The organism is Tunturiibacter empetritectus (genome assembly GCF_013410875.1).
Lineage (GTDB): Bacteria > Acidobacteriota > Terriglobia > Terriglobales > Acidobacteriaceae > Edaphobacter > Edaphobacter empetritectus.
In genome coordinates this window covers 1,207,463-1,668,835 of the sequence record NZ_JACCCU010000001.1, presented here as the reverse complement: position 1 = coordinate 1,668,835, position 461,373 = coordinate 1,207,463, and the positions used below count along the sequence as shown (strand labels likewise).

The window sequence follows — 461,373 nt, the reverse complement described above, 5'->3', positions numbered from 1 at the left end:
CAGCAAACCCTCACCCAGCACAGTCTTCGCCCTCTGCATCACAATGCCGCGGTGATGCTTGCCCGCATCCTTGAGAAGAAGATCCTCCACAAGTTCAGGGTGATTCAACTGGTAGATATGTCGCCCAAAGACGGTGTAATGAACCAGGTCGCCATAACGCCGGGCAGACTCCGTCATAGACTCCACCGCCGTCTGTCGAAACATGCGGCCAGAGACAAGCCGTGGAAGAAAAGAAGGACCAGCAGGATATCTCTTCGAGCGTCCTGGATGAACATCGAGTTTAGCTGCGGACATTCGGGCCTCTGTTTGATTCTAGCCCGCAGGAAAACCAGGGATCTCTCAGGGATCGTTGAAAGGTGAGGCTGGCAGGAAGGTCTTCGCAAACATGTGCGGCGGACTGCAACAACCGATCTGCTCTTTCTGTGTCGTCAATCTTCACTCTTCTTCACAATCCGAATACACCTGCTCCAGGCATCCCATCGCTGTATTAGGGGTTCGCGCACGTTGTCGATCTCTACTCTCAGGCGATCTTCAACCATTTAGAGGAGCCAAGCAATGTCAACGACACGTTTCGAAACGACGATCAACGCATTGAAACAGGGAGCTAAATCCCTCACGGTCGACAAAGCCACAAGCAACATCGAAGGCTGGGAAGAATATCTCTCCAAGCATGAGCACGCAGGCGTGAAGAAAGTCGTTAAGGATCTCGGCCAATTGAAGAAACTCCTGCATGACCCGAACCTCGACGGCACAGCCATCAAAAACCTGCTACACACGTTAGGCAAGGAGACCATATCGGTTGCCGGCGACCAGGACACCGCAACCGCGACTCACATCAAACAACTCGGGGAAGCTCTGGCAACGGCTAGCTGATTGCAAAATCAACACCCATACAGAAAGGAGCCAAACAGTCGCACTGACGCCAAAAAGTCGGTGGCTTGAAAGGCATAGCGTCACATTCCTTTTAGGATCGAGCCAACAATGCCACCGACTACCCCACCCTCAGCAGCCTGCTGCGCGCGCTCCTTCGGCAGGTACTCCTGAATCTGATGGGCAAGCCGCGAGATAGGCAGCGTCTGCAACCACACCCGACCGGGACCTGTCAGCGCCGCAAGAAACACACCATCGCCACCAAAGATCATGTTCTTGATGCCAGGAACGCGCTGAATCTGAAACGCAACGGTAGACTGAAACGCGCCCACATGGCCCGGATGAACCCGCAGTGTCTCACCGGGAGCAAGATCCTTGATCACAAGTTCCCCAGACAGCTCAAGCCACGCAATCCCCTGCCCGCTGATCTTCTGCAATAAAAATCCATCTCCACCGAAGATCCCAGCACCAAGCGACTGCTGGAAGCCAACCCCCAGCTCGATGGCTGCGGTAGCGCAGAGAAAGCCATGCCGATGAACCATGTACTCATGCCCCGGCCCAACCTCCACAGGCACGATGTGTCCTGGCACTCGCGTCGCAAACGCAACCTCGCCAGGGCCGCCAATCGCGCGATACTCCGTCATAAACAACGATCCGCCTCCGGCCACTCTCGCAATAGCACCGAAGAAGCCGCCGCCGCCCGCATGCTGAGTGTGGGTTGTCATCTGGACCGAAGCAGTCATCCACGAGAGTTCTCCCGCCTCCGAGATGACCGCATCATTCGGGCCGAGAGCAAACTCAAGAACAGGCATAGTGGTACCGAGAATGCGGCTTTGCATAAGGTCTCCTGATACCGCGACGCAACAAGTATACGTGGGCGGCAAACTTCTCTTATCTACAGGAGGGCCATCACTGATCGTAGCTGCAAGAAAGAGGTAAACCCGTAAGGAACTGACCGTTCCAACCGGGACCCCGCAAACAGATCATCGCTTGCAGGGTGGCCAAGCGCAGTGGGCCCGACCGGTAAAACAGTTGCAGTGCATGACAAATGCGTTCAACGAAGGCCGACATAAACTTCAATCTGGGCCTTCTCCGGATCGGCCGAACGCTGATCGTAAATCTCGTAGTCCGCTCGGAAGGATCGCGTCCCCCCTAGCTCCCCGGGCGACATCGACCAGATCCGATGCCACGTCTCAGGAACAACCTTCGTCACCGGTCCTCTGTTCGACGTAACCACAGCATAGCGGCCATCAGGAACGTGTTTCGCGACGAAGTTCTTAGGTATGTTCTGGATCGAAGAGACAGGCAAACCCAGAAGGTACGTGTACTGGCCCTTATGGTCCGACTCATAGTCGGTATATACCGCAATCAGATCGATGCCAAGCTTGTTCGGAATCTTCGCAGCAAGATTATCGCGCAACAGCCTATGCCAGATCTCCCCGATCTTTCCGTTGCCGTTCTTCTCAGCCGCATTATCTGTGCGAGCCGCTACGCCTACCACGTAGAACCCGGCGTGTTGCTGGATATTCATCGCATCCTCTCTGTCTTTTCGCAGGTGCGATTATAAGGCGTCGTCACTCGCATGAGCGATCCTCAAAGCTCTAGCGAAGCCTGCAATGGACACAGGCCTGCACCACAGCCCGCTCGGTGCAACCAGAGCGAGCCGAGTGGAAAGTGAGGTTTTATCTAGCGTAGAGCAATACTCGTGGCACCTAACCAACGTCGCTCCAGTCGAGAATCACCTTCCCCGAGTTCCCCGACCGCATCGCCGCAAAGCCGTCCTCATAGTCACGCCAGTTCATCCGGTGCGTAATCACGCCCGAGATATCCAGCCCGCTCTCAAGCATCACGGTCATCTTGTACCAGGTCTCGTACATCTCCCGTCCGTAGATGCCGCGAATCGTAAGCTGATTGAACACCACCTGATTCCAATTAATCGAAATATCCTCCGAAGGAATCCCTAGCATCGCAATCTTCGCGCCGTGGCTCATATTCGCGAGCATATCCCGAAACGCATTCGGATTCCCCGACATCTCAAGCCCCACATCGAAGCCCTCCTGCATATGCAGCTTCTGCTGAATCTCCTTCAGCGGAGTCGCCCGAGGATCAACCGCCAGCGTCACCCCCACCTTCTCCGCTAGAGCCCTGCGGTACTCATTCGGATCCGAGATCACCACGTGCCGAGCACCCGCATGTCGAGCCACAGCCGCAGCCATAATCCCGATCGGCCCAGCCCCCGTAACCAGCACATCCTCGCCCAGCACGGGAAACGCCAGCGCAGTATGCACCGCATTGCCCAGCGGATCGAAGATCGCCGCAATCTCATGCGGCACCCCTGCACTGTGAATCCAGATATTCGACATCGGCAGCACAACGTACTCCGCAAACGCCCCGTTGCGATTCACCCCAACGCCCAGCGTGAACGCGCAAAGATGGCGCCGCCCCGCAAGGCAGTTACGGCAGCGCCCGCAAACCACATGCCCCTCGCCGCTCACCAGCTGCCCAATCGGAATATCGTTTACATTCGACCCAACCGCCACCACCTCGCCGACAAACTCATGTCCAATCGTCAGCCCCTGCTTGATCGTCGAGCGAGCCCACGCGTCCCACTCATAGATGTGAAGGTCGGTCCCGCAGATGCCGGTAGCCAGAACACGAATCTTAACGTCATTGATGCCCATCTCTGGCTCAGGAACATCTTCGAGCCACAGGCCGCGCTCTTCGCGGCTCTTCACTAATGCCTTCACTGGGGGAACCTTTCCTGTTGCGTCTAGCAGCTGAACTACGGCTCGACAACCTCAACCCGCAGTCACCATTCTAGTCTGCACCGCAGCACCGCAAGCAGCTCTACAATCACACCACAGGCTATAAGATAAACAGACGTGATAATTTCACAAGACTCACAGCGGAACGCCGCTCCATCTGATCAGACTCTAGCGAGACCCATGCTCTTTCCCACCGATGACCTTCGCATCACCTGGACCAAAGTCGTCCTCCCGCCCGTCGCCCTCGAAGAAGAGCTCCCCATCACCGAAGCCGCCTCCGCGACCGTCTACAAAGCCCGCACCGAGATCATCAAAATCCTCCACGGCGAAGACCATCGTCTCCTCGTAGTCGTCGGCCCCTGCTCCATCCACGACACCGACGCCGCCCGCGAGTACGCCGAGCTACTCAAATCCGCCATCGCCGAGCACTCCCGCGACCTCTGCATCATCATGCGCGTCTACTTCGAGAAGCCCCGCACCACCCTCGGCTGGAAGGGCCTCATCAACGACCCCTACCTCGACGAGTCCTTCAAGATCAACGACGGCCTCCGCAAAGCCCGCCACCTCCTCCTCGACCTCGCCGAGATGGGCGTCCCCGCCGGCACCGAGTTCCTCGACATGATCTCCCCGCAGTACGTCTCCTCCCTCGTAAGCTGGGGAGCCATCGGCGCCCGCACCACCGAAAGTCAGGTCCACCGCGAGCTCGTCTCCGGCCTCTCCTGCCCCGTCGGTTTCAAAAACGGCACCTCCGGCAACGTGCAGATCGCCATTGAAGCCATCCTCTCCGCCAATCAGGCTCACAACTTCCTCGGCCACACCAAGCACGGCCAGACCGCCATCTTCGTCACCAAAGGCAACCAGGACTGCCACATCATCCTGCGCGGCGGCCGCAACACCACCAACTACGACGCCACCGCCGTAGAAGACACCTGCAAGCAGATGGAAAAAGCCGGCATCCGCCCTCAGGTCATGATCGACTGCAGCCACGCCAACAGCCACAAAGACCACACCCAGCAATCCGCCGTAGCCCGCAACGTAGCCGCCCAGATTACCGCCGCAACTCCAGCGAACGACACCCGCATCATGGGCGTCATGCTCGAAAGCAACCTCGTCGCTGGCGCGCAAAAGCTAGTCCCCGGTAAACCCCTCGTCTACGGCCAATCCATCACCGACGCCTGCATCGACTGGCCCGAAACCAAAGCCGCCCTAGCCGAATTAGCCGCCGCCGTCCGCGCCGCCCGCAGCTAGCGCACTCTTCCAACCAATACAAAGGCGTCGAATTTAGAAAGTCGTCATCCTGAGCGGAGCGAAGGATCCCCGTATTTTTACTCATGGCTCCATCCGTTCCACCCGTCGCAACATGACGACACACCCAAACTGCGCACAATTGGGTATATCCTCATCTAGAAATCATGCACATCCACTCTTCGCTCCTAGCCTTCGCAACCCTGACCGTCGTCACCGTCTCCCTCTCCGCGCAACAGCCCGCTGCGCCAAAGCATGAGGACACCGAAGTCTACGAGCCGGTCCCCCCGATCGTCACACCCGGAGCCACCGACTCCGCGCCACCCTCCGACGCCATCGTCCTCTTCGACGGCAAAAACCTCGACCAGTGGGTCTCCACCAAAGACAAATCCCCCGCTCAATGGACCGTAGCCGACGGCATCCTCACCGTCAGCAAAGCCCCAGGCTCCGGCAACATCGAAACCAAACACAGCTTCAAAAACTACCAGCTCCACATCGAGTGGCGAATCCCCACAAACATCACCGGCACCGACCAGGCCCGCGGCAACAGCGGCGTCTTCCTCGCCTCCACCGGCACCGGCGACGCCGGCTACGAGCTCCAGATCCTCGACTCCTACAACAACAAAACCTACGTCAACGGCCAGGCCGGCAGCATCTATAAGCAGGCCATCCCACTCGCCAACCCCAACCGCAAACCCGGCGAGTGGCAGACCTACAACGTCATCTGGACCGCACCCACCTTCAACGAAGACGGCACCCTTAAAACCCCCGCCTACGCCACCGTCTTCTTCAACGGCATCCTCGTCCAAAATCACTTCGAGCTAAAAGGCGAGACCCGCTACATCGGCCAGCCCTTCTACAAAAAGTACGACACCGCCCCAATCAAGCTGCAAGCCCACGGCGACCACAGCGAACCCATCAGCTTCCGCAACATATGGGTCCGCGAACTCAAGTAGCGCAACTCTGAATCAGCCTTCCATCACAAAATTAGGCGGCCTGTTGCTGTCATCCTGCCCCTGAGCGAAGCCGATGGGGGAAGGATCCCTCCGAACTCCGTATTAGCTGGCGCACTAAGCCTCTGCTGTCATCCTGAGCACAGCGAAGGATCCCGACGAACTCCGTCCTGCCCAAACCGCCCGTCCCTTTCCACCCAACCTCTTCACGCCGTTGTCTGTTCTTTATCGCCCCATTGCAAGCTACTGCAATTTTGTGACCGTTTAGATCACATATTATCCAGTTCGCGGATTGAACTGCGAACACAGCGCAAACGTCTTCTCCAAATGTTCAATAAACACCCGCACTTTGGTCGACATCCTGCGACTCGCAGGCCTCACCGCAAGGATCGGCACCATTCGCTCAAAGGGCCTCATCAGACGTAGAACTGTACCTTCTCTCAGCTCTGCGGCGAAGAGCCACGCTGGGGCCTGCGCAATCCCCAGATGTTCTAGGACACCCATCCTCATCTGCTCAATATCGCTGGTGCGAAACACTCCAGTCGGAATAACTCGCTTAACGTCTTTTCCCGATCCGAACTTCCAAGGCTGCACCGCCCCTCGCTCCATAAAAACAACCGATCGGAATCGGCTAAGCTCGTCCGGCGAACCAGGAGCTCCATACCGCGACAGATACTGCGGAGTAGCCACCAGAATAATCATCGTCTGCGCGAACCTGCGCCCAACCAGACTCGAGTCCGGCAGATCGCCCGAGTGAATCGCCAGATCGAACCCATCCTCGATGATCGTCGTCGGACTCTCCGACGCAGCCATCTCGATCGCAATATCAGGGTAGGCAGCGAAAAATGCAGACAGCTTTGACACCATGTGCAGCCGGGCGAACGTAGGAGCAACGGTCACGCGAATCAGCCCCTTCGGGGCCGTCTGTCCTCGACCGATGCGTGAAGTCGCGCTCTCAAAGTCATCAAGAATCCGTGAAGCAGACTCATAGAAATCATGACCCGCCTCCGTCAGCACAATCGAGCGGGACGTCCGATGAATCAGTTCAGTTCCCAGTTCATCTTCCAGCGCAGAGATCTGTTTGCTGATAGCAGGCTGGCCAACTCCACGTTCTTTCGCGACAGCGGAGAAACTCCCTTTCTCTATCAGCCGGACGAACACCTGCATCGCATCCAATTTATCCACGCCAACTCTCCGCTCTACAAAATGGATTGTATTTCCTCAAGCAGCAGCGCATATACCTCTTTCTGCGCGGCGATCAGCAACCCTAATGAGGGGGCTGTCTCACTCTCCGATGCTTACCTCACGTTCTGGATCTATTCCTCAATGGAATGGCTGTTATTCCTGAAAATGGCAAATCCAATCGCGACGACACCACATCAGATAGGAGCTTCACACCTTCGAAGACCATGACGGTCGGCCGACTCATGAATCATTCACAGGAACATTAAAGGAGAATCATGTCTAACCTCACGAAAAAAGTAGCACTCGTTACGGGCGGCTCCCGCGGTATCGGCGCAGCGATCGCCAAACGTCTCGCCTCCGACGGCGCCAGCGTCGCCATCACCTACGCCAAAGACGCAACCTCGGCCTCTGCCGTAGTCAAAGCGATTGAAGCCGAGGGCGGAAAAGCCCTCGCCATTCAAGCCGACGCCGCCGACCCCCAGGCAGTCAAAGCCGCGGTCGAAAAGACCGTCGCAACCTTCGGCGGACTCGACATTCTCGTAAACAACGCCGGCACCGCCATCCCCAAGCCATTCGAAGAGACCCCCTTGGACGAGATCGACCAGGTCATCAACATCAACATCCGCGGTGTACTGGCCGCAACCCAGGCCGCTCTCAAGCACTTGAAGACTGGCGGTCGCATCATCATGATCGGCTCCTGCGTCGGCGAGCGGGTCGTCGCTCCCGGTCTCGTCGCATACTCCGCCACCAAGGGCGCCGTCAAGATGTTCACGCAGGGGCTGGCCAGAGAAATTGGTGGCCGCGGCATCACCGTCAACAACGTCCAGCCAGGCCCAATCGACACCGATCTGAATCCCGCCTCCGGCGACTGGGCTGTTCCTCAAAAGGCTGCCACATCGCTCGGCCGCTACGGCACGGTCGATGAGGTTGCAGCTCTGGTCTCATTCGTCGCCAGTCCAGAAGCCTCCTACATCACAGGAACCAATCTCACAGTAGATGGCGGAACCAACGCCTGAGCCAACCTGCACTCGGCACAAAAAAGTGTCACCTTTGCAAACACAATTGAGAGCCGGCCCAAGGATGAGTCGGCTCTCAACCTGTGGCATACATCGAGTCGCCGCAACCCGTGCACTCACAAACGAGGAGAAAGAATGATCACGCTTCACAATAAAACCGCGCTCGTTACCGGAGCCTCCCGAGGAATCGGCCGCGCTACAGCCCTGGCTCTCGCCGAAGCCGGAGCCCACGTTCTGGTTCACTACGGCCGCTCCGCGCAGGAGGCCCAATCTCTCGTCGCCGCCATTCAATCCAAAGGCGGACGCGCAGACGCAATCTCCGTAGATCTCGCAACCCCGAACGGCGCTGCCCTGCTTGCCGAAAAGGTCCGCTCCATCGTCGGCGATCGACTCGACATCCTCGTATCCAACGCAGGAGTCAGCAAGTCTGCCCGCATCGCCGATCACACCGTAGAAGACTTCGACAATCTTTTCGCCACCAACGTCCGAAGCCCCTTCTTCCTCGTGCAGCAACTCCTGCCCATTCTCGGCGAAGGCTCCAACATCATCATGATCACCTCCGTCGTAGCCCACGCTGTCATCGGTAAACCCGGCATCGAGAACCCTTCCGTCCTCGCCTACGCCTCCACCAAAGGTGCACTCGAAACTCTCGTCAGGAACTGGGCCGCCATCCTCGGACCAAACGGTATCCGCGTCAACGCCGTCGCACCAGGCGTCATCGACACCGACATGTCGAACTTCACCAAAACCGAAGCCGGACGCGAAACCGCTTTAGAAATGCAAGCTCTCAAGCGACTCGGCAAGCCCGAAGACGTCGCCGACGTAGTCGCCTTTCTCGCCTCCGATAAAGCGCGCTGGATCACCGGAGCCAGCATCCCGGTCGACGGTGGCTCGAAGCTCTAATCCCATAGAGGCCAAGCCCTCTGCTAGCATTAACTCTTGGCCTCTATGACGAATAGCATCAGCACCTCCGACTCCCCCATCCGCGTCCGCATCGCTCCCTCCCCCACAGGCGACCCTCACGTAGGCACCGCTTACATCGGCCTCATTAACTACCTCTACGCCCGCCAGCGCGACGGAAAATTCGTCCTCCGCATCGAAGACACCGACCGCACCCGCTTCGTCGCCACCTCCGAGCAGGAGATCTTCAACTCCCTCCGCTGGCTCGGCCTCACCTGGGACGAAGGCCCCGACCTCGGTGGCCCCTACGGCCCCTATCGCCAGTCCGAGCGCACCGAAATCTACCGCGAGCATGTCGAACTCCTCCTCGCCAACGGCACCGCCTACCGCGCCTTTGAGACCCCCGAAGAACTGGAGTCTCTCAGACAGCGCCAGATCGCCGCCAAACTCCCCCCTCGCTACGACGGAGGCCACCGCGAACTCTCGCAGTTACAAATAGACGCCTACCTCGCCGAAGGACGCCCCTTTGTCGTCCGCATGAAGGTCCCCGCCGGCCAGACCACATTTCGTGACGAGCTGCGCGGCGACATCACCTTCGACCACTCCAACGTCGACGACCAGGTCCTCATGAAGTCCGACGGCTTCCCCACCTATCACCTCGCCAACGTCGTCGACGACCACCTCATGCGCATCACCGACGTCATCCGCGCCGAAGAGTGGATCTCCTCCACCCCCAAGCACGTCCTCCTCTATAAAGCCTTAGGCTGGCAGATCCCCCGCTTCTGGCACATGCCTCTCCTGCGCAATCTGGACAAGTCCAAAATCTCCAAACGCAAAAATCCTGTCTCCCTCATCTACTTCCGCCAGGCCGGCATCCTCCCCGAAGCCATGATCAACTTCCTAGGTCTCATGGGCGGCGGCATGCCCGCACCCAGCGCAGACGCAGCCACGCCAGCACCATCCCCACAAACCAAAGCCACCACCAAACCAAGCGAGACCGACATCTTCACCCTTCCCGACATGGTCGCCCGCTTCGACGTCAAAAATATCCGCCTCGGCGGCCCCGTCTTCGACCTCACCAAACTAAAGTGGCTCAACGGCGAATACCTCCGCGCCCTCACCCCTGAAGCCTTCTACAAGGCCCTACGCGAAACCATCCTCAGCGACGCCTACCTGCAACAAATAGCCCCACTCATCCAGACCCGCATCGAAACCCTCGGCGAGTTTGGCAACCTCACCCACTTCCTCTTCGCCGACGACATCATGCCCACCGCAGAAGTCTTCGTCCCAAAAAAGCGCACGCCCGAAGAGACCCTCACCTTCGCCGCCGAGCAACTCACCGTCCTTGAAGCTACCGACTGGACCCACGAAGCCCTTGAGCCCGCCCTCAAGCAACTAGGCGAAGCCCAGCAGTGGTCGGTCAAAGAAAACTTCATGCTCCTCCGCGCCATCCTCACCGGCAGCACCATGTCTCCACCGCTGCTCGAGAGCATGATCGTCTTCGGCAAATCCCGCACCCTCGACCGCGTCCGCCGCTTCCTCGAAACCCAGAAGAAACTCGCAAACACAAAAAAATAGAGACGCCCTCGAGCAACGTAGCAGCGGCATGGAGTCTGGCATGCTTTTTTGTTTGTCATTCCCGAAGGGAATCTGAGGTTGCCATCTCCCTATCAACCGCAAATCCGCACTAAGCCCCAAACTGCCGCAGGTGATGGTCCAGGTGCTTGTACATCCAAGCCGACCACTCCTGCGGCGTCAATCTCCCGAAGAAGCTATGCGGATGTGTAGTGCAACCCGCCTGTCCGGCCGCAGCAAAGCGGTCGATCAGCCCGCACAACCGCTCCCGTTCCGTCTCCAGATCCCGTTCCTCCTCCACTACCAGCCCCGGCACCGTAGGCGAGTTCTTGCGCATCGGCTCCCCATCTCGAAACGCCATCGGCTTTATCACCGGCCCCAAAATCCTCCCAATCAACATCCGCGGCGGGCGCCGATCTCCTAACGCCAACTCCATCCCCCTCGCACAATGCTCCACCGCCTGCGCTGCATTCATCCTGCCCCACTGCGCCGCGCTATCCGGTCGCAACTGCGCCATCCGCCCCTTCACCTCGTCCACTGCCGACGCTTCAAAGAGATTTTTCATGCGGAAAGTTTACCCCAGAAAAACCTCACCCCGTCTAGTCCCAAACCAACTCTCGAAGCCTTCGCCGCCGACCATCTCACGATCGAGCCACGTTACCGCCGAACTCTTTCCCCAAAGAAATTTATAGAGTTCCCGCAACCTCCTCTGCTAGTCTCTTGTCTGGTCTCACCCCAACGCGTTCAGGCCCAAGAAAAGAGTGTCAGCTCCATATGAAGCACCTTCGTCGAGTACTCCTGCCACTCCTTACCGTGGCCCTGCTGGTTTCCTCTCTGCCCTCGTTCTCCCAAACCCCAGCCTCCCAAACCTCTTTCGCGCAAACGCCGGAACCCCGAATCAAAGGCGCCATCACCGGCTCATCCCGCGCAGTCCTTGCAAACTCACGCACCCCAAGAGTGCGCGACGCTGAGGACCGCGGCGCCGTCGCCTCCAACACCCCCATCCCAGGCATCACTCTGGTCTTCAAACGCTCGCCCACGCAGGAAGCCAACCTGCAAGAGCTTCTCGCCGCCCAGCAGAACACGGCCTCACCGCTCTACCACCAGTGGCTCACCCCGGAGACCTTCGCCACCCGCTTCGGCGTCGCAGCGGAGGACATTGCAGCCACTCAAAGCTGGCTCACCTCACGCGGCTTTCACATCGACAGCGTATCCCGCAGCCGCGACCGCATCACCTTCTCCGGCACCGCCGCGCAAGTCCAGGCAGCCTTCAGCACCGAGCTCCACCACTACCGCACCACTGAAGGCGAGCAACACTTCGCCCCCGCCGCCGATCTCACCCTCCCCGCCGAACTCGTCCCCGTCACCGCAGCCGTACTCCACCTCTCCGACTTCCGCCCCAAACCAAACGTAAAAATCCGCCCCCATCCGGACTACACCGCCGCCCCAACTCAGATTCACTATCTCGGCCCGCAGGACATCACGGTGATGTACGACCTAAACCCTCTCTACCAAATATCCTCCGGTACAGGTCAGGGGTTAGCTGTCGTTGGCCAGTCCTATGTGAATCTCTCCGAAGGAGTCAGCTATTTTCGGGGCAACCTCGCCCCGGGAACGGTCAACATCAGTACGGTTCTGGTTCCAAACTCCGGTGTCGAAGCCACCTCACCCGGCGATGAAGGGGAATCGGAGATCGATCTCGAGTACTCCTCCGGCATAGCAACAAATGCGAACATATTTCTTGTCTATGTCGGTAGCAACCAGAACTTCGACGTCTTCGATGCGCTTTCCTTCGCCATCACAGAAAACATCGCTCCAGTGGTAAGCATCAGCTACGGCATCTGTGAACAGCTTCTAAGCGCAAGTGAACTCAGTCAGAACAATGCGTTGTTCGAAGAGGCGGCATCGCAGGGCCAGACTCTGGTGGCTTCCTCAGGAGATAGCGGCTCGACTGCTTGTGCCTCGTTTCCCTCTTCGGAGGCCACCACGGCACAGCAGCAAGCTCTGGCAGTCAGCTTTCCGGCAAGCAGCCCCTACGTCACAGCAGTGGGCGGCACTCAAATGGCGCCCGGCACCTTTACTTCTGGGGCGAACTCCTATTGGGATGGCGCCACCAGCTCTGATGTCATCAGTTCGTTGCTGTCCTACGTTCCAGAGGTGGCTTGGAACGAAGACTCCGCCTCGAATGGCATTGCTGCAGGCGGAGGAGGCGCCAGCACAGTGTTTCCCCGGCCCACATGGCAGAGCGCCTTTCCTGGCATCCCCGCAGGCTCCTTCCGTCTCCTCCCCGACATTGCGCTTCAGTCCTCCATCGATAATCCGGGCTTTCTCTTTTGCACCACTGACCCCTCCCTCGCCGATCTGCAGGGTCTGACTAACAGTTGCGCTAACGGACTTCTAGGGAGCAACAACAAATACACTGTCGCCGGAGGAACCAGCTTTGCCGCTCCCATCTTCGCAGGCTACATCGCCCTTCTGAACGGAGCCAAAAACGCCACCGGGCAAGGCAACGTCAACACCATGCTGTACACCCTGGCCAGCACACCAACCACATATGCGACCGCTTTTCACGACATCACCTCCGGCACCAACGCATGCCTGCCCGTGGCCGCTGTCTGTTCCACACCTGGCCAGTCGAACTACGCTGCCGCCACAGGTTATGACCAGGCGACAGGCCTTGGCAGCATCGATTTCAATGCGTTGACGAAGGTCTGGCCCGCCAGCAGCGCAGCCAATCTCCTCCCCACAGTCGTGAACCTCACCGTATCGCCGACAGCAGCTGCCGTGGCCGAACCCGTATCGATCCAGATAGGCATCGGCCCCCTGTACGCACAGACCGCAATCAACGTGCCCACCGGCAGCGTCTCAGTGTCGGTCGATGGCGTCGTGGCTCAGGCCTCTTTGGCTCTCTCAGCCAATTCAACCGCCACTTACAGCCTTATCGCACCGTCAACTCCTGGCTATCACCTGATAGTCGTCACCTACTCAGGCGACGCGACCCACTCCACCTCCACCTCCACCTATTCCTTGCTGGCAGGAAGCGTAACCGCCACCGGCAGCTTCAGCGTGTCAGCCGCCAATCTCACCGTTGCAAACGGCAGCCAGGGAAGCATCCCAATCAGCGCAACGCCCGCTGCGGGCTACAGTGGCCGGGTCGCCTGGTCTCTCGCTGCCTCCACGACGAATGGCACAGCGGAAGTGTGTTACACCATCCGTCCATCAACCACCAGCAACCTGAACGCGGCAACGCTCACCATCTTCGTAGGTTCGGCATGCAACTCCCCATCCCCCGCAGTGCGCTCGAACCTTCGCCCCATCCACCCTGGCGTTGCCGCGAAGCGGGAAGCTCCATACCCCTGGCGCAAGACGCAGATCGCGCTCTACGCCGGGCTGATACTCTGCGGCTTTCTCGCACGACACCGGCGTAAGATCCCCCTGTCGCTGCTTCTAGCTCTGGCATCTCTCACCTGCATCGCCACCACCCTCACCGGCTGCGGCGGAGGCAGCGGCGGAAACAACCCCGGCACGCCACCTGCAGTATCGTCCAACGCAACCACCTACACCCTCACCCTCACAGGAAAAGACTCCGTCAACACGTCCATCACCGCCTCCACCACCTTCACCCTCACGGTGAACTAAAGCAGTTCCACAGTTGGTGAGACCCTTTCGCTTTTTTGTTTGTCATTCCCGAAAGGAATCTGCGTTTGTTGTTACTGGCGCTATCACCCATCTCAGCAAACCGCAGAAATGGCCTACATGCAAATCGCCGACCACCTGAAGTCCCTCGAAGAACGGCTCCTCGACCCAAACATCCGCCGCGACTCGAACGCCGTCGCCTCCCAACTGACCGACGACTTCGTCGAGTTCGGCAGCTCAGGCCGAGTCTTCGACAAAGCCACCATCCTCGAAGACCTGAAAGCCGAACCTCCCCACCCAGCCTCCCTCCTCTCCGACTTCAAAACCCGGGAACTAGCCCCCAACGTCGTCCTCGCCACCTACAAAGCCACCCGCCGCAATGCCGCCGGAGAACTCATCGGCCAATCCTGGCGCAGCTCCATCTGGACCCTCATCAACGGCCAATGGCAGATTACCTTCCACCAAGGAACTCCAATTCCAGCCGCACCCATGCCCACCACCCCAAATCCACCTGCACCCCAAAAATAAATCTCAAAACCGTGGCGTATTTTTCGGGCCCCAAAAACTACGCGGCGAAACACCACGCTCTCACCACCAGCCACCACATTCTTAACCACAAAAAACCACCACCAAACACCACGTTTTTTCCAAACACCCCTCAAAAACACCAGCAAAACAACAAAAAAACGGCTCTCACCAGGGTCATATTTTTTCCTAAATTAAACCATCAACCCGCCTTGAACATCTGCTTGATCCCCCGCAGCGCCTGCCGCGTCCGCTCCTCATTTTCAATCAGCGAAAACCGCACATGCCCATCCCCATGCTCGCCAAAACCCACCCCAGGGCTCACCGCGACCTTCGCCTCCAGCAGCAGCTTCTTCGAAAACTCAATAGATCCAAGCCCTTTGTACTGCTCCGGAATCTTAGCCCAAGCAAACATGGTCGCCTTCGGCAACTCCACCGGCCATCCCAGCTTATTCAGCCCCGGCACTAGAACATCCCGCCGTTCCCTGTAAATATCGCGAATCTCCGCTACACACTCCTGCGGCCCATCCAGCGCACAGATCGCCGCCACCTGAATCGGCGTAAACGTCCCATAGTCGAAGTAGCTCTTGATGCGCCCCAAGGCCGCGACCAGCTTGGAGTTTCCCACCATGAAGCCTACTCGCCACCCAGGCATATTGTAACTTTTTGAGAGCGTAAAGAACTCAACCGCAATCTCCTTAGCCCCAGGCACTTCTAAAATACTTGGCGCACGATATCCATCAAACACAATGTCCGCATAGGCCAGATCGTGAATGATATAAATCCCCAACTCCCTGCACAGCGCCACGATCCGCTCAAAGAACGAAAGCTCCACACATTGCGCCGTAGGGTTCGAGGGAAAGTTCAGAATCAGCAGCTTCGGCCGCGGCTCCATGCGTGGCAGATCATGCTCCAACTCCTCCAGCAGCGCCTCCGCAGTACCGCCCCGCATAGGAATGCTCTGCACCTTCGAGCCCGCAATCACCGGCCCAAAGATATGAATAGGATAGCTGGGATTCGGCACAGCGACGGTATCTTCGTCATCCAGCACCGCCAGGCAAAGGTGCGCGATCCCCTCCTTCGAGCCGATCGTAACGATCGCTTCGGTCTCCGGATCCAGATCCACATCGTAGCGCCGCTTGTACCAGTTACAAATCGCCCGACGCAGTCGAGGAACGCCACGCGACAACGAGTACCGGTGCGTAGCCGTCCGTTGCGCCGCTTCAATCAGCTTGTCTACAATATGTTTCGGCGTCGCGCCATCGGGATTCCCCATCCCGAAATCAATAATGTCCTCACCACGCTTGCGCGCCGCAGCCTTCAGCTCACTTGTGATGTTGAAGACATACGCCGGCAGCCGTGTCAGCCTTCGAAATTCTTCCATTCCCGTCCGCCCGCTCCTGTCTGTCCTGTTCTTCCATGATGCCACCACTACATCAGAAAAACCTCCAGACGTATCGAGCCTACCAACAGAAGTTTTCCCGATCGCTCCACAACGAGCTACTACCACTGGTTACTTCGCCGTGAAGATCACCTGAACCGGCAGACTCTTCGGCGGATAGCACGCCGCATGATCGCACGCCTGGTACCGCAACGTTGCATCCACCGTATGCGTCCCCGCCTCCGCCACCACCGGCAACTTCACAGTAAACGCACCCGTATAAACATCCAGCTTCTCCGTCGGGTCGAAGCTAAAGCTGTACGAAGTACCAACCGGGTACTCAACCGCCTCAGTCTTCACTCCAGCCGCCGGCTGCAGTTCAATCCTGGTCGGAATCAACAGCTCCGACTTCGGCGTATGCGAATTTACGTGATAGCCATCCAGCACGCGAAAGTGCAGCTCCAGCACGCTGCGCTTCCCTGCCGCAACACTCTGCGGCTCCGCCCCATACACAACATACGACTTCGGCTTTACAACAGGAGCATCAAGATTCCCGACCTGCTGCGCCGTCAACACAACCGGCAACCCAATCAGCAATCCCGCGAAGGACCTCATCAATCCCATCACTGTCCACCCGCCGCCGTCGCTTCCGAAGCAACGATCTTCTTGATGTGCGCCTCGATCTCATCCTTGCTGCCAAGTCCAGCCGTCTCTTCGACGATCACGCCATTTTTATCGACATAAAACGACATCGGCAGGTAGTCCATCCCATCCGGTCCGCCATAAGCCTTCTGAATCTTCCCATCGGTCAGCAAAATGGGATAGGTCACGCCAGTCTTCTGTGCCACCTTAGCGATCGCGTCTTTACCAGCATCAACATCGTCAGCAAGTCCGAGGATCTCAAAGCCCTGCGCCGCATACTGTTTGCGAAACTCTTCAAACCACGGCATCTCCACCTTGCAGGGCCCACACCAAGTCGCCCAGAAGTTCACCAGCACCGGCCGGCCCTTATAATCGCTCAGCGAAACCTTCTTGCCATCCAAAGTCGCAAGCGTAAACGCAGGTGCAACCTTGCCGCGCATCTGCATCGCCTCCGCTTCAGGAGACTGCGAATCCTGCGCCGCCGATCCCGCCTTCTCCGGCACAAGAACCACGTGGTTTTCCTGAGCCTGTTGCATCGCAAGCCTTCGCTCGCGCAGATTGTGCCACCCTGCCCACAACAGCAGCGCAATCCCAACCACCATCACACCAAAGACCAATCCGCTCCGCTTCACGTGAAAAATCCTTTCGGCATAAACCTTCGCGCCACACTAGCCCTTTTAGTTTAGACGCAAAGCCCCCATAAACGATGCAACGACAGCATCCTCCAGAAGTTGCTGCTCCCCCGGCAAGACCGTGCTGAAGCCCACACCGCCGCGCCCCGCGCATCGCTCTGCTAGCATCGACATGGTTCAGCCATTATGTCCAGCAAAGCCACCACCGCATCCGACACACCGCGTCCCTCCGAGTTCGTCCGCATCGAGGCAGCCGCTCTCAACGAGCTCGCCCTCCGCCTCGACACCACGATGCTCGCCCCGTTCACCCAGGCCATCGATCGTCTCCTTCAAGCCGCTACGAATCAGAGCCGCGTCACCCTCAGCGGCATTGGCAAGAGCGGCATCATCGCCCGCAAGATCGCCGCCACTTTTCGCTCCACAGGCACGCCGGCGCACTTCCTCCACGCTGCCGAAGCGATTCACGGCGACCTCGGCATGCTCGCGCCCGGCGACATCGTGATAGCCCTCTCCTATAGCGGCGAAACCGAAGAGTTGCTCCGCCTCCTCCCCACCCTCAAACGCCTCAACGCCACACTGATCGCCATCAGCGGCTGCGCCAGCTCTACCCTCGCCCAAGCCAGTAACATCTTTCTCGACTCCCGCGTCTCCACCGAAGCCTGCACCCTCAACCTCGCACCCACCGCCTCCACCACCGTTATGCTCGCTCTTGGCGACGCCCTCGCCCTCGAAGTAAGCCGCCTCCGTAAGTGGACACCGGAAGACTTCGCCGACCTCCACCCCGGCGGCCGCCTCGGCAGACGCCTTGCCCGCGTCCGCGAGCTGATGCACACCGGCGATGCGCTCCCTCAGGTCGGCGAAGCTACACCCATGCCGCAGGTCATCTACGAGATGTCGCGAAAGAAACTCGGCATGACCACCGTGCTCAAAGATGGCCACCTTGCCGGCATGATCTCCGACGGCGACCTCCGCAGGCTCCTCGAGCGCGACGGCTCCCACGCCCTCGAACACACCGCAGCCGAGATCATGAACTCACAGCCTCACACCATCGCAGAGAACACCCTGGCCTCCTCAGCCCTGGCCATCATGGAGGAAAAGAAGATCACCTCACTCATCGTCGTAGCTTCAGGCGGCCGGGTAGAAGGTGTCGTCCACCTCCACGACCTGTGGACCTTGCAACTCACCTGATCCCGAAGCCGCTTTCCTAATCGACATAGCTCAACTCTTCAGCCGATGTCTTGCTGATAATTCGATTGTAGGAAGAAGTAACGATGCTGTAGCACTCGCAAGCTTTTTTGATCAGCGCCGGGCGATCCAGAATGTTGATCTTTCCCCGGCTGTAGCCAATAACTCCGGCCCGCTGCAGATCTCCTGCCGCCACCGTCACCGTCGACCGCTGCACCCCCAGCATCCGCGCCAGAAACTCCTGGGTCAGGTTCAAAGACTCCGACTCCATCCGGTCAGCGGATGTCAGCAGCCATCGCGCCAGCCTCGCATCCACCTCATGCATCCGGTTGCACAACACTGACTGAGCAGTCTGCACAAGCTGCAGGTAGGCAAACGAATGGACCAGCCGTCGTAACATTCCACCCTTCAAAAACTGATCGCGCACGATAGAAGAACGGATTCGCAGCCCCTCGCCTTGTCCCTGCATCAACACCGAATGCGACATCTGCGGTTGATCCAACAGCGCCGGCAAACCGGAGAACCCCTCACGCCCGATCACTCCAACCTCCACCGATTCGCCCTTCTCCGTTATCGCATCCGTCGAGATCAAGCCACTATTCAAAAAATAAATAAACTCGATAGCCTCATTAGGCTCCGAGAGACGCGTCTCCAGAGGCAGCTCGATAGGCACAAGAAATCTCACCAACGCCTCATACTCGGCATCCGGCAATTGGGCCAATATGAGATTTCTTGGTCGCGGAAGTATCTCAGGCATCGTGTGGTTCTTTCGCACCTCTAGCGTCCTTTGCACGAGAGTCACCCTCTCTAGCCGCAAAGACGAGTTGCCCACGAATTGCAGGGCGGGTAGATGCGATTACTTGGACTGTACGCTTTATCAACTTCGAAAGTCTGTCACATGAACGACATAGCGGTCACAATCCAGACCTAACCCCATTCCATGCCCCATCAACCCAAACAAACCTCGTCCAGAAATAAATCTCAAACAACCCGGTTAGAATGAAGGCTCATCCTAAAACGCCCACCCGAGCCTCGGCGCGATGGGCCGGAAAGCGCCTTTTTTGACAATGCATCGCTGGTCGCAACTCTTCATCCCCACCCTCCGCGAAGCACCCGCAGACGCCGAAGTCGCCAGCCACAAACTCCTCCTACGCGCAGGCTACATCCGCCAGCTAGGCGCTGGCATCTACAGCTACCTCTTCCTCGGAAACCGCTCCGTCAATAAGATCGTCGCCATCGTGCGCGAGGAGATGGACCGCATCGGCCAGGAGTTCTTTCTCCCCGCTCTTAACCCGAAAGAGTTATGGGAGTCCAGCGGCCGCTGGTCCGGCATGGGCGAAAACATGTTCCGCCTCAAAGACCGCAAGGGTGCCGAGCTCTGCCTTGCCATGACCCACGAAGAGGTCATGACCTCCATCGCTCGCAACGAGCTCCGCAGCTACAAGCAGCTCCCCCAGATCTGGTACCAGATCCAGACTAAATTCCGCGATGAACCCCGCCCCAAATCCGGGCTTCTTCGCGTCCGCCAGTTCCTTATGAAGGACGCCTACTCCTTCGACATTGATGAGGCCGGCCTCGACGTCTCCTACAACAAGCACGACGTAGCCTACCGCCGCATCTTTACCCGCTGCGGTCTGCAGTTCGTCGCCGTCGACGCAGACTCCGGGGCCATGGGCGGCTCTGCCTCGCAGGAGTTCATGGTTTATACCGACGCCGGCGAAGACCTCATCGCCAGCAGCCCATCCGGCTACGCCGCCAATATCGAAAAAGCCACCTCGCAGCTGGCCCCCGTCGAAAGCCTCGCCCCCACTGGCGACGGACTCCCCGAGCTCGTCCACACCCCCGGCCAGCGCACCATCGACGAGGTCGGCGCCTTCCTCAACCTCGCGCCAGTCCACCAGATCAAAACCATGGCCTATATGGTCGAACTACCCGAAGCCGACCACGCCAAACTCGGCAAACTCCGCCCTGTCGTAGTCTTCCTCCGCGGCGACCACTCCCTCAACGAAGCCAAGCTCCTCGCCATCGCCGGCGGCGAGCTCAGGCCCATGGTCGCCGAAGAGATCGAAGCCACCTTCAGGGCCCCCGCAGGCTACCTCGGCCCCATCGGCCTCGAAGCCGCGCCACATCCCAAAAAACCCGGCACCCTTATCATCCTCGATAAGGCGCTCGAAGGCCGCACCAACCTCGTCGCCGGAGCCAACAAGGAGGAGTATCACCTCCGCAACGTCACCCCCACTCGCGACTTCAAGCCCACCCTCGTCGCCGACGTCCGCAACATCGTCGAAGGCGAGCTCGACCCCATCGGCGGCCAGCCCATGCGCCTCGGCAAAGCCGTCGAAGTCGGCCACATCTTCAAACTAGGCGATAAGTACACCAAAAGCATGGGAGCCTCCGTCCTCAACCGTGACGGCAAAGAGGTCACTCCGATCATGGGCTGCTACGGCATCGGCATCGAACGCATCCTCACCGCCGCGATTGAAAACTCAGCCGCAGCCAACCAGGGCACGGCCTACGCCCTTCACCCTGCCATCGCCCCCTTCCAGGTCGTCGTCACCATCACCAATATCGGCGACGAGGCCCTTCTCGCTGCGGGAGAAAAGATCGCGGCAGACCTCGAAGCCGCAGGCGTAGACGTTCTCCTCGACGACCGCGACGAACGCGCAGGAGTCAAGTTCAAAGACGCCGATCTCGTCGGTATCCCGTATCGAATCAATATCGGTCGCGGAGTCGCCGAGGGCAAGGTAGAATTTGTCGACCGCCTGCGAAGCGTCACCGAAGACGTCGCCCTCAACGAAGTCACCACGAAGGTATCCGGCCAGATAACCTCCACGCTGAACAACTCGCTCTCCCCAGCTGGCCTCTAACCGTCCAACGAATGAGCCTCTTGCCAGTCAAACTCAAATACGGCAGCAACGTCCGAAACAAACTGAAAGCCTCCGGTCTGGAGTCGCACATTCTGCGTGTGGCTCTCATCGCTCTGCTCGCCATCCTGGTCGTCGGCTGCAGTGTCTTCGCCTACTTCTATTACCACTACCAGCGCGTCGTCGACGACCGCATCGCCTCCGGCCCCATCTTCGCCAGCGTCTCGCAGATCTACGCCGCGCCACGCGAGGTTCGTGCCGGACAGAAGCTCTCCGCCGCCGCCATCGCCGCAGACCTGCGCCAGGCAGGCTACAACGCCAACTCCCAGCTTGGCACCTACCAGCTCAACGCAGACAACATCTTCATCAAACCCGGCCCCGAAAGCTACCACAACACCGACGGCGCCACCATCAACACCAGTGGCGGCATCGTGCAAAGCATCACCGCTGAAAACGGTGTCACCCTCAGCGCCTACGAGCTCGAGCCCCAGCTCATCACCGCCCTCTCCGAAGACAAGAACCGCACCAAGCGCCGCCTCGTCTCTTACGACGAGATCCCTCCCCGCATGGTCCAGGCCGTCACCGCCATTGAGGACCGCGACTTCTTCAATCACGGCGGCATCAACTACCTCCGCATCGCCAAGTGCGCCTTCTCCGACCTCGTCACCCATCACCGCACCTGCGGCGGCTCTACGCTAACCCAGCAGCTTGCAAAAAACCTCTTCCTGTCGCCCGAGAAGCGCATCAAGCGCAAGATGATCGAGATCCTCATCACCTTCCAGCTCGAAGCCCGCTTCAATAAAAAGCAGATCTTCGAGATGTACGCTAACGAGATCAACCTCGGCCAGCGAGGCAGCTACGCCATCAACGGATTCGGCGAGGCCGCCCAGACCTTCTTCGGCAAAAATCTCCAGCAGCTCGACCTTGCGGAGTGCGCTCTCCTCGCCGGCACCATCCAGTCGCCCACTCGCCTCAATCCCTACCGTCATCCCGAGCGCGCCATGGCGCGGCGCAACGTTGTCCTGGACTCCATGGTAGAAACCGGTGCCATCACCGCCAGCCAGGCACAAGCTGCAAAGGCCGACCCCTTACGCCTCGCACCCCCCAACATTGACGCCAGCGAAGCCCCGTACTTCGTCGACCTCGTCCACGACCAGCTCGTCAAACACATCGGCGACCAGGACATCGCTCACCAGAGCCTCCGAATCTACACCTCGCTCGACCCCGAACTTCAGCGCGCCGCCTCCGAGGCCATCGAGATCGGAATGAAGAACGTCGACGAGCTTGTCCGCAAACGGCATAAGACTTCCAAAGACGAGGATTCCGGTCCCATCACCTATCCCCAGGTCTCGCTCGTAGCGATCAACCCGCACACAGGGCAGATCCTTGCCCTCGTCGGCGGTCGCAACTACGGCGCCTCCCAGCTCAATCACGCCGTCTCCCAGCGCCCAACCGGGTCCATCTTCAAACCCTTCGTCTACGCCGCGGCCTACAACAGCTCCCTCAACGGTCTCTCGCTCAGCAGCGGCGAAGAAGGAGCAGGAAGCGGAGTCTTCACCGCGCTCACCCAACTCAACGACGAAGAGACCACCTTCACCTACGACAACGGCCGCCAGACCTACACGCCAAAGAATAAGATCAGCGGTTATAAAGGCGACGTGACCGCAGCCTACGCCCTCGCTCACTCACTCAACGCGGCTACAGTTCAGCTGGGCCAGATGGTAGGTTTCGACAATGTCGCCGCACTCGCCCGGTCTGCCGGAATTACCAACGCGCGCGGCACTCCGTCGGTAGCCATCGGCACCTACAACGCCACACCTATCGACATGGCCGGGGCCTACACGGTCTTCGCTAACAACGGCGTCCACCTCACCCCCTGGATGCTCGCCTCCGTCCGCAACGCGAATGGAGACGTCGTCTCCGACTTCTCACCCGAAGCCAAGCAGGTCATGGACCCTCGCGCCGCCTACCTCACTCAATCTCTCCTCGAAGGAGTGATGAACTACGGCACCGCCGCCGCCGTCCGAGGCCACGGCTTCACCGCCCCCGCCGCTGGCAAGACCGGCACCAGCCACGACGCGTGGTTCGCAGGCTATACCTCCAACCTGATCTGCATCATCTGGGTCGGCAACGACGACTACACCGACATCAAGCTGGAGGGCGCGCACGCCGCCGAACCCATCTGGACCGAGTTCATGAAGCGCGCCATCCTCCTGCCTCAGTACTCTGACGTCAAAGCCTTCATCCCGCCCGTAGGCATCACGACAGCTCGCATCGACAAGACATCCAACCTCCTCGCCGACCCCAGCTGCCCTGGCAACATCCTCTATGCTGCCTTCCTCGACGGCACCGCACCGGTCAACACCTGCAGTCAGATGAGCGAGAGTCCGCAGAACTTCATCCAGAAGATGCTGGGCCTGGGCGGCAAATCCACTCCTGACACCACGATGCCACCCAGCCCCGCGCCCATCGTCCGCGTCAACCCGAACACACCACCCGACGGCAACGCCCCCGACACCACCCAGCAGCCAGCCCAGCCCAAGAAGAAAAACTTCCTTCAGAAGATCTTCGGCGGCGGCAAAGACAAAGACAAACAGCAACAGCAGCCCACTCCACCACAATAGAGGTCAGTTTGAGTTGGGAATGCGACACGTCAAAACAGAAGATAAGGCATGGGCAGCGTCACAGATAAGAAAGATTAGTCAGCGCAACCGCCCTCGCTGGATTGTCTTGGGATTACTCTTTGCCGGTGGAGCTATCTATATTGATTTTTTTCTAGAGGCGGGGAAACGTGCAGCTGGACAAGAAATTCTCTGGTCCATCTGCACGCTTGGCTCCTTATTAATTGCGATCCGGAAGTTTCTAAACTATCCGCGGCTCCTGCTCCCAATCGTACTCACTCTGATCGCTCATGGGCTCATCATTGTGTTAGCAGGGCGCCTTTTACCTCTAGACAATTCGCTGACCCTGCTCTTCTTCTGGCTGCCGGAACTCTTACTACTCTTTTTAGTCTTAGCCGTCTTTGCCAGACTTCTAGATCCGAACGGCGCACGACCTGATCCGGAGGAACTTTAACATCCGATCTTCCCGCGTCGCACCGCGACTGCCCGCCCCACCGGAGCAGCCGTCTCCCCCATCCCAACCCAGGGCTGGCACTCCGGACACCAATACGTAGACCGAGCCTGCACCCCCTGCTTCCGCATCATCACCGCCGCCCCACACCGCCGGCACTCCTGCCCCTGCCGTCCATACACCCAAAGTCTCTCCTCGCGATTCGACGAATGCGTCGTCCGCCGATTCCCCGAGTAAGTCACAATACCATCCCCCGCCCCGTCCACCACATTCGCTTTCATATACCTCTGCGATACCTCCACCATCACCTCCATCTCTCGCTGCGTAATCGTCCTCATTGCGCGAAACGGATTCACCCCCGCCGCAAACGCCACCTCGCTCTTGTAAACATTCCCAAGCCCAGCCAGCACGCGCTGATTCAGCAGCACCACAGCAATCTCCGCCTCAGGATTTTCTACCGCATAAGCACCCAGCCGAGCCATCCCACCCTCCACGGTAAACTCATCCGACAAAATATCCGGCCCCAGCTTCGGCACCTGGCTACTCCGCTCCAGCGACCGCGCCGTATGGAACTCCGCAACGGGAATGTTGAACCCAACAGCCTCCCACCCCACATCAACCGGGTGCCCCATCCTTTGCGGCTTCATCGCAAAGGGTGGGGTATCGTTTGCGGAAACAAACGACCGCTCTTCCTCCATCTCAGATTGCATCGAAGAAGAAGATTCAGGCCCCACCCGAATCACCACCCGCATCCTATCCCTTCCCATCCACCACTTTTCTCCGGTGCGATACAGATGCCAGCTTCCGCTCATCAACATATGCGTCACAAGAATCAAATCACCCGAGAAAAAAATCAGGCACCACTTCCCGCGTGACTCTACCTTCTCGACGGTCCTGCCTATCAGTGGAGCATCATCGTTCACTCGAGCCAGCTTGGCCAACCCAGTGTCGAACCCAGTCACCACCTTGCCCCCAATCGCCCTCTGCAGCGCTCGAGCAGCGCGATAAATCGTATCCCCTTCAGGCATTCGCTCTCACCTCACCGCGAGCGCCCGGCAGCGGCGGCAATCCCCTGCGCACATTGAACCCCATAGCCCCCGCCGCAAATCCCGCATCGAGCAAAAACTTTGCCATCCAATGCTCCGCCACTGCCACTCCATTGACACTCGCAATCAACATCCCACCCCTGCCCTGTGCATCCTCCTGGGCCTGCACCCGCGACACCAGAAACTCCGCCAAACTCCGCGCAACCTGCGATCTCTGCGGCTCTTCCTCCGGCAGAAACACCTGCAAATTAGGATTCCCCCGCCGCAGATAAGTCACAAGCGCCCCATCGCAAAGAATCACACGAGCCCCAACGCTCCGCGTCAAGGAAGACCCCTCCTCCGGTGCGGCAGGCCACCGCATCAAGGCTCCATAGGGATTCGCCGGATCAGTCGCCGCCAGCTGCAGCATCTCCGTCTTGTCCGCCTGGTTCGCAGACCGCAACGACCGCAGCAGGTCCACCGCAGCCGGCAGCGCAAACTGCGTCGCCCCCAGATCCGCCGCAAAGTACCCTCGCCGAATCTTTCCGCTCTCCTCCAGCGCCTTCATCACGTCGTAGATCGCCGAAAACCCACCCGGCAGATTCTCCGCATGCGCTGTCTCACGAAACACCACCCCATACCGCGTCAGCAACTGTTGCGCAATCGCATGACTCCACTCAGTCGCCGATCTCTCCATCGCAAACGCCGCCGCATTCAACCCCCACCGCCCCTGCGCCGTCGGCGGAGTCGTCCTCCTCGACCGAAATCCAATCTGTTGATGCACCCTCCGAGCCGGCTTCCCAGATCTACCAGCCCCACTCGCCGCCGACCTCTCGCAGTAAGCACGCAGCGCGGCGAAGCCATCATTAGTAAGCATCCCTCGCCACACCAAACTCCAAAGCGCCTCCAACGTCTCCCCCGGATACCCGCCCCCGACCCCATCATGCAGATCCTGAAAGAACGAAGCCCCATGCCCTTTCAAATACTCCACAATCTCCGTCTCTTTACTCACTGCAATCGCCGCAGCAGGAATCACCTTCCCATCCTGATCCCGCATCACTCGCTCCGCCGGCAGCGTCGGGGCAATAGGCCAAAGAGCAGACAGCTTCTCCGCCAGATAAAGCCCAATCCGCCCATCTCTCTCCCCAATCGGATCGAACCCCACCCAAATTACCTCACCCGCCGCAATCAAAGTATCCAAATCCGAGCTCTTATACCCCACCAACCGCGCAGGCAGAATCTCCGTCTCTAGAATCGAAGCCGGCAACGGCGCCCCCTGCAGATTCTCAATCACATCCAGCAGAGCATCCAACCCCCGCCGAGGCTGTACCACACCCTGCCACCGCGTAAACAACCGCGCCAGCGTCCTCTGCTCCACCGGCTCGACCTCCTTCCGCAACCGCGCCAGCGACCTGCGCCGAATCGAACGCAGCACCTCGTTGTCGCACCACTCCCGATGAATCCCCCCCGGCCGAAACCCACCCTCCACTACCTTCCCACTCTGAATCAGCCGCTGCAGCACCGCCTCCACGCTCTCCACCGGCAGATCAAATCGCCCGGCAGCCTCAGGCGTCGTAAAGGGGCCATGCGTCCGCGCAAACCTCCTCATCAGATCCAGCAGCGCATCCGGCATCTCCTCAAGAAACGCGCCCGGCAGCCCCGGCGGCAGTGGCACTCCCAGTGCATCCCGATACCGCGCCGCATCTTCCACCGCAATCACCCGCTTCTCTCCTGCGACCTGCACCTCCAGCACCCGCCGGGCCCGCATCAGCTTGCCAACCGATTCTGCAACCTCATCCGTTACACATCGAAGTCGCAGCTCCTCCCGCGTCAAGTCCCCAAGCCGCAACAACAGATCATGCACCCCATCCATGTTCCGCGCGCGGTACCCCTCAACCAAACACTGCAGTTGCTCCTCCGTCTCCTCAATCGCATTGATATCGAGCAGCTCCCGAAGATCCGCATCCCCCATCAACTCCCGAAGCTGATCCTGATCGATCGAAAGCGCCTGCGCCCGCCTCTCTGCCAGCGGAGCATCTCCGTCGTAGATATAGTTCGCCACATAACTAAACAGCAGCGCCGAAGCAAACGGCGAAGGCGTCCGCGAGTCTACCGTATGCACCCGCAAACTTCTGTTCTGCACCCCGCGCAGCGTCTCCATCAGAGCAGGCATATCAAACACATCCCGCAGACACTCGCGATAAGCCTCAAGCACAATCGGAAAAGAAGCAAAACGGCTAGCCACACTCAACAGGTCATAAGCCCTCTTCCTCTGCTGCCACAGCGGAGTCCGCCCATCCGCCCTTCTTCTCGGTAGCAACAAAGCCCGCGCCGCGCTTTCGCGAAACTTCGCCGCAAACAACGCCGTCGATCCCAGCTGCCGCAGCACTAACTCCGCTGCCTCCTCAGCCTCCAACAAAATCGGTTCAATCGCAGGAGCTTCTTCGGTCTCAGGAAAGCGCAGCACAAAGCCATCCTCCGACCACATCGTCTCCACCTCCTGCCCGTTCCCCGCACGCAGCTTCGCTGTGACCGCCATCGCCCACGGCGCATGAACCCTGCTCCCAAATGGCGTCAGCACACAAACCCGCCAATCCCCCAGTTCATCCCTCACCCGTTCAATCACAATATTTTGGTCATCAGGAACAACAACGGTAGCCAACTCCTGATCCGCCAGATACCGCAACACATTCTCCGCCGCCCCCGGCTCCAGGTCATGCTCCGTCGTCAGCCGCGCCATCGCCACGCTTCGCGGAGCATCGCGCAACTCCCTCACCAGCGCCCCAATCCTCCGCCCAAACTCCAGCGGCCGCCCCGCCTGGTCTCCATGCCAGAACGGCATCTTCCCCGCCTCACCAGGAGCAGGCGTCACCAGCACCCGGTCATGCGTGATCTCATCGATCCGCCAAGTCGAAGCCCCAAGGATAAACGTATCTCCCGTCCGGCTCTCGAAGACCATCTCCTCGTCCAGCTCCCCCACCCGCACAGGCTTCGAGCGTTGCCCCGCCAGAAACACCCCATACGTCCCGCGATCAGGAATCGTCCCGCCATTCAAAATCGCAATTCGCTTCACCCCGGCACGCGGCGTAATCCAGTTCCTCGTCCTGTCCCACGTAATCCTCGGCCGCAGCTCGGCAAACTCATCCGACGGATACCGTCCCGCCAGCATATCCAGCACGCCTTCAAACACACTCTGGCTCAGTCCTGCAAATGGGGCTGCCCCGCGCACCAGCGCAAACAGAGCAGCATAACTAATCCCTGGACTCTCCTCTTCCTCCGTCTTATGCTTCGTCCGTCTCTCCGCATCGGCCGCACCTAAAGGTGGATGAGCAATCACCGCCACCATCTGCTGTGCCAGCACATCCAGAGGGTTCCGCAGAAACCGCGTCGACTCCACATGCCCCTCATGCATCGCCCGCGTCACCGCCGCGCACGCAATCAAATCCGCCCGGTACTTCGGAAAGATAATCCCATTGGACGGTGCCCCCACCTGGTGCCCCGCTCTTCCAATCCGCTGCATCCCACTAGCCACAGAAGGCGGAGCCTCAATCTGAATCACCAGATCGATCGCCCCCATATCGATCCCCAATTCAAGCGACGAAGTCGCCACCAGCGCCTTGATCTTTCCCGCCTTCAGCAGCTCCTCAATCTCCGTCCTCTGCGTCGCGGCTAACGACCCATGATGTGCCCGCGCAATCTGATCTCCCGCAAGCTCATTCAACGCCCCAGCCAGCCGCTCCGCCACCCTTCGCGCATTCACAAAGATCAGCGTAGACGTCCGCCCCTGAATAATCTCCAGCAATCGCGGATGGATCGACTGCCAGATCGAAGTTCTTTTCGGCCCCTGCGAAGCCGGCCCACTGGGCTGCTCCTGAATCTCCCCCAGCCGGGCCATATCCTCCACCGGAACCTCAACCTTCAGCTCCAGCACCTTCCGAGCCCCGGCGTTCACCACCGTCACTGGCCGATACAGTGGAGCATCCGCGCCAACGTCGGGCCTCACCCCATCGTCACTGGCCGTACTCATCAACACATGACTCACATCAAGCGCCGACTCAACCCCGCTCAACTCACCAGCCGCTTCGCTGACCCGCTGACTCGCTGACTCGCTGACCTGCTGTCCCGCTGACTCGCCGACTCGCTGCCCAACCGCCTCCGCGCCGCCAAGAAATCGCGCCACCTCCTCAAGCGGTCGCTGCGTGGCGGACAGCCCAATCCGCTGTAGCCTCCTCCCCGTCAACGCCTCCAGCCGCTCCAGCGACAGCGCCATATGCGCTCCGCGCTTGCTCGGTACCAGCGCATGAATCTCATCTACAATCACCGTCTCCACCGACCGCAGCGACTCCCCCGCTTCCGAAGTCAACAGCAGATAAAGGCTCTCCGGCGTAGTAATCAAAATGTCGCCAGGATGCTTGCGAAACCGCGCGCGCTCCTTTTGCGACGTATCCCCCGTGCGCACGCTGATCTCGGGCATCCGCAACGCAACACCCTCGCGCTTCGCCATGTTGGCAATCCCAACCAGCGGAGATCGGAGATTGCGCTCCACATCCGCCGCCAGTGCCTTAAGCGGCGAAAGATAAACCACCCTGCATCCACGCTCAGCCTCAGGAGCCGTCCGCATCATCAACCTGTCGAGACACCACAAAAACGCCGTCAGCGTCTTGCCCGTGCCCGTCGGCGCAAGGATCAACGTCGACTCACCACGAGCGATCGCTGGCCAGCCCTCCACCTGTGGAGCCGTCGGCGCCTCAAACACAGCCCGAAACCACTTCGCAGTAATCGGATGAAACAGCCCAAGCGCCTCCTCACCGCCGAGCTTCTTAGGCAGCAATGGCTCTATCTTTCCCGGCACCAACTTCTTCGAGTTAGAAGGCTTCTTAATCTTCGGCGGCATAGTCAAAGTGTGCTCTCAGCAGCATAATGCCGCACACACTTTGATGCGCGCCAAGGCTCTCAGGTCCAGTCCAAGGCTCTCAGGTCCATGACCCGCCATCTTCCTCTCAACTCGCGCTAACCGGACCATAAAAATAGCAGTCTGCCCCAAACTCCACCTCAAAAAGATTCGTAGAATCCTCCGCCTGCTCCGCATTCCCCAGCACCAGATACCCTCCAGAAGAAAGCTTCCGATGAATCTCCCTGAAGAGCGTCCTTCGGTCCTGCTGAGAAAAATAAAGCAGTACATTTCTCAACAACACCAAATCGAATGTTGGCAGCAAAGGCAACGGAGCGCACAAATTGGCGTAATGAAACTCGCACATCGACCGAATCTGGGGACTAACCTCCCACTCCTCACCATGTCGAGTCATATACTTCAGCAGCATTCGCGCCGGTAACCCGCGGTTGACCTCCAGCCGCCGATACCGCCCCTTCTGCGCATAATCGACCACGTGACGCGAGATGTCGGTGCCGATGATCTTCACATCCCAGCTCGCAATCTCCGGAAAGTGCTCCGCAATCATCATCGCCAGACTGTAAGCCTCCTGCCCGGTCGAACTCGCCGCACTCCAGATCCGCAGCCGCCGCTGCTCTGCTCGACGTTCCATAAGCCGCGGAATCAGAATCTGCCGCAGCATCTCAAACGGCCTCATGTCGCGAAAGAAGCTCGTCTCGTTGATCGTCATCGCCTCGGCGACCGCGCGATGTAGATGAGCCGGTCGCCCGGCCTTCAACATATTCACAAAATCCTGAAGGCTCTCCGCACCAGACAATCGCGCGATCGGTGTCAGCCTTGTGTCGAACAAAGCATTGCGCGAGGCATCGATCAGATTCGCCGATTGCTCCAGCACAAGCTCACGAAGATAAGCGTAGTCCGTATCAGAGCAGGCCATCGTTGATCTCCCGTCGCGGCGCCATCGCCGAGATTGCAAGGCGTGCCGTCTCCATCTTCGTCAGTCTTCCCGCGTTGACCCTCTGATTCAGCGCACCCGCAATCTCCCCCAGCGGAAGCGTTGCGCTTGCAATTCCAGCCTCAGTCACCTTGGCCGGCATGCCCCATACCGCAGAGCTCGCCTCGTCCTGCGCCAGCACCACTCCCCCGCGTTCATGAACAGCCCGCGCCCCATCCAGACCATCCGCACCCATGCCCGTCATCACCAACGCCAGAGCAGACGCGCCATACATGCGTGCCGCAGAAAAAAACAGGTAGTCCACCGCCGGCCTGCAGTGATTCAACGGCTCCCGCTGATGCAGCCGAACCCTGCTGCTCCGCCCCGCCAACCCCGCATCCTGTCTGTCCATCAACCCGTTCCCTTGCCCTACCTCCATATGCGCATCCCCCGGAGCCAGCCAGATCGTGCCCGGTCGAATCATCGCGTTCTCATAGGCCTCTTTCACCCGCAGCGAACAGCACTTATCCAATCGCTCCGCCAGCGCCCCAGTAAACAGCTTCGGCATATGCTGAACGATCAACACCGGAACAGGAAAATCTGCGGGCAATCGCGGCAACAACTGCTCCAGTGCCGATGGCCCACCGGTAGACAATCCGATCACCACCAGCTCAATCGGAGCGGACGACTTCGGCAACGTCGTACCAGCCGGAGCCCTGCCCGCGTTGCTCGAGCCATCCTGCGTGACCACGCTCTCCTGCTTCCGCTTCGCTCCTCTGGCTAGCGCAGCAATCCGCGGCAGCAGCTGCTGCGAAAGCGAAAGCATCGCCGAAGCAAAATCCCGCTGCTCCGCCGGCTTAGTCACATAGTCTGCAGCGCCACATGCCAGCGCCTCCAACGTCGACCTTGCCCCCCGCTCCGTATGCGCACTGCACATGATCACCGGCAGCCCCGGACTCTCCACCTGCAAGCGGCGCAAAACCTCCAGCCCATTCAGCCTCGGCATCTCAAGATCCAGCACTAAAACATCCGGCGACAGCCGGCCCACCGACTCCAGGCAATCCACTCCATCCAACGCAACGCCGCACAACTCCATCCGCGGCAGTTCGCTCGACCGATCCTCCGCGTGACTCTGAAACAGCTTCCACATCACCCCGCGCATCACCGCCGAGTCGTCCGCTGCAAGAATGCGGAGCGGCCGCTCCTCCATGGATCCCATATCTGCTGTCCTCAGACTTTCTCTCTCGCCCACAACGTCAAGCTGCGATGACGCCAAGCAGAAGCATCTTCTCCCGAAGGCTCTCCGGAGTAAACGGCTTCATCAGAAACTCATCTGCGCCATTGTCCAGCGCCGTCGTGATAAACGAGTGATCGGCCTCGGTCGTCACCATCATCACCTTCATCTCTGGCCCAAGCTTAGCCTCGCGCAACTTCTTCACGCACTCCAGCCCGTTCATCACCGGCATGTTCACATCCAGCAGCATCAGGTCGAACGACTCCTCCGCCCGAAGCACCGCCAGCGCGTCGCTCCCATCCTTCGCCTCTTCACACACCACATCCATCCGGCCCAGCAGGTGCCGCAAATACTCCCGGATAAAGCTCGAATCATCAACGATCAGGGCTCGCATCTATGCCTCCATTCGAACTGCTCTTGAACAATCCCACCTCCGACAGGCGCGACGGCGACAGCTTCCGCGGATCCAGCTGCACCATCAAGCCCGCGTCCATCTTGTAGGCTCCATCGAACAACCATTTGCCCCTCGCCTCCAAGGTGCAGGGATTGTCTTCTAACGCGCGGCGGCTCACCGTCACCACTCCGCCCACCGCATCCACCACCAGCCCAAACCGTTCCGCAGCCTCATCCTCCGCCATCACCAGCACGCAGCATCTGCCGGAGTGAGCCTTCATCCCCAACAGGGCCCGAAGATTCACCGTTGTCAGCACCTCGCCGCGATAAGGCACGACACCCGCGATGAACGCCGGCGACATCGGCACCCGTTGCAGATCCCGCTCCCCAAGCACCTCGTGTATCTTCCTGGTGTCGATGCCGAACATCTCACTTCCCGCATACAACGAACAAAGCGAGACCGCATCGCTCTCATCCTGAATCTCGTCGACCATCTCCCGACCGGCTATCTTCACGCAACCTCCTGCCAGGCAGCCTTCGCCTTCACGCCAAACTCACGATGAACCTGCGTCAGCTTCTCCTTCACCAGCGCAAGCTCCATCCCCATCTCATGGCTCGCCTCACCCTGATCGATCAACGTTCCCGTCGAAACATCCAGAACCTGCCGCACTACCATTCCTCCACGCTGTGCTCCTCCCACGTTGGCATCGCCGCAGATCAGCACCGTCACCATCACCTCTTCGCCCACCCGCCGCCTAGACTCCAACTCCATCAGCACACTTCCTTCATCCCGCAGCGGCAGCAGTTCACCGCGATACTGCAGCAACGGCCGCCCCCCCGCATACTCAATCTGTCCCAGCGGCACACTCTCAATCCGCTCCACCACATCCAGCGGCAACGCCGTTCGCTCTCTCACCCGATCCTCAAAGATTAGGAACGAAATCCCCGCATCCTCCAGCACCGCAGCCTCTCCAGCGCCGATTCCAGCGACCTCCTCTTCCATCGGCTTCACTCCAGCCCGTGCCGCAGTCGCACCGATATCCAGAATCAAGGCCAGCGTGCCATTACCCAGCACCGTAGCGCCCGAGAACAAACCAATCTCCCGCAGCACCGGCGACAGCGGCTTCACCACAATCTCCTCCGGCGACATCAGGTCATCGACCACCAGACCGTACCTGCAGCCCTCCGCCTCAAGCACCGCCAAGTAGTGTCCCTTCGACTGATCAGGATTATCCGCCTCCAAACCCAGCAACCGATCCAGCCACACCATCGGCAGCAGACGCTCCCGCAAACGGTACAGCTCCGATGAACCAATCCTCTGCACCACCTGCGAAAACTCCCGCTCCGGAATATCCACCAGTTCCACCAGCGTGCTCTGCGGCAGCGCAAATGACTGTCCCCCACTCTTCACCACCAGCGAAGGAACAATTGCCAGCGTCAGCGGCACCCGAAGACGCAACGTAGTCCCTATGCCCCTGCGAGACTCGACCTCAACACTTCCGCCAACCTTCTCCACATTGGCCCGCACTACATCCATGCCGACGCCGCGCCCGGAGACCGTAGTCACCGCAGCCGCCGTAGAAAATCCCGGTAGAAAAATAAGTTGCAACGCCTCCCGCTCCGACATCCCCGCAGCATCTTCCGCCGTTACCAGATTGCGTTCAATCGCCTTCTGCAACACCCGTTCAATCGGAATCCCGGCGCCGTCATCTTCAATCTCGATCACCACCGATCCGCTCTGGTGGAACGCCTTCAACCGCAGACAACCCTCAGCCGACTTCCCTGCCAACACACGGTTCGTAGGCGACTCAATCCCATGATCGACCGCATTCCGCACTGCATGAGTCAGCGGATCTTTAATCGCCTCCAGCAGACTCTTATCCAGCCCCGTCTCCTGCCCACTAAACTCAACCCGCACCTCGCGTCCGCACGTCCGCGCAAGATCCCGCACCATCCGCGGAAACTTCCCAAACAGATTTCCCACCGGCTGCATCCGAGCCTGCATCACCGTCTCGCGCAGATCCGCCGTAACACTATCCAGACGTCGCGCCAGCTCAGGAAAGTTCGCCGCCTCCATGCCGCTCTGCAGCATTTGGTTGCGCGTCAACACCAACTCGCCCACCAGGTTCATCATGCGGTTCAGCACATCCACATCGATGCGCAGCGTCTTATCCGCGCTCGCCTTCTCCGTCACCATAACCGGCTGCAACGCAGGCGGTTGCAAAGTCGAAAACGCACCGCTGTTCGAAGCGACCGGCGCAGCCCCCTCACTCTTCGCCGTCTCCACCAACGCAATCTGCGGAGCTTCAATCTCCGGCAGCTCCGCAGGCAGCTGCCCATTCAACATCGCCAGTTCCGCAATCAGCTCGCCGTCCTCATCGCCGGCCCGCGTCCCTTCACTCCCAGTCTCCTCGATCAGCACCAGGATCGAGCGCAGTCCGTCCATCAGTCTCAGCAACCCACTGATCAGATCCGAGCTGACCTCCAGCTTGCCGTCCCGCAGCGACCCCAGCAGATGCTCTCCAGCATGCGCCAGCTTCTCCAGCCGATCGAATCCCAGAAATCCCGTCGTCCCCTTGATCGTATGAACGGCGCGGAAGATCTCCCCCAGCAATCCACTATCGTCAGGCCGCATCTCCAGTTCGGTCAGGCACCGCTCCATCCGGTCCAGACCCTCCTGGCTCTCCGCAATAAATTCTTTGGTTAGCTCGTCCACACAACCTATATCGGGCGTTGAACGGTAACCATGAGGCGCCAGCCACTTGCTATCGGCCCCCCGCACCCGATAGCCTCACTCACATCATGTCCTCCGAACTCTCCGCCGCCTCACCCAGCGCCCTCACGCCAGCACAAATCGCCGCCCTCCAGCAGCAAGCCGCCGCCGTCGCGCACCACGCCTACGCACCCTACAGCAACTTCCGCGTCGGCGCCGCCCTCCTCCTCACCGACGGTACCATCGTAACCGGCTGCAACGTCGAAAACGCCTCCTACCGCCTCACCACCTGCGCCGAGCAGACCGCCATCACCTCCGCCGTCGCCCTCCGAGGCCCCGGCATCCGCATCCGCGCCATCGCCGTCGCCAACCTCAACGACACCGCGAGTCAGCCCTGCGGAGCCTGCCGCCAGACCATCCACGAGTTCAGCACCCCCGACACCGTCATCTACTTCCCCGCCGCAGGCGGCTCCATCGCCCAGGCCACCATCGCCGAGCTCCTACCCGCCGCCTTCGTCCTCTAAAAGCTGATCCCAAAATGACCCAGACCATCCATCCCATCGACATCGTCCTCCACAAGCGCGACGGCCGCGCCCTCAGCGACGCAGAGATCCAGGCCTTCATCCACGCCCTCGTTCAACGCACGCCACAAAAACAACTCGTCACCGACGCCCAGATCGCCGCCTTCCTCATGGCCGTCTTCCACCACGGCCTCAACCCACAAGAGCTCGCCACCCTCACCACCGCCATGCGCTACTCCGGGGAGACCTTCGACGCCGCCCCCCTCCACAGCTTCACCATCGACAAGCACTCCACCGGCGGCGTCGGCGACAAGACCTCCCTCCTCATCGCCCCCATCCTCGCTGCCGCAGGCCTAACCTCGCCCAACGCCAACGGTATCCCTGGCATCTGCGTGCCCATGATCTCCGGCCGCAGCCTCGGCCACACCGGTGGCACCCTCGACAAGCTCGAAACCATCCCCGGCTTCAACACCCAGCTCACCCTCGACCAACTCCTCCTCACGCTCGAAAAGTGCGGCGCAGCCCTCGTCGGACAAACCCCGCATCTCGTCCCCGCCGACCGTATCCTCTACGCCCTCCGCGACCACACCGGCACCGTCGAATCTCCCTACCTCATCTGCGCCAGCATCATGAGCAAAAAACTAGCCGAAGACCTCAACGCCCTCGTCCTCGACGTCAAAACCGGCAGCGGCGCCTTCATGCCCACCTACGACCAGTCCAAGCTCCTCGCCGAACTCATGGTCCAGACCGGCGAAGCCTCCGGCACTCGCACCGTCGCCCTCCTCACCAATCACGACGAACCCCTCGGCCGCTTCTCCGGCAACTGGATCGAAGTCTGGGAGTGCGTCGACATCCTGCGCGCCACACGCATCGAGGATCGTCACCCCCTCTCCGCCGACCTCATCCAGCTCTCGAACCTCCTCGCCGGCTGGATGCTTCATCTCGCAGGTAAAGCCCCCACTCCCGAAGCAGGAGCTAAGCTCTCCGACGAGATCCTTCTCAGCGGCGCAGCCTTCAAAGCATGGATCAGAGTCATAGCCACCCAATGCGGCGACGTCTCCCTCTTCCACGACCCCGCCGCCCACCACCTCTACACCGCCTCGCGCACCCTCACCGCCACCCACTCCGGATACCTCGCCTCCATGGACTGCAAACAAGTAGGCTGGGCCGTTCAGCGTCTCGGTGCAGGCCGAGCCAAACCCGGCGATCCCGTCAGCGCCCATGCCGGCATCGAGATGCATGCCAAACTTGGCGACCCGATCAAAGCCGGTCAACCTCTAGTCACACTCTTCAGCGAAGACCTCTCGCTCCTCGACGAACCCGAGAGCATGCTCCGCGACACCCTCCACATCGCCCCCAACCCACCCCAACTCCAGCCGCTCCTCCGCGAAGTCATCACGAAGAGCACCTGACTCCCAGCCCCCAAAAAAGTGGACCCGGAGATTTTCATCGCCGGGTCCTACTCACGCAAAGCACAAACTATTTGAGAGCAATCAGAACATCGCTATTGACGCGTACGGACGCTTCTTCCTGCGCCTGAGTCTTGGCCCGCTTCTCCTGCTTCGAAGTCGTCAGGTGGCAGCTCATTGATCCATTCGCTGTGCGAATCTCACTCAGGAAGTACTGGTTCCCGTAGTGATGAAAGACCAGCTTGTTGTCTGCTGAGGAACTGTAATCAGGAACCGTGATCGCCATCAAGGCAACACCCTTCTGACGGTCCGCAATAGTCAGCATCCGCGGCGAGTTGCTGTCGTTACCGATCGTGTAGTTCCCGGCGGGCAGCGTGCGGCCATTCACCGTGAAGTTGAAAGGAACACTTGCCGTGACCTTATGATCCTGGGCCATGGCGCTACCAGCGGTGGCGATACCGGCGGCGACGAAGAGTGCGATTGCAGTAAGGTTTTTCATGACGATCTCCTTTGTGAGATTTCTCTCTCAGGTCCCGATTGGTCTCTGGATTTCGTTCTCTCCGGAGCTTGTTGTTACGCCCGAATAGAATGCAACCGCATGGCCAAACCGCGCCAAACTCCGGACAATCCGCAGCTCACTTTTATTTGCAACAAGATGGGATCGCAAACCCGGCCCGCAAGCCGGCAACGCTCGCCCAACAATCACTCTTCTGGTATCCGAACGGTTCCCCGCGGTATCCAATCGGCTCCCGCGCCCCGAATCGTGTCCCGGCTCGTGCCCAGAATCGCGGTCACCCGGCCGATTCAGCTACACTCTCCTTCAACGGAGGCCCGATGAAACCGTGGCTCCTTGCCATCTCCGGCTCGCTGACCGGAACCGTTCGTGAGCTGAGCGACAGCCCCATCTCGGTTGGCCGACTCGAAGTAAACCAGCTATGCCTCGCCGACCCGGCGGTCTCTCGAAAACACTGCGCCATCCAACCTGTCGAATGGCCGAACAGCCTGAGCCAAAACAGTCAGGGCCAAAATAGCCAATATGAGCTCGTCGACCTCGACAGCAGATGCGGCACCTTCGTCAATGGAATGCCCGTCCTGCGCCGATCCCTGGACCACGGCGACACCATCCGCATCGGCAGCGCCAGCTTCCTCTATCTCACACACGAAGACGAACCCGCTACTCCCAAAAGACGCGCAACCGACTTCTCTTCAAGCCCATCGCCCGAAACAAAAAAAGTCGCGCCTCCCGCAGGGCTCCCGCAATTGGGAGTTGGAGTCGGACGCATGGCTCGCGACCTCACTGCGCTCTTCGGAATCAGCAGCGTTATCAATTCCATCCGCGACGCTCAACTCCTCCAGCGCGAACTGCTACAACTCATATTTGAAGTCGTACCTGCAGACGAAGGAGCCGTAGTTTTGCTTACCGACTTCGAAGAAGAATCGCTTGAAATCTGCAGCTGGAACCGCCTTACCGGTGCGACCTCAAATCTGGAAATAAAAAAAGACATCGTTCATCGCGCATTCTGGGAGCGTACAGCCGTCCAGACCGACGCAAACCCAGACGAAGGTGAAACCCAGAGCATCCTCTGCCTGCCGCTGGTCGCCATAGAACGAACCATCGGCGTCCTCTATCTCACCTCTCTCCCGCCAGCCCCGCCCTTCGCCGAAGACCACCTCTACTTCCTTGACTCTGCCTCCAGAATCGCAGCCGTAACCCTCGAAAACATCCTCGCCCTCGATTCCCTGCGCTCAGAAAACTCAAAGCTGAAGCGGCAGCTCAACACCGCCACCAACCTCGTCGGCGAAAGCCGCCAGATCCGCCAGGTCAGCGACTTCATCTCCCGCGTCGCACAAAGCGACTCCACCGTCCTCATCCGCGGCGAGAGCGGCACCGGCAAAGAGGTCATCGCACGCTCCATTCACCAGAGCAGTCCAAGAAGCGAACTCCCCTTCATCGCCATCAACTGCGCCGCCATCCCCGAGACCCTGCTCGAAAGCGAGCTCTTTGGCCACGAGAAGGGCGCCTACACCGGAGCACTCGGCATGCGCAAGGGCAAACTCGAATCCGCCGAAGACGGAACCCTCTTCCTCGACGAGATCGGCGAACTCGCTCCTCCCATGCAGGCCAAGCTTCTCCGCGTCCTCCAGCAAAGAGAGTTCGAGCGAGTCGGCGGAACCCACGCCGTCCCCTTCAAAGCCCGTGTCCTCGCTGCAACCAACAAGGATCTCGAGCTGGCCATCAAGTCCAAAGAGTTTCGCCAGGACCTCTACTACCGTCTCAACGTAGTCTCCGTCTCCGTCCCCCCGCTGCGCGAACACAGCGAAGACATCCCCCTGCTCGCCCTCTACTTCGCCTCAAAGTACGCACAGAAAAACAAGCGCCCCTTCAAAGGCATCTCCTCCGAAGCACGCTCCCTGCTGCTCGGCTACAGCTGGCCCGGCAACGTCCGCGAGCTCGAGAACGCCATCGAGCACGCCATCGTCCTCGGCCTCACCGAAGAGATCCTCGCCGAAGACCTTCCCACCATCATCCTCGAGCAGCAGTCCGCAAAACTCGCAGGAGCCAAGTACCACGACGTGCTGAACGAATCAAAAAAAGAGATGATCCTCAACGCCCTTCAAGACGCCAAAGGAAGCTACCCTGAAGCCGCACGCACCCTCGGCATCCATCCCAAGTACCTCCACCGCCTCGCACGAAACTTCAATCTGAAATCCGATCCTCCCTAACTCCGCTGGAGATTATGCGGGCGAAGCCCGATACCAAACTAAGAGGCCCGATTGAGTCTTTGCTGTCATCCTGACCCTGAGCTTGTCGAAGGGGAAGGATCCCGAAGAACTCCGCCCTGCCCCAACCGCTCGCCCTTTTCAAACCACACGCCGTTGTCTGTTCTCTACCGCTCACCCAGCCATCGAACCACCCGGAAAAAGGAGATCCCTCGAGGCACTTCGTCTCCGGTACACTCAACCAAAGTATTCAAACTGCGTTCATCTCAGCAGCAGGAGCGAAGCCTTTGTCCCGATTCACCGGTCTGCTCGGCCTCATCACCTTCCTCGGCCTCGCCTACGCCTTCTCCACCAACCGCCGCGCCATCCGCTGGCGCACCGTGGCCTGGGGACTCGGCCTGCAGATCCTCTTCGCCTTCCTCGTCATCAAATGGAACGCCGGCCAGGCCATCCTCCGCAACATCTCGAACGTCATCACCTCCCTCCTCGCCCACTCCGTCGACGGCTCCTCCCTCGTCTTCGGTCCTCTCGGCATACCCGGCCGCCCCTTCGCCGTCCTCGCCTTCGCCGTCCTCCCCACCATCATCTTCGTCAGCGCCTTCTTCGCCATCATGTACCACGTCGGCCTCATGCAGTACATCATCCGCGTCGTCGCATGGATCATGCAGCGCACGATGGGTACCTCCGGCGCCGAGTCCACCAACGTCGCCGCCAGCATCTTCATGGGACAGACCGAAGCCCCCCTCACAATCCGTCCCTTCCTCGCCGGCGCCACCCGCTCCGAACTCATGGTCATCATGACCTCCGGCATGGCCCACGTCTCCGGCGGCATCATGGCCGCTTACATCAGCTTCGGCATCAACGCGCAGGATCTCCTCTCTGCCGTCATCATGACCGCCCCCGGCACCATCCTCGTCGCCAAGATGCTCGTCCCCGAGACCGAAGTCCCCGCCACCATCGGCACCGTCCACATGCCGCCCAACGAGGAGCACAAAAACGAAAACTTCATCGCCGCCGTAGCCCGCGGCACCATCGACGGCGGCCGCCTCGCCTTCAACGTCGCCATCATGCTCATCAGCTTCGTCGCACTCGTCGGCCTCTTCAACGCCATCATGCTGGGCATCTCTAACTTCCTCTGGGGCCACGGCCACATCCCCTTCCCCCACTCCCTCAACGCCATCCTCGGCGTCATCGGAGCACCCGTCGCCTGGCTCATCGGCGTCCCCTGGCACGACGCCCACACCATCGGCAACCTCCTCGGCACCCGCACCATGATCAACGAGTTCGTCGCCTTCACCCAGCTCGGCGCCATCAAATCCACCCTCGCCCCGCGCACCTTCTCCATCGCCACCTTCGCCCTCTGCGGCTTCGCAAACGTAGGCTCTATTGGCATGCAGATCGGAGGCATCGGCGCACTCGTCCCCAACCGCCGCAACGACCTCGCCCAGCTAGGCCTCCGCGCCATGCTCGCCGGAACCATGGCCAACCTCATGTCCGCCAGCATCGTCTCCATGCTTATCAAATAAACTTCGGACCAACCACCCTTTGCACTAAAATTCTCCGCAATCCTGCTTCTCTCCCAACGGATCGCGTTACGAAGAGAATGCAGTAACTGCGCGTCACAACGGGAGAGACAGGAGAGCTCAGCACGATGGCATTCCTCAGAAGCAGTAAAAACACTGCCGAGTACAAACAACAAGTTCAAACCGAAGAAATAAAGACCACTGGGCTGCTCAACCTGGTCGTCGTCCTCGCTGTGGTCTCCGTCGCCTACACGGACTGGATCGTCGTAGCCAACATCTCCCTCGGCTATCTTTACGTCCTTCCCATCGCCCTCAGCGCCTTCATCAACCCTCTTCCCATCACCATCGGACTCGCGGTCCTGGGTTCCATATTGCAAGAGCTCTACGGCCCCATCGGCGACAACACTCACGTCAGAATCGTCCGCTTCATCATTAGCCTTGCCGGCTTTCTCATTGTTGGGTTTCTTGTCAGCCTTATCGCAAAACAACGCGGCCGCCTTGCCGCCGAGGTGCGACGCCAACGCGACGAATACGAAGACGATCTCCTCCTCGCCGCACAAGTCCAGCGCCAGGTGCTATCCAAAGCTCCTATCGTTCCAGGGCTCGAGCTCGCTGCCTTCATGCAGACCGCCCGGCTCCTCGGTGGCGACTATTACGACTTCTTCCAGATCTCCGACGAAATAGTCGATGTCGTCATAGCAGACGTCTCCGGCAAAGGGGCCGCCGCCTCTCTGCTCATGCCCTCTCTCGCCGTTGCCCTGCGTCTTCGTGCGCACGAGCTAAGCGGCCCAGCCGCGATCCTCAAAGATCTCGACGAGTGCCTCAAACAAATCACCCGTCCCGCTACCTTCGTCACCATGTTCTACGCCCGGTTCAATACGAAACTCCGCATACTGGAGTACGCCAGCGGAGGCCACAACCCACCTCTGCTCCTGCGAACCAGCAACTCCCAATCCATGCTTCTCGAGGAAGCCGGCCCCATCATGGGCATCTTGCCTGACACCCAGTTCTCGAACACGATCATCACCCTCGAGCCCGGCGACATCCTCGTCTTCTACACCGACGGCGTCACCGAGCAGGAGAACGAAAGCGAAGAAGAGTTCTCGTTCGAGCGTCTTACAAAACTCATCCTGGACAAAAGTTCAGAGCCAGCCACCACCCTGGTAACCGACATCGCCGACGCCGTCTCCGCCTTCGCCGGCCCCAAAGAGCAAACCGACGACCTGACTCTGGTCATCGCCAAACTCCTCTAGGCCTGACCGCCCTCCTCACGAAGTACCGCTCTCTGTGCAATTGGTTTCATTCCCGGCATCGCTGTCAGCTCTTTCTCGAAACAAAGAATTCATCGACGCTGCGGAGGCTTCGCGATAGACTTTGACGACCGAAGCTATCTAGCACTACCGGCAGTTAATCGGCAACGACAAGTTTGGTTGGAGGGCGGAGCTTGGGCTGCGTCGCTAACCCGCCTCACCTTAAAGGACTTGATGCAAGAATTGACGACTTCCGGCTCCTCTGTAGGACGCCTGCACCATCTGGACGCCTTGAGAGGATTAGCCGCGACTGTGGTGGTCTTCAATCATGTCCGCGTAATCATGACGTGGGCTACTCTTCCATTTATCTTCGGTCCTCTCTTCGCTGGCGGGAAGTGCGTTGTGCTCTTCTTTGTCCTGAGTGGCTATGTCCTTTCGCTTCCTTTTTGGGTTGGAAAGCAGCTGCCGTATGGACGATATCTGACCCGCCGTCTATGCCGGATTTATCTGCCATATCTCGGCGTAGCTCTGTTGGCAGCGTACTTCGCCTCAAAGTTTGGCGGAGCCAAACTCCCTCTGACACAGACGTACTACGATACCTGGCATGAACCGATCACACGAAAACTCGTTCTGCATCAACTTGTGTTTGGCAGTGGTGGAGTAACTCCGCAGCCACTTAGCATGGGTTTTTGGTCTCTAAAATTTGAATTGGCCATTTCGTTCTTCTTTCCTTTACTGTGCTGGGCCTTACGTGGCCCAACACTGATCGGCTTAGCGGCTGCACTTGCTCTGGGCTTCGAAGGAGCACGGCTCCCCGGTGACTTTGGTGGGCTTGTGATGTACACAGGAGCCTTCATGATAGGCGCCCTGGCCGCGAAGGAGAGAGAACGGATCTACTTGTGGTTTCGTGGAATCGGCACACCCATGCGCTATCTGCTGCTTGGCCTGGTGGTCGTAGGATTTTATGCGGGCGAAAGTAAGAACTTCATCAACGTTCTGGCAGCCTGTGGCGTCATTGTTATCGCGGATTGCAGCCGCGTTCGCGGTTGGCTCTCCCGGTTTTTCTTCGTCTACCTTGGCAAGATCTCCTACAGCCTCTACCTGCTGCATGGAACGGCCCTGTTTCTCTGTTTCACTCTGCTCTACACCAAAGTTCCTTCGGCCATCGTGATCTCCGCATATCTTGTCAGCGCATTCACAGCGGCGCACTTCTACGCCAAATATGTAGAGGAAGGCTCGATTGCGCTTGGCCGAAGGCTAACTCGTGGTAAGCAGAGGAAGCTGAAGCCTGAAGATCTCACCCAACCAGCCGCAGATAATCCGGTTCATCCGCAATCGTCCGATACCGAAACTGCCGCACAATCTTAGGCCCCTTCAAAAAGAAGAGCCCTTGCATCTGATGGCCGTCTTCTTTGATCGCCCCGATCCCATGCTTGAAGATCGCACCCTTCAACCACCCAATCCACACCGAAGGTTGCAACAACGTCAGCGCCGGATGCATCCTCGGCAGCGCAAACACAGGCAGTTGATAAACCACCGCCTCCGGATCGCTCACCCGCTCCACATCCCCCAGACCGTAATACTCGAAGAACGGCTTCGCACGCTCCGGCGTCCCCAGATGCACAAACACCGGTCTCACCCCGCGCCGCGCCAACTCACCACGAAGATCTGCAACATCACTGATCGCCTGACGACAAAAAGAGCACCCAAAGTGTCGCAAAAAAACCAGCAACATAGGCGAAGCCTCCGCCAGCGCCAGCAGGCTCGCGCCCGACTCCGCATGAATCGAAGCCAGCACCCCCGCCACCTCGTCCGCAGAGCTCATACCCCTCCAACCATCAGCCTTGCCCGATCATTCCTTCGTTGGATCGAACGTTCATGCTGAAACTTCGCTCTTCTCATCGTCTCCAGAACACTACACCCAAGGCCCCGCCTCCCGCTTTCCTGTCAAGCAGTCTGAGTCCTAACACGAAAGAGTTAGCAGAGTCCCCCACAACTTCGAATAACGTTGGTCCTGTTCGCATACGTACTTCTCTCTCTGTGCAACTAACCTCTGAACTTCATGACTCGTAAACCTCTACCGCGCCTCACTCTCCTGTTGACTCTGCTTACCGTGGGCTGCGCGCAGCAGGTAGTGGCACCGCCTCCCCCTCCGCCGCCCCCACCAGTAGTGATATTGAAAGTCACAGCCGCCAAGAAGATCTTTCTTTCTAATGGAGGTGTTGACCACGGGTTCAACCAATTCATACCTGGAGGACCGAACGTCACCTACGATGAGCTGTATGCGTCCCTCAAGCAGTGGGGCTACTTCCAGTTAGTCGACTCTCCGAGCCAGGCCGATCTTATCTTTGACATCAGCTCAAGCACCATCGTCCATGAATCCATAATAAAACCCGGTGGGAACGTGAACATAGCCAGTGACACGACGGAGGCCTATATCCCGACCTTCACGCTGTCCATCTACTCCGCTTCGAAGAATGATCAGTTTTATTATTCGATCGTCATGCCTGCCAACCTCGGAAGCAACAAAGCAAAGACCGCGATTGCCTTCACGCAATCCATCGGTGTACTGACCGACAAGGTCAAGGCTCTGGTAGCCGTTCCTGCACCACCGCAAAATCCTTAGCGTCATCCTCCCGCCACCGTCTCTCACCACGTACCCGCCTCTCTCGACTAGTGTTTTTCCTGTCAAGCCCCCTGCACACCCAAAAAACAAAATAAATCCGCCCTCACCTCCACAAAACCACCGTCAATCCAGCCTTTCCGCACTCTCAACACGCAAAAAATAAATCCCCAAACCGTGGCGCATTTACCCACTCCAACTCGGTAGACTTATAACAGGTATGAATTTTTGCCGAAACCGGATCGAGCCAGCTTTGTGCAGTAGCCTCTAAGTCCTTTGACTGGACGAATTTAGCCGTAACCCTTTTGTTATGACGATTTTGCAGGGAGAGATAGCCAGCAAGTCTATGATTCTGAATAAGTTACACGCCGGTAATGAGGGGGGGTACCCCCCCTCGGAACTATAACCAGGAGTTGCAAGGACTGCAATGAGCGAGACCAGCCAGACGACCGACCTCTACACCAGGGCCCAGGCCGCCGCCGCCTGCATCCGCAGCAAGACCCCGCTCCAGCCCGCCATCGGCATCATCCTCGGCTCCGGTATCGGCAACTTCGCCACCCACGTCAAGTCCGCCACGCGCATCCCCTACGCCGACATCCCTCACTTCCCCCAATCCACCGTCCAGGGCCACTCCGGCCACCTCGTCCTCGGCCTGATCGCAGGCGTCCCCGTAGCCGTCATGCAGGGCCGCGTCCACGCCTACGAGGGCTACAGCATGGAGCAGGTCACCTTCCCCACCCGCGTCCTCGGCCTCCTCGGATGTAAAACTCTCATCGTCACCAACGCCGCCGGAGGCATCCGCACCACCCTCGCCCAGGGCTCCATCGTCGCCATCTCCGACCACATCAACCTCACCGGAACCAACGCCGCCCTCGGCCCCAACGAACCCCGCTTCACCGTCCTCGAAACCCCAGCCCAGCGCTTCTTCGATATGTCCACTGCCTACTCGCTCCGCCTCCGCACCCTCGCCATCGAAGAGGCTGCCCGCCAGGAGTTCCTCCTCACCGAAGGCGTCTACCTCGCTGTCCTCGGCCCCAGCTTCGAGACCCCCGCCGAGATCCGCGCCTTCCGCACCCTGGGAGCCGACCTCGTCGGCATGTCCACCGTCCACGAGGTCATCGTCGCCCGCCACATGGGCATCGAAGTCCTCGGTCTCTCCCTCGTCACCAACATGGCCGCCGGAGTCCCCGCCTATGGACGCGAGACCGCTGACACCATCGACCACGAGGACGTCATGGAGACAGGCAAGCGCGTAGAAAGACAGTTCACCAACCTCCTCAACGCCCTAATCCCCCAGATCGCCGTCGAATAGTGAGTAGCAGATAGGACTAGGAAACGCATGATCAAGTTCTATTTTGAAAGGGCGGGACTTTAGTCCCGCCACAAAATCGAACCGAGCAATGCGACTTTAGTCGCTGAGGGAATGCTATGTACTTAATCAGAGCTTGCCTTAGTCGTAATGACATCTGGTCCCGTCATTGCATAAGAGAGTTCTGTTAGGAACCAGATGCGAGTCGAACGGAAAAGCTTGTCATACTGAGCGCAGCGAAGAACCCCCGCATTCGCCTTTGTTCTTGCTGTTGCACGTTTGGTTTCACTAACTAACTCTCAACCGCCTAAAGCGCTCCTACCAACTCGGAGTCGTGCTCCCACACACTCACCCCAACCTTCAGCCCCTCATACATCTCCGCCACCACCCCCTGCGCCGCCTCTGACAGCACAAACCGGTCCGCCCGCTCGACAATCTCCTCCCCAAACCTGATCTTCGCCCGCAGCCCCCTCAACCCAAGAAACCGGAACATGTGCGGCGTAAACTTCATGTCCCCCCACCAGCACACATCCTCACCCACCGTCGCGCTTCCATTCACTACATGAGAATCAAGCGAATACCGCAGCGCCGAAACCCGCAGCGCAACCCCACCATTCAACACCGAGTGAAACAGCCCCCGCCGAAACGGCAGTACCTCTGCACCATCGGTCGTCGTCCCCTCCGGAAAGAACAGCACCGGCAAGCCGCTCCGATAAGCCTCCGCCATCGCCCGATTCACACCCGGATACGTCTTCGGCCCACCGCCCCGCTCCACATACACCGTCCCCGCCTGCGCCGTCAGCCAGCCCAGCAGCGGCCATCCACGCACCTCCGTCTTCGCCACCATCACGAACGGCTGCACCGAACTGTACAGCAAAATATCCAGGTAACTCAGGTGATTCGACACCACCGCCCCGCCCGACGGCACCGTCCCCTCCACCATGCACTCGAACCCCAGCACCCTCACAATCCGCCGGCACCACCCATGAATCCAGACCGCACCCTCAGCCCCCACCCTCGGGTGCCGGATCCAGCAATCCACCACCGCCGCCGCCAACAGTCCCACAAACAAGACGCCACGCAGCACCGAACGCAAAAATCGCCACACAGCGACCGCCACCCTCACCTCAGCACCCCTCAAGAAATCTCTTCGCCACCCTCGGATGCAGCGTCTGCAGATCCAACAGCGTCAGAAAATCGATCGTCTTGAAGTCTCGATCGATCGCCGGCTCACTGCAGATCTTCGCACCAATCGTCAGGTAAGCCCGCAGCAGCTTCGGAGCGCGAACCTCCGTCATCTCAACCTTCGCAGCCGGCAATCGAAACGAAGCGGCAGCAACCGTCAACAGTGAAGGCTCCACCATGCAGCCGCGCAGCGACTCATACACAGCATGGCCCATCTCCGCATCCTGCGACGTCAGCGAGCAGCACCCCATCATGTACCGCCCACCATTCACCAGCGCATACCGCGCAATCCCCCTCCACAGCAGATGCAGCACCTCCGACGACCGATGCTCCCGGTGGATGCACGCCCGGCCCAGCTCCACAATCTGTGCCCGCATCGCCTCATAAGGCTTGAAGCAGAACTCCTGTTCGCTGTAGTACCCAAAGTACTTTCCCGCCACATCCCCCATCTGCATCCGGTATGTCCCGACAATCGCGCCCGTGCTGCGCTCCTGCACAATCATGTGGTCGCACACATCATCAAAGTGATCTTTGTCGTACCCATCGGCATAGGCCGACTCCAACCCTTCATTCATCTCCAGGTTGAACACCAGAAAGCGCAGCCTGTACGCCGCGGCCCGCTCCCCCTCACTCAACGCCAGCCGCACTACATAATCTCCTGCCTCCAGTCGAATATCCTTCTTCGACGGCAGCTCCGGAGACACAGCCTTATTCGGAAGAAGTGCGATAGACCCAGACTCAGTGACTGTAAGCATCGACTCTCCTTGCAAGCCAGGATTGTGGTGCGTTCGATGTCAGTCTGCGTCCTCTTCTGTTACAGAATGTTCACGTCAAATGAACATTCGTTGAATCAAAAATGGTGCATCTCCCCCGCCACCTGCTCCCCTTCCCCAAAGGTGTTAGTTCTCAACGCAGCCACCGCCGCCCTGGCCTCCACAGCCGCCTGCTTCCGGTGCAGCGCATCGCTCGAAAACTCCATCGGCCTTTCTGCGAACCGCACCTTCGCGCTCACCCCATGCAGCCCAAGAAAGGTGAAGACATGCCCCAGCATATTCCGGTCGCCCCAGTAGCAGACGTCATCCGCAACGCTCACACCCGGTCCGTTGTCTTCCCCAAGTTCATAGCGAAGACAAGCTGCAGTAACCGGAGCACCACCATCAATCGCCTGCGCCAGCAGCCCGCTATGAAACTTCAACAGTCCGCTTCCATTGCTCGTCGTCCCCTCAGGAAAGAACACCACCGGCAATCCCGCGTCCACCGCCGCCTGCATCCCCGCCCGCGCTCTCATGGCCGACCCGCCATGCCCGCGCTCCACATAAACCGTTCCCGACATCGTCGTCATCCACCCCACCACCGGCCATTTTTTAATCTCCGCCTTCGACACAAACACGCAAGGGTGCACCGCCGCAAACACCACAATGTCCAGATAGCTCAAGTGATTCGAGATCACCGCCCCGCGCTCAGGAAAACTCCCCGCAACACTGATCTCAATCCCCAGCCCCCGCATCGCACTCGCACAAAAGCGATGCAGCCAAGCAGCCCGCGCCTTTCGTGTCGACGGCCGCGTCAGCGCCAACTCCGCACCGAACCTCACGAACATCCCCACCATCCAAACACTCCGCCAGGCAGCCCGAAAAAAGTTCACCAGATCCAATCCTCACTCGCATTGAAGCTGCACTTGTTGAACGAAGCCTCATCGCGCAGTCTATCCTGTCAGCAGTGCAGCCAAGCGAATCCAATCTCAAAGTCAACCGCGAAGTCCCCGAACCCGTCCATCACAATTGGCTCTATCGCCGCGTCGCCCTTCCCGTCCTCGCGCTTCTTCGTATGGGAGCATCGCCGGAAAAACTAGCCTGGAGCCTCGCCGTAGGCCTCCTCATCGGCATCAACCCCATCCTCGGCAGCACCACCGTCCTTTGCCTCGCTGTAGCTTTCGTCCTGCGCCTCAACATCGCCGCCTCCCAGCTGGGCAACCACGTCGTCTATCCGCTCGAAATCGTCCTCGTCATCCCGTTCATCCGTCTCGCCAGCCGCGTCTTCCACACCGCCCCCATGCCCCTCTCGGCAAACGAGCTGCTTCACGCCGCACGCGAGCATCCCCTCGCCCTCTCCCGTCAGCTCTGGTTATGGGAGTGGCACGCCTTCATCCTCTGGGCTATCTTCGCCGCAATCGCAATCCCAATCATCGCGCTCGCGCTCACCCCACTCCTGCGAAGACTCCTCAAGCGCGTCGAGCACCACCAGTACCCCCTGCTCTCAACCGCGACGAACTCAGAAGAGTAACTCGTCTAGTCCGCATACTTCGATAGCGGCAACGGCTCAGCGCTCTTCACCCACGCGGAATAGATCATGTCCCGCAACTCCGTAGCGCCAGCCGCCAGCCTCTCCTCAGCAAATGCCTTCCCCTCAGGCGTTCCCGCGCCAGCAAACGCACCAGCCTTCTCCAGCTGATACGTCTTCTCCACCAGTGAGTTCGTATGCCGCAGATAGGCCATGTAGTCGGTAAACACATCCCCCAGCACCACCGGCTTCTCCGCGATCAACGGAGCAACCTCTCCCGGCTTCACATTGGCAGACACAAAAATAGACTCGAACATCGCATGAATCTTGTGCTCGGTCGTATACCCATTCGGATTCGGCCCCGTCCACCCGTTGTACTGAATCGTCGTATGCAGCGGCTGCGACCCATCCGCGACATAGTGCCCCAGCCATCCCGCCAGAAACACAATCTCGCACTCCGAAGGTTTTGTATCTTTGTGGTCTTCCTTCAGCTTCCGATAATCCCGCATAGCGCTCTTCAACCGCTCCCACACTTCAGCGGTCACATAAGGCTGCAGCCCAACCTTCTCCGGCGTCAGCGCCAGATCCAGATGCGACTTCTGCGCAAACTCAAGCGCACGCACATAGTCATACCGTTTCCGCGGCAGCTCCCCAATCAGGTCGGCCCACTCCAGATCGATATAGTGCTCCGGAAAACCCGCCGCATTCAGCTCCGGCTCCAGCGGCGACTTCCACCGGTCCGGCTCCGGCCCATAGTATTCCAGCGCATCCAGCGCCTGCTTCGATCGTAAAAACTCCGGCACATCCGATGGCAGCGCAGCCCCTGCCAATCGGTTGATCATCATGTGCCCCTCCCTGCCCCACGCCAAACTCTGCTGAACCGTCATCACCGGCAGCAAAGCCATCGCAGCCGCAATCCTCACTAAACCCATACCTCTCATCATGCAAAAAGTATACGTGTCTCGCATCAACCAAAAGTAACCCGACGAGCAACGCGAGGCCCACAGCACTCACATCACCAAAACAAGGTATACAAGTCACGAAGTGACCGCCCCGCGCGGAGCGGGCCCAGCCGGCAGGCCACATCTTTTAAACTAAAAAATTAAACCGTAACCAAAGCCCCCATCACCGCCACACTCCCAAACACCCGCCGATACCGAGCAATCTCCTCTACCGGCCCAGTAGACTTCCGCGCATTATCCGACAGCTTCACCGCCGGCCGCCCCCCCACCGTCATCAGCTTGCACACCAGGCTGATCGGCTCCAGCGCAGTCTCGCCCCGCGGATGGCATCCACGGAAATCATTCGTCAGCAACGTCCCCCAGCCAGCGCTAAACCGTATCCGTCCATGAAAGTACTCATGCAGCCGTAGAATATCCTCCACATCCAACCCATCGGACGCGATCAGCCGTTTCTTCTTCGCATCCCTGCCCCGCTCCGTCAGCCAAGCAACATACTCATCCCCAGCAACAAAAGGGTCCTTACTATCGCACCGCTGCCCCGTCCAGTCCGCCACCCAATCCGGAGCTCCAGCCAAGAACTGCGTCGTCCCAAACGTATCCGGCAACATGATCAGCAACTCGCCACCATAGCTCTTCTGCCAAAGCTCCAACACGCGATACTGCGACGCGTGCAACTCCTCATCATCGTTCGCCAACGCCGCCATCGCCATCGGCAGCTCATGCGCGTTGGTCCCCATCGCCTCCAGGTCATGCTTGTAAGCAAGAAAAGTATTTGACGTACCCGACAGACTCGGCCCCAGCGCCATCCGCATCACCTCAACCACATACTCCTGCCACAAAAAACTATGCCGGCGCCGCGTCCCAAACTCCGAGATCCTTATCTCCGGCACCTCCCGCAGCCGTTCCATCTTCTCCCAGAGCTTCGTCTTCGCCTGCGCATACAAAACATCCAGCTCCAGCTCGCTCAGCGTACTCAACGCCGCCCGAGTCTTCATCTCACTCACCAGCGCCAGCCCATAGACCTCCCACATCGTCACCTCGGTCCACAGCCCCTCAAACCGCACCACAATCTGCCCATCGTGCTCCGTCACCGTGTAATCCGACAGCCGAAAGTCCCTCTCCAGCCACTCCAGAAACGCCGGCTCAAAGATCGACCGCGTCCCATAGAACGTATTGCCCGCCAGCCAGATAATCTCCGACCGCCGAAACCGCAGCCCGCGCACATGCTCCATCTGGTCCACCAGCATAGCTATCGGAATATGCTCCGACAGCCGCACCGACACCGTCCTGTTTGTAACCTCCGAAGTCACATGGATCTTCGGAAAGTTCTTCCAGATAAACTGCAGCATCAGCAGCTTGTAGAAGTCCGTATCCAGCAGCGACCGCACAATCGGGTCCAGCTTCCAGTTATGGTTATGGGCCCGCTCCGCAAAGTTAACATTCATCCCAACAGTCTCGTCTCCAATTCACTTCAAAGCAACTCCCTCCCCTTGGCCCATCCGTTGAGTCCAAGTGGCCCTGTACATCGAATCGGCAAAGGGTTGATGATGATCACGTAACTCCAGCAATCGCCCAGCCGCAGCGGAAAAACGGCACACCTTCGCAAAGGGAGCAACCACGTGAAGCCCGAACCCCAGGCAACCTCCTCCGCCCGCATCTTCGCCGAACAGGCCGAGCGCGAGTGTCCAGAGTGCCCCTACCTGCGCATCTTCAAATCCACCGTCTACGTCCGCAACCACGACAAAAGCCTCAAGTTCTACGTCGACCAGCTCGGCTTCAGCATCGTTGCAGACGCCCACTTCGACTTCGACGGCCGCTGGGTCGCCGTCGCTCCTCCCGACGGCTCCGCAGTCCTAGCCCTCATGGCGCCCAGGCCCGGCACAGAGAACTACAAACTCATCGGTCGCAACACCCAGATTGGCTTCATCTCCGAGGACATCGACACCACCTACGAACTTTGGCGCAACCGCGGCGTTCGCTTCCATCACCCGCCCCAGCAGACCATCTTCGGCGCCACCGTAGCCGGCTTTTACGACATCGACGGCAACTCCTTCGAACTCCTCGCCTCCAGCCAGATCAGCCGCGAGATCGAGCGCCAGCGCAACAACGCCATCGAGAAGATCGAGGCCGAGCGCCGCGCCGCGCAGGAGTTTGAGATCGCCCGCCAGGTCCAGGCCCGCCTCTTCCCCCAGACCCTTCCCCCGCTCGAAACCCTAGACTACGCCGGCGTCTGCATCCAGGCCCGTCACGTCGGCGGCGACTACTACGACTTCCTCTCCCTCGGCCACGGCCGCCTCGGTCTCGTCATCGGCGACATCGCCGGAAAAGGCATCGCCGGCGCTCTCCTCATGGCCAACCTGCAGGCCAATCTCCGCAGCCAGTTCACCCTCGCCCGCGATGAGCCCCACACCTTCCTCCAATCCGTCAACCGCCTCTTCTACCAGAACACCACCGACAGCGCCTACGCCACCGTCTTCTTCGCCGACTATGACGACACCGCCCGTCTCCTTCGCTACGCCAACTGCGGCCACCTCTGCGCCATCATCCTCCGCCACAACGGTGACGTCGAGCGTCTCCACTCCACCGCAACCGTCCTCGGTCTCTTCGAAGAGTGGCACTCCCCCATCGTCGAATGCCAGCTCGCCCCAGGAGACATCTTCACCCTCTACACCGACGGCGTTACCGAATCCTTCAACGACTCCGAAGAGGAGTTCGGCGAAGACCGCCTCATCGCCGCTCTCGGCCGGCACTCCAAACTCGCGCCCCAGGCCCTCCTCTCTGCCATCATCGACGAGATCAAGACCTTCAGCACCCACGAGCAACACGACGACATCACCCTCATCGTCGCAAAGTGCACCTCTTCAAAACTCTCCTTCGCGCCGAACACAACTGGAGCTAGGCCGATCTAGCCGGAACGACTCGAAGTCTCCCGGCAATCAACGCGATCGTCCCGCCCATGACATCTGTCACCTCACTTCAGTGACGTGAGCCACTAACAACTAGGCAACGAACCCGGCACACTGAAATCGTTCGAAGGAGCTCAGCCATGACCACATCCCGCACAACCTGCCGCCTCGTCATCCTCATGCTGATCCTGGCTGGCATCCTATTGTTGAAAAAGCCAGTCTTTGGCCAGGCCATCACCGCAGCGCCCACCCGCTTCTCCGTCGTCATCGAAGGCGTCGCCCCCGGCAAAGGCCCCGACGTCCTCCTCATCCCCGGCCTCGCCAGCTCCCGCGACGTCTACGCCGCCGAAGCAAAACTTCTCACCGCAACCTATCGCCTTCACCTTATACAGATCGCAGGCTTCGCTGGCGAACTCTCCGGCCCCAACGCAAACGGTCCTATCCTTACCCCCGTGGTCGAGCAGCTCCACCAGTACATCCTCATCAACCACCTCCAGCCAATCCCAGTCATCGGCCACTCCATGGGCGGCCTCTTAGCCCTCATGCTCGCCCAGGCCCATCCCGAAGACGTCAGCAAGCTCCTCATCGTTGACACCCTCCCCTTCTACGGACTCGTCTTCGATCCAGCCGCCACCGTAGAAAGCGTCGCACCCCAGGCCAAGGCTGCCCACGACCAGTTCGTCGCCATGCCCAACGACCAGTTCGCCGCATCCAGCCCCCTCTATACCAACCGGCTCGTCAAAGATCCCGAAGGCCAGCGCCTGGTCTCAGCCTCCTCCATCGCCTCCGACCGCACCGTCTTCGCCAACGCCATGCTCGAAGACCTCGGCACCGACCTCCGTCCTCAGCTAGCCACAATCAAAACTCCGATGACGCTTCTCTATCCCTATGAAACCGCGGAAGGCCCAGCCAACCAGGTCACCGCTCTCTACACCACCGCCTACGCCGCCAAGCCCAACCTGAAGATCCTCCGCATCGATGACTCCCGCCACTTCATCATGTACGACCAACCCGCCGCCTTCGACAAAGCCGTCCAGACCTTCCTCAAGCCCTGAAGAAGTCCCGCGCCGACCAAAGGGAGGACCCAGGCAGCCGACCCACCAAGACCGGTATACGCGTCACGAAGTGACCGCCCCACGCGCAGTGGGCCCGTCCGGCAGGACACAAGCCCCTCGTATGAAATTCACATGAAATCCCGCACTGTTACTAGCCAAAATTGATATCCTGTAGGAGCCATGCCTACAAAAAAAGAACTTCTAGCCCGCCCCATTCAGCATCTCGACCTCAAGCAGCACAACGTCGTTCCCCTGGTCGACGCGATGTCCCAGATGGCCTACTCCGCGCGTGACACCGCCCGCGCCGCCAACATCTACGACATGATGCTCCGCGACAGCGACTGCGGCGTCATCCTCTGCCTCGCCGGCTCCCTCATATCCGCCGGCCTTCAAAAGATATTTGTCGACCTCATCCGCAACAACATGGTCGATGCCATCGTCTCCACTGGCGCCAACATCGTCGATCAGGACTTCTTCGAGGCCCTCGGCTTCAACCACTACGTCGCCGGCGACGAGTACAAGTACGGTGCAGGCGATGCCGAGCTCCGCGAACTCATGATCGACCGCATCTACGACACCTTCATCGACGAAGAAGAGCTTCGCCAGTGCGACGAGATCACCCACCAGATCACCAACTCCCTCGAGCCCAGGCCGCACAGCTCCCGCGAGTTCATCCGCGAGATGGGCGCCTACCTCAGCAAAAACGGCAAGACCCCGCAAGCTGGCGGCCGCGACTCCATCGTCCTCGCCGCCTACGAGAAGAACGTCCCCATCTTCTGTCCCGCCTTCTCCGACTGCTCCGCAGGCTTCGGTCTCGTCGCACATCAGCACGCCCGTCAGGGCAAGCCTATGGTTTCCATCGACTCTGCAAAAGACTTCTACGAGATCACCCAACTGAAGATCGCCAACCCCACCACCGGCCTCCTCATGGTCGGCGGCGGCGTCCCCAAGAACTTCGCCCAGGACATCGTCGTAGCCGCCGACATCCTCGGTGTCGAAGCCTCCATGCACAAGTACGCCATCCAGATCACCGTAGCCGACGCCCGCGACGGCGCCCTCTCCGGCTCCACCCTCAAAGAAGCCTCCAGCTGGGGCAAAGTCGACCTCACCTACGAGCAGATGGTCTTCTCCGAAGCCACACTCGCTCTACCCTTGATTACCGGTTATGCCTTCCACAAGAACGCCCAGGCGTCCCGAAAAGGGAAAAAATGGACCACCATTCTTGACCAGGTTCCCGTAACCGCATAAACCCTATAAAACCCCATAAAGGCCGCCTTTTCCCGCGAAAAGACGGCCTTTTTTATGCCAATCTTCGGCTTAAGTGCTTTGCCTCCAATGTTGTCATCTCTGATAACCCACTGAGGTGTTATTCCCACTGCAACTATTTTTCTGGCATCCTCACCCTTAATTCAGAATATCTCCGCAGAACGCATCGGGTTCGGGAGGAGTATCTACCGGGATCTAATCCAAGCTGCGTTTTAACACGTACGTGCTATAAAGCTTCCAACGGTTACCGAATACAGTTACCAACTAGTGGCATTAGAGTTACCATAGGTCACCGGCAAAAATGCATATCTTTCCTCTACTTGGCTACCTCTCGCTCCTCACCACCTCCGCAGTCTTGCTCGTCGCTTTCCTGCGCGTCCAACGCACCAACCGCGACCTCACCGACCAACTGACGCAAGCTCGAGAGCAGCAGCACCAGCACACCCTTCAACTCACCCACCGCTCCGAGCTCGACACCCTCAAAGACGAGTTCATCTCCACCGTCTCGCATGAGCTCCGCACCCCACTCACCAGCATCCGCGGCGCCCTCGGCCTGCTCTCCTCCGGCATCATCGGCGACGTAGACGCCAAAGCCCTCAACCTCCTCCGCATCGCCGTCACCAACACCGACCGCCTCATCCGCCTCATCAACGACATCCTCGATCTCGAGCGCATGGAATCCGGCCGCGCTCCCCTGCAAATTCGCCGCTGCTCCCTGCGCGATCTCGCCCAGCAGGCCATCGACACCATGACACCCATGGCCGACGCCAACACCGTTCATCTCGCGCTCGAACCTTCCACCGTAGCCCAGGCCGCCTATCCCGAAGCCCTCTTCTTCGACGGCGACGCCGACCGCATCCTCCAAGTCCTCACCAATCTCCTCTCGAACGCAATCAAGTTCTCACCCGCAGCCTCCACAGTGCGCATCCACACCGAAGCCGCCTCCGACTCCATCCTCCTCAAGGTCGTCGACGAAGGCCGCGGCATCCCCTCCGACAAGCTCGACAGCATCTTCGACCGCTTCCAGCAGATCGAACCCTCCGACGCCCGCCAGAAGGGGGGCACCGGCCTCGGCCTCGCCATCTGCCGCAGCATCGTCCAGCAACACAGCGGCTCCATCTGGGCGCAACGCAACCTCGGCCCCGGCACCACGCTCTACATGATGCTGCCCCGCACCACCCGCGCCACCGACGTCGCCGTCCCCGCTCAGCTCCCCCCACGCGGCGAGGGCGCCATCCTGGTCTGCGACGACGACGCCGGCATCCGCACCGTAGTCGCCGAGCACCTCACCCGCCAGGGCTACACCGTCGTCGAAGCCAGCTCCGGCGAACAGGCCCTTATCCTCGCCGCCGAGCACCACGTCGAAGCCATCCTTCTCGATCTCTACATGCCCGGCCTCAGCGGATGGGAGACCCTACAGCGTCTCCGCAACAACCCCATCACCGCCAACATCCCTGTCGTCGTGCTCAGCGTTCTCTCCTCTACCCTCCGTCCCCAACTCACCGGCGACGCACAGGGCTGGGTCCAGAAACCCTTCAACGAAAATCTCCTCTTCGCCGAGCTAGGCCGCGTTCTGCACCAGGGCGAAGGCCCCGCCTACGTCCTCCTCGTCGAAGACGACGAAGACCTCGCCAGCGTCCTCACCGCCAGCTTCCAGGATGCAGCCGTCCACGTCGATCACGCCGCCACCCGCCAGCAGGCCATCCGCCAGTGCATCACGCGCCCGCCCGACCTCCTCATCCTCGACCTCACCCTCCCCGACGGCGACGGCTTCTCCCTCGTCGAGTGGCTCCGCCAGCAACCCACCCTGCGCACCATGCCGCTGGTCGTCTACTCCGGCCGCGAGATGTCCGAAGGAGAGATGGCCAAGCTCCGCCTCGGTCCCACCGAGTTCCTCACCAAGGCCAAAGTCCAGCCCCAGGAGGTCGAAGAGCTGGTCCTCTCCATGGTCCACCGCCTCCGCACCAAGTTCGCCGACCTCGCCACCGCAGGCCCCGCCGCCTAGCAACTAACACCCACACGCGAAGCCACGTAGACAACTCCACGAACTCTTGTCGCATGAGAGAATAGACTCGCTCATGCGACGCATTCTCATAATCGACGACGAAGATGACATTCGCGAGGTAGCCGCGCTGTCCCTCGAAGCAACCGCAGGCTGGCAGATCCTCACCGCAAGCTCTGGTGCCGAAGGCATCGACATCGCCTCTGCCGAACAGCCCGACGCCATCCTCATGGACGTCATGATGCCCGGCGTCGACGGCCCCACCACCTTCGCCAGAATGCAACAGACTCCAGCCATCGCCCACATCCCCGTGCTCCTGCTCACCGCCAAGGTCCAAGGTGTAGACCAGCGACGCTTTGCCGGACTAGGCCTTGCCGGAATCCTCTTCAAACCCTTCGATCCCCTCACCCTTGCCGATCAGATCTCCACGGCTCTCGGCTGGGCAAACTAACACTCTGTCGCTAAAGAAGCACTGCAAACTGCCCCGTCACGCCGCATGGAGCATTTTGTTGTCATCTGCACGGAGCATTTTGCCATTCGCACACAAGCTTTGCTGTCATCCTGAGCGCAGCGAAGGATCCCGACGAATCCTGACCCTGCCCTAACCGCTTGTCCCTTTCAAACCACATTACCTACGTATCAAGGCATGACATCCAGGCCATGACATTCGTTCCACCTATCCGCCAATCCGCAGTAAACTACCCGCATGCTTTGGCAGCCAACTGGGTTCGATCTTCCACCGGCACGCCGAGCTAAGCCACTTCACTATGAAGAAAGCTGATCAGATCGACAACGTCCTCGCCAGTCTCTGGAAGAAAAACCTTCCAACCCTGCGCGAACGTCTCGACCTGCTCGACCGCACTGCCTCCCTCGCAGCCTCCGGCACCCTCCCCGAAGAACCCCGTCTCGAGGCCTACAGCATCGCCCACAAGCTCACCGGCTCTCTCGGCATGTTCGGCTATCAGCAAGGCACCGACATCGCCCGCCAGATCGAGCACATCCTGAAAGCCCCCACCCCCGCCCAGCTCACCACCCTCCCCGCACTGGCAAAAGACCTCCGCACCTCTCTCTCCGAAGGCCTGTAATGGCCGGCACAAGATCTTTCTTCGCGACCAGCGGGAGCGCCACCCGAAGGGGGTACACAAGTCACGAAGTGACCGCCCTCCGCGCAGGAGGCCCGTCCGGCAGGACACATCAGTTACAAGCCAGTGCCATCCACATCCCAGTAGCCGTCCCACTCGCACCCGTCACCGTAAAGTCCACAAAGTTCCCCGCCGCCACTGTCACATTGCCCTCCTGAATACACGACGCACCCGGAGCAACCGTACAAACCAGCGAAGTATTCGCCATACTCCCCGGCGTCCCCTGTCGCAGAATCACATTCACCGTGTTTATCGTCTCACGCGAAAACACACTCAACTGCGTCGCCGTACATCCCGCCGGAACCCAGGTCAAAACAGCGTCGGTCTCCGTCGAAGCGTCCACGGCACTATTCACCGAATGAAACAGCAGATTGAACGACACCGAGTGATACACCGAAGCAAACGGTATCCCACTCGTCCCCGCCCCGCCCCCCCCGCCCGTCCCATTCGCCCCCGCCGCGCCCTGCGGAATCGTGAAGTTCAACACCGCAGCACTTCCACTCCCGACATTGGTCACGCTCGCCTGCGTCCCCGCAGCACCCGTCGTCACCGTCCCCACGCTCACAGAAGCCGCAGCCCCAGCCGGTCCTGTGGCTCCCGCGCTTCCATTCTGCGCCAGCACAGCCCACACCGCCGGCGAAATATCTGGCTCCGAACCAACCGACCCGGTCGTCGCCAGATAAGTCGAACCCCCATAACTGACCACATCATTCGCGTGATAAGAAACCGCAGAACTCCACGGCCCGCGAAACGTCACGCCTACCGCCCCCGCCGGCCCAGCAGGACCGGCCACTCCCGGTGGACCCTGCACTCCCGTCTGACCCTGCGCCCCCGCTGGCCCAGTCGAACCCGCTGGCCCTGCGACACCCGCCGGTCCAGCAACTCCCTCTGCTGCCAGCACCGCCCACTGCGAAGGACTCAGCGAAGGGGTATTCCCAACATTCCCCGCCACCAGCGAAACATAAGTCGATCCATTGAAGCTCACAGCATCATGCAGCGCATAGTTCGTCGATGAGGCATAATTCCCCGTATAGTTTGCCACCGGAGGCCCCTGCGGCCCCGTAGCGCCCGTAGCCCCCTGAGTCCCTGCCGCTCCAGCAAACCCAGCCGGACCCTGCAATCCCTGCGGACCCGCCGGACCCTGCGCCCCGGTAGCTCCCGTAGCCCCAGTAGCGAACACCGACCACTGCGCCGGACTCAAGCTCGGAGTACTTCCAATATTCCCCGCCACCAGCGAGACATAAGCTGACCCGCCAAACAGCACCCCATCCCCCAGCCCATAGTTCACCGCAGACGAGTACGTCCCTCGAAACGCCATCCCCACCGGCCCCGCAGGCCCCTGCGGACCCATCGGCCCACTCAGCCCCTGCGCCCCTGTAACTCCCGTCAAACCCTGCGCCCCAGCCTGCCCCACAATCCCCTGCAGACCCTGTGGACCCGAAGGTCCATTCGGCCCCACCGAACCCGGCAATCCCTGCGCCCCCGCAATCCCCTGCGAACCCTGCGCTCCCGTAGGCCCCGCCGGTCCCTGCGCCGTCAACACTCCCCATTGCCCTGGACTCGCACTCGGCGCATTCCCGTGATTCCCATTCAGCAGCGAAGCATAGCTCGCTCCCTGCCACAGCACCACATCTCCCAGCGCATAGTTCGTCGTCGAAACATAAGCGCCCTGATAAACCAACCCCGGCAGCCCCGGAGCACCCGCCCCTCCCGTAGCCCCCGTAGGCCCAGCAGCCCCGGCCGGTCCAGTTGGTCCGGTCAACCCCTGCAACCCCGGCGCCCCCGCAGGACCCGCTGGCCCCTGAATCCCCACCGCCCCCAGCGCCAGCACACCCCACTGCCCCGGACTCATCCCCGGAGTATTTCCACGGTTCGCCGCAATCAGTGAAACATAGCTCGACCCCTGATAGGTCACCACAGCATTCAGCACGTAACTCGTAGTCGCGGCATAGGTCCCCACGTAAGCCAGCCCAGCCGTTCCCCCACCACCGGAACCAGTCCCCGCCTGCGCCAGCACCGCCCACTGCGCCGTAAGCCCCGGCGTATTACCCTTGTTCCCCCCGGTCAACGAAATAAAACTCGACCCCGAGTAAGTCACCACATCATCGAGCGCATAGGTCGAACCCGCAGCATACGCCCCCTGAAAGCTCAGCCCCGGCGAACCAACTGGCCCAGCCTGTCCAGTAGCTCCCGTAGCTCCCGTCGGTCCCGCAGGCCCGGCCGGCCCCGTTGCCCCGGTCGCCCCCGTCGCTCCACCCGAGGCCAGCGCTACATCGAGCACCGCGGCATGCCCCGTCAGGTCGTTCTCTTTGCTGTCGAACTGCACCACCGCCGTCCCCGCCGTCAGAGCCACCCCATTATTGGTCGTCGGAGCACTCACCCATCCCTGCACCAGCCCCGTCACATCCACCACCACATAAACCCCGGCCTGCCCCACCGGCACCGTCTTCACCGCACTCCCCAGCAACGGCAGCGTCGCATACGTCACGCTGTACTCCCCCCAGCTCCCGTTCACCGGCTGCACGCTCACCGAACCCGTCGTATCCATCCGATTGCAATAAAGCCGCAGCGTCGCCCGCGACACCTGAGAAGCTGTAGTCCCCGCCGGCAGCATCGAAAGATCAAACTGCAGCAGCGCCGTATATCCGCCGCCCACATTCAGATTCGAGATTGTCCCGCTATTCACCGCTGGCCGCGCACTGTTCACATGGGCGTCCGCCACCAGCGTCGCCTCCACCGCAGACGCCGGCAGAGCCGCCGCCCACAACCCCGCAACCCCTAGCCCGTGTAGCAGAATCCGTCGTACCTGACCCATCCAACCCCTCATGGACAGGCCCCGCGACGCACCCTTGCGCCAAACCAGACCAGCCATCGTTTCCACGATCAATACTCAACAGCGCACGTCGAAGCCGGCTAGAAAGCGGCCCAGCAGCGTTACAAAACAAACAACCCGGATCATTCCCGTTTTAGGCTAAGACCACCCAAAACACAAGCACCTTCAACTGCGACTTCCGTGTCAATCCCGGCTCTCCCCCGCAAACCCGCGCCATACATCTTCCACACACCCGCATCCCATATAGTGTCAATGGGTCAGATAGAGCCAAAGGGTCAAAGCAAAGGTCACAACAATCAACCAGCACACCAAGAAGGACAAGACGGTATGAGCAATCCAACTCAGACTCCCAACCAGCCCGGCCAGCTTCCCCTCCCGGCCAACCTGGTCAATCTCTCCCGCCTCATCACCGCCTACTACACCCTTCATCCCGACCCCGCCATCCCCGTCCAGCGCGTAGCCTTCGGGACCTCCGGCCACCGCGGCAGCGCCTTCAAAACCGCCTTCAACGAAGACCACATCGCCGCCATCACCCAGGCCATCGTCGACTATCGCCACAGTCCTGAGAACGCCCAAAAAGCCACCGGCCCCCTCTTCCTGGCGCAGGACACCCACGCCCTCTCCGAACCCGCCTTCGCCACCGCCCTCGAGGTCCTCGCCGCCAACAACATCGACGTCATGGTCGACACCGACCTCGCCTACACCCCCACCCCCGCTCTCTCCCACGCCGTCCTCACCTACAACGCGAAGCACAAAGATCATCAATCTGACGGCATCGTCATCACCCCCTCCCACAACCCACCAGAGGACGGCGGCTTCAAGTACAACCCACCCAACGGCGGCCCCGCCGACACCACCGCCACCAAGTGGATCGAGAACCGTGCCAACGACATCATCGCTGCAGGCCTCACCGCCGTAAAAAAAATCCCCTACACCCAGGCCCTCAACGCCCCCACCACCCACCGCCACGACTACATCACCTCCTACGTCGACGATCTCGCCAACGTCATCGACTTCGAAGTCCTCGCCGGCACCACCCTCAAGCTGGCCGTCGACCCGCTAGGAGGAGCCGGCGTCCACTACTGGCCCCGCATCGCCGATAAGTATCACCTGCCGTTACAAATCCTCAACCCCAACGTTGACGCCACCTTCCGCTTCATGACCACCGACTGGGACGGCCGTATCCGCATGGACTGCTCCTCCCCCTACGCGATGGCCAGCATGATCGCCAACAAGCAAAAGTACGACGTAGCCTTCGCCGCCGACACCGACCACGACCGCCACGGCATCGTCACCCGCACCACCGGCCTCCTCAATCCCAACCACTACCTTGCTGTGTGTATTCAATACCTCTTCACCCACCGTCCTCAGTGGTCCGCGCAGGTCGGCATCGGCAAGACCCTCGTCTCCTCCAGCATCATCGACCGCGTAGCCAAAGGCCTCAACCGCCCGATGCTCGAAGTTCCTGTAGGCTTCAAGTGGTTTGTAGACGGCCTCATCGACGGCACCCTCGGCTTCGTCGGCGAAGAGTCCGCCGGCTCTACCTTCCTCCGCCGTAATGGCCAGGTCTGGACCACCGACAAGGACGGCCTCATCCCCGGCCTCCTCGCCGCCGAGATGACCGCCCGCACCGGCAAAGACCCCGGCCAGCTCTACATCGAACTAACGGAAAGATACGGCAACCCCGTCTACGAGCGCATCGACGCCGCAGCCACCAAAGAACAAAAAGCCAAACTAGCCAAACTGTCGCCGCAACAAGTCACCGCAAAACAGCTGGCTGGCGAGCCCATCACCGCCATCCTCACTGAAGCTCCCGGCAACCACGCCGCAATAGGCGGACTCAAGGTGACGACTGAGAATGGTTGGTTCGCCGCACGCCCCTCCGGCACCGAAGACGTCTACAAGATCTACGCCGAATCCTTCAAAGGCCTCGACCACCTCAAACAAATACAAACCGAAGCTCAGGCCCTGGTCACCGCCGCCATCTCCTAAGTCGTTGTAGACCAACTAATCCGCGCAATAGAGCAACAAGCTGTAAAAAACAGTTGTTTATAAGACTCAAAGAGGTACGAAATCCAGCTTGTCCTTCGTCTAACCTCTGCTATAAAAAGAGCTGAGTAGACGGCTCACGGTGAAACATATGATATGAAACTGCGTCCATTCATACTCAAGCGTTAAAAACTGGAAGCGCAGTCTACACCCAGAAAATAGCGTACGAAGCAATGTTGAAGATTTTCTGGGAGACACAATTTGGTAGTTTTATCCGTTGACTCAGCAGCCTACGAAACCGCACCGGCTACTCTCGACCGCTCCAGCAACAATGTAAGAAATAGAGTCATCCCCCTCACGGCTCTCGCCTCAGCCACCTTCCTGCTCCACGGCTATCATCCCTACTCGCAGGATGGAGCCATCTACGTCGCAGGACTCGAGCGAACCATCAACCCCTCGCTCTTTCAAGCCGACGCTATATTCGTCGACGGCCACAGCAGGCTCTCCCTCTTCTCCCATCTCCTGGCCTGGATCTCCATCCACGCCCACCTTCCCTTCAATATCCTTTTGTTGTTCCTCTACAGCCTCTCCATCTTTGCCTTCCTCTTCGCCTCTCATCTCCTTGCCATGCGGCTCTTCCGTTCGGAGTACGCCCGATGGAGTGGCACCCTCCTCGCCGCCGTCTGCCTCACCATGCCCGCCGCAGCCACGTCTTTGCTGGTGGCAGATCCCTATCTCACCGCCCGCTCGCTCTCCACCCCGCTCACTCTGCTCGCCATCGTCGCCTGCCTCGATCGCTCCTGGACCCGCATGGCCGTCTTCACCCTTCTCGCCTGTGCACTTCATCCGCTCATGGGCATCTACCTGGTCGGCTTCCTCTGCACGCTGATGCTGCTCAACCAACGTCGTGCACTCGCCGCCACAGCTCTCTGCGGAGCCGCCTTCCTCCTCTGCGGCCTCATCGCCTGGATCACCTGGCACGACCCCATCTCCCCCTACTACCGCGAAGCCGCGCTCAGCCGTAGCTACTACTTCCTCTCCCGCTGGCAAGACGAGGAGATCCTCGGCCTCATCGCCCCGCTTCTCCTCATGGCCTTCGTCGCCATAAAGTCCGGCCTCCGCTCCAACACCGGCAAGCTCTGTCTGGCCTGCGTCTTCACCGGAGCCACAAGCTGCCTGGCCTCCCTCTGCTTCGTCCACCCCAGCCACCCCGGCCTGCTCATGCGCCTTCAGGTGCTGCGAAGCTTTCACACCATTTACGTCCTCGGCCTCGTCATGCTCGGCGGCTTCATCGGCCGGCACATCCTCCGGCGAAGGGTCCTGCCAGGAATCGCCGTTCTCATCATTGCCATCGCAGGAATGGCCTATGGCGATAACCAGTCCTATCCCGTCTCCTCGCACATCGAATGGCCCTGGGAGCGTCCATCCAGCCCCGAGGAGCAAGCCTTACTCTGGGTCCGCACCCACACGCCCCCGCAGGCCCTCTTCGCCTCCGACTCCACTACAACCCATAGCTCCGACGACGAACCCGGATTCCGCGCCATGGCGGAACGAAGCACCCTCAACGACAGCAAAGACGAGGGAGTCTCCTCTCTCTTTCCTGCACTGGCTGCCGTATGGGGTCCCTATCGCGACGCGCAACTAGGTCTGAATCACCTCACCGACGTCGAAAGGACGGAGCGGCTGCGCCCCTACGGAGTCACCTGGCTCCTCCTCTCCCCCCAGGCAGCTACCGCCTTCTCCTGCCCCTACCGCAACTCCGCCGTAGCCGTATGCCAACTCAACACGGTACCCGCAACCCTCGCAAAAAAATAATAGACCCGCTTCTCGGTTTGCCGGTGCACTCTTTTGCTGCACAACCCATATCGTCTTTTTAATCAAAAAGTCGAACTGAGCTTCGCGATCCAGGTCCGCTTAGGACTACTATTATGGCCTGCTTCGGAGGGCAGACCCTATGGCATTGGATATGGAAAAACTCAATGCATTTGTTGGGCGCTTTGTCGGCGATCTCGGAGCAACAGCACACGCAGGCATGGTGGTTATCGGGGAAAAACTCGGTCTCTACAAGGCACTCTCCAGTCAGCCGATGACCTCCGCCGAGCTTTCGGCCAAGACCTCAACCGATGAGCGTTATGTCCGTGAATGGCTCGCCTCGCAAGCCGCCGGCGGATACGTCACCTACGACGAGAAGGCAGGCAAGTTCAGCCTGTCTGAGGAACAGGCCTTCACCCTGGCGAACGAAGACAGCCCGGCCTATCTCCCCGGTGCCTTTGAACTTGCACTCGGCTCTCTTGCAGCGGTTCCACGAATCACCGAGTCGTTTCGCACAGGTGCCGGAATGGGTTGGCATGAGCACGACGAGGGTGTCTTTCACGGATGTGAAAAATTCTTCCGGCCTGGCTACGCAGCCAATCTCGTGAGCTCCTGGATTCCTTCGCTCGACGGCATCCAGCAAAAGCTCGAATCAGGGGCTCGGGTCGCCGACGTGGGCTGCGGAAAAGGTGCCTCCTCAATTTTGATGGCGCAGGCATTTCCTAACTCCCACTTCTTCGGATTCGATTATCACGACCAATCCATTGCTGGAGCTCGCGACTCTGCGAAGCGGCAAGGACTCGCTGACCGTCTTACGTTCGAAGTCGCCAAAGCCAAAGAGTACCCTGGAACGGACTACGACTTCGTCACGGTCTTCGACTCTCTGCACGACATGGGTGATCCCGTCGGAGCCGCAACCCATGTCCTGCAGTCTCTCCGCAGCGACGGCACCTGGATGATCGTTGAACCCTTCGCCAATGATGATTTAAAGGACAATCTAAATCCTGTAGGCCGGGTCTACTACTCGTTCTCAACCCTCTTGTGTACGCCTTGTTCCCGATCGCAGGAGGTCGGACTTTGCCTTGGCGCGCAATCCGGAGAAGCCCGCATCCGCGACGTCGTAACCAAAGCAGGCTTCCGTCGATTCCGGCGAGCTGCGGAGACCCCCTTCAACATAGTCTATGAAGCTCGTCCCTGATCGAAGTACCTGATTGACAATCAAAAAGTTTTGCACAACTTGCTAACCTCGCAGCCTCAAAAACCCAGCCACTTCTTGCGAACTCAATGCGTCTAACCTCGCATGTAAGTGAGAAGGAGTTTAACGAATGCAGATTCAGATCAGCAGCGATAAAAACATCTCCATGCATAAAAAACTCTCCAACCTGATCGATTCCGACCTTCATCGGATCCTCAACCGATTCAAAGACGAAATCACCCGCGTTGAAGTCCACCTCAGCGACGAAAACGGAGACAAGTCAGGAGCTCAAGACAAGCGCTGCCGCCTGGAAGTCCGTCCTAAACGCCATCAGTCGCTGGCCGTCACCAACGACTCCTCCGACATTCCCACCGCCGTCACCGGTGCCGCCGCCAAGATGCAACGGCTTCTGGTCAGCACCTTCGGCCGCATCGAAGACAAAAACCGCGGCCTCACCACCAGAACCAGCGGCGAGGGCCAGAACCTCGTCCTGAAACCAGAAGCCATCTAAAACCTCCCAAGGGGGGAGTCATCCCCCCAACGGGACCAGCGACACCAACAAATGTGCTGTCGCATTACTCTGCCGTCACCTGCTCCCGACGTCCAAACCTTCCCCCCTCAAACAAAAGTCTTCACCTCGACAGAAGCTGTACACAGTCTCATCGTTGCGGGTGCCCCATCCTTTCGCAGTCTCATCGCGATAGGGTGGGGTATTCGCGCAAAAGCGCGAACCGCAGTTCGTCTTCGCCTGCCTGTTCTCCCCAATCCAAAAAGCCGCATCATCTCGACCAAAGCTGTTCACACTCTCACCGCGAACAACGCAGCGGAAAGCCCCCGCATCTCGCCGTCAGCCCAACCCGTTGTGGGTGCCCCATCCTTTCGCAGTCTCATCGCGATAGGGTGGGGTATTCGCGCGAAAGCGCGAACCGCAGTTCGTCTTCGCCTGCACCTGTTCTCTCCAATCCAAAAAACTCCGTCATTTCGACCAAAGCTGTTCACACTCTCACCGCGAACAACGCAGCGGAAAGCCCCGCATCTCGCCGTTAGCCCTTCTCAAAAACCCAACCCGTTGCCGCCCAGCATTACGCAGAAAAACCGTCCCCAAAAAACTTGTCAACCCCCCAAACCGCAGATCCCCCTTCACCACAAAGCTTTACGCGTGGCGCATTAGTTTCCATCCACAAGCTAAAATAGAAGCAGGAACAAAATCGCCACCGGCACACGCTCGGCATTTTTATGGAAGGCTGGAGCAAACTATTTAACCAAAAAACGAGGAATCTCCCCTAACCCGCTCATTCCAGATATTTTGCGCACAACCAATTTAGGATCAATATTTTACAGACACCACCCCACTGTAACCCATTGATTAGAAGCACGTTCCGTCCAAGATACCCCGTGGGGAGAGGGGTGTACCCGGACAAACCAGAACCCGTGGTACTCTTTCCGCCGAAGAGGCTCAAACCCCCATGGCCGTCACCCGCCGCACCTTCTGCTCCCAAGCCGCGACCCTCCTCCTCTCCCCGCATCTCCTCCACACCCAAACCCAGACCCAGACCCAACCCACCGCCCGCCCCGACGTAGCCGCTATCGACCACGACCGCATCCTCGCCCAGGCCAACCGCTACCTCACGCAGCCTCCTGTGCCCCTCACCACCCTTTCCTGCCCCCGTAGCCCCGGCACCCCCCACGACTTCTACTCCGAACCCGAAGATTTCTTCCCCGACCCCGCCAACCCCACCGCACCGTGGACGCAACAGACCCAACACACGAACCCGAGCCCAGACCTCAATCCCGACGCCTTCACCGCCCACCGCGACGCCCTGCTTAACCTCAGCCTCACCGTCCCCGCCCTCACCGCCGCCTACCTCCTCACCACCGACCTCCGCTACGCCCAGCAAGCCGCCGCCCACCTCCGCGCCTGGTTCCTCACCCCCGCAACCAGCATGACCCCCACCCTCCAATACGCCCAAACCATCCCCCCCGCAAAAAATGGTCGCCTCGAAGGAGTCGTCGAGGCAGTCCACCTCGCAGAAGTAGTCCAATCGCTCCCCTTCCTACTCAACTCCGAAGCCCTAACCTCCGAAGAACTAGCCGGGCTGACCAGATGGTTCACCGCCTACTTAGACTGGCTCAACACCTCACGCACAGCCGGCCTCGCCCGCGACAACAAGAGCCATCACGGAACCTCATGGCTCCTCCAGGCCTCCGCCATCGCCCGCCTCACCGAGCCAGCCGACGATCGACCACTCACCACACTCCGCCACCAGTTCAGAACCTCCACCCTCCGCGCCCAGATCGTCTCCGACGGCACCTTCCCCCACGAACTCACCACCCCCAACCCCTACCGCAACACCCTCTTCAACCTCGACATGCTCGCCGCCATCTGCCTCCTCCTCTCCACCCGCTTCGAGAGCGCCTGGGAGTACGAGCTGCAGGACGGCCCCGGCATGCACACCGTCATCGCCCGCCTCTACCCCTACCTCCTCAACCGCGGCACCTGGCCCTACCGAGCCGACGCTACCTACTTCACCTCGCTCCCCCTCCGATCCCCAGGCCTCCTCTTCGCCGCCCGAGCCTACGACCGCCCCGAGTACGCCGCCCTCTGGAAGACCCTTCCCCCCGACCCACCCAACGCCGAACTCCAGCGCACCTTCCCCATCCGCCAGCCCCTCCTCTGGACCACCCGCCCAAAGCCTTGGCTCCCCTCTGGCACCCACGCAAAAAACTAAATCGGGTGCCTCGAACGAAACGCCTTCACAATCTCGAGGTATCTCCGCGCAATATCGGTGATCGCCTCAGGTCGCCCGTCCACAATCATCTTCTTGTCCACCAGATCCGAGCCAACTCCAAGCGCAAACGCACCCGCCTCCAGGAACTCCGCCGCCGTCCCCAACATCACGCCGCCAGTAGGAATCATCTCGATATGCGGCAACGGCCCCTTAAGAGAAGTAAGGTACTTCGGCCCACCCATCGCACTCGCCGGAAACACCTTCACCACATCCGCCCCAGCCTGCCACGCCGTTACAATCTCCGTCGGAGTCAGCGCACCCGGCAGCACCGTAACCGAATACCGATGACACATCTCGATCGTCGCCACATTCAGCGCCGGACTCACCACAAACTGAGCCCCCTCGAGGATGCACATCCGAGCCGTCTCCGCATCCAGCACCGTCCCCGCCCCAATCAGGATCTCCGGCCGTTGCTCTGCCAGCCGACGCATCACCTCAATCGCCCCCGGCACCGTCATCGTCACCTCAAGCACGGTCACCCCACCCGCCGCAATCGCATCCGCCAGCGCCAGCGCCTGCTCCACCGAATCCGCCCGCAAAACCGGCACCAGTCCAATCTCCCGCAACTCCCGCAATACCGCAGTCTTCTCCATTGCTCTCCCTAATCTCAACTCTACCGCTGCACTCCAGCCGACCCACCCGCCATAACCCGCTCCACCTCACTCAGCGTCGCCATCGAACTATCCCCCGGCGTCGTCATCGCTAACGCCCCATGCGCCACGCCGCAATCAAGCGCCCACTGCAAGCCCTTCGCCTCCATCAACCCATAGATCAAACCTGCCGCAAATGAATCCCCACCACCCACACGGTCCAGCACCTCAAGATCATCGAATCGAATACTTTCGCAGACCCTTCCCCCCGCATACCCAAACGCCCCCCAGTCGTTTCTGTTCGCCGTCTTCGGCCTCCGCGTCGTCGTAGCAATCACCTTGATATTCCCGAACTCCTGGCACACCCGCGTGGCCATCTCCCCATAGCTCTCGTAACTATGCCATGGCGCACCATGCGAAGCGTCACACAAGACCGCCGCCAAATCCCCCACATGCCCAAACATCACATCCACAAAGGGAGCTAGCATCCGATTCACATCGCTCGCTCCCTGCCGCCCACCGGCACTCTTCCACAGTGACGGCCGATAGTTACAGTCATATGACACAACCACCCCGTGCCGCTGCGCCGCCACCATCGCCTCTCGAGCCACCGCAGGCGCCTCCGCCGACAGCGCACACATCACCCCACCCGTATGAAACCAGCGCACTCCCTCTCCGGCAAAAATCCCATCCCAATCGACCTGCCCCGGCTTCATCTGTGAGATCGGCGTATGCCCCCGATCCATCATCCCCATAGCGCCGCGCAATCCAAATCCACGCTCCAGAAAGTAGATTCCGTTGCGCGCCTCCCGCCCTATTCCGTCATACTCGACCCACTGCAGATGCGACAGATCAACACCGCCCTCCCGCATCAGATCTTCGAGCAATCGACCCACCGGATTATCCGCGAGCACCGTAACAACTGATGTTCGTCTCCCGAAACACCGGCGCAGCCCGCGCGCCACGTTGTACTCGCCACCGCCCTCCCACACGCGGAAGTGCCGCGCTCCCGCAATCCGCTCTTCGCCAGGATCAAACCGCAGCATCACCTCACCGAGACTCACCAGGTCCCACCTGCAAGCGTCCGCCGCATGAATCGTCAACCCAGCCGAAGCATCGCTCATCTCAAGTCCGCAATCGATACAGGGTCCATATCGTCGTAAGCTTGATTCTCGCCACCCATCCCCCAACAAAAAGCATAGTTCTTCGTCCCAACTCCAGCGTGGATCGACCAGCCCGGCGATACCACTACCTCCTTATCCGCCACTACGAGGTGACTCGTAGCATCGGGCGGTCCCATCAAATGCAGTACACGGTGCGCAGGATCCACATCGAAGTAAAAATAAACCTCACTCCGTCTCATATGTGTATGCGGAGGCATAGTATTCCAGTTACTTCCGGACTCCAGCAAAGTAAATCCCATCACTAACTGGCAGCTCTTAATTCCATCCTTATAGATAGCTTTATAAATAGTCCGCTTGTTACAAGTCTCGGCAGCTCCTAACTGCAATCCCTGCAAATCAGCAAACTTCACCATCAAAGTCGGATACTCCGCATGAGCTGGATAACTCAAGAGATAAAAGTAAGCGGGATCATTCGCGCTCTCACTCGAAAAAGTAACTGCCTTACTTCCACGACCTACATAGAGACAGTCCAGCTTACCCATCTCAAAGCTCTTTCCATCTACCACCACCGAACCAGCCCCACCTACATTTAAAACCCCAAGCTCACGCCTCTCCAGAAAATACTCCGAGCGCAACTCCGGCTCAGTCTCAAGTGTCAGCTCCTCGCTAACAGGAACCGCCGAGCCAATCACCGTTCGATCGAGGTCCACATAGGCAAATTCGATCTCCCCCACTTCAAACATCCCCTCCAGCAGAAAGGTCTCCCGCAACTCCTCGGTGTTCATCAGCCCGTAGCGCACCGCATCTGCCATCTGACAAAGCCGCATTCCCTATCTCCGATCCAGTCCAGTATAAGAGCCCCCGCGCTATCAGCATCCGCGGGCCGACCTGGCTATTTCGCAGCGACGCTTCCTTTAACCGCCGGCTTCTCCACTTTGATGACAAAGATCGTGATCGTCTGCCCCGGCCCTTCAATCGCCTGGTGCGGCGTCCCCGCCGTAATGTGAAGAATATCTCCCTTATGCAGTACATGAGCTGTAGCACCCTCCAGGTGCGACCCACGCGTCTCCCCATTCTCGCCTTCCTTTGCATCGACCACTGTGCCACCCGTTAGTTCTGTCCCTTCTCCGTCCACCACAATCAGAAAGTCGGAGTAGTAGGCATGCACCTCGGCCCCACCGCTCTTCGCCCTCGCAGTAATCATCGTGTAGTGGGCCGGATACTTCTCGAGCGTCACACCGGAGCTCCCGTTCGCACTCGCCTTCGCCTTCTCAAGCTGCTCGGCGCCGCGAGTCGCAACATCACTCGGCGTCAGCAGATCCACTAACCCAACCTGTGCCTGCGTAACCGCTCCAGGCGTCGTTGCCTGCGACCACCCCGCCGATACCATCAATATCCCGACCCCCAAAACAGCCGTCAGCCTCGTCAACCACCGCATATAGTTGTCTCCTCAAACAATACCCAACCATACGGACCCCCCGCTTTGTCGTCAACCTCTCATTCCGTTTGCTCCTCAACTCTGATCCCAGTACATTGGCCTAGATGCCCACCAAGCCCTTCAACATCCTCGAAAGCTTCCGCCTCGACAACAAAGTAGCGCTCGTCACCGGTTCCGCCAGCGGCCTAGGCGCAGCCATTGCCATCGCTCTCTCGCAAGCAGGAGCCACGGTAGCCTGCCACGGCAACCGCCGCGCCGCCACAGAGACCGCCGCAGCTATCGGCGAAAACGCCGCAGCCTTTCGCGCCGATCTCGCCTCCACCAATGGCGCCGAAGATCTATTCACCCAGGTCAAAGAAAGATTCGGCCGCGTCGACATCCTCATCAACAACGCAGGAACCATCCTCCGCGCCGCCGCCGAAGAGGTCACCCTCGAAGACTGGCAACAGGTCCTTCAGGTCAACCTCACCAGCGTCTTCCAACTCTCCCAACTCGCCGCCCGCGATATGATCCCACGCGGCGGCCTCGAAACAAACTGCGGAAAAATCGTCAACATCGCCTCCCTGCTCAGCTTTCAGGGCGGCATCCGCGTCCCCGCCTACGCCGCCAGCAAAGGCGGCGTAGCCCAACTCACCAAGGCCCTCGCCAACGAGTGGGCTCCCAAAGGCATCCAGGTCAACGCCATCGCACCCGGCTACTTCGCCACCACCAACACCGAAGCCCTTCAGTCCGACGAAACCCGCAACCGCCAGATCCTCGACCGCATCCCCGCCGCGCGCTGGGGCCAACCCGAAGACCTCGCAGGCGCTGCACTCTACCTCAGCTCTCCCGCCAGCAACTACGTCACCGGGACCGTCCTCACCGTCGACGGCGGCTGGATGGGCAGATAAAAGAGGGGCAGATAGAAGATGGGAGATAGAATCTGCTCCCACTTTAGCCTGAACAAGCATCCAAGAAGCCAAGGAGTACATCATGCCGCAGAGCCCGCACGACCGCGCCGCCGAGTATCACAACAAAGCCGCCCACGCCCATCAGGCCGCAGCCACAGCGCACGGCAAAGGCGATCACCTCACCGCCCACGAGCTCTCCAAGCAAGCCCACGAACACTCCACAAAAGCCTTCGAGCACTCGAAACAGGCAAGCGAACACGCCGCATCCAGCAAGAACTAACCGCCTGAGGCATTCACCGAATCCACGAATAACCTCTGATCGAAATGGACAAGCAACCTCTGGTTAGATAGGTTCGACAAGCATTAAACTGAACCCATGCTTCGAGTCCCCTTCGACCAACTCCACGCGGCCCTCCTCCGCGCCATGCATCAACTCGGACTAACCGAAGCCCGCGCCACCCTCTGCGCCCGCCTCTTCGCAGAAACCACCCGCGACGGCATTTACACCCACGGCCTCAATCGATTCCCTCGCTTCGTTGAAACCATTCGCAACGGCAGCATCGACGTCTACGCAGAGCCCACCAAATCCGCCGGCATCGGAGCCATCGAGCGATGGGACGGCCATAGCGGCATCGGCAATCTCAACGCCCACGCCTCCATGCAACGAGCCATCACCCTCGCCCAACAACACGGCACAGGCGCAGTCGCTCTCGCCAACACCAACCACTGGATGCGCGGCGGAACCTACGGCTGGCAGGCCGCCGAGCAAGGCCTCTTCGCCCTCTGCTGGACCAACACCCTCGCCAACCTCCCTCCCTGGGGAGCCACCACACCCGCCCTCGGCAACAACCCCCTCGTCATCGCCGTCCCCCACCCCGGCGGCCACGTCGTACTGGACATGGCAATGTCGCAGTTCTCCTACGGCACGCTCGCCGCCTACAGCAAACGAGGGGAACCTCTCCCCGTCGAGGGCGGCTTCGACACCGCAGGTAATCTCACTCGCGATCCAGCAGCCATCGAGTCCTCCCAGCGCGCCCTACCCGTCGGCTACTGGAAGGGCTCAGGACTCTCCCTCGTCCTCGACATGCTCGCCGCGATGCTCTCCGGCGGCCTCGCAACCCACCAGATTCCCAGCGATCCGCTTCGCGAGTCCGGCCTCTCCCAGGTCTTCCTCGCCATTAGCCCAACCGCCATCGCCGATCCCGACGAACTCACCCGCATCGCCGAAGGCATCCTCGACTCTCTCCATCAAGCAACGCCAGCCGATCCCAGCAACCCGATCCGCTACCCAGGCGAACAGACCCTGCAGCTTCGAGAAGAGAACATGCGCCTCGGCGTCCCCGTCGACCCCGAAATCTGGCAGCAGCTAACCCTCTCCACAACCCAATGACCGCAAACCGCAAGAGCCAATCCCCCGCCCACGAACTATCCAACACCTGATAGCTTTACTGCATCCATTAAGTGCAGCCATAACTTCTATGTGACTCGTCCTTTCTCTTTTGCAGTCTCACTTTAGGAGCGATTTGAAAGACCCTGTGAAAGCTGAGAGTCCATGGCGCGATCGAATCAGCGCCCTGAAAAACATGCCCGCCGTCCTGCGTATCCTCTGGGAGTCAGGCCGCGCCGTCGTCACATGGGGGCTCTTCCTTCGACTGATCGTCGCCACCCTTCCCTTCGGTATCGCGAAGATCGCCGCATACATTCTGAATGACATCGCAGAGGTCATTCGCGGCCACGCCCTTGCCCCCAACTTCTGGAAGCTCGTCATCGCCGAGGTCATCCTCAACGTCGCCCTTGGCCTCATCACCCGAGCCATCGACTACTCCGACTCCCTCCTCGCCAATCGCTATACCCAGTACGTTAGCGTACGCGTCATGGAGCAGGCCGCGCGTCTCGACCTCACCACCTATGAAGATCCCGTCTTCTACGACCGCCTCGAACGCGCCCGCGTGCAGGCCACCGACCGCCTCGCCATGATCCAGCAGCTAGGCCGTCTGGTCACGCAGATCATCACCACCCTCTCGTTCTCTGCCGCTCTCGCGCTCGCCTCCCCCTGGCTGGTCCTCCTCCTCGCACTTGGCGTCCTCCCCTCCTTCCTCGGCGAGACCCACTATGCCTTCCTCGGCTACGCAAAAAACTTCCGCCAGACCCCCGCCAAGCGTCAGATGGACTACCTCCGGCAGGTCGCCGGAAGCCGCGAAGGCGCGAAAGAAGTAAAGCTCTTCGGCTTGAACAAATTCTTCACCGATAGATTTCAAACACTCGCCAATCAGATCTATCTCGAAGACGTCACTCTCTCCAGATCGAAACTCATCGTCGGCGGTCTGCTCGGCGTCATCGGCACGCTCGGCTACTACGGAGCCTACGTCTACGTCATCTGGCGCACCCTGCACGGCGCCTACAACATCGGCCAGTTCGGATTTCTCACCACTGCCATCCAGCAAGCCAGCTCCAACCTCCAGCAGGTCTTCTCCACCGCCTCCGGCATCGCCGACCAGGCCCTCTTCCTCACCGACCTCATCGCCTTCTTCGACATGAAGCCAACCGTTATCTCCAACCCCGACGGGCATCCCGCCCCTGCAAAGATCCAACGCGGCTTCGAGTTCCGCAACGTCTCCTTCACCTATCCCGGCACCAACCGGACCGTCCTTAAAGACTTCAACCTCACCCTCTCGCCCGGAGAGAGAATCGCGCTCATTGGAGAAAACGGCCAGGGCAAGACCACCGTCGTCAAACTCATCACCCGACTCTACGATCCCACCGAGGGGCAGATCTTGCTCGACGGCATCGACCTCCGCGAGTACAACCTCGAAGACCTCCACCGTCACATCGGCGTCATCTTTCAGGACTTCATGCGCTTCGAGATGACCGCGCGCGAAAACATCGCCGTAGGCCGCATCGATCAGCCCTCTCAGGACAGCGACATCGAGCTCGCCGCCCACAAGAGCCTCGCCGACACCGTCGTCACCAAGCTCGCCGACGGGTACGATCAGATGCTCGGCCGCCGCTTCGAAGGTGGCGTAGAACTCTCCGGCGGGGAGTGGCAGAAGATAGCCCTCGCCCGCGCCTATCTCCGCGACGCCCAGCTCCTCATCCTCGACGAGCCCACCGCAGCTCTCGATGCACGCAGCGAACTCGAGGTCTTCGAGCGCTTCGCCGAGCTGACCCTTGGAAAGATGGCCCTGCTCATCTCCCACCGCTTCTCCACCGTACGCATGGCCGACCGCATCGTCGTCCTCTCCGGCGGACGTCTCCTCGAAGAAGGCAATCACCAACAACTCATAGAAAAAAATGGGCTCTATGCGAGCATGTTCGAGATGCAAGCCGCAAGCTACAGGTAAACTCACCCTCGCATCTCACCCAGTCAGCACCGGCAGAGGAGTCGGTATCAGCAGATAATCGCAGTCAGCACCCGTCGCGGCGGGAGAATGGATAGAGAAAAGCTACATGGCACCATCTTCACAGAATCCTGTCACCGCAGAACACGCTCTGCCGCTCACTGCACCGGAGATGCCGACTGCGGGCCTCCCCGAAAAACCCTCCGTCTCTGACGATGAGCTTAGAGCGCGTGCCGATGCCATGAGCCGCCAGTGGGAGATGGTACCGGCCAGCGCAAAATCCGACGGGCTCTCAAAACGCCTCGCCAGCCTCAAACAGCGTCTCTCCGAAGTCCTTCGCACCTGCAAGAAAACCGCCTCCATCCACGAGCTCACCCCAGAGCTCGAACTCCTCGAAAGCACCCGCATGCTCGAGTCCGCGCTCATCGCAGGAGACAACACCGCCGAAACCTTCGCATCTCTCCCTCACGTCCGCGTAGACAAAGACAGCGATCTGCCGCGAGCCATCAATCTTACCGAGGGGTACCTCGTCGCAGCCCGCGGCATCTGGTCCGACGAATCTCTCACCGTCTACGTCCAGCAGGCCCAGCAACGCGACGCGCTTCTGCTCGAAGAGATCACAGTCCTCCCGCAAGCCCTCAAGCTCGCGCAGCTCGAATACATCCTTGACCGTGCCGAAGAAGCCTTCGCCGCCGGCCCCCTCCCGCCCATCGAGCAGTCGCCCTTCTCCGCAATCCTCCACAGCATGCGCCGCCTCAACCAGTTCGAGTGGCGCAACGTCCTCGAGCCTCTCATCGCCTTCGACTCCGTCCTGCGCGAAGACCCCGCAGCCGTCTTCGCTCGCATGGAGGACGAAACCCGCCACAACTACCACATGCGCGTAGCAGAGCTAGCCCACTACGCCGACGCCAGCGAGGTCCAAACCGCCCAGATCGCCCTCAACCTCGCACGCAACGCCGCTACAACCTCTGACCCCGATCCCCGCCTCGCTCTGCGCATCCGCCACATCGGTTACTACCTCTTCGCCGAAGGTCTCCCCGAACTTCACCGCCGCATCGGATACCACCCTCCCCCCATCGAACGAATCCGCGCCTTCCTCCGCCGCTTCAACGAAGACTTCTACATCCTGGGCATCTTCACGCTGTCCTGTCTCCTCATCGTCGCCATCATCGCCCCCCTGGTTCCGCATCACGCCTTCTGGCCGGTCATGGTAGCGCTCCTGCTCGCGCTTCTTCCCGCAACCCAGGGCGGCGTCGACCTCATTAACAATACCGTCACCGCGCTCATGCACGCAGAGTCTCTCCCTAAGATCGATCTCTCCAAGAGCGTCCCCAGCGACGCCATCACCCTCGTCGTCGTCCCCACACTCCTGCTCAACGAGATCCAGGTTCGCGAGCTCTTCGACGAACTCGAAGCCCGCTACCTCTCCAACCAGGACCCAAACATCCACTTCGGCCTCCTCACCGATCTGCCCGACACCAAGGCCCGTCCCTTGGACGAAGACTCCAATCTCCTCGCCAAACTCGCAGCAGACTGCGTCGATCATCTCAACGCAAAATACCCTCGCACCAAGGGCGGAGCCTTCTTCCTCTTCCACCGCTACCGTGTCTTCAACTCCCGCCAGGGCGTCTGGATGGGATGGGAGCGCAAACGCGGCAAGCTCCTCGACCTCAACAAATTTCTCCTCAACGAGGAGGACAGCTTCCCTCTGAAAGCCGGGCCGCTCGAAATCCTGCAACACGTCCGGTACGTCATCACCCTCGACTCCGACACCCAACTCCCTCGCGGCACCGCGGCCCGCATGGTCGGCACCATGGCCCACCCGCTCAACCAAGCCATCGTCAACCCCCGACTCCGCATCGTCACTCAAGGCTACGGCATCCTCCAGCCACGCGTCGGAGTCAGCGTCTCCTCCGCCTCGCGCTCCCGCCTCGCCTCTCTCTACTCCGGCGAAACCGGCTTCGACATCTACACCCGCGCCGTATCCGACGTCTATCAGGATCTCTTCGGCGAAGGCATCTTCGCCGGCAAAGGCATCTACGAGGTTGCCATCCTCCACGAGGTCCTCGACCGCCGCTTCCCCCGCAACGCTCTCCTCTCGCACGACCTCATCGAAGGCTCTTACGCCCGCGCCGGTCTCGTCACCGACATCGAGATCATCGACGACTATCCCTCCCACTACTCCGCCCACACCCGCCGCAAGCATCGCTGGGTCCGCGGCGACTGGCAGATCGCCCGCTGGCTCTTCGCTCTCGTCCCCGACGAATCTGGCAAGTCCGTCCCCAACCCCATCAACACCGTCTCCCGCTGGAAGATCTTCGACAACCTCCGCCGCAGCCTCGTCGAACCCGTCACCTTCCTCCTCTTTCTCCTTGGCTGGTTTGTCCTCCCCGGCGGCGCACTCTACTGGACCATAGCCGGCTTGGTCCTTCTCCTCCTCCCAGTCCTTGTGCAACTTGGCTTCAACCTCGGCCGAGCTCTGCTCAAACTCAGCTTCGTCGGCGCACGCGAGGGGGTCCTCACCTTCGCCACCTCCTTCGGCTTCACCATGCTGAACCTCACCTTCCTCCCGCACCACATGTTCCTTGCCATCGACGCCATCGTCCGCTCTCTAAGCCGGACCTTGGTCTCCGGCAAACACATGCTCGAGTGGGAGACAGCCGCCCAGGCAGAATCCGGCAAGTCCCGAACCCCCCTCGACATCTACCTTCAGCTCTCCCCCGTCGCGGCCGTACTCATAGCCCTCGCCCTCGCCTTTCACAACATCTGGTCCCTCGTAGCCGCCTCTCCAGTCCTTCTTCTATGGGCCATCGCACCTCTGGTAGCCATCTGGCTCAACTCCCCGCCCCGCCGCGAAGAAGGCCCCCTCACCGCCGACGACACCAACTTCCTGCAGCAACAGGCGCTCTATATCTGGCGCTACTTTCACGACTTCGGCGACGAGAAAAATCACTGGCTCATCCCCGACAACGTCGAAGAGCAGAACACCCTCCAGATCAAAAAACTCTCCCCCACCAACCTCGGCATGCTCTTCAACGCCCGTCAGGCCGCGTACGAGTTCGGCTTCCTCACTCTGCCCGAGTTCGCCCAGGCCACGCTCGGAACCCTCACCACCTACGACCGCCTCGAAAAGCAACGCGGCCACATCTACAACTGGTACGACATCGAAACCCTCCGTCCCATCCTGCCCCACATCGTCTCTGCAGTCGACAGCGGCAATCTTGCCGCCTCCCTCTACACCCTGCGCACCGGTGCACTCGATCTCCTCAAGCGCCCCATCCTCGCGCCAGAAACCTTCGCCGGCCTGAAACAAATGCAGCAGCCACCCGTCAAGACCACCATCACTCTAGCGCCGGCCGAACCCCCGGCAACCGCGATCCGGTCGCACCTCCGCTCCATCGCGCAACAAGCTAAAGCCGCGCAACAATCCAAGCCCGCAAGCGACGCCCCGCCCAGTCAAGACAACAAGCAATGGTCGGCCAATGAAATCTCAAGCCGTCTCGCGGCGTTATCTCTCTTCGCCGAGCAGTACACTCCCTGGCTCCTTCCCCGCTTCGAATCTCTCTTCGTCCCACCTCAACTCTACGGCTCCGAACACAAATCGATTCCAACCCTCCTCGACGCAGCCGAATATGTAACAGAATTGGAATCAAAACTCTCCGGTGCCTCACGCGACCTGCCAACCGACTCCCCCCTCGCCACCGCCGCCGCCGAGCTGTTAGCCCTCCTCCCAGCCACCCGGCAACGCCTCGCCCAACTCAAATCCGACATCACCTCCATCGCCAGCGAAGCAGAGCGCCACGCCGACGCCATGGAGTACGGCTTCCTCCTCGTCGAAGCCCGTCAGCTCCTCTCCATCGGCTACGACGGCAACACGCACGAGCTCTACTCCTCCTGCTACGACCTCCTCGCCTCCGAGGCCCGCATCGCCTCCTTCATCGCCGTAGCCAAAGGCGACATCCCCCAGCAATCATGGTTTCGCCTCGACCGCTCCCACGTCCTGGTCAACGGACGCGCCGCTCTCCTCTCCTGGACCGGAACCATGTTCGAGTACCTAATGCCGTCCCTCTGGATGCGCACCTTTCCCGACACCCTCATCGCGCGCTCACTCGAGTCGGCCGTTCGCATCCAAAAGGATCACGTCCGCAACATCCCCTGGGGAATCTCCGAGTCAGGCTTCTCTAAAAAAGATCCTCAAGGCCGCTACAGCTACCAAGCCTGGGGTATTCCCAAACTCGCACTGAAGTACGGAGCCGAAGATGGCCCCGTCATCTCGCCCTACTCCAGCTTCCTCGCCCTCCCTCTTCTTCGCAAAGACTCCATCGCAAATCTTCGCCGCATGGCAGCGTTGGATTGGATGGGAGACTACGGCTTCTACGAAGCAGCCGACTACACGGAAGGCCATCAACCTCAACTCGTGCGCTCCTGGATGGCCCACCACCAGGGCATGTGCCTCCTCGCCGTGACCAACCTCCTCAAGAACAACATCGTGCAGGACTGGTTCCACGGCACCCCTCGCGTCCGCGCAGCAGAACTCCTCCTCCACGAAAAAGCCCTCAGCAAAGAGACCCTCAAAGATCTCGAGAAGCTCTCCAAGTTGCAGGCAGCCGAATAACAAACCATACTGCAAAAAAAAGATGAGCAGTGGATTCAATCCCACTGCCCATCTTTCTCTGCTCCTTGCTGTTGTTAGAAGTGGAAGCCAAGCTCCGCCGTCAAAGCCCGCGGCGTCACATAGTGCGTCCCGCTAAACGTCGAAAGGAAGTTGTAGAGTGCATACTTGTTCGTGATATTCACGCCCGTCAGACGCAGGCTCCACTTGTTCTTATCGCCATTGAACAGATTATCCTGGCCAATCGAAGCATCGAACAAGCTCCGCTCAGCGATACGCGGAGGATGCTTATCGTCATTCTCCGTCCCCGGCGCAGGAATCGACACCAGCTTCGAAGTAAGCTCCGAAGCCAGGCACTGATTGCCCGGAATGCCAACATACGGAGTCGCCTTCACTCCATTGCACGTAAGCCCAGCCTGAAACTGCTGATCCGGAGTCAATCCACTCAGATCGATTCCCGGCTGCCCATTGATCGTAATCGACGGCCCTCCATTTGCCGGATTGCACAAGCTGTTCGGATCGGTAACGTTGTAACAAGGCACCGATCCCGCCGTCAGTCCGCTGTCGAACCGCCAGTTGAATCCAACCCAGGGACTGCGCTTGCCGGGTATCTGATACTGCAGATGCGTCGTCTGGTTGTAACGCTCGTCGTGGTCGATGCGGAAAGGAAAGCCGCCGTTGCCTACCGTTGCGCCTGCGCCCGCGGTCTGCGGTGGGAAAAAGCGCGCTGCAACCGAAGACATCACGACAAACGCAGACAAGTTATGAAAGTTGGGTACGTCCGCCCGCAGTGCAAAACCCGGAATCTTGGAGTTATGCCAGTCGATCGGAAACGTAATGGGAGTATTGCCCAGCACGCTGAAGTCGAAAGCGTTGTGCGTGTACTTCCAGATGTAATCCCCGCTGATCACAAGGTTCTTGCCAAACGCCTGCTGTAGTCCGGCATGGAACTCATTACGAAAGCCGGGCTGTAGATTGCCTGAAACTCCAGGAGTGCAAAGCAGCAGCGGAGAAAGAACCGCATTCAAACATCCCTGGCTCGACAACACTAGGTTCTCGTTGAACGGCGTCTCCAGCGTTCTCGCGTAAGAAAGACGCAGCACCGTATTCGTCTGCTTCACGGTGTAGGCAAGCCCCACACGAGGCTCGGCCTGACGTGCAATCGTCAACCCGTTATACAAATCGCCCCGGATACCCAAGTTGAACAGCCAATTGCCCGCCTTGATCTGATCCTCAACATACAGGGCCAACTCCTTCACATCGGTGTGGCCAATAAAGTTGAACTGGCCGCCCCCACGAGTCACATCGTAAGGCAACAAAACCGGATTGAAGCTGCCGCCAATTGAAGGATCGTTCGACACCAACCCCGCCCCAGCACATTGCGATGGATCCGTGAACCCTGGCTGGGACACCCCATTGCCATCGACGCACGGCGAATTGAAGGCCGAGTTGACAATGCCCAGCCTGTCACTCTCCCGCAGAAACGTATGCGAGTAGTTCGCCCCGATCTTAATGTTATTGATCCCCTTTACATACGAAAGATCGGTATGAACTCCCGCATTGGTAAGCGAACGCGTTTGAGCAATGCTCTGGTTCTGTATTGGCCCAAGATCAGCCAGCGGATTTCCGCTCGGATAATAGTCATACTGATCCTTGCGAATATACGGGCCAAAATTAAAGACCGAGTTCGCTCCAATCGTCCGCGTGTAGGTTGGCGCAATATCAAAAGTCCCGATCTTCGAACGCTGGTCGGTATTTCCCACGTTCGCGAAGACAGGATTCGCGCCAGCTCCTCCGCTGATCACGTTCTGCACATTCAGATTGTCGAAGGCATTCGGCGTCTGAAACCACGAACGGCTGTAGTTCAGATTCAGGTGAATTGAATCGGTCTCCGTAAGCTGACGGTCGATCCGGTCGAACACATTCATCTCATTCCCTTTGGCGTGAAAGACGGTGAACTCCGGAGGATCGAGAAAGCGGCCAGTATTCAGACCATCGACCTCGATAAAGTTCCCCCACTTCTCCCCGCCATAGCTCAGATCGATCCCGCCAGTCGCCGACCCGAAGCTTCCATACGAGGTCGTCACACTTCCGGTCGGCTTCTTCACTCCAAGCCCCGACCGCGTAGTCACCTGGATCACAAGACTTGTCTTACCGCCAAACTCTGCCGGCGGCGCACCCGAGATCACTTCAATCGACTGAATCGAGTTCGAAGGAATCTGGTTCGAAAAAACCTTGCTCTGCTGATCCGTAATCGGCTGGCCATCAATCGAGAACGAATTCGAAGCGTGGTCGCCCAACCCATGAAACAGACCATTCGAATCTGCCGCGACACCCGGCGACGACAGAGTCACCAGCGAACTGAGCGAAGACGACTGGCTCTCCAGCGGCAGCTTATCGAACAATCCGCGATCCACATCGGTATGGAACGTCGAATCGCTCTCCACTAGATCGCTCCCCGTCACATTCACAACCGTCGAAGTCGCCCCGATAGTCAGACTGGTCTTCACCACGATTGGCACAAACGACCTGACCTGAACATCCTGAGTCGAAGACGCAAACCCCGTCAACGAAACCACAACGTGATAAGGGTTCAGCGGCAGGTTCGTGAACTGATAGTGCCCCGAACTATCCGTCGTAGTAACGCGGCTATACCCGCTTACCGGGTTCTCGATCGACACCGTCGCGCCCGGCACAATGGCACCCGTCGCGTCCGTTACAGTACCAACCACCGTGCCGGCATTTCCAGCAGACTGCGACCATAAAGCCGTACTACTGAAAACAAAGAAAACTACAAATAATGCGAAGATGACGCGTCGTTTCGACGTGTGCATACACAACCCCCTGAGTTTAAACCTGGTCTTTGACGTCGTTTCTAAGCGAGAACGAAGTCAACAGGCGGAGGTCGGGTATAGAGTGCAAACGTGAAAAAAGTCTTCGTCCGCGTCGACGGATCGAAGACCTCTACTGCTGATACGACGGAGGCAACCACCAGCGCCACCGGCGGTTGAGCAACCTCTACCGCGACGTGGGCCGTAACGCAGAGTGCGCAGTCCGCATGCGAGATGTCGCCAACCGGGTGGGAGTGAACAGCCTGAATCGTCCCGGTCGCCAGAACCAGCAACACACAAAGCAGCGCGAAGAAGACTCTCCACGAACCCTGCGCATTCGGTTTTGGCCTCAGGCTGAACACAATAAATCTAATATAGCGCAGTATCTCAGCCACAAAAGCGCCGCAGAACCGAGCCTGAATCAACCCAAACCCCTCGGCTCCCCGCAGCACATTGAAAACTAAGGGCAATCCCTCATCTCACTACTGCGAATTTATTCTTGATAATCTTTTCAGACCAGCTGAACTTCCACCTTCTTCGCCTCGCGATCCAGCAGCGTAATCCGAAAGCTACGAATCTGCCCCGCGCGAACCGGCTCAGCCTTCGCCTCAGCCGCACTCGGCCCATTCTTCCATCGCGACGCCAGCATCGACCCCAACGACGAAAGATCCACCGCCCCCGGCTTCGCCTCTTCCTTCACCGCAGCCTCCGCCACCAGCCGCGCCCGCGCGCGAATCCCCTCGCCCAACTCCACCGTCCCCTGCTCGCCCGCAACCTCAATCAACCGACCCGTCACCACATCCCCCTGCGCATGCTCCGCGATGTACTCATCCAGCCCCGTCGGCACCAGTTGCTTCATGCTCAGCTTGATCTGCCGCTTCTCCCGATCGAAATCAAGCACCTTCGCCTTCACCACCTGCCCCACACGCAGCACATCCTGCGGCCGCTCCGCCCGCTTCTCCGCGCTGATCTCGCTGACATGGATCATCCCCTCAACACCCTCCGTCAACTGCACAAACGCGCCGAACTTCGTAAAGCTCACCACCGGCCCCTCCACCTGCGAGCCCACCGCAAACTTCTCCGCCGCATCCACCCAGGGATCACCCAGCGTTTGCTTCAGCCCTAGCGACATCCGCCTCTCCGGCACACTCACGCCGAGAATCATCACCTCCACCACATCTCCCGGCTTCACCAGGTCACCCGGCTTCCTCACCTTCTTCACCCACGACATCTCCGAGACGTGCACCATCCCCTCAACGCCTGGCTCCAACTCCACAAACGCACCAAAGTCCGTCACCCGCGTCACCGCCCCCCGCACCCGCTCGCCCGCCACATACTTTCCCGCCACCGCGTCCCAGGGATGCGCCATCAACTGCTTCATCCCCAGCGCGATCCTCTTCCCCGCCGCCTCCACCTTCAACACCTTCGCCTCAACCTGCTGCCCCACCGTCAACACATCCGCCGGCTTCTCCACCCGAGCCCACGCAATGTCGCTGATATGCAGCAGCCCATCCACTCCACCGATATCAACAAACGCGCCATAGTCCGTCAAACTGCGCACCGTGCCCGAAACCACATCGCCCTCATTGATCTCCCCAAACCGCCGCTCCTTGGTCGAACGATCTTCCTCCTCCGCCACCGCCCGCCGATCGACAACCAGATCCTCCTCCGCCACATCCAGCTTGATGATCCGGCAGCGAATCTCCTGCCCCACCAGCTTCTCCATCTCCGCCGCATCGCGCGCCCCACTGCGCGACCCCGGCATAAACGCTCTCACGCCCACATCCACCGTCAGGCCGCCCTTCACCACGCCCGTCACCGTTCCCGCAATCACCGTCTTCTCCGCAAACGCCTGCTCCAGCGCGCTCCAATCCTTCGGCTGCTCCACCCGCATCCGCGACAGCTCGTAGTACCCCTCTTCGTTGCGCCCCTTCACCGAAACCAGCAGCTTGCCGCCCGGCTCCACCGTCTCTCCCGCACTCTCAAACAGAGACAGCGGCAACACACCCTCCGTCTTGTATCCAATATCCACAAACACCGAATCAGCCGACACCGCAACCACCGTTCCCGCTATCTGCTTGCCACCCTCACCCGAGCGGCGCGAGTGCGTCTGTTCATACTCCGACAGAATCGCGTCGAAAGATTCGATAGACTCAACGGCTTCAATAGGTTCAACGGACGGATCGAACTTCGGAGTGCTCTGGGGAGTGTTCTGGTTTGACATGAAAAACTGAGGCCTCATTCCTACTGATTTTGGCTAGAATATCACCGCGCTGGTCCTCGCCTTCGCCAGTCGCAAACCCTCGAAGGAAGGTCTAAGGAAGTCTGATGAAGTTGTCATCTTGAAAGTTCGAAAAACAGCTTTTGCTTCTAGGTAAGCCAAGGCTTTAGCCTCGGCAATCAGACCCGCCAACGACGCGGGGTTTAGCCCCTGGGTTTGCTTTCGTAGCATCCGCCTCTCAGGCTTTTATCTTCAGGCGCTATGATGAGGGAGCCATGAGGAATCCTTCTTTGTTTTTCAGCAGACCTCGTACAGTGCTTCTCTTGCTGCCTGCCATCCTGAACCTCTGTTTCGCACCGTCGTCTCCTGCCCAGACTGCAGATCCGGCACCCGCCGTGCAGGGTCAAGAGAAGGGTAAAACTTTCTCCTACCGAGGCTACCGTTTCGATATCCAGGAGATCGAGGCTATCCCGGAGAAGCCGGCGCTGTTGGCCGCTATCCAGCAACAGACCGACCTGGTTGAGTCGACCCCGCTGACCGAACCGACCAAGCAGTTTCTTCGCGGCTTCACCGTGCACGTCTCCGTAGGAGAAGGCGAGCACGGCGGTGGAGGCCACTTCGGCCAGAAAGGTGTCTTCGTCTCGCTGCGTCCGCAACAGGATAACCGCCCCATCCTGCTGCACGAGTTCATGCACGCCTTTCAGAATGACCGCCTGCCCAAGGGCCGCCAGAATCCAGATGTTCTGAGGTTCTACGAGCGGGCGAAGACCGCGGACCTCTGGCCTCCTCAGGCCTACATGCTCAAAAATGTCGGTGAGTTCTTCGCCATGACTGCAAGTACCTATCTCTGCGGCCATGCCGACCGTCCTCCGTTCAATCGCGCCAACATCGAACAAAAGCAGCCGCGCTACGCAGAGTGGCTTGCAAGCAACGTCCGCTGAAGCCGTGGCACCGGCACCTGTTTCCGTCAGACACTCTGTCCTCACGCCCTCTCTCACGAACAGAACTCTCCTGCGAGCCTTTCTACTCACCGCAGTAGCTTTCTTCGCAGCGCATCCCGCGCGATGCAGCCTCACACTCGATGACTCCATCCTCATCGCCCCCTCACAACTCAGCAACGGCTCACCCTTCCTCATCACCGTCTCCCTGCCGAACCCGGCCCTCTCCGTCACCGGCAACTGGCAGTCTCACCAGATCTCCTTCTTCCCAAACTCCGATCGCCACACCTGGTACGCACTAGCCGGTGTCGATGTAGAACTCACCCCCGGCAACTACCCACTCACCATCGAGGCAGACCTCAAAGATAAAACCCATCAGACCCTGCACCAGCAACTCACCATCGAGACCGCACCCTACCTGCAGGTTCCCCTCACCGTCCCCGACAAGTTCGTTCAACCCGACCCCAAATCACTCCGCCAGATCGCCGCCGACAAGATCGTCAAAGACAAAGCCTTCGCCACCTCAGCCGCGAAGCCGCTATGGACCGGCAACTTCCTCCCACCCCTCCGCCTCGCGCCCCAGTCCGACTCCTTCGGCAATCAGCGCCTCTTCAACGGCAAGGTCGCCAGCGTCCACCGCGGCCTCGACTATCACGCCAAACTCCACACCCCCGTAGCCGCCATCAACTCCGGCCGCGTCGTTCTCGCACGTCCTCTCTACTTTGAAGGAGGCTGCGTCATCATCGACCATGGCCTCGGCCTCATGAGCGTCTACATGCATCTCTCAAAGATTGAAGTTTCCGCAGGCCGCCGCGTCCGCCGAGGCCAGATCATCGCCCTCAGCGGCGCCTCCGGACGCGCCACCGGCCCCCACCTTCACCTGGGCGTCCGTTGGCAAGGCAGCTATCTCGACCCCGCCAAACTCTACGAAATCCAGTTGCCCACCACTACGCCGCTCAGGGCACGCTAGCAGCTCAATGTCTGAAATGCCGGTAATTCCGCGAGGAACCGGCAGCCTAGCCCGTGAATCGCCCCCGCTATGCGGCCGCGCAGCACCGGGCTGCCTTGCAGGCTACGGGACAAGCTTCAAAGTAATCTCTCGGAGGATTGTCTTTGTCGTTTCTGATCCACACTGCGTGAGCTCACGATCTGTGCAAGTGCGAACTCTAAGTACGACAGGGTTGTGTATCGCCGCTGATACTATCCGGCCATCACGGGTGTCCACAACGAGTCTCACGTCAAAGGTCTCCGTGCCGGTCTCTGCGCTGAATCCTTCACTCTCTCTGGAGACCTGGACGAAGTTGTTCGGCTTAGCCGACGTTGGCGCTTGCATCCACTTCCCAGGTTGCTGAACGTGAAGTTCAGGGGGAGGTACGTGCTGGATAAGCAAAGTCTTAGTATGCCCGGCTGCGTCTGAGGATTCCACGGAAAGGGAAAAATCAACCACGTCTTGGCCGAGTAGGACACGCTGTCCGTCGGCCCAGGAATTGGGAGTGGTGCGCGAAACATAGGCCGTCTGTCCGGGCCGCGCCAGCTTCGCTCTGATGGCTAATAGAAGATCGCTATAGAAGGTCAGGGTATCGGTGATGGGCCCAATCAGGAGCGGTTGAACGTTCGCAAGGTTCGGCACCTTCAGGTATGTAGCGGCGTCATCCAGAGAAATGGTTTGCCGCATCGCCAGGCTTGCAGGTGTGAGCGTCTGCTGCGTATTCGAGGTGAGGTCCGACCAACCGATCTCCTCATAGAAGCGACCGTTTGTATCGCGCTTCACGCTGTCGGCGGCTCGAATGGTGTACTTCCAGCCATCGTTGTCACCCGTCATCAAATAATGGGAAACCATTCCATCTGCGTAGTGGCGCTGAAGGCCTCCAGCGTCTGGCGAAACCTGCTGGGCGGGAACCATAGTTGTTGCTGGAATTGACGCGGCAAAAATCATCAGCAGTACAAAGCTCAACGCGGTGTCCCTCAAACTTTACGAAATGTTATCAAGTGGAAAGGTAGCGCGAAACGCTCTTTCCGTCCTCAATCTCCTGACAAACGCAAGGCGAGCCGCAGGAAAACCTCGCTAGAAAAAGGCAAAATAACCTGTCAAGCCCCTAAACTACCCAAACCATTCATTCGGAAAGACATACGTGTGGCGTACAAGTTAGCCCCGGCGCGCTATACTAGAAATAGAGCAAAGAAAACCCCAGCCAAAAGCTGGGTTTTTCACTTTAAGCCGCATAACCCGTTTGTTTGCACGTATCTGGACGCAACCCTTTTGGAATGACATATTTACAGGTCTATATCAGCCGTAAAACCATGATAATAAGGAATTTACGCGCGGGCAATAGGGGGGGTACCCCCCATCTAGGGCAGCCGCTCAGCCGGACTCCTAACTTCTTCCAGATCAGTACCGAACAGACGCCGTAGTGGTCTTTGGATCGCTCGCAGTAACGCCCTGGCAGCCAGCAGAGCCGCTACCAGCAGGACCACCGCGATCGAAGCAGCAATCAACGGGTGATGCGTCGCAAACCACGTCAGCCCCACCGCCGCTACATCCTCGGTCGAGCTCAACGCGATATTCGATACCGGCTCCGGACTAGGCGTCACCGCAGCCCGCAGAGCCGTCTTCGATCCATGCGCCGCCAGCGCGACCGCAGCTCCAATCGCCGTAGCCAGCACCTGCATCTGCGGAGACAACTGCGAACTCGCGTGATACGCCACCAGCGCAGCGATAGGAATTCGCACCACCGTATGCAACGCGTTCCAGATCATATCGAAAGCAGGAATCTTGTCCGCCACAAACTCGATCGCGAACATAATCCCGCACACCACCAGCACCCAGGTGTGCCCCAGCGAGTCCAGACCAGGAGGCAGCGCCACCCAGTGCGTACGCGCAAGAATCCCAAGCGTCAGCACGGTGGCATAGATATTCAGGCCAGCCGCAAAGCTGGCAGCAATCACAAGCGCCGTAATATTGGCTGGGCTGAAGCTCATTTGGCTGAAAGTGTACAGCCTCGCGAATGCGGCTGTTCACTTTTATTCAGTCATCGACGAGCAATCAGTATCATTTGCCCGACGAGCATTCCGAATCGTTCGCCCGCTACTCTATCGGCGAACAGCCCGTTTGATCTGCGCATACTGCAGCAAGATGAAGCTGTCCGTCATCCCGGCGATGTAATCCGCCACCACGCGAGCCAGACCCTGGTTCTCCACCGACTCGAAGTGGTTCACCGGCAGCTCCTCCGGATCGTTGATCCAGTAGTCGAACAGCGCCGTCACCACCTCTTCCGCCTTGTCGTGCTCATGCTCGAGCTCCGGGCAGGTATAAAGTGCGTCATAGAGATACCGCTTCTCCTGCAGACGCTCCGCCTCCACCTTCGGCGAAAACAGCGCCAGCCGGCTCGGATGTCTCCGCACATCGGCCAGCGACTCAGCACCGATGGCCATCGTGTTCCGCGCCGTATTTTCAATCAGGTCGTCGGTCAGAACGTTCTGCATCAACTGCAGCGCCTCGTTGAACAGAAACTTCTCATCGACCCCGGCATGTTCGCGTTCCACTGTCTTGTAGCAACGCGCAACAATCTCCACATGCTCACAAATATGGCTCACCTCAAGCAGACCGGACTCGACCCCATCGTCAAGATCCGCCGTAAGATAGGCGATCTCGTCGGCGAGATCGATCAGCTGCGCCTCCAGCGGCGGTCGCTGATCCAGCAGCAGGCCGGTCAGATCCGGATGCTTCTCGATACTGTAGTCCCGCGAGTGCTTGATGATCCCCTCGCGAACTCCCAGCGTAAGGTTCAGCCCGCGATGCGCCGCGTAGCGCTGCTCGAAGTGGTCGACGATGCGCAGAGCGTGGATGTTGTGATCAAAGCCGCGTCCATGCCTCTTCAGGCACTGATCCAGCGCCCGCTCCCCGGCGTGCCCAAACGGCGGATGTCCAATGTCATGAACCAGCGCCAGCGTCTCGGCCAGATCCTCCTGCAGACCAAGCGCCGCAGCCGCCGCCCGCGCAATCTGCGCCACCTCGATGGTGTGGGTCAACCGGCTGCGAAAGTGGTCCGAGGCGCGGCTGGTAAAGACCTGCGTCTTCCCCGCCAGGCGCCGGAAGGCGCGGGCCTGCACAATCCGCTCCCGGTCCCGCTGAAACGGAGTCCGGGAAGGCCGAAACGGTGCCGGGTACACACGCGTCAGCAGCAGATCGCCCGGATCGGCGACGACCGCGCAACTGTGAAGATCGATTGCCATAGTCAGCTCTAGTGTAAACGGCAGAGGCTCCTCAAAATTACTCGAGGAGCCTCAAACCCTTACCGCTGTGTGACGATCTTGCTATTTGACCAAGACGTTTCCGACCTTCGCCAGCTTCACCCGCGCGTTCTCAAGCTTGTGCTGAACCTTCGCAACATCCGCAGGATCGGCATCCGCTGACAGCGAACGAGCATACTCGGTCATCGAGCGCTCCCACTGCGCCACCGCCATCTTCAGGTTCCCGGTCTTCTCATAGACCTCGCCAAGATGATCGTGAACCGTGGGATCGGTGTTGATCCGCTCGTTCGCCTTGCGCAGATTTTCTTCTGCCAGAGCATATTGACCGGATTTGTAGTAAGCCCAACCGAGAGAATCCAAGAACGCGCCATTCTGAGGATCGAGCTCAACCGCCTTGCGGATCAGCGTCAGCGCCTCCGGAAGTCGAACGCCGCGATCAGCCAGCATGTAACCAAGATAGTTGAGAACGGTCGCGTTCTGCGGATCAATCGCAAGCGCCTTGCGAAACTCCGCTTCGGCCAGATCGTACTGTTTCTGCCGGTCATAAAGCGCGCCGCGCAGAAACGCCACGTAGAGCCTCTCGTCAGGCTTTGTAGCGAGCGCGTCAGAGCTCGTAAGCTCTGCAGAAGCCTCCTGATAGCGCTTCAGCCGAGTGTAAATCTGCGCCAAAGCCAGATGAGAGTCACGCTCGTCCGGAGTTCCCTTCGTCGCCGCCAACTGCGCATTCGCCAGCGCAATCCCCTGATCGACTGCGCCTGTATCGGCGAGCTGACCAGCATACATCAGCTGAATCCCATGATCGTTCGGCATCAGCTTCGCGATCTCAGCGGCAGTCGCAGTAGCTTCCTTCCACTGATGAGCATCGCGATAGGCATCGATCTGGCCTTGATAGCCACTCTTGACGTAGTCACCGCCAAGCGACGCCATCTGCTTGTAAGCAGCAACTGCATCTGCAGTCTTGTTCTCCTCGCGATAGATGATCGCGAGCCGATCCAGGAAGATCGAGCGATTGGCCTTCTCTCCATCGGTGTACTTTCCATCCGGATGAGCAGAGTCAGCCACCAGCTTGGTCAACACACCAATCGCATCGTCGTAACGACCCAGCGAGTCGTAGATAAGAGCCTCATTGTAAGTAAGCTCCAGCGATTCAGGAGCCAGCGGCTTCGCCTTATCCAGCGTCTTCAGCGCTTCGTCGTAATGCCCTTGTCTCCGCTCAATCTCGGAGATATGGATCTGAGACTGAGCATCTTGCGGCTCAGCCGCAACAATGCCATTCAATACCTTCAGCGCCTCATCCAGTTGACCATCGCCAAGCAAGGCATTGGCAAGACCGCGCTCTGTATCCAGGTTATCGGGCTCAGCATCCAGAGCCCGATGATAAGCAGCGATCGCGTCCCTATTCCTCTTCAGTTGCTCGTAGCTCGCACCTAACGCGAACTCGACGCGCGGCGATCGATCGTCGACCGGAATGGCGCTGAGAACCTCGGCCGCGCGCTTCGGATCTCCCTGTTCGCTGTAGAGCCGCGCCATATTGAGCGCGACCTCCTCCGAATTGGCGTCTATCCCCTGAGCGGCCTTGAACTGAGCCTCTGCCTTCCCCGAGTCGTGATTCAGTCCATACAGCTGGCCCAGTAAAAGATGCGTCTCCACGTCATTCGGCTTCAGTTGTGCAAGCTTTTCGTACTCTGTAATCGCGAGTTGAAGCATCTGTCCGGACTGAGAGCTTTGCATGTCTCCAAGCGAACGCAGATAGACCTTTCCCAGCAAGGTATGGGCTTCAATATCATCAGGGTTCTTGGTCACCTGGTCCTGCGCAGCCGTCACTGCCTCACGAATGCGGCCGATCTTGAAGTAAAGGTCGGCCAGACCATCCTGCAGAAGGCGCGAGTTCGGGTCGGCATCCAAAGCCAGCTTGTATTGCTCCACCGCCTGGGTTGCATAGTCCGACCGCCCCGCGTTCACCGCCATATCTTCGTAAAGCCGCGCCAACCCATAGTGGTAGTACGAAGACGCGCGATCAGGTTGAACCGAAGCTGCTACCAAACCCTTCGCAGCGCCTGGAGCCTGAGCAATCATCGTGTGTGCAACAAAAAAAAGCGCCGCAGCGGGAATCAGCCGGAGATGGCGAAGAGAAGAGGCACGTAAAAGAAGTGTCATGTTGTAGTTTCCTGTGCCGACGGAATGGAAGTCGATGCTATGCTCCTGGACACTGGTTAGACGATGGCGCCTGCGGATTGGATGCAGGTGGCCCAGACCAGCCGTTTGCGCAGCATGGCCGTGATTATATCCGTCATTGGCGCAAATCCGGAAGATTATCCGTGCCGGAAGTGCCTGACGCCTGTAAATGCCATCGCCACGCCCAGCCGGTCCGCAGCCTCGATCACCTCGGCATCCCGCACCGACCCCCCAGGCTGAATCACCGCTGTAGCACCAGCTTGCGCTACAACTTCCAGGCCATCCGCGAAGGGGAAAAATGCGTCGGAGGCTGCAACAATGCCCTTTAGCGGCAGTACGGCTTTCATTGCGCCGAAGCGTGCCGCATCCACCCGGCTCATCTGGCCCGCCCCGATGCCTACCGTCTGGCCATGTCCCCCGCTGAAACGAGCGTAGACGATCGCGTTCGATTTGACGTGTTTGCATACTCCCCAGGCAAAGAGCAGAGCACGCAGCTCCTCCGCAGTGGGCGTTCGTTTGGACACGATCTGGAGCTCCCCCTCGCTGATCCGCAACCGGTCGGCATCCTGCACCAGCATCCCACCTGAAACCTGCTTCAAGACGCGTGGAATATCGACAGGCGAAATCTCGAGGAGCCTGAGATTCTTTTTCGTCCCAAAACGTTCCAGCGCCTCACTGGTGAACGAGGGCGCGACGATAGCCTCGACGAATAGCTTCGCAATCTCCTCAGCCGCTGCGGCATCCACCTCGCGGTTGATCCCAATCACTCCGCCAAAGGCCGACACCGGATCGGCCTCGAGTGCTCGCCGATAGGCCTCGGCGACCGTGGCTCCGGTCGAAGCACCACAAGGGTTGGTGTGTTTGATGATGACCACAGCCGGCTCATCGAACTCGCTTACCAACTCCCAGCAGGCGTCCAGATCCACAATGTTGTTGTAGCTGAGTTCCTTCCCCTGAAGCTGCCTGGCGTTCGCCACACCCTTTTCGCTGCCGTCTGTATAGAGCGCAGCCTTCTGGTGCGGATTCTCTCCATAGCGAAGCGATTTGAGAAGCGGATCATTGACCCGAACAGTTGAAGGCAACTGCTCCTGCAAAAAAATAGCCTTCCCGCTCGGAGTTTCGATGTTCTCCAGCGCCGTCGCTATACCTGCATCGTATGCTGCGGTGACCGCAAAGGCCGTCTTGGCGAGCCTCCAGCGTGTCGCGTGACTCAGACCGCCCGAGTTCGCCGCCATCTCATCCGCCAATCGAGAGTAGTCCGCAACAGAGGTCACAATCGCGACGTCCGCAAAGTTTTTCGCCGCCGACCGAACCATCGAAGGTCCACCGATATCGATATTTTCGATCACGTCCGCGAAAGCAACACCCGGACGATTCGCCGTGTTCCCGAATGCGTACAAGTTCACCACCACCATATCGATCGGTTCTATCTGGTGCTCAGCAACCGAAGCCATATGTTCCGCGTTATCACGAATATGCAGGATTCCGCCATGCACCTTCGGGTGAAGAGTCTTCACACGGCCATCGAGCATCTCGGGAAATCCGGTCAGGTCGCTAATATCGCGCACAGGGAGACCGGCCTCTCGCAGCGCGCGGGCGGTCCCCCCTGTTGAAACTAGGTCCACGCCGAACGATGCAAGAACTCGAGCAAAATCAACAAGTCCTGTCTTGTCGGTTACAGAGAGTAGAGCGCGGCGGATCTGCCGAAGATCGGTCGGAGCAGTTGAGGAAGCAACGTCGTGTTCAATCATCACCTGACTATTCTAAAGCCAGCAAGCGACAACACTTCGTCACAACAGAGCCGAACCAGTCAGCGAGCTTACGTGCGGAACCTGGTGCGTGACACACCAGCGCTTCAACCCATTCGCAACATTCTCGACGGCGCGCGGATCGGCGTAGCTTGCCGTCCCAACCTGCACGGCAGTCGCCCCCGCCATCATGAACTCCACCGCGTCCTCGGCCCGAACAACCCCTCCCATGCCAACGATAGGGATCGTCACATTCCTCGAAACCTCATGCACCATCCGCACTGCAATGGGCTTGATCGCGGGGCCGGAGAGTCCTCCGGTAATGTTGGCGATACGAGGCCGGCGCGTCTCCACATCAATCGCCAAAGAGACGAAGGTGTTGACCAGTGAGACCGCGTCAGCGCCACCGTCCGCTGCAACGCGCGCCATCAATCCAATATCAGTAACATTAGGTGAAAGCTTAACCATCAGAGGCCTGCGAGCCGCCGCCTTGCATCGGGCCACCAACTCCCAAAGCTGCGGCGGATCGGTCCCGAAGACCATTCCCCCATGGCTGGTATTGGGGCAACTCGCATTCAGCTCATACATCGCTACACCGGGGGCATCGTTCAAAGCTTGAATCACCTCGACGCAATCCTCAATGGTGAACCCGAAGACGTTCGCGATAATGACCGTGCCAGTGATCTTCCTCAGTTTGGGAAGTTTTTCGGCGATAAAAGCGCGAACCCCCATGTTCTGCAGCCCAATCGCATTCATCATCCCGGCGGCGGTCTCTATGATTCTCGGAGCCGGGTTGCCAGCCATCGGCTCGCGCGAGAGCCCTTTCGTGACGAACCCTCCGATGCGATCCAGAGAAACAATATCTTCAAACTCGATCCCATAACCGAACGTTCCGCTTGCCGCAATCACCGGCGAGCTAAACTCAACACCGGCGACGGTCACCCGCATGTCCGGACCTTTGGCTCGTGCAGTCGCGCTCACTGTCCCGATTCCATTCCCATACCTAACTAGTGTAGCGGTAACTTATTGCTCGCCATCGATCCAAAGAAATGGAGGTATCGGTGATATCGCAAGTTTGCATGGCGGGAAGACGCTAAAATGTGAGGTGATGATTGACCTTGCATTTGTGCGGGCTAATTTGGCCCTAGTAGAAGAAAAGTTGCGTAACCGGGAGATAGATCCCGCAATTGCACTCCGTAACTTTGTTGAAATCGACCGCGAGCGCCGCGAGGCTATCACTCGAGTGGAGACGCTGAAGGCCCAGCGAAACAAGCTAACGGAAGAGATTGCGAAGCTCAGACGTGAAGGCGCAGATACGACCGCACAGACCGAACAGACTCGCACCCTGAAGTCTGAAGCGGAGTCGCTCGAGTCCGCCGCAGCGGCCTCCGACGAGCGTTTGAAAGAGATACTGCAGGCCCTACCCAACTTATCCCAGGATGGCGTTCCCATTGGGCGATCCGCCGACGACAACCGACAAGAGAAGGTCTGGGGCGAGAAAACAACCTTCGATTTTATGGCGAAACCTCACTGGGATCTAGGCGAAACGCTAGGCATTCTCGACTTTGGCCGCGCTGCCAAAATCTCAGGCTCCCGTTTTGTTGTCCAATTCGGCCAGGGAGCCCGGCTTGAACGCGCCCTCGCCAACTTTATGATCGACCTTCATACAGGCGAGCACGGCTATACAGAAGTCCTGCCACCGTACATGGTCAACTCTAAGTCGCTCTTTGGCACGGGCCAACTGCCCAAGTTTGACGAAGATCTCTTCCATTGCGACGACAAAGGTACCTACCAGCCCGGGGTTTACCAGGAGAACGATCATTGGCTCATTCCCACCGCTGAGGTCCCGGTCACGAACCTATTTCGCGAAGAGACGCTCGACGAATCGCAGCTTCCAATATCTTTCTGCGCCTATACCCCTTGTTTCCGCTCCGAAGCAGGCTCCTACGGCAAAGATGTTCGTGGCATGATCCGCCAGCATCAGTTCCAGAAGGTCGAGTTGGTGAAGTTCGTACGTCCAGAAGACTCCAACTCCGAGCACGAACGACTCACACGCCATGCTGAGACAGTGCTTGAGCGCCTCGGCCTCCCTTACCGGCGAATGCTGCTCTGCACAGGCGATATGGGCTTTTCTGCTGCTAAGACCTATGACCTCGAGGTGTGGTTGCCCGGCCAGCAACTCTATCGCGAGATATCCTCGTGCTCGAACTTCGAGACCTTCCAAGCCCGCAGGGCGAATATTCGCTACCGCCCGGCCAAAGCAAAGAAGAGCGAGTTCCTTCATACCCTCAACGGCAGCGGACTCGCTGTAGGACGCACCTACCTTGCGATTCTGGAGAACTATCAGCAATCGGACGGCACCGTAAGAGTCCCGGACGTGTTGATACCCTATATGAACGGCGATACGGTGATCGGCAAGCAGCAAGGCTGGAGCTAAGACATGTTCAAACTGATTCGTAACTACATCTTCTGGGCCTACGAACGGGGTAGCTTTCACTATGACGTCATGGTGACTGCCATTCTCGTCTTCATGTTTGTCTCACCCCACTTGATCGACTTCAAAGACAAACCTGTTGAGACCGTCGCTCTCCACGCCAGCGAGGTGCTGGTGCGGGAAGCTGGAACCGCCGGCGGGAGCAGCCGCTTTATCTATCAGGTTCGAGCTGAGGATATGGGCGGCGCCAGTACGGACGCCGAGCGCCAGGCCGCCATTTTACGGTTGATCGAACCGATCTCAGGCGAGGTGTCGATCCAGCGGTACGAACCCGTTCGCGACGTACAGGGCAAGATCATCGCCTACAACGCGTGGGTTCTCCGTTAGCTTCTGGCGCAGAAAGCATCCAACTTTCGGGAGTACCTGACTTATGACCACATTTCGTCGTACTGTTGCATCACTTATCCTGTCATCCGTTGTTTCCGTCATCGCTCCAGCTTCTGCGGTTGCGCAGCCGAAGCCTGGACATCTGGATGAAGTTCTTCGGCAGATGGATGCGGCGAGCTTGAGGTTTCAGTCGGCCGAAGCCACTTTTCAGTGGGACCTTTACGAGAAGGTTGTGCAGCAGACGACGACACAGAAGGGCACCATTTATTTCAAGAAAGACGGGGCTAAGACCGTGATGGGGGCGAAGGTCACCTCTCCCTCCATCAAGATTCTGGAGTATCGGAACGGAGTTTTGACTCTGTTTGACCCTGGCACGGATCATGAGACGGTCATCACTCCTAAGGGCAACCAGGCTCAGATGGAGAGCTTTCTGACGCTTGGGTTTGGCGGTAGCGGCAGAGAGATGGCCAAGGCTTGGACGATCTCGGATCTGGGTGATGAAGTGGTGAGTGGGGTGCAAACGGCGAAGCTGGATCTTGTGCCAAAGGACCCCGCTGTCCGCAACAACTGCACGCATATGACGATCTGGGTAGACCCTGTCCGTGGCATTACTGTGAAACAGAGCTTCTACATGCCGTCGGAGGACTATCGAACGGCTGTCTACTCCGACATCAAGTACAACCAGAGCGTCGATACCAAGCCTTATCAGATCAAGACGGACAGCAAGACAACAACTGATTCCCATTGAGCTGTTACTGAAGCTTTCGTCCGAGGGATCAGGCTTGTCGGTCGGTTGGGCTATGTTCTGTCTAGCTTAGGCGTCGAGTAAAAACTGGCCGTCGCGCATGATCTGCTCTTCACCCTGGGCGTCGCCTAGCCAGATGCTGAATTCGAGGCCGACTACGTCGATGTGCGTGGAAGACTTCCAGGGCGCTCCGGTGTGGGCGCCGTAGGGGTCTCCGAAGGCGATGTGGATGCCGGGGAACTTTTCATCCTGAAGGATGTTGCCGATGACGCGGTCGACTCCGATGTTGGTGCCGATGGCGAACTCCCCTACGCGGTCGGAGTTTTCGTCGGTGTGGGTGTATGCCCAGAAATCGCGCTCGAGGGCTTTGTTTTCGCTTGAAACGCGGGTGATGCGGTTGCCTTCGATGTTGATGGTGAGGGGATGGGCGCGGAGGATGCCGTAGCGGGCGCAGAGGAAGTCGCCTACGACGCCATCGACGACGAAGACGCCATTGACTTCGCCGGGCGCGGTGAAGCACTCGCCACCGGGGAGGTTGCCCCACTTCTCGGTGCTGATGATGCCGGAGGTCTTAAACCAGCGATAGTCGGGGTTGAGCTGGGCGTGGATGTCGGTGCCGGCCGGGGTGGTGGCGCGAACGTAGGTGGCGGCGCGGACCTTGTCGAGGACTGCCTGCGAGAGGCGGTCGATAGCGAGGAAGTCGGCGCGCATCCCCTGGGTCATGATCTCGGGGGTGATATTGACCATGTGGGCATGGCGCATGCGGCGGCGATTGACGACGTCGGTCATCTGCATGCGGCTATGAAGCTCGTTGGGCTGGACTTCGACGGCGAAGATGCTGACCTGCGAGGACTCCATGTCTTCGAGGATGGCTGAGGGGAGATCGATGAGAGGACGTGGGGCGAGGGCTTCGAGGACGAAGGCGTTCCAGGTGCAGCCGATCTGGTCCAGCTCCGCGACGAGCGAGGCGGCGATGGTGAGGCAGCGCTCATCCGTGATAAGAGTGACCTTCTCGTTGGGCTGGATGCGGAGGCAGGTGGTGACGGCGTTGCGAGCACCTGGGGTGAACTCAGGGGGGAAGGCGGTGGTGCGGAGGTCTGGTGCTGCCTGCGTTGCTTGATCAACCATGGGTTGGGCCTTCCGAATAAAACTTCTTTCTAAGATAGCTTGTTGTTACTGCTGAGTTACAGGAGAAAAAGGAGTTTAAAGGGGTACCTCCCCCCTCCCCCCGGGGGGTATCTTGGGCGTAAAGTCTTTTAATTCTTTGGCTTAGAGACGACCTGCACCTGCAAAATATTGCAGCCAAAGGAGTTACGCGCAAAATATTTATTATCAACGAGATAGCAATATCACCCCTTGTGCTTGTCTCTCTTTGTGTCCGCCTGTATCAAGTATAGCTATTTGAGGTTATCTAATGTGCCACGCGAAGCTCCTTATCTGGCGCGGGGATTTGCGTTTAAGGGGCTTGACAGGATTCTTGGAGCGCCGAACGAACCTCAATCGGCTTTACTGTCGAGCATACGCAAGATCAGCTTTTGAAACCGGGGGTCCGACCGCAGCGGCTCCCACTTCGGCTCCGACAGGAGCGAGATCATGAAGGTCGAGCGCGCCTCGAACGCTTTATCCAGCCAGGCGAAGGCTTCCTCGCGGTCGTTCATCGACGCATAGATGATCGCCACAAAGTATGGGTCGATAAAACTATGCTTGCCTCGCTCTGCCAGCTCCTGCACGACTGCCAGCGCATCGTGCCGTCTGCCGGAGCTTCCCAGGGCATAGCCCCGTTCGGCCGTCAGCAACGGCGGTTCGAACCCATTCTTTTGCTTGAATGTCGTCAATACAGTGATTGCCTCGGCGTAGTTATGCTGTGCCACCAGCGTCTTGCCGATTCCCCAGTAGGGCACGGGCGAGCGAGGGTCCGCAGCAAGCGCCTGCCGGTAGTGCCGCAGCGCGGCGCTGTAGTCGCCCCGGTAGTAGTTGACGCAACCCAGCTCCGCGATCAGCGATGCCGAACCTGGATCGTAGGTCAACATGCGGGATAACAGCTCTTCGGCCGCCCGGGGCTTTCCTGCGCCCTCGATCAGGTGCGCGGTGCAGGAGAGCGTGCTCATCGCGGCCTCCTCGGCTCCTGCCGCGGTCATCTCCGCCTCTGCCGCTGCGGGCTTCCAGTCATACACCAGGTGAATGAGGCCAAGGCTTCCGTGAGCCTCTCCCAGCGAGGGATTGATCTTCAGCGCTCGCTCCGCGTAGAGCCGCGCCTGCGGAATATGGTCCCGAGGAGCCTCAAAGTAGAGCCCCAGCAACAGATGTTCGCCTGCTATCGCGGACCACGCGAGGTCGAACTGCGGGTCCAGCGATACGGCGCGCTCAAAGTGCGACAGTGCCTGGTGCAGGTCCCCCGGCTCTCCGCTGCGTGCCAGAGAGTCCCCTTGTAAAAACTCTTGATAAGCCTGCGGATTTACCGTCACGCTTCGCAGACTACGCCCTGGATCCAACGCCGAGCTTTCCACATGCAGCTTTGCGATCAGGTCGCGCTGCAGCTCCGCCTGCGCCGAGCGCAGGTCTTGATTCTCGACGATGTACTCGCGGTCGAGCAGCACAGTCCCATCGGCTACATCGCTTAGCTCGGCGACGAGCGAGAGGTGGTCCGTGGTGCGGCGCAGTTCGCCCGTCATGACGGCTCCGACCTTGAGCGCCCTGCCTGCTTCGAGCGCCTTACCCGCTTCCAGAGGGTTCGCGGTTGACTGTCGGTAACGAAAGGCCGCTGTGCGGGCGATCAGCTTCAGCGAAGGAATCTGCGAGAGCTGCCGGATGAGATCGTCGGTAAGGCCATCGCACAGGTAGTCCAGTTTGGGGTCTCCAGTGCGGTTGACGATCGGCAAGATGGCGAGCGACAAGGTTGCCGGCTTGATCGCGCCCTGCGGCTTGCGTCCGCGCGAGGCACGTACGCCCATGGCTACCCCGGCCAGCACCAGGAGGAATCCACAGGCGGCGATCCAGGGCCTTCGCCGGGGCCCGACTTCCCTGGCGGCCATTATCGCTTCAGGCGTCGGCGCGCGAGGATCTTCCTGACCTTGGTTCGCTGAGGCGGACTGGCCGGCAGCAACGGGTTGCCCGGGCAGCGCCGGACTGGACGTCTGCCGAGTGCGCAGGACCGCTGTGTAGCCGCCCTTTGGCACCTCGATGATGAGGGTCTCGTCTCGACCCTCGTCGTCGTAGTATTCGCGGAGCCTGGCTCGGAGACGGCTGGCCTCCACTCGCACGGTGGCATCGATCGAGGGGTCGTAGCTTGCATCGCGATCGAAGACATCCATTGCGATGGTGAACTCCTTGACGGTGACGGGCGGCTGCGACAGGGCGGCGTCCATCAGGTAGCGCAAGAATCGCCGGCTCCGCTCCGCCCTGGTAAACACGCGTGAGGATAAAACGCGCTCCAAGGCCAGCCTGGCTTCCGTATGGTCGACCGTCGCGTTGAACGCCAGCATCCAGAACCCCTGCAACCACCACAATCCATTGCGCGAGCACGTAAGTTACGAGAAGGAACTTCAGTGTAGCGCGGTTCGCGGAGCAGAGTCGACAAAGTTCGCGGCCAACGCCGTCAAGGAGATTCCATTGAAACACTCTGTTCTTATCCAGACCCACTTCGTTGCTGCCTTCGCGGCGGTCGCTCTCCTCTCTCCCGCAGTCCAGGCCCAGCTTCCGGTCGATGCCTCCAAGGCGACAGCCTGGGTGTCCGGTCTTGAAGGGCCGCGTGGTCTCGCCTTCGGTCCTGACGGCGAGCTCTACATTGCCGAGGCGGGCACCGGCGGTTCCAACTCGACTGTCGGTGTCTGCGCGCAGCCCGCTGCCCCCATCGGTCCTTACAAAGGTGGAACCACGGCCCGTATCTCCAAGGTCGATTCGCATGGGACTCGCTCGACGCTGGCGACCGGACTTCCTTCCGCACTCGACGGCACCGGTGCGGTAGAGGGTGTCGCCGATGTCGCCTTCCTCGACGGCAAACTGTATGCTGTGCTCGCGGGCGGCGGCTGCGCCCATGCCAATCCGGACCTGCCCAATGGCATCGTCAAGGTGGACTATCGAAGCGGCAAATGGAGTTATGTAACCGACCTCACGGCCTTCTATCAGGAGCATCCGGCGGCTTACGTTGCCAGCGACTTCGACACCGCAGGCGTGCCTTATGCCATGATCGCGCATAACGACAAGCTCTTTGTCGTCGAGGCCAACCACGGCGTGATCACGGCCACGACACCGGAGGGCGCTACCCATCAGGTACTCGACACCTCCCTGGCCTACGGACACGTTGTGCCCACCTCGATTGCCAGCAACGGCTTCAACCTTTATGTCGGCAGCCTCGGCGTCTTTCCCATCTCACCTACCGCTGCAAGCATCGTTACGCTCTCCAAGGAGCTGTTCTTCATCGACACGACGCCCGGCCTGGAGACCAAGCCGTCAGAGCTTGGCAAGTTCCGCATCGCGAACTCGCGCGCCGGCTTCACGACCATTGTCAGCCTGAAGTTCGGCCATGATGGGCTGCTCTACGCGCTTGAACTGTCCGATGCGCCAGGAGGTCCCGCTCCCGGCAACGGCAAGGTCGTTAGACTGGATGCCGACGGCAAGATCGTCGACGTGGTCACCGGCCTCAACGTACCTACCGGCATGGCGTTCGGTCCCGATCACGACCTGTACATCTCCAACTGGGGGGCAGGCGGGCCGGGTGCGATTCTTCGCATTAGGATCCCGTAGATAACGTTTAGAAGGCTACGTGCAGGCCCGGTGTCCGGAGCGATCGGACTCCGGGCTTTTCGTCTATTGGACTGAAGCGTCAGAGGCCTGCGCGGGTTTCGGCGGCCATGTAGTCGACGACGGCGCGGAGGCTGCCGGTTTCGCGGAAGACTTTGAGTTGGCGGTCGGCGCCGGTGCCCTGGGCGAGCATGGTGTGGATGTAGGAGATCTCGCGGCGGCTGCCTAGCTCGTCGACGACGTCGTCGATGAAGGCGAGGTACTCGAGGATGAGGTCGCGGACGGGAACCTCGGTCTGTTTGCCGAAGTCGATCATCTTGCCATCGATGCCGTAGCGGACGGCGCGGAACTTGTTCTCCATGAGGAGAGCGCGGGCGTACTGACGATAATCGACGTTGCGGGAGTGGAGGTGCCAGAGCTTGCAGGCAGTGGCCTGGATGAGCGCGGCGATGGCGATGGACTCCTGGGCGCGGAGGGGGATGTCGCAGATGCGGACCTCAACGGTGTCGAAGAAGGGGTGAGGGCGAACGTCCCACCAGATTTTTTTGGCGTTGTCGATGGAGTTGGTCTTGATTAGGAGGTTGACGTAGCTCTCGAACTCGGAGTAGCTGGCGAAAGCGTCGGGGAGGTTGGTGCGGGGGAAGTTTTCGAAGACTTTGGCGCGGTAGCTCTTGTAGCCAGTCTCCATGCCGAGCCAGAAGGGTGAGTTGGTGGAGAGCGCGAGGATGTGTGGAAGGAAGTAGCGAAGCGAGTTCATTATGCGAATGGCGGCTTCGCGGTCTTCAATGCCGACGTGAACATGGAGGCCGAAGATGAGGTTGGCTCGGGCTACGAGCTGGAGGTCTTCGACGACCTGGGCGTAGCGGGGATCGGGGTAGATCTCCTGAACGCGCCAGTCGGCGAAAGGGTGGGTGGCTCCGGCGATGAGGAGGAGGTTGTGCTCTTCAGCTAGGGCGATCATGTTGCGGCGGAGGTCGAAGAGATCCTCCTGGGCGACCTGGATGTTGCTGCAGATGCGGGTGCCGACCTCGATGACGGATTGGTGCATCTCGGCCTTGACGCGCTCTTCGAGGCGGAGCTTGCCCTTGGCGAGCATCTCGGTGGCGATGTGCGAGCGCAGGTCGCGGGTCTCGGGGTCTACTGTCTGGTACTCCTCTTCGATGCCTAGCGTGAAGGATGGCCGCATATGCTCTCCGTCTTTGGGGTGAACCAGAAGCGTACCACTTGAGGGTGTCCTGCCGGACGGGCCTCCTGCGCGGAGGGCGGGCGTTCACACGCCTTTCTAAAGCTTCGCGTGGTCCTCCCGTTGGTCGGAATCATCTCCCTCTCGCGACCGACGGGAGCGCCAACCGAAGGGGTATACAAGTCACGAAGTGACCGCCCTCTGCGCAAGAGGCCCGTCCGGCAGGACAGTTTCTTAGATTTTTTCTTTCTTTGCTGCACTCTTGCCGGCAGGTTTTTTCGCAATCGTTTTTTTCTCTACAGATTTTTCTTTCGGATTCAGCATTGCGGCCCAGCGAAGTTCGGGTTTGGTTGGCTTCTGTGCTTTTTTTACTGCGAGCTTTGCTACTTTGTCGACGATCCACTCAAAGCTCTCCTTGCCTACGGAGTGGAGGTCGGCGTCGGGGGCAGGGTTCATGAAGTCGATGGCGTAGGGGATGCCGTCTTCTACGGCAAACTCTACCGTGTTGAGGTCGTAGCCGAGGGCTTTGCACAAGGTGAGGGCGTCTTTTTCGACGCGCTTGAGGAGCTTGTCGTCATAGCAAGGTGGGTCCAGAACGTAGCGATGCTCGTGGGGGCGGCGCGGGTCGTAGGGCATGATGCGTACGTCGGTTTGTCCCACGACGTAGCAGCGGAAGTACTCCTTGAAGTTGACCGCGGCCTGGAGGGTCATGCAGAGGTCGCGTGTTTGGTCGTAGGCGTGGAAGAACTCGTCGCGGTTGTGGACGTGGAAGACGTCTCGCCAGCCGCCGCCGTCGTGGGGTTTGAGGAAGGCGGGAAAGCCTACGTAGTCGAAGATGCCGTCCCAGTCGAGGGGAAACTGCAGGTTGCGGAGGGAGCGCTCGTTGATCTGCGGCGGGAATTTCTTGTGGGGGAGGAGGACGGTCTTCGGGACGGCTACGCCTAGTTTTGAGGCGAGGGCGTAGTTGAAGAACTTGTCGTCGGCGGACCACCAGAAGGGGTTGTTGATGATCTGGGTGCCGCTGAGAGCCGCGTTTTTGAGGAATGCGCGGTAGAAGGGCATGTCGTGCGAGATGCGGTCGATGATGACGGCGTAGCCTGAGGGTGCGGCCATTTGAACGCCGCCTACGCAGACGAACTCGGCCTGAATGCCTTCGATCTCCATCGCATTGATGTGATCGACTAAAGCGCCGGGAAAGGTATTTTCCATTCCGAACAGAACACCGATTTTTTTCACTGAATCCTCCTTGCGGGTTGTGGTATTTCGACAGCGTGTGTGTCCTGCCGGACGGGCTCCCTGCGCGGGAAGCGGTCACTTCGTGACTTGTATACCCGGTCTTGGTTTGGTTAGAGGCATAGGTCCTCCCGTTGATCGGGGCCAAGGTTTGGCTTTAGAGATAAGTTTGCAGCATTCTCTGCCACCAGGGCCAGTCGTGGCCTGTGTTGTCGCCCCATACATCGAGACGGACAGGGATGTTTTTATTGCGAAAGATCTGCGTCATGCGTTCGTTATCGTTCCAGCACTGGTCGTGGACGCCGGTGGCGAGGACGTAGGTATTACGGCGGTAACGGTCGAGATACCAGGAGTCGCCGATGTTGGGGAGATAGTGCATGGGGATGTTGAAGTAGCAGTCGTCGTCGTAGTAGCCGCGAAGAAAGTTGGAGGGGTCAAAGGCTCCGCTCATGGAGAGCATGCCGGTGAAGATGTCGGGGTGGCGGAGGGCGATGTTCATGGCGTGATAGCCGCCGAAGCTGGTGCCGATGGCGCCGATGCCGGAGTACTGATTGAGCTGGCGGATGAGGGGAACGACCTCGTTGATGATGTAATTGCCGTACTGCACCTGGCGGGCGATACGCCAGCGGGGCGGGACGTCGCGGTTGTACCAGCTTTCGCCATCGACCGAGTCGACGCAATAGAGCTGAAGATGGCCGTGCTCGAGCTTGTCCTGAAGGGTGCTGACCATCTGGCGATCTTCAAACTCATAGAAGCGGCCTTGGGAGGTGGGGAAGACGACGGCGGGATAGCCTGCGTGTCCGAAGACGAGCAGCTCCATATCGCGCCCGAGGGAGGGTGAGAACCATTTGTGGTATTCGCGTTTCATCGGGCTCCCTCTGCTAGAGTATTTCTCCTGTCACTGTAAGCTGGACAAATCCTGCGAGTGCCGTTTTTATTGAGTAAAAACGGCGTCCAGGTGTGAGGCTTCGGTGTACACCCACAGGAGAAATACTTTAGTCTTATGCAATCGTAGTTTATTTGGAGCAGCTTCTTTCGCATTGAAACAATCATCACCATCTCATTCCATTCCTGCGCTTAAGCCTCTTGAGGACGAGACAGCGTCCGGTAGCTTGCCCGAAGAGGCGATTACAGAGCATACCCCGAACGAACTGGATTCTAATCCGAGATACAGCGTCAGCGAGTTTCATTCGGAGATTCTCCCGGACGACCGGGTTATTTCGGTCTATCTGCCGCCACAGTATCTGGAGGAGAAGAAGCGGCGCTTCCCTGTCTTCTATTTGAACGATGGGCAGAATCTGTTCGACGGGAGAACGTCGTATCTTGCAGGGCGAACGTGGAGAGCGCATACGACGGCAGACGAGCTGACCCTGAACGATGAGATTGAGCCGATCATCCTGGTTGGTGTGGCGAATACGGGCCTTCGGCGGATGGCAGAGTACACGCCAACACGAGACTTCAAGATCGGTGGGGGCGAGGGGCGGAGTTACGGGCGGTTGCTGGTTGAGGAGTTGAAGCCGCTGATTGATGGCTCCTACCGGACTTTGACTGATGCCAAGAACACCGGATTGGGAGGGTCGTCGCTGGGCGGATTGATCTCGCTGTATCTAGGTTTTATGTATCCGGAGGTGTTCGGCAAGCTGGCGGTGATGTCGCCTTCGCTGTGGTGGGATCAGCGGAGCATCTTTAATGTGGTCGATCAGACACGGCCGAGGCCCGTGCTAAGCATCTGGCTGGACATCGGCACGGCAGAGGGGGTGCGACATGTGCGGGATACGGACCATTTGGAAAGGCAGTTGATCAAGCGGGGTTGGCAGACGGGAAAAGACCTTCTTTATGAGAAGGTTGATGGGGCGGTTCACGATGAAAACTCGTGGGCGGAGCGGTTTGGCGCCGTGTTGCGGTTTCTTTTTCCTCGGGAGTGAGGGAGTTTGCGGCTCTTGGCGCTTCTTCGTTGCGAAAAGAGGCATTTTCGGCCATACTTAGATGTTGGGTAATGTATCTCAGGTCCCTGTCCGATAGATCGGCAGCGTGGCTATGTCACCCAAACCAAAAATGTTCTGAAAGGCATTGCCCGTGTTGATGATTCGTTTGGCGCGCGTTGGAGCGCGTAAGCAGCCACATTACCGCATCGTTGTTATTGAGAAGGACCGCGCCCGCAACGGCCGTTCGGTCGAAGTAGTGGGAACGTACAATCCGCGCACCAACCCTGCAACAGTTGATTTGAAGCGCGACCGCATCGACTACTGGACTGGGAATGGAGCACAGTTGTCGGAGCGTGTGGGGAAGCTGATGGCTCAGAAGCCGGCAGAGACAGCAGTCGCGGTTGCCTAGGAGTTACTAGTCGATGCTATCTTTGGGCATGAAGTAATGGTTCCCAAAGATAGCTGACACAATAGGTTCTCTGAAGCATCTCCTGGCACCGTTTCACGTAGACTCCTTGGTATTGCACAGTCGAAATGCAGTGGCCTTGCAAAGCAGAAGGCCCGGGGTTTATAACCCTGGACTTGCTGCGACCGGTGTCTCGCTCGTTGTAGCACCTCCTGGAAGATCTCGCAGTAGACGAGACAAAGGGAAAGGGCTTGAGCGTTGCACCGTGACTCCCAGACCCAGAAGGTGTGTGATGAACCAGGCAACCCAGTTTCCTGCAGGGGACAACCCTGTAAAGAACATGACAGACCTTGTAGCAGAGATAGCCCGTGCCTTGGTAGACGACCAGGACAGCGTCTCGGTTGAGGCTATAGAAGACGGCGAATGTACAGCGATTCGTTTGCGGGTTGCTGCCAGCGACGTTGGTAAGGTGATCGGAAAGCAAGGCCGTACGGCGCGTTCCATGCGTACAATTCTCAGCGCAGCCAGCATGAAGCTGAAGCACCGCTTTTCGCTAGATATCGTGGAAGAGGACCACCCCACTGCACCGTAACGTTCCGAGTAGCTCGCAGGATCCGGGCTCTCGTATCTGCCCGGATTCTGTTCTATGACGAAAGCCACTCCATCTTGGATTGTGTTGGCACATCTGCTTCGGCCGCAGGGTCGCAAGGGTGAGGTGCTGGCAGAGCTGTTTACCGACTTCCCCGAGCGCTTCGAAGAGCAGACGAGAGTCTTTCTTGCTGCCTCGGGCTTTGCAGGAGAGGAGTCAGAAGCGCGAGCTGCGGAGGTGGTGGCGTTCTGGCTGCCGGTGGGTAAGAACGAGGGACGCATCGTGCTGCAGTTTGCGGGCATCGACACGATTTCGGATGCTGAGGCGGTCGCGGGGTTGGATGTGATCGTCCCGCGAGAGGAACGGCGTCCGTTGGATGACGATTCGGTTTACATCAGTGAATTGATCGGTTGCACAGTGTATGACGGAGCGATTGCGGTGGGTGTCGTTGAAGATGTTCAGTTTGCCACGACCGCGGATGGGGCGCGCAGGCTTGCCGACGCTGCGCCTCTGCTGGAGATCACTTCGCTTGCCGGGGATGAGATTCTTATCCCGTTTGTGAAGGCGTTTTTAGTGGCGGTGGATACAGAGGCGAAGCGCATCGAGATGAAGCTGCCTGACGGTTTGATTGAGGTCAATCGAAGCCCGGGCGATAAGAGCTAGAAGTGATAGGCCACTCCTAACGAGAGGATCGGGTAGATGGGGACTTTCTTCAGGTCTTCGTTTATTTTTTTAATCTCCTGCGTGAGACTGGCCTGGGCTTCGGAGTTACTGGCGAAGCTGGTACACCCGTCGTTAGTGCAGGCGGTTCCGGTGAGATTGACATTGATGGTGGCCGCGCCGGTGTAGGCTGCCCCGAACTCCAGGGGGACGGAGAGGCGGCGGCTGGTGCGAGGAAGAATGTTGCCGAAGCCCACGAGAAGCAGAGGGGATAGATTGCGTGGGTACGCAAGCGACATGTTGCCATGGACTGGATCGACTACGCTGTGGACGAAGTCCGGATCGCCAAGGGAGAAGTTCTGCCCCGCTGGCACTCTCGCAGTGGATGAGACGGTGTTTTTGGAGTAGAGAATGCCGGGACTAATGTGGAAGCTGTGCCCAAAGGGGAACCAGTCGAGGGTGCTCTGTGAAGACCGGAAGTGAAGATTTGCGTCGTAGTTGACGCCGTCGATGCCGAAGGGATAGGCAAAGGCCAGGAAGTTGATGCCGGAACGGAGATTGAAACTGCGAAAGAGCGGTGTCGCAAGTTCTGCGCTGGCTCCTAACGTATTCGCCTTGATGCCAAAGGCCACTGTGCGAAACGGTCTTTGGGACGGCAGTTTTTTTGCTATCGGCATTGCCGGGGCGACGCGGATGACTCCTTCGGCGCTGGAGGATTCGGCGGCTGGCTTATGCAATTCTTCGGTCGATAGGCTCGCTGCCGGGAGTGCCAGCGCGAGTTGCGAGGGTGCAACAAGATTCGCGGGCGCCTGCTGCTGTGCTGTCATTGTGATGCTGAGAGATGCCGACAGGAACACTGGAAGAATAGCGAGTTTCGGATGAAGCATCGGGACGCTCTTTCGGCTCGCCACAATGACCTAAGGACCGAAGTCGAGGCGCAGGTCATCCTAGTGAGATCCTGGAATGAGATTAGTCGCGAGTTTCACAACTTCCGAGTGATATGGTGCAATCTGGAGTCAAGAAACGAGCGGCTGTAACGCACTTATCGTCTATGCGCTTTGACATCATTACGATCTTTCCCGATTTCTTTGCCGGACCCTTCGACTACGGGATTCTGAAGCGTGCACGCACGACGGGTTTGGTGGAGATTGCGACGTATGATCTGCGCAGCTTCACGCACGATCGCCATCGGACAGTGGACGACCGGCCGTTTGGCGGAGGTGAGGGGATGGTGCTGAAGGCGCAACCGATCTATGACGCGGTGCAGTCGCTGCACATCTCTCCGAAGGCGGGGCGGGACACGAGCAGAGAGACGGTTATTCTGCTGTCGGCACAGGGGCAGCCGTTCAGCCAATCGCTGGCGCAGGAGCTTTCGACGACGGAGCGAGTGGTCATTCTGTGCGGGAGATATGAGGGCGTGGATGAGCGCGTGAACCAACTGCTCTGCGACCGGGAGATTTCGATTGGCGATTATGTTTTGTCGGGCGGAGAGCTGGCGGCTGCTGTGATCGTCGATGCTGTGGTTAGGCTGCTGCCGGGGGCTTTGGGGAATCCTGACTCATCGCGATTCGAGAGCTTCGGCGCTGATGAGGTTGCGAACCTTCCTGACTCGGCGGATGGGCCTCCGCGGTCCACTTATGGGTCGGGTGGGTTGCTGGATTATCCACACTACACTCGACCAGCGGACTTTATGGGCCTGATGATTCCGGAGGCTCTGTCGGGAGGCAATCATGAGGTGATCCGGCAGTGGCGGAGGCGGATGGCGTTGAAGAAGACGTTGGAGAATCGTCCGGACTTGTTGGAGAGGATCGAGATCTCGGATGAGGACCGGGAGATTCTGGCGGAGCTTCGGGGATTTGATTGAGGATATGGCCTGCCGGCCGGGCCCACTGCGCGTGGCCACCCCACGAACGAAGACCTGTTCGCGGGGACCCCGGTTCGGGCGGTCACTTCGTGACTTGTGTACCTTGTTCGTATGGAGTGGAGCGCGACGGTCCTCCCTTCGGTCGGAGGGGGATGATTCCAGAGGCGTTTTGCGACGATTTCGTGTACACTAAAGGTCGAGTCCAACATAGGAAAGTTGTGTCATGTCCATTCATCCGATTATGCAGAAGCTGGCCGCGAAGTTCGAGCGGACCGATTTACCCGCGTTCGCCCCTGGCGACACAGTTCGAGTTCAAGTAAAGATTCGTGAAGGCGAAAAAGAGCGTCTACAGGCGTTTGAGGGCATGGTAATCGCCTGCCGTAAGGGCGCGCAGGGATCCTTTACCGTTCGCAAGATGAGCTTCGGTCAAGGCGTCGAGCGCATCTTCCCGTACAACTCCAAGGTCGTCGACAAGGTGGAGAAGGTTCGCTCCTACGAGGTTCGCCGCTCGAAGCTGTTCTACCTGCGCGGTCTGCGCGGTAAGGCTGCTCGTCTGCGCGAGGTTGAGCGCGCGGCCAAGTAACGATTCGGTTCCCTGTTTTCCACTGAGCTTTCACTGAGCCACGACTTCGGTCGTGGCTTCGCTTTGCGCGGTGGTTATACACTCGAACCTGAAGAGCATGGCCTCGATTCCCTCCACTCGCACTCTCCGAAAGGTGACGGCTGCCACCGCCAAACAGCGCATGCTGAAGCAGCTGGTGTGCAGCGATGCACCGGAACAGGCTCTGCGGTATTACGGCTTTCAGCGCATCGCCGGTGTCGATGAGGTGGGGCGTGGGGCGCTGTTTGGCCCGGTGGTGGCCGCGGCGGTGATTTTGCCGGAGTGCCTCGACGAGTTGGCAAATGCAGGGCTGAAGGACTCCAAACAGATGACACGGGAGGAGCGCGAGTCGCTTGATCAGCAGATACGCGAGATGGCTCTTGCGGTTTGCGTGGCGGAGGTCGATGCGGAGACGATCGACCGGGTGAATATCTACCAGGCGACGCGGATGGCAATGCTGGCGGCGGTTCAGGGACTGATGATGGCTCCGGATCATCTACTGATCGATGCGATGCGACTCGATCATCCTTGCCAACAAACGAAGCTTATCTATGGCGATGCGCTGAGCCTTTCGATTGCTGCGGCTTCAGTGATCGCGAAGGTGCATCGTGACGCGTTGATGCGTGAACTGGACGCGGTGCATCCAGGATATGGGCTGGCTTCGCACAAGGGATATGGGACGCCGGAGCATCGGCGGGCGTTGGCTGAGATTGGCCCTTGCGCTTTACACAGGAGGAGCTTCGCGCCGGTGCGAGGGGTCGATCCTGATGCGGAGCTGGAGGAAGCGGTATCGACCGAACTTCTTTTTGAGGACGCTGATCTGGATGCGGGGCTGGAGGGTGAGTGGGCTTGAAGTTGATGTGCGTAACGGCGCATCCAGACGATGAGTGCTATGCCTTTGGTGGGGCGCTGGCGTTAGCGGCGGATCGAGGAGTTGAGACGTACGTGGTCTGCCTGACGGATGGGCAAGCGGCTACAAACCGAGGCAACGCCTCGGACGGAGAGGCGCTGGGGAGTATGCGGCAGGAGGAGTTTCGCGCCTCTGGTGAGGTGCTGGGCGTTACGCATTGCGAGCTTATGGACTACATGGATGCGCAGTTGGAGTTTGTAGATCTGTCACAGGCCTCCGAAGAGCTGGTGGTGAGGATGCGAAGATTCAAGCCGGACGTTGTGATTACCTTTGGCGGAGACGGCGGACAGAATACTCACCCTGATCATATGATCACTTCGATGGTGACGACCGCGGCGTTTCACTGGTCGGGACAGCCGAACCGATATCCGGGGGCGGGAGATCTGCACAAAGCGCAACGGCTGTATTATGTGACGTCAAACTTTGTGATGCGTGACCGGCAACTAGCGATGATGATGCCTTGGAGTGTGGCCCTGGATATCCGGGCTGTGCGCGAGCGAAAGAACGAGGCATTTCGAAGACACGTGTCGCAGGCACCGTTGATGGAAAAGACGAAGGAGATCTTCGCCCGATATGGAGCTGAGGAGTTCTATGCACTTGCGGCTACCACTAAGCCTCAGATCTGCAAATTGCAAACGGATCTCTTCGAAGGTCTGAGCTAGTTCGGTCTCTGCACATTCGAAGACTCCAGCAGCCACGCTGTTGCAGTTCGATGGACAGTTGGGGTTAGCGTTATTTTTCTGTGTGTTCTAGCGAGGTTGTGATGAGTGAGACCGATGTTGAACGTGCGATGGACCCTATCGCGTTATTCGGCTTGTGGATGAGTGATGCAGAGGCTGCCGAGTTGAACGATGCGAATGCGGTAGCGTTGGCTACGGCTACACGAGAGGGGGTGCCCAGTGTGCGGATGGTGCTGATGAAGCGGGTGGATGAGCGGGGGTTCTGTTTCTATACGAATGCGGGGAGTCAGAAGGGTTCGGAGTTGGCAGAGAATCCGCGGGCGGCGATGTGCTTTCACTGGAAGTCGCTGCGACGGCAGGTGAGAATCTCGGGATCGGTGGCCGAGCTGCCGAGTGAGGATGCGGATGCGTACTTTCATAGCCGGTCGCGGCTAAGCCAGCTTGGTGCGGCGGCTTCCGAACAAAGTCGCGTGCTGGCTTCGCGGGAGGCGCTGGTGGAGCGGGTGAAGGAGTTGGAGCAGGAGTTTCCGGGGGAGATTCCGCGACCGGATTACTGGCGAGGGTACGTGTTGCGGCCGGAGCGGATTGAGTTCTGGAAGGACGGAGAGGGGCGGCTGCACGACCGATTTCTGTTTACGCTAAGTGGGGAGGGGTGGCAAAAGGAGCGACTGTTTCCTTAGATCGATGATGACAGATCAGATCCAGAGTTTTGGAAGAGCGCCTGAAGAACCGGTTAGCGGATCGGAGTGGGGAAAGCGGACCTTGCGCATGCTTGCGAGTGTTTCAGGGCTGGGGGCGGTGCGGCAGATGTCCCAGTGCTCGTTCTCTGGGTAGGCGCCGATCACAAGGAAGTCGTCGGACGCCGAGATGCGGCAATGGCCGGTACCGGTGGGCAGAACGAGGACGTCGCCGGAGTGTACCGAGAGTGGTTCGCCGCCTTCTCCGCCAAGGACGAGGTCGGCGTGACCAACTGCAAAGCCAAGGACCTCGTGTGCGGTGGAGTGGTAGTGGTGGAAGGGATAGACGCCGTTGCGCCACTGTGGCGGCCATCCGTTGGTGGTGAAGATACGTTCCATGGCAGAGGCAAGGTCTCCTGTTGATGGGAGAGCGTTGCGATAGAGCAGAACGGGCCATGGACTGTTCGGCATCCAGCCGTTGGGCTTGAGATGAAGCTGTTCGGGCGTTGCAGTCTGCGGACTTTCGTTTGCAGACGCTGAATTTTTCGTGGTGGCCAGGCTGGCTACGAAACCCGTCGCGAATTGTCTGCGGTCGATTGGCGTCATGCTCAATGAGATGGCCTAGCGGTTAGCGGAGTTGGAACTCGGGGCTGCCCATGACGAGGGCGGTCAGCAGGTTGAGGGTGTCGGTGGAGTTGGCCGTTGGAATTTCGCCGATCTGTTTGTGGATGAGCTGGTTGGTTTGGCTGGAGACGGCGTTGCCGATGAGAGTGTCCTCAAGGACGTGGAGGGCTATGTCATGGCCGGCTGTATCTGGTGGAGGCTGGTTCGCGGTGCTGTTGTGGATGTCGGCGGTGAGGAGGGCTTCGGAGAACCTGGCTCGGTTGGAGCGCTCTGTGGCGGAGATCTCAGGGGCGGACGAACTGGCAGGTTGGGACATAAGACCGAGTGCGAGGACGTGGGCTGAGTCGAACTTCTGGTTTGCGAACTTGTTGCCGGTGAGAGCGTAGGCGAAGTTGAGGCGGTCGACGAGAGCGGTGGAGTTCATCCACAGGTCGGCGGTGATGTAGTAGCCGGTGGGGGGAAGCGCGTAGTAGAGGGGCATGCCCATCGTCTTGAGGGTGTTGATCAGCGCGCCGGGGTTTACCGGGTCGGTGGCGGTGGTGCGGAAGGCGGAGGCGACGAACTCCATCGGAGTCTTGACCTTGTTGCGGAAGTACTTCTTCGAGTTGAACTCGGGAGATTGGACGAGGGTGCGGAGGATGGCTTTGATGTCGCCGTCGGTGGCGAGGTAGGTGGCGGCCATGCGGTCGACGAGGGCGGGTGGTGGGTCGTCGGCGACGAAGCGCTGGGCCAATTTGTAACTGACGAAGTGCGCGGTGTGCGGATCACCTGCAAGGATGGTGAGAGCTTCGATTCCCTCTTTCATGCCGGCTTGCGTCGCCGCTTGAGATGCATTTGGGAAGACGGGCTCTGAGGAGATGGTGCGGCGCAGCCACTGTTTGGGGCCCGGTTCGTGTTTTTTGTAGTCGTATTGGAAGGGGCCACCCTGGTTGGGGCGATCGACGGTCCAGCCGGTGAGGATGGCGGAGAGTGCGGTGACATCGGCCTGGGTGTAGCCGCCGTTGACTCCGACAGTGTGAAGCTCCATAACTTCCCTGCCGTAGTTCTCGTTGAGGCCGTGGTTGCCCCTCTTCGAGTTGGGGTTGGCGGGGTTGATGCCGTTGGCCAGGGAGTCGGGGCCGATGGAGAGCCAGTTGTCGAGGTAGATCATCATCGCCGGGGTTTGCGCGGTGGCGAGGAGGAGATCGCGGAACTTGCCGAGGGCGTGTTTGCGGATGGCATCGCGCTCGTAGCTGGTGGTGTACCAGGCGTCGGAGTCTTTGCCGATGAAGATGTTGAAGTGGTTGAACCAGAAGTCGGACATGACCTCCTGCAGCTGGCGTTCGCTGAGGATGGCTCGGAGGATCTTGGCCTGGGCGAGTTCGTCGATGATGTAGTGGGGCGCGCCGATGTTGGCGGCCATGCCGTTGAAGATCTCGCGCTCGCGGGGGTTGAAGTCGGCCAGAAGAAGATTTTTCTGGTCTCCAGCTAAGTATGTAGTGAAGGCGATGCGTTCGGGGATGGGGAGTTTGATGAGCGCGGCCATCCGCTGATTTTTGGGGAGGGCGAAGAGTTCTCCGGCGACGCGGGAGGCGGTTTCCTGGTCGGTTTTCTTTTGGGCGGCGGCTTCGGCGTCGGTGGGGGGTGTGACGAGTTTGCCGTCGGCGCTGGTCTTTTTGCTGTCGATGTCTTTGTTGAGCTTATAGACCTGGACCTGGTACATGGCGAGGAGGAGGGGGTCGGTGGGGTAGGGGCGCTTGCCTTCTGCTGTCTGGGCGATGGTGAAGTGGTCGGGAAAGAGCTGGAGGGCCTGGTCGGGCTGGAGGCTGAGTGTGGTGTAGTCGGCGAGGCGGCGGTCGAGGGCGGCGTCGGGGATCGAGGCAGGGTTGAGTTGTTGCTCCAACCACTTTTCGGGGGTGAGGGCGATTACTTTTTCGAGGTCGCCGGGGCGGGGGCCGAAGGTGAAGCGGCTGAGGAGCTGCTGGGCTCGTTCCTGCTGGGTGAGGGGGACGAGTAGGGTGGGTTTGGCTGGCTTGGACTTTGCGGGTTTGGGCGTGGATTTGGGTTGGGGGTGCGCTGGTGCGGCGACGGCTAGAGCAAGGAGAACTAGTAAGAACCTTCGCATAGACGCCTCTGGCTGCTTAGACCTTACTTCAAGGTTCAAAGTTGCGTTGAGCCTTGGGAGGAGACGGTACCCCCTCCCCCCTCGGGGTATTTTGGGCGTAAATGCTTTCTATTCTTTGGTTTGCGGGTAGCTATTGACTGCAAACTATTGTAGACATAGGAGTTACGCACAAAATACTTTTTATCAATGAGTTAGAGGTTGTCTTGTTCCTTCCTGTCTCTTTTTGTGCCCCTATATCAAGTATAGCTACTGGAGTGTAACTAATAGGCCACGCGAATCTGCAGGACTGGCGCGGGGATTTGCGGTTTTGGGGCTTGACAGGTTTTGATTGGGATTTGGAAATCGGGACAAGAGAACAAGCAGCGGTTGGAGTGTTTGGGGCGAAGGTTCGAACTATAGGGGTGGGTGGAAGGTGTCGGGATCTTCCCCGTTCGACTTCGCTCAGGGTCAGGATGACGGCAAAAAAAACTACGAATCTTTTCCGTTCGACTTCGCCCAGGGTCAGGTGACGACGAAGAACAAATAATGGCACCTTACGAATGCCACAAAGCCGACAACGATCGACGAGCTTGATCGTGCTGCGGCTGGACGGTATGGTGGGCGCATGAGTGTGATTCGCGTGGCGACGGGTGAGGATGCGGGGCCGATCGCCCATGTGCATGTGGCGAGTTGGCAGACGACATACGCGGGGATTGTGCCGGAGGCTTACCTTGCTGGTTTGAAGGAGACGGAGCGTGAGGCCTCGTGGCGAGAGTGGCTGACGCTCGATGTAGACGTGTTTGTTGCGGAGTTGGAAGGGGAGGTGGTCGGGTTCGTCAGCGGAGGGGCGATACGGGAGCCTGTGGAGGGGTTCGATGCGGAGCTGTTTGCGATCTATCTGCTGCGGGAGGCGCAGCGGCGTGGGATTGGGATGGCTTTTTTGAGGAGGCTGTCTGAGGCGTTGAAGGAGAGAGGGTTTGCGAGCATGGTGGCCTGGGTGCTTGAGGATAATTCTTCTGGTGAATTCTATTCGCGGTCGGGTGGTGTGCGGGTGGCTTCGAAGGAGATGGAAGTGGGTGGGGTGATGTTGCCTGTGGTGGCTTATGGGTGGAGTGATCTTGGGATGATAGGGGTGGATGTTGCTCATGGGTCAGTTTGAACTCCTGGGAAACCAAAGTTTCCCATAAGAGCGTTTATCAGGACTGATCTATCCTGCGCTTCCATTTAACTATCGAGGCTCATCTTTTGAGGCAAGGGAAAAGGTTTCACGAGGATGGCTCGTCGAACCAATGATTGTCGCTGTTACGACCATGGCAACTGCTAATCCGACCCCAAATTCTGTGGTGATGTACTTTGCCCAACCGACAGGTGCCGTCAGCGGATCAAATAGGCCCTGAATAAAATTGTTGTGGGTGGCGTGCAGAAGAACACAAGGCCATAGGCTGCCCGAGCGCACTCTGAGGTAGCACATGATGTAGGCCAGCGCGACGACCATTACCGTGAAGCAGCAGAGGGCAAAAATAATGTTCGTGCCCGGGTTGAAGTCCGTCCAGACGATCTCCGGAACGTGCCATACTGCCCAGATCGAGCCTGAGATCAGACAGGCTCCGTGGAAGCCGAACCGCTGCTGAAGCCTGGGAAACAGAAACCCGCGCCATCCTAGTTCCTCGCCCAGCGCCCACCCCGCTTCGAAGATGACTGAGACGGTGAACAAGAGCGGCAGAGCCACGCCTAACGTCTCCAAAGCGGGCCAGCGTCCCAATCCATAGGGAGCTATCATCCCGGCTTCGAAGCTCTTGAGGGAGAATGAGCCGCGGATGACGAACCAGGTGAGCAGGTACACCGGCGTGGCATAGAGCAGCGGCAGAACATACGCAAGCTTTAGAAAGCGTCGTGCCGGCCAACTCCATCCCAAGGTTCCAAGCGGGATGCGGAGCAGCAGGCAGGTGCACAGCGCCGCGAACCCCGGACACCACACGATGAACTGGGCAAGTGCTTCGGATAGGTGATGGCTGTGAACATCAAGGACATAGGTGCACCCGCTAAAAACGGCGAGCAAAAATAGGAAAGTCGATAAGGGCCGCTGTTCAGAGACTCTCATAAGTACTCTCCTTTCCCGGCTGTCCTTCGTGCTCCCCGTGCCTGCATGAGCGAGACCTTCCAATATTTCGATGGGGTTTGCGACATCGTGCTGGCCAATGAAGTAGTGAGCCCGTCGAGCCGCAGACACGCTCGTTTTGAAACCTAGCTTATCTCGACCTCGCTATTTCGGGAAGGTAGTCCTGACAAGTCGGTTTATCGGCATCTTCAGCTATTCACTGCAAACTGACCCCCACCGCGCGTGTTTGATGGTGGTCTTTTTGTGGTGAGTTTGTGGTGGGATGATGGTGGCTTGTGGTGCCCCCGCAACAACAACAACGACGACCGCAGATTCTATTCCGCACCCTGAGCGTAGTCGAACGGAAGAGGCTTGGAGAGGACGGCATATCCAGGGGCTGAAGCCCCGCGGCTGGCCAGTTCGATAGAGACCAAGGCTAAAGCCTTGGGGTACCTAGAAGCGACGTCGACGGCAACATCGGTTCCTCCACTACGCTATGGAATGACAAACAAAAGAACAAGCAACCGCAACGACAAAAGCAAATACGGGGATTCTTCGCTGCGCTCAGAATGACGACCTAGAACTACATTTGCAAAAGGCGACGGCGATTCTGAGCTAGACGGAGGTGGGGCGGGTGGGGATGGGAGTGGTTTTTTTGAGGCGCTTCATTGCTGTGTAGGCTACTCGGGCGAGGAGCAGGATGAAGAGGACTGCGGTGACCTTCCAGGGGGCGTTGTTGCCTTTTTTGACGAGCCACCAGAAGTGGACGACTCCGGCGATGGCTGCGAGGTAGACGAGGCGGTGGAGACGCTGCCAGTTTTTGCCGCCCATGGCTCGCATGATGAAGGCGGGTGAGGTGCAGGCGAGGGCGAAGAGGAGGAGCCAGGCGAAGAGACCTACCTGGATGAAGCGGCGCTTGAGGACGTCTTCGACCATGCCGGGCCAGATGAGCTTCCACTGGGTGACCAACGCGCTGGGATGGCCGGCGTGGAGGCCAGCGAGGGCGGTGGTGATGTCGTATCCGGAGAAGAGAAAGATGTAGGTGGCGAGATGAAGAGTTGCGTAGAAGAAGGCGTAGAGGCCGATGAGGCGGCGGAAGCGGATGAGGAAGCCGAGGCTGGTGGCGAGGCGGCGGATAGGCGTAATGGCGAGGGAGGCGAAGAGGGTGTAGAGGGTCAAGTCGCCGGTGTAGTGGGTGATGTAGTTGACGGGGTCGGCGTTGAGGGCGAGGGCGCCTGAGGTGTAGAAGTGCCAGAGCCAAGCGAGGGGGGCGAGGCAGAGGAGGTGGGTCAGGACTTTGAGAAAGATGATGGCGCGCTTGGACATTGGGCTGGGGTTAGTTTAGCTCGGCGTTCGATGGAACGTTTTTTGGAGGAGTTGAGTTACAGGGCTTGTTACGCTGTAAGTCATGAAGTTAATCGTTGCTAACAGCGAGATCTAAAGGAGTGAAGATGGGATTCTTCGCGGGAGTTTTTCTGTTCGTTGTAGTCGTCGGGCTGGTGGATCGCCGCCTTCCCTGGCCGTCCCCGAGAGAGCAGGAGGTTGACAGATGATTGCTGGCCACTTTGGTTTTGCAGCAATGGTTAAATCTCGTGAGAGATCTACGCCTCTCTGGGGTTTGATGCTGGCGACGGTGTGGCTTGACGTCGTCTTCGTTCCGCTCTTCCTTGCTCATCGGGAGACGGTGCAGCCGATCCATGCGGGGTACGGCGGCTTGATTATTCATGCGGACTACACGCACTCGATTGTCGGCATGTTGGCGTTGTCCGCTGCATTGGGGGCGTTGTTCCTGCCGAAGATGGGCAGGAGAGTCGCACTGGTCATCGCGCTTGTGAGCGCGTCTCACTGGGTGCTTGATCTGGTTGTCCATCGAGCTGACATGCCTGTGCTCCCCGGAAACTTCGGCAACCTTCCGGACTTCGGCTTCGGACTTTGGAATCATCCGCAAGCGGCGGCATGCGTGGAGTTCATTCTCGTTGCCGCGGGCGCGATCATGTACTGGCTCGCAGCGAGGGAGGTGTCGGCCAGAGCGGGCAGAGATGGAAGATTAGCGTCGCTTTCAGCGGCACTGATCGCGGCATTCGGACTACTTGTGTTGTTCCTGGATTACACGGCTTAGAGGCCGGGAGAAGCGATAACACAGAATTGGGGCAAGGCCTTAAACGCTGAGCCCTCCGAGCACTTGTGATTAGAGGCTCGGAGGGCTGATCGAGAGAACGGGGCCGGAAGAGGTTGAAGCAAGTAGTGCAGCGTCTTAAGTACGATTTAGAGAGGCCAATGGATTTTTACTTGAGCTAAATTTCGACGTTGATGGATTGCTCGTTGCGGACGAGGACAACCGCAGATCCCCTGTGGGGATGACAGAAGAGAGGCAACTGCCAAAGATGCGGGTGAGTTTTTAGTAGAACTTTTTTAGGTCCATGCCGGCGTAGAGGCTGGCTACCTGGTCGCCGTAGCCGTTGAACATCTGCGTGGGGATGTTGCGGGGGAGGAGGCTGGTATCGAGGCGGCGCTCGTGGGCCTGAGACCAGCGGGCGTTGTCGTAGTTTGGATTGACATTGGAGTAGAAGCCGTACTCGCGGCCGTCGGCTACGTTCCAGGTAGTCGCAGGCTCTTTGTCGGTGAAGTGGAAGCGGACGATGGCCTTGGCGGACTTGTAACCGTACTTCCAGGGGACGATGACGCGGACGGGAGCGCCGTTCTGGTTGGGCAGGACCTGGCCGTAGCAGCCGAAGGTGAGCAGGGTGAGGGGGTTCATGGCCTCGTCCATGCGGAGGCCTTCGCGGTAGGGCCAGTCGTAGCCGGAGGGCTCGTCGGGCATGACTTTTTTGTCGTTGTAGGAGAAGAACTGCACGTACTTGGCGCTGGGGAGGGGCTGGCAGAAGTTGATGAACTCGGAGAGGGAGTAGCCGTCCCAGGGGATGATCATGGACCAGGCTTCGACGCAGCGGAAGCGGTAGACGCGGGACTCGAGCGGACGGTAGTGGAGGAGGTCGTCGATGTTGATGGTCTGGGGCTTTTTAACCATGCCGGTGATCTGGATGGGCCAGGGGCGGGTTTGCAGGCGGTAGGCTTCGTGGGAGGGGTCGGACTTGTCGGTGCCGTACTCGTAAAAATTGTTGTAGGTGGAGGCTTTGGCGAAGGGGGTTTGCGGGTCGTCGAGGGTGTACTTGCTGGGGATGGCTTTGAGTGGCTCGCCAGCTGCGTGGACGGTTGTTGGGGGGTTGATGAGGCTTGGGAGGGTGCGGGCAGCGAGGGCTGCGGCGCCGAGAGTGGCGGCGGAGGCGAGGAAGCGGCGGCGGGTCTGCTGGTGCTGCTCGAAGACGTGCTGGGGGGTGATCTCGGAGGAGCGGATGGTGGCTTCGAGGCTGGGCGATTTGCGGAGCAACATTGCGTTGGTTCCCTCTTGTTACAGGTTACTGCTATAGGTAGGACTCGGCTTGGGGCTGGTGGTTACAGTTGCTGTTACCTGTACGGGTGGGGTTGGGCGGTGGATGGTGGGTTTCTGGCGTGATTTGGGGCGGGTGGGTGTGAGAGATTAGAAAGTAATGACTTCTAAACGGGTTGTCGCGGGTCTGGCTGCGGTTTCGGTGATGGGGCTAGTGGTGGCGGGCGGGGTTTTGAGCTGCCAGGAGCTGCGGGATGCGGCGCGGCTGGATAGGGCGAATTTGGCCTCGGAGCAGGTACGGTCGGCGATTGGGGTGCAGAAGATTGCGGCCAATGAGGGATCGGCTGCGCTGTGGCAGAGTTTGGTGAAGCTGCGGACGCGGGCGAGCCTGATGATGATTGTGGCGCATCCGGATGATGAGGATGGCGGGATGCTGACGTATGAGGCGCGAGGGCAGGGCGCGCATGTGGCGATGCTGACGCTGACTCGGGGGGAGGGTGGGCAGAATCTGATGTCGGCGGATTTTGATGATGCGCTGGGGTTGGTGCGGACACAGGAACTGCTGGCGGCTGGGCGATATATGGGGATCGACCAGATGTGGGGGACGCAGGTGGACTTCGGATTCTCGAAGACGAAGGAGGAGGCGTTCGAGAACTGGGGGCACGATCGCGTGTTGTATGACGCGGTGCGGGCGGTGAGGCTGTATCGGCCGCTGGTGGTGACGGCGGTGTTTATTGGTGGGATCACGGATGGGCATGGGCAGCACCAGGTGTCGGGCGAGATGGCGCAGGAGGTGTTCGATGCGGCGGGTGATCCGAAGGTGTTTCCGGATCAGATTGCGGCGGGGTTGATGCCGTGGAGTCCGCTGAAGGTTTATGGGAGGGTGCCGTTTTTTTCGGTGACGTCGAAGGGGATGTATGACTATGCGACGGGAAAGTATGCTCCGGCGCGGTTCTATAACTACGTGACGAAGGAGTGGACGACAGAGTCTCCGAAGGCGAATGTGACGGTGCCGGAGGGAGACTATAGCCCGGTGCTGGGGATGACGTACTTGCAGTTTGCGCGGATGGGGCTGGGCCTGCAGAAGACGCAGAATGGCGGGATGGGTGTGCCGGCGGCGGGGAGGTTCGATGTGGGGTATCACCGGTATGGGGCACGGCTGCTTGATGGCGCGCAGCCTCGTGAGGAGGAGAAGGGATTTTTTGATGGGGTGGATGTAACGCTTGCGGGGATGAGTGCGCTGGCTCCCGGTGAGAGTAGTTTTTTGAAGCAGGATCTGGCTAAGATTGATGGCCTGGTGGGGCAGGCGGTTGGGGTTTATAAGATTGCTGCGCCGGAGAAGACTGCTCCGTTTTTGCGGGATGGGTTGAAGGCGACCGATGAGTTGATTGCGAAGGTGGAGAGCAGCGGACTGACTGATCGTGAGAAGTACGATCTGCTGCATGAGCTGCGGGTGAAGCGGATGCAGTTCAACGATGCGATTGTGCAGGCGCTTGGGATTAGTCTGCGGGCGCAGGTTGCGGGGAAGGCGGAGACGGGTCCGTTTGCGCGGTTCAGCGATGGCGCGGAGACGTTTGTGACGGCGGTGCCGGGGCAGAGCTTTGCGGTGAAGACGCTGGTGGTGAATGGAAGCAAGGTGCCGGTAGCGGTGAAGGGTGCGGGGCTGGAGTCGAGCGCGGGGGCTACTTATGAAGGCTCTGGTGCGAAGGCTGGTGCGGGGGAAAAGACGATTGTTGGCGGTGAGGCTTACGAGGATTTGTTTCAGGTGAAGCTGCCAGAGGATGCGAAGGTGACGCGGCCTCCGTTCACTCGTCCGGGGATTGAACAGGCTTACTACGATGTGGCGGATCCGGCGATGCGGAATGCTTCGCTTCCCTTGCCTGCTCTGACGGCGTGGGTGACGGTGGACTACGACGGCGTGGACGTGAAGCTGGGACAGGAGGTGCAGACGCTGCATCGGGTGACGGGGTTGGGCACGGTGTATGAGCCGCTGGTGGTGGCTCCGGCGATCTCGGTTGCGGTGTCGCCTTCGGCGGGTGTGGTGCCGCTGACGGAGAAGACGCTGATGGTGACGGCGCGAGTGAAGAGCAATGTGAAGGGTGTGGCGACGGGGACGGTGAAGCTGGAGTTGCCGAAGGGATGGACGGCAACGCCGGAGACTGCGGAGTTTTCGCTGGGGAAGGATGGGGATTCGGTGGATGTGCCGTTTGTAGTGACTCCGGGGAAGATGGCGGAGACGGCTTATACGATGACTGCGGTTGCGAGTTATGCGGGGAAAGAGTATCGCGAGGGGTACAAGACGGTTGGGTATGCGGGTTTGTTGCCGGCGAATCTTTATCGTCCGGCGACGTATCGGGCGCGTGGAGCGGATGTGAAGATCGCTCCGGGATTGAAGGTTGGATATCTGCCGGGGACAGGGGATGAGGTGCAGGCGTCGCTGGAGAATCTGGGTGTGCATGCGACGACGCTGACGATGGGCGATGTTGCCGGTGGGAGGTTGAGTGGGTACGACGTGGTGGTGCTGGGGGTGAGGGCTTATGCGGCGCATCCTGGGCTGGCGGCGGCGAATGGGCAACTGTTGCAGTATGCGAAGAACGGCGGCGTGGTGATTGTGCAGTACAACCTGGGGAACTTTGACTATGGTCCGTACTCGTTTTCACTGGGTGACGCGGAGAAGGTGGTGGATGAGAGGGCGGCGGTGCGGTTGCTGGTGCCGGAGAGTCCTGTCTTGAGCTGGCCGAACAGGATTACGGAGCGGGACTTCGATGGATGGGTGGAGGAGCGTGGGCACGGATTTATGGAGACGTGGGACTCGCAGTATGTCGCTCCGCTGGAGACGCATGATCCGGATCAGGATCCGCAGAAGGGTGGGCTGCTGGTGGCAAAGACGGGCAAGGGTGCTTATGTGTATGTGGCGCTTGCGTTGTATCGTGAGCTGCCGGAGGGCGTGCCGGGAGCTTACCGGTTGTTTGCGAATCTGTTGAGTTTGGGGAAGGATAAGGCGAAGTGAGCGTTTGGGTGGAGATCTCGAACAATCCGCTTTTTTTGCGGAATAGAGGGTAATGGCAACAGCAGAAACCAAGACAACCGCAGATCCCCTTCGGGGATGACAACAAGAAAGACAAATGCAAAATGCTTTGGCATCTGCGTAGATGCGTCAACTCGGGTGCGGCGAGACAGAAGCGGGCCGGTTGAGAGACACTGGACGACATGATGACTGGGGAGAGAGAAAGCCAACTGTTTGAGGCTGCGGATCTGCTGCTGGATGCGCGCAGAACGGGCGTGCCGATCGAGGATCTGCCGAAGGCTTTGCAGCCGAAGGATATGACTGAGGCTTATGCGCTGCAGGATCGCATTGCAGAGGCGTATGGGGCGATTGGCGGGTGGAAGATCGGGGCTCCTAGTGCGGAGGCCGAACCGTTGTTTGCGCCGATGCCTGCGGCGTGGATGGCGCGAGATGGCGCGGTGGTTGGCGAGGTGCGGAGGTATCGGGGACTGGAGTCGGAGATTGCTTTTTTGATTCGCGAGGATCTGCCGCCGAGGGCAACGCCGTACTCCCGCGAGGAGGTGGTGGCTGCGATTGCGAGCTGCCATCCGGCGATCGAGGTGATTGAGAGTGGGCTTCGCGATCCGTTGAAGGCGGCGCGGATGTCCATGCTGGGCGACCTGCAGATGCATGGCGGGTTTGTGTATGGGCCAGCGGTGGCTGCCTGGAAGAAGATCGACTTCAAGGCCGAGCATGTGGTGATCGCAGTAGATGGAGCGGTGAGGGTGGAGCGGACGGGATCGAATACTTCGGGGGACTTGATGCGTCTGCTGCCCTGGCTGGCGAACGAGGGCGCTGCGAGGACTGGTGGGTTGAAGGCCGGACAGTGGGTGACGACGGGAAGTTGGACTGGGGTGACTTCGGGCGATCCGGGTTCTGTTGCGGATGTGAAGTTTTCATCCGCGGGCGAGGTTCATCTGCGGTTTGAACCACTGCGTGGCGTGTAATCGCTTCGCGGGGTGCTCCCGCTGGTCGCAAGCTGAAGCTCGTGCCGACCAGCGGGAGGACCTAGAAAGTTGATCCCGACGAGACCGGTATACGCGTCACGAAGTGACCGCCGCCCGCGCAGGGCGCCCGTCCGGCATGACCTGACTCAACTTCATGACGAGGCATTTGGCGGCGCCGCCAGCTTTGAGGAACTCGGTGAGCGTGACTTCGATAACGTCGAAGCCGCGAGATTCGAGTTGGTGGCGGAGATCGCTGCTGATGTTGTTCAGGATGATGGTGCGATCGACGTTGATGGCGTTGCAGGCGAAGCAGACGGCATCGGACTCGGCAACGATGATTCTTTTTTCTAATGGGTAGAAGGCTTCGATCTTGTCGAGAGAGGCTTGGTCGAAGGCTTCGGGAAAGTACATGACATAGCCGCCTTCGAGGGGAGCAAAGCAGGTGTCGAGGTGGTAGAAGCGTGGGTCAGTGAGGTGGAGAGAGGTGACCTCGATGCCCCAGATCTTGCGGAGCGCTTGATGGCTGGAGGGGACGGTGCGGGGGCCGTAGCCTACGAAGAGACGGGTGCCGTCGGTGGAGAAGAGGGCGTCGCCTTCGCCTTCGAAGGGCGTGGCGCGGGGGGTATCGATGACTTTGTAGCCGGCGAGCTCGAACCAGCGGCGGAAGTGAGGCTCTTCGCCCTGGCGCTCGGGATGGAAGAAGCTGCTGATGGCTACGGTGCCGTTGCGCTCGAGGCCGGCGTTGGCGGTGAAGACCATGTCGGGTGAGCCGGGCTGGGGTTCGACGAGCTGGACGTTGGCGATGGTGCTGACGGCTTCGTAGAGGCGCTGCCACTGCTCGGCTGCGCGGGTGCGCGAAGAGGCGTGGACGTTGCCGGCCATCCAGGGGTTGATGACGTAGTTGACGTCGTAGAGCTTGGGGGGGCACATCAGAAAGGTCGCGGCGGTGGAAGGGATCGTGGCCAGGATGGATGGGGTGGTGATCTCGATTGGCTGCGTGCTCATGTTGTAAGCATGGATGAGCGCGAAAGGCGCGTCAATGCTAATGATTATGCATTTGTAACGGATATTTATACATAAAAAGATTTGTCCTGCCGGACGGGCCCACTGCGCGTGGAGCGACCACTTCGTGGTGGGTATATCCCTTCGGGTGGTCCTCCCGTTGGTCGGAGGAGATGTTGATTCCGACCAACGGGAGGAGTAATGCTGTCTGGTTCGCCATGACCGGTATACGCGTCACGAAGTGACCGCTCCACGCGCAGTGGGCCCGTCCGGCAGGACTTGGCTTTAGAGGTTGCCGCGCAGTTCCTGTTCTCTCTCGATAGCTTCAAAGAGGGCTTTGAAGTTGCCCTTACCGAAGCTTCGGCTGCCCTTGCGCTGGATGATCTCGTAGAAGACGGTGGGTCGGTCTTCTACCGGCTTGGTGAAGATCTGGAGCATGTAGCCCTCGTTGTCGCGGTCGACGAGGATGCCTAGTTTTTCGAGATCTTCGATGGGCTCGTCGATCTTGCCGATGCGGGTTTGCAGCTCGGTGTAGTAGGAGTGGGGGACGGTGAGGAAGTCGACGCCCTGCTGCTTCATGGCGGCGACAGTGGCGAGAATGTCGTTGGTGGCGAGGGCCATGTGCTGGACGCCGGGGCCCTGGTAGAAGTCGAGGTACTCCTCGATCTGGGACTTGCGGCGGCCTTCGGCGGGCTCGTTGATGGGGAACTTGACGTAGCCGTTGCCGTTGGCCATGACCTTGGACATGAGGGCCGAGTATTCGGTGGAGATGTCGTTGTCGTCGAAATGCTGGTAGAGACCGAAGCCCATGACGTCGCGGTAGAAGTCGACCCACTGGTTCATGGAGTTCCAACCGACGTTGCCGACGATGTGGTCGATGTGGAGGAGGCCGACAGGGCGGGCGATGGGGTCGTTGGCGACAGCGTGGTAGCCGGGGAGGAAGGGACCGGTGTAGTGGGTGCGTTCGACGAAGGTGTGGATGGTGTCGCCGTAGGCGGCGATGCTGGCGGTGGTGACGGTGCCGTTGGTGTCGTTCGCGGGGGTGGGGGCCTGGATGCTGCGGGCTCCGCGGCTGGTGGTCTCGAGCCAGGACTGGTGGGCGTCGTCGACCCAGAGGGCGATGGAGTGGACGCCGTCGCCATGCTTGTCGACGTGACGGGCGATGTCGGAGTCGGTACGAAGGGCGGTGGTGAGGACGAAGCGGACCTTGCCCTGCTGGAGAACGTAGCTGGCGCGGTCGCGCTGACCGGTCTCGGGACCGGCGTAGGCGACGAGGGACATGCCGAAGGCTGCGCGGTAGAAGTAGGCGGCCTGGCGGGCGTTGCCGACGTAAAACTCCACGTGGTCGGTGCCTTTGAGGGGGAGGAAGTCGGGGGTGGACTCGGTTGTTGCCTGGGGCTGAGTTTGGGCGTGTGTTGCCATGAGAAGGTCTCCGGTTCGGCGAGCGTTTTGGCCCGCGGTGCAGGATGAGGATAGTTCAAGCGGGAGGGGGTTGGCTAGGGCGGTCAGACTGCGGTGCGGGCGGGGAGGATGGTGGCGCGGCACTCGCCGAGGCCGATGCGGGGATGGCCAAGGGATGTACAGGAGCCCCGGAGGATGATCTCGTCGCCGTCTTCGAGGAAGGTGCGGGTTTCGCCCGTGGGGAGGAGGAGGGGTTTGGCTCCGTTGCGCGTGAGTTCGAGGAGGCAGCCGGCGGAGGTTTCGGCCGGACCGGAGATGGTGCCAGTGGCGAGGATGTCGCCGACCTGGAGATTGCAGCCGTTGCTGGTGTGGTGGGCAATGAGCTGCGCTGGGGTCCAGTAGAGATCTCGTGGGTTGGATTCGCTGAGGACAAAGGGCTGGAGTTTATTGGCTTTCATTCTTTTGGTCAGGATTGAAACTTCAAGTAGTGCATTCAAATTTCCGCGCTTTTGGTCTATGGCGGAGTGGAGGTAGGGGAGGGGTTTTGGGTCGGTGGCGGGACGGGGGGCGGCGGGGACGCGGAAGGGTTCAAGCGCGGCCATGGGCGTGACCCAGGGGGAGATGGTAGTGGCGAAGTTTTTTGCGAGGAAGGGGCCGAGGGGCTGGTACTCCCAGGACTGGATGTCGCGGGCGGACCAGTCGTTGAGGAGACTGAGGCCGAAGAGGTGGTCGGCTGCGGCGGAGATGGGAACGGGATGGCCTTGAGTGCTGGGCTGTCCGATGTAAAGCGCCAGTTCGAGTTCGTAGTCTAATTTGCTGGTGGGAAGGAAGTTAGGTTGGAGCTCTTCGGCGGACGGGCGGGTTTGGCCGGTGGGCCGGACGATAGGTTCGCCGCTGATCAGGATGGAGGAGGCTCGGCCGTGGTAGCCGATGGGGATGTGCTTGTAGTTGGGGAGGAGGGGCTGGTCGGGACGGAAGAGCTGGCCGACGCGGGTAGCGTGGTGGATGGAGGCATAGAAGTCGGTGTAGTTGGGGATGTGGACTGGTTTTTGGAAGGTTGTTCCGGCGATAGAGTGGAGGGCGGCTTCGGCTTTTTCTTTGCGGTCGGGTTTTGCGTCGGCGTGGAGGAGCGTGGTGAGGGTTTTGCGGAGGAGAGCCCAGGATTGAGAGCCCTGTGACATGAGGAGGTTGAGGGTGGGGGACTGGCAGGCTTCGGTGAGGTTGGGGGGGAGGAGGTCGGAGGTGGCGCAGGCGTGGAGGTCGAGGAGGTGAGTGCCTATGGCGACGCAGAGATGTTGCTGGTCTTCTATCGAAAAGGCGCCGTAGGGGAGATGGGTGAGGGGGAAGTCGGTGGTGGGGTGGTTGGCGTCGGGGAGCCAGCTTTTGTGAGCTGCGATGCTTTGTTTTGCCATGGTGCATGATAGCTCGTGTCCTGCCGGACGGGCCCACTTCGCATGGGGCGGTCACTTCGTGACGCGTCTACCGCTTCGCTTGGTGCTCCCGTTGGTCGCTCTCAAGGGCTGTGCGACCAACGGGAAGATTCACAGTGATCTAGTGGCTGGGTTGTGCTGGCAGTTCCCTGCCTGGGGCTGCGGTTTTCTTGCCTGAAAACTTGCCGAGGAAGGTCTTCAGGATGACGTAGAGGACCGGGATGAAGAAGAGGTTGAGGATGGTGGAGAGGATCATGCCGCCGACGATAGCTGTACCGACGGAGTGACGGCCATAGGCTCCGGCGCCGGAGGCGAAGTAGAGCGGAAGGACGCCGAGGATGAAGGCGATGGAGGTCATCAGGATGGGGCGGAGGCGAAGCTCTGCGGCCTCGATGGCGGCGTCGACGATCGAGCGGCCCTGCGCCAGGAGTTGCTCGGCGAACTCTACGATGAGAATCGAGTTTTTGGCTGAGAGCCCGATGAGCATGACGAGACCGATCTGGACGTAGACGTCGTCGACCAGGCCGCGGAGAGAGACGAGCGAGAGCGCGCCGAGGATGGCCATGGGGACGGCGAGAAGGATGATGAACGGCAGGGCGAAGGACTCGTACTGGGCCGAGAGGGTGAGGTAGACGACCAGCAGGCCAAGGCCAAAGATGATGATGGCCTTGCCGGCGGACTCGACTTCTTCGAGGGCAAGGCCGGTCCAGGAGTAGCTCATGCCCTGGAGCTTGTTTTTCTGGAAGAGCTTGACCATGGCGTCGTTGCCTTGACCGGAGCTGGTTCCGGGGGCGGGCGAGCCGTCGATCTCAGCGGAGCGGAAGAGGTTGTAGTGGTTTATGACCTGTGGGCCCGAGATCTGGGTGACGGTGGCCAGGTTGTCGAGCGGGATCATCTGGTTGGTGTTGGAGCGAACGTAGTACTGGCGGAGATCCTGCGCGTTGCGGCGGAACTGCTCGTCGGCCTGGACGTAGACGCGGTAGGAGCGGTTATTGAAGTTGAAGTCGTTGATGTAGCTGGAGCCCATGAAGGTGCCGAGGGCGGCGGTGATCTGGGCAAAGGGGACGCCGATGGTCTCGGCCTTCTGGCGGTCGATGACTACCTGAAGCTGGGGGTCGTTCGAGGTGAACTGGGTGTTCATGGCGATGAGACCGGAGCCGGGGGCACTCCCCTGCGCAACGAGGGTGTGGGCGACGCGTGAGATGTCGTCGAAGGTGTTGCGACCGCCGTCCTGCAGGATGAACTGGAATCCACCGACGGTGCCGAGACCTGCGACGGCGGGAGGCTCTGCTGCGAAGGCTATACCGCCGGGGACGCCGAAGAGCTTGGGTCCTACGTCGAGGACAATGTTGTGGGCGGTAAACTTGGGTCCCATCTTGGTGCGGTCGTTGATGGGCTTAAGCGGTGCGAAGATGAGGCCGGAGTTTGGCGAGCTGCCGCCAGCGAGCGAGAAACCCATGACGGAGAAGGTGCCGAAGACGCCGTCGTTCTTGCGTACGAGATCAGCTACGCGGTCGGCGAACTCGCCGGTATAGCTGAGCGAGGCTCCCGGGGGCGTTTGCACGATGATGAGGAAGTAGGACTGATCTTCCTGCGGAATGAAGGCAGTGGGAACGTAGTTGTACATGAACGCCGTGGCCGCGAGGGCGCCAACGAAGAACAGAAGCATGACGTAGCGAATGCGGACGACGAAGGTGACGACCTTCGCGTAGGTGCGGATGACCCACTGGATGACGGCTTCGATGGGGTTGAGGAGAAGACCCATGATGCCGGTCTTTTTTTGTTCTGGACGCAGGAGGATGGCGGCGAGGGCCGGCGAGAGGGTGAGGGCGTTGAAGGCTGAGATCGCGATGGAGAAGGCGATGGTGAGCGAGAACTGTTTATAGAGAATGCCGGTGGTGCCGGGAAAGAAGCTGACCGGGATGAAGACAGAGATGAGGACGAGCGAGGTGGCGATGACGGCGCTGGTGACCTCGGCCATGGCGATGCTGGTGGCCTTGTGGGGATCGGATGAGGTCTGGGCCATGCCGGATCCGGTCTTCTCCTGGCCGAGAGTGTCGGGAGCGTAGGGGTCAGGTTCGCTGAGCTCGTGACGCTCGGGTATGACGGAGTGGCCGGAGAGGTGGCGCTGCACGTTTTCGATGACGACGATGGCGTCGTCGACGACCAGGCCTGTAGCGAGAGTGATGCCGAAGAGGGTGAGGGAGTTGATGCTGAAGCCGAAGACCTTAATGAAGGCGAAGGTGCCGATGAGCGAGACCGGGATGGTGACGGCGGGGATGATGGTGGCACGCCAGTCCTGCAGGAAGAGGAAGATGACGATGATGACGATGACGATCGCTTCGCCGATGGTGGTGACGACCTCGTTGACCGACTCGCCGATAACCAGTGTAGTGTCGACTGCGATGATGCCTTTCATGCCGGGGGGGAAGTTTTTCTGGAGCTCTGCGAGGACAGCGCGGCACTTCTTGTCGACGTCGAGGGCGTTGGCATTGGAGAGCTGCTGGACGCCGACGCCGATGGCATCTCCGCCGGAGTATTTGAGGGCTGTGCTGTAGGTTTCGGCGCCTAGCTCCGCGCGGCCGATATCTTTGAACAGGACAACGCCGCCGGCAGTGGGATTGTTTTTGATGACGATGTTTTCGAACTGTTTCGGGTCGTCAAAGCGACCGATGACTCGAACCGCCATCTGGAAGTCCTGCTTGGGATCGGCAGGAGGCTGCCCGAGTTGTCCGGCGGGGACTTCTACGTTCTGCCCTGCGAGGGCATTGGTGACATCGAGTGCGGTGAGACCGCGGGCGGCGAGCCGGTTGGGATCAAGCCAGAGGCGCATGGCGTACTTGCGCTCGCCGAAGATAATGACGGCACCGACGCCGGGGACGCGCTTGAGCGCATCCGAGACGTAGACATCGAGGTAGTTGGAGATGAAGGCCGGGGAGAGCGAGTGGTCGGGCGAGATGAAGCCGGCGGCGAAGATGAAGTTCGAGCTTGCCTTGGTGATGCTGATGCCGGTGTTGTTGACGACGGCGGGGAGGCGCCCTTGCACGGTAGCGACGCGGTTCTGCACGTCGACGGCGGCGATGTCAAGGTTGTAGCCGGTGTTGAAGGTGACGGTGATGGCGGAGGTGCCGTCGTTCGAGCTGGTGGAGCTTATGTAACGCATGCCCTCGACGCCGTTGATGGCCTGCTCGAGGATGATGGTGACGGCGGACTCGACGTCCTTGGAGTTAGCGCCGATGTAGTTGCTGGTGACGACAACCTGGGGCGGCGCGAGGTCCGGATAGAGCGAGATGGGCAGGCTCGGAATGCAGACCGCGCCCGCGAGCACGATGAGGAGCGCACAGACCGTGGCGAAGATTGGACGGCGAATGAAAAAATCTACAAACAAGGCTGACCTCTAACCGGAGCGGCTGGCCCCGGGGTGATGCGTGAACTGTGCGGAGCCCTGGATGGGACTCCGCAGACAGAGGGGAAGCAGTTGCTTAGCCGAGCGGCTTGACCGGCGCACCTTCCTGCAGAAATTGCAGGCCGGAGGTGATTACTTTTTCTCCGGTCTTGAGACCACCAAGAACGGGATAGGTGTTGCCGACGGTTTCGCCGACGGTGACGGGGACCTGATGGGCGATGTATCCGTCGCCTTTAGGCGTTGCGACGTAGACGAAGGTCTGGCCGCCGACGAGACTGACGGCGAGGACCGGGACTGTGGGTGCAGGTGCGGTGCTCCAGATGATGCGGGCCTTGACCAACTGCTGGTTGCGAAGGATGTCCGCGGTGCGCGGGACACTTGCCTTGGCGAGGATGCTTTGCAGGCCGTTGTCGACCTGAGGAGAGATGAAGTCGACCTTCGTCTTGACGAGGACGTTGCCTGCTGTGTCGAGGATCTCTACCGGCAGTCCGTTACGAATGCTGCCGGCGCGCTCGGTGGGGATGTAGATGTACGCCTCGAGGTCGGCGTTCTCATCGACCGTGGTGAGCACGGTGGTAGGGGAGACGTAATCGCCGAGGTGAACGGGGATGTCGCCGACGATGCCGTTGAAGGGGGCGCGGATGTCGTAGTAGGCGAGTTGCTGCTTCTGGGTGTCGGTGAGCGCCTGGTTGGACTCGAAGTCGGCCTTGGAGTTTTCATAGGCCTGATTGGCCTGATCGTAGGCATCGCGCGAGACGACTCCCGCCTCGAAGAGCTTGCGCTGCCGCTCAACTTCGATCTTGTTGTAGTCGTAGAGGGCCTTCTTCTGCGCCTGAGTTCCCTGCTGCGACTGGACGGCGGCCATCTGCTTGAGAGGATCGACGCGCATGAGCACCTGACCAGCCTTCACGGCCTGTCCGGACTTGACGAAGATCTTGACCAGGTTGCCGTCAACCTGCGGCTGCATGGTGGAGGAGCGGCGGCTCTTGATGGTGGCGACGTAGGTGTCGGCGGTAGGCACAGGCGACAACGATACGGGAGCTACCTTAACGGGCATGGCCTGGGGAGGCGGCTGGGGCGGCGGGGCGGACTTGCAACCTGCGACCAGGCATGCGGCCGCACAGACAAGCACTGGGAGGACGCGAGGGGTATTCAAAATCAAGGGCACAGAACTTCTCCTTCACAAGCGACGACTTCGAAGACAAGCCACCAAACGAGTTGCAATAAGCGGTGGGCAGGAAGAATTACGACGCAAGATTCTGCGGATCAACGTCTTACTGGTTACGACTCAGGATTTCCATTTTAGATGACAGCATTCCCGAGAAGGGTTCGGAATATGCACCGAAAGAGTTTTTGAGCAGCCCAATCTGCTCCTGAGGAGGGTGTCAGGCGTCCAAACTGCTCTTTTCCGCAAAGGAAAAGGGGTTGAAGCTTTGATGACGATCGAACGCATCGGCGTGTTCGGCTCGTTTGAGCCAGTTTATGACAAGATACGTGATCGGGGTAGCGAGGATCTCGTATCCGACCTTGAGGGCATATCCGGTAAGAATTATGTTGACGAGGATGCGGGCGGGATAGATTCCGCCGAAGGTGAGGGTGATGACGAGAACGGTGTCGACCGCCTGGCCGACGATGGTGGAGCCGATGGTGCGGGTCCAGAGTTTGCGTCCGTTGGTGAAGAGTTTAAGTCGCGCCATGGTGTAGGAGTTGGCGAACTCGCCGGCCCAGAAGGCGATGAGGCTGGCGGCCAGAATGCGCGGGATGAAGCCGAAGACGGTGGAGAAGGCCTGCTGGTTATGCCAGCCTGGGGCGGAGGGGAGCGCGATGACGATGGCTCCGATGAAGTAGAGGAGGGCGGTGCCGAAGAAGCCCAGCCAGATGGCTCGGCGGGAGGCGGCAAAGCCGTAGACCTCGGTGAAGACGTCCCCAAAGATATAGGTGATGGGAAAGAGGAGAACGGCTCCACTGACGGCGAAGGGGCCAATGGACCAGCGACCGATCGCGACTGGCCCGAGGAGACAGACCTTTTGGGCGATAAGGTTCGAGACGAGCAGGATGACCACGAAGGCGGTGGTGAGGGCGTCAAGATATTTGAAGCTGCGGGGAGTCGATGGCGCGGCACTCGGTTGGATCGTGTGGAGTTGCGTGGGCATCGTTACCAGTATGCCGTGTGGGAGTAAGGCGCGCCAGTTTTTGACAGAGCATGGGCTGCTTGTTAGCGTTAGAGGTGGTGAGGGTGCTGGGTACGCCTTCTGCCTGGTCAAGTCCCCGTCGTCTAGCCCGGCCCAGGACACCGCCCTTTCACGGCGATAACATGGGTTCGAATCCCATCGGGGACACCAAACAAAAGTCAGGCTTTTCGGCGTTATACCTTGATCGACAGCCTGTCGCCAATCCTCAAGCTGCGGGTGATAGGCTTCACTTAGTCACCATAGAGTCACTGGGAAATTCCCGTCGTTTCCGGACTTCACCTGGGCCCGTACGCGGTGAAGACGTAGTCTTTTGCCTTCACTGCCGTGTGGCACGCGAACCCGCACTTGGCGTCGTTCCCCTGCGGCGGCTTGTCACCTAAGTTGCCCAGCCTGAATTTGCCGGACGCGGGCTCATACTCGAAGACGCCGTAACCCCATCCGCCGCTGTCCGCGAATCTCTTGCTGTCCTTCACCATTAAGTCAACGTCATGCTGGGTGCCTGGCACCGTCGGTGCACCGGGTTGTCCGGCATCCACTTTCGCATTCCAATGGACCTTCGCCATCTTGGCACCATCCGGAAAAGGCTTGCCGTTACCGGGAATTCTTGCCTTATAGGCGTTGATCATCACGGGATTGCCGAGGATTGCAGCGACCGCACCTCCGTTGTGGCTGATGGCGATCACCGGCCAGCTTTCGTATCCTCTGAACTCAGAGAACGCGAGGCCATTCGGTATTTTGAGGGTGTACTTGTCCTGCGCGGAGACGACGGCTTGTGTCTGTGACGGGACTGGCGTGGTGGCGGGGGCAGTGTCGGGGCGGGGAAGTTTATGGATGAAACGTGCAAGCTTCCAGGTGTCGTTATCGGAGATGCTCGACTTCCAGGCAGGCATGCCAGTGAGGCGAACTCCGTTCTGTATGATCCAGAACAGTTCAGCGTCGTTCCAGTGCTGCACGTGGGCTGAACTCAGGTCCATAGCAGGCGGGGTCATGTTGCGGCCGAGGTTCGCGTCTCCGCGGGCATCTGCACCGTGGCATTGGGCGCAAGACCCAAGAAACACCTCCTGGCCCTGACTGACGACCTCGTCCGTCTCAGGCAGCGGGTTGTTCCTCTTGCCTGCCGCCAATGGGATGGTGACGTCTTTCGCCGCATTGGCCAGGCTCGTCTCCCCCTGGGAAGGAGTTTTGCCGGCTGCACAACCTTGAAGTAAGGCCCCCAGCATTGCACTGATCACGCCAAGCACCAGCTTGTGTTTTAGCGTTGCGTTGCGATCGCCTCTGCGACGCCTATCAATCGACAACTGGCCGACAGGTTCTCTCATGAGTTCAGGCATGGTGAATGCTCCTTCACAAAGAAAGTTTTCTAGGCCCGATCCCGCGTTTGCCACTTCTTGAAGCTTCTGATGTTTCTGGAACCAGAACGGTGGCGGTCTATTTTTACTCAGGCTCTCCTATCTTGGGAATCTTTGGAAGACGACCCTTCACCTAATACCTGGACTGTTCCCCAAAGTCGTTGGGTTGGCGGATGCGTCCCTGGGTTCAGTTTTGGAGCAGATGTGGGCGCTGGGGTCGCTCATGGAAGGAGGTGGAGTTGTTGTCCCCCAAGTGGAGGGAGCGGAACCCATCGTAAGGGTCAGCGTTGCACCGTCCTTGATTTGGCCGTGGCGGAACCAGGCGTTGGGGAGATCGACTCCGTTGAGGGTTGCCGATTGGATGTAGCGGTTGAGGCCGTTGGGGTCGAGTTTCCTGGCGATGACGCGGAGCTTTTTGCCGTTGGCGAGTGCGAGCGAGGCGTCGGGGATGCTGGGAGTGCTGATGAGGTAGACGTCCTGACCGGCGACAGGAAAGAGGCCGAGGGTAGAGAAGATGAGCCAGCTGGACATGGCGCCGGAGTCGTCGTTGCCGGGGATGCCTGCGCGGGTGTCGGTGAAGGCTTTTTCAAGGAGGAGATGGACGATGTCGGCGGTCTTGTCGGGGCGGAGCGCGTAGTTATAGAGAACGGGGATGAGGAAGCCGGGCTCGTTGGTCACGTCGAAGTGGCGACGGAGGAAGATGTTGTCGAGGCGGTGGACGAAGGTCTCGTTTCCGCCGGCCATCTCGATGAGTCGGCGCATGTCCTGCGGGGCGTAGATGGAGTAGGTCCAGATGTCACCCTCATAGAAAAAATCGGGCCACGTGCCGCGGACGACGAGGTAGGGGTCGGCCCAGGTACCGTCGGGGTTGCGAGGACGGAGGAAGCCGTGGAAGCCTTCGGCTGTCATGTCCTTGTCCCAGAGGTGCTCGAAGTTGTGGGTGCGGCTGGCGTAGAGGGCAGCCTCTTTTTGGTGGCCGAGGCCGCAGGCGACTTCGGAGATGGCGAAGTCGTCGTAGCTGTACTCGGCGATGCGGGAGCCGGAGCGCTCGTCGGCGAGGGTGATGTAGCCCTTTTCGTTGTAGTCCTTGAGGCCGCCGCGACCTTCTTTCTGGGCGTTGGCCGGTGGGACTTCGGCGTCGTGAACCATGGCGGCGAAGGCGGTTTCGTAGTCGATGTTTTTGAGACCTTTTACGTAGGCGTCGGCAACTACTACATTGGCATTGGAGCCGCCTTGGGTGCGACCGTTGTCGTTGCCGCTGCGGGCGTCGGGCATGTAGCCGGTGTGACGGTAGATGTCGATGAGGGAGCGGATGATGTCGCGCTGTCGGTCGGGGGAGATGAGGGTGAGGAGAGGGCTGGAGCTGCGGTAGGTGTCCCAGATGGCGTAGAAGTCGTCGTAGTAGGGCTCGGTGGATCGCCAGTCGGGGTTTTCACCGGTACGGTCGGTGGGCATCAGCATGATGTGATACATCGCGGTGTAGAGCTGGCGACGCTGGGAGTCGGTCTCGCCGGTGAGGCTGAGCTTGGCTAGCTCGGTGTTCCACAATGCTGTCGCGGCGGAGTGGACGGCGGCGAAGTTCCAGGTGGGGATCTCTTGTTCGACGTTTTGTTTTGCCTGGTCGGCGCTGATGAAGGAGATGCCGACTTTTGCCTGGATGATTTGGTTGGCGTGGGTGGTGAAGTCGAAGGTGGCACCGATGGGGATGTCAGTGGAGACGGTCGCGTCTTTGGCGGAGCTGAAGGTTGTGCCGGTCGGAGTTCCTGTCCATGTTTGTGTGGCGGTGGCTGGGGTGTCGAGGACCATGTAGTAGTAGACCTTGTACTCACCGCCCTTGTTCCAGCCGCCGGTGAAGCGGGCAACGCCTTGCGCTTCGTGATTGCTGGTCAGGTGGATCTCGGCGCCGAGGAAGCGCTGAGACTCGGAGCCGGGGCCGAGGTCGAGTGCGTGGGCTACGTTGATGGTGAGATGAGACTGCTCTGATGCAGGGAAGGTGTAGCGATGGAAGCCGACGCGGCGACTGCTGGTGAGCTCGGCTTTGATCTTGTAACGCGAGAGGTTTGCGGAGTAGAAGCCGACCTGATTGACCTCGTCGGTTCGGGGGGACTTGATGTCGTTAAGGTCGAGGGGGCCGGTAACGGGAGCGACGAGGATATTGCCGTATTTGCCCTGCGCGCCGCTGAGGTGAAGGTGCGAGAAGCCGAGGATGACGCCATTGCTCGAGTAGCCGAAACCGGAGCGGCGGCCGTCGAAGGTCTCCATGTCGGGACCGAGTTTGACGAGGCCGTAGGGGATGGCAGAGCCGACGAAGGTGTTGCCGCCCCAGTCGACGCCGATGAAGGGGTCTACGTTGCGGGTGTAGTCGGGTGTAGTTTTTTGCGCGGTGAGTGGGACTGCAAGCAGGAGTGCGGTAAGAAAGAAGTGAATCGAACGCCAGAGGATGGAGTGCACTGCTGCTTGCAGAAAGATCGGTCCCTTGAATGTCTCAACTGCATGTGAAGACTTGTGATGCGAGTGGGACCTGTTCGCGGGCCCCACTCGTGTCCTGCTTGATGGTAGGGCGTTTAGAAGGAGTAGCGAAGGCTGGCCTGCATTGCTCGTTGACCGGTCTTGCTGGTGACTTTGCCGAAGGTAGCGTCGGTGTAGGTTGAGTCCGGTGCAGCCCAGTTGGGATGGTTGGGGAAGTTGAAGGCGTCGAAGCGGAAGGAGAGTGCTTGACCTTCAAAGGTGGCGAAGCGCTTTTGCAGACTTGCGTTGAAGCTTGCCTGACCGGGACCGTAGATCAGGTTGCGGTTGTGCTGCGGGGTGAATGTTCCGGCAGCCGGAAGCGAAAAGGCGCTGGCGTTGAACCACGAGTTATTGTCTTTGCCGACGGAGAATTTTCCGTTGCCGCGAAGCGAGGCGCCGGGAGCGATCTGAAGGAACTGTCCCTGAAAGCCTGGGCCAACGCCGGCGATGTCCTGACTGGTTGCGACGTTGAGTGGCGTGCCGGTCTGGAACTGATAGGCCTGCGAGAGCTGCCAGCCGCCGAGAGCTTCGTTGGCGATACGGCTGCTGCTCCGGAAGGGGATATGGTAGACGGAGTTGAGGACGAGGACCTGACGCAGATCATAGTCCGCCGTGCCGCAGAGTCCTTTCGGATCGTCTGCGTTGGGCAGGATGTTTTTCTGGAATGAGCCGCAGTCGCGCGAGTGAGCGTAGGTGTACGCGACTCCAAAGCCCAGGCTGTGACTGAAGCGATGATTTACGTCGATCTGAAGGCCCTGGTAGAAGGCCGTGTCGCCTTGGTAGACCTCGGTGATGGCGGCGTAACCGAGGTATGGACGATGGGCGTTGACACCACTGGTGCCGAAGGCCTGTGCGGTTCCGATGGGCGCCTGGTTCACGTCGGATTCAAACTGCTGATGTAAAGAGTGGCGTCCTACGTAGGAGACGTCGGCTACTGTATCAAAGCCGAGGTCGCGCTCGACGGATACGCTCCAGATGTAGGCCTCAGGCTGTGGGGATTGCTGATTGATATCGCCGGAGAGAGTGGGGAAAGAGCCGGTGCCGATTGCGGTGCCAGCGGGGTTGTCGACGCTGCCGCCTGTGATCGAAACCACCTGCTGCAACGGTGCGAAGCCGCCGAGAAATACGTTGTCGGAGGTGCCCTGACGGCTGGTGTAGCGGCCAAAGCCAGTGCGAAGAACCGTCTTGTTGTTAAGCGAATACGCCACGCCGACGCGGGGCTGGAAGAGGAACTTCTGCACGTGGACGTACCCGCGCGGAAGGTTGTGGAAGAGGTTGTTGTACTGTCCAGTCACGGCGATGGGGACGTGAGCGTTTGCGCTGGCGGGAAAGCCATTGCCAAAGAGAACGGTTCCGTCGAGCGGGTCGCCGCTGCCAGCTATCGGATTACCCGTTGTTGGGTTCACCTTTACCGCAGTAGCAGAGTTGTAGAAGGCAGGGTCAAAGGTTCCGGCGTTGTTCCAGATGCTGTAGAAGGGGTGAATGCTGGTATATCGCAGGCCAAACTCGAGGTGCAGTTTCGGCGTAGCTTTCCAGGAGTCCTGTGCGAAGAACTCGAACATATTGGCGCGGCTGGGAGTTTCGTTGCGTGGACCGATCTCGGAGTAGGTGTTGAAGATGCCGATGGCCGCGTCGGCGAGATCGTAGCCCGTGCCGTTGGTGTTCGAGCTGGAGAAGTCGAACTTGCCGTTCTGGTTGTTGGTCTGTCCGGGAGTGGAGTTGGCGAAGGCGATCTGGTCGTCATCGTTTTCGCCGGCCCGCTCAAAGAGGACGCCGCCACGCAGGGTGTGGTTGCTGATGATGCGTGTGACGGTATCGGCGAAGTCGAAGATCTCGCCCTGAGAGTGAGAGGGGTAGGTGCTGCCATCGAGTGTGGTAATGCCAGTCGTATCAAATGCAATGGTGGGAATCTTGTTTGGGAGATCTTTGCCTGAAGGAAAGAGGTATGGATAGTTGATGCCATATGCGGTGCGGTTGTAGGTGCCTGTCGACGTGTCGATGCTGAGGCGAGCGACATCGTGGCTGGCGGTGAAGAGAAATTCATTGGTGGTGCTGGGACCAAAGGTGTGCACATAGTCGAGCGAGCCGGTCTGGTTGGGACGGCTGTAGATGCGGGGAACGATGTCGTAGTTCGAGGTAGCGAAGGGGTTCACCTCGTGATAGTAGAAGTGAATGAGGCGGAAGCGGATGTAGTCTTTCTCGGTTGGGAGGATGTCGAGATTGCCGCTGTCGATCTGTTGCTGGATGGGATAGTGCGCTGTCTCAAGCAGATTAGCTGCACCTATTTTAAAGCCTGGCGTCGGCGCAGGGAAGGCATTGAGAAGACCTACGCCATTCGGGCTGAGACGATCTTTGGGTATGACGTTGCCGGGAAAACAGCCGGGGCCGCCTGCCTTCGGGTCGCATGGAAGGCCGGATGTAGGGTCCTTGATGTGCTGCGCGACGGAGCTGAAGTCGCCGTTTCGGAAGGCTGCGTTGGGGACGGTATCGGTTTCCGTGGAGAGTGACGGATTACGTACGAAGGCCTCGGAGTAGAGGAAGAAGACCTTACCCTTGGGCAAAACATGCGGGATGTAGAGAGGGCCGTCCAGGACAAAGCCGAACTGGTTGTAGGTGAAGGGCGCGACCTTGTTTGTTTTGAGGGCTTCGGGGTAGTTAGGGTTTGAGTTGTTGGCATTGGCGTTGCGAACCCACGTGTTGGCGTTGAGAACAGGGTTCTGAAAGTACTCGTAGGCGCTGCCGTGGAAGTGATCGGTGCCGCTCTTGGTGATAATGCGAATCTGGCCGCCAATGGATCGGCCGTACTCTGCAGGGTAGTTGGTTGAGAGGACCTGGACCTCTTCGACGGCGTCGAGGTCCGGTGTGCCGACGGAGTCGCCACTGGCGCGGATGCGGACGGCGACGGCGCCGTCGTAGGTGAGAAGATTGTCGCGCTCGCGAGCTCCGTTGATGTTGATGGCACCAAGGCCGGTGCTGAAGTTTGAGGAGGAGACGGTGCTGGTGATACTAGTGATGCCGGCCTTGGTGAGTGCGAGATAGATTGGGTTGCGGCCGTTGAGTGGAAGATTGTCGGCCTGGCTGCTGGTGATGACGCGGCCGAGGGTGGAGCTGTCGGCCTGCAAAGTAGTTTCGTTCGCGGTGATTTCGATCGACTCGTTATCTTTACCGACGACGAGGGAGACGTTGACCGTTGCAGGGATCGCTGGGTCGAGGTTGTTGTTCGTTCTGGTGACGGTGTCAAAGCCCGGCGACACCACCTTGACGGTGTATTTGCCCGGTGCAAGGCCAGCGATGGTGTAGAAGCCGGATTTGTTGCTGATGGTCTGGTGTTCGGCGCCGGTCTGCTCGCTGATTACGGTGATTGCTGCTGCACCGACGGCTGCGCCGGAGGGATCGGTGATGACGCCGGCGATCGAGGAGTTGTCGGACTGCGCGAGCAGGGTCGCAGAGCTGATGGCAGCGATACCGATGAGCAGTGCAATAAACAGCAGACGGCAGAGACGGGGGAGATCGACTGCGAACCTCGTCAACATTGAAGGTGTTGATTCGTTAGGAGCGGATGATGCAGGTTGCGTTACTGGCACACGTGCCTCCTGGCGAGAACGTAAGAGTCTGTTGAATTGGAGCGTTAGAAAGCAGCCTTCCAGAGGGCGCGGGATGGTGAAAGGCGAATAGTCTGCTAAATTCAGCGTCTTATTTCATTGAAGGCTCAAGCAGCGAGTCGACGCATCCGGGTGGCGCGGTGATTGGATTGCACCGAGCGGCCAGGCCATGTGGGAGGCCTACGAAGAATCCAGTCCAACGCGAGGGCTCGGAGGATGGGTAGTCTGTGCTTAACATCTGTGCGCCGCTGGAGAGAGCGATGTCGGCTCGGGTGTGGTCGTTGGTGCGGGCGGCTTCCGTGCCGTCGTCGGTGCGGGTGCGGATGAGATATCCCTGGCGGGCCAGGACGTCGATCTCGGCCTTCGTCCCATCATTTTCTTCGGTGAAGGCTGCATCCGATGAACCAGGTGCGGCATTGGTGAATATGAGGCGGCCACGAAGGCAGGCATGTCCCTGTGTGTAGACCGGGCCGACGTTGCGTTGGTCCATGAGAAAGATAACCTTGCCGCGAGAGTTTGAGAGCGTTGGCCAGCCACCGGTCTTCTTGCTGGAAGCGGAGGAAGCAGGGATGGTGGATTGAATGGCTTCTAGCAGTGTGTCGTAGCTGCCACGAACCTGGTCTGGTGTGATCATCTCGTTGGAGGAGAAGACGGAAAGGATTTCGGCATCGAGCGCGTCGAAGGTCTCGGCGGTGAACGGCTCCGGCGTGTGGCCTTGCGGTGTGGATCCTTCACGGCCCTGCTTGGTTTCGACCAGAATGAAGATGGGTAGATGCTGCGGATGCTGTTGCGACCAGCCGCGAATTGTCGTGAGGCAGGCGATGAAGGTGCGACAGGAGCTGCGCTGGTCGACATCCATGACGTGCATCACTTTGAAGCCGGGCTTGTCCATCTCGTGTTGCGGATCGAAGTCGGGATCGGCTGGAAGTCCCGCTTCTGCAACTTTGCCGACGATGGCTGGATGCGAGTAGCGGCCACCCTTCGAGTCGGCGTAGATGTCAATCTCAAGCTGACGCACGCCGCCTGTCAATTGATCGGCCAGGGGAGCATGAGCATAGTCGAGCGCGCGCATCGCCTTCGGGTTCTGCTGCTCGATGAGCTTGCGTTCGCTGGGGGCGATGCCAGAGTGATAGCTGTTATGACTGCCAATCACCTGAATCTGATTGATACGCAGCGTTCGATCCTGGTCGGCAACGGTACTTTGCTGTGCGAGGACGCTCAGTGGAAGCATGATCATGAGTGGAAGTGCCGCTCGAAAGTTCGTCATCTTGTCTTACATCCTTCTGAGATGGTCGGAGAGGAGGGTGGCCGATGATACGAAATCGGAGATAGCATGTGGACTGGCCGCCGCTCCACGATGGAGTTCCTTGTTGAGACTTGATCCTCCTCTTCCTCCGAGTTCTTCGTCAGGGGGATCCACGGGGTAAAGGGCGGAGTACACGTGGAGGTGGTAACTCTCATCTTTCAGAAAACAAATTGCTTACAAGAAGGCGCTCGATGATAATTTGATGTGGTCGTAATCTTTGATATCTCATATATTTTAGGGATTCATAAAGGAGTAACAAAAAGCTAGTCCTGTCGATGTCTACTAGTGGCAGTGGAAGATACTACTTTGATAAGCACGGGGCAGCGGTCCGACGAAGCGGAACGTCTGTCAGGAACAGCGGTTGCGGAACATCTTGTGCGGCTTGAAGAGGATCCGCGCTGGGGCGTCGCGAGGCGAGTCGCCGCAAGCAAAGGATTCGCCAAATCCAAGTTTTTGATCAGCTTCATCCTCTATATCTGCGAGAAGCACCTGCTCGATCAGACCGGCGAGATCACCGAGCAGTTGATCGGCGAACATGTCTTTCGACGTCCACAGGGATACAACCCTGGCGAAGACAATATTGTGCGCAACTATGCGCGTCTGCTGCGGCAAAGACTCGATGAGTATTTCAACAGCGAAGGCATCGATGAAACGATCCGAATCGCTGTTCCGCGGGGCGGCTACGTGCCGATTTTTGTTGAAAAAGATAAAGCCGTCGGGGAGAGCAGACCGCAATCTGCGCAGGTGGAATTGATCGGAGTCGTCAGTGGCGGCGCGTCGCAACAACAACCGGAAGAGATAGTTGATCGGGCGGTGAATCACCCAGTGCTGCTAGGTCGACAAGTCTGGGGTCTCAGAGCCTTATGCGCTGCGCTGTTTATGGCACTTGTTTTTGTAGTAGCGCGTGACATCCCTATTAGATCGCCGCAACAGAGTGTTTCGGACCGGTTCTGGAGCGTGTTCTTCTCGTCGACACGGGACACACTGCTGGTACCGGCCGACAGCGGGCTGGTGATCTACCAGGATCTGACCAATAGAAGGATCCCCCTGGCAGAGTACGCAGCCGGAGAGTATCAGAAGCATACGTCCACCACCTCCGGTATAGATTCAGCGATGGTGAACGAACTGGGTGGACGGCGCTATACCAGTGTCGTGGATCTGGATGTCGTCTCAGCTATCTCTCAGCTTCCAGCAGTAGTGAAGAATCGGTTCAAAGTGCGATATGCGCGCGAGGTGACGCTGGATGATCTGAAACAGTCCAACGTCATTCTGCTAGGGTCCTTCGATTCCAATCCCTGGGTGGATCTCTTTCAAAGAGACCTGAACTTTCAGTTCGAACATCAGCCAAAGGTCAACGACGTCGTCATTCACAATCTTCACCCTCTGCCGGGGGAGAGGGAGTATTACGAGACGAACCAGAGCGACGCCGCACGCAGCACGTTTGGTCTGATTGTCGTTACTCCGAATCTGGATGGCACAGGCCACGTTCTTCTGATTGAGGGAATCAACATGGCTGGCACAGAGGCTGCAGCAGACTATCTTTTCAGCGATGCTTCGGCACCGCTGTTGAGCAAGATCTTCGATTCGAAGGGCAATATACTGCCGTTTGAAGTTCTGCTGGAGACCAGTAACATTGGTGCTAACGCTCCACGTCCACGAATCATCTCCCAGCGGATTCTTCAGAGATAAACCTTGTTGCCCATAACAGCCGCGGGTAGCGTGTCGATCCAAGTTACGGTCGATCCAAGTATCTCGGGGCGATGGGTGAGTACTCTGTGCAGGTCGTCAACCCTGCTCCGGGAGGATCAAGCAACGTTGGGCAGATATAGCCTCTTGCCGTTGAGATCGATATCTTTCCAGCGAAGTCCGAGAAGTTTCCCGTCGCATCCCGTGAAAGCCGCTAAGGCTATATGTAAGGGATTTTCGTCGCTTGAGACGCACGAAATCGAAACGTGCGAAGTATCGAGCCTAATACGCTTTACCATAGACTTTTGGGGGGAGAGGTGCAATGAAAGTCGGTCTTCTAGCAGTCTTCTTGTTGTGGTCTCAAGTAACCGCTTTTGCGGCCACTCATACAGTTTTCGTCGTGGACAAGGTTGTCCAAGGCGGTAAAGGAACGTTCTACGGGGTCAAAACGAAGGCTCTAGACGGCGACTATCATTCATCACCTGCAGTCATCACAGATTTCATTGAGAGATGCCCCGCCGTGTCCTTCACGCAGTCTAGACCTAAAGCCGACTACATCTTGGACACAGAGCCGGGTTCGTCAACAATCACCGACCAACAAGGGACCGTTCTCTACACTTCGTCAGCAAAGAATTTGAAGAACATGGCGAAAGACGTATGCGCCTTTGTGTCTACTCACTAAACCGTTGTGTCTTCTTTCCAGTCAAATAGCAGCAGTTGTTCGCTGCAAGTGTTCACATCATTTCTCAGAGAGCACGCAGACTCGCTTGACGAAGGGTCTCGGCAGCGGATTCGGGTGTGATGTCCCGCTGCGGAGAGCCTAGGAGTTCGTAGCCAACCATGAACTTTCGGATGGTGGCCGACCTGAGCAGAGGTGGGTAAAAGTGGGCGTGAAACTGCCACTCTGGATGTTCCTCCCCGTCGCATGGAGCAGGATGCAGACCCATGGAGTAGGGGAAAGGGGTGTCAAAGACCTGATCGTAGGTTGCGGTGACTGCGTGTAGGATGGCCGCGAAGTCTGATCGCTCCGTGTCGGTGAATGCCTGCAGGGTGCTGACGTGGCGGCGCGGCAGGATCATCACTTCGAAAGGCCACACGGCCCAGAACGGAACGACTGCGAGGAAGCTCTCGTTCTGTGAGACGATACGCTCGCCCAGCGACTCTTCCAGTTTCTGATACTCGCATAAGAGAACAGCATTGTTTTTTGTGAGGTATTCGCGCTGGCCGGCAAGCTCTGAAACTACTTCATCGGGGATCGAACGGCTGGCCCACAGCTGTCCGTGCGGATGCGGATTGCTGGCCCCCATCATGGCTCCGCGGTTTTCAAAGATCTGCACGTAGTTCACGTCGTCGCGTGTGCCGAGCTCTGCGTACTGCTCGCTCCATACGTCGACGACGGCGCGAATTTCAGGTACTGACATCTTGGCCAGCGTGAGGTCGTGGCGCGGGGAGAAGCAGATGACACGGCATACTCCGCTCTCGCCTTCTGCGAGCAGCAGGCCTTTGCTGCCTTCATCGCTCGAGAACTGCGGGGTGTCCGGCTTCAACGCGGCGAAGTCGTTTTCGAAGACGTAGGTGCTGATGTATTTGTCGGTTCGCACTCCGCCTGCGCGTACGTTTCCCGGACAGAGATAGCAGGTTGGATCGTAGGTCAGTGCGACCTCTGTGGTCTTCGTCTCGGTTTGCCCTTGCCAGGGACGCTGCGTGCGATGGGGAGAGACTAGAACCCACTCGCGTTTGAGGGGATTGAATCGCCGGTGAGGGTTTTGCTGCGCTAGAGGAATCACTGGACACCGCCGGTTGCTGCCATGGCGAGCGCTCCGTCGGACGGCGCACTGATGAAACATTCTGCGGTGATTCCGGTCTTTGCGGCGTACTCGCGCTTCAAGGTTGCGACGAATTGCTCCGCGACCTCTGCGCGAATCATATTCACGGTGCATCCCCCAAATCCGCCGCCGGTGATGCGAGCGCCGAAACACCCTGGCTGCCGGGTGGCGATCTCAACCAGTGCATCGACCTCTTCGCAGCTTGCGGCAAAGTCGTCGCGCATGCTCCTGTGAGCCTCAACCATTATGCTTCCGAACTGCTTCATATCGTCGTGCAACAGCGCCTCCCGAGCATCCAATACGCGTTGATTTTCTGTGATGATGTGTTTGCATCGCGCGAAGCTGGCGGCGGACATCTTGCTTTTGCAGGCTTCGAGATCACTTAGTGTCGCATCTCGAAGCAGCTTTATGTGTCGCTCGTGTTGCAGGACGGCCTGGCCAGACTCGACCTCGTCGCGACGGTCTCCATATTCTCCGGTGGCCACGGCATGTTTCACCATGGAGTTACAGATGACTACACGTACCTGGTCGGGCAAGGGAAGAAGCTCGAAGGTGAGGGAACGGGTGTCGAGCAGCATCGCTCGATGGGCTACGGCACCGGCCACGACGAACTGATCCATAATGCCGCTCTTTGCGCCAACGTACTCGTTTTCGGCTCGGCGGCAGAGGGTTGCGAGTTTGTCGAGGGGAAGGGTTGCGCCGGCGTGCGCTAAAAGCGCCAGCGCTGTCGCTACTTCGACGGAGGCAGAAGAGCTTAGTCCAGCTCCCAGAGGGACATCGCCTGCAAGAGTCATCTTGAAGCCACTGACCGCGATTTCCTGCTGCTGGAGAGACCAAAGAACGCCTGCGGGATAGTCAGACCAATGCCCTCTCGGGGCACACTCCAGTGAGGCAACTTCAAAGGAGACTTCTTCGTCGTAGTTTGCCGAGTAGAAGACGGCACGTTGGTCGTTCGTCCGACTGAGGATGGCGACGGTTCGAAAGTCTATCGCCATGGGCATGACTAGACCGCCCGTGTAGTCGGTGTGCTCGCCGATCAGATTGACTCGAGCCGGAGCGGCGAAGAGCTTGCCCTCAAGACCAAATCGCTGCTGATGGAGCTGCAGCAGTTGTTCGTTGTCCACCCTCATTCGCAGAACCCGCATTTCTGAAGTTGCTACAAGATCATGTCATAACCGTATACGTAAACGGAAGCCATTTGGTTACTCTTCGCGAAGGACTTCCAACGGTTTTCTGCCCAGGATGCGGTGGCTTGCTACCCAGCCGGTGGCGACGGTGAGCGCGGCAGTTCCGAGGAGCGCGCCGAAGGTCCAGAACCATTGGAAGTGGTACGCGACGGTGAGTTTTGTGAGCAGCACCCTGGCGATGATGTTTGCGAAGAGGATGCCTACCGCGCCGGCGACCAGCCCCAGGACCGCGAACTCGATGGAAAATACCGTGGCGATGCGTGCTCGCGTGGCTCCCAGGGTTTTGAGGACGACGACCTCGCGAATGCGGCGATAGCGGGTTCCGGCGATCGAACTGGCGAGAATGACGATGCCGGCGAAGATGGAGAACGCTGCGAGAAACTGGATGACGTACGTGATCTGGAGGACTACGGCTCGCACGGTTTCGAGGGCCTGGGCTACGTTGATGACCGTGACGGTGGGGTAGGAGTTGTAGAGTGCGCGCTGCAGTTCGCCGACGCGATTTGGGTCGGCGTGTACGCCGCCATACCAGATGACCGGCAGCCCAGCGAGGGCCGGTTGCGGAAGAATAAACTCGGCTCGCGAATAGGCGTGCTGGCCGTCTGATTTGGTGAGCGCTACAACTGTGGCGACGAACTGGGTGTCTTGTGCGGCGAAGGTGATGTGCGAGCCGACATGAACGCCCAGCCTGTCCGCTTGACGTTTTTCTACGGCGACGACTGGGCGCTTCTCGTCTGCGGACCACCAGCTCCCCTCCACCGTCTTGGTTCCGGGAGGCGAGGCTGCAGACCAGGTGAGGTTGATCGACCGCAGCATTCGCTTGGGGAAGTTCTTCAGCTTCGCTTCGTTTGCGGGGACACCGTCGATGTCGACGATGCGCGATGAGACGACGGGGAGGAGCTCCGGGGATGCGGTGACGCTGGGCTGTGTCTTTAGCAGCGTGCGAATTCCGTTGATCTCTTCGTTGGTGATATCGATGAGGAAGACGTTGGGAAGGTTGGGCGCGGCGGATACGTGAAGTTCCGAGACAACGGCTTGCTGGACGAGATAGACCGTCATGATCTGCATCACACCAAGCCCGAGAGCAGCCAGCAACGCGGCAGAGGGATTGCCTGGACGATAGAGATTTGCCAGTCCGTGACGAAGTGAGGACGGCAGATGAAGACGGGTCTTGGTGAGGAAGAAGCGGAGTCCAGCGAGGACGGCTACGGAGGCGAGTAACAGCACCGCGAGGACGGCTACCAGGCCAAAGGAAAAGACCTCGCCTACTACGAGTGAATCGCTCAGTGTGGTTGCGATGGCGGCTAGTCCGGCGAGAATGAGCACCGCTGCGGCGACCTGGGCTAGATTTTTGGTGATTTTACGCCAAGCTGCAGTAACGAACGGGTCGTCGTTATCTTCCACTGCCCGGCGAAGAATCAGGATGGGACGGACTCCGCGGATATCGAGCAATGGAGGCAGGGTGAAGAGAAGAGTCGTAAGCAGGCCGGCTGCGAGCCCCGTGATGACGGTGCGTAGCTGGAGATGAAGCTCAGTATCGACGTGGATGAGCCTGGCCAGCAGATGGGGAAAGCTGAGCTGTACAGCGACGCCCAAAGCTACACCCAACAAGCCTCCGGCGAGACCCAGCAGGAGCGTCTGCAAAAGATAGATCTTGATGATCTGGCCTGAGCGTGCGCCCAGGGACTTCATGATTGCGATGGTGTCGAGACGCTGCTGCAGGTGCGCCCGCATGGCCATAGCGACGCCAATGGCACCAAGGACAAGGGCCACGAGGCTCATCAGCGACAGAAGACTTGTGGCACGGTCAAGACCCTGCGTGAGCGCCGGGTTGGTCTCGCGGTAGTCGATAATTTGTGCCTCTGGAAGGAGCTTTTCCAGGCGGACTTTCAAGTCAGCGACAGCCTTGTCGGATATTGGTGCGCCGTTGCTGGGCGGAGGGACCTTGAAGAGATATCGCTGTCCGGCGTGGCTTCCGGGTGCGAGGAGTCCGCTTGCGTCCAGGCCCTCCCGCGAGATGAGCACGCGCGGACCGGCTGCGAAGTTGCCTGAGAGACGATCCGGCTCATTGACGACAACCGAGCCGATGCGAAAGAGCTGGGTGCCGATCTTGAGTTGATCTCCTATTTTGACGTTCAATCGAACGAGGAGGTCGTCGGCAACGGCAACGGTGTTTGCGTCGAGTACGGTCTTCAGTTGGGCGGAGGGGGCGAGTTCGACTTGTCCGTAGAATGGGTACTTTGCGGGATCGACCGACTTGAGCGAGACCAGTAGCGGGTCGAGTGTCTTCGCGGAGGACGCCATCGAAAGCAGCTCGGTGACGGGGGTGATCTCGACGCCGGTTGCTGCGATCTCGTCCAAGGCCTTCTGCTGGTCGGGCGTTGGCTGTTGGAACATCCTCGCGGACAGGTCGGCGGCCATGATGCTGCGGGCTCGATTGAGCAGGGTGCTGCGGAAGGAGGAGGAGAAGCCGCGTACTCCGGTGAGCGCGGCGACGCCGATGGCGACGGAGAGAATGACGAAGAAGAACTTTCCGCGGGAGGAGTGCATCTCGCGGGCGGCGATCTTTGCGGCGGAGCGATAGGAGAGGGTCGCCATCAGCCCTCGGTCAGGGCGGCTTCACGGGAGGTCTCGGCCGGGGTGGGATTGATCTCATCGGCGATGATCAGGCCATCGCGCAGAGTGATGCGGCGGTTCGCGTAGCTGGCAAGCACTGGATCGTGCGTCACGAGGACGAGGGTGGTGCCTTCGGTACGATTCAGATTGAGCAGAAGTTCGAGCACGTGAGCGCCGTTGGTGGTGTCGAGATTTCCGGTGGGCTCGTCGGCGAGGACGATGGGCGGGCGGAGGATGAAGGCACGGGCGAGAGCTACCCGCTGCTGCTCACCACCAGAGAGCTGGACGGGATAGTGGTCCATGCGGTCGCCAAGGCCGACGCTCGAGAGCAGGTCACGCGCGCGGGTGAGGCCACTTTCTTTGGTGTCGTCGTTAAGCTCGTGCGGCAGGAGGACGTTTTCGAGTGCAGTCAGCGTTGGAATCAGTTGATACGACTGGAAGACGAATCCGATGGTCTTTCCGCGAACCTGCGCGAGCTTGTCCTCCGGGAGATAGCTGATGGCGGTGCCGTTCAGGTGGACGTTGCCGGCGCTGGGGGTATCGAGACCGGCCAGAAGGCCGAGAAGTGTGGACTTTCCACTGCCGCTCGAACCCATGATAGCGGCGAACTGCCCGCGTGGAATGGTGAAGTCAAGTCCTTTGAGAATGTCTACGGTACGAGGACCATTGCGGATCGACTTGCGAAGACCTTCGACGGCGATCATGGGAGTGGATGATGTCAACTTCGGTGACTCTCCTTCTTCGGCAACGGTTTTGTTACTTTGTAGAGATGTGGAGAACAATGTAAAGATGCGGAGAACAGTATCTGTAGCTATTTTAGCGGTCTTGTCTCTCTTGGTAGCGGTGCTCTTGCCGAGTGGCTGCCGCGCCGACAAGACAGCGAAACCGTCCGAGGTGGCCGATTCGAGTCAGCCGATTGCCGAGAGCGCGGCTCCGGATGCGGCTTCCCTGCCCTCCCCGGTGGCCACGAGCGATAAGCGGCCGGTCATCGTCTGCTTCGGCGACAGCCTTACTGCTGGATACGGAACTGACCTCGGGCAGAGCTATCCTGACTATCTTCAGACGGATCTGAATACTGAAGGATATAACTACCGCGTCGTCAACGAGGGCATCAGCGGCAATACGACCAAGGACGGCGTGGATCGTCTCGACACGGTGCTTGCGCTAAAGCCGGTAGTGGTAGTGGTGGAGTTTGGCGGGAACGATGGGTTGCGCGGCCTTCGCATTGAAGACTCACGCACAAACCTGGATAAGATTGTTGCCACCCTGAAGGCCAGTGGCACGAAGGTCGTTCTCGCTGGAATTACTCTGCCGCCTGACTATGGCCCTGACTACATCAAGCAGTTCAACGACACGTACGCGATGCTCGCAGCAAAGCACCATGTGCCGATACTGCCCTTTGTGCTGAAGGGCGTCTTCGGCGTCGACGGAATGATGCAGGCTGATAGGACCCATGCGACGAGCGCGGGGAATCAGATCGTGGCAAAGAATATGCTCCCTCTGGTGAAGCCTCTGCTGAAAAAATAAAGGCTAGCCAAGGACGACGATGGGTTGCATGAGCGTGCCGGCGATACGGCGGGCGACTGCGAGCAAGTCTGTGGGAGTGGTGAATACCTTGATTAGTGCGGCCTGCGAAAAATCAGGCAGATTGACCTGCATTCCGTTTCGCAGGCGGCCGGCGAGTTGATCGTCCACTGTGACCGAGGGCATCTCGGGGAGCAGCGTTCGCGGGTGCGGCAGGAGCGCCTCAAGTTCGGCGGCCGAGGCTGTTTTGAGTTGGTCGATGGTGATTGCATGTTCGAGAGAGAATGCTCCGGCACGCGTTCTGCGCAGGCTGGAGAGATGCGCTCCACAGTTCGCCAACTGGCCAAGCTCGTGGGCTACGGAACGGACGTACCCGCCGGCGGAGACAGACATGACAAACGATGCGGTGTCGCCTACTAGAGAGGTGAGTTCAAAGTTGTGAATCGTAATGCGGGCCGGCTTGACCGCGACCTCCACACCGGCTCTGGCCAGCTTGTGGGCGGCGACGCCGTTGATCTTCTTCGCGGAAAAGATGGGGGGAACCTGATCTAACTCTCCGTGAAATCTTTGACTCAGTGCTTGTAGTTCCTCGAGCGTCTGACGCAGTGGGAGTGGCTCAGCCGCCGGCATTCCGTCTGCATCGAAGCTGTCGGTTGCGAAGCCGAAGCGGATGTGGCCCGTGTAGTGCTTGTCGGCCTGCCCGAAGAACTGCGCCAGACGCGTGTACTTGCCGAGAAGCAACGGCAGGACGCCAGTGGCCATGGGATCCAGCGTGCCCAGGTGGCCGATAGACTTTTCGCCGGTAGCTCGGCGTACGATGGCCACCACGTCATGCGAGGTAACGCCGGACGGTTTATCGAGTACAAGGAGACCATTCATGCAGTCTCCAGTTTAGCCGTTAGAGACCACTTCCCTGCCGCCGAACGAGAGAAAGGAACTCGTTTCGCGTCTGAAGCTGCGTTTTGAAGACGCCGAGCATAGCTGAGGTGACGGTGGAGGAGTGTTGCTTTTCGACTCCACGCATCATCATGCAGAGATGTTGCGCCTCGAGAATTACGGCTACGCCCTGCGGGTGGATTGCATCGGTGATGGCTTCGCCTATCTGACGGGTCAGCCGCTCCTGAACCTGCAGCCTTCGGGCGAAGACATCGACCAGGCGCGGAATCTTGCTAAGCCCGATGACCTTCCCATTGGGGACGTACGCGATGTGCGCCTTGCCGAAGAAGGGGAGAAGGTGATGCTCACACTGCGAGAAGAACTCGATGTCTTTTACGATGACCATCTCGTCATAGTCGACATCGAAGAGGGCCTCGTGGAGAACTTCCATGACGTTCATGGTGTAGCCACGTGTGAGAAACTCCATGGACTTTTCCATGCGTTCGGGAGTGCGCAGCAGGCCATCCCGCGTGGGATCTTCTCCGATGCGGAGGAGCAGTTCGCGATAGAGATCCTGGGTTGAAACGGTGTCGAGCAATGGTGGTTCAATTGTGGCCAGGGTGCGTGCCATAGGACGGGCCTCTCTTAGATCGTGCCTAGCGTTGGTGTCGCGTCGCCGGCGTAGTCGAACGAGTTGTTACTAGTCTCCTCAACGTGAACCCGCTCCAGATGGGCGGCGGGAAAGCGTTGAAAGATGCGATAGATCTCGATACTTAGATTCTCCGTGGTGGAGACGATATTCGCAAAGCAATTCATGGTGTTCAGGTTCATGTGATCGAATCGGGCGAGAAGATTTGTTTGCGCAAAGGCGTCAAGGTCCGCGAGATTGCAGACCATCCCGGTGGACGGATCGACCTGGCCGCTCATGGTTACCTGCACGGTGTAGTTGTGGCCGTGGCCGTGGGGATTGTTGCACTTCCCGAAGACGGCGCGATTCTTCGCAGCGTCGTACGTCTCAGTGTGGAGGCGATGCGACGCGCTGAAGTGGTAGCGACGATTGAGATGTGCCTTCATGGCTCTCCATAGTAGTCCGCGAAGAGGTCGGGCATCTCGTAGACGCGGACGCGGTGCAGCTTTGCGTGGGGAATCTTGTTGTCGAGACGCTGCCAGATCGCGATAGCAATGTTCTCAGTCGTGGGGATGGTGGTTTTGAACTCTGGGACTTCGAGGTTGAGGTGGCGGTGGTCGTATACACTGACGACCTCGCGCTCGAGGATGTCCTTCAACTCTTTTAAATCGACGACGAAGCCTGAGGTGGCGTCTACCGAGCCTGCGACTGTGACCTCGAGCGTGTAATTGTGACCGTGGCCGTTGCGATTGGCGCATTTGCCGAAGACGCGCTGATTCTCTTCAGGCGACCACGCTTCGTTCCAATAGAAGTGGGCGGAGGAGAACTCGGCTTTGCGGGTGAGAAAGATCATCGTTATTCCTGTGGTTAGACGTGTTTATGAGATGGCCGGATGCAAACCATGGTAACTAGGGGGCGGTATTGTAGTTACGTCCCTTCCAGAAGACGTTTTTCTTGAAGCGGTGACGGTTGACGCTGCGCAGAAGCAGGTAGATGAAGAATGGAACTCCAAGGATGGAGATTGCTATGTCGAGCGCTGGAAAGTTGGAGCGCGCAACACGGGAGTAAAAGCGCCATAGAGTCCTGACCCAGATGAGAAGGATAACGTTTCTCTGCCAGGGCTGCAGCCAGTACAGGCCAAACGCTGCAACGGGCAGGCCGAAGGAGAGAAGGACATCGAGGATGCGCCAGAGAGCCAGGGCGACGGGCTTTGGGAAGAGGAGGGCGAGGTTCTTCGTCCAGCCTTCGATCATCTCAGCGGTGTTCCAGTACATTCGCGTGGCGAGTGCCTCGGGCGCGTAGCGGAAGCGGATGGTGTGGGAGCCGCGTTTGATGTTTTCGGCGAGCGCTACGTCTTCGAGAATGCTCTTGCCGACGGCACGATGTCCGCCGACGGAGAAGTATGACTCACGTTCGACGAGAAGAAACTGACCATTAGCAGCGGCGAGGCGGCTGGCTGGATCGTTGACCTTCTTTGACGGATAGACAGAGGCTAGTTCCGAGAAGACCAGCGGCATGACGGCATGCTGCCAGAAGCCGGTGACGATCTGGCGTGGCGAGTAGGAGAGCATGACAGCGTGGTGGCGGTCCATCTCTCGGAGGGAGCGGGAGATATCGTTAGTCTCGTGGAGGGTATCGGCGTCGGTGAAGAGAAGGTATCGGCCACGCGCGGCCTGTGCGCCGGTCCAGCAGGCATTTGTCTTGCCGGTAAATCCTCCGTTGGTGCTGAGGTCTAATGGTGGGGCGTCGAGGACGAGGAAACCTGCATGGGTGACGGCAGCTTCGGCGGCGATGTTGCGCGTGTTGTCGGTTGAGTCATCGTTGACGACGATCAACTCCCACTGCTGGCCGAGGAGGAAGCCGGGCTCAGATTGGCTCAAAATAGAAGCGAGACAGGCTGGCAGCGAGCGTTGCTCGTTGCGGGCGGGAATGATAACCGAGAGTTCGAGGTCGGGTGCTTCGGTAGAATTCGGATGCTGTGCGGGGTCGGTGTCGGTCACGACTTCGTATTATAGGAAGTGGAGTGACTTGTGCGTAGATTGTTGATGAGTGCGGTGCTGGGATCGCTGCTGGCTGCGGGGTGCGACCGGGGCAGCCATCCCGGGAATATCGATAAGCCCGCGCCGCAGTTTGTGATGGGAGACGGCACCCGGACGGTCGATTTGAGCAGGCTGCGCGGGCGGGTAGTGGTGCTGAACCTGTGGGCGACCTGGTGCGCGCCCTGCATCGAGGAGCTGCCCAGCCTGCTGGCGCTGGAAAAGCAGATGCCGGAGCTGGCGATCGTCGCGGTGAGTATGGATCAGGATCCGGATGTGTATAAGCGGTTTCTGGTGGACCATCACGTCGACTTGCTGACCGTTCGAGATGAGGATCAGAAGGTCAACGCGCTGTATGGAACGGTGCAGATTCCTGAGACCTACATCATCGATAAGCAGGGCGTGTTGCGACGGAAGTTCATCGGCGCGCAGGTGTGGACCAGTCCCGAAATCACCAGCTATCTTTCGAAGATGTGACTCTGGCGGCTCGCTGGTAGTATCAGTTTATGACACAGCTTGATGTTCTTTACCGCTATGGAGTTCCGCCGACCGAAGCCTCCGTCGTGGCGATGGCCAAGATGCGCGAGGTGTACGGTGTTCGCCATATGGCGCTGGACGAGGCAAAGAAGACGGTGCGAGTGGAATACGATGCGACCCGTCTGACCGAACCGGTGATCCATCAACTGCTGCGACGTGCCGGATTGGATATCGTCGAGACGGTGCCGATGTTCACAGTACCCCCACCACCAGAGCCGGCAGCTGCGAGCTAGTTGCCCGCATACGATTTCTCCGGTATTTTTAGGATGCTCTTGTAGTTTACTTCCCTGTTTTGCGCGCCCGTAGCTCAGCTGGATAGAGCATTTGGCTTCGAACCAAAGGGTCGGGAGTTCGAATCTCTCCGGGCGCACCACACCTGTCAACCATCTTAGTTTAGGCTTTACGGCGATTTCAACAGAATCGCAACTGCACGTTGCAAGCCGTATCAAGCACTCGATCCACCTGCGATTCAGTTATCAACCGTTGATAACCCAAAACAATACTTAGCTCGTAATCCCCCATTCATAGTTCTTTGATCGGAGGTTAACCACTCCCCTTGTAACTTAGGGCTATGCGAAAAAAAAGATTTTCTGCTGCACCCAGCCTTGTGGCGGCCATACTGTTTTTCTTCCTCTGCTCCCATCTGCAAGCCCAGTACGAGAACGGCAGCCTCGTCGGAACCATCCATGACTCCAGCGGCGCCACCGTCTCCGGCGTGTCAGTAACCATCACCAACGATGCCACTGGAATCGTTGCCAAGGCGACCTCGAGCGCCTCCGGCGACTACGAAGTTCCCTCTCTGCGCGTCGGCGTCTACACCATCTCCGCCAACTCTCCCGGCTTCTCGGATGCAGTCGCAAAGAACATTACGATCTCCGTCGGCGTTCGCGAACGCATCGACCTCTCCCTGCAGGTCGGCTCCACCCAGACCACGGTTGAAGTCTCGGACGTCGCACTTCAAATCGAGACCGAGACCAGCCAACGCGGCCAGACGATCACCCAGTATCAAAGCGCCGCTTTTCCGCTGGTCAGTCGCAACTACTCTGACCTCCTCGGCCTGGTCACCGGCTCCCGCCAGGCACCCACAGCCGCCACCACCAGCTCCATCAGCTCGCTCGTCCGCGCCGGTGCCTACAACATCAACGGCCAGCGCAGCATGTTCAACAACTTCCTCCTCGACGGCATGGACAACAACGCCTACGGCGAGAGCAATCAGGGCTTTGACAACCAGATCATCGCCATCCCGCCAGACTCCGTCGCCCAGTTCCAGATCGTGACCAATAACGAGAGCGCAGAGTACGGCCGCTCCTCCGGCGCCACTATTAACGTCGCCTCCGCCAGCGGAACCAACCGTTTCCACGCCACCATCTACGAGTTCATCCGCAACACCGACCTCAACGCCGCCGGCTACTTCAAGCCCACCCTCACCGGCAGCAGCGGAAACGTCGTCCCCTTTCAGAAACCAACCTTCAACCGAAACCAGTTCGGCGTCAACTTCGGCGGTCCCATCCTCAAGGACAAGCTCTTCTACTTCGTCGACTACGAAGGCTTCCGCCAGGTCCTCAAGCCGCTCAGTGTCAATACCGTCCCCACCACTAACGAACTCAACGGCAAGCTTGTCGTAGCCGTGCAAAATCCTCTCACCGGCCAGGTCTATCCGGCCGGCACTGCCATCCCAGCCTCCGCTATCAACCCAGTGTCGCAGCAGATCATCAACTACTTCAAGCAGATCCCGACGCAAGGCACCGGCCTCGCCTCCACCGGCCTCGCACAGGACAACTTCGCACGCCTCGTCCCCTTCACCGATAACTCCGACAAGGGCGACCTTCGCCTCGACTACCAGCAGAACTCCAACAGCTCCTGGTTCCTCCGTGTCAGCGACCGCAAGGAGACCGGCGTCAACTCTCCCGTCTTCCCGCTGCCCCTCGACGGCCAGACCAACGGCACCATCCGCGTCCTCGACCAGCAGGTAGCTCTTGGCTACACCCACCTCCTCGGAGCCAACAAGGTCATCGACGCGCGCCTCGGGCTCTCCCGCACCAAGGCCGGCAAGTACTCGCTCTCGATCGGCGACAACGCCATCTCCATCCCCGGCCTGCCCTCCGATCCCACCGTCGCCGGCGGCCTGCCCTCCACCAGCATCAACGGCGGCTTCACCTCCTTCGGCCGTCAAAGCACCAACCCCCAGTGGCAGAACCCGGCCCTGATCGATCCCAAAGTCAACTTCACCTGGATCAAAGGCCACCACTCCCTCAAGTTCGGCTACGAGTACGAGCACATCTGGATGGCCGTCAACGACAACAATCCCCTCTACGGCTCTTTCAGCTACTCCGGCGGCTACAGCCTCTGCCCTAGCACCACCGTCGCCGGCGTCAAGGTACCGACCAACCCGAACGGCCAATCCTGCCCCGACATCAAAGGCGCCGTCGCCGACAACTACTGGGCCGACTTCCTCTTTGGCACCACCAACAACTACTCTCTCGCCAATCTCTTCGTCGCCCATCTTCGCCAGACCCTGCACAGCGTCTACGCGCAGGACGACTGGAAGGTCGATCCCAAGCTGACCCTCAACCTCGGCCTCCGTTGGGAGTACGGCTCGCCCTACTCCGAGCAGCACAACTACATCTCCAACTTTGATCCCATCACCCAGACCGTCCTCACCATCAGCCCTGGCGCGGTCGCCGGCAACGGCATCACCCCGGTCTCTCCAGGCGGAGTCTACGGCAGCACCCTCGTCAACCCCGACCTGAACGACTTTGCGCCCCGTCTCGGCTTTGCCTACGCAGCTACTCCGCGCACCTCCATCCGCGGCGGCTACGGCACCAGCTACGTCCACTACACTCGCGCGGGCTCGGGCGACATCCTCGCCATCAACGCCCCGCAGGCCCAGTTTGTCTCAGTCACCCAGAAGACACCCAGCACCACCAACCATTGCCCGGTAGGCGGAGCCTCTGCAAGCTGCTACGTCACCGCCGACCAGGGCTTTCCCAACGGTATTGCCACCACCTTCAACAAAGCCACCGACAACATCACCTGGGTTCCCAAGAACACCCGCGACAGCTATGTCCAAAGCTACTTTCTCAGCGTGCAGCAAGAGCTCGCCAAGAACACGCTCCTCGACATCGCCTACGTCGGCAACCACGGCAGCAAGCTCCAGGGCTTCCTCAATGGCAACCAACTCAACCCCGCAGTCCGCACTCCCACCGGGGCCTTCACTCGCCCCTTCGCCAACTGGCCCAGCGACATCACCACAGCCCTGAACGAGTTCTACTCCCACTACGACGCGCTCCAGGTTCGTTATGAGCAGCGCTTTGTATCCGGCCTTACGCTCCTCAACTCCTTCACCTGGTCGCACTCACTCGACAATGCCAGTGCCTCCCTCGAGGGCAACAGCCCCTCGCCGCAGGACGCCAACAACATCAACGCCGACTACGGCCAGTCCGACTACAACCTGCCCATCAGCAACGTCACCAGCCTCGTCTACGACCTGCCTGTAGGCCGTGGCCGGCACTTTCTCAACACCGCCAACGCCGTCACCGACACTCTCCTCGGCGGGTGGCAGATCAGCGCCATCAACACCATGCAGGCCGGCACCGTCTTCAACGTTGGCTACTCCCCCAACTCCGCAAATGCCGTCTCTCCTCAGATTCCCGCAACCTACCGCGGAGCCAATGAGTATCGCCCCAACATTGTCGCTGGGCAGAAAGCTATTAAGAAAACCAAGCTGAGCAGCGGCTACCTCCAATACATCAATCTCGCCGCATTCACCCTGCCGGAGACAAAGGACGGAAGCGGAAATCTCGTCAGCCCCTTCGGCAATGCCTCACGCAACCCGGGCCGCTCGCCGGCCTTTTACCAGACTGACGTCGCCCTCAACAAGACCTTCAGCACTCCGCTTGAGAGCCTGCGCGTGCAGTTCCGTGCAGAGTCTTACAACCTTTTCAATCACACCAACTTCTACATCCCCGGCAGCGGCCTCACCGGCACGCTGAGCACGGCAGCCACAAGCACCGCACCGGCGAGCCTCAACAACCCAACCGGAGGCGGCCAGATCACCAGCACCTTCGAGCCGCGCATCTTTCAGTTCGGCTTGAAGATTCTCTACTAGCTACACGCTACCAACACAAAGCCCTGCGCCAACCAGCGCAGGGCTTTTTTGTTGTCCTTTCGGATCAAGCAAGATGCGTTGTTCTGCTCGCGGGCACGAGTAAGTCCTCGATACGCACCGGGAGATCGCGCACACGAATACCCGTCGCGTGATAGACAGCATTGGTAATTGCGGAGGCGATCCCAGCCAGTCCAATCTCTCCGACACCTCGCGCGCCCAGTGCGTTGAGCTGATAGTCCGGATAGTCGAGGAAGGTGACGTCGATCTCCGGCGTGTCCGCGTTCACGGCGACGACATAGTCGGCCAGGTTGTTGTTGATCGGAGCACCCGACCGCGCGTCATACATCGTCTCTTCGAACATGGCCATACCAACACCCATCACCACCGCTCCTTCGATCTGGTTGCGGGCAGGCCGCGGATTCAGGATGCGTCCCGCGTCGATCACCGTGACAACCCGGCTGACGCGGAGGCGCGCTGTCTCGGGCTGCCAGGTCACCTCGGCAAATTGCGCACCGTAGGAGTGAAACGAGACTTTGGGCTTTGCTCCAAAGGTTCCGTCAGACTTGCCTGTACCAGAGACTGAGTTGACTTTGGCGATCCTCAGAATCTCCGCCATCGGTACTGCGCCTTGTTGCTGTCCCTTCAGGCGAACGGTTCCGTCGACGAGTTCGAGCTCTTCCTGCTTCTTGCCCTTGAAGGGCGATCCGTCAGACTTGATCGCAGCAAGCAACAGCGTTTTGCCTGCGTTCTGCGACGCCGCAAGCACTGCGGGTGTCATGGACGCCGTAACCCATGAACCGCCCGAGATTGGTCCTGGTGGAAGCGAGGAGTCGCCGAGTACGACATCGATTCGATTGACTGGAATGCCTGTCTCGTGACTGACCACCTGGGCCATGACGGTATAGGTTCCTCCGCCGATGTCCTGGGTGCCGCAGGCGACGCGCGCTGATCCGTCCTGGAGGAGTTCGACCGTCGCCTCGGTTTCGATTCGCGCCGCCAGCCACGAGCACGCGGCCATGCCCCAGCCCAGCGTCAGGCCGTCACGCTTCATCGATCCGATCTCTGGAGTGCGTTTCGCCCAGCCAAACTTCTCCGACCCGACCGTCAGACACTCCTTCATGTGACGGGAAGAGAATGGAATATTCAGGCTCTCGTCCAGCGCCGGCTCGTTTTTCAAACGCAGCTGAACAGGGTCCATCTTCAACGCGATCGCCAGCTCATCCATCGCCGATTCCAACGCAAACAGTCCCGGCACTGCGCCTGGCCCGCGCATCGCTGTTGGGTTGCCGACGTTACGGCGAACCAGGCCTCCGGTCACAAGCAGGTTCGGCGTGCTGTAGAGGAACGGCGTAATCTCGCCGCAACCTTCGTCGTAGTCATCGAGCATCGATGTGTGGTTGACGTAGTCCTGTTGCACTGCGGTCAACTTGCCATCAGCGTCGGCAGCAAGCTGGATTCGCTGGTCGACTGCGGGCCTGTGACCGACGGTCTGAAACATCATCTGTCGACTTACCACCAGCTTTACCGGACGCCCGAGATTGCGTGCACACGCCGCTGCGAGTAATCCATGGGGCCACGGCCACAACTTGCCGCCGAATCCCGATCCCAGGAATCGCGTAATCACCTGCACCTGCTCCGTAGGAACGCCCAGCATCTGCGCCATCACATCGCGATGATTAACAACCGCCTGCGAGGTCTCATACAGCGTATATTTCTTGCCGTCGAAGACCGCAACTGAGGCATGCAGCTCAATTGGGTTGTGGGTCTCGACCGGAATCTTGTAGACCGCATCCACCTTCACCTTCGCCGCTGTCAATGCCGCAGCCGTATCTCCGCGCTTGCTCTTCTCGTCAGGCTTGTCGGTCGTCAGCGGAGTGCCCAACAGCTTCTCGCCGATATCCGGCTTCTCTTTGTTGCAGGTCGCCTTCACACTTTCGGCCGCGGCTCGTGCCTGTTCGACGGTCTGGGCTACGACGACTGCAACATACTGCCCGTAGTAACGAATCGTATCGTCCTCAAACGGGGGGCGCTTCTCGTCGACGATGAGCGTGAACCCGGTTGACGGCGGCACACGATAGAGCTTCCCGATGTTCTCGCGATGGTAGACGGCAACGACGCCGGGCATCTTCTCCGCTCCGGCCGTGTCCATGTGTGCGATCGTTCCGTTTGAGATCGTTGCGCAGACCGGCCATGCGTAGAGCAGGCCCGGGAAATGATGGTCTGAAGCATACATCGCAGAGCCACTTACTTTGAGCGGGCCATCAATCCGAGGCGTCGCGACGCCAATCACCTTCGACTCCGTTACCTGATCCATCGTCGTCTCCTTAGGCGCTTTGGCTCGCTTGTCCCATCGCGTGTGTCAGGCAGCGTTTCGCCAGCTCTACTTTGAATCCGTTCTGGCTCTGAGGCTTTGCACCGTGAAGCGCAACCTCTGCTGCGGTCCGGAAGTTGGCAGAGTTTGCAGCCCTTCCAAGAAGCGCTCTCTCGGCTTCCGTTGAGCGCCACGGCTTTGTTCCAACCCCACCCATCGCGACGCGAATGAATTCGATCTTGCCGCCTGCATCCTGCTTCATAACAATCGCTGCGGAGGCCAGCGCGAACTCGTAGGAGGCACGATCGCGCAGCTTCAAGTACACGCTCTTCGCGCCAGACGGCATCTTCGGCAATGTGACATGCGTGACCAGATCGCCCGGCTCCAACACAGTCTCCCGCTGCGGGGTGGATCCGGGAACGACGTAGAACTCTGCAATCGGCACGGTCCGCTGGCCCTTCACGCCTTCGATATGAACCACAGCATCGAGCACCATCAGCGCGACGTTCTGGTCGGAGGGATTGGTCGCAATGCAGTGTTCACTCGTCCCCAGAATCGCCAGCATGCGGTTGTAGCCACCGATTGCGGAGCAGCCAGAGCCCGGCTCGCGCTTGTTGCATCCAGTCGCCGTATCCCTGTAGTAGACGCAGCGTGTCTTCTGGAGCAGGTTGCCTCCTGTCGTCGCCATGTTGCGCAACTGCGGCGAGGCACCAGCCAGCAGTGCCTGCGACAGAACCGCATACTGCTCCTTCACGGTCGCATCCTGGGCCACGTCCGCGTTCCGTGCGAGAGCGCCGATCTTCAGTGCGCCGTCGGCAGTCTTTTCGATCCGGTCAAGAGGCAGACCGTTGATGTCCACCAAACGGGTAGGCCGCTCGACGTTCAGCTTCATGTAGTCGATCAGGTTGGTGCCGCCTGCGATGAATCGCACCTCTGCGCCATTCTGCGCGGTGGAGGATTTCGCCTGAGCCTTCACTGCCTCCGGGACCGTCTGGGCCGTCACCAGTTCGAAGAGTTCCATCGCCGATCTCCTCCTATGCCATTCGTCGAACTGCCTGGACGGCTGCAACGATGTTGGGGTACGCTCCGCAGCGGCAGATGTTGCCGCTCATCGCCTCCTTCACATCACTATCCCCTGTGCCCCACGGTTCTTTCACCATAGCGACAGCAGACATGATCTGTCCTGAAGTGCAATATCCGCACTGAAAACCGTCGTGCTCCACAAACGCCTCCTGCATGGGGTGCAGGTGGCCGGGTTGACCGAGGCCTTCGATGGTGGTGATCTCAACGTTTTGCTGCATGCCCGCGAAGGTAAGGCAGCTGTTCACGCGCCGGCCATTGATATGCACAGTACACGCGCCACATTGCCCGTGGTCGCAACCTTTTTTGGTGCCGGTCAGATGCAGCGTCTCGCGTAGGGTGTCCAGCAGCGTCGCACGCGGATCGATCTGTACCGAATACGACTGGCCGTTCACCTTAAGAGTGACCGGCATAGTTCCGGGTATCGCCTGTGTTTGAGGAGCTGTTCGCTCCTGCGTCTCCGCTATCGCAGTGGAGACGGCCAGCGGAGTGACTGCTGTCGCCGCCGTAGCAACCCCGGCTGCTCCCATGTGGGACAGAAAGGATCTGCGGCTCAGCTTGCCTAAAGAAGACGCCGGTTCTTTTGCGTCTTTCTCTTTCGCGTCTCTCTCATCAACGGCCAAGTTCCACCTCCGGACACGGCACTGTTTGAACGTACGAAATTATTTCACAGGGGCAGTTTCTCAGTTGCCGGAGACCTTTGTCGATATTCGCCTCGGGACTACGCCCAGTTTGCCCCATAGAGCGAAATCCTATATCTTTAAATGGTTGCAACCCCACGCAATGTGCGCCCGTAGCTCAGTTGGATAGAGCATTTGGCTACGAACCAAAGGGTCGGAGGTTCGAATCCTTCCGGGCGCACCATACAAACTCAAATCCAGAGAATACCTTGCAAAAACCATAGATTCCTCTGTGGAAAGCCTCCTTGTGCCTACTCGAACCGCTGGTTACGTCTGTATTCGTCGCGGACGAGCACCAGGATCAGTCCGAAGATAACGCCGAGCGTGTCGATCATGATGTCGGACCGCTCCAATGCATTCTTGTAGATAACGTGCTCCAGAAACTCCAGAAGATATCCGAAGGACACGACCACCGCGGCCAAGGCAAATCGAGACCACAGCGAGGTTACGCTGCTGACCAGCAGAACAGTTACGGCAAGAAAGGCCAGCACATGCCCCAGGCGGTGGTAGTGTCCGGTGGTGTGCAACAGAAGCTTGTCCTGGTTGGGCAGGAAGGACAACACGGCAAGCAACACCATCGAGACGCAGCCCAGAATAATGACTGCAGAGCGGCGTTTACGTTCTTCCAACATATGCTGATGGTCTCATTCCTTTAGCCTTTGCGAAATACGATGCAGCATAACTCTGCGAGCCTCGACGAATCCCATTCGAAGATAGAGCTGGATTGCGCGATCATTCGTGGCGCTGACATGGAGCCAGGAGACCAAGCCGTCGCGGCGATGTTTTCTCCCCAGATGCCAGATCAGATTTTCGGCATATCCTTTGCCACGGTGGTCGGGATGCGTGCAGACTCCACTGATTTCAGAATAGCTCTTCAGAGGCCCGTCGAGTTTGAGGCGCTCGCCCCCCATGGCGACAAGCTGGCCATCAGACCGCACCCCGAAGTACGAGCCCATCTCGCAGGTTTTGCTGCGAAAGAAGCCCGGAAATGCGAGGTCGGTGAGGGCTACCATCTCCAGTGCCTCCCGGCATGAGAGCTGGGCGATCTCGACCGTCGCGGCAGGCGGCTCGATCTCCGCCGGAAGAACCATCTGGAGACACTCGAGCGTCTGCTCAAAGACCAGCTGCGGCGGATGAGGGTAGCTTTCGCCCACGATCCAGACCGACTCACCAGGCGCCAGGAGAGAGTGAAGCTGCAAGAGTGCCGTCTCGGTGGGGGCAGCGACGGCCGCAAAGGGCACTACCGCAGCAGGATAGCGGCAGGCCTCCCCAGCTGAAATCGCAAACTGGCGGTGCCTGGTGTGGAGAGCGGTCCACACTGGGTTGGCGAAGAGATCCTCGGGCAGATCGAACATTTCTACAGGATACGGTGTCTCCACGTTAGGCCGTATCTCTCAGAGCGGCGCCGAGTTCCGCGATCTTTCCCTGCGATCTTTGCCCGCGATTGTTACCGGTCAAAAAAAATCGCGGCTGATAATCGAGCGTCCTTGATTGACGACCAATTTAGTCCTCATTACACTAGATACTGGCGGCGAGGGTTGATCCAGCCTCATGGAGATTGGGCTCGGGCTGGCTGCCGTCGGCTATCCGGAGTGCCGCCAGGGAAGAAGAAAGACGTTATGTTGCAGGCATTTATCATCACGCTCCGCGAGGGGGTCGAAGCATCGCTGATTGTCGGCATTGTCTTCGCCTACCTGTCCAAGATCGGCAGGCCCGAGCTGAAGCGAACAGTCTTCTGGGCCCTAGGTTCCGCCATCGCTGCAAGCGTCGCGGGCGCAGTCGTGATCGCCCGCAGCCAGTTCAATACGGACATCTTCGAAGGCTGGGTGATGCTGGGCGCCGCCGTCTTCGTAATTAGCATGATCTGGTTTATGCACAAGACCGCCCGCACCATGAAGGGATCGATCGAGGAGAAGATCTCCCAGTACACCGGCCCGGCGGGAGTGTCGAAGGCGGGGCTGTTCTTCTTCGTCTTTCTGCTGGTCCTGCGCGAGGGCGTCGAGACGGTGTTGATTCTGTCCGCTGTCACCCTGAACTCGACCGAGCTGCTCAGCTTTACCGGAACGCTGCTGGGGATCGCAGTTGCGATCGTCTTCGGCGTTCTGTTCATTCGGGGCAGCGTGAAGATCAACCTGCAGCGATTCTTCCGCGTCACCACCGTCATTCTGTACTTCGTGGCCTTCCAGCTGATCGTCAGTGGGCTGCATGAGCTCAGCGAGAATGGGGTGCTTCCGTCGAGTCCCACGGAGATGCGTCTGATCGGCCCCATCGTCCGCAACGATCTCTTCTTCTTCGTCACGATGCTGGCGCTCGCCGGATTGATGATGCTGTTGGAGTACAAGCGCCGCGCACCCGCCGTGCTAAACGCGAGCGCGACCCCTGCCGACAAGCGGCGTGCTGAGTGGACCCAGCGGCGCGAAAAGATGTGGATGACCGCCGTCATTGCAACCAGCTTCGTCTTCATCTTTCTCTCCACAGCCGAGTTCATCTATGCGAAGAGCTCTACCGCCCTCTCCCCCACTGCCGCGGTGACGCTGGTCGGTTCGCAGGTGACGCTGCCTACGGCGGATGTCAACGACGACAAGTTGCATCGCTACGGCGTGCACCTGGACGACGGCAAGGGCGGCAACGTAGAGATCAGGTTTCTGCTCTTCAAAAAGCCAGACGGGAATATCGTCTCGGTTGCCGACGCCTGTCAGATCTGCGGGCCGGTTGGCTTCTACATCGGCGATCAGGGGATCACCTGCAAGATGTGCGCTTCGCCTTTGAATGCGAACTCGATGGGGATGAAGGGCGGCTGCAATCCCATCCCGCTGAAGTCGACCGTGGGTGGTGGGCAGTTGGTGATTGAGGCGGCGGACCTCCGCGAACTGGCTCCGGTCTTTGAACGATGAAAGATCGAACGATGAGGGATCGCTAGATGTTCTTTCGCCTCCTCATGGAGAGCTTTCGCAGGCAGCGCCGCCGCAAGATGCTGGCGGGTGTGGCGATTCTGCTTGGGACGACGGCCGTGACGGCGATGCTTGCACTCGCAACGACGATTGGCGATCGAATCCATAAAGAGCTTGCAGTCTATGGAGCCAATATTGTTGTTTATCCGAAGGCCGATCTGCTTGATGTGAAGGTGGGCGGGGTGGATCTGAAGCCTGCTTCTGGCGGCGCTTACCTGAAGGAGAGCGATCTGGCGAAGCTCAAGACCATCTTCTGGGCGAACAACATCACTGGCGTCTCGCCGGAGTTGCCTGCGCAGATGGCGATTGCGCGAAAGGACGGAGATCCGCTCATTGCCGTAAATGCAGTCGGTTATTGGTTCGATCATGACTTCAACACATTGAAGACGGGAGCGCCGACACTGCATCCGTGGTGGCATCTCGAAGGATCATGGCCTGCGCCACAGAACAGTCCGGGTAGCAGGGGTGTAGTGGTTGGGGCGAATCTTGCGAAGAAGCTTGGCCTCAAGGTCGGCGACACCTTTGTCATGCAGGGTGCGCAGGCTGCGCCCTCTTCGCGACTGTCTGCAGATGTTACCGGCATCGTCACAACGGGCGGCGAAGATGACAATGGCATCCTGCTTACGCTCCACGACGCGCAAGCCTACGCCGGCGCAAACGATGCCGTCCGTCGTGTTGAGGTAAGCGCCCGTACGAAGCCGGAGGATGCGTTTGCGCGGGTCGATCCTGATTCCCTGCCGCCGAAGCAGCGAGAGATCTGGTACTGCCGTCCCTATGCGAACTCAATTGCCTATCAGATTCGTGAAGCGATTCCTGGAGCGCAGGCGGAGCAGGTGCGGCGCGTGGAACAAAGCGAAGGCAATGTGCTGAAGCGAATCTCGGGGCTGATGTGGCTGATCAGCGCGGCAGCACTGCTGGCTGCGGGGTTTGCAGTAAGCGCCGCAATGGCGACTGCGATTCTTGAACGCCAAGGAGAGATTGGCTTGATGCGTTCGCTGGGTGCAAGCAAAGGTGCCATTGCCCTGCTCTTCTATGCAGAGGCCGGACTGCTCGCGCTGATCGCGGGAACTATTGGCTATCTGCTCGGTTCGGGGCTTGCTGCGTGGCTCGGCGCGAGGATCTTTGCCGGAGACGGCGGTGCGGCGGAGGCGGTGTTGATTCCGGTGTTGCTGCCGGTTGTCGTCGCGCTGGCGCTGGTGGTTGCGATTGCGGGAAGCACGCCGTCGATCCGGACGGCTCTGCGTATGGAGCCTTCGGCGATCCTGAGGGCCGATGCCTGATGGTGAAGCTGAGCCTCTTTGGCATGTTGCGACGGTCGCTGGTGCATCGCAGGGCGCGAAGTCTCTCGGCACTGGTGGCGATGACGGTGTCGGCTGGCGTGGCGACAGCGCTTCTGACGCTCTACGCGGATCTCGACGCCAAGCTGCATAAGGAGTTTCGCAGCTTCGGCGCGAACATTGTCCTCTCTGCTCCCGCTTCTTCGCCTCTGCGCACCGACGCTCTGGCCCGCGTGCAGGAGGCGGCGGGGCCTGATGCGTTGGCCGTGGAGTTTGCCTATGCCGTCGCGACGACCGATACGGGGACACCGTTGGTCGTGGCCGGAACAGACTTTGCTGCAGTCAGGCGGCTGGACTCGTGGTGGCAGGTGCAGACGTGGCCCGACGCTACGGCTTCGGACGTCGCGTTGCTTGGCCAGAGGGCGGCGCAGTTTGTTGGGAATGAACACGCGGTTGCCCTTACCTTCGCAGGACACGCCATCACGCTGAATGGTGCAGGACGGATCAAGACAGGTGGCGACGAAGATAGCCGCATTTATATGCCGCTACCCGCCTTCAGTGCGTGGACCGGAGTTGGGCCAAGCGTGATTGAGCTTCAGGTTCCGGGAGGGGCAGCGAAGGTCGAGGCAGCCATAGCGCGTCTGCAGCAGGACTTCCCCGAGATGCAGGTCCAACCCGTACGGCAGCTGGTCGAGGGAGAGTCGAAGATCGTCGATCGCACCCACGCGCTGATGTATGGAGCGGTGCTGCTGATTGCGCTGACTGTGGCGGTGAGTGTGTTAGCGACGCTGTCGGCGAGTGTGCTCGAGCGGCGGAGGGACTTTGCGTTGATGAAGGCGCTGGGCGGATCGCAGATGCAGTTGATGGGAATGTTCTTGCTGGAGGCGTTGGTGCTGGCACTGGCGGGTGTTGCGGTGGGCTTCATCGTCGGATCTGCAGCAGCATGGGCCATCAGCGAAGGGAACTTCCATACTGCGACACTGCCGCGGCCTTCGGTGCTGCCACTGGTGCTGCTGCTGAATGTGGTGATCGCCGCGATGGCGGCACTGTTCCCTGCCCGGGTGATGCGTGGTCTGCAGCCAGCTGCGCTGCTGAAGGGGGAGTGAGAAGATATGAGCGTGAGCGAAGCGAAGGTAGTGGCGAAGATACAGACCGGGCCGCTGGCTGATCCAACCGGAAGCACGCGGGATGACTGCGCTGTGATTGCGCTGCATCACGTGACCCGTGAGTATGTGGGACATGCAGGCGTGGTGCGTGCGTTGGCTGATGCGAGTTTCTCCATCGTCGCCGGGGAGTGGGTTGCGATCACCGGTCCTTCCGGTTCGGGCAAGAGTACGCTGGTCAATCTCATCGGCTGCCTCGACCGGCCGACGGCGGGTGAGTTGAAGATCGACAACGTCGATACCGCGTCGATGAGTGCCACGGAGCTTGATCGATTTCGCGCAGACAAGATCGGATTTATCTTTCAGCAGTTTCATCTGATTCCTTACTTGTCAGCACTTGAAAACGTAATGCTGGCGCAGTACTTTCATTCGATGACAGATGAGGCGGAGGCGCGGGCGGCGTTGGTGCGCGTTGGGTTGGGCGACCGGGTCTCGCATCTGCCCAGTGAGCTGTCAGGCGGCGAGCAGCAGCGGGTCTGTATCGCGCGGGCGTTGATCAACAATCCGCCCATCCTACTGGCGGATGAACCGACTGGAAATCTCGACGCGGCCAATCAGAAGATCGTGGCGGAGTTGCTGCAGGATCTGCATAGGAACGGCCATACGATCGTGATGGTGACGCATGATCCGGAGATGGCTGGGCTGGCGCAGAGGAGGATCGCGCTGAGCCATGGACAGGTCTTCTGCCATCCTGTCAGTGGGCCGATGGTCACTTTGCGGCGCTCGACGGACCGTTTGTAGCTGGATTTTTATTTTTGTGGTGAATGCGCGTTTTGCTGGGGGTTTTGGCGAAAAGGCGTGTTTTGGTGTGGTGTTTTTGTGGTGGGATTATGGTGAATTGCGTGGCTGATGTGGTGTTTTAGCAGTCACTTTTTGGGCTCTGAAAAATACGCCAACTTTTTCAACTTTATTTTTGGGCTCGCTTGCTGCCGCTTCGCGGATGTCCTGCCGGACGGGCCCACTTCGCTTGCCACCCCACGAACGAAGACCTGTTCGCGGGGACCCCGATTCGGGCGGTCACTTCGTGACTTGCATACCGGTCCTGGTAGGGCTAACTGCTTCGGTCCTCGCGTTGCTCGGAGGAGAGACCTTGTGCCGACCATCGGGAGACCCACCCGAAGGGGTATACCGCACGAAGTGCTAGCGCTCGCCCCATTTTAGTTTTGAGCGGAGGACACTGAAGAGGCCGTTCGGACTGTGGCGCAGGAGGCGGACCGCAGCCTCCGAACGCTGGCAGTGGACCAGGTCGCCTAGCTTGAGCTGGACTGCTTCCTGGCCGTCAACGGTGAGGTAGATCTCGTTGGGAACGCCGACGACCTCGACGCTGACGGTGGAGTCGCCCGGAACGACGATGGGGCGAATGGTGAGCAGGTGGGGACAGATAGGGGTGACCAGCATGGCGTTGACGCTGGGCATGACAATAGGCCCGTCGGCAGCGAGGTTGTAGGCGGTCGAGCCGGTGGGCGTGGAGACGATGATGCCGTCGGCACGAAAGGTGGCTACGGCCTGGCTGTCGATCTCGACGGAGAAGTCACCCATGCGGGCGATGGTTCCTTTGGCGACTACTACGTCGTTGAGGGCATCCCACTGCTTGACGATCTGGCCGTCGCGGATGATCTCAGCTCGCATCATACTGCGGATCTCGATCTCGGCACAGTTGTCGCACCAGGCTTCGAGGGTGGTGTAGAGCTCGGAGAGGGGGATCTCGGTGAGGAAGCCGAGGGAGCCGAGGTTGACGCTGAGGATGGGGGTGGTGGTGCGGGCGAAGGCCCGGGCTGCGGCGAGGAGGGTGCCGTCGCCACCGAGGACGATGACCAGATTTGGCTTGTGGTTGGGGAGGTCTACGCGAGCGATGGGGTTGGCGCCCGAGACGTAGGCGGCGCTGTCGGGGTCGAGAAGGTAGTGGTAGTGGCGCGCTTCGAGCCACGCGATGAGATCGCGGAGGATTCCGGCGAGTTCCGGCTTCTGGGGCTTGGAGATAATGGCGGCCTGGAGCATGGATCTTTAGTGTAACTGTATGGCAGCAATGCGTTGAGCCCCAACTGCGCAAAGACGTTCAGGTTGCGTCGATGGGCCATGAGACGTAACCTCTACCTCTGACGGTAGCCTGCTGGTACCGGTGGTAGCGGGAGGGGGCAGGTCCTCTCTCTGCGCTGAACTTCTGCTCTCGGGCCTGCTGCCCGGGATGTCCTTTCGATCTGGCGTGCAACATCGATTTTGGCGCTTGCATCTTAACCTAGATACGGTACGGACGAGGTGATGGCATGGGGAAACCGGCACGGTTGGTCCTGATTGCGGTAGGCGCTATTTTGGCGTTGATCGTCCTTGCGGCTGTTTGTGTGCCGCTGTTCCTCAACACGGATAGCTTCAAGGCAAAGATTGAATCGACGCTGACCAAGTCGCTGGGGCGGCAGGTGACGATCGGCAAGGTGAATCTATCGGTGCTGTCGGGCAGCCTGGTGGCGGAGAATGCGGTGGTTGCGGACGATCCGCGGTTCAGCACGCAGCCGTTTATTCAGGCGGATAAGGTGAAGATTGGGGTGGAGATCTTTCCTCTGATCCTGAGCAAGCAGGTGATTATTCGCGGGTTTTCGATGCAGTCGCCGAAGATCCAACTGCTGCGGGCAGCCAACGGGACCTGGAATTACTCCACGATTGGGACGGGCGGCCAGCAGGCGCAGAGTGAGGAGACCAAGCAGGCGTTTCCGAACCTGACAGTGGGCGAGGTGAACGTCGAAGACGGCAGGATTACCGTGGGTGCCGGACCGGGGACGACTGGCGCGGCGAGTGCGCCAAATCGGGTTTATGAAAATGTGAACTTGAATGTGAAGGATTTTTCGTTTGCGAAGGCGTTTCCGTTTGAGGCGTCGGCGAATCTGCCTGCGGGCGGATCGGTTACGCTGAAGGGCTCGGCGGGGCCTTTCAACCAGCAGGATGCTTCGGCCACACCTTTCTCAGGAAACCTTGAAGTGAAACACCTGGATCCGCTGGCAGCGGGGTTTGTGGATGCGTCGGATGGGGTCACGGGCACGATTGACAACATCGTGCTGGATGCGGCGTGGAGCGGAACGCAGATGCACATCACTAAGCTTCTGGTGGATACGCCCAAGCTGACGCTGGTACAGAGCAATGGGCCGAAGCAGCCAAAGCCTAAAGACCCAAATGCGGAGGGGGCGTCGATGCTCGACAACCTGTCCGTGGACGATGCGCAGGTGAAGAATGGCACGATTACGCTGGCGACGGCAGGCAAGACGGGCTCCGCCGTATATAGCCAGGTGAACGCGCAGGTAACGAATCTTTCGCCGAAGAGCGCTTCGCCGTTCAACCTGAGCGGGCAACTGCCGAATGGCGGGGGCGTGAGTGCGAACGGAACGGTTGGACCGTTCAATCAGGCGAACAATGCGAGCACTCCGCTGAACGGGCAGGTGACGCTGAAGCATGTTGAGATTGGGACGGCAGGAGTGCTGCCGCCGGATGCGGGGATCAGCGGCGTGGCCGATCTGCAGGCGAAGATTCAGTCGAACGGGCAGACGTTGAATGCGCAGGGAGCCGCGACCGTTGTGGGGATCAAGCTGGCGAAGGATGGTGTGCCGTCGCCGAAGCCGGTGCAGCTGCAGTTCACGCTGACGCAGAACGAGCAGGCGATGAACGGCGTGGTGCAGCAGGCGGTGGTGACGATTGGCAGCGCGGTAATCAATCTGTCGGGGACGTACCAGACCAGCGGACCTTCGACGGCGCTCAACTTGAAGGTGGTTGGAAATGCGGTTTCGATCAATGAGCTGGAGGCGTTTTTGCCTTCGGTTGGAGTGCATCTGCCGTCGGGCTCGCGGCTGCAGGGAGGGACGCTGACGACGGCGCTGGCGGTGACGGGGACTTCGGCTGCTCCGGTGATCAGCGGGCCGGTGAGGATTAACGACACGCAACTAGCGGGGTTTAATCTGGGATCGAAGCTGGGGGCGCTGTCGTCGCTTACAGGCGGCAGGATTGGCTCTTCTACGGGATCGGGGACGACGATTCGCTCTTTGAGTATGAATGTGCGCGAAGAGGGCGGAAATATCCGGACGGATAATATTGCGCTGGATGTGGCTGGAGTGGGGACGGCGACTGGTGCTGGGAGTGTGAGTGCCGGTGGAGCGCTGAACTATAACGTCGTGCTGAAGCTGACGGGCTTGATGGGTGGCGGAGGTGGGACGCAGCAGGCGAGCTCTGGCGGAGGCGCGGCGGCTGGGCTGGCTGGGGCGCTGGGCGGGTTTATTCCGGGCGGCGGCGCTGGTGGTGCTGCGCTGGGCGGGCTTACGGGAGGATTGCTTAAGGCAGGGATTCCTGTGGCGATCGGCGGGACGACGAGCAATCCTACGTTCAGCCCGAATGTTGCGGGGCTGGCTGGGGCGGTAGGGGCTAATGCGGCAAAGGGTCTGCTGGGCGGTCAGGGGGTACAGAAGAATGGAAAGACTCCCCCCAATCCTCTTGGCAATGCGCTGGGTGGTCTGTTTGGGAAGCATTAGTTGAGGAAAGGTTGATGCCCCTGACGACTCTCGAGAAAGCGTGCGTGGAGGAGGTACTCGTGGTTTCCCTCCATGCCGAGGATGGGAGAGTCGATGAGGTCGATGGCGGTGCCGTGCTGCTCGATGACGCAGTCGCGGACGCGTTCGATGGCGGCTTGACGGGCGTCGGGGTCTCGGACGATGCCTCCTTTGCCGATGTTGGCGCGGCCGGCTTCGAACTGCGGTTTGATGAGGATGATGGCGGTGCCTTGCCAGGGCTGGTCGGGCGTGCTGAGAGCTGCGAGGACCGCGGGCAAGACAAGAGTGGCGGAGATGAAGGAGACATCCATGGCAAGGAAGGCTGGGGTGGGGGTGTGGGGGGCGAGGAGCTCGCCGGGTGTGAGGAGGCGGGCGTTGGTGCGCTCGCGGAGGGTGACGCGTGCGTCGTCGCGAAGCTTGTGGGCGATCTGGCCGTAGCCGGTGTCGACAGCAAGTACGGAGGCTGCGCCGGACTGGAGCATGCAGTCGGTGAATCCGCCGGTGGAGGCGCCGATGTCGACGCAGGGAAGATTGGTGAGGTTGATGTACCAGTGGGCGAGGGCATGCTCGAGCTTGAGGCCGCCGCGGCTGACGTACTTGAGATCGGAGCCGAGGAGACGGATGACGGCGTTGGAGGAGATGGAGGTGCCTGGTTTGTCGATACGCTGCTCGTCGACGAGGACGCGGCCGGCGAGGATGAGAGCCTGGGCGCGCTCGCGGGAGGCGGCGTGGCCTTGATCGACGAGCAGCTTGTCGATGCGAGACTTTGGGGACTTATTGCGCTGAGGAGGTGTGGGGTCGCTCATCTCTTCGGGTCTATCGGGTCGGGTCTGTCGGGGGAGTTCTATGAGGCGAGGTTTGGGATGGGGTGTAGATCATGGTGAACAAGAGGAGCTGCATTTCTTTATGAGAATGAAATTGCATATTCGATACGGACGACGAGGAAGTCTGCCACGGGCTGAATTTTCGGGTAAAGTAGCTCTGGTGTGTACTGAATGAACTAACTTATCTGAGGTTACATGGGGTTGCCTGAGGGAACCTAAATACTTGGCTTTTTTTGCAATCTGCAATTGTAGTGGGTGCGTTTTATGTATAGAGAAACGGGACTCGTAAACTCACCACCGCCCTCGGGGCAGGACGATGCTGTTCTGCTTGGTCTTGTGCAGAGGGGGGACGAGTACGCCATGGCGGCGCTGTTCGACCGCTATTCGAAGGTTGTGTACTCGGTGGCCCTTCGGGTCCTCCGCGACCCGGCTGCGGCGGAGGACGTGCTCCAGGAAATCTTTATGCAGATCTGGCGTAACCCTGATGGCTTTGTAGCAACTCGCGGTAGTCTTGGCGGCTGGCTCGCTGTGGTTTCGAGAAATCGATCGATCGATTCCCTGCGTCGGAAGCGTCCGATGGAATCGGTCGACGATATGTCGCTGGCTTCGAACTACAATCTTGCGAACGAAGCGGAACGAAATAGTTTGATGGAAAAGGCACGGGGCGTGATCAAGCTGCTGCCGGTGGAGCAGCGTAAGACTTTGGAGATGGCGTTTTTTGATGGACTGACGCACTCCGAGATCGCCGAGATGACGGGCGATCCACTTGGGACAGTCAAGACAAGAATTCGCAGCGCGCTTACTTCGCTGAGAAAGGCGTTCCCAGCATGAGCGAGCCACGGCGTATTACATCAGAAGATCTGGCGTTGTTTGCCATGCAGCTGCTTCCTGCGGAAGAGATGGCAGAGATTGCCGCATACGTGGAACGGTCTGAGGAAGCGCGGCGCGAGTTGGCGGAGATACAGGGCGATCTTGCGGTGTACGCCCATACGGTAGAGATGCAATCGCCGTCCGCAGAGGCTCGCGAGCGGCTAATGAAACAGGTTGGACGGGAGAAGAAGGCGATTCCGATCGATCGGCCTGTTGAGACCGCGGCCGCTGCTGCTACTGCCAGCGCGAGTGCGAGCGTGGCTGCGACTGATGAATTTGGAAGTGCGGCGGGGAGTCTTTACTCGACGGAGGAAGAGCCACCGAAGCCCGGGTTCGGCGGCAGGGTTCTGCCGTGGGTCGGCTGGGCGGCGGCTGCGGGTCTGGCTGTGGCGGCAGGCTCTCTGTACAAAGAGCGAGAGACGCTTCGCGGCGCTGTGACGGAGCAGAGCAGCAGAATCGATCATTTGACCGCAGATGCTGCGGCGGCGCGACAGGTTCTGGATGCGATGACCGACAGCTCGGCGGTAAGGGTGACCTTGAATGTGAAGGGTGCGCCACCGCCTGTTCCACAAGGCAGGGCGACTTATGTTGCGAGCAAGGGGACGCTGATCTTTCTAGCTACGAACCTTGAACCACTGCAGCCTTCAAAGACGTATGAGCTTTGGCTGATTCCAGCCGGCGCAGGACAGAATCCAATTCCGGCGGGTACGTTCCGTCCGGATGCACGCGGCAATGCCAGTGTGATTATGCCGACTCTGCCGAAGGGCGTCGAGGCGAAGGCGTTCGGAGTGACGGTAGAGGAGGAAGGTGGAGCTGCGGCGCCGACTCTGCCGATCATCCTGGTTGGGGCTGCTGTGGGAGAGTAGTCCTAGGTATCAGATCGCATGAAGTGAAAAGGCCATCCTTTGAGGGATGGCCCTTCTTTTTTATTTAACCCTTATCTCCGAGTCGAGCCACGGGGAATTTGCATTCTGCAGCGATCAGGTTGCCTAGTGTGGTCTAGGGTTGGGTGACGCGAACCGCTACGCCTCCGCCCTGCAAGGGGACGGTGGTGTCGATGGCGTCCGTATCGGTGCGGATGACGGTCATGAAGTTCGAGTCTGGCGATACCACATAGACCTTGCCGGTGGGTGTGCCGCTGGTAACAGCAATGTAGTTCGGATGGCCGTTTTTGAATGGTGTTGCTGCATCGACGTTGATGCTGAGAGGAAGTGGGATGGTTGCGATGACCGTGTTGGTGTTGAGGTTGATTACCGAGAGAGTGCAACCGGTGGTGGTGGCCGTGATGGGCGCGCCTGGTGCCGCGCATGCGAGATCCTTATTGCCGCTGTTGATGACGTAGGCGCGGCTGTCGGTAGTGTCCTGCAGGACGCCGACCATGACCGGGTTCACGCCGACTGGAACGGTTGCGACGACAGTGCCAAAGCCGATGGCGTCGACGGGATTGTTGAGGTCGCAGTTGGGGTTGCCGACCTGGGCGGTCGCCGAGCAGAGGGGGATGCTGATGATGCTGAGTGAGCCCGGGTTGACGCCATCGCCCGCGTTGACGACAACCACCTCATTACGAACCGGCGCGAAGTCTGCCCAGAGCGGCGAGGTGCCGACGGTGATAGGGTTGGTGGCCCCGACGGGAACGGTGTCGAGTGCGTTGGTCTGGGCGTTGATGACCGAGACAGTGCCGTCGCCCTGATTGAGAACGAAGGCGCGCTTGGCGTCGGCAGTCATAACACCGTAGACGGGATTGACGCCTACTGGAATCGGTGTTGGGTCGAGGGTATTGCTGGCTACTTCGATGGTGCTGGCCAAGCCGGGAGCGCCTGGGGGAAGGCTCGCGCTGAGAGCGTAGACGCGTGGGGCGCTGGCGATGCCGACAGTATAGACCGGCGTGTAGGCCGGAGGGATGGCGAGTTGCTGCCGGAGCGCGAGGGGAGCGCCGGTGAACTGCGAGATGTTTCCCTGTCCGGGAGTGTCTGTCGGGTCTGTAACGTAGGTGTTGACGCCTTCCGGAAGGATGGCCACCGGGTTAGCACCGGGGAGCAACGTGGTCTGGAGGATCTGACTGGTAAGCAGGCTGGTGTCGATACTGAAGCTGGTGAAGGTGTGGTCGCTGTTGAGCGTGTATCCGGTGTTGGCGGTTGAGGTGGTAGTGGTGCCGCCGTTGAGGATGAGGTAGTAGGGGTTGACTCCTACGTTAGCGGTGATGAGGATGGTGTCGCCCGAGAAGTCGACGAAGGTCAGCAGACCTGGCTGGGGAACGGCCGGGGCACCCGTGATTGGATTAGCTGGCGTGCCGGTGCTGGAGATGGCTACGGCGAACTTTTGCGGCTGAGCGGCGGGGCCGACAGGATTGATGGCACTGACGACGGGGCGGTAGTTGTTGCCGCATCCGGTGACTGAGGCCATAACGGCGGCGACCGCTGCGAAGCTGAGTGCAGCGCGGAGTGCCTGAGTTGCAGACCTGACTGGGCGCCGGTGTGGCCGCGACTGGGTGATTCCTTTTGCTTCGATACTTGCTAAGTGCAAAACTGCTCCCGCGTTGGTGCTGGTGTTGGCTATGCTCAAGGTTCGATTGTAAATCACGGAGAGGCATGAGGCTGGAATGGGCGAGGAAATACAAGGTTCTGCGAAAGATGCGCACTGGGCAAAGGCGATTCCGCGGGCCCGCGACCGGATGCAGTCGAGGTGGCTGGTCGGGGTGGTGGTGCCTGCAATGGTGCTGGAGGCGGTGGGGAGTTGTGTTGGTTTGGTGTTGTCGGGGCCAGCGGGGTTGCTCCGCTTCCCCGTTGTGTTCAGTGTGGCGTTTGCGGGTTTGGTGTGGACGATGCGTTCGGCGACGCTGCCTGCGGCGGGCGTGGGACTGCTGGTGTGCCTGATTCTATCGATGAGGGGTTCGGGTGGTTTTTTTGCGAGGCCTGCGCTGTGTGCTTTGATTGCGCTGTTTGTGCTCACCTTCGTTGCGACTCGATTTGGCAGGCGCAGGAAAGAGGCACGCGGTCTGGCGGAGGCTCGGAGCGGAAGGCGCGCTTCGCAGGTGGTGGCGAACCTTGGAGTAGCGGCGTTGTGCGCGGCGGTGGGGTGGTATGGAGGGTGCCTTGCGGCGCTGGCGGAGGCTACGGCGGATACGGTGTCGTCTGAGATTGGGCAGGCGCTGGGTGGGCCGACGTGGTTGATCACGAAGTTTAGACGGGTGCCTGCGGGAAGAGATGGAGGAGTGAGTTTTGCGGGGAGTTTAGGTGGGGTGATTGGTGCGGGCGTGGTGGTGATGGCGGGATCGCTTGGGTTTGCGAGTTGGAGAGAGGGTGCCATAGTGTTCGGCGCTGCTTGCGCTGGCCTGGTGTTTGATAGTGTGCTGGGAGCGACAGTGGAGGAGCGCGGGTGGCTGGGGAATGATCTGGTTAATTTCTGTTCGACACTGTTTGCGGTGGCGACATGGGCTGTTTGGAAGATGGTCTTTGGGTAAGGAAGAACAACACAAAAGCGAAATACGGGGATCCTTCACTACGTTCAGGATGACGACTTCAAGAGGCGACGAAAGGGTGAGGGAGTTTTGACGGATGTCGATTGCTTCGGTCGAGATGACGGAGTGAGTGAGCTAGGAACAAAGGCAACAGCAGATCCCCTTCAGGGATGACAATAAAAAGACCAAGAGCAAACTAGACGTCGGGTTTGCCTTCGAGCCAGCTGTGCAGGAAGGCTACGTTGATGTTGAGGCGGAGGGCGGTGTAGCTGATGATCTCGTGGACGTAGCGCATGAAGAGGTCGTAGTTACTGATGTGGCCGAGTGAGGGGCGGGGCGAGGTGTAGACGTCGAGGCCGGCGTCCTGACAGAGCTGGCGGATGCGGAAGAGGTGGGTGCCGTCGGAGACGACGACGATGTGGTGGAGATTGTTCTCGTGGGCGATGGCGGCGAGGCGATGGACCTGCTGCTCGGTGTCGATGGACTGGGTTTCGGCGATGATGTTGGCAAAGGGGATGCCGTTGGCGAGGAGGTAGTCGCGGCCTACTCCGCCTTCGGTGTTGCCGGAGTCCTTGTCGGTGCCACCGCCGAGGGTGATGACGAGCGGGGCGATCTGTTTGCGGTAGAGCTCTACGGCATGGTCGAGGCGGGCGTGGAGGACGGGCGAGGGATGGCCAAGGTACTCGGCCGCACCGAAGACGGCGATGGCGTCGGCGGGTTGGGCGTTGTCCTGGCTGGCGACGGCGTCGATCTGCACGTAGACCCAGATGCACCACGCTGTGGCGATGATGAGAACCAGCGCGAGGAGGCGGCGAAGGAGGCCCCTGCTGGTGCTTCGGCTGCGCAGATTGGATTGAGGCGCGATCATGTTTGTCCAGAGAGCGTGCAAAGGCTCAAGGCTGTGCCAGATGGTTCAACTTTTGCATCGAGTTAGTCTACAGGGTTGAACCTGCGAGGCTCGACGCAAAAGTTGTAGAGAGTTTGGGATGAGGACAAATTGTCAGTGCTGGAGGGCGAGGGCGATCTCGTGGGTAGGGATGGCCCCTTCGCGGAGGATCATCCAGGAGTTGCCTCCTCCGGAGAGATCGACGATGGTGGTGGCGGTGGTGCGGGCAGTGGGGCCGCCGTCGACGATGAGCGGGATCTTGTCGCCGAGTTGCTCGCGGACTCCGATGGCGTAGGCGCACTCGGGGTGGCCGGCGAGGTTGGCGGAGGTGGCGGTGATGGGCAGGCCCAGGCGGGTGACGACGGCGCGGGGGATGGCGGCTTCGGGGACGCGGAGGGCGAGGTTGCCGGTGTTGGCGGTGACGCGGAGGGGGAGCTTGGAGCCGGCTTTGACGACGATGGTGAGTGGGCCGGGCCAGAACTTTTCGGCTAGGCGGTCGAAGGCGGAGTCGAGCTGACGGGCTAGCTCATAGGCCTGGGCTACCTCGGCGATGAGGAGCGAGAGAGGCTTGTGGCGGGCGCGGGCTTTGAGATCGTATATGCGGTCGACGGCCTGGAGGTTGACGGGATCGACGGCGAGGCCGTAGAAGGTGTCGGTTGGGAGGGCGACGACGTTGCCGTTGTTGAGGCTGGCGACGACGTAATCGATGAGCGCTGGTTCTGGCTCGTCGGGATGGATACGGAGTGTTTCGGCCGTCAAATCTTGCTCCTGTGCCGGTTAGTCCGTCCGCTGGGGCCGGTTGTTGCTGGTGATGCCGCAGACTCGCACCTTAGCATACCGCCTCTGTAGGCTCAAGGACAGCGGAGTGGCGGAGGCGATGGACGGCGTAAGATTTGGGGAGATGCAGACTTCAGAGCTGGTGGTTTCGAGCAGAGCGAATGCGCGGGTGAAGCAGCTGCGGGCGGCGTTTCAGGGCCATGCGCGGTTGAGTGGCGGGATGGTCGCGATTGAGGGAGATCATCTGCTGGAAGAGGCTTGGCGGAGCGGGATGGTGCTGAAGACGGTGTTTGTGAGTGAGCGGCGGACGGTGCCGGGGATTGTGCCGCGTGGGGTGGAGGTGGTGCGGCTGACGGAGGAGGTGTTCGGGAGTGTGGTGGAGACGCAGTCGCCGCAGGGGGTGGCGGCTTTGATGGTGCCTCCGGTGAGGGTTTTGGCGGATTTGTTCGAGGGCGCGGGGGCGGCTTTGATCTTGATTGCTGCGGGAGTGCAGGATCCGGGGAATCTGGGGACGCTGGTGCGGTCGGCGGAGGCGTTTGGCGCTAACGGAGTGCTGACGACGCCGGGGACTGTGAGTGCTTGGAATCAGAAGGCGCTAAGGGCCAGTGTGGGGAGTTTGTTTCGTGTGCCGGTGGTTGGGGTTACTGCGAGTGAGGTTGCGGAGTTGGAGGGGCGTGGGGTTCGATTGATTGCTGCTGTGGGGGCGGAGGATTCTGGTGTGGTTGCGGCGCGGGAGATGGATTTTACTGCGGTTTGCGCGGTGATGATTGGGAATGAAGGGAGTGGGTTGGCGGCGGAGTGGATGGAGATGTGTGATGCGCGCGTGACGATTCCCTGCCCTGGGCCGGTGGAGAGCTTGAATGCGGCAGTGGCTGGGAGTCTGTTGTTGTATGAGGCGAGTCGGCAGCGAGCGGTGTCAAAGGTATCCGGGTCATGAATCACAGCAGGAGTGAGTGCAGGACCAGGGTGATGCGAGCTTCTACTATCCCACCCATCGCGATGAGACTGCGATGGATGGGGCACCCGAGCATTTGTGACGCATTGAGGAGAGCAACGACAACGACGAGGATGAAATCTGGGGTGGGCAAATGAGTTTGTTTGATGCTAGTCCGATGACCGCTCCGGCTGGGCGTGGGCGGCAGGCGCCGCTGGCGGAGAGGATGCGGCCGCGGACGCTTGCGGAGTATGTCGGACAGGATCATCTGCTGGAGCCGGGGAAGCCGTTGCGGTTGGCGATTGAAAGCGACGACCCTACGTCGATGATTTTTTGGGGCCCTCCGGGGACTGGGAAGACTACGCTGGCGAAGATTATTGCGCAGATGACGCAGGCTAGTTTTATCGAGTTTTCCGCGGTGATGAGTGGGATCAAAGAGATTAAGAATGTGATGGTGGAGGCGGAGAAGGCGGCGAGCTTCGGGTCGCGAACGATTCTGTTTGTGGATGAGATTCACCGGTTCAATAAGGCGCAGCAGGATGCGTTTCTGCCTTATGTGGAGCGGGGGACGATTCGGCTGATCGGGGCTACGACGGAGAATCCTTCGTTTGAGATTAATGCCGCGCTGCTGTCGCGATGCAGGGTCTATACGCTGGTGGCGTTGACTGAAGAGCAGGTGGTGGGGCTGCTGCAGCGGGCGCTGACGGATGTTGAGCACGGGCTTGGAGCGAGTGGCGTTGAGGCGGACGAGGAGGCATTGGCTACGATTGCTTCTTATTCGAGTGGGGATGCTCGGAATGCTCTGAATGCACTGGATGTGGCGGGGAAGCTGGCTGTCTCTCTAGAACCGGGAGGGCGTGGGGAGAAGCTGATTACAAAGGCGCTGGCTGCGGAGGCTCTGCAGCGGCGCGTGTTGCTGTATGACAAGAAGGGCGAGCAGCACTACGACATTATCTCGGCGCTGCATAAGAGTGTGAGGAACTCGGACCCGGATGCGGCGATGTATTGGTTGGGACGGATGCTGGAGGCGGGGGAAGACCCGATGTACTGCGCACGGCGGATTGTGCGGATGGCGGTGGAGGATATTGGACTGGCGGCTCCGGAGGCTTTGAATCTTTGCCTCAGCGCGCGGGATGCGATGCACTTTCTGGGGCATCCGGAGGGTGAGCTGGCGTTGGCGCAGGCGGTGGTTTATCTGGCTCTCGCGCCGAAGTCGAATGCGGTTTATACAGCTTATGGTGCAGTGAAGGCGGATATTGAAGCGACGGCTGCGGAGCCGGTGCCGCTGCATCTGCGAAATGCTCCGACGAAGCTGATGAAGTCGCTCGACTATGGCAAGGACTATCAGTACGCGCATGATGTAGAGGGTCGCGTGGCGGATATGGAGTGTCTGCCGGCGGGGTTGGCGGGACGGCGCTACTATCATCCGACAAATGAAGGGCGAGAGAAGCTGTTGGCGCAGCGGATGGAGGAGATTTCACGGATCGTTTCACAGAACAGGGGACGAAAGTGGGAGCCGTAACGTGATAAGTTAGCTCGGTTCGCGGATTACTCACTCTCTTGAGGTGCTCGCTTGGAATCGTATCCTCCGCTTATTCCGTATCTGGTTGTTCGCGACGCCGCGGCTGCGATCGAGTTTTACAACACTGCCCTGGGGGCGATGGAGATCGTGCGGCATCAGATGCCGGAGTCGACCAAAATTACCCATGCTCATCTTGTGATCAGTGATGGAAGCATCGTGCTTTCGAATGATTTCCCCGAGATGAGGGGAGGCAAGGCGTCGACGCCAGAGGCGCTGGGCGGCTCCCCGGTGACGATTCATCTGCAGATGGCCGATGTGGACAGCTTCTGGGAGCGGGCGGTTGCGGGAGGCGTAACTGTAACGATGCCGCTGGCCGATCAGTTCTGGGGGGACCGCTACGGACAGTTCGAAGACCCGTTCGGACATAAGTGGTCGGTGGGGCAGACGAAGGTCTCGTTGAGCGAAGAGCAGCTGAAAGAGGCCGCGAGGGTGTGGTTCAAAATCTAGAGCAGTGTTCTTGAAGGTGAAGAGTTATACGAAGCGCCCTAACGCCGGGCGGGCGCCACGGGGCCTTCGGCAGGACCTTCGTGGAGTATTGGACGCTTCGCGTGAGATGCAACAGCTTTACAGCAATTGGGAATCCGCTCTAGCGGCTTACGTCCTTTTCGAGGGCGGTGAGGACGATGTCTTTGGTGAGGAGCTCGGGGAGGACGTCAGCGGAGGAGTTCTTCATCGCGGGATAGATGACGTAGGTGGGGACGCCGCTGCGGTTGACCGAGGCGAGCTGTTTGGTGATCTCGGGGTCGTACTGGGTCCAGTCGGCTTTGAGGAGAGTGACTTTGTTCTTGTTGAACTCGTGCTGGACTTCGGCGGATTTGAGGACGACGCGCTCGTTGACCTGGCAGCTGAGGCACCAGGCGGCGGTGAAGTCGATGAAGACGGGATGCCCGGCGGCGCGGGCCTGATCGAGGGCTTGTTGCGAGTAAGGGGCCCAGACTAGCGTGGTGTCCTTCGGTTGATAGAGAGGGATGGCAAGGCCTAGGGCGGCGATCAGGAGTGCTGCGATGGCGCTCTTCCAGCTTGCGGGCCACTTGCCGAGAGCCCAACCTGCGATGGCCAGGGCGAGGAAGCACCAGAGAAGACGGGCGACGTGATCGACACCCTGACTGTTGCCGCTGTGGAGGTTGCCATAGACCCAGGCGAGCCAGATGGCGGTGCCGAAGAGCGGGACGGCGGTGAGCTGCTTGAGTATCTCCATCCATGCGCCGGGACGAGGGAGGATGCGGGTCCAGGCGGGTTGGAAGCTGAGGAGGAGATAGGGTGTGGCGAGGCCGAGGCCAAGGGCGGTGAAGACGGCGAAGGTGACTCCGGCGGGTTGGGCGAGGGCAAAGCCGATGGCTGCTCCCATGAGCGGCGCGGTGCAGGGCGTGGCGACGATGGTGGCGAGGACTCCGGTGAAGAAGCTGCCGGTGTAGCCCTGCTTCTGCGCGAGGCCACCGCCTACGCTGGTGAGGGAGAGGCCGAGGTCGAACTGTCCGGCAAGCGAGAGGGCGAAGAAGAAGAGGCCTGCGGCGAGGACGGCGATGAAGGTTGGGGATTGTAGCTGGAAGCCCCATCCCGCCTGGGTGCCGGTGGCTCGGAGGATGAGGAGTGCGGCGACGATGATCCAGAAGGAGACCAGGATGCCGAGGGTATAGACGATGCCGTGGCTGCGGAGGCGGCTGCGCTCTTCGCCGGAGGACTGCACGAGGGCGAGGCCCTTGAGGAAGAGGACCGGGAAGACACAGGGCATCAGGTTGAGGATGATGCCGCCTACGAAGGCGAGGCCGATGGCGCTGAGCGTGGTGACGCTGCTGGTGGCCGGTGCTCCGGGGAGTTTGCTGCCGGGTGCAGCAGCTACTTCGCCTGGGGTGACGGGGGCGGTGATCTCATAGGCTTCGGTGTCGGAGAGCTTGACGACGCCGTGGAGTTGAGCGGGAAGGGTTTTGAGGTCTTCGGAGCGGCGGACTCGGAGGCGAACACCGTCTGAGGTGGGCTCTATCTGCTGTGGGGCCGCGTTGGCGATCTGGTCCTGATCGAAGGGGTAGAACTCGGCGTTGGTCTCGCGGCCGCCGGTGACGAGGTTCAGGACGAAGTCGGTTTTGCCGCCGGTGATGGTGAGCTTGGCGTCGGCTGGGAGTGGCTTGGGGATGAGACCGAGGGCTTCGCCTACTGCGCCGACGGGCTGGACCGCGGCGGAGCTTGTGAGATCTCCGGGGACGACGTTGAGGTTGAGGCCGAGGTGAGCTTTGCCGGGGATGCAGACCTCGCGGCAGACCAGCCAATTGACCTTGGCGTCGAGATGGATTGGGCCCGGCTTGAGGGTGCTTGTGGCGGTGAGCTGGACGGGGAAGGCTACCTCGTCTTCGTAGCCGAAGTCCATGAGCGGACCGAGCGGGAGGCGGCTGGGGATGGGAAAGAGCATGGGGCCGGCGGTGATGCCTTCGGGGAGGGTCCAGGTAATCTTGGGTGGTTCGCCGGAGTCGCCGGCGTTGATCCAGTAGACGTGCCAGTGCTCTTCGAGGGTGAGGACGAGGCCGACCTGGAGAATGCCGCCGGGGGCGATGCTCGGGGAGAGAGAGACGAGTTCGGCGGTGAGATGCTGGGCTTTGACAGGGCCGGGGCCGCCGTCACCGACGACCTGAAGCTGGGCGTGCGCGGGCTTGAAAAGCAAGGAGGCGCAGACGAAGAGCAGGAAGGCGGAGAGTTTGCGTACGTTATTCATTCACTTCCAATTGTAGGGGTTCGGCTGTGGGGTGTTGTCATCTGGGTGTCAGGTAGCGGTGTTCGACCATGATGCAGCGGTCCATGACGACGTGGATTCCTGCAGCTTCGGCGCGGCTGGAGGCTTCAAGGTTGACTATTCCCTGCTGGACCCAGAGGTTGGGGAGGTTGAGCCGGATCATATCGTCGACGATGGCGGGTATGAACTTTGGGAGGCGGAAGACGTTGACGATGCCGGGCTTGATGGGGAGATCGGAGAGTGAGGCGTAGGATCTTTCGCCGAGGACTTCGGGGATGGAGGGGTTGATGGGGTAGAGCCTGTAGCCGTGTTGCTGCATGTAGGCGGAGACATAGTGGCTAGGCTTGGAAGGGTCTTCCGAGAGGCCGATGACCGCGATGGTGCGTGGGTTCTCTTTGGTGGTGGCGCCTAACATGCTGCGGATGATCTCTGGCTCGTTCATCTTGTTTTGGGGCCTCGCAGTCAGAGTCTATTTGGGCCATGCGCCTAACAGACGGCGGATGACAAGCAGTTCGCCGAGGTGGTAGGCGTTGTGGTCGGCGACGAGGAGAGCCTCGCGGAGTAGATTCTGGCCATCGCCCCAGCGGAAGGGCTTGTAGAGATCGGAGCTGGGATTTTCGATCAGTGAGTTGAAGTGTTCGGCGTCGGAGCGAATTGCGGAGATGCACTGGTCCCACGAGTTGCTCGAGGGTGGCTGCGGGGACTTGGGCCAGTACTCGTCTGGCCATTTGAGGCCATGGTAGCCGCCGGTGGGGGGCGCGGAGAAGTTGAGTATGTCGCGCTGTGTGATGCGGAGATGATCGAGGATCTGCCAGGCGGAGTAGGGCAGGTTGGATGGGAGAGTGCCGCGAAGATCGGCTGGAAAGTCGTTTATGACTTCGTCGAAGGTGGCGTGGGCCTGCCCGCCGTGGAGAAGGGCGATCAAGTGTTTGCGCAATGGTGCCTGTTCGTCTGGTGTCTTCTTCTTGTCGTTGGTCTTAGCTGTGATCGGTTTGGATATGCTCACTGAGTTTGCCTCCGATGTCCCATCTTGTTGGATGCGACCGAGGCACCAGAGTTACATCGGTTTGCGGGCAATTACGACGGTGAGAGGCGGGAAGGTGGTGATCAGGCTACCGCGTGTCTTTTCTACGATGAGCCCGGCGGCGGCTAATTCTCTGGCGTATTCGCTGGTGAGTTTGTAGTCGGAGAGGAGTGCGATGCCGCCAGGTTTGAGGACGCGGACGATCTGGTGAAGTGCCTGAAGGCGGGTTGGCTGGTCGTAGATGTTGTGGATGCAGAGGTTGGAGACGATGACGTCAAAGGTGGCGTCGGGGAAGGACATTGTTTGTGCGGGCTGGCTGAGGAGGGTGCAGTATTTTGAGATGCCTTCAAGGTCGAGGTTGCGCTGGGTGGCCGCGGAGGAGTTGCCGCCCATGTCGACGTTGGACCAGACGTCGATGCCGGTGGCGTGGCCGGTTCCTGAGAGTGCGGCGATGCGTTTGGCTGCTCCTGCGAGGAGAAGGCCGCGTCCGCAGCCTACGTCGAGGACATTTTCGTCGCCACGCCATTGGTGGAGACTGAGCATGAAATCGCTATGGCGAAACTTTCCAACCTTGACGTAAAGGAGGAAGAGAAAACCTTCTGCAAGAAGAAAGCCTGCAGGCCAGTAGAAGCTGCGGGCATTCAGTTCGACCGGACCGAGGTGAAGGATGTGCGGCGAGAAGATCGCGAAGAGCAGGCAGGCGGTGCCGATGAGAAAGAAGTTGCGCATGACGGCGGGTGCGTCTACGCCGTAGTCGGGCTTCGTTGGCAGCGAGGTGGACAAGGGCTTCTCCAAAGCGACGTCTTCTCAATGCAAGACATCAGCTTGAATGAGTATCCCTTGTCCTCAGCTTGTGCAGTAATGCTGCTTGTCATACCCGAGGATGACAGATGTCATGCCACGTCGTCGTCTTCGGCTTCGGCGGGGAAGTTGCCCTCGCGGCGCATGCGGAGGTAGCCGCGGATGAATGGTTCGAGGTCGCCGTCGAGGACCTTGTCGACGTCGCCTACTTCGACTCGGGTGCGTAGGTCCTTGGCCATGCGATAGGGCTGGAGGACGTAACTGCGTATCTGGGAGCCGAACTTGATGTCGAGCTTGGAGTCTTCGAGCTTGCGTGCTGTGGCCTTCTTCTTGTCTAGCTCGTACTCGTAGAGCTTGGAGCGCATCATCTTCATGGCGCGCTCTTTGTTCTTGTGCTGGGAGCGCTCGTTCTGGCATCCGGTGACGAGGCCGGTGGGGATGTGGGTGATGCGGACAGCGGAGTCGGTGGTGTTGACGTGCTGGCCGCCTTTGCCGCCGGAGCGGTAGGTGTCGATGCGGAGGTCTTCGGTCTTGATGTCGATGACGATGGTGTCGTCGATCTCGGGCGAGACGAAGACGCTGGCGAAGCTGGTGTGGCGGCGCTTGGCGGAGTCGAAGGGTGAGATGCGGACCAGGCGGTGGACTCCGGTTTCGCCGCTGAGGAGGCCGAAGGCGAAGTCGCCGGTGATGGTGAAGGTGGCGGATTTGATGCCGGCCTCGTCGCCGTCCTGAATCTCGTTGATCTCGACCTTGAAGCTTTGGCGCTCGCCCCAGCGGATGTACATGCGCATGAGCATCTCGGCCCAGTCCTGAGACTCTGTACCGCCGGCACCTGGGTGGACGGTGACGATAGCGTTGAGGGGATCTGTCTCCTCCGAGAGCATGGTTTTGGATTCGAGTTTTTCGGCGAAGTCGAGCAGAGCGGGGATCTCGCGGGCGAGGTCGGGCTCGGTGTTTTCGCCTTCGCGGGCTAGGTCGAAGTAGGCTTCGATGTCGTCGGAGCGGCGGGCCAGTTCGGCGTCGTCGGCGAGTAGAGTTTCAAGGCGTTTGCGCTCGCGCATGAGGGGCTGAGAACGCGAGGCGTCGGCCCAGACGGTGGGGTCGGCTATCTTCTCTTCACTGATGGAGAGTTCGCGGCGGAGTCGGGCCGAGTCAAAGATACTCCCGCAGAGCGCGCACTTTGTCACGGACCGGGGAGTAAGAGTATTCGAAGTCAGAGAGCATAAGATTTGATTTTAGTTCATCGAAGGATTTTTATTCTGGCCCCGGCGAGTCTGAACCAAATGTTGTGACAGTTTGACACGGAGTTTTTTGGCTCGACTGGCGCGATGTCATCTGGCGGCCTGGTTTTCAAGGGTTTGCTTAGGCATTAGGTTGATGATAGTTTCTGCAACTAAGTCTGCCCACTGTCTGTATTGGCTTTCGCCGGGATGGAAGCCATCTGCCGCCATCTCCTTTGGATTGGAGGCCCATTGAAGCGAGACATATGCGATATTGCGCTGAGGGGCGATCCATTGTCGAAGGTGTACGTCCAGCAAATGCGCACATCTCCCCAGGTACCAACGAAGTGGTTGAGGAGCAGCAGGGGTAAGGTGCAGCGGAGGCAGACCATTGATCACCGCGAACTGTGCTCCAGTCCGACGTAAAAGTTCGTGGATCAGGATTTCATAGTCCTCAACGAACTGACGCGAAGTCCTCTGCGAAGTGACGTCGTTGACCCCGAGTGCCGTCACGATTACATCGGCTGGCAAAAGCTCCTGCTCTCTCACAAACTCGAAAGCCTGGCTGGTATTGAGACCCGACTTGGCGATGAGCTGCCATCGAACAGACCGGCCGAGTTCCTTTGCAAGAATGGCGGCAATTTGAAAAGCCAGGGCAGCCTTCTGATTTTGAACACCGACTCCAGCCATCGTCGAGTCCCCTACAAAGAGCAGCTTCAACTCCGACTGATTGCCTTCAGCCAAGATGACACCAGTCCGTTCGCCTGCCGCTTCAGCCAGACGACGAGCCGTTCGGCGCATTGTTCGACCCTGGGCTAAGAGAAGGGGGCCAAGAACGATCTTGTAGATCCACATTCTTCTCACGCGAATTATTAGAGCAGTCTGTGCATTGATGTCGAAGACGAACGACCATAAACGAAGGCAAAATGTGGGGATCCTTCGACTGCGTGTCTCACAAAGTGCTGTGAGACACTCCGCGCAGGATGACGGGTTTCTTGGGCGGTCTTTTTATCTACTTGAATACATTTACTGCTTTGCAATACGACTGCGGAGGCTGAAGGCGAGGCCAAGTGTGGTGAGGAGGGCGCAGGCGTAGGCGAAGAAGTCTCCGTGGGAGGCGTAAAAGGTGAGGTCTTGCTCGTAGCCGAAGTGGACGCGCAGGCTGGAGCGCAAGTGACGCGGGAGAGCGGCGGTGACGTGGCCGTAAGGGTTAATGGCTGCGGTGACGCCGGTGTTGGTGGAGCGGAGGATCCAGCGATGGTTTTCGATGGCGCGCATGCGGACCATGTTGAGGTGTTGCCATGCGGCGCTGGTGTCGCCGTACCAGCCGTCGTCGGAGATATTGACTAGAACCTCTGCGCCATTTTTGACAAACTGACGGATCTCGTCGCCGAAGATGGACTCGTAACAGACAAAGGTGCCGTAGTTATGCCCGCGGAAGGAGAAGACGGTGCGGTTGGAGCCGCGATCCATGTCGCCGGCGCCCGCGGTGAGTTTGCTGGCGAAGAAGAAAAAGCTCTTGAAGGGAATGTACTCTCCCCAGGGGACGAGATGGATCTTGTCGTAACGGGCCGGGGAGCTGCCATCGGGAGTGAAGATGGCTGCGGAGTCATATTTGAAGTACGGGCGGTCGCTATGGGTATCGGGATTTGGAACGATGCCGATGCTGCCGATGATCAACAGCGCCTGGCTGGAGGCGGCGAGTTCGTTCATGCGCTGGTGGAAGTTGGGGTCAGTCGTGAAGAAGCCTGAAGGCGCTTCGGGCCAGACGATGAGGTCGGTTGGTATCGGCACAGTCGCACTGGAATCGGTCCCTTCGTCCAACGCGTGCTGACGGAGGAGGAAGACAGTCTGCGTGCCTGGAAGTTCGGGGATTCCGAGGAGGAACTTTGTGGAGGGGCGGCGGCTGAGATAGGAGAAGGAGTCGAGGAGCTGCTGGCTGGTGGGTTGCGGGCCGGTGTTGGCAGCTCCTACTTCGAGATTTTCCTGCACGAGTGTTGCGGTTGCGGACGTGGGCGATGGCTTCGGGTTTGCAATGAGGCGCAGGCCAAGGATGTAGACGACGGCGATGATGACGCCTGCAACGGTGAGCGCGGGGCGAGTGTAGCGTCGCTCGCGGAGGCGGATGCGAACCAGCCAGAGGGCGTTGACCGCGGCGATGACGAAGGAGAGGCCGTAGGCTCCGGTGATGGGAGCGAGGCGGGTAAGCATGGGGTTGTCGACCTGGGCGATGCCGAGAAGATCCCACGGGAGACCGGTGATACGGGCGCGGGCGAGTTCTACGGCTACCCAGACGACGGGGACGAAGAGCAGGGTGGTCTGACGGCTGAACCGAGTTCGGAGTGCGGCGAGGAGGGCTGCGAAGAGAGCGTGATAGAGGCCGAGGTAGAGACAGAAGAGGATGAGAATGCCGGCGGAGATGGGCTTGGCGAGGCCGCCGTAGAGATACATCGTCTGGTAGATCCAGTAGCAGTTGCCCATGTACCAGAGAAAGCCGCAGAGGTAACCGAGGGCTGCGCCCTGACGGATGGTAAGTGGGTTGTTGTTCTTGTCGTTAGCAAGAATCGCCCAAATGAGAGGAAGAAGTGCGACCCAGCAGAAGGTGGTTCGCCAGAGAGGCACGGGCCCCGCGATGGGAAAGGGTAAAACCTGGAGGATGCCGGATAACACGGCCATGGCCCAGAGTCGCGGGGGGATAAGTCGCATGCGTTTGCAGTCTAACATTGAGCCGACAATTTCCAGTTAGTTTGCGCCATGTGAGAGATACAATGGTGATGCATGGATTTTGTCATTCATCTCGTTGCGAAGATTGTTGTCCCGCTGTTTTTTATTGGGATGGCGGGTTCGGCGGTGGTGATTGTGGTGAGTTTTGCAGAAGATTTGAAGGAGTTGCTGGGGGATGAAGAATAGCTGTCAGCGGCGGAAGCAGGATCACAGTCTGCTCTTGCCGGTGGGTGTTGGCAGTGTTTCACTGCAGGTGGGGAGTGACCGTCGCATATGCTGAAGCTATTCGGTGTCGATGGTTGTTCGTGGTGTCAAACAGCAAATCATAATGGGATCTAAACAGACGATTACTAAGCCGCAATCGAACCGCGTCCGCCTGGTCGTGGCGTCGTCGGTGATGCTCACCTTTATTTCGTTCTGGCGAGCTGCGGCGATTGTGCTGAACGACCTGGGATCATCGGCATTTTACGCGGGCGGCATCGCGGAGGAGGCAGTGGGCAAGGCTGCGCCGTGGTTCATTCTGGGCGTGATGCTGTTCAGCTTTGCAGTGCGTGCGGTGTATGTCGAGAGCTGCAGCATGTTCACGCGCGGCGGCGTGTACCGAATTGTGAAGGAGGCGCTGGGCGGAACGTTTGCGAAGCTGAGCGTGTCGGCGCTGATGTTCGACTACATTCTGACTGGGCCGATCTCAGGTGTTTCAGCGGGGCAATATATTGTCGGGTTGCTGAATGAGGTGTTGCGGCTTTGCGCGGCGCACCATTGGGCTGTCAAGCTGGTGCTGCATCCCAGCGGCTCGGCTCGGCAGTTGCCGGTGGATGGAACTTCCGCCGCGATTGCGGGGCTTATCACCATCTACTTCTGGTGGCAAAACACGAAGGGGATTGAGGAGTCGAGCGACAAGGCTCTGAAGGTGATGAAGATCACGACTGTGATGGTTGTGATTCTGCTTACGTGGGGAATTTTTTCGGCGATTCATGTTGGGGCACATCTTCCGCCGTGGCCTACGCCGGACAATCTTCACTTCAGCAAGGATGCTCTGGGATTTTTGAAGCACACAGGATTCATGCGGTCGTTGGGCCTGTTCGGTGTGCTGATGGCGTTTGGACACTCGGTGCTGGCGATGAGCGGTGAAGAATCATTAGCTCAGGTAAACCGCGAGATCGAGCATCCGAAGTTGAAGAATTTGAAGCGCGCCGCGATTGTTATTGCGATCTACAGCTTCATCTTCACGGGTATCGGCACGCTGCTGGCGGTGATGCTGATTCCGGATACGGTGCGGGTGCCGGTCTATCGAGATAACCTGATCGCTGGAATGGCGATGTTCATGGTGGGGCCGCTGGCGGTTCGAATCGGCTTCCGCGTCTTTGTGGTGATCGTGGGATTCCTGATTCTTGGCGGGGCAGTCAATACGGCGATCGTGGGTTCGACCGGCGTACTGATGCGAGTGGCTGAGGATGGGGTGCTGTCGGACTGGTTTCGTAAGCCGCAGAGAAAATATGGGACCAGTTATCGCATTGTGAACCTGGTTGCAGGGCTGCAGGTGTTCACGATTCTTGTAACTCGGGGCAACGTGATCATGCTGGGCGAGGCATATGCGTTTGGCGTGATCTGGAGCTTTACCTTCAATGCGCTCGCAATGCTGGTGTTGCGGTGGAAGTACAAGGGCGAACGTGGCTGGAAGGTTCCCCTGAATATTCGAATCGGGAAGACAGAGATTCCTTTGGGGCTCCTTTCTGTCTTCCTGGTGTTGCTTACTACGGCAATTGTCAATTTATTTACAAAGTCGGTAGCTACGGTAAGTGGAATTATCTTTGCGGCTGCATTCTTTGTAATTTTTTCTCTGTCGGAGAGAGATAACAAACGTCGTCACGATCTAACCACGATGCAGATGAAGGAACATTTTCAGCTGGAGCATCAGGATAATGTGGGACGTGAGGCGTTGGAGATTCGTCCAGGCGCAGTCGTGGTGACGATGCGCGACTCCGCTGCACCGTTTGCGCTGAAGTGGGCTTTGACGCATACCAATACGGACGATCAGGATCTGGTGGTGCTGGCTGCTCGAATGATGGGCGCGGGCGGACCGGAGTATGTAGATGCGTCGGAACAGTTATTCAGCGAACATGAGCAGATGCTATTTACCAAGGCGGTGTCTGTCGCTGAGAGCTTTGGGAAACATATTTCTTTGCTGGTAGTTCCTGCCGGAGATATTTTTTCGGCGCTGGTACAGACGGCTAACTCGCTGGATGCAGCGGCGGTGGTCTCTGGCCTATCGACCAAGCTTACTGCCGAGGAGCAGGCTTATCACGTTGGCCAGGCGTGGGAGGCGCTGCCTGAGCCGAAGCGGCAATTTACTTTTTATGTGATCAAACCGGATGGTGAGTCCCTGAGCTTCCACATCGGACCACATGCCCCTACGATTGAGCCGCACGAAGTACAGCTTGTGCATCGTCTGTGGCTCAATATTCGACGCGCGCCGGATATGCAGGACCTTCACCACAGTGACATACTCGCCTATGCTCTGACCCGCATGGCGACTGAGTTTGCGCGAGATAAACAAGGAACGCTGAAGGATCTGCAAAGGTGCATTGATGAGTCTCATCATCGTCGCGGGCTGGGGGGCTCGCGGCATGAGGAACTCGATGAAGCTGGACCTGGATATGCGATCCGCGCTCCAAAAACAGCACCTATAGCAGAAGAAGATAATGTCACTATTGTTAAATCAAAGTAGCGGACGAGTTACTTCTTGTTTGCATTGAGTTAGTTACTTCTGTATCGTCATGGGGTGGCAATAAAATTGGTTGACGCAGATAATTTCGAGTAACTCGACCTAGATGACGCCACCGGAGGTAACACGTGGAAGTTAGCCGCATTATTGCCGAGATAGATGCCCAGATCGTAAAGCTCCAGCAAGCTCGCGCGCTGCTGGCTGGGACGACGGCAACGAAAAAGCGCACAGGGCCGGGCCGTCCGAAAGGGAGTAAGAACGCAGCTGCTTCAACAGCAGCAGCGGCCCCTCGCAAACGCAAGTTGAGCCCCGAGGGTCGCAAACGAATCGCCGACGCGATGAAGAAACGCTGGGCGGAGCGTCGGAAGCAGAGTGCTAAGGGCTAGATCTCTGAAGATTTCAACTATGAAAGCGAAGGCGCCTCCAGTTGGGGCGCCTTCCGCTTTTCTCGGGACACTTTTTTCTATACGGCTTAGGGATGAATAACACCCTCGGGATCAGCCGATGGCTTAGCGCGTGATGATGACCTCGCGCAGACTGTCTTTGGCGAGGAAGAATCGGAAGTTACTAAATGCACTAAACAGGTTTTCGATCTTGCGATTGTTGAATATGTTGAGCAGAGGATAGTTTCCTGCGCGCTGCATCTCGACTACGTCGTTATCGGTCAGATGATAGCGACAAAAGAAGGTCTCCGGGCTGCTTGTCTGATGAAAGAAGGCGAGCATGAGTCCGCCGGGCTGTAGAACTTTGTGGATGCGGGCCAGCACAGGCGCTATCAAAGGTTCGGGTAGATAGTCCGCTGTGTCCCAAAAGATGACGACGTCGAAGACGCGACCGGAAAAATTGAGATTGCTCTCGAGAAATCGATCGACATCAAACCTGGGTTCCTGGCCGTCTTCGCCGGGAGTGAGCCACTCCGGCTTTGATGCCTCATCTACGACGCTCGCCATATATATGCTGTGACCCAGGCTGGTGATGTAGTTAATGTTGGTGGACGAGGTAGGACCGATGTCGAGAATGCGCAGAGATTCCTGCGACTGCAGGTGCTTCAATAACTCTTTCCACCCGCTGGAGTGACGCGGGATGCGGCCGGTGTCTCCACCTCGTTGAGTGCTTGTGCTTTCGCTACCGCCGAAAAGGCTGCGCATGAGCCCGCTTCCCTTTCTGGTTCTATGCCTGTGGTTGAGTGAAGAGAGGAGCGCCGGACTCGACTGGAGCGGCGTGCGTTGCGGCAGGAGTGGCGGACTTGGACTTTCCTTCGGAGTTGGATTTGAGCTCGACGCTTCCCTTCAGGATCGCGCTTTCTTCGATGCTGAGCCGGCCGGCCAGGATGTCTCCATTGACGATCGCCGACTGACGGAGGTCGACGCGCCCCGTCGCTTGAACGTTGCCGGTAAGATGACCGAAGACGGTGACGTCGCGGACGCTGATATCGGCCCGTACGCGCGCGTTGGGTCCGATGGTCAAAGCGCTCTCTTTGAGAGTGATGGTTCCTTCGATGTCTCCGTCGATGTAAAGGTCTTCCTCGCCGGAGAGTTCTCCTCGAATGACGACCGACTTACCGATGACGGTGGAACCCTCTGCTGGTTTCATAAGCGTTTTGTTCTCCTTGAGGTCGTGCCTGCTGCACATGCACCTTGCCCGAACTATACCCAAGCTCATGCCGCGAGGCAAACGCGAGAATACTTTGTCCCGCTCTGTGAGTCATAAGAAGGAACCATAGAATGGAGAGATGAGAGGTGTGGATTGGTAAGAGGTTCCGGGGATGGATGCGAGGCCGCTTCAGTCAGCAAGTCCCGATTCATAGCTATTTCCGGGCGGATGAGGGCACGGAAGCGGATTTTGCCTGGGTGTCTTCTCTTCCTGACGGCTGTGGCGGGAGGAACTGCAGGCGCACAGAACGCCACTACTACGAAAGATGTAGGCGAGGCAGCACTGCAGTCGATCCCGCCTCGCTCGTGGGTCGTCGACGCGGCCAAAAATGAGTTGGAGGCGCTGCATCACACCGACTCCTACCTGCGCTATCGCACGCACACGGTGAGCGAGAAGGGGGACGTGGTTCGCGACGTGGTGGAGAGTAGAGACGGGACAGTGGCGCGCCTGATCATGAGGGACGGAAAACCGTTAACGGAAGAGCAGGATCAAGGCGAACGGCAAAGACTGAACGACATGATGGCGTCACCTTCGACATACCTTCGACATGTGCGGAATAGCGAGTCGGATCGGAAGATGGCAGATAAGTTAGTGCCTCTGATGCCGGATGCGATGATCTACACCTACACGCCGGGGCAGCCGCAGTCCGGGAAAAACGGCGGGCCTCCGGAGGTCGTGCTCGACTACAAGCCTGACCCGAAGTTCAATCCGCCAAATACGGAGGCTGGGGCGTTAACGGGGCTTGAGGGAAGAGTCTGGATCGATGCAAAGTCGCATACTCTGGTTCGCATGGAAGGGACGATCTCGCGTGGAGTGAACTTCGGCTGGGGAATGCTCGCTCACATCTATCCTGGGGGCAAACTGGTGCTTGATCAGACCAGTGTCGGGGAAAACAGATGGATCTTCACTTACTTTTCGATGAAGCTGAGCGTGCGAGCGCTGATGTTGAAGACGGTCAACGTGAATACTGAGTCAACGGGCAGCGACTTCCAGAAGCTTGGGCCGATGAGCTACCAAGATGCTATCCGGATGATGCTAGCTACGCCACTGCCGGAGCGGTAGACGATAGATCAGGCGATGACGCGAGCCTTGGCATGGAGGGTCTGCCGGCGCACGGTGAGAGACTCGATGCGGTCGCGCTGCACTTCGAATCCTCTGCCGATAGTCGTGGGCACGGTGATCTCTCCGCGTTCACTGACGGTGACCTGCGGCTCAATGATGTCCTCGGTCCAGTAGCGGCTGGAGGCGGAGACGTCGCCGGGCAGCGAGAAGTTAGGCAGAGAGGAGAGGGCGATGTTGTGGGATCGGCCGATGCCGGTTTCGAGCATGCCGCCGCACCAGACCGGAATGGCGCGCTCTTCTGCAACGTTGTGGATGGCGATGGCCTCGCTGAAGCCGCCGACGCGGCCGACTTTGATGTTGATGATGCGACAGGACTCCATGGCGATGGCAGCGAGAGCGTCGCGGCGATTGCGGATGGATTCGTCGAGGCAGATTGAGGTCAAGAGGCGCTTCTGCAGCATGGCGTGGAAGTAGAAGTCGTCGTACCAGAGAGGCTGCTCGATCATGAGCAGATTGAATCGGTCCCATTCGACGAGGTCTTCAAGGTCTTTCATGCGATAGACGGAGTTGGCGTCGCAACTGAGAGTGATATCGGGCCAGCGGTTGCGGACCGCTTCGAAGATGCTGACATCCCAGCCTGGCTTGCACTTTAGCTTGATGCGCTGATAGCCTGCCGCGAGTTCAGTGGCGATCTTATCCATCAGGTGCGCGGGCGAGGGCTGGATGCCGATCGAGACTCCACAGGAAATAACGTCACGGGTTCCACCGAGGAGTTTCGCCAGCGGGACGCGTTTGACCTGCGATTCGAGGTCCCAGACGGCGTTTTCGAGGGCGGCTTTGGCCATGCGGTGGCCGCGGACCTGGTGGAAGATAGCTGGGCAGCTTCCGCCGCACTCCACATCGGCCTCGAGCAGACGGGGACCGAGCTCGGACTCAATGAGGAGCCAGGCGGTGTCGATGGTCTCGTCGCTGAAGAAGGGGTGCTCGCCGGCGACACATTCGCCCCACGCGGTGAGGCCTTCGGATTCGATCTCGACGAGGAGAATGCGACGGCTGGTGGTAAGACCGAAGCTGGTCTCGAAGGGGTGCGCTAACGGCAGGTTGATTTCGCGGAGATGAATGGCGTCGATGTTGAGCATTTGCAGTCCTGTCTTTCCGAGTTGCGGATCGCAGCGGGTCTGGTGGCGTGGCTCAACGAGATTGTACTGCGATCGAGGGGCGGATAGGTCAGACCTCCGAGGAGTTCTTCCAGGGACCCATGAGGAAGGTACCGTTGCCCTGGGTGTCGCGTTCGTACCCAACGACGGCCAATCCGCGCTGAAACGCCGATTCGAGGGCGGTGCGGTTGTTGCCCTGCAGGGCTCTGGCGAGGCTTCGTTGCTGAGCGTCCTGCTTCCATTGGTAGATGGTGTGGGGAACGGTGATGCGTTCGAGGATCTCCTGGGGCTGCGGCTCGCCACGGAGCAGATCGGCGACATGGCTGGAGCGCAGCCACCACTCTGCATAGAGCCTGTCGGTGGGCAAGCCACCCTGCAAAGGGGAGGAGGAGGGTCCATAGAAGTCTGCTTGATAGCGGCGCACGATGGCGCCGAGCCGGTTGATGTTCAGATGCGAGTTTCTGATCTCGAGAGGATCGAAGGTCCACTCCATGAGGTCAAAGCCGCGGGTGATGGCGTCGTCGCGCTGGGCGAGCTTGAGGCGGCGGCCGATGCCGAGGTTTTGGTACTGCTGGAGGACTGCGAGCATGTAGGAGTGGAGGTAAGATTTGCCCTCGCGATAGCCAGGGAGAGACATGGCGAAACCTATGAGGCTCTGGCCGTCGAAGGCACCAAGGACCTGGCCGCCGATGCGGTGTGCAACGATGAAGACGCGCCGAGGGACGATGTCGTTGTCGCTGTAACTCCAGACCTCGCGCTGGAGGTCGACGCAGCGCTCAAGGTGTTCGAGACTGGTGAGGGACTGGATGGAGATGGCTGTCTGAGGGCTGGCGTTCATGACCTTGTGGGCTCGGTGGCGGCGTTCTTCGCCTGGTTCCATAGTATTTCGAGCTGATCGGGGCTGGAGGCGGCCAGGGCGGCGCTATTGCCTGCGGCGGACTCCATCGCGGCGAAGCGTCGGCGAAATTTTGCGTTTGTAGCGCGTAGAGCAGATTCGGGGTCGACCTTGAGGTGTCGGGCGAGGTTGACGGCGGTGAAGAGAATGTCGCCTAACTCCGCTTCGATCGCTGTTGCTGAGCTGGCGGTCGAGGTGGGATTCAGCTCGGCCTTGAGCTCGCCGATCTCTTCGTGCAGCTTGTCGAAGAGGCCTTCGGAGTTGGGCCAGTCAAATCCTACTTTTGCTGCGCGGGAGCCGAGTTTGCCCGCTTCCATCAAGGCGGGCATGGAGCGAGGGATCTCGTCGAGCATGGAGGTCTGGGTGGATGCGGGCGCCTTCTTTTCGGTCTGCTTGATCTGCTCCCAGTTGCGCAGGACAGCGTTGGAGTCAGTGGCTTCAGCGTCGCCGAAGATGTGGGGATGACGGCGAATCAACTTGGCGTTTAGATTTTCCGCTACATCCTGGATGGTGAAGTAGCCAGCCTCTGAGGCCATCTGGGCGTAGAAGAGAACCTGGAGGAGGAGATCGCCGAGCTCGTCCTTTAGATCGGGCCACGCGCGGCGCTCGATGGCATCGAAGACCTCGTAGGTCTCCTCGAGGGTGTGACGCTTGATAGAGTCGAAGGTCTGCTCGCGGTCCCACGGGCAGCCGTTCGGAGCGCGCAGACGGGCCATGATCGCAATGGCTTCAGCAATCGGATCTTTGGCAGAGACGACATCTTGCGAGAGATTCTTAGGGATGAGATCAGGCATATCTTTCATATCTTCTACCTTCAACTTTACCCGATCATTTCTATCTATGACTTAGTGCTGACATGGGCTTCCGTACTTGAAGTTAATGCATTATGCTTTGCAGCATATGGTGCCGGAGACAGACACGAACGCGAAACCAAAGACCCGCAGAAGCCGCTGGGTGCTGTTGCTTGTCTTGCCTTATATTGGGCTGTGTTTTCCGATAGTTTACGCGCGTTCAACGCCTGAACTTTGGGGATTTCCGTTTTTCTACTGGTATCAGTTTGCCTGGGTCATCCTGGCGTCCGGGTTGTTGGCGATCGTCTATCGCAAGCTCAAGACATAGGCTTCTACATTGCGGCCTTCCAGGCGCAATTTGCTACGTCGGCACGATGTTAAAAACAAACGCGCCGACAATCATGTTGGCGCGTTTTAGTGATTTTGTTTGTCGACTTCGAGTTGAAAAAGCTGCTTACATCTGACCATTCGGTTTGGTGGAAGAAGCGGTGCTCGGCTGGTCGCTGTTCATGTTAGTCATCAGCTTGATGTCGACTCGGCGATTCTTCGCGCGGCCGGCTGCTGTGCTGTCGCTGGCGACCTGCTGGTCTTTGCCGATGCCGATCAGGTAGAACTTATGCGGCGGGATGTTGTACTTCGACGCCAGGTAGTTGACGACCGCGTCGGCGCGATGCTGGCTGAGCTGATAGTTGTAGGCCGCGTCGCCAACTGAGTCCGTTCCGCCGGTGACTTCAAGGATGTAGCCGCGAGTGTTGGTGAGGTTCGCCGCCAAGTCGTCGAGCTGCTTCTTATCAGATGCAGTGAGAACATACTTGTCGAAGGCGAAGGTTACGCCAACATCCGAGACCTGCTTATAGTTGTCCAGGTTGGCTACGACGCCGCTCAGGCTGTCGACCCGGTTGTAAGCTTCCTTCGCGGACTGATTGGCTGCATCGGCGGACTGGCCGGCAGCCAGGGCATGTTGGTCGGCCGTGTTCGCCGCGGATTGTGCACCGGCGATTCCGGTCTTGGCCCGCTCGTCGGTGTCGACGATATTGCGGTGGTCGGCGGCAGTCTTGGTATCCAGATCATTTGTTTGCTGGATGATGGGAGCGGTCTGGGAGCGAACGTAATTTTTCGTCGAGCAGCCGACCGTGAAGGTGAGGGCAAGAGCACTGGCAAATACGGCGGTGCAGGCAGATTTGATCTTCATGTCTTTGTTGTTATTGGATCTCATTCTTTCCACTCTCCTGGTAGTAAGTGCTGCAATAGACCTGCCACAGCAGTTGATAAGATGCAATCAGAGTGCCAAAAATATGCATGGCAGTAGACCATTTCTTTTCAACTAGTTATTAGGATTAACTAACACGCCTGATGAAAGCGCTAGCTGGGAAGCGGGAACTTTTGATCGGCTGTCGCGTCAAATCTACTGAGCAAAGATATGCACACTGCAGGCTCCGTAAGGCTGCGTCTACACTGAGATGCGGGCTCCGATATACGCGATGGATCTTCACCAGAAAATTCGAACTCTCCCCACCCAGCCAGGCTGCTATCTCTATAAAAATGCTGAGGGCGAGGTGATCTACGTCGGCAAGGCGAAGAACCTTCGTGCACGGGTGCGCTCGTATTTTCTGGAGGCGTCGCAGGCGAATGCCAAGACCGGCACCCTGATGCGCGAGGCCATCGATGTGGAGTACATCACGGTCGCCAACGAGCACGAGGCCCTTGCGCTGGAGAACAACCTCATCAAGCAGAAGAAGCCACGCTTCAACATTCTGCTGCGCGATGACAAGACCTACCCCTACATCAAGCTGACGATGAATGACCGCTACCCGAAGGTCTTCGTGACGCGCCGGTTGCGCAAGGACGGCGGGGCCTACTACGGTCCTTACTTTCCGGGGAACCTGGCCTATCGACTGGTGGATCTGATCCATCGCAGCTTTCTGATTCCAAGCTGCAAGGTTGACCTGTCGCGATATCATCCGCGGGCTTGCCTGCAGTACTACATCAAGCGCTGCCTGGGTCCTTGCCTGGAGGGACTAACCACACCGGACGCTTACCGCGAGACCATACGCGATGTGCAGCTCTTTCTGGAGGGGAGGCCGAACGAGCTTGAGCAGTCGCTGACGAAGCGGATGGAGGCGGCAGCAGAGGCGCAGCAGTTTGAGATGGCTGCGCGTCTGCGAGATCAGATCGTTACGGTTCATCAGATGCAGGACAAACAGCGCATGGCGAGCGCGGACAATGAGGACGCCGACGTCTTCGGCTATCACTTTGAGAACGAGATGCTCGCGGTCAACCTGTTCCACATGCGAAGCGGCAAGATTGTGGACCGGCGCGATTTCTTCTGGGAGGATCTGCCGGACTCTCTGCTGGATGCGGCGACGGAGGCGGTCTCCGAGGTGGACGAGTTGGAGGCACTGCCTCGCATGGAGCCTGACCCCGCAGCGCCAGCGCCGGAGATCGGCGAGGGTATCGCCATTGTGCAACATGCAGCGGTGTCGGAGATGGGAGGCGCATTCAGTCCGGGGGTGTTTTTCTCTGCGCTTCTGAAACAGCTTTATCTCGATCAGAGTTATGTGCCGCGATCGGTTCTCGTGCCGGTTGAGTTTCCTGACCGAGCGCTGCTGGCAGAGGCCCTGACTGAGAGAACTGGAAAGCGAATCGAGATTCTTGCTCCACAGCGCGGTGAAAAACGATCCCTTGTCGACCTTGTCTGTCAGAATGCGAAACAGTCTTATGATCAGCGGTTCCGCGTGCTGCAGCCTGCGATGAAGGCTATCCAGGAGGCGTTGCAGGATGCGCTTACGCTCGAGGAGCTGCCACGTCGAATCGAGTGCTTCGACATCTCGCATATTCAAGGTGCTGAGACGGTGGCCTCCATGGTGGTGTGGGAGGATGGCGCGATGAAAAAGTCCGACTACAGGAAGTTTCAAGTGAAGACGGTTACAGGCGTCGACGATTTCGCGAGCATGCGTGAGGTAATTCAACGTCGCTACAAGCGACTGCAGGAAGATAAGAAGCCCTTCCCTTCCCTGATCCTGATCGATGGAGGACTAGGGCAGTTGCATGCGGCGTATTCGGCGCTTGAGGAGATCGGCGTCACGCTGCAGCCCTTGGCTTCGATCGCGAAGAAGGAAGAGATCATCTATGTGTATGGGCAGGAGAATGAGCCGGTGGTGCTGGACCGGCGGTCTCCGGTGTTGCACCTGATGCAGAAGATTCGCGACGAGAGCCATCGGTTCGCTGTGACCTATCATCGCAAGCGGCGCCAGATGCGCGACCGCGACAGTGAGTTGCTGTCGATACCGGGCGTTGGGCCGAGAACCCGGCAACGATTGATCGAACACTTTGGCAGCGTGCGCGGGATTAAGCAGGCTGGAACTGATGCGCTCACTGCGGTGGTGAATGCTGCAACGGCCGAGCGAATTCGCAGTTACTTCGCGGCTGAGGCGTCTGGCGATGCGGTGCTGCCGGTGTTGAACGAGGCTTCCTGAGATTACTCGGCGCTGTCTGCCGGCGGAACGGCACCACCGAATTTAAAGGTGTTGCAGGCTGCGATGGTTCCCTGCTGGAATCCGCGTCTGAACCAGCCGACGCGTTGTGCTGACGATCCGTGGGTGAAGCTTTCGGGGCTGACTGTTCCTCGCTCCAGGCGTTGTATATGGTCGTCGCCGACTGCGGCCGCTGCCTGCAGACCAGCTGTGATATCCGAGTCGTGAACTATGTTCCGCTGCGCTGTACTGTGCGCCCATACGCCCGCGAAACAGTCTGCCTGGAGTTCAAGATCGACCGAAAGGCGGTTTCTCTCCGACGGATTTTGACCTGAGAGCTGGCGAACTTTGCCTTCGATCCCGAGGAGATCCTGTACGTGGTGTCCTAGCTCGTGAGCGATGACGTAAGCCTGGGCGAAGTCCGCATTGCTGCCGCCGAGACGTCTCAGCTCATCCCAAAAACTGAGGTCGATGTAGACCTTCTCATCCGCCGGACAGTAGAACGGTCCGCTCTGCGACTGAGCCGTGCCACAGCCTGAGTACGTTCGACCGCGAAAGAGTACGAGCGTGGAGCGCTGGTAGTTTTTGCCGGTCTGTGTGGGTAGAAGCTTTGTCCAAGTGTTCTGCACATCGTCCAGGGTCCAGGAGACGAGTTGTGCCGCCCTCTTCTCCTGAGGCGATTCAGAAGTTATCGGGCGGTTGCCGGCGGAAGGCACGCTCTGTTGCGTGGAGGACGGTGATGTGCTGTGGCCGGAGAGATAGCTGCCGATATAGTTGCGGCCCGTGACCAGGCTGACGACCAGCAGGATCAAAAAACCAACGATACCGATCCCACCGCCGCCAAAGCCTCCGCCACCGCCGCCGGAAGAACCACGTCTGTCTTCAATGTCGCCACTGAGTCCGCCGCCAGGTGTCCAATCCATAGTTCGCTCCAGTTGGTGCGTCTCCATCTTATAAGTAAGATCTTTTCTTTCGTGGCACTCGAGTGAGGTTTTCTCACCAATTTACTTGCGGTCGTGCGGCGGAGGTGTGCTACTCTCCGGGAACCGATGCCAAACAGCAAGTCCGAACTGCCCCGCGTCCTGAACGCATCCCACGCGACCTCCATTGTCGTGGGCATCATTATCGGGAGCGGCATCTTTCTAGTGCCGCGAGAGATGATGGCTGCGGTGGGCTCGTCCGGCATGGTCTATGTGGTTTGGATCGTGGGTGGTTTGCTCTCGCTCTTCGGCGCAATGACCTATGCGGAGATCGCTGCCGCCAGACCGAAGTATGGCGGCGAATACGCTTTTCTTCGCGAGGCCTATGGAGATCTGACCGGCTTCCTTTATATGTGGACGCAGATTACGGTGGCCAAACCTGCATCCCTGGCTACCATCGCCGCGGGGCTTGCGCGTGTACTGGGGACCTTCGCAGTCTTCAGCTTTTTTGCCCGCCCGGCATTCTTTCATCTCTTTTGGGGACAGATCTTCGCGATCACGGTGACGTGGCTCATCGCCATTCTCAACATTATTGGGACAAGAAGATCTGCCAACGTGCAGCTTCTGCTCACGTGGCTCAAGGGCCTGCTGATTCTAGTGATTGCGGGATTTTGTTTTGGCGCAGCAGGCCAGCATGGTTCGTGGCACAACTTCAGCACAGACTTTACGGGAGCGCGGGGAGGCTTTACCGGCTTCATGATTGCGCTGGTCGCGGCGCTGTGGGCCTATGACGGATGGAGCGACGTCGTCACCATGGCGGGCGAGGTGCAGAAGCCGCAGCGCAGCATGCCGCTAGCCCTGGTTGGAGGGGTTGCCATTGTTGGCGTGCTCTACATGCTGACCAATGCGGCGATTCAATATGTGTTGCCTGCAGCGGCAATCGCTACCGCGGATCGGCCTGCAGCCGATGCAATGCGTCTGGTTACTGGACCGTGGGGAGCGACGCTGGTGTCGATCGGTATGGCCGTCAGTATCTGCGCGACCTTTGTAGGGTCGTCGCTCTCGGGTGCGCGTGTGCCGTTCGCAGCGGCTCGCGATGGATTGTTCTTCAAACAAATGGCGCATGTGAACTCGCGATTTCAAACGCCGTCGACAGCGTTGATCCTTCAGGCCATCCTGAGTTCTCTGCTGCTGCTGGCCATCGGAAAGTTTCAGGCGCTTTTTTCGCTGGCCATCTTCGGCGAGTGGCTCTTCTACATGTTGACCGCTAGCACGATCTTTGTGTTTCGCAGTCGCGACTCAAGCACGCCCCGGCCGTATAGCATCTGGGGATACCCTGCGTTGCCGGCACTGTTCATTCTTGCGGCGGCAGTGCTGCTGGTGTTTTCGTTTGCTGATCAGCCGCGGAACTCTCTCATCGGAACCGGCATCATTCTGCTGGGAGTTCCGCTGCACTATCTGCTGCAACGAGAGCGAAGCGCCTAGCTGCGATTCTGGATGACGCGCTCGTAGAGGCGAAGGTATTCGCTGGCAGGCTTATCCCAGGAAAAATCCTGCGCCATGCCTCGCTGCATCATCTGGGCCCACTCCTGCTTGTTACGGAAGGTATCAAGGGCACGCTTGAGCGCGTCGAAGAAGGCCCCCGCACTGTAGCCCCAGAATTTGAAACCATTGCCGCCACCGTTTGGCTGTTCGTCGATGGTGTCGTCGAGGCCACCCGTAGCGCGGACGACGGGAATCGTACCGTACTTGAGGCTGTAGAGCTGGTTTAGACCGCCGGGCTCGTAGCGGGACGGCATCAGAAAGATGTCCGCGCCTGCTTCGATCTTGTGCGCCATGACGTTATCGAACTTTACCTTCACGCGCACCTTAGCGGGATGGCGCTCGGCCATCTCCACTAACAGCCGTTCGTAGTACTCTTCGCCGCTCCCAAGAATGACCAGCACCATGTCTTCCTGCGCCAGACGATCCATGATCTCGACGATAAAGTCGGAGCCTTTCTGGGTCGCGAAACGGGTGACCACCCCGATCACAGCGGTGTCGTCACTGACATTCTCGAGTCCGTAAGCGTGAAGCAGATCGCGGCGGCACTCTTTCTTGCCGGCGAGGTTTTCGGCCGTGTAATGCGCTGCAATGTTGGGGTCGGTCGCGGGATTCCACTCCTCGGTGTCGATGCCGTTCGTAATTCCGAGCAGGTCTCCGCTCCGTTGGCGAAAGACCCCTTCGAGCCCGTTGCCGAACTCGCTGGTCTGGAGTTCTTCGGCATACTTGCGGCTGACCGTTGTGATGGCATCCGCATACACCACGCCGCCTTTCAGGAAATCAATCTTCTCGTAGTGTTCGAGCTTGTCGACCGTGTACAGGTCCCAGGGGAGCAGCAACTTTTCGATAGTCTGCGAAGGAAACCAGCCCTGCGATCCCGCGTTGTGAATCGTCAACACGGCTGGGACGTTTCGCAGCACAGGATCGAAGTAATAGATGGAGCGCAACATGACCGGGAGCATCGCCGCCTCCCAGTCATGAACGTGGAAGACATCAGGAATACCGAGGATCTTTGAGGCTTCGATCACGCTGCGGCAGAGCAGGCCGAAGCGCTCTGCGTTGTCGGGGTAATCTCCGGACGGCGTACCGTAGAAGTTTTCGCGGTCGAATAGTTCGGCACAATCGAGGAAGTAGGTCTGGACTCCGCTCTTGACTCCCCCATCGAGAACACGCACGAAGCGGTTATAGCCGGGAAAAGGAATTGTGACGCTGGGCAGCACAACCGTAGGGTTCGGGACAGCCTTCGCGACCTGGCGATAGTAGGGCAGAAAGACGCTAACGCGATGGCCGAGTTGAGCCAATGCGCGTGGGAGTGCGCTGACCACATCTGCCATCCCACCCGACTTGGCCCAGGGGGAGCACTCCGATGCTGCGAAAACAATATGCATACCTTCGTCCTTTATCTTTCCAACCAAACCGTTAGTCTATAGAAGAGCGAGACCGCACACATTGGATGCAGATGAAACGTAAGCCGAAGCTGGGGCAGAATTTTCTGGTCGATGACTCCGCCCGACATGCCATCGTCGATGCCCTTGGTGATCTTAGCAAGCGCACTGTCATCGAGATTGGCCCGGGACATGGGGCGATTACCGATATACTGGCTGCTCGTTGCCACAAGTTGATAGCACTGGAGCTTGACCGGAGCCTGGCGGCGGAGTTGACCTTCCGCTTTCGCGATCATGCGCAGGTACAGATTCTCGAGTGCGATGTTCTGAAGACGAACCTGCGAACGCTGGTGCCGGAAGGCGAGACGGCAGACGTGATCGGCAATCTCCCGTACTACATCACGTCGGATATTCTGCTGCAACTCTTCGCGGCTGGCAGCGCCGGTATAGTCGCCCGAGCTGTTCTGATGATGCAGCGGGAGGTGGCGGACCGCGTTTCGGCGGCGCCCGGAGTTCGTGACTATGGCTTACTCTCGGCAACGGCACAGGTGAACGCGCAGGTCGACAACCTCTTTACGCTGCCGCCATCCGCTTTTTCGCCGCCGCCTGACGTCTACTCCACGGTTTTGCGGCTGCACTTTGCGCCGAGGTTTGCTGAGCTTGGAGTGGACCCTGACGGGTTCAATATCTTCTTGAAGCAGAGCTTTGCGCAGAAGCGTAAGACGCTGCAGAACAATCTTCGTGCCGCTGGCTACTCGGCCGAAGAGTTCTCTGCAGCGTGGCCTGCCAGCGTTCCCACGCAAGCACGCGCCGAATCACTCGCACTCGAATCGATGGCAGAGCTTTATCGTTCTTTGTCGCATGTCGTTGCCGATCGCGACTGAGGAGATTGTTCCCGATACCTGCGGTATTGCAGGATCCTAACGACTGTCCGCTGCAACCTGCTCCAGCATCTTTGCCGCGCGCAATCGAACGCGCTGAATCACTGCTGTGTCGTCTGCGATTGTGGTCAGCGTCGGCAAGATCGTTCCCAGTTCGAGCGCACGTCCTTCCTTCACTTCGTCCGCAAAGGAGTTCATCTCGGCATCGAGGCCGAGGCGATCGTAGCGGTGCAAAAATTCAAGCTTACGGCCTTCATCCAGTGTCGAAGAGACTCCGAGGAAGATGTCGGTCAGCGTACCTACAGTTTTGTTCTCTGAGTAGTTGTAGACACACGATCCCGACCCATCGGAGCCGGCGTAGGTAAGCGTCTTTGTGCCTGAGTCGGCTATGTTCTTCGCCTTGGAGGCGCATTCGACGTTGAAGTGATTCAGGATTCGCGCAGCCTTGAAGACCTTTGCGACGACGTCTGGAGTCAGGTTGATCGGTCGCTCGACATGCTGCGCCGCCTGGCCCCGCATCGAGGTCTGCGTTGCTGGGATCTCTGCCTGATCTGCCTGGTAGGTGCCGGTTCCGTTCTCGTGAATCCGCAGAGTAAAACGCGGAACCGGAAGCCCTGTGCGGTTGAACTGAAAACTGACCTCAGCAGATGGGATGGGAGAGGCCGCCGTCGCAGATTCAGCCGTTTGAGCAGCGGCCACAAAGTAGGGGCCTAGAAAAAGCGCCGCGCCAAGCATTATGCTCCCTCTCGCTTTCATCGGCGCGCGCCCTGGAGCTCGAGTGTCTGGGCGGTATGGATGTGGCAGATCGCAATGGCCAGCGCGTCGGCAGCATCTGCAGAGTCGAAGGCGTTTTCGTTGTCGAGCAAACGCCTCACCATGAACTGCACCTGCTCCTTGGCGGCCAGCCCGTAACCAACCACGGAGCTTTTTATCGAGAGTGGAGCATATTCGGCGATGGGCATTCCGCAGGTCGCGGCGGCCAGCATCGCCACGCCACGCACCTGACCAAGCTTCAGCGCAGACTTTGCATTCGCCGAGAAGAAAACCTCCTCGATGGCGACGATCTCCGGGTGGTGCAGAGTCATCAAGGCGGTCAACTCAGCGTAGACCTGAGCGAGCCTCTGTGGCGTCTTCTCTTTTTTATTGAGCCGGATCGTACCGGCCGCCAGGTGAATGAGCCGAGGCATGCGGGCGTCGCAATCCACCTCCACCACCCCGTAGCCGGTGAACTCCGTTCCGCAGTCGATGCCGAAGACTCGCATGGGCGAAGTTTACTGCATCCGGCCAGCTCTTCCTATGACCAGTCATGCACCTGACGAATTTCTAGATTAATCCGATACCGTTCTTGGCTGAGTGGTCTTTTGATTGAGCCGCCAATAAATAGCTCGACAGATGGTCTCCGAAACAAAAACCTCGAATGCAGCACCAATCAAGTCGAAAAAGAAATCAGCCACGGCCACTACCTCGAGATCCCTTCCAGAGGGGAGCTGGCCGTGGCGTAGAGTTTGCGCTGCATTCTTCCTGCAAGATAGGCCTGCCGCCCTGCCAGCACGGCGTGTTGCATCGCTTCGGCCATCAGCAAGGGGTCCTTCGCCGCAGCTATCGCGGTGTTCATCAGCACGGCATCGAAGCCCAGCTCCATCGCAACCGCAGCATCGGAGGCTGTACCAACGCCTGCATCCACAATCAGCGGGACTTCCGTGATCAGCTCGCGCAGAATGCGCAGGTTGGCCGTATTTTGCAGCCCGAGCCCGCTGCCGATGGGTGCGCCGAGAGGCATGACCGCCGCCGCGCCAGCGTCAATCAGTCGCTTGGCAAAGACGATATCGTCGGACGTATATGGCAGCACGGTGAAGCCTTCTTTGACGAGCACGCGGGTTGCTTCGAGCGTCGCCTGCACATCGGGATAGAGCGTCTGCTGATCTCCGATCACCTCAATCTTGACCCAGTCCGACAACCCCACCTCGCGCCCAAGTCGGGCTGCGCGGATCGCCTCGTCCGCGGTGTAGCACCCAGCCGTATTAGGCAGCAAAAAATAACGCCTTGGATCGATGAAGTCCAGCAAAGACTCGCTCGTGCGATCGAGGTTCACCCGGCGGACCGCGACCGTCACCATCTCCGCTCCCGAAGCTTCGATGGCGGCCTGAGTCTCGGCGCCATCTTTGTACTTCCCTGTTCCGACGATCAGTCGTGATTGAAAGGCTCGTCCTGCGATCACCAGAGGTTTCATAGTTATTATCCTATCGGAATGATCCCGGCAAAACGCAGACGGCTCGCACTCTGAAGAGAGCAGCGAGCCGTCTGGCGGTGAACTGTTGAGATTGACCTGAGGCGTCCATACTCGGACTTGGCCTCGGCGTGGACTTTTCTACTACAAAGACCGCCAGGACTAGAGCTATGGACGCTCTAAGCCTCAGTCACCTCACGTTGCGTTGAACTACATGTACTGTCAATTTTCATAGGCTGGACCATCCTCCTTTCCCGTGTAAGTGCAGACTACTCCCGAGCTCAGGTTGCACGCAAGTGAGTTGCAAATGCGCTGTGATAGTACATCTGTAGAGGGTGCAATCTGCATCAGAGGTTTAGTCGCAATCCTTGATTCGTCTCGGAGATTTCGTTGCGGATTATCGACTAATGGTTCTAAAGATGAAAGGCTCACTATGAAAGCAGCAACTATTGTTGGAATTCTCCTCATTGTCCTTGGAATTATCGGATACGCTACCGGCGGTCTCTCCTTTACCCACGAGAAGAAAGTTGTCGACGCGGGACCGGTTCAAATCTCGCATAAGACTCAGGACACGCTTCCACTGTCTCCTATCCTGAGCACCGTAGCTCTCCTGGCGGGAATCGGCCTGGTCGTTGTCGGGGCGAAATCGCGCTGAGCCAGCTTTATAAGCGAGTAAGCACCAGGCTCAATTCTTGAACACAACCAAGCCAGCTGCTATTTGAGATAGGCGCGCACAAGATCAATCAAGTCTTCCCCTAGCTCAGGAGTCAGAGGAGCATGTCCGTCGCGTAACAGATGCAGTCGGATATGGTCTTCGAGCACCTCAGCCATCAGCCCGTTAATTCCGCCACGCGCCGCTGCGAGCAGCATCAGCACCTCCGCGCACTCGTGATCGTCTAATGCCAGAGTGCGTTCCACGCGGTCTATCTGGCCTCGAATCTTCTTGACCCGGTTGAGCAATTTGATCTGGGCTGATTTGGTATGCGACATTTCTCTTCTCCAATGTACCCTACCGGGGTATACTATGTTAGGCCGATTCAGTATGGGGCCATCTCTCAATCAGAGGCCGCTCAACCTTTCGAAAGGGTTCAACCCGCCTGGCAAATTTGCACTCTATTCACTTTCAGGCCTGAAGATAACAGTTCCATGACAGGAAAACTCAACCGGACTTGCCTGCTTGCGGGCGCATGCATTTGGCTATCAGCCTCCACGTTCCTGGCGGCCCAGACACAGCTCGCCACAGAGACGACCGCGGCACCCCAGATCGATGCTCCTGCTCCGGTCACTCCTGCTCCGGTCACTCCTGTTCCAGACACTAGTGAAACCGACTCGCCCACCATGTTTCCACACTGGGAGCACTCGCGATTCTTCATCGGCGGCCAGGCCAACATCATCTTTCAGGCGCATGGGCCGTTCCATTCGCCCTACGAGGGCGTCAACAGCCTGCTGTCCCGAGGGGAATATAAGACGTCGTTGCTCGGCACGCTTTTTCTGGGTGCGCGAGTCATCACTGATCCGAAGTTCGCGCTGGACGCCCTCTTCGACCTCGAATCTGCGGGTGGCCGGGGCGACAGCGAGGCGCTGGGACTAGCGGGCTTCACGAATCTCGATGTGGTGCGCAATCCGAACCTCGGTTCGACGCCGTACATGGCTCGCGTGCAACTCCACCAGACGATCGGCTTCACCAGCAAGCTCGTCGAAAATGCTCAATCACAGTTTTACCCTGGCACGGAGCTGCCGGAGCGCCGGCTGGAGTTTCACGTGGGCAAGATGAGCCTGCCCGACTTTCTCGATATTAACAGCATCGGCAGCGACAGCCACCTTCAGTTCATGAACTGGACGGTCGACAACAACGGCGCGTGGGACTACGCAGCCGACACGCGCGGCTACACCTACGGCATCGTCAGCGAGTACGACGACAAGGCCTGGTCCGTGCGGTATGCCCTTGCGTTGATGCCGACCGTAGCCAACGGGATCGATCTGGACTGGGCTCTCCGTCGTGCCAGCGGACAGAACTGGGAGTTTGAGTTCCGCAAGCCGCTCCTTGGCCGTCTGCTACCGCCTGAGCGCAAAGGCACCATTCGCATCCTGAGCTACGTTAATCACGCTCACATGGGCTTATATCGCGACGCTAATAAGGCTTTTCTTGCCGGCGAAGGCACGCGGCCAGTCATCCAGAATGTTGAGAAGTTCAGCGCGGTGAAGTACGGCTTCGCCTTGAACTTCGAACAGGAACTCACCAGAGACATACGGATGTTTGGCCGCTTCGGATGGAATGAGGGCCAGCATGAGTCCTTCGCTTATACCGAAGTGGATCAGACGGTGGAGTTTGGTGGCGACTACTCTGGCCGCAGGTGGTCTCGTCCGAGCGACAAGCTGGGCTTAGTTTTCGTCACGAACGCCATCAAGAAAGATCATCAGGATTATCTGAAGCTGGGCGGTCTGGGGTTTTTGCTGGGCGACGGCAAGCTGAACTACGCACGCGAGGACATCCTCGAGAGCTACTATAACCTGCACACCTGGCGGGGAATCTACTATGCGCTCGATCTTCAATTCATCGAACATCCCGGCTACAACCAGGATCGAGGGCCGGTGCTGGTCGAATCGGTCCGCATGCACGTAGACTTCTAGGTATCACTCCTACCTATACTTTTCTGCTGCAACGTCTTTGAAGGAAGTAACTTAGGTCCGGATTTCCGCCTCCTAGCTATCCTGTAAGCGCGGCCTTGAAACCGTATACTCTTCCTGTGCCCGGCATCATGATCTTCTTAGCATTTGTACTTGGACTTCTCTTCGGCAGCTTCCTCAACGTCTGTATCTCGCGACTCCCGCAGCGTGAGTCGGTCGTCCATCCACGCTCTCGGTGCCCTAAGTGCGGAGTGCCCATTCGCTGGTACGACAATGTTCCACTTATAAGTTGGATAGTTCTTCGTCGCCGTTGCCGGGACTGCAAACAGGCGATCTCGTGGCGCTATCCGTTGGTAGAGGTTGCAGTAGGAGTGTGGTTTTGGATGAGTGTCGGCAGATTTCTATCCGAATACAGTCGAATACACGACTTCGGGCACGATTTCTCTTCAGCAGACCTTCAGCGCAGCATTGCCAGCTTCGGCATCGCGGTTCTCGGCTTTCTTCTCATCGGCCTCATGGTCATGGATTGGCAGACCATGATCTTGCCTGACTCCTTCACGCTCGGTGGCATCGCCATCGCTCTCTTCCTCGTTTGTACGCAGGCCCTCTTCCTCGGCCCAAACGAAGACCAGGTGGTCCTCAGCAATCATCACATTCAACTGACTAGTCCTGGCGGAGTAACCGACCACGGCAATCTCTTTTTTACCGGTCCCGAGAGCCTGATCTTCGGTCGCATCGCGGCTGTCTGCGGAGCAGCACTCCTGCTTTTACTCATTCGCTGGCTCTATAAAGCCATCCGACACCGCGACGGCATGGGCCTTGGCGACGTGAAGCTGCTCGCCATGATCGCGGCCTTCGTTGGCTTCTGGCCAGCGATCCTCTCCCTCTTCCTCGGAACATTAGCGGCAGCGGTCTATGGAGTCATCCTTCTGGCGCGCGGCAGGGCAGGAGCTACCTTCAGACTCGCCTTCGGAAGCTTTCTTTCGATCGGTGGACTAATCAGCGCACTTTTCGGTAATCGTCTGATCAACATGTACATAGCTCTCCTTCGATAGCCGCACATCGTCGTGACAATCACTTGACACTTGCCAGCCGCAATCTTAGAGTCGAAGATGGCCATGCACAGTTACCCCTACATCTGGAACTACCTTCCACTCGTGCTTCAGGTCCTGGCCGCCCTCGGACTCGCTTTGGGCATGGTGGGCGCCTCTTTTTTCATCGGAAAACACAAAAACTCGCGCACCAAGGCCGGAGCCTACGAGTGCGGCATGGAGCCGGTGGGCGACGCTCGTGGCCGCTTCACCGTCCGCTTCTACATGGTCGCTATGCTCTTCATCCTGTTCGATGTTGAAGCGGTCTTCATGCTTCCCTGGGCTGTAATCTTCCGTCGCCTGCCAGCGATTACCGGCTCGCGCATGTTCGGCTTCTACGAGATGCTCGTCTATCTCGGCTTCGTCGCAGTAGGCCTTTTCTATGTTTGGAAGAAGGGCATCCTGGACTGGGCGAATGATAAGGGAGACCTCTAATGTACGATCCAGCCTCTGCCATCAAGGGCAAACAGGCCGTCTTCGAGGCGCATCCTGAAAACGCCGCCGTGAAAGCTCTGGCCGACCTTGCGACTGACGCCAAGTTCGACCGCGCCGAGCTCACCATCACCGTGGCTCGTGAGAGCATCGTCTCCGCGGCGAAAGCCGTCCAGCAGGCGGGTTACAACTTCCTCGAGGATGTCACCGCAGTAGACTGGTACCCCTCTGAACCGCGCTTCCAAATCTCTTACAGTATTCTTTCGCACAAGCTGAAGGAGCGTCTTCGCATCTCCGTTCGCCTCGATGGAGACGCCGCCGCGCTCGACAGCATCACGCCGGTGTGGCCCTCTGCCAACTTCTACGAGCGCGAGGTCTTCGATCTCTTTGGAGTTCACTTTGGCGGCCATCCCAACCTTCGCCGAATCATGATGCCGGAAGACTGGAAAGGGCATCCCTTACGCAAGGACTACCCCGTGGAGGGCTATCGCTAAATGACTCCCCCTGTTGAAGAACTTACCGGAGTGGCGGCTATCGATCCGGGCATTGACGATCTCATCGCCAACTCCGCACGAAACCGACAGAATCCGCCGTCCAAAGATCAGACCATGATCATCAACATGGGTCCGCAGCATCCTTCGACCCACGGTGTTCTGCGCCTCGTCATCGAGGTCGACGGCGAGACCATCGTCGGGCTGGCTCCGGACATCGGCTATCTTCACACTGGCATCGAGAAGACCTGCGAGGCCAAGTTCTACCAGCAGGTCGTCCCCATGACCGACCGCATCGACTATCTCTGTCCCATGACCAACAACCTCGCCTACTGCCTTGCAGTAGAGAAGTTGCTGGGGCTCGAGATTCCCGAGCGCGCACAGTATCTCCGCGTCCTCTTCAACGAGCTCACCCGCATTCAGTCGCACCTGGTCTGGCTCGGCACTCATGCCATGGACATCGGCGCGCTTACCGTCTTCCTTTACTGCTTCCGAGAGCGCGAAGACTTGCTGCGCATCTTCGAAGCGGTCGCTGGCCAGCGCATGATGACGAGTTACGTCCGCGTCGGCGGCCTTAGCCTCGAACCTCCACGGGATATCTACGAAAAGATCCGCACCTTCCTCAAGAACTTCCCTGCGCACGTTGAGGAGTACGAGGGCCTGCTGCAGACCAACCCCATCTGGATGAATCGCCTGAAGGGCGTGGGCTACCTCTCAGCCGCAGACGCGATTGCGCTGGGCGTCACCGGCCCCCCGCTGCGTGCCTCTGGTGTCGACTTCGACGTTCGTCGTGATATGCCTTACTCCGGCTACGAGAAGTTCCAGTTCAACGTGCCGGTCTCTGATGTCGGCGACGTCTGGGCGCGCTACATCGTTCGCATGCAGGAGTTTCGCGAGTCGGTCAAGATCTGTCTGCAGGCGCTCGATGGCCTTCCTGAAGGACACATTGTCGCGGATGCGCCGAAGATCATCCTCCCGAATCGCGAGCAGATGAAGACTCAGATGGAGTCCCTCATCCATCACTTCAAGATTGTCACCGAAGGCTTTGGTGTTCCGGCAGGTGAGGCGACCAGCTCTGTCGAAGCTCCGCACGGCATGATGAACTACTACGTTGTCTCCGATGGCACCGCCAAACCCTACCGCGTCCACATGCGCAATCCGGGATTCGCAACCCTGCAAGCACTCGAAACCATGTGCAAAGGCCGCCTCCTCGCCGATGTCGTCGCCGTCATCGGATCGATCGATATCGTTCTCGGCGAGATCGACCGCTAACCTCTGATGCTCGAAGCACGCCTCAGAGCTGAACTTTGGACCTCGTGGGCCTCGCTGCTTCGCTCTTACGCGGCCGTCCATGGAATGAACAGCAAGCACCATGCAGTAGTTGAAGTGGGAGCAGAAGAGATTACACTTCGTGTGGCCAGTCGCTGGCTTCGCTTTACGCACGAGACGATGGAATCAAGTGATGGTAGCCGCTCTACCTTCGCCATGCAGGAAGATGGAACGGTCAAACTGAACAGTATCACCGAAGAGATGGACCTTGCCGCCGAGAGGCTGGCGCGGGAGATGATGCAGAGTGAGTGAAATAGCCAATACGATCTTTTCGCCAGAGACGGCCGCACGCTTCGACCATCTCGTCACTATCTACCCGCTCAAGCGGTCGGCGCTTGTGCCGATGCTGCTCTACGCACAGGATGAGATCGGTTATATCTCTGACGCCGTCGTCGCTGAGATCGCCCAGCGCATCGACCTTCTGGAGTTGGACGTACGCAACGTTCTTTCGTACTACTCCATGCTGCGCACCAAGCCCGCGGGTAAGTACAACGTGCAGGTCTGCACCAATATCTCCTGCATGCTGCGCGGTGGGTACGAGATCCTTGACCACTGCAAACACAAGCTGGGTATCGGCCACAAAGGCACAACACCGGACGGCGTCTTTTCGCTCGAAGAGGTTGAGTGCATCGGCGCCTGCTGCTGGGCGCCTGCTATCCAGATCAACTACGACTTCCACGACGATCTCACCACAGAAAAGGTGGACGTTCTGTTTCAGATGTATCGCGACGGGCTGAGTTCCGACGCGACGGGAAAGGACGTGAAGTAGATGCCATCACTCGTCTCGCACCCCGATGAGGTAAAAGTAGTCTCCCGCCGCTTCGGCCTGGGCGCCACCGATATCGACAAGTATGTCGAGCTCGATGGCTATAAAGCCGTTCAGCAAGCCATCGCTAAAGGACCTGAGTGGATCATCACTGAGATGAAGGCCAGTGGCCTGCGCGGCCGTGGAGGCGCTGGTTTCCCGACCGGCATGAAGTGGTCCTTCGTCCCAAAGCAATCTGAAAAGCCGAAGTATGTGCTGGTAAACGGTGACGAATCCGAACCGGGGACCTGTAAGGACCACGTCCTCTTCCTGCATGATCCTCACGCAGTCATTGAAGGCACGATGATCGCAGGCCTCGCCATCGGCTCCAAGCTCGGCTTCATCTATCTTCGTGGCGAGTATCGCTACCTGCTCAAGATTGTCGAGAAGGCCGTCGCCGACGCTTACGCAAAGGGCTTCCTGGGCAAAAACATCTTCGGCACCGGCGTTGACTTCGACATCATCACCCAGACCGGAGCGGGAGCGTACGAGGTCGGCGAAGAGTCCGCCCTGATGGAGTCGCTCGAAGGCAAACGCGGAGTGCCTCGCATCAAGCCTCCCTTCCCTGCCGTCGTTGGACTCTATGGCGGTCCCACCGTCATCAACAACGCCGAGACCATCGCCAACGCGCCGCACATCCTGCTGATGGGCGGCGAGGCCTATGCCAAGCTCGGAAGCGAACGCAACGGCGGCACACGCCTCTTCGGCATCAGTGGGCACGTCGAACGCCCCGGCGTTTACGAGCTTCCCATGGGCTATAACCTCAAGCGAGCGATCTATGAGGTTGCCGGTGGTATCAAGGATGGCAAGAAGCTGAAAGCTGTCGTCCCCGGCGGTTCAAGTTGTCCGGTGATGACCGCGGACGAGATCGATGTAGGCCTTGACTTCGACCAGATGGGCAAGGCCGGCACCATGCTCGGCTCAGGTGGCATCGTGGTGCTCGATGAGACGGTCTCTATTGTTGAATTCGCGCTTCGCACCATCGCGTTCTACCAGCATGAGTCCTGCGGCTGGTGCATCCCCTGCCGCGAGGGTACGGACTGGATCAAGAAGACTCTAACCCGCGTCTACAACGGCGGCGGCAATAAAAAAGATGTCGACAACGTTCAATATCTCGCCGAGAACATGCTGGGACGCACCTTCTGCCCACTGGGCGACGCAGCGGCCATGCCCACCATCGCCTTCGTCAAAAAATTCCGCAAAGAGTTTGAAGACTACATTGAAGGTCATAAGGCCGGAACCCCCATCATCACCGTAGAACAGCTGGTCGGAGCGCATTAAGCCATGGCAGACGTAACCCTTACCGTAGACGGTAAAAAAATCACCGCACCCGCAGGCACGCTTCTGCTCGAAGCCTGTAAGTCCGCCGGTATTGAGATCCCCGCCTTCTGCTACTATCCCGGTCTATCGCTGCAGGCGGCTTGCCGGATGTGCGTCGTGCGCATCGAGAAGATGCCCAAGCTTCAGACCGCCTGCACTACGCCCGTCGCCGAGGGCATGGTCGTGACCAGCGAGTCTCCCGAGATCGCCCAGGCTCGCAAGGCTACGCTACAGCTTCTCCTTGGCAACCATCCGCTCGACTGTCCGGTCTGTGACGCTGGCGGCGAGTGCGAGTTGCAGGACATGACCTTCAAGTATGGTGCCGCCGACAGCTTCTACGCCGAACCCAAGGACCATCGCGAAGAACAGAAGTGGTCCCCCGTCGTCTACTTCGATCGTCCGCGCTGCATCCTTTGTTATCGCTGCGTGCGCATGTGCGGCGAAGGCATGGACGTCTTTGCTCTCGGCATTCAAAACCGGGGCAGCTCTTCAGTCATCGCCCCAAATGTCCCCGCGCAGATGTCTCCCGACGATCTCGCCCACGTGGACTGCGAGCAGTGCGGCATGTGCATCGACGCCTGCCCGGTCGGCGCGCTGACCTCCGGCACCTATCGCTACAAGACGCGGCCCTGGGAGATGAATCACGTCTCGACCATCTGCACGCACTGCGGCGATGGATGCAAGACCACCCTCGGCGTTCGCAGCACCACGGACGGCTCCGAGATCGTCCGCGGCGACAACCGCGACAAATCCGGCATCAACGTCGACTTCCTCTGCAACAAGGGCCGCTACGCCTTCGACTTTGCCAACAATGAAGACCGCATCACCCAGCCGCTTGTTCGCCAGCCCAACGGCGAGATGAAGCCCGTCAGCTGGGAGGTTGCACTCGACCACGTCGGCAAGAGGCTCCGCGAACTTCGCGACACGCGCGGCGGCAAGAGCATTGGCGTCATCGGCTCCAATCGCACCACCAACGAAGAGGCCTACCTGCTACAGAAGTTCGCTCGCACCGTGCTGGGCACCAACAACATCGATCACCATCGCACCGCGGACTACGTAGCCTTTGCCCGCGCCCTAGCAGGAACCACAGATCGTACCGCCAGCCTGAAGGACACGCTGACCGCGCCGGCCATCATGATCCTCGGCGGCGACCCCACCATCCAGGCACCCGCCACCGCGTGGAATATCCGCACCAACGTCCGCAACAACCGCGCCCGGCTCTACATCGCCAACTCTGCCGAGATCAAGCTTCGCCGCCAGGCCAAGGCCTTCGCGCACATTGCACCCTTCAGCTACGGCGCACTGGCCAGCTTCATCGCCGGAGACGACAGTGCCGTTGATGCCCTCACCCACTCCGGCGCAGACGCATCCTCCTTTCACGAATTCCGCAAGGCCATCCGCGCCGAGGAGAGCCTCCTCGTCCTTCTCGGATCGGAGTTCCGCGACGCAGATCTGCAGCGCCTCCTCGCTTTCGGCAAGACGCTGCCGAACCGCAAGTTCGCCCTCATCTCCGACTACGTCAACTCACGCGGCGCAGCAGACATGGGCCTGCTCCCCGACCTGCTTCCCGGCTACACTCCACTCGCAGGCAACACCACCTTCGCCGAGTACAACACTCCTACCACTCCAGGTCTCGATCTGCTCGAGATGTTCGAAGCCGCTGGACGTGGCGAACTCTCAGCGCTCTACGTCGTCGGAACGAACCCAGTCTCCCGATACAGCGTCGATCCCGCATCCCTCAAGGACACCTTCGTGGTGGTGCAGGATATGTTCCTCACCGAGACCGCAGCCGTGGCCGATGTCATTCTTCCGGCCTCGAACCTCTACGAGAAGTCCGGCTCCGTGACCAACAGCTACGGCGACCTTCAGCTCGTAAACAAGGCTGGCGATCGTGCCGGAGTCCGCAGCGACTTCGAGTTGATCGTCCGGATCGCCGACAAGATGGGCGCGAACATGAAGGTTCTGGTTCCCTTCGGCAAAGGCACGCGGGCCGATATGGGCCAGTCCCGCGGCGCACAGTCCGGCGAGGCCGACCGCCATGCAGTGTGGCTTTCAGCGAACAACATGGAGCCGAAGCTCAGCCCCTTCGATCCCTTCGCAATTCTCGACGAGATACAGCGCCTCGTCCCCGGATACAACCTGCTACGCCTTCAGCTGCTCAGTGGCAACGACCAGCATCTGCAGCCAGCTGTAACCGTAACCGACCTCGTTCAAATAAGCAAACGCCGCGACCTCGTCCTTCCGGCGAACGATACACTATTTACCTCGGGCACCCTGGGACGCTACTCCGCCATGCTCTCCGACCTGCAGCATAACGAGAGCCTTCGTCCTCCAACCGGCCTCACCCAGATTCAGACTGCAGCCGACTAAGTAGACTCAACCGCAGACTCGAAACAACCACAGGAGCCCAACCCACCGCCGTGAGCCACCTCAGCCCATTTCAGACATTTCTGCTGCTCAGCATCCTCAAGGTTGCGGTGGTCACCGTCCTCACGCTGATGGCGGTCGCTTATACCGTTCTGCTGGAGAGAAAGTTCCTGGGCCGCATCCAGAATCGCTGGGGACCCTCCCGCGTCGGACCCTTCGGCCTGATGCAGCCGATGGCTGATGGCATCAAGCTCTTCCTCAAAGAGGACCTCCTGCCTATCGCGGCAGAACGGCCCCTCTTCATCGCCGCGCCGATCATCGCGCTGACCTGTGCACTGATCTCCATCGCGGTTGTCCCCTTCGGCGGTATGCAAACGGTTAAGGGCGTCGAGATGTTCAACATCGCCGACCTCAACATCGGGCTGCTCGTCATCCTGGGCATCACCTCCATCGGGGTCTACGGGATCGCACTCTCGGGGTGGTCCTCGAACAATAAGTTCTCCCTCCTCGGCAGCCTTCGTGCGACCTCGCAGATGATCAGCTACGAGTTGGCTCTCGGTCTGTCTCTTGTCGGCGTCGTTCTCCGTGCGCAGTCGCTCAGTCTGCGCGATATCGTCAACAGCCAGGGCGCACACGGCCTGCTTAGCTGGAACGTCTTTGGCGGCTTCCAGTTCGTTGGCTTCTTCATCTACATCATGGCCGCCTATGCTGAGACCAATCGCGCGCCCTTCGACCTTCCCGAAGCCGAGTCCGAGCTCGTCGCCGGCTATCACACCGAGTACAGCTCCATGAAGTTCGCCATGTTCTTCATGGCCGAGTACGCGAACATGATCACCGTAAGCTGCGTCGCTAGCTTGCTCTTCTTTGGCGGAGCCTCCAGCCCTCTCGGCCATCTGCTCCCAGCGGACTTTGGCGGCCCCATCCTCTCCGCCATCTTCCCAATCCTCTGGTTCGTAGGCAAGGTTCTAGGCTTCCTTCTGCTCTTTATCTGGGTACGTGGCACGCTGCCGCGCTTCCGTTACGACCAGCTCATGAGCTTCGGCTGGAAGTTTCTCCTGCCGCTTGCCATGGCCAACATCATCGTCACAAGTTTAGTCATTGCCTTACGGAGTTAGCTCCACGGAATAAGCAACAAGGTGTTTTACAATCAGCAGATAGCCCAGTTCTTCAAAATCGGCCTCTGCCCTGTTTTAAGCGTCTCAAGCGATTCACAAAGGACCTGACGGAAACATCATGCAACTGGCACTCTTTCTCATCTTTGGTGGGCTGGCCGTAGCAGGGGCGCTTAACCTCCTCCTGCAGCGCCATCCCATCAACAGCGCACTCTCGCTGGTCGTCGTCATGATGTCGCTGGCGGTCCTCTACTGGTCGCTGGGGGCCGAGTTCCTCGCCGCCTCCCAGGTCATCGTCTACTCGGGCGCCATCATGGTCTTCTTCGTCTTCGTCATCATGCTCCTGAACGCAGGCGAAGAGGAGCGAACCACTGGCAGCCGAGCCGCGTACCTCGTCGGCTTCCCCGGTGCCGCTGCCATCTTCTGTCTGCTCAGCTTCGTCTTCCTTTCAGAGCGCAAGGCTCTCGGCTACACCAACATCGGCGGCTATCTCAACCACGTCACCAGCAACATCTCCGAGATCAGCACCATCCTCTTCACCAAGCTGCTTCTGCCCTTCGAAGTCACCTCGATCCTCATCCTGGTAGCCATCCTCGGAGCCGTTGTGCTCGCGCGAAAGGAGCAATAGATGCTTCCACAAGTGCCCATCGCCGCCTACCTCATCCTCGCTGCTGTACTGTTCTCCACCGGCGTCGCGGCCTTCCTCATCAAACGCAACCTCATCACCATCTTCATGTCGATTGAGCTCATGCTCAACGCCGTCAACCTCACCTTCGTCGCCTTCGCGCATATGTGGCACCAGGTCTCCGGCCAAATCTTCGTCTTCTTCGTGATGGTGGTCGCCGCAGCCGAGGCCGCCGTCGGCCTTGCCATCATCATCGCCATCTTCCGCACGCGTGAAACGCTGAACGTCGACCAGATCGACCTGATGAAATCGTGACCTCTATGCCCTCTGCCTCCATGATCTCCGACTACCTCTGGCTGATCCCGCTCGTCCCCTTTGCCGGCTTTCTGATCAACGGCACAGTGGGCCGCAAGTTTCCCCGTCCTCTGATCTCCGCCGTCGCTCTGCTCTGCACTGCTATTCCAGCCGCGATCGTTGCGTGGCTCTGGATCGTCATGAAGGCCGAAGGTGCGCCCGAAGTCCTCCGCGTCGTCAGCCAGCCGTGGATCGCAATCACCGGCCTCCAGATCGACTTCGCCCTTACCGTCGATCACCTCACCCTCATCATGCTCGGCGTCGTCACCGGCGTCGGCTTCCTCATTCACGTTTATTCGGTCGGCTATATGGCGCATGAAGAGGGATACTGGCGTTTCTTCGCCTACCTGAACCTCTTCATGTTCTTCATGCTCGTCCTCGTCCTCGCTGAGAGCTTCCTCCTGCTCTTCGTCGGTTGGGAGGGAGTAGGTCTCGCCTCCTACCTACTCATCGGCTTCTACTTCACCAAGGACTCCGCCGCCAACGCCGGGAAAAAAGCATTCATCGTCAACCGCATCGGCGACTTCGGCTTCCTCCTCGCGATGTTCCTCCTCGTTCGCGAGTTCGGCTCCCTCGACTTCTCGCACATCTTTCAGGCGATCAGCGTCAACCCCGGCTGGAACGGCGGCATTCTCACCGCGATCGCCCTTCTGCTTGTCCTCGGTGCGGCGGGCAAATCCGCGCAGATCCCGCTGTACGTCTGGCTCCCCGACGCGATGGAAGGTCCCACCCCCGTCTCCGCGCTCATCCATGCGGCGACGATGGTCACCGCCGGCATCTACATGGTCGCGCGCTGCCATGTGCTCTTCGACCGCAGCCCCTACGCGCTCGGCGTCGTTGCTATCATCGGCGCGGCTACGGCCATCTTTGCCGCCTGCATCGGCATGGTACAGCACGATATCAAACGCGTCCTCGCCTACTCCACCGTCTCTCAGCTCGGCTATATGTTCCTGGCCTGCGGAGTCGGAGCCTACACGGCAGGCATCTTCCATCTGCTCACCCACGCCTTCTTCAAGGCGCTGCTCTTCCTCTCTGCCGGCTCGGTCATCCACGCGCTCTCCGGCGAGCAGGACATGCGCAAGATGGGCGGTCTCCGCAAGCGCATCCCGGTCACCTTCTGGACGATGACGATGGGCGTCTTCGCCATCTCCGGCATCCCGCCACTGGCCGGTTTCTTCTCCAAGGACGAGATCCTCTACCAGGCCTTCGTCTCGAACAATCCTCTAGGCAAACTGCTATGGCTAGTCGGCCTCATCACAGCGGGAATGACCTCCTTCTATATGTTCCGCCTCTGGTTCAAGACCTTCTTTGGTCCTGAACACCTTGAGGAGCGTACGGATCTCCACGATCACGGAGCAGCCGTCCACACTCACTCCGGCAGCCACGCCGTTATGGTCGTCGACCCAGAAGACAACCATACGCACGGCGTCCACGAGTCCCCCGCGATCATGACCGTTCCGCTCGCTATCCTCGCGCTGCTGTCGATTATTGGCGGGTGGGTAGGCGTTCCCGCAGCTATGGGCGGCCATAACGAGATCGAACACTTCCTGGATCCCGTCTTCAGCACAGGTGCCGCCGTCGAAGCAGCATCCACCAGCCACGGTTCCGAGCTGGGCCTCGCCGTAGTCTCCGTCCTCGTCGCACTCGCAGGCCTCGGCATCGCCTACCTCTTCTACTACAAGAAGCCCGGCACAGCCGCAGCCCTCGCAGCAAAGATGCCAGCCCTCTACAACCTCGTCGACCACAAGTTCTACATCGACGAGATCTATGGCGCCCTCATCGTCTCTCCGCTGCTTATGTTCAGCCGTCTCTTCCTCGGCGGCATCATCGATGGCGGCATCGTCAACGGCTCGGGCGCCGCCGCTGGCGCAACTACGCGAGGCTTCAGCTCTCTCGTCCGCCGCGTTCAATCTGGAAACATCCGCTCGTACGCCGGCTGGCTCGCACTCGGGGCCGCCGCCGTTCTACTCGTCATGATCTTCGGCCGCTCCATCTGGATGCACTAAGCAAGCTCGTTCTACCAGTACCCTGCTCTTGCACCACCCAAAGGAAACGATGAATATCGACCACACCATCCTGACCGTACTCATCTTCGTCCCGCTCGCGGGCGCGGTCCTGCTGGCTTTACTGCCCGATAAGGGCAGGCTAATGCAATGGGGTGCGCTCGCCGTCACCCTCATCACCTTTATCTGCACCCTGCATCTGCCCGCACACTACGACTACTCCGCCGTCGCAGGCAGCTTCCAGTTCGAACAGAACCACGAGTGGATCACCTCGCCCGCCATCCGCTATCACCTCGGTGTCGACGGCCTGTCCATGTGGCTCGTCGTTCTCACTGGCTTTCTCGCCCCCCTCGGCGTCCTCGTCTCCTGGAACACCATCGGTGACCGCAAGAAGCTCTTCTACACCCTCTTCCTTCTGCAACAGGTCGCGATGATCGGCATCTTCGTCTCGCTCGACCTCTTCCTCTACTACGCCTTCTGGGAGCTTTCGCTGGTTCCCATGACATTGCTCATCGCCACCTTCGGTCGCAGCGCCAACCGCCGCCGCGCCGCCATCAAATACTTCCTTTACACCTTCATACCCTCGGCGATTCTGCTGGTCGGCATGCTCTGGGTCTACGCCCGCACCGGCACCTTCCAGCTCCCCGAGCTCGCCCAGCTTGCTGCCGCCCACAATATCTCCAGCAATAACGCGGCGCTCTGGCTGGCCTCGCTCGCCTTCCTCGTAGCCTTCGCAGTCAAAGTGCCGGTCTTTCCGCTCCACGGCTGGCTCTCAGACGCAATCGCCGAAGCCCCCACCGCCGCCGTGATGGTGTTGGTTGGCAAACTCGGCCTCTACTCCATCCTGCGCTTCTCCTTCAGCATCTTCCCCGAGCAGTCCCGCCAGATCGCCCCCCTCATGATCGCCCTCGGAGCCATCGGCATCGTCTACGGGTCACTCATCGCTCTCGTTCAAAAAGATCTCAAGCAACTGGCCGCATATGGCGCACTCGGACACGTCAGCGTCGTCGTCCTCGGCATCTTCACCTTCACCATCGCGGGCATCGACGGAGGCATCTACGCCACCCTCAACGAGGGCATCGGCGCCGGCGCCTTCTTCATCCTCCTCGGCATCCTCTACGAGCGCTACGGCACCTACGACATGCGCGACTACGGCGGTCTCGCCGCCAAGCTCCCCTGGATGGTGACCCTCTTCGTCATCACAACCCTATCGGTGATCGGCTTGCCGATGCTTAACGGCTTCGTAGGCGAGTTCCTCGTCCTCACCGGCGGCATACAGTCCGCCGTCTCCCATCACACGCGCTGGACGGTGCTCGCCACCACCGGCGTCATCCTCACCGCCTCCTACATGCTCTGGATGATTCAGCGCGTCTTCTACGGCGACCTGAACGAGAACACAGCCGACGTGCCAGTCCCTGACGTCACCGCCCGCGAGCACCTCGCACTCTGGCCTCTTATCGCCGTGATGTTGTTCATGGGCATTGCGTCCCCCTACTGGCTGCGCGCCATCGACACCGCAGGAACCTACCTCGCGCAGGAACCGCAGCCAGTCGAGCCCGCAGCCTCCGTCAGCAACATCGTCCCACAGACACCGACATCCGCCGCCCAGGAGGCCACGAAGTAATGTCCCCTAACGTCCTGGCCCTCCTTCCCGAGCTCATCCTCACCCTCGTCGGTGTCGTTGTCATGCTCGCGGAGCCATGCCTGAAGCCAGGCTCCAGCCGCAAGCCTCTCGGCTGGCTGGCAATCGCGGGCACCGTCGCCGCTCTCGCAGCAAGCTGGTATCAGATTCAGTTCGGCACCGTCCACGCCTTCTCCGGTACCATTCAGGTCGACGCCTTTTCTGTGCTCTTCCACTTCGTCATCGGCTCCGTTGTCCTGGTCACCCTGCTAGGCTCACTCGATTTCTTCGAAGGCAATGCCAGCCACGCGGGCGAGTACTTTGCCCTCACGCTCTTCGGCGCAGTCGGCATGATGCTGATGACCTGCTCGGTCGAACTCCTCATGATCTTCGTTGGCCTGGAGATCTCCTCCATCTCCACCTACATCATGTGCGGCTTCCGCAAGGGCCAAGCCACGGGCACCGAGTCTTCCATCAAGTACTTCCTGCTCGGCTCCTTCGCCACGGCCTTCTTCCTCTACGGCGTAGCCCTCGCGTTCGGAGCCACGGGCTCGACCAACATCTACGCTATCGCCCACGGCCTCGAGACCACTACAACTCCTGCCCTCGCCTTTACCGCCCTCGCGCTCATCGTTATCGGTCTCGGCTTTAAAGTCTCCGCCGCGCCCTTCCATGTCTGGACCCCTGATGTCTATCAGGGCGCACCAGCGCCGGTCGTTGGCCTCATGTCGACCGCTCCCAAAGCCGCTGCCTTCGCCGTCCTGCTGCGCATCACCTTCACCGGCTTCCCCACCTATCAACATCGCTGGGCCATCCTGATGTGGATTCTCGCCGCCCTGTCGATGACCATCGGCAACTTGGGCGCCCTGATGCAGCGCGACGTCAAGCGCATGCTCGCTTACTCCAGCATCGCCCACGCCGGCTACCTCCTCGTCGCCTTTACTGCTTTTCCCTACGACGGTATCGCCGCAGCCTGCTTTTACACAGCGACCTACGCCGCGATGAACGTCGGTGCCTTCGCGGTCGTCACGCAGATCTCCGGCTACGACGAGTGCGCTCGCAGCATCGACGACTTTACCGGCCTCGGCCAGAAGCGTCCCTACCTCGCCGCTCTGCTCAGCTTCTTCCTGCTTTCGCTCATCGGAATCCCCTTCACCGGCGGCTTCTTCGGCAAGTTCTACGTCTTCTCGGCGGCGATTCACGGCGGCAATGTGTGGCTGGCGGTCATCGGCCTGCTCAACAGTGGCGTCGCCTGCTTCTACTACCTGCGTCTACTGGCTGCGATCTACACGCGCCCCGGCAGCGAAAGTACCCGCCTCAACCAGCTTCGCCGCATCAGTGTTCCTGCGGCGATTGGGATTGGTCTTGCTGCTGTGGCGACGGGCGCTCTCGGCATTCTCCCCAGCGGTGCGGTCTCCTTTGCGGAGTACGCCAGCCACTCGACTCTCATCGAACAGGGCCGACAGGAGTGTGCCGCCTCTCCCGATAGCTGCCACCTCCAGCTGCAGTTCGACGAGAAGTAACTGCGTCCTGCCGGACGGGCCTCCTGCGCTCAGTCACCCCACAAACGAAGGCCTGTTTATGGGGACCCCGATTCAGCGGCCACCTCGTGGCGTGTATACCGGTTTTGCAAACACATAAATCTAGTTCCTCCCGCTGGTCGGCATGAATTTCTTCCGACCAACGGGAGGACCACACTTATCGCATCACCCAAAACAAGGTACACAAGTCACGAAGTGACCGCCCCGCGCGCAGCGGGCCCGTCCGGCAGGACATCTATCTTCTAACCAAAAGAAAGCCCCCGCATATAGCGGAGGCTTTCTTTTCCCACACTTCCCAAAGCTTACTGGACCTTGAGAAAGATGATGACAAACGTGAACAGCGCGAGCGACTCAATAAACGCCAGACCAAGAATCAGGAAGATAAAGATTCCAGGACGAGCGCCCGGGTTACGTGCCAGCGCCTCGGTTGCCGAAGCGGTCGCCTTACCCTGACCCAGACCGCAAAGCCCAGCAGCCAGCGCCATGCCCAGACCAGCAGCCAGAGGAACCCACTGGGCTCCGGGGCTTGCAGCGGCAGCGCCCTGCGCAAAAGCCGGCGTTGCAAACAGCAGCGCGGCCAACGACATAAACAGATATTGCAGCTTCTTCATCGTGTTGCTCCTGCCTCCGTGGATACGCCGCCAGTGGGTGGTTGATGCTCACCGTGCTGGCACCCTCACGCTATGCGGCGTTGTTGCACACTGCGAGAGGAGGCCCCAACGCAGCGAAACTTGAAGTCTCTAATGATCGTGTGCTGTTGCCAGCGAGAGATAAATCGCCGCCAGCAGAAAGAACACATAAGCCTGCACCACAGCCACGCCAAGGTGCAGCCCCAGGAAGATCAGCGGAATCCCAACCGGAACCAGCGAGAAGAATGCAATCGTCACCAGGTCTCCCGCAAACATATTCGCGTAGAGACGAACCGTCAGCGAGAGAACGCGAGCGAGGTGCGAGATGATCTCAATCGGCAGCAGCAGCGGGTACAACCACCACACCGGGCCCAGAAACTGCTTAATGTAAGCCCAGCCGTTCTCGCGAATCCCGTGATAGTGGTAGTAGATGAACGTCACCAGCGCGAAGCCTAGCGGCACCACGGCATAAGCCGTAGGAGACTTCAGCCCGGGAATGATGCCCATCAGGTTGGCCAGCAAAATAAACAGCCCCAGGGATGTCAGGTAGCTCGTGAAACGCTCCGACCCGTGGCCGATGATCTGCTCGCCCTGCTCCGAGACAAACTCATGGGTCATCTCCGCCAGATGCTGCGCTGCGGCTGGCTTCTCAACGCTCAGCGTCATCCGCACCAGGATGAAGTACGCGATCAGCACGAGAAACACAAGCAGCTCCATCGCAAACGAATCCGTAATCGGATAGGCCGGGTACTTCGGATGCACATGCAGCGTCTGCAGCAGCGAGGTCGTAAACACACCGAAGTGCTGATTCAAAAATTGAGTGAAGAGTGTCTGTGTTGGCATATAAATAAACTTCTTTTCAGTCTGATCCGCGAACGCCCGGCCTAAACCGTCCACGCCTTCATTAGCCTCAAACCCTCGATCGTCAGTGCAAACACACCCAGAGCGAGGCCAGCGGCAAGCGCGTAGACCGAACCATTCAGAATCTTAAGGCTAACATAAAGCAGCACTACGGTCAGCCCCAGCCGCAGGAAGAAACCGAACAAAATCAGTCCCATCGGCTTCGCTTTTCCTCCGCCATCCATCCGAACCATCACCGCCGTCATCAACCGCAGCCACTCAAACAGACCCGACCCCGAGATCAGCGCCCCCACCAGCAGCAAAACCGCGGACTGCCAGCCCATCTTCCACCACACCAGCGGCGCTGCAACCACGGTAATGACCACCAGCAACCGCAACGCGCTCAAGATCGTCCGTTTGAAGTCCGCGTCGCTGAAGCTCTCCATCGTCTTCACAAGATCATCCTCACCTGCGCTCTTATCCACGCTTGATATACCGCGACGCCGTCCGAAAGATCTGGACGAATCCCGCCGCTGCCCCAAGCAGTATCCCGACAACCGTGATCCAGCCTTGATGAAAGTGCCGATCCAGCCAGCTCCCCACTAACCACCCGATGACGCACCCAGCCGGCAGAGCAATCGCCAACTGAATCATCGATTCAGCCTTCACCAACTCACCGAGCGCACCTTTGCCGCCTCCACTCGCGCCGTTACCGCCGTTCCCTGCTCCATCATCCGCCATAGCAGGACTATTACACCACGCATACAGCGTCCGATGGGATCTCATCTTCGATTTCCGTCCTCCGAAAGGATCCATCTCCTCAACCCTCGGTACGTCGTAGAATTTTTCGATGAGCACCGACTCCGATTGCGTTATCGACCTCTATGAAAGGCACGCCGCAGCCTGGGCTAACGAGCGGCTGCGCGAGAATAACTTTTGCGAACGCGGGTGGTTGAATCGCTTTTGCGCGCTGATTCCAACGGGCGGATCGGTCTTGGACATCGGCTGCGGAGCCGGTGCTCCAATCGCAAAACATCTTAGCGAAAGCGGCTACGCCGTGACCGGCATTGACTCCTCGGCCACGATGATCGCCATGTTTCAAGCGCGTTTGCCCAGTCAGCAGGCGCTTCTTTCAGATATGCGCACATTGTGTCTTGAGCAACGTTTTGACGGCATCCTCGCCTGGGATAGCTTCTTTCACTTGAATCATGAGAACCAGAGGCGGATGTTTTCGATATTCAAAGCGCACGCCGCCCCGCACGCCGCGCTGATGTTCACGAGCGGAAGTTCGTATGGTGAGGCGATTGGGCAGCTTCATGGTGAGCCGTTGTATCATGCGAGTCTTGACTCGGCCGAGTACATCAGGTTGCTCAGCGAGCACGGCTTCGCGGTCGTCGCCACTGTATCAGAGGATCAAACTTGCGGCGGCCGCGCCGTTTGGCTCGCCCAACTGCAATAGGACGCTTTACACCTTTAAGCAAGAATTCAAAGTGAGACGCTCCCCACTCGCTTCACACACTCTCATATACTGGGGTGTCAGCAACATCCAGCCAAAGGAATCCCTGTGTACGAGTCGGAGTTCGAAAAAAATCTCTATCAGCAGCGCCGCGACAAGCTCCAGCAGATTGCCGCCCTCGGTCAGCTCGAAGGCCTCAGCCACGCCGAGGCGACCTACCCCAATCACTACGCCGCCAGCCACACCATCCCCGAGATCCGCGCCGCCTACGACCCCCTCGCCGCCGAGCAGCTCGACGCCGACCCCATCCTCGTCAGCATCGCCGGCCGCATCATGGCCATCCGCGTTCAGGGCAAGGCTGGCTTCGCGCAGCTCCAGCAAGGCGGCCAGCGCTTCCAGATCTACGTCCGCAAAGACGACGTTGGTGAAAACACCTTCGCTCTCTACAAGCTCCTCGACCTCGGCGACCACATCGGCGTCCGCGGCCATCTCTTCCGCACCCGCACCGGCGAGCTCACCATCCACGTTGGCGGCTTCGACAACCTGCCCGCGCTAACCTTCCTCACCAAGGCCATGCTGTCTTTGCCAGATAAGTATCACGGCCTCGAAGACACCGAGCTTCGCTACCGCCAGCGCTACGTCGACCTCTTCATGAACACCGGCGCCACCAAGCCCGCCACCTCAGGCGAAGCACCAGCCGAGCCGGCCGAACCCGAAACGCCCAACGTCCGCGAGGTCTTCGTCAAGCGCGCCGCCATCCTCCGCGCCATCCGCAAGTTCTTCGACCGCCGCGGCTACCTCGAAGTCGAAACCCCCATGATGCATCAGGTAGCCGGAGGCGCAGCCGCCCAGCCCTTTACCACCCATCACAATGCGCTCGACCTCGACCTCTTCCTTCGCATCGCGCCCGAGCTCTACCTCAAGCGCCTCGTCGTAGGCGGCCTCGATCGCGTCTACGAGATCAACCGCAACTTCCGCAACGAAGGCATCAGCACCCGCCACAACCCCGAGTTCACCATGCTCGAGTTCTACCAAGCCTACGCGAACTATCACGATCTGATGACCCTCAGCGAAGAACTTGTAATCTGCGTCGCCAAAGAGGTCAACGGCTCGACCATCACCCACTTCAACGGACACGAGATCGATCTCAGCAAATGGACCAAGCTCTCCATGCGCGAGGCCATCATCAAGTGGTGGCCGCCGAACGCACCAATTCAACCAACCGTAGAAGATTTTTCTTCTGAGGAAAAATTCAGAGCGCTCATCGACGAAGGAGAAAAGTTCGCCGACCCGGAGAAGTCGTCCTTCGATCGCGCCCTCAATCGCCTCGGCGCAGACTGCCACTTCGTTCGCGAGTTCGTCCTCGACAAGGGCGCACCCTACGGCAAAGCCATCTCCGATCTCTTCGAGCTGAGAGCCGAAGCCCTGCGAGGCGGCGAGATGGGCATCGAAGAACCACTCATCCAGCCCACCATCATCTACGACTTCCCCCTGGCCGTAAGCCCCCTCTCGAAGATCAAACCCGACGAGCCCGGCTGGGTCGAGCGTTTCGAGTTCTACATCGGAGGCTTCGAGGTCGGCAACGCCTTCTCCGAGCTCAACGACCCCGACGACCAGCGCACCCGCTTCGAGCAGCAGATGGCCGAAAAGGCACGTGGCGACAACGAAGCCCACCAGATGGACGAGGATTACGTTCGCGCCCTCGGCTACGGCCTGCCCCCGACAGCAGGCGAAGGCATCGGCATCGACCGCCTCACCATGCTCCTCACCAACTCCAAATCCATCCGCGACGTCATCCTCTTTCCCCTCCTGCGCCCCCATGTCAAACAGTCCGACGCAGCCGAAGCCAAACACGGCGCGTCAGCCGAATAAACCATAGTCAGCCGAATAGAACACAGCCGCTCGAATAGCGCACACGCGGCGACGCCAGCCCCGTCGCCGCGCCCCAAACGCGTTATCCTTATCCTGTGGCCACCTCCGCGACAACCGATCACGTCCTCGCGCCCGCGAAGTCCCATTCGCTGCTCGCCGACTACGCCACTCTCTTCAAACTCCGCGTCTCAACCATGGTCATCATCACCGCCGGAGCAGGCTTCTATCTGGGCAGCCTCCGCAGCGGCATCAGCCCCTTCCACGCCGGTCTCCTCCAGGCTCTCGCAGGAATCGCCGTCGTAACCTGCGGCAGCAGCGCGCTCAACCAGGCCCTCGAACGCAAAACCGACTCGCTTATGCGCCGCACCGCCTCACGCCCCATGGCAGCCGGTAGAATCTCGCTCACGCACGGCCTCATCCTTGGTTTCGCGGCCATCTTCCTCGGCTCGCTCTACCTCGCCTACACCACCAACCTGCTCACCGGAACCCTCACACTCCTCACCGCGATCGGCTACGTCGCCATCTACACCCCGCTCAAGCGCGTCACCACCATCAACACCTTCATCGGCGCATTCCCCGGCGCACTGCCCCCCCTCATCGGCTGGACCGCCGCACGCGGCATCATCGAGTGGCCCGGCGTAGCTCTCTTCGCCATCCTCTTCGTCTGGCAGTTCCCCCACTTCATGGCCATCGGCTGGATGTACCGCGACGACTACGCCCGCGCCGGCATCCGCCTCACACCCAACCTGCCAAATACCCAGTACGCCGCACAGAGCACAGTCATTCAGGCCCTCTTCTACGCGGTCCTTATGATCCCAGCCAGCCTGTGGCCCGCAGCGCTACACACCACCGGCTACTTCTACGCAGTCGCAGCGACGATCCTGGGTACAGGCTACCTCTGGTACACCATTCGCTTCGCGCGCATCCTCCGCAATCCCGACTCCGACTCCTCGCGCCTCGTAGCCCGCGATCTCCTCCGCGCCTCAGTGATTTATCTCCCGCTACTTTTAGCCGCCATGATGCTAGACGCCAAAGGACGTCTTCTCTTCTAATGCCCGCGCAAACTGCTCTGCCCAACAAAAATCCCGGCGCAAACCTGCGCACTCCGCCAAGCATCATCGCGACTATCATCGTCGTCAGCGCCGCGGCCAGCGCACTCATCTGCTACCTCGTCTACTTCCATGCGCCGCTTGATATCACCGGCAATCATCTTCGCTCGCTCCCGCTACTCAATGCGATCCTCAACGCCCTCTGCACCATCGCGCTTATCATTGGCTTCGGCTATATCAGAGCTCGCCGCGTTACCCAACACCGCGCGGCCATGTTCACGGCGTTCTTCTTCTCCACCATCTTTCTCGTCTCCTACCTGACCAACTTCACCCTCCATGGCGAAACTCACTTCAACCGCCTCAGCCCATGGTGGCCCTTCTACTGGAAGCTCCTCGCCTCCCACATCTTCCTCTCGGTCGTCGCCCTGCCGATGATCCTGATCACATTCTTCCTTTCGCTCACCGGCCGCTTCCCGGCGCACAAAAAACTTGCACGCTACACCTTCCCCATCTGGCTCTACGTCTCCGTCACCGGAGTCATCGTATACGCCATGCAAGCCTTGATTCACTAAGGAAGATCCACTCACGCAGATTCACAACAAAGCAACATCAAACCACCGCACGAAGCACCGTCCCTATGCAACCAGACACCCGCAAGCTCCTCCGTACCGGCCTCCTCATCTTCGGGACTGGAGTCATCGCAGCAGCACTCATCTTCACCAGCTTCGGAGGCATCTCCCGCCATCAGGGTCCGCACACCAACCTCGGCTGGCTGTCCCTGATGCTCGCAATGGGCTGCCTCCCCACCGGTTTTCTCACGCTTCTTTTGGCAGCTATCAAACTCCTCGGCGACCGCCACCGCTGACCCTCCACACATAAAAAAGCCCCGATCGCCATGATCAGAGCTTTCTCATCAAACCGAAACGCAGAAGCAGCTACTTTCCCAGTGTCGGAGGATTCGAGCTGCTACCCACCGCCGGCCCGGTCGCTCCCGTGCTCACGCCATCGAGCGAAGCCTGGTACGAAATGATCGTCTTCAGCGTCTCGTACGGAATCCCAGCCAGCGGCAATAGGTGCCCATTCACCGCAAGCATCGGCGTCTGCTCAACACCCACATCCTGCGCCAGCTTGATCGAGGCATTCACCTGCTCCTTGGTTGCCGGAGTCGCCGCGCACGCATCGATCGCTGCCGGATCTAGTCCAGCCTTGGTCACAGCATCCTTCAGCGTCTGATTCCCAGTCTCGTCCGTCAAAGCAGCCTGGGTATCAAACACCGCAGCCGAGTAGACAAAGAACGCGTCGTTCTTCTGCTTCTGCACGCAGTACCCATACGCCGCCGCCTTGAACGCAAAGGGGTGCAGATCCACCAGAGGAAAGCTCTGATACACCACACGGGCGTTCGGGAAGTCCTTCACCAGCTGATCCATCGTGGACTGCGCGTCTTTGCAATGCGGACACTGCAGATCGGAAAACTCTACCAGAAGAAGGTCCTTGCTCGTCGCGCCCCGCGTCGCACCATCTGCCCGAGCCTGTAGCGTCTTGCGCAGATCGGCAAACGGCGTCGCGCCAAACGGCACTACCGCATCGCCCGCAACCGCATGCTTTCCATCCGGCGTCACAAAAAACGCCGTCGGCTGCACCTTCGCATTCGGAGTCTTGTCCGACACAAACACAATCACCTTGGTCACATTCGGCGCCGAGGTGGTCTGAATCGCCTCCACCCGCCAGATGCGGTTCGAATCATATCCCCACAGCGACTTCAGAAACGCATTGACGGTATCCACCGTAGGCGTAGACGCCGTGAAGTACTTCTGATTCACCGGAGGAAATGGATCCGCCTTGGTATCCTGCCCCAGGCTCTGCAGCTTCAGGGGAGCGTCCGACTTCTGCCCCGCAGGGGCCGTCTGCGCTCCCGCACCCGCTGCCGTCTGCGCCGCCGCCACTGCCGTAGCACTCAGAGCCACCACTCCCGCCAACATCCAATTCGAAATCTTCCTGTTTAAAATCTTCAAAGACACCATCCTTCGCCGTCGCTATCCGCGCAGCTCCTCTATTACACCTGAACCTTGACCGCAATGGGAAACCGGCGCCCCATTCCGAACGACTTTCTCGTAACTTTCAACACCGGAGCCGCCTGCTGCCGCTTGTATTCGCTCTTCTCCACCAGCTGCAGCACCGACCTCACCAAAGCCACATCCAATCCCTGCTCCTCGGCGATCTGTTCCGCCGAGCAATACCGCTCCACATAAGCCTCGAGGATCGGGTCCAAAACCTCATACGGCGGCAGCGAGTCGGTATCCCGCTGCTCCGGCCGTAGCTCCGCTGAAGGTGGTTTCGAGATCGTCTCCCACGGAATGATCTCCTTCACGCGATTCACATACCGGCTCAACGCATACACCCGCATCTTCATCACATCACCAATCACGGCCAGCGCACCCACCATATCGCCATACAGCGTGCAGTACCCGGTCGACATCTCGCTCTTATTCCCAGTCGTCAACACCAGCGCGCTAAACTTGTTCGACAGCGCCATCAGCAGCGTCCCACGAATGCGCGGCTGCAGGTTCTCCTCTGCAAGCCCAAACGGCGTCCCTGCAAACAGCGGCTGCAACACATGTTGAAACTGCGCGAACACATCATGGATCGGCAGCAGTTCAAACCTCACCCCCAGGTTCTTCGCTAGCTTCCGCGCATCCTCAATCGAGCCCAGCGACGAGTACTCCGTCGGCATTCCCACACCAATTACGTTTTCCTTGCCAAGAGCCTCCACTGCAATCGCCGCCACCAGCGCCGAATCAATACCCCCGCTCAACCCCACCAGCACCTTGATGAACCCGCACTTCCTCACGTAGTCCCGCGTCCCCAGCACCAGCGCACTCCACATCGCAGCGACCTCGTCCACCTGAGTAGCTGCCGCGATCGCCTCGCCATCCCGTGTGTCGAAGACCACCAGATCCTCAGCAAACGAAGCAGCCCGCGCCACGACATGACCATCCGGCCGGATCACCAGCGACGAACCATCAAACACCAGGCTGTCGTTCCCGCCCACCTGGTTCGTCATCGCCACAAACGCATGATGCCGCCGTGCCAGCGCAGCCAGCATATTCTGTCGGATCTGCGGCTTTCCCTGCCAATAGGGCGAAGCCGAGATATTCAAGATCACCCGCTGCTGTCCCGCCAGCTCCGTCGACTGCGACTCCCACCGCCCCATCAGCCTCTCCACTGGATCGACCGGATACATCTGCCGGGGCCAGAATCCCTTGTCGTTCCAGGCGTCCTCGCAGATCGTAATCGCAAGCGGCTCCCCGCCGACACAGACCAGCGCCTGCTCCGTCGCCGGCTCAAAGTATCTCTGCTCGTCGAAGACGTCATAGAACGGCAGCAGCATCTTCTGCTGCACAAAGCTCACCCTGCCCCCGTCCATCAGCGCCGCGACATTTCGCACCTGCTTGCCCACGCTGGCCTTCGAAGCCAGTACCGTGCCGCACAGAATCGCCGGCCGACCCGCAACCGCGGTCCAGCCTGCAAGCTCCGCAACCACCTGCTCTGCCCTCGCAACGAAGGACGCCTTCTCCAGAAAATCCGCCGGCGGATACCCGCACACCGCAAGCTCGGGAAACACTACAAGGCCCACGCCCAACTCCTCGGCACGAGACGCATATTCAAGAATCTTCTTCGCATTCCCGGCGAAGTCACCCACCGTCGGGTTGATCTGGGCAAGCGCTATCTTCACCCTTCAAGTCTACCGCTTAGGAGCCTGTCCCGCTCAACACCACACCCACTGTGCGCGCCAGAATCCGAAGATCCATAATCAGACTCCAGTTCTCCACGTACGCCGTATCCAGCGAGATATAGCTGTCGAACGAGGGATCCTGCCGCGCCTCCACCTGCCACAGCCCTGTAATGCCCGGCAGCACGTCCAGCCGCCGCAGATGCGCCAGATCGTACTGCTCCACCTCAGCCGCCATCGGAGGACGTGGCCCCACCAGGCTCATATCGCCCTTCAACACGTTATAAAACTGCGGCAGCTCATCCAGCGAATACTTCCGCAGTACCTTGCCTACCTTCGTAATCCGAGGGTCCTTCTTGATCTTGAACAGCACGCTATCCCGTTCATTCATGTGTTCCAGATCCGCCTTCAACTTATCCGCGTTCTGCACCATTGTCCGGAACTTGTAGCACGAGAACGCGCGGCCTTTTCGCCCGATCCGCTGAGCCTTATAAAAGATCGGCCCCGGAGAATCCAGCCGAATCGCAGCGGCAATCGCCAGCATCACCGGCGCAGTCAAAGCCAACCCAATCACGGAAACCGTCGTGTCGAGCACCCGCTTCAGCAAAAATCCGCCGATCGGAAAGTCTCTGCGATGCAGCGGAATCGTCGGGAACTGACCGACATATTCAACCCTCGCATTCCACGCCAGCCCGTCGTACATATCCGGAACCACGCGAACGTCGATGCCGGCAATCCGAGCCTCCTCCACCATGCGGATCACCATCTTCTCCTCTGCCGGCACCGAGAAGAAGATCTCGTCCACAAACAACGATCGCGCCAGCGACAGGCAGTTCCTCGCATCGCCGATCACATCTGCATTGCCGGACTCCGCCTCGCGCTCCGTCAATGCAACAAAGCCCTTGAATCGAAATCCGAGATGCTGCAGCGTGTCGATATGGTTCCTCAGCGCATGCCCCACACGCCCCGCCCCCACAATCAAAACATTCCGCGTCTCGATACCGGCGCGGAATCGCCGATAGACCATCCTCCGCCACAACGCGCGCCGCAGGCACAGCAGCACCGTCGTAAACACCACCATCAACCCAACCACGATTCGCGAGATCGCCTCGCCGCTCGACAGATAAAGCGTCCCGCACAGAAGCAAGCCCGAGGTCAGCGATGCCTGAATCGTCATCCTCTGCTCATGCAATCCGCTATGGTGCTGAATCGTCCCGTACAGCCCATAAGACCGCGTAAAGAAGATCAGGCAGATTCCATACCAGCCAATGTAAAAAAACAGAAGATTCGGGGAGGACTTGATCAGATGCGGGAGCACATGCAGCGTAGGCACATTCGCGGGCGTCTCAACACGGAACCTTAAAGCTGCAACCGCCGCAATCACCACGGTCAGCAGGTCCAGCGAGGCCCACACCGTACTCGTGATCGACGGCCTGCGGAAGACCCCGTCGGCCCTTGACGCGCGCCTTCCATTCCCCGTGTATTTTCTCTCTGAAACGATGACCTGCTGCAGATAATCCGGTGTCGCCATAGCGAACGCCTTTCAACTCAAATAATCCCAGGGCCTTGTAGTCGATAGGATGCCCAAATTGAAGCTCATGGGTATCGTCGATAAAAAAAGACGCAAAATAAGACAGTGCTGCGGGTCATTGATAATTTTGGATGCTATCTGGAGCATACGTCTCAGACCGGGGCTTGGCAACTGATACTGCAACAGTTTGCACGACACATCTAACATCTTCGTGGGAGGCGCTTTACCGAAGCCGCGCCCTGCCTCACGCCCGCAACCCTAGACCGGAGTTACCAACTCATCCAGCGCCAGAAACTCCTGAAGTATCGGGTCCTGGCTGCGTTCCATCTCTTCCATCGTTCCAAAGAAAATCGCTTTGCCTGCGCTCAAAAACACCACTCGGTCCGCCAGTTTCTTAGCCAGCCGCATGTCGTGCGTTACCACAATGCTCGTCAGATGCAGTTGTTGTTTCAGCCGTTCGATTAAATCTCCAAGAAGATGTGCCATCAGCGGGTCCACCATCGTTGTTGGCTCGTCATACAGCACAGCCTCCGGCTGCGATGCCAGCGCCCGCGCAATCGCGATAGACCGCTTCATCCCCGTCGACAGGTCGGACGGCAGCAGACCCTCCATCCCCGCAACCCCCACCATCTCCAGCAACCCCTTCACTACCTGCAGAATCTGGTCCTCGGCCATCTCCCCGCGCTCCCGCATCGGAAACGCGACGTTCTCTCCCACCGTAATCGAGTCGAACAGCGCTCCGTTCTGGAAGACCATCGTCACCTTCCGGCGGATCTCTTGTAACTCCTTCTCCTGAAAGCCGCAGATATTCTCCCCTGCAACCTTGATCATCCCCTTATCCGGCTTCAAAAAACCCAGCAGCATCTGCAGCGACACCGACTTGCCCACGCCGCTTCGACCCAGGATGCACAGCGTCTCCCCCGGCAGCACATAGAAACTCACATCTTCCAACACCACAAACTCGCCGAACGACTTATACACATGCTCAAACGAGATGTAGGGCGCAGGCTTGTTCTTGATATCCGGCAAAGCCTCGGCAGCCGCCTCATTCTGCTCCGCCGCCTGCTGAATGAAATCACCCACCTCAGCCGACACGTCCTCCGACACGCTCTCAATCAGCGGAGTATCCGCGGTCACCTCGTGCGGCCGTTCCTCGATCATGTCATCCGGCTCTGCCATCTAAGCGACTCCTACCCACCAAAAAATCAAGACACAAATCTAGCCTAACCCATCGCCCGCTTCGTATCCCGCTATGTATCCAGTGCATCGACATGCCGCTCCGCCTCAGCAAACTCCTCCGGCGTATTCAAATTCGCAAACCACAGATGCTTCGCCGACTGCTGCGCCTCGGTCGTTGCCATCCAGCCTTCTTGGCGTGGACCGTACAAGTTTGGCGTTGCTTGAAATGTCGATTCATCGTTCCATGGCAAATTGCGGAATGTCCTTCCGAGCACGCCCCCCTGCTTCGCCGCCAGTTCCCTGGCCGCCCGCTCCAATACCGGATACAACTTGAACTCCCCCCGCTCTACAGCACTCGCCACAAAGGGGGCGACGTCCCGGTGAACCATCGCCAGTGTAGGCTGCGGAACACCATCCACTGTAAACATTGCCAGCCTCGCTCCCCTCTTTTCCTCCGTCATCGTTCTGCGAACCCACTGACTCAAAAACGCCGTCGGAAGAAACGGCATATCCACCGGCAGAAACAGGCTCCAATCGAAAGTGGAATGCATAAGCGCCGCCTCCAGCCCTCCAAGAGGTCCACAACCTGGATGCAGATCAGCCACAATCGGCGCGAACTCCGCGAGTTCCGGGTTTCCGCTCAGTATGCGAACATCCATGCACACCCGCCGCAGCTTCTTCACCGCATGGCGCACCAGCGGCTTCCCCGCCAGCTCCAGCAATGCCTTGTCCCGCCCCATGCGCAAACTCTTTCCACCCGCCAGCACATAGCCGCCGACCTCTTTCGGGACCGAGCACGCCATCAGGCACCCACGCCACTCAGAAACCGCACAATCGACTCGATCCCCCGATGAAAGTTCGCCAGATGAAACTTCTCGTTCGGCGCATGAAGATTGTCATCCGGCAATCCAAAACCCATCATCACCGTCGGCACCTTCAGCTCCCGCACAAAGTCCCCCACAATTGGAATCGACCCGCCCCCACGCACAAACACCGTTTCCTTACCGAACACCTCGCGCATCGCCTCGGTCGCGACCCTCACGTAAGAGTTATCCGTGCTCACCACGATCGGATCGCCCGCATGAATCAACCGCACCTCCAGCGCAACTCCCTTCGGCGCGATCGACTCCACATAGGCCTTGTACTTCGCGAAGCTCTCCGCCGGCGTCATATCCGGCACCAGCCGCATGCTCACCTTCGCCACGGCCTTCGCTGGAATCACAGTCTTCGCGCCTACTCCAACAAACCCACCCGGCATCCCATGCACATCGAGCGTTGGCCTCGCCCACGTCCGCTCCTGCACACTCAACCCAGGCTCGCCCGTCAACACACTCGACCCAACCTCTGTCGTGCGATAGTGCTCTTCATCAAACGGCAGCGCCTTCCAAGCCTTCAACTCATCCGGAGTCGGCTTCTGCACCGCGTCATAAAATCCCGGAATCAAAATCTTTCCGTTCTCATCCTTCAGCTTCGCAATCACCTGCGCCAGCGCCACAAAAGAATTAGGAGCCGCCCCGCCATACATCCCCGAGTGCAGATCCGTCTTCGCCCCGCGCGCCTCAATCTCCGTATAAATCATCCCGCGTAGACCAACGCACAGCGTCGGCAACTCCGGCGCAAACATCTCCGTATCGCTCACCAGCGCTACATCCGCCTTCAGCTGATCGCCGTGCTCCCGCACAAACGCAGCAATCCCCTCACCGCCAACCTCCTCCTCTCCCTCAACAATCACCCGCACATTCACCGGCAGTTTCCCGCCACCCGCAGCCATCAGCGACTCCAGCGCCTTCACATGCATCCACATCTGCCCCTTGTCATCCACGGCCCCGCGAGCATAGATGTTCCCATCCCTCTCCGTCGGCTCGAACGGCGGCGTCTTCCACTCCTCCAACGGCTCTGCCGGCTGAACATCATAGTGCCCATAACAAAGCACCGTAGGCCTGGCCTTCCCATCCGCAATCGGAGCAGCATGCAACCAATCCGCATACACCAGCGGATGTCCCTTCCGCTCCGCCGTCGTCGTCTCAATCAGACGAACGTTCTCCATCCCAATCCTCTTCAGCTCCGCCGCAACAAACTCCGCAGCCCGCCGCACATCCCCCGCATGCTCAGGATCCGTAGACACCGAAGGAATCCGCAGCAGAGCCTTCAGCTCCTCGACAAAACGCCCCTTGTTCTCCCGCCCGAATTCAACCGCCGTCATCATCTTCGTCGTCACCGATTCACTCCTGGAACAGTCTCACGCCGGCAAAGTCTCTTCCCGGCAAAACACAAGTATATGTCCGCTCTGCGCGGCCCAATCATTCCCCTTGCATCTGGTCCATCCCAGAGCGTAATTAATGCGGGCTAAGAGGAAACAAAATGACCACCTCCCTCAAAGACGGCACCATGATCGACAAGCTGGCGCAGTTTGACCTACCCAAGGAGATCGCCGACTCCGAGCAGAAGAAGCCCTGGCAATCCGGCCACTACGCCAAAACCCTCTTCAAGAAACATGACCTCCGCGTCGTCCTCATCGTCATGGAAAACGCAGCGCGGATGAAGGAGCATCATGCAGACGGAACCCTCTCCGTCCAGGTCCTTAAGGGTCAGATACGCTTCACCGTTCACGGCAAGCCCCACGACCTCAAGACAGGAGACCTCATCACTCTCAGCGCCTCCATCCGCCACGAAGTAGAAGCCCTTCAGGACTCCGCCTTCCTCCTCACACTCTCCTGGCCCAGCAATCAGGATCTGCTGGCAATGAAGCACCGCGGCTACGGCACCTGACCACCTGTCCCGAACTTATCCCCACACAGAAAATTCTTATCTTCCTCGCAAAGCGGCGCGCTTCGGCGAACAATAAGCAGATGAGCGCCCAACCCACCGGTCAAACCTGGAACACCGAAGCCTATGCCGCCAACGGCCGATTCGTAGCCAACCTCGCCTCCAACGTCGTCGCTCTCCTCGCTCCCCAGCCCGGCGAACGCATCCTCGATCTTGGCTGTGGCGACGGCGCCCTCACCGAACAACTCGCCGCTACCGGCGCCATCCTCACCGGCGTCGACGCCTCACCCGCCATGCTCTCCGCAGCCCGTCAACGCAGCCTCCACAGCGCAGCAAAATTTGACGTCGAGCAACACGACGCCACAGCACTCCCCTATAACAACCAGTTCGACGCCGTCTTCTCCAACGCCGCCCTTCACTGGATCCCCGGCATCTCCGGCCACCAGGCCACGCTCGCCGGCGTTCATCGCGCCCTCCGCAGCACCAATCCACAAGCCCGCTTCGTCGCCGAGATGGGCGGCTACGGCAACGTCGCTGCCATCCGCACCGCACTCCAGGCCACCCTCGCGCCCTTTCACATCGACGCCGAAGCCACCGCCGCAAGCTTCTTCCCCTCGCCCGCGCTCTATCGCCATCTCCTCGAATCCGCCGGCTTCACCGTCCAATCCATCGAACTCATCCCTCGCCCCACACCGCTTCCAACAGGCATGGAGTCCTGGCTCAACACCTTCCGCAATGGTGTCCTCGACCGGCTCAATCCACACGATCGCGCAGCCGCAGTCGCCAACACTATTGCCCTGCTCGAGCCCATCCTCCGCGACACCGACGGCAACTGGATCGCCGACTACGTTCGCCTTCGCTTCCACGCCACCCTCCGCTAAGCCCCATACATTCCCCGGCAAAAGCGCGCATCTTACATCATCTCCCCAACACTTCCCGTGGGGAGAATCAGATAAAGTCGATGAATCATCTCCGTAAGACGAAACATCCTATTTTTGCGTCTAACGAATCAATAAAACAATTAGCCTATGAAAATAAAATCAAGCCTCCCCCTCAGCGCCACCAATTTGTTCCTGTCACTGTATCTTTTCTGTGGCAGCACGCATGCACAAGATAAGCCAGCAACGTTTACCCAGGTCAGCGCCGAAACCTCTTCCTCGTCCTCGCTCGACAACTCCGATCTACCCAACGCGCCCCAGGCCCCTATCTCAGGCCCGGTGGCAGAGCAGGAAGGCGTTCAAACCAAACGCATCCTCGGCATCTTCCCAAACTTCCGCGCCGTCAGCGCCAACACCCATCTCCCGCCGCAAACTGTCCTGGAAAAGTTCAAAACTGCCTCGCAGGACAGCTTTGACTACTCCTCCATCTTTCTGCCGGCCGCCGTCGCCGGCATCAATCAGGCGACAAACAGCACTCCGGAATTTCGCCAGGGAGCCGCCGGCTACGGACGCTACTACTGGCATGCCTTCGCCGATCAGGCCGTGGAAAACTACACCGTCGAGGCCATCTTCCCCGTCATCACCCGGGAAGACAACCGCTATTACACTCTGGGACACGGCGGCTTCATGAAGCGCGCTGGCTACTCTCTAAGCCGCGTCGTAATCACGCGCAACGATGCCGGAAATGAGACCTTCAACATTAGCGAGATCGTCGGTGCAGGTGCCGGCGCCGGACTCTCCAACCTTTACTACCCCTCGAGAGAACGTACCCTCGGCAACACTGTCAGTAAATGGGGATCAAACATTGGTATCGACGCCGGCACCTTCCTCTTTCACGAGTTCTGGCCCGACATCAACCACAAACTGTTCCACGGCAAACAACCCAGCCAGTAAAACCAACGGCCTGCCGTTTCTCAGGGCAGGCCCTTCTGGCTTCTCTTCTCAGGCGCTAACGGCCGTCCGGCTCAGGCCCAAGATTCGCAAGGCACTGCTCCAGCACCCCATTCAAAGCCTCAATCGAACTCTCAGCCACCCCTCGCCACAGCTTTCCTTCAATCACCTTCACCATCTTCTCCGCCTCCTGAAGCAGCTCTTCCCCCTCAGCCGTCAGTCGCGCCGCAAGAATCCGGTCATTCCCCCGCCCTTTATTCCTTACAATCCACCCATCTCTCGCCAGCCCCGTCAACAGCGACTGCGCCGACTGCGGCGTCACATAGCACAGCCGCGCCAACTGGGCACCCGACACCCCCGGCTCCTCCCGAAGCGTCTTCAGAATGTGCAGCTGAGCCGTCGTCACGCCCTGGGGCCGCAGCGCCTCGTCCATCTGGCTGCGAAAGTGGATCAGGATGCGCTTCATCATCTGCGCCGCCCTCCGCCTCTCAGCCTGCCGCTTTACTCCGTTAGAATTTAAAGAAACCATATCAGTCTCCTGATATCATATCAGGAGACTGATATGGCAACAATGACTGCACCCTCGCCCTCGCTCGCCCGGCCCATGCCTATCGCCGCGCCCGCCGCGTGGAAGCCTCACCATAATCCCTGGGCCATCGCGCTCACCGTGACACTCGCCACCTTCATGGAGGTACTCGACACCTCCATCGCCAACGTTGCCCTGCCCCACATCGCCGGCACCCTCGGCGCGAGCTCTGAAGAAGCCACCTGGGTCCTCACCAGCTACCTCGTCTCCAGCGCCATCGTCCTGCCCATCTCCGGCTGGCTCTCCAACCGCTTCGGCCGCAAGCGCTTCTACATGGTCTGCGTCGCCCTCTTCACCATCTGCTCGTTCCTATGCGGCATCGCCAACACGCTTCCTCTTCTCATCGTCGCGCGCATCCTTCAAGGCGCAGGCGGCGGCGGCCTCGCTCCCAGCGAGCAGGCCATCCTCGCCGACACCTTCCCCATCGAAAAACGAGGCCAGGCCTTCGCAGTCTATGGCATGGCCGTCGTCGTCGCACCCGCCATCGGCCCAACCCTCGGCGGCTGGATCACCGACAACTTCAACTGGCACTGGATCTTCTTCATCAACATCCCCATCGGCCTCATCTCGCTCTATCTCAGCAACCGCATGGTCGAAGATCCACCCCATCTCAAAGAGCGCATGGAGCAGGCCAAGCACCTCAAGATCGACTTCCTCGGTCTGGGCCTCGTAGCCGTCGGTGTCGGCTGCCTCGAGTTCACCCTCGATAAAGGCCAGGAGAAGGACTGGTTCGGAGATCCCATGATCCGCACCTTCGCCATCCTCGCCGCCGCCACGCTGATCTTCTTCACCTGGTGGGAGTGGCACCATCCCGATCCCATCGTCGACCTCAAGCTCCTCAAGAACCGAAACTTCGGAACTGCCGTCTTCCTCCAGCTCATCCTCGGCATGGTCCTCTTCGGCTCGACCGTGCTCATCCCGCAGTACCTCCAAGGCCTGCTCGGCTACACCGCCGAACGCGCCGGCATGGTCCTCTCCCCCGCTGGCTTCGTCATGATGATCATGATGTTCGTCGCCGGCCGCAGCCTCGGCAAATTCGATCCACGCCTCATGGTCTGCCTCGGCTATCTCGTCACCGCCATCGGCATCTACAACCTCACGCGGCTCGACCTCAACACAGCCTTCGGCACCGTCACCCTCTGGCGAATGCTCCAGGTCATCGGTCTCGCCTTCATCTTCATCCCCATCAGCACGCTCAACTACGTCGGCGTGCCCGCCAGCAAGACCAACCAGATCTCCAGCCTCTCCAACTTCGCCCGCAACCTCGGCGGCAGCGCCGGCACCGCGCTCCTCACCACCTATCTGGCGCGCAACTCCCAGGTTCAGCAGGTCGCTCTCTCCGCCAACGTCGTCCGCGGCAGCGTCCCCTACAACCTCTACATGGACCGCATGAAAGAGATGCTGATGTCGCAGGGCATGTCTGCCGCCAGCGCCTCACAGATGGCCCTCGGCCAGGCCTACCAGGAAATGCTCCGCCAGGCCTCGATGCTCAGCTACAAGAACGCCTTCGCCATCCTCGCCTGCACCATCTTTTTGCTCACGCCGCTGCCCTTCATCATGCGTCTCCCCACCAAAGCCGCAAAACCCGACCCCGAAGCCATGGGCGGACACTAACCCCTGGCCTCAACGCCCTAATCCAGCATCTCGAACACACCCTACAGCCGCAAAAAGCGGGTGCCCCACATCTCGACTTTGATGTGTGCTCTCGGCAACGCTTTGAATAAGCGAGTAGCCGCTAACGAGCCGCATCCAGCTGCATAATCGTCTGCACACGCTCAAACGCAACCGGGCTCACCGACACCGAACCCTCAAATGGCCGCGCCAGGTCCGCAATCGCCGACAACGTCACCGCCACCACAAACGTCAACGCCAGCACCTGACAATAGTGCAGCCATTTATTGTCATTCCCCAGCAGACACGAAGACCCTACCGTCGCGCCCCCGCCAGCCAGCAGCAAGATCCACAGCACCACGGGCAGCCGCACGCGAAGTTGCTCCTCCCGCAGACTGCGCCTCTCCGACAGCTCACTCAACACCCTTGTCAGGTGGTCCACGCTATTCGCCGCGCCGGCATCGTCCTTCAGCCCCGCGAGCAGCTTCCACATCTCTACCTCGATCCTCTCTCCCGCACGGCTCTCCTCCTGACGCTGCATCGCCGGCCACTCCTGGTGCACTACCGCATCCGCATACTGCATCCCCAACCCGCGAAACGCCTCCCTCTCCGCAGCCGGTAGCGCCGACGCCACCCGCGTCACCGTCAACAGCGAACTCGCCTCCTGCGTCGCATTCACCTCCGCCGCCCGAAAGTCTATCCAGACCGTATACAGCATGAATCCCAGGATCACCCCATACGTCGTCCCCAAAATTCCCAGCTGCCATCCCGTCACATCATTGATCAGCTTGCGATTCGGAATCGGCCATGCCCGATTGAGCACCAGCACCAACGCCACCGAAACCAGCATCGCCAAAACCACCAGCAAGCTACTCTGCACGTAACTCAGCATAAGATTCCCGCCTCAATCAAATTCCGCAACTGACAAGTCAGCTTACAATCTCACCAGAGACACAAAGAAAGACTAAAATTCTTTCAGTGACCAAACCAGCCTCCAACGCGGTCTATGTTGTCGTCGCCGTGGTCCTCATCCTCGCCTCTTCTGCGAGCGCGACCTCTCTGCCCTCAGCGTCCACCCTGCTGGCCTGCACCGCCGCCCAACTCTCGCTCTCCTTCGACGGCGAAGGCGGCAACTTCGACGGCATGTCGCACTCCGGAACCCTGCTGGTGCTCCGCAACATCGGCGCGCAAACCTGCACCGTCCCCGGTCGCCCTGCACTCGTCTTCGAAGACGCCTCCAACACCAAACTCCCCATCTCCGTCGAACTCCCGCCCGGCATGCACCCCGGCCCCGTCATCCTGCCCGTAGCAATCCCTGCCAACGCCGAAGCCACCGGCGAACTCTATTGGGTCTCCGGCGAAGTCTTCGACAACAGCAAATGCTACACCCCAGCTTTCGTAGCAATATCTTTCGGCGCCGAAACCCTCCGCGCTCCCTTCACCGGCCACCTCTGCGCCCCCTCAGGCCAGGATGCCAAGTACCGCTTCGCCTACCTCAAGCGCGATCCGGTCTACGTCCGCTCGAAGTCCTAGCTCGCTAGCGCCACCCGAGCCTGATCCGCCGTATCTCCAACGGCCAACTTCACCTCCAACCGCGCCACCCATACCAGTTACACTAGTATTTGGGACAAAGTGCGCCCCGAAGGATACCGTTTTGCTCAACTCAGTCATTGCAAAAGTCTTTGGCACCAGTAACGAACGCGCCGTCAAGCGCATCCAGCCCACCGTCGCGCAGATCAACGCGCTCGAGCCGACCACCCTGGCGCTCTCCGACGAGGCTCTGCGCAACAAGACCGCCGAGTTCCGCCAGCGCATCGCCGCGGCCATCGCCAACATCCCCGACACCCCCGAGAACGCCGACGAGCGCAACGCCGCCGAAAAAGAAGCACTCAACGCCATCCTGCCCGAAGCCTTCGCCGTCGTCCGCGAAGCCGGCAAGCGCACTGTCGGCATGCGCCACTTCGACGTGCAGATGCTGGGCGGCATCGTCCTCCACTCCGGCAAGATCGCCGAGATGAAGACCGGCGAAGGAAAAACCCTGGTCGCCACCCTCCCCTGCTATCTCAACGCCCTCGCCGGCCGCGGCGTCCACGTCGTCACCGTCAACGACTATCTCGCCAAACGCGACGCCGAGTGGATGGGCAAGATCTACGGCTTCCTCGGCCTCACCGTCGGCGTCATCGTGCACGACCTCTCCGATGAGCAGCGCCGCGACGCCTACGCCTCCGACATCACCTACGGCACCAACAACGAGTTCGGCTTCGACTACCTGCGCGACAACATGAAGTTCGAGCTCAAGGATCAGGTCCAGCGCGGGCACTACTACTGCATCGTCGACGAGGTGGACTCCATCCTCATCGACGAAGCTCGCACCCCGCTCATCATCTCCGGCCCCACCGACCAGACCACCGACAAGTACGCGCGCGTCAACATCATCATCCCTAAGCTCGAACTCGGCGAACTCATCGAGACCGTCGAAACCAAAACCTGGTCAGGCGATTACGTAGTAGACGAAAAAACCCGCTCCATCACCGTCACCGACGAGGGCTGGGAGAAGATTGAAGGCCTCCTCGGCATCGGCAACATCGCCGACCCCGAAAATTGGGACCTCAAACACCACGTCGAAGTCGCCATCAAGGCCCACTCCCTCTACAAGCGCGACGTCGAGTACGTCGTCAAAGAGGGCGAAGTCATCATCGTCGATGAGTTCACTGGCCGCCTCATGCCCGGTCGCCGCTGGTCCGACGGATTGCATCAAGCCGTCGAAGCCAAAGAAGGCGTAGCCATCCGCAAGGAAGACCAGACCCTTGCCACCATCACCTTCCAGAACTACTTCCGCATGTATAAAAAACTCAGCGGCATGACCGGCACCGCCGAGACCGAAGCCGCCGAGTTCGACAAGATCTACAAGCTCGACATCGTCGTCACCCCCACCAACCGCAAGATGCTCCGTATCGAAAACGCCGACGTCGTCTATCGCACCGCGCAGGAGAAATACTTTGCCGTCGCCGACGAGATCGCCCGTCTCCACGGCGAAAAGCAGCCCGTCCTCGTCGGCACCACGTCGATCGAAAAATCTGAGCTCCTCTCCGAGATCCTCAAGCGCAAAGGCGTTCGCCACGTCGTCCTCAACGCCAAGTTCCACGAGAAGGAAGCAGAGATCGTAGCCCAGGCCGGCCGTCTCGGCATGGTCACCATCGCCACCAACATGGCAGGCCGTGGCACCGACATCCTCCTCGGCGGCAACGCCGAGTTCATGGCCCGTCAGGACCTCGTCCGCAAACAACAGGCCCGCGCCGTCTCCGCAGCCGAAGGCATCATCAGCCCCGTCGCCGGCCCCGGCATGGTCCGCTTCTACTACACCGGCCAGGAGTTCGAAACCACGCAGGCCGCATGGGACGCCGCCACCGCCGCCCACGAGGGCGCAGCCAAAGCCGAGCACGAATCCGTCATCGGCGCAGGCGGCCTCCACATCCTCGGCACCGAACGCCACGAGTCCCGCCGCGTCGACAACCAGCTTCGTGGACGCGCCGGTCGTCAAGGCGACCCTGGCTCCTCGCGCTTCTTCCTCTCACTCGAAGACGATCTCATGCGCATCTTCGCCCGCGAGTGGGTCTCCACCTTGCTCCAGCGCCTCGGCATGGAAGAGGGAGTTCCCATCGAGTCCGGCATGATCTCCCGCCGCATCGAAGCCGCGCAGAAAGCCGTCGAAACCCAGAACTTCGAGTCCCGCAAACACGTCCTCGAGTACGACGACGTCATGAACAAGCAGCGCGAAGCCGTCTATGGTCTCCGCCGCCAGCTCATGGAAGGAGTCGACCAGAAGCAGCTCATCACCGACGACTACACCTCCACCATCCTCTCCAACATACTCGACGAGAACGCCCCCGAAAAAGTCCACGCCGACGTGTGGAAGCTCGAACCTCTCTTCGCGCAGGTCCACGACATCTTCGGCGCACACCTCGAAAAAGAGATCGACGCCACGGCACTCAACCGCCACGAGCTAGGCGAAGCTATCTTCCAAAACCTCCGCGGCCGCTACGACATCAAGGAGAGCATCCTCGGCGCCGAAGCCATGCGCTACCACGAGCGCATCGTCATGCTCTCCGTCCTCGACGGCCTCTGGAAGGACCACCTCCTCGCGATGGATCACCTCAAAGAAGGCATCGGCCTCCGTGGCTACGCGCAGCAAGACCCGCTCGTCGCCTACAAGAAGGAGTCCTTCGAGATGTTCGAAGGCATGATGATGCGCTTCCAGGAAGACACCGCACGCCACCTCTTCCGCATGCAGATCATCGGCCCCGACGGCACCCCCATAGAGTCCGCCGAGCAGCTCGCCCAAGCGCAAGCCCACGCGCAGGCTCTAGCCCAGGCCCAACAGACCCAGCAGCTAGCCGCCATCAACGCACAAAACACCCCCCCTGCCGGGGCTCCGCCACAACACACCAACGCACCAGCTGCGCGTCAAAACATACCAGCGCCGCCACCCAACCGCGCTCCCTCCACCACCATCGACGCGCTAGAGCGCGAGTTCCAAAAGAAGAAGCAGCGCGAACTGGAGCAGGCCCGCTCCGTAAGCTCAGCCTCCGCCGATACCAACGGCTCCGGCCCACGCCACGCCGGCGAAAAAGTAGGCCGCAACGACGAGTGCCCCTGCGGCTCAGGCAAAAAATACAAAAAGTGCCACGGCGCCACCGCGTAAGGCAGCGAGTCAGCAAAACCGCAAGTTAGCTGATAAAACGGTCAGCAAGTCAGCGAACAACTTGCCTACGCAAACTCGCCGCTGACTAGCTAACTGGCTGCCTTTCGCTGACTCGCTGACTTGCTAACCAGCTGACTCGCTAACTCTCTACCAATTGGACCGCACAATCACCTTGCCAATCATCCCAAGATTATCGTGCAGCGCGCAGATGTAGTTGTACGTCCCCGCCTCCGTAAAGGTAATGCGAAAACGCGTATTGCCCGGAGGAGACTGCGCCACGCCAACCTGGTTTTGAGGTGATGCAACAATCAGGCCCGAATGCACGTTGTCCCCCTGCGAACTGATCGTCGCATGCAACACACCATCCGCATCCGGAGTTATAGGCACATTGCCGGACGGAGGCTCCGGATTCGCCGGCTCTTTTCCGAAGGTGATCGTATGCGGCAAGGCCGGGTCTAAATTGACCCACTCAATCGTGTCTCCCTTATGGACCTCAATCGTTCCCTTCAGAAAACGCACAACCGAAAGCGATTCAAACCCGGCGCCGGTCACCGTCATCTCTCCAATCCCAGCAGTCACGCTGTTCTTGTTTGCCAGCAGGTGCGCCGACAGCATGTCATCCATGTCCCTCTGCTTATCGGTATCGGTAAGCAGACTCCTCCGCTGTTCCGCCGCCTGTGCGTCATAGAAGGCCTGATCGTGCGGCAGAGTCGCCGACGCGGCTAGGACGTGTATGACTCCGGTCATGTGCGTGTGCACCAGGCAGATCAGGCTAAAGTTGCCGGGTTTGGGAAAGCTCACGGTGAAGCTCTGCCCCTCTACCAGCGGAGGCGCGCTCACGCACTTGGTGCCGTCGAAACTCGCGCCACTCGGCGAGAACCCAGGACAACCCACCGTAAAGTCTTCAAACGCCTGACCGGCGATGAAGAAGGACACCGTATGGATGTCTCCGCTGCCGGAGGTCCAGGTGATGCTGTCGCCCTCGTGAATCCACAGCTCGTTGGGAAGAAAGGCCACTGCCTGCCTGCCCATATCGCTACTTTGACCGCCCAACGCCGCTTTCCAGTTCTGTTGGGCATACACTCTACTCGGGACAAAAAAGGTCAGCGCCGCCAGCGCCGCCACGGACACAAACATCGAGATTCTCGATTTCATGATCGCCTCTTGGAAATATAGATTTTTGGGGGAGCAGGCCCGGAGCCCGGCAGAATTATAGGCCCCGTCGCAGCGATGTCAACTTCGCCATAGGTCGACGCACCGAGGCTAAGCGCATCGTTGAAGACGCGCCAACTGCCAGCCTCTGAAAATAAAAGAAGTTACAGAGCCACCGGCTCGCTGACTCGCTGACCGGTTTAACTGCCGACTAGCTAACTCGCTGCCTTTAGCTGACTCGCTATTTCTCCAAATCATCCAGCAGCAGCTTAGCCTTCGTCGCCAGCGTCTTCGCCCCTTCGGCATCGCCGGACTTCAACGCATCCTGCGCATCCTTCCAGAAGTTCCGCACCTTGCTCACCTGCGCCTTCTGCTCTTCCACCTTCTGTGCCGGCAGCGCATTCAGCCTCTTGTCGATCGACGCAATCAGCTCCTCCGCATCCTGCTTCGTCTGAGGATTCGTCTCTCCCCCTGCCGTCAGAGCACCCACCGCCGCATCCGGCGAAGGCGCTGCCGCACTGGCAACCTGCGTCTCAGACACGGGCTCAGGTGGCGCAATGACCTTCGGTGGCTGCTTCTTCCTCTTCTTCGGCTTCCCTGCCTCGGTCGACACCGGCACCGTCGGCAGCTTCGCCGGCGGCTCTTCCACCATCGGCAGATCATCCGGCTCCGGAATATCCTCAAGCGCCACCGGAGACATCACCGGCGGCAGCGGCGCGAGCTGCGGCTTATGCCGGCATCCTGCCATCCCCATCGTCAAACCAAACCAGAGAGTCGTCCATGCGATCTTCTGCGTAATGTTGCCCGTACCCTTCAAACCCGTTCCCCTAGCTCTTTCTGAACTGCACCTGCGGCCTTCCTGCTCTCGCCGCCAACTCCCGACGCAACCGGCACTCGAAACGTAAACGTCGTCCCCCGCTCGACCGAACCCGGGTCGGCATTGGATCGTACCTCCATCGCTCCGCCATGCAGCTGCAAAATCCGATACGTCATCGCCAATCCGATTCCGCTTCCCTTTGGTTTGGTGGTGAAGTACAGTTCGAAGATACGCGGTAATAGCTCCTTAGGTATACCCTCTCCTTCATCGATTACTTCCACAACAGCAAACTGGTGGTCCCGCCGCATTCGCACCACCATTGCCCCGCCCTCGGGCATCGCCTGCATCCCGTTCAGCAACAGGTTTAGCAGCGCCTGCTGCATCAGCTGCGCATCCACTCTCACCATCAACGGCTCGCGCGGACCATCCACCATCACCTGCACCCTATTCTCCTGCATCTCGGCAGCAGTCAGCTCCATCACCACCTCCACCACCTGGCGCAGGTCCTGCTCCTTCAAATGCAGCTCCATCGGCCGCGAAAAGTCTGCCAGCGTCTGCACCACCCTGTCCAGCCGCTGCATCTCTCCCGACAGAATCTCCACATGCCGCTGCGCCCCGCCAAACGCCTCCGCACCGCCCGGCGCCAGCTTTCCGCGCAGAAGCTCCAGATGCAGCACCATCGCGTTGATAGGGTTCTTCACCTCATGCCCCACCCCGGCCGTCAGCCTTCCAATCGCCGCCAGCCTGCGCGCCACCTCCAACTCCTGCCCCAGTTGCGCCACCGACTCCATGTCCCGCAGCGTCAGCAGAGTCGCCACACTCCCCGCCCCTGCCAGTTCCTCATCGATCTGGCCCGAGATCCGGTCCAGCGAGAACTGCACCTGCCGCCCGTCCTCCAGCGTCAACGCCTGCGCACTTACCTGGCCCCCCTCCGCAAACGCCTCCAGCACCGCCTCTCCCAGCACGCTATCCGGCGCAAAGATCTCTTCCAGCCGCATCCCCACCAGCTTTTCGTGATCCTGGTTCAACGGGGCACCCAGAAAATAAGCCACCGCATCCGACACCATCACCGCCCGCCGATCCGCCGTAAACAGCAGCACGCCGTCACGCAGCGTATCCAGCATCTGGTTCAGATTCGCCTGCAGCGCCGTATACCCAGCCTCCTGCGTGCGCATCTGCTCTCCCAGCCGGTCCAGCGTCTTCGTCACCCGAACCACCGCATCGCTCCGCGTACTCCGGCTCTCCAGCAACCTCTCCGGAATCGGCCCGCCCGCCTTCGTCAAGCTCTCAAGCCGCGCGCTGATCGACTCCAGCGGACGCAGCGCCACATTCGCCAGCAGCCCCGCCGACAACATCGCCGCCAGTGCCGCCAGCGCAGCAAAGATCAGTGCATCCAGCAGCCACGGCTCATACGCATTCTTCAAAAACGTCGACCGCACCCCAACATGCACCACCAGAAACGGCGCCCCATTCCGCTCCAGCGACTGCGAGATATCCAGCACCCGCGGCTTGCCGAACACCACTCTCATCTGCCGCGAGATCGGCCCATTCTGAACACTCGCCAGACTGAACCGGAACACCGCCGGCTGATCCACTGCATCCGGATCCGTGCTCAGCAGGGTCAGCCCATGCGCATCCGTCACGCTCACGTCCTGCACCGTAGGCGAGTAGCGCACAATCGTATTCATCACCTGCATCAGCGCCGTCTCGCTCCTCAGCGCGTCCACCACCGCCCGATGCAGCGCCTCGTCGCTCCGGTCCACCGGCGGATTCGCCCGCAGCCCCGTCTCCACCGCCTTCCGCATCTCCAGCCAGACCTCGTGCACCAGCACATCATTCGCCGCAGCCGTCTGCTCGATCCTCTGCCGCAGCAGCTCGCTCAAGAACAGTGCCGAAAGCACCAGCACGATCGCAAACGTCAGCCCCGTTGCCGACAGCACCAGCTTCGTCTTCAGCCGCATCGTTACTCCGTCACAGCAGCGTTCGAATATTCCTTCAGCTTATTCTGCAGCGTCTTCGAACTGATCCCCAGAATCTCCGCAGCCTTCGTCTTGTTGTTATGCGTCGCCACCAGCGTCTTCAGAATCAGCTGCCGTTCTGCCTCATCCACCGTCGTCCCCACCTCCACCCGCACCGAGTTCGACTCATCCAATCGCCGCTGTCCATCCTCAAACTGAGCCGCCTGCGCAGCTGCGACAACCGCAGCCTCCACGCCGGCCACGCGATTCGGCGGAGGAGCAAATCCCGGTTCCCCAAAGTGCGGCGGCAGATGCTCAATCCCCAGCATCCCCGACCCCGCCAGAATCACCGCCCGCTCAATCGTGTTGCGCAGCTCCCGCACATTGCCCGGCCAGTTATATCCCTCCAGCCGGATCATCAGCGAGTCCTTTAGCCCCGCCACCGTGCAGTGATGCCGCTCATTCATATCGTCGATCATCTTCTCCGCAATCGCCGACACATCCATCAGGTGATCGCGCAGCGGAGGCATCTGGATATTAAAAACATTCAGCCGATAGTAGAGGTCCCCACGCAGCTCCCCACTCGCCACAGCCTTCTCCGGATCCTTATTCGTCGCCGCCACCACCCGTACATCCACTGGCGTCTCAATCTTGCTGCCCAGCCTGCGCAGCTTCCGGTCCTCCAGCACCCGCAGCAGCTTGGCCTGCGTCGCCATCGGCATCTCGCCAATCTCATCGAGCAACAGCGTCCCCTCCTCTGCCAGCTCAAAGCATCCAGCCCTTCGCTCCAGCGCCCCGGTAAACGCGCCCTTCTCATGCCCGAAGATCTCGCTCTCGATCAGCGTCTCCGGAATCGCCGCGCAGTTCACCGCAACAAAAGGCTTCAGCCTCCGCGCACTCAGGTCATGCAGCGCCCGCGCCACCAGCTCTTTTCCTGTCCCGCTCTCCCCCGTCACCAGCACCGACACATTCGACGGAGCAATCCTCTCGATCATCGCAAAGATATCCACCATCTGCGGCGACGACCCCACCATTGGCCCCAGCACACCCGTATCCCTCAGCTGCCGCCCCGTAGACTCCAGTTCCGCATCCGCCTCGCGCTGACGGCTCGCATTCTGCAGAATCGTCTTCAGCCGACCCGGGTCCACCGGCTTCGGAATATAGTCGTACGCCCCCATCCGCATCGCATCCACAGCCGACTCAATCGACCCCTGCGCCGTCAGCATCACCACCGCAATCCTCTGTGGCAGCTCGCCAATCCGGCTCAGCAGCTCCATCCCATCCATCCGCGGCATCTTCAGGTCGGTCACAATAATAGCTGGAGCCCACGCCACCGCCTTCTCCAGACCCTCCATCCCATCCGCCGCACACTCCGCCCTGTAGCCCCAGCTCTCAATCAACTCCGTCAGGCCACTCCGTGCGTGGACCTCGTCTTCAACAATCAGTACCTTCTCCAATACACTCTCCAAACCAAAACCGTTCGCAGAACCCAAGACAGTCTCCAAGGCAGCCACCGTCCATAATGAAATTCGTGAGCACTCTCAGGATGCACCCTGCTCAACCGCATCCCCAACAACATACCCAGCCCGGCACACTCCGCCGAACCGCCGGCATTAACCCGGCTCTCGCCCAAGCCTCGCCCCAACTCTCGTCAAAGCCAGGCGCGGAACCCTGTGCCTGATGCCATCTCTCCTAATGCCATCTCTAAGGATATCCTTGAAATCATGCTAGAGCCCGAAATTACCGCAGAAGCCTTCTCCATGCTCCGCCAGCAGCCCAATGCCCCCCTCCTGTTGGACGTCCGCGAGCCCTGGGAGTACCAAACCGCTCACCTCCCCGACTCCACCCTCATTCCCATGGGCGATATCCCCTCCCGCGCCCACACCGAGCTCGATCCCGACGCCCCCATCGTCGTCCTCTGTCATCACGGAGCCCGCTCCCTCAGCGTCACCATGTGGCTGCGTAATCAAGGCTTCGACCACGTTCAGTCTCTCGCCGGTGGCATCGACGGCTGGTCCCGCTCCATCGACCCCACCATCCCCCGCTACTAACGCAAACGCAACCACTTCAAAGGCCATCATTCTAAACAAAGGCCGTCATCCTAAACAAAGGCCGTCATCTTGAACAAAGGCCATCATCCTGAACAAAGGTCATCATCCAAAATGCAGCGAACCATCTTAAAGAGCCGTCATCCTGAACGCAGTGAAGGATCCCCGTATTTGCAGTTGTCGTTGCAGTTCTTGTTGTCATCCCCGAAGGGGATCTGCGGTTGCCTTTGCCTTCGCCCATTTGCTTCTCATTCAGCACCCTGAGCGTAGTCGAACACGGTGAAAAGCCTGCTGCTGCCTTCTCATAGGCGCCAATAGCCCCAAGCATCACAACCCCAGGAGGCCCAGATTGAAAACCCTTCTCCCCCTGCTCCTCTCCCTAACCCTAACCACCCCAGCCCAACAACCACTCCCACCCAACTACCAGACCATCCTCACCAACCAAACCTTCAACGTCATCCGCGTCCACTACGGCCCCCACGAGAAAGTCCCCGTCCACGACCACCCCGCCACCTCCACCGTCTACGTCTACCTCAACAACTCCGGCCCCGTAAACATCATCCACGAGAACCCGCCCGAAACCATCACCCGCCCGCCCACGCATCTCGGAGCCTACCGCATCAGCCGAGGCATCCTCGAGCGCCACTCCATAGAAAACCTCAGCGACCTCCCCTCAGACTTCCTCCGCGTCGAACTCCCCCACCTCGACCTAGGCAACACCCCGGACTTCCGCGGCCCCGCCCCCACCGACCTCACCCACAACATCAGCTCCACCGAGTTCTCCTCCGCCGGCCTCTCCGTCCGCAGAGTCGTCTGCGCTACCTCTGCTCCCTGCGCAGTCCCACCCTCGCCAGACCGATCCCTCGTAGTAACCCTCTCCCCTACGACCATCCTCCACAACAGCCACCCCACAAAGATCTCACTGGGCACCGTAGTCGCCATCGCCCCCAACCAGCCCTTCGAGATCGCCCCCGCCACCCCCGCCGAACCAGCCCACATCCTCCTCATCTCGGCCCATTGACGAAGTTGCCTCCGCCCACAGACATCAATCTGCCATGCATTGGACCAACCGGAAAGCCGCACTTCGGCGCAGTCAGCGTCGCAGTTGCAGCTTCTGAAGTGTAATCGCCTTCTCTGGGCAGGCTGTGACGCACAAGCCGCATCCCCGGCAAGCTTCAGGGACGAGAACGAACGCCTGCTTGCCGCCATGCACCAGCAACTTGAACCTCCCGACCCAAGGAAGCCCAGCCTTCTCCTCAGGCGTGACGGTGCGGATAACGAGAACATCGTAAGGACAAATGGGAACGCATGGTCCCTTCGCTTCGCAGCGCATGGGATCGATTACCGGCACCATGACGCCCGGCTCGAATCTGCAATCTGAATCAGGCTTGCTTGCTGACTGCAACGCCTCGCCTTGAAAACTTGCCATAAAGCTCACCTGCGTCTACGCGCTCGAGTCGCACCTGTGCGGGCCTGCCTGCCAGATCGGTCACGATCTCACGCCACCCCAGGGTGCGCTACTGTAATGACGTCTCAGAGTCTCAGATATTGTGGCGGCAGAACAGCATTCCAATGGAAGGGAGAGAATCCACCCTCCCATTAGCTCTGCGGTGGCAGTGGCTGCGGCTGAGCAGAATTCGTACCGTCCGGCGCAGACTCCCCATCCGAAGGCGCTGGCTGCTCCGGCTCGGCCTCAGGCATCCGCGCGGGATTATCCTGGATCCGCTGGCCAGGCACCCCCGGCAGCGGACGATCGATTGGAGCCTCCGGAGCCTCCTGAATCCGCGGCTCATCCTGCTGAGCCTGCCGAATCTTCGCGCTCCGCTCGACCACCCCGTTCAGCTCCTGCTGCTGCCGCTGCGAAGCCGCCTGCTGCCTCTGCAACAGACTTGCATCCCGCTGCCTCTGCGCCTCAGCCAGAGCATTCGGATCAACCGCCGGTGGCCGAGCCGGCGCCAAAGCAGGCGCAGCCGCCCGCCGCACCGGGTGATGTGTGCCTCTATCGGCGACCACCGGCACTGGCGGCGGATCATCAGGAAAGTCCGGTTGTGCCGCCCGCGGCACCGTCCGTACTACAGGCTGCACAGCAGCCGGAGCCTGTTTCTTCTTGCACCCCTGCCCCGCCATCAGCGCCAACCCCACCGCCGCCAACCCCGCACCCTTCGCGAATCCTTGCAGCATTCCGTACCTCGCCCTCATTGGATGCAGCCCCCTTCCCGAAGACCGCAAAGGTTAAATCGTTTACCGGGATCAAACAACTCCTGTGCCATAATGCTTCTCAGGGAGGGACTGCGACAAACTCAAGAAGGTCAACACTTAGCAATCAAATATTCATGATTAAAAATGCTTAAATCGGCCAACCGATCTTCCCTCAATGCATCGAACTTGGCAGTACCATATAGCCAACTATTCCTCCCAACTCCCCAGGATGATGGTGACTAAATGATCGCAAGTGTTAAATCCTTTCTCAAGAACGTCCCACTGATTGGCCCAGGCCTCGTTCAACTTCGCCGAGCACACTTCAGAAACTCGGTTGACTACTGGGAGCGACGCTACCGCAAAGGTGGCGACTCAGGCCCGGGCAGCTACAACCGCCTCGCCCACTTCAAGGCCAACTTCCTTAACACCTTCGTCCAGCAGCACCACATCGCCTCCGTCATCGAGCACGGCTCCGGCGACGGCGCGCAGCTCAAACTTGCCAGCTATCCGGCCTACACCGGCGTCGATGTCTCCCCCAAAGCCATCGAAATCTGCCGCTCCCTCTTCGCCAACGACCCCAGCAAACGCTTCTTCGAAGCCAGTCTTCTCCCCGCAGGCACTAAGGCGGACCTCGCTCTCTCACTCGACGTCATCTATCATCTCGTCGAGGATCACGTCTTCGACGACTACATGCGTAAACTCTTCGCCTCCGGCAGCCGCTTCGTAGTCGTCTACTCCAGCAACATAACCAAGGAGTGGCACTACAAACACGTCCATCACCGCGCGTTCACCGACTGGGTGGCCCAACATCAACCTCAATGGTCTCTCCACTCCACAATTGCCAACGACTACCCCTACGACCCATCCAACCCAGACGACACCTCCTTCTCCGACTTCTACGTCTACGCCACCACCCACTAGAGCAGTATCGCCGTAGAGCACGACCGAAGATCTGTCAGTTTCACCGAAGGACAACGGCCTGCTGTTGCGCGCAGTGGAGAAACCCGCTGTCTGCCACCGCCAATTCCAGACACGAAAATAAATCTCAAAACGCTGTCACTTTTTTCGCCACCACAAATCGCACCACCCATCAGCCACGAACTCACCACAAGCCACCACCATCTCACCATCAAAAAACCACGTTCAAAACCACGTTTTACGCAAAACCCCCAGCAAAAACCAACACCCCCGCATCTTCAAAAAAATCCAACACAAAACCAGCCCTTCAAAAAGTATCTACGGAGATCTCACTTCGCCCTGTTCTCACTTAGCCCGAGGATGCGTCTCGTCATACACCTTCTGCACCTGACCCACCGTCAACTGCGTATACCTCTGCGTCGTCGACAGCCGCTCATGCCCCAGCATCTCCTGGATCGCCCGCAGATCCGCACCCTCCTCCAGCATGTGCGTGCCGAACGCGTGCCGCAGCGTATGCGGATGCACATCCGCCGCCAGCCCCCGGCTCAGCGCAATCGCCTTCACAATCCGCCCCACACTCCGCGTCGTCAGCCTGCAATCGCCACGCATCCGCAGATTCATCATCAACGGCCCCTCATGCACCAGCGTGCCCTTGCCCGCCGCCACCAGCTTCGCCTCGCGCAGCGGCAGATACGCCCTCAACGCCACCGCAGCCTCATCCCCCAGCGGCACCAGTCGCTCCTTCCGCCCCTTGCCGCGCACCAGCACCGCATCATCGCGCCACTTCACACTGCCCATATTTAAACCCACCAGCTCCGAGTTACGAATCCCGCACCCATACAACAACTCGAAGATCACCCGATCCCGCTCAGGCCACGCCGAAGCATCTCCCTCCTCCGCATCGCCACCACCGTCCGGGTGCCCCATCCTTCGCGTACTTTGCGAAGGGTGGGAGGCTACACCGTCCGCTCCGCCAGCCCTCTTCTCAGTCGAACCATCCAGCGAATTCAAAACTCGATTCACCTCTTCCATACTCGGCACCCGCGGCAGATGCTTCGGCAACTTCGGCGTACTCACCAGCAGCGCCGGATTCTGCGCCACATGCCCCTCCTTCGCCAGCCATTTGAACCAGCTCCTCACCGCCGCCAGCGCCCGCGCCGCACTCGCCTTGGTCAGCCCCCGTTCATACAGCGCCCCCAGGTAACCGCGAATATGCAGATGCTCCACCGCACTCACCTTCGCATCCTTCCCCAAAGTCTCATTCAGATAAGCCGCAAAGCTCCGCACCTCGCGCGCATAAGCCCGCACCGTATGCTCCGACGCGCCTCGCTCATTCGCGAGCATCGCCAGAAACCCTTCGGCCAATCCGTTAATCCCGCCAGCCTTATCCCGCATTTCGCCTCTGCCTTGCTCTGCCGTTGCCTTGTCTTTGTCGTTGCCTTTGTCTCTGCCGTTGCCTTTGTCTTTGCCGTTGCCGTTCTTGTTGTCATCCCTGAAGGGGATCTGCGGTTGCCTTTGCTGTCATCCTGAGCGGAGCGAAGGATCCCGAAGACCCTCGCTCGCCCCAACATCCCAAACCTTTCAACCCCAACCCTTTAAACCACCCGCCTTTTCCCCCGCGGATGATGCTCCCGATGCACCTTCTTCAAATGCCCCAACGCCACATGTGTATAAACCTGCGTCGTAGCAATATCCGCATGCCCCAGCAAAGTCTGCACACTCCTCAAATCCGCACCATGCTCCACCATGTGCGTAGCGCAGCTATGCCTCAGCATATGCGGACTAGCCTTACCCGTCCCCGAAGCCGACCGCACCATCTCCCAAACCCACTGCCGCGTCAGCGCATTTCCCCGCACACTAAGAAACAGCGCCCTCTGCACCGCATGGCCTCCCCGCTCCAGCCCGCTCCTCACCAACCCCGGCCTCCCCACCACCAGATACCTCTCCAAAGCCTCCACCGCCGACCGCCCCAGCGGCACAATCCTCTCCTTATCGCCTTTGCCCCTCACCTGCGCCCGCGCCTGGTCCAGATGCACATCCTCCACCCGCAGTGCGCATATCTCCCCCACCCTCAGCCCGCCCGCATACAGCAGCTCCAAGATCGCATGATCCCGCAGCGCCAGCCCATCCGCACCGTCACTCCGGGCAGCAACTCCGGTCCGCTCCAGCATCTCCGCCACCTCGCCCTCGGCCAGCGACTTCGGCAGCACCTTCCAGCTCGCAGGAGTCTCCACATTCACTGTCGGATCATGAGTAATCCGTTTATCCATCAGCAGCCAGCGATAGAACCCACGCAGGCAGCTCAGCTTCCGCGCAATCGACCTCGACTCCACCGCGTGCCCACGCAGCCCCTCCATAAACCCGCTCACATCCGCCTGGGTCGCCCCCACCAGCAACCCGTCGCGCCCCTCAACATGCTCCGCAAACTGCTCCAGATCCCTTTGATATGCCTCACAACTGGCCGGTCGAAGCCCTTTCTCCACCCGCAGATACGCCACAAACTCCCGCACTGTCCGCGCGTTCCCTCCAGCCTGCCCAATCTCGTGCATAGAACTCGATTATCCCGCCCGCCAAACCTCCGTGCCTGCCGACTCGCAACCCGAACCAACCTGGCCACGCACCAAGCCCGTCACTTGCCAAGGCGAGCGTCCTGCCGGACGGGCCTCCTGCGCGGAGAGCGGTCACTTCGTGACGCGCATACCCGTCTTTGCGAACGAGAAAGCATAGCTCCTCCCGTTGGTCGGCACGGACTTCAACCTGCGAACAACGGGAGCACCAAGCGAAGCGGTAAACAAGTCACGAAGTGACCGCCCCACGCGTAGTGGGCCCGCTGGCAGGACGCACTTGTCCCTAAAAAAGTCTCTTCTCTCCCATCGCGGCATGGGGTATCTTCCATTCAAATGCGCTCTACCACCCTCAGGCCCGCTCTCCTCGCTCTCTGCCTCTCCGTCCTCACCCTCCAACTCCCCGCCCAGACCTTCACCCTGCCGCCCATCACCTTCACAGGCGCACCCGCCTTCTCCCAAGCCGACCTCCTCAAAGTCAGCGGCCTGCAACCAGGCGCAGCCGCCACACAGGCAGACGTTCAAGCTGCCGCCCAACACCTCAGCGACACCGGCCTCTTCTCCGACATCAGCTTCGAATCCAACGCCACCGGCCTGGTCTACGATCTCAAGCCGATGCCGCCAGAAAATCTCCTCCCCGCCACCTTCACCAACTTCGTCTGGTGGTCCCCCTCCGAACTCACCTCCGCACTCACCGCCCGAGTCCCCCTCTACATCGGAGTCGTCCCGACCACCGGCAACCTCCAGGACAACATCACCTCCGCCCTCAAAGCGATGGTCGCCGAAAAAGGAGTCACCGCCAACGTCGTGGCCCTTGCCGTCAGCTCTCAACCCGGAGCCACCCCAACCGCCATCGCCTTCGCCATCCAGTCGCCTGAGATCCGCGTCCACAAACTAACCGTCGTGCATGCCTCCCCCGCCATGCAGCCCAGGCTCGACACCGTCATCAAAGACCAGACTAATCAGCCCTTCGACACCAACACCACCCGCACCACCATCACCAAAGCACTCACCTCGGCCTACCACGACGCGGGCTATCTCGACATGGCCGTCCTCAACCTCTCCCAAACCCCGCCCCAGGCCACCCCCAGCGTCATCGATCTCGACTTCACCGCCACGCTCAGCGAAGGCCAGCCCTACCAACTCTTCCAACTCACCTGGCCCGGCTCCGAGGTCATCAGCACCGCCGACTTCAACAAGCAAGCCAAGATGAAGCCCGGCGACATGGCCTCCGAAGCCGCTCTCCGCCAAAGCCTCTCCATCATCGCCGGCGCCTACTTTGCCAAAGGCTTTCAGGACGCCAAAGTCCAGGCCCCCGCCACCTTCGACCACCTCAGCCACCACGTCTCCTACACCATCATCGTCGACCCCGGCCCGCAGTACCACATCCACAGCGTCAAAGCCCTCGGCCTCTCCACCGAGCAGCAGAAGCAGTTCGACTCCGCCTGGCACATGAACCCCGGCGACTTCTACGACACCACCTACCTCACCGGGTTCCTCCACAACAACAGCGCCCTCCAGTCCCTCGCCGGCTACTCCGCCACCTACAACGCCGTCGCCGACCCCAACACCCACCTCGTCGACCTCACCATCACCTTCGCCAAAGGCGGCATCCTCAACTAAGCCCAATCATCTTCCGCCGCAACTCCGTATCGCGACCATCGGAAGCACTAGCCGAAGGGGTATACAAGTCACGAAGTGACCGCACCGCGCGCAGCGGACCCGGCCGGTAGGCCATCGCCGCCATTCCCTGTAAACTTGTAGCAGTCATGTTTGAAAACCTAAGCGACAAACTCCAGCGTTCCTTCAAGACCCTCCGCGGCCAGGGCACCATCTCCGACGAGAACATCTCCGACGCCATCCGCGAGATCCGCCTCGCCCTCCTCGAGTCCGACGTCAACCTCACCGTCGTCAATGAGCTCGTCGAGCACATCCGCACCCGCGCCATCGGCGAAAAGGTCGCCACCGCCCTCTCGCCCTCCGAGCAGATCGTAAAAATCGTCCACGACGAGCTAGTCAACCTCCTGGGCCGCGACACCGCCCGCTTCCAGAAAGCCTCCCAGCCGCCGAGCGTCATCCTCATGGCCGGCCTGCAAGGCTCAGGTAAAACCACAACCTCCGGAAAGCTGGCCCAGTGGCTAAAAAAAGCCGGCCACCGCCCCATGCTCGTCTCGGTCGACGTCTACCGTCCCGCCGCCCGCGAGCAACTCGCCATCGTAGCCCGCTCCATCTCCGCCCAACTTTACGAGGGCAAACTCACCGACTCCGACATCGCAAAGCCCGGCACCGACGCCGTCCTCCGCCTCGCCAAAGAGGCCAAACGCGACGCCGCCAACTTCGGCTGCGACATGCTCATCGTCGACACCGCCGGCCGCAACCAGATCGACGCCTCCCTCATGGACGAGATGGCGCAGCTCAAAAAGCTCCTCTCGCCCTCCGAGATCCTCTTCGTCGCCGACGCCATGACCGGCCAGGACGCCGTCAACTCCGCCAAGGCCTTCAACGATCTCCTCACCATCACCGGCGCCATCCTCACCAAGATGGACGGTGACGCCCGAGGCGGCGCTGCCCTCTCCATCCGCCACGTCACCGGCGCGCCCATCAAGTTCCTCGGCACCGGCGAAAAGCCCGACGCCTTCGAGCCCTTCCACCCCGACCGCATTGTCTCCCGCATCATGGGTCACGGCGACATCGCCACCCTCCTCGAGCGCGCCGAATCCACCCTCGACCGCGGCAAAGCCGAGCAGTTCGCCAAAAAAGCCCTCTCCGGCGACGGCTTCACCCTCGACGACTTCCGCGACCAGCTCCGTCAGATCAAAAAGATGGGCTCCATGAAGTCCATCCTCAAGATGCTCCCCTCCGTCGGCCCCTTCGCGGGCATGCAGCAGGCCGTCGAAAACGTAGACGAAGGCCAGTTCACCCGCGTCGAATCCATCATTAATTCGATGACCAACAAAGAGCGCCTCGACCACGAGATCATCAACGGCAACCGCCGCAAGCGCATCGCCAAGGGCTCAGGCACATCCGTACAAGACGTAAACAACCTCCTCCGCCAGTACGCCCAGATGCGCAAGATGTTCAAGTCACTCGGCGGTGGCGGCGGCATCAAAGCCCAACAACGCATGATGAGCCAAATGCAAGGCAAACAAAAATTCGGCAGGTAATATCAATTTATGTTCGGTGATCACAACTCGGTTCAAACGAAGAGCTTTACCACGGACGAAGTCTATGGTGTTACTCGAGATGTCCCCCTCAACTATGTAACGCGGAAAAAAGTCGATGATTCGTTCGTCAGCACGTTGACTCGCGACAAACATGTCGTCATTTTCGGAAGTTCGAAGCAAGGCAAAACGTGTCTTAGAAAACATTGCCTAAAGGACGACGATTACATTCTTGTTCAATGTTCCAACAAGTGGAATATCCAAGAACTCCACTCCAACATACTAAAACGCGCAGGATTTCAAGTTGTTCAGTCCGAGAAGAAAACCATAGAAGGAACAAACAAAATAAACGCTGGCCTAAAAGCTGGTTTCATGGGAATCAGCGCGGAATTGGGGGGAGAGAAAGGATCGACTGAGACGAGCGAAGTGGAAGTCCACGATTTGGAACTCGATCCTGGTGATGTTAATGACATCATTGCCGCACTGAAGGCTGCCAACTTTCAAAAATTCATCGTTCTTGAAGATTTTCACTACTTACCTGTTTCGACACAAATAGACTTTTCTGTTGCACTAAAAGCCTTTCATGAGGCCTCAAAAGTCTGCTTTATTATCATTGGCGTCTGGCTCGATAATGATCGTCTGATTGTCTACAACGGAGACCTCACGGGAAGGGTCGTATCTGTTGATGCTGATACCTGGACCGAAGAAGAACTTGGCTCAGTGATTAGCTGGGCGCAAAAATGCTCAACGTTACTTTTGATCCAGCGTTTGCAACGAGTCTCATTAAGTTTTCTAAGTTCAGTGTCTACGTTGTTCAAGAGGGTTGCCGCCTAGCTTGCTTGGAAGCAAACGTGACAAGTACAGCAGAAAGCCAAAGAGTCGTTGGCAAAGAAATTAATGTTGAAGCACTGATAAAAAATATCGTCGATCAACAAAGTGGTCGGTATACCACCTTCATGAACCTTTTTGCAGGTGGCTTTCAGGACACTCAGCTTAGGATGTATCGATGGCTTCTACATCCGGTCTTGACGGCAAAGTCTGAAAAACTTCAGGCAGGCTTCACGTATGCAGAATTACGGAAACACCTTCAAGAACACCACCCCTCAGGCAAGGCTTTGAATCCCGGTAATTTGACACAAGCACTACAGTACTGTTCCTCCCTTCAGGTCGAGAAAAATATTAAGGCAATTGTGCTTGATTATGATCAGACGGGTCTTCGACTCAATATTGTTGATCGTGGATTTATTGTGTGGCTTGAATACCAAGACAAAGCAGAACTTCTAGAGGCGCTGGATCTCGACAATCCAGATGAACCAACTTTGCCAGGATTTGAAGCGTCAACTTAGATGAATTGCGGGCCCTATTCACGCAGTCTCATCGCATGAGTAGGCATTCGCGCGCGGCGCGAACCGCACTACTCCCAACCCGCCCGGCACAAATTCATGCGAAAAATAAGGATCTTCTGCGAAGGGTAGGAACGTAAATCCACTAGGCCGCAAATAGAGGCATCACTTCATCTCCCCCACCGTCCCATCCGACCACGCCGTCACCGGAACCATAAAAATCGTCACCGGCTCAGGGTTCCCCTGCGCAGCGAAGACCTGTGACCCGTCGAGGTTCGCACCCCAGCTCGCAGCATCCGTAGTCGGCAGGAAGAACATCAGATGCGGACGCCAATGGCCGTCATGATCGTTCAGATTGCCCTGCTTCGACATCATGTAGCACATCGTCCCCTGCTCCGGCGCGCCAATGACCTTCGTCGCCACCGCCTCCTTCATGCGTGCCTCCACCTGATCCTTCGGCATCCCGGACAGCACCAACTCCGTCCGCTTCAGATACGCTGGCATCACCGACCGCGCAGCCGCCGCATTGAAGCAGTGCGGCGCACGCAGCTTCGGGTTCCAGAACTGTGGATCGTCAAAGGTGGTAGCCCACGAGCGCTCCACCAGGCAGACGAATCCGTTCTTCCCTTTCGCCGCCGTCTCGTAGCCGTGGCTGCCGAGCACCATCACCTCCGCATCACCGCTCACTGCCACATTCGCCGCACTGCGCGCCAGCGCAACCTCCTCCGCCACACTAGCCACGCGGTACTGCTCAATCGGAGCCATCGCCGGATACAGCGCCTTCGCTCCCTGCCCCCAGCCGACACCAGCCGCACCGAGTAGAGCCACACCACACACCACGCCAGACACTATCGTTCCAATCATTCGATTCGCCATCGCACAGCCTCCTTGAATAAGTCGCTTCACCTGCCTGGGCCGTCATTCCTGACCGTGAGACCGTTCACACGCGACAATGTTATGCCCAATGCCCATACCTCGCTTCTGAGATTTGGGCACTGACGCCACACGCGAACGGAAGATCCCAAACCTCTAACCGCGTGCTAAACTCCTCGCCACAAGGAGACACCCATGAAGCACGCCACCCCCGTGGCCGCCTTCTTAGCGGCCGCCCTCAGCACCACCGTTCTCATCTCGCAAGTCGAACAGAAGACCCAAAGATTCCCTCAGTTTGAAAATGAAGACGTCAAAATCTGGAAGACGATCGTCACGCCGCACCAGCCACTCGCCATGCACCACCACGATCATCCCCGCGTCATCATCGCACTCACCGGCGGTACCATGAACATCGTCGAGCCCTCCGGCGCATCCGAAACCCACGTATGGGAGACAGGCAAAGCCTACTGGCTCCCTGCCATGGCTCCCAACACCCTCCACTCCGACATCAACGCCGGAGACAAGCCAATGGAGGTCATGGTCGTCGAACTCGAGAAGGAAAAATAACCCGAAACGAGAAGGGCAAAACCTGACAAGATGGCCTGACCACGGTCAACCAGCCCTACATCAAACTTTATGTAGCGTCTCTACAACTTTCAGGCCATCCAAACCGCCTCTCATCTCGTACCCCTTGCGAACGTCTCTTTCCAAAGAAGGAGGCACGAGATGTCGACTCATTACTGCCCCGAGGGGACACTGCTCCTCCAAAACCTTGCCGAAGCCATGCGCCGCCAGTGCGAACTCCCCGCAAAATCTAAAGCAATCGAAGAGATCGCCCGCGAAATGGACACCGCGGAAGCCGTCCAGGCAGCAAACCGGCACGCCGCCGACCATCTGATGGCCTGCCCCATCTGCCGCACCCCCTCGCCCACCCCAAGGATGACCTCTGTACCCAATCGCTTTCAAACGAAAGGACAGACCACCCAGGACCATTCAAGACAAAATTAGACCCATCGAAAACAGCCGAAAAATCGCATGTCAAGCCCCATATGCGCGAAAACCCGCTCCAGACGCGACTTTTCGCGTGGCGTATTCACTCCCCTCAAACAGTTATCCTGTAAGAGTGCGATATCGACTCTCACCAAGCGAGTTTCGAGACTCCATTTCGCCGTAAGTAATTCAAAACAAGTATTTTGCGCGCAACCCTCTTGTTTTCAAGATTTTACAGACACACTCCACCCCTAAGTCAATGTAAAGAAATAACTTCCTCCCAAAATACCCCGAGGGGGAGGGGGAGGGGTGCCTGCGCCGGAGCACAAAAGAGATTTGTTATCACGTTCGTAACAAAATCTGCATCACATCTCCATCTGGCGAATCTTCGCCGAACGGAGAAAAACTAAAGATGCTTATCGTTCTGATTATTCTGATCCTGGTGTTCGGCTTTGGAGGCTTTCGCATGGGACCTGGCCTCGGCTACTACGGAGGCGGTGGAATCAGTCTCATCCTCCTCATCGTCCTCATCCTGCTGTTGCTAAAGGTTATCTAGCCCAAAGTTATCTAACTGGACAGGCCCATTCCGCACGCCCGAGTGGGCCCGCTCAGTCCTCCCTGCCTCATCCCCCAGTTGAAACCCTAGTTGAGACTATCTTCGCAACAGGCTAGGATTAAGACGCTAGCCAAGCGTGCTCATGCCATCGACCATCCAAACCCGCAACACCCGCCAGAAAGATGCCATTCGCGCTGCCTTCGTGGAAGCCAACCGTCCGCTGTCCCCAGACGAAGCCCTCGCACTCGCCCAGAAAGAGGTCGATGCCCTCAGCATCGCCACCGTCTACCGCAACATCGGCAGCCTGGTCGACGACAGGTGGCTCACACCCGTTGACGTCCCCGGCCACTCCACCCGCTACGAGGTCGCCGGCAAGGCCCACCACCACCACTTCCAGTGCAACACCTGCGGCACCGTCCACGAACTTGAGGGCTGCGAGATGCAGTCCCGGCCGAAGCTCCCTCGCGGCTTCAAGTACGCCAGCCACGAGTTCTTCGTCTACGGTACCTGCTCCTCCTGCGCCAAATAGCGCCCTCTACCTCTTCGACCCACCCAGCAGCGATCCCAGCACCCCACGGATCAACTGCCGTCCTACCGTACTCCCCATCGTCCGCGCCGCGCTCTTCACCGCAGCCTGCAGCACCGTATCCCCCCGCTGCGAACTCCCCTGCCCCAGCACCCCGCCCAACGCAGTCCCAGCCGCCTCCAGGCTCCCCAACCACCCCGAGCCCGAACCCGCCGGAGACCCTGCTGAACCCGCCGCCCCACCCGAAGCCACAGCCTTCCCCTTCAGCCGCTCATACGCCGACTCCCGATCCACCACCGTCTCATACACCCCCGCCACCACCGAATTCTTAATAATTGCCGCTCTCTGTTCCGGAGTAATCGGACCGATCTGACTATGTGGAGGCATAATCATCGCGCGCTCCACAATCCCGGGAATTCCCTTCTCGTCCAGAAACGAGACCAGCGCCTCTCCTACACCCATCTCCGTAATCACGGCCTCCACATTCAACTTCGGATTCGCCCGAAACGTCTGCGCCGCCGCCTTCACCGCCTTCTGATCTCGTGGCGAAAACGCACGCAACGCATGCTGTACACGATTCCCCAGCTGACTAAGAACCGTATCCGGTACATCGATAGGATTCTGTGTCACAAAGAACACCCCAACCCCCTTCGACCGAATCAATCGCACCACCTGCTCAATGCGATTCTGCAAAACCGAAGGAAGGTCGTTGAACAAAAGATGAGCCTCATCGAAGAAGAACACCAGCTTCGGCTTCTCCTGATCTCCAACCTCCGGCAGCTTCTCAAACAGCTCACTCATCAGCCAAAGCAGAAACGTCGCATACAGTTGTGGCGACTGCAACAATTGATCCGCCGCTAGAATATTCACCACGCCCTTGCCACTCGAATCCACCTGCAGCAAATCATCGATATTTAACGCCGGCTCCCCGAAGAAAAGATCTCCTCCCTGCTGCTCCAACGCCACCAACCCGCGCTGAATCGCGCCGATGCTCGCCGCAGAGATATTTCCGTACTGCGTCTGATACTCCTTCGCAGCTTCGCCGACATGCTGCAGCATCGCCTGCATATCTTTCATGTCCAGCAGCAGCAATCCACTGTCATCGGCGATCTTGAAGACCAGAGTCAGCACGCCCGTCTGCGTATCGTTCAGATTCAGAATCCTGCTGAGTAGCAGCGGCCCCATCTCACTGACAGTAGCTCTCACAGGATGCCCCTGCTTGCCAAAGACATCCCAGAAGACCACAGGACATCCTGCAAAGCTCCACTCCCCCAGACCCATTGCTGCAACCCGCGCATCGAACTTGGGCGAACTCTTCCCCGCCTGCGAGATTCCCGACAGGTCTCCCTTCACATCGGCCGCAAATACCGGTACTCCAATCGAACTCAACGCCTCCGCCATCACCTGCAGCGTAACCGTCTTGCCCGTGCCCGTAGCCCCCGCAACCAGACCATGTCGATTCGTCATCCCCGGCAGCAAGTAAAGCTCGTCCACGCCCTTTGCAATCATCGGCATCTCAATCATCGATTCACTCCCAACTCAATCTGCCTGAAGACTACACGGCGTCGTGCCAACCTCAAAGCCATGCCGCTTCACCATCCGCACGACCTCAATCGTCACCCCACTGCCTACTGGAACCTGCCTTCGTTCCACCTCTCGATATCCCTTTCGCGCATACAGCGACACTCCGGTCAACGTACTACCCATCTCAAAGTCCGTGAAACCTGCTGCCACCGCCGCCTCCTCAGCAGCGTCAAGAATCAAGCCACCCAAGCCCATCCGCGCATAGTCAGGATGCACAAAGATCGCCCGGATCTTCGCCGCATCCTGCCGAGGATCTAATCTCTCAGGCGCAATACGTTCCACTTGGTGATCGCCGCCATAAAGCGTCTTGCGAAAGCTCCATCCACCACATCCAGCCATCTCACCGCCTTCAATGATCGCTACAAAATACGTCCCATCCGCGATTAGCTGGCTATCCACGGTAAACACCGTAGCCAATGCGCCCTCTCTCTGCGCCGGAGAATAGTCCGTAGTTTGAAGTCCCCGCACTGACGCCACGATGAGACTACGAATCTGAGCTACATCGTCCGAAGTAGCAATCCGCAAATGAAATCTTTCCATCCGAAAAGTGTATAAAAAGCGGTTCTGAACACCCTTCGCTCGCAGCCTTCTCAGTCAACTACAACCGCTTTAATGCTTTTATCAATCTCATCAATGTCCCGCCAAAATCGTAGCCTCACCTTGTCCGTCTACTCAATCGCGTACTACACTCCTCCCCATGACGTTCACAATGCCTTACACTCTCAAGCTCGTCGCTGCAGCTCTTCTCCTCCCCCTCGCCACCGCTACCCTCCACGCGCAGGACTGGGCCAAGACGCGTCTAGAAGCCTCGCCCCGCCACCACGAATACGTCCCGCTCAAACACGGCGACCGCACCGTTCAGGCCTTCGTCGTCTACCCCGAGGTCAAAACCAAGGCCCCCGTCGTCATTCTCATCCACGAGATCTTCGGACTCAGCGACTGGGCCAAAGAGATGGCCGACGAGTTAGCCGCACAGGGATTCATCGTCATCGCTCCCGACCTGCTCACCGGCTTCGGCCCCAACGGAGGTGGCTCCGACGCCTTCCCTAATCAGGACGCGACCATCAAAGCTGTCTCCGGCCTCGATCCCGCCGTCGTCAACGCAGACCTTGACGCCGCAGCGGACTACGGCAAGAAGCTCCCCGCGGCCAACGGCAAACTCGCCGTCACAGGCTTCTGCTGGGGAGGCGGCAAATCCTTCGCCTTCGCCGCTCACCGCAAAGATCTCTCAGCCGCCTTCGTCTTCTACGGCCCCGGCCCCTCGGACGTCACCACCATTACCGCCCCTGTCTACGGTTTTTACGCCGGCAATGATGCCCGCATCGGTGCAACCCTACCCGCTACCGTCGATGCCATGAAAGCTGCTGGGAAAAAATATGAGCCCATCACCTACGACGGCGCGGGCCACGGCTTCATGCGTGCCGGCGAAGATCCCAGCAACAACGTTCCCGGCAACAAGACCGCTCGCGAGCAAGCCTTCACCCGTCTCGTCACTCTCATCAAAGAGATGAAAGCGGGCCCTGTTGCCGCCAACGCCAGTCACAACAAAACCGTAGCGCAAAGATCGCAGCCGACCGCCTCCTGCCACGCCACAACAAATACTGCGAAAGCCAGCCCAACACCACAACCCACAGAGACAGCTGCAATAATGTAACTGTGGCCGCTGCGCTCAACATCTCGCTTCAGGATCAACTGGACCGCATCACGCAAAATACCCGTGCCCTCGTCCAGCCCGAGCGCCTCGCTGTCTCCGAAAGGGCGACCGAAGACCTTTTCAACACCGGCATCGAAGACCGCGTCATGAAAACCGGAGATCAAGCTCCATCCTTCACCCTTGAAGACGCTCTGACTCACAAGCCCGTCAATTCAGCTGATCTACTCGCCCTCGCCCCACTCGTCGTCAACTTCTTTCGCGGCCGCTGGGACCCCTATTGCGTCACCGAACTTGAAGCCTGGCGAGACCTCCATACCGACCTCCGCAGACGCGGCGCTATCTTCGTTGCGATCTCCCCGCAAACCACCCGCCAAAACAACTTCACCCTCGAGCAGCACGGCTTGCAATACCCTCTCCTCTCCGACCCTGGCGCAACCACTGCTGAGAAATTCGGCATAGCCCATACCATCCCGCAGGCTCTCCGCAGCTACTACCAGTCCATCCTCATCAACATTCCCTTCAACAACACCGGCCTCAGCTATCACAACGCCACAGAAGCCAGCTGGCGCCTCCCGATGCCTGCGGTCTTCGTCATCGACCAGACCAACACCATCGTCTTCGCCGAAGGCCACGCCGACTTCCGCGTCCGCCCTGAACCCGCCGACGTCCTCGCCGCTCTCAACCTGAGATAAAAACGCCTACCTTGCAGAGTTGCGAAACACCCCGTCAACATTCCACTTAATATTGAAGCTGTCTCGTGAACATCTTGCGATATCTTAGCCGTGCGTTTATCGTAGTGATAGTCCGTCTATCGAACACCTCTTTGATAACGTCACGGAAAGGGACCCGCATGAGCCTCACGCCTCGCCAACCCCTCGCATCGGCAGCCGAATCTCTCCCGCCCACTCCGCCCGCAGCCGCCAAACCCACTCCCGCCTCCTCTCTCGACGTCTTCACCGGCGATCCCAACTTTATGACCTCGCTAGCCCGCGGTCTTATCGTCATTCAGGCCTTCACCCAGCAATCCCCGCAGATGACCATCTCGCAACTCAGCGTAAAGACTGGCCTCTCCCGCGCCGCAGTTCGCCGCTGCCTCTACACCCTCACCAAACTGGGCTTTGCCGGCGCGGAAGACGGTTCGCGCTACTCCCTCCGTCCGCGCATGCTCACCCTCTCCCATACCTACACCACCTCCAACACCCTCTCCACCGCCGCCCAGCCTATCCTCGAACGCATGTCAGCCGCTCTCCGCGAGTCCTTCTCTGTCGCCACGCTCGACGGCGAAGACATCGTCTACATCGCCCGCACCCAGGTCAACCGCGTCATGGCCGTCGACCTCCACATCGGCAGCCGCCTGCCCGCCTACTGCACCAGCATGGGTCGCATTCTCCTCGCCTACCTCCCACCCGAGCAACTCGAGCAGTACCTCGCCAAAGCCGTCCTCACTCCACACACCACACGCACCATCACCTCAGTCGAGAAGCTCCGCCTCACTCTGCGCAACGTGCGCCGCAACGGCTACGCCCTCGTCGATCAGGAGTATGAGGTCGGCCTCCGCTCTCTGGCCGTCCCCGTCTTTGCCTCCTCGGGCCGAGTCGTCGCCACGCTGAACCTCAGCGGCAATGCACCCCGTCTCTCCGTCCTCGAGATGCAGAGCCGCTTCCTCAACCACCTCCGCAATGCCGCCAACGAACTAGGCGCCTTCCTCAACTAGCATCAGCAAATCCTGGCGAACGAAGCTCGCGCGTCAAGCCATCATCTCCGCGAGCTTCAAGACCGTCCGCCAGTTTCGCATCGTGCTCACTGTCTTCAGCTTCGAGTCGAAATACGCATTCGTCAGCTTCGTCTTCGCCGCTCCGGTTACGAGTTTCATATAGATCTCCCGCCCGATGACGGCAAACTCATCCGGTGCGGATCGCATCGCATCCAGCCCCGCCACCAGGTCCCGCCCCGGCTGATCCGCCAGAAAACAAACATGCAGCATCTCTTCCGCAGCCCCAACCTTCAAAAACGGATTTGTCCGAATCGCTGCCTGCATCTCGGAAGCCGTCCGCAGCACCACCGGCACCTTCAACCCAAACTGCAATTCCACCTGATTCGTAATTGCGTCCTGCACTCCACCTGCCACCTTATCGCCTGCGCAGAAGACTACATTCCCGCTCTGAATGTAGGTCACCACCTCTTCACATCCAGAAGTGACGAAGAGTCCCGCCAGCTCTTTCATCGGCAGCATATTTTTACCGCCAACGTTGATGCCGCGCAGCAAAGCAACATATTTTCCAGTCGCTTTCGCCTTCATAATGTCACCTCTTAGACCGGCGCCACACAACGCGCAAACGTTACTCCGGCCTTCGTCTCCACAACCACATCCCCGTCTCCCATCGGCACCACCACAGTCCTTCCGGGAATCAACTCCAACTCTCCATCAGGTGTCCTCACCACACCACTCCCCGCCAAACCAACAAGACAACCCGCTCCTGCAAAATCGACCGTCCGTTTCCTCGTCGCAGAGATCTCAAATCGATCCACCACAAAATATCTCTGCTCAATCAACCTCGTAAATCCGGCCATCTCCCGCGGCGCAACCTTCCCCGCCTGTGTCTTAGACTTAATCACCTGTAAGCCCTTCTCCAGATGCAGTTCCCGAGGCCGTCCATAGTCATACAGCCGATAGGTCACATCGCTCGTCTGCTGCGTCTCCAGCAGCACCACCCCGGGCCCGATAGCGTGCACTGTCCCTGCATCCACGAATAGCATGTCCCCCACCGACACTGGCACATGCTCCAGCAGCAGCTCCAGCGTCCCGCTTTCGACCGAAGCCGCAACCTCCTTCGCGCCGACGCCCGCCTTCAATCCCAGCGCGACCGTCGCACCCGGCTCCGCCTCCAGCACGTACCAGCACTCAGTCTTTCCCCGCGTCTCCCCCATCGCCCTCGCCTGCGCATCATCCGGATGCACCTGCACCGAAAGCTTATCCGCCGGAAACAAAATCTTTACGAGAAGCGGAAACTCGCCACCCATCTTCTCCCCAACCGAAGCCAGCGTCCGCCCCTTGAACGGTCCACTCTGCACCAGACACTGCGGTCCAGTCAGCCAGGCCTCCCCCACCAACTTGGTCGTCCCAGTCTCATCAAACCAGGGCTTGAGATCGCTCTTTCCCCACACTCTCTCGCTAAACCACGGCTTCAATCCAAACGGCGCAACTCTGGTCCCACTTGTCATACTTCAAGGGTATCAACTCCCACCTTTGGGTGGCATTACAAAAGTCTTACACCACGTCTGCCTTCACCCCTGATAGCGTCAGTATTAGCAGTTCACCGGTACCCGAAACACAAGGACAGCGATACATATGACCCCGATCACCACCATCGAAGAAGCCCCGGTAAAGGCGCCCAAGCTCGCCGCAGTAGTCCCAGCCGTCGCCGAAGTCACCCAGAAGATCAAGCAGGACCTCCGCATGGGCCGCGAGCACCAGGAAGGCCGCATCAACTGGATCACCACCATCGCGATGGGACTCTTCCACGTCGGAGCTATCGCTGCTCTCTTCTTCTTCTCTTGGAAAAATCTCGCTGTCTTCCTCGTCATGTACTTCTTTGCGATCAACGTCGGCATCGGCGTGGCCTATCACCGCCTGCTCACTCATCGCGGTTATAAAGTTCCCAAGTGGGTCGAATACTTCGTCACCATGTGCGGCTGCCTCGCGCTCGAGGGCGGCCCGATCTTCTGGGTAGCCACCCACCGCGTTCATCATCAGAACTCCGACCAGGAAGGCGATCCGCACACGCCGCAAGACGGCACCTGGTGGGCTCACGCCGGTTGGATCCTCTCCGGCCGCGCCCTCCACTCCGAGACCGCCCTCCTTGGCCGTTATGCTCCTGACCTCACCAAGGATCCCGTCCACGTCTGGCTGAGCAAATACCACTACGTTCCCCTCGTCGTCACCGGCCTCCTTCAGGTCGCTCTTGGCGCAGCCCTCGCACCCGCGGGTCATCACGCAGTAGGCGCTCTCGGCATGGTCCTCTGGGGAACCTTCCTCCGCGTCACCATCGGCCTCCACGCCACCTGGCTGGTCAACTCCGCCACCCACCTCTGGGGCAAACGCCGCTTCGAGACCAAGGACGACTCCCGCAACAACTGGTGGGTCGCCATCCTCACCGGAGGCGAAGGCTGGCACAACAACCACCACGCCCATCCCGTCAGCGCCCGCCATGGCCTCGCCTGGTACGAGTTCGACATCAACTACTACTGCATCTGGCTCCTCAGCAAAGTCGGACTCGCGGAAAAAGTCCAGATCGCCAAATTCGATCCAAGTAACCCCAAACCGGCTGGCGTCATCTAGTACACCAGTTAGAAGGAAAAATGGCCGTCACCCCAAAAGGTGACGGCCATTTTTATTCTGGATTCAATGTCGACAACCACCCAACTCCGCGCTATTCTCATCCGGAATCGAAACCGCTTCACGGGCCAGTGGCAATCTTCAAACTCGAAAGAGGGCAAAATGAAGCGCACAGCCAAGCTCCTCCTGACCGCCACCCTTCTTATCGCCGGCGCCTGCGCCGCACCCACCTCCGCGACCGCGCAACCTGGTTATGGCGCCCTCCCCCCAGGATTACCTGCTCCTCCGACGACGGACGCAGAAACTGGTGTGATATCGGCCCCTCCCGCGACGTCCGTCTGGTCCGACAGATCAGCGACTCCCCCTGCATTCAGGACGACACATGGGGCGTCGATCGTCGTGGCCTCTGGGTCGACCGTGGCTGTCGCGCCGAGTTCTTCATCGGCCGCAGAGAACCACCACCTCCTCCCATCACCGTAACCTGCTCCTCCAATGATGGACATAGAAACTGGTGTGATATCGGCCCCTCTCGCGATCGCGACGTCCGCATGGCGCGACAGATCAGTGGCTCTCCCTGTATCCAGGACGACACCTGGGGCGTCGATCAACGCGGCCTCTGGGTCGACCGTGGCTGCCGCGCCGACTTCCTCGTTGGTCGCTTTGAACCGCCACCTCCTCCCGTCACCGTCACCTGCTCCTCCAACGACGGAGGAAGAAACTGGTGTGACATTGGTCCCCGAGGCGAAGTTCGTCTCATCCGGCAGATCAGCGGATCTCCCTGCGTTCGCGGCCAGACCTGGGACATCGACAATCGCGGCCTATGGGTCGACCGTGGTTGCCGCGCCGACTTCGAGGCCCGCTAGCACCAACCAGCAATATTTGCCTATCCTCAGACCCAACATTAACAAAACAAAAAAGCCGTCCTCCGAAAAGGGTGACGGCTTTTTAAAATCTCTGCAACCAATCTCGACAAGCGTCCGTCTCCACGCTATCCTCATTCGGAATCGCAACCACTTCAAAGACCGTGCCAATCTTCAACTCGAAAGAGGCAAGATGAAGCTCACAACCAAGCTCCTCCTGATCGCCCTTCTCCTGATCGCGGGCACCTGCGCCACACCCACACCAGCAGCCGCGCAACCTGGCTACGGCGGCCCACCCCCGAGGATTACCTGCTCCTCCGACGACGGCCGCAGAAACTGGTGCAACATCGGCCCCTCTCGCGATGTCCGCCTGGTCCGGCAGATCAGCGGCTCCCCCTGCGTTCGCGACAGCACCTGGGGCGTCGATCGTCGTGGCCTTTGGGTCGACCGCGGCTGCCGCGCCGAGTTCATCGTCGGCCGCGCAGGACCACCACCTCCGCCGCCCGGCCCTGGCCCCGGTGCTATCGTCACCTGCTCCTCCAATGATGGAGGCAGAAGATGGTGTGACATCGGCCGCAGCCGCGATGTAAGACTCGTCCGGCAGATCAGCGGCTCCCCCTGCGTCCGCGGCCAGACCTGGGATGTGGACCGTCGCGGCCTTTGGGTAGACCGAGGCTGCCGCGCTGACTTCCGAGTCCGCTAACGCTCGCCCGTAGGAAGCCGATGACACCCAGATCGGCTTCCTGCGGCTACACTAAGCAGCAATGCTTCGCACCATTCGCGCCACTCAGTATGTCACCGCGCTTCGCGAGGGCGGCTCTCTTCCCGCAATTATCGAGGCTGACGACCTTGGCCTTTACGTCGTAAAATTTCGCGGCGCCGGCCAGGGTCCCCTTGCGCTGGTAGCCGAACTCGTCGCCGGCGAAATCGGCCGCACCCTGGGTCTCAACATCCCCGAGCTTGTCTTCGCTCACGTCGATCCAGCCTTAGGACGTAACGAGCCAGACCAGGAGATTCGCGACCTCCTTCGCGCCAGCGCCGGACTCAACCTGGCCCTCGACTATCTGCCCGGCTCCTCCATGTTCGACCCCGCAGCAGGCGACAAAGCCGACCCCCAAACCGCCTCGCTCGCCGTCTGGTTCGACGCCTTCATCCTCAACGTTGACCGCACCCCCCGCAACGCCAATCTCCTCAACTGGCATAGCCAGCTCTACTTCATCGACCATGGCGCTGCCCTCTACTTTCACCACAACTGGCCCGACACCGGGCGCCTCGCCGACTCTCCCTTCGCCGACGTCCGCAGCCACATCCTTCTGCCTTGGGCATCGAAGCTGGAAGAAGTTGCGCTTCAGGCAACCACCCGCCTCAACGCTGCTCTCCTTCATGAAATCCTCGCGCAGATTCCCGACGAGTGGCTTCAATCCAGTCATCCCACTCCAGCCGAGGCACGCGCAGCCTATCTCGATCTCCTCACCCGCCGTCTGGCAGCATCCCCAATCTTCACCCAGGAGGCCGTCCGTGCTCGCGCCCATCTCATTTGACTACGCAGTCATTCGCGTCGTCCCCCGTGTCGAGCGCGAAGAGTTCCTCAACGCGGGCGTCGTCGTCTTCTGCCTGCAACAGCGTTTCCTCGAAGCCCGTATCCACATCGACAATCAGCGCCTTCGCGCCCTCTGGGCAGACCTCGACCTCGACCTGGTCCGAACTCACCTCGAAGCCTTCCCTAAAATTTGTGCCGCAGATCCAACCGCCGGCCCCATCTCCCAACTCAGCCAACGCGAACGCTTCCACTGGCTCGTCTCTCCCCGCAGCACCATCATTCAGGTCTCCCCCGTCCACACCGGTCTCTGCGATGCCCCGGAAGACCTCATGGACAATCTCGCCCGCCGTTATCTCCTTCTCTAACCCCCCCCGCTATACTTCCAGCAAGCTATGAAGCTCCTCCGATCTCAAAGTAAGATCGCGTTGGCCGCGACGATCGTCATTCGACTCCTCCCCCTTTCCTGCGTAGCGCAACAAGTCGCTGTCCCTGTTAGTTCCATCAAGCAACACCTGAGCCTCTACAAAGGCAACGACACCAAACGCGAGGCAGCGCTCAAACAACTATTTATAGAAGCTGGCTGTCCCCCGGCCACGCTGTCCGAACAGATCGTCCCCACCAGAAAACAACCTAACGTCATCTGCCTGCTTCCCAGTGCTACACCCGCAACCATCGTCGTTGGAGCCCACTTTGATCATGTCGACAAAGGCGACGGTATCGTGGATAACTGGAGCGGCGCGGCGCTTCTCCCCAGTCTCTTTCAGACTCTTGCGGCTTCCCCTCGCCAACATACCTTCGTCTTTGTTGGGTTCACTGGCGAAGAAAGCGGCCTGGTCGGCTCCAGCTTCTACGTCAAGCAACTCAGTTCCGATCAGTTAGCGCACATCGAAGCCATGATTAATCTAGACACCCTCGGACTCGGCCCGACGAAAGTCTGGATCAGTCAATCCGATCCACGGCTGGTCAATACCATCGCTACCGTCGCCCACATTCTTGATATCCACATCGCCGGCATGAACGTAGACGGGTTCGGGGAATCTGACGAGGAGTCATTTGTAGCGCAGAAGGTCTGCACTCTCATGATCCATAGCCTTACCCCATCTAACGCCCACATACTACATCGTCCCGAAGACAACCCCACCGCTATTCATCTTGACGACTACTACGACACCTTCCGTCTGCTCGCCGCCTATCTTCCTGCTTTAGATGCCCTTCCCTTACCCAGCCACCACGTTTGCATCGCAAAGCCCGTTGACAACAGCAGCTTCTCTTCACCACGATTCAGGCGTCGCCTCCCGGCCACTTCCATACCTCATTGATGTACGCGCCTGCCCCACACCCCCGCTATACTTCCAGCAAGCCATGAACATCACTCGACGTCGCGGAGCTATCGCTTTCTTCATCACCCTCGGCGCTCTCCTGGTAGGTGGCCTCGTCACTCTCAACATCACCTGGATCATTCTTAACAAGCGCACCGTAGCCATCGCCGTCCTCGGCGTGATCCTCTTCGCAGCTCTCATCGCCGGCGTCGTCCTCAACACCGTCTTCCTCGTCCGTGAGATCCGCCGCAACGAGCGCCAGGACTCCTTCCTCAACGCCGTCACCCACGAGCTAAAAACCCCCATCGCCAGCATTCGTCTCTACCTCGAAACCCTCCAGCGCCGCCCCCTCGAGGAGCCCCAGCGCCAGGAGTTCTACAAGATCATGCTCTCCGACTCCGACCGTCTCCTCGCCACCGTCGAGCAGGTCCTCAAAGCTGGCCAGTTGGGCCAGCGGCACCGCCAGCAAAACCGCACCCTCATCAACATGGAGTCTCTCGTAGCTGACTGCATCGCCATCACGATCCAGCGCCACAACCTCCCCGCCGAAAACATCACCCTCGAACCCATCCCCGGAGTCATCCGCCTCTACACCCAGGGCATCGCCGAAGACCTCCGCACCGCCGTCCTCAACGTCCTCGACAACGCCGTCAAGTACTCCCCTGATGGCGTTCACATCCGCTGCTCGCTCGCCATCTCCAACTACACCTGGATCGCACTTCGCGTCACCGACACCGGAGTCGGTCTACCCGCCAACCAGTTCAAGCGCATCTTCACGCGCTTCTACCGCGTCCCCGGCCGAGCCATGGCCAAGATTAAGGGCACTGGCCTCGGCCTCTTTCTCGTGCGCAACATAGCTCATCAACACGGCGGCGAAGCAACTGCCACCAGCCCCGGTCCCGGCCTCGGCACCACCATCTCCATCACCCTTCCCCTCGCCACGCCAGCCTCTTCGGCAACTCCCGGCTAAGAGCGAAGCGCAGCATGCCACTAATCTGTCATCTCGACCCGGCCTGACCACAGTCGGAGGGGAAGTGAAAAACCCTGCTGTCCTCACCCATTCACGTTCAATCCACTGCCACCACCCGACGTACAATCACATCAAAGCTCGTAGCTCACTTCAACCGACTTCGTGACCTCCATGTTTCTGCTCTGGAAATACTTCGCCCTGGGATTCAGCGCGCTCCTCCCGCTCATCAATCCCCTCGGCTCCGCGCTCATCTTCCTTGGCCTCGTCGGCGCTGCGCCCATCGACATCTATCGCGGCCTCGCCCGCCGCATCGCCATCAACACCGTCATCTTCTTCGCCGTGATCGAGCTCATCGGCTCATATCTCCTTGGCTTCTTCGGTATCTCGCTTCCCATCGTTCAAGTCTCAGGCGGAATCGTCATTGCCATGATCGCCTGGTCGCTCCTGAATCAACCGGACAGCACTCCCAATCCGGAGAAAACGGCAGCCGCCGTCCCCGCCGTCACACCGGCAGAGATTGACAGCCTGCAACAGAAAGCCTTCTACCCCTTCACCTTTCCCATCACCGCCGGCCCGGGCTGCATCGTAGTCATGCTCACCCTCAGTGTGCACACCGATCAGACCACACTCGAAGACAAAGTCCTGGCCCACGTAGGTCTCTTCATCGCCGTCATCGGACTCAGCGCTCTCGTCTATCTTTGTTACGCCTATGCGCCCAAAATAGCCCGGACTATCTCTCCCGCGACCGCGCACGGCATCCTTCGCGTCGTTGCCTTCATCCTGCTCTGCATCGGAGTGCAGATAGCGTGGAACGGCCTCAGCGACCTCCTCACACCTCTACTGCAAAAATAGTAACTATAAGAGTTACGCATAGAAAATTGAAAACACCATGACCGAACCCGCCGCCCCACTCATCGTTCTCGTCGAAGACGAAGAGCATCTTGCCCAGGGCCTACTCTTCAACCTGCAGGCTGAAGGCTATCGCGTCCACCATGAATCCGACGGCGACGCCGCCCTTGGCTATCTCCTCGCCCCAAAAACCACCCCCGAAGAGCACATCGCCGCAATCCTCCTCGACGGCATGCTCCCTGGCGCTGACGGCTTCACCATCGTCCGCACACTCCGCGAAGCCCACCACTACACCCCCGTTCTCATGCTCACCGCGCGCTCCCGCCCCGAAGAAGTTCTCGAAGGCATCGAGGCCGGTGCCGACGACTACCTCGCCAAGCCCTTCGACCTCAACATCCTTCTCGTCCGCCTCAAATCACTCCTCCGCCGCACCGCCTGGCAGAACGCCGCAACTCCCGAAACTCCACCACCTGCTATCGCCGATCAGACCGACGAATACGCCTTCAACCACCGCACCATCCGCTTCGATACCCTGGAGCTCATCGCCCCCAACCGCATCACCCACCTCACCCTCATGGAGGCCGATCTCCTTCGCTACCTCACCGAGCGCGAAGGCCAGATCGTCTCGCGATCCGCCATCCTCGAAGACGTCTGGCGAGTCCACGAAGACACCGACACCCGCGCCATCGACAACTTCATCGTCCGTCTCCGTCGATACATCGAAGACGATCCTGCCGACCCCCAACACCTCATCACCGTCCGCGGCATCGGCTACCGCTTCCTCGCCAACCCCTAGGCACTCTCTTCCGTAATCCTGAACGAACGACAGCCTTACCATCTGTATGTCTCACCAGCTGTATATGCAGTTGTTGGTTTCATCGATCACAGACTAGGACTCGTCATCTCGACCGGAGGCGGCGCACTTTGCCGCCGCAGTGGAGAGACCCCCGTATCTCGCTTTCGCCTTTACTCTGATCGGCCCGAACCGACAACCTTACCGCGCTTCCTTCCATCTCCGCGCCTCCACTGGCGCAAGAATCCGATGCACAGTGCTCAACAGCTCAGGCAGACGGAACGGCTTCGCCAGAAAGCTCCACCCCTCCTGCTCCAACCGCAGCTTCTGCGCGCTGTCTACCATACCACCCGAGATCATCAGCACCGGCAGCCCACTGCGGATCATCTTCAGCTCCCGCGCCAGCTCCATTCCCGACCTGCCCGGCATATACAGATCCGTCACCAACAGATCGATCTCCGGCACACTGCGAAAGATCTGCTCTGCCCTCTCAGCATCGCCGGAGCTAAATACTCCATAGCCTTCATGTTCCAGAAACGTCCGCGTCAGCGCCCGCATATCCGGATCATCATCCACCAGCAAAATCTTGCTCGGCGAAAGCTCCGCGGCACGACGCTCAGAGGCAAAAATATCTAGCGACATCGGCGAATCATCATAGTTGTTCTGAATCCTTGCTCCCACTTCAACCACACACTCTCAGCTCGCGCTTCGGCATCAACAGCCACGCGAAGTTCTCGCATTCAGCATGTTGCTCTCAGAAGATGGAGTGCACAATCTCTCCGCGAGTTGCCTTAATCCAAACGCAACCCCTAACTCCTTCTCTCACAATCAGCAATCTTCCACACACGCGATACACTTGAACCAGTTCCACGAAACAGCAAACAAATGCGCATCATCACCCGCTACATCCTTCGCGAAGTAATCTCGCACGCCCTCCTCGGCGGAGCCCTCTTTACTTTCATCATCTTCATGCGCGACCTCGGGCGCATCCTTGACTTCGTCGTCCGCGACTCCGCCACCATGGGAGATGTCGCCCGAATCATTGCCTTCACCCTCCCCCCAGCCCTTACCGTCACCATTCCCATGGCCGTTCTGGTCGGCATCCTTCTCGGCCTCTCCCGCCTCGCCGCCGACAGCGAGATCACCGCCATGCGTGCCAGCGGAATGGGTGCCATTGACTTCGTCCGCATCGTCTCCATCGTCTCCGCCGTCGCCCTCGCGCTCGGCCTCTTCAACTCGCTCTACCTCGCCCCTCGCGCCGCCTCCGGCCTCATCTCCCTCGGCGAATCTCTTAAATCCTCGCAAGCCTCCTTCGAGGTCCAGCCCCGCGTCTTCTATGAAGAGTTCAAAGACCGCGTCCTCTACATCCAGGACGTCAGCCCCGCAGCCGGAGCCGCCCTCTGGCATCACGTCTTCCTCGCCGACCTAACCGAGCCAGCTGACCCGCACATCACCACCGCCGACCAGGCCATCGTCGTCAACGGCACCCCCAATACGCCCGACGCCCAGACCATCCGCCTGCATCTACTCAATGGCGGCCAGCACGACACCTCCTCCACCGACCCCAACCAATACAACATCTCCACCTTCTCGAGCACCGACGTCCCCATCGAGACCGAAGCCCCCGAAGACGCGCACCTCGGACGCGTCAACACGCCCATCCAGGCCCTCTCCCTGCCCGAACTCTGGCGTCGCGCGAAAGCGATCCAGGCCACCAGCGGCCACGAATCCTCCGTCTACCGCATCGAGTTCAACAAGCGCTTCTCCTATCCCTTCGCCTGCCTCGTCCTCATGCTCGTCGGCGTTCCCCTCGGCATCTCCTCCAAACGCGGAGGCAAATCCACCGGCTTCGTCCTCACCATCCTCCTCGTCTTCATCTACTACTTCCTCTCTTCCGTAGGAGTAGCCTTCGCGCAATCAGGCAAGCTCTCGCCCTTCCTCGGCGTCTGGGGAGCGAACCTCCTCTTCGCCGCCGCCGGCGCTCTTCTCCTCTACCAGATGTCCCGCGGAGGCATCGCCCTCAGCCTCGTCTCCACCATCGGCGTCTGGCTCAGCAAGCTCATCACCCGCCTCACCAGTAACGGCCACGAGTCCGCCAACGCACGCTCCAACCACGACGTCGCCACCCTCCTCCGCCGCTTCCGCAGCATCGTCCGCATCCAGTTCCCCCTCCTGCTCGACGACTACGTCATGCGCGAGTACGCCACCAACTTCGCCATCGTCCTCAGCTCCTTCTCCACCCTCTTCCTCATCTTCACCTTCTTCGAGCTCATCGGTCCCATCTTCAAAAACCGCACGCCCCTCATCACCGTAGGCGAATACCTCATCAACCTCGTCCCCTACATCCTCTACAACGTCACTCCCCTTTGCGCTCTGGTCGCAGTTCTCGTCACCTTCGGCGCCCTTAGCCGCACCTCCGAGCTCACCGCGATGAAGTCCAGCGGCATCAGCCTCTACCGCATCATCACGCCAGTCCTCGTCGTCACCATCCTCATCTCCGCCGGCCTCTTCGTCTTCGACGAGATTTACCTACCCGCCGCCAACCGCCGCCAGGAGGCTCTCCTCTCAATCATCAAAGACAAACCCACCCAGACCTTCTCCCGCCCCGACCGCCAGTGGATCTCCGGCCAGACCAACAACGCCGGCGAACCCTCCCGCATCTTCTACTACCAGTACTTCAACGCAGAAAAAGACACCTTCGCCAACCTCACCGTCTTCGAGTTTGACCCAGCTTCTTTCACCCTGCAACGCCGCATCTTCGCCGCAACCGCCCAATGGGACCCCAAAGTCAACAACTGGGTCTTCGACAACGGCTGGCAGCGCACCTTCTCCGGCGAAACCATCTCCAGCTATCAGCCCTTCACCGTAGCCACCTTCCCCGAGATTCGCGAGCAACCCACCTACTTCAAAAAGGAGTACATCCCCTCGCAGGAGATGAGCTACACCGAACTCTCCCACTACATCACCGACCTCAAGCAATCCGGCTTCGATACCAAACGCCTCAGCGTACAGCTCAACAAAAAGATCGCCTACCCACTCATCACCCTGGTCATGGCCATCCTCGCCATCCCCTTCGCCTTGTCTATGGGTAAAAAAGGCTCCCTCACCGGCATCGCCACAGCCATCGGTCTCGCCATCACCTACTGGGTCGTCGCCCTCATCTTCGAGTCCCTCGGCAACGTCAACACGCTGCCCGCAGTCCTAGCCGCCTGGACGCCCGATCTTCTCTTCGGCATCACCGGCACCTACCTCCTCCTCCGCACCCCCACGTAACTTCAGCAACAGTACAAGTCAAGCAGCAGCGGACCCGCCCGTCCGCCGCGCCGTCTTTCATCAATCCTCGATAGCCGCGGCCAGCTTGCCGAACAAGCTCTCCCAGCCCATCACATGACCATCTCGCGAAGCCTCTGTAGCGAACTGTTCATGCCGCAACCGAATCTCCGTTCCGCCTTCGACATCTCTCAAAAACACCGTCACCATCGAGGTCTCCGTCGGAGCCCAACTTCCATTCCACGTAAACTGCAGCAGCTCGTTCGGAATCACCCTTAGATACTCCCCGCGAACCGCTACCTGACGCTTTCTTTCTTCCTCCGTCATTCCCTCCTTGGCACACATCATCCCCTGCGATAAAACTTCGTAAACTCCCCCCTCACGCACATCGAGCGTGGCGCTCACAAAGTTCATATCTCCGGGCGCATGCCATCTCTGTAGAATCTCCGGCCGCGTCCATGCCTCGTAGACCCGTGCCCGGCTCGCCCGAATCACTCGTGTCAGCTCAAGCTTCAAAGCACTTCCATCATTCTTCTTCTGTTCCAGCTCCAGAGTTGCCATTCCGCACATCCTCTCCCGGCGTCTCCGCCGTCTCCAGGTAATTCTGAAGGGCATCCAACTGGCCCGTCCAGAAGGTTTCGTAGTAGGCAAGCCACGCCTGCGCTGCCCGCAAACTATCCGCATTCAACTGCACCATCCGAAAGTTGCCCTTCTTCTCCCGTCGAATCAAATCCGCCCGTTCCAGCACCTGCAAATGCTTAGAAACCGCCGCCAGCGACATCTTGTAGGGCTCTGCAATCTGCCCCACAGTTCTGGCCTCCCGGCTCACGTCCCGCAGAATCGCGCGACGCGTAGCGTCCGAAAGGGCATGAAACACGGAATCCAGAGAAGCACCCGACAATTCAACCATGCGGTTGAATATAGTCCAAAACTAAAAACTATTCAACCAAACAACTAAATAGATTGGCCACAGCACTAAAAACCACCAGTTCACCTCCAGTTTGTCCAAAGGTCCTAAACTGGAATCACAATGACTGCAAAGCTCTCCTCGATCGCCCTCCTGGCCGCTCTCACTACTGCCGCCACCGCCCAAACCACCCCGAAGGCAACCACCACCACCCCGCACCACGCCACTGCCGCAAAGACCGCAACCACGCCTCCCAACATCCCCAAGGTAGTTGGCCTCCCTAGGCCCCTCTACACGCTTCGGTACATCGACACCAAAATCGGCACAGGCGCACCCGCCGAAGAGCGCAAGTACTACACCGTCCACTACACCGGCTGGCTTACCAATGGCACCAAATTTGACTCCTCCTTCGATCACCCCGGCGGCGAACCCATCACCTTCCCCTACGGAGCACACCGCGTCATCATTGGCTGGGACACTGGATTCCAGGGCATGCACGTCGGAGGAAAGCGCCGTCTCTTCGTCCCTTATCAACTGGCCTACGGCGAATCCGGCCGTCCACCCGTTATCCCCGCCAAAGCGGACCTCATCTTCGACCTAGAGCTCGTCGCACAGTCCGACACTCCGCCTCAGCCCAAGACACCTCCCACTGCGCCCGAGTCCCCTCAAAAGACCGCACCAACAACCCCGACTACCCCGACTACTCCGACTACCCCAACGACTCCTACTGCGCCAACAACTCAAACAACCCCCACCACGCCGACTACTCCGAGTACCCCAACCACTCCAACCACCAACCCTCCGCACCCTGAGACCCTCTAGCCTCATCTCATCAGAAGGACACTCAGAAACCAACATGTTGGAACGACTTAAACCGCTCGCACCCTACCTCAGGCGATATTGGAAGCATCTCGCCTGGGGCGGGGTCGCAGTCATCCTCTACAACACCATCAAGGTGCTCATCCCCATCGTCATCGGCCACGCTATCGACGACATGCAGCACGGCATCACCGAAACCAAAGTCGTCCACCACACTCTTCGCCTCCTTCTCATCGCAGTACTCTCCGCGATCTTTCTCTACATCACCCGCCAGGTCATCATCGGCGCCTCCCGGGAGATCGAGTTCGACCTCCGCAACGATCTCTTCAGTAATCTGGAACGCCAGGCTCCCAGCTTCTACCACACCACCCGTACAGGCGACATCATGGCGCGCACCACCAACGACCTCAACGCCGTCCGCCAGCTCCTCGGCCCGGCGATCATGTACAGCGCCAACACCGTCGTCTTCACTGCAGCCGCGCTGCCCTTCATGTATCGCATCAGCCCCAAGCTCACCTTCTTCGCCTTCGTCCCCCTCCCCATGGCCTCGATCCTCGTCCAGTACTTCGGCAACCGCATCCATCGCCGCTTCGAGCGCATTCAGGCCATGTTCTCCGACATCTCCGCCAAGGCACATGAGAACTTCTCCGGCGCCCGCCTCATCCGAGCCTTCGCCCAGGAAGACGCCGAGATCGCCTCCTTCGAGACCGCCAATCTTGAGTACATCAAGCGCAGTTTGCACCTGGTCCGCCTCATGGCGATGCTCTGGCCCACGCTCGAGTTCGTTCTCGGCCTCTCGCTGATGATCACGCTGCTGGTCGGTGGCCACGAGGTCGTAGCCCATCACATCTCCGTGGGCCAGTTCACCTCGTTTAATGTCTACATGGTGCAGCTCACCTGGCCCATGATCGCCGTCGGCTGGGTCGTCAACCTCTTCCAGCGCGGCACCGCCTCTGTCGTCCGCATCGACGAGCTCCTTAAGCAGCAACCCGCCATCACCGATCAGGACGTCACCCCGCAGCAACTCCATCGCTTCGAAAACGCGGAAGAGATCGCAGGCGACATCGAGTTCCGCAATCTAACCTTCGCCTACCCCAACGCACCAGCAGTCCTGAAGGACATCAACCTCCGCATCCCTGCCGGATCCTCGCTAGCCATCGTCGGCCCCACCGGCTCCGGAAAATCGACCCTCGTCGGCCTCATCCCGCGCCTGCACGACGCAGCTCCCGGCATGGTCCTCGTAGACGGCGAACCCATCCGCTCCTATCCACTCGCCGACATCCGCCGCCAGATCGGCTTCGTCCCGCAAGAGACCTTCCTCTTCTCCGACACCATCCACCAGAACATCGCCTTCGGCAAACCCGATGCCTCCGAGGAGCAGGTGCAGGACGCAGCCAGCATCGCTCACATCAGCAACGAAATTCTCGAGTTCCCCAAAGGCTTCGAGACCATGGTAGGCGAGCGCGGAATCACCCTCTCCGGCGGCCAGAAGCAGCGCACCGCCATCGCCCGTGCCATCATCCGCGAACCCCGCATACTTATCCTTGACGACGCCCTGGCCAGCGTCGACACCTACACCGAAGAGCGCATCCTCAACGGCCTCCGTCAAGGCATGGGCACCCGCACCACCATCTTCATCTCCCACCGAATCTCAACCGCCCGCAACGCCGACCAGATCGCCGTCCTCGTAGCCGGACGCATCGCAGAGTTGGGAACCCACGAAGAACTCATCGTGCGCAACGGCTACTACACCAGTCTTTTTGAAAAGCAGCGCCTCGAAGAAGAGCTAGCCGTAGCCACGTAGCAAGTCAGCCAGTTAGCTAGTTAGCTGCAAGCCTGACGAGGAGACGACTCGCATTTGCGAACTTGCTGACTTGCTGACTTGCTGACAAAACTAAGCCGACCAACCCGAAGCAGCACTCTCACCAACCGGCGCATACACCTCCGTCTGCGGGACAAATCGCTCTTCCCGAGTCCGCAGCTCTCTCGGCAGCACCTTGCCTGCCTCCGGATCACGTGCCACTACCATCCATGCCTCACGAACATTACGAACAAACCCAATCACCTCTTCAAACTGCTCCTTCGACTCCAGATGCGACGCCTCCAGCGTCATTGTAAACATCGTCGTGTAAAAATCCGCCAGCGAAGCAGCAACCGTCCCACCCAGATCCGGACGCAACCGCGCCTGAAGATACGTCAGGATATCCAGCACCTTCTTCACCGCGATGCGTCGCCCGCGAACGTCGTCTTCCTCCACACACTGCATCGCCCGATAAAGAAACCGAACCGTGCCATCGTAAAGCGCAACGATCTGCTCAACTCCGGTTGCGCCCGCCAAAGACTGCTGCTGATAGCTTCGTTCGCTCATTGATTTATCCATTCGGATTCTGGTTGTAGCCGGTAACGGCGCTGTAAATCTCATTCACTTGGCTCAGTTGGCTGGGAATGGACTGCAGGATCTGGTTCGCAGTGTTCAGCTCATCCGTAAGTTGTGTCTTCTGCTCCGAGAGCAATGAGTTTTCGTTCGTGATGTCTGCATTCAGCGCCTTCTCCTGCGCTGCATTCTGCTGCTGCGCAAGATAGATCGCGCCGTTGGGAGCCTGCGTTCCAAGATTATTCACCGCCGTTGAGAGCGTCTGGCCAAAGCTGCCTGAACTCTGAAAAAAGCCGGTAACGTCGGAGAGATTCGAGCTGAGCGCGCTGGTAAGCGTACTTGAGTCCAGCGTCAAAGTCCCGTCATTGTTCATACTGATTCCCAACTGGCCAAAATTGTTGATTGAGCCGCTCGCCGCCCCTCCGAAGAGCGCCCCCGTAAGCTGGCTCTGCAACTGAGCCAATATCGGACTCCCTAGAAGTGCTGGAGCAGTGCCAGTAGAGCTATTCGTCGCCTCGGTATTGATGTCCTTGACCACCGTGTTATAGGCAGAGACGAAGTTACTCACAGCTGTTCCTATGTCCGTCGTATTGTCGGTAACCTGCACTTGCACCTGCGTTCCCGGAGAAGCAGACGAGAGCAGCTGAAAGGTTACCCCGGGAATCGCGCCGGTCACGGTGTTCGACGGACTCGTGACCTGAACTCCATCCACGGTTATTCGAGCGTCTTGTCCCTGTTGGCCGCTACTGGGTGGACCTGGAAACGTTATGCTGGTGCCACCATCGGCCAGAGTGCTGGTGATAGTGGCCAGCTGTCCGGCCGCACCGCTGGTTCCGCTTACAAGCGAGAGCCGCGACCCGGAGGAATCCGTAATCACGCTGGCAGTAACACCGATGGCAGCCGAATTGATCGCGGCAGCCAGGCCCGTAAGCGTATTGCTGCCGCTGGTGGCGGTGTCAAACACTTTGCCCTGAATCGTCACGGTGCCGGTAAGCGTATCGCTGGCACTCGAAATCGCGGTCGAAACATCTGATGAGGTCTGTGCCAATTGAGTAATTGTGACCGTGTGACTACCGGCCACAGCCGACGAACCGGCAGAGGTAAGGCTCAACAAATCGGTATTGGAGCTCGATCCCTGCTTCTCCGCAAAGACCCCGTTAAAATCCGTAAGCGACTGCAAGGCCGTCGTGAGGCTTCCGAGGTCAGTCCCAAGCCCACTGAAGACCGTATCCTGGGCCTGCAACGCAGTCAGTTGATTATTCCACGGAGTTTCAATCGCCTGTTCCGACGCCTGAATCGCCGTGACGGTTGTCGCTACGTCAAATCCCTGGCCGCTGGTCGCCGATCCGAAACTTAATCCAACTGTACCCATGTCATCTTCCCGCTTTCCTACACGGCAACAAGCAATCGTCGAGCCAGCCTCAAAGCCCGTGAATTAGAGATCTCTCAGCTTGATCATCGGAGGCCCATAACCGAAGAAGCGGGGACCGGACCATCTCATCCGGCCGCCGCCCACTTCTACGTCTTACTGCAGCAGCTTCAGAATCTCCTGCTGCACGCTGTTGGCCTGGGCCAACGCGCTGATACCGGTCTGGCTCAGCACCTGGAACTTCGCCAGATCGCTGGTCGCCTGACCGTAGTTGGTCGAACGAATGCTGCTCTCAGCCGAAGAGAGATTCACCTCTTCGGTGCTTGCAACGTTTGAAGCGGCGTTCAACTGGTTGATGTTCGCGCCAATAGCACCACGCTGGTTCGACACGTCGGTGATAGCACCATTGACCGCAGCCAGAGCAGCCGCCGCGCCCGTCACCAGGGACAAGCCGGAAAGAGTCGCTCCCGCACCGCCTCCGGTTGCCGTACCGACACTCGCTGTAGTCAACGCACCGACCGTAGCAGCAATCGTCGTGGTTCCAGTTGCCGTTCCGTCGGTCACGACGAAGTTCGTCGCAGCTGCCGAAAAGACCGCGTTGCTGTTGAAGTTTGTAGCAGTGCCGATATTGCCAATTTCGGTAACGATGCTTTGAAACTCGGTATTCGCCGCAGTCGTCTGAGCAGCCGTCAGGCCGCCGTTCTGCGCTTCAGTCGCCAGCGTCGTCGCCCGGTCCAGCAGGTTCGTCACCTGCGACAGAGCGCCATCAGCGGTCTGCAGCAAGCCAACACCGTTCTGGGCATTCTGGGCCGACTGGGTCAGAGCAGCTTCGTTGGCATGAAGGCCATCAGCAACCGAAAGACCGGCCGCGTCGTCCGCACCGCTGTTGATGCGCGAACCGGAAGAGAGCTGTTGAAGAACAGTCTGGAGACTGCCCTGTGTCTGGTTGAGGTTGTTCTCTGCATAGGTTGCTGCAACGTTGGTAAGAATGCCCAAGGACATAGGTAAACGCTCCTGTACTGCTCGGTTTGAGTTACCGCGACGCCAGTCCCGGGTGTCCGACCGGCGAACTCACCTCCTTGCCGAAGCAGTCAGTGAGATCCGGTTCACCAAGCGGTAGGCTCCGCGTTCAAACCCCTCATCGGCACCCCCCGCGCCGACTTTACGCAAATCTCATTTCGCTCCACCGTCATAGTCACCTGCCTCCTGCTTCCTATTGACGGCAACTTCCCTGCCGATGAGAGATCTGGGAGGAGTCCATAAACACATGATCGAACTAACACGCCTCAACGGTAGTCCTCTCGCCGTAAACTGCGATCTCATCAAATACGCAGAAGCCTCACCCGACACCGTCCTCACCTTAATCACCGGCGAAAAGCTCATCGTCCTCGAGCCCTGCAGCCAGGTCTCGCAGCTCACCCTCGAGTTCCGTGCTGCGGTCCTTCGCCAGGCATGGCCCGAGGCCGCACCCGCCCTCATCGCAAGATCCGCACACGACGCCGACCAGCAGCTTCGTAACTCAGAAAAAAATCAAGACCGCAAAGCCTCTCACGAATAATCAACTTCACCCTGGAAGAGGAGACCCATGGATATCGCCAGCATTGGTGGCATCGCTCTCGCCCTCATCGGCATTCTCGCCGGCATGATGGTCGAAGGCGGCAGCATCGCCCAGATCACCCAGCCCACCGCGGCCATGATCGTCATCGGGGGTACACTCGGCGCCGTCATGCTCCAATTTCCCATGAACATCTTCCTCGCCGCCATCAAAGCCATCGTGAAGGTCTTCCTCCACAAGGGTTCCAACGGTGAAGCCACTCTTGCTCAGATCGTCGCCTTTGCCAACAAGGCCCGCAGAAGCGGTATCGTCTCTCTCGACGCCGACCTCTCCACCGTCACCGACCCCTTCCTCCGCCAGGCCCTCATGCTCGCAGTCGACGGTACCGAACCCTCCGAAGTCCGCAAGATCATGCAGCTCGAGCTCGACAACAAATCCGAGATCGAAGAAAAGATCCCCGCTGTCTTCGAGGCTGCCGGCGGCTACTCCCCCACCGTCGGTATCATCGGCGCGGTCCTCGGACTCATCCAGGTCATGAAGAATCTCTCCAACATCGATGAGGTAGGCCGCGGCATCGCCGTCGCCTTCGTCGCCACCATCTACGGCGTCGCCATGGCCAATCTCATCTGCCTCCCCGCCGCCGGCAAGCTCAAGTTCCGCCATCGCGAAGAGCAGATGATTAAAGAGATGATGCTCGAAGGTGTCATCTCAATCCTCGAAGGCATGAACCCGCGCATGATTGAGACCAAGCTCCGTACCTACCTCTTCGACTCGCATCCACCCAAGCCAGGCAAGGCCGTAGAGGCCGGCGCATGAGCAAGAAGAAACATCCCGAGCACGTCAACCACGAGCGCTGGCTGGTCTCCTATGCCGACTTCATCACGCTGCTCTTCGCCTTCTTCGTCGTCCTCTTCGCCTCCAGCCAGTCGGACAAGAAGAAGCAGCTCAAGCTCTCCGAAGCCATGCAGACCGCCTTCACTCCCCTCGGCACCTTCGACGCCCACTCAAAGACGCCGCCGCTCACCGACATCAACGCCTCGGCCATCACCAACTCCATCCCTTCGCCGATCGTGCGTCCCCTTCCATCCTCCAGCAGCGCAGAGAGCCCACAGGAAACGTTAGAAGAGACCGAAGCCCGCCTGCTCAAACTCATCGCTCAACAGGTCGCCGCTGGTGGCATTCCTCCCGGCGGCATCGCCATGCGCATCACCCCCGACGGCCTCGTCATCTCCCTTCACGAAGCCGGCTTCTTCCCCTCCGGCTCCGCAGAGGTCCGCCCAGCATCGATCCCCATGATCTCCATCCTCGCAACCACCCTGCCCGCAGGCCCACTCCGCGTCGAAGGCCACACCGACAACGTCCCCATTCACACTTTGCAGTTCGCCAGCAACTGGGAGCTCTCCACCGCACGCTCCACCGCCATCGCGCGCCTCCTCTTGGAACGTGGTCCCATCAACCCCGCTAACCTCGCCGCCGCCGGCTACGCCGAGTTTCACCCCGTCGCCAGCAACGACACCGAAGACGGACGCACCCAGAACCGCCGCGTCGACATCATCCTCTTGCGAAAGCAGGCAGCTTCACAATAACCAGCTTCCAGCAAAAATGACCATGTCCGAAAACCGCTAGTTTTCTTCTCTCACCATGCGAAACTTCGTACATGGAGCTACCTGACAAAGAGACCTGCTACCGGGCCCTTCAGAGCCGTGACCCCCGATTCGACGGCCTGATGTACGTCGGCGTCAAATCCACCGGAATCTACTGCCGCCCCTTCTGTCCGGCCCGCACGGCAAAGTACGAAAACTGCACCTTCTATCCCTCCGCGGCAGCAGCGCATGAGGCCGGTTACCGTCCCTGCCTGCGTTGCCGCCCTGAGACAGCGCCCGAGCTCGCCTCATGGCGCGGAACCTCCAACACCGTCTCACGCGCGCTGGCACTCATAGCCGACGGTGCCCTCGACGGCGAAGGCAAGACCGTGGAGGCGCTCGCCGAACGTCTAGGCGTCGGCGAGCGTCACTTACGCAGGCTCTTCCTCCAGCACCTCGGGGCCTCCCCAATCTCCGTAGCCCAGACCCAACGCGTTCTCTTCGCTAAGCACCTCCTCCACGAAACACGAATGCCCATGACCGAAGTCGCACTCGCTGCGGGCTTCAACAGCCTGCGTCGCTTCAACGAGCTATTCCAAACACTCTTCCACCGCCCGCCCAGCGCACTCCGGCGAAGGTCTTCCACAAGCCGCCCAACCTCCGAGGCAGGCATCACCCTCCGCCTGCGTTATCGCCCACCCTACGACTGGGAGTCCATGCTCAGCTTCCTCAAGGCGCGTGCCATCCCCGGCGTTGAAGTAGTAGAGAACGCTTGTTATCGCCGCACCGTAGAGATCGACGGATCGCGTGGAAGCATTGCAGTCACTCATCTCCTAAAGCGACAGAGCCTCAGCGTATCGATTCAATTCCCTGCCGTACAGTCTCTCCCTGCAATCGTAGCCCGCGTGCGTCGCCTCTTCGACCTCGGCGCGGATATCGAGACTATCGACGCACACCTCTCGCACGACCCGCAGCTCGCACCGTGGGTGGCGCTTCATCCCGGCATGCGAGCGCCGGGAGGCTGGGATGGCTTCGAACTGGCTGTGCGCGCGATCCTCGGCCAGCAGATCAGCGTCGTTGCTGCCCGCAAGCTTGCAGGACAACTCGTCGCGCTCCACGGCAAGCCGCTACCAAAGAGCCCAAGCACTCATCCAGGCCTGACCCACACCTTCCCCACGGCAAAGCGCATCGCCACAGCAAAATCTCTTGGTCTGGGCATGCCCGCCGCGCGCCTTGCCTCGTTGAAAGCACTCGCGCACGCAGCAGCCGACGACTCCAATCTCTTCCGTCCGCTTGGGACCATCGAAGAGGTCATCGCAAAGCTCCGCACCATTCCCGGCATCGGCGACTGGACCGCGCAATACATCGCCCTCCGCGCCATCCGCGAGATGGACGCCTTCCCCGCATCCGACATCGGTCTGCTGCGTGGAGCAGCGAAGCTCGACGGAGTACCCGCAACTCCAAAGTCTCTTCTGCATCGCGCTGAGTCATGGCGACCCTGGCGCGCCTACGCGGCACAGCATCTCTGGGCCGCCAACACCAACGAAATTCTGCACATCAAGGAAACCCATGCCTGAAACTCTCAGACTGCTGACAGACCGATTCGACACGCCCATCGGCGAGATGATCATCGTAGCCGATCATGACGGAAACCTGCGCGCCGTTGAATGGACAGATCATGAAGAGCGCCTGCAAAGGTCTCTGCGGCTTCACTACGGCCGCAACGGGTTCAAGCTTGAGCCAGCCAAAAATCCGTCGGGCTTATCCGACGTGATGAAGCGTTACTTCGCAGGAGAGCTTGCCGCAATAAACGCGCTCCCCGTCCAGACAGCTGGTACACCATTCCAACGCGAGGTCTGGCGCGCTCTGCGACAGATCCCACACGGCACAACCGTCTCCTATGGCAAGTTGGCCGCGCAGATCGGACGACCCAACGCCGTCAGAGCAGTAGGGCTCGCCAACGGCTCCAACCCCATCGGAGTCGTAGTCCCCTGTCACCGCGTCATTGGATCCAACGGCTCCCTCACCGGCTACGGCGGCGGCCTCGAGCGCAAACGCTGGCTACTAAATCACGAAGACGCAAATCCTCAACATAAGAAACAAACCGCAAGCCTTCCCCTCCAACTCACTTGAGAATACAATCGCAACAACAAAATAATCTCGACGAGATGTATCCCTTGCCACGGTCTCTCCGTCAAACCTCACAACGATGAAAAAAACTGTGCACCTCTTCGCGACGCTGCTCTGCCTCCTGACTCTTCTCGTCAGCGCAGCCACCTGCGTCGAGATCGCACAGCCGAAGCAACAATCCTCCTGCGATCACTGCCCCAAACCATCGCCCTTCGATCAACATCTCCCCTCCTGTTGCAGCGCCCAGCAGCAAGCACCCGCAGTTATTTCGACACAGGTTGAGCCGCAGCTTCAACTCCACACAGTCCACGTCTCTCCACTAAGCGACGAGATCCCATCCCCACTGCGCGCACCCATCCTTCGACTCACGGCACCGCCCCCACTCCCTCCCCGCACCCCACTCCGTATCTGATTTCCTCTTGAGCCCTTCGCGTTACAGCGCCTCCACGCTGTCTCCAGATAACGCACGCCTCAAGACAAGGAACTCTCATGCGCTCCCTCCTCACAGCGGCCCTGTTTTCGTTGCCCTTCCTCGCGTCATCATTAACACAGGCCCAGACAAATCCAGGTTCTATGCCAAACATGCCCGGCATGAAGATGGACCCCGATCAGACATCCACACCAGAGAAGACAACCATGCCGATGAGCATGGACATGATGAAGCCGCCATCAACCCTCATCGACACCATCCTCAATCACACCACCTCCGGCACCAGCGCCGAGCCCGCCTCCACTCCCGTCTCCATGCTCATGCGCAACTACCGCGGCTGGATGCTCATGCTCCACGGCACCGCCTCCATCTCCGACACCCAACAGCACGCCTCCAACCCCGCAGGCCCAACCCCCGACGTCTGCGTGCAACTCTCCTGCCCCAACCCAGCAGCCACCCGCGGCGGCGACAAGCTTTTCTCCACCAACTGGCTCATGCCCATGGCCATGCGCCAGCTCGGAAGCCACGGCCAATACGGCCAGCTCACCCTCCGCACCATGCTTTCGCTCGAGCCCGCAACCATATCCAGCCGCCAATACCTCGAGCTCTTCCAGCAGGGCGAAACCGCCTTCGGCAAACCCATCATCGACGGCCAGCACCCGCACGACTTCTTCATGGAGCTCGCCGCCCTCTACGATCTCCGCCTCGGCAGCCACACCCTCCTTAGCCTCTACGCCGCCCCCATAGGCGACCCCGCCATCGGACCCACCGCCTACCCCCACCGCCTCTCCGCGTCTGAAGATCCCATCGCCGCACTCGGCCACCACCAACAGGACTCCACTCACATCGCCTTCAACGTCTTCACCGGCGGCATCACCTGGCGCTGGCTTCGCTTCGAAGAGTCAGGCTTCCACGGCGCCGAACCCACCGAGCAGCGCTGGGGCTTTCAACCCTCCCCCAACGGTCACGCCGTCGACAGCTACTCCTCCCGCATCACCTTCGCCCCAACAAAAAACCTGAGCACCCAATACTCCATCGCCCACATCGTCAGCCCCGAAGCACTCTACCCGCGCGAAGACCAACAGCGCCAGACAGCCTCCATCATGTACAACCGTCCCTTCGGCCGCACGACTTCAGACGGCGCCCACACCAACAACTGGTCGAACACACTTATCTGGGGACGCACAAAATCCCTCACAGACAGCAGCAAAGAAAACTCCTACCTCCTCGAATCCCTCCTCAACTTCCGCACCCGCAACTATGTCTGGACCCGCATCGAAAACGCTGGCCGCTCCAACGAGCTCCTCATCCCCCCCGGCTCCCCGCTCCCCCCCAACTTCACCGAATCCCCCCTCGGCCACGTAGCCGCATACTCCTTTGGCTACGACCGCGACTTGCCACTTGCCCCTCACCTCCTCATCGCCCCAGGCGCGCAGTTCACCACCTACACCACCCCCACCGCCCTGGTCTCAACCTACGGCACCCACCCCTTCGGAGCCGTCGCCTTCCTCCGCCTCCGCATCACAAAGTAGCGACCCCGAAGAATCTAACCGCCCGCTACCCCCTTCTCTTAGGTAAGAACTTCTTCTTCAAACTTCCTGACCTCATTCAATTGTTGAAGCGCGTTTTGCAGACTACGTCCGAAGGTCGCGCGTTCCACGAACTGACGCAACTCCATATTGGAGGATCTCTGGGAATAGACATACATCCAGTACATACCCAGCAACCCAACAACTCCTACTACCAATCCAATCCAGATAACTGAAGGGGCGAAAGCATACAAATCCACGTGCGCAAGTCCCAACAGCAACATCAGCAAAGGGATCCACAGGAACCACCAGGAGAGACCCGCAACCACAACACAGATCCCATACGCTCGACGCACACGGGCCAATCCGCCTTGCACTTCAACCACTGGCGCGGCATAGTCAATGCGGCTCAGCGCGGAAAAAACAATCCCCGCTGTGATCACGCAGCCGATTCCATAGGCTTGTACGAACACTCCTCCTAGAATGACCGAAATCGCCGTTGGCTTTGTGCTCCAGAGCAGCCCGGCCAAAACAAGGAAAAGCACTCCAAAGAAAATCTGAAATACCTGGTTCAGCTTTAGCGGTCTTAGACTTCTACTAGCTGCATCCAGCTTCCGTTGACGCAACATCGCCACGCTCAATTGGTTTCCACGTTCGAGCGCGTTCTCCAATAACTGCCACGCTGCCTTGAGTTCGTTTAGTTCCATTGTTGTTCTCCTTCATTCAAATTTCAGTTCGAATGCGTTGTTTCAATCGGCTGATCTTCGTCGAAACGTTTGTCGGCGTAATTCCCAAAATCTCGGCGATCTCCTTTTGAGACCTGTCCTCGAGATACAGCAGCAGAAGCGCCCGTTCAAAAGGAGGCTCCCTCTCGATAAACCGATGCAGTCGTTCCATGCGATCAGTTGTACCGGGATCAGGCACCGGAGTAGCTTCATACCCATCTTCCGCAAGTGACGTAAAGACTCTGCGATGCTTCACCTCTTCACGCACAAAGCTGATGGCTACGTTCAAAGCAATGCGGTACATCCATGTCGTGAAGTTTCGGGAAGAATCATACTTTGGCCACGCCTTCCAGAGTTGGGCAGCGATCTCCTGTGCAAGGTCACCTCGGTCTTCCTGCCGCCAGCAATAGGTATTCACTGTCTTGAAGACAATGCCTCGATGCGCCTGGAGAAGGGTTTCGAACTCTTGCTGCGTCTTGCCCGCCACGTCCCTCCTCCTTCTTCCGGTTACAAATCTCCACGCGTCTGGTACATGATTCGCAGCAGAATCAAAAATGTCACACATTATTTGTCTCTGCTCCGATGATCGAGCCACCTTTCGGAGCGTAGCCTTCGTCCGTCTCCGAATCACCGCCAACTAACCTCACCAGGACTCTCAACAACATGCAATCCACCAACAAAAACCTCATAGTCATCAGCGGAGCACCCGGCGCCGGCAAAACAACCTTGCTCAACGTCCTGCAATCGCGCGGCTACGCTTGTGTTCCCGAAATCGCCCGCCGCATCATCCAGGAGCAGATGCAATCCGGCGGCAACGCTCTCCCCTGGCAAGACACAACCGCCTACATAAAACTCATGCTCGAAGGCTCCATCGCATCGTTTCTTCAACACCAGCACGCGCAACATCCAACCTTCTTCGACCGCGGCCTCCCCGACACACTCGGCTACGCGCAGATCATCCAACTCCCATATCAACACCCAGACCAACGCGCCATCAAAGAGGCCTGCGCCCTTCACCGCTACTCAAAAGTCTTTCTCGCCCCGCCATGGCGCGCCATCTACACAACAGACACCGAACGCAAACAGACCTTCAACGAAGCCCTCTTCAGCTTCGAACAAGCGATGAAGGCCTATACCCGTTGCGGCTACGATCCAATCCTCATACCTCTAAGCACCCCAAACGAAAGAGCCGACTTCATCCAGTCTCATCTCGATTTACGCTAAGGTAGCCAGATGAATCTCTTCGCCGCCACCACCAACCCAGGCAAGCTCCGAGACTTCGCCGCCACAGCCTCTCCGCAGATCACACTCGCCCCCCTACCCAACCTCAAACAAATCCACGCCCCCGCCGAAGACGAGCCCACCTTCGAAGGCAACGCCCGCCTCAAGGCTATCTACTACTCCCACCACGCCCCTGGCGAAATCGTCATCGCCGACGACTCCGGTCTCGAAGTCGACGCCCTCCACGGAGCACCCGGCGTCCGCTCCGCCCGCTACGCCGACGACCACAACTTCTCCCCGACAGACCTCCCCGACAACGCTCCTCACACCCCCGACGAGCGCAACAACCTCTACCTCCTCTCGAACCTCACCGGCATCCCTCTCACCGAACGAAGCGCCCGCTACCACTGCGTCCTCGCCGCCGCCCGCGACGGCCAAATCCTCGCCATCGGCCACGGCGCAGTCGAAGGCGAAATCCTCACCACCCCCCGCGGCACCGACGGCTTCGGCTACGACCCTCTCTTCTACCTACCCGCCCAAAACAAAACCATGGCCGAACTCGAGACCACCTTCAAACTCACCTTCAGCCACCGTGGCCGAGCCTTCGCCGCCCTCCTCAAATCCTTATCTGCGGAACTCTAAAAACCTGTCCAAACCCCGTCATCTCGTATTTGCATTTGCCTGTTCTCTTCCCTACTCAAAAACCCGTCATCTCGACCGAAGCGGTTCACAGCTTCATCGTGACCGCGCAGCGGAAAGACCCCCGTATTTCGTCTCTTTCGCTTTCGGTTCGTAGACCTGATCAAAAAGTTGTGAGGGGTGATAGCTAACCTCTATCCATCCCAAATTCAAGCTCCATCAACTTAATCGCACAAACACAACGATAACCGCACAAAATCCAGCACTTTCCTTGACGCTGCCAATCCCCGAGCGGAATAATCGCCCTGCTGCACTTTTTCGTCCCTGCAGCCTGCAGTCCTCACGAGCATACGAATCCGTGAATCCCGCACCAAGGAGTCCCCATGGCCACCGCCGCCCCGCCAGCCCCTCCTGCCGCCCAGCCCAGCGTATCCAAGCTCAAAGGCGTGCAGCCCCTCCGCGCCGGCCAGGGCCACTCCTTCCTCTGGCACAAGCTCCACTCCCTCTCCGGCATCATCCCCATCGGCGCCTTCCTCGTCGAGCACATCATCTCCAACTTCGAGACCTTCAACGGCCCCCTCGCCTACGCCCAGCAGGTCAAGTTCCTCAACTCCCTCCCGCTCGTCCGCGTCCTTGAGTGGACCTTCATCTTCATCCCCCTAGCCTTCCACGCCCTCTACGGACTCTTCATCGCCTTCCGCGGCCGCGTCAGCGTCAACGTTTACCCCTGGGCCTCCAACTGGATGTACGTCTCCCAGCGCATCACCGGCATCATCGCCTTCTTCTACATCGTCCAGCACGTCTGGCGACAGCGCTTCAGCGGCATCTCTCTCCCGGAGAATCCCGGCGCCGCCTTCCATAAAGTACAGGTTGAACTCTCTAACCCTTGGATGCTCGCCATCTACGTCATCGCCATGATCGCCACCACCTGGCACTTTGCCTATGGCATCTGGCTCTTCGCCGCCAAGTGGGGCATCACCCCCGGCGAAAAGGCCCGCAAGAAATTCGGCTACGTCTGCACCGCCTTCGGCCTAGCCCTCTGTCTCATGGGCCTCGCCAGCATCTACGCCGTAGTCTGGAAGTACCCCAACGCCCCCGCCAACGTAATGCCCGCCCAACCCGCCGGCATCGACCTACCCGCCCCCACAGTCCCCCCACCAAACTCCACAAACCCCGACCAACCAGGCCAGGTGCAGTGAACCTGTCAACAACACACGAGACGACTTGGCAAAGAGCTATTCATCATCCTGTTTCGCTGCTTGGCTTTGTAGTTATGTTCAGCGGTACGGTTGTAGGCAATATTGCGGTTGCGAAAATGGTGAAATTCGTGAACGAGAATGCTGTGTTAACGAAAAAAACAATGTTCACGGCGGCTGAAGAAACAGAACCAGTAAGTAGCAAAACAGCACGAGCAATAGCGATCAAAAAGTATCGGGATATCCAACCACAAGGGCGCTTTTACGAAATGCTTCAGCTCGGATGGGTCTTAAATGGTGCCGGCTTTCTCATTATGTTGGGCGGCATTTTTATCTAACGATATAGAAGGTAAAAGCATGGCAGCAACACCCCGAATCATCGTAGTAGGCGGCGGCCTAGCCGGTCTCTCCGCCGTCATCAAGATCGCCGAAGCCGGCGGCAAGGTCGACCTCTTCTCCATCGTCCCCGTCAAGCGCTCCCACTCCGTCTGCGCCCAGGGAGGCATCAACGCCGCCAAGGACCTCAAAGGCGAAGGCGACTCCGTCCTCAAGCACTTCGACGACACCGTCTACGGCGGCGACTTCCTCGCCAACCAGACCCCCGTCAAAAACATGACCGCCCAGGGCCCCGCCATCATCGACCTCCTCGACCGCATGGGCGTGCCCTTCAACCGTACCCCTGAAGGCCTCCTCGACTTCCGCCGCTTCGGCGGAACGTTATATCAACGCACGGCGTTTGCGGGCGCGACCACCGGCCAGCAACTCCTCTACGCCCTAGACGAGCAGGTCCGCCGCTACGAGTCCGAAGGCAAAGTCACCAAATACGAAGGCTGGGAGTTCCTCTCCGCAGTCCTTGGATCGAAAGGTGAAGCGAGAGGCATCTGCGCCATGGACCTCCGGTCTATGGAAACGAAAACATTCCCGGCGGATGCAATCATCATCTGCACCGGCGGCAATGGAGCCATCTTCGGAAAATCCACCAATTCAGTAGTTTGCACCGGCTCTGCTCAATCAGCACTTTACCAACAGGGAGCCTTCTACGCCAACGGCGAGTTCATCCAGGTCCACCCCACCGCCATCCCCGGCGAAGACAAGCTCCGTCTCATGTCCGAGTCCGCCCGAGGCGAAGGCGGCCGCGTCTGGGTCCCCCGCGACAAGACCGACAAGCGAGTAGCCCGCTCCATCCCCGAAGCCGACCGCTGGTACTTCCTCGAGGAGCGCTACCCCAAGTACGGCAACCTCGTCCCCCGCGACATCGCCACACGCGAGATCTTCAAAGTAGTTTACGAGGATGGCATGGGCATCGATGGCCAACCAATGGTCTACCTCGACCTCACCCATCTCCCCCCCGAGCGCCTCAACAAACTCGAAGGCATCCTCGAGATCTACGAGAAGTTCGTCGGCGACGACCCCCGCAAAGTCCCCATGAAGATCTTCCCCGGCATGCACTACACCATGGGCGGTCTCTGGGTCGATGCAACCCAGCAGACCAACATCCCCGGCATCTACGCCGCAGGCGAAGCCGACTACTCCATTCACGGGGCCAATCGCCTCGGCGCCAACTCCCTGCTCTCCTGCATCTACGGAGGCTTCGTCGCCGGTCCGCAAGCCGTGGCCTACGCCAAAGCCCTGCCCGCGCAGGAAGGAGATGGTGGACACGCCGCCGAGCTGCAGCGGCAACAAGAGAAGAACAACGCCCTGCTCAACAGCAAGGGCACCGAAAACCCCTTCAAGATCTGGCGCGAACTCGGCGAGACCATGACCAAGCACGCCACCATCGTCCGCTACAACGCCGGCCTCGACGAAGCCGATGCCAAGCTCGTCGAACTCCTCGACCGCTACAAAAACGTCAACCTCTCCGACAAAAGCCAGTGGGCCAACACCAGCTTCGCCTTCACCCGCCAGCTCTACAACATGCTCGAGCTGGGCCGAGTCATCGTCCACGGCGCACGCCTCCGCGACGAGTCCCGCGGAGCCCACTACAAACCCGACTTCCCCAACCGCGACGACGAAAAGTTCCTCAAAACCACCAAGGCCGCCTACGTCGACGGAGCACCCGCAATCACCTTCGAAGAGGTCGACATCAGCCACATCAAACCACGCCCCCGCGTCTACACCGCCACCTGACAAACGCTGTTCTAAATAAAAATGCCAGTCCACCCACAAAAATCGTCATCTCGACCGAAGGCGGCGCACTCTGCCGCCGAAGCAGAGAGACCCCCGTATTTGTCTTTGCCATTGTTTTTTCTCTCACGGTCGCTCCGCAGCAGCGCAGCAAAGCGATCCGCTACCCCAAAATGTCGTCATCCTGAGCGCAGTGAAGGATCCCCGTATTTGCCGTTGCCTGTCCTTTCATCCCACAGCGCACCAAAGCAATCCTCCACCCCACATCAAGCAACAAATCTAACCCAAACGGATCACCCTAAATCCCGCGCACCCCATCTAACCGGGCATGGAAAACATCACTCTTGTCTACATCGCCCTTGCCGTCATATTCGCCTCCGTCATGGCGTATATGTATCTCTACACCACGCACCTTCGCCCCAACGAGCGGACCATGGCCCTCAAAGGCCGTCCTCCGGTCAGCAAAGAAGAAGGCATAGCAGTCGCAACATTGGAAAAAGAACGCCTGCACAAAACCGGCAGCTTCTAGCTCCATCCTTTGCGACTGCAATCCTCAGCAACAAACGCCTCCAGCTCACCCCCACGCCGAAGGCACAGGATATCCGCAGGCCCGGAAGCGGCTCTCCTGTCGCTGTCCATAAAAATGAAAATTTTGACGCCGTTTTTTTCCAAGAAAAACGGCACTGCAATGAATTCTCCGATTCGCAGTAACAGGTGTACCGCTTTAAGGAGCATCGAATGGCATCCAGCACCATCAAAGTTGAGATCAAGCGCCAGTCTACCCCGGACGCCCCCTCCACCACCGAGAACTTCGAGATCCCCTACCGCCCGGGGATGAACATCACCTCGCTCCTCGGCGAGATCGCGCTCAATCCCGTCGACGTCTCAGGCAAGCCCACCACGCCCATCACCTACGACGCCAACTGCCTCGAAGAGATTTGCGGCTCCTGCGCCATGCTCATCAACGGCAAAGCCCGCATGGCCTGCTCCGCCCTGGTCGACAAGCTCACCGGACCAAATCACGATCAGCCCATCACCCTCGCCCCGCTCAGCAAATTCCCCGTAGTCCGCGACCTCAGCGTCGACCGCTCCGTCCTCTTCGAAAACCTCAAGAAGGTCAAAGCCTGGGTCCCCATCGACGGCTCCTACGACCTCGGCGCAGGCCCCCGCCAGGCTCCTCAAATACAAGAGCAGCGCTATCCCCTATCGAACTGCATCTCCTGCACCATCTGCATGGAGGTCTGCCCCCAGTTCAACGACGTCACCAACTTCGTCGGCGCAGCCACCATCGCCCAAGCCAAGCTCTTCAACATGGACCCCTCCGGCTCCGTCCTCAAATCAGAACGCCTCCGCGCCTTAGCTGGAGACGGCGGCATCCAAGAGTGCGGCTTCGCGCAAAACTGCGTCCAGGCCTGCCCCAAACAGCTCCCCCTCACCGAAGCCATTAGCGACATGGGCCGCGACGTCTTCATCCAGCAAGTAAAAGATCTCTTCGCCAGATAGGGTAGCCATTGGGACATATGGCCGGGTGCCCCATCCTTTGCGGTTTCATCGCATAGGGTGGGGTATTCGCGCCACGCGCGAACCGCTCTTAGCCGGGTGCCCCATTCATGCCGGATGCCGGGTGCCCCACTCATGCGCCACAAATCTCCGGATGCCCATCGATAGCAACCTCACCGTGATAGATAAGAACGTAAAATTCCACCCCACGCACCAAACGAAGCCACCCACCCGCACCATAAGCGTCAAACCAATAAGCTCACATCAGGAGAAAAAATGATCCAACTAGTAGACGCCCGCCGCATCATCGCCGCAGCCGAAAAGAAAGCAGAAGAACTAGGCCAGCCCATGAACGTAGCCGTAGTCGATGAAGGCGGCAACCTCATCGCCTTTGAGCGTATGACCAACGCCTGGCTCGGCTCCATCGACATCGCGCAGAAAAAGGCCTGGACCTCCCGCGCCTTCGACATCACCACCAAAGACCTCGGCGACAACTCCCAATCTGGCCACCAGTTCTTCGGCATCCACGCCTCGAACGACGGCAAGGTCATGATCTTCGCTGGCGGTATCCCCCTCAAGAAAGAAGGAAAAGTAGTAGGTGCCATCGGAGTCAGCGGAGGCTCAGGAGTTCAGGACCACGCCGTAGCCGAAGCCGGCGCAGCCGCACTCTAGTCTTCGACATCCTTAAACCTAACAAGGACGCACCACCGGCCAGCGGTGCGTCCTTGTTAGGTTACCACTCAGTCCAAACAGCTACTTCGAGAAGATTGAATTCCCCGGAGTTGTCTCTTCGTTCGAGTGGATACGGTTTTGCGCACGCTTCGCGCTCTCCATCCCGATATGATCCAACTTCTTCTCGTCAGTCTTCCCAACCTCTGTGGCGGTAGACCCCTCTTCAATCGACTCGTGGGAAGGACGTGCTCCGGTTTTCGCAGAATCAAGACCCTGTGCCATACATCACCTCTCCCGGAAGAGATGGCACCGCCGACCATCAAGGTTGCTCCACCGCGCCATTCGCTCTCAACAAAACGCGAAAAATAAATTTGGAAAAGCTGGCACTTTTTTCGACGCGCAAAAATGTGGTGCAACAACACCACCTTAGCCACGCAAGTCACCACGATCTCACCACAAAAACACCACACCAATCGCACGTATTTTTCCAAAATCCCCTGCAAAAACCACGTTTACCCACGCACAGAAAAAATCGCAAAACTCCGCCTAGGAAATCACGCGTAGCCCGAAATCCCCCACTTGCTACAATCGGCTATCCCGCAACGAAAGAGTGGCGAGCCAACATGCACAAACGCGGCATCTTCGTCTCTACCCTGCTCGCCATTGCCATCCACGCGCCAGCACAGACAAACTCCCCAAAATCAATGACCGATCCAGCCGCCGTCCACCAATCCGCCGTCGTCATCGACACCCACGCCGACACCCCCCAGCGCTTCGTCGACGAACACTGGGACTTCACCGATCCCCTCAACGGCGGCATGCTCAACTACTCGAGCGCCAAACAAGGCAACCTAGCCGCGCAGTTCTTCTCCATCTGGGTCGACCCCAACCAATACCCCGCAAACGCCAGCGCCCACCGCACTCTCGCGCTCATCGACGGCACCCTCGAGCAAGTCCGCAAACACCCCGACAAACTAGCCCTCTGCGTCTCCGCCGATGACATCATCGCCACTCACGCCCAAGGAAAGTTCGCCGTCCTCATGGGCATCGAAGGCGGCCACTCCATCGAAAATGACCTCGGCCTCCTCCGCGACTACTATCGCCTCGGCGTCCGCTACATGACCCTCACCTGGTCCAATACCAACAACTGGGCCGACTCCTCCGGCGACATCGACGACGAAAAAGTCCACCACCACAACGGCCTCACACCCTTCGGCAAACAAGTCGTCGCCGAGATGAATCGCCTCGGCATGATGATCGATATCTCCCATGTCTCTGACAAGACCTTCTGGGACGTCATCGCCACCACCCGCATACCAGTCATCGCCTCCCACTCCTCCGCACGCGCCCTCACTCACGCCGCGCGCAACATGACCGACGAGATGCTCCTCGCCATGAAGAAGAACAACGGCGTCGTCATGGTCAACTTCTTCCCCGCCTTCATCGACGAGAACTGGCGCAAAGCCTGGGCCGCACAAGAGCCCGAGCGGAAAAAGGCGCAGCAGGCACTTGAAGCCGAATACAAAGCCAAGGGCTTACCCGTTCCCTATACCGCCTCTGACAAAGTTGATCGCGAGTTCGCCGCAAAGATCGGCCGCGCCCCTTTCAACTCACTCATCGATCACTTCGACCACGTCATCAAGGTCGCTGGCATTGACCACGTCGGCATCGGCACCGACTTCGACGGCATACCCGTCCCACCCGCAGGAATCGACTCAGCAGCCGACCTACCCAAAGTGACCGCAGCCCTCATGGCTCGCGGCTACACTGCCGACGACATGCACAAACTGCTCGGAGGCAACCTGCTCCGCGTCTTCCGCGAAGTGCAAGCCGCCTCCGATCACAACCCATAACCACTCTGACGCCGCAAGAAAGGCTAAACCTTCTCCGCAATCAAGCTAATCTTGTGAATCTTCGGAGCCTCCGAAAATAGCGTCTCCGCATTCGCCATCAGCGCCTTCGCAATCTCACCATTCAAATGCGCATCACGCCCAGCCTCGTCGTTGAAGGTGTCAAAGACTCCAAAGAACCCACCTTTATCTTCCTTGAACCCATACCAGTGCACGGTCCCGGCCTCTGCCTTCGCCATCTCCGCACCTTGCTTCAGGAAAGCCTCGACATCCGCCTCTTTCCCCGGCTTTGCCTTCAACTCCGCGTACAACGCAAACTTCGCCATTTCAAAAGTTCCTCCAACCAGTTGAGATGCAAAAACCTTCCCGCGGTTACTTCTCCTGCATCTGAATCGTTTGGAGCAAATATGAACAAAAGTAAACCTTCCGTCATTCGTGGAATCGTCACCGGCCTCACAGCAGGTATCATCGCCACGCTCGTCATGGATCAATTTCAAAAGCTGAGTGCCGCAGCCCAGAAAGCCACAGAAAAACAGATTAAAATGTCTCATGGTGAGACTGAAGAACACATCGCTCAGGAACAAGCCCAGAAGGAGCAGCAAGCCGCCGAACAGGAAGGTTCCACCGAGATCGTTGCCCGTAAGATCGCCGAAACAACAGGCACCCCTCTCGACGACCAGGATAAAAAGACCGCAGGCCAGGCAGTCCACTACACCTTCGGCACACTCATGGGCGTGGTCTACGCTGTCTCCTCCGAACTCATCCCCGAAGTCACCACCGGCGCAGGCACCGCTTACGGCACATTGCTCTTCCTCGCCGCCGACGAGGTGGCAGTTCCAGCCTTCCAGCTCTCGCCCGCACCTTCGAACACGCCAGCCACCGATCACCTCCAACACTGGGCTGCTCACGTCGTCTATGGAGGCTCGCTCGAACTCGTTCGCAGCCTCATCCGCCGCCTCTGGAGGTGAGCTGGTACCAGCCGCTCACATTGCTCCCATCGCCCGTCTGCGATAGCCTGTTCATTGGAGCTACCAACCGCATGATGCTTCGTACTCTCGCACTCTCCCTGGCCCTAGCCGTATCCGTCCAGGCACAGTCGACCCCAGCACAGTCGACCCCACCGCCCCCAGCCGACGCTCTGCCCGACGCCCCCAGCACCACCAGCAACATCAAGGCCCCCGTCGTCCCCACCGGCCCCACTGCGGTCATAGACACCACCATGGGCCGGCTCACCTGCAAACTCTACGACAAGCAGGCACCCATCACCGTCGCCAACTTCATCGGTCTCGCCGAAGGCACCAAAGACTGGACCGACCCCAAGACCCTACAGAAGATGCACCGCCAGCCCTTCTATAACGGCACCACCTTCCACCGCGTCATTCCCAACTTCATGATCCAGGGTGGCGACCGCGTCGGCGACGGCACCGGCGACCCTGGCTACTTCTTCCAGGACGAGATCGACCCCGACCTCACCTTCGATACTCCAGGCCTCCTCGCCATGGCCAACGCCGGCCCCGGACCCTCCGGCGGCGGCACCAACGGCTCACAGTTCTTCATCACCGAAACAGAAGTCCCGCAGCTCAACGGCAAGCACACTATCTTCGGCCAGTGCGACGCCCACACCGCCCTGCTCGTCGCCTCCATCGCGCGCGTAGAACGCAACCCCAACGACAAGCCACTCACTCCAGTCGTCATCAATCGCGTCACCATTGTGCGCGAGGGCCAACCCATGCCGCCGGAGCCCGTGGCACCACCAGCGCCTGCGACGACACCCGCCGCCGTTGCCGCGCCGCCCAAATAACCTTCCGGCCTCCGCGACCCAAACGGAAACGCCTCTCTGCTAACAAAGCAATCAACCTGTCACTGCAAGGAGACTTCGAATGCCCACCAAACCCGGCACCTACGCCACCTTCAAGACCACCGAAGGCACCATCGTCTGCGAACTCTTCGAAAAAGATGCGGCCGAGACCGTAGCCAACTTCATCGGCCTCGCCGAAGGTACCAAGGAGTGGAACAGCCGCAGCAAGAAAGGCGCCAAGCTCTACGATGGCTCCATCTTCCACCGCGTTATACCCCAGTTCATGATCCAGGGCGGCGACCCCGAAGGCACCGGTATGGGCGGCCCCGGCTACAAGTTCGCCGACGAGACCAAAGGCTCGAAGCATGGATTCCAGGAGAAGGGCAAGCTCGCCATGGCCAACGCCGGTCCGAACACCAACGGCAGCCAGTTCTTCATCACTGTCGCCGACACCAGCTGGCTCACAGGCAAACACACCATCTTCGGTCAAGTCGTCGAAGGCTACGACATTGTAGAAAAAATCTCCAAGGTCAGCAAAGACGGCATGGACCGCCCCAAAACCCCAGTCGTCCTCGAGTCCGTCACCATCGAACGCGTAGCTTAGCTTCGTTTGAGTAACTAGAGAGGCCTACTCTTGGAGTAGGCCTTTTGTTTGCGGGCTTTCTGAGATATTTGCTTTTGTTATTAGTGCTAGGGTTTTCCGTAAGATTGGGAGCGTTGGTGAAGACTACAGGGTACATTCTTTTTATGGCTGCCTTTGTTGTCTATGCAATGATCTGGCAGGCAATTTGGCAGCTTGTGAGTGAGAACAGACAGGCCTACCCCGATAAACGCTTTGGCCGCTTTTGGTGGGCTCCAGCTTGGCGTGTTCACAGAAATAGTTATCCCAGCAGCAACCTAAGGCGCCAAATTGTAATGCTCTTCATGCTGACGTTCGCATTATTGTGCGCCGCGATGGTTTGCATCGGATATTCCATGCTTCACGCCACGCAGCGGTGAGCTTTCCCAACCGAGTTCCCGAACTTTACATCTAGCGAACAAAACTCGCAAAGATCAGCAGTCCGATCGCCACCACCGCCGCCAACTGCATCCACAACACCGCAAGAAAAAACCACGCGGACGATCGTTCTCTACTATCCGCCGTATCCAGAATCTGATGGAAGCTCTGCGCGCCGTCCAAAGTAAACCTTCGTTCTGTGCGATTTCCCTGAAGCCGCGCACGTATCAAATCGTTCTCTTCAACGCGAAGATAGCGCAGGCCCCTTGTTATCTGCCTTGAGAGAACATCGGCGCAATACCTTCCTGCCATTAGCTATCGTTCGTATCCGCCGCCAGCCTTTTCCCAAATGAGAACCCATTGTTCAAGCAATAGAAAAGGCCTGCTCATCGAGCAGGCCTTTTCCGTCAACTAAAAAACTTCTAAGCCACCCCAATCACCGTGCAAAGCTCCTTCACCGAATCAGCGCTCTTCTGCAACGCGGCCTGCTCCTCCGGTGTCAGTTTGATCTCGATGATCTGCTCCAGTCCCTTAGCCCCAAGCTTGCAGGGCACGCCGACATACAAGCCTGAGATCCCATACTCACCCTGCAGATAAGCCGCGCAAGGCAGAATCTTCTTCTTGTCCTTCAGGATCGCCTCAACCATCTCTACCGCCGCAGCCGAAGGAGCATAGTAAGCCGACCCCGTCTTCAGGTGCTTCACAATCTCCGCGCCACCATTGGCCGTACGTGTCTCCAACTCCTTCAGCCGAGTCGGTTCAATCAACTCCGTAATCGGAATCCCAGCTACAGTCGAGTACCGCGACAGCGGAACCATCGTGTCGCCATGTCCGCCCAGAACAAACGCAGTTACATTCTCAACCGACACCTTCAACTCCTCAGCAATAAACGTCCGAAACCGCGCCGAATCCAGCACGCCAGCCATTCCAATCACGCGCTCACGCGGCAAGCCTGCATGTTTGAACGCCGTCTGCGCCATCGCATCCAGCGGATTCGATACCACGATGATGATCGTATTCGGCGACGCCTTGACCACTTCGCCCACAACCTTCGACATAATCCCATGATTCGTTGTCAGCAAATCATCTCGGCTCATCCCCGGCTTGCGCGCAATCCCCGCCGTAATTACCACCACATCGGAGTTCGCCGTATCCGCATAATCGTTGGTTCCGATGATGCTGCAATCGCGCTTCTCGATCGGCATCGCCTGCAGCAGATCGAGCGCCTTGCCCTGCGGCACACCCTCCACAACATCGAGCAGCACAACATCCGCAAGCTCCTTCGCCGCAATCCAATGCGCCGCCGTCGCTCCAACATTTCCCGAACCAACAATCGTTACCTTCTTCCGCATCATCTCTCCCTTATCGCGTTGCATGCCGCTCTCACTCTTTATTCTAAAGTCGACGCAGCGACTCTGCGTTCGATATCGCCCACGCTGAACGAATACCGCACAAAACCCGAAACAAAAAGACTGGGGGATGGCCCGCACACAGCGAGCCATTCCCTCCCCCTCACTTACATATTCTCGATCATGCGCGTCGCAAATTCGCTAGTCTTGGCCTTCGTCGCTCCCTGCATCCCACGTTCAAAGTCATACGTCACGAACTTCTGCCCAATCGTCTTTTCCATCGAAGACTCAATCAACCGCGCAGCCTCCGTCCAGCCAAGAAAATCAAACAGCATCACACCCGAAAGAATCACCGAACCGGGATTGATCACATCCTTATCGGCATACTTCGGCGCAGTCCCATGTGTCGCCTCAAACACAGCATATCCATCGCCGATATTGCCACCCGGCGCAATGCCCAACCCGCCTACCTGAGCCGCTGCAGCATCCGAGATGTAATCCCCGTTCAGATTCGTCGTCGCCAACACGCTGTAGTCCTCAGGCCGCAAGATAATCTGCTGAAAGATCGAATCCGCAATCCGGTCGTTGATCAAGATCTTCGTCTTCCACTTGCCAGCGCCGTGCGACGCACCGATCGAAGCCAGAACCGACTTGACCTCAGCAATCACCTCTTCGCCAAACTCTTTCGCCGCGAACTCAATACCCGGTTCAATCAGCGCAGCATTCTCCTCGGCAGTCAGCTTTGGATTCGCCTCCACGTTCCCCAGAATCCAGCTCTCCCGCTCCGTTACCGTCTGCTCGCGAAACTCCTGCGACGCAACCTCGTACCCCCACTCGCGGAACGCTCCCTCGGTGAACTTCTGGATATTCCCTTTGTGTACCAGCGTCACTGTCTTGCGTTTGTTGTCCAACGCATACTGAATCGCCGCTCGCACCAGCCGCTTCGATCCTGTAATTGAGATCGGCTTTACCCCCACACCCGAGTCCAACCGGATCTTCTTCTTGGTCCCCTTCAGCATGTCATCGTTCACAAACGCGATGAACTTCTGAGCCTCGGGCGTCCCTTCGCGAAACTCGATCCCGGCGTAGATATCCTCGGTGTTCTCGCGGAAGATCACCACATTCAGCTTCTCCGGATGCTTCACTGGACTCGGCACGCCTGCATAGTACTTCACTGGCCGGACGCACTGATAAAGATCCATCAACTGTCGCAACGCAACATTCAGGCTGCGAATCCCCCCGCCCACCGGCGTCGTCAATGGTCCTTTGATCGACACGCGAAAGTCCACCGTTGCTTTCACCGTGTCATCCGGCAACCAGTTCTTCGTCTGGCGATAAGCCTTCTCCCCTGCCAGCACCTCATACCACGCCACCGACCGCTTACCGCCATAAGCCTTTGCCACCGCAGCATCGAACACCCGCTGCGAGGCCTTCCAGATATCCCGCCCCGTTCCATCTCCTTCAATAAACGGAATAATCGGATGATCGGGAATCGTAAACTTTCCGTTGTTGTACTCGATCGCCTGCCCATTCGCCGGCACTGAAATTCCGTTGTAGCTCGTTTGCATCGTCATCGTCTCCGCAGAAGAAATCGAAGACCCACGCTACCATCCGCGCAAGACGAGTGGCAACCGGTATGCGGCATACACGTTCGTTTATCGAACCAGGTAGTAGTCCACCGTCGCAACCACGCGTACCTTCTTCATGATGCTTGCGTCCGCATCGTTCCCGCCGCTGCCACCCTCATCCCCCGCGGCCGCGCCACTCTCAGCAGCCGAGATCGAAAACACTCCCTGGTTCGCCGACCGAATCGAGCCCACCTGGCTCCCCGAGTCCGCCGCAAACCGATCCGCAGAAGCCCGCGCATTCCGTGTCGCCTCCGTAATCATGTCCGGCTTCAACGCATTCAGTCCCGTAAACTGATACCGAATCCCGCCCTGCTGCCCGTTCCCTCCGCCGACTACAATCCCCGCCTGCACCAGTTCCGCCGTCTTCTGCCCCGCCTTCGCAATCTTATCCACGTCCTTCGACTGCACCGTCACCGTCTGCTCCACGATGTATCGCGGCCCCGTATTGTTCCCGCCATACTCATTCGCCAGTTTGTCCGTCACCTTGATCTGCCCCACCGAAATCTCGTTCGGCTGCACTCCCTGCACCGCAAAAAACTTCAGCACCGAGTTCTTATCCGTTTCACTCTTCGCAAACACCTGGGGCAGATCGTTCCCCGCCTCCTTGAAGCTCACCGGCCAGATGGCCGTATCCGACTTCACCGTCCGCTCCACCAGCCCCTTCACCGTCACATAACGATCCGCCAGCTTCAGGTCCTTGATCTGCGACCCCAACACCCATCCGCCCACCACCAAACCTAGCAGCAGACAAACTCCCACCATCGCCGCGGGAGCAAACAAGGAAGACCGTTCCGTATCCAAGAGAAAACCTCCATCCACACAACAGCAGCAGAATGCAGCAGCCCACTTCTCGTGTCAACGCGAAACGCAGCGATCCAAAAAGAAAAAGCCCCCGCATCATCGCGAGGGCCTCTGTCCGTAAGTCTGTCGACTTAGAAGATATTCCATAGCAGCTGGTTATAAACATCGTGATGGAACTGCACCTCAGGAGCCTTCACGATCGTCCCCAGAAGCCGCGCACAGCGATCCGCAGAAGCCTGCTTCAGATCTGCGTACCGAGCCTTCACATCCTCGCCCAGCAGCTCCGTCGTCCACTCCGCCGCACGGAAGTTCTCCAGTGCCGTGTAGACGTTGTCCGGCAGATAACGCTCCGCCTGACGCAGGTTCTTTATCTTCGCGGTATTGCCATGCAGCCCGCTCTTAAAGATCGAGTACAGCACCAGGTAAGGATTCGCATCCGGCCCGACCGATCGAACCTCCACCCGCGCCGACTTCTCGTTCCCGATCGGAATCCGAACCATCGACCCACGATCCGTTGCCGAAGCCTTGATCTGATTCGGCGCTTCAAAATGAGGATCCAGCCGGCGATACGCATTTACACTCGCATTTAGCAGTAGGCAAATATCGTTGCCATGCGTCAAAATGCGATCCGTAAACTGCCACGCCATCTTCGAGATCTTCTCCTCGCCCTTCGGATCCCAGAACAGATTCTTCCCGCCCTTGGTAATCGAGATATTCGTATGCATGCCGCTGCCATTCACCCCCACCACAGGCTTCGGCAGAAAGCTCGCCGTCATCCCCATCTGCGTCGCCACCTGTCTACAGATCAGCTTATAAAGCTGAATCTGGTCTGCAGCCGCCACGACCTCACCATAGCTGTAGTTGATCTCGAACTGTGAAGGCGCAACCTCAGGATGGTCCTTCTCATTCTCAAAACCCATCGCCCGCTGCACTTCCGCAGTAGTGTCAATAAACTCCCGCAGCGGATCGCCAGGCAGCGAGTGATAGTACCCGCCCTTATTCACATACTCGAAACTGCCCGTCTCGTGATAGCTCCGTTCCGCATCGATTCCCTCAAACAGGAACCCTTCAATCTCATTCGCCGCGTTCAGCGTGTATCCGTTCTTATCAAACAGCTCCTGCGAAAACGCCTTCAGTACTCCGCGAATATCTGCGCTGTATGTCGCGCCGTTCTTGTCGATTACCTCGCCGAACACCATCACCTTGCCCGCGCCGAATATATCCGCCGGCACCCAGTAAAACGCGCTCCAGTCGATCCCGAGCCGCAGATCGCTCTCCCGCTGCGCCGTAAATCCGCGAATCGACGAGCCATCAAAGGTCAGATTGTCATAGCTCTTCACTAGGAACTTCTTATCGTAGTCCAGCATGTGCAGACGGCCTTCAAGATCGCTGAACAGCACCGTCACCGCCTTGATCCGTCTCTCGTCGGTCAAATACTTCAACCGCTCCTCCCGAATCACATCAGCGTCAACTCGCTTCCTGCGCTGCTCCTTCGCCGCCAGGTTCAGATCCTCGAGTTCGCCATACGAAAGCTCCAGAAAATCACGAAATTCGCTCAAAATAACACTCCTTCTGCAATGAGATACACGCTGACTGCAACTGCTGGGAAAGATGTTTTTAGGTGATTGGAAGAGGATGCGCCTGACCGTAATCCGACAGCTCCACACCTCAAAACTAACAGAAAATTCACCGGCAAGAAAGCAAACTCCGCCATCCAACGCAAAGAACATCTGCGGCCGCTGCACTTCACACGCCTGAATCGTGGTCCGCATCAAACACGTCTAATCGAATGTCTGTCCGAACTCTCGGCGAAAAGGAGACCCATGCAATACAAAACTCTCGGTGACACCGGCCTTCTCGTCTCCACTCTCTGCTTCGGCACCATGACCTTCCACGGCGGCACAGGCCTCTTCCGCGCCATCGGCACCGTCGATCAGTCCGGAGCCGACGAACTCATCAAGGCCTCCGTCGACGCCGGCATCAACTTCTTCGACACCGCCGACGTCTACTCCGAAGGCGAGAGCGAAAAAGCCCTCGGCCAGTCCCTCAAAAATCTCAACACCCCCCTCCACAGCGTAGTCATCGCCACCAAGGTCTTCGGCCGCACCGGCCAGGGCCGCAACGAAGTCGGCGCCTCCCGCGGCCACATCATGGATGCTGTCGAAGCTAGCCTCCGCCGCCTCCAGACCGACCACATCGACCTCTACCAGATCCACGGCAACGACTTCATCACCCCAATCGAAGAGACCCTCCGCGCCTTGGACACGCTGGTCAATTCTGGCAAGGTCCGCTACATCGGCGTCTCCAACTGGCATGCCTGGAAGATCGCTAAAGCCCTCGGTATCTCCCAGTTCAAAAACCTCGCCCGCTTCGACACCCTCCAGGCCTACTACTCCATCGCTGGCCGCGACCTCGAACGCGATCTTGTCCCCCTGCTCGAAGCCGAGAAGACCGGCCTCCTTGTCTGGAGCCCCCTCGCCGGCGGCCTTCTCTCCGGCAAGTTCTCCCGCGACAATCAGCGCCCCGAAGGCTCCCGCCGCTCCGAGTTCGACTTCCCCCTCGTCGACAAAGAACGCACCTGGCGCATCCTCGACGTCATGGCCCCCATCGCCAAGGCCCACAACTGCAGCCCCGCACGCATCTCCCTCGCCTGGCTCCTCGCCAAGCCCGTCGTCACCTCCATCATCATCGGAGCCAAACGCCTCGACCAACTCAACGACAACCTCGCCGCCGTCGACCTCAAGCTCACCGCAGACGAACTCAAGCAGCTCGACGAAGTCAGCGCTCTGCCGCCCGAATACCCCGGCTGGATGCTCCCCTTCCAAAACGTCAACCGCCTCGAGCCCATAGCCCGCACCGTCCCAGTCACGCCAAAGAACTAGCCCCAAGAGGACACCGGCAGAAAGTCAGCGTCCTCCCGCAACCAAAGCCGGGCACCGGTGCCAAGCGTTGGGTGCCCCATTCATGCAGTCTCATCGCCGGGTGCCCCATATCTCGATTCTGAGATGTGGGCATTCGCGCCCCGCGCGAACCGCATTCCTTGGAGGCGTCAATCACCCAAAGATTAGCCTCTTGCAAATAACCCGTTCTCTGGCCGCAGACAACCTCACCTCGCCCAACAAACGCCTATAAACTTGAATCAGGATCATCATGACGACAACGAACAGCAAGACCCCCCCTAACAAACGCATCGGCCTCATTCAGATGTCCTGCGTCCCCGACACCGCAGCCAACCTCGACAAAGCCGCCGACCGTGTCCGCGAAGCCGCCCGCGCCGGAGCCAACGTCATCTGCCTCCCCGAGCTCTTCCGCGCCCAATACTTCTGCCAGCGCGAAGAGCACGCCCTCTTCGACACCGCCGAGTCCATCCCCGGCCCCTCCACCGAGCGCCTCAGCGCCGTCGCCAAAGAAGAAAAAGTGGTCGTCATCGCCAGCGTCTTCGAGCGCCGCGCAGCAGGCCTCTACCACAACACCGCCGCCGTCATCGAAACCGACGGCAGCATCAAGGGCATCTACCGCAAGATGCACATCCCCGACGATCCTCTCTACTACGAGAAGTTCTACTTCACCCCCGGCGACCTCGGCTTCAAAGCCTTCGCCACCACGCAGGGCTCAGTAGGCACCCTCGTCTGCTGGGACCAGTGGTATCCCGAAGCTGCCCGCGAGACCTCACTCCGCGGCGCCGACACTCTCTTCTACCCCACCGCCATCGGCTGGCACCCCTCTGAAAAAGCTGAGTACGGCGACGCCCAGTACTCCGCATGGCAGACCACCCAGCGCGCTCACGCCATCTCCAACGGCGTCTTCGTCGGCGCCGTCAACCGCGTAGGTCACGAGCACGGCGACGTCATCCACAACGGCGTCGAGATGCGCGGCCCCGGCGACCATACGCCCAAATCCGGCCTCGAATTCTGGGGCGGCAGCTTCATCGCCGATCCCTTCGGCCGCGTCATCGCGCAAGCCAGCCACGACAAAGAAGAGATCCTCATCGGCGAGATCGACCTCAAGCTCCAGGAAGACACCCGCCGCAACTGGCCCTTCCTCCGCGACCGCCGCATCGACGCCTACAACGGAATCACCAGCCGCTTCATCGACTAGATCCGCAGCGACAAGCCCTCGGGACATACAGAGTGTTAGCACGCTGCGTTACGGCGCAGGCGTAAGACCGTGCCGTAACATCACCTGCGCAAGCGCGGCAGGATCAGGCGGCCCACCCACCGCGGCATTGGCAATCGCAGCGATCTCGCGGAAGTACTCCGGCCCCAGAATCCCCGGACTCACAATCGCAAGTACCTTGGCATCGACGGCTTCAAAGTTATCAAAGCGATGAACCACTCCGCGAGGTATGCAGAGAGCTTCGCCTCGACGAACATCCCTCCGCTGCCCATCCACCACAAAACTCAGCACGCCCTCAATTCCATAAATCGTCTCTTCATAAGCGTCATGCCGGTGAGCGATCGGCACCTTCGCTCCACAGTTCAAATACCGCAACCGAACCGCCCGAGGAACCGCCCTCGACCAGAAATCGGATTGCAAGTTGTCCGATCCTAATCTCTTCCCGACCCATCACCATCAACTAGTCCTCTCCATCACGACTGATAAATTGCTCATCGTGCCGTCTTGTAAGTTGCATCATCATACCCTGCAGAATGCCAAACGACCGCACCGTAGGCCCTCGCGGACGTTCCAGTAACTCCCGTTACAATCTGACAATCATCCAAGGAGCCAGAATGCTTCCACGCATCGTTCTGTCCCTCGCACTCCTCGCTGCCTCTCCTGCCTTCGCCCAAACCACAAGCCCACATCCCCGCCGGCATCCCCCACTGGATCAAGCTCACCCCCGGCACCACGACCACCTACCTGGTCTTCAAAGAAAAGTAGTCCCTCCTCTTTCACACCGCAAACAGACTGCAACAAAACCCCGTTACACTTAAAAGGACATGTCGCAGACACCCGCCCATCAGCACTACCGCATGCCCGCCGAGTGGTCCCCTCACGCCGCCACCTGGATCGCGTGGCCTCACAACGCCGAAGACTGGCCCGGCAAATTCCAACCCATCCCCTTGGTCTACTCAGAGATCGTCCGCCACCTGTCTGGAGTGGAGGATGTGCACATCCTCGTCAACGACCTCGCCGCCGAGCGCCGCGCCACCAACCTCCTCCGCCGCGCCGGAGCCAACCTCGCCCGCCTCCACTTCCACCACTGGCCCACCGACCGCGTCTGGCTCCGCGATTCTGGCCCCATCTTTGTAAAAAAGATGGCTGAAGGCTCCATCAAGAAGAGTACCGAAGCCTCCACCAGACACCCGCAAGGCGAGCTAGCCATCACCAACTGGCACTTCAACGCCTGGGCCAAGTACGACAACTGGCATCGCGACGACCAGATCCCCAGCCACGTCGCCCAGCTCTACAACATGCCCCAGTCGCAACCCGAGACCATCAACTACATCGGCCACCCGCACCGCCTCGTCCTCGAAGGCGGCAGCATCGACACCAACGGCGCCGGCCTCCTCCTCACCACCGAAGAGTGTCTCCTCTCCGAGATCCAGCAACGCAACCCCGGCCTCGGCACAGAAGCCGAAACGCGCGCCCGCCTCGAGCAAGCCTTCCACGACTACCTCGGCATCGAAAAAGTTCTCTGGCTCCACAAAGGCTGCGCAGGCGACGACACCCACGGCCACGTCGACGACATCACCCGCTTCGTCGGCGAGAACAAAATCCTCACCGCCGTCGAGCCCAACACCCACGACGAAAATCATCTCCCCCTCGCCGAAAACCTCGACCGCCTGCGCAGCTTCCGCAATCTCGACAACCAGCCCTTCGAGATCGTCGAACTCCCCATGCCCGCCCCCGTCACCTTCGAGGGCCAGCGCCTCCCCGCCAGCTACGCCAACTTCTACATCGCCAATGGCCTCGTCCTGGTCCCCACCTTCAACGACCCCAACGACCGCCACGCCCTCAACATCCTTTCCGACTGCTTCCCCGACCGCGATATCATCGGCATCCACGCCGTCGACCTCGTCTGGGGCCTCGGCACCCTCCACTGCCTCAGCCAACAGGAACCTGCATGAAATGCGGTGTCTGTCCTCTTCGTTCACTTTGACAGTCAACAAATTTCGTACCCTGAAGAATTAAGCATCAACAGAAACCAGTCCGGTAAACTCAATAGAAGGAGATCATGATGCTTCCAGTAAAAGAAGCAGTAAAAGTCTCGTTTGCAACATTCGGAGAGCTCTTTCCAAGCCAAAGTATCAAAGATGTGCGGCTTGAAGAGGTGCGACTAGATGACTCGGAAAAGAACTGGGAAGTAACTGTATCTTTCAGAAATCCGGATTTTGAGGATGAGATAGCTACTAAAAAGTCCGAGCCAGTTGGTATTAACACAGTCTTCGGTTCTGATAACACCAGAGTGCCGATGCGTCATTACAAAACTATAACCATCAATGCCGAAATTGGGTCACTAGTTGGCATAAGGAATGAATGGGACCTGATGTAAGTTTCCCAATCCAAAACTCTCGCAACAAAATTGTCGTACTCGACACGAATCTCCTGCTACTGGCTATCAGTGCACGGGTTGGGCTACACCGTTTTGGATCGTTCAGTCGAGTCAATGCATTCACAGCAGAAGACGCGAAATTGCTTTCATGGATCGTGAGTCAGTTCAAAGCTGTTGCGACAACGGCTTACGTTCTTGCTGAAGTCAGCAACTTAGCGAATAAATTAACCGGAAGTTTACGGTCAGATTGGTTTCTACAGCTGCAGGCTTATGCGTTTATCACGATCGAATCACACGTGCCTATTCAAACTATTGGCAAGAAAGCTGAGACCGTGAGGTTCGGTGTCACAGATTCCGCTCTTAGTCACCTCTCGAACAATCACACAATTCTGACCGCTGAGTTCCGCTTGTCAGGATATCTAGAAAGTATCGGTCGCGAAGTTCTCAATTTCAATCATCTCCGCCGGTTCAATCGCTGAGATAGACCTTTGTAATCGCAATATCTCCTATAGAAATTTCGGGTCAATCGATGTCATCTAAGTTGAAATCCACCGGCGAACAGGTCATCCAACCCTATCGGGCCGCCCTCGAAACCTACATCGCCACTAACGCGAACCCAACCCACAAGTTCGGCCATCAGCCACGTCTCTACGCCCTCACCCAACAAATCGGACAAGCCCTCACCTACGACGACGACGTAGTCTTCGCCGCCGTATGGCTCCACGACCTCGGCGTCTTCATAGGCCACCGCCCTGAAGATGCGGCAGCCCTCAAGACCTGGGACCACGTCGCCTACATCATAGAAAGAGCCCCCGCCATCCTTACCGAAGCCGGCTTCCCCGCAGAAAAAATCCCCGCCGTCCTCGAAGTCATCCGCACCCACCAGCCCCAAGACACTCCCCTCACCCTCGAAGCCACCATCGCCCGTGACGCCGACATCCTCGAGCAGTTAGGTGCCATCGGCATCACCCGCACCCTCGCCAAACTCGGCAGCGACACCCGCTTCTGCACCTTCACCGATGCCCTCCACGCCCTCAAAAAACAACTCACCACCCTCCCCGATCAGCTTAAACTCGACACCTCCCGAGCCCTCGCCATACCCCGCTTTCACATCATGCAATCCTTCCTCGATGCCCTCGAATCCGAAGCCGGCCCAAATCTCTACTAGGCGCATTCAGCTCAAAGCAAAGCTAAACTAGCCTCCGATGACCTCCAGCGCAAACGACGACGTAGTCTACCTCCGCCAGGCCCTCACCGAAGCCTCCGACGCCGAAGCCAACGGCGAAGTCCCCGTCGGCGCCATCATCGTTCACGGAGACAAGATCATCGGCCGCGGCCAGAACCGTGTCCTCCGCGACTCAGACCCCACCGCCCACGCCGAGATCGTCGCCCTCCGCCATGCCGGCCTTCACCTTCGCAACTATCGCCTCGCAGACTGCACCCTCTACGTCACCCTTGAGCCGTGTGCCATGTGCGCCGGAGCCATCCTCCACGCGCGCATCAGCCGCCTCGTCTACGCCGCACCCGACCCCAAAGCCGGAGCCTGCGGCAGCGTCCTGTCCGTCATGAACCACCCCCGGCTCAACCACAAAGTCGAAGTCACCCCCAACCTCCTCGCCGAAGAGTGCGGCACACTCCTTACAACATTTTTCCGTAAACGCCGCCAGGAAAAGTCCCAAGCTCGCATCCTACAGAACGAAGCAGCGACCGGCCAAAGCGATGCAGCGGCCGAAAGAACACCGTGGGAGACAATCATGGCGACAAAGAAGAAGTGGTCCGCAGACGTAGACACCGACTCAACCCATCCCGACGAGGGCCTCTTCAAGAAGAACGCCTCTGCTATAGCCAAGGCCCTCGCCACGAAAAAGGTCTCGCCAAAGGGCCCCGCCTCCGGCATGCAGATGTTGAACTTCTACATCAATCGTGCCGGTAAAAACTTATCGAAGGAACGCCACGCCGAACTGGAAAAAACCAAAACGCTGCTCTCGGAGATCATCGCAAAAGAAAAACCCACATCCGAAGAGCCATCAAAAAAAGCCGCAAAAAAGAAAGCTCCGAAGAAGGCCACAAAGAAGGTTACAAACAAAACCACGAAGGAAGCTTCCGCAAAAAAGAGCTCTCCCGCAAAGTCATCTGCAAAAAAATCCACAAAAAAATAGGAGCCTTCCATGTCAGGTCGTCTCACAGGCAAAGTAGCCATAGTCACCGGCTCAGGCTCCGGTATCGGCCAGGCCATCGCCATCCGCTTCGCCGCCGAGGGCGCCTCTGTCGTCGTAGACTACCGCAACCACATCGACCAGGCCCAGGAGACGGCCTCCAAAGCAGAAGCCGCCGGCGGCAAAGCCATCCTCGTCCAGGCCGACGTCTCCCTCCTCGCCGACACGCAGAACCTCGTCGACCAGGCCTACACCCAACTAGGCCGCTGCGACATCCTCGTCAATAACGCCGGCATCGAGAAGGAAGCCGCCTTCTGGGACGTCACCGAAGCCGACTACGACGCCGTCCTCAACGTCAACCTCAAGGGCGCATTCTTCCTAACCCAGGCCTTCGCCCGCCGCCTTCGCGACGCCAAACTCCCCGGCCGCATTGTCAATATCTCCTCCGTCCACGAGGACATGGTCTTCCCCAACTTCTCCACCTACTGCGCCTCCAAGGGCGGCATGCGCATGTTGATGCGCGACCTCTCCGTCGAACTCGGCCCCCTCAACATCACCGTCAACAACATCGCCCCCGGCGCCATCTCTACCCCAATCAACACCAAGCTCATGGAAGACAAACCCAAGCTGGACGCCCTCCTCGCCAACATCCCGCTAGGCCGCATGGGCACGCCCGAAGAGGTCGCCGGCATCGCTCTCTTCCTCGCCTCCGACGACGCCGCCTACGTCACCGGTTCCACCTACTTCGTCGATGGCGGCCTGATCCGCAACTACCACGAGCAATAAAGTCAATCCCAACCAACGGGAGGAACAACACCGCAGCGATCAGCAAGAAAAGATATACCCGCCACGAAGTGGCCGCGTCGCGCGCAGCGAGCCCGTCCGGCAGGACAACCGGGTTCTAGTGCGTAGCGTAATAAGCAGTCAGGTCGGTGTTAGGACGCTGCAACTCAAACCCACGAAGCATAGTAATAATCTGCCCGCGATGGAAGCTCGAATGATTGATCGCATGAAGAACAATCTGCCAGCGAGGCACGCAGAAGACAGCATCGTCGGGCAGGACCGTGCAAAGCTCAAACGTTAGGTCCTCTTCTGAAGCACCATCAAGCCATCGGCGATAACCCTCCCAAAGCCCGGGCCACGATTGAACCAGAGACTCGAACGAGTGTTCAGGAGCCGGCCCCAAGGGCAGACGGCCTTTGCCTACCGCGACCAACCGGTCAAGCCAAACCCTCTCCGCATCGTGGCTATGCCGAAATGTCTGCAGAAGACTCGAGTGCGAAAACCCCAAATCGCGGGCAAGCTCCTCCTCCGTAAGCGACGAGCAGGCCTCCAGCACCTGTCGGGTAGCCCAGGCGGAGTAGCCCGTATGCGCCAGCAGAAGCTCTCTGAGATGCGAGGTTGGCATCCCAGAATTGTAATTTAGCCCCAATGCGGCATTTGCCACCCAACAGGTAAAATAAAGCTCTATGGATCTCACCGTCTACTCTGCCTCCTGGTGCCGCGACTGTCGCGAAGCCAAGCGCTTCCTCAACACCCACAACATCCCTTACAAAGAGATCGACATCGAGAACACCCCCGGCGCCGCCGACCTCGTCATCGCCAACGTGGGCAAGCGCGCCATCCCCCAGTTCGTCATCGACGGCAAGTGGGTCCAGCCCTACCGTCCCGGCGAAGGCTTCCTCCACGACGAAATGGCCGACCTCCTAGGCGTCACCCAGCCCTAACTCGGCCAATCTTTAAACCGCTTTATACAACTCTCGATGTTGTCATTCTGAGCGAAGCGAAGAATCCCCGCATTTGCCGGTCGTTCCAATGAACTTTTCACTACTTGATAGTTCGTGAACAATAGCCACGCGCAACACTGAAGGAAACAACATGATCGCCCGCTACACACGCCCCGAGCTAGGCCGCATCTGGTCCGACGCCAACAAATATCAGTGCTGGCTCACCGTAGAAGTAGCCGCCTCCCAGGCACTCGCCAAATTCGGCCTCGTCCCCCAGTCCGCCGCCGACACCATCCTCGACAAGGGCGCCTTCACCGTCGACCGCATCAACGAGATCGAAGCCGAAGTCCGTCACGACGTCATCGCCTTCACCACCACCGTCGCCGAGCACATCGCCGACCCCGAAGCCTCCCGCTGGCTCCACTACGGCCTCACCAGCACCGACGTCGTCGACACCGCACAATCCCTTCAACTCAAAGAAGCCTCCGCCATCATTCGCGCCGGCATCGTAGCTCTCTCCGACACCCTCAAAAAACGCGCTATAGAGTTCAAGCACACCCCCATCATCGGCCGCACCCACGGCATCCACGCCGAACCCAGCACCTTCGGCCTCAAGCTGCTCCTCTGGTACTCCGAGATGCAGCGCAACCTCACCCGCTTCGACGCCGCCGCCGAAGATCTCCGCGTCGGCAAGCTCTCCGGAGCCGTCGGCACCTTCGGCCACCTCAAGCCCGAGCACGAGGAAGCAATTTGTAACCAACTCGGTCTCAAACCCGTAGCCATCGCTACTCAAGTCGTCCAGCGCGACCGCCACGCCGCCTACATCTCAACCCTCGCCGTCCTCGCCAGCACGCTCGACAAAATAGCCACCGAGATCCGCCACCTCCAGCGCACCGAGGTCCGCGAGGCAGAAGAGTTCTTCAGCGAAAAACAAAAAGGCTCCAGCGCCATGCCCCACAAGCGCAACCCCATCACCAGCGAGCAGATCTCAGGCCTCGCCCGAGTCATCCGCGCGAACGCACAAACCGCCTTTGAAAACGTCGCCCTCTGGCACGAGCGCGACATCTCCCACTCCTCCGCCGAGCGCGTCATCCTCCCCGACTCCACCATCCTCGCCGACTACCTCCTCGCCAAAACCGAAAACCTCATCGCCAAGCTCCTCGTCTACCCCGCCCGCATGCTGAAGAACCTCGAGTCCACCGGCGGCCTCATCTTCTCCGGCCAACTCTTGCTCGACCTCGCCGAATCCGGCATGTCCCGCGAAGACGCCTACCGCCTCGTGCAAGGCCACGCCATGAACTCATGGAAGAACGACCTCACCTTTCGCGACGAGATCGCCAAAGTCCCCGAGATCACCAGCCGTCTCTCCCCCGAAAAACTCGCCCGCGCCTTCGACTACAACCGCCAACTGGCAAACGTCGACGCCATCTTCGCCAGAGCCCTTAACGAATAGACCGCATCATCGGCCACGCGCAAGATTTGCAGCTCAGCAGGAAGCTGCTCTTGCCCTGCGAGCTTTTTATGAATGACATCATCATTGCGCGATTCTTTTGTTTGTCCTTCCACAAACGAATTACAGACCTGCCTCTAACCCAGGCCGCTCTCAGCCGTCTAATCCATAGGTCTGAATGGGTAACACTCACCTTAAGTCGACCACTTAAAACCCACCACCGGATGCGCCGCACCCTGTTCTGAGAACTTGCCACCATCACCAGCAAAAGCTCTTCTCGAGCGAGGACCGATGAACGGTTGCACCTTCTATGTAATAGCGCTTCTGGCCCTGCTCGGCTCATCCTGCTCTTACTCGCAGAATTTGGCTAAAAACGTACCCTTGCCAGACTCCCCCGGCTCACTCCTGCAAACCCCGTCAGCAAATATTCAGGCCGATGGATACAAGGGCACAGCCCAGATCAACGGAGCCGTTGAGGACGTTCAGGGTGTCCCCGTATCCAACGCCACCATTGTTCTCAACGCACCGGGCAAGCTCGGCAAGCGCACAACCACCTCCGGCAGCGACGGCACCTTCACCTTCACCGCCCTCCCTGCAGGCGAGTTCCGCCTCCTCATTACCGCGCCCGGCCTCGATCCCTACACCTCACCCGAGTTCTCCGTATTATCCGGCGCCATCGTTGAGCTACCCAAAGCCACCCTGAAGCTCTCCACCAGCTCGTCGATCAACGTCTACGCCACGTCGGACCAGATCGCTCAAGAGCAGGTCCACGAGCAGGAGAAGCAGCGCGTCTTAGCCGTCTTTCCAAACTTCTACACCAGCTACATCTGGGACGCCGAACCAATGTCCTCCCGCCAAAAATACAGCCTTGCCGTGCGCAGCATCGTTGATCCGGTCAACCTCATCGCTAACGGAGCAGTCGCCGGTTTCGAACAGCTCAACAACTCCTTCTCCGGTTACGGGTCCGGCATCGAAGGCTACGGAAAACGCTTCGGCGCCGCCGTGGCCGATGACGCATCCAGCCGCCTCATCGGCAGCGCCATCCTGCCCTCCCTGCTCCACCAGGACCCGCGCTACTTCTACCAGGGAACCGGCGGTTTTCGCTCCCGCTCCCGTCACGCAGTCTTCTCCACCTTCCGCACCCGTGGCGACGACGGCCTCCAGCACTTCAACTACTCCCGCATCATCGGAAGCCTCTCCGCCGGAGCCATCTCTAACGCCTACTACCCCGCCTCCGATCGTGGCGCAGGTCTCACGTTCCGAAACTTCGGAATCACCATCGGCGGAACCGCCGCCGACAACCTCATCCGCGAGTTCGTCCTCCGCAGCCTGGTACCGTCCGTCCCCGCCTACGCCAACGGAAAATCTACACCGTAAGGCCACATCCAGCGCCGCCAATCCTGAACCCACCCGTCCCACCCCAGCCCGCATCCTGTCGCTTCCCCTGCGACAGCTCCGGCCACCTTCCTGCATAATCGGCCAAGAGGATCTCCCGTGGTCAAGACTTCTCTTCGCCTATTCATCCGCTGCATCGCCACCCTTGTTCTATCCGTCCTGCCCGTAGCCGCCCAGAACCCCGACTACGACCAGCCCTACCGCCCGCAAGTCCACTTCTCCCCCGAAGAGCACTGGACCAACGACCCCAACGGCCTCGTCTTTTACCAGGGCGAGTACCACCTCTTCTTCCAGTACAACCCCTTCGGCGACCAGTGGGGACACATGAGCTGGGGCCACGCCGTCAGCACCGACCTCCTCCACTGGCACGAGCTTCCCGTCGCCATCCCCGAGCACGACAACACCATGATCTTCACCGGCAGTGTCGTTGTCGATCGCCAGAACACCAGCGGCCTCTGCACTCACGGCGACTGCCTCGTCGCCATCTACACCGGACACACCCAAACATCAGAAGGCATCCGCCAAACCCAAAACCTCGCCGTCAGCCTCGATAAAGGCCGCAACTGGGCGCAGTACCCCGGCAACCCTGTCCTCGATCTCCACCTTGCCGACTTTCGCGACCCTAGCGTCAGTTGGGATCCCATCGCACACCATTGGGTCATGGCCGTCTCCCTGCCCAAAGAACATAAGATCCGCTTCTACTCCTCCGCCGACCTCAAACAGTGGACACAGCTCAGCGACTTCGGCCCCACCGGCGACGTCAACGGCGATTGGGAGTGCCCCGACCTCATTCATATCCCCTCCTCAAACAGTGCAAAGAGCATCTGGGCCCTCAAAGTAGGCCTCAATCCAGGCGCCCCGCAGGGCGGCTCCGGCGAGCAATACTTCCTCGGCGACTTCGACGGCAAATCCTTCCATCAGTCACGTCTCCGCGGCTCTCAGGGCTGGACCAACTACGGCAAAGACGACTACTGCGCCATCAGCTTCAATGGCCTGCCCAAAGATCAGAAGCCAGTCCTCCTCGGATGGATGAGCAACTGGCAGTACGCTGCAAAGATTCCCACCACGCCCTGGCGAGGACAGATGAGTCTCCCCCGCCATATCTCCTACGTCAGCGACGCCGCAGGTCTCGCCCTCAAACAGGAGCCCATCGTCGCTCCCCTCCGAGGAAAAAACTACGAGATCTCCGCCCTCTCCACCAACACCTCCACCCTCTACGGCAGCGGCCACACGCTCCAGCCTCCCTTCGAGATCCGGCTCAACTTCGGCCATCCCGTCGAACCCATCTTCGGCCTCAAGATCTTCTCCGACCAGCAACATTGGATCGAAGTAGCCTTCGACACCAACAAAAAAGAGTTCTACATCGACCGCACCCACTCAGGCGCAGCCATCAGTCCGGACTTCCCCACCCGCACCAAAGCACCGCTCGTCACCACTCGCCCCTACGACCTCACCCTCATCGTCGACCGGTCCTCCGTCGAAGCCTTCGCCCAGGACGGCACCATCGCCATGACCGACCTGGTCTTCCCCGTCTCTAACAACCTTCAGATCCAGATCTTCCCCGACGACGCCAAGCCAATCCAAAGCGAGGGACAACTCTGGGAGCTCAAATCAATCTGGTAGTCGCTCCCGCGATCTTGTTACGATTCGAAGCAAACCAGCATCGCCGATCGGAGCCCTTCATGAAGAAAGTAGTCCTTGCCCTGTTCGCAAGCGTCCTGTTGACCGGCAGCGCCATCGCAGCCCAACCAGCAGACGTGATGGTCCCCATCCGCCAGTTCGTCGACGGCTTCAACAGCGGCGACACCCATTCGGCGTTCGCAGCCTACGAAGACGGCGACATCACCATCATCGACGAGTTCACTCCCCACCGCTGGACAGGGCCCCGCGCCGCGCATGAATGGGCCGCCGACTACGAAAAGCACGCAGCAGCCACAGGCGTCACCTACGGCGTAGTCAACTACGAGGCCCCCACCCGCATCGAGATCGAAGACGACCTCGCTTACGTCATCATTCCCACCCTTTATCTCTACAAGGAGCACGGCAAGCCTCTCGCCGAAGAAGGTCAGGCGACCTTCGTCCTCCACGCAGAGCCGGCAGGCTGGAAGATCCGCAGCTGGACATGGACCGGCGTCAAGCCGCACCCCGCAAAGTAACTCCGCCAGCAACGCCGCAGTTGGAAAGTTTGTCTTTGCCTTTGTTTGTAATTCCCGAAGGGAATCTGCGTTTGCAGTCTCTCTGCATCGCCAGGCAAATTGCGATAAAAAACCACGCATACGCCACATCTCCGTAACGCATGCGCCGTGACACCGAAGCCATGCCCTGTTCGAAAACCATCAGCCCGTTATACGATCTTTCTATGAGTGATTTCATTCCAAAAGCAGCCGAAGTCAAGACCCGCGGGCTAAGCCCGAAGGCACAGAAGCTCCAGGCCGCACGCGAAAAGGCGGCGGCTCAGGCAAAGGGCGGAGACAAAACCCTCGCCGGATCATCGACCGTCTCCGTCAAGGCGAAGGACTCCTTCGCCGGAACCAAAAAAACAACCTTCCAGCGCAAAGCTGTCTAGCAACGTGACGCCGGTCGTTCGGCAATCTTCAACCCGGACCGGCGTCTCAAGCATCCAGCGAATAACCCACTGCGAATCGCCCCACACGCAAACGTCATCCAATCGAAGTCAGCGGCCTGACCGAAAGGACCACTCATGTCCCGCACGGCCCTCATCGCCGGAGTCACCGGCATCGTAGGAAACAACCTCGCGCGACAACTGCTCGCCAACGGGTGGGAAGTTCACGGCCTCGCCCGGCACTCTGCGAATAACATCGAAGGCGTAAACTTCATCGCCGCCGATCTCCTCGATCCCACAGCCCTGCGAGCGTCGCTCGCTAACCTGAAGCCTTCGCATGTCTTCCTCACCACCTGGCTCCGCCAACCCACCGAAACCGAAAACATTCGCATCAACTCCGCGATGGTGCGCAACCTCCTCGAAGCAGTCGCGCCCGTTGAATCCGTCCGCCACGTAGCTCTAGTCACCGGTCTTAAGCACTACCTCGGCCCATTCGAGGCCTACGGCAAAGGCAAGCTCCCCGCCACACCCTTCCGCGAAGAACAGCCCCGTCTTGATATCGAAAACTTCTACTACGCACAAGAAGATGAGGTCTTCGCCGCAGCGGAGCGACAGAACTTCAGTTGGACAATCCACCGGCCCCACACCATCATCGGCTACGCTCTCGGCAACGCCATGAACATGGGCGTAACCCTCGCCGTCTACGCCAACATCTGCCGCGAGACCGGCCGCCCCTTCCTCTTCCCCGGCTCCGCAACCCAATGGAACAGCCTCACCGACATGACTGACGCAAGACTCCTCGCCCGCCATCTCGAGTGGGCCTCCACAACCGCCGTCGCGCACGACCACGCCTTCAACGTGGTCAACGGAGACGTCTTTCGCTGGAACTGGATGTGGCCTCGCCTCGCCACCTGGTTCGGCATCGAATCCGCCCCCTTCCCCGGCCACGCCACGCCACTCGAGCAACAGTTAGCCGGTGCCGAAGAGATCTGGAGCAACATCGCAAAATCCCACAACCTCATCGAGCCCAACCTCCACAACCTCGCCTCCGCCTGGCACACCGACGCCGACCTCGGCCGCCCCATCGAAGTCGTCACCGACATGAGCAAGAGCCGCAAGTTCGGCTTCCTCGACTACCAACCCACCGACGAAAGCTTCTTCGACCTCTTCACCCGCCTTCGCCACGAGCGCATCATCCCTTAGAATCTCCCACGCAGTGGTCTTTGATGCCACAACACTACTTGCCTGTTCAACAAAAAATGCTGCGATAACATTGAAAGCCATGGCCAATATCTGGAATGAAACTACGAAACAAGCTCGCTCCATGCCACTGGGATGGAGTGGCCTTCGTGATTTCCAGCGATCCCCACATGACTTCCGGCCTTTTACTACTTGGTATGTTCGTGTCTGCTCATTCACATTCCGCTTTACAAATATCCAGCAACTGGAAACCTGTCTCGAATTCTTCAAGCAAAAAACGCGAGCATCTAGCCGCATACCGTATAGAGATTTGAAGCCTTATGTCGACGCGGGCTTGCGTGGCTGGGAGGTCCAACGTTGGTTCGACCGCTTACCGATGTACTTACTTGAAGAACCGAAACGACAGAAAGTTGTTGCAGCACTAGCTTTGGCAAACAAGCGTTGGTTAGCGAGCCTTTCGTGACAGAATCATGACTAGCGCCGCTTCCCTCGTCCAAATCGTAGACACCGCCATAGCCGACGCCTATCGTCGCGGAGGCCATCATCTCGTCTGCCACCCCGGCTGCTCCCAATGCTGCATCGGCGTCTTCCCCATCGCGCACGAAGACGCAGCACGCCTACGCGAAGGACTCGCCACTCTCGAACAAACCGACCCAGAAAAATTCCGCCGCATCCAACAACGAGTAGCCGACTCCCTGACCCGCCTAGACCCTTGGTTCCCCGGCGACCTCACCACTGGCATCCTCAACGAGGACCACGAAGTCGCCATCCTCTTCGAAGAGTTCGCCAACGACGAACCCTGCCCCGTCCTCGATCTCACCACCGGCACCTGCGACCTCTACGAGCACCGCCCCATCCTCTGCCGCACCTTCGGCCCACCCATGCGCAGCGAAGGCGACAACGGCGAAGTCAACCTCGCCACCTGCGAGCTCTGCTTCATCCACGCCACCACCGAAGAGATCGCCGCCTGCGAACTCGACCCCACCATCCCCGCGCAGGAAGAAGCCAGCAACCAAGCTTACAACGCCACTCACAACCTCCACGGCCAAACCCTCATCGCCTACGCCCTGCGCCCCTGAACGACTCCCTCAAACGAAACCCTCAAACCCACCAAACTCGTCATCTCGACCGAAGCCATGCAGTTTTATCGCATGGCGAAGTGGAGAGACCCCCGCATCTCGTCTTTGCTTTATCCGTCATGCAAGTATGCGCAGACTAGGTACCTTCCACCTCATCGGCGATAATCATTCTGTGCCACAGCCCCTACACACCGAAGCCCCAACTAACATCACCCTCGCCATCACCGGAGCCAGCGGCAGCATCTACGCCGCCGAGCTCCTTCGCGCCTTGGCAGCCGACGACCGCGTCACTAAGATCAACTTCGTAGCCTCCGACAGCGCCCTCCGCGTCTTCGCCGAAGAGCTCAACCTCAGCGGCCGCAACGACCTCGCAGAAAAGCTCCTCGGCGCCCCCTGCCCCAAACTCCAGCAACACGCCGAAACCGACATCGCAGCCAACATCGCCAGCGGCAGCTACCCCACGGCCGCCATGATCGTCCTTCCCTGCTCCATGGGCACCCTCGCCTCCATCGCCAACGGCCTCGCGCAAAACCTCATCCACCGCGCCGCCGACGTCTGCCTCAAAGAAAACCGCCCCCTCATCCTCTGCATCCGCGAAACACCCTTCAACCGCATCCACATCCGCAACATGCAGCTAGCCTCCGACGCCGGAGCCACCATCTTCCCTGCCATCCCCACCCTCTATAACCACCCTCAAAGCACACAGGAGATGGCCCGCAACTTCATCCACCGAGTCCTCGCCCACATAGGCCTGTCCCAACCCAACGCCTATCAGTGGCAACCCGACTAATGTCCTGCCGGACGGCCTCCTGCGCGGAGAGCGGTCACTTCGTGACCCGTATACCGGTCACGGCAGGATGAGCCTCGACGGTTCTCCCGTTGGTCGAAATCAAATCTCTCTCCCTACCAACGGGAGGACCACGCGAAGCTCTAAAAAGGCGTGCGAACGCCCCCCCCACGCGAAGTGGGCCCGTCCGGCAGGACACAATCCTCTAAATCAATACCCCGCAGCAAACGTCCTACCACCCCCACGCATAGGCGGCTGCGACCGCAAAAACTCTACCGTCCCCTCAAGCACCGGCTTAGCGCACTCCGCAGGAGCCAGATGACCGCATCCCCCAACCACATCCAGCACCGACTGCGGGACTTCCCGATGAATCGCCTCGCCCGACGCCAGCGGAATCAACTCATCCTGCGCGCCCCACACAATCAACATCGGCTGCGAAATACCATGCAGCCGAAAGTCCAGCAGATCGCGCCCACCAATCATTGAAGCCGTACTCCGATTCACCACCCACGCATTCCCCTGCAGCTTCCGCACCATCGCCTTCGCCGCAAAGTCCGGAATTGCCCGAGGCTTCGGCGTAAGTATCGCGATCAGCCTCCTCACCCCCGCCGGATCGCTCGGAGTAAACAACTCCGGCCCAAACGTAGCCGGAAAATACAGCCCCGCACTGTCATACACAATCAGCCGGTCAACCATCTCCGGATGATCCAGCGCAAGCTTCATCGCCACCCATCCACCCATCGACCATCCACCAACATCGGCCCGCGAAACATGCACCGCCTGCATAAACGTCGCCACCGTCTGCTCCTCGAGCGAGATCGAGTAACTCACATCCGGCTTAGACGATCTGCCATATCCCAGCAGATCCGGCACATACACATGAAATCCCTGCGCCGCCAGCGATGGAATCATCGCCCCCCAATCTTCCCCCCGAGCACCCAGCCCATGCACCAACACCAGCGGAGTCCCATCCGCAGCCCCAGCCTCAAAGTAATGAAGCCTATACCCCCCGGCTTCGACATACTCGCTCTTCACCCCCTGCCGCCACAGATGAAAGCGCGTATGCTGATCCGCAAACCACAGCGGATACCGGTAAAAGGCCAGCCCAACCGCCGCCCCCAAAAGCAAAACAACAGCCACAACGCGCAGTGCAAGCTTCATAGCCGAGTCATCTCCACTTACAGCTTCAGCGGCTTGCCAAACTCTTCTCCAAACACCGTATGCCCCGTCTCAAATCGCCCGCCATCGAACTTGTCCGGCCCCTTGGCATGTCCAATCGCCAGCAGCGCCACCACCCAGTAGCTCAGCGGAAGCCGCAACACCTCATGCACCTTGTCCTGTTCGAACCCCTCCATCGGCGCAGTGTCGTATCCCATCACCTCCGCCATCAGCATCATGTGCGTAAACGCCAGCATCACCTGCTTGTTCAGCCATGCCTGCATCTGCCCGCTGCTGAAGCTCGACATATAGTTCGGTACGCTGCTCTGTGCCTGCGCCGCATAACTCTCCGGCATCCCGCCCTTGCGCCCCTTCTCCAGCATCAGGTCCAGATCCTTGCGCCATCCATCCGAATCGCCGCAGGCCACAATCACCGCAGACGCCTCTTCCACCTTGCCCTGGTTATAGCTCGCTCCACGCAGCTTCTTCTTCTGCTCAGCAGACTGCACCACCACAAATCGCCAGGGCTGAAGGTTATATCCACTCGGAGCATGCAAACCCGCATCCAGAATCTCGCGCAGATCCTCCGCAGGAATCGGCACACCATCAAAGCTCGGTGTCGCCCTTCGCTCCTGAATTGCCTGACCCAGCGTCTTTTTATTTTTTGTCATTGTTCTCTTTCTCATCCCTATCAATAGAGTGACAGTTTTTACCTGGAAGGTGAGTCTTCATTCCGCGCTTTCCTTACCGTCGTGCTGAAACGATTCTCAAGATATCACTACCCCATGAAACCCCTGCAGGACGAACCATCCGCAAGAACCAGGCCGGACCCCACCGACCCGTCTCCCGCTCAGTGAATCTGACTCATCGCCTGCTCCGTCGCAAAGGGGTTTTGCCCGGCGGTCTCCGCAATCATCCACACTCCATGAAACGGGTTCCGCAACTCCGGATAAGCAGCCACCAGAGCTGTCATCGCATCCAAGTTGCGCTTCCGGGCAGCCGCCGCATCGCCCAGCTGGTCCACCTTCAGATGCGCCGTCACATCCACCTTGTCATTCCCCAAAGAGTCATCCACGCCAAGCGCAGTAAAGTGGTACTCCACCCCATCGGCTCCCTTCACTACCAGCGGCGACTCGGCACTCACGCCCTCCGACAACGCCGGCGGAGCCGCGGCCGTCTCCTCAGCCTTCAACTTCTCAAGATGAGTACTCTGAATGAAATTTGTCGGCCTAAGCAAGTTCTCCGCCTGCTGGTAATAGAGCCACGCATTCCAATGTTCCTTCTGCGCCGTCATCAATCGCGCCTGCGTCCAGTACCACAGCCCATTATGACCCGCCGCCAGCAAAGGCTTCGGATAAAACCCCGCCATCACCCACTGCCCCTGATCCTGCCGCAGTAAAAACGACAGCCGCCACGGAGAGCTGACATCCACAACATCCACAATCGCAAATCCATACCGCCCCGGTGCCAGTCCCGAGATCGTAAAATCCGTCTCCGCCACCGACTTATTCAGCGAGCAGAAAAACTGCGCATCCGGCACCGACCCATCCGCTCCACGCTTCAGCTGCGTTCCATCCAGCAGATAAACCTGCTCCACCTTCAACGTGCCACCCTTCACATGCGGGGACGTATTTCCAACAACGTCGCCAATGCCGGCGAAGTCCTTCGCATACTCAGCCAGAGTAGCCGCACGCAGACCGCTCACATCGCCTGCCTGAACTTTTGCCGCCAGCCCACGCGCCGCAGCTGCTAAAGCCTCCCGCTCCGGCCCCGCCATCTGTGACTGCGTCGTGCACACCTCAGCCGGCGCCACCCTACCCACCAACAGACCTAACGCCAGCAATCCAATCTTCCATCTCATCATCACGCCCGCCATATCAGCCTTGTGCCATGTCTCGAGAACTCATAGGAATCAGATGCTCGATTCGAGACCCTGAAAAGGCATCCCCAGTCTACAGCCAGGCCCGCAAATCCAGACATGCCCCGTCCTCAGAACACAACCGATACGCAATGGAGCAAAACTCAAGATGAAAGACGCCTAGTTGTATGCTCTGTTGATTGTTTGAAGTAGTCATCCTGTTGTTGTTTGTTTTATGTCGTCATCCTGAACGGAGTGAAGGTGAAAGCCGCTCAGTCGGACATTCCTGCCGTTGCTTGTTTTATGCCGTCATCCTGAACGGAGTGAAGGATCCCCGTATTTCGCCTTTGCTCTTGCTGTTGACTGTTCTTCAATCGGTCTCATCGACGCAACTCTACGTTAGCTATCGAGTTCTAAAACTACATGCCCAGTCTGAAAGCCTTCCTAAAAGACCGCAAATGGTGTCCCCATGACCAGATGTCTGTCAAAGTTCGGACAAGTGTTCCATTCGCGAATGACACCGTTGTCACTAATAGATAATCTATGGAGGACAGGCTGCATACGCTGCCGATAACCTTGCCTCACAACAAAGCGTCCTACTACTACATGCAGAGCTCCGGGCCAATCCGTTTCGTCGCCTCCAGCATCTTCGCCATCGCAGGTCTGATCTCTGCGCAGACTCCCCCGAACACGCCGCCCACACCCACTCCTGCAGCATCCACCCTGCCACCCACAGCACCAACCAGCGCGTCCGCGCAGCCGCTCCCTCCCGCCACGCCAGCCGTGCCTCTCACGCCAGCCCAGGAACAGCCAAAGCACGCCCAGGTCACCCTCGCCAACGGCATCCTCTCGGTCACCGCCGACAACTCCAGCCTCAACCAGATCCTCCGCCAGATCTCCCACGAGACCGGCATCAAGATCACAGGCGGCGTCGTCGACGAGCGCGTCTTTGGCAAATACGGTCCCGACGCTCCCAGTCAGATACTGGCCCAGCTACTGGACGGCACCGGCAGCAACATGCTCCTCGTGGCACGCGACGGCGCTACCCCGGCAGAGCTCATCCTCACCCCGCGCCAGGGTGGTCCCACCCCGCCAAGCCCTAACGCGCAGGCCTTCGACGACAAATCCGAAGCCGACGACGCTCAACCAGCATCCGACCCGCCCACATCCTCAGCCGAACCACCCTCGCCTCGAAACAGCACCGTTCCACCCATCACCCCGGCCGCGCCAGCCTCAACAACTCCAGCCGATACCTCCCAGCCGGACTCCCCCAATGGCGTCAAAACACCGCAGCAGATCTACGAGCAGCTCCAGCGCCTCCGCCAGCAGCAAGCTCCTCCCCAATAACTTTTTGAATTAAGTCCTTACTCAAAAAACCACGACTGCCACCCAGCAGCGCCGCCTAGCTCTTCAGAACCTGCACTGTAGCCGTCACCTGTCGATCAGCATTCCCAGCGATCTGACGCGCATGCATCTGGAACGCGCTAAACATCGCAATACAAACCCCATAAGCAATCAAAACACCCACAGCCAGCGAAGCCAACACCGCACAGACCAACATAATCGACGTCATCACACCCAACCCTCGGATTTCATAAGCCGCCGGCCTTTTCCGGCGACAACGTTTTACATCTCGGCTATTGTTGCAAACTTACAGGCCATTACAATGACCCGAAAGTGGCTGTTGTTGCTCCTTCGGATACATCTTTCCCATTCCGGGGTTGCCCCAATCGCAAAACCGCGCCCGCCCCAACAAAATCTCTCCCCTCAAAATGCCGTATTCTAGAGACTTGGCCGAACAGCGCCACACACATCTCATGGGCATTACACACATCACCGTCCGCGGCGCTCGCCAGCACAACCTGCGCAACGTCGACGTCAGCATTCCGCGCAACACCCTCACCGTCGTCACCGGCCTCTCCGGCTCCGGAAAATCCTCCCTCGCCTTCGACACCATCTACGCAGAGGGCCAACGCCGCTACGTAGAGACCTTATCGGCATACGCCCGGCAATTCTTAGACCAGATGGAGCGCCCCGACGTCGACGCCATCGACGGCCTCTCCCCCGCCATCTCCATCGAGCAAAAGACCACCTCCCGCAGCCCCCGCTCCACCGTCGGCACCATCACAGAGATCTATGATTACCTGAGGCTGTTGTACGCGAGCGTAGGCCAACCCCACTGCCCCAACTGCCACCGCCCCATCACCCGCCAGTCCGCCGAGCAGATCGTCGAACGTATCGCCAGCCTCTCCCCCGGCGAGCGCATCACCGTCTACGCCCCCATCGTCCGCGGACGCAAAGGCGAGTTCCGCGAAGAACTCGAAGCACTCGACCAGCAAGGCTTCCGCGCCCGTATCGACGGCGAGATGACCGAGCTCACCGAAGGCATGCGCCTCGAAAAACGCAAAAACCACACCATCGAAGCCGTAGTCGACCGCATCATCCTCAAACCCCTCCCGCCCGATAACACCACCGCCGCTTTAGCCAACGCCGCGCCAAAGTACGACACCCGCCGCCTCGAAACCTCCGTCGCCAAAGCCCTTCAGATGGCCAACGGCCTTGTCCTCATCGCCATCCACGGCATGGACGAAACCCTCTACTCCTCCTCCATGGCCTGCCCCGACTGCGGCATCAACGTCCCCCGCCTCGAGCCCCGCAGCTTCTCCTTCAACTCCAACTACGGCGCCTGCCCCAACTGCCACGGCCTCGGCAGCATCTACGACTTCGACCCCGCCAAGACCATCACCGACTGGTCCAAGCCCCTGCTCGACGGCGCCATGGGCCCAGGCTCCGGCTCCGCCTACCTCCTCCGCCTCATCAAGCTCTTCGCCGAAAAAACCAAGATCAACATCAAGCTGCCCTTCGAAGACCTCACCACCGAACACCAGAATCTCTTCCTATACGGCCCTCCGCGCGCCGAAGCAGGCCGCACCGGCTTCCACGGCATCTTCGAATACCTCCGCTCCAACCTCGAAGACACCAAATCCGAGGGCTACCGCGAGTACATGATGCAGTACATGTCCGCGACCCTCTGTCCCGTCTGCAAAGGCCGCCGCCTCCGCCCCGAATCCCTCGCCGTAACCGTAAACAGCGCCTCCATCGCCGACTTCACCGCCCTCCCCCTGGAGCGCGCCCTCACCTCAGCGCGCAACATGAACTTCGTAGGCCGCGACCGCATCATCGCCGACCGCCTCCAGCGCGAGATCATCGAGCGCCTCGAGTTCCTCAACGCCGTCGGCCTTGGCTACCTCGCACTCGATCGCTCCGCCGCCACCCTCTCCGGCGGCGAAGGCCAGCGCATCCGCCTCGCCACACAGATTGGCTCCCGCCTCCGCGGCGTCCTCTACGTCCTCGACGAGCCCTCCATCGGCCTCCACCAGCGCGACAATCAGCGCCTCATCAATGCCCTCGAAAACCTCCGCGACCTCGGCAACACCGTCCTCGTCGTCGAGCACGATGAAGACACCATCCGCAAAGCCGACTACGTCCTCGACCTCGGCCCCGGCGCAGGAAAAAACGGCGGTCTCCTCATCGCCGACGGCACCCCCCAACAAATCATGGACAACCCAGCGTCCATCACGGGTCAATACCTCGCCGGCAAAATAGAGATCTTAGCCCGCACCAACCCGCGCGCCCTCACCGGCAACTGGATCACCGTCGAAGACGCCCACTCCCACAATCTGCAAAACGTCACCGCCCACTTCCCCCTCGGCGTCATGACCGTCATCACCGGCGTAAGCGGCTCTGGCAAATCCACCCTCGTCAACGACATCCTCTACCGCTCGTTAGCAAAAGAGCTGTACGGCTCCCGCGAAGAGCCCGGCCAGCACGGCAAGGTCATCGGCATCGATCAGCTGGACAAAGTAATCCAGATCGACCAGTCCCCCATCGGCCGCACCCCACGCTCAAATCCCGCAACCTACACCGGCGTCTTCACCGCCATCCGCGACCTCTTCGCCATGCTCCCCGAATCTCGCGAGCGCGGCTACAAACCCGGCCGCTTCTCCTTCAACGTGCAGGGCGGACGCTGCGAAGCGTGCCAGGGCGAAGGCCAGCGCCGCATCGAGATGAACTTCCTCCCCGACGTCTACGTCCTCTGCGAAGTATGTAACGGACGTCGTTACAATCAGGAGACCCTCTCCGTAAAGTTCAACGGCTACTCCATCGCCGACCTTCTCGACCTTCCCATCGCCGACGCCGTCCCGATCCTCAAAGACATCCCCACGGTAAACATCAAGCTCCAAACCCTCGTAGACGTGGGCCTCGGCTACATCCACCTCGGCCAGTCCGCCACCACCCTCTCCGGCGGCGAAGCCCAGCGCATGAAGCTGGCCCGCGAGCTCTCCAAGCGCCAAACCGGCCGCACCCTCTACCTCCTAGACGAGCCCACCACCGGCCTCCACTTCGACGACGTCAGAAAACTGCTTGAAGTTCTCCACCGGTTAACCGACCTCGGCAACACCGTCGTCATCATCGAGCACAACCTCGACATCATCCGCAACGCCGACTACATCCTCGATATGGGCCCCGAAGGCGGCGAAGGCGGCGGCCGTATCATCGCCCACGGCACGCCCGAGCAGATCGCCACCGTCGCAGCCTCCCACACCGGCAGCTTCCTCGCCCGCTACTATGTCTCCCACGCCCCCCACTTCGCCAGCCGCAACGGCACCAGCCACGCCGGCCCTCAGCCCGCAAATATCGCCGCAGCCCCCGACGCGGTCAAACACCCAAAAGCCAAATTCATCGCCCCCGAAAAGAAGACCGGCCTGGCCAAAGCGAGCGCCGCCAAACCGGAAGAAAGATCCCCCAAAAGCATCACGCCAAAAGCCGCAAAGAAGTCCACAATAAGCAAAGCAGCAACTCCAGAATCGGCACCGAACAAGAAAGCACCTGCCTCAAAGCCAGTCCCACGCACGAAAAAAGCATGAGCGAACTAACTCCGAACCCCGCAACACCAGCCACCGGGTCCCCCGCGTCCCGATCCGTTAGCTCGAACATCGCCCAAAACACAGCCGCGTTTCTCTCTCCGAATCCAGTCGCCGGCGGCCCCCAAAGCCGAAGCCAATCTGATGCCCCGGTGCACCCGATACTCCCCGAACGCCCCATACTTCCCGAACTCTCCCTCCTCCCCGAAGGCGAGGCCATCCTCCAGCCTCCCATGGATAACACCCCCAACGACGCGCCCGAAGACGCGCCTCACCGCATCCCCAACTTCGGCCACGCGCTCCTCTTCCTCGCCATCGCCGGTGTCTTCCTCTTCCTCACCCAGTTGCTTCTCCTTGGCCTCACCCACGCTCCCGCAATTGCAGGCAAACTATCCGCCGCCTCCATCCCCCCCAAGCTGCTCATAGCCTCGGAAGCCGTCACCTACCTCTCGACTCTCGCCATCTCGTGGTTCGTCTTCCCTCTCCTCTGGAGGCGCCCATTCGCCAACGGCATCGACGCCAACCCCGACGCCGCCCGCCGCAACGCCTTCCGTCTCATCCCCATCGGCCTCGCCCTCTCCTTCGCCGTGCAAGCCATCTCCTCGGTCATCTCCATCCCTAAAGACATCCCGATCGACGACTTCTTCCGCACCCCATCGGACGTCTGGCTGGTCACCCTCTTTGGCATCCTCGTCGCACCTCTCTTCGAAGAGATCCTCTTCCGGGGTTTCCTTCTGCCCGCCGTCGCCATCGCCTACGACTGGCTCTCGCTTCCCCGCACTCCCGCCGCACGCGAGCTCTGGCACTCCAACAACAAGATCTCCACCCCAGCCCTGGTCTTCTCCGCGGTCTTCACCAGCATCCTCTTCGCCGCGCTCCACGGCCAGCAGACCGCCTTCACCTGGCCCGTCCTGCTGCTCCTCTTCTGCGTCTCGCTCATCCTCAGCGCCGTCCGCATCCGCCTGCGCTCGGTCCTGGCCTCCACCCTCATCCACGCCAGCTACAACTTCACCATCTTCCTCACCGCCTTCATCGCCACCGGCGGCTACCGCCACCTAGAAAAACTCTCCCGCTAAAGCTACGCCGCAGTTGATGTAGAGCTGTCTTGACCTTTTTATTTGTCATTCCCGAAGGGAATCTGCGTTTGCACTGTCCCGCGACAGTGAAATTGCCTAACCCGCTTCCGTCCCCAAGGTCTCAACCGCTTCTCCGCCAAGCAAACGCCGATTTAAAGTTCCTCCCGTAAACAACATCTCCTCCAGCGCTTCATCCACCGCAGCCTGTGCCAGCACACTTCCCCCGGAGCCTTCCATCTGAAACTGCGCGCAACGCCTCATCAGCTCTTTGATAAAAGCGCCGCTCACACCCTTCGTTCGCCGAACGATCAACTCCAGCAATTCATCCGACAACTTCAGATCGCGCCCATACAGCTTCGTCAGCTTCGCCCGGCCCTCCTCGTCCGGTAACGGAAACTCAATCGCCTGATCGATGCGCCCCGGACGCGAGACCAGCGCCGGCTCGATCTGGTCCGGACGATTGGTCGTCAGGATAAACAACACCTCGGCATCTTCCCGCAGTCCATCCATCTCATTCAGCAGCTTGTTCAGCAACACCTCTTCGCCGCCGTTTCGCATCTGTGTTCTATCCCGGGCGATCAGATCCACATCTTCAATCACCATCATGGAAGGCTGCAGAAACCGCGCCAGACGAAAATATTCTCCGATCAATCCCACCTGTTCAGCAGTCACCAGCAACGTCGTATGATTCGGCAACTGTGAAGCCAGATAGTGAATCGTGTGGGTCTTCCCCGTTCCCGGCGGCCCATAGAACAGCAGCCCCTTCCGCGCCTGAAAATGCATCGATTTCAACGCGTCGCGTGCAGCCATAAAACCGCCGACATTACGATCGAGCGTAGCCAGCGTCTTCTGCGGAAGAATGACATCCTCCCGATTCACTCTGGCCAACCGATGCACCTTCACCGAACTGCCGCCGCCCATCGGATGATGATGCGCCTCAAGCGAAATCACGCGGCCGCGATAGCTTCGGCCCTCGCTGATCGCCTGCTCCAGTTGACGAAAGAAGTCATGGGAGAACCTGGAGCCGGATTCGCCTGCGGCAACAGCAATCTCGACGTTTACCCCCACCTGAAAGCCGAATCGCCCACCCGAAGCGAGCATGATCGCAAAAGGGACCCCCTTCTCTCGCCCCATCCACAATCCATTCTTCAGACAACGTGCCGGTTCCGCATCGCCAATATCAATCTCGTCATACTGCAGTGGCCCCGTATCCACTTGAAAGTGAGAGCCGCCGAGTATCTGAGCAAACGTAACGCCCTCATGCGGATTCGGCGAGAAAAGTCCAGTCAACCTCGTCTGCGGTTCACGCTTCAGTAAGCCCTCCAGCCCCGCCTGAATATCGATCCGCGACGTAATCGGAAACTGCCGTGCCGCTGTCGCAATGTCGCGAGCCGAAACTCCAAGATGCTTCAATAGATTTTTGGAGAGCTGCGGCTCGCGAAACCCCTGATTACCGAACGAAAATGAGAATCCCATGTAACAGCTTCTCCAGGCATGGTGTGCTTTTTTTTTTCAAACTCAATAGATCCGTCGCGGTCGCAGCAGCCGAAACCGCGACGGGCCGCCATTACATGGCCGACTACGTCTTGCTTGGAATGCGGGCAATCACCTTGATCTCGAAATCAAAGCCGGCAAGCCAGTTCACACCGATTGCCGTCCAGTTTGGATAAGGAGCCTGTTCGAACATTTCGCTCTTCACGGCCATGATGGTTTCAAATTGGCTCTTAGGATCGGTGTGAAAGGTCGTCACATCTACAATGTCATCAAACCCGCATCCTCCTGCGAGCAGCGTCGCTTTCAGATTGGCGAACGCGAGCCGAACTTGATCCTCGAAGTTCGGCTCCGGCGAGCCATCGCTACGGCTGCCGACTTGGCCGGAGACGAACAGCAGATTTTCGGATCGGATCGCAGCCGAATAGCCATGCGCCTCATAGAGGGCATGACGGTTTGCGGGGAATATCGCATCGCGCTGAGTCATATAGAAATCCTTTCAAGCACCCGTCTGTTAAGACCATTCACGCCACCGGGCGATCATAACAAGCGACGCGCGCCAGCCGGAAATGTCAGATGGCGGGACTGCCGTATCCGGGACACCACACCTCCAACCATCAACTGACCGATTTCAATTCTTCAAGTGTGGTGTGCTTTTTTTCGACCCAGCCGGGGCTTTCATAGTTGAACCTGCAAGGTGGAACCGATGGCTAACCCCTATGCAATGAAGACTTTGCCAGCAACAATTTATCTAACTCCTGATTTTCAAAGACTTTGACACAGGAAGTAAACCTGCAGTCAACCTCTAAATCGAATACTTTGGGCAACAATACCTCCGGGGAGAGGGGATCACCCCATATCCTCTACAATCGATTCTGACCATGCCAACCGACAGCCGCACAACCCTCCTCAATCTCATCGCCACCCAATCCTTCAAGCTAGGTGACTTCACCCTCGCCAGCGGCCAGAAGTCGGACTACTACATCGACTGCCGCATCACCACCCTCCACGCCGAAGGCGGACGCCTCTCCGGCCTGGTCCTCTACGACCTCATCCGCGAACACATCCCCAACGCAGAAGCCGTAGGCGGCCTCACCATGGGAGCCGACCCGCTCGTCTCCAACACCGCCAGCGCCAGTGCTTGGGCCCTCGCCGATCACACCGAGATCGCCGAACTCTCCGACGTTCTTGAACTCGACCCCGACGAACGCAGCGAGGAAGGCCCCGCCCCCACCCTCCTCCACGGCTTCCTCGTCCGCAAAGCAGAAAAGACCCACGGCACCGGCCGCCGCACCGAAGGCTTCCTCAAACTCGGCGCCCACGTCGTCATCGTCGACGACGTCTGCACCACCGGCGGCTCCACAATCACCGCCATCGAAGCCACCCGCGAAGCCGGCATGAACGTAGCCGGAGTCCTCTGCCTGGTAGACCGCGAACAAGGCGGCCGCGCCAACATCGAAGCCACCATCCCCGGCGTCCCCTTCCTCTCCGTCTTCACCGCCTCCGACGTCCGCGCCGCTCACATCGCCCAGCAAAAGAAGACGCAAAAGAAGGGATGAGCGCTGCAGATCAACAATCCAAAGCGCTTGCCTTCCTGCGCATCTCCATCGGCCTTCTCTTCCTCATCTTGTCCGAGTACAAACTGGCCAGCACCAAGTTCATCTGGGGAGGAATGGCCCAGGACATCGCAGGATTCCTCAAAGAGGGTTCCTACGCCTTCATCCGCCCCTTGCTCAAAAACATCATCCTTCCGCACGCCGTCTTCTTCGGCGCCGTCGTCGCCATCTCCGAACTGTTGATTGCACTGAGCTTGCTCACAGGAGTTCTGGTCCGCTGGGCAAGCCTCGGCGGTCTGACCATGGTTCTGCTCTTCCTCTTCTCTTCGAACTATCCCGGCCCTAACTCCCCCTTCTGGCTGTTCTTCGGCGCCTCTCTCGAAAACTCCGTCCTCGCCCTCTGCTTCATTGCTTTCCTGATCAGCCCTCCCGATCAGTGCTAGACTCTTCACCGGCCCAAACGATAAGGCGCCCACGCCTCTTCAACAACCCGCTTTTCTCCTCAACTCCCGCGCCTAAACTGCTCCGGAGAAAGCCGTCCGTTTATTTTCTTGACTGTGTCATATCGCCACTGGTAGGGTTCGTTCGCTCTTCAAACAATAAACCGTACGGGCCTGAAAAGTTGTCACACCTTCGGAGGTTTCACGTGATCGCGATCAAGAAATTAAGTCTTCTCATTCTCCCGATATTGATACTCGCTCTGTCACCCGTTCTCTTTGGACAGGCGGTCAGCGGCACACTCCTTGGCACGATCAATGATCCAACCGGAGCCGCAGTCTCTGCAGCGAGAGTCATCGTCATTGAAACCGCTACCCAAACAACTCACGAGACCGTGACCAACGAAAGCGGCAACTTCACCCTGCCCAACCTTCCGCCAGGGACCTATACCATCACGGTCGAAGCCAACGGATTCAAGAAAGATACCCATGAGGGCATCGATCTTCTCACCAACACCTCAACGCGTGTCGATTTCGCTCTCGTCACAGGCAGCGCGTCCGAGACGATCACCGTGTCCACCGCTCCCGCGCTGCTGCAAACAGACCGCGCCGATATCTCCACCACCCTCGAGGCGCATCAGATCTCCAATCTCCCTCTCAGCAGCGGCAACAGCTTTCAGTCTTTGCTTAACACCGTTCCCGGCATGGCGCCCGTCGTCTTCAACAACTCACAGTTCTTCAACGCCAATAACGATCTGTCTGTGAATGCCAACGGTCAGTCCTCCTACGTCAACCTCTATCAAATTGAGGGTATCGACGATGACCAGCGCACCGGAATCCACATCATCCTCGTCCCCCCCGCCGCCGCAATCCAGAACGTCGACATCACCACCAATAACTTCGAGGCGGAGTTTGGCCGTGCCGTCGGCGGCGTTGTCAACGTCACCCTCAAGTCAGGTACAAATCAGTTCCATGGATCTGTCTTCCAGAACATGGAAAACAACGGTGTCAATGCTCGCAACTACTTCTCCAGCGGCCCCAACGGACGCCTCGTCTACAACTACACGGGCGCTTCCATCGGAGGCCCGATCTTCAAAGACAAACTCTTTTTCTTCGGCGATTTCCTCCGCACCTCGGATCATGAGTCTTCCACAGTCAACACAAACATTCCCTTCTACAACGTCGTTGGCAGTAACCTCGATCTCAGCAAATACGCTGGCCAGGTTTACGATCCGAAGACCGGAGACACTGCAGATTGCAACGGCGGCCCAACTCCCGCTAACTGCGGCAAGGGGCGCACGCCGTTTGCAGGCAACCTCATTCCTCTCAGCCGCCTGTCGACCCCGGCCAACGACAGCAACATTGGTTTGACTGTTCTCCAATCCCTCGACGCCCTCGCGAGAGATCCCAAGACCAATCTCGCTTCCGCTGCCTATATTGCCGGTGCGAAGACCAACAACTTTTCCCAAAACTCCCCATTCAGCAAAGATGCCATCAGCTACGACATCAAGTCAGACTGGACGATCTCCCAGAAAGATCATTTGAGCGGTCGATTCAGCCATCAAAAAATCACCACCTTCCAGGCGCCTCTGTTCGGATCCTTTCTCGGCGGCCCGGCAGGCGGAGGCTTCGAAGCGACTGGAACGGCAACCGCTTACAGCACCGGCGGCAACTACGATCACGTCTTTTCGCCAACCTTGTTCACTGAAGTTCGTGTAGGTGTAGCCCACCTTCGCAACTCGGCGCAGCAGTCAGACTTTGGTCAGGACGACGCCAAGAAGCTCGGCATCCCCGGCACCAATCTCAGTTCGATCGATAGCGGTCAGGTCGCCTTCCAGGTAAGCAACTTCGCCGGCAATGGAGAAAACGGCACCACCAATCCGCTCATCGGTTACTCCCAATCGCTCCCGTGGCTCCGCGCCGAGTCGAACATCGACTTTGCCAACAACTGGACCAAGATCCTCGGCAACCATGCGCTCAAAGCAGGCGCCGACATCCGCCGCATCCGTGACGATCTCCTTCAGGGAAACATCAACGCGGCTGCCGGAACCTTCTACTTCAGTGAAAATCAAACCTCCACTCCCGGTGCTACGAAGTTCAATAACGCAACTACTGGTCAGGCTAACGATATCGCCAGCATCCTCTTTGACACCCCGTATCAGGTAGGGCAGGACACTAACAGTACCTTCCCCGCCTACCGCCAGACCTGGCTCTTCTTCTTTGTCGCCGACAAGTGGCAGGCTACCTCGAAACTAACTGTCGACGTCGGTTTGCGCTATGAACTATACCCACCCGCAACGCCGCGCAAAGCGGGAGGATTTTCCAGCTACAGCCCGGCAACCAATCAGCTGACGATCGCCGGCGTAGCTGGAAATCCCTCGAATATCGGGATGAAGACCGACTACACCAACTTCGCGCCCCGGCTTGGTGCTTCCTTTCGCGCCACCGATTCCACAGTCCTCCGAGCCGGATTCGGCGTCAGCTACGTTCCCTTCGTCGATAACACTTACGCCTACAACTATCCCATCAAGACCAGTACCGACTACACCAATATTCCAACCTATGGAGCCGCCGTACTGGGTTCCACGAATCCCGCCGCAGTCAACTTCGTCAGCGGAATCCCACCCACCCCGCCCGTCCCCGTCGATGCTAATGGAAAGATCACAGCCACCGGCAACACCTTCCTCAACAGCCTTGGCAACCTTTACATCCCGCTCAACTTCAAGAACGCCTATGTCTCCTCCTGGAATGCGGCCATCCAGCAGGCGCTCCCGCATGACAGCTCCCTCCAGATCGCTTATGTTGCCAACCACGGCACGCGAATTGACTCCTCGCAGAACATCAACGTCCCCAGCGTCTACGGAGAAAGTGCTACCTTCGATCCGTTGAACATAGCCTTTGGAAAGACTGCCTCCGTGACTCAATTCTTTCTGGGCTACTCCTCAAACTACCAATCGCTGCAAGTACAATTCACACGCCGATTCACCCACGGCATAGCCTATAGCTCAGCCTTTACCTGGGGCAAGGCGCAAAACTATGTGACCACCCCACAAGATGGAGCCCTGCTCTTCTACAGCGGCGACCGCCGTCGCAACTACGCCCTTGCGGACTTCGACCGCAGGCTCAACTTCTCCCAGACTCTCACCTGGGAGCTGCCCGCTGGACGGAATCACAAGTACTTCAACTCAGGCATCGGCTCCTACGTATTGGGTGGCTGGAAAACCTCGGTCATCCTGTCGGCGGTCTCCGGCCTGCCGTTTACCCTCACAACCACCAGCGCAACCCCTGGCACCACCCAGACCGTCGATCAGGTTGCCCCCTTCCACGTCCTGCACCATCACAGCAACCCTAGCGGCACTACCCAATGGTTCGATCCAACCAGCTTCAGCGTCAGCAGACTCACCGGTTGCGTATCCCCCGGTCCATGCGTCGTTGGAAACACGCAACGAAATCAATTCCGCGGCCCCGGCTACTTCTCAGACAACCTGTCCCTCTTCAAAAGCTTTCCCATCTTCCGCGAGTCGTCTCTCGAGGCTCGCTTCGATGCCTTCAACCTTACCAACACACCCGCATTCGGTCTGCCCGGAACCACTTACGGCTCCAGTTCGTTTGGTGTCATAACCGGAACCCTCGGCAGTGGCGTCGGCAATGTCAACGGCGTAGGCGGCCCACGTGTCCTTCAGGCTGCAGTCAAAATCTCCTTCTAACCAGTTGAGAAGTCCCGATCTCTCTACCGGGACTTCTCAACTGCTTCCAAATCTACTTTCGAGATTCAACAATCTCCCGAAAGCTTCGCATCGTCAGACCACTCAGCAACGATGCAACTAATTGGCTAATGGATCGTCTTAAGTTCCTGTTCCCGCATTACGCAAAGAAGAAAGAGGAGTTCCAATCATGAAGAGTGTTTCCCGGCGACAGTTCGTAGGGGGTTCGGCTGGCTTAGTCGCATCGCTGTCTTTGCCGATGCGCGCATGGGCCGCAACTTCGCCCTTCAAAATCGCCGTCATCTCCGACGAGATCTCGCAGGACTTCGATCACGCCTGCTCGGTCATCGCCAACGACTTCGGCCTCCACTACGTCGAACTCCGCGAGATCTGGGGCAAGAATCTTCAGACATCCTCCGACGCCGAGATCGCCGAAGCCCTCAAGATCCTCGCAAAGTACAACCTCCAGGTCACCGATATCGCCAGCCCGCTCTTCAAAGTTGACTGGCCCGGCGCACCCAAATCCAAATACAGCTCCAAAGAAGATCTGCACGGTGCCGCCGAGTCCGCCTACAAGCAGCAAGACGAAGTCCTCACTCGTTCCATCTCTCTCGCCAAACAGTTCAAGACCGACAAGATCCGCTGCTTCGACTTCTGGCGCCTCGATGACGTCGCTCCCTACCGCGCCGCCATCAACGAAAAACTTCGCGCCTCCGCCGAAATCACCGGCCAGCAAGGCATCCTCTTAGTCATCGAAAACGAGTTCGCCTGCAACACCGCTACCGGCCGCGAAGCCGCCAAAACCCTCGAAGCCGTACAATCCCCACACTTCGTTCTCAACTGGGACCCAGGCAACGCAGTCATGCGCGGAGAGCTCGACGCCTTCCCCGGCGGCTGGGACGCTCTTCCCAAAAACCGCATCCACCACTGCCACTGCAAGAACGCCGTCAAGGACGACTCAGGAAAGATCGTCTGGTCTCCAGTCGACAAAGGCTACATCGACTGGACCGCGCAATACCGCGCCCTCAAACAGTCCGGCTACCGCGACGCCGTCAGTCTCGAAACCCACTGGCGCGGAGCAGGCACACCTGAAGCCTCCACGCGCATCAGCTGGGCCGGCATGAAGCAATGCCTGATCAACTCAGGCACCTTCTAGTGCTCCACCTTACCCCGCCGTCGTCCCGAGCGGAGTGAAGAATTCATTTAGTTCGCTCTTGCATCTTTGTCCCGGCTCTGCTGTTTGGTTGTCATTCCCGAAGGGAATCTGCTGTTGTCCTTTGATTGAGCGGTGATCCCCAGTCTTGCTATCACCTAGTTTTTGTCGTCATCCTGAGCGTAGCGAAGGACCCCGATGCTCTTTACACTACCGATGTCATCAAAACCTTTCTACCCTCGCTTCCCAAGTCTCAGAATCACAAACAGCCACCAACCGACACCACACCACCATCAACCTCAATCGTTGCAAGTAATCTTCCTCATTCCGCAAAATCACCGCGCCTCCATGGGCGATGGGAGAAAACAATGATCACCCGACGAGAGTTCCTCGATACACTCGCAGTCAGCGCAGCAGGCCTCGCTGTCGCCTCCACCGCAAAGAGCTACGCGCAGATCATGGGCTCCAACGACCGGCTCAACTTTGCCGTCATCGGCGTTCGCAGCCGCGCCTATGCTCACCTCTCCGCGCTCAAGGCCAACAAAAAAGATGCCCGCATCACCTATGTCTGCGACGTCGACAGCAACACGCTCAAGAAGTTCGCCGACGACACGCAAAAAGAGATGGGCGAAGCACCCGCCACCGAAAAAGACTTCCGCCACATCCTCCAACAAAAGGACGTCGACGCCATCACCATCGCCGCGCCCGATCACTGGCACACCCCCATGGCCATCGCCGGCTTGCAGGCCGGTAAGCACGTCTACGTCGAAAAACCCTGCAGCCACAACCCCGCCGAAGGCGCACTCCTCGTCGAAGCTCAGCGGAAATACGGAAAGCTCGTCCAGATGGGCACGCAGCAGCGCTCCTCCCCCCATACCGCGGAGATCGTCGACAAGATTCACAACGGCCTCATCGGTCGCGCCTACTTCGCCAAGGCCTGGTACAGCAACGTAAGAAAATCCATCGGCATCGGTAAAGAAGCACCCGTTCCTCCGCAACTCGACTGGGATCTCTTCCAGGGTCCGGCGCCGCGCAGAGCCTACACCGACAACATCCAGCCCTACAACTGGCACTGGTTCAGAACCTACGGCACCGGCGAAACCCTCAACAACGGCACCCACGAGGTTGACGTCTGCCGTTGGGCACTCGGCGTCGACTTTCCCGACCGCGTCACCTCATCGGGCGGACGCTATCAGTTCAAGGACGACTGGCAGTTCTACGACACCCTCGTCACCAGCTTCTACTACCCCGACAAGATGATCACCTGGGAGGGCAAGAGCTGTCAGGGCATGAAGTACTACGACCGCGACCGTGGCTCGGCCATCATGGGAACCACCGGCACCGTCCTCGTAGACCGCGACGGATACGAGATCTACGACCTCAAAGGAAACAAGACCAGCGAGTTGAAAGCAAACAAGGATCAAACCTCCTCCACCGACCTCACCGGTCGCGACTCCATGACCGACGCCCACTTCGCGAACTTCATCGCAGGCGTTCGCAAAGGCGAAAAACTCAACGCTCCCGTCTCCATCGGAAACGTAGCCGTCACCATGCTTCAACTCTCCAACGTCGCCTGGGAGGTCAACCGCGAGCTGCAACTCGACAACTCCGACGGCAAGGTGCTCCACGACTCCGAAGCCATGAAGATGTGGGGACGCGACTACGAAAAAGGCTGGGCGCCCCACGTCTAGAGCAATGCCGCAGTTGGTGTGGAACCGCTTTCGCTTTTGCCGTTGCCGTTGCAGTTGCTTTTGCCGTTGTCCTTCTTGTTGTCATTCCCGAAGGGAATCTGCGTTTGCAATTCCTACACCACAGGACAAACTGCCATAGCCGTCACCACCCGGCCGCAACCTTACCGTCATCTCCACTCAACCCAGCAAAGCACGGAGTCTACCCTCTCATGATCAACACCCTATCCCGTCGCAGCTTCGTCCAATCCGGCGCCCTCCTCGCAGCAGCAGGCATCACCTCCAACGCCATCCCTTCCCTCGCCCTGCAACCCTCCCCCGCCACCGGAGCGCCCTCGCCCATCCAACTCGGCCTCACCAGCTACACCTTCCGCAACTTCACTCGCGACCAGATGATCGGCTACATGAAGCAGCTCAACATCACCGACCTCAACGTCAAAGACATCAAAGACCATCTCCCCATGGACCCCGCCGAAGAGGCCAAGGCCCTCGCCGACTACACCGCCGTCGGCATCAAGCTCCACGCCGCCGGAGCCATCTACTTCACCAAAGATGACGACGCCGACATCCGCAGCAAATTCGAATACTGCAAGCGCGCCGGAATCTCCGTCATCGTCGCCGGCGACCCCGCCCCCGACACCCTCCCCCGCATCGAAAAATTCGTCAAGGAATACGACATCCGCATCGCCATCCACAACCACGGCCCCGAAGACAAGCTCTGGCACTCCCCCCTCGACATCCTCAAAGCCGTCAAAAACATGGACCCACGCATCGGCTGCTGCATCGACGTTGGCCACACCGTCCGTGCCGGCACCGACGTCGCCCAGGCCATTCACGAAGTCGGCCCCCGCCTCTTCAACGTCCACATGAAGGACCTCACCAACTTCCAAAGCAAAGAGAGCCAGGTAGCTGTAGGCGACGGAATCATGCCCGTCCGAGGCATCTTCGAAGCCCTCATCAAAACCAAATACAAGGGCTTCGTCGACCTCGAATACGAAGTCCACGCTGACGACCCCATGCCCGGAGTCATCGCCAGCTTCTCCTACATGCGAGGCGTCCTTGCAGGGATGGGATACCTCACCCACGGCTGATCCCACCCATCCCCTTCGTCAAGCGCCCCAGGACGCGAACCGTCGCCCTGACATATCCTCGCCCGCAGGGAGGATGTTATCCTGCCGCAGGCTGGCGCGAGGAGCTTTCTCTGCTGCCAATCGACGGGGACCATCGACAATCGCACTTCACCACTGGCTGGCTAATCCACACGGCAGTTGTTGAGAACGCGGTTGTCGAGAACAAGGAGCAGCACCTTGAACACGCTTGAGATCAAGATCATGAAGTACGGAGAGATCGAAGCCGTCGAGCTCACCGGCGCACTCGTCCTCGGCACTCCGGTCAACACCCTGCGCCAAAAAATCGACAACCTCACCGCTCACGGAGCCACCCAGTTCGTCTTCAATCTCACCGGCATCACCCGCATGGACTCCAGCGGCATCGGCCTCCTGGTGATGATCATGAGCTCCACCAAAGAAGCCGGCGGAGCTTTGAAACTCGTCAATCCATCCAAGCAGGTAACCCAGACCCTGAAGATGTGCAACCTCCTGCCACTCTTCGAGATCTTCTCCGAAGAACAGGAAGCAATCTCCTCCTTCGCCCCCTCCTGAGCCGCCAGCCCGCAAGCCTCTCCCACGCTCGCTCTCATACACAATCGGCGCATACGATCGCAAGTGAAAACTTCGGTCTCCGGCACCGGTCATTAACCGAACACCACTCTCCAGACAAAGCGCCGCCTCAACGAGCACAAGCGCCTCAAAGACTCTGCACCCAGCCGCAGATCCCCATCCCTCCAGGCTCTGTCGATCCAGCAGACAAAATACGCTAGTCGAATGCTGCTTCCAAACCTGTTGATCCCCCCGTAATCATCCCAGCCCCAACCTTGACAGTCATTTGGGGCGCCGTGCATAGTCGTTAGCGGTCAAACGTTTGCCTAATTACCCCCTATCCCCCAGAAGGACTCTGCTTCATGGACGGAAGGCTCCCCAAACGTTCCGATCAGGAGGCCATCATGCAGCACTTTCATTTCAGCAGCATCTCCCCGCTCACAAGACTCCGCCGCCATAGGCTCGGCTCAACATTGCTCGCCATCCTCTTCAGCTTGTGCGCGGTCACAGCGCACGCCCAATTCCGCGCGTCCATCCAGGGAACCGTCACCGACCCGCAGGGCGAAGTCGTCCCCGGCGCAACTCTGACTCTTACCGACACCGACACCAACCATCCCATCACCGCTATCTCAAATGCAAGCGGCGTCTATAACTTCAGCGCGCTGCCTCCCGACCACTTCACCCTCACCGCCGCGGCCAAGGGATTCAAGCAGCAGGTCATCCAGGACCTGCACATCATCCCCGAGCAGCCAAATGCTGTCAACGTAACCCTCGAGCTCGGCGAAGCAACCACCAGCGTCACCGTCAACGGCGATACCCTCCCTCCTCTCGACACCGAGACCGCCTCCATCAGCGGAACTGTAGACAGCAACCAGATCCAACATCTCCCCTCCACCGGCCGCGATGTCTTTCAGCTTGTGCAGCTCGCCCCCGGCGTCTTCGGCGACGGCGCACAATCTTCAAACCCAGGCAATGCCAATCAGCTTCCTGGAACCCAGGGCCCCGGCGGAGCCAACCGAAGCAATGGCATCTTCCAGACCGAGAACGGTCCCCAGGCCAACGCCAACGGAGGACAGTACGAGACCAATGGCATCCAGATCGACGGCATCAGTACCGTCAGCGCAGTCTGGGGCGGAACCTCGGTCATCACTCCCTCCGAAGACTCCGTCGGCAATATCAAAGTCCTCTCGAACGGCTACGACGCCGAAAACGGCCGCTTCAGCGGAGCCCAGATTCAGGTCACCTCGAAGACCGGCAGCAATCAATTTCACGGAAGCGCCTACTTCCGTGCCAGCCGCCCCGGCCTCAACGCCTACCAGCGCTACAACGGCGCCGGCACCTTTCAACCCGGTACTCCGTCGGAACGAGGCCTCTTGCGAGACAGCGAAAGGGCAAACCAGATCGGCGGAAGCGTTGGCGGCCCTATTCTTCACGACAGGCTCTTTGCCTTCTTCTCCTACGAAACCCAGCGCAATAACTCGCAGACGCCGGGTACCGGCTGGTATGAAACGGCCGCGTTTCAAGCCCTCGCCCCTGCAAACAGCATCTCCAAGACCTACCTGAGCTTCCCCGGCTCTCTAGTCTCAGCTTCATCTCTTATCGATCAAACCTGCGCCAATGCAGGCCTGGCCGAAGGCGTTAACTGCGTCACCATTCCAGGTCAGGGTCTTAACATCGGTTCCCCTCTCAAACAGGCTCTTGGCACCCAGGACCTCACCTGGCAAAGCGTCACCAACCCAGGTGTTGGCGGAGGCCTCTCGAACGTGCCCGACATCGCCTTCTACAACACGCTGAACCCTAGCTCTCAAATCGCCAGCCAGTACAACGGACGCCTCGACGCCGACATCACCAAGAAAGACCATGCCGCCTTCGCGGTCTACTGGGTCCCCCTCACCTCAACCACCTACAACAGTTCGGTCCGCGCCTACAATCTCTTCAATCACGAGCAAAATAACGAAGCATACTCCATCATCTACAACCACATCTTCTCGCCAACCTTTCTCAACGAAGCTCGCGCCAACGACGCCGGCTATCGCTACAACGAGGTCACCTCGAACCCGCAGGCGCCCTTCGGCCTCCCCCTCGCCATCGTGGAGAACCTGGGCAGTGCCACACTCGGTACCTTTGGTGCCGGTGGCCCAGCCGTTCTCAATCAACACACCTTCACCTACAAAGACGTAGCCACCAAGATCGCCGGAAATCACACCATCAAATTCGGTGGAGAAGTCACGAGGCTCTACTACCTCAACGACGCCATCAACGCTGCTCGGCCGCTCTACTCCTTCTACAACATCTGGGACTTTCTCAACGACGCTCCGGAACGGGAAGACGCCAGCTTCAATCCTGCAACCGGCACTCCCTCCGCCAACCGCCAGGATACCCGCGAAGATCTCTACGGCTTCTTCATCCAGGACGACTGGAAGGCTCTCCCGAATCTGACCCTCAATGCAGGCCTCCGTTACTCTTACTTTGGACCATTCTCCTCGAAAGAAAACAACCTCGGCGTCGTCGTTCTCGGCAGTGGTGCCACCGGCTTCACCGGCCTCACCGTCCGGCAAGGCGGCAATCTCACCAACGCGCAAAAGGGCAACTTCGGCCCGCAATTCGGCTTCGCCTTCAGCCCCGATATGTTTCACGGCAAAGCTGTCTTTCGCGGCGGGTACGGCCTCAACTACAACCAGTCCGAGATCTCGATCACATCCAACTCCGGCAACAATCCCCCCGGTATTCTTAGCGTCAGCTACGCCAGCGGCAGTCCCACCACCATCGATCCGCGAATCGTCTACGGCATCGCCCCCGATCCCAAATCGCTCTTCGGCTATCCGCCCAACCCCAACGCCATCGGAGGCTTCAACTCCGCAAACCTCCCGGTCAGAGGCGGAGCCTTCCTCTATGCCTTCCAACCCAACCAGCCCACCATCTACACCCAGCACTTCTCCCTCGACACCCAGATCGATCTCGGACATCAGTTCGTCGCCACCGTCGGCTACCAGGGAAGCACGACCAAGCATCTCATCGTTCAAACCTTCCTCTACGCCAACGCGTTCGCAGCCGGGATACCGCAAAACAATCTCGTGCAGAACATCGACGAGTATGCAAACACCGGTAACTCCAACAACAACTCCCTCCTGTTAGGTTTCAAGCACCAGATGTCGCACCAGTTCATGTTCGACGCGGAGTTCAACTACGCCAAGACCATGGATACCGGCTCCGGTCCCTTCTACATGGACCCCTATCCCTACCTGCCTTACCTCGCCTACGGTCGCTCCGACTTCAACTACGGAAAGGCGTTCAAGCTCTACGGCCTGTGGCAGCCAAAGTTCTTCCACGGCAACTCCTTTCTCTCAAAAGTTGCGGATGGCTGGTCGGTCAGCGGCATCTTCAACCTGCACACCGGCTTCCCCTTCACCCCCACCTACAACGTGCCCGGAGGCAGCCTCTACTACTCCGCCAGCCCCTACAACACCCTGCGCCCGGCCTCCTATAACGGAGGTGCCAAAAACAGCAGCAGCAACAATGCCTTTGAGAACGGCAGGCCAAACGTCAACTTCCCCAACGCCGGCCCTGCCCAACCCTACTTCACTGCACCCGTCGCGCCCACCGCTGGCAGTTCAGGCTTTGCCTCCGGCCTGCCGCAGCTTCCCGGTATCGCGCGCAACTCCTTCAACGGCCCCGGCTATAAAGACTTCGACGCAACCCTCGTCAAGTCCTTCGGTCTTCCAAAGGCACGCATCATCGGAGAGGACGCCGCTATCGAGATCAGAGCCGACGCCTTCAACCTCTTCAACAACATCAATCTCACACCAAGTACGATCGTCACGAACATCGAAACTCCCAACTTCGGCCAGGCCACCAGCGGCCTCTCCGGACGCATCGTCAACCTCCAGGCCCGCTTCAGCTTCTAGCCAACCTCTTCCCGTCTGCACCGAAACCAATCCGGTGCAGACGGGAAGTATCTCATCGTGTCCCAAATTGTTTGTCGTCTTCGAATTCGCCGTCGTAACTCTAAACTCCTTTGTAGCTATCCAGAGTTCGTCACCGTCACTTGACTCGTCATCCAAAACCTTCGGTCGTCATCTTTGTCCTTCGGTCGTCATCCGTAATCCTTCGGTCGTCATCCTGAGCGAAGTCGAAGGGGAAGGATCCCCGCATTTCGTTTTGTCGTTGCTGTTGCTGTTGTCATTGTCTGTCCTTTTAGTTGTCATCCCGTAGGGATCTGCTTTTGCAGCTGCCCTCACCGCAACCACACACCACCCATAAAAAAAGTGGCTGCCTCATTTATGGTGCACTCTAAACACGAGGATTTTTTTACCAACAAAAACCATAAAACCCGCGTCATTCCTGCCTCCGCACCACGCCACTGTAGTGCTAATTCACCACGTTTCGCCAGCAAGAAACCACATCGTCACCACGAATCACCACAAGCAAAACACTCTGGAGAGATCTCTCATGATTCGGTCCCGCACGCTCGCCCTGGCCGCGCTTAGCCTCAGCCTTATCAGCACGATGGGCCTCCACGCTCAGACAACCGAGCAAGTAAAGATAGACGCCAACGCTCCTACCACTCCCTTCCCCCACTTCTGGGAACAGACCTTCGGCTCCGGTCGCGCCATCCTCTCTCTCCGTCAGAGCTACCGCGACGACCTCCGCACCGTAAAGACCGTAACCGACTTCAAATCAGTGCGCTTCCACGGCATCTTCCTCGACGAAGTCGGCCTCTACGACCCCGACGCCACCACGCAAAACCCCGGCCTCCCTCCCGAAAAAGTTCAGGGCGCCGGCATCTACAACTTCTCCTACATCGACCAGATCTACGACGGCCTCCTCGCCAACAACGTCCGCCCTTTCATAGAGTTAAGCTTCATGCCCCGCAAGATGGCCGCCGATCCAAACCAGACGCAGTCCTTCTTCTACAAGCCCGTCGTCTCGCCGCCAAAGGACTACGCCCTCTGGGACGCCATGATCACCGCCTTCGCCCAGCACCTCATAACCCGCTATGGAATCAACGAAGTAGCAACCTGGAACTTTGAAGTCTGGAACGAGCCAAATCTGGATTTCTGGGGCGGCCGCCCCAACATCCCCACCTACTTCGAGCTCTACGACCACACCGCCCTCGCACTCAAAAAAGTCAGCCAACGAATCCGCGTAGGCGGCCCATCGACAGCCCAGGCCGCGTACGTCGCCGACTTTCTCAAGCACTGTAAAGAGAACAACATACCAGTCGACTTCGCCTCCACCCACGTCTACGCGAATGACACCGCCAAAGATGTCTTCCACACCGACGAACAGATTCCCCGCGACCTCATGGTCTATCGCGCAGTCAAAAAAGTGCACGACGAGATCGCCGCCTCACCCTACCCAAAGATGCCTCTCATCTTCAGCGAATACAACGCCAGCTACTCGAACGAGCCCGACGTCACCGACACCACCTACCTCGGATCATGGCTCGCCAACAACATTCGCCAGTGCGACGGCCTCACCGAGTCGATGAGCTACTGGACGTTCTCCGATGTCTTCGAGGAGCAGGGAGTCGTACGGACGCCCTTCTACGGCGGCTTTGGCCTCGTCGCTGCCAATGGCATTCCCAAGCCGTCATTCAACGCCTTCGCCATGCTGCATCGTCTTGGAGACCACCGAATTAAACTAGACAACGACGACGCACTCGCAACCAAATCGACCGATGGCGCCGTAGAAATCGCTCTCTGGAACTACGCCCCACCCTTCGGCATCGGAGCCGCCTACACTCCTCCTCCCACCAGCAAAGGTCCAGATAAAAACTTTCAGCTAACCTTTACCGGCGTTCCATCAAGCGCGAAAGTCGAACTCTTGCGAGTGGATGACGACCACGGAAACGCAGTGAAAGAGTTCGACGCCATGGGCAGGCCGCGCGACCTCACCCAGGATCAGATCAAAAAGTTGAGAGCCGCCGGTGCGATGGCGCCCGCAGAAAAACTCCGGCTCTCCAACGGTCATCTCCAGATCGCTGTGCCGCCACACGGCCTCGTCCTTCTCATAGTTAAGTGAAAAGCCAAATAAAGCAGCCAAATAAAACAGCTCTCCTCGCTGTTCAGAACGAGGTCACAAATGAGCCGACAAAACCGACTCCTGCAACTCTCTCTCATCCTTTTATGCACTGCGTGGCCTTGCTTCTCTCAGTCTCAGCCGCCTGCTGAAGTAGCCATCACAATCGACGCCCACGCCGCCACAACACCATTCCCGCATTTTTGGGAGCAGATGTTCGGCTCCGGGCGCGCCATCCTCACCCTGCGCGAAGCCTATCGCGAAGACCTCCGCGCCGTGAAAAAAGTGGCGGACTTCCGCTACGTCCGCTTCCACGCCATCCTCCACGACGAAGTCGGCGTCTACAACGAGGACGAGCACGGCAACCCCGTCTACAACTTCGCCTACGTCGACTCCATCTACGACGGCCTCTTGAAGAATGGCGTCCGTCCTGTCGTAGAGATCAGCTTCATGCCCAAAAAGCTTGCCTTCAACCCCGACGCCCTACACCCCTTCTGGTACAAGCAGAACGTCTCACCGCCAAAGAGCATGGAGCGCTGGGACGACCTCATCCAGCACTTCGCCCAGCACCTCGTCGAGCGCTATGGCATCGACGAAGTCTCCCAGTGGTACTTCGAAGTCTGGAACGAGCCCAACATCGACTTCTGGAACGGCATCCCGCGCCAGGAATCGTACTTCGATCTCTACGATCACACTGCGCGCACACTCAAATCCGTCAACCCACGTCTGCGAGTAGGCGGCCCTGCCACCGCAGCGGCACAATGGATCCCAGAGTTCCTTCAACACACATCAGACAACCACGTCCCCGTCGACTTTGTATCGACCCACGGCTACGCCGACGACACCGTCCACAACATGTTCGGCACCAACGAAGACATCGCCATGGACGACCGCGTAGGCCGCGCCATAGCCAAGGTTCGCGGAGAGATCAATCACTCCGCCACCCCTCACCTCCCGCTCTTCTGGACCGAATGGAACGTCCCCGGCCAAATGGAATCGCGCGACACCATCTATGTCGGCTCAGCGCTGGCCAACACAGTCCGTGAGTGCGACGGCAACGTAGACATGCTCTCCTTCTGGACCTTCTCTGACGTCTTCGAAGAAGGCGGCCCCACCAGCACTCCCTTCCGCGGAGACTTCGGGCTACGCGCCTTCGACGGCATCAACAAGCCCAGCTACTACGCCTACGGTCTCCTGCACCAACTCGGCGACCAACGCCTTGCCAACACCTCCAACAACATAATCGTCACACGAACAGCAAACGGAAACCTGGCCATCGCAGCCTGGAATCTCGTTGACCCCGGCCAGCAAGGCATCTCTCTAGAACTCAACCTTCATCTGGCCAGCGTCCCGCAAAACGCGAAGGTCGCGATTCAAAGAGCCGATCAGACCCACGGCAACGTCCTACCCCAGTGGGCAGCCATGGGCAAACCCAAAAACCCCACACCCGCCCAGGCCGAGCAACTCAACCGCGAGACCGCACTTCCCGCCCCGGAGCAGACAGCACTTCGCAATGGAACTCTCCACCTCAGCCTCACTCCAAACGCGTTGGTCCTGATTCAAGTCGAAGACTCGCAACACTGAATCGCCCAAACTCCGACAGAATCGCTTCACCTCGCCCCAAAATAAACACCGAGAAGAAAAAAGAAATCCCAATCACGGAGCGATACCGCAAATTTGCGCATCATAAGGCAGAACGAATTTAAGCGAAGCACAGCGTTGGAAGAATGACTGCTCCCCGCTGGCCCATACAAACAGATCAGGATAAAATCTGCGTAGAACAAGAGGGCTATTGAAACTTATCTCCATAGCGAGGCGCTCGGTTGAAGACACGCCTTCTCGTGCGCCGGAGATCTGCGTTTTATTCGGTCAGATTCTCGTACTCCTCACAACGCTTCTGGTAGCCGTCATGCCAGTGACGGAATACCTCTGGACCTTCGACAAGTTTCTCCGCGGTGGTCAGGACTGTGAGTTCGGGCTTCTCGCTCTGGCCGCAGTCTTCTGCCTCATGCTCGTTCTCTCTCATCAACGAAGAGCGGTCCTTGCCCTGATACTGTCGCTTCGACGCGTGTTGTCTTCTCTCTTTCAGCCAGCCGATCCAGCAGCCAGGCTCTGCCCCTGCATGGTCTCGTCTGTGCAGTACAACCTGCCGCGCAACATCTCCCTTCACTCCATCAATCTCCCACTACAAATCTGATAGCTCTCTTCGTGCTTTCGTAGTCGCGACTCCCTCCGAGTCGCATGCGGTCTCTACCTAAACTGATCTGTTCTCATACAGCCGATCATGGAGAAGCAATGAAGAAATCAGAAGTCCTTCACGCGTGGGCTAGAATCCTCGGCGGCCGCGCTCCCTCCCTGTCCATCGAAATTACGAAGGAGTGCCCTCTGCGTTGCCCAGGATGCTACGCCTTCGATACGGCACATCTAGGCGGAGCAACCCAGCTGCGCGAACTCTCCGACTACAAAGGCGACGAGCTCGTCCAACGAATACTCGACCTGCTCGACAAAGAGAAGCCCCTTCACGTCTCTCTCGTCGGCGGCGACCCCTTAGTCCGGCATCGCGAACTCGAACTTCTCCTCCCGCAGATCGAAGCTCGCGGGATCCACACTCAAATCGTCACCAGCGCCTTCCGAGTCATCCCCCCCGAGTGGAAGCGCTTCAAAAAGCTCAACGTTGTCGTTTCCATCGACGGACTTCAACCCGAGCACGACGAACGTCGCAAGCCAGCCACCTACGAGCGCATTCTGAAGAACATCCAGGGCGCCAGAGTTACTGTCCACTGCACCATCACTGCGCAGATAGCCGACCGTCCCGGATACCTCGATCAGTTCCTTCAGTTCTGGAGCAGCCAGACTCCAGTGGCCAAAGTCTGGTTCAGTCTGTTTACCCCGCAGCGTGGTGCCACCGATCCGGAGATTCTCACCTCGTCCCAGCGAGTCGCTGTCATCGCCGAGCTCCACCAGCTCCGAAACAAATATCCGGTACTCGATATGCCGGACATTGTCATCCAAGAAATCTCCTCTCCACCAAAGTCCCCCGAAGAGTGTATCTTCGCTCGAACAACTATGACTGTCTCCGCCGACCTTTCAACCAAAATTACACCCTGCCAGTTTGGTGGAAACCCCGACTGCGAACAGTGTGGATGCATCGCCTCCATGGGCCTGGCGGCAGTCGGCCATCATCGCGTCGTCGGTCCGCTCACCGCTGGCCATCTCTTCCTGGCCTCCGCCAAAATCGGAAAAGCTTGGAGAAATCTGCAAAGCCCTCAATCCCCAAGAAGGATCATCCAAATAAAAAGATCTCCATTCGAAATCCTGTGAGGAAACATGCACTTTAAAAACCGTAATGGGATTACACTTCATGGCAATGAAAGAGGAACGATGATCGAAGAATGTATTGGCCGGCCCGAAGTCGAACTAAGGCGCGAACTCGTGCAGTTCGGCCGATGGCTCTCTCGACTCGGCTTTATGCCCGGCACCTCCGGAAACCTCTCCGTCAGGCTCGATCAGGAGCGCCTGCTGGTCACACCCACCGGCATGAGCAAGTACCTCATGCGCTCCTCCGACATGGTCATCGTCGACCTCGAAGGACGCCAGCTCGCAGGCTCAAGAAAGGTCACCAGCGAACTCAGCATGCACCTCGCCGTCTACCAGATGAGAGCCGACATCGAGGCCGTCGTCCACTCCCATCCCCCCATTGCTACCGCCTTTGCCTGCGCAGGCCGCGCCCTCGACGAGATGCTCTGCCAGGAGGCCGTCATGACCCTCGGCTCAGTCCCCCTGGCCCAGTACGCCACCACCGGCACCGACGAGGTCGCAGCCAGCCTCAGGCCCTTCATTCCCCATCACACCGCCATCCTTATGGCCAATCACGGCGCCGTAGCCTATGGACCCACGCTCACGGACGCCTTCCTCAAGATGGAGACCGTCGAGCACCTCGCCCACATCCGCCTCGTCGCCCACCAGCTAGGCTCCTTGCAAACCCTCAGCGGTAATCAACTGGACGATCTGCTCCGCGCGAAGCAAAAGTACATCCGCAACGCAACTTAACAACCACCGTAGACGCCCTCAGCCTCAAGCACGTCCAAAGTCGATAAACGCATGTTGCGGATCGGTGTGCAGCAGCGTCACATCCACCATATCCCCCACATCCAGCCCCTGCGCGCCCCGCACCACCTTGCCCTCCACCGGAGGATCGAACACCCGCACATACGTCCCCTTGTCGTTCGCGCCGGTAATCACTCCATGGAAGGTCTTCCCCACGCTTCCGGCGAGCCCCACCGCCGCCACTCGCTTCAACATCGTCCGTTCCACCTTGCGCCCAGCCGACTCTCTCTCGTTGCAGTGTGTCGCAATCGCGGCAAGCTCCTCATCGGTGTAAGGAGCAGCCTCGCCCGCCAGCATCGCCTTCACCACTCGCTGCGTCACCAGATCGACGAACCGCCGGTTCGGCGCAGTTGAGTGTGCATAGTCCTGCGCCGCCAGCCCGAAGTGTCCCGGCTGCTCCGCATCATCATCGCCCTTTGCCAGAACATACTCCCCCGGCCCCATCAACTTGATGATCGCCAGCGACAGATCCGGATAGTGCACCGCATCCGACGCCCTCTGTGCCTGCAAAAACGCGTTCAGCGCGCCAGAGTCAGGCTGAGCCGGCAGCACCGTCCCATGCCGCCCCACCAGCTCCACAATCCGCGCCCATCGCTCCGGCGACCGCACCACCCTCCGAATCGACGACCGCTTCGCCTCCCGCAGCATCCGCGCCATCGTCTCATTCGTAGCGATCATCAACTCTTCAATCAAATCGCTCGCACGATTATGAAACGCCGTCCCAATCGACTCCACCTTGCCATCTACCACCACCGGATCGGCCTCCACCCGGTTGAACTCCAGCGCGCCCATCTTCACCCGCTGAGCCCGCAGCGCCTGGGCCGCCGCATCCTGCAGCCGCAGCTGCGCTTGTAGATCAACCGAAGCAGCCACCTTCGCATCCGGCCCCGCCTTCCCTTCAAGCCACGGCCCCACATGGCTGTAAGCCAGCTGCGCCCTGTTCCGAACCTGTGCCCTGTAGATGGCAGTGTCCTGCACCTTCCCTTCACTATCCACCACAAACTCAACCACCACCGCCATCCGATCCTCGTCTTCATTCAAAGAGGTCAGATCCGTGGAAAGCTCTGTCGGCAGCATGGAAAAGTTCCGCACCGCCGTGTAAACCGTCTGCGTCTGCTCCGCCGCATGACGATCCAGCGGCGTATCTTTCAGCACCGAAGCCGAAACATCGGCCACCCCCACCCTCACGCGCACCCCACCGTCCACGCGCTCTGCCATCTCAATCTGGTCCAGATCCCGCGAGGTGTCATTATCGATCGAAGACCACAACAGCCCGCGCAGGTCGCGAACATCCGCATCGGCCTTCGCTCCCCCAGCCGCACGAATCGACGCCACCTGCGCATCGCTGCCTTCAGGAAAGTCGGTATGAAAACCTTCGCGAACCATCTCAGCGGAGGCAGAAGCAACAAGATCAAAAGGATGAGCAGACATGCAAAGGAAGCCTACCACGCCAGTGCTAACCCTTCGTAGCCGCCTGCTCGAGTGCCAGCGCCAACCGCCCCGCCCATCCTGACACCTGCTCTGCATCCGCACCCGTCACCTCATCGCGGCGACCCTCCAGCACCGCCAGCTGCACCGCAAAGTTCCCCACCGTCGAGCTCTCAGCCGCACCACGAAACAACTCCAACCCTGTAGCCTCCTGCGTCAGCCGATTCAGAAAATCATTCTGGCTCCCGCCACCCACCACAAACAGCCGCTTCAACTTCTTCCCGGTATGAAAGGCTACGCGCGCCAGAACCGCCGCATACCGAGCCGCCAGGCTATGAAAGATCAAACTCGCAAACGCCGGAGCATTCTCCGCGCCTTCCTCCAATGCCTTCAGCCCCATTCGCACCCGTTGCGCATTAATCCTTTGCGGCATCCCGCCGGCCAGCAGCAGATCAGCATCGTCCACATCCAGCAGGCCCTCCGGCTTCGCCAGCTTCTCCGCCGCAGCCACCAACTCCGGCACACTCCACTCCCTGCCCTCCGCCGTCCACTCCTTCAGACACTGCCGGATCAGCCACATCCCGTTCACATTCTTATGAAAGCAGACTCTCCCCCCCACCGCTCCAAGGTTCGTGAAGTTCTCCGCCGCGACAGCCGCATCATTCCTCGGCTCCTCCAGCACAGTCCCAACCAGCGACCACGTCCCCGAGCTGAGGTAAGCCCAGTCATCTCCCACCGCAGGGATCCCCGCAATCGCCGAAGCCGTGTCATGACAAGCCGGAGCGATCAACACCGTATCGCGAAACGCCGCCAGCCTCGCCAACTCACCACTTAACCTGCCAACCTCAGTTCCCGGAGGAACCAGCTTGGGCGCAAGTGCAACGTCGAGATCCGCCGCGAGAAAAACTTCATCACACCACCGCCGCCCATTCAGATCCACCATCTGCGTATGAGTCGCATTCGTAACCTCCGCCACCCGCGCACCACCCCAACGCGACAAAACATACTCTGGCAGATTCATCCACTGACTACCCACAGGCAGTCCCTGCAACCGGTCCGCATAGAGTTGATACAGCGTATTGATACGCAGCAACTGCACTCCCGTACACTCCCGCAACCGCTCAGGGGCAATCTCCCCGTACAGCATCTGCTCCGCCTCAATCGTCCTCTCATCGCGATAACAAAACGGATCAGCCAGCGCCATCCCATCCCCATCCACACGCACATAGTCCACAGCCCAGCCATCCACCGCGATCGAGCGTACGCCCTCCACTGCCATCTCCGCACAGAGTCGAAGCCCATGCTCCAACCCAGCTTCGATCATGCGTAAATCCCAGCGCAGCCCACCATCCGTCTCACGCGGAGCATTGGCAAACCGATGCACCAGCGTTATCACCGGTCGTCCAGCGACCCATCGCAGCAGCGACACCCGGCAACTCTCTGCCCCCAGGTCCACCGCCACCAAAGCCCGCGTATCCAATGGAATTTGCGGAACCAGCGCCATATCTGGCGTCCGTCTCATCGCGCGCCTCTCCTATCGCAAATCCGCTTCTGTTATCGCAGATACGCTTCCGTCAAACCACCATCCACCGGAATCAGATGTCCCGTCGTGCATCGAGCCAGAGGCCCCGCAAGAAACATAATCGCCTCTGCACAATCCTTCGGATCAATCGGCTGATGCGTCAACGTTCGCGTCGCATAAAACTGCGCTAGCTCATTCCGCAGTCCATCATCCGTATCCGTCTCTTCAAACGGCAGCTTGTACTTCTTCAGCGAAGCGATCACGCGATCACGCGGAAACATCGTCGAGCCCTTCACCACGGTAGCCGGACTGATCCCATTCACCCGCACCTTGGGCGACAGCGAAACCGCCAGCTCCCGCACCAGGTGGCTCAACGCCGCCTTACTCACGTCGTACGCCTCACTACCACGCTTCGCCACAACCGCATTCGCCGAACTCGTCAGCACCACGCTCGCATCAAGCCCCTGCTCCGCAAAGATCTTCGCCGCCTCGTCAGTCAGCAGATAGTTTGCCGTGACATTCACCTCAAGCGTCAAAGCCCACTGCGCATCGCTGATCACACCATCCGGCGACGAAGGAAACAGTGCCGCTGTATTGATCAAAATATCGATCCCGCCAAACTGCTTAACGGTCGCCTCGAGAGCACCCTTGATCGCCTTGCGGTCACGAATATCAATGCTGGTCCAGCTGACAGCTTCTTTCCCGGCAATCGCCCTCACCTCCTCAGCAACCGCCTCAGCGCCCTTCACATCGCGGTCGGCCACCACCACATGCGCCCCACGTTGAGCCGCAAGCAGCGCGACCTCGCGCCCAATCCCACTCCCACCGCCAACCACAAGAGCAACCCGCCGGCTCAGCTCCTTCTCCGGCGGCTGTCTGCGAATCTTCGCCTCTTCCAACTTCCAGTACTCAATCCGGAACGCCTCACTCGGCGGCAGCGCAACATAGTTCGCATGCACTACAAACTGATCCGCAGAAGCCGCAGGCCCAGCTTGCGGAATATCCTTGCAGTCCACCCCGGCACCCAGAGCACCCGCGCCCTGCATCACTCCAATCGCATTGATGTAAAACTCTCCGGTAATCCGCGACTCCGTCTTATTCTTTCCAAAGCTGAACATCCCCACACCCGGCACCAGCACCACCGTAGGGCTCGCATCGCGCACCGCAGGCGAATCCTTCACCGCATGCTTCTTGTAGTACTCCGCATACTCCGCGCGATAACTCTCAAGCGAGCTCTCAATCAACTCCTTCAACTCCACCGGATCACTCGCCGGATTCCACTTGAGAAACATCGGCCGAATCTTCGTTCGAATAAAGTGATCCGGGCAACTCGTCCCCAGGTGCGCCAGCTTCTCCGCCTGCGCCGAGTTCACAAACTCCATCACCTGCGGCAGATCGCTAAAGCTCCCAATCCATCGCTGCTTCCGCGACACCACACCACGCAGATACGGCATCACCTGCAAGGCAACCGCAGCCCTGTCTTCGCGACTCTTCACCTTCCCGCCGCCAAAGTGCGTATGCCTCGCAACCGAACCATGCCGTTCAATAAACTGCCCCAGCTGATCGATGATCGTAATCGTACTCAGGTAGCTCGCGCGCTGCGTCTCTCCCCACGTAAACAACCCATGCCCGCCAAGCACCACGCCATCGCACCCCGGCGTCTCCTCCACGATCTTCTTCAACATCATGCCCAGCTCAAACCCCGGCCTCTGCCACGGCAGCCACGCCAGCTTATGTCCAAACTCCTTATTGAACTCCTCCATCTTGATCTTCCCGTTCGCCGAGGCCGCCAGCGCGATCCCCCAGTCCGGATGCAGATGGTCCACATGCGCAAACGGCAAAAACCCATGCAGCGGAGTATCAATTGAAGCAGCAACCGGATTATTCCCGAACGTACACAGCGGATACATCTCCACCATCTCGTCTTCGAGATCCACCCCGCGATACGCCTTCTCCAGCGCCAGCAACTTCTCCATGTAAAGCGTCGCAAACCCCGCACGCTTGATACTCCCCAGATCGCCCCCGCTTCCCTTCACCCAAAGAATCTGCTTCGTCTTTCCGTCCAGCGGATCGACCTGCTCCAGCTTCGAACTGGTATTCCCCCCACCAAAATTGGTAATCCGCAGATCCGATCCCAGCAGGTTCGATCTGTATCTCAGCAGCTCCGGTGCATCCAGCTTCGCCGCTACCGCCTCATCCCAACCATCTTCCAAAAACTTCAGGCCGCTCTGTGCCGTCATGTGTCAACCTCTTCGCCCTAGCCTAAATCCAGGCCCTGACTATCATTCCACACGCAACACCAATACGGCAACTATTTCCAATGAGAAAATTACACTCGAATTCAATTATCACTGAGCGAATCCCGAGTCACCATCTTATGAGCCACATAGTTGTAAGGAGGCACCGTCTGCCCCCGCAGCAATGACAGTCCAAGATGAATCAAACTCGGCCCATACGAGCTAGCCTCATGTGACACCGACCCGATCAGCGGCGACTTGTCCCTCCGCATCTCCTGCATCGCCTCCGCAATGCAATCCTGCCCCACAATCGCCACATGCTTCTCGCGCTTCTGCTCCCGCACCGCATCCACCGCGCCCAGGGCGCTCGAGTCCGTAGCCGCAGCAATCAGAATGTGCCTGTCCTTCGGATGTCGCTGCAGAAAATCCGAGATCAGCTTCTTACTCCGGTCGCGCATCCCTCGCCCGTCGATCCGCACAAAGACCTCCACCGGTAACTCCGGATGTCCGCTCCTCACCCCTTCAAACGCACCCGTAATCCGGCTCTGCACCAGTTGCCCCGCCTCAGCCAGATCCAGCCCGATCACCCAATCCACCTTACCGTCCCAGTTCGCAGACGCGTAGGCGCCAAGCGTCTCCCCAGCCTCAATCCCCACCCGATAGTTATCCACCCCGAAGTAAGTCGCATGAGGGTGCGGAATATCGATGGCGATCAGTGGAATCTTCGCGCCCGCAATCTTGTCCCCGATCATCGGAGCAACCTCCTGCTCCACCTGGAACTCGATCACCAGATCCACCTTGCTCGAGACAAACTCCTCCGCATTCCGCAACGCAGTCGCCGCGTCGTAGCGATTATCCAGAATCAGCAGATCGACCCCCACCGCCGCCGCTGCATCCTTCAAGCTCTCGGTCACCTCCACCGAAAACGGCATATCCGCGCTCTGCCCGCCAAAGCCAAACCGCATCTTCTTCGGCCGCGTCACCTGCCGGTACGTCCCATCAGGAGACTGCGAAAGATATCCCCGATGAACGAACGTCTTCAATACCCGGTACACCGTCGTCTTCGAGATTCGAGTCTGCCGATGGATCGACTCCAGCGTCATCGGCTGGTTCTCGGCCTGCAGCAGCTCCAAAATATCCAGCGCCTTCGACAGCACAGGAATCAGATAAAGTCGTTTCGAGGTCTTTCGTACCGCCATAGTCTCCCGCCGAGGAGCGACCACTCAGCCGATCCATTATGCGGCACCTGCCTCGGTTTCGCTAATGGAATTCCCATCCAACAGCGATCAAAACGCCAGAATTCCCTCTTCCCAGAACCCCAACCCCGCGCCTCACCCCGCAAACGATCAGGAAGAAATCTCTAAGCGTAAGTCGAGACGCTGCGAGCGTTCCTGCTCTCTCGCTCCCGCGTGATCTTCTCCACATACCCACTCTCCGCCAGCGCCTTCAGAGGCTCCGCCGGCAGCCCGCGCGCAACCCTCCACTCCCTCACGATCGGCCGCACGTCCTGCCAGAAGCTACTCCGGAAGCACTCCTCCGCCTCCACCAGCCGGCACTCCTGCTGCAACTCCGCCAGCTTCGCTTGGTCGATCAGCGCAGCCTTCGCATACAGCTCTTGCGCCATCGCTACCGTCTGCACCATCGCCTCCACCTTGCCCTTCAGGTTATGGCTCTGGTCGATCATGAAGGCAACATCCGCGCGTTCCTTCTCCTCCGCACTCAAAATCTCATGGAAGATTCGAAACACCTGGTAAGGATCAATCGACCCCAGCGTCAGGTCGTCATCGGCGTACTTCCTGTCGTTGAAATGAAATCCACCCAGCTCCTTCACATGCAGCAACCACGTCACGATCTGTTCAATATTCGTCGCCTGCGCATGATGCCCCGTATCCACCAGCACCTTCGCCTTCGGCCCGCAGCGCCGCACCAACTCCAGAGCCATCCCCCAGTCCGCAATGTCGGTGTGATAAAAAGCCGGCTCAAACGGCTTGTACTCGACCAGCATCCGCTGCCCCTCTCCGAGAGCAGCATGGGTCGCACCCAGCACCTCTTCCATCCATCCAATCCGCTTGCGAATACTCTGCGTCCCCGGATAGTTCGATCCATCCGCAATCCACAGCGAAACATCCTTCGACCCCAGCGCCTGCCCAATCGCCACCGAATCCAGAAGATGCTTCAACGCCATCCCGCGAACCTCCGCGCTGGGATTCGCAATCGATCCATACTTGTACTCCGCACTCTGAAAGAGATTCGGATTGATCGACCCAGACTTCATCCCATACTTCTTCTCGAGCGCCTGAATCGCAGGAACATCCGCCCTCCCATGCGGCAAATCCCACAGCACGTGCAGCGCCACCGTCGGGCTCGCGCCCGTCAACGCATTCACCTGCGCCGCATCGCTGAACTTCTCTTCAATCGTCGTCGCCGCGCCACCCTGAATAAACTTCCCGAACCGCGTCCCGGTATTCGCAAATCCCCACGACGGAACCTCGATCCGAAAACCATCCAACGCGCTGTACACCCTCTGTGCGTCCCGCTCTGCCACTCCAGCACCGTTGTTTCCCATCACTCAAGTCCCTCGCGCGTCCAAGATATTACGATATAGAAATATACTCTCTATTGAAACATAGGCAGACTGCGCCTTTTTACCGTCATTTGTCAAAAGATTTTTTCCACGCTTCAAACAATTAGAAGTACATCCAGAAATTGCGGCCCATGCACCCCCTTGATCCGTGTCATCTCGATATCCGCCGTCGCAGACGGCCCCGAAACAAACGTAGTCGCAAGTCCAGCCGTCCCCTGCAGACGCCCCATTGCCTCCGGCACCGTCTCCACTACATCCTCCGCCCTCACCACGCACAGGTGATAGTCGGGCACCAGCGTCGCCGCCCGTCTTCCCTGCCCCGCCACACCCTGCAGCACGAACGTCCCCGTCTCCGCAATCGCCAGCGTCGCCCCCGTCATCACCCCATCGACACCATCCAACTCCTCCGAGGACAACCCCTCATCCACCACATACTCCACCGCAGCCGAAGCAGACATCCACGCAGCCGGCAACCCCACCGGCACCACCATCCGCCGAACTCCCCGCTCCACCAGCCGCTCCGCGACACTCTGCCCTACGTCCTCACCCACAACCCGAAACACCCGCGCATCATAGTCCCGCAGCCGATCCTCCAGCAGCGCCAGCACCCCCTCGCGCTCCAGCGTCCCCCTCCGCCGATACTCTCGTGCAATCCCATCCCACCCAACCCGAGCCGCAACTCCATCTGACGCTCTACCTGTAGCCGCCCTCACCCTGCGCAACACCCCCACCCGCGAATTTGTAACCAAATCAGTTTCCATTCTCACCCCGCCTCTCCCACCAGTCCCGAAACGTCTCCTTCGGCATCTCCCCGAGATCCCTGGCCTGCGTCCACCCGCCCAGCAGCCCCGGCAGCCACCCAATCCGTCCCTCACCCTGTGCGTCCCTGCGCACCAACGGCCGCTCGGCGATGCGCCCTAGCCGTTGGGCCGCCCTGAATCTCCTCTCACTCCGAAAGATCAGAGCCATCGCCTTCATCGCCCCGGCCTCCACATCGAACAACCCCGCGACCCCAGCCGTATTCTGCTTCACCACCTTGTTCCGCAGATGAATCAGCACCTCCGGAATATTGATCTTCACCGGGCAGACCTCATAGCACGCCCCGCACAACGAAGATGCATACGGCAGAGACTGCGCATGATGCATCTCCTGCAGCTGCGGCGTCAGAATCGCCCCGATCGGCCCCGCATACACGCTCCCATACGCATGTCCCCCCGTCTGCCGATAAACCGGGCAGACATTCTGGCAGGCCCCGCAGCGAATACAGTTCAGCGTCTGCCGTCCCTCATCATCCGCCAGAATCTCGGTCCGCGCATTGTCCATCAGCACCACATGAAACACCCTTGGGCCATCTCGTAGACCATCGCGAGCGCCATCTCGCAAACCATCGCCAGCAGAAGCCCCATCCACCCCAGTCCAAATCGAGTTATAAGGATTCATTCGCTCCCCGGTAGCCGACCTCGGCAGCAGCTGCAACATCACCTCCAGGTCCTGAAATCGCGGCAGCACCTTGTCAATCCCCGCAATCGTAATCAGTGTCTCCGGCAGCGTCAGGCACATCCGCCCGTTGCCTTCACTCTCCACCACGCAAACCCCACCCGTCTCCGCGATCAAAAAATTCGCCCCACTCACCGCCGTCTTCACCCGCAGAAACTTCTCCCGCAAAAACATCCGCGCCGCATCCGCCAGATCCTCCGGCCTTTCTCCCAACTCCGGCAGATTCATCTCCCGCTGAAAGATCTCGCGTATCTGCTGCCTGTTCTTATGCAGCGCCGGCACCACAATATGCGACGGCCGATCCTCCCCCAGCTGAATAATCAACTCCGCCAGATCGGTCTCATACGGATGAATCCCCGCCGCCGCCAGCGCAGCGTTCAGTTGAATCTCCTCCGTCGTCATCGACTTGATCTTGATCACCTCGTCCGACCCCGAAGCCTTCACAAGCCCAATAACAATCCGCCGCGCCTCCTCCGCATCCCGAGCCCAGTGCACCACTCCGCCCGCGCGCGTACAGTTCGCCTCAAACTCCTCAAGATAAAAATCCAGATGCTCCATCGTGTGCCGGCGAATCTGCTTCCCTGCCTCGCGCAGCTCCTGCCAGTCCGGCATCTCGCTCACCACTCGAGCCCGCTTCTCCTGGATCACGTCCGTAGCATGACGCACATTCTTCCGCAGCTGCACATCGCCCATCATCGCCTTCGCCGCCATCGGAAACGTCGGCGCAGTCTTTGGATCCAACCCAGCACCACTCATGCCTCACCCCCAATCAAGCAGAAATTTGGGTGCCCCATATCTCGATTTTGAGATGTGGGCATCGCGCAGAGCGCGACCGTTGCTGCCCATCTCCGTTGCAAGCTCATCTCTCCCATCAACGTAAAGCCCCCTCATCCCCAGCCAAAATCTCAGCCAGATGCACCGTCTTCACGCCCGTCCTCTGCCGATGCAGCGCCCCCTGAATATGCATCAGGCACGAGTTATCGCAAGCCGTACAAGCCTCAGCCTTCGTATTCAAAACCGCCGTCGTCTTCTCCGCCAGCATCGCGCTCGATACATCCGCATTCTTAACCGCAAACGTCCCGCCGAATCCGCAGCACTGCTCCAGCCCCTGCAACTCGACGAGATCAATCCCCCGCACCGCCTTCAGCAGCCGCATCGGCCCATCACCCAACACCAAATTCCGCAACCCATGGCAGCTCGCGTGATACGTCACCCGATGCGGATAGTAGGCCCCCACGTCCTCCAGCCCCAGCCGCTTCGTCAGAAACTCCGAAAACTCAAACACCTTCGGCAGCAGAGCATCCACCTCCGCAATCAGCTCCACCCGTCCGATCGCCAACGCCATCTTCGGATAGTGATCCCGCATCATCGCCACACATGACGACGACGGCACCACCACCGCCTCGGCGCCCTTGAACTGTTCCACAAACCGCGAAAGCAGCGGCATCGCCTCCGCCTGATAGCCAGTGTTATAGTGCATCTGCCCACAGCATGTCTGCCCTTGAGGAAACTCCACCGTATGCCCCAGTCGCTCCAGCACCCGCACCACAGCCTTGCCGGTCTCAGGAAACAGCGTGTCGTTGTAACAAGTAATGAACAGTGAAACTCGCAGACCATCCTCCAGGCGAAGCAGCGATCCGGAATAAGATTCAATAGAGAGTATATTTCCCTAACGCAACTTGTGTCAGGTACGATAGTACCCGCTCGACCCAGGCACCACCATCATTCACCAGAACGAGGCCTCGTGGGACCCAATCCTTTCATCGGCGTCATCTATCACTGGATCGGCGGTTTCGCCTCCGCCACCAACTTCATCCCCTTCCGCGGCATCAAGCGCTGGTCGTGGGAGATCTACTGGCTCATCCAGGGATTCGCCGCGTGGATCATCGCCCCCATCGTCCTCGCCTCGCTCCTCGTCCCGAATCTCTTCGGCATCCTCCACGCCGCGCCCGCCTCCAGCATCCACTACGCCATCTTCTGGGGCATCCTCTGGGGAGCAGGCGGCCTCACCTTCGGCCTCGCCATCCGCTACCTCGGCATCGCCCTCGGATACGCCATCGCCCTCGGCCTCTGCACCGCCTTCGGAACCCTCATCCCGCCCATCTATGACGGCTCCATCCACATCATCCTCCACGAAACCTCCGGCCAGATCATCCTCGCCGGCGTCCTCCTCTGTCTGATCGCCGTAGCCGTCAACGGAGCCGCTGGCCTCTCCAAAGAGCGCGAAATCACCCCGGAAGAAAAGGCCGAAGCCGGAGAGACCGACTACAACTTCGGCAAAGGACTAGCCGTAGCCATCTTCGCCGGCGTCATGAGCTCCTTCTTCGCCTTCGGCCTCAAAGCCGGAGCCCCCATCGGAGCCCTCGCCAAAACCGAGCTCCTCGCCCACAACCGCCTCGACCTCTGGCAAAACCTGCCCGTCCTCATCGTCGTGCTCTGGGGAGGCTTCCTCACCAACTTCGTCTGGTCCGCCATCCTCATCCTCAAAAACGGCTCCATCAAACAATTCACCGGCCAACCCGGCCTAAACCCCATGCGCGCCACCCACGCCTCCGGCCAGACCCTGGTCGACTTCGACCCCCTCGATCCCTCCACCTACGACCACCTCGCCCCAAAGACACTCGTCCAGAACTACATCTTCGCCTCCCTCGCCGGCGTCATCTGGTACTTCCAGTTCTTCTTCTACTCCATGGGTCAGACCAAGATGGGCAAGTATGACTTCTCCAGCTGGACCCTCCACATGGCCAGCATCATCATCTTCGCCACCCTCTGGGGGCTCTTCCTCAAAGAGTGGCGAGGCACCAGCCGCCGCACCAAAACCCTCGTAGCCACCGGCCTCTTCCTTCTCGTCAGCTCCACCATCGTCGTAGGCTACGGCAACTACCTCAAAGCCAACGAAGCCCCCACCACTATCACCACCCGTTAGCCCCAACACACCCACAAAACGACGGCCTGACAGGCAAAGGGAGCCCAATGCCTCTTGGAGCCGTCATCCTGAACGTAGTGAAGGATCCCCGTATTTAGCTTTTGCCGTTGCCTGTTTTCTTGTTGTCATTCCGCAGCGCAGCGGAGGAATCTGCTGTTGCCTTTCACTGTTGCCTAGCCCAACCCAACAGCCCCACGATTCATTTATCCAAATCCTCAAACGCATACCGCCCCAGCGCAAACGGACGCGAAACCGCCGGCTTACTATCCAGCGGGTAAGAAGGATAAGGATCAACGGTCCCCGTAGGAAAACCCCAGATCTTCCCGGTCCGCAGATCCACAACCACCTTCCCGTACACCTGCCCCGTCCCATCCGGATACCGCAGATTCTGCACCCCCGGCTCAATGTAGAGCGCATGAGCCGCAGACGAGTCCGCCGCAACCGGGGGAGGAGACACATACGGCCTTGCGGCGATCTCAACCAGCGCCAACGCAATCACCAGCAGAAGAGCATTCCTCAACGCATCTTTTCTCACGTGGACCTCCCTCAACAAACCTCGCCGCATCTTTATTCCCATTGTGGACGAGAACCCGCACGAAAAGCCTCACCGTAGAGAAACAATTCTCAAGAACCTAACACTCGCAACCTCTCCGCCGATAAAGCCCCCATGCTCTCAAAGCCGAAGTTCTCCGACGGAAGATTCTGCCCCCACTGCAACACCGAATCCCTGCATCGCTCCCACCGCCGAGGCTGGGACTGGTTCTTCCACTACCTGGCTCTGCGCCCAGTTCGCTGCACCGGCTGCTGCCAGCGCTTCTATGCCCGCCGAACTGCCTATGGCCCCCACATCCGCCCCCATACAGGTCATTCGCGATAAACTAGAAGGGACATGATCCCTACCCTCGAATGGCTCCCCACCGGCGTTAACTTCCTCGATCAAACCAAGCTGCCCCTCGAGGAGACCTACGTCCTCGCCACCGACTACAAGCAGGTCGCCACCGTCATCCGCGACATGATCGTCCGCGGAGCCCCAGCCATCGGCGTCTCTGCCGCCATGGGCATGGCCATCGGCATCGACCGCAGCACTGCGACCACCCTCCCCGCCCTCACCGAAGAGGTCGCCCTCATCGCCAAAACCCTCGCCGAGACCCGCCCCACTGCCGTCAATCTCTTCTGGGGCATCGACGAGATCCGCAATCTCTACTTCGCACTCGCCGCCAAAGACACTCCCATCTCCGAGATCAAGTCCGCCATAGTCGCTAAGGCCCGCCGCATGTACGACGAGGACATCGCCGCCTGCAAGCAAATGGGCGCACACGGCGCATCGCTCCTTCCCAAAGAGGGCACCGTCCTCACCCACTGCAACGCGGGAGCCCTCGCCACCTGCGGCTATGGCTCGGCCCTCGGCGTCATCCGCGCCGCAATCGAGCGCGGCCACAAGATCGACGTCTTCGCCGACGAGACCCGTCCCTTCCTCCAGGGCGCCCGCCTCACCGCATGGGAGCTCATGAAGGACAATATCCCCACCACCGTCCTCTGCGACAACATGGCCGCCTCGCTCATGCGCCAAGGCCGCATCCAGGCCGTCATCGTCGGCGCCGACCGCATCGCCGCCAACGGAGACGTCGCCAACAAGATCGGCACCTACGGCGTAGCCATCCTCGCCAAAGAGCACAACATCCCCTTCTACGTCGCCGCCCCCTGGTCCACCCTCGACCTTCAAACCGCCACGGGCGACCTCATCCCCATCGAGCAGCGCGACGCCCGCGAAGTCACCCACTCCAACGGCAAGCAGATGACCCCTCACGGCGTAGCCATCGAGAACCCAGCCTTTGACGTCACCCCCGCAAAGTACGTCACCGCCATCATCACCGAGCGCGGCGTCCTCACCTCTCCCTACAACGACTCCATCCGCGCTATGTCCAAACAGCCTGAACCCGAGCTCACCGCAGTATAAAAATCTCACTGCGACTAAAGTTGCCATCGGATGAACCGGCAGACTCCTCTGGGTGTGTTCCCCTCGCTTGGACACACCCAGTCATCACCACAACCAACTCCGCAACGATCTCCCGCCATTATTGCAATCAGCTTTTGCCTGCATCAAAAATGAAGCTCAGGCAGGCCACTGCCGCTCCTCCCAAAACTAGCGCCAAACTCCGCACGCTCGTATCCTTAAAACAGACACACCCTACGTGAAATATCCCCTCTTCAATCCGCGTGTCCACTCTCTTCTGCGCGGCAGCCTCCTCGTACTCCTCAGCCTCGCCGTAGCTCTCCTCCTCTCCGACTTCCCCCACAACCGCGCCACTCCCCTCCTCATCCTTCCTGTCCTCTTCGCCATCGCCGGCACCGCCGACACCGTCCGTTGCATGCAGCGCCGCTGGAGCTTCTATCACGCCGGCGTCATCCTCTGCATCTACATGGACCTCATGGCCCTCTGCATGATCCTCTTCTTCCTCCTCTACCCTTACGCCCGCTGGATAGCATCTTCCCAATAGCAAGCCTCCTCCCATAGCCAACCCCAGCTCCTCCGCCTCAACTACCCTCTAGCCTTTAAAATCTCCTGCGGTATACTCCCCGCACCGGAACAAGCAGTGATCAACGGTTCCATGCACGATCAAACTAGGAGACTGACCTCATGTTCAAAGGATTCCGCGATTTCATTCTGCGTGGTAACGTCGTCGATCTTGCCGTCGCCGTCATCATCGGAGCTGCATTCACCTCCATCGTCACCTCGCTGACTGAAAAGATCATCAATCCCCTCCTGGGCGCAGTCATCGGCAAGCCCAACTTCGGCTACCTCATCGCCCACGTCAACGGCGGCGAGATCCGCTACGGCGACTTCATCACCGCCATCATCAACTTCCTCCTCATCGCCGGCGTCGTTTACTTCTTCCTCGTACTGCCCATTCAGTACCTCCTGAAAAAATTCCACCCCACAATCGCCGAGCCACCTGCCACCAAGCCCTGCCCCCAGTGCCTGGGCGACATCCCCATCCCCGCCACTCGCTGCAAGTTCTGCACCCAGCCCGTATAGCTCTTCGCTCAAGAATCCATCGCAGCGGCTCACATCCATCGTGAGCCGCTTTATCGTGTCCGCAACAAATCACTGAGACTCAAAATCTTCGAGGGAACCTTCCGCCAGAAACCTCTGTCCACAGAACCTCACCGGCAAAGATCCTGCCCAAACTCAATTCTGCGATACCCTGATATCTCGACAACCCACATCGAGGCCCACGACTTGACTCGTCTCCGCACCGTAGCCTGCCTGCTCCCCCTCGCCGCCCTCACACTGGCCCAGTCTCCCACCCCCCAGGTCTTCGGATATCGCGACTTCGCCCAGCAGGCAAAGTGGGACAAAATCTTCATGGCTGTCCCCGACGCCGCACTCGCAGGCCAGCACCTCAAGACCCTCACCGCCGCCCCCCACTGGGCCAGTTCGCCAGAGGACTACGCCACCGCCGTCTACGTCGCCGACAAGTTCAAAGCCGCCGGCCTCGAAACCCAGATCGTTCCCTACAAAGTCCTCCTCACCAAACCCGTCAAGATCCTCATCGAAGCCTTCGACGCCGACGGCAAAAAACTAATGTCCGGCCCCACCCCAGAGCACGTCGACCCCAACAAATTCGGCGGCGACCCCTTCCAGGACGACCCCCGCATCCTCCCCGCCTTCAACGGCTCCTCCCCCTCAGGCGACGTCACCGCCGAGGTCATCTACGCCAACTACGGCACCCTCGCCGACTTCCAGCAGCTCACCAAACTAGGCATCAGCGTCAAAGGCAAGATCGTCCTCGTCCGCTACGGCGAAAACTTCCGCGGCATCAAGACCTACATCGCCCAGCAGTACGGAGCCGTCGGCGTCCTCATCTACTCCGACCCCGCCGACGACGGCTACTTCCGCGGCGACATCTACCCCCGCGGCCCCTACCGCCCCGAAACCGCCGTCCAGCGCGGCTCCATCCAGTTCCTTCCCATCTACCCCGGCGACCCCACCACTCCCGGCGTAGCCTCCACACCCGACCTCCCCGACTCCAAACGCATCCCCGTCGACAAACTGCAGAACAACCAGCCCAGCATCCCCACCAATCCCCTCTCCTACCACGACGCCGCCCCCATCCTCAAAGCCCTCGGCGGAGCCGAATCCCCCCGCGACTGGCAGGGCGCACTCCCCTTCACCTACCACCTAGGAGCCTCCAGCAATCTCGGAGCAGGCGGCACTCACGGTACGCCTCCTAAAATCACTGTCCACATGCACCTCGATCAGGACATCGCCCTCCGTACCATCTGGGACGTCACCGGCACCATCGACGGAACCGACTCCACCCAGAAAGAAGACTGGGTCGTAGCCGGAAACCACCGCGACGCCTGGGTCTACGGCGCCGTCGATCCCAACTCCGGCACTGCCGCCATGCTCGAAACCGTTCACGGCCTGGGCGAACTCCTCAAGCAAGGCTGGAAGCCACAACGCCGCATCGTCCTCTGCAGTTGGGACGCAGAAGAAGAAGGTCTCATCGGCTCCACCGAGTGGGCCGAGCAGCACGAAACCCACCTCGCCCACGCCGTAGCCTACTTCAACACCGACGTAGGCGTAGCCGGCCCCAACTTCGACGCCGCCGCCGTACCCTCGCTCAAACAGTTCGTCCGCGAAGTCACCAAAGAAGTCGCCAGCCCCAAAGGCGGAACCGTCTACGAACAGTGGAAGGCCGACCAGGCAACCGCCCCCACGCGGCGCACACACAAGCCAACCGAATCCACTGACTCCGACGTCCACATCGGCACCCTCGGCTCCGGCTCCGACTACACCCCCTTCATCCAGCACCTCGGCGTCCCCTCCACCGACATCGGCTCCGAAGGCCCCTACGGCGTCTACCACTCCGTCTTCGACAACTACAACTGGTTCACCAAATTCGCCGACCCCACCTTCGTCTACGAGCAGCAACAAGCTCGCGTCTTCGGCCTCGAGATCCTCCACATGGCCGACGCCGACGTCCTTCCCTACGACTACCAGCTCTACGGCAAAGAGATCGTAGGCTACCTCGAGGCCGCGCAGAAACAAGCCACCGCCAAGAACCTCACCCTCGACTTCACCGCTGCCCAGGCCGCCGCCAACCGCTTCGCCGCCGCCGGCACCGCCATCCGAGCCACCCAGGCCGCGCCGTCATCAAACCCCGTCGCACTCAACAAATCCCTGCGCGAAGCCGAGGGCGCTCTTCTAAACCCCGAAGGTCTCCCCAAGCGCTCCTGGTACAAACACACCATCTACGCTCCAGGCGAGTTCACCGGCTACGCCGCCGTCGTCATCCCCGGCGTGAACGAAGGCATCGACGCCCCCGACGCCCCGAGAGCCCAATCGCAGCTAGCCGCCTTGGCCGCCGCCCTCAACCACTCCGCCGCCATCCTCGAAAACGCAAACAAACAAGCCACCAAATAACCACCAACCCACCACAGACCACCATCCTCAACACCATAAGCGCTAGCCTCCGACCAACGGGAGGACCACCCGAAGGGGGTATACAAGTCACGAAGTGACCGCCCCACGCGTAGTGGGCCCGTCCGGCAGGACCTGAGCATTAAAAAGAAAAACCATCCCCCAAAAGACGCATCTTTGCTTCCCGAAGTGGGATGTCCCCATTTAGTCACCTGCCGCATGATTACTCTCAAGACGGTCAAAGCCGCCCAAAGGAGACTCCCCAATGGTCCACGATCTCGTTCTAGCTTTGGTTTTTCTCGCAATGATTATTGCTCCTGCACTTCTTGCCATGCGATCTGACAAACAGGAGAAAGATATTCTCTAGACTCACCGCTGTGCTGCCGCCCCACGGAGTAAGTTGTTGCCAGCCCACACCAACCCGCATCCTCCACCGCATCGCGGGCATGGCCTTCAACTTCAGCGCTGACCAATTCGAGCCGTCCTTCGACTCCAGCTCTGAGCTACCCCTTGCCGCCCCGCAGCGCAGTACCATTCGCCCCCAACGCAACAGACTCCCAGCTAACGCTCCGAGCCAACCGAAACCAGTTTCCTCCCCAAAGAGATAGGCCGCCTCCCAAACCAGGGACACGGCCTTTTTCTATAAACCACCAATACCCCTTGTCATTCTGAGCAACGCGAAGAATCCCCGTATTTCGCATTTGCTCTTGTCTTTGCCGTTGCTGTTGCCTTCACCGTACAACCGCACTTCCGGCAACCGCTACCCCCGCAACGCCATCTGCTCCGTAACGATCTGCGTCAGGTCCTGCTTATGCAGCCCATGCTCCTTCGCATTGAACTCGTCCACCTTGCTCGACCAGTTCATGCTGCAGAACTTCGGCCCGCACATACTGCAGAACGCCGCTTCCTTGTAGTAGTCATCCGGCAGCGTCTCGTCATGCATCCCTCGTGCCGTCTCCGGGTCAAGCGACAGTGCAAACTGCTTATCCCAATCAAACGTGTACCGAGCATGCGAGATCGCATCATCCCGATCCCTCGCGCCCGGCCGATGACGAGCCACATCCGCCGCATGCGCCGCAATCTTGTAAGCGATAATCCCGTCCTTCACATCCTTCTCATTCGGCAGTCCAAGGTGCTCCTTCGGAGTTACATAGCAGAGCATCGCCGCACCATGCCACCCAATCATCGCCGCGCCAATCGCCGACGTAATGTGGTCATATCCAGGCGCGATATCGGTCACCAGCGGTCCCAGCACATAAAACGGAGCCCCATCGCACAACTCAACCTCTTTATCCACCTGTAGCTTGATCTGGTCCATCGGGATATGCCCCGGCCCTTCGATCATCACCTGCACATCGCTCTTCCACGCCTGTCGGGTCAGCTCACCTAGCGTCTTCAACTCCGCAAACTGAGCTTCATCGCTCGCATCCGCCAGACACCCCGGCCTTAGCCCATCGCCCAGCGAGTAGCTCACGTCATACTTCACCATCACCTTCGTAATCCGGTCGAAGTTCTCATACAAAAAGTTCTGCTTATGATTCGACGTCATCCACTGCGCCAGAATCGCCCCACCCCGGCTCACAATCCCAGTAATCCGCTTCGCTACCAGCGGCACATACTCAATCAGCACGCCCGCATGAATCGTAAAGTAATCCACTCCCTGCTGCGCCTGCTCCTCAATCACCTCAAGGTAAAGATCAATATTCAGATCCTCCACCCTCTTCACTCGCGAGAGCGCCTCATACAACGGCACCGTCCCAATCGGGACCGGCGAATGCCGCAGAATCTGCTCCCGAATCATCGAAATATCCCCACCCGTCGACAGATCCATCACCGTATCCGCGCCAAAGTGCACCGCCGTATGCAGCTTTCGCAACTCCTCATCCACATTCGACACCAGCGCCGAGTTCCCGATATTCGCATTGATCTTGCACAGGGACTCCACCCCAATCGCCATCGGCTCCAGCTCCACGTGGTTGATGTTTGCCGGGATAATCATCGTCCCCTTCGCCACCTCGCTCCGTACCAGCTCCGCCGAAATCTTCTCCCGTCCGGCGACATAGGCCATCTCTTCGGTGATCATGCCCTTCCGCGCAAAGTGCATCTGGCTCATATTCATATCGCCAGTCCGCGCCGCCTCGGCCTTGCGCTTCACAATCCACTCCGCCCGCCCCGTCGGCACCTTGTAGTCGTTGCCGTGCGAGTGCGCCCCACTGCCATTGCCGTTTGAAGCCGCCCCGTTCCCGTTTTCGCTCATGTCTCTCCCCTACCCGTTCAGCCGTCTTACGAGTAATTAGCCGTGTTATCGAGTAAGTATACGATGCACGCAACTTCGCCAAAGCTTCTCGCAAACTTTGCGCGCTAAGCTTCCCGCTCACCAGCAATCTCGAAGGCCGCGAAACGCAGCCCCAGAATCAGCCCGCTTCAAGCAGCACCCTTCCAGCATCCCGAAGTGTTAAGCGTTACTTAAGATCACCAGCATCACCATCGCAAATCCCGCTTGCGCCTCGAAAAAAACCCGCACACAGGCCCTCTTCCAGAGGCTTCTCACTCCATTCACCCGATAGGAATTAGCTAAACCTCCCAGCCAACCCTGTCTGCAACCTCGCATCCTACTCAGCAGAACGCAGAACGACCGTGAGCACCCCGGCTTGAACGTTCGCCGCTCTCACCCACACCTTCCACGCTGCACCAAATGGCGCCTCTGTGCGCTAACGAGACATCTCGCGAGTTTCCAAAGGAGCCACACCCATGAAGCTATTCTCCGAAAACATCGAAGACCTCCGCACCCTCTATATCGCCAACCTCAAAAAGGCCCTCGACATGGAGCAGAAGATCACCAAAGCCCTCCCCACCATGATCGAGAAGTCCACCGACCCCCAGCTCGCCTCCGCCTTCCGCAACCACCTCACCGAAACTCAAACCCACGTCGCCAAAGTTGAAAGCATCCTCCGCGACGCCACCAACGGCAACGCCGACACCTCCACCTGCAAAGCCATCTCCGCCCTCGTCACCGAAGCCGAGGACAACATCAAGGACGCAGCAGACACCAGCATCCGCGACATCACCCTCATCGCCTCCGCGCAGCAGGTCGAGCATCATGAGATCGCCGTCTACGGCACCCTCCGCACCTGGGCCGAACTCCTCGGCGACGACGACGCAGCCGATCTCCTCGACAGCATCCTCGACGAAGAGAAGAACGCCGACGAACTCCTCTCCACCATCTCCGACACCGTCAACACCACCGCAGCCGAACCCAAAACCGTAACCGCCACCAGCGTCTAGTTCTGCTACATAGCAACCGGCGCTCAACTAAAGAGGCGGAGACTTCACAGTGTCTCCGCTTTTTACTGTTCAAAAGTGCATCAGAATCACTGCCATTCTGAGCGCAACGAGGACCACGGTCGCTTTTGTAGCTGCTGCTGTTGCTGCTTCTGTCGCGGTTGCTGCTTCTGTAGCCGTTGCCTGTTCCTTTGCTTGTCATTCCGCAGGGATCTGCTGTTGCTTCTGCCGTTGCATTTATTTTTGCTCTACTTCCTCTAGCCTGTCATTCTGAGCGCAGCGAAGAATCTCCGCATTTTGCCCTTGCGTCTGCCAGTCATCATCCATCCACCGCGAAGATAACCCTTACGGTTTCCCAGCCCGATCCGCCTCAAAATAAACATTGCAAACCGAAAACACCAGCCGGTCGCTATCCTTCATCATCACCACATCACCCGGCATCTCCATACTGCCGCCAGCCGACCCGTCCTGGATTGTGACGTCTGGATGCTCGATCGTGATCTGCTGTACAGTTGGCGTCGCGATGCCCAACTGACTAAAATCCACCTGAGAACTCTGGCTGCCCCTACCCGAGTTGTCTTCAGCAAATTGCTTCGCTTCGACCGTTGCCGCCGTACTGCCAAGGTTCCGCACCGTCGTCGTCTTCCATCGCAGGCTATCCGCCTTGTACTCCAGCTCAGTGCCTATCATTGCATCGGCCTGCTTCTGGTCCCAGCACGCGATCGTCTTCGTAGGAAGCACCTTCTTCACCATCCATTGTCCCCTAATCATCTCAGGAATCGGACTGCCCGCCTTGGCCGCGGGATCGTTCTGCTTCACCTGCGTCTCAAAGTAGTCGGCGTGCGCCTTCGTCGCCTGCGTCAAACACCCAGCGTCCTTCCCGCACTGCTGATCCCGCTGCATAATCCAGTCGCGCTCCTGCTTCCGCAGCGCCGTCAACCCCTTCGGATCGGCCCGCAGCTGCGCCACTCTCTGTTGATACACACTGTTCAAACGGCTGTCTTCCTGCACCAGAGTCTTGTCCTGCCCATTCGCATCCTGCCCCCACAGAGGCGCAGCCACGGCCACCACCAGACCAACACCTATCAACCTCCGCGCTACAAACATAAGCCAGCCTCATGTAGCAAAATTTTAATCCACGAAGCAGAGATTAGTTCCACGAAGGGCGGAGACATTCAAATATGCCGCCTTCCGTTGCGCCTCAAATAAACTTCGTACACCGAGAACAGTCTTTGTCCAATCGCACCATTTGATCTTAGTTGGCTGGGTCTCCAACCGTTTTATTCGCGACGCGAATACTCGGCCGCAATTTCACCGACATCGTGTGGTTTGGAACGCCGTTCGCACTTGAAGGAGCCTTCAGGAAGGCTCCAGCCTGAACATCGTGTTTTAGATAAAAGCCTAGGAACGCTCTCGTGTAGCGCATCACCCAGGAATATCCGACTAAACCGTCTGCACGGTTGTAATCTGCCACTTGTAGATTCGGAAGCTCCTTTTCCCATAGCTCTTCATTTCGATATGCAATTGAGCAGAACTCAGGATGAAAGAGTCCCAACATCCGAATGGTGATCAGATCCCCATGTACCCACTGATTGAGTACACTCGGTCCATCCGCGTGAAAGCGACGATTAAGTAGATCCTGATCTTCCAGCGATTGGTCGCCCTCTTCGAAGTAGATTAGCGGAATGGTCATTTGGTCGGGGTGAACAGTCTTGGACGCTTCAACCAAGCCCGGAAAGTAGCGCTCGCTACCATCAAGAGAGACCAACGCCTTGATTCGATTGTCTCTCGAAGCTGCGAACAAGTCGGCCAGTCCTCCCCAGCTAAAGCCAATGGCAGCTACCCCCGTCATGTCGGTGTCTGGAAGTGAGGCCGCATACTCGATCAGAAACGATACGTCACTGGCCTGAGCGTTGACTCCCGACAGATCATGAGTAGATTCACGAGACTTCTCTCCCATGCCTGGACTTGCAACCACGACATAGCCGTTGCTCGCGAGATATTCACACAGATCAACATTCTCCCAAGACCAGGAAGTGAAGCTTGGAGCGTAGATCACCACCGGAAACCGGCCCGTCTCAAGGCCCGCATCCCGCACAGCTGACATCGATTGTCCAAGGGATGCTTGCAACCACGCCTTTAGTACATCGCCATCTCGCGTTCTCTGGGGTTTACCGAAGCTCACCTCTGTGTCCATCAACGCGACGTAATCCCCCATGGTCATGGTCTTCCGACCAGTCCTCTGCGCGGGGTACCAGACGAGCGTCTGCAACGGCCGGCCACGTTCAGTTTGGGTCGCTGGGACAGTTTTTTGATCAACTGCCGATCCAAAGTCGCGCGCACTGTCATAGTGCTCGACGACTCTGATCCCGACTGCGTGCGGTCCCGGTTTTTCGAGGAAATTCACCGCGGCATAGTCCTCAGCCAAAGCGAAGTTGAGCGCTCCGAGGATCACGTAACAAAGTAATGCTAGTTGACGCAAAGGCACGCTAGACCTCACTTCCTGCATTTAGCTGCTTGCGTTGCTTTACGTCCAACTCGGAGGACTTGTTCCGTCGTATTGAAATCTCTCAAATATCGCTTGTCTTCAGAGACGCTGATCAAACCCGGTTTCGTAACAGCCTCGAATCTCCCAGAATCTCCATCGTCCTCCTTTTCCACCTATCCTGAATCCTCACATTCGGGTGTTGAATCGATATCAAAAATCTCAAATGCCCGAAGTCGCCAAAAACCTAACCGAACGATAGTTCAGCCGTGCTGCCTTGAACGAAAACCTGCTTGTCTCAATTATTGAGCTACCCAAATTCTCTGCCGTTAAATCTTGTCAAGCCCCAAAGTGGCTAAAACCCACGCCCAGAGCGGCTTTTGTCGTGGCGTATTACCCCCCGCCAATCGTCTAAAATAGAAGTAACAAACAGAAATCGAACAGACTACACACCATTCACACGACAAGGAGCGTAACTGCAACAAATCAAATATTTTGCACGTAAGCCCTTTGAATGCAATATTTTACAGACATACCCCCTCTGTAAACTACTCATTCCAATAAACTTCCGCCCAAGATACCCCGTTGGGGGGAGGGGGGTATACACCAACTCGTTGACTACCCAAATCGAAACCACGAACGTAGACTGAAAGACGAAGAACATGGCAAACGCATCCCACAAGAATCCGATCAAATTCATCGTCGCCACACTGATCATTGTGGCTACCATCGCGTATCTCTCGTTCACCGGCGGCCGCGACAATAAGAGTTACTACGTCACCATCGGCGAGCTTCAGGGCATGGGCAACAAAGCCTACGTCCGTCACCTCCGCGTAGCCGGCAACGTCGCTCCCGGCAGCATCCACCGCGTCGGTACCAGCGCCACCTTCGACCTCCTCGAGCAGGGCCGCAAACTCTCAGTCATCTACCAGGGATCGGAGCCGCCGCCCGACACCTTCAAGGACGACGCCCAGGCGCTCGCCGTCGGCACCTACGGCCACGACGGCGTCTTCCACGCCACCCAGCTCCAGGCCAAATGCGCCTCCAAGTACGCCCCGGCCCCCGCCTCTGCAACCCCGGCCACCACCGCCGCAGCAACGCTTCCCGCAACCCGCTAACCGCCGCGCACGAAAAAATATGACGCAGACGGCAGAGACAACTCGCAGCACTCCGACTCCATCCGCTGCCGGCAGGGACTGCATCGCGCTCGACTCCGTCTCCAAGATCTACGGCACCTTCGCCGCCCTCCGCAACGTAACCACCAGCTTCTGCACCGGCTCCTCGACCGTCATCCTCGGCGAAAACGGAGCCGGAAAATCCACCCTCCTCCGCATCATCGCCGGCCTCATCACGCCCACCCGCGGCCGCGTTACAGTCTTCTGCGGCTCCCCTCACCAGCAGCGCCGCCGCATCGCCTACATGAGCCACTCGCCCATGCTCTACGACGAGCTCACCGCCATCGAGAACCTGAACTACTTCTCCTCGCTCCATCGCGAAGGAGGCTGCGCCTGCGTAGGCAACCCCGAGATGGCCCTCCGCGCCGTCGGCCTCGACCCCAAACTCAACCGCCCAGTCGGGCAATACTCTCAAGGCATGCGCCAGCGCACCTCGCTCGCCCGCGTCCTCCAGACCGATCCCGAGATCCTGCTCCTCGACGAACCCTTCTCCAACCTCGACGCCGCCTCCGCCCGCCACATGGTCGAGCTCCTCGCCGACTTCCGCACCTGGCCCGTAGCTCCGGTCAACGGAGTATCCGGCGCCCGCACCATCCTCCTCACCACCCACCAGTCCACCCTCGCCGAACCCATCGCCGACCGCACCCTCACCATGCACAACGGCCAGATTCTGGACACTCACTGGCAGACTCCCCGGACCACGGACTCCCCAGCCGAGGCCGCTGGGTGAAGACGCCCGCTCCAGCCAAGACCAACGCCGCCCGCCTCCTCGACACCCTGGGCATCCCCTACGAACTCCGCCCCTACGACATCGACCCCGACGACCTCACCGCCATCTCCGTCGCCCGCAAGATAGGCCTCCCCCCCGAGCAGGTCTTCAAAACCCTCCTCGCCCACACCAACACTATCGCCGGCGGCCCAGCAGGGATGGACCACGTCTTCGCGGTCATCCCCGGCGACGCCGAACTCGACCTCAAAAAACTGGCCCACGCCGCCGGAGCAAAAAAAGCCGACCTAGCCTCCCTCAAAGAAGTAGAGCCGCTCACCGGCTACATCCGTGGCGGAGTCACCGTCATGGGAGCCAAAAAGCCCTTCCCAGCCTTCGCCGACGAGACCATCGAACTCTTCGACCAGATCTCCGTCTCCGCCGGCCAGCGAGGCCTCCAGCTCCTCCTCGCTCCCTCAGACTATCTCCGCGCCGCCAACGCAACCCTGGCCGATCTCACCAAGGATCAACCCAAGGCATGAAGTATCTCCATCACGTCTGGGACCACCTCCGCAAAGACCTCCGCCTCGAGTGGCGCTCCCGCGACTCCATCAACGGGATGCTCTTCTTCTCCCTCCTGGTCGTCGTAGTCTTCGGCCTGGCCTTCGACCCCACCAGCTACCCCACCATGGCCCGCCAGATCTCCGGTGGAATCCTCTGGGTGGCCCTGCTCTTCGCCTCCATCACAGCCCTCAACCAGTCCTGGACTCGGGAGCAGCGTAACAACGTCCTTGAAGCCCAGCGCATGGCCCCCTCCCCCGCCTCCGCCCTCTTCCTCGGCAAAGCCCTCGCTAACATGTTGTTTGTCTTGGCCGTCGAGGCGGTCTTGGCTCCTATCTTCATCGTATTTTTCAACCTCCACGCGCTCGGCAACGTCTGGCTTCTCGCTGTCATCCTGCCGCTTGGAACTTGGGCGCTGGTTGTCAACGGCACCTTCTTCGCCGCCTTGGGCCTGCGCGCCCGCAACCGCGAACTGCTTCTCCCACTGCTTCTCCTCCCCATCTCCCTCCCCGCCCTCCTGGCCATGGTGCAGGCCACCACTGGCGTACTCACCGCTGACCTCGACCCCATCCAGATCAACACCTGGATCAAGCAGCTCCTCGGCTACGACATCATCTTCACCACGGTCTGCATTCTGCTCTTCGAGACTGTCCTCAACGCCGAATGACGGCATTCGGGATAAACTAGATCCATGGAGCAGCGCACCCCCACTCTCCGCAGCGTCGCTTGGCTCTGGTTTGGCATCAGCATCGCTGTGCTCGCCGTCGGCTTCCGCCAAGCCATCTTCCTCGTCCCCACGGACGCAGCGCAGGGCAACGTCGGGCGCATCTTCTACTACCACGTCCCCATCGCGATGTTGAGTCTGATCTTCCCCTACATCAACTTCGTAGCCTCGCTCTTCTATCTCTACTGGCGACATCGCGAACCGCTCAAGGCCCTTGCCGCAGATGCCTTGGCGCTTAGCACTGCCGAAGTGACAGTTGTCTACTCCAGCATCTGTCTGCTTACTGGCATGCTCTGGGGCCGCGCCACCTGGGGCATCTGGTGGACCTGGGACCCCCGCCTTACCAGCATGCTCCTCCTGTGGCTGCTCTATGTCAGCTATCTGATGCTGCGCCGCTTCTCGTCTACTGGGCAGACCCACACTCTCGCCGCAGTTCTCTCAGTGTTTGCCGCGGTGGACGTTCCCATCGTCTACATGTCCATTCGCTGGTGGCGCACCCAGCACCCTGCGCCGGTCTTCGGGGGTGGCCCCGACTCAGGGATTGACCCCTCCATGCTCCCCGCCTTCTATTGGAATCTCGCCGGCTGGACCGTGTGGGGTATCTGCATCGTTCTCTTCCGTTTCGCCCTCGAGCGTCGTCGCCAACTAGCCGAGCAGGAGGCCGCCCTGCAGGCCATCGAAGCTTCTTTGGAGATCCCGCAATGACCTGGCGTTCTTTCTTCGATCTGAGCACCATGCCTCACCGGCACCTGCTCTTCGCCTATGTGGCTGTATGGGTTATTCAGGGAGGGTACTTCGCATGGACTGCCTGGAACTGGGTTCATGTGCGGGATAGCCGCCGCTAAAAATCAACGAAGCCGCAGGGGGACCGCAGCTTCGTTGTCCGAGTAGGAATTGCACGTGATGCTGTAAATCGTCCTTCGATAAATCAGCATCGTCAACTTAAACACCAAATGGTATACAGAAGTTTCTGCGAATAGCGAAAAACTCTTCGCGGGCTGCACTCCCCTTGCCCCCCTTGGAACACCTCGATAGACTCCGAACAGTGCCCACGCCCCACCCTTATTCCTTTCGTTTTGTCACGCTCGCAGCGTTTGGGCTCCTTAGCCTCTCAGGTTGCCGAAGGAGCAGCTTCCCCGACGTTCCAGTCGGCTACCGAGAGTATGCCTACATCAGCAACGGGGGATCGAACACAGTCACGGTGCTCGATCTCGTCTACCTGCGTCAGGATCGCACGCTTCAGGTGGGCGCGAACCCAACCAATCTGGCCGTTAATCCGGCTCGAAACGAGATCTACGTCGCCAACGCTCAGTCCGGCACCATCTCGGTAATCGACGCTGAGGTCAACCGTGTCGTCGCGACGATTTTGGTTCACCGCCAGCCATCCTTTATTACCGTCGACCCTACTGGACACCGGGCCTACGTCGCCAACTACGGCTCCAATAGCGTAAGCGTTCTTGATCTTGATCGCCGACGCGAGGTTTCTGTGGCAGGCGCCGGCGAACAACCCGTCCAGGCGCGCATCTCGCCGGATGGCCGCACGCTTGTTGTGACGAATCATGGCAGCGGCAGCGTGTCTCTCTTTGATGTAACTCCTTACGACTCCACCAAGCCGTCATCTGGAGCCACCCTGCATCTTCGTTCGACATCTTCCGGTTGTCAGGGAGCTTCCGACACCGTCATTCTGCCTGACTCCTCGAAGGCCTTTGTGGCCTGCTCTGCGGGACATCAGGTGATGGCGGTTGGTCTTGCGGCGGCGCCTGGATCGTGGGCGGCCAAACAGAATCCATCGCTTACGACCGACCGTATGCTGGCGTTGCTTGATGTTGGGAAGACGCCGGTTCATCTTGCGATGAAGCCGGACGGCGGAGAGATCTTCGTTTCGAACTTTGATTCGGACAGCTTCTCTGAGATTGCTACGTGGACTAACGAAGTGGGGGGGACTTATGCGATTGGCAACAGGCCAGCTCAAGGGATTGTGAGCGGCGATAACAGCATGCTCTGGATCTCGAATCAAGGTGCTGACTCTATAGGGCTTTACAGCATCGACGATGGCAAGCTGGCGGGCAGTGTGCGTACGGGCTCTGGGCCGGGTGTGCTTGCGTTTTCGGAGGATCAGCATCTTTTGCTGGCGGCAGATACACATTCGGGCGATGTTGCGGTGATTCGGACGGCAGGAAAGCAGGGGCCGGCGCTGTTTACTATTCTTCCCGCTGGAATCTCCCCCAACTCGATTGCGATTAAAGCGATCCATAAAAAATAGAAATCTCCGAGAAAAAATTTGGCGTGGTGGGCGGCTGGATTTCTGTTGTGTTGCTGGGTTTTTTGAGGGTGTTTTGGAAAAAGTGCGTGTTTGATCGTGGTTTTTTGCTGGTGCGATCGTGGTGGAATGCGTGGTGGAGATGGTGTGCTGACAACGTGTTTTTCGTCGGTGAAAAATGCGCCACGTTTTTCAACTATTTTTTAGGAGACAGCGTCCTGCCGGACGGGCGCCCTGCGCGGGCGGCGGTCACTTCGTGACGTGTATACCCCTTCGGTTGGCGTTCCCGTTGGTCGCGGGTAGATCTCGTGCCGACCAACGGGAGGACCGGGCGAAGCTCTAAAAAGGCGTGCGAACGCCCGCCCTCCGCGCAGGAGGCCCGTCCGGCAGGACAGCTTCTTTTGTCAGGTCTTGCGGGCCAGGACGAGGGTGATGTCGTCGGGTTGCTCTTCGGCGCCGATCCAGGCGTCGAGCGCCAGCATCACCTGGCCGGAGATCATGTGCAGGGGCTGATCGCGGTAGCGCGCGACGACCTCCATCATGCGCTCCTCACCAAACTCGCCAAAGTCGTTCTCTGGCTCGGTTACGCCGTCAGAGTAGGCGACCATGATGTCTCCCGGCTGCATGTGGAATCGGTCTTCCTCGTATTGCATGCCGTCCATGAGCCCCACCACGGTGCCTCCCTTGTCGAGCCGGCGGATCTGACCGTCGCGACTGAGGACCAGAGGCGGAAGCTGACCGGCGTTCGAGTAGGTCATCATGGCCGTGGCGACGTCGTAGTGCGCGAGAAACAGGGTGGCATACTTCTCCGGCTGCGTGCTGCGATAGAGGTGCCGGTTGAGCAGGGAGAGGATGCGTCCCGGCGATTGGAACAGCTCGTCGCAGTCTCCGCCGCGGCCTTCCCTGCTGGCCATGAGCCCGGCCACACTGGATTCGCTGTAGACGAGCTCTTCGCTGGCGAAGCGGTAGGCCCGCACTGCGGAGTGGAGGGTTGCCATGAGCAGCGCCGCGGAGATTCCCTTTCCGCTGATGTCGCCGATGGCGATTCCGACACCGGTCTCGCGGCGGTTCATCATGCCTGCATGGGCTTCTTCGTGGAAGACGAGGAAGTCGTAGTAGTCGCCGCTGACCGAGCGTGCCGGCCGGCAGACTCCGTGCAGATCGAGCGTCGCGAGTCCCTGGGCGTGAAGCGGAAAGAGGTTGGCCTGCACCTCCTGCGCGATGGAGATCTCGTTCTGCAGGCGCTCTTTTTCCTTCTGTTCTTCAAGCAGGCGCTTCAGCGATCCCGACATGGTGTTGAAGGATCGGCTGAGCTCGGCGAGCTGGTCGTCGCTCTTGACGCCGATGCGATAGTCCAGATCACCATCCTCGATGTGTTCCGTTGCGCTGTAGAGATCGGCCACCGACGAGGTGATGGTGCGGCTAAGAGCGATCGCCATCCACAAGGCCAGCATCTCAATGAGCGCGAAGAGCACGCAGAGCAGGATGATGGCAATACGCAGAACGCTGGTTACAATTCCGCCGAGCGAGGAGCCGAAGAGCTGGTTATAGAGCAGAGACGGCCGGGATTGAACCGCGATGAGAACGTTGTCCCGCTCTCCTGTATCCCAGTCGACAATCGGCTCGGTTGAGGTGAAGCTGACGCGGGCGTCGGCGAGGTTGACGGCGGGCGGCTCGGTGCCACCGACGACCCAGCTGGACCCGCTGTTGATGCCGTCGGCTCCTACGGCGAACCGGACCTTTTGACTCGATTTTTTCGCGGGAGCAGGCGCGCCGTTTTTGTTCTCCTGACTGATCTCGTTGGCGGTTCTTCCTGCGCGCTGGGGCAGCAGGCTGGCTTGTCCCAGGCCGTCAGAGGCCAGCTTCAGAAAGGCGCTGTCCACCGGCAGGCTCGACATCAGAGTGAAGATGCGTCCGCTGTCCCACTTTTTCTGGTGAAGCGCGACGAGGTAGAGATCGCGCCCATCGAGAACCAGACCGGAGAACTCCCCACCCGGCAGTTCCGTCGCCCAGGGAGGAAGGCCGAACGGGGCTTTACCGCGATAGTTGGGGCCAAGGTCGATGGGAGCACCATTCATGAAGACACGGGTCTCGCGATGCAGCCTCATACGAGGCATGTCGAGACGAGCTACCTCTCCGGCGCTTTCGATGTTCTGGACTGCACCGCCGATCTGCTGCGCTGAGTCCTTGGGGCGTTCGGCGACGAGGGCAGTGGTGAGGTCGGCGCGGTGGCCGCTCTCGTTTCTCATCTGGATCAGCTCAGCCTGCAGCCGCGAGTCTGTGAGGTGGATGGCGAACTGCCCCGCGGCGACGTAGGCCAGAACTCCGACGAGGGTGAGGAACAAGATCACCGGGGCGAGACCGATGAGCAGATAGGTGAGCACCAGTTTGTTGCGCAGGCTCCACAGCAGATTCCGGCGCACGAACTGCCAGGCAAGGGGAATTGCGACTGAGATCAGCGCAATTCCAACAAAAAACTGCAGCACTCCAAGGAAGGTTCCGAATCCGCCCGGAATCCAGCGGCGGACGAACAGCACACAGAACCACAGTCCAAGCCAAGCTGCGGCGCCGGCAAGTCCTGTCGGCAGCCGTTCTCTCAGCAGGCTGAGAACGCGCGGCCGGGTAGGGCTATTCGGGTCTTGCATCGTTCGCAGCCTCCAGGTCCGCCTGCCGTGCCAGCTTCAAGGTATAACGGGTTGCGGAAAAATGGGCTCCTGCCAGCAAGAGCAGGCCGGAGAGAAACGCCCACATCATCAACCCTACCGAAATATAAAACGGTCCGTAGACGGACTGAAAGTCCAACCAGGGAAGAGCCTTGATATAGAGGTACTTCGCCAACTGCCAGAGCAGGCCGACGACGATGGCTGTAGGCACCACTGCTCGCGCCGGAATCTTTCTGTAGGGCAACACCCAATAGATTAGAAAGAACATCAGGATGCTCGCAAGCCCGGCGCAGAGCTTGAGGAAGGCGAAGGAGATGAAGTGGAAGACGACATTTTCGGTGTGGCCGAAGAAGACCCAGGCGAGGATGGTCTGCTGGCTGGCAGTGGATGCTACCGAGGCCATGGCCAGGACGCCGACCGCGAAGGCCAGTCCGAGGGATACGGCCTGGTTGTGAAGATAGCTTCGATTCTGGCGAACTCCCCAAACCCGGTTCAACGCAACCTCGAGCGGTAGAAAGACACCTGTAGAGGTGATCAGCAGCATGACCAACGAGAAGAGCTGGGTCCCCTTGTGGGGGTGGGCCAGCAGCTGCATGTTGCGCATGACGAAGTCCTGGCCGACAGGGAGGAGGTTCTTCATCATGTCGCCGACGATGGCCTCCATCGAGCGCGAGTGGAAGACGCTGCGGCAGAGGGTCAGCAGGAGCACGATGAACGGAAAGAGCGAGAGGATGACGTTGGCGGCGACGCTGAAGGCGTAGGTATGGACCTCGGTGCGGCCCATGTAGCGGGCTAACGCGACGATCTGTCCTGAGAGGGTGTCGTCGCAGACTACGGGTGTGACCTCCTCGATCGGCTTCGGCGGCAGATCCGGGTGGCTGGTGTTCGCGGTCGTGTGCGCTTCGGGTTTGTCGGGAAGAGTTGACGGCATAGGAGAGTTCGATGCAAGATCCGGCGAGCGGCGGCCGGGCAATTCACTCCCGATGCTAGCAGAGGGTGTCGGTTTTCGGTGGCTGTTGATGTTGGCCTAGGAGGGCTGGGGGGTTGGAGTGTTGGTGAGGCCGTGGATGCGCGCGATGGCCCACTGCGACGACTCGGCAAGCACGGGGTCTTCCGCTGCGCTCCATTGCTCCAATTGTGGGAGGAACTGCGCTTCGCCGCTGTTTCCCATGGCGATAGCGACGTTGCGATGCAGCCGCTTCAGGCGCGTGCGTTCGAGAGGCGATCCCTTGAACCATTGCTTGAAGGTTGCGGAGTCCAGTTCGGCGAGCCAAGACAGCGATGGGTTGACCAGCTGTCTTCGTGGGAGCATTCCGTCGCTCTGCGAGATGGGAGAGCGGCGGTTCCAGGGACAGACGTCCTGGCAGATATCGCAGCCGAAGACCTGGCGGCCCATCGGTTCTCGCAGCTCTTCAGGGATTGTGCCTTTTTTTTCGATGGTGAGATAGGAGATGCAGAGCGAGGCGTCCATCTGGTGTGGCGCAACCAGCGCGTCGGTGGGGCAGGCATCGAGGCAGCGAGTGCAACTGCCGCAGCGGTCCACAGCGACTTCGAGCTCGAACGTGGGGGAGACCGGGATTGACGTGACGATGACGCCAAACAACAGCCAGGAGCCGAGCTTCTGATCGAGGACGCAGGTGTTCTTGCCGACCCAGCCGATGCCGGCCTTTGCGGCTGCGGCTCGCTCCACCAGGGGGCCGGTGTCCACATAGCAGCGGGTCTGGCAGGCGAGGCGCTCGTGGAGTTGTGACTCGATTTTTTTGAGGCGGCTTAGCAGCTCGTCGTGATAATCGGTGGGGGCGAGTTCGCCGGGTTTGGCGGGGTCGGTGCGGCCGCTCCAGGCGTAGCGGGCGATCCATCCGGTGGCGGGTGAGGATGGGTCAATGGAGAGTGGGGCCGCGGCGTTGTAGTTCAGCGCGCAGACGATGACCGAACGCGCCCAGGGCATTGCGATCTGCACGTCGCTTCGCAGCAAGACTCCGTGCTCGTCACGGCGCTTGAGGTAGTCCATCTCGCCTGCTCGGCCGGAGTCGATCCAGGCTTCGAATCGTTGCGCGTCGAGTGGCTTATCGTCTTCGGGATTGCCTGTGGCGACTGGCGCTACTCCTACGGTGTCGAAGCCGGAGTGCGCGGCTGACTCACGCAGCCATTGCCTGAGGTCGGAGGTCCATGCTGCGGCGGGTTGTGTTGTCTGCGCCATTAGGCTCGTTATTCCGCTCTGCAGCCTTGCTGAGAGGAACGCTTCCGGTCGGATCTAAAATGCCGGTGGGCTGGCAAGGATCGTCTCGTACTGGCCGATCTGGTCGAAGGTGTAAGCCTGCATGTCAGCGCCTGCTTCGTGCGCCTTGTACCAGCGGACGAGCCAATCGAGTGCGTCGGAGAGATGGAGGCGGGGCGTCCAAGCCAGGTCTGCGCGAGCCCGGCTCGCATCGAGTTTGAGATAGCCGGCTTCGTGCACGCTGGGGTCTTCGTCGAGAACCCATGAGGCGCCGTCGCCCCAGGTGCGCGTCATGCGCTCTGCGATCCAACCTACGGGACGTGCGTCGTCGTCTGCCGGGCCGAAGTTGTAGGCTGTCGCGTACCTCGCGGGGTCGGCGGAGAGCAGCTTTTCGGCGAGGCTCAGATAGCCGTGGAGCGGCTCAAGCACATGCTGCCAGGGACGTATCGCGTGCGGACGGCGGATGGGCACGGGCTTGCCGGAGAGAAAACCTCGGACGAGGTCGGGGAGCAGGCGGTCGAGCGACCAGTCGCCTCCGCCGATGACGTTGCCGGCACGTGCGGTGGCGATGGCTACTCGGTGACTGGCGATCTTGTCGACCGGGAAGTATGACTGGCGGAAGGCGGCGGAGACGATCTCAGCGCAAGCCTTGGAGCTGGAGTAGGGATCGTAGCCGCCGAGGGGATCGGTCTCGCGATAACCCCACACCCACTCTTTGTTCTCGTAGCATTTGTCGGTCGTGACCGAGACTACGGCGCGAACCGACGGCGTACGGCGAACTGAGTCCAGCACGCGCGCTGTGCCGATGACGTTGGTCTCGTAGGTGGTGATGGGATCGTCGTAGGAGAGACGCACGAGAGGCTGAGCGGCGAGGTGAAAGACGACCTCCGGGGCGAAGTCCTTCATCGACTTCTCCAGGTGGGCTGCGTCGCGGATGTCGCCGCGAATGTCTTCTACACGGCTGCCTATGCGTGCTGCGTCGAAGAGGCTGGGGATCGTGCAGGGATTGAGCGAGTAGCCTCGCACCTCTGCGCCCAGACGAGAGAGCCACAGAGCGAGCCATCCCCCTTTGAAGCCGGTATGCCCAGTGAGAAAGACGCGCCTTCCGGCCCAGAACTTCGCATCGTGCGACATGAAACCTCCGCGTCTCCTGGTTTAAGCTTCTTGGTTCTAAATTCTTCGCCTCTGATTGCAAATTCGCAGAAGGGCAGTGAGCTTGGTGGTGGTTGGCGAGCGATCTACCAAGTCTTCCAAGGTGCCTTGCCCGTCTGCCAGAGCTCTTCCAGGTGCTGCTTTTCGCGGAGGGTATCCATCGCCTGCCAGAAGCCGCGGTGGAAGAACGCATGCACCTCTCCCTTGTTGACGAGCGTCTCGATTGGCTCGCGTTCAAACATCTGTGAGTCATCGGTGACCGCATCGATCGCCGACGGTTCGAGCACGAAGAAGCCGCCGTTGATCCAGCCTCCCTCATCGGACGGCTTCTCCTGGAAGGAGTAGATCTGCGTGTTGTTGAATCCCAGCGCGCCGAAGCGGGCGATGGGCTGAACGCTTGTGAGCGTAACAGCCTTCTGGTGCTGTTTGTGAAATGCGATCGATGCCGTGATATCAACATCCGCGACGCCGTCACCGTAGGTCATGCAGAAGGGTTCGCCTGGATCGAGGTACTGCTTCACGCGACGTAGCCGGCCGCCTGTTCCGGTCAGATCCCCGGTATCGACCAGCGTGACGCGCCACGGTTCGGCGACCGAATTGTGGACCTGCATCTTGTTCGTCTGCATGTCGAAGGTGACGTCGGACATGTGGAGAAAGTAGTTTGCGAAGAACTCCTTGATGACATAGCCCTTGTATCCGCAACAGATGATGAAGTCGTTGATGCCGTGCTGGGAGTAGATCTTGAGAATGTGCCAGAGCATCGGCCTGCCGCCGATCTCCACCATCGGTTTGGGTCGAAGCGTGGTCTCCTCCGACAGCCGTGTTCCAAGTCCACCCGCGAGGATGACTGCTTTCATGCTTTGATTTCCTCTTTTTGTCGACGCAATATGAATCGATAACCTTCGTGACCAAGTGTCGTGCTAAGTATCTATGTTGTCTCTATGTTTCGCCAAGTCACGTCTCATCCCTCTAATTCCCCGACAAACTATTTGTAACCGTTGGCGTCAAAAGCAAGTTGTCTCCTTCTGCCACTCCGGCTACATCTTCAATGATCGTCAGAGGCTGCTTCTTCAATTGGTGATACATACGGCCGAGGTATTCGCCGATGATGCCGAGAAGCATCGCATTGATGCTGATCGATGCCAGACTGAGAGCCGCCAGCGTGGCAAAGCCTGCCGGCCACTCCGAGCGGAAGATCAGCTTTGCCGAGGTGTAGCCGATGATCGAGATCAACGTGATCACCGACACGACCAGCCCGAAGTAGGTGGAGAGACGAAGCGGCACCACCGAATGATTCAGAATCCCATCCAGCGCGAGCGACACCAGCTTCGAGAATGGAAATTTACTCTCTCCGCGTAGCCTCGCGTTGCGGCTGTACGGTATTCCAACCTGCTTGAAACCCATGGTGGCGATGGTGCCGCGCAGATACGGTTGAGCGTCTTCGAAGCTTTTGAGCAGATCGATGATGCGGCGGCTGATCAGGCGAAAGTCGCCCGCATCGACGGGAATCTTCTCTTCGCTGAGACGATCGATCAGACGATAGAAGATGACTCTTTGCAGATTGAGGAGCCAGGACTCCTGCCGCTTGATGCGGACGCCATAGACGACATCGGCTCCCTGCCGCCACTCCTCTAAAAAAGTTGCGATCAACTCGGGAGGATCCTGAAGGTCAACGTCAAGCTGGATCGCTGCGTCGCCACGTGCGCGTGTGTAGCCGGTCATGATCGAACGCTGGAATCCGAAGTTTCTCGAGAAGCGATAGGCATGAACCCGGCTATCGCGCGCGGCGAGATCCCGCAGGAGGGGAAAGGTCTGATCGGAGCTGTGATTGTCGGTGAAGACAAATTCGAACTGGTATAAGTCCGCCAGTTTTTCTGTCTCAACGCACACCGCGTCGTAGAAAGGAAGGATGTTCGCCTCCTCGTTGAAGACAGGTACTACGATTGAAATAAGCGGTTTTACGGGGATCAAAGAGGCTCTCTTCCTGCTCTCTACTTTAGTGTGGTTTCAGCTAAAGTCAACAATCTCGAAGGGCCTCCCAGGTTTTTGCAAGGCCTTCTTCGAGAGAGATGGCAGGCCGCCAGTTGAGAGCCGAAAAGGTTCTCTCTGCAATCGGTTCGTAGGAAAAGATCTCGCCTGTTTTATACGGAAGAGCGCCGTAGCGAATGAGCCCGTGGCGGCCGGTGATGCGCTCGATCCGCTCGAGGCAATCTCTCACGGTCACCACCTCTCCTGAGGCCAGGTTGAAGGAACGACCCTCGACGCCCTCGCTGACAAGAGCGTGGACGACGCCCCTGGCCACATCTTCTACGTGAATAAAGTCGCGTGTCTGCCTGCCTTCTGTGACGGAGACCTCTTTTCCTTCGAAGAGAGATTGCAGCACCTGCGGGATGAGCATGCGGGGAGCCTGGAAGGGCCCGTAGACGACCGAGGGCCTGAGCACCACGACGGGGAGTTGAAAGGCGCGATGAAACATCCGGGCATACGCAGTGACCGCTGCCTTGCTGGCGCCGTAGGGCGAGGCAGGATCCGGTGCGGTGTCTTCATCGAAGGGTCCGGTGACAGGACCGAACTCCTCTCCTGAGCCGATGAGGATGAGCCGCTTCACCTGCATCTCTGCGCAGGCCGTCATCAGATCGAGCGAGGGCAGCAGGTTCGTCTCGAGCGTGCTGCGAACTGCTGCGGCACTGCGGTTTGTCGTCACGGCTGCGTGAAGATGGATCACGTAGTCGGGTTTCGCGGACTGAACCGACTGTGCCAGCTGATCCGGCCGGTCGAACCAGAGCGTTTCGATGGATCGGGTGGGATGTTCGAGACGACGAGCGATGCGGCTGCGGTCGGCGACGGCAATGACGGTTGCGCCGGCTCTCTGAAGTTGGTCGACGACATAACCTCCAAGGAAGCCGGTCGCCCCGGTAACGACAACTCTCTTTCCGGAGAGGTCTTCACTTCTCAATATCTGCCTCCACCGACTATGGCTTCGAAGACTTCTAAACGGAGGCCCATCTGTATCTCCATGCTCTCACCTTGCACACTCGCACCATATTAGATGAACAGATGCTGTGCGCCTGGCACACGGCCTGGGTGGAGTCGATGGGGATAAGGCGGCATTGCACCAGACCCGCCTTTGCCGGTAGACTTGTTCTAGCTGGGCAGGATCTCCGAACCTTTCTGAGAGATGCCCGGTCACAGATCACTATCGATGAATATGCTCTTTTGCATCGCACGCCTGCTGGTGTTGCGGGTGCCACCGATAGGTTAGTTACAGTTCCTCAGACTGCAATTAACGCTGGCACACCTCTGCTTTGGCCACGCCAAAGACAAGCGTCCAGGGTGATTGAAAATGCGGAGAGTTGGCAGAGCCCGGTTGAATGCACCTGACTCGAAATCAGACATAGGCGTAAGTCTATCGGGGGTTCGAATCCCTCACTCTCCGCCATTCAACCTTCTAGAGGTATCACCTAGATCTTCGAAGTTTTAGATTTTTCTCGTCCGCTAGTTTGACGGTGCAGCAACAGTAGCCGACACATTACTGATGACTGTCTGCTCAGTGAAATCGCCGGTTGATGCCGTGAAGTAAAGATAAGCGACCGGGGGAACCGTGACGCTGCCTGAAAAAACCTGCAAGCCATCGATCGTGACAGTCATCGCCCCCTGCACGACGGAGACGACATAATCATGCGATACCGTCGCTCCCGGCGTGGCAAGGGGAGGGACATTTGTGTTGAGGAAGAAGTACGGGTTGCGGAACAGGTTGGTCTCTCCCCTGGTCACGGCGATGTAAGGAACGGGTGGATCGTTAGTATCGTGGTAATCATCGAAGACGACCACGACTCCAGGAATACCTTGAGCGCCCAGACCGCTTCCAAAGGCACCGTTCTTGCTCAGCGTTGCTCCGAGAGATGGGTCGCCCAGGACCATGGCATAGCCGTCCGCAGGGGGAGTGGTTGCATTACTGGTGGCAACCGTAAAGCTGATCTGAAGGTTGCCCGTAGGAATAAGGCTCGGCCAGACAATCGCGCTGGTTTGATTGTTTGAAGCCGTGGCAAAAAATTGAATGGCGCAGGGTGGAGGGGAAGGCGGTTGCGCACTGCCAACTGCGGTCCAGCCAGTGCAGAGATTGCCGATAGCAGGCAGAGCTCCGACAAACAGCGAAGCGGAACTGCTGGTGACAGAAGCTGTGGATCCGTTGCTAACCACAACACGAAATACCGAGCCGGAGTCCGTGGTGGCAGTAGAAGCCTGCGTGTAGGTCGCACCCGTCGCCCCTGCGATTGCGTTGAAGACGGTGGTTCCGGGAGCTGCCCTATACCACTGATAGGTCAGTGGGGCGGTAGAAGTCGCGGTCACGGATAAGGTCGCCGACGCTCCCGCGCTCACATATACGGTGACTGGCTGCTGCGTAATTAGGATTCCAGCGCCAATCGCAAGAATGGCTGGTTGAGATACTGCCTGCCCGTAACTGTTCGAAACGATGACATAGTAGCCGTCTTGGTCGTTGGCGGCAGTAGTACTTGTCGCTGGCACAGTGTAGGTGGCAGCGGTTGCGCCCGAGATTGGGGCGGCGCTCGCGGTGCCGGTGGTGCTTCCCGCTGGAATGCGATACCACTGGTAGGTGAGCGTACCAGGCCCGACGGCGGTCACGCTAAACGTTGGGGTGCTGCCAACGGCTGCGGTCTGGCGCACAGGCTGCACGGTGATGGTGGGGGGCACATTGCCCGCGGTGACCGTGAGAGTAGCCGAGGTGCTGGTGAGAACGGTCCCGCAGGTATCCGTCACCGTGACGTAGTATTGCGAGCCGCTGGAACCAAGTCCCTCTACCGGGGTGGTATAGGTGCTCGCGGTGGCACCGGCGATCGCAGCTCCCGTCGAACCGCCAGGAGTAATTACGTACCACTGGTAGCTGAACGGAGCATCTCCCGCTGCCGCGACGGAGAATGCGGCGGTCTGGCCCTGAGCAATCGAAAGGCTGGCAGGATTCGACGTGATCGATGTTCCTACCAGAACTGTGGCCGCCTGCGAGGTGACGCTGCCCGCGGCATTTGTAACCGTTACGGTGTAACTGCCGGCATCGATTGCGATGGCGCTGGCGATAAAGTAGCTAGAACTGGTGGCGCCCGCAATCGGCGATCCGTTGAGAGACCACTGGTATGTAACGGCGTTGGTTGCTGTTACAGAGAGCGTCGCCGAGGCGTTATTGCAAACATTCACGCTCACCGGCTGGGTCGTAATCACTGGCAGGCCAATCGTCACCGTAAGCGTGGCAGGATTGCTGTTGGCCGATCCAGAAGAATTAGATACAGTCACCGTGAACTTCGAGCTGTTGTCTCCGATCGCAGTTGCAGGAGTGGTGTAGGTGCTTGAAGTGGCTCCCGCGATCGCTGTTCCGTTATTGGACCACTGATAAGTGAGTGGCGCGGTTCCAGTGGCGGTAACGCTGAACGTAGCTGTTTGTCCCACAGTCACGGCCTGATTCGCGGGCTGCGTCGTAATGGTGGGGCTTTGAGAAGAGTTGCTACCCCCTCCTCCTCCGCCGCAGGCTGTCATCACCAGCAGCACCAGGGCGGCGGTCAGAAGCTGGATGCATCCCGACCGGAGCTTAAGCAAGCGGCTTGATCGTGGTGCACTCCCCACCATGACGCGGCGCGAAGGAAAGAGTGACGAAGCGATAAGCGAATCAAAAAATGCTGCTACTTTTTGCATCGAGCTCCTGGATACAATTGCAAATTTTCAGCTCGGGTCCATCATCTCTGATGGGCCGCTCGACAGATGCAGAAAGGCGAGCAAGCATACCAGCCGGCCCCAACGAATGAGGAAAAGGGTGATTCACTTCCAAGATATCTGTAGAGATTCGTAAGTGTACTACACCTTTCGTGCTACCTCGCCATCCAGATCACGGAGCACCGCCATCGCAGCATTGCGCCCGTTGATGCCGATCACACTGCCGCCAGGATGGGTACAAGCGCCACACAGATAGACGCCCTTCATCGGAGTTCTTGCGGCGAGACGCTTGCTCCACATGTAGGCAGGAAGGCACTCGCCCTGGAAGATATGCCCGCCGGTGAGGCCGACCTTCTGCTCGATGTCAGGTGGTCCCATCACCTGCGCGTCGACAACGGCGTCTTGCAGATTGCTGCAATAGCGACCGATCGAGCGCAACGCCAGAGCCTTTGCCTCGCTGCGACGCTCCTCCCAACTGCCTGACGCAAACTTGTAAGGGACGTACTGCGCGAAGACGCTCATGGTGTGCAAACCTGCTGGAGCTACGGTCTCATCGTGCACACTCTGGAAGTAAAGTTCACACCAGAGCTGCTCCGGAAAGGATCCCGCACGAGCTGCTGCATAGCCGGCCTTCCACTCCGCTTTCGTCAACGGAGCGTTGATCTGACCGTAGTGATGCGGCTCGTCAACTCCCGGTCGAGCGGTAAAGTTCGGCAGTTCGCGAAGCAATACGTTCAGTTTGACGGTGCATCCTTCGATCGGCACCGAGCGCACCCTGGCAGCCCAGGCTGGGTCTGCGCCGCTATCCAGCATTCGTAAGGTGCGGATCGGGTCTGCGTTCGATACGACCACCCGCGCTGTGATGCGCTCTCCACCCTCCAGTAGTACGCCCTCGCCGGGAAGAATCTGCGCCACGTTGACGCCTGTGGCCACAACTGCTCCGGCCTCGCGGGCAGCATCGCAGAAGTAAAACGACACCATGCCCATGCCACCCTTCACATAACCCCACATGCCTGGCATGCCGCCGAGACGGCCGGAGGAGTGATGAAAGCGAATGGAGGCCGTACCTGCGTCAAAAGGGCTCGCGTTGGTGCCGATCACGCCTTGTCCCAGATAAGCGGCTTGCAACCGTTCGTCGACTAGATAGCGCTCGACAAACTCCGCCATCGACCAGCTCAAGAGTAGATGGTGCGCTTCGGCGTCACCCTGGAGCAGATCTTCGAGTTGCTCCTGTGTTGGTGCATCGCCAATCCACAGATCGCGCCCGCCCGCGGATGGATTGTCGCTAAGGACGCCGCCTGCAGGCCGAAGCTTATCTCGCAATCGACGGACAACATCGTTCATCGCGCGCCAGCCTTCAATGTCGCGCGGCGAGAAGCGGCGAACCTCTTCTTCACATCGCGCGTCATCATCCCAAAGCTGAATGCTGCTGCCATCAAGAAAGGGCACAAAAAGTCCGTTGACAGCGGGTGTCCACGTAAAGCCGCGGCTCGGCAGACCGAGTTCCTCAATCACCAGCGGATGCAGCAGTCCGGCAAGATACGCGCAGGGGGACATCCGAACGCCGGGAAACGGTTCTTCGACGGTGCAGGCTCCCCCGACTCGCTCGCGGCTCTCCAGCACGAGCACGCGCTGGCCTGCCCGTGCCAGGTATGTTGCACATGCCAACCCATTGTGGCCCGCCCCCACAACGATCGCATCCCAGTGACGCGCAGCAATCTCTTTGAGCGGCAACGGAAGCCCGACTTTTCCCAAGATAGCCGCCGTCGCAGACATACAGGCCAGTATCCACTTCGCAGTTCTAATAGCAAAGCAAAAACAGATCGGTGTTCTGACACAATCCGCGAGCTGCAACCGGCCAGCGCAGCCATGGAGCACTCCGCTTCCCTGCTCTACCCTGCGAGACAAAATCTTTAGCGGAGAATATGGTTGCAGGTAGTGGTCAACTTCATCATGCGAGGACAGGGGCACGTGTTGAACCGTAGAAATTTCCTGAAGGCCGCGGGAACAGCAACCGCGGAGACGTTGCTGGGGTCGAAGTTGCTGGAATCAAGGATGTATGCGCTCACAACAGCTCAGACCAGCCCCGCCGTGCCGGTTGCAGCCAACGATCACATCCAGTTCGCATTGATTGGGGCGGGCATTCAGGGTCAAGGCGATACAAAGACCGCCGTGCAGGTTCCGGGCGTGAAGCTGGTGGCCGTAGCGGACTGCTACGACGGCAGGCTCGAACGCAGCAAAGAGTTATGGGGCAGCGACATCTTCACAACCCGCGACTACAAGGAGATACTAGCCCGCAAGGATATTGACGCAGTCCTCATCGCCACACCGGATCATTGGCACAAGCAGGCAGCCGTCGACGCCATGAACGCGGGCAAAGACGTCTACTGCGAGAAGCCGATGATTCACCTCTACTCCGACGGGCCCGAGATCATCGAGACCGCACGCAAAACAAACCGCATCCTCCAGATCGGAAGCCAGCGCGTAAGCTCGATCATCTACGCGAAGGCCAAGGAGCTGCTGGCTTCAGGCGCCATCGGCCAGCTCAACATGGTCACTGCGCGTTGGGACCGCAACTCCTCCATGGGCGCATGGAACTATACCGTGCCGCTCGACGCATCGACCGAAACCTGCGACTGGCCGCGCTTTCAGGGGACTGCGCCCAAAATTCCCTTCAACGCCGAGCACTTCTTCCAGTGGCGCAAATGGAAGGCCTACGGCAGCGGCGTAGCTGGCGATCTCTTCGTGCACCTCTTCAGCGGCACTCACTTTATCACTGGTTCACATGGCCCCACGCGAGCGATGGCAACCGGTGGCCTGCGGTTCTGGAAGGATGGCCGCGACGTCCCCGACGTGATGCTTGGCCTCTTTGACTACCGGGAAGGATTCAACCTCAGCCTCCGCGTAAACTTCGTAGACGGCGGCGAGGAGAGTGAAGGCCTGATCTTTACCGGATCGGAAGGAACGATGGAGATCGCGGGCAGCACCGTCAGCGTCAACCGAGTGCCTCTCCAGAAAGAACCCGGCTACACGATCGGAACCTTTACCGATGCGATGCAAAAGCGCATCCTTGAAGACTACCGGCAGAAGTATCCGGTCACGCATCCATCAGGCGGTCCATCCGCTGGGTTTGAAAAATTTGTAGCTCCCGCCGGATACAGCGACAGCTACGACCACTTCAGCAACTTCTTCTCTGCGGTTCGCACGCGGAAGCCTGTCGTGGAAGATGCGGTGTTTGGCTTCCGCGCAGCCGGCGCTGCCCTGCTGAGTAACCTGAGCATGGAGCGCGGCGAAGTCGTGAAGTGGGATCCGGACGCGATGAAGCTCCTATAAAGTCAATCTCGAACTCGCGAATCCTTTGTAAAAGGATGATAAGCTGAAACGTTTTTGTGGGGCGAAAATTGCCTACAGTCCTCGATTGACAAGGACTAAAACGCAGACTATCGTTGCCGGCGCAATCCACCCCATGCGTACCGGAGTTGCCAACGTGACACACAAAGCGAGTAAGTCTATCCCTGCGAAGCCAGCCTTCGCGCGCCTCATCGGAACACTTCTCTTAGCCGCAGGTGCATTCGCCAGTTCAGCAGTCGCTCAGAACACATCCAACCTTGGCCCCAACGTTTACGTCTTCGACCCAAGTATGTCGACGAGCCAGATCCAGGCAACGGTTGACTCCATCTCCAATCAGCAAATAAGCAACCAGTTCGGAACTCAGCGCTATGCCCTGTTATTCAAGCCCGGCGTCTACGGCAGCGCTGCCACGCCCCTCAACTTCAAGGTAGGCTTCTACACTGAGGTCGCCGGATTGGGCGCTTCGCCGGACGATGTGGTCATCAACGGCTCCATTGATGTCTACAATCAGTGCGACAGCAATGGCTGCACCGCACTCGACAACTTCTGGCGGTCGCTGTCGAACCTCGCCATCAACGTCAACACGCCGAACTTCGGCTGCTACTCCGGTGAGTTCTGGGCCGTATCGCAGGCTGCCCCGATGCGTCGCGTCCACATCACCGGCAACAGCACGCTGATGGACTACTGCACAGGCCCCTCGTATGCGAGCGGAGGCTTCATCGCCGACTCCGAAACCGGCTCCATCGTCAACGGGTCTCAGCAGCAGTTCTACGTACGCAACAGCAACATCGGCAGCTGGTCGAACGGGGTCTGGAACCAGGTCTTCTCCGGCGTCACAGGTGCGCCCGCACAAAGCTATCCGAATCCTACCTACACGACCCTTCCGAGCACGCCGGTCAGCCGAGAGAGACCATTCCTCTATAGCGACAGCGACGGCACCTACAAGGTATTTGTTCCCAAACTGCAGAAAAACTCGTCCGGTGTCAGCTGGGCGAGCGCAGGCACGCCCGGCCATTCAAGATCCATCAACAACTTCTTCATCGCGACCCCCTCGACCAACGTAGAGGCTATTAATCTCGCACTACTCTTTGGCAAGAGTCTCATCCTCACGCCCGGCGTCTATCAACTCAAAGACACCATCCGCGTCCTCTATCCCAACACCATCGTGCTTGGCCTCGGCTTTGCCACGCTTGTTCCGCAGACTGGCCGACCGGCGCTCACCGTCACGGATGTAGATGGAGTCGAGATCGCCGGTCTCATCGTCGATGCCGGTCCCGTCAACTCCTCCGCGCTGATTCAGTTAGGCTGCTCCCGACTGAGAGATTTGGATGACCGCTTCGGATTTAATCTCTTCGGGAATCACGCTTCAAATCCGTCGTCCTTGAGCGATGTCTTCATCCGGATCGGCGGAGCCACCGTTGGAAGCGCCACTACCAGTATCGAGATCAACAGCAACGACGTTCTGCTCGACGACATCTGGGCATGGCGCGCGGACCACGGCAATGGCGTCGGCTGGATCGTAAACACCGCGGATCACGGCCTGGTCGTCAACGGCGATAACGTCACCGCAACCGGCCTCGCCGTGGAGCACTACCAGAAGGAGCAGGTGCTGTGGAACGGTAGCGGCGGCGAAACCATCTTCTACCAGAGTGAACTGCCCTACGATCCGCCGAGCCAGAGCGCATGGACCGATGGCACTGCCAATGGCTATCCGTCCTACGTCGTCTCCAACTCAGCGACCACCCATCAGGCGTACGGCCTGGGCATCTACTCCTTCTTCAACCAAGGGATCAACATCATCGAAGACAACGCGATGACCGTCCCCGACAAAAGTGGAATCGCGATTCATGACGTCGGGACCGTCTTCCTGAATGGCAGCGGGCAGATCACCCATGTCATCAACGGGCAAGGCGCAACCGCCAACAGCAGCAATGGAGGCAGCCTGAATCCTGTCGTGCTCTACCCGTAAGCACAAAAGCACAAACGTGCATCCATCATTCTTGAGGGGCAGCAAAGTTCATGCTGTCCCTCAAGTTTTTGTTCCTTCGCATTATCTAAAAAAGTGCAGCTCTCACAGGCTCAGGCGTCGAAGAAAATTATGTACTCACTTCCAACTCGTCGAACCTGCGCCACTTGTAGAACCAGATCGAGACGATCCAGCTCAAAGCAAAGAGTCCGATGATGACGTAGCCTAGTGTGCCAAAGTTTTCATTGAGAGTGCCGACCCAGGACCAGAACGTCCCATGAAAGTGAAACTGGTCCGCCATCAGTCCGAGCGCTTCGATGCCGCCCACCATCATTGCAACGATCACCGAGATCAACGTGATCGTCATGTTGTAGTAGATCTTGCGAATCGGCTTCACGAAGGCCCACCCATACGCGCCCAACATCAAGACATTGTCCGTGGTGTCGATCAGAGACATGCCCGCCGCAAACAGCGCAGGAAACACCAGAACCGACCACAGCGACAGCCCTCTGGCGGCCTCGGAGGCCGAGAGGCCAAGCAACCCAATCTCCGTCGCGGTGTCGAATCCAAGGCCAAACAGAATGCCGAGCGGATACATGTGCCAACTGTGCCGGATCAACGCAAACATTGGCCGAAAGAGACGAGACAGAAATCCGCGGCTGCCCAGCAGCAGATCGAAGTCCTCCTCAACATAGCGCTCCCCTCGGCGAACCCGCCGAAAAGCAAGATACACCGACCGCAGAACGGCCATATTCACGATCGCGATTCCGAAGAGAAACAGCGTCGAGACCAGCGTCCCAACCACTCCGCCGATATGTCTCGCGGCATCCAGCCGATGTTGCAGCGATAGTGCTGTAGCCGAGATCGCAATCGACCCCAGAACTACAATCGTCGAGTGCCCGAGCGAGAACATGAATCCCACTGCGACAGGACGTTTGCCCTCCTGCATCAACTTCCGCGTTACGTTGTCGATCGCTGCAATATGATCGGCATCCACCGCATGACGAAGGCCGAAGCTGTAAGCCAGAAACGCCGTACCCAGCAACACCGGATAGTGTCGAAACGCAAGAAAAGCCCACATCCAGGCGGCAACATTCATCAGCAGCAAAAGGCTGTAAATAGCGAGGACCTTGCGCCTGGTATTGGCCGCAATATGGTCAAGCACGCCGCTAAGCAGATCTTTCATTCAGTCCTTATCAAACAATAGAATCACGGTACAACATCAGATAGAGCAGCGTCTCATCCGCCGGAGAAAACATCTTCAAAGAGAGAATCCAACTCAGCGAACAACTCTAGTTAAAGCCGTAATCTCCTCAACAAACTCGGGCCACGCTTCACACAGCTCCTTACGTTCTCCGGCGTCATAGTCCTCGAACTCAAATCCGGGGCTCACGGTACACCCCAGCAGCGCCCAGCGTCCTCCCGCTACCAGGCGCGACCCTTGCCACACGCCCCGTTCCACCACCACCTGCGGCCTTTGGCCTCGCAACAGATCGTTCCCGATCACGACTGTCTGGCCCTTCCCCTTCTCGACCAGCTGCAGCATCTCCACCGCGTCCCCGGCATAAAAATGAAACACCTCATCCGACTTCAGTCGATGCATCTCACTGAACGTCTCCGGCTCCAACAGATAGTAGATCGCAGTTCCAGTCCGTCGCGCCCCCGCATATCTCTTATCGCCAAACGCTTTGGCGTCCACCTTCTCCGTAGCTTCGTACGTCCTCACATACCACCCACCCTCGCGCGGATGCGGCTGCAACCCAAGTAATTTCTTCACATCCTCTGCTTTCATCCAAGCCCTCTCACGCTATGCTGGTACTACTCCATCCATTCTAGTTTCCCGCCTCACAGGAGCCCTGACCTGATGCACCTCCGCACTCGCCTGGAGCACTACTTCGGCTTCTCTGCACATGCGACCAACTGGCGAACAGAAATCCTCGCCGGCCTTACGACGTTCATCACGATGGCGTACATCATCTTCGTGAACCCGTCGCTGCTCAGTAAAACCGGCATGCCGCTCGCCGCCGTCACCACTGCTACCTGCCTCTGTGCGGCCTTCGGCAGCATCCTCATGGGAAGCATCGCCAACTACCCGCTCGCCCTCGCGCCCGGCATGGGCCTCAACGCCTACTTTACTTACACTGTCGTCCTCGGCATGGGAGTCCCCTGGCAAACAGCACTTGGCGCAGTCTTCCTCTCGGGCATCATCTTCCTCGCCCTCACCTTCACCGGCATCCGCCAGCGCCTCGTCGCAGCCATCCCTCATCAGCTGCACGCTGCAGTCGGCGGAGGCATCGGCCTCTACATCGCCTTCATCGGATTTCGCAACGCGGGCATCATCGTTCCCAGCGCCGCCACCACGGTCACCCTCGGAGATCTCCGCTCTCCAGGCACTGCGCTGGCAATCTTCGGCCTCTTGCTCATCGCAATCCTGCAAGTACTCCGCGTGCGAGCCTCCATGCTCATCGGCGTCCTCGCCACCACGTTCCTCGGCATTCTCTGCCATCAGGTCCACTGGGAACCGACGCACTACGACCTATCCGCAATCAAGTCCACGGCTTTCCACCTCGACATCCTCGGCGCGCTCCACATCGGAGCCTTCGAGATCATCTTCGTCTTCCTCTTCGTCGACCTCTTCGACAACATCGGCACGCTTGTCGCCGTCACCCAGCGCGCCGGCCTCATCGCCCCCGACCACACCATTCCCCGCCTCAACCGCATCTTCCTCGCCGATGCCAGCTCCACCATCCTCGGCTCCCTCGCGGGCACCAGCACCGTCACAAGCTACATCGAGTCCTCCGCAGGAGTCGCTGCGGGAGGCCGCACCGGCGTCACCGCCATCGTCACCGGCATCCTCTTTTTCCTCTCGCTCTTTCTTGCACCACTCGTCGGAGCCATTCCCACCTTCGCCACAGCGCCCGCGCTCATCCTCGTCGGCGGCCTCATGCTAACTGGCCTTGGCGAGATCGAGTGGGACGACCCGCAGATAGGCATCCCCGCCTTCCTCACCGTTGCGACCATCCCACTTACCTGGTCCATCGCCGACGGCCTCAGCTTCGGCCTCACCAGCTACGCCCTCCTCCAACTGCTCACCGGCCGCGCCCGCCGTCAGGACTGGATGCTCTATCTCCTCGCCACACTCTTCCTGCTCCGCTTTGTCTTTCTCATCCGCAAATAAGCCACGCCTGCCAGTCACAACCCTTTATCTCTGGCTCCACTCCTGCGAAAGAGTCGAGACAGAAGCTGAGGAGAAGCTGATTCGTAGACGAGCGAGCCGGAGACATTGAGCTCTACCTCCGTCCCGGCACCAGCCTCACTCCAAACCGCCAGCCGCGCGCCAATCCGCTTTGCACGCTCTCGCATTCCAGGCAGTCCCCAGTGGCCCGCGCGCTCTCCCTGCTCCAGAACCTTCCGGTCGATTCCCTTCCCATCGTCGCGAATCCGCACGCGCAGCAGCCTCTTCCCATACGTAATCTCCGCTTCGATCTTCTGCGCCTCACTATGCTTGAAGGAGTTCCGCAGCGCCTCTCGAACGATGTGGTAAATATCGTCCCGGAAGATCGAATCCAGTGGCTTTGCAGTACCCTCCTCGACGACAGAGAACCCAGGCCTCATTCCCTCTCTGAGACTGCCGCCTAACTCTTCTCCCAGCGCCGTGATCATGTGCGCGAGATCGTGGTCGACCAACGTAGAGGATCGTATGTCATAGATTGCGTTTCGCCCCTCCACCATCGCCTGGTCCGCGCTCTGCAGAGCCGAGTCAAGATTCTTCTCCGCCTCCGACGGATCTCTCGGAATCAGATCCCGGGCGGTCTGGAAGTGAAGAATCAACCCCTGAAAACTCTGCAGCAGAGTATCGTGCAGCTCGCGAGCAATTCGCGTTCGCTCCGACAGCCGCTCGATAAACTGCAGGTCCATCCGCGAAGTCACCTGTCCGACATGCCACTGATAAACAGCCCAAGCCACGGCTGCCACCGCTGCCGCGCACAACAGCAGAAACCAACTCGTCTGGTAGAACGCCGGAACAACCGTAAGATCCAGCGATGGCCCATCCAGATTCCAGACCCCATCGCTGTTCGCGGCGATTACGCGAAACTTGTAAGACCCCGGACCGAGGTTGGTGTAGAAGGCATCCCGCACTTCGACCGGCTCACTCCAGCCTCGATCGAATCCATCCAGACGATACCTGTATCGAACCCGCTCCGGCAGTGCAAGATTTACACCGGAAAAACCGAACGTAACCCGCTGGCGAGCCGAGGGGATACGAACCGCTGTCTTGATATCAACCAGATCTCCATCGACAGCAACGGCATCGATCTTCGCCAGAACCAGCGCGGCGCCCCGCGCAGCTCGAATCGGATCGACGACCGAGAGCCCGTGGTTCATCGAAAACCAGATCCGTCCCAGCGAATCCTCGACAACGGACCGCTGCCTCTTCACCCCCTCGACTCCATTCAGGCCATCGGTCGTCCCGTACTCCCGTTCGTCGCCCTCCGCGATCGAACCGTTCAGCAGCTTATCCCGCCTCACTCTCAGAACGCGATTTGAGGTCGCAACCCACAACCATCCGTTGGTATCCTCCGCCACTCCGAAGATCTGCTCCTGCAACGCCACCGGCACATTGCGTGGAATATGGCCCGCACCGCCACTAAAATACGCGAGGCCCGATGTCGTCCCAACCCACAACACGTGATTCGAATCCTCGAGCAGACAATTGATATCCGGTGAGGGCAATCCCTCCGTCTCTGTGTAGGTTCGCAGCTGGCCATGCAAGAGCTGAGTCAGGCCAACCGGCGTTGCGACCCACATGCTTCCGTCCGCCCCCTCCGCCATCGCTGTCACCGTATTCGAGGGCATTCCATTCGCCGTCGTGTACGAGGTAAACTTGCCGTCCCTCAGCTCACTGACCCCGCCGCTGAGTGTTCCAGCCCACACCGATCCGTCGCGGTTCTGATGAACCGCGTACACGCTGTCCTGAAGCAGTCCGTCCGCATGCGTGTAGGTCTTTGTCTCGAAGCCGCCCTTGGCAACACGCAGCCGCGTAAGTCCGCCCCGTTGTCTGCCCACCCACAACTCATCCTGGCTTCCCGTGATGGAGTAGACCACATCTCTGTCCAGACCCCCTGCCGTAACCTTCTCGGCCACTCCATCTTTCAGCCAACGCAATCCGCCGTCGAGAGGAGCGAACCAAGTGCGTTCCCCCGAATCGATGTAGACCGGACCACCGCTGGTCGATCGCAAATCTTCGTCAACCGCAAAGCTCACAAAAGTGCTGTCGCGAAGCCTCTCCAAACCTCGTGGCGTCCCAATCCACAGATCCCCCTCTCTATCCTCAAAAAGAGAGTTCACCGCCAGATTGGAGGCCACCGTATCGTCCTCATCGGAGGAGACACCGCGCGCGTTGAATCGAAGCAGTCCATGAGACGTGCCGATCCAGATGTTTCCATCCCTGTCGCGAATCGCCGACAGAGCCGACACCTTCCCAAGCTCCGAGGGCACGCCTTCGCGAGTAACTTTCGACCCCGTCCAGCGCAGAACGCCTCTGTCGGTTCCAATCCACAGCTCTCCGTTCTGCATCGGAAGCAGGCAGTTGATCCTTCCCTCTACCCGAGGTGCTATGTCGTGAATCTGCCCGCCTCCCAGGTAGAAGAGACCTTTATCGGGCGTCCCCAGCCACACAACGCCATCGCTCGTCTCAGCAATCGCCGTCACCGAAGTATTCGGCTTGGCGAATCGATGAGTCGCCACGCCCGTTGCCCAGCTTAACCGGCTCGAAAGTTCATCGTTCATCACCGCCGCCTGAGCAGGATCGGTCCTCCCCGGCGCCTGCGCTGCAGTCAGCACATCGAACTTACCTGCGTGATATCCAAGCGGCCCCAGGGCCAACGACGAGAGAAGCGCCGAGCCATCCCTGCGCCGCCCAATCGATGTAATTCCAACCTCTGCTTGGCTGTGCCCAGGGTCGAACATCCCGGCGTGATATCGCAGGATCGTAGTATTCGTCAGCAGTATCCACAGATTCGATTGAGAGTCGGTAATCAGCTCTTGAACAGGTCCTATCGGAAGCGCCGTCGGAGCCTGTTGCTGAAACTCCTGAAAGCTCATCCCGTCGAAGCGAAACAGACCCTTCTCCGTCCCGACCCACAGATACCCATCAGGCCCCTGGGCGATCGAGCTTACCGCCCCCCCGATAAAACCTCTCTCAAGCCCCCAGTTCTCCCGCATGTACTGCGAGATAGCCCGATTCGGATCGACCGCATAAACCGTCCGGGCAAAACACATCGCAACCAGCACGGCCACCAATTTTCCGACCAGCCGATAAACTTTCATAGCCCCATCACGGAAGATACTCGAACTTCTCCAGAACAACTTCGCTGTCCTTCTGCATCGGATACTTATCGCTCGCAACCACGTAGAACAACAACTGCATCTTCTCGTGGCCAGGCGACGGCACGCCCGAGGTAAAGACATGCTCCGCCACCGGAGCGCCTTTGTCAGCTGAGTCTCCGCGCACCGTCACAAACTTCACGCGCCCAGGCTCCCAGTGAAACGAGTGAGTCAACTTCCCCGCAGGCTCCGTGAACGGCGCCACATTGCCCGGAACATAGAAAGGCTGAATGCCGAACTGCGCATTTTCCTTGCTCGTCCCATCGCCCCACTGACTCATCTCAACATCCACCTCACGGTAGTTCTGCTCTCCTCCAAAATCGTCGAAGGTGTTCAAACTCAGAACCGCAGCCGGCTCCAGGTGAGCCGTGTCTCGCACCGTAAAGATATACGTTCCATATCCCAGGCTTCGCGCCATCTCCACCTCCGCGCAAGACCACTTGTTCCCCTTCTTTCTGATGCGAAGATGCAGCGCTCCCTCCGGATCGACCCATGCGTTATCGCCCTCATACGGAAGATTCAGTCCTCCGCGATCCGATGCAATCGTTCGAACTCCCCAGTCATAGCCGCTGAATTTAATCGGCACCGTCGGCGCAATCTGAGCTTTGCCTACACCATCGACAATTGCCAGCGCCACCACTGAACCGCCGGCCGCCGGAGCTACATCCATCGTAGGCGCTGGCTGATATCCCGGGTCCACCAGCATCGCGGCATACTTGAACCCAAGATGACTCGTCGCACTCCACGTTGAGTCGGCCTGGATAGGAATAAACGGCTGATCCGGCCACGGCTGAACCCACCACGGTCCGCTCATCGCGTAGATGACGATCCGCTGGCCAGGCCGCGCGCCATGGACACGTCCCGAGACTGTATCGACCCGTTCTCGGCCGCCCTGCGCGGCGGGAGGAATCTTCGTAAACTCCACCGTCGGACCCGCAACGCCCTGCCCGGAGCGGCACCCGGTCAGCAAAAGCAGAGACACCGTAAGGCAAATCGCATAGCCCATCACAACGGACAACACCGCGCCAGAGCGATATCCCGGAAGACACCGGAAGAAAAAGCCATCTCTGAAAGCGATCGCATAAGACTGGCCCACTGGAACCCCCGGGGATTATTCTTCGTTGAGATAGCAATGATAGTCCATCCCCCTCTCCCCTCCCACACAGCCGGTGCGATCTTCCTTGCACGCACCCCAACACAAAAAACACCACAATTTCATGGCCTCTCAGGGCGCAAACAGCCTCGGCAAGTGAGGATTTCGGACCAGCGAAAGCCCACCCTCGCATGGTGTAAGATATGGTCTTCCGCCCACGTAGATGCGGTTGGATCGTTGTAGAAGATCCGCAGCTTCGACACGAAGCGGATACAGTTTATGCACCAAAGTGCCTTCGGGCAGCGTTCCACGGCACGCACCTGAAACACCACCCAGGGCAGCCACCTCACTTTCGTAAACAAAACCGGAGTTCTTCACATGGCAAAAGGCGTCAACAAAGTCTTCCTCCTCGGCAACGTCGGCAAAGACCCCGAGATCCGCGCCACAGCCGGCGGCATGACCGTCGCAAGCTTCTCGCTCGCCACCGCCGACCGGCAAAAAGACGCCCAAGGCAACTGGGCCGACAAGACCGAGTGGCACAATATCGTCTGTTTCCAGCGCACCGCAGAGGTCGTCCGCGACTACGTTAAAAAAGGCTCGCAGATCCTCATCGAAGGCAAGATCCAGACCCGCTCCTGGGACGATAAGACCAGCGGCGAGAAGAAGTATAAGACCGAGATCCTCTGCAACGAACTCACCCTGCTCGGCGGCAAACCCGCTGGCGAAGGTGCCTCCGCCGGCGGCTACTCCAAGTCCAACACAGCCAGCTACGACCAGCGCACCCCGTCCAGCCAGCCCGACTACGCCGACGTAGGCATCACCGACGACGACATTCCGTTCTAAAATCGCTTCTTCGCTGCACCGCTCCTCCCAAAGAGGAGCGGTGCAGGCCGGTTCGTCCTTCTCCATACGACTTCACATGATGCAATTAAAAGACTCGCATCTGACCTCCTGCTGACAACTCCCCTCCCCGCTCTCTCTACTCTTCAACTTGACCGGACCCGTCTTCACCGGCAAGCAATTCTGCCTCACGCAGAGAAAAGAGAGAGATCATGCCCAGCAAATCTTGTTCAACGGTCCCTGCCACAAACAAACTCACCTCGCGTCGCGGTCTTCGCACTCAAATCCGATCGAACGTAAAAAATCTTCTTGCTCTTCTCCTCGCAACCTCGTCTCTTACCGTTGCGGCCTCAGCACAAACCGCAGGCTCCTATCAAACCACCAACATCCTGTCCGACGGATCGGTAACCGCCACCGTTACAGATCCACAGTTCATCAATCCCTGGGGCGTCTCCATCGGGCCCGCCTTCTGGATCAACACCCAGGCAACCGGGCTCGACTACCTTGCCACAACGACCGGAACCATTCCCTTCAAAGTAACCATCCCCACCGCCGCTGGCACCGGCACAGGCTCTCCCACCGGTACTATTTTCAGCACCTCTAAGACCAACTTCAAGCTGCCCAACGGGCCCGCTGCCGCCTTCCTCTTCTCCACTATCGACGGAACCATCAGCGGCTGGAACTCCGCTCTCGGCACCACCAACAGCGTTGCCCAGATCGCTGTCAATAACAACGCAGCGGGCGCCGACTACACGGACATCGCCCTCCTCACAAACACCACAGGAACCTTCCTCCTTGCTGCAAACTTCGGAGCAGGCTCTGACATCGAGATCTACGACACCAGCTTCCACGCCGCCAAACTCGCCGGCGCCTTCACCGACACCAACCTCCCCGCCAACTACGCGCCCTTTGCCGTGCACGTCATCGGCAACCAGGTCTTCGTCACCTACGCCCTTCGCAGCACCAACACCTCTTCCCCTGCTTCACCCACTCCAGCACCCGCCCCCACACCAACCCCAACTCCCGCTCCTGCCCCTTCGCCAATCGTCGGACCCTATGCCGTCTCCGCCTCCGGACCACGCGCCGCGGCTACCAGCTACGTCCAGACCGTAGGCGCGGGTAACGGCATCGTCGACGTATTCGATCTTAACGGCAACTTTGTATCCCGCGCCGTCACCGGCGGCAACCTCAACGCGCCCTGGGGCGTCGCCATCGCTCCCACAGGCTTCGGCGTCTTCGGCGGCGACCTCCTCATCGGCAACTTCGGCGATGGCCTCATCAACGTCTACAACCCCACCACCTTCGCCTTCCTCGGCCAACCCACCGACGCCAACGGCAAGGCTCTCTCCTTCCCATCCCTCTGGGAGATCGTCTTCGGAGAAAGCAACGCAACCCCTGCAGGCGCAGGCGATCCCAACACGCTCTACATCGCCGCTGGTCTCGCTAACGAAATCCACGGCCTCTTCGCCGGCATCGCCAACACCACAGCCTCCACCGCCCCCGCAGCCTTTGGCTTCAGTGCTTCAACCTCTGCCGCCACTGTCACTGCGGGCAAATCGACTACGGCGACCATCAGTGTCGCTCCAACCAACAGCTTCAGCGGCAACGTATCGTTGTCCTGCAGCGGTCCGGTCGGCGTCACCTGCACCTTTTCCCCTAGCACTCTCTCCGTCACGCCCACGGCAGCAGCTACCAGCACTGTCACCATCCAGACCGCAGCCAGCATGGCGCATCTCCAGAAGCACACCCCCTGGACCAAACACACAACCGGCATCACGATTGCATTCCTCCTGCCCTTTGGCTCTCTCCTTGTCTTCACCCGCAGACGCGCCCTCGGCAACTCTCATCCCTTGCAGTTGTTGAGTCTCTTCGCGCTTCTTATCCTCTCCACTGGCGTCGTCGTCGGCTGCTCCGGCTCCTCAAACGCCGCCACGACACCGGTCGCCTCCGCACCGGCTCCCACCGCTCCAACAACTCCGGCAACGCCCGGCACCCCGTCTGGCTTGCAGATGGTGACCATTACGGCCACCTCCGGCAGCCTCACACAAAACACGACCATTGCACTCACCGTGCAGTAGTCAACAGAGGTCCTTCCTCACGGCCGCCTGCACATTGGGCGGCCAATTTTTTGTCCGCTCTTTCTGAAACTGTCTTCCCTTTTACGCTGCCTTGGCTTAATCGGTACGCAGCGCCGTCATCGGGTCAATGCGTGTCGCTCTGCGCGCCGGAATATAACAGGCCGCCAGAGCCACTCCCATCATCACCACAACTACGACGAGGAAGGTCCACGGGTCATAAGGCCGCACCCCATACAGCAATGAGGAACCTGCGATCGTCCGAGTCAGCGCCAGCGCAACGATCAATCCACACCCTGCGCCAATCAGCGCAAGCCTGCTGCCGCGCCCCAGCACCCATCGAAGCACATCCCTGCGATCCGCTCCCAGCGCCATGCGTATTCCGATCTCGCGCGAACGTTGTCCCACAAGATAAGAGATCACGCCGTACATCCCAATGCTCGCCAGCACCAGCGCTGTACCTGCAAACACCGCCAGCAGAATCATCGCGAACCGCCGCGTAGCAAGCGTGTCGGAGATAACGTCTTCCATCGTCTCCGGGTTATAAACCACCTGCTCCTGATTCATCTGAGTTACCGATCTCTCGATGCTCTTGAAGCTCGGAGTACCACCGGACTTCGAACGGACCACCGTGTCCATTCCGTGGACAACCATACTCAACTGGACCTCCGACAACTGCAGCATGGATTGATACGTCTCGGCACGAAGCGAACTTGCCAGGTCGCTATCAAGCCCCCATTGATTCACATGCCCCACAACTCCCACCACCAGCGCCGGATCATTAAATTGATCCAGAGCAATGCGCTTGCCGATCGGATCGGCATCCCCGAAAAACTTCTGCGCAAACACGTCATCAATCACAATCACCCGCTGCGACTTCTCATCATCGGTGTCCATCAGAAATCGGCCCCGCAGCAAAGGAATCCTCATCACCCGCAGATAGTCGGCCCCCACGAGGTATCGTATCGCCGTTCGCATCGCATTTTGGCTGGCCGGCTTCGGCTCCCCTTCCAGCCAGAAGTTCTGCTCATCGTCCGACATCATCGGCAGCGCGGCCCACGAAAACGATACCGCTTCAACATCAGGCGTAGGAGCGATCCTCCGCCGCGCCTCGCGCAGATAGGCTCGCACCGCATCGGGGTTAGCGCCCTTCATCTCCGGCGCAGCCTCAAGACCAAATGTCATCACGCCCTTCGACCGGAAGCCCGGATCCACGTTCGACAGCTTCATCATGCTGCGAATCATCAACCCCGCACCGATCAACAACACCAAAGCCGAAGCCATCTGAAGGATGACCAACGAATCCTGCATGCGGTGGCTTGCAACGCCAGTCCCGCGTCCCCCGGACTTCAGCGCGCCCTGTACATTCTGTTTGAACATCCTCATAGCAGGCGCAAAACCAAACAGCGTCCCCGAAGCCAGCGAGATCAATGCCGTAAAGCACAGCACCAGCCAGTTCAGATGAATCTCCGCGGCACGCGGCAGTCCCTGCGGCACCATCTTTACCAGTACATGTGTTCCCACAGCAGCCAGCACAAGGCCCAAACCTCCACCCAGCGCGGAAAGAATTAGACTCTCCGTCAGCAACTGCCGCAGCAACCGCCCCCGGCTTGCTCCCAGAGCCGACCGGACCGCAAACTCCTGCGCGCGGACATTTGATCTCGCCAGCAGCAGGTTCGCAACGTTGACGCAGGCAATCAGCAGCACAAACACGACAGCCCCCATCAAGACCACCAGCAGCGGGCGTACTTCGCGTACCAGCGACTCCTTGAACGACACCAGCCTGGCACGAATCCCCTGATCCTCTGCCGGGAAAGCCGCCTCAACGCCTCGCGAAACTCTCTCCATGTCCGCCTGTGCCTGCTCCAGCGTCACTCCCGGCTTCAGCCTCGCAATACCGTGTATGCCAAGCCCCGCAGCCCGGTCACTCAACGCAGGATTTTGAAACTGACCGATCGGCACATAAATATCACTGGCACGAAAGTTATTGATCGCAAGGTTGAAGCTCGCAGGCATTACCCCGACAACAATATAGTCACGTCCATCCAGCGTGAGCGCCTTCCCGATCGCATCAGGCCGCCCTCCAAGCTTCCTTTTCCAGAACCCCGCGCTGATCATAGCTACAGGACTCTTGCCAATCTCGTCTTCATGCGGAGCAAACAGCCGCCCAGCCACCGGCTTCACTCCCAGGAGAGAAAAGAAGTCCGAAGAGACAAGCTCTCCCCGCACCTCCTCCGAAGCGCCCGTACCCGTCAGGATGTATCCAGTGCCCCGCGAGATAGCCAGTGCATTTAAGGTCTTGTTATCGCGCTGCCAATCGCGAAAGTTCAGGTAGGAGATGGAGCCTTCGTTAAAGTTCTGCTTAGCCGCATGGACCGTAAGCAGCTCCTCGGAGTGAGGATAAGGAAGCGGATTCAGCAGCACGGCATTGATCACTGAAAACAGCGCTGTGTTCGCTCCAATTCCCAGCGCCAGCGTCAGCACCGCCACGACCGTAAATCCACGACTCTTCCCCAGCACACGCAGGCCAAACCAAACATCCTGCCACAGCGTCTCGACGCCAGGCAGCCCCTGCCTCTCACGATAGGCCTGCCTCGTCTGCTCCAATCCCCCAAGCCGAATCAAAGCCTGCCGTCGAGCCTCATCTGCGGACATGCCCGACCGGACATTATCCTCGATGTGCATCTGAAGATGACTCTCCAGCTCGTCGGCCAGTTCCGTGCCTCTGCCCCGCAAAGCCCCAAGAACCCGCATCCAGAACGCGCGCAATCTTCGCATTAACCCTCCTCCACAGCAGAGAACCGAACTGAGACCAGAACCAAAGTGCGCTGCCCCGCAAGCATCGTGATCTCGCTGACTCTCAATGGACCGCTCCTATTGCCAACCCATACATATTCGCACTTCCCCTATGGCATAGCAATAGGTATCTAAAAAAAGACTGCGGGAAGACCCTTAAATTCAGAAGCCTCTCTGCAAGCAAATCATAAGACTGATAAACACTGCTACGATAGAAGCAATGGGAATGAGGTCTCTCAAAACCGCCGTTAGCACCCGGCTGATGACCTCTGCCAATTCGATCTTCGCAATCTGAGGAACAACGAGGCAGACGATGTCCTATCTCTGGGTCACAATCGGCAGTGCACTGGGTGGCCTGTTGCGTTACGCCATCACGCGTCTCACACTCACCTACAGCATCGGATTTCCCTTCGGCACCATTCTCATCAATGTGCTCGGGTCATTCGTCATCGGCTACTTCGGTACCCTCACCTTGCAAAGCGGCCGCTATCCCGCCTCCGAAAACCTCCGCCTCTTCGTCATGGTCGGCATCTGCGGAGGCTTCACCACCTTCTCCTCCTTCAGCCTGCAGACCTTCGACCTGATGCGATCCGGTGCATGGGGCCGAGCCCTCGCCAACATCTTTCTCTCCGTTATCCTGTGCGTCGCCGCAGTAGCCGCGGGCCATCTCCTCGCCCACCGCACCGTCCCGGCCCAGGCCATCGCCGAAACAGCCCGGGAAGAGTACACCGGCTAAAAGAAAAGTACACCGGGTAAACTAACCTCATGATCGACGAAGCCACCTTCCGCCGCGAATCCGACAAAGCCCTCGAGTCCCTCAAGCAGTCCCTCATCGCCGCAGAAGACGACGGCGCCGGCTTCGAGTTCGAAGACAACAACGGCGTCATGAACATCATCTTCGAAAACGGCTCCAGCAAGTTCGTCATCACGCCCAACACGCCCATCCGCCAGGTCTGGATCTCCGCGCAATCCACCAGCTTTAAACTAGACTGGGCCGAAGCCACCGCCGCCTTCACCCTCACCAAAACCGGAGAAAACCTCAAGACCCTCACCCAGCGCCTCCTCCGCGAGCATCTCAAAGACGCCACCATCACCCTCCCCTGAGAAGTAGAAAAAATGAATCTCCAACTCGCAAAAATCGTAATAAACTAAACCCTTCAAGCGGCCATCCCGGCCACTGAGCATAAAGCACAACCAGAGATCTTCGCTCCCGTACTTGGGAGGATGGGATAGCCATCATGACGCCGAAGCTGTCCGTAGCGATCATCACGCTCAACGAAGAGGCCAATCTGGCCCGCACCCTCGCCAGCGTTCAATTCGCCGACGAGATCATTGTCGTCGACTCCGGCTCCACCGACCGCACCCTCGAGATCGCCGCCGAATTCAAGGCCAAGCTCTTCCTCGAGCCCTGGCAGGGCTTCGCCGCACAGAAGAACTTCGCCATCGAGCGCTGCACCGGCACCTGGATCCTCTCCCTCGACGCCGACGAAGCCCTCACCCCCGAGCTGCAAGCCGAGATCAGCGCTCTCCTCGCCGCCTCTCCCACCGCCGACGCCTACCTCCTCCGCCGACGCAATCTCTTCCTCGGCCGCTGGATCCGTCACGGCGGCTTCTATCCCGATCCCCACCTCCGCCTCTTCCGCCGCCACTCCGCCAACTTCGCGCCCCCCGCCCGCTTTACCGATCGCCCCGTCCACGAGACCATCGCCCTCGACGGCATCACCGAGACCCTCAAACACGACATCGTCCACCACGCCTACCCCACCCTCGAGAGCTACATCGAAAGCCTCAACCGCTACAGCACCCTCGGCGCGCAGACCGTCATCGAAAAGGGCCACACCAGCTACTCACGCCTCGCACTCCTCCACAACGTCCTCATCCTCCCCACCCTAACCTTCTTCCGAAACTATCTCCTCCGCCTCGGCTTCCTCGACGGCCGCGAAGGTCTCCTGCTCCACCTCTACCACTCCACCTACACCAGCTGGCAGTACGCCAAGGCCTGGCAGACCGCTCGCTCTCGTTAGCCCCGCGCGCTCTGGTGTAAAACAAAACCATGCCCAAACGCATGACCCTGGCCCTCCTCGCCATCTCCGCATTTTTTTATGCAGCTATTCCGGTTACAATCTCCGCGCAGACCATCGCCGCCAAGACCTCCGGCATGAAGCACCTCGACGGCTACCTCCCGCTCGACTGGGACGCCAAAGCCGGCAAGCTCTACCTCGAGATTCCCCACCTCGATCCCTCCGGCCGCAGCCCCGACCTCCTCTACACCCACTCCCTCCCCTACGGCACCGGCTCCAACGACCTCGGCCTCGACCGCGGCCAGATCTCCTCCGGCGAGATCCTCCACTTCGAGCGCACTGGCCCCAAAGTCCTCCTCGTCGAACCCAACCAATCCTTCCGCTCCAGCTCCACCGACCCACTCGAGCAACTAGCCGTCCGCCAATCCTTCCCCGAGTCCATCCTCTACGGCTTCAAAGTCGAGGCCGAAGACCCCAGCGGCGCCGTCCTCATCGACGCGACAGACTTCTACCTCCGCGACGCCCACCGCGTAGCCGAAACCCTCACCACCACCAAGCAAGGCACCTACAAACTTGACGCCGACCGCTCTACCATCGCCCTCGACGCCACCAAAGCCTTCCCCAAAAACACCGAAGTAGAATCCATCCTCACCTTCACCACCGACGACCCCACCAAAGCAGAGTTCGTCACCAACGTCACGCCCGACCCCCACGCCATAACCCTCCGCGAACACCAGTCCTTCATCGAACTCCCCGGCCCCGGCTTCACCCCTCGCCGCTTCGACCCCCGCGCCGGCTACTTCCCCACCACCTACAGAGATTACGCGGCGCCGTTAGGCGCGAATTTAGACCAGCAGTTCATCATCCGCCACCGCCTCATCAAAAAAGATCCATCCTGCAAACAAAGCTGCGAAGCCGTCACCCCCCTCCAGTACTACGTTGACCGCGGCGCCCCTGAGCCCATCCGCACCGCTCTCCTCGAAGGCGCGCGCTGGTGGGATCAGGCCTTTCAATCCGCAGGCTGGGCTAAAGGCACTTTCCGCGTCGACATCCTCCCCGCCGACGCCGACCCCATGGACATCCGCTACAACATCATCCAGTGGGTCCACCGCTACACCCGTGGCTGGAGCTACGGCTCCGCCGTCGCCGACCCACGCACGGGCGAAATCATCAAAGGCAATGTCACCCTCGGCTCCCTCCGTAGCCGTCAGGACTACCTCATCGCCGAAGCCCTCCTCAGCCCCTACGTCAACGGCAAGCCACTCCCACCATCAACCGATCCCATGCTGGCAATGGCACTAGCCCGCACCCGCCAGCTAGCCGCGCACGAGACCGGCCACACCCTCGGCCTCGCGCACAACTTCGCCGCAAGCTCCTTCCCTCACACCCCCGAAGAGTCCGTCTCCGTCATGGACTACCCCCATCCCTACATCACCCTCAACAAAGAAGGCATCCCCAGCCTCACCGAAAGCTACGGCGTCAACATCGGCATCTGGGACAAGGTCGCCATCGACTACGGCTACCGCGAATTCGATACCAATAAACATCCGACCGAAGACCCCGCCGCTCTAAACAACATCCTCGAAGCCAGCGAAAAGACCGGCCTCCTCTACATCACTGATGAAGACGCGCGCCCCCTCGGCGGAGCGCACCCCCATGCTCACCTCTGGGACAACGGCATTGATCCCGCCGACGAACTCGACCGCATCTTAACCATCCGCACCGCCGCCCTAGCCCGCTTCAACGAGAACGCCATCACCACAGGCACCCCCATGGCGCAGCTCGAAGACACCCTCGTCCCCCTCTACCTTCTCCACCGCTACCAAACCGAAGCGACCATCAAAGAGATCGGCGGCCTCGACTACCGCTACAACCTCCGCGGCGACGGCCAACCCAACCCCGGAATCGTCTCCTCTGCCGAGCAGAAGAAAGCCCTCACCGCCGTCCTCAAAACTCTCTCCCCCGAGACCCTCACCCTGCCCGAGACCCTACTAAAAATCCTCCCACCACGCCCACCCGGCCTCCCCCGCACACGCGAATCCTTCCCCTCCGAGACCGGCCTCACCTTCGACCCCATCGCCACCGCCGAGTCCGCCGCCGACCTCACCCTCAACGTCCTACTCGACCCAGCCCGCGCCTCGCGCCTCGTCCAGTACCACATGCGCCTCGCCGACGCCCCCTCCCTCCGCGGCGTCCTCGAAGCCATCTCCAAGACCACCGCCGAGCGTCCAGAAGGCGGACACACCATGTCTTCGGAAGTAGAACGAGCCGTAGAATTCCGCGCCCTCGAAGCCATGCTCTCTCTCGCCGTCAACCCGCAAGCCTCCACGCAAGCTCGCGCCATAGCCCGCTCTCACATCAACGATCTTCTCAAGCAGTGGACCACCGCGGCCCAGCTCCCCGACACCGCCGAAGCCATCCACCGCGCCGCCCTCATCGACCGCATCAACGACTTCAACCGCGACCCCGCCAAGTTCATCCCCGCTAAACCCATCGAAGCCCCACCCGGCATGCCCATCGGCGACGAAGACAACTTCTAGTTCAACCAGACAACTTATCTCAGTCATGCGCCGCATTGTCCAATCTTCGCAACACACAGATATACTCGCTCTTTAATGCCTAACAAGCTTCCAATCCGCGTTCTCGTCGCAAAACCCGGCCTCGACGGCCACGACCGCGGCGCCAAAATCATCGCCCGCGCGCTCCGCGACGCCGGCATGGAAGTCATCTACACCGGCCTCCGCCAGACCCCCGAGATGATCGTCTCCGCCGCCATCCAGGAGGACGTCGACTGCATCGGACTCTCCATCCTCTCCGGTGCCCACAACGTCATCGTGCCCCGCATCACGGCTCTCCTCCGCGAGCAGAAGGCCGAAGACATCCTCCTAGTCCTGGGGGGCACCATCCCCGACGAGGACCAGCCGAAATTAAAAGAAAACGGCGTCTCGGCCATCTTCGGACCGGGAACGCCGCTTGAAACCACCATCACCTTCATCCGCGAAAACGTAAAACCTCGAACTTTTGCACTCTGAAAAACTTGGTCGCAAACTAGAGTCAGTGCCGACCAACGGGAGGTTCCGCGCCGATAACCTGCCCAAACAAGGTATACACGCCACGAAGTGGCCGCCCCACGCGCAGTGGGCCCGTCCGGCAGGACAAAGCACCTACCAGGGCAATGCCTTGCCAAGGTGAAGGAACTCACCATTCGGCCCGCTGTCCTGCAGCGTCGCCAGCTCGACCGAGGTCTTGGCACCGGTCTCGATGTCGAGCTGTGCGCCCTCGCCGCCCATCTCCGTCTTCACCCACCCCGGATGCGCCGAGTTCACCTTGATCTTCGTATCTTTCAACTCATGCGCAAGGTGAATCGTAAACGAGTTCAGCGCCGCCTTCGAAGCGTCATAAGCAAACGTCTTCGCATCGTAGATAAACGATCCTGGCGTTGCATGCAGCGTATTTGAACCCAGGATGCTCGAAAGATTTACGATCCGCCCACCCAGACTCTTCTTCAACAGAGGAAGCAACGCCTGCGTCAGCCCCACCACTGCAAAGAAGTTTGTATTAAAAGTCTTCTGCAGAATCTCCTTCGAGGTCTTGGTGGTCTCATTTCCCTTCCGACCGTCGAGAAAAATACCGGCATTGTTGACCAGAATATCCAGCCGTCCATAGTCCTTCTCGATCAACTTCGCCACAGCCGCATAGTCCGCCGAATTATCCATATCAAGCTTCACCGCCCGCGCTTCGACGCCATCCTTCTTCAGCTCTGTAACCGCAGCTTCACCCTTAGCTTCATCGCGAACGCCAATCAGCACCGTAATCCCAAGCTTGCCAAGCTGCCGAGCCGTCTCGAGGCCAATTCCCTTATTCCCACCCGTAATCAGCGCAACCTTCTTGTCAGTACTCATCTAACCTCACCTCATCACCGATCTGACTGCAAACCATCTACTCCATCGGATGCATGAGCCTTAAGATAAGCCGCAAAACGTTCCGCATACTTTGGCGGCAGACCTCTCTTCTTCATCTCCTTGCCCACCACCACATGCACCGTTTCGCCCTCGCACAGCAGCGTGCCATCTCCAATCCGCAGCACCCTATACCCGAACTTGATCACCGCTCCACGAGCCGCCACCAACCTCGTCTCCACCACCAACTCATCGTCATACCGGGCCGGCGAGCGATATCGCACATGCACGTCCACCACCGCAATCCCGCAGCCCTCTTCCACTTCCATCCGCTTATAGTCCAGCCCCATGCTGCGGATCAGTTCCACCCGCCCCACCTCAAACCAGATCAGGTAGTTCGAGTGATACACCACGCCCATCTGATCGGTCTCGGCATACCGAACCCGTATGCGGGCCTCCCCCACACGCTTCTCTGCAACTACTTCAGTCATCCAGACAGTCTACCTAATCTGAACGACAATTCAGATCGACGAACCTCCAGCGGGCAGCGGCTGGGATCCCCACACTATCAGTCCCTGCCCCAAACCGGCTTCCTCTTCTCCAGAAACGCCGCCACACCCTCGCGAAAATCATGCGTCCCTCTGGCCTCCGCATTCGCCGCCAACGCCTCCGCAATCGCCGCATCGAGCCACGGCTTATTCTGCGCCCTCAGCAGCCGCTTGGTTGCCGCCATCGCCTCCGGACTATTTGCCCGCAACATCCCCACCAGCTCCAGCGTGCGCGCCGTCAGCTTCTCCGCGTCGACAACCTCATTCACCAGCCCCAGCCGCGACGCCTCTTCGCTGGTAAAGATCCGCCCCGTCAGCAGCAGGTCCCGAGCCGGCTTCTCCCCAATCTGCAACACCAGAAAAGCCGACACCACCGCCGGCACAAATCCAATCTTCACCTCCGTATATCCGAACTTCGCCCCCGGCACCGCCAGCGTGAAGTCGCACATCGTGGCCAAGCCGGTCCCACCCGCAATCGCCGCTCCATTCACCGCCGCAATCGTAGGCTTCGGCAGCTCATACAAAGTCCGAAACAGCCGTGCAATCCGCTCCGCATCCGCGGTATGTTCCGCAGCGGACTTATCATTCATCCCCTGCAGCGCGCTCAAATCTAATCCCGCACAAAACGCATCTCCTGCGCCAGCGAAGACTACCACGCTGCAGTCGCTAGAGGCAGCCTCTTCCATCGCCTGAATCAGCTCCTGCTGCATCTCGGGCGTCATCGCATTGCGCCGCTCCGGACGATTCAAAGTAATCATCCGAACCCCGTCCACATCAGCAACCAAAATAGTTACATAACTCACAAAACCTCCTAACTCTACTCGATCAGGCTGCTGACGCTGACTTGCTAACTCGCTGACTCGCTGCCCTACTGCACTCTCTCCCCATACTTCCGCAAGATCTCCGCGCTCGCCGCCAGCAACCCATCCAACGGCCGCAGCGGCTCCAACTCAGCACCCAGCCCCTTCAACTCCGCCAGCAACACCTCCGTCGCGACATTCCCCACCAGCGCATCCTGGGCAAACGGACACCCGCCCAGCCCGCCAATCGCCGCATCGAACCGCCTGCACCCAGCCTCATACGCCGCCCGAATCTTCTCCGCAGCCTCCTCCGGCCTCGCATGCAGATGCACCCCAATCTCAATCCCCTCATGCACCGCCATCACATCCGCCACCAGATCGCTCACCTGCTTCGGTGTCGCCAGCCCCACCGTATCCGCCAGCGAGATCTGCGTCACGCCGTTATCCGCCAACAGATCGCAAGCCGCCACCACCTCGTCGATATCCCACGCCTCGCCATAAGGATTCCCAAACGCCATCGAGATATACGCCACCACATCCATCCCCGCCTTGTACGCTAGCGTGCCAATCTTCTCTAGCTCCTCCAGCGCCTCCTCCGGCGTCTGCCCCTGATTCCTCTGCAAAAACGTCGGCGACACCGAATAAGGAAACCCCAGCGTCTGCACGCTCCCCGTCTTCACCGCCCGCTCCGCACCCTTCGCATTCACCACGATGCTAATAATCTCCACATCATCCGGAGGGTCCAGATACTCCAGCACCAGCTCAGAGTCCGCCATCTGCGGCACCGCCGACCGAGAAACAAAGCTCACCGCATCGATGTGCTTGAACCCCGCCGCAACCAACACCCGCAGGTAGTCCGCCTTCACCTCCGCCGGCATATTCTTCGGCAGCCCCTGCCAGGCATCCCGCGGACACTCAATAATCTTTACCATTAGCTCTCAACTTTCGAACATCACTGTGACACTACTTACACCGAAAATGCCGATGACCTTGAGCAATTCCATGGATTTGATCCCTTGAAAAATTGTTAAGCTGCTTCCATACTCGGCAGCGCGAACAAACTTTACTGTCGATTCCATTCTTTCGAACGATTTCCATAAGCACCCCTACATCCGCAACAACCACGATTCGATGAGTGTCGCAGTCTCTGCTGAGAGATAGATGGAGTCATTCCAATCATGAACAAAGAACCCATAGAAAGTATCGCTGTCTAAACCTCTCATGTTCGGTACGCTCAGTGAATCTTCAGTTGGTTTGAATCCCTGAACCTTCATCCAGCAATTTAGATTTGGGTAATTTTTCATGCTTCCAAAACTGGTCAGATGGATTCCTCGAAGCCCTTCCAGCTGTATAGCGATCTCTCTATACAAAACACCTGTTTCTTCTTCCGTGTCCGGAAGACTCGTTAGTATCTTCAACCTCAGTGTCGCGCTAGAAGTGAGGAAATCTACTGCGATACTGCCTATTTGTGCGTCATGAAAGCCGTTGGGCAAAGTGTCTTCTAGTTCTTTGAGAGTCATCCTTTACCTCGCGAAATCACGTCTGCAAAACCCCCGGATTAAACCGCGCCACCTCAGGATTCAAACTAGCCGCTTCCAGCGCCGTCATCAGCACCTCCCGCGTCTTCACAGGGTCAATAATCGAATCAATCCAAAGCCTCGCGGCCCCATACCTCGGATCAGCCTGCGCATCATACGACGACTTGATCTCGTCATGCAGCGCCTTCTTCTCCGCATCCGACAGCACTTTTCCCCCACGCTCCATCTGCTTCGCCCGTACCTCAGCCAACGTATTCGCCGCCGAAGCTCCGCTCATCACCGCATACCGAGCCGTAGGCCACGCAAACAAAAACCGCGGATCATAAGCCTTCCCGCACATCGCATAGTGCCCCGCCCCAAAGCTCCCGCCTACAATCACGGTTATTTTGGGCACAACCGAAGTACTCACTGCCGAAACCATCTTCGCGCCAGCACGAATAATCCCGCTCCACTCCGCATCCTTCCCCACCATGAACCCATTCACATCATGCAGAAAGATCAGCGGCACCAGACTCTGGTTGCAATCCATAATGAACCGCGCCGCCTTCTGCGCACTCTCCGTATAGATCACCCCGCCAAACTCCGTCCTCTTCTCCCCAGCCTGCGGTCCCACAGCCACCGTCTGCGACTGGTGCACCTTCTGATTCGCCACAATCCCCACGGCCCGCCCGCCAATCCGCGCATATCCACACAACACCGTCCGCCCAAAATCCGCCTTATACTCATCAAACTCCGAGCGATCCACAATCCGCGCAATCACCTCGCGCATGTCGTACACATTGCTCGCAGCCTTCGCCGGATCGGGATCGATCAACCCATACAAATCCTCCGCCGCATACTTTGGAGCATCCTTCGCTGCGTCGTACCCCACAACACTAAACGGAGCCTTCGCCGGCGAACCAATCTTCCCTACCAGAGAACGTAACCGTGCCAGGCACAGATGATCATTCGGCTCCTTGAAGTCCACGGTGCCCGAGATCTCCGCATGCATCGCCGCCCCACCCAGCTCCTCGGCGTCCGTCTTCTGCCCAATCGCCGCCTGCACCAGCGACGGCCCCGCCAGAAACAACCCCGACCCCTCCGTCATCAACACCGTATCCGTCATCACCGGCAGATAAGCCCCACCCGCCACGCACATCCCCATAATCGCCGTAATCTGCGGCACCCCCAGCGAACTCATCACCGCGTTATTGCGAAACACCCTGCCAAAATCATCCGTATCTGGAAACACATCCTCCTGCAGCGGGAGAAACACCCCCGCCGAATCCACCAGATACAGCGTAGGAATCCGGTTCTCCAGCGCAATCGTCTGCGCCCGCAGCACCTTCTTCGCTGTCATCGGAAAAAACGCCCCTGCCTTCACCGTCGCGTCATTCGCCACGATCATGCACAGCCGTCCACTCACCCGTCCCAGCCCAGTCACCACCCCAGCCGCCGGCGCACCGCCATACTCGCCATACATCCCATGCGCCGCCCACAGCCCAAGCTCCAGAAACTCGTTGCCCTCATCCAGCAGCAACGCCAGCCGCTCCCGCACCGTCAGCCGCCCCTTGGCCTTCTGCGCCTCCGCTGCCTTCGCCCCACCACCCAGCCGAATCTCGTCCTCCGAGACCCGCAAAGCCGCCATCAACACCTGCAACGCTGCACAATTCGCACCGAACCGCGCCGCCTTCACATCCAGCTTCGAACCCAACGAACTCTCCAACTTCCATCCTCCGATAACCGGCCATTCACAAAAGCGCGCCAGCCTAGCATCTTAGCCGCACAATACGTTCACCGTCTCCTCCGAACCCGTGTACCCTATCTTCGAACTGAATCCAGAGATAGTTCAGACCTCTACCACGGAGACACAGAATGAACCTCCGAACCAAACTCGTACAACTAATCCTGATCTCCGGCGCACTTCTCCTGCCAGCCCGCGGCATCGCTCAAACTCCCACCACGGAACTCGACAAATCCATCGACCTCTCGGTCGGTAGCCACGCCAAAGTTCAGCAGCTTCTTTTCAACCTCCAGCAAGCCGTCGCCCAGCACGACCCAGCCGCCGTCGCCGCACTCGTTCACTATCCCATCAAGGTCAACCCCGGAAAGCGTCCCATCACCATCAAATCCCCCAAGGCCTTCGTCAAGGACTACGACCGCATCATCACCCACCATATCTCCTCGGTCATCCTGAAGCAAAAATACGATGCTCTCTTCGTCAACTCCCAGGGCGTCATGCTAGGCGACGGCGAAGTCTGGATCACCGGCTTCTGCCTCGACAAAAACTGCAGAAGCTCCGACATAAAAATCGGCACCATCCAGGACACCACAAACCTCAAACCGTAAGCATGAGCGCTGGCAGCAATGTCAGACTCATCTTCATCTTCGATGACGCCCGGGTGCCCCATATCTCGATTTTGAGATGTGGCATCGTCCGCAGGACGGCCGTACTCATCCCTCGTTGCACTACCATCAAGTCACGATGCAACTCCAACCCACCGACGCCCTTCTCGTCATCGACGTTCAGAACGACTTCATGCCCGGCGGCGCATTGCCCATCAAAGACGGCGACGCCGTAGTCCCAATCATCAACGCCCTCGCAAAAAACTTCGACCACGTGATCCTCACCCAAGACTGGCACCCACCACAACACATATCCTTCGCCACCACCCATTCAAATAGACAACCCTTTGAAGTGATCGAAGCCCCCTACGGCCCGCAGGCCCTTTGGCCCGAACACGTCCTCCAACACACCGAAGGCGCAGCCTTCCACCCCAGCCTCCACATCCCCCACGCCGAACTCATCCTCCGCAAAGGCTTCCGCCGCCATATCGACAGCTACTCCGCCTTCCTCGAAAACGACCACAAAACTCCCACGGGTCTTGCAGGGTACTTAAGAGAACGCAACCTCACCCGCCTCTTCCTCTGCGGCCTCGCCTACGACTTCTGCGTCCGCTACTCCGCCCTCGACGGCCACGCCCTCGGCTTCGAAACCATAGTCCTCGAAGACGCCACCCGCGCAGTCAACCTGCCCGGAAGCGTAGATGAAACCAACAAAGCCTTCGCCGTCGCGAGCATTCCACGCATCACATCTAACAATCTGTGACTGACCAACCTGTGACCGACCAACCCTGGATCGCCACCGAAGCCACCGTCACTGCCTGCCGCTACCAGTCTCCCGGCCTAAGCACTCTCGCCTTCGGCTTCCAGACCGGCGAAAAGTTCCGCATAGCCTTCGACTACTATGCACACGGCCGCCTCTACTCCGACGAGTTCCAATCCCCTACCGCCATCCCCCAGAACGAGCACATCCCTATCACCTACAACCCGCTCCACCCCGAGCAAAACAGCCGCGGCCAAGGCTCCGGGACCGCATTCCAAACAACCCGGCCGCCCATCCTCATCATCGGCATTATCGGTTCTATCTTCCTATCGCTTCTTTGGCTCGTCGTCCTCCATAGCTGCCGCTAGACAAGCAGGTCGAAGACGGCATGACACAAAGCTAACCCTGGCTGGCATGGCCCTCCAGCCCCAACTCCCCCGCCCGCGCCTGCATCGCTCGCAGACAATTTCCCACATGCTCCTCCACGCTCAACCCCAGCAGTTCCGCGCCATCGGTTATGTCCTCCCGCTTCACCGCCCGCGCGAACGCTTTATCCTTCATCTTCTTCTTCACCCCTGCCACCTCTACCTCGTGAATCGACTTCGAAGGTTTCACCAGCGCACACGCCGTCAAAAATCCCGCCAGCTCATCACAAGCAAACAGCGCCTTATCGAGATGCGACTCTCGCGGCGTTCCCGAATAATCCGCGTGCGCCAGAATCGCATGCAGCACCTCCTCCGGCCATCCCAACTCACGCAAATGCGCCACTCCAAAAAACGGATGCTCCTCGAGCGTTGGATGCCGCTCATAGTCCATATCGTGCAGCAGCCCCGCGCTCGCATATCGTCCGACAAACTCCGCAGCCGCCTCACCCACAAGCTCCAACCGCGAAGCCTCCCTCACGCCATAGGCCTCCGTGCAAACCGATACCGCCAGCCCATGCTTCCGCAGGCTCTCGCCCATGGTCCACTCCTCCAGCAACACCAGCGCCTGCTCTCGCCCAAAACCATCGCTCATGCAAAACTCCTCTTCAACAATCTAACGCGATCGCGAGCTATCGCCTTCCCGCATGGTAAGCAAGTTACCAACTTGGTTCCTATTCGGTTTTTTTAGGTCTTTCTGTGTAAATCTGCGGCTTTCTTCTTGACTCACACTCGATACGGGTGTCAATCTAGGCACATCATATGTTCCGTTATCGGACATGTGCTGGGTCCTTGCTCTGGGTCCCTTCGCAACACACAACTTATGGCAACCATGATGGCACCTGTCGAACAACGTGAGGTACTACGTTGCGACCACTGCAGTTTGGTGCAGTTTCGGACAGCCAATGCGCTGTGCCGCCGCTGCCACAAATGCCTCGAGGTCGAAGAGCCCGAACCAGCTCCCGCACCACTGGTGCTGGTTCCCCCACCATCAACCCAGGAAGGCGGCCTGCAAGTTGCCCACGCCGTGCGAGACCTGCGCCATGTGCGCAATCTCTCGCAGCGTCAGCTCGCAGCTCGCATGGGAGTCCCTCGCACCTACATCTCTAAGATCGAGAATGGCAAGGCCATGCCGACTCTGTCCTCCCTCGATCGCCTCGCGCGCGCCCTCCAGGTCGACATCTCCGCCCTGCTGCGCGACTCGAACACTCGCCATCGCGACGAGACCGCAGTCCTCATGACCGATCCCTTCCTCGCAGAGATCGCCATGTACACCTCGCAGCTCGACGAACTACAGCGGTCCATCTTCCTGAATCATGTTCGTGAGCTGGCCGCAGGACGCCGTCGTACGGCCTAAATAGCGTCCCTGCAACACCGGCCCGCACCACTGCCCCACGACCTCCAGGGAGGCGTCAGCACTCACCGTGACGCCTTCCTCTCCTTCTCCCCTCAACTCCTCGCCTCTCACGCACGAAAGATGTATAGGGCGTTCATTGCGCGCCCCCCAGCGGTGTGCTAGCGTCAATATCTGCGAGGTCGCTTTGCGCGCATCAACACCCCTACCGAACTCCAGCCGCGTCCCCAATCGCAGCCATGAGCTCTCTGCCGAAGAGCAGAGCGTCTACCGGCAGCTGGATCCAGCCAAAATTCCGCAACACGTCGCCATCATCATGGATGGCAACGGCCGTTGGGCCGGAAAACGCGCCCTCAAGCGCTTCCTCGGCCACCAGAAGGGCGCCGAGTCCGTTCAGTTTGTCGTAGAGACTGCCTCGCGCATCAACCTGCCCTGGCTCACCCTCTACGCCTTCTCGCTCGAAAACAATCTTCGCCGTCCGAAATCCGAAGTCAGCTTCCTCATGAAGCTGCTCAAAAGCTACCTCGTCGGCAACGTCAAGCGCATGAACGATAACAACGTCCGTATGGCCTACATCGGTCGCACGCACGACCTGCCGCAGGAGGTTCAGGACACCATGCAGTGGGCCTCCGAGTCCACCGCAAAGAACACCGGCACCACCCTCACCCTGGCCCTCAACTACGGCGCCCGGTCCGAGATCGTCGACGCCGTCCGCACCATCCTCACCGACCTCACCACCGAAGCCCACACCCGAGGCTGCTCCGTAGATGACCTCCTCGGCGCCGGCGCCCTCGAGTCCCTCGACGAGCCCACCATCGCACGCGCCCTCTACACCGCGCACATGCCCGACCCCGACCTCGTCATCCGCACCTCCGGCGAGCAGCGCATCTCCAACTTCCTCCTCTGGCAGATCGCTTACTCCGAGATATTCGTCACCGACCGCCTCTGGCCCGACTTCAACGGCCTCCACCTGCTCGAGGCCATCAACGCCTACCAGCATCGCGAGCGCCGCTTCGGCGGCCTCGGCGAAAGCTTCACCGATGAAGACCTCAACAACCTCGAGCCCGCCGAAGAGGTAGCCGCCGAGATCAAGGACCACCTCATCCCCAAATCGGACGCCAAAGCCGAGAGCAAATCAGAAGCAAAGCCCGACGCCGTCCTCACCCGCCGCTAAAAAGCTAACAATAGTCTTGGCGCATCTCCACCGACCAACGGGAGGACCACGCGAAGCAGTAAAAAGGCGTGTGAACGCCCGCGTCGCGCGTAGCGGGCCCGTCCGGCAGGACACACGCTCCGCATCCCCTAAGCCTAAAGCAACCGACCGGGCCCATCAGAAACGGCGTCAGGCCGCTGCTTCAACCCTCGCACAAACTCCCCCAGCGCCGGACGAATCTCCGCAAACATCGGGTCGCTGCGTTGCATCAATGCCACCTCAGAGAACAACTTCAGCCCAACTCCCAGCGACGCGACCGTATCGTTATCGAATGGCAACCGCGTCTGCATTCGCTCCACAATCCCCAGAATATCGTCATGATTCGCAGCCTCGAACGAGAGAGTCCGTCCTTCCACCGGCTCTCCCTTCGCTCCAGTCAGCGCCTCAACCGTGATCTTGTAACGGTAGGAGTTCATTCAAGCCCTCTCAATCTGCTTGGCAGCAGCGTCAATGATGTCTGTGATCGCGTGAGTCTGTTCGGTCGTCAACGGACCCTTCTTCATCCGCAGCGCCATCCGGAAGTTCTCCACCGCGCGTTCGATCTGAGGAGATCGACCACTCCCCTGCTCACTGCGTGCATGGTCCATCCTCGCGAAGATCGCATCTACCATCGCCTTGTTTTCAGCCAGCGACTTGGCCCCTTCCTCCGTGATCGTATAAAGCTTCCTCGCGCCCTCGGAGACCACGGTCGCATGTCCCATCTCCTCCAGCATCGTCAGCATCGGATACACCACGCCCGGACTCGGCGCATACATCCCTCCCAGCCTCTCCTGGATCGACTTGATGATCTCGTAGCCATGACTCGGCTTCTCCGCAATCTGCTGCAGGATCACGTAGCGAAGGTCGCCGGCCCCGAAGAATCGCATCGGGCCTCCGCGTCCTCCGCGAAAACCATGCCGGCCTCCGCCAAAGTCACCAAAACCGCCTCGTTGATCGTCCCTGTGTCTCTCACCACGGCCTTCTTCTCCGCCGTGGCAACCTCTGTAATGTTCGTGTAAGTGTTCATGTAGTTTTCTCATGCGTGAATAGTACTAAGATATATCTTTATAAGTCAAGATATAAAATAAAATAATCTTTCCCAGTTCAACGTATTGCCCGATATATCCTGTTCAGGACTTCATGAAACGCATTCTCACTGCCTTAGTTCTCATCCTCGCTGTCTTCGCCCTCATCTTCTTCGGACAGCTGTGGATGATCACCCTCTTCAGCGCCATCGTCGCAGAACTCGCAGCCTACGAGTACCTCAAGCTGGCCGCAGTAGGGGCCGAAGCCCACGGCGCCAAGCTCCGCATCCCCACCTGGTGGATGATCCTCGGAACCGCCCTCGCCTTCGTCGTCACCCTGCCTAACTTTCCAGTGGAAGCCCAGCTCCCCGTACTCAGCGCACTCACCCTGGTTCTCTTCGCCTGGAACGGCTTCCGCGCCCCCCTCATCCAAGTCCTGCCAGACACCGCCCAGGGCCTCTTCGGCCTCATCTACATCGCCTACCCGCTCACCCTCGTGCCTCTGCTCTGGAAGCAGGAAGACGGCCCCGCCCTCGTGCTCTTTCTGATGGTCTGCGTCTGGGCCGGCGACATCGCAGCCCTCTACATCGGCCGAGCCTTCGGCAAACGCAAGCTCGCCCCCCGTCTCAGCCCTGGCAAGACCTGGGCCGGCTCCATCGCCTCCATCGCCGGCAGCATGATCGCCGGAGGCATCGTCATCGCCATCGCCGACACCCTCACCGCCCACGGCAACACCCTGCTCCACGTCACCGAGCCGATCTGGCAATCGCTCCTGCTAGCCGCGATCCTCAACATCGCCGCCCAGCTAGGCGACCTCCTCGAGTCCGCCATCAAGCGCGGAGCAGGCGTCAAGGACTCCGGCACCATGCTCCCCGGCCACGGCGGCATCCTAGACCGCATCGACGCCCTCCTACTCGCCGCCCCGGTCCTCTGGTACATCCTTCTCCTCAAGGACTACTTCGGCCTAGGCCGCTTCTAACCCCCAAAACGGTTCTGTCCTCCAGTAGTGGGTCAGTTTGAAAGTCCGGGGTAACCAGAGTTACCTACAACCCCGTTTTTCAAGGAACTACGGAACGCCACTTGTCCGATAAGCCGACTATTCAGACAAGTAAAATTCCGCGTATTTGTAGGTGAGTGACTTGGCGATAATTCACTCATTGACACCCTGTGGAAGATCGAAGGATCGCACTTGAGCTTTACTTCTTGGGCCGCGACTCCGGCGGCACAAGCCCTGCGAGGCGGTAGTACACAACGAGCTGGCCGTAGTGTTCTCCGCTATGCTCGATGATGCCGTATGCAATATCGATAACGCGAGCTTTCTGCTGAGGGTAATAAACAACCTTCGTCATCAGGCCCCAAACCGGCTGTTTTTTTCTGAGAAGATCGGCGTCGCGCAACACCAACCAACCCCAACAACCCCGTTCCAAACAGGCTTATAGAAGATGGCTCAGGTGTAACTTGAGTGATCGAAAGAGTGGTGGAGCCATCTACTGTGCCATTGGGGGTGACATCTTCGCCATTATATGTGCCGAGAGAGGTAAGAAGAGTGCCATACTCTTCTGCTATCCCGAGACCATCGGCAAAGCCAACTTGCACGCACCCGAAAGGATCTGACGTTCCAAGAGCCCCGCATCCAGTTTCACTTACAGGATCGAGGATGAGATCAATAATTCGCGCGCCGGCGAAAACCTCCGTGGTAGTCAAAGAAGCCCCCGAAATCTCGGTCGTCGTAGTCAGGATGGATGGTTCGACAAATGTCGCAGTCCCGTTAAACTCAGATAGAAGAGTTCCGGGGGCACCTGAGATCGTAAAGGTATAAAGAACGTCTGCTTGAGCGACAGTGTTTATCGCAAACAAACATACAGCGACAAGAAAAAGACGCAAGCGCATAACCCCTCCCAGGATAATGATCCACGTGCTTGTACTTGCTGGACGGCAACCTATGGTGGCCCCGTCCCGAGTTCGTGTCAACGGGAAAGAAAATATCCCGGCGCGTGCAAGATTGTGCACCTATGGATTGACGGCCTTACCTCGCACGGCTTCTATGGCACGACTAGATGGTTGTCAATGAATTACTGCCCTTGATTGAGGCGTATGCGCGAACTCTGCGTGTGGCGCGAAAAATTGACTCTTCGCGGCTACTTCTATTCGAGACCGATCTGTTGAATGGTGCACGTAAGAGATGGAGGATTGACGAGCAGGATATGAAGTAAGAGAAGCTGACCTCGGAGTGTCAACTGGCGACAACAGGCCATAGCACTCATTGACCTAATCAGAGCTATCTGCCTCTTGCCAAGTGGCCGGTGAACCGGCTTTTCGGAAGTTGATTCCGAGCCTCCCCGAAAGCCATTTTCGGCAACCTCAGTCATTACACTCCCAACTGAACCACTACCTGTACTTCAAGCCAAATCCTGTCAACCCCCAATGCCCCTAAAACCCGCGCCAATCAGGAGAATTCGCGTGGCGTATTAGTTTCCCTCAACCAGCTATACTTGAAGTAGTTTTGAAAGTCGCTCCGAAGCAAACATTGACGTTTACCAGGGATGCGACGTAACTCCTTTGTTTGGAATAATCTGCAAGTAACCCTTTGTATATGAATATTTTACGAGACGCCACGACCTCCATCTCCATGCAAAGAAAAGACTTACGCGCCGGTAATAGGAGGGGGGGGGCCGCCCTCCTCCGGCCAGCCGTGCTGCACGCCGCCAGCCACCTTGAGTACCCGAAGTACCCCATAGCCCCCGAGGCCCACGCCTCGTGAAAAAGCTCGCAATCCTCGGCTCGACCGGCTCCATCGGCCACAGCACCCTATCCATCTGTGAATCCTTCCCCGACCGCTACCAGGTCGTCTCCCTCGCCGCAGGCACCAACATCGACGACGCCTTCGCCCAGTGCCTCCGATGGCGCCCCAGGGTCATCTCCCTCGCCACCGAAGCCCTCGCAGCCACTCTGCTGACGCGCCTGAAAGCCGCAGGCATCACCAACATCGAAGTCGTCCACGGCAGCGCAGGCACCATCCACGTTGCCACCTTGCCCGAGGTCGACTTCGTAGTCTCAGCCATCGTAGGCGTAGCCGGCCTCGAAGCCACCTACGCCGCAGTCTGCGCCGGCAAGACCATCGGCCTGGCCAACAAGGAGTGCCTCGTAGCCGCAGGCGAGCTCATCCTCGCCGCCGCCAGGCAGCACAACGTAGCCCTCCTCCCCATCGACTCTGAACACAACGCCGTACATCAGTGTCTGCGCGGCGGCACCGCAGCCGAAGTAAAGCAGATCTGGCTCACCGCATCCGGCGGCCCCTTTCGCAATACGCCCCTGGCCGACTTCGAGCACATCACCCCACAACAAGCTCTCAAACACCCCACCTGGGTCATGGGCCAGCGCATCACCATCGACTCAGCCACCATGATGAACAAAGGCTTCGAGGTCATCGAAGCCTGCCGCCTCTTCAACCTCCCGGCTGCCCAAGTCCGCACCACCATCCACCCTCAATCCACGGTTCACTCCCTGGTCGAGTTCGTCGACGGCAGCATCCTCGCCCAGATCTCAGTCACCGACATGCGCCTCCCCATCCTCTACGCCCTCGCCTACCCGGAGCGGGTCGCCGTGACTGAAAAAGAGTCCCTCACCTTCGACCTCACCACACTCTCGCAACTCGACTTCTCTCAGCCCGACCTCACCCGCTTCCCCTGCCTTCGACTTGCCTACGAAGCAGCCGAAGCGGGCGGAAAAGCATGCATCGCCCTCAACGCCGCCGACGAAATTGCCGTAGCCGCATTCCTCGAAGGACGTATCCCCTTCCTCGGCATCCCGCGTACAATAGAGGCTGTGCTGCAGCTAACTTCCGGTCAATCTCCAGCGTCTATCCTCGATGTGCTTGATGCAGATCTTGCCGCGCGCGCCTCTGCCCGCGAAGTGATTGCCCGCCAACTCACCGGCGCCCAACGGTAAGTCTGCAGCTAACCAGGTAACGAGGTCCTTCCGAACTTCATGGCAACAATCGTCCAGCTCCTCATCGTCCTCGGCATCATGGTTCTGGTCCACGAGTTCGGCCACTTCGCCGTCGCCAAGCTCTGCGGCATCCGCGTCGAGGTCTTCTCCATCGGCTTCGGCAAGCGCCTCTTCGGCTTCCGCCGCGGCGACACCGAGTACCAGATCGCCGCAGTCCCCCTCGGCGGCTACGTCAAGATGGCCGGTGAGATGGGTTTTGCCGGCAATGAACTTACCCCCGGCAGTGTCGCCCCCACCGATCCTGGTGACTTCAACGCGCACCCCCGTTGGCAGCGTATCCTCGTCGCACTCGCAGGCCCGTTCGCCAACTTCCTGCTCGCCCTCGGCCTCATGACCGGCGTCTCGATGCTCCACAACGAGGTGCAGGAGTTCATCGACGGCCCCGCCTACACCGATTACATCACCCCCAACACACCCGCAGCCCGCACCGGTATCCATAGCGGCGACACCATCATCCACTACGACACCATCGAAAATCCAACATGGGACCAAGTCGGCACCCGTTCTCTTCTAAACCTCAACCAGACCGTTCCCTTCTCCTTCCTCCACGACGGTCAGCGTGTCGACACCAAACTTTTTGTCGAAAACAAGGGCGCTCCAGACGACTTCTCCCTCGACAATCTGGGCATCATTCCGAAGATGCAGACGACGCCGGTTCAAGTCGACTCGCTTGAGCCCAACATGCCTGCAGTTCGCGCCGGCCTCAAGCCACACGACAAGATCGTCAGCATCGACGGGCTCCAGATGCACTCTGTTCCTGCGCTACTGTCCTACCTTCAGGATCAGGCTGGCAAACCCGCAGACCTTGTGATTGAACGCACTGCCGCCGATGGCGCAACGCAGACGCTGCCGATTCAAGTGACTCCGGAGCTAGCGGAGACGCCTGGAGGACCTAAGCAAAAGGACTATCGCCTAGGGTTTGTTGCAGTGCAGCCACCTGTTAAGGTGGAGCGGCTGCCGCTAGGTAAGGCGATGGTTGCTTCGTGGGAGTTCAACAAAAAAGGTTCCTTGCTGATTGTTGAAGTGCTCAAGCGGCTGTTTACGCGGCAAGTTTCGGTGAAGAGTCTGCAGAGCCCGATTGGGATTGGACAGCAGATTCATCAGGCGGCGCAGATGCCCGGATGGATGCCGCTGATTGGGTTGATGAGCTATATCTCATTGAATCTTGGGATCTTCAACCTGCTGCCGATTCCGATTCTCGATGGCGGAATGATCCTGTTTTTGTTGATCGAGACGATCATGCGGCGGGATGTGAATCAGCAGATCAAGGAGCGCGTGTATCAGGTTGCGTTTGTTTGCCTGCTGGCGTTCTTTGCGTTTGTCATCTTCAACGACCTGACAAAACTCAACCTGTTTACGAAGCTTAAACCTTAAGAATTTAGAAAAAATAAACCCCGGAGCGAGCATGGTTCGCTCCGGGGTTTTGTGTGTTTTGCTGATGTTTTTGAGGGGTGTTTTAGAAAAAGAGCGGTTTTGGCGTGGTATTTTGCTGGTGAGAACGTGGTGGAATGCGTGGTGAACGTGGTGCGTTAGCCGTCACTTTTTCGCGACCGAAAAATACGCCAACTTTCTCAACTATTTTTTTCATGCCCGGTGGAAGCTGCTTGCAGCTCAGCCACGATCTCGCCGACGGCCTTTCGCGCTTCGTCTTCCCGATCAGGGGGGAAGCTGATTGCGCCTACACGAGCGTGTCCGCCGCCGCCATAGCGCTCGCAGATGGCAGCGAGATTGACCAGTTCGGAGGTCATCCGCTTGGTCCACGGGTTAGTGCCAACCGACACCTTGGTACGAAAGCTCGACTTGCTAAGTCCCACGTTGTAGGTTGCGTCGGGATGCAGATAGTACGGTATGAACTTGTTATAACCCTCGGTCGGCTGGTCGGTGATGTCGAAGGTGATCACACCATGGTCGACGGTGGCTCGCTGTTTGATCAGCTCGAGCGCTGCCCAGTGGCGGTCCATTAACGGACCCAACAGCGCCTGCACGATCCCTTGGTCCAGTACCTGTTGCAGACTCATCTCGGTCAAGATAGGAATCAGTTTCGGCACCAAGGTCGGGTCCGAGGAACTTTCGATCACCATCGTCAGCTTCATCGCCGGGGCGGCCATCTCTACCGCAGCCTTGGCGCTCTCGTACCGTGCACCGTCGACGATGTCGGCCCACTGGATCAGCTCCAGCACGGGGGCTGTGTTGAAGCCGAAGTTTAGCTGCGCGATGTCTGCGATCAGGCTGGTGCAGGAGATGTAGTTCGCGTTGAAGAACTTTCGCATACGCTGCGATCCATCGGCCTGTCCTGTTTCAAAGTTCTTCTGGTCTTCTGGCGTCAAAAACGCGCTCTGGTGATGATCGAACCACCACGTCACTTTGGGTGAGGCCGAGTATTTGAAGTCCACGATTGCATTTTCGCCGCTGCCGAAGTCGCCTTCGTCGAACAGCGCGCCGGTCCGGTGCACGAGTCCGTGATAGGAGTACGTGGTCGCCGTCTTCACGCACTCCCGGTGGAACCGCGTGAACAGCGAAGCCGAACAGGCTCCATCGAAGCACTTATCGTGATAAAAGATCTTGCAGTCCAAAATCGGCTCTCTCCCGCGCTTAACACCTTTCCGGAAGGTGTGAAGAGTCCAGCATAGCGCACCTGAATGACTGCTGATACCTATCGCTTCGCGGAACTTTTCGCGAGATCTTCTCGTACTTTAATCCATCTCCACGAGGATTCCCTTGCAGACCGATACCCAGTCTCCATCGTCCGACAATCCGCTGCCTCCCAGCCCGCAATCTACGATCGAGCGCCCCTCGCCAGCGCGCCATGTGTTCTTCGGCACCGACGGGCTTCGTGCTGGCTGGAGCATCCTGCTCTTCATTGCTATGTTCGCGGCGTTTATGTTCGTCGCGCACCTTATTGCAGTGAAGATTCATCCACCGACACATCAGAACTCACCAGACCACACCATCCCTTTCTACTTCATGTTTCTGAACGAAGCCGTTCCGCTGTTGGTAGTTGGAATCGTTACCTGGATCATGTCGAAGGTAGAACGCCGCCCGGTTGGCGTCTACGGGCTTGGAGGCACCAGGAAACTTCCTCACTTTGTCGCGGGCCTCGCCTGGGGCATCATCTGTCTTACGCCGTTCATCCTCATCCTCTGGAAGGCCGGTTTTCTTGTCTTCGATGGCCGCCTTCTTTTTGGCAGCGACATACTGCGTTACGGTGCGCAGTGGCTTGCCATGTTCTTTGCTGTCGGCCTGCTGGAGGAGTACGTCACTCGCGGCTATCTGCAGTACACGCTTACTCGAGGGTTGGCCGGCCTCTTTCGATCGGTCTTCAAGACCGCGCACAGCAACGTGCTCGCCTTCTGGGCTTCGGCACTTTTCTTTTCGATTCTCTTTGGCCTGGTCCACGGCAGCAACCCTGGTGAGTCGCCCGTCGGACTGCTGACTGCCGGGCTCGCTGCGATGATGTTCTGCCTTGTGTTGTGGCGCACGGGCTCTCTCTGGTGGGCGATCGGCTTCCATACCACCTGGGACTGGGGCCAATCGTTTCTTTACGGAGTAGCCGACAGCGGCATCATGATTAAGCATCATCTGCTCGCTACCCATCCCGTCGGCAAGCCTCTGCTGAGTGGAGGCACGACGGGTCCTGAAGGCAGCATCCTCATTCTGCCGATCATCGTGCTCATCGTTGCCGTCATCGTGTTTACGCTGCCTCGCACTAATGCCGGCTATATCAGGCTGCCGGAGCGTCCCGCCGAGTCATAAGATACTGCCTTGCCGGACCGGCCCACTTCGCGTGGGGCGGTCACTTCGTGACATGTATACCGCTCCGCGTGGTCCTCCCTTTGGTCGCGAAGATGATCATTCCGACCAACGGGAGGACCACGCAAAGCAGTAAAAAGGCGTGCGAACGCCCCGGCAGGACAGTCTTACGCGATCGGCGTTCCCTGATATCGCGTCTCTGCAAGGTCGAGCTCGCGCTCCATCGTTCGGAGCACATCGTCTCCAATGCGTCCGTTATCCCGCAGAGAGATGAGCGTGCGTCGCTCGGCCTGCAGGGCATCTTCCATAATGCTTCGCAGTCGCGTCATCGTCTCCCTATCAACAGCCTCCAGATCCCCCTCAGCGCCTCCGCCGACGGCTGCGAGTTTGTGCCGGTAGCGATGGATGAGGTCGTCGTATAAATGCTCCGCATCATGGCCATCGCGCTTACGCCCTTCTTCGAGATGGTGAACAGCCGCCCGTAGAACGATGCGCCGCGCCTCCTTCTCCTCAGGATCCATTCCCGCGTTTCCTGCAAGGCCCAACACACGAATCAAAGCGGGCAGCGTGAGACCCTGCAGTACCAGGGTGACGAGGATCACGCAGAAGGCGAGGAACACGATCAGGTTTCTCGTCTCGGACCTGCCGTCTCCGAGTATCTCGGGAACTGAGATTGCAGCTGCCAGCGCAAGTACCCCGCGCATCCCTGTCCAGCCCACGACGAAGACCTCGCGCGGCTGCAACTCCTCTTCCTTGTGTTTCATCCAGCGTCGATCGACAAACGCTGCGATCTTGAAGACCGGGAAGACCCATACCATTCGCAACACGATCAGCACGACGCTGAAGACGGCTCCGTAAAAGATCAGCGTTCCCTTGCTGAACCGTCCGTGGATTCCGGCCAGCACATAGGGGAGCTGCAGGCCGATGAGCACAAAGACCAGCCCATTCAACATGAAGGTCAACGCATCCCACGCCCCAACGACCTGTAACCGCACTGCCGGCGAGAAGAACTCTGTACTCTTGCGGCTCATGTAGATTCCGCACGCGACTACTGCTAAAACTCCCGATGCCTTCGCGTGCTCTCCTGCGAGGTAGGCTGCGTAGGGAACGACGAGACTGACGACCAGCTCGACCGGGCCGTCGTCGATGAACTTCTCCAGCCAGCCGACGATAATGCCGATCAGCAGGCCGATTAGAAGCCCTCCGATGACTAGATACAGCAGTCTGAAGAGACCGCCGCCGAGAGTTGGCGTCTGTCCCCCCTGGATGATGCCAATCCCTATCTCGAGGGCGAGCAGGCCGGTAGCATCGTTGAGCAGACTCTCCCCTTCGAGGATGTCGACGATGCGTCGGGGAAGGCCGATGGATTTTGCGATCGAGGTCGCGGCGATCGCATCTGTTGTGGCGACCACGGCGCCGAGCAGAAAGCCTGCCTTCCAGTCGAGCGCGGTGATGAAGTGGTCAGAGAAGAAGGCGACTCCCCAGACGGTGAAGCCGACCAGGCCGAACGCCAGCAGGCCGATTACTACTCCGTTGCGGCGAAACTCGCGCCAAGACATCGACCAGGCGGAGGAGTAAAGCAGCGGCGGCAGAAAGACGACGAAGACAACGTCGGGATCGAGCGGTACGCGTGGCATGCGTGGCAGGAAGCTGATGATGAGCCCCGCCAGCACCAGCACGATGGGATAAGGCACCTTGAGCCGCCGCGCCATTGCCGCAAAGCAGGCGACCAGCATCAGCAGCAGCAGAATGACCGTCTCGACAGCATGAAGACTCGATCCAGCTTCCATGACACCCCCGTTCATGACACCCGGTTCCAGGCCCGCACCGCGTTCCAAACCAGATCACATCTCGTACTGATGTAGTTGATGCTAAGTAAATCAGATTAAATGATGTGTGCAGTGATCTGTCGAGTTTGCGCGTCGATCCCGCTCTCCATTTACACTTCGATCAAAGCTATGAATCCGTACGAATCGATCGCCGCAGCCTCCCCGGAAGAAGCCCGCACCGCCCTGCAGGTTCGACGCAGACGGATCTTTTATCGACTTGTGGTCATTTTTACTTTGCTTGTATTGATCTTCGGCCTGGTTGGTTTCTTCTATGCGCGGCACTGGACGCGCAAGGCAATGCGGGATGCTCTGCCGCAGGTGGATGGAGCGATCTCTGTCGCGGGGTTGTCCGCGCCGGTCTCGGTCGAGCGCGATGACCATGGAGTTCCGCACCTTCGGGCGAGTTCGCTGGACGATCTGGTGATGGCGCAGGGGTACGTGACGGCGCAGGATCGGCTGTGGCAGATGGATGCGCTGCGCCGGCATGCGTCCGGCAGTCTTGCGGAGATACTTGGAGCGCCGCTGATTCCGCATGATCGGGCGCAGCGTACTCTGCGGATTCGCGCCTCCGCCGACCGTGCGCTTGCTACTCTTCCAGCTGATCAGCTTCATCTGCTGGAGCGGTACTCCGCTGGCGTGAATGCGTCCATCGCCGACCAGAGCGCACATCTGCCGCTGGAGTTTCGCCTGCTGCGTTATGAGCCCGCACCGTGGACACCGCGGGACAGCCTTCTGATTGGGCTGGTGATGTTTCAGGATCTGACCAACAGCTTTCCGCAGCAGCTGAATCGCGAGGCGCTGACTGCGCGGCTTCCGTCGCATCTGGTTGGGGATCTCTATCCTGTGGGCTCGTGGCGCGACCACCCGCCGGCTCTGCCTATGGTTGATCTCACAGCGCCGCAGCAGGATATTCCGGACATTCCGCTTGATGAATCGCAGACGAAGCTTCGCAGGCCGGAGCTTTCTACGGTGAGTGCGGAGGATCTGCTTGCGCTGCAGGAGACGCTCAAGAACCCAGTCTGCGAGGGCTGTTTTGCAGGGTCGAACGACTGGGTTGTCGCGGGCGCGCATACGGCTACCGGCAAGCCACTGCTCTCAAATGACATGCATCTGACGCACAATATTCCGGGGATCTGGTATCAGGCGGATCTCGAAGCGCCTGTGCCGAATGGAGATCTTCACGTCTCCGGCGTCTCGCTGCCGGGGGTCCCGTTTATCATCGTCGGCCACAACGCCCATGTTGCGTGGGGGTTCACGAATCTCGGCGCCGAGGTGCAGGACGTGTATGTCGAACACACGCGTGGCAGCGGCGACGCGATGGAGTATCAAGCGGCAGACAACAGCTGGCATGCGGTGATTCATCAGCAGGAGGTTCTCCACGTCAAAGGGGCGAAGGATGTTGTTCTTGATGTGCCTGCGACTCAACACGGCGGCGTGAATACGCCGATCATCTCGGGCATCTTTCCCAGCGAGAAGCGCAGCCTCTCCCTCCGTTGGACGATCTACGACCCTGCAAACATCACACCATCGTTTTTGGCCATCGATACGGCGACTGACGGCGTCGGCCTGGTCGCTGCTTTCTCCAGCTTTGGCGGCCCTGCGCAGAATCTCGTCTATGCGGACGATCAGGGTCACATCGGCTACCATGCCGTCGGAAAGATTCCGATTCGCGGCAATATTGCGACACCAAGCCCCATCAGCCCGGTTCCCAGCGACGCACTCGACGCTACGCAGGAGTGGGCTGGCACGATTCCCTACGAGATGCTTCCCCGTGCGGTGGACCCGTCCAACGGCATCCTCGCCACCGCCAATGCACGTGTCACCGGCGACGACTACCCCTATCCGATCACCCTAAACTGGACCGCTCCTTATCGCAACGAACGCATCTGGAAGGTTCTTACGGCACGCGCCGCCGAGACGAAAGACCACCTCACGGCGGCCGACATGCTAGCGCTCCAGACCGACGTGTACTCTGACGTCGATCACGTCATCGCGCAGCGTCTTGCCTACGCCATCGATCACGTCACCAAGTCCGAGTTCACGACCGAAAAGACTGCCTCGAAGCATCTTCATCAGGCGGCGGATCTCCTCCGCGACTGGAACGGCAACGTCGACGCAGATGCTGCCGCCCCCGCCATCGTGGTCGCCACTCGAGCCGCGCTGTGGTCGCTCCTGCTCGACCCGCAACTCAGCGCGCAGCCTCAAACCAAATCGGACCTTCAGCCTAACGGCCCTCGCACCGGAGCAGCTCTCTATACCTGGGGCAACAAGGCCTACGCAGAAGAGTGGCTCATCATGCACACGCCCGGCCGCTGGCTTCCCCCGGCGTATTCCACCTGGGATGACCTGCTCACTGCCGCCGTCTCAAAGGCCCTCGCCGACAACCACGCTCCCGTCGACCTCGCGAAGTGGCGCTATGGTCAGTTCCGTCCCATCGACATCGAGCATCCCATCTACAGCCAGTCTCCGATCCTTCAGCGCGTCCTTGGCCTGCCCACCAGCCCCGGCCTCCAGCCCCAGAGCGGCGACGACGTCACCGTCAAGCAGGTAGGCCGCAGCTTCGGCCCCTCCGAGCGCTTCACCGCCGACCTCTCCGATCTCGACCACAGCACCTTCAACCTCGTCCTCGGCGAGTCCTCAAATCCAATGAGTGCCTGGTTCATGGATCAATGGCCTGCCTGGTACCACGGCACAACCTTCTCCATGCCCTTCAGCCACGCCGCAGTCGATGCCGCCACCACCCACACCCTGACCCTCACGCCAAGGTAATGCCGCGCCTATTTCCCCCGACCAACGGGAGGACCAGCATCGTCCCCCCAACCAAGAAAAGGTACACAAGTCACGAAGTGACCGCCGCCCGCGCAGGGCGCCCGTCCGGCAGGACCTTGGAACGTTGTTGCCACACGTCTGTCGATCGTCTCCGAGTTAGCTCTTCGGCACCTTCTAACCGCAGACGAACCCGTCATACACTAATCAGCAGATGCGATCCTCTCACCTTTTTCTGGCCCTCACTCTGACGACTACACAAGCTGCAAGCTTGGCCTACGCACAGTGGGATATCGAAGAGTCCCACACCACGGCCAGCCTGCGTGGCATTCACAACGTCGGCGGAGGAGTCGCATGGGCCAGCGGCAGCAACGGCACAGTGCTCCGCACCGAAGACGGCGGCTATCTCTGGCAGACCTGCACGATCCCGCCCGGCGCAGACAAGCTCGACTTCCGCGGCGTCCAGGCCTTCGACGAAAACACCGCCATCGTCATGTCCAGCGGCCCCGGCGACCAATCCCGCCTCTACAAAACCACCGACGGCTGCCAAACGTGGAAGCTGGTCTTCACTAATCCGGACAAAGATGGTTTCTGGGACGCGATTAAGTTCCAGACAAATTCCTGGGGATGGATACTCGGCGATCCAGTGAACCATCAGTTCATCCTGCTCGCGACCTTCGATGGCGGTCTTCACTGGCAGTCCGTGAAACAGCCCGGGCTCGCCGAACCGGAGGGCGGAGGCGGAGCCTTTGCTGCCAGCAACTCCTTGCTCGTCGCTCAGCTGCCTCTCCTATTTGGTACAGCCCGTGGATGGCTCTATGGCGGCGGCTCTACCTGCACGATGGGCCTCGTACAAGATCATCCTCAGTCCTGCATCGATCTCTTCGATTTTCAGAAAGCGCGCCTACCCATCGCTCATGACAGCGACTCTGCAGGTATCTTCTCTCTCGCAGCATTCAACTGGACACAGATCGCTGTTGGTGGTGACTACAAACTACCTGATCTCTCCGTAGGAACCGCCGCGTTCTCTCCAGACCTTGGTCAACACTGGCATCCCGCCCAGACTCTGCCCCACGGTTACCGTTCAGCCGTAGCCTACGACGCCACCCAAAAACTATGGATCACCGTAGGCCCCAACGGCACTGATATCTCCACCGACGACGGAAAGAACTGGCGTCCGCTTACACCCTCATCCACTGATCCTGCGGATGCTGACAAGAACTGGAATGCGCTCTCGCTTCCCTTCGTCGTAGGTCCGCATGGACGTATTGGCCGCCTGCGCGCTATCGATCAAAAGACAATCGTGACAAAGAAACCGTAGTCGCCGATGACAACGATTCCCGGCCCGCCATCGAGCCGCAAAGAACTACTGAGGCTGTTGTGGCGTAGTCGGCGTCGTTGTTCCACTCCCTTGCGTACCCGAAGTCGGAGACGATCCGAAGCTCGAACCCGACGACGATCCAAAGCTTGAGCCTGAAGAAGAGCCGCCAGAAGAAGACCCAAACGACGATCCTGAAGAAGATCCGAAACTCGAGGAACCAGATGAGCCGAAGCTTGAGGTTCCCGTCCCTGCGCCTCCAACCCCGGAGTTCAGTGAACCGGCAGACCCCAGACCCTGGGTTCCTCCGCCCAGCAGCCCCGCAGCCGCCTTCATCTGCTCAATCCGAGGATCGTAGATAAACTCCCACGTGTTGTACGACGTCTGCTCATTCAACACCTTGATCGACGTCCCCTCCTTCGGGATTCCCACGCCGACAAACGGCGCGCCGCCTCCCGAAAACCCACCGGACGACTGGCTGGCAATCCCGGCTGCCGACCCCAGTGTGCTGGGAGCACCCGTCCCAGTCGAGGCCGTTCCTGAGTTATCCGTTGACCCGGTGGTCGCTCCCGTCGCCGTGCCCCCTCCCGCGCCTGAGCCAGAAGCTCCAGCTCCCGCCGTACTCCCCAAACTCGCTCCGGCGGAGCTTGAGCCTCCTAACGTAGCTCCGGAAGAACCACCAAATGCGCTCGACCCACTCGACCCCGACGAACCGAACGCGCTCCCACTCGCAGAGCCAAACGCGGAGTTCGAACCAGCGGCCCCTGCGCCGATACCTCCTGCCGAGGCCTGTCCCGCGGCTGAACCCAACCCAGGCGCAAGGCCCGTCAGCGGCTGGCCAAAGAATCCCTTCACTGTCGTCTTCGCCTCGCCGACGTGAATCAATCGCCAGTCCGCCTTGCCCGTGAAGGGGTCTACATACTCCTGCCGCAGATACTTCACGGGAGTGCCTTTGGCCAACGCATCCATGGTGCCGGGATACGTGTTGTTCTTGCGGTAGTAGAGCTGGATCGCGCGCACGTACTGGTTTCCGCGATGCACGGCCTCTACTTCTTTCTCGCGGCGCAGCCCCTGCACCGCCTTTGGGGCGGCAATACTCAGCACCAGCAGAATGATGAAGATCGCGACGATCAGCCCCACGAGCATGAAGCCTTGCTCCCCTTGCCACTCGTCGGCGCACACAGCAGCCTGCGCAAGATCGCGCGGGATACGATCCTCGAGAAAAAACCGGGAGCAAAGTCTCTTCATCACGTCTACCTCAGGCGTCAGCTGCTTTACCGCGCCAGCAGCGGTAATGTCTGCGTGTTGTTATTCGCCATGTCCTCAACGACTACCGAGTTGGCTGAGATCGTCACAACCTTATACCGCCGCTGCACGATGTCGCCATCGGAGGCCAGGAACACATCCTCTCCATGCAGAAGAAACGCCCGGCGGGTTCCATTCGCGGCAGTCGCTGTGCCGAAGAACTTCAAGTCGATTGGAGGTGGCGGTGGCGGCCCTGGAGGAGGTGGCGGTGGACCCGGCGGCGGAGCCTTTACCGCTCGCACCGACGCTATCGGCTTCGGAATCTCCACCGGCGCCGAGTTCGCCGAGAAGATATTTCGTCCGCTGCCCGAGTACACCAGCGACTCAGTCACCAGCATCGCATCCATTCGCAGCGTCGGATCAAGCTGTGCCGAGGTGGTCCCCAGCTTCTTCGCCGCCGCGCCCGCGATGTTTCCCGACGGCAGTGCGACAGCCGCTCCAGCAGCAGGAGCAGATCTAGCAGGAGCCGTCACGACAACAGGAGGCGCGATCGGTGCAGGGCTGTCGTCACGCAGCTCGTAGTACAAAATTCCTGCCGCTACCAGCACGAACGCGCCGATGATACCGCCCTTCTTCTGTTGATCCGCAGTCAGCCCCATCATCGCCGGCCTCCCGCAGCAGTACCTTCCGAGGCGCTGTCAGCCGCCTTCTCCTCCGCACCCGCCAAAATCTTCTCCGAGCCTTCGGTCCCTACCGGCGACCGCAGATACGTCGTCAGCCGCAGCCGCAGCCCGACCGTCCCACTCTGCTGTCCAGTCAGCGTCAGCCCGGTGATCAGGAAGAACATCTTGTCCCGCTCCAGCGAGTTGATAAACACCACCAGCGGCCGATAATCTCCGCTCAAACTTGCATCCATGCGCGCCTCGGTCAGCGCGCCGGCGGTCCCATCCATCACCGGAGAGTAGGCATACTGCACCCGCGTGAGCTTCACCCCTTGCTTCTTCGCCAACGCACCCAGCTCGCCGGCCACCTCGGAGTTCGCAAACGGCAGACGCTGTTTGTAGAACTTGTCCGCATCCTTGGTAGCCTGCGCCAGCTTCTCGTCCAAACCTTCCAGTGGCTGCTTTGCAATCTCGGCGGTCTTCATCTGCACTGTCTGATCCGCAAGCGCAGCCGCATCTTCGCTGTTCGCTGCTCGCCACGCAAACGCCATGTGCGCCAGCAGGTATAGATTCACCAGCCCCAGCGCCACCGCTCCAGCGATGTGGAAGTTCTTCAGCGTGCCCAGACGGCTTGCCTTTTCGGCCCACTGCTT

The 461,373-nt window shown here is 59.2% G+C and carries 410 protein-coding genes, 4 tRNA genes, 1 pseudogene and 1 riboswitch (2 of these 416 only partly in view); of the genes and pseudogenes, 225 read left to right on the top strand and 190 right to left on the bottom strand.

The annotated features are described in order from the left end of the window. Positions 1 to 294: the 5' end (the start) of a cytochrome P450 gene (locus HDF08_RS07080; protein WP_179637810.1), read on the bottom strand. The gene continues 1,101 nt to the left of window position 1, outside the view; 294 of the gene's 1,395 nt are visible here — the first part of the coding sequence; the start codon lies at positions 292 to 294; the stop codon falls past the left edge of the window. 261 nt (positions 295 to 555) lie between these two features. Here HDF08_RS07080 and HDF08_RS07075 point away from each other — a divergent pair, with 261 nt between their 5' ends. Next, positions 556 to 873: a hypothetical protein gene (locus tag HDF08_RS07075; protein ID WP_179637809.1), complete on the top strand. Its 318-nt coding sequence runs from the start codon at positions 556 to 558 to the stop codon at positions 871 to 873. An 80-nt stretch (positions 874 to 953) separates the two neighbouring features. Here HDF08_RS07075 and HDF08_RS07070 read toward each other — a convergent pair whose 3' ends face one another. From HDF08_RS07070 to tdh, 3 genes are all read right to left on the bottom strand, one after another. After that, a complete protein-coding gene (locus HDF08_RS07070) occupies positions 954 to 1,709 on the bottom strand; it encodes a TIGR00266 family protein (protein ID WP_179637808.1) in 756 nt (251 codons plus the stop codon). Positions 1,710 to 1,924: 215 nt separating this feature from the next. Next, positions 1,925 to 2,401 (bottom strand): GyrI-like domain-containing protein, encoded by a 477-nt coding sequence (locus tag HDF08_RS07065; RefSeq protein WP_179637807.1) that lies wholly within the window; start codon positions 2,399 to 2,401, stop codon positions 1,925 to 1,927. Positions 2,402 to 2,582: 181 nt separating this feature from the next. Next, positions 2,583 to 3,617, bottom strand: a complete 1,035-nt coding sequence (tdh, locus tag HDF08_RS07060; protein ID WP_179637806.1) for an L-threonine 3-dehydrogenase — start codon at positions 3,615 to 3,617, stop codon at positions 2,583 to 2,585. Between the two features lie 198 nt (positions 3,618 to 3,815). Here tdh and HDF08_RS07055 point away from each other — a divergent pair, with 198 nt between their 5' ends. After that, positions 3,816 to 4,883 carry a 3-deoxy-7-phosphoheptulonate synthase gene (locus tag HDF08_RS07055; protein WP_179637805.1) on the top strand — a complete coding sequence of 356 codons (1,068 nt, stop codon included), beginning with the start codon at positions 3,816 to 3,818 and terminating at the stop codon, positions 4,881 to 4,883. A gap of 164 nt (positions 4,884 to 5,047) precedes the next feature. Continuing rightward, entirely contained in the window at positions 5,048 to 5,836 is a 789-nt protein-coding gene (locus HDF08_RS07050) for a 3-keto-disaccharide hydrolase (protein ID WP_179637804.1), read from the top strand. Positions 5,837 to 6,109: 273 nt separating this feature from the next. On the opposite strand, the gene HDF08_RS07045 is transcribed toward HDF08_RS07050, so the two are convergent. Continuing rightward, a complete protein-coding gene (locus HDF08_RS07045; RefSeq protein WP_179637803.1) occupies positions 6,110 to 7,018 on the bottom strand; it encodes a LysR family transcriptional regulator in 909 nt (302 codons plus the stop codon). 275 nt (positions 7,019 to 7,293) lie between these two features. On the opposite strand from HDF08_RS07045, the gene HDF08_RS07040 reads away from it, so the two are divergent. From HDF08_RS07040 to gltX, 3 genes are all read left to right on the top strand, one after another. Further along, complete coding sequence (locus HDF08_RS07040) at positions 7,294 to 8,034, top strand: SDR family NAD(P)-dependent oxidoreductase (protein WP_179637802.1); 741 nt, start codon at positions 7,294 to 7,296, stop codon at positions 8,032 to 8,034. A 135-nt stretch (positions 8,035 to 8,169) separates the two neighbouring features. Continuing rightward, on the top strand, positions 8,170 to 8,937 hold the full coding sequence (locus HDF08_RS07035) for an SDR family NAD(P)-dependent oxidoreductase (protein ID WP_179637801.1): 768 nt from the start codon (positions 8,170 to 8,172) through the stop codon (positions 8,935 to 8,937). A 45-nt stretch (positions 8,938 to 8,982) separates the two neighbouring features. Beyond that, positions 8,983 to 10,512, top strand: a complete 1,530-nt coding sequence (gene gltX / locus HDF08_RS07030) for a glutamate--tRNA ligase (RefSeq protein ID WP_179637800.1) — start codon at positions 8,983 to 8,985, stop codon at positions 10,510 to 10,512. Positions 10,513 to 10,621: 109 nt separating this feature from the next. On the opposite strand, the gene HDF08_RS07025 is transcribed toward gltX, so the two are convergent. After that, a complete protein-coding gene (locus HDF08_RS07025) occupies positions 10,622 to 11,074 on the bottom strand; it encodes a DUF1569 domain-containing protein (RefSeq protein ID WP_179637799.1) in 453 nt (150 codons plus the stop codon). 209 nt (positions 11,075 to 11,283) lie between these two features. Between HDF08_RS07025 and HDF08_RS07020 the strand changes: the two genes are divergently transcribed. Further along, complete coding sequence (locus HDF08_RS07020) at positions 11,284 to 14,148, top strand: S53 family peptidase (protein ID WP_179637798.1); 2,865 nt, start codon at positions 11,284 to 11,286, stop codon at positions 14,146 to 14,148. Positions 14,149 to 14,256: 108 nt separating this feature from the next. Continuing rightward, positions 14,257 to 14,673 (top strand): nuclear transport factor 2 family protein, encoded by a 417-nt coding sequence (locus tag HDF08_RS07015; RefSeq protein WP_179637797.1) that lies wholly within the window; start codon positions 14,257 to 14,259, stop codon positions 14,671 to 14,673. A gap of 199 nt (positions 14,674 to 14,872) precedes the next feature. Here HDF08_RS07015 and alaC read toward each other — a convergent pair whose 3' ends face one another. From alaC to HDF08_RS21630, 4 genes are all read right to left on the bottom strand, one after another. Then, positions 14,873 to 16,054 (bottom strand): alanine transaminase, encoded by a 1,182-nt coding sequence (alaC, locus tag HDF08_RS07010; RefSeq protein WP_179637796.1) that lies wholly within the window; start codon positions 16,052 to 16,054, stop codon positions 14,873 to 14,875. A 129-nt stretch (positions 16,055 to 16,183) separates the two neighbouring features. Beyond that, on the bottom strand, positions 16,184 to 16,675 hold the full coding sequence (locus HDF08_RS07005) for a protein-disulfide reductase DsbD N-terminal domain-containing protein (RefSeq protein WP_257030902.1): 492 nt from the start codon (positions 16,673 to 16,675) through the stop codon (positions 16,184 to 16,186). Then, positions 16,675 to 17,325, bottom strand: coding sequence for a TlpA family protein disulfide reductase (locus tag HDF08_RS07000; protein ID WP_353068714.1), 651 nt, complete (start codon positions 17,323 to 17,325; stop codon positions 16,675 to 16,677). The genes HDF08_RS07005 and HDF08_RS07000 overlap by 1 nt, the downstream gene beginning before the upstream one ends. Positions 17,326 to 17,370: 45 nt before the next feature. Continuing rightward, a complete protein-coding gene (locus HDF08_RS21630) occupies positions 17,371 to 17,499 on the bottom strand; it encodes a hypothetical protein (RefSeq protein WP_257030901.1) in 129 nt (42 codons plus the stop codon). 12 nt (positions 17,500 to 17,511) lie between these two features. On the opposite strand from HDF08_RS21630, the gene HDF08_RS06995 reads away from it, so the two are divergent. Continuing rightward, positions 17,512 to 18,513, top strand: a complete 1,002-nt coding sequence (locus HDF08_RS06995; RefSeq protein ID WP_179637794.1) for a KpsF/GutQ family sugar-phosphate isomerase — start codon at positions 17,512 to 17,514, stop codon at positions 18,511 to 18,513. A 16-nt stretch (positions 18,514 to 18,529) separates the two neighbouring features. Here the strand turns inward: HDF08_RS06995 and HDF08_RS06990 are convergent, their stop codons facing one another. Beyond that, positions 18,530 to 19,195, bottom strand: a complete 666-nt coding sequence (locus HDF08_RS06990; RefSeq protein ID WP_353068713.1) for a Crp/Fnr family transcriptional regulator — start codon at positions 19,193 to 19,195, stop codon at positions 18,530 to 18,532. A gap of 382 nt (positions 19,196 to 19,577) precedes the next feature. On the opposite strand from HDF08_RS06990, the gene HDF08_RS06985 reads away from it, so the two are divergent. The 3 genes from HDF08_RS06985 to HDF08_RS06975 are packed head-to-tail and all read left to right on the top strand — an operon-like array spanning position 19,578 to position 24,449. Beyond that, positions 19,578 to 21,377: a proline--tRNA ligase gene (locus HDF08_RS06985; protein WP_179638847.1), complete on the top strand. Its 1,800-nt coding sequence runs from the start codon at positions 19,578 to 19,580 to the stop codon at positions 21,375 to 21,377. A gap of 11 nt (positions 21,378 to 21,388) precedes the next feature. Then, positions 21,389 to 23,998 (top strand): transglycosylase domain-containing protein, encoded by a 2,610-nt coding sequence (locus HDF08_RS06980; RefSeq protein WP_179637792.1) that lies wholly within the window; start codon positions 21,389 to 21,391, stop codon positions 23,996 to 23,998. A gap of 19 nt (positions 23,999 to 24,017) precedes the next feature. Further along, positions 24,018 to 24,449: a hypothetical protein gene (locus HDF08_RS06975; protein ID WP_179637791.1), complete on the top strand. Its 432-nt coding sequence runs from the start codon at positions 24,018 to 24,020 to the stop codon at positions 24,447 to 24,449. On the opposite strand, the gene HDF08_RS21625 is transcribed toward HDF08_RS06975, so the two are convergent. The 7 genes from HDF08_RS21625 to HDF08_RS06935 form a co-directional block, all read right to left on the bottom strand. Continuing rightward, positions 24,446 to 25,474, bottom strand: coding sequence for a DNA-formamidopyrimidine glycosylase family protein (locus HDF08_RS21625; RefSeq protein ID WP_257030900.1), 1,029 nt, complete (start codon positions 25,472 to 25,474; stop codon positions 24,446 to 24,448). The genes HDF08_RS06975 and HDF08_RS21625 overlap by 4 nt on opposite strands. Continuing rightward, the gene (locus HDF08_RS06960; protein WP_179637790.1) at positions 25,467 to 30,365 is read right to left on the bottom strand and encodes an Lhr family helicase; all 4,899 of its coding nucleotides are present in this window, start codon (positions 30,363 to 30,365) and stop codon (positions 25,467 to 25,469) included. Before HDF08_RS06960 ends, HDF08_RS21625 begins: the two co-directional genes overlap by 8 nt. Positions 30,366 to 30,471: 106 nt before the next feature. Then, positions 30,472 to 31,299, bottom strand: a complete 828-nt coding sequence (locus HDF08_RS06955; RefSeq protein ID WP_179637789.1) for a CheR family methyltransferase — start codon at positions 31,297 to 31,299, stop codon at positions 30,472 to 30,474. Continuing rightward, on the bottom strand, positions 31,286 to 32,515 hold the full coding sequence (locus tag HDF08_RS06950) for a protein-glutamate methylesterase/protein-glutamine glutaminase (protein WP_179637788.1): 1,230 nt from the start codon (positions 32,513 to 32,515) through the stop codon (positions 31,286 to 31,288). The genes HDF08_RS06955 and HDF08_RS06950 overlap by 14 nt, the downstream gene beginning before the upstream one ends. Positions 32,516 to 32,552: 37 nt before the next feature. Beyond that, positions 32,553 to 32,924, bottom strand: a complete 372-nt coding sequence (locus tag HDF08_RS06945) for a response regulator (RefSeq protein WP_179584514.1) — start codon at positions 32,922 to 32,924, stop codon at positions 32,553 to 32,555. Beyond that, positions 32,905 to 33,438 (bottom strand): chemotaxis protein CheW, encoded by a 534-nt coding sequence (locus HDF08_RS06940; protein WP_179637787.1) that lies wholly within the window; start codon positions 33,436 to 33,438, stop codon positions 32,905 to 32,907. The genes HDF08_RS06945 and HDF08_RS06940 overlap by 20 nt, the downstream gene beginning before the upstream one ends. After that, entirely contained in the window at positions 33,435 to 35,639 is a 2,205-nt protein-coding gene (locus HDF08_RS06935) for a chemotaxis protein CheA (protein WP_179637786.1), read from the bottom strand. Before HDF08_RS06935 ends, HDF08_RS06940 begins: the two co-directional genes overlap by 4 nt. 86 nt (positions 35,640 to 35,725) lie before the next feature. Here HDF08_RS06935 and cdd point away from each other — a divergent pair, with 86 nt between their 5' ends. Both cdd and HDF08_RS06925 read left to right on the top strand, forming a co-directional pair. Beyond that, on the top strand, positions 35,726 to 36,160 hold the full coding sequence (gene cdd / locus HDF08_RS06930; protein WP_179637785.1) for a cytidine deaminase: 435 nt from the start codon (positions 35,726 to 35,728) through the stop codon (positions 36,158 to 36,160). Positions 36,161 to 36,174: 14 nt separating this feature from the next. Further along, positions 36,175 to 37,569, top strand: a complete 1,395-nt coding sequence (locus HDF08_RS06925; RefSeq protein WP_179637784.1) for a thymidine phosphorylase — start codon at positions 36,175 to 36,177, stop codon at positions 37,567 to 37,569. 67 nt (positions 37,570 to 37,636) lie between these two features. Here HDF08_RS06925 and HDF08_RS06920 read toward each other — a convergent pair whose 3' ends face one another. Beyond that, entirely contained in the window at positions 37,637 to 38,065 is a 429-nt protein-coding gene (locus HDF08_RS06920; protein ID WP_179637783.1) for a hypothetical protein, read from the bottom strand. Between the two features lie 335 nt (positions 38,066 to 38,400). On the opposite strand from HDF08_RS06920, the gene HDF08_RS06915 reads away from it, so the two are divergent. The 4 genes from HDF08_RS06915 to HDF08_RS06900 all read left to right on the top strand — a co-directional run bounded on the left by HDF08_RS06915 (position 38,401) and on the right by HDF08_RS06900 (position 44,428). Beyond that, positions 38,401 to 40,290 (top strand): sigma 54-interacting transcriptional regulator, encoded by a 1,890-nt coding sequence (locus HDF08_RS06915; protein ID WP_179637782.1) that lies wholly within the window; start codon positions 38,401 to 38,403, stop codon positions 40,288 to 40,290. Positions 40,291 to 40,574: 284 nt separating this feature from the next. Continuing rightward, the gene (locus HDF08_RS06910) at positions 40,575 to 41,813 is read left to right on the top strand and encodes a NupC/NupG family nucleoside CNT transporter (protein WP_179637781.1); all 1,239 of its coding nucleotides are present in this window, start codon (positions 40,575 to 40,577) and stop codon (positions 41,811 to 41,813) included. 125 nt (positions 41,814 to 41,938) lie between these two features. Beyond that, positions 41,939 to 43,063: a PP2C family protein-serine/threonine phosphatase gene (locus HDF08_RS06905; RefSeq protein WP_179637780.1), complete on the top strand. Its 1,125-nt coding sequence runs from the start codon at positions 41,939 to 41,941 to the stop codon at positions 43,061 to 43,063. Between the two features lie 231 nt (positions 43,064 to 43,294). Beyond that, the gene (locus tag HDF08_RS06900; protein ID WP_179637779.1) at positions 43,295 to 44,428 is read left to right on the top strand and encodes an acyltransferase family protein; all 1,134 of its coding nucleotides are present in this window, start codon (positions 43,295 to 43,297) and stop codon (positions 44,426 to 44,428) included. Here HDF08_RS06900 and HDF08_RS06895 read toward each other — a convergent pair. Beyond that, on the bottom strand, positions 44,358 to 44,885 hold the full coding sequence (locus HDF08_RS06895; protein WP_179637778.1) for a thioredoxin domain-containing protein: 528 nt from the start codon (positions 44,883 to 44,885) through the stop codon (positions 44,358 to 44,360). The genes HDF08_RS06900 and HDF08_RS06895 overlap by 71 nt on opposite strands. A 351-nt stretch (positions 44,886 to 45,236) precedes the next feature. Here HDF08_RS06895 and HDF08_RS06890 point away from each other — a divergent pair, with 351 nt between their 5' ends. Then, on the top strand, positions 45,237 to 45,686 hold the full coding sequence (locus HDF08_RS06890; RefSeq protein ID WP_257030899.1) for a hypothetical protein: 450 nt from the start codon (positions 45,237 to 45,239) through the stop codon (positions 45,684 to 45,686). A gap of 424 nt (positions 45,687 to 46,110) precedes the next feature. Further along, on the top strand, positions 46,111 to 46,995 hold the full coding sequence (locus HDF08_RS06885; protein WP_179637777.1) for a purine-nucleoside phosphorylase: 885 nt from the start codon (positions 46,111 to 46,113) through the stop codon (positions 46,993 to 46,995). A 304-nt stretch (positions 46,996 to 47,299) separates the two neighbouring features. Here HDF08_RS06885 and HDF08_RS06880 read toward each other — a convergent pair whose 3' ends face one another. The 3 genes from HDF08_RS06880 to HDF08_RS06870 form a co-directional block, all read right to left on the bottom strand. Then, positions 47,300 to 48,133 (bottom strand): lysophospholipid acyltransferase family protein, encoded by an 834-nt coding sequence (locus tag HDF08_RS06880; RefSeq protein ID WP_179637776.1) that lies wholly within the window; start codon positions 48,131 to 48,133, stop codon positions 47,300 to 47,302. Then, positions 48,120 to 48,932 carry a GNAT family N-acetyltransferase gene (locus HDF08_RS06875; RefSeq protein ID WP_179637775.1) on the bottom strand — a complete coding sequence of 271 codons (813 nt, stop codon included), beginning with the start codon at positions 48,930 to 48,932 and terminating at the stop codon, positions 48,120 to 48,122. Before HDF08_RS06875 ends, HDF08_RS06880 begins: the two co-directional genes overlap by 14 nt. 95 nt (positions 48,933 to 49,027) lie before the next feature. Continuing rightward, positions 49,028 to 49,822, bottom strand: coding sequence for a lysophospholipid acyltransferase family protein (locus HDF08_RS06870; RefSeq protein ID WP_179637774.1), 795 nt, complete (start codon positions 49,820 to 49,822; stop codon positions 49,028 to 49,030). A gap of 74 nt (positions 49,823 to 49,896) precedes the next feature. Between HDF08_RS06870 and HDF08_RS06865 the strand changes: the two genes are divergently transcribed. Then, positions 49,897 to 50,460, top strand: a complete 564-nt coding sequence (locus HDF08_RS06865; protein ID WP_373563130.1) for a DUF2062 domain-containing protein — start codon at positions 49,897 to 49,899, stop codon at positions 50,458 to 50,460. A 5-nt stretch (positions 50,461 to 50,465) separates the two neighbouring features. Here the strand turns inward: HDF08_RS06865 and HDF08_RS06860 are convergent, their stop codons facing one another. Continuing rightward, a complete protein-coding gene (locus HDF08_RS06860; RefSeq protein WP_257030897.1) occupies positions 50,466 to 51,389 on the bottom strand; it encodes a S1/P1 nuclease in 924 nt (307 codons plus the stop codon). A 170-nt stretch (positions 51,390 to 51,559) separates the two neighbouring features. Beyond that, a complete protein-coding gene (gene pncB, locus HDF08_RS06855; RefSeq protein ID WP_179637772.1) occupies positions 51,560 to 52,864 on the bottom strand; it encodes a nicotinate phosphoribosyltransferase in 1,305 nt (434 codons plus the stop codon). Between the two features lie 174 nt (positions 52,865 to 53,038). Between pncB and HDF08_RS06850 the strand changes: the two genes are divergently transcribed. The 6 genes from HDF08_RS06850 (at position 53,039) to HDF08_RS06825 (ending at position 59,733) form a co-directional block, all read left to right on the top strand. Next, positions 53,039 to 54,328 (top strand): PP2C family protein-serine/threonine phosphatase, encoded by a 1,290-nt coding sequence (locus HDF08_RS06850; protein ID WP_179637771.1) that lies wholly within the window; start codon positions 53,039 to 53,041, stop codon positions 54,326 to 54,328. A 137-nt stretch (positions 54,329 to 54,465) separates the two neighbouring features. Next, a complete protein-coding gene (locus HDF08_RS06845; protein WP_179637770.1) occupies positions 54,466 to 55,380 on the top strand; it encodes an alpha/beta fold hydrolase in 915 nt (304 codons plus the stop codon). Between the two features lie 180 nt (positions 55,381 to 55,560). After that, the gene (locus tag HDF08_RS06840; RefSeq protein WP_179637769.1) at positions 55,561 to 56,628 is read left to right on the top strand and encodes a 1,9-bis(guanidino)-5-aza-nonane synthase; all 1,068 of its coding nucleotides are present in this window, start codon (positions 55,561 to 55,563) and stop codon (positions 56,626 to 56,628) included. Positions 56,629 to 56,947: 319 nt separating this feature from the next. Then, positions 56,948 to 58,651 carry a response regulator gene (locus HDF08_RS06835; RefSeq protein WP_179637768.1) on the top strand — a complete coding sequence of 568 codons (1,704 nt, stop codon included), beginning with the start codon at positions 56,948 to 56,950 and terminating at the stop codon, positions 58,649 to 58,651. Between the two features lie 73 nt (positions 58,652 to 58,724). Further along, positions 58,725 to 59,099, top strand: a complete 375-nt coding sequence (locus HDF08_RS06830) for a response regulator (RefSeq protein ID WP_179637767.1) — start codon at positions 58,725 to 58,727, stop codon at positions 59,097 to 59,099. 316 nt (positions 59,100 to 59,415) lie between these two features. Further along, positions 59,416 to 59,733, top strand: a complete 318-nt coding sequence (locus HDF08_RS06825; protein WP_179637766.1) for an Hpt domain-containing protein — start codon at positions 59,416 to 59,418, stop codon at positions 59,731 to 59,733. A gap of 109 nt (positions 59,734 to 59,842) precedes the next feature. Here HDF08_RS06825 and HDF08_RS06820 read toward each other — a convergent pair whose 3' ends face one another. Continuing rightward, positions 59,843 to 62,605, bottom strand: coding sequence for a DNRLRE domain-containing protein (locus HDF08_RS06820; RefSeq protein WP_179637765.1), 2,763 nt, complete (start codon positions 62,603 to 62,605; stop codon positions 59,843 to 59,845). Positions 62,606 to 62,950: 345 nt separating this feature from the next. Between HDF08_RS06820 and pgm the strand changes: the two genes are divergently transcribed. From pgm to HDF08_RS06795, 5 genes are all read left to right on the top strand, one after another. Next, positions 62,951 to 64,615 (top strand): phosphoglucomutase (alpha-D-glucose-1,6-bisphosphate-dependent), encoded by a 1,665-nt coding sequence (gene pgm / locus HDF08_RS06815; protein WP_179637764.1) that lies wholly within the window; start codon positions 62,951 to 62,953, stop codon positions 64,613 to 64,615. Positions 64,616 to 64,873: 258 nt separating this feature from the next. After that, positions 64,874 to 66,427 (top strand): hypothetical protein, encoded by a 1,554-nt coding sequence (locus tag HDF08_RS06810; protein WP_179637763.1) that lies wholly within the window; start codon positions 64,874 to 64,876, stop codon positions 66,425 to 66,427. Positions 66,428 to 66,566: 139 nt separating this feature from the next. Continuing rightward, positions 66,567 to 67,622 carry a class I SAM-dependent methyltransferase gene (locus tag HDF08_RS06805; protein WP_179637762.1) on the top strand — a complete coding sequence of 352 codons (1,056 nt, stop codon included), beginning with the start codon at positions 66,567 to 66,569 and terminating at the stop codon, positions 67,620 to 67,622. A 127-nt stretch (positions 67,623 to 67,749) separates the two neighbouring features. Then, the gene (locus HDF08_RS06800) at positions 67,750 to 68,130 is read left to right on the top strand and encodes an HPF/RaiA family ribosome-associated protein (RefSeq protein WP_179637761.1); all 381 of its coding nucleotides are present in this window, start codon (positions 67,750 to 67,752) and stop codon (positions 68,128 to 68,130) included. Between the two features lie 955 nt (positions 68,131 to 69,085). Further along, positions 69,086 to 70,348, top strand: a complete 1,263-nt coding sequence (locus HDF08_RS06795; RefSeq protein WP_179637760.1) for an alginate lyase family protein — start codon at positions 69,086 to 69,088, stop codon at positions 70,346 to 70,348. On the opposite strand, the gene HDF08_RS06790 is transcribed toward HDF08_RS06795, so the two are convergent. From HDF08_RS06790 to HDF08_RS06775, 4 genes are all read right to left on the bottom strand, one after another. Then, a complete protein-coding gene (locus HDF08_RS06790) occupies positions 70,345 to 71,001 on the bottom strand; it encodes a bifunctional 4-hydroxy-2-oxoglutarate aldolase/2-dehydro-3-deoxy-phosphogluconate aldolase (RefSeq protein ID WP_179637759.1) in 657 nt (218 codons plus the stop codon). The two genes, HDF08_RS06795 and HDF08_RS06790, sit on opposite strands and share 4 nt — an antisense overlap. 20 nt (positions 71,002 to 71,021) lie before the next feature. Further along, positions 71,022 to 72,122: a sugar kinase gene (locus tag HDF08_RS06785; protein WP_179637758.1), complete on the bottom strand. Its 1,101-nt coding sequence runs from the start codon at positions 72,120 to 72,122 to the stop codon at positions 71,022 to 71,024. After that, a complete protein-coding gene (gene kduI / locus HDF08_RS06780; protein WP_179637757.1) occupies positions 72,119 to 72,949 on the bottom strand; it encodes a 5-dehydro-4-deoxy-D-glucuronate isomerase in 831 nt (276 codons plus the stop codon). Before kduI ends, HDF08_RS06785 begins: the two co-directional genes overlap by 4 nt. A gap of 65 nt (positions 72,950 to 73,014) precedes the next feature. Continuing rightward, on the bottom strand, positions 73,015 to 73,560 hold the full coding sequence (locus tag HDF08_RS06775; protein WP_179637756.1) for a hypothetical protein: 546 nt from the start codon (positions 73,558 to 73,560) through the stop codon (positions 73,015 to 73,017). A 104-nt stretch (positions 73,561 to 73,664) separates the two neighbouring features. Between HDF08_RS06775 and HDF08_RS06770 the strand changes: the two genes are divergently transcribed. The 5 genes from HDF08_RS06770 (at position 73,665) to HDF08_RS06750 (ending at position 82,403) form a co-directional block, all read left to right on the top strand. Beyond that, the gene (locus HDF08_RS06770; protein WP_218884517.1) at positions 73,665 to 74,450 is read left to right on the top strand and encodes a glucose 1-dehydrogenase; all 786 of its coding nucleotides are present in this window, start codon (positions 73,665 to 73,667) and stop codon (positions 74,448 to 74,450) included. An 82-nt stretch (positions 74,451 to 74,532) separates the two neighbouring features. Beyond that, positions 74,533 to 74,730 (top strand): DUF1771 domain-containing protein, encoded by a 198-nt coding sequence (locus HDF08_RS06765; protein WP_179637755.1) that lies wholly within the window; start codon positions 74,533 to 74,535, stop codon positions 74,728 to 74,730. Between the two features lie 96 nt (positions 74,731 to 74,826). After that, on the top strand, positions 74,827 to 75,840 hold the full coding sequence (yiaK, locus tag HDF08_RS06760) for a 3-dehydro-L-gulonate 2-dehydrogenase (protein ID WP_179637754.1): 1,014 nt from the start codon (positions 74,827 to 74,829) through the stop codon (positions 75,838 to 75,840). Positions 75,841 to 75,973: 133 nt separating this feature from the next. Next, positions 75,974 to 77,791: an ABC transporter ATP-binding protein gene (locus HDF08_RS06755; protein WP_257030896.1), complete on the top strand. Its 1,818-nt coding sequence runs from the start codon at positions 75,974 to 75,976 to the stop codon at positions 77,789 to 77,791. A 106-nt stretch (positions 77,792 to 77,897) separates the two neighbouring features. After that, entirely contained in the window at positions 77,898 to 82,403 is a 4,506-nt protein-coding gene (locus HDF08_RS06750; protein ID WP_179637753.1) for a glucoamylase family protein, read from the top strand. 74 nt (positions 82,404 to 82,477) lie between these two features. On the opposite strand, the gene HDF08_RS06745 is transcribed toward HDF08_RS06750, so the two are convergent. The 3 genes from HDF08_RS06745 to HDF08_RS06735 are packed head-to-tail and all read right to left on the bottom strand — an operon-like array spanning position 82,478 to position 87,455. After that, entirely contained in the window at positions 82,478 to 85,234 is a 2,757-nt protein-coding gene (locus HDF08_RS06745) for a TonB-dependent receptor (protein ID WP_179637752.1), read from the bottom strand. Between the two features lie 41 nt (positions 85,235 to 85,275). Further along, the gene (locus tag HDF08_RS06740) at positions 85,276 to 85,701 is read right to left on the bottom strand and encodes a hypothetical protein (RefSeq protein ID WP_179637751.1); all 426 of its coding nucleotides are present in this window, start codon (positions 85,699 to 85,701) and stop codon (positions 85,276 to 85,278) included. Between the two features lie 41 nt (positions 85,702 to 85,742). After that, entirely contained in the window at positions 85,743 to 87,455 is a 1,713-nt protein-coding gene (locus tag HDF08_RS06735) for a 30S ribosomal protein S1 (RefSeq protein WP_179637750.1), read from the bottom strand. Between the two features lie 272 nt (positions 87,456 to 87,727). Between HDF08_RS06735 and HDF08_RS06730 the strand changes: the two genes are divergently transcribed. Continuing rightward, positions 87,728 to 88,393, top strand: coding sequence for a hypothetical protein (locus HDF08_RS06730; RefSeq protein WP_179637749.1), 666 nt, complete (start codon positions 87,728 to 87,730; stop codon positions 88,391 to 88,393). A gap of 4 nt (positions 88,394 to 88,397) precedes the next feature. After that, on the top strand, positions 88,398 to 89,360 hold the full coding sequence (locus HDF08_RS06725; RefSeq protein WP_179637748.1) for a M23 family metallopeptidase: 963 nt from the start codon (positions 88,398 to 88,400) through the stop codon (positions 89,358 to 89,360). A gap of 102 nt (positions 89,361 to 89,462) precedes the next feature. Here the strand turns inward: HDF08_RS06725 and HDF08_RS06720 are convergent, their stop codons facing one another. From HDF08_RS06720 to HDF08_RS06695, 6 genes are all read right to left on the bottom strand, one after another. Beyond that, positions 89,463 to 90,344: a hypothetical protein gene (locus HDF08_RS06720; protein ID WP_179637747.1), complete on the bottom strand. Its 882-nt coding sequence runs from the start codon at positions 90,342 to 90,344 to the stop codon at positions 89,463 to 89,465. Positions 90,345 to 90,739: 395 nt separating this feature from the next. Beyond that, the gene (locus tag HDF08_RS06715; RefSeq protein ID WP_179637746.1) at positions 90,740 to 91,369 is read right to left on the bottom strand and encodes a DUF4126 domain-containing protein; all 630 of its coding nucleotides are present in this window, start codon (positions 91,367 to 91,369) and stop codon (positions 90,740 to 90,742) included. A gap of 111 nt (positions 91,370 to 91,480) precedes the next feature. Further along, the gene (dgt, locus tag HDF08_RS06710; protein ID WP_179637745.1) at positions 91,481 to 92,623 is read right to left on the bottom strand and encodes a dGTP triphosphohydrolase; all 1,143 of its coding nucleotides are present in this window, start codon (positions 92,621 to 92,623) and stop codon (positions 91,481 to 91,483) included. Between the two features lie 81 nt (positions 92,624 to 92,704). Further along, positions 92,705 to 94,798 (bottom strand): tetratricopeptide repeat protein, encoded by a 2,094-nt coding sequence (locus HDF08_RS06705; RefSeq protein WP_179637744.1) that lies wholly within the window; start codon positions 94,796 to 94,798, stop codon positions 92,705 to 92,707. A 155-nt stretch (positions 94,799 to 94,953) separates the two neighbouring features. After that, a complete protein-coding gene (purH, locus tag HDF08_RS06700) occupies positions 94,954 to 96,567 on the bottom strand; it encodes a bifunctional phosphoribosylaminoimidazolecarboxamide formyltransferase/IMP cyclohydrolase (protein ID WP_179637743.1) in 1,614 nt (537 codons plus the stop codon). Positions 96,568 to 96,606: 39 nt separating this feature from the next. Beyond that, the gene (locus tag HDF08_RS06695; RefSeq protein ID WP_179638842.1) at positions 96,607 to 97,512 is read right to left on the bottom strand and encodes a dihydroorotate dehydrogenase; all 906 of its coding nucleotides are present in this window, start codon (positions 97,510 to 97,512) and stop codon (positions 96,607 to 96,609) included. Between the two features lie 160 nt (positions 97,513 to 97,672). Here HDF08_RS06695 and serS point away from each other — a divergent pair, with 160 nt between their 5' ends. The 3 genes from serS to HDF08_RS06680 are packed head-to-tail and all read left to right on the top strand — an operon-like array spanning position 97,673 to position 100,133. Then, on the top strand, positions 97,673 to 99,001 hold the full coding sequence (serS, locus tag HDF08_RS06690; protein WP_179637742.1) for a serine--tRNA ligase: 1,329 nt from the start codon (positions 97,673 to 97,675) through the stop codon (positions 98,999 to 99,001). A 3-nt stretch (positions 99,002 to 99,004) separates the two neighbouring features. Then, entirely contained in the window at positions 99,005 to 99,385 is a 381-nt protein-coding gene (locus tag HDF08_RS06685; protein ID WP_179637741.1) for a hypothetical protein, read from the top strand. Positions 99,386 to 99,428: 43 nt separating this feature from the next. Then, entirely contained in the window at positions 99,429 to 100,133 is a 705-nt protein-coding gene (locus HDF08_RS06680) for a LolA family protein (RefSeq protein WP_179637740.1), read from the top strand. A 66-nt stretch (positions 100,134 to 100,199) separates the two neighbouring features. Here HDF08_RS06680 and HDF08_RS06675 read toward each other — a convergent pair whose 3' ends face one another. After that, complete coding sequence (locus tag HDF08_RS06675; protein ID WP_179637739.1) at positions 100,200 to 101,258, bottom strand: aminopeptidase; 1,059 nt, start codon at positions 101,256 to 101,258, stop codon at positions 100,200 to 100,202. 368 nt (positions 101,259 to 101,626) lie between these two features. Then, positions 101,627 to 103,627 (bottom strand): TPR end-of-group domain-containing protein, encoded by a 2,001-nt coding sequence (locus tag HDF08_RS06670; protein WP_179637738.1) that lies wholly within the window; start codon positions 103,625 to 103,627, stop codon positions 101,627 to 101,629. 112 nt (positions 103,628 to 103,739) lie between these two features. Between HDF08_RS06670 and HDF08_RS06665 the strand changes: the two genes are divergently transcribed. After that, complete coding sequence (locus tag HDF08_RS06665; RefSeq protein ID WP_179637737.1) at positions 103,740 to 104,873, top strand: ScyD/ScyE family protein; 1,134 nt, start codon at positions 103,740 to 103,742, stop codon at positions 104,871 to 104,873. A 79-nt stretch (positions 104,874 to 104,952) separates the two neighbouring features. On the opposite strand, the gene HDF08_RS06660 is transcribed toward HDF08_RS06665, so the two are convergent. The 3 genes from HDF08_RS06660 to HDF08_RS06650 form a co-directional block, all read right to left on the bottom strand. Then, entirely contained in the window at positions 104,953 to 106,056 is a 1,104-nt protein-coding gene (locus HDF08_RS06660) for a carboxylate-amine ligase (protein ID WP_179637736.1), read from the bottom strand. Between the two features lie 231 nt (positions 106,057 to 106,287). Then, positions 106,288 to 107,289: an ATP-grasp domain-containing protein gene (locus tag HDF08_RS06655; protein WP_179637735.1), complete on the bottom strand. Its 1,002-nt coding sequence runs from the start codon at positions 107,287 to 107,289 to the stop codon at positions 106,288 to 106,290. A 154-nt stretch (positions 107,290 to 107,443) separates the two neighbouring features. After that, positions 107,444 to 108,154: an esterase family protein gene (locus HDF08_RS06650; RefSeq protein ID WP_179637734.1), complete on the bottom strand. Its 711-nt coding sequence runs from the start codon at positions 108,152 to 108,154 to the stop codon at positions 107,444 to 107,446. A 244-nt stretch (positions 108,155 to 108,398) separates the two neighbouring features. Between HDF08_RS06650 and HDF08_RS06645 the strand changes: the two genes are divergently transcribed. From HDF08_RS06645 to rimM, 4 genes are all read left to right on the top strand, one after another. Continuing rightward, the gene (locus tag HDF08_RS06645; RefSeq protein WP_257030894.1) at positions 108,399 to 109,211 is read left to right on the top strand and encodes an alpha/beta hydrolase; all 813 of its coding nucleotides are present in this window, start codon (positions 108,399 to 108,401) and stop codon (positions 109,209 to 109,211) included. Positions 109,212 to 109,368: 157 nt separating this feature from the next. Beyond that, a complete protein-coding gene (rpsP, locus tag HDF08_RS06640) occupies positions 109,369 to 109,620 on the top strand; it encodes a 30S ribosomal protein S16 (RefSeq protein ID WP_179637732.1) in 252 nt (83 codons plus the stop codon). Between the two features lie 289 nt (positions 109,621 to 109,909). Next, positions 109,910 to 110,209: a KH domain-containing protein gene (locus HDF08_RS06635; RefSeq protein WP_179637731.1), complete on the top strand. Its 300-nt coding sequence runs from the start codon at positions 109,910 to 109,912 to the stop codon at positions 110,207 to 110,209. 54 nt (positions 110,210 to 110,263) lie between these two features. Continuing rightward, positions 110,264 to 110,869: a ribosome maturation factor RimM gene (gene rimM, locus HDF08_RS06630; protein ID WP_179637730.1), complete on the top strand. Its 606-nt coding sequence runs from the start codon at positions 110,264 to 110,266 to the stop codon at positions 110,867 to 110,869. Here rimM and HDF08_RS06625 read toward each other — a convergent pair. Further along, positions 110,866 to 111,753: a hypothetical protein gene (locus HDF08_RS06625; protein WP_179637729.1), complete on the bottom strand. Its 888-nt coding sequence runs from the start codon at positions 111,751 to 111,753 to the stop codon at positions 110,866 to 110,868. The two genes, rimM and HDF08_RS06625, sit on opposite strands and share 4 nt — an antisense overlap. A 164-nt stretch (positions 111,754 to 111,917) precedes the next feature. On the opposite strand from HDF08_RS06625, the gene trmD reads away from it, so the two are divergent. The 5 genes from trmD to pdxH all read left to right on the top strand — a co-directional run bounded on the left by trmD (position 111,918) and on the right by pdxH (position 115,601). Continuing rightward, positions 111,918 to 112,730 carry a tRNA (guanosine(37)-N1)-methyltransferase TrmD gene (trmD, locus tag HDF08_RS06620; RefSeq protein WP_179637728.1) on the top strand — a complete coding sequence of 271 codons (813 nt, stop codon included), beginning with the start codon at positions 111,918 to 111,920 and terminating at the stop codon, positions 112,728 to 112,730. Between the two features lie 223 nt (positions 112,731 to 112,953). Continuing rightward, positions 112,954 to 113,313: a 50S ribosomal protein L19 gene (gene rplS / locus HDF08_RS06615; RefSeq protein WP_218884516.1), complete on the top strand. Its 360-nt coding sequence runs from the start codon at positions 112,954 to 112,956 to the stop codon at positions 113,311 to 113,313. A 97-nt stretch (positions 113,314 to 113,410) separates the two neighbouring features. Beyond that, positions 113,411 to 114,184: a ribonuclease HII gene (locus HDF08_RS06610; protein WP_179637727.1), complete on the top strand. Its 774-nt coding sequence runs from the start codon at positions 113,411 to 113,413 to the stop codon at positions 114,182 to 114,184. A 5-nt stretch (positions 114,185 to 114,189) separates the two neighbouring features. Then, a complete protein-coding gene (locus tag HDF08_RS06605; protein ID WP_218884608.1) occupies positions 114,190 to 114,903 on the top strand; it encodes a PIG-L deacetylase family protein in 714 nt (237 codons plus the stop codon). Between the two features lie 101 nt (positions 114,904 to 115,004). Further along, positions 115,005 to 115,601 carry a pyridoxamine 5'-phosphate oxidase gene (gene pdxH, locus HDF08_RS06600; RefSeq protein WP_179637725.1) on the top strand — a complete coding sequence of 199 codons (597 nt, stop codon included), beginning with the start codon at positions 115,005 to 115,007 and terminating at the stop codon, positions 115,599 to 115,601. Positions 115,602 to 115,616: 15 nt separating this feature from the next. Here pdxH and HDF08_RS06595 read toward each other — a convergent pair whose 3' ends face one another. Next, positions 115,617 to 116,204 carry a cupin gene (locus HDF08_RS06595; protein ID WP_179637724.1) on the bottom strand — a complete coding sequence of 196 codons (588 nt, stop codon included), beginning with the start codon at positions 116,202 to 116,204 and terminating at the stop codon, positions 115,617 to 115,619. Positions 116,205 to 116,226: 22 nt separating this feature from the next. Next, positions 116,227 to 118,326, bottom strand: a complete 2,100-nt coding sequence (locus HDF08_RS06590; RefSeq protein WP_179637723.1) for a DUF1800 domain-containing protein — start codon at positions 118,324 to 118,326, stop codon at positions 116,227 to 116,229. Between the two features lie 604 nt (positions 118,327 to 118,930). Here HDF08_RS06590 and HDF08_RS06585 point away from each other — a divergent pair. Further along, positions 118,931 to 119,464, top strand: a complete 534-nt coding sequence (locus HDF08_RS06585) for a GNAT family N-acetyltransferase (RefSeq protein ID WP_218884515.1) — start codon at positions 118,931 to 118,933, stop codon at positions 119,462 to 119,464. A gap of 69 nt (positions 119,465 to 119,533) precedes the next feature. On the opposite strand, the gene HDF08_RS06580 is transcribed toward HDF08_RS06585, so the two are convergent. After that, the gene (locus HDF08_RS06580) at positions 119,534 to 120,406 is read right to left on the bottom strand and encodes a CPBP family intramembrane glutamic endopeptidase (protein ID WP_179637722.1); all 873 of its coding nucleotides are present in this window, start codon (positions 120,404 to 120,406) and stop codon (positions 119,534 to 119,536) included. A 612-nt stretch (positions 120,407 to 121,018) separates the two neighbouring features. After that, on the bottom strand, positions 121,019 to 121,729 hold the full coding sequence (locus tag HDF08_RS06575) for a protein-methionine-sulfoxide reductase heme-binding subunit MsrQ (RefSeq protein ID WP_179637721.1): 711 nt from the start codon (positions 121,727 to 121,729) through the stop codon (positions 121,019 to 121,021). 223 nt (positions 121,730 to 121,952) lie between these two features. On the opposite strand from HDF08_RS06575, the gene HDF08_RS06570 reads away from it, so the two are divergent. Then, positions 121,953 to 122,522 (top strand): permease, encoded by a 570-nt coding sequence (locus HDF08_RS06570; RefSeq protein WP_179637720.1) that lies wholly within the window; start codon positions 121,953 to 121,955, stop codon positions 122,520 to 122,522. A 279-nt stretch (positions 122,523 to 122,801) separates the two neighbouring features. On the opposite strand, the gene msrP is transcribed toward HDF08_RS06570, so the two are convergent. After that, on the bottom strand, positions 122,802 to 123,794 hold the full coding sequence (msrP, locus tag HDF08_RS06565) for a protein-methionine-sulfoxide reductase catalytic subunit MsrP (protein WP_179637719.1): 993 nt from the start codon (positions 123,792 to 123,794) through the stop codon (positions 122,802 to 122,804). Positions 123,795 to 123,951: 157 nt separating this feature from the next. Here msrP and HDF08_RS06560 point away from each other — a divergent pair, with 157 nt between their 5' ends. Together HDF08_RS06560 and HDF08_RS06555 are read left to right on the top strand one after the other, a co-directional pair. Beyond that, entirely contained in the window at positions 123,952 to 126,801 is a 2,850-nt protein-coding gene (locus tag HDF08_RS06560; RefSeq protein WP_179637718.1) for a PIG-L family deacetylase, read from the top strand. 200 nt (positions 126,802 to 127,001) lie between these two features. Continuing rightward, positions 127,002 to 127,784 (top strand): 2-keto-4-pentenoate hydratase, encoded by a 783-nt coding sequence (locus HDF08_RS06555; RefSeq protein ID WP_306459669.1) that lies wholly within the window; start codon positions 127,002 to 127,004, stop codon positions 127,782 to 127,784. 96 nt (positions 127,785 to 127,880) lie between these two features. Here the strand turns inward: HDF08_RS06555 and HDF08_RS06550 are convergent, their stop codons facing one another. From HDF08_RS06550 to HDF08_RS06525, 6 genes are all read right to left on the bottom strand, one after another. After that, on the bottom strand, positions 127,881 to 128,789 hold the full coding sequence (locus HDF08_RS06550; protein ID WP_179637717.1) for a dimethylarginine dimethylaminohydrolase family protein: 909 nt from the start codon (positions 128,787 to 128,789) through the stop codon (positions 127,881 to 127,883). Positions 128,790 to 129,071: 282 nt separating this feature from the next. Beyond that, a complete protein-coding gene (hppD, locus tag HDF08_RS06545; protein ID WP_179637716.1) occupies positions 129,072 to 130,208 on the bottom strand; it encodes a 4-hydroxyphenylpyruvate dioxygenase in 1,137 nt (378 codons plus the stop codon). An 83-nt stretch (positions 130,209 to 130,291) separates the two neighbouring features. Next, positions 130,292 to 131,599, bottom strand: a complete 1,308-nt coding sequence (fahA, locus tag HDF08_RS06540) for a fumarylacetoacetase (RefSeq protein WP_179637715.1) — start codon at positions 131,597 to 131,599, stop codon at positions 130,292 to 130,294. Positions 131,600 to 131,738: 139 nt separating this feature from the next. Then, positions 131,739 to 135,005 (bottom strand): efflux RND transporter permease subunit, encoded by a 3,267-nt coding sequence (locus tag HDF08_RS06535; protein ID WP_179637714.1) that lies wholly within the window; start codon positions 135,003 to 135,005, stop codon positions 131,739 to 131,741. Between the two features lie 94 nt (positions 135,006 to 135,099). Continuing rightward, on the bottom strand, positions 135,100 to 136,191 hold the full coding sequence (locus tag HDF08_RS06530; protein WP_353068656.1) for an efflux RND transporter periplasmic adaptor subunit: 1,092 nt from the start codon (positions 136,189 to 136,191) through the stop codon (positions 135,100 to 135,102). 217 nt (positions 136,192 to 136,408) lie between these two features. Then, entirely contained in the window at positions 136,409 to 137,176 is a 768-nt protein-coding gene (locus HDF08_RS06525; protein ID WP_179637713.1) for a queuosine precursor transporter, read from the bottom strand. A gap of 111 nt (positions 137,177 to 137,287) precedes the next feature. Between HDF08_RS06525 and HDF08_RS06520 the strand changes: the two genes are divergently transcribed. Next, positions 137,288 to 137,365, top strand: a tRNA-Glu gene (locus HDF08_RS06520). A gap of 125 nt (positions 137,366 to 137,490) precedes the next feature. Here the strand turns inward: HDF08_RS06520 and HDF08_RS21430 are convergent. The 4 genes from HDF08_RS21430 to HDF08_RS06500 all read right to left on the bottom strand — a co-directional run bounded on the left by HDF08_RS21430 (position 137,491) and on the right by HDF08_RS06500 (position 145,941). After that, positions 137,491 to 138,546, bottom strand: a complete 1,056-nt coding sequence (locus HDF08_RS21430; RefSeq protein WP_218884514.1) for a cytochrome P460 family protein — start codon at positions 138,544 to 138,546, stop codon at positions 137,491 to 137,493. A gap of 147 nt (positions 138,547 to 138,693) precedes the next feature. After that, positions 138,694 to 141,015: a GH92 family glycosyl hydrolase gene (locus HDF08_RS06510; RefSeq protein WP_179637712.1), complete on the bottom strand. Its 2,322-nt coding sequence runs from the start codon at positions 141,013 to 141,015 to the stop codon at positions 138,694 to 138,696. 113 nt (positions 141,016 to 141,128) lie between these two features. Beyond that, complete coding sequence (locus HDF08_RS06505; protein WP_179637711.1) at positions 141,129 to 144,605, bottom strand: carboxypeptidase-like regulatory domain-containing protein; 3,477 nt, start codon at positions 144,603 to 144,605, stop codon at positions 141,129 to 141,131. Between the two features lie 160 nt (positions 144,606 to 144,765). Further along, positions 144,766 to 145,941: a phosphatidylinositol-specific phospholipase C1-like protein gene (locus HDF08_RS06500; protein WP_179637710.1), complete on the bottom strand. Its 1,176-nt coding sequence runs from the start codon at positions 145,939 to 145,941 to the stop codon at positions 144,766 to 144,768. A gap of 324 nt (positions 145,942 to 146,265) precedes the next feature. Between HDF08_RS06500 and HDF08_RS06495 the strand changes: the two genes are divergently transcribed. Next, positions 146,266 to 147,669 carry a hypothetical protein gene (locus tag HDF08_RS06495; protein WP_373563129.1) on the top strand — a complete coding sequence of 468 codons (1,404 nt, stop codon included), beginning with the start codon at positions 146,266 to 146,268 and terminating at the stop codon, positions 147,667 to 147,669. 319 nt (positions 147,670 to 147,988) lie between these two features. Next, positions 147,989 to 148,348: a hypothetical protein gene (locus HDF08_RS06490; RefSeq protein WP_179637709.1), complete on the top strand. Its 360-nt coding sequence runs from the start codon at positions 147,989 to 147,991 to the stop codon at positions 148,346 to 148,348. 64 nt (positions 148,349 to 148,412) lie between these two features. Here HDF08_RS06490 and HDF08_RS06485 read toward each other — a convergent pair whose 3' ends face one another. The 4 genes from HDF08_RS06485 to HDF08_RS06470 all read right to left on the bottom strand — a co-directional run bounded on the left by HDF08_RS06485 (position 148,413) and on the right by HDF08_RS06470 (position 153,999). Beyond that, complete coding sequence (locus HDF08_RS06485) at positions 148,413 to 149,453, bottom strand: UDP-glucose--hexose-1-phosphate uridylyltransferase (RefSeq protein WP_353068648.1); 1,041 nt, start codon at positions 149,451 to 149,453, stop codon at positions 148,413 to 148,415. Continuing rightward, a complete protein-coding gene (gene galK / locus HDF08_RS06480) occupies positions 149,450 to 150,622 on the bottom strand; it encodes a galactokinase (RefSeq protein WP_179638835.1) in 1,173 nt (390 codons plus the stop codon). Before galK ends, HDF08_RS06485 begins: the two co-directional genes overlap by 4 nt. A 72-nt stretch (positions 150,623 to 150,694) precedes the next feature. After that, entirely contained in the window at positions 150,695 to 153,277 is a 2,583-nt protein-coding gene (locus HDF08_RS06475; RefSeq protein WP_179637707.1) for an ABC transporter permease, read from the bottom strand. After that, on the bottom strand, positions 153,277 to 153,999 hold the full coding sequence (locus HDF08_RS06470; RefSeq protein ID WP_179638834.1) for an ABC transporter ATP-binding protein: 723 nt from the start codon (positions 153,997 to 153,999) through the stop codon (positions 153,277 to 153,279). Before HDF08_RS06470 ends, HDF08_RS06475 begins: the two co-directional genes overlap by 1 nt. 85 nt (positions 154,000 to 154,084) lie before the next feature. On the opposite strand from HDF08_RS06470, the gene HDF08_RS06465 reads away from it, so the two are divergent. After that, the gene (locus HDF08_RS06465) at positions 154,085 to 154,822 is read left to right on the top strand and encodes an arylesterase (protein ID WP_179637706.1); all 738 of its coding nucleotides are present in this window, start codon (positions 154,085 to 154,087) and stop codon (positions 154,820 to 154,822) included. A 3-nt stretch (positions 154,823 to 154,825) separates the two neighbouring features. Here the strand turns inward: HDF08_RS06465 and truB are convergent, their stop codons facing one another. Genes truB through HDF08_RS06440 form a run of 5 tightly spaced genes read right to left on the bottom strand, consistent with a single transcriptional unit; the run spans position 154,826 to position 158,323 of the window. Beyond that, a complete protein-coding gene (gene truB / locus HDF08_RS06460; RefSeq protein ID WP_179637705.1) occupies positions 154,826 to 155,698 on the bottom strand; it encodes a tRNA pseudouridine(55) synthase TruB in 873 nt (290 codons plus the stop codon). A gap of 19 nt (positions 155,699 to 155,717) precedes the next feature. Next, positions 155,718 to 156,326 (bottom strand): GTP cyclohydrolase I FolE, encoded by a 609-nt coding sequence (gene folE / locus HDF08_RS06455; RefSeq protein WP_179637704.1) that lies wholly within the window; start codon positions 156,324 to 156,326, stop codon positions 155,718 to 155,720. 14 nt (positions 156,327 to 156,340) lie between these two features. Next, positions 156,341 to 156,769 carry a 6-carboxytetrahydropterin synthase gene (locus HDF08_RS06450; protein ID WP_179637703.1) on the bottom strand — a complete coding sequence of 143 codons (429 nt, stop codon included), beginning with the start codon at positions 156,767 to 156,769 and terminating at the stop codon, positions 156,341 to 156,343. Continuing rightward, complete coding sequence (locus HDF08_RS06445; protein ID WP_179637702.1) at positions 156,766 to 157,176, bottom strand: 6-pyruvoyl trahydropterin synthase family protein; 411 nt, start codon at positions 157,174 to 157,176, stop codon at positions 156,766 to 156,768. The genes HDF08_RS06450 and HDF08_RS06445 overlap by 4 nt, the downstream gene beginning before the upstream one ends. 55 nt (positions 157,177 to 157,231) lie before the next feature. Next, positions 157,232 to 158,323, bottom strand: coding sequence for a glycosyltransferase family 2 protein (locus HDF08_RS06440; protein ID WP_179637701.1), 1,092 nt, complete (start codon positions 158,321 to 158,323; stop codon positions 157,232 to 157,234). A gap of 30 nt (positions 158,324 to 158,353) precedes the next feature. Between HDF08_RS06440 and HDF08_RS06435 the strand changes: the two genes are divergently transcribed. From HDF08_RS06435 to HDF08_RS06420, 4 genes are all read left to right on the top strand, one after another. Continuing rightward, the gene (locus HDF08_RS06435; protein WP_353068647.1) at positions 158,354 to 158,836 is read left to right on the top strand and encodes a TlpA family protein disulfide reductase; all 483 of its coding nucleotides are present in this window, start codon (positions 158,354 to 158,356) and stop codon (positions 158,834 to 158,836) included. A gap of 29 nt (positions 158,837 to 158,865) precedes the next feature. Further along, entirely contained in the window at positions 158,866 to 159,129 is a 264-nt protein-coding gene (locus tag HDF08_RS06430) for a hypothetical protein (protein ID WP_179637700.1), read from the top strand. Positions 159,130 to 159,192: 63 nt separating this feature from the next. After that, positions 159,193 to 159,269 (top strand) — tRNA-Arg (locus tag HDF08_RS06425). Between the two features lie 198 nt (positions 159,270 to 159,467). After that, positions 159,468 to 163,004, top strand: a complete 3,537-nt coding sequence (locus HDF08_RS06420; protein ID WP_179637699.1) for a TonB-dependent receptor — start codon at positions 159,468 to 159,470, stop codon at positions 163,002 to 163,004. Positions 163,005 to 163,068: 64 nt separating this feature from the next. Here HDF08_RS06420 and HDF08_RS06415 read toward each other — a convergent pair whose 3' ends face one another. The 3 genes from HDF08_RS06415 to HDF08_RS06405 are packed head-to-tail and all read right to left on the bottom strand — an operon-like array spanning position 163,069 to position 167,018. Then, positions 163,069 to 165,318 (bottom strand): xanthine dehydrogenase family protein molybdopterin-binding subunit, encoded by a 2,250-nt coding sequence (locus HDF08_RS06415; protein ID WP_179637698.1) that lies wholly within the window; start codon positions 165,316 to 165,318, stop codon positions 163,069 to 163,071. 10 nt (positions 165,319 to 165,328) lie between these two features. Then, positions 165,329 to 166,336 (bottom strand): FAD binding domain-containing protein, encoded by a 1,008-nt coding sequence (locus tag HDF08_RS06410; protein WP_179637697.1) that lies wholly within the window; start codon positions 166,334 to 166,336, stop codon positions 165,329 to 165,331. 13 nt (positions 166,337 to 166,349) lie between these two features. Continuing rightward, on the bottom strand, positions 166,350 to 167,018 hold the full coding sequence (locus HDF08_RS06405; RefSeq protein ID WP_257030893.1) for a (2Fe-2S)-binding protein: 669 nt from the start codon (positions 167,016 to 167,018) through the stop codon (positions 166,350 to 166,352). Between the two features lie 164 nt (positions 167,019 to 167,182). Here HDF08_RS06405 and HDF08_RS06400 point away from each other — a divergent pair. Next, a tRNA-Arg gene (locus HDF08_RS06400) sits at positions 167,183 to 167,259 on the top strand. Positions 167,260 to 167,326: 67 nt separating this feature from the next. Here HDF08_RS06400 and HDF08_RS06395 read toward each other — a convergent pair. Both HDF08_RS06395 and HDF08_RS06390 read right to left on the bottom strand, forming a co-directional pair. Continuing rightward, positions 167,327 to 167,707 carry a VanZ family protein gene (locus HDF08_RS06395; protein ID WP_179637696.1) on the bottom strand — a complete coding sequence of 127 codons (381 nt, stop codon included), beginning with the start codon at positions 167,705 to 167,707 and terminating at the stop codon, positions 167,327 to 167,329. A 12-nt stretch (positions 167,708 to 167,719) separates the two neighbouring features. Then, positions 167,720 to 168,430: a GNAT family N-acetyltransferase gene (locus tag HDF08_RS06390; protein ID WP_179637695.1), complete on the bottom strand. Its 711-nt coding sequence runs from the start codon at positions 168,428 to 168,430 to the stop codon at positions 167,720 to 167,722. Between the two features lie 264 nt (positions 168,431 to 168,694). On the opposite strand from HDF08_RS06390, the gene HDF08_RS06385 reads away from it, so the two are divergent. From HDF08_RS06385 to HDF08_RS06370, 4 genes are read left to right on the top strand one after another with little or no spacing between them, the layout of a single operon-like run. Continuing rightward, positions 168,695 to 169,969, top strand: coding sequence for a Fe-S-containing protein (locus HDF08_RS06385; RefSeq protein WP_179637694.1), 1,275 nt, complete (start codon positions 168,695 to 168,697; stop codon positions 169,967 to 169,969). Between the two features lie 26 nt (positions 169,970 to 169,995). Beyond that, positions 169,996 to 171,306 (top strand): ABC transporter permease, encoded by a 1,311-nt coding sequence (locus HDF08_RS06380; protein WP_179637693.1) that lies wholly within the window; start codon positions 169,996 to 169,998, stop codon positions 171,304 to 171,306. Next, the gene (locus tag HDF08_RS06375) at positions 171,306 to 172,409 is read left to right on the top strand and encodes an ABC transporter permease (protein ID WP_179637692.1); all 1,104 of its coding nucleotides are present in this window, start codon (positions 171,306 to 171,308) and stop codon (positions 172,407 to 172,409) included. The genes HDF08_RS06380 and HDF08_RS06375 overlap by 1 nt, the downstream gene beginning before the upstream one ends. 6 nt (positions 172,410 to 172,415) lie before the next feature. Further along, complete coding sequence (locus tag HDF08_RS06370) at positions 172,416 to 173,207, top strand: ABC transporter ATP-binding protein (RefSeq protein ID WP_218884513.1); 792 nt, start codon at positions 172,416 to 172,418, stop codon at positions 173,205 to 173,207. 399 nt (positions 173,208 to 173,606) lie between these two features. Here HDF08_RS06370 and HDF08_RS06365 read toward each other — a convergent pair whose 3' ends face one another. Beyond that, a complete protein-coding gene (locus HDF08_RS06365; protein WP_179637691.1) occupies positions 173,607 to 174,464 on the bottom strand; it encodes an NAD(+)/NADH kinase in 858 nt (285 codons plus the stop codon). A gap of 266 nt (positions 174,465 to 174,730) precedes the next feature. Between HDF08_RS06365 and HDF08_RS06360 the strand changes: the two genes are divergently transcribed. Next, positions 174,731 to 176,971 (top strand): AsmA family protein, encoded by a 2,241-nt coding sequence (locus HDF08_RS06360; RefSeq protein WP_179637690.1) that lies wholly within the window; start codon positions 174,731 to 174,733, stop codon positions 176,969 to 176,971. Here the strand turns inward: HDF08_RS06360 and HDF08_RS06355 are convergent. Then, entirely contained in the window at positions 176,968 to 177,795 is an 828-nt protein-coding gene (locus HDF08_RS06355) for a TlyA family RNA methyltransferase (protein WP_179637689.1), read from the bottom strand. The genes HDF08_RS06360 and HDF08_RS06355 overlap by 4 nt on opposite strands. Before the next feature lie 282 nt (positions 177,796 to 178,077). Between HDF08_RS06355 and HDF08_RS06350 the strand changes: the two genes are divergently transcribed. Both HDF08_RS06350 and HDF08_RS06345 read left to right on the top strand, forming a co-directional pair. Further along, positions 178,078 to 178,644, top strand: a complete 567-nt coding sequence (locus HDF08_RS06350; protein WP_179637688.1) for an RNA polymerase sigma factor — start codon at positions 178,078 to 178,080, stop codon at positions 178,642 to 178,644. Next, entirely contained in the window at positions 178,641 to 179,549 is a 909-nt protein-coding gene (locus HDF08_RS06345) for an anti-sigma factor (RefSeq protein WP_179637687.1), read from the top strand. Before HDF08_RS06350 ends, HDF08_RS06345 begins: the two co-directional genes overlap by 4 nt. Before the next feature lie 133 nt (positions 179,550 to 179,682). Here the strand turns inward: HDF08_RS06345 and HDF08_RS06340 are convergent, their stop codons facing one another. Further along, positions 179,683 to 181,206, bottom strand: a complete 1,524-nt coding sequence (locus HDF08_RS06340; RefSeq protein ID WP_257030892.1) for a YncE family protein — start codon at positions 181,204 to 181,206, stop codon at positions 179,683 to 179,685. A 76-nt stretch (positions 181,207 to 181,282) separates the two neighbouring features. Between HDF08_RS06340 and HDF08_RS06335 the strand changes: the two genes are divergently transcribed. Beyond that, entirely contained in the window at positions 181,283 to 182,143 is an 861-nt protein-coding gene (locus HDF08_RS06335) for a DUF92 domain-containing protein (protein ID WP_179637686.1), read from the top strand. Positions 182,144 to 182,336: 193 nt separating this feature from the next. Here the strand turns inward: HDF08_RS06335 and HDF08_RS06330 are convergent, their stop codons facing one another. Both HDF08_RS06330 and HDF08_RS06325 read right to left on the bottom strand, forming a co-directional pair. Next, the gene (locus HDF08_RS06330) at positions 182,337 to 183,008 is read right to left on the bottom strand and encodes a YdcF family protein (protein WP_179637685.1); all 672 of its coding nucleotides are present in this window, start codon (positions 183,006 to 183,008) and stop codon (positions 182,337 to 182,339) included. A gap of 132 nt (positions 183,009 to 183,140) precedes the next feature. Then, positions 183,141 to 183,785 (bottom strand): L-threonylcarbamoyladenylate synthase, encoded by a 645-nt coding sequence (locus HDF08_RS06325; RefSeq protein WP_179637684.1) that lies wholly within the window; start codon positions 183,783 to 183,785, stop codon positions 183,141 to 183,143. Between the two features lie 142 nt (positions 183,786 to 183,927). On the opposite strand from HDF08_RS06325, the gene HDF08_RS06320 reads away from it, so the two are divergent. The 3 genes from HDF08_RS06320 (at position 183,928) to HDF08_RS06310 (ending at position 186,766) form a co-directional block, all read left to right on the top strand. Further along, entirely contained in the window at positions 183,928 to 184,740 is an 813-nt protein-coding gene (locus HDF08_RS06320) for a TrmH family RNA methyltransferase (RefSeq protein ID WP_257030891.1), read from the top strand. 151 nt (positions 184,741 to 184,891) lie between these two features. After that, on the top strand, positions 184,892 to 186,259 hold the full coding sequence (locus HDF08_RS06315) for a replication-associated recombination protein A (RefSeq protein WP_179637683.1): 1,368 nt from the start codon (positions 184,892 to 184,894) through the stop codon (positions 186,257 to 186,259). Positions 186,260 to 186,310: 51 nt separating this feature from the next. Beyond that, positions 186,311 to 186,766, top strand: a complete 456-nt coding sequence (locus tag HDF08_RS06310; RefSeq protein WP_179637682.1) for a VOC family protein — start codon at positions 186,311 to 186,313, stop codon at positions 186,764 to 186,766. Positions 186,767 to 186,905: 139 nt separating this feature from the next. Here the strand turns inward: HDF08_RS06310 and HDF08_RS06305 are convergent, their stop codons facing one another. The 7 genes from HDF08_RS06305 to lnt form a co-directional block, all read right to left on the bottom strand. Further along, positions 186,906 to 189,023, bottom strand: a complete 2,118-nt coding sequence (locus HDF08_RS06305; RefSeq protein ID WP_179637681.1) for a protein-disulfide reductase DsbD family protein — start codon at positions 189,021 to 189,023, stop codon at positions 186,906 to 186,908. 37 nt (positions 189,024 to 189,060) lie between these two features. Then, positions 189,061 to 189,483, bottom strand: a complete 423-nt coding sequence (locus HDF08_RS06300) for a CoA-binding protein (protein ID WP_179637680.1) — start codon at positions 189,481 to 189,483, stop codon at positions 189,061 to 189,063. Positions 189,484 to 189,510: 27 nt separating this feature from the next. Next, positions 189,511 to 190,047 carry a DinB family protein gene (locus HDF08_RS06295; protein ID WP_373563128.1) on the bottom strand — a complete coding sequence of 179 codons (537 nt, stop codon included), beginning with the start codon at positions 190,045 to 190,047 and terminating at the stop codon, positions 189,511 to 189,513. A 51-nt stretch (positions 190,048 to 190,098) separates the two neighbouring features. Continuing rightward, a complete protein-coding gene (locus HDF08_RS06290) occupies positions 190,099 to 190,848 on the bottom strand; it encodes a class I SAM-dependent methyltransferase (protein WP_179637679.1) in 750 nt (249 codons plus the stop codon). Between the two features lie 110 nt (positions 190,849 to 190,958). Continuing rightward, positions 190,959 to 192,090 (bottom strand): peptide chain release factor 2 gene (gene prfB, locus HDF08_RS06285; protein WP_179637678.1). Its coding sequence is split into 2 segments (ribosomal slippage): positions 190,959 to 192,020 and positions 192,022 to 192,090, totalling 1,131 coding nucleotides; the frame shifts between segments, so codons are not numbered across the junction. A 107-nt stretch (positions 192,091 to 192,197) separates the two neighbouring features. Next, entirely contained in the window at positions 192,198 to 192,941 is a 744-nt protein-coding gene (locus tag HDF08_RS06280) for an SGNH/GDSL hydrolase family protein (RefSeq protein ID WP_179637677.1), read from the bottom strand. A gap of 171 nt (positions 192,942 to 193,112) precedes the next feature. Next, on the bottom strand, positions 193,113 to 194,792 hold the full coding sequence (lnt, locus tag HDF08_RS06275) for an apolipoprotein N-acyltransferase (RefSeq protein ID WP_257030890.1): 1,680 nt from the start codon (positions 194,790 to 194,792) through the stop codon (positions 193,113 to 193,115). Positions 194,793 to 194,864: 72 nt separating this feature from the next. Between lnt and HDF08_RS21620 the strand changes: the two genes are divergently transcribed. The 3 genes from HDF08_RS21620 to HDF08_RS06265 all read left to right on the top strand — a co-directional run bounded on the left by HDF08_RS21620 (position 194,865) and on the right by HDF08_RS06265 (position 197,921). Beyond that, positions 194,865 to 194,996, top strand: coding sequence for a hypothetical protein (locus HDF08_RS21620; RefSeq protein WP_257025438.1), 132 nt, complete (start codon positions 194,865 to 194,867; stop codon positions 194,994 to 194,996). A 142-nt stretch (positions 194,997 to 195,138) separates the two neighbouring features. Next, entirely contained in the window at positions 195,139 to 197,538 is a 2,400-nt protein-coding gene (locus HDF08_RS06270) for an APC family permease (protein WP_179637676.1), read from the top strand. Positions 197,539 to 197,663: 125 nt separating this feature from the next. Continuing rightward, positions 197,664 to 197,921, top strand: a complete 258-nt coding sequence (locus HDF08_RS06265) for a hypothetical protein (RefSeq protein ID WP_179637675.1) — start codon at positions 197,664 to 197,666, stop codon at positions 197,919 to 197,921. A gap of 123 nt (positions 197,922 to 198,044) precedes the next feature. Here the strand turns inward: HDF08_RS06265 and HDF08_RS06260 are convergent, their stop codons facing one another. Further along, positions 198,045 to 198,683: a class I SAM-dependent methyltransferase gene (locus HDF08_RS06260; RefSeq protein WP_257030889.1), complete on the bottom strand. Its 639-nt coding sequence runs from the start codon at positions 198,681 to 198,683 to the stop codon at positions 198,045 to 198,047. A 22-nt stretch (positions 198,684 to 198,705) separates the two neighbouring features. Continuing rightward, positions 198,706 to 199,128: a bactofilin family protein gene (locus tag HDF08_RS06255; protein ID WP_179637674.1), complete on the bottom strand. Its 423-nt coding sequence runs from the start codon at positions 199,126 to 199,128 to the stop codon at positions 198,706 to 198,708. A 249-nt stretch (positions 199,129 to 199,377) separates the two neighbouring features. On the opposite strand from HDF08_RS06255, the gene HDF08_RS06250 reads away from it, so the two are divergent. Then, positions 199,378 to 200,250, top strand: a complete 873-nt coding sequence (locus tag HDF08_RS06250; protein ID WP_179637673.1) for a hypothetical protein — start codon at positions 199,378 to 199,380, stop codon at positions 200,248 to 200,250. A gap of 8 nt (positions 200,251 to 200,258) precedes the next feature. Here the strand turns inward: HDF08_RS06250 and menC are convergent, their stop codons facing one another. From menC to mazG, 3 genes are all read right to left on the bottom strand, one after another. Continuing rightward, positions 200,259 to 201,389: an o-succinylbenzoate synthase gene (menC, locus tag HDF08_RS06245; RefSeq protein WP_179637672.1), complete on the bottom strand. Its 1,131-nt coding sequence runs from the start codon at positions 201,387 to 201,389 to the stop codon at positions 200,259 to 200,261. Between the two features lie 88 nt (positions 201,390 to 201,477). Beyond that, a complete protein-coding gene (locus tag HDF08_RS06240; protein ID WP_179637671.1) occupies positions 201,478 to 202,245 on the bottom strand; it encodes a GNAT family N-acetyltransferase in 768 nt (255 codons plus the stop codon). Beyond that, on the bottom strand, positions 202,242 to 203,096 hold the full coding sequence (gene mazG, locus HDF08_RS06235) for a nucleoside triphosphate pyrophosphohydrolase (protein WP_179637670.1): 855 nt from the start codon (positions 203,094 to 203,096) through the stop codon (positions 202,242 to 202,244). Before mazG ends, HDF08_RS06240 begins: the two co-directional genes overlap by 4 nt. A gap of 85 nt (positions 203,097 to 203,181) precedes the next feature. Between mazG and HDF08_RS06230 the strand changes: the two genes are divergently transcribed. Continuing rightward, complete coding sequence (locus tag HDF08_RS06230; protein ID WP_306459696.1) at positions 203,182 to 203,421, top strand: DUF3311 domain-containing protein; 240 nt, start codon at positions 203,182 to 203,184, stop codon at positions 203,419 to 203,421. A gap of 126 nt (positions 203,422 to 203,547) precedes the next feature. Here HDF08_RS06230 and HDF08_RS06225 read toward each other — a convergent pair whose 3' ends face one another. Further along, positions 203,548 to 204,309: an OmpA family protein gene (locus HDF08_RS06225; RefSeq protein ID WP_179637669.1), complete on the bottom strand. Its 762-nt coding sequence runs from the start codon at positions 204,307 to 204,309 to the stop codon at positions 203,548 to 203,550. Between the two features lie 265 nt (positions 204,310 to 204,574). On the opposite strand from HDF08_RS06225, the gene uvrC reads away from it, so the two are divergent. Next, positions 204,575 to 206,569, top strand: a complete 1,995-nt coding sequence (gene uvrC / locus HDF08_RS06220) for an excinuclease ABC subunit UvrC (protein ID WP_179637668.1) — start codon at positions 204,575 to 204,577, stop codon at positions 206,567 to 206,569. 2 nt (positions 206,570 to 206,571) lie between these two features. On the opposite strand, the gene ypfJ is transcribed toward uvrC, so the two are convergent. Beyond that, positions 206,572 to 207,489, bottom strand: coding sequence for a KPN_02809 family neutral zinc metallopeptidase (ypfJ, locus tag HDF08_RS06215; RefSeq protein WP_179637667.1), 918 nt, complete (start codon positions 207,487 to 207,489; stop codon positions 206,572 to 206,574). A 126-nt stretch (positions 207,490 to 207,615) separates the two neighbouring features. Here ypfJ and HDF08_RS06210 point away from each other — a divergent pair, with 126 nt between their 5' ends. After that, positions 207,616 to 208,971 carry an APC family permease gene (locus tag HDF08_RS06210; RefSeq protein ID WP_179637666.1) on the top strand — a complete coding sequence of 452 codons (1,356 nt, stop codon included), beginning with the start codon at positions 207,616 to 207,618 and terminating at the stop codon, positions 208,969 to 208,971. Here the strand turns inward: HDF08_RS06210 and glgA are convergent. Beyond that, on the bottom strand, positions 208,968 to 210,416 hold the full coding sequence (gene glgA / locus HDF08_RS06205; protein ID WP_179637665.1) for a glycogen synthase GlgA: 1,449 nt from the start codon (positions 210,414 to 210,416) through the stop codon (positions 208,968 to 208,970). The genes HDF08_RS06210 and glgA overlap by 4 nt on opposite strands. A gap of 65 nt (positions 210,417 to 210,481) precedes the next feature. On the opposite strand from glgA, the gene rsmA reads away from it, so the two are divergent. After that, a complete protein-coding gene (gene rsmA / locus HDF08_RS06200; protein ID WP_179637664.1) occupies positions 210,482 to 211,297 on the top strand; it encodes a 16S rRNA (adenine(1518)-N(6)/adenine(1519)-N(6))-dimethyltransferase RsmA in 816 nt (271 codons plus the stop codon). A gap of 36 nt (positions 211,298 to 211,333) precedes the next feature. Here rsmA and HDF08_RS06195 read toward each other — a convergent pair whose 3' ends face one another. From HDF08_RS06195 to HDF08_RS06185, 3 genes are all read right to left on the bottom strand, one after another. Continuing rightward, entirely contained in the window at positions 211,334 to 212,050 is a 717-nt protein-coding gene (locus HDF08_RS06195; RefSeq protein ID WP_179637663.1) for a hypothetical protein, read from the bottom strand. Beyond that, positions 212,047 to 212,556 carry a crossover junction endodeoxyribonuclease RuvC gene (gene ruvC / locus HDF08_RS06190; protein WP_179637662.1) on the bottom strand — a complete coding sequence of 170 codons (510 nt, stop codon included), beginning with the start codon at positions 212,554 to 212,556 and terminating at the stop codon, positions 212,047 to 212,049. Before ruvC ends, HDF08_RS06195 begins: the two co-directional genes overlap by 4 nt. Positions 212,557 to 212,753: 197 nt before the next feature. After that, on the bottom strand, positions 212,754 to 213,524 hold the full coding sequence (locus HDF08_RS06185; protein WP_179637661.1) for a thiazole synthase: 771 nt from the start codon (positions 213,522 to 213,524) through the stop codon (positions 212,754 to 212,756). Positions 213,525 to 213,954: 430 nt separating this feature from the next. On the opposite strand from HDF08_RS06185, the gene HDF08_RS06180 reads away from it, so the two are divergent. After that, on the top strand, positions 213,955 to 214,176 hold the full coding sequence (locus HDF08_RS06180; protein WP_179637660.1) for a DUF3185 domain-containing protein: 222 nt from the start codon (positions 213,955 to 213,957) through the stop codon (positions 214,174 to 214,176). A gap of 59 nt (positions 214,177 to 214,235) precedes the next feature. Here the strand turns inward: HDF08_RS06180 and HDF08_RS06175 are convergent, their stop codons facing one another. Beyond that, positions 214,236 to 214,511, bottom strand: coding sequence for a metal/formaldehyde-sensitive transcriptional repressor (locus HDF08_RS06175; protein WP_179637659.1), 276 nt, complete (start codon positions 214,509 to 214,511; stop codon positions 214,236 to 214,238). A gap of 156 nt (positions 214,512 to 214,667) precedes the next feature. Here HDF08_RS06175 and HDF08_RS06170 point away from each other — a divergent pair, with 156 nt between their 5' ends. From HDF08_RS06170 to HDF08_RS06100, 16 genes and pseudogenes are all read left to right on the top strand, one after another. Then, positions 214,668 to 216,152, top strand: a complete 1,485-nt coding sequence (locus HDF08_RS06170; RefSeq protein WP_179637658.1) for a carbohydrate porin — start codon at positions 214,668 to 214,670, stop codon at positions 216,150 to 216,152. A gap of 128 nt (positions 216,153 to 216,280) precedes the next feature. Next, a pseudogene (locus HDF08_RS21615) lies at positions 216,281 to 216,529 on the top strand (prepilin peptidase); the annotation flags it as partial. Positions 216,530 to 216,532: 3 nt separating this feature from the next. After that, positions 216,533 to 217,204, top strand: a complete 672-nt coding sequence (locus HDF08_RS06165; RefSeq protein WP_257031052.1) for a prepilin peptidase — start codon at positions 216,533 to 216,535, stop codon at positions 217,202 to 217,204. A 63-nt stretch (positions 217,205 to 217,267) separates the two neighbouring features. Further along, the gene (locus tag HDF08_RS06160; RefSeq protein WP_179638823.1) at positions 217,268 to 217,675 is read left to right on the top strand and encodes an NADH-quinone oxidoreductase subunit A; all 408 of its coding nucleotides are present in this window, start codon (positions 217,268 to 217,270) and stop codon (positions 217,673 to 217,675) included. Further along, the gene (locus HDF08_RS06155; protein ID WP_179637657.1) at positions 217,675 to 218,166 is read left to right on the top strand and encodes an NADH-quinone oxidoreductase subunit C; all 492 of its coding nucleotides are present in this window, start codon (positions 217,675 to 217,677) and stop codon (positions 218,164 to 218,166) included. Before HDF08_RS06160 ends, HDF08_RS06155 begins: the two co-directional genes overlap by 1 nt. Next, entirely contained in the window at positions 218,167 to 219,435 is a 1,269-nt protein-coding gene (nuoD, locus tag HDF08_RS06150) for an NADH dehydrogenase (quinone) subunit D (RefSeq protein WP_179637656.1), read from the top strand. Positions 219,436 to 219,519: 84 nt separating this feature from the next. After that, the gene (locus HDF08_RS06145; RefSeq protein ID WP_257030888.1) at positions 219,520 to 219,744 is read left to right on the top strand and encodes a transcriptional regulator; all 225 of its coding nucleotides are present in this window, start codon (positions 219,520 to 219,522) and stop codon (positions 219,742 to 219,744) included. Then, the gene (locus HDF08_RS06140) at positions 219,737 to 220,261 is read left to right on the top strand and encodes an NADH-quinone oxidoreductase subunit NuoE family protein (protein WP_179637654.1); all 525 of its coding nucleotides are present in this window, start codon (positions 219,737 to 219,739) and stop codon (positions 220,259 to 220,261) included. The genes HDF08_RS06145 and HDF08_RS06140 overlap by 8 nt, the downstream gene beginning before the upstream one ends. Next, positions 220,262 to 221,578 (top strand): NADH-quinone oxidoreductase subunit NuoF, encoded by a 1,317-nt coding sequence (gene nuoF, locus HDF08_RS06135; protein WP_179637653.1) that lies wholly within the window; start codon positions 220,262 to 220,264, stop codon positions 221,576 to 221,578. It abuts the gene before it with no gap. A 3-nt stretch (positions 221,579 to 221,581) separates the two neighbouring features. Then, positions 221,582 to 223,987, top strand: a complete 2,406-nt coding sequence (locus tag HDF08_RS06130; RefSeq protein ID WP_179637652.1) for a molybdopterin-dependent oxidoreductase — start codon at positions 221,582 to 221,584, stop codon at positions 223,985 to 223,987. 50 nt (positions 223,988 to 224,037) lie between these two features. Next, positions 224,038 to 225,099, top strand: a complete 1,062-nt coding sequence (gene nuoH, locus HDF08_RS06125) for an NADH-quinone oxidoreductase subunit NuoH (protein ID WP_179637651.1) — start codon at positions 224,038 to 224,040, stop codon at positions 225,097 to 225,099. A 118-nt stretch (positions 225,100 to 225,217) separates the two neighbouring features. Beyond that, positions 225,218 to 225,724 (top strand): NADH-quinone oxidoreductase subunit J family protein, encoded by a 507-nt coding sequence (locus HDF08_RS06120; RefSeq protein WP_179582173.1) that lies wholly within the window; start codon positions 225,218 to 225,220, stop codon positions 225,722 to 225,724. Further along, the gene (gene nuoK / locus HDF08_RS06115) at positions 225,725 to 226,036 is read left to right on the top strand and encodes an NADH-quinone oxidoreductase subunit NuoK (RefSeq protein WP_179637650.1); all 312 of its coding nucleotides are present in this window, start codon (positions 225,725 to 225,727) and stop codon (positions 226,034 to 226,036) included. It abuts the gene before it with no gap. A gap of 5 nt (positions 226,037 to 226,041) precedes the next feature. Continuing rightward, positions 226,042 to 228,081, top strand: coding sequence for an NADH-quinone oxidoreductase subunit L (gene nuoL, locus HDF08_RS06110; protein ID WP_257030887.1), 2,040 nt, complete (start codon positions 226,042 to 226,044; stop codon positions 228,079 to 228,081). A 49-nt stretch (positions 228,082 to 228,130) separates the two neighbouring features. Further along, a complete protein-coding gene (locus HDF08_RS06105) occupies positions 228,131 to 229,702 on the top strand; it encodes a complex I subunit 4 family protein (RefSeq protein ID WP_179637649.1) in 1,572 nt (523 codons plus the stop codon). Then, a complete protein-coding gene (locus tag HDF08_RS06100; protein WP_179637648.1) occupies positions 229,702 to 231,222 on the top strand; it encodes an NADH-quinone oxidoreductase subunit N in 1,521 nt (506 codons plus the stop codon). The genes HDF08_RS06105 and HDF08_RS06100 overlap by 1 nt, the downstream gene beginning before the upstream one ends. Before the next feature lie 320 nt (positions 231,223 to 231,542). Here HDF08_RS06100 and HDF08_RS06095 read toward each other — a convergent pair whose 3' ends face one another. From HDF08_RS06095 to HDF08_RS06080, 4 genes are all read right to left on the bottom strand, one after another. Continuing rightward, positions 231,543 to 231,851: an ATP synthase F0 subunit C gene (locus HDF08_RS06095; RefSeq protein WP_179637647.1), complete on the bottom strand. Its 309-nt coding sequence runs from the start codon at positions 231,849 to 231,851 to the stop codon at positions 231,543 to 231,545. A 129-nt stretch (positions 231,852 to 231,980) separates the two neighbouring features. Beyond that, positions 231,981 to 232,712 carry a F0F1 ATP synthase subunit A gene (gene atpB, locus HDF08_RS06090; RefSeq protein ID WP_179637646.1) on the bottom strand — a complete coding sequence of 244 codons (732 nt, stop codon included), beginning with the start codon at positions 232,710 to 232,712 and terminating at the stop codon, positions 231,981 to 231,983. A gap of 41 nt (positions 232,713 to 232,753) precedes the next feature. After that, on the bottom strand, positions 232,754 to 233,194 hold the full coding sequence (locus tag HDF08_RS06085; protein WP_353068611.1) for an ATP synthase subunit I: 441 nt from the start codon (positions 233,192 to 233,194) through the stop codon (positions 232,754 to 232,756). Continuing rightward, entirely contained in the window at positions 233,187 to 233,495 is a 309-nt protein-coding gene (locus tag HDF08_RS06080; protein ID WP_257030886.1) for an AtpZ/AtpI family protein, read from the bottom strand. The genes HDF08_RS06085 and HDF08_RS06080 overlap by 8 nt, the downstream gene beginning before the upstream one ends. A gap of 64 nt (positions 233,496 to 233,559) precedes the next feature. Between HDF08_RS06080 and HDF08_RS06075 the strand changes: the two genes are divergently transcribed. The 5 genes from HDF08_RS06075 (at position 233,560) to HDF08_RS06055 (ending at position 237,951) form a co-directional block, all read left to right on the top strand. Next, on the top strand, positions 233,560 to 234,168 hold the full coding sequence (locus HDF08_RS06075; protein WP_179637645.1) for a class I SAM-dependent methyltransferase: 609 nt from the start codon (positions 233,560 to 233,562) through the stop codon (positions 234,166 to 234,168). A gap of 105 nt (positions 234,169 to 234,273) precedes the next feature. Beyond that, positions 234,274 to 236,037 (top strand): lysine--tRNA ligase, encoded by a 1,764-nt coding sequence (locus HDF08_RS06070; protein ID WP_179637644.1) that lies wholly within the window; start codon positions 234,274 to 234,276, stop codon positions 236,035 to 236,037. A gap of 95 nt (positions 236,038 to 236,132) precedes the next feature. Further along, entirely contained in the window at positions 236,133 to 237,089 is a 957-nt protein-coding gene (gene cyoE, locus HDF08_RS06065) for a heme o synthase (RefSeq protein ID WP_179637643.1), read from the top strand. Beyond that, positions 237,089 to 237,658 (top strand): DUF420 domain-containing protein, encoded by a 570-nt coding sequence (locus tag HDF08_RS06060; protein ID WP_179637642.1) that lies wholly within the window; start codon positions 237,089 to 237,091, stop codon positions 237,656 to 237,658. Before cyoE ends, HDF08_RS06060 begins: the two co-directional genes overlap by 1 nt. 65 nt (positions 237,659 to 237,723) lie before the next feature. Continuing rightward, complete coding sequence (locus tag HDF08_RS06055; RefSeq protein WP_179637641.1) at positions 237,724 to 237,951, top strand: hypothetical protein; 228 nt, start codon at positions 237,724 to 237,726, stop codon at positions 237,949 to 237,951. 70 nt (positions 237,952 to 238,021) lie between these two features. Here the strand turns inward: HDF08_RS06055 and HDF08_RS06050 are convergent, their stop codons facing one another. From HDF08_RS06050 to HDF08_RS06025, 6 genes are all read right to left on the bottom strand, one after another. Then, a complete protein-coding gene (locus tag HDF08_RS06050; protein ID WP_257030885.1) occupies positions 238,022 to 239,098 on the bottom strand; it encodes a thioredoxin domain-containing protein in 1,077 nt (358 codons plus the stop codon). A 41-nt stretch (positions 239,099 to 239,139) separates the two neighbouring features. Then, positions 239,140 to 240,819, bottom strand: coding sequence for an NAD+ synthase (locus tag HDF08_RS06045; RefSeq protein ID WP_179637640.1), 1,680 nt, complete (start codon positions 240,817 to 240,819; stop codon positions 239,140 to 239,142). A 16-nt stretch (positions 240,820 to 240,835) separates the two neighbouring features. Further along, positions 240,836 to 242,347: a sugar transferase gene (locus HDF08_RS06040; RefSeq protein WP_179637639.1), complete on the bottom strand. Its 1,512-nt coding sequence runs from the start codon at positions 242,345 to 242,347 to the stop codon at positions 240,836 to 240,838. 258 nt (positions 242,348 to 242,605) lie between these two features. Beyond that, positions 242,606 to 243,526, bottom strand: coding sequence for an ABC transporter ATP-binding protein (locus HDF08_RS06035; RefSeq protein WP_257030884.1), 921 nt, complete (start codon positions 243,524 to 243,526; stop codon positions 242,606 to 242,608). A gap of 71 nt (positions 243,527 to 243,597) precedes the next feature. Then, the gene (mobA, locus tag HDF08_RS06030; RefSeq protein WP_179637638.1) at positions 243,598 to 244,329 is read right to left on the bottom strand and encodes a molybdenum cofactor guanylyltransferase; all 732 of its coding nucleotides are present in this window, start codon (positions 244,327 to 244,329) and stop codon (positions 243,598 to 243,600) included. Next, positions 244,329 to 245,732, bottom strand: coding sequence for a dipeptidase (locus HDF08_RS06025; protein WP_179638817.1), 1,404 nt, complete (start codon positions 245,730 to 245,732; stop codon positions 244,329 to 244,331). Before HDF08_RS06025 ends, mobA begins: the two co-directional genes overlap by 1 nt. A 155-nt stretch (positions 245,733 to 245,887) precedes the next feature. Here HDF08_RS06025 and HDF08_RS06020 point away from each other — a divergent pair, with 155 nt between their 5' ends. The 3 genes from HDF08_RS06020 (at position 245,888) to HDF08_RS06010 (ending at position 248,124) form a co-directional block, all read left to right on the top strand. After that, entirely contained in the window at positions 245,888 to 246,295 is a 408-nt protein-coding gene (locus HDF08_RS06020) for a cupin domain-containing protein (protein ID WP_179637637.1), read from the top strand. An 80-nt stretch (positions 246,296 to 246,375) separates the two neighbouring features. After that, positions 246,376 to 247,173 (top strand): class I SAM-dependent methyltransferase, encoded by a 798-nt coding sequence (locus HDF08_RS06015; protein WP_179637636.1) that lies wholly within the window; start codon positions 246,376 to 246,378, stop codon positions 247,171 to 247,173. 147 nt (positions 247,174 to 247,320) lie between these two features. After that, positions 247,321 to 248,124 carry a hypothetical protein gene (locus HDF08_RS06010; protein WP_179637635.1) on the top strand — a complete coding sequence of 268 codons (804 nt, stop codon included), beginning with the start codon at positions 247,321 to 247,323 and terminating at the stop codon, positions 248,122 to 248,124. Between the two features lie 55 nt (positions 248,125 to 248,179). Here HDF08_RS06010 and HDF08_RS06005 read toward each other — a convergent pair whose 3' ends face one another. Then, a complete protein-coding gene (locus HDF08_RS06005; RefSeq protein ID WP_179637634.1) occupies positions 248,180 to 248,650 on the bottom strand; it encodes a MarR family winged helix-turn-helix transcriptional regulator in 471 nt (156 codons plus the stop codon). A 42-nt stretch (positions 248,651 to 248,692) separates the two neighbouring features. On the opposite strand from HDF08_RS06005, the gene HDF08_RS06000 reads away from it, so the two are divergent. Further along, the gene (locus HDF08_RS06000; protein WP_257031051.1) at positions 248,693 to 250,321 is read left to right on the top strand and encodes a DHA2 family efflux MFS transporter permease subunit; all 1,629 of its coding nucleotides are present in this window, start codon (positions 248,693 to 248,695) and stop codon (positions 250,319 to 250,321) included. Positions 250,322 to 250,442: 121 nt separating this feature from the next. Here the strand turns inward: HDF08_RS06000 and HDF08_RS05995 are convergent, their stop codons facing one another. Next, complete coding sequence (locus HDF08_RS05995; protein ID WP_179637632.1) at positions 250,443 to 251,210, bottom strand: bestrophin-like domain; 768 nt, start codon at positions 251,208 to 251,210, stop codon at positions 250,443 to 250,445. An 86-nt stretch (positions 251,211 to 251,296) separates the two neighbouring features. On the opposite strand from HDF08_RS05995, the gene HDF08_RS05990 reads away from it, so the two are divergent. Then, entirely contained in the window at positions 251,297 to 251,851 is a 555-nt protein-coding gene (locus HDF08_RS05990; protein ID WP_179637631.1) for a DUF4232 domain-containing protein, read from the top strand. 121 nt (positions 251,852 to 251,972) lie between these two features. Beyond that, positions 251,973 to 255,020 carry a preprotein translocase subunit SecA gene (gene secA, locus HDF08_RS05985; RefSeq protein WP_179637630.1) on the top strand — a complete coding sequence of 1,016 codons (3,048 nt, stop codon included), beginning with the start codon at positions 251,973 to 251,975 and terminating at the stop codon, positions 255,018 to 255,020. Positions 255,021 to 255,167: 147 nt separating this feature from the next. Here the strand turns inward: secA and HDF08_RS05980 are convergent, their stop codons facing one another. From HDF08_RS05980 to HDF08_RS05965, 4 genes are all read right to left on the bottom strand, one after another. Further along, entirely contained in the window at positions 255,168 to 256,175 is a 1,008-nt protein-coding gene (locus tag HDF08_RS05980) for a cupredoxin domain-containing protein (protein ID WP_179637629.1), read from the bottom strand. 238 nt (positions 256,176 to 256,413) lie between these two features. Beyond that, positions 256,414 to 256,989 carry a hypothetical protein gene (locus tag HDF08_RS05975; protein WP_179637628.1) on the bottom strand — a complete coding sequence of 192 codons (576 nt, stop codon included), beginning with the start codon at positions 256,987 to 256,989 and terminating at the stop codon, positions 256,414 to 256,416. Next, on the bottom strand, positions 256,986 to 258,950 hold the full coding sequence (locus HDF08_RS05970) for a sensor histidine kinase (protein ID WP_179637627.1): 1,965 nt from the start codon (positions 258,948 to 258,950) through the stop codon (positions 256,986 to 256,988). Before HDF08_RS05970 ends, HDF08_RS05975 begins: the two co-directional genes overlap by 4 nt. A 2-nt stretch (positions 258,951 to 258,952) precedes the next feature. Beyond that, positions 258,953 to 260,404, bottom strand: coding sequence for a sigma-54-dependent transcriptional regulator (locus HDF08_RS05965; RefSeq protein ID WP_306459668.1), 1,452 nt, complete (start codon positions 260,402 to 260,404; stop codon positions 258,953 to 258,955). 267 nt (positions 260,405 to 260,671) lie between these two features. On the opposite strand from HDF08_RS05965, the gene HDF08_RS05960 reads away from it, so the two are divergent. Together HDF08_RS05960 and HDF08_RS05955 are read left to right on the top strand one after the other, a co-directional pair. Next, entirely contained in the window at positions 260,672 to 260,998 is a 327-nt protein-coding gene (locus HDF08_RS05960) for a rhodanese-like domain-containing protein (RefSeq protein ID WP_179637626.1), read from the top strand. A 346-nt stretch (positions 260,999 to 261,344) separates the two neighbouring features. Further along, the gene (locus tag HDF08_RS05955; RefSeq protein WP_179637625.1) at positions 261,345 to 262,016 is read left to right on the top strand and encodes a hypothetical protein; all 672 of its coding nucleotides are present in this window, start codon (positions 261,345 to 261,347) and stop codon (positions 262,014 to 262,016) included. Between the two features lie 72 nt (positions 262,017 to 262,088). Here the strand turns inward: HDF08_RS05955 and HDF08_RS05950 are convergent, their stop codons facing one another. Both HDF08_RS05950 and HDF08_RS05945 read right to left on the bottom strand, forming a co-directional pair. After that, positions 262,089 to 262,424, bottom strand: a complete 336-nt coding sequence (locus tag HDF08_RS05950) for a 4Fe-4S dicluster domain-containing protein (RefSeq protein WP_179637624.1) — start codon at positions 262,422 to 262,424, stop codon at positions 262,089 to 262,091. A 170-nt stretch (positions 262,425 to 262,594) separates the two neighbouring features. Next, the gene (locus HDF08_RS05945) at positions 262,595 to 263,176 is read right to left on the bottom strand and encodes a hypothetical protein (RefSeq protein ID WP_179637623.1); all 582 of its coding nucleotides are present in this window, start codon (positions 263,174 to 263,176) and stop codon (positions 262,595 to 262,597) included. A 261-nt stretch (positions 263,177 to 263,437) separates the two neighbouring features. Between HDF08_RS05945 and HDF08_RS05940 the strand changes: the two genes are divergently transcribed. Next, entirely contained in the window at positions 263,438 to 264,115 is a 678-nt protein-coding gene (locus HDF08_RS05940) for a class I SAM-dependent methyltransferase (RefSeq protein ID WP_218884512.1), read from the top strand. Between the two features lie 342 nt (positions 264,116 to 264,457). Here HDF08_RS05940 and HDF08_RS05935 read toward each other — a convergent pair whose 3' ends face one another. Next, positions 264,458 to 265,507 (bottom strand): tyrosine-type recombinase/integrase, encoded by a 1,050-nt coding sequence (locus HDF08_RS05935; protein ID WP_179637622.1) that lies wholly within the window; start codon positions 265,505 to 265,507, stop codon positions 264,458 to 264,460. A gap of 200 nt (positions 265,508 to 265,707) precedes the next feature. Then, positions 265,708 to 266,661: a site-specific tyrosine recombinase gene (locus HDF08_RS05930; RefSeq protein ID WP_179637621.1), complete on the bottom strand. Its 954-nt coding sequence runs from the start codon at positions 266,659 to 266,661 to the stop codon at positions 265,708 to 265,710. A 351-nt stretch (positions 266,662 to 267,012) separates the two neighbouring features. On the opposite strand from HDF08_RS05930, the gene HDF08_RS05925 reads away from it, so the two are divergent. The 4 genes from HDF08_RS05925 (at position 267,013) to HDF08_RS21420 (ending at position 271,183) form a co-directional block, all read left to right on the top strand. Continuing rightward, positions 267,013 to 268,299: a POTRA domain-containing protein gene (locus HDF08_RS05925; RefSeq protein ID WP_179637620.1), complete on the top strand. Its 1,287-nt coding sequence runs from the start codon at positions 267,013 to 267,015 to the stop codon at positions 268,297 to 268,299. Positions 268,300 to 268,445: 146 nt separating this feature from the next. After that, positions 268,446 to 269,840 (top strand): signal recognition particle protein, encoded by a 1,395-nt coding sequence (ffh, locus tag HDF08_RS05920; protein ID WP_179637619.1) that lies wholly within the window; start codon positions 268,446 to 268,448, stop codon positions 269,838 to 269,840. A 9-nt stretch (positions 269,841 to 269,849) separates the two neighbouring features. Beyond that, positions 269,850 to 270,671, top strand: a complete 822-nt coding sequence (locus HDF08_RS21425) for a hypothetical protein (RefSeq protein WP_218884511.1) — start codon at positions 269,850 to 269,852, stop codon at positions 270,669 to 270,671. Positions 270,672 to 270,688: 17 nt separating this feature from the next. Next, positions 270,689 to 271,183, top strand: coding sequence for a hypothetical protein (locus HDF08_RS21420; protein WP_218884510.1), 495 nt, complete (start codon positions 270,689 to 270,691; stop codon positions 271,181 to 271,183). Positions 271,184 to 271,345: 162 nt separating this feature from the next. On the opposite strand, the gene HDF08_RS05910 is transcribed toward HDF08_RS21420, so the two are convergent. Then, complete coding sequence (locus tag HDF08_RS05910; RefSeq protein ID WP_257030883.1) at positions 271,346 to 272,056, bottom strand: hypothetical protein; 711 nt, start codon at positions 272,054 to 272,056, stop codon at positions 271,346 to 271,348. A gap of 192 nt (positions 272,057 to 272,248) precedes the next feature. Between HDF08_RS05910 and HDF08_RS05905 the strand changes: the two genes are divergently transcribed. The 4 genes from HDF08_RS05905 (at position 272,249) to HDF08_RS05890 (ending at position 274,128) form a co-directional block, all read left to right on the top strand. After that, entirely contained in the window at positions 272,249 to 272,620 is a 372-nt protein-coding gene (locus HDF08_RS05905; protein WP_179637618.1) for a cupin domain-containing protein, read from the top strand. 159 nt (positions 272,621 to 272,779) lie between these two features. Then, a complete protein-coding gene (locus HDF08_RS05900) occupies positions 272,780 to 273,061 on the top strand; it encodes a hypothetical protein (protein ID WP_179637617.1) in 282 nt (93 codons plus the stop codon). A gap of 394 nt (positions 273,062 to 273,455) precedes the next feature. Beyond that, on the top strand, positions 273,456 to 273,599 hold the full coding sequence (locus tag HDF08_RS05895) for a DUF3309 family protein (RefSeq protein WP_179637616.1): 144 nt from the start codon (positions 273,456 to 273,458) through the stop codon (positions 273,597 to 273,599). A 142-nt stretch (positions 273,600 to 273,741) separates the two neighbouring features. Beyond that, positions 273,742 to 274,128 carry a Fur family transcriptional regulator gene (locus HDF08_RS05890; RefSeq protein WP_179637615.1) on the top strand — a complete coding sequence of 129 codons (387 nt, stop codon included), beginning with the start codon at positions 273,742 to 273,744 and terminating at the stop codon, positions 274,126 to 274,128. Positions 274,129 to 274,134: 6 nt separating this feature from the next. Here the strand turns inward: HDF08_RS05890 and HDF08_RS05885 are convergent, their stop codons facing one another. Together HDF08_RS05885 and HDF08_RS05880 are read right to left on the bottom strand one after the other, a co-directional pair. Next, a complete protein-coding gene (locus tag HDF08_RS05885; protein ID WP_179637614.1) occupies positions 274,135 to 275,649 on the bottom strand; it encodes a helicase HerA-like C-terminal domain-containing protein in 1,515 nt (504 codons plus the stop codon). A 15-nt stretch (positions 275,650 to 275,664) separates the two neighbouring features. After that, positions 275,665 to 276,234, bottom strand: coding sequence for a GNAT family N-acetyltransferase (locus HDF08_RS05880; RefSeq protein ID WP_257030882.1), 570 nt, complete (start codon positions 276,232 to 276,234; stop codon positions 275,665 to 275,667). A 184-nt stretch (positions 276,235 to 276,418) separates the two neighbouring features. Here HDF08_RS05880 and HDF08_RS05875 point away from each other — a divergent pair, with 184 nt between their 5' ends. The 3 genes from HDF08_RS05875 (at position 276,419) to HDF08_RS05865 (ending at position 279,077) form a co-directional block, all read left to right on the top strand. Further along, positions 276,419 to 277,363: a dienelactone hydrolase family protein gene (locus HDF08_RS05875; RefSeq protein WP_257030881.1), complete on the top strand. Its 945-nt coding sequence runs from the start codon at positions 276,419 to 276,421 to the stop codon at positions 277,361 to 277,363. A 2-nt stretch (positions 277,364 to 277,365) separates the two neighbouring features. Then, entirely contained in the window at positions 277,366 to 278,055 is a 690-nt protein-coding gene (locus HDF08_RS05870) for a peroxiredoxin family protein (protein ID WP_373563127.1), read from the top strand. Between the two features lie 158 nt (positions 278,056 to 278,213). Next, complete coding sequence (locus HDF08_RS05865) at positions 278,214 to 279,077, top strand: IclR family transcriptional regulator domain-containing protein (RefSeq protein ID WP_179637611.1); 864 nt, start codon at positions 278,214 to 278,216, stop codon at positions 279,075 to 279,077. A 33-nt stretch (positions 279,078 to 279,110) separates the two neighbouring features. Here HDF08_RS05865 and HDF08_RS05860 read toward each other — a convergent pair whose 3' ends face one another. Further along, positions 279,111 to 279,662 (bottom strand): DUF1697 domain-containing protein, encoded by a 552-nt coding sequence (locus HDF08_RS05860; protein ID WP_179637610.1) that lies wholly within the window; start codon positions 279,660 to 279,662, stop codon positions 279,111 to 279,113. An 11-nt stretch (positions 279,663 to 279,673) separates the two neighbouring features. After that, positions 279,674 to 280,585, bottom strand: coding sequence for a type I phosphomannose isomerase catalytic subunit (locus HDF08_RS05855; RefSeq protein WP_179637609.1), 912 nt, complete (start codon positions 280,583 to 280,585; stop codon positions 279,674 to 279,676). A gap of 127 nt (positions 280,586 to 280,712) precedes the next feature. Here HDF08_RS05855 and HDF08_RS05850 point away from each other — a divergent pair, with 127 nt between their 5' ends. The 9 genes from HDF08_RS05850 to HDF08_RS05810 all read left to right on the top strand — a co-directional run bounded on the left by HDF08_RS05850 (position 280,713) and on the right by HDF08_RS05810 (position 288,033). Further along, positions 280,713 to 281,702, top strand: a complete 990-nt coding sequence (locus HDF08_RS05850) for an acyl-CoA desaturase (RefSeq protein WP_179637608.1) — start codon at positions 280,713 to 280,715, stop codon at positions 281,700 to 281,702. 20 nt (positions 281,703 to 281,722) lie between these two features. Then, a complete protein-coding gene (locus tag HDF08_RS05845; RefSeq protein WP_179637607.1) occupies positions 281,723 to 282,562 on the top strand; it encodes a DUF3011 domain-containing protein in 840 nt (279 codons plus the stop codon). Between the two features lie 190 nt (positions 282,563 to 282,752). Then, the gene (locus HDF08_RS05840) at positions 282,753 to 283,262 is read left to right on the top strand and encodes a DUF3011 domain-containing protein (protein WP_179637606.1); all 510 of its coding nucleotides are present in this window, start codon (positions 282,753 to 282,755) and stop codon (positions 283,260 to 283,262) included. A gap of 61 nt (positions 283,263 to 283,323) precedes the next feature. Further along, positions 283,324 to 284,100, top strand: a complete 777-nt coding sequence (locus tag HDF08_RS21610) for a HipA family kinase (RefSeq protein WP_179637605.1) — start codon at positions 283,324 to 283,326, stop codon at positions 284,098 to 284,100. Next, positions 284,078 to 284,464, top strand: coding sequence for a DUF3037 domain-containing protein (locus tag HDF08_RS05830; protein WP_179637604.1), 387 nt, complete (start codon positions 284,078 to 284,080; stop codon positions 284,462 to 284,464). The genes HDF08_RS21610 and HDF08_RS05830 overlap by 23 nt, the downstream gene beginning before the upstream one ends. A gap of 27 nt (positions 284,465 to 284,491) precedes the next feature. Beyond that, positions 284,492 to 285,418: a M28 family metallopeptidase gene (locus HDF08_RS05825; protein ID WP_179637603.1), complete on the top strand. Its 927-nt coding sequence runs from the start codon at positions 284,492 to 284,494 to the stop codon at positions 285,416 to 285,418. A gap of 43 nt (positions 285,419 to 285,461) precedes the next feature. After that, complete coding sequence (locus HDF08_RS05820; RefSeq protein ID WP_179637602.1) at positions 285,462 to 286,388, top strand: sensor histidine kinase; 927 nt, start codon at positions 285,462 to 285,464, stop codon at positions 286,386 to 286,388. A gap of 171 nt (positions 286,389 to 286,559) precedes the next feature. Beyond that, a complete protein-coding gene (locus HDF08_RS05815) occupies positions 286,560 to 287,240 on the top strand; it encodes a MarC family protein (RefSeq protein ID WP_179637601.1) in 681 nt (226 codons plus the stop codon). Between the two features lie 37 nt (positions 287,241 to 287,277). Then, positions 287,278 to 288,033: a response regulator transcription factor gene (locus HDF08_RS05810; RefSeq protein ID WP_179637600.1), complete on the top strand. Its 756-nt coding sequence runs from the start codon at positions 287,278 to 287,280 to the stop codon at positions 288,031 to 288,033. A 198-nt stretch (positions 288,034 to 288,231) separates the two neighbouring features. Here the strand turns inward: HDF08_RS05810 and HDF08_RS05805 are convergent, their stop codons facing one another. Then, a complete protein-coding gene (locus HDF08_RS05805; RefSeq protein WP_179637599.1) occupies positions 288,232 to 288,672 on the bottom strand; it encodes a response regulator in 441 nt (146 codons plus the stop codon). 243 nt (positions 288,673 to 288,915) lie between these two features. On the opposite strand from HDF08_RS05805, the gene lptF reads away from it, so the two are divergent. After that, positions 288,916 to 291,303: an LPS export ABC transporter permease LptF gene (gene lptF, locus HDF08_RS05800; protein WP_179637598.1), complete on the top strand. Its 2,388-nt coding sequence runs from the start codon at positions 288,916 to 288,918 to the stop codon at positions 291,301 to 291,303. Between the two features lie 60 nt (positions 291,304 to 291,363). On the opposite strand, the gene HDF08_RS05795 is transcribed toward lptF, so the two are convergent. Beyond that, positions 291,364 to 291,861: an SRPBCC family protein gene (locus tag HDF08_RS05795; protein WP_179637597.1), complete on the bottom strand. Its 498-nt coding sequence runs from the start codon at positions 291,859 to 291,861 to the stop codon at positions 291,364 to 291,366. Beyond that, complete coding sequence (locus HDF08_RS05790) at positions 291,827 to 292,210, bottom strand: ArsR/SmtB family transcription factor (protein ID WP_179637596.1); 384 nt, start codon at positions 292,208 to 292,210, stop codon at positions 291,827 to 291,829. Before HDF08_RS05790 ends, HDF08_RS05795 begins: the two co-directional genes overlap by 35 nt. Before the next feature lie 120 nt (positions 292,211 to 292,330). On the opposite strand from HDF08_RS05790, the gene HDF08_RS05785 reads away from it, so the two are divergent. Continuing rightward, a complete protein-coding gene (locus tag HDF08_RS05785) occupies positions 292,331 to 293,029 on the top strand; it encodes an FKBP-type peptidyl-prolyl cis-trans isomerase (protein WP_218884507.1) in 699 nt (232 codons plus the stop codon). A 34-nt stretch (positions 293,030 to 293,063) separates the two neighbouring features. Next, on the top strand, positions 293,064 to 294,830 hold the full coding sequence (locus HDF08_RS05780) for an ABC transporter ATP-binding protein (RefSeq protein ID WP_179637595.1): 1,767 nt from the start codon (positions 293,064 to 293,066) through the stop codon (positions 294,828 to 294,830). 90 nt (positions 294,831 to 294,920) lie between these two features. On the opposite strand, the gene fliS is transcribed toward HDF08_RS05780, so the two are convergent. The 3 genes from fliS to HDF08_RS05765 form a co-directional block, all read right to left on the bottom strand. Further along, on the bottom strand, positions 294,921 to 295,394 hold the full coding sequence (gene fliS, locus HDF08_RS05775; protein ID WP_179637594.1) for a flagellar export chaperone FliS: 474 nt from the start codon (positions 295,392 to 295,394) through the stop codon (positions 294,921 to 294,923). Between the two features lie 4 nt (positions 295,395 to 295,398). Next, positions 295,399 to 296,772 carry a flagellar filament capping protein FliD gene (gene fliD, locus HDF08_RS05770; RefSeq protein WP_179637593.1) on the bottom strand — a complete coding sequence of 458 codons (1,374 nt, stop codon included), beginning with the start codon at positions 296,770 to 296,772 and terminating at the stop codon, positions 295,399 to 295,401. 153 nt (positions 296,773 to 296,925) lie between these two features. Further along, the gene (locus HDF08_RS05765) at positions 296,926 to 297,771 is read right to left on the bottom strand and encodes a flagellin (RefSeq protein ID WP_179637592.1); all 846 of its coding nucleotides are present in this window, start codon (positions 297,769 to 297,771) and stop codon (positions 296,926 to 296,928) included. A gap of 265 nt (positions 297,772 to 298,036) precedes the next feature. Here HDF08_RS05765 and HDF08_RS05760 point away from each other — a divergent pair, with 265 nt between their 5' ends. The 7 genes from HDF08_RS05760 to HDF08_RS05730 all read left to right on the top strand — a co-directional run bounded on the left by HDF08_RS05760 (position 298,037) and on the right by HDF08_RS05730 (position 303,999). Further along, complete coding sequence (locus tag HDF08_RS05760; protein WP_179637591.1) at positions 298,037 to 298,327, top strand: flagellar FlbD family protein; 291 nt, start codon at positions 298,037 to 298,039, stop codon at positions 298,325 to 298,327. 27 nt (positions 298,328 to 298,354) lie between these two features. Then, positions 298,355 to 299,140 carry a flagellar motor protein gene (locus HDF08_RS05755; protein WP_179637590.1) on the top strand — a complete coding sequence of 262 codons (786 nt, stop codon included), beginning with the start codon at positions 298,355 to 298,357 and terminating at the stop codon, positions 299,138 to 299,140. After that, complete coding sequence (locus HDF08_RS05750) at positions 299,137 to 299,910, top strand: flagellar motor protein MotB (protein ID WP_179637589.1); 774 nt, start codon at positions 299,137 to 299,139, stop codon at positions 299,908 to 299,910. The genes HDF08_RS05755 and HDF08_RS05750 overlap by 4 nt, the downstream gene beginning before the upstream one ends. Before the next feature lie 71 nt (positions 299,911 to 299,981). Continuing rightward, positions 299,982 to 301,484 carry an AlkA N-terminal domain-containing protein gene (locus tag HDF08_RS05745; protein WP_179637588.1) on the top strand — a complete coding sequence of 501 codons (1,503 nt, stop codon included), beginning with the start codon at positions 299,982 to 299,984 and terminating at the stop codon, positions 301,482 to 301,484. Beyond that, a complete protein-coding gene (gene ogt / locus HDF08_RS05740; protein WP_179637587.1) occupies positions 301,477 to 302,040 on the top strand; it encodes a methylated-DNA--[protein]-cysteine S-methyltransferase in 564 nt (187 codons plus the stop codon). Before HDF08_RS05745 ends, ogt begins: the two co-directional genes overlap by 8 nt. Positions 302,041 to 302,116: 76 nt before the next feature. Then, on the top strand, positions 302,117 to 302,449 hold the full coding sequence (locus HDF08_RS05735) for a hypothetical protein (protein ID WP_179637586.1): 333 nt from the start codon (positions 302,117 to 302,119) through the stop codon (positions 302,447 to 302,449). Positions 302,450 to 302,610: 161 nt separating this feature from the next. Further along, entirely contained in the window at positions 302,611 to 303,999 is a 1,389-nt protein-coding gene (locus HDF08_RS05730; protein WP_179637585.1) for a hypothetical protein, read from the top strand. A 38-nt stretch (positions 304,000 to 304,037) separates the two neighbouring features. Here the strand turns inward: HDF08_RS05730 and HDF08_RS05725 are convergent, their stop codons facing one another. Next, a complete protein-coding gene (locus tag HDF08_RS05725) occupies positions 304,038 to 304,703 on the bottom strand; it encodes a serine/threonine protein kinase (RefSeq protein WP_179637584.1) in 666 nt (221 codons plus the stop codon). Positions 304,704 to 304,719: 16 nt separating this feature from the next. Beyond that, positions 304,720 to 305,208, bottom strand: coding sequence for an RNA polymerase sigma factor (locus HDF08_RS05720; protein ID WP_218884506.1), 489 nt, complete (start codon positions 305,206 to 305,208; stop codon positions 304,720 to 304,722). Positions 305,209 to 305,384: 176 nt separating this feature from the next. On the opposite strand from HDF08_RS05720, the gene HDF08_RS05715 reads away from it, so the two are divergent. The 8 genes from HDF08_RS05715 (at position 305,385) to HDF08_RS05680 (ending at position 312,073) form a co-directional block, all read left to right on the top strand. Further along, a complete protein-coding gene (locus HDF08_RS05715) occupies positions 305,385 to 305,945 on the top strand; it encodes an AAA family ATPase (RefSeq protein WP_179637582.1) in 561 nt (186 codons plus the stop codon). A gap of 9 nt (positions 305,946 to 305,954) precedes the next feature. Further along, a complete protein-coding gene (locus HDF08_RS05710; RefSeq protein ID WP_179637581.1) occupies positions 305,955 to 306,584 on the top strand; it encodes a non-canonical purine NTP pyrophosphatase in 630 nt (209 codons plus the stop codon). A gap of 380 nt (positions 306,585 to 306,964) precedes the next feature. Beyond that, positions 306,965 to 307,780 carry a succinate dehydrogenase/fumarate reductase transmembrane subunit gene (locus HDF08_RS05705; protein WP_179637580.1) on the top strand — a complete coding sequence of 272 codons (816 nt, stop codon included), beginning with the start codon at positions 306,965 to 306,967 and terminating at the stop codon, positions 307,778 to 307,780. Then, a complete protein-coding gene (locus tag HDF08_RS05700; RefSeq protein ID WP_179637579.1) occupies positions 307,777 to 308,115 on the top strand; it encodes a hypothetical protein in 339 nt (112 codons plus the stop codon). The genes HDF08_RS05705 and HDF08_RS05700 overlap by 4 nt, the downstream gene beginning before the upstream one ends. 19 nt (positions 308,116 to 308,134) lie before the next feature. Continuing rightward, complete coding sequence (sdhA, locus tag HDF08_RS05695; RefSeq protein WP_179637578.1) at positions 308,135 to 309,904, top strand: succinate dehydrogenase flavoprotein subunit; 1,770 nt, start codon at positions 308,135 to 308,137, stop codon at positions 309,902 to 309,904. A 325-nt stretch (positions 309,905 to 310,229) separates the two neighbouring features. Next, positions 310,230 to 310,430, top strand: a complete 201-nt coding sequence (locus tag HDF08_RS05690; RefSeq protein ID WP_179637577.1) for a hypothetical protein — start codon at positions 310,230 to 310,232, stop codon at positions 310,428 to 310,430. Between the two features lie 209 nt (positions 310,431 to 310,639). After that, positions 310,640 to 311,404, top strand: coding sequence for a succinate dehydrogenase iron-sulfur subunit (gene sdhB, locus HDF08_RS05685; protein ID WP_179637576.1), 765 nt, complete (start codon positions 310,640 to 310,642; stop codon positions 311,402 to 311,404). A gap of 273 nt (positions 311,405 to 311,677) precedes the next feature. After that, positions 311,678 to 312,073 carry a GlcG/HbpS family heme-binding protein gene (locus HDF08_RS05680; RefSeq protein WP_179637575.1) on the top strand — a complete coding sequence of 132 codons (396 nt, stop codon included), beginning with the start codon at positions 311,678 to 311,680 and terminating at the stop codon, positions 312,071 to 312,073. Positions 312,074 to 312,154: 81 nt separating this feature from the next. Here the strand turns inward: HDF08_RS05680 and HDF08_RS05675 are convergent, their stop codons facing one another. Further along, positions 312,155 to 312,355 (bottom strand): hypothetical protein, encoded by a 201-nt coding sequence (locus HDF08_RS05675; protein ID WP_179637574.1) that lies wholly within the window; start codon positions 312,353 to 312,355, stop codon positions 312,155 to 312,157. A 341-nt stretch (positions 312,356 to 312,696) separates the two neighbouring features. On the opposite strand from HDF08_RS05675, the gene HDF08_RS05670 reads away from it, so the two are divergent. Beyond that, positions 312,697 to 313,926 carry a dipeptidase gene (locus HDF08_RS05670; protein WP_306459667.1) on the top strand — a complete coding sequence of 410 codons (1,230 nt, stop codon included), beginning with the start codon at positions 312,697 to 312,699 and terminating at the stop codon, positions 313,924 to 313,926. Positions 313,927 to 313,949: 23 nt separating this feature from the next. Here the strand turns inward: HDF08_RS05670 and HDF08_RS05665 are convergent, their stop codons facing one another. Next, positions 313,950 to 314,249 carry a putative quinol monooxygenase gene (locus HDF08_RS05665; protein ID WP_179637573.1) on the bottom strand — a complete coding sequence of 100 codons (300 nt, stop codon included), beginning with the start codon at positions 314,247 to 314,249 and terminating at the stop codon, positions 313,950 to 313,952. An 81-nt stretch (positions 314,250 to 314,330) separates the two neighbouring features. On the opposite strand from HDF08_RS05665, the gene HDF08_RS05660 reads away from it, so the two are divergent. The 3 genes from HDF08_RS05660 to HDF08_RS05650 all read left to right on the top strand — a co-directional run bounded on the left by HDF08_RS05660 (position 314,331) and on the right by HDF08_RS05650 (position 316,325). Beyond that, complete coding sequence (locus HDF08_RS05660) at positions 314,331 to 314,891, top strand: CbtA family protein (RefSeq protein ID WP_179637572.1); 561 nt, start codon at positions 314,331 to 314,333, stop codon at positions 314,889 to 314,891. Positions 314,892 to 314,962: 71 nt separating this feature from the next. Continuing rightward, positions 314,963 to 315,724, top strand: a complete 762-nt coding sequence (locus HDF08_RS05655; protein WP_179637571.1) for a peptidylprolyl isomerase — start codon at positions 314,963 to 314,965, stop codon at positions 315,722 to 315,724. A gap of 79 nt (positions 315,725 to 315,803) precedes the next feature. Next, positions 315,804 to 316,325 (top strand): peptidylprolyl isomerase, encoded by a 522-nt coding sequence (locus HDF08_RS05650; RefSeq protein WP_179637570.1) that lies wholly within the window; start codon positions 315,804 to 315,806, stop codon positions 316,323 to 316,325. 426 nt (positions 316,326 to 316,751) lie between these two features. Here the strand turns inward: HDF08_RS05650 and HDF08_RS05645 are convergent, their stop codons facing one another. From HDF08_RS05645 to HDF08_RS05625, 5 genes are all read right to left on the bottom strand, one after another. After that, positions 316,752 to 316,949, bottom strand: a complete 198-nt coding sequence (locus HDF08_RS05645) for a hypothetical protein (protein WP_179637569.1) — start codon at positions 316,947 to 316,949, stop codon at positions 316,752 to 316,754. A 191-nt stretch (positions 316,950 to 317,140) separates the two neighbouring features. Further along, positions 317,141 to 318,094, bottom strand: coding sequence for a malate dehydrogenase (mdh, locus tag HDF08_RS05640; protein ID WP_257030880.1), 954 nt, complete (start codon positions 318,092 to 318,094; stop codon positions 317,141 to 317,143). Positions 318,095 to 318,234: 140 nt separating this feature from the next. Continuing rightward, the gene (locus HDF08_RS05635) at positions 318,235 to 319,635 is read right to left on the bottom strand and encodes an NADP-dependent isocitrate dehydrogenase (protein ID WP_179638810.1); all 1,401 of its coding nucleotides are present in this window, start codon (positions 319,633 to 319,635) and stop codon (positions 318,235 to 318,237) included. 87 nt (positions 319,636 to 319,722) lie between these two features. Next, positions 319,723 to 320,496: an SIMPL domain-containing protein gene (locus HDF08_RS05630; RefSeq protein WP_257030879.1), complete on the bottom strand. Its 774-nt coding sequence runs from the start codon at positions 320,494 to 320,496 to the stop codon at positions 319,723 to 319,725. A 131-nt stretch (positions 320,497 to 320,627) separates the two neighbouring features. Next, positions 320,628 to 322,058, bottom strand: a complete 1,431-nt coding sequence (locus HDF08_RS05625) for a glutamine synthetase family protein (RefSeq protein ID WP_179638808.1) — start codon at positions 322,056 to 322,058, stop codon at positions 320,628 to 320,630. 261 nt (positions 322,059 to 322,319) lie between these two features. Here HDF08_RS05625 and HDF08_RS05620 point away from each other — a divergent pair, with 261 nt between their 5' ends. Further along, positions 322,320 to 323,378 (top strand): aldo/keto reductase, encoded by a 1,059-nt coding sequence (locus tag HDF08_RS05620; protein ID WP_179637568.1) that lies wholly within the window; start codon positions 322,320 to 322,322, stop codon positions 323,376 to 323,378. Positions 323,379 to 323,646: 268 nt separating this feature from the next. Then, positions 323,647 to 324,594, top strand: coding sequence for a carbon-nitrogen hydrolase (locus tag HDF08_RS05615; RefSeq protein ID WP_179637567.1), 948 nt, complete (start codon positions 323,647 to 323,649; stop codon positions 324,592 to 324,594). A 48-nt stretch (positions 324,595 to 324,642) separates the two neighbouring features. On the opposite strand, the gene HDF08_RS05610 is transcribed toward HDF08_RS05615, so the two are convergent. After that, on the bottom strand, positions 324,643 to 324,960 hold the full coding sequence (locus HDF08_RS05610; RefSeq protein WP_218884504.1) for a cupin domain-containing protein: 318 nt from the start codon (positions 324,958 to 324,960) through the stop codon (positions 324,643 to 324,645). 476 nt (positions 324,961 to 325,436) lie between these two features. On the opposite strand from HDF08_RS05610, the gene HDF08_RS05605 reads away from it, so the two are divergent. The 6 genes from HDF08_RS05605 (at position 325,437) to HDF08_RS05580 (ending at position 329,934) form a co-directional block, all read left to right on the top strand. Next, a complete protein-coding gene (locus HDF08_RS05605; protein ID WP_179637566.1) occupies positions 325,437 to 326,567 on the top strand; it encodes an agmatine deiminase family protein in 1,131 nt (376 codons plus the stop codon). A gap of 107 nt (positions 326,568 to 326,674) precedes the next feature. Further along, positions 326,675 to 326,992 carry a hypothetical protein gene (locus HDF08_RS05600; protein WP_179637565.1) on the top strand — a complete coding sequence of 106 codons (318 nt, stop codon included), beginning with the start codon at positions 326,675 to 326,677 and terminating at the stop codon, positions 326,990 to 326,992. Then, positions 326,977 to 327,471 (top strand): PIN domain-containing protein, encoded by a 495-nt coding sequence (locus tag HDF08_RS05595; protein ID WP_179637564.1) that lies wholly within the window; start codon positions 326,977 to 326,979, stop codon positions 327,469 to 327,471. Before HDF08_RS05600 ends, HDF08_RS05595 begins: the two co-directional genes overlap by 16 nt. A 50-nt stretch (positions 327,472 to 327,521) precedes the next feature. Further along, on the top strand, positions 327,522 to 328,160 hold the full coding sequence (locus tag HDF08_RS05590) for an HD domain-containing protein (protein ID WP_179637563.1): 639 nt from the start codon (positions 327,522 to 327,524) through the stop codon (positions 328,158 to 328,160). 37 nt (positions 328,161 to 328,197) lie between these two features. Then, complete coding sequence (gene tadA, locus HDF08_RS05585) at positions 328,198 to 329,151, top strand: tRNA adenosine(34) deaminase TadA (RefSeq protein WP_179637562.1); 954 nt, start codon at positions 328,198 to 328,200, stop codon at positions 329,149 to 329,151. A gap of 9 nt (positions 329,152 to 329,160) precedes the next feature. Further along, positions 329,161 to 329,934, top strand: coding sequence for an SDR family NAD(P)-dependent oxidoreductase (locus tag HDF08_RS05580; protein WP_179637561.1), 774 nt, complete (start codon positions 329,161 to 329,163; stop codon positions 329,932 to 329,934). Between the two features lie 115 nt (positions 329,935 to 330,049). Here the strand turns inward: HDF08_RS05580 and HDF08_RS05575 are convergent, their stop codons facing one another. Continuing rightward, positions 330,050 to 330,556, bottom strand: coding sequence for a DinB family protein (locus tag HDF08_RS05575; RefSeq protein ID WP_179637560.1), 507 nt, complete (start codon positions 330,554 to 330,556; stop codon positions 330,050 to 330,052). A 61-nt stretch (positions 330,557 to 330,617) separates the two neighbouring features. Here HDF08_RS05575 and HDF08_RS05570 point away from each other — a divergent pair, with 61 nt between their 5' ends. From HDF08_RS05570 to HDF08_RS05525, 10 genes are all read left to right on the top strand, one after another. After that, positions 330,618 to 330,875: a glutaredoxin family protein gene (locus HDF08_RS05570; protein ID WP_179637559.1), complete on the top strand. Its 258-nt coding sequence runs from the start codon at positions 330,618 to 330,620 to the stop codon at positions 330,873 to 330,875. A gap of 151 nt (positions 330,876 to 331,026) precedes the next feature. Continuing rightward, on the top strand, positions 331,027 to 332,328 hold the full coding sequence (gene purB / locus HDF08_RS05565; RefSeq protein ID WP_179637558.1) for an adenylosuccinate lyase: 1,302 nt from the start codon (positions 331,027 to 331,029) through the stop codon (positions 332,326 to 332,328). Between the two features lie 378 nt (positions 332,329 to 332,706). Continuing rightward, on the top strand, positions 332,707 to 333,702 hold the full coding sequence (locus HDF08_RS05560) for a carboxypeptidase-like regulatory domain-containing protein (protein WP_218884503.1): 996 nt from the start codon (positions 332,707 to 332,709) through the stop codon (positions 333,700 to 333,702). Between the two features lie 117 nt (positions 333,703 to 333,819). Continuing rightward, positions 333,820 to 335,343, top strand: a complete 1,524-nt coding sequence (locus HDF08_RS05555; RefSeq protein ID WP_373563126.1) for a glycoside hydrolase family 32 protein — start codon at positions 333,820 to 333,822, stop codon at positions 335,341 to 335,343. Between the two features lie 59 nt (positions 335,344 to 335,402). Next, complete coding sequence (locus HDF08_RS05550; protein ID WP_179637556.1) at positions 335,403 to 335,876, top strand: Cif family virulence factor; 474 nt, start codon at positions 335,403 to 335,405, stop codon at positions 335,874 to 335,876. A 203-nt stretch (positions 335,877 to 336,079) separates the two neighbouring features. Beyond that, a complete protein-coding gene (locus HDF08_RS05545; protein ID WP_179637555.1) occupies positions 336,080 to 336,286 on the top strand; it encodes a hypothetical protein in 207 nt (68 codons plus the stop codon). A gap of 135 nt (positions 336,287 to 336,421) precedes the next feature. Beyond that, positions 336,422 to 337,486 carry an SDR family oxidoreductase gene (locus HDF08_RS05540; RefSeq protein ID WP_179637554.1) on the top strand — a complete coding sequence of 355 codons (1,065 nt, stop codon included), beginning with the start codon at positions 336,422 to 336,424 and terminating at the stop codon, positions 337,484 to 337,486. Positions 337,487 to 337,499: 13 nt separating this feature from the next. Beyond that, positions 337,500 to 337,946, top strand: coding sequence for a hypothetical protein (locus HDF08_RS05535; protein ID WP_179637553.1), 447 nt, complete (start codon positions 337,500 to 337,502; stop codon positions 337,944 to 337,946). A gap of 7 nt (positions 337,947 to 337,953) precedes the next feature. Continuing rightward, positions 337,954 to 338,562 (top strand): YkgJ family cysteine cluster protein, encoded by a 609-nt coding sequence (locus HDF08_RS05530; protein ID WP_179637552.1) that lies wholly within the window; start codon positions 337,954 to 337,956, stop codon positions 338,560 to 338,562. Positions 338,563 to 338,689: 127 nt separating this feature from the next. Continuing rightward, positions 338,690 to 339,352 carry a UbiX family flavin prenyltransferase gene (locus HDF08_RS05525; RefSeq protein ID WP_179637551.1) on the top strand — a complete coding sequence of 221 codons (663 nt, stop codon included), beginning with the start codon at positions 338,690 to 338,692 and terminating at the stop codon, positions 339,350 to 339,352. Between the two features lie 207 nt (positions 339,353 to 339,559). On the opposite strand, the gene HDF08_RS05520 is transcribed toward HDF08_RS05525, so the two are convergent. The 3 genes from HDF08_RS05520 to HDF08_RS05510 form a co-directional block, all read right to left on the bottom strand. Continuing rightward, positions 339,560 to 340,510 carry an alpha/beta fold hydrolase gene (locus HDF08_RS05520; RefSeq protein ID WP_179637550.1) on the bottom strand — a complete coding sequence of 317 codons (951 nt, stop codon included), beginning with the start codon at positions 340,508 to 340,510 and terminating at the stop codon, positions 339,560 to 339,562. Between the two features lie 17 nt (positions 340,511 to 340,527). Continuing rightward, the gene (locus HDF08_RS05515; RefSeq protein ID WP_179637549.1) at positions 340,528 to 341,178 is read right to left on the bottom strand and encodes a nitroreductase family protein; all 651 of its coding nucleotides are present in this window, start codon (positions 341,176 to 341,178) and stop codon (positions 340,528 to 340,530) included. Between the two features lie 179 nt (positions 341,179 to 341,357). Beyond that, positions 341,358 to 342,371: a hypothetical protein gene (locus HDF08_RS05510; RefSeq protein WP_257030878.1), complete on the bottom strand. Its 1,014-nt coding sequence runs from the start codon at positions 342,369 to 342,371 to the stop codon at positions 341,358 to 341,360. A 537-nt stretch (positions 342,372 to 342,908) separates the two neighbouring features. On the opposite strand from HDF08_RS05510, the gene HDF08_RS05505 reads away from it, so the two are divergent. After that, positions 342,909 to 343,712, top strand: coding sequence for a hypothetical protein (locus HDF08_RS05505; RefSeq protein ID WP_179637547.1), 804 nt, complete (start codon positions 342,909 to 342,911; stop codon positions 343,710 to 343,712). Positions 343,713 to 343,767: 55 nt separating this feature from the next. Here the strand turns inward: HDF08_RS05505 and HDF08_RS05500 are convergent, their stop codons facing one another. After that, positions 343,768 to 343,938 carry a hypothetical protein gene (locus HDF08_RS05500; RefSeq protein ID WP_179636416.1) on the bottom strand — a complete coding sequence of 57 codons (171 nt, stop codon included), beginning with the start codon at positions 343,936 to 343,938 and terminating at the stop codon, positions 343,768 to 343,770. 244 nt (positions 343,939 to 344,182) lie between these two features. On the opposite strand from HDF08_RS05500, the gene uvrA reads away from it, so the two are divergent. Both uvrA and HDF08_RS05490 read left to right on the top strand, forming a co-directional pair. Beyond that, the gene (uvrA, locus tag HDF08_RS05495) at positions 344,183 to 347,293 is read left to right on the top strand and encodes an excinuclease ABC subunit UvrA (protein ID WP_179638806.1); all 3,111 of its coding nucleotides are present in this window, start codon (positions 344,183 to 344,185) and stop codon (positions 347,291 to 347,293) included. Next, the gene (locus HDF08_RS05490) at positions 347,290 to 348,366 is read left to right on the top strand and encodes a CPBP family intramembrane glutamic endopeptidase (RefSeq protein WP_179637546.1); all 1,077 of its coding nucleotides are present in this window, start codon (positions 347,290 to 347,292) and stop codon (positions 348,364 to 348,366) included. Before uvrA ends, HDF08_RS05490 begins: the two co-directional genes overlap by 4 nt. Positions 348,367 to 348,462: 96 nt before the next feature. Here the strand turns inward: HDF08_RS05490 and HDF08_RS05485 are convergent, their stop codons facing one another. Continuing rightward, the gene (locus HDF08_RS05485) at positions 348,463 to 349,842 is read right to left on the bottom strand and encodes an AAA family ATPase (RefSeq protein WP_179637545.1); all 1,380 of its coding nucleotides are present in this window, start codon (positions 349,840 to 349,842) and stop codon (positions 348,463 to 348,465) included. Between the two features lie 103 nt (positions 349,843 to 349,945). Further along, positions 349,946 to 350,344, bottom strand: a complete 399-nt coding sequence (locus HDF08_RS05480) for a RidA family protein (RefSeq protein ID WP_179637544.1) — start codon at positions 350,342 to 350,344, stop codon at positions 349,946 to 349,948. 394 nt (positions 350,345 to 350,738) lie between these two features. Between HDF08_RS05480 and HDF08_RS05475 the strand changes: the two genes are divergently transcribed. The 10 genes from HDF08_RS05475 to HDF08_RS05430 all read left to right on the top strand — a co-directional run bounded on the left by HDF08_RS05475 (position 350,739) and on the right by HDF08_RS05430 (position 367,658). Next, positions 350,739 to 351,416: an orotate phosphoribosyltransferase gene (locus HDF08_RS05475; RefSeq protein WP_179637543.1), complete on the top strand. Its 678-nt coding sequence runs from the start codon at positions 350,739 to 350,741 to the stop codon at positions 351,414 to 351,416. Next, positions 351,413 to 351,856: a DoxX family membrane protein gene (locus HDF08_RS05470; RefSeq protein ID WP_179637542.1), complete on the top strand. Its 444-nt coding sequence runs from the start codon at positions 351,413 to 351,415 to the stop codon at positions 351,854 to 351,856. The genes HDF08_RS05475 and HDF08_RS05470 overlap by 4 nt, the downstream gene beginning before the upstream one ends. 203 nt (positions 351,857 to 352,059) lie before the next feature. Beyond that, positions 352,060 to 355,557, top strand: a complete 3,498-nt coding sequence (locus tag HDF08_RS05465; protein ID WP_373563125.1) for an outer membrane beta-barrel protein — start codon at positions 352,060 to 352,062, stop codon at positions 355,555 to 355,557. A gap of 187 nt (positions 355,558 to 355,744) precedes the next feature. After that, positions 355,745 to 356,710: a sugar phosphate isomerase/epimerase family protein gene (locus tag HDF08_RS05460; RefSeq protein ID WP_179637541.1), complete on the top strand. Its 966-nt coding sequence runs from the start codon at positions 355,745 to 355,747 to the stop codon at positions 356,708 to 356,710. A 365-nt stretch (positions 356,711 to 357,075) separates the two neighbouring features. Further along, positions 357,076 to 358,398 (top strand): Gfo/Idh/MocA family protein, encoded by a 1,323-nt coding sequence (locus HDF08_RS05455; RefSeq protein ID WP_179637540.1) that lies wholly within the window; start codon positions 357,076 to 357,078, stop codon positions 358,396 to 358,398. A 209-nt stretch (positions 358,399 to 358,607) separates the two neighbouring features. Then, entirely contained in the window at positions 358,608 to 359,486 is an 879-nt protein-coding gene (locus HDF08_RS05450) for a sugar phosphate isomerase/epimerase family protein (RefSeq protein ID WP_179637539.1), read from the top strand. 216 nt (positions 359,487 to 359,702) lie between these two features. After that, positions 359,703 to 360,056: an STAS domain-containing protein gene (locus HDF08_RS05445; protein ID WP_179637538.1), complete on the top strand. Its 354-nt coding sequence runs from the start codon at positions 359,703 to 359,705 to the stop codon at positions 360,054 to 360,056. Positions 360,057 to 360,457: 401 nt separating this feature from the next. Continuing rightward, positions 360,458 to 363,958 carry a TonB-dependent receptor domain-containing protein gene (locus tag HDF08_RS05440; protein WP_179637537.1) on the top strand — a complete coding sequence of 1,167 codons (3,501 nt, stop codon included), beginning with the start codon at positions 360,458 to 360,460 and terminating at the stop codon, positions 363,956 to 363,958. Between the two features lie 544 nt (positions 363,959 to 364,502). Further along, positions 364,503 to 366,077 (top strand): GH39 family glycosyl hydrolase, encoded by a 1,575-nt coding sequence (locus HDF08_RS05435; RefSeq protein WP_179637536.1) that lies wholly within the window; start codon positions 364,503 to 364,505, stop codon positions 366,075 to 366,077. Between the two features lie 60 nt (positions 366,078 to 366,137). Next, entirely contained in the window at positions 366,138 to 367,658 is a 1,521-nt protein-coding gene (locus tag HDF08_RS05430; RefSeq protein WP_179637535.1) for a GH39 family glycosyl hydrolase, read from the top strand. 277 nt (positions 367,659 to 367,935) lie between these two features. Here HDF08_RS05430 and HDF08_RS05425 read toward each other — a convergent pair whose 3' ends face one another. Continuing rightward, complete coding sequence (locus tag HDF08_RS05425) at positions 367,936 to 368,244, bottom strand: hypothetical protein (protein ID WP_179637534.1); 309 nt, start codon at positions 368,242 to 368,244, stop codon at positions 367,936 to 367,938. A 125-nt stretch (positions 368,245 to 368,369) separates the two neighbouring features. Here HDF08_RS05425 and HDF08_RS05420 point away from each other — a divergent pair, with 125 nt between their 5' ends. Both HDF08_RS05420 and HDF08_RS05415 read left to right on the top strand, forming a co-directional pair. Further along, positions 368,370 to 369,395 (top strand): radical SAM protein, encoded by a 1,026-nt coding sequence (locus HDF08_RS05420; RefSeq protein WP_179637533.1) that lies wholly within the window; start codon positions 368,370 to 368,372, stop codon positions 369,393 to 369,395. 60 nt (positions 369,396 to 369,455) lie between these two features. Beyond that, positions 369,456 to 370,124, top strand: a complete 669-nt coding sequence (locus HDF08_RS05415; RefSeq protein ID WP_179637532.1) for a class II aldolase/adducin family protein — start codon at positions 369,456 to 369,458, stop codon at positions 370,122 to 370,124. A 24-nt stretch (positions 370,125 to 370,148) separates the two neighbouring features. Here HDF08_RS05415 and HDF08_RS05410 read toward each other — a convergent pair whose 3' ends face one another. The 8 genes from HDF08_RS05410 to HDF08_RS05375 form a co-directional block, all read right to left on the bottom strand. After that, on the bottom strand, positions 370,149 to 371,612 hold the full coding sequence (locus HDF08_RS05410) for an RNB domain-containing ribonuclease (protein WP_179637531.1): 1,464 nt from the start codon (positions 371,610 to 371,612) through the stop codon (positions 370,149 to 370,151). Between the two features lie 25 nt (positions 371,613 to 371,637). Next, the gene (locus HDF08_RS05405; protein ID WP_257030877.1) at positions 371,638 to 373,131 is read right to left on the bottom strand and encodes a rhamnulokinase; all 1,494 of its coding nucleotides are present in this window, start codon (positions 373,129 to 373,131) and stop codon (positions 371,638 to 371,640) included. Between the two features lie 32 nt (positions 373,132 to 373,163). Then, positions 373,164 to 375,371, bottom strand: coding sequence for a bifunctional rhamnulose-1-phosphate aldolase/short-chain dehydrogenase (locus tag HDF08_RS05400; protein WP_179637530.1), 2,208 nt, complete (start codon positions 375,369 to 375,371; stop codon positions 373,164 to 373,166). Between the two features lie 101 nt (positions 375,372 to 375,472). Continuing rightward, positions 375,473 to 376,567, bottom strand: coding sequence for a substrate-binding domain-containing protein (locus HDF08_RS05395; RefSeq protein ID WP_179637529.1), 1,095 nt, complete (start codon positions 376,565 to 376,567; stop codon positions 375,473 to 375,475). A 161-nt stretch (positions 376,568 to 376,728) separates the two neighbouring features. After that, positions 376,729 to 377,934, bottom strand: coding sequence for a sugar isomerase (locus HDF08_RS05390; RefSeq protein ID WP_179637528.1), 1,206 nt, complete (start codon positions 377,932 to 377,934; stop codon positions 376,729 to 376,731). 113 nt (positions 377,935 to 378,047) lie between these two features. Further along, positions 378,048 to 378,713 (bottom strand): LutC/YkgG family protein, encoded by a 666-nt coding sequence (locus HDF08_RS05385; protein WP_179637527.1) that lies wholly within the window; start codon positions 378,711 to 378,713, stop codon positions 378,048 to 378,050. Further along, positions 378,703 to 380,205: a LutB/LldF family L-lactate oxidation iron-sulfur protein gene (locus HDF08_RS05380; RefSeq protein ID WP_179637526.1), complete on the bottom strand. Its 1,503-nt coding sequence runs from the start codon at positions 380,203 to 380,205 to the stop codon at positions 378,703 to 378,705. The genes HDF08_RS05385 and HDF08_RS05380 overlap by 11 nt, the downstream gene beginning before the upstream one ends. 115 nt (positions 380,206 to 380,320) lie before the next feature. Continuing rightward, on the bottom strand, positions 380,321 to 381,061 hold the full coding sequence (locus HDF08_RS05375; RefSeq protein ID WP_179638803.1) for a (Fe-S)-binding protein: 741 nt from the start codon (positions 381,059 to 381,061) through the stop codon (positions 380,321 to 380,323). Between the two features lie 132 nt (positions 381,062 to 381,193). On the opposite strand from HDF08_RS05375, the gene HDF08_RS05370 reads away from it, so the two are divergent. Then, entirely contained in the window at positions 381,194 to 382,375 is a 1,182-nt protein-coding gene (locus HDF08_RS05370; RefSeq protein ID WP_179637525.1) for an L-rhamnose/proton symporter RhaT, read from the top strand. 199 nt (positions 382,376 to 382,574) lie between these two features. On the opposite strand, the gene HDF08_RS05365 is transcribed toward HDF08_RS05370, so the two are convergent. Further along, positions 382,575 to 382,910: a hypothetical protein gene (locus HDF08_RS05365; protein ID WP_179637524.1), complete on the bottom strand. Its 336-nt coding sequence runs from the start codon at positions 382,908 to 382,910 to the stop codon at positions 382,575 to 382,577. Positions 382,911 to 383,048: 138 nt separating this feature from the next. After that, positions 383,049 to 383,243 carry a hypothetical protein gene (locus HDF08_RS05360; RefSeq protein ID WP_179637523.1) on the bottom strand — a complete coding sequence of 65 codons (195 nt, stop codon included), beginning with the start codon at positions 383,241 to 383,243 and terminating at the stop codon, positions 383,049 to 383,051. Between the two features lie 21 nt (positions 383,244 to 383,264). On the opposite strand from HDF08_RS05360, the gene mtnA reads away from it, so the two are divergent. From mtnA to HDF08_RS05340, 4 genes are all read left to right on the top strand, one after another. Continuing rightward, complete coding sequence (mtnA, locus tag HDF08_RS05355) at positions 383,265 to 384,332, top strand: S-methyl-5-thioribose-1-phosphate isomerase (RefSeq protein ID WP_179637522.1); 1,068 nt, start codon at positions 383,265 to 383,267, stop codon at positions 384,330 to 384,332. A gap of 235 nt (positions 384,333 to 384,567) precedes the next feature. Next, a complete protein-coding gene (locus HDF08_RS05350; protein WP_179637521.1) occupies positions 384,568 to 384,873 on the top strand; it encodes a permease in 306 nt (101 codons plus the stop codon). A 140-nt stretch (positions 384,874 to 385,013) separates the two neighbouring features. Beyond that, positions 385,014 to 385,412, top strand: a complete 399-nt coding sequence (gene mscL / locus HDF08_RS05345; RefSeq protein ID WP_179637520.1) for a large conductance mechanosensitive channel protein MscL — start codon at positions 385,014 to 385,016, stop codon at positions 385,410 to 385,412. 204 nt (positions 385,413 to 385,616) lie between these two features. Beyond that, positions 385,617 to 387,806: a M28 family metallopeptidase gene (locus tag HDF08_RS05340; protein ID WP_179637519.1), complete on the top strand. Its 2,190-nt coding sequence runs from the start codon at positions 385,617 to 385,619 to the stop codon at positions 387,804 to 387,806. Positions 387,807 to 388,563: 757 nt separating this feature from the next. On the opposite strand, the gene thiC is transcribed toward HDF08_RS05340, so the two are convergent. Continuing rightward, positions 388,564 to 390,060 carry a phosphomethylpyrimidine synthase ThiC gene (gene thiC / locus HDF08_RS05335; RefSeq protein WP_179637518.1) on the bottom strand — a complete coding sequence of 499 codons (1,497 nt, stop codon included), beginning with the start codon at positions 390,058 to 390,060 and terminating at the stop codon, positions 388,564 to 388,566. A gap of 494 nt (positions 390,061 to 390,554) precedes the next feature. On the opposite strand from thiC, the gene HDF08_RS05330 reads away from it, so the two are divergent. After that, positions 390,555 to 391,088, top strand: coding sequence for a YciE/YciF ferroxidase family protein (locus HDF08_RS05330; protein ID WP_179637517.1), 534 nt, complete (start codon positions 390,555 to 390,557; stop codon positions 391,086 to 391,088). A gap of 342 nt (positions 391,089 to 391,430) precedes the next feature. Here the strand turns inward: HDF08_RS05330 and HDF08_RS05325 are convergent, their stop codons facing one another. Together HDF08_RS05325 and HDF08_RS05320 are read right to left on the bottom strand one after the other, a co-directional pair. Further along, the gene (locus HDF08_RS05325) at positions 391,431 to 392,192 is read right to left on the bottom strand and encodes a lysozyme inhibitor LprI family protein (RefSeq protein WP_179637516.1); all 762 of its coding nucleotides are present in this window, start codon (positions 392,190 to 392,192) and stop codon (positions 391,431 to 391,433) included. Between the two features lie 148 nt (positions 392,193 to 392,340). After that, positions 392,341 to 393,573, bottom strand: coding sequence for a dienelactone hydrolase family protein (locus tag HDF08_RS05320; protein ID WP_179637515.1), 1,233 nt, complete (start codon positions 393,571 to 393,573; stop codon positions 392,341 to 392,343). A gap of 659 nt (positions 393,574 to 394,232) precedes the next feature. Between HDF08_RS05320 and HDF08_RS05315 the strand changes: the two genes are divergently transcribed. The 7 genes from HDF08_RS05315 (at position 394,233) to HDF08_RS05285 (ending at position 398,999) form a co-directional block, all read left to right on the top strand. Then, positions 394,233 to 394,688, top strand: coding sequence for a cytochrome c maturation protein CcmE (locus HDF08_RS05315; RefSeq protein WP_179637514.1), 456 nt, complete (start codon positions 394,233 to 394,235; stop codon positions 394,686 to 394,688). Between the two features lie 19 nt (positions 394,689 to 394,707). Further along, on the top strand, positions 394,708 to 395,475 hold the full coding sequence (locus HDF08_RS05310; RefSeq protein WP_179637513.1) for an ABC transporter ATP-binding protein: 768 nt from the start codon (positions 394,708 to 394,710) through the stop codon (positions 395,473 to 395,475). Beyond that, positions 395,472 to 395,993, top strand: coding sequence for a Cys-tRNA(Pro) deacylase (gene ybaK / locus HDF08_RS05305; protein WP_179637512.1), 522 nt, complete (start codon positions 395,472 to 395,474; stop codon positions 395,991 to 395,993). The genes HDF08_RS05310 and ybaK overlap by 4 nt, the downstream gene beginning before the upstream one ends. After that, complete coding sequence (locus tag HDF08_RS05300) at positions 395,990 to 396,679, top strand: heme exporter protein CcmB (RefSeq protein WP_179637511.1); 690 nt, start codon at positions 395,990 to 395,992, stop codon at positions 396,677 to 396,679. The genes ybaK and HDF08_RS05300 overlap by 4 nt, the downstream gene beginning before the upstream one ends. A 24-nt stretch (positions 396,680 to 396,703) precedes the next feature. Continuing rightward, on the top strand, positions 396,704 to 397,441 hold the full coding sequence (gene ccsA, locus HDF08_RS05295; RefSeq protein ID WP_179637510.1) for a cytochrome c biogenesis protein CcsA: 738 nt from the start codon (positions 396,704 to 396,706) through the stop codon (positions 397,439 to 397,441). Continuing rightward, entirely contained in the window at positions 397,438 to 397,581 is a 144-nt protein-coding gene (locus tag HDF08_RS05290; RefSeq protein WP_179637509.1) for a hypothetical protein, read from the top strand. The genes ccsA and HDF08_RS05290 overlap by 4 nt, the downstream gene beginning before the upstream one ends. Before the next feature lie 200 nt (positions 397,582 to 397,781). After that, positions 397,782 to 398,999 (top strand): beta-propeller fold lactonase family protein, encoded by a 1,218-nt coding sequence (locus HDF08_RS05285; protein WP_179637508.1) that lies wholly within the window; start codon positions 397,782 to 397,784, stop codon positions 398,997 to 398,999. A 401-nt stretch (positions 399,000 to 399,400) separates the two neighbouring features. Here the strand turns inward: HDF08_RS05285 and HDF08_RS05280 are convergent, their stop codons facing one another. The 7 genes from HDF08_RS05280 to HDF08_RS05250 all read right to left on the bottom strand — a co-directional run bounded on the left by HDF08_RS05280 (position 399,401) and on the right by HDF08_RS05250 (position 407,985). Continuing rightward, a complete protein-coding gene (locus HDF08_RS05280) occupies positions 399,401 to 401,641 on the bottom strand; it encodes a PP2C family protein-serine/threonine phosphatase (RefSeq protein WP_179637507.1) in 2,241 nt (746 codons plus the stop codon). Next, positions 401,625 to 402,590: a YihY/virulence factor BrkB family protein gene (locus HDF08_RS05275; RefSeq protein WP_179637506.1), complete on the bottom strand. Its 966-nt coding sequence runs from the start codon at positions 402,588 to 402,590 to the stop codon at positions 401,625 to 401,627. The genes HDF08_RS05280 and HDF08_RS05275 overlap by 17 nt, the downstream gene beginning before the upstream one ends. A 96-nt stretch (positions 402,591 to 402,686) precedes the next feature. Then, positions 402,687 to 403,859 (bottom strand): tRNA epoxyqueuosine(34) reductase QueG, encoded by a 1,173-nt coding sequence (gene queG / locus HDF08_RS05270; protein ID WP_179637505.1) that lies wholly within the window; start codon positions 403,857 to 403,859, stop codon positions 402,687 to 402,689. Positions 403,860 to 403,913: 54 nt separating this feature from the next. Then, complete coding sequence (gene rfbG / locus HDF08_RS05265) at positions 403,914 to 405,011, bottom strand: CDP-glucose 4,6-dehydratase (protein ID WP_179637504.1); 1,098 nt, start codon at positions 405,009 to 405,011, stop codon at positions 403,914 to 403,916. 104 nt (positions 405,012 to 405,115) lie between these two features. Then, positions 405,116 to 405,886 carry a glucose-1-phosphate cytidylyltransferase gene (rfbF, locus tag HDF08_RS05260; RefSeq protein ID WP_179637503.1) on the bottom strand — a complete coding sequence of 257 codons (771 nt, stop codon included), beginning with the start codon at positions 405,884 to 405,886 and terminating at the stop codon, positions 405,116 to 405,118. A gap of 112 nt (positions 405,887 to 405,998) precedes the next feature. Next, a complete protein-coding gene (locus HDF08_RS05255) occupies positions 405,999 to 407,000 on the bottom strand; it encodes a glycosyltransferase family 2 protein (protein ID WP_218884501.1) in 1,002 nt (333 codons plus the stop codon). Between the two features lie 46 nt (positions 407,001 to 407,046). Next, positions 407,047 to 407,985 carry an NAD-dependent epimerase/dehydratase family protein gene (locus tag HDF08_RS05250; RefSeq protein ID WP_179637502.1) on the bottom strand — a complete coding sequence of 313 codons (939 nt, stop codon included), beginning with the start codon at positions 407,983 to 407,985 and terminating at the stop codon, positions 407,047 to 407,049. A 391-nt stretch (positions 407,986 to 408,376) separates the two neighbouring features. Here HDF08_RS05250 and HDF08_RS05245 point away from each other — a divergent pair. After that, positions 408,377 to 408,468: transfer RNA gene (locus HDF08_RS05245), tRNA-Ser, on the top strand. Positions 408,469 to 408,524: 56 nt separating this feature from the next. Here the strand turns inward: HDF08_RS05245 and HDF08_RS05240 are convergent. Next, complete coding sequence (locus HDF08_RS05240) at positions 408,525 to 410,732, bottom strand: immunoglobulin domain-containing protein (RefSeq protein WP_179637501.1); 2,208 nt, start codon at positions 410,730 to 410,732, stop codon at positions 408,525 to 408,527. A gap of 159 nt (positions 410,733 to 410,891) precedes the next feature. Continuing rightward, a complete protein-coding gene (locus HDF08_RS05235; RefSeq protein ID WP_179637500.1) occupies positions 410,892 to 412,526 on the bottom strand; it encodes a phytoene desaturase family protein in 1,635 nt (544 codons plus the stop codon). A 195-nt stretch (positions 412,527 to 412,721) separates the two neighbouring features. On the opposite strand from HDF08_RS05235, the gene HDF08_RS05230 reads away from it, so the two are divergent. Continuing rightward, positions 412,722 to 414,083: a Gfo/Idh/MocA family protein gene (locus tag HDF08_RS05230; protein WP_373563173.1), complete on the top strand. Its 1,362-nt coding sequence runs from the start codon at positions 412,722 to 412,724 to the stop codon at positions 414,081 to 414,083. An 85-nt stretch (positions 414,084 to 414,168) separates the two neighbouring features. Continuing rightward, positions 414,169 to 416,070 carry a coagulation factor 5/8 type domain-containing protein gene (locus HDF08_RS05225; RefSeq protein WP_218884500.1) on the top strand — a complete coding sequence of 634 codons (1,902 nt, stop codon included), beginning with the start codon at positions 414,169 to 414,171 and terminating at the stop codon, positions 416,068 to 416,070. A 127-nt stretch (positions 416,071 to 416,197) separates the two neighbouring features. Here the strand turns inward: HDF08_RS05225 and HDF08_RS05220 are convergent, their stop codons facing one another. Both HDF08_RS05220 and HDF08_RS05215 read right to left on the bottom strand, forming a co-directional pair. Continuing rightward, the gene (locus HDF08_RS05220) at positions 416,198 to 417,253 is read right to left on the bottom strand and encodes a HoxN/HupN/NixA family nickel/cobalt transporter (RefSeq protein WP_179637499.1); all 1,056 of its coding nucleotides are present in this window, start codon (positions 417,251 to 417,253) and stop codon (positions 416,198 to 416,200) included. 93 nt (positions 417,254 to 417,346) lie between these two features. Further along, positions 417,347 to 417,859: a cupin domain-containing protein gene (locus HDF08_RS05215; protein ID WP_179637498.1), complete on the bottom strand. Its 513-nt coding sequence runs from the start codon at positions 417,857 to 417,859 to the stop codon at positions 417,347 to 417,349. 72 nt (positions 417,860 to 417,931) lie between these two features. On the opposite strand from HDF08_RS05215, the gene HDF08_RS05210 reads away from it, so the two are divergent. Continuing rightward, entirely contained in the window at positions 417,932 to 419,245 is a 1,314-nt protein-coding gene (locus HDF08_RS05210; RefSeq protein ID WP_179637497.1) for an NCS2 family permease, read from the top strand. Positions 419,246 to 419,259: 14 nt separating this feature from the next. Here HDF08_RS05210 and HDF08_RS05205 read toward each other — a convergent pair whose 3' ends face one another. After that, entirely contained in the window at positions 419,260 to 422,397 is a 3,138-nt protein-coding gene (locus tag HDF08_RS05205; protein ID WP_179637496.1) for a sensor histidine kinase, read from the bottom strand. A gap of 7 nt (positions 422,398 to 422,404) precedes the next feature. Continuing rightward, on the bottom strand, positions 422,405 to 423,463 hold the full coding sequence (locus HDF08_RS05200; protein ID WP_373563171.1) for a LamG domain-containing protein: 1,059 nt from the start codon (positions 423,461 to 423,463) through the stop codon (positions 422,405 to 422,407). A 462-nt stretch (positions 423,464 to 423,925) separates the two neighbouring features. On the opposite strand from HDF08_RS05200, the gene HDF08_RS05195 reads away from it, so the two are divergent. Both HDF08_RS05195 and HDF08_RS05190 read left to right on the top strand, forming a co-directional pair. Then, positions 423,926 to 424,390, top strand: a complete 465-nt coding sequence (locus HDF08_RS05195; protein WP_179637495.1) for a single-stranded DNA-binding protein — start codon at positions 423,926 to 423,928, stop codon at positions 424,388 to 424,390. Between the two features lie 209 nt (positions 424,391 to 424,599). Beyond that, positions 424,600 to 426,465 carry a TIGR03118 family protein gene (locus HDF08_RS05190; RefSeq protein WP_179637494.1) on the top strand — a complete coding sequence of 622 codons (1,866 nt, stop codon included), beginning with the start codon at positions 424,600 to 424,602 and terminating at the stop codon, positions 426,463 to 426,465. Positions 426,466 to 426,561: 96 nt separating this feature from the next. Here HDF08_RS05190 and HDF08_RS05185 read toward each other — a convergent pair whose 3' ends face one another. After that, positions 426,562 to 429,240 carry an ABC transporter permease gene (locus HDF08_RS05185; protein WP_179637493.1) on the bottom strand — a complete coding sequence of 893 codons (2,679 nt, stop codon included), beginning with the start codon at positions 429,238 to 429,240 and terminating at the stop codon, positions 426,562 to 426,564. A 231-nt stretch (positions 429,241 to 429,471) separates the two neighbouring features. Continuing rightward, positions 429,472 to 429,537: riboswitch (Fluoride riboswitch) on the top strand. 34 nt (positions 429,538 to 429,571) lie between these two features. On the opposite strand from HDF08_RS05185, the gene crcB reads away from it, so the two are divergent. The 5 genes from crcB (at position 429,572) to HDF08_RS05160 (ending at position 434,311) form a co-directional block, all read left to right on the top strand. Then, positions 429,572 to 429,994 carry a fluoride efflux transporter CrcB gene (crcB, locus tag HDF08_RS05180; protein ID WP_179637492.1) on the top strand — a complete coding sequence of 141 codons (423 nt, stop codon included), beginning with the start codon at positions 429,572 to 429,574 and terminating at the stop codon, positions 429,992 to 429,994. A gap of 29 nt (positions 429,995 to 430,023) precedes the next feature. Then, positions 430,024 to 430,362: an iron donor protein CyaY gene (cyaY, locus tag HDF08_RS05175; RefSeq protein ID WP_179637491.1), complete on the top strand. Its 339-nt coding sequence runs from the start codon at positions 430,024 to 430,026 to the stop codon at positions 430,360 to 430,362. Positions 430,363 to 430,496: 134 nt separating this feature from the next. Further along, on the top strand, positions 430,497 to 431,282 hold the full coding sequence (locus HDF08_RS05170) for a glycosyltransferase family 2 protein (protein WP_179637490.1): 786 nt from the start codon (positions 430,497 to 430,499) through the stop codon (positions 431,280 to 431,282). 29 nt (positions 431,283 to 431,311) lie between these two features. Beyond that, positions 431,312 to 433,819, top strand: coding sequence for a zinc-dependent metalloprotease (locus HDF08_RS05165; protein ID WP_179637489.1), 2,508 nt, complete (start codon positions 431,312 to 431,314; stop codon positions 433,817 to 433,819). 75 nt (positions 433,820 to 433,894) lie between these two features. Continuing rightward, positions 433,895 to 434,311, top strand: a complete 417-nt coding sequence (locus HDF08_RS05160) for a cobalamin B12-binding domain-containing protein (RefSeq protein ID WP_179637488.1) — start codon at positions 433,895 to 433,897, stop codon at positions 434,309 to 434,311. A 132-nt stretch (positions 434,312 to 434,443) separates the two neighbouring features. Here HDF08_RS05160 and HDF08_RS05155 read toward each other — a convergent pair whose 3' ends face one another. The 6 genes from HDF08_RS05155 to HDF08_RS05130 form a co-directional block, all read right to left on the bottom strand. Then, entirely contained in the window at positions 434,444 to 435,181 is a 738-nt protein-coding gene (locus tag HDF08_RS05155; protein ID WP_179637487.1) for an SDR family oxidoreductase, read from the bottom strand. A 14-nt stretch (positions 435,182 to 435,195) separates the two neighbouring features. After that, the gene (locus HDF08_RS05150) at positions 435,196 to 435,669 is read right to left on the bottom strand and encodes an acyl-CoA thioesterase (RefSeq protein ID WP_179637486.1); all 474 of its coding nucleotides are present in this window, start codon (positions 435,667 to 435,669) and stop codon (positions 435,196 to 435,198) included. Between the two features lie 77 nt (positions 435,670 to 435,746). Continuing rightward, positions 435,747 to 436,529, bottom strand: a complete 783-nt coding sequence (locus tag HDF08_RS05145) for an enoyl-CoA hydratase/isomerase family protein (protein WP_373563124.1) — start codon at positions 436,527 to 436,529, stop codon at positions 435,747 to 435,749. A 65-nt stretch (positions 436,530 to 436,594) separates the two neighbouring features. Next, on the bottom strand, positions 436,595 to 437,458 hold the full coding sequence (locus HDF08_RS05140; protein WP_179637485.1) for a hydroxymethylglutaryl-CoA lyase: 864 nt from the start codon (positions 437,456 to 437,458) through the stop codon (positions 436,595 to 436,597). 174 nt (positions 437,459 to 437,632) lie between these two features. After that, positions 437,633 to 438,046 (bottom strand): hypothetical protein, encoded by a 414-nt coding sequence (locus HDF08_RS05135; RefSeq protein ID WP_179637484.1) that lies wholly within the window; start codon positions 438,044 to 438,046, stop codon positions 437,633 to 437,635. A 16-nt stretch (positions 438,047 to 438,062) separates the two neighbouring features. Further along, entirely contained in the window at positions 438,063 to 439,757 is a 1,695-nt protein-coding gene (locus tag HDF08_RS05130; protein ID WP_257030875.1) for an acyl-CoA carboxylase subunit beta, read from the bottom strand. 161 nt (positions 439,758 to 439,918) lie between these two features. On the opposite strand from HDF08_RS05130, the gene HDF08_RS05125 reads away from it, so the two are divergent. The 3 genes from HDF08_RS05125 (at position 439,919) to HDF08_RS05115 (ending at position 441,517) form a co-directional block, all read left to right on the top strand. Beyond that, complete coding sequence (locus HDF08_RS05125) at positions 439,919 to 440,392, top strand: hypothetical protein (RefSeq protein ID WP_179637483.1); 474 nt, start codon at positions 439,919 to 439,921, stop codon at positions 440,390 to 440,392. A 136-nt stretch (positions 440,393 to 440,528) separates the two neighbouring features. Beyond that, on the top strand, positions 440,529 to 441,152 hold the full coding sequence (pncA, locus tag HDF08_RS05120; RefSeq protein WP_179638796.1) for a bifunctional nicotinamidase/pyrazinamidase: 624 nt from the start codon (positions 440,529 to 440,531) through the stop codon (positions 441,150 to 441,152). Continuing rightward, on the top strand, positions 441,149 to 441,517 hold the full coding sequence (locus tag HDF08_RS05115) for a DUF3592 domain-containing protein (RefSeq protein ID WP_179637482.1): 369 nt from the start codon (positions 441,149 to 441,151) through the stop codon (positions 441,515 to 441,517). Before pncA ends, HDF08_RS05115 begins: the two co-directional genes overlap by 4 nt. A gap of 31 nt (positions 441,518 to 441,548) precedes the next feature. On the opposite strand, the gene HDF08_RS05110 is transcribed toward HDF08_RS05115, so the two are convergent. Beyond that, a complete protein-coding gene (locus tag HDF08_RS05110) occupies positions 441,549 to 442,166 on the bottom strand; it encodes an HD domain-containing protein (RefSeq protein ID WP_179637481.1) in 618 nt (205 codons plus the stop codon). A gap of 228 nt (positions 442,167 to 442,394) precedes the next feature. Here HDF08_RS05110 and HDF08_RS05105 point away from each other — a divergent pair, with 228 nt between their 5' ends. Then, positions 442,395 to 442,928 (top strand): helix-turn-helix domain-containing protein, encoded by a 534-nt coding sequence (locus tag HDF08_RS05105; RefSeq protein WP_179637480.1) that lies wholly within the window; start codon positions 442,395 to 442,397, stop codon positions 442,926 to 442,928. A gap of 184 nt (positions 442,929 to 443,112) precedes the next feature. After that, a complete protein-coding gene (gene uppS / locus HDF08_RS05100; RefSeq protein WP_179637479.1) occupies positions 443,113 to 444,099 on the top strand; it encodes an undecaprenyl pyrophosphate synthase in 987 nt (328 codons plus the stop codon). A 134-nt stretch (positions 444,100 to 444,233) separates the two neighbouring features. On the opposite strand, the gene HDF08_RS05095 is transcribed toward uppS, so the two are convergent. From HDF08_RS05095 to HDF08_RS21415, 3 genes are read right to left on the bottom strand one after another with little or no spacing between them, the layout of a single operon-like run. Further along, entirely contained in the window at positions 444,234 to 444,554 is a 321-nt protein-coding gene (locus HDF08_RS05095; RefSeq protein ID WP_179637478.1) for a DUF3861 domain-containing protein, read from the bottom strand. After that, a complete protein-coding gene (locus HDF08_RS05090) occupies positions 444,555 to 445,004 on the bottom strand; it encodes a PadR family transcriptional regulator (protein ID WP_218884497.1) in 450 nt (149 codons plus the stop codon). After that, on the bottom strand, positions 444,968 to 445,144 hold the full coding sequence (locus tag HDF08_RS21415) for a hypothetical protein (protein ID WP_218884496.1): 177 nt from the start codon (positions 445,142 to 445,144) through the stop codon (positions 444,968 to 444,970). Before HDF08_RS21415 ends, HDF08_RS05090 begins: the two co-directional genes overlap by 37 nt. A 113-nt stretch (positions 445,145 to 445,257) precedes the next feature. Between HDF08_RS21415 and HDF08_RS05085 the strand changes: the two genes are divergently transcribed. After that, on the top strand, positions 445,258 to 446,121 hold the full coding sequence (locus HDF08_RS05085; protein WP_179637476.1) for a phosphatidate cytidylyltransferase: 864 nt from the start codon (positions 445,258 to 445,260) through the stop codon (positions 446,119 to 446,121). A 296-nt stretch (positions 446,122 to 446,417) separates the two neighbouring features. On the opposite strand, the gene HDF08_RS05080 is transcribed toward HDF08_RS05085, so the two are convergent. Next, positions 446,418 to 447,032 carry a PEP-CTERM sorting domain-containing protein gene (locus HDF08_RS05080; protein WP_179637475.1) on the bottom strand — a complete coding sequence of 205 codons (615 nt, stop codon included), beginning with the start codon at positions 447,030 to 447,032 and terminating at the stop codon, positions 446,418 to 446,420. Between the two features lie 867 nt (positions 447,033 to 447,899). Here HDF08_RS05080 and HDF08_RS05075 point away from each other — a divergent pair. Together HDF08_RS05075 and rseP are read left to right on the top strand one after the other, a co-directional pair. After that, positions 447,900 to 449,090 carry a 1-deoxy-D-xylulose-5-phosphate reductoisomerase gene (locus HDF08_RS05075; protein WP_179637474.1) on the top strand — a complete coding sequence of 397 codons (1,191 nt, stop codon included), beginning with the start codon at positions 447,900 to 447,902 and terminating at the stop codon, positions 449,088 to 449,090. A 39-nt stretch (positions 449,091 to 449,129) separates the two neighbouring features. Next, positions 449,130 to 450,524: an RIP metalloprotease RseP gene (gene rseP / locus HDF08_RS05070; protein WP_179637473.1), complete on the top strand. Its 1,395-nt coding sequence runs from the start codon at positions 449,130 to 449,132 to the stop codon at positions 450,522 to 450,524. Positions 450,525 to 450,721: 197 nt separating this feature from the next. On the opposite strand, the gene HDF08_RS05065 is transcribed toward rseP, so the two are convergent. After that, positions 450,722 to 451,723, bottom strand: coding sequence for a DHH family phosphoesterase (locus HDF08_RS05065; RefSeq protein ID WP_179637472.1), 1,002 nt, complete (start codon positions 451,721 to 451,723; stop codon positions 450,722 to 450,724). 145 nt (positions 451,724 to 451,868) lie between these two features. On the opposite strand from HDF08_RS05065, the gene HDF08_RS05060 reads away from it, so the two are divergent. Further along, a complete protein-coding gene (locus HDF08_RS05060) occupies positions 451,869 to 452,903 on the top strand; it encodes a CPBP family intramembrane glutamic endopeptidase (RefSeq protein WP_179637471.1) in 1,035 nt (344 codons plus the stop codon). Positions 452,904 to 453,067: 164 nt separating this feature from the next. On the opposite strand, the gene HDF08_RS05055 is transcribed toward HDF08_RS05060, so the two are convergent. Continuing rightward, a complete protein-coding gene (locus tag HDF08_RS05055) occupies positions 453,068 to 454,705 on the bottom strand; it encodes a Na+/H+ antiporter (RefSeq protein WP_257030874.1) in 1,638 nt (545 codons plus the stop codon). Between the two features lie 153 nt (positions 454,706 to 454,858). Between HDF08_RS05055 and HDF08_RS05050 the strand changes: the two genes are divergently transcribed. Together HDF08_RS05050 and HDF08_RS05045 are read left to right on the top strand one after the other, a co-directional pair. Beyond that, positions 454,859 to 457,498: a penicillin acylase family protein gene (locus tag HDF08_RS05050; RefSeq protein ID WP_179637470.1), complete on the top strand. Its 2,640-nt coding sequence runs from the start codon at positions 454,859 to 454,861 to the stop codon at positions 457,496 to 457,498. A gap of 211 nt (positions 457,499 to 457,709) precedes the next feature. Further along, positions 457,710 to 458,816, top strand: a complete 1,107-nt coding sequence (locus HDF08_RS05045) for a WD40/YVTN/BNR-like repeat-containing protein (RefSeq protein ID WP_179637469.1) — start codon at positions 457,710 to 457,712, stop codon at positions 458,814 to 458,816. Between the two features lie 45 nt (positions 458,817 to 458,861). On the opposite strand, the gene HDF08_RS05040 is transcribed toward HDF08_RS05045, so the two are convergent. The 3 genes in view from HDF08_RS05040 to HDF08_RS05030 are tightly spaced (at most 26 nt apart) and all read right to left on the bottom strand, a layout consistent with a single transcriptional unit that may run on beyond the window. Further along, complete coding sequence (locus HDF08_RS05040) at positions 458,862 to 460,061, bottom strand: type II secretion system protein (RefSeq protein WP_257031045.1); 1,200 nt, start codon at positions 460,059 to 460,061, stop codon at positions 458,862 to 458,864. A gap of 26 nt (positions 460,062 to 460,087) precedes the next feature. Beyond that, positions 460,088 to 460,720 (bottom strand): hypothetical protein, encoded by a 633-nt coding sequence (locus HDF08_RS05035; protein ID WP_179637468.1) that lies wholly within the window; start codon positions 460,718 to 460,720, stop codon positions 460,088 to 460,090. Then, positions 460,717 to 461,373, bottom strand: partial view of a hypothetical protein gene (locus HDF08_RS05030; protein WP_179637467.1) — the 3' portion only. The gene runs 42 nt beyond the window's last position; 657 of the gene's 699 nt are visible here — the last part of the coding sequence; its start codon lies off the right edge, out of view; the stop codon is at positions 460,717 to 460,719. Before HDF08_RS05030 ends, HDF08_RS05035 begins: the two co-directional genes overlap by 4 nt.

Excerpts from the sequence above, each read along its gene's own strand:
- HDF08_RS07075 (WP_179637809.1), top strand. The coding sequence starts at position 556 with ATGTCAACGACACGTTTCGAAACGACGATCAACGCATTGAAACAGGGA.
- HDF08_RS07070 (WP_179637808.1), bottom strand. The coding sequence starts at position 1,709 with ATGCAAAGCCGCATTCTCGGTACCACTATGCCTGTTCTTGAGTTTGCT.
- HDF08_RS07065 (WP_179637807.1), bottom strand. The coding sequence starts at position 2,401 with ATGAATATCCAGCAACACGCCGGGTTCTACGTGGTAGGCGTAGCGGCT.
- HDF08_RS07055 (WP_179637805.1), top strand. The coding sequence starts at position 3,816 with ATGCTCTTTCCCACCGATGACCTTCGCATCACCTGGACCAAAGTCGTC.
- HDF08_RS07050 (WP_179637804.1), top strand. The coding sequence starts at position 5,048 with ATGCACATCCACTCTTCGCTCCTAGCCTTCGCAACCCTGACCGTCGTC.
- HDF08_RS07040 (WP_179637802.1), top strand. The coding sequence starts at position 7,294 with ATGTCTAACCTCACGAAAAAAGTAGCACTCGTTACGGGCGGCTCCCGC.
- HDF08_RS07035 (WP_179637801.1), top strand. The coding sequence starts at position 8,170 with ATGATCACGCTTCACAATAAAACCGCGCTCGTTACCGGAGCCTCCCGA.
- gltX (WP_179637800.1), top strand. The coding sequence starts at position 8,983 with ATGACGAATAGCATCAGCACCTCCGACTCCCCCATCCGCGTCCGCATC.
- HDF08_RS07025 (WP_179637799.1), bottom strand. The coding sequence starts at position 11,074 with ATGAAAAATCTCTTTGAAGCGTCGGCAGTGGACGAGGTGAAGGGGCGG.
- HDF08_RS07020 (WP_179637798.1), top strand. The coding sequence starts at position 11,284 with ATGAAGCACCTTCGTCGAGTACTCCTGCCACTCCTTACCGTGGCCCTG.
- HDF08_RS07015 (WP_179637797.1), top strand. The coding sequence starts at position 14,257 with ATGGCCTACATGCAAATCGCCGACCACCTGAAGTCCCTCGAAGAACGG.
- alaC (WP_179637796.1), bottom strand. The coding sequence starts at position 16,054 with ATGGAAGAATTTCGAAGGCTGACACGGCTGCCGGCGTATGTCTTCAAC.
- HDF08_RS07005 (WP_257030902.1), bottom strand. The coding sequence starts at position 16,675 with ATGGGATTGATGAGGTCCTTCGCGGGATTGCTGATTGGGTTGCCGGTT.
- HDF08_RS21630 (WP_257030901.1), bottom strand. The coding sequence starts at position 17,499 with ATGTCGATGCTAGCAGAGCGATGCGCGGGGCGCGGCGGTGTGGGCTTC.
- HDF08_RS06995 (WP_179637794.1), top strand. The coding sequence starts at position 17,512 with ATGTCCAGCAAAGCCACCACCGCATCCGACACACCGCGTCCCTCCGAG.
- HDF08_RS06985 (WP_179638847.1), top strand. The coding sequence starts at position 19,578 with ATGCATCGCTGGTCGCAACTCTTCATCCCCACCCTCCGCGAAGCACCC.
- HDF08_RS06980 (WP_179637792.1), top strand. The coding sequence starts at position 21,389 with ATGAGCCTCTTGCCAGTCAAACTCAAATACGGCAGCAACGTCCGAAAC.
- HDF08_RS06975 (WP_179637791.1), top strand. The coding sequence starts at position 24,018 with ATGCGACACGTCAAAACAGAAGATAAGGCATGGGCAGCGTCACAGATA.
- HDF08_RS21625 (WP_257030900.1), bottom strand. The coding sequence starts at position 25,474 with ATGCCTGAAGGGGATACGATTTATCGCGCTGCTCGAGCGCTGCAGAGG.
- HDF08_RS06960 (WP_179637790.1), bottom strand. The coding sequence starts at position 30,365 with ATGCCGCCGAAGATTAAGAAGCCTTCTAACTCGAAGAAGTTGGTGCCG.
- HDF08_RS06955 (WP_179637789.1), bottom strand. The coding sequence starts at position 31,299 with ATGGCCTGCTCTGATACGGACTACGCTTATCTTCGTGAGCTTGTGCTG.
- HDF08_RS06950 (WP_179637788.1), bottom strand. The coding sequence starts at position 32,515 with ATGGGATCCATGGAGGAGCGGCCGCTCCGCATTCTTGCAGCGGACGAC.
- HDF08_RS06945 (WP_179584514.1), bottom strand. The coding sequence starts at position 32,924 with ATGCGAGCCCTGATCGTTGATGATTCGAGCTTTATCCGGGAGTATTTG.
- cdd (WP_179637785.1), top strand. The coding sequence starts at position 35,726 with ATGTCCTCCGAACTCTCCGCCGCCTCACCCAGCGCCCTCACGCCAGCA.
- HDF08_RS06925 (WP_179637784.1), top strand. The coding sequence starts at position 36,175 with ATGACCCAGACCATCCATCCCATCGACATCGTCCTCCACAAGCGCGAC.
- HDF08_RS06920 (WP_179637783.1), bottom strand. The coding sequence starts at position 38,065 with ATGAAAAACCTTACTGCAATCGCACTCTTCGTCGCCGCCGGTATCGCC.
- HDF08_RS06915 (WP_179637782.1), top strand. The coding sequence starts at position 38,401 with ATGAAACCGTGGCTCCTTGCCATCTCCGGCTCGCTGACCGGAACCGTT.
- HDF08_RS06905 (WP_179637780.1), top strand. The coding sequence starts at position 41,939 with ATGGCATTCCTCAGAAGCAGTAAAAACACTGCCGAGTACAAACAACAA.
- HDF08_RS06900 (WP_179637779.1), top strand. The coding sequence starts at position 43,295 with ATGCAAGAATTGACGACTTCCGGCTCCTCTGTAGGACGCCTGCACCAT.
- HDF08_RS06895 (WP_179637778.1), bottom strand. The coding sequence starts at position 44,885 with ATGAGCTCTGCGGACGAGGTGGCGGGGGTGCTGGCTTCGATTCATGCG.
- HDF08_RS06885 (WP_179637777.1), top strand. The coding sequence starts at position 46,111 with ATGAGCGAGACCAGCCAGACGACCGACCTCTACACCAGGGCCCAGGCC.
- HDF08_RS06875 (WP_179637775.1), bottom strand. The coding sequence starts at position 48,932 with ATGCTTACAGTCACTGAGTCTGGGTCTATCGCACTTCTTCCGAATAAG.
- HDF08_RS06860 (WP_257030897.1), bottom strand. The coding sequence starts at position 51,389 with ATGGGTTTAGTGAGGATTGCGGCTGCGATGGCTTTGCTGCCGGTGATG.
- pncB (WP_179637772.1), bottom strand. The coding sequence starts at position 52,864 with ATGAATGTTAACTTTGCGGAGCGGGCCCATAACCATAACTGGAAGCTG.
- HDF08_RS06845 (WP_179637770.1), top strand. The coding sequence starts at position 54,466 with ATGACCACATCCCGCACAACCTGCCGCCTCGTCATCCTCATGCTGATC.
- HDF08_RS06840 (WP_179637769.1), top strand. The coding sequence starts at position 55,561 with ATGCCTACAAAAAAAGAACTTCTAGCCCGCCCCATTCAGCATCTCGAC.
- HDF08_RS06835 (WP_179637768.1), top strand. The coding sequence starts at position 56,948 with ATGCATATCTTTCCTCTACTTGGCTACCTCTCGCTCCTCACCACCTCC.
- HDF08_RS06830 (WP_179637767.1), top strand. The coding sequence starts at position 58,725 with ATGCGACGCATTCTCATAATCGACGACGAAGATGACATTCGCGAGGTA.
- HDF08_RS06825 (WP_179637766.1), top strand. The coding sequence starts at position 59,416 with ATGAAGAAAGCTGATCAGATCGACAACGTCCTCGCCAGTCTCTGGAAG.
- HDF08_RS06820 (WP_179637765.1), bottom strand. The coding sequence starts at position 62,605 with ATGGGTCAGGTACGACGGATTCTGCTACACGGGCTAGGGGTTGCGGGG.
- pgm (WP_179637764.1), top strand. The coding sequence starts at position 62,951 with ATGAGCAATCCAACTCAGACTCCCAACCAGCCCGGCCAGCTTCCCCTC.
- HDF08_RS06805 (WP_179637762.1), top strand. The coding sequence starts at position 66,567 with ATGGCATTGGATATGGAAAAACTCAATGCATTTGTTGGGCGCTTTGTC.
- HDF08_RS06800 (WP_179637761.1), top strand. The coding sequence starts at position 67,750 with ATGCAGATTCAGATCAGCAGCGATAAAAACATCTCCATGCATAAAAAA.
- HDF08_RS06795 (WP_179637760.1), top strand. The coding sequence starts at position 69,086 with ATGGCCGTCACCCGCCGCACCTTCTGCTCCCAAGCCGCGACCCTCCTC.
- HDF08_RS06790 (WP_179637759.1), bottom strand. The coding sequence starts at position 71,001 with ATGGAGAAGACTGCGGTATTGCGGGAGTTGCGGGAGATTGGACTGGTG.
- HDF08_RS06785 (WP_179637758.1), bottom strand. The coding sequence starts at position 72,122 with ATGAGCGATGCTTCGGCTGGGTTGACGATTCATGCGGCGGACGCTTGC.
- kduI (WP_179637757.1), bottom strand. The coding sequence starts at position 72,949 with ATGCGGCTTTGTCAGATGGCAGATGCGGTGCGCTACGGGCTGATGAAC.
- HDF08_RS06775 (WP_179637756.1), bottom strand. The coding sequence starts at position 73,560 with ATGCGGTGGTTGACGAGGCTGACGGCTGTTTTGGGGGTCGGGATATTG.
- HDF08_RS06770 (WP_218884517.1), top strand. The coding sequence starts at position 73,665 with ATGCCCACCAAGCCCTTCAACATCCTCGAAAGCTTCCGCCTCGACAAC.
- HDF08_RS06765 (WP_179637755.1), top strand. The coding sequence starts at position 74,533 with ATGCCGCAGAGCCCGCACGACCGCGCCGCCGAGTATCACAACAAAGCC.
- yiaK (WP_179637754.1), top strand. The coding sequence starts at position 74,827 with ATGCTTCGAGTCCCCTTCGACCAACTCCACGCGGCCCTCCTCCGCGCC.
- HDF08_RS06750 (WP_179637753.1), top strand. The coding sequence starts at position 77,898 with ATGGCACCATCTTCACAGAATCCTGTCACCGCAGAACACGCTCTGCCG.
- HDF08_RS06745 (WP_179637752.1), bottom strand. The coding sequence starts at position 85,234 with ATGCACACGTCGAAACGACGCGTCATCTTCGCATTATTTGTAGTTTTC.
- HDF08_RS06735 (WP_179637750.1), bottom strand. The coding sequence starts at position 87,455 with ATGTCAAACCAGAACACTCCCCAGAGCACTCCGAAGTTCGATCCGTCC.
- HDF08_RS06730 (WP_179637749.1), top strand. The coding sequence starts at position 87,728 with ATGAGGAATCCTTCTTTGTTTTTCAGCAGACCTCGTACAGTGCTTCTC.
- HDF08_RS06715 (WP_179637746.1), bottom strand. The coding sequence starts at position 91,369 with ATGAGCTTCAGCCCAGCCAATATTACGGCGCTTGTGATTGCTGCCAGC.
- dgt (WP_179637745.1), bottom strand. The coding sequence starts at position 92,623 with ATGGCAATCGATCTTCACAGTTGCGCGGTCGTCGCCGATCCGGGCGAT.
- HDF08_RS06705 (WP_179637744.1), bottom strand. The coding sequence starts at position 94,798 with ATGACACTTCTTTTACGTGCCTCTTCTCTTCGCCATCTCCGGCTGATT.
- purH (WP_179637743.1), bottom strand. The coding sequence starts at position 96,567 with ATGATTGAACACGACGTTGCTTCCTCAACTGCTCCGACCGATCTTCGG.
- HDF08_RS06695 (WP_179638842.1), bottom strand. The coding sequence starts at position 97,512 with ATGCGGGTGACCGTCGCCGGTGTTGAGTTTAGCTCGCCGGTGATTGCG.
- serS (WP_179637742.1), top strand. The coding sequence starts at position 97,673 with ATGATTGACCTTGCATTTGTGCGGGCTAATTTGGCCCTAGTAGAAGAA.
- HDF08_RS06685 (WP_179637741.1), top strand. The coding sequence starts at position 99,005 with ATGTTCAAACTGATTCGTAACTACATCTTCTGGGCCTACGAACGGGGT.
- HDF08_RS06680 (WP_179637740.1), top strand. The coding sequence starts at position 99,429 with ATGACCACATTTCGTCGTACTGTTGCATCACTTATCCTGTCATCCGTT.
- HDF08_RS06675 (WP_179637739.1), bottom strand. The coding sequence starts at position 101,258 with ATGGTTGATCAAGCAACGCAGGCAGCACCAGACCTCCGCACCACCGCC.
- HDF08_RS06660 (WP_179637736.1), bottom strand. The coding sequence starts at position 106,056 with ATGCGGCCATCCTTCACGCTAGGCATCGAAGAGGAGTACCAGACAGTA.
- HDF08_RS06650 (WP_179637734.1), bottom strand. The coding sequence starts at position 108,154 with ATGAAACGCGAATACCACAAATGGTTCTCACCCTCCCTCGGGCGCGAT.
- rpsP (WP_179637732.1), top strand. The coding sequence starts at position 109,369 with ATGATTCGTTTGGCGCGCGTTGGAGCGCGTAAGCAGCCACATTACCGC.
- HDF08_RS06635 (WP_179637731.1), top strand. The coding sequence starts at position 109,910 with ATGAACCAGGCAACCCAGTTTCCTGCAGGGGACAACCCTGTAAAGAAC.
- rimM (WP_179637730.1), top strand. The coding sequence starts at position 110,264 with ATGACGAAAGCCACTCCATCTTGGATTGTGTTGGCACATCTGCTTCGG.
- HDF08_RS06625 (WP_179637729.1), bottom strand. The coding sequence starts at position 111,753 with ATGCTTCATCCGAAACTCGCTATTCTTCCAGTGTTCCTGTCGGCATCT.
- trmD (WP_179637728.1), top strand. The coding sequence starts at position 111,918 with ATGCGCTTTGACATCATTACGATCTTTCCCGATTTCTTTGCCGGACCC.
- rplS (WP_218884516.1), top strand. The coding sequence starts at position 112,954 with ATGTCCATTCATCCGATTATGCAGAAGCTGGCCGCGAAGTTCGAGCGG.
- HDF08_RS06610 (WP_179637727.1), top strand. The coding sequence starts at position 113,411 with ATGGCCTCGATTCCCTCCACTCGCACTCTCCGAAAGGTGACGGCTGCC.
- HDF08_RS06605 (WP_218884608.1), top strand. The coding sequence starts at position 114,190 with ATGTGCGTAACGGCGCATCCAGACGATGAGTGCTATGCCTTTGGTGGG.
- pdxH (WP_179637725.1), top strand. The coding sequence starts at position 115,005 with ATGAGTGAGACCGATGTTGAACGTGCGATGGACCCTATCGCGTTATTC.
- HDF08_RS06595 (WP_179637724.1), bottom strand. The coding sequence starts at position 116,204 with ATGACGCCAATCGACCGCAGACAATTCGCGACGGGTTTCGTAGCCAGC.
- HDF08_RS06590 (WP_179637723.1), bottom strand. The coding sequence starts at position 118,326 with ATGCGAAGGTTCTTACTAGTTCTCCTTGCTCTAGCCGTCGCCGCACCA.
- HDF08_RS06585 (WP_218884515.1), top strand. The coding sequence starts at position 118,931 with ATGAGTGTGATTCGCGTGGCGACGGGTGAGGATGCGGGGCCGATCGCC.
- HDF08_RS06580 (WP_179637722.1), bottom strand. The coding sequence starts at position 120,406 with ATGAGAGTCTCTGAACAGCGGCCCTTATCGACTTTCCTATTTTTGCTC.
- HDF08_RS06575 (WP_179637721.1), bottom strand. The coding sequence starts at position 121,729 with ATGTCCAAGCGCGCCATCATCTTTCTCAAAGTCCTGACCCACCTCCTC.
- HDF08_RS06570 (WP_179637720.1), top strand. The coding sequence starts at position 121,953 with ATGATTGCTGGCCACTTTGGTTTTGCAGCAATGGTTAAATCTCGTGAG.
- msrP (WP_179637719.1), bottom strand. The coding sequence starts at position 123,794 with ATGTTGCTCCGCAAATCGCCCAGCCTCGAAGCCACCATCCGCTCCTCC.
- HDF08_RS06560 (WP_179637718.1), top strand. The coding sequence starts at position 123,952 with ATGACTTCTAAACGGGTTGTCGCGGGTCTGGCTGCGGTTTCGGTGATG.
- HDF08_RS06555 (WP_306459669.1), top strand. The coding sequence starts at position 127,002 with ATGATGACTGGGGAGAGAGAAAGCCAACTGTTTGAGGCTGCGGATCTG.
- HDF08_RS06550 (WP_179637717.1), bottom strand. The coding sequence starts at position 128,789 with ATGAGCACGCAGCCAATCGAGATCACCACCCCATCCATCCTGGCCACG.
- hppD (WP_179637716.1), bottom strand. The coding sequence starts at position 130,208 with ATGGCAACACACGCCCAAACTCAGCCCCAGGCAACAACCGAGTCCACC.
- fahA (WP_179637715.1), bottom strand. The coding sequence starts at position 131,599 with ATGGCAAAACAAAGCATCGCAGCTCACAAAAGCTGGCTCCCCGACGCC.
- HDF08_RS06525 (WP_179637713.1), bottom strand. The coding sequence starts at position 137,176 with ATGCCCACGCAACTCCACACGATCCAACCGAGTGCCGCGCCATCGACT.
- HDF08_RS21430 (WP_218884514.1), bottom strand. The coding sequence starts at position 138,546 with ATGCCTGAACTCATGAGAGAACCTGTCGGCCAGTTGTCGATTGATAGG.
- HDF08_RS06505 (WP_179637711.1), bottom strand. The coding sequence starts at position 144,605 with ATGTTGACGAGGTTCGCAGTCGATCTCCCCCGTCTCTGCCGTCTGCTG.
- HDF08_RS06500 (WP_179637710.1), bottom strand. The coding sequence starts at position 145,941 with ATGACGAACTTTCGAGCGGCACTTCCACTCATGATCATGCTTCCACTG.
- HDF08_RS06490 (WP_179637709.1), top strand. The coding sequence starts at position 147,989 with ATGAAAGTCGGTCTTCTAGCAGTCTTCTTGTTGTGGTCTCAAGTAACC.
- galK (WP_179638835.1), bottom strand. The coding sequence starts at position 150,622 with ATGAGGGTGGACAACGAACAACTGCTGCAGCTCCATCAGCAGCGATTT.
- HDF08_RS06475 (WP_179637707.1), bottom strand. The coding sequence starts at position 153,277 with ATGGCGACCCTCTCCTATCGCTCCGCCGCAAAGATCGCCGCCCGCGAG.
- HDF08_RS06470 (WP_179638834.1), bottom strand. The coding sequence starts at position 153,999 with ATGATCGCCGTCGAAGGTCTTCGCAAGTCGATCCGCAATGGTCCTCGT.
- HDF08_RS06465 (WP_179637706.1), top strand. The coding sequence starts at position 154,085 with ATGCGGAGAACAGTATCTGTAGCTATTTTAGCGGTCTTGTCTCTCTTG.
- truB (WP_179637705.1), bottom strand. The coding sequence starts at position 155,698 with ATGAATGGTCTCCTTGTACTCGATAAACCGTCCGGCGTTACCTCGCAT.
- folE (WP_179637704.1), bottom strand. The coding sequence starts at position 156,326 with ATGGCACGCACCCTGGCCACAATTGAACCACCATTGCTCGACACCGTT.
- HDF08_RS06450 (WP_179637703.1), bottom strand. The coding sequence starts at position 156,769 with ATGAAGGCACATCTCAATCGTCGCTACCACTTCAGCGCGTCGCATCGC.
- HDF08_RS06445 (WP_179637702.1), bottom strand. The coding sequence starts at position 157,176 with ATGATCTTTCTCACCCGCAAAGCCGAGTTCTCCTCCGCCCACTTCTAT.
- HDF08_RS06430 (WP_179637700.1), top strand. The coding sequence starts at position 158,866 with ATGACACAGCTTGATGTTCTTTACCGCTATGGAGTTCCGCCGACCGAA.
- HDF08_RS06420 (WP_179637699.1), top strand. The coding sequence starts at position 159,468 with ATGCGAAAAAAAAGATTTTCTGCTGCACCCAGCCTTGTGGCGGCCATA.
- HDF08_RS06415 (WP_179637698.1), bottom strand. The coding sequence starts at position 165,318 with ATGGATCAGGTAACGGAGTCGAAGGTGATTGGCGTCGCGACGCCTCGG.
- HDF08_RS06410 (WP_179637697.1), bottom strand. The coding sequence starts at position 166,336 with ATGGAACTCTTCGAACTGGTGACGGCCCAGACGGTCCCGGAGGCAGTG.
- HDF08_RS06395 (WP_179637696.1), bottom strand. The coding sequence starts at position 167,707 with ATGTTGGAAGAACGTAAACGCCGCTCTGCAGTCATTATTCTGGGCTGC.
- HDF08_RS06390 (WP_179637695.1), bottom strand. The coding sequence starts at position 168,430 with ATGTTCGATCTGCCCGAGGATCTCTTCGCCAACCCAGTGTGGACCGCT.
- HDF08_RS06385 (WP_179637694.1), top strand. The coding sequence starts at position 168,695 with ATGTTGCAGGCATTTATCATCACGCTCCGCGAGGGGGTCGAAGCATCG.
- HDF08_RS06380 (WP_179637693.1), top strand. The coding sequence starts at position 169,996 with ATGTTCTTTCGCCTCCTCATGGAGAGCTTTCGCAGGCAGCGCCGCCGC.
- HDF08_RS06375 (WP_179637692.1), top strand. The coding sequence starts at position 171,306 with ATGGTGAAGCTGAGCCTCTTTGGCATGTTGCGACGGTCGCTGGTGCAT.
- HDF08_RS06370 (WP_218884513.1), top strand. The coding sequence starts at position 172,416 with ATGAGCGTGAGCGAAGCGAAGGTAGTGGCGAAGATACAGACCGGGCCG.
- HDF08_RS06365 (WP_179637691.1), bottom strand. The coding sequence starts at position 174,464 with ATGCTCCAGGCCGCCATTATCTCCAAGCCCCAGAAGCCGGAACTCGCC.
- HDF08_RS06360 (WP_179637690.1), top strand. The coding sequence starts at position 174,731 with ATGGGGAAACCGGCACGGTTGGTCCTGATTGCGGTAGGCGCTATTTTG.
- HDF08_RS06355 (WP_179637689.1), bottom strand. The coding sequence starts at position 177,795 with ATGAGCGACCCCACACCTCCTCAGCGCAATAAGTCCCCAAAGTCTCGC.
- HDF08_RS06350 (WP_179637688.1), top strand. The coding sequence starts at position 178,078 with ATGTATAGAGAAACGGGACTCGTAAACTCACCACCGCCCTCGGGGCAG.
- HDF08_RS06345 (WP_179637687.1), top strand. The coding sequence starts at position 178,641 with ATGAGCGAGCCACGGCGTATTACATCAGAAGATCTGGCGTTGTTTGCC.
- HDF08_RS06335 (WP_179637686.1), top strand. The coding sequence starts at position 181,283 with ATGGGCGAGGAAATACAAGGTTCTGCGAAAGATGCGCACTGGGCAAAG.
- HDF08_RS06330 (WP_179637685.1), bottom strand. The coding sequence starts at position 183,008 with ATGATCGCGCCTCAATCCAATCTGCGCAGCCGAAGCACCAGCAGGGGC.
- HDF08_RS06320 (WP_257030891.1), top strand. The coding sequence starts at position 183,928 with ATGCAGACTTCAGAGCTGGTGGTTTCGAGCAGAGCGAATGCGCGGGTG.
- HDF08_RS06315 (WP_179637683.1), top strand. The coding sequence starts at position 184,892 with ATGAGTTTGTTTGATGCTAGTCCGATGACCGCTCCGGCTGGGCGTGGG.
- HDF08_RS06305 (WP_179637681.1), bottom strand. The coding sequence starts at position 189,023 with ATGAATAACGTACGCAAACTCTCCGCCTTCCTGCTCTTCGTCTGCGCC.
- HDF08_RS06300 (WP_179637680.1), bottom strand. The coding sequence starts at position 189,483 with ATGAACGAGCCAGAGATCATCCGCAGCATGTTAGGCGCCACCACCAAA.
- HDF08_RS06280 (WP_179637677.1), bottom strand. The coding sequence starts at position 192,941 with ATGTGGATCTACAAGATCGTTCTTGGCCCCCTTCTCTTAGCCCAGGGT.
- lnt (WP_257030890.1), bottom strand. The coding sequence starts at position 194,792 with ATGCGACTTATCCCCCCGCGACTCTGGGCCATGGCCGTGTTATCCGGC.
- HDF08_RS21620 (WP_257025438.1), top strand. The coding sequence starts at position 194,865 with ATGGATTTTGTCATTCATCTCGTTGCGAAGATTGTTGTCCCGCTGTTT.
- HDF08_RS06270 (WP_179637676.1), top strand. The coding sequence starts at position 195,139 with ATGGGATCTAAACAGACGATTACTAAGCCGCAATCGAACCGCGTCCGC.
- HDF08_RS06260 (WP_257030889.1), bottom strand. The coding sequence starts at position 198,683 with ATGCGCAGCCTTTTCGGCGGTAGCGAAAGCACAAGCACTCAACGAGGT.
- HDF08_RS06255 (WP_179637674.1), bottom strand. The coding sequence starts at position 199,128 with ATGAAACCAGCAGAGGGTTCCACCGTCATCGGTAAGTCGGTCGTCATT.
- menC (WP_179637672.1), bottom strand. The coding sequence starts at position 201,389 with ATGCTCAACATCGACGCCATTCATCTCCGCGAAATCAACCTGCCGTTA.
- HDF08_RS06240 (WP_179637671.1), bottom strand. The coding sequence starts at position 202,245 with ATGAACGCCAGCCCTCAGACAGCCATCTCCATCCAGTCCCTCACCAGT.
- mazG (WP_179637670.1), bottom strand. The coding sequence starts at position 203,096 with ATGCCTGATCTCATCCCTAAGAATCTCTCGCAAGATGTCGTCTCTGCC.
- HDF08_RS06230 (WP_306459696.1), top strand. The coding sequence starts at position 203,182 with ATGCATTATGCTTTGCAGCATATGGTGCCGGAGACAGACACGAACGCG.
- HDF08_RS06225 (WP_179637669.1), bottom strand. The coding sequence starts at position 204,309 with ATGAGATCCAATAACAACAAAGACATGAAGATCAAATCTGCCTGCACC.
- uvrC (WP_179637668.1), top strand. The coding sequence starts at position 204,575 with ATGGATCTTCACCAGAAAATTCGAACTCTCCCCACCCAGCCAGGCTGC.
- ypfJ (WP_179637667.1), bottom strand. The coding sequence starts at position 207,489 with ATGGATTGGACACCTGGCGGCGGACTCAGTGGCGACATTGAAGACAGA.
- HDF08_RS06210 (WP_179637666.1), top strand. The coding sequence starts at position 207,616 with ATGCCAAACAGCAAGTCCGAACTGCCCCGCGTCCTGAACGCATCCCAC.
- glgA (WP_179637665.1), bottom strand. The coding sequence starts at position 210,416 with ATGCATATTGTTTTCGCAGCATCGGAGTGCTCCCCCTGGGCCAAGTCG.
- rsmA (WP_179637664.1), top strand. The coding sequence starts at position 210,482 with ATGCAGATGAAACGTAAGCCGAAGCTGGGGCAGAATTTTCTGGTCGAT.
- HDF08_RS06195 (WP_179637663.1), bottom strand. The coding sequence starts at position 212,050 with ATGAAAGCGAGAGGGAGCATAATGCTTGGCGCGGCGCTTTTTCTAGGC.
- ruvC (WP_179637662.1), bottom strand. The coding sequence starts at position 212,556 with ATGCGAGTCTTCGGCATCGACTGCGGAACGGAGTTCACCGGCTACGGG.
- HDF08_RS06185 (WP_179637661.1), bottom strand. The coding sequence starts at position 213,524 with ATGAAACCTCTGGTGATCGCAGGACGAGCCTTTCAATCACGACTGATC.
- HDF08_RS06180 (WP_179637660.1), top strand. The coding sequence starts at position 213,955 with ATGAAAGCAGCAACTATTGTTGGAATTCTCCTCATTGTCCTTGGAATT.
- HDF08_RS06175 (WP_179637659.1), bottom strand. The coding sequence starts at position 214,511 with ATGTCGCATACCAAATCAGCCCAGATCAAATTGCTCAACCGGGTCAAG.
- HDF08_RS06170 (WP_179637658.1), top strand. The coding sequence starts at position 214,668 with ATGACAGGAAAACTCAACCGGACTTGCCTGCTTGCGGGCGCATGCATT.
- HDF08_RS06165 (WP_257031052.1), top strand. The coding sequence starts at position 216,533 with ATGAGTGTCGGCAGATTTCTATCCGAATACAGTCGAATACACGACTTC.
- HDF08_RS06160 (WP_179638823.1), top strand. The coding sequence starts at position 217,268 with ATGCACAGTTACCCCTACATCTGGAACTACCTTCCACTCGTGCTTCAG.
- HDF08_RS06155 (WP_179637657.1), top strand. The coding sequence starts at position 217,675 with ATGTACGATCCAGCCTCTGCCATCAAGGGCAAACAGGCCGTCTTCGAG.
- nuoD (WP_179637656.1), top strand. The coding sequence starts at position 218,167 with ATGACTCCCCCTGTTGAAGAACTTACCGGAGTGGCGGCTATCGATCCG.
- HDF08_RS06145 (WP_257030888.1), top strand. The coding sequence starts at position 219,520 with ATGAACAGCAAGCACCATGCAGTAGTTGAAGTGGGAGCAGAAGAGATT.
- nuoF (WP_179637653.1), top strand. The coding sequence starts at position 220,262 with ATGCCATCACTCGTCTCGCACCCCGATGAGGTAAAAGTAGTCTCCCGC.
- HDF08_RS06130 (WP_179637652.1), top strand. The coding sequence starts at position 221,582 with ATGGCAGACGTAACCCTTACCGTAGACGGTAAAAAAATCACCGCACCC.
- HDF08_RS06120 (WP_179582173.1), top strand. The coding sequence starts at position 225,218 with ATGCAACTGGCACTCTTTCTCATCTTTGGTGGGCTGGCCGTAGCAGGG.
- nuoK (WP_179637650.1), top strand. The coding sequence starts at position 225,725 with ATGCTTCCACAAGTGCCCATCGCCGCCTACCTCATCCTCGCTGCTGTA.
- nuoL (WP_257030887.1), top strand. The coding sequence starts at position 226,042 with ATGCCCTCTGCCTCCATGATCTCCGACTACCTCTGGCTGATCCCGCTC.
- HDF08_RS06105 (WP_179637649.1), top strand. The coding sequence starts at position 228,131 with ATGAATATCGACCACACCATCCTGACCGTACTCATCTTCGTCCCGCTC.
- HDF08_RS06100 (WP_179637648.1), top strand. The coding sequence starts at position 229,702 with ATGTCCCCTAACGTCCTGGCCCTCCTTCCCGAGCTCATCCTCACCCTC.
- HDF08_RS06095 (WP_179637647.1), bottom strand. The coding sequence starts at position 231,851 with ATGAAGAAGCTGCAATATCTGTTTATGTCGTTGGCCGCGCTGCTGTTT.
- atpB (WP_179637646.1), bottom strand. The coding sequence starts at position 232,712 with ATGCCAACACAGACACTCTTCACTCAATTTTTGAATCAGCACTTCGGT.
- HDF08_RS06080 (WP_257030886.1), bottom strand. The coding sequence starts at position 233,495 with ATGAGATCCCATCGGACGCTGTATGCGTGGTGTAATAGTCCTGCTATG.
- HDF08_RS06075 (WP_179637645.1), top strand. The coding sequence starts at position 233,560 with ATGAGCACCGACTCCGATTGCGTTATCGACCTCTATGAAAGGCACGCC.
- HDF08_RS06060 (WP_179637642.1), top strand. The coding sequence starts at position 237,089 with ATGCCCGCGCAAACTGCTCTGCCCAACAAAAATCCCGGCGCAAACCTG.
- HDF08_RS06055 (WP_179637641.1), top strand. The coding sequence starts at position 237,724 with ATGCAACCAGACACCCGCAAGCTCCTCCGTACCGGCCTCCTCATCTTC.
- HDF08_RS06040 (WP_179637639.1), bottom strand. The coding sequence starts at position 242,347 with ATGGCGACACCGGATTATCTGCAGCAGGTCATCGTTTCAGAGAGAAAA.
- HDF08_RS06035 (WP_257030884.1), bottom strand. The coding sequence starts at position 243,526 with ATGGCAGAGCCGGATGACATGATCGAGGAACGGCCGCACGAGGTGACC.
- mobA (WP_179637638.1), bottom strand. The coding sequence starts at position 244,329 with ATGGCGTGCTCGGTCCCGAAAGAGGTCGGCGGCTATGTGCTGGCGGGT.
- HDF08_RS06025 (WP_179638817.1), bottom strand. The coding sequence starts at position 245,732 with ATGATGACGGCGGTTGAATTCGGGCGGGAGAACAAGGGGCGTTTTGTC.
- HDF08_RS06020 (WP_179637637.1), top strand. The coding sequence starts at position 245,888 with ATGACCACCTCCCTCAAAGACGGCACCATGATCGACAAGCTGGCGCAG.
- HDF08_RS06015 (WP_179637636.1), top strand. The coding sequence starts at position 246,376 with ATGAGCGCCCAACCCACCGGTCAAACCTGGAACACCGAAGCCTATGCC.
- HDF08_RS06010 (WP_179637635.1), top strand. The coding sequence starts at position 247,321 with ATGAAAATAAAATCAAGCCTCCCCCTCAGCGCCACCAATTTGTTCCTG.
- HDF08_RS06005 (WP_179637634.1), bottom strand. The coding sequence starts at position 248,650 with ATGGTTTCTTTAAATTCTAACGGAGTAAAGCGGCAGGCTGAGAGGCGG.
- HDF08_RS06000 (WP_257031051.1), top strand. The coding sequence starts at position 248,693 with ATGACTGCACCCTCGCCCTCGCTCGCCCGGCCCATGCCTATCGCCGCG.
- HDF08_RS05995 (WP_179637632.1), bottom strand. The coding sequence starts at position 251,210 with ATGCTGAGTTACGTGCAGAGTAGCTTGCTGGTGGTTTTGGCGATGCTG.
- HDF08_RS05980 (WP_179637629.1), bottom strand. The coding sequence starts at position 256,175 with ATGAAATCGAGAATCTCGATGTTTGTGTCCGTGGCGGCGCTGGCGGCG.
- HDF08_RS05970 (WP_179637627.1), bottom strand. The coding sequence starts at position 258,950 with ATGCGGCTGAAGACGAAGCTGGTGCTGTCGGCAACGGGGCTGACGTTT.
- HDF08_RS05960 (WP_179637626.1), top strand. The coding sequence starts at position 260,672 with ATGCTAGAGCCCGAAATTACCGCAGAAGCCTTCTCCATGCTCCGCCAG.
- HDF08_RS05950 (WP_179637624.1), bottom strand. The coding sequence starts at position 262,424 with ATGGCAAGTTTTCAAGGCGAGGCGTTGCAGTCAGCAAGCAAGCCTGAT.
- HDF08_RS05945 (WP_179637623.1), bottom strand. The coding sequence starts at position 263,176 with ATGCTGCAAGGATTCGCGAAGGGTGCGGGGTTGGCGGCGGTGGGGTTG.
- HDF08_RS05940 (WP_218884512.1), top strand. The coding sequence starts at position 263,438 with ATGATCGCAAGTGTTAAATCCTTTCTCAAGAACGTCCCACTGATTGGC.
- HDF08_RS05935 (WP_179637622.1), bottom strand. The coding sequence starts at position 265,507 with ATGCGGGATAAGGCTGGCGGGATTAACGGATTGGCCGAAGGGTTTCTG.
- HDF08_RS05930 (WP_179637621.1), bottom strand. The coding sequence starts at position 266,661 with ATGCACGAGATTGGGCAGGCTGGAGGGAACGCGCGGACAGTGCGGGAG.
- HDF08_RS05925 (WP_179637620.1), top strand. The coding sequence starts at position 267,013 with ATGCGCTCTACCACCCTCAGGCCCGCTCTCCTCGCTCTCTGCCTCTCC.
- ffh (WP_179637619.1), top strand. The coding sequence starts at position 268,446 with ATGTTTGAAAACCTAAGCGACAAACTCCAGCGTTCCTTCAAGACCCTC.
- HDF08_RS21425 (WP_218884511.1), top strand. The coding sequence starts at position 269,850 with ATGTTCGGTGATCACAACTCGGTTCAAACGAAGAGCTTTACCACGGAC.
- HDF08_RS05910 (WP_257030883.1), bottom strand. The coding sequence starts at position 272,056 with ATGGCGAATCGAATGATTGGAACGATAGTGTCTGGCGTGGTGTGTGGT.
- HDF08_RS05905 (WP_179637618.1), top strand. The coding sequence starts at position 272,249 with ATGAAGCACGCCACCCCCGTGGCCGCCTTCTTAGCGGCCGCCCTCAGC.
- HDF08_RS05900 (WP_179637617.1), top strand. The coding sequence starts at position 272,780 with ATGTCGACTCATTACTGCCCCGAGGGGACACTGCTCCTCCAAAACCTT.
- HDF08_RS05895 (WP_179637616.1), top strand. The coding sequence starts at position 273,456 with ATGCTTATCGTTCTGATTATTCTGATCCTGGTGTTCGGCTTTGGAGGC.
- HDF08_RS05890 (WP_179637615.1), top strand. The coding sequence starts at position 273,742 with ATGCCATCGACCATCCAAACCCGCAACACCCGCCAGAAAGATGCCATT.
- HDF08_RS05885 (WP_179637614.1), bottom strand. The coding sequence starts at position 275,649 with ATGATTGAGATGCCGATGATTGCAAAGGGCGTGGACGAGCTTTACTTG.
- HDF08_RS05875 (WP_257030881.1), top strand. The coding sequence starts at position 276,419 with ATGCCTTACACTCTCAAGCTCGTCGCTGCAGCTCTTCTCCTCCCCCTC.
- HDF08_RS05865 (WP_179637611.1), top strand. The coding sequence starts at position 278,214 with ATGAGCCTCACGCCTCGCCAACCCCTCGCATCGGCAGCCGAATCTCTC.
- HDF08_RS05860 (WP_179637610.1), bottom strand. The coding sequence starts at position 279,662 with ATGAAGGCGAAAGCGACTGGAAAATATGTTGCTTTGCTGCGCGGCATC.
- HDF08_RS05855 (WP_179637609.1), bottom strand. The coding sequence starts at position 280,585 with ATGACAAGTGGGACCAGAGTTGCGCCGTTTGGATTGAAGCCGTGGTTT.
- HDF08_RS05850 (WP_179637608.1), top strand. The coding sequence starts at position 280,713 with ATGACCCCGATCACCACCATCGAAGAAGCCCCGGTAAAGGCGCCCAAG.
- HDF08_RS05845 (WP_179637607.1), top strand. The coding sequence starts at position 281,723 with ATGGCCGTCACCCCAAAAGGTGACGGCCATTTTTATTCTGGATTCAAT.
- HDF08_RS05840 (WP_179637606.1), top strand. The coding sequence starts at position 282,753 with ATGAAGCTCACAACCAAGCTCCTCCTGATCGCCCTTCTCCTGATCGCG.
- HDF08_RS21610 (WP_179637605.1), top strand. The coding sequence starts at position 283,324 with ATGCTTCGCACCATTCGCGCCACTCAGTATGTCACCGCGCTTCGCGAG.
- HDF08_RS05825 (WP_179637603.1), top strand. The coding sequence starts at position 284,492 with ATGAAGCTCCTCCGATCTCAAAGTAAGATCGCGTTGGCCGCGACGATC.
- HDF08_RS05820 (WP_179637602.1), top strand. The coding sequence starts at position 285,462 with ATGAACATCACTCGACGTCGCGGAGCTATCGCTTTCTTCATCACCCTC.
- HDF08_RS05815 (WP_179637601.1), top strand. The coding sequence starts at position 286,560 with ATGTTTCTGCTCTGGAAATACTTCGCCCTGGGATTCAGCGCGCTCCTC.
- HDF08_RS05810 (WP_179637600.1), top strand. The coding sequence starts at position 287,278 with ATGACCGAACCCGCCGCCCCACTCATCGTTCTCGTCGAAGACGAAGAG.
- HDF08_RS05805 (WP_179637599.1), bottom strand. The coding sequence starts at position 288,672 with ATGTCGCTAGATATTTTTGCCTCTGAGCGTCGTGCCGCGGAGCTTTCG.
- lptF (WP_179637598.1), top strand. The coding sequence starts at position 288,916 with ATGCGCATCATCACCCGCTACATCCTTCGCGAAGTAATCTCGCACGCC.
- HDF08_RS05795 (WP_179637597.1), bottom strand. The coding sequence starts at position 291,861 with ATGGCAACTCTGGAGCTGGAACAGAAGAAGAATGATGGAAGTGCTTTG.
- HDF08_RS05790 (WP_179637596.1), bottom strand. The coding sequence starts at position 292,210 with ATGGTTGAATTGTCGGGTGCTTCTCTGGATTCCGTGTTTCATGCCCTT.
- HDF08_RS05785 (WP_218884507.1), top strand. The coding sequence starts at position 292,331 with ATGACTGCAAAGCTCTCCTCGATCGCCCTCCTGGCCGCTCTCACTACT.
- HDF08_RS05780 (WP_179637595.1), top strand. The coding sequence starts at position 293,064 with ATGTTGGAACGACTTAAACCGCTCGCACCCTACCTCAGGCGATATTGG.
- fliS (WP_179637594.1), bottom strand. The coding sequence starts at position 295,394 with ATGAGCGAACGAAGCTATCAGCAGCAGTCTTTGGCGGGCGCAACCGGA.
- fliD (WP_179637593.1), bottom strand. The coding sequence starts at position 296,772 with ATGGGTACAGTTGGATTAAGTTTCGGATCGGCGACCAGCGGCCAGGGA.
- HDF08_RS05765 (WP_179637592.1), bottom strand. The coding sequence starts at position 297,771 with ATGTCCTTGGGCATTCTTACCAACGTTGCAGCAACCTATGCAGAGAAC.
- HDF08_RS05760 (WP_179637591.1), top strand. The coding sequence starts at position 298,037 with ATGATCGAACTAACACGCCTCAACGGTAGTCCTCTCGCCGTAAACTGC.
- HDF08_RS05755 (WP_179637590.1), top strand. The coding sequence starts at position 298,355 with ATGGATATCGCCAGCATTGGTGGCATCGCTCTCGCCCTCATCGGCATT.
- HDF08_RS05750 (WP_179637589.1), top strand. The coding sequence starts at position 299,137 with ATGAGCAAGAAGAAACATCCCGAGCACGTCAACCACGAGCGCTGGCTG.
- HDF08_RS05745 (WP_179637588.1), top strand. The coding sequence starts at position 299,982 with ATGGAGCTACCTGACAAAGAGACCTGCTACCGGGCCCTTCAGAGCCGT.
- ogt (WP_179637587.1), top strand. The coding sequence starts at position 301,477 with ATGCCTGAAACTCTCAGACTGCTGACAGACCGATTCGACACGCCCATC.
- HDF08_RS05735 (WP_179637586.1), top strand. The coding sequence starts at position 302,117 with ATGAAAAAAACTGTGCACCTCTTCGCGACGCTGCTCTGCCTCCTGACT.
- HDF08_RS05730 (WP_179637585.1), top strand. The coding sequence starts at position 302,611 with ATGCCAAACATGCCCGGCATGAAGATGGACCCCGATCAGACATCCACA.
- HDF08_RS05725 (WP_179637584.1), bottom strand. The coding sequence starts at position 304,703 with ATGGAACTAAACGAACTCAAGGCAGCGTGGCAGTTATTGGAGAACGCG.
- HDF08_RS05715 (WP_179637582.1), top strand. The coding sequence starts at position 305,385 with ATGCAATCCACCAACAAAAACCTCATAGTCATCAGCGGAGCACCCGGC.
- HDF08_RS05710 (WP_179637581.1), top strand. The coding sequence starts at position 305,955 with ATGAATCTCTTCGCCGCCACCACCAACCCAGGCAAGCTCCGAGACTTC.
- HDF08_RS05705 (WP_179637580.1), top strand. The coding sequence starts at position 306,965 with ATGGCCACCGCCGCCCCGCCAGCCCCTCCTGCCGCCCAGCCCAGCGTA.
- sdhA (WP_179637578.1), top strand. The coding sequence starts at position 308,135 with ATGGCAGCAACACCCCGAATCATCGTAGTAGGCGGCGGCCTAGCCGGT.
- HDF08_RS05690 (WP_179637577.1), top strand. The coding sequence starts at position 310,230 with ATGGAAAACATCACTCTTGTCTACATCGCCCTTGCCGTCATATTCGCC.
- sdhB (WP_179637576.1), top strand. The coding sequence starts at position 310,640 with ATGGCATCCAGCACCATCAAAGTTGAGATCAAGCGCCAGTCTACCCCG.
- HDF08_RS05680 (WP_179637575.1), top strand. The coding sequence starts at position 311,678 with ATGATCCAACTAGTAGACGCCCGCCGCATCATCGCCGCAGCCGAAAAG.
- HDF08_RS05675 (WP_179637574.1), bottom strand. The coding sequence starts at position 312,355 with ATGGCACAGGGTCTTGATTCTGCGAAAACCGGAGCACGTCCTTCCCAC.
- HDF08_RS05670 (WP_306459667.1), top strand. The coding sequence starts at position 312,697 with ATGCACAAACGCGGCATCTTCGTCTCTACCCTGCTCGCCATTGCCATC.
- HDF08_RS05665 (WP_179637573.1), bottom strand. The coding sequence starts at position 314,249 with ATGGCGAAGTTTGCGTTGTACGCGGAGTTGAAGGCAAAGCCGGGGAAA.
- HDF08_RS05660 (WP_179637572.1), top strand. The coding sequence starts at position 314,331 with ATGAACAAAAGTAAACCTTCCGTCATTCGTGGAATCGTCACCGGCCTC.
- HDF08_RS05655 (WP_179637571.1), top strand. The coding sequence starts at position 314,963 with ATGATGCTTCGTACTCTCGCACTCTCCCTGGCCCTAGCCGTATCCGTC.
- HDF08_RS05650 (WP_179637570.1), top strand. The coding sequence starts at position 315,804 with ATGCCCACCAAACCCGGCACCTACGCCACCTTCAAGACCACCGAAGGC.
- mdh (WP_257030880.1), bottom strand. The coding sequence starts at position 318,094 with ATGCAACGCGATAAGGGAGAGATGATGCGGAAGAAGGTAACGATTGTT.
- HDF08_RS05635 (WP_179638810.1), bottom strand. The coding sequence starts at position 319,635 with ATGCAAACGAGCTACAACGGAATTTCAGTGCCGGCGAATGGGCAGGCG.
- HDF08_RS05620 (WP_179637568.1), top strand. The coding sequence starts at position 322,320 with ATGCAATACAAAACTCTCGGTGACACCGGCCTTCTCGTCTCCACTCTC.
- HDF08_RS05615 (WP_179637567.1), top strand. The coding sequence starts at position 323,647 with ATGACGACAACGAACAGCAAGACCCCCCCTAACAAACGCATCGGCCTC.
- HDF08_RS05605 (WP_179637566.1), top strand. The coding sequence starts at position 325,437 with ATGTCGCAGACACCCGCCCATCAGCACTACCGCATGCCCGCCGAGTGG.
- HDF08_RS05600 (WP_179637565.1), top strand. The coding sequence starts at position 326,675 with ATGATGCTTCCAGTAAAAGAAGCAGTAAAAGTCTCGTTTGCAACATTC.
- HDF08_RS05595 (WP_179637564.1), top strand. The coding sequence starts at position 326,977 with ATGGGACCTGATGTAAGTTTCCCAATCCAAAACTCTCGCAACAAAATT.
- HDF08_RS05590 (WP_179637563.1), top strand. The coding sequence starts at position 327,522 with ATGTCATCTAAGTTGAAATCCACCGGCGAACAGGTCATCCAACCCTAT.
- tadA (WP_179637562.1), top strand. The coding sequence starts at position 328,198 with ATGACCTCCAGCGCAAACGACGACGTAGTCTACCTCCGCCAGGCCCTC.
- HDF08_RS05580 (WP_179637561.1), top strand. The coding sequence starts at position 329,161 with ATGTCAGGTCGTCTCACAGGCAAAGTAGCCATAGTCACCGGCTCAGGC.
- HDF08_RS05575 (WP_179637560.1), bottom strand. The coding sequence starts at position 330,556 with ATGCCAACCTCGCATCTCAGAGAGCTTCTGCTGGCGCATACGGGCTAC.
- HDF08_RS05570 (WP_179637559.1), top strand. The coding sequence starts at position 330,618 with ATGGATCTCACCGTCTACTCTGCCTCCTGGTGCCGCGACTGTCGCGAA.
- purB (WP_179637558.1), top strand. The coding sequence starts at position 331,027 with ATGATCGCCCGCTACACACGCCCCGAGCTAGGCCGCATCTGGTCCGAC.
- HDF08_RS05550 (WP_179637556.1), top strand. The coding sequence starts at position 335,403 with ATGAAGAAAGTAGTCCTTGCCCTGTTCGCAAGCGTCCTGTTGACCGGC.
- HDF08_RS05545 (WP_179637555.1), top strand. The coding sequence starts at position 336,080 with ATGAGTGATTTCATTCCAAAAGCAGCCGAAGTCAAGACCCGCGGGCTA.
- HDF08_RS05540 (WP_179637554.1), top strand. The coding sequence starts at position 336,422 with ATGTCCCGCACGGCCCTCATCGCCGGAGTCACCGGCATCGTAGGAAAC.
- HDF08_RS05530 (WP_179637552.1), top strand. The coding sequence starts at position 337,954 with ATGACTAGCGCCGCTTCCCTCGTCCAAATCGTAGACACCGCCATAGCC.
- HDF08_RS05525 (WP_179637551.1), top strand. The coding sequence starts at position 338,690 with ATGCGCAGACTAGGTACCTTCCACCTCATCGGCGATAATCATTCTGTG.
- HDF08_RS05520 (WP_179637550.1), bottom strand. The coding sequence starts at position 340,510 with ATGAAGCTTGCACTGCGCGTTGTGGCTGTTGTTTTGCTTTTGGGGGCG.
- HDF08_RS05515 (WP_179637549.1), bottom strand. The coding sequence starts at position 341,178 with ATGACAAAAAATAAAAAGACGCTGGGTCAGGCAATTCAGGAGCGAAGG.
- HDF08_RS05510 (WP_257030878.1), bottom strand. The coding sequence starts at position 342,371 with ATGATGAGATGGAAGATTGGATTGCTGGCGTTAGGTCTGTTGGTGGGT.
- HDF08_RS05505 (WP_179637547.1), top strand. The coding sequence starts at position 342,909 with ATGGAGGACAGGCTGCATACGCTGCCGATAACCTTGCCTCACAACAAA.
- HDF08_RS05500 (WP_179636416.1), bottom strand. The coding sequence starts at position 343,938 with ATGACGTCGATTATGTTGGTCTGTGCGGTGTTGGCTTCGCTGGCTGTG.
- uvrA (WP_179638806.1), top strand. The coding sequence starts at position 344,183 with ATGGGCATTACACACATCACCGTCCGCGGCGCTCGCCAGCACAACCTG.
- HDF08_RS05490 (WP_179637546.1), top strand. The coding sequence starts at position 347,290 with ATGAGCGAACTAACTCCGAACCCCGCAACACCAGCCACCGGGTCCCCC.
- HDF08_RS05485 (WP_179637545.1), bottom strand. The coding sequence starts at position 349,842 with ATGGGATTCTCATTTTCGTTCGGTAATCAGGGGTTTCGCGAGCCGCAG.
- HDF08_RS05480 (WP_179637544.1), bottom strand. The coding sequence starts at position 350,344 with ATGACTCAGCGCGATGCGATATTCCCCGCAAACCGTCATGCCCTCTAT.
- HDF08_RS05475 (WP_179637543.1), top strand. The coding sequence starts at position 350,739 with ATGCCAACCGACAGCCGCACAACCCTCCTCAATCTCATCGCCACCCAA.
- HDF08_RS05470 (WP_179637542.1), top strand. The coding sequence starts at position 351,413 with ATGAGCGCTGCAGATCAACAATCCAAAGCGCTTGCCTTCCTGCGCATC.
- HDF08_RS05460 (WP_179637541.1), top strand. The coding sequence starts at position 355,745 with ATGAAGAGTGTTTCCCGGCGACAGTTCGTAGGGGGTTCGGCTGGCTTA.
- HDF08_RS05455 (WP_179637540.1), top strand. The coding sequence starts at position 357,076 with ATGATCACCCGACGAGAGTTCCTCGATACACTCGCAGTCAGCGCAGCA.
- HDF08_RS05450 (WP_179637539.1), top strand. The coding sequence starts at position 358,608 with ATGATCAACACCCTATCCCGTCGCAGCTTCGTCCAATCCGGCGCCCTC.
- HDF08_RS05440 (WP_179637537.1), top strand. The coding sequence starts at position 360,458 with ATGCAGCACTTTCATTTCAGCAGCATCTCCCCGCTCACAAGACTCCGC.
- HDF08_RS05435 (WP_179637536.1), top strand. The coding sequence starts at position 364,503 with ATGATTCGGTCCCGCACGCTCGCCCTGGCCGCGCTTAGCCTCAGCCTT.
- HDF08_RS05430 (WP_179637535.1), top strand. The coding sequence starts at position 366,138 with ATGAGCCGACAAAACCGACTCCTGCAACTCTCTCTCATCCTTTTATGC.
- HDF08_RS05420 (WP_179637533.1), top strand. The coding sequence starts at position 368,370 with ATGAAGAAATCAGAAGTCCTTCACGCGTGGGCTAGAATCCTCGGCGGC.
- HDF08_RS05415 (WP_179637532.1), top strand. The coding sequence starts at position 369,456 with ATGATCGAAGAATGTATTGGCCGGCCCGAAGTCGAACTAAGGCGCGAA.
- HDF08_RS05410 (WP_179637531.1), bottom strand. The coding sequence starts at position 371,612 with ATGTCTGCTCATCCTTTTGATCTTGTTGCTTCTGCCTCCGCTGAGATG.
- HDF08_RS05405 (WP_257030877.1), bottom strand. The coding sequence starts at position 373,131 with ATGAGACGGACGCCAGATATGGCGCTGGTTCCGCAAATTCCATTGGAT.
- HDF08_RS05400 (WP_179637530.1), bottom strand. The coding sequence starts at position 375,371 with ATGACGGCACAGAGCGGCCTGAAGTTTTTGGAAGATGGTTGGGATGAG.
- HDF08_RS05395 (WP_179637529.1), bottom strand. The coding sequence starts at position 376,567 with ATGGCGGTACGAAAGACCTCGAAACGACTTTATCTGATTCCTGTGCTG.
- HDF08_RS05390 (WP_179637528.1), bottom strand. The coding sequence starts at position 377,934 with ATGGGAAACAACGGTGCTGGAGTGGCAGAGCGGGACGCACAGAGGGTG.
- HDF08_RS05385 (WP_179637527.1), bottom strand. The coding sequence starts at position 378,713 with ATGGAAACTGATTTGGTTACAAATTCGCGGGTGGGGGTGTTGCGCAGG.
- HDF08_RS05380 (WP_179637526.1), bottom strand. The coding sequence starts at position 380,205 with ATGAGTGGTGCTGGGTTGGATCCAAAGACTGCGCCGACGTTTCCGATG.
- HDF08_RS05360 (WP_179637523.1), bottom strand. The coding sequence starts at position 383,243 with ATGACCTGTATGGGGGCGGATGTGGGGGCCATAGGCAGTTCGGCGGGC.
- mtnA (WP_179637522.1), top strand. The coding sequence starts at position 383,265 with ATGATCCCTACCCTCGAATGGCTCCCCACCGGCGTTAACTTCCTCGAT.
- mscL (WP_179637520.1), top strand. The coding sequence starts at position 385,014 with ATGTTCAAAGGATTCCGCGATTTCATTCTGCGTGGTAACGTCGTCGAT.
- thiC (WP_179637518.1), bottom strand. The coding sequence starts at position 390,060 with ATGAGCGAAAACGGGAACGGGGCGGCTTCAAACGGCAATGGCAGTGGG.
- HDF08_RS05330 (WP_179637517.1), top strand. The coding sequence starts at position 390,555 with ATGAAGCTATTCTCCGAAAACATCGAAGACCTCCGCACCCTCTATATC.
- HDF08_RS05325 (WP_179637516.1), bottom strand. The coding sequence starts at position 392,192 with ATGTTTGTAGCGCGGAGGTTGATAGGTGTTGGTCTGGTGGTGGCCGTG.
- HDF08_RS05315 (WP_179637514.1), top strand. The coding sequence starts at position 394,233 with ATGGCAAACGCATCCCACAAGAATCCGATCAAATTCATCGTCGCCACA.
- HDF08_RS05310 (WP_179637513.1), top strand. The coding sequence starts at position 394,708 with ATGACGCAGACGGCAGAGACAACTCGCAGCACTCCGACTCCATCCGCT.
- HDF08_RS05300 (WP_179637511.1), top strand. The coding sequence starts at position 395,990 with ATGAAGTATCTCCATCACGTCTGGGACCACCTCCGCAAAGACCTCCGC.
- ccsA (WP_179637510.1), top strand. The coding sequence starts at position 396,704 with ATGGAGCAGCGCACCCCCACTCTCCGCAGCGTCGCTTGGCTCTGGTTT.
- HDF08_RS05290 (WP_179637509.1), top strand. The coding sequence starts at position 397,438 with ATGACCTGGCGTTCTTTCTTCGATCTGAGCACCATGCCTCACCGGCAC.
- HDF08_RS05280 (WP_179637507.1), bottom strand. The coding sequence starts at position 401,641 with ATGCAAGACCCGAATAGCCCTACCCGGCCGCGCGTTCTCAGCCTGCTG.
- HDF08_RS05275 (WP_179637506.1), bottom strand. The coding sequence starts at position 402,590 with ATGCCGTCAACTCTTCCCGACAAACCCGAAGCGCACACGACCGCGAAC.
- queG (WP_179637505.1), bottom strand. The coding sequence starts at position 403,859 with ATGGCGCAGACAACACAACCCGCCGCAGCATGGACCTCCGACCTCAGG.
- rfbG (WP_179637504.1), bottom strand. The coding sequence starts at position 405,011 with ATGTCGCACGATGCGAAGTTCTGGGCCGGAAGGCGCGTCTTTCTCACT.
- rfbF (WP_179637503.1), bottom strand. The coding sequence starts at position 405,886 with ATGAAAGCAGTCATCCTCGCGGGTGGACTTGGAACACGGCTGTCGGAG.
- HDF08_RS05240 (WP_179637501.1), bottom strand. The coding sequence starts at position 410,732 with ATGCAAAAAGTAGCAGCATTTTTTGATTCGCTTATCGCTTCGTCACTC.
- HDF08_RS05235 (WP_179637500.1), bottom strand. The coding sequence starts at position 412,526 with ATGTCTGCGACGGCGGCTATCTTGGGAAAAGTCGGGCTTCCGTTGCCG.
- HDF08_RS05220 (WP_179637499.1), bottom strand. The coding sequence starts at position 417,253 with ATGAAAGATCTGCTTAGCGGCGTGCTTGACCATATTGCGGCCAATACC.
- HDF08_RS05215 (WP_179637498.1), bottom strand. The coding sequence starts at position 417,859 with ATGAAAGCAGAGGATGTGAAGAAATTACTTGGGTTGCAGCCGCATCCG.
- HDF08_RS05210 (WP_179637497.1), top strand. The coding sequence starts at position 417,932 with ATGCACCTCCGCACTCGCCTGGAGCACTACTTCGGCTTCTCTGCACAT.
- HDF08_RS05205 (WP_179637496.1), bottom strand. The coding sequence starts at position 422,397 with ATGAAAGTTTATCGGCTGGTCGGAAAATTGGTGGCCGTGCTGGTTGCG.
- HDF08_RS05195 (WP_179637495.1), top strand. The coding sequence starts at position 423,926 with ATGGCAAAAGGCGTCAACAAAGTCTTCCTCCTCGGCAACGTCGGCAAA.
- HDF08_RS05190 (WP_179637494.1), top strand. The coding sequence starts at position 424,600 with ATGCCCAGCAAATCTTGTTCAACGGTCCCTGCCACAAACAAACTCACC.
- HDF08_RS05185 (WP_179637493.1), bottom strand. The coding sequence starts at position 429,240 with ATGCGAAGATTGCGCGCGTTCTGGATGCGGGTTCTTGGGGCTTTGCGG.
- crcB (WP_179637492.1), top strand. The coding sequence starts at position 429,572 with ATGTCCTATCTCTGGGTCACAATCGGCAGTGCACTGGGTGGCCTGTTG.
- cyaY (WP_179637491.1), top strand. The coding sequence starts at position 430,024 with ATGATCGACGAAGCCACCTTCCGCCGCGAATCCGACAAAGCCCTCGAG.
- HDF08_RS05170 (WP_179637490.1), top strand. The coding sequence starts at position 430,497 with ATGACGCCGAAGCTGTCCGTAGCGATCATCACGCTCAACGAAGAGGCC.
- HDF08_RS05165 (WP_179637489.1), top strand. The coding sequence starts at position 431,312 with ATGCCCAAACGCATGACCCTGGCCCTCCTCGCCATCTCCGCATTTTTT.
- HDF08_RS05160 (WP_179637488.1), top strand. The coding sequence starts at position 433,895 with ATGCCTAACAAGCTTCCAATCCGCGTTCTCGTCGCAAAACCCGGCCTC.
- HDF08_RS05155 (WP_179637487.1), bottom strand. The coding sequence starts at position 435,181 with ATGAGTACTGACAAGAAGGTTGCGCTGATTACGGGTGGGAATAAGGGA.
- HDF08_RS05150 (WP_179637486.1), bottom strand. The coding sequence starts at position 435,669 with ATGACTGAAGTAGTTGCAGAGAAGCGTGTGGGGGAGGCCCGCATACGG.
- HDF08_RS05140 (WP_179637485.1), bottom strand. The coding sequence starts at position 437,458 with ATGGTAAAGATTATTGAGTGTCCGCGGGATGCCTGGCAGGGGCTGCCG.
- HDF08_RS05135 (WP_179637484.1), bottom strand. The coding sequence starts at position 438,046 with ATGACTCTCAAAGAACTAGAAGACACTTTGCCCAACGGCTTTCATGAC.
- HDF08_RS05125 (WP_179637483.1), top strand. The coding sequence starts at position 439,919 with ATGAACCTCCGAACCAAACTCGTACAACTAATCCTGATCTCCGGCGCA.
- pncA (WP_179638796.1), top strand. The coding sequence starts at position 440,529 with ATGCAACTCCAACCCACCGACGCCCTTCTCGTCATCGACGTTCAGAAC.
- HDF08_RS05110 (WP_179637481.1), bottom strand. The coding sequence starts at position 442,166 with ATGAGCGATGGTTTTGGGCGAGAGCAGGCGCTGGTGTTGCTGGAGGAG.
- HDF08_RS05105 (WP_179637480.1), top strand. The coding sequence starts at position 442,395 with ATGGCAACCATGATGGCACCTGTCGAACAACGTGAGGTACTACGTTGC.
- HDF08_RS05095 (WP_179637478.1), bottom strand. The coding sequence starts at position 444,554 with ATGAACTCCTACCGTTACAAGATCACGGTTGAGGCGCTGACTGGAGCG.
- HDF08_RS05090 (WP_218884497.1), bottom strand. The coding sequence starts at position 445,004 with ATGCGATTCTTCGGGGCCGGCGACCTTCGCTACGTGATCCTGCAGCAG.
- HDF08_RS21415 (WP_218884496.1), bottom strand. The coding sequence starts at position 445,144 with ATGAACACTTACACGAACATTACAGAGGTTGCCACGGCGGAGAAGAAG.
- HDF08_RS05085 (WP_179637476.1), top strand. The coding sequence starts at position 445,258 with ATGAAACGCATTCTCACTGCCTTAGTTCTCATCCTCGCTGTCTTCGCC.
- HDF08_RS05080 (WP_179637475.1), bottom strand. The coding sequence starts at position 447,032 with ATGCGCTTGCGTCTTTTTCTTGTCGCTGTATGTTTGTTTGCGATAAAC.
- rseP (WP_179637473.1), top strand. The coding sequence starts at position 449,130 with ATGGCAACAATCGTCCAGCTCCTCATCGTCCTCGGCATCATGGTTCTG.
- HDF08_RS05055 (WP_257030874.1), bottom strand. The coding sequence starts at position 454,705 with ATGAACGGGGGTGTCATGGAAGCTGGATCGAGTCTTCATGCTGTCGAG.
- HDF08_RS05050 (WP_179637470.1), top strand. The coding sequence starts at position 454,859 with ATGAATCCGTACGAATCGATCGCCGCAGCCTCCCCGGAAGAAGCCCGC.
- HDF08_RS05045 (WP_179637469.1), top strand. The coding sequence starts at position 457,710 with ATGCGATCCTCTCACCTTTTTCTGGCCCTCACTCTGACGACTACACAA.
- HDF08_RS05040 (WP_257031045.1), bottom strand. The coding sequence starts at position 460,061 with ATGAAGAGACTTTGCTCCCGGTTTTTTCTCGAGGATCGTATCCCGCGC.
- HDF08_RS05035 (WP_179637468.1), bottom strand. The coding sequence starts at position 460,720 with ATGATGGGGCTGACTGCGGATCAACAGAAGAAGGGCGGTATCATCGGC.